This window comes from Ruegeria sp. AO1 (assembly GCF_056535985.1).
In genome coordinates this window covers 109,549-565,658 of record NZ_JBQFJC010000001.1, presented here as the reverse complement: position 1 = coordinate 565,658, position 456,110 = coordinate 109,549, and the positions used below count along the sequence as shown (strand labels likewise).

At 57.3% G+C, this 456,110-nt stretch carries 428 protein-coding genes, 3 tRNA genes, 1 other RNA gene, 5 pseudogenes and 1 riboswitch (1 of these 438 running past the window's edge); of the genes and pseudogenes, 167 read left to right on the top strand and 270 right to left on the bottom strand.

The window, feature by feature from the left end; genetic code table 11:
- Positions 1-68 precede the first annotated feature (68 nt).
- From ACR3FB_RS02800 to ACR3FB_RS02790, 3 genes are all read left to right on the top strand, one after another.
- On the top strand, positions 69-503 hold the full coding sequence (locus ACR3FB_RS02800; RefSeq protein WP_480563898.1) for a hypothetical protein: 435 nt from the start codon (positions 69-71) through the stop codon (positions 501-503).
- Between the two features lie 81 nt (positions 504-584).
- Positions 585-1,589, top strand: coding sequence for an HNH endonuclease signature motif containing protein (locus tag ACR3FB_RS02795; RefSeq protein WP_480563896.1), 1,005 nt, complete (start codon positions 585-587; stop codon positions 1,587-1,589).
- 131 nt (positions 1,590-1,720) lie between these two features.
- Positions 1,721-2,575 (top strand): YDG/SRA domain-containing protein, encoded by an 855-nt coding sequence (locus ACR3FB_RS02790; protein WP_480563894.1) that lies wholly within the window; start codon positions 1,721-1,723, stop codon positions 2,573-2,575.
- A gap of 269 nt (positions 2,576-2,844) precedes the next feature.
- Here the strand turns inward: ACR3FB_RS02790 and ACR3FB_RS02785 are convergent, their stop codons facing one another.
- Positions 2,845-3,309 (bottom strand): hypothetical protein, encoded by a 465-nt coding sequence (locus ACR3FB_RS02785; protein ID WP_480563893.1) that lies wholly within the window; start codon positions 3,307-3,309, stop codon positions 2,845-2,847.
- Positions 3,310-3,336: 27 nt separating this feature from the next.
- Between ACR3FB_RS02785 and ACR3FB_RS02780 the strand changes: the two genes are divergently transcribed.
- Positions 3,337-3,633 (top strand): hypothetical protein, encoded by a 297-nt coding sequence (locus ACR3FB_RS02780; RefSeq protein ID WP_480563891.1) that lies wholly within the window; start codon positions 3,337-3,339, stop codon positions 3,631-3,633.
- Positions 3,634-3,698: 65 nt separating this feature from the next.
- On the opposite strand, the gene ACR3FB_RS02775 is transcribed toward ACR3FB_RS02780, so the two are convergent.
- Positions 3,699-5,393 carry a hypothetical protein gene (locus ACR3FB_RS02775; protein WP_170528276.1) on the bottom strand — a complete coding sequence of 565 codons (1,695 nt, stop codon included), beginning with the start codon at positions 5,391-5,393 and terminating at the stop codon, positions 3,699-3,701.
- A 406-nt stretch (positions 5,394-5,799) separates the two neighbouring features.
- Positions 5,800-7,713: a CARDB domain-containing protein gene (locus ACR3FB_RS02770; protein ID WP_170528273.1), complete on the bottom strand. Its 1,914-nt coding sequence runs from the start codon at positions 7,711-7,713 to the stop codon at positions 5,800-5,802.
- A gap of 433 nt (positions 7,714-8,146) precedes the next feature.
- Here ACR3FB_RS02770 and ACR3FB_RS02765 point away from each other — a divergent pair, with 433 nt between their 5' ends.
- Positions 8,147-8,356, top strand: a complete 210-nt coding sequence (locus ACR3FB_RS02765) for a hypothetical protein (protein WP_480563890.1) — start codon at positions 8,147-8,149, stop codon at positions 8,354-8,356.
- A gap of 385 nt (positions 8,357-8,741) precedes the next feature.
- Here ACR3FB_RS02765 and ACR3FB_RS02760 read toward each other — a convergent pair whose 3' ends face one another.
- The 7 genes from ACR3FB_RS02760 to ACR3FB_RS02730 all read right to left on the bottom strand — a co-directional run bounded on the left by ACR3FB_RS02760 (position 8,742) and on the right by ACR3FB_RS02730 (position 14,512).
- Entirely contained in the window at positions 8,742-9,563 is an 822-nt protein-coding gene (locus ACR3FB_RS02760) for a hypothetical protein (protein WP_480563888.1), read from the bottom strand.
- Positions 9,560-10,384, bottom strand: coding sequence for a terminase large subunit domain-containing protein (locus tag ACR3FB_RS02755; protein ID WP_480563886.1), 825 nt, complete (start codon positions 10,382-10,384; stop codon positions 9,560-9,562). The genes ACR3FB_RS02760 and ACR3FB_RS02755 overlap by 4 nt, the downstream gene beginning before the upstream one ends.
- Positions 10,359-10,787: a hypothetical protein gene (locus tag ACR3FB_RS02750; protein WP_170528267.1), complete on the bottom strand. Its 429-nt coding sequence runs from the start codon at positions 10,785-10,787 to the stop codon at positions 10,359-10,361. The genes ACR3FB_RS02755 and ACR3FB_RS02750 overlap by 26 nt, the downstream gene beginning before the upstream one ends.
- A gap of 380 nt (positions 10,788-11,167) precedes the next feature.
- Complete coding sequence (locus tag ACR3FB_RS02745) at positions 11,168-12,805, bottom strand: DUF5906 domain-containing protein (protein ID WP_480563884.1); 1,638 nt, start codon at positions 12,803-12,805, stop codon at positions 11,168-11,170.
- Entirely contained in the window at positions 12,802-13,812 is a 1,011-nt protein-coding gene (locus tag ACR3FB_RS02740) for a bifunctional DNA primase/polymerase (protein ID WP_480563882.1), read from the bottom strand. Before ACR3FB_RS02740 ends, ACR3FB_RS02745 begins: the two co-directional genes overlap by 4 nt.
- Before the next feature lie 189 nt (positions 13,813-14,001).
- Positions 14,002-14,301: a hypothetical protein gene (locus ACR3FB_RS02735; protein ID WP_480563881.1), complete on the bottom strand. Its 300-nt coding sequence runs from the start codon at positions 14,299-14,301 to the stop codon at positions 14,002-14,004.
- A 4-nt stretch (positions 14,302-14,305) separates the two neighbouring features.
- Positions 14,306-14,512, bottom strand: a complete 207-nt coding sequence (locus ACR3FB_RS02730) for a helix-turn-helix domain-containing protein (RefSeq protein ID WP_480563879.1) — start codon at positions 14,510-14,512, stop codon at positions 14,306-14,308.
- A gap of 216 nt (positions 14,513-14,728) precedes the next feature.
- Between ACR3FB_RS02730 and ACR3FB_RS02725 the strand changes: the two genes are divergently transcribed.
- Together ACR3FB_RS02725 and ACR3FB_RS02720 are read left to right on the top strand one after the other, a co-directional pair.
- Entirely contained in the window at positions 14,729-15,238 is a 510-nt protein-coding gene (locus ACR3FB_RS02725) for a hypothetical protein (RefSeq protein WP_480563878.1), read from the top strand.
- Between the two features lie 2 nt (positions 15,239-15,240).
- Positions 15,241-16,557: a tyrosine-type recombinase/integrase gene (locus ACR3FB_RS02720; protein ID WP_480563876.1), complete on the top strand. Its 1,317-nt coding sequence runs from the start codon at positions 15,241-15,243 to the stop codon at positions 16,555-16,557.
- An 89-nt stretch (positions 16,558-16,646) separates the two neighbouring features.
- On the opposite strand, the gene ACR3FB_RS02715 is transcribed toward ACR3FB_RS02720, so the two are convergent.
- Positions 16,647-16,722: transfer RNA gene (locus ACR3FB_RS02715), tRNA-Trp, on the bottom strand.
- 142 nt (positions 16,723-16,864) lie between these two features.
- On the opposite strand from ACR3FB_RS02715, the gene ACR3FB_RS02710 reads away from it, so the two are divergent.
- Positions 16,865-17,572, top strand: coding sequence for a lysophospholipid acyltransferase family protein (locus tag ACR3FB_RS02710; protein WP_425085689.1), 708 nt, complete (start codon positions 16,865-16,867; stop codon positions 17,570-17,572).
- Here the strand turns inward: ACR3FB_RS02710 and ACR3FB_RS02705 are convergent.
- From ACR3FB_RS02705 to ACR3FB_RS02685, 5 genes are all read right to left on the bottom strand, one after another.
- Positions 17,569-17,814 (bottom strand): MoaD/ThiS family protein, encoded by a 246-nt coding sequence (locus ACR3FB_RS02705; RefSeq protein WP_170468530.1) that lies wholly within the window; start codon positions 17,812-17,814, stop codon positions 17,569-17,571. The two genes, ACR3FB_RS02710 and ACR3FB_RS02705, sit on opposite strands and share 4 nt — an antisense overlap.
- Positions 17,807-20,062 (bottom strand): xanthine dehydrogenase family protein molybdopterin-binding subunit, encoded by a 2,256-nt coding sequence (locus ACR3FB_RS02700; protein ID WP_480563874.1) that lies wholly within the window; start codon positions 20,060-20,062, stop codon positions 17,807-17,809. Before ACR3FB_RS02700 ends, ACR3FB_RS02705 begins: the two co-directional genes overlap by 8 nt.
- Positions 20,062-20,541: a (2Fe-2S)-binding protein gene (locus ACR3FB_RS02695; RefSeq protein ID WP_480563872.1), complete on the bottom strand. Its 480-nt coding sequence runs from the start codon at positions 20,539-20,541 to the stop codon at positions 20,062-20,064. The genes ACR3FB_RS02700 and ACR3FB_RS02695 overlap by 1 nt, the downstream gene beginning before the upstream one ends.
- Entirely contained in the window at positions 20,538-21,404 is an 867-nt protein-coding gene (locus ACR3FB_RS02690) for an FAD binding domain-containing protein (RefSeq protein ID WP_480563871.1), read from the bottom strand. The genes ACR3FB_RS02695 and ACR3FB_RS02690 overlap by 4 nt, the downstream gene beginning before the upstream one ends.
- A 127-nt stretch (positions 21,405-21,531) precedes the next feature.
- Entirely contained in the window at positions 21,532-24,744 is a 3,213-nt protein-coding gene (locus ACR3FB_RS02685) for a reductive dehalogenase (RefSeq protein WP_480563869.1), read from the bottom strand.
- Positions 24,745-24,818: 74 nt separating this feature from the next.
- On the opposite strand from ACR3FB_RS02685, the gene ACR3FB_RS02680 reads away from it, so the two are divergent.
- Positions 24,819-25,727 carry a LysR family transcriptional regulator gene (locus tag ACR3FB_RS02680; protein ID WP_480563867.1) on the top strand — a complete coding sequence of 303 codons (909 nt, stop codon included), beginning with the start codon at positions 24,819-24,821 and terminating at the stop codon, positions 25,725-25,727.
- On the opposite strand, the gene ACR3FB_RS02675 is transcribed toward ACR3FB_RS02680, so the two are convergent.
- On the bottom strand, positions 25,717-26,769 hold the full coding sequence (locus ACR3FB_RS02675; protein ID WP_480563865.1) for an ACP S-malonyltransferase: 1,053 nt from the start codon (positions 26,767-26,769) through the stop codon (positions 25,717-25,719). The two genes, ACR3FB_RS02680 and ACR3FB_RS02675, sit on opposite strands and share 11 nt — an antisense overlap.
- Positions 26,766-28,958 (bottom strand): dehydrogenase E1 component subunit alpha/beta, encoded by a 2,193-nt coding sequence (locus ACR3FB_RS02670; RefSeq protein ID WP_480563863.1) that lies wholly within the window; start codon positions 28,956-28,958, stop codon positions 26,766-26,768. The genes ACR3FB_RS02675 and ACR3FB_RS02670 overlap by 4 nt, the downstream gene beginning before the upstream one ends.
- Positions 28,959-29,102: 144 nt before the next feature.
- Between ACR3FB_RS02670 and ACR3FB_RS02665 the strand changes: the two genes are divergently transcribed.
- Positions 29,103-29,999, top strand: a complete 897-nt coding sequence (locus ACR3FB_RS02665) for a LysR substrate-binding domain-containing protein (protein ID WP_480563861.1) — start codon at positions 29,103-29,105, stop codon at positions 29,997-29,999.
- Between the two features lie 156 nt (positions 30,000-30,155).
- Here ACR3FB_RS02665 and ACR3FB_RS02660 read toward each other — a convergent pair whose 3' ends face one another.
- The 3 genes from ACR3FB_RS02660 to ACR3FB_RS02650 all read right to left on the bottom strand — a co-directional run bounded on the left by ACR3FB_RS02660 (position 30,156) and on the right by ACR3FB_RS02650 (position 32,198).
- Entirely contained in the window at positions 30,156-31,313 is a 1,158-nt protein-coding gene (locus tag ACR3FB_RS02660; protein WP_480563859.1) for an acyl-CoA dehydrogenase family protein, read from the bottom strand.
- Positions 31,314-31,393: 80 nt separating this feature from the next.
- Positions 31,394-31,978 (bottom strand): TetR/AcrR family transcriptional regulator, encoded by a 585-nt coding sequence (locus ACR3FB_RS02655; RefSeq protein WP_480563857.1) that lies wholly within the window; start codon positions 31,976-31,978, stop codon positions 31,394-31,396.
- A gap of 64 nt (positions 31,979-32,042) precedes the next feature.
- Positions 32,043-32,198 (bottom strand): hypothetical protein, encoded by a 156-nt coding sequence (locus ACR3FB_RS02650; protein ID WP_480563855.1) that lies wholly within the window; start codon positions 32,196-32,198, stop codon positions 32,043-32,045.
- A gap of 70 nt (positions 32,199-32,268) precedes the next feature.
- Here ACR3FB_RS02650 and ACR3FB_RS02645 point away from each other — a divergent pair, with 70 nt between their 5' ends.
- The 5 genes and pseudogenes from ACR3FB_RS02645 to ACR3FB_RS02625 all read left to right on the top strand — a co-directional run bounded on the left by ACR3FB_RS02645 (position 32,269) and on the right by ACR3FB_RS02625 (position 39,505).
- On the top strand, positions 32,269-32,439 hold the full coding sequence (locus tag ACR3FB_RS02645; protein ID WP_170681414.1) for a hypothetical protein: 171 nt from the start codon (positions 32,269-32,271) through the stop codon (positions 32,437-32,439).
- A 78-nt stretch (positions 32,440-32,517) separates the two neighbouring features.
- Positions 32,518-34,989: a heavy metal translocating P-type ATPase gene (locus ACR3FB_RS02640; protein WP_480563853.1), complete on the top strand. Its 2,472-nt coding sequence runs from the start codon at positions 32,518-32,520 to the stop codon at positions 34,987-34,989.
- Positions 34,986-35,375, top strand: a complete 390-nt coding sequence (cueR, locus tag ACR3FB_RS02635) for a Cu(I)-responsive transcriptional regulator (protein ID WP_480563851.1) — start codon at positions 34,986-34,988, stop codon at positions 35,373-35,375. The genes ACR3FB_RS02640 and cueR overlap by 4 nt, the downstream gene beginning before the upstream one ends.
- Before the next feature lie 27 nt (positions 35,376-35,402).
- Positions 35,403-36,338: pseudogene (locus tag ACR3FB_RS02630) on the top strand (NAD(P)-dependent oxidoreductase); the annotation flags it as partial.
- Between the two features lie 101 nt (positions 36,339-36,439).
- The gene (locus tag ACR3FB_RS02625) at positions 36,440-39,505 is read left to right on the top strand and encodes an aminotransferase class III-fold pyridoxal phosphate-dependent enzyme (RefSeq protein ID WP_480563849.1); all 3,066 of its coding nucleotides are present in this window, start codon (positions 36,440-36,442) and stop codon (positions 39,503-39,505) included.
- A gap of 40 nt (positions 39,506-39,545) precedes the next feature.
- Here the strand turns inward: ACR3FB_RS02625 and ACR3FB_RS02620 are convergent, their stop codons facing one another.
- Positions 39,546-40,022 (bottom strand): hypothetical protein, encoded by a 477-nt coding sequence (locus ACR3FB_RS02620; RefSeq protein WP_480563847.1) that lies wholly within the window; start codon positions 40,020-40,022, stop codon positions 39,546-39,548.
- Positions 40,019-40,186: a hemin uptake protein HemP gene (hemP, locus tag ACR3FB_RS02615; protein ID WP_170468565.1), complete on the bottom strand. Its 168-nt coding sequence runs from the start codon at positions 40,184-40,186 to the stop codon at positions 40,019-40,021. The genes ACR3FB_RS02620 and hemP overlap by 4 nt, the downstream gene beginning before the upstream one ends.
- 192 nt (positions 40,187-40,378) lie before the next feature.
- On the opposite strand from hemP, the gene gph reads away from it, so the two are divergent.
- Positions 40,379-41,080 (top strand): phosphoglycolate phosphatase, encoded by a 702-nt coding sequence (gene gph, locus ACR3FB_RS02610; protein ID WP_480563845.1) that lies wholly within the window; start codon positions 40,379-40,381, stop codon positions 41,078-41,080.
- 251 nt (positions 41,081-41,331) lie between these two features.
- On the opposite strand, the gene dld is transcribed toward gph, so the two are convergent.
- The 4 genes from dld to ACR3FB_RS02590 all read right to left on the bottom strand — a co-directional run bounded on the left by dld (position 41,332) and on the right by ACR3FB_RS02590 (position 47,428).
- A complete protein-coding gene (gene dld, locus ACR3FB_RS02605) occupies positions 41,332-43,020 on the bottom strand; it encodes a D-lactate dehydrogenase (protein WP_480563843.1) in 1,689 nt (562 codons plus the stop codon).
- Positions 43,021-43,036: 16 nt separating this feature from the next.
- Positions 43,037-44,188: an alpha-hydroxy acid oxidase gene (locus tag ACR3FB_RS02600; RefSeq protein ID WP_480563841.1), complete on the bottom strand. Its 1,152-nt coding sequence runs from the start codon at positions 44,186-44,188 to the stop codon at positions 43,037-43,039.
- A gap of 12 nt (positions 44,189-44,200) precedes the next feature.
- Positions 44,201-46,264 carry a TRAP transporter large permease subunit gene (locus tag ACR3FB_RS02595; protein ID WP_170380532.1) on the bottom strand — a complete coding sequence of 688 codons (2,064 nt, stop codon included), beginning with the start codon at positions 46,262-46,264 and terminating at the stop codon, positions 44,201-44,203.
- Positions 46,265-46,378: 114 nt separating this feature from the next.
- Positions 46,379-47,428, bottom strand: a complete 1,050-nt coding sequence (locus tag ACR3FB_RS02590; RefSeq protein ID WP_480563839.1) for a TRAP transporter substrate-binding protein — start codon at positions 47,426-47,428, stop codon at positions 46,379-46,381.
- Between the two features lie 313 nt (positions 47,429-47,741).
- Between ACR3FB_RS02590 and ACR3FB_RS02585 the strand changes: the two genes are divergently transcribed.
- Positions 47,742-48,515: a FadR/GntR family transcriptional regulator gene (locus ACR3FB_RS02585; protein WP_170468578.1), complete on the top strand. Its 774-nt coding sequence runs from the start codon at positions 47,742-47,744 to the stop codon at positions 48,513-48,515.
- 69 nt (positions 48,516-48,584) lie between these two features.
- Here the strand turns inward: ACR3FB_RS02585 and comE are convergent, their stop codons facing one another.
- The 35 genes from comE to rpsL all read right to left on the bottom strand — a co-directional run bounded on the left by comE (position 48,585) and on the right by rpsL (position 71,167).
- On the bottom strand, positions 48,585-49,139 hold the full coding sequence (comE, locus tag ACR3FB_RS02580) for a sulfopyruvate decarboxylase subunit beta (protein WP_480563837.1): 555 nt from the start codon (positions 49,137-49,139) through the stop codon (positions 48,585-48,587).
- On the bottom strand, positions 49,136-49,642 hold the full coding sequence (locus ACR3FB_RS02575) for a sulfopyruvate decarboxylase subunit alpha (protein WP_480563835.1): 507 nt from the start codon (positions 49,640-49,642) through the stop codon (positions 49,136-49,138). The genes comE and ACR3FB_RS02575 overlap by 4 nt, the downstream gene beginning before the upstream one ends.
- A gap of 51 nt (positions 49,643-49,693) precedes the next feature.
- A complete protein-coding gene (locus tag ACR3FB_RS02570; protein ID WP_170768626.1) occupies positions 49,694-50,101 on the bottom strand; it encodes a universal stress protein in 408 nt (135 codons plus the stop codon).
- A gap of 100 nt (positions 50,102-50,201) precedes the next feature.
- Complete coding sequence (gene hisD / locus ACR3FB_RS02565; protein ID WP_480563833.1) at positions 50,202-51,509, bottom strand: histidinol dehydrogenase; 1,308 nt, start codon at positions 51,507-51,509, stop codon at positions 50,202-50,204.
- Between the two features lie 325 nt (positions 51,510-51,834).
- A complete protein-coding gene (gene rpmD / locus ACR3FB_RS02560; protein ID WP_074736195.1) occupies positions 51,835-52,023 on the bottom strand; it encodes a 50S ribosomal protein L30 in 189 nt (62 codons plus the stop codon).
- A 13-nt stretch (positions 52,024-52,036) separates the two neighbouring features.
- A complete protein-coding gene (rpsE, locus tag ACR3FB_RS02555; RefSeq protein WP_170356677.1) occupies positions 52,037-52,600 on the bottom strand; it encodes a 30S ribosomal protein S5 in 564 nt (187 codons plus the stop codon).
- Between the two features lie 116 nt (positions 52,601-52,716).
- Complete coding sequence (gene rplR / locus ACR3FB_RS02550; RefSeq protein ID WP_039523386.1) at positions 52,717-53,076, bottom strand: 50S ribosomal protein L18; 360 nt, start codon at positions 53,074-53,076, stop codon at positions 52,717-52,719.
- Between the two features lie 11 nt (positions 53,077-53,087).
- Positions 53,088-53,621 (bottom strand): 50S ribosomal protein L6, encoded by a 534-nt coding sequence (rplF, locus tag ACR3FB_RS02545; RefSeq protein WP_170373361.1) that lies wholly within the window; start codon positions 53,619-53,621, stop codon positions 53,088-53,090.
- An 11-nt stretch (positions 53,622-53,632) separates the two neighbouring features.
- Positions 53,633-54,025 carry a 30S ribosomal protein S8 gene (gene rpsH / locus ACR3FB_RS02540; protein WP_170373360.1) on the bottom strand — a complete coding sequence of 131 codons (393 nt, stop codon included), beginning with the start codon at positions 54,023-54,025 and terminating at the stop codon, positions 53,633-53,635.
- A 13-nt stretch (positions 54,026-54,038) separates the two neighbouring features.
- Positions 54,039-54,344, bottom strand: a complete 306-nt coding sequence (rpsN, locus tag ACR3FB_RS02535) for a 30S ribosomal protein S14 (protein ID WP_068340744.1) — start codon at positions 54,342-54,344, stop codon at positions 54,039-54,041.
- A gap of 19 nt (positions 54,345-54,363) precedes the next feature.
- Positions 54,364-54,924 carry a 50S ribosomal protein L5 gene (gene rplE / locus ACR3FB_RS02530; protein ID WP_170356680.1) on the bottom strand — a complete coding sequence of 187 codons (561 nt, stop codon included), beginning with the start codon at positions 54,922-54,924 and terminating at the stop codon, positions 54,364-54,366.
- Positions 54,917-55,228 (bottom strand): 50S ribosomal protein L24, encoded by a 312-nt coding sequence (rplX, locus tag ACR3FB_RS02525; protein WP_068340764.1) that lies wholly within the window; start codon positions 55,226-55,228, stop codon positions 54,917-54,919. The genes rplE and rplX overlap by 8 nt, the downstream gene beginning before the upstream one ends.
- 2 nt (positions 55,229-55,230) lie before the next feature.
- Positions 55,231-55,599: a 50S ribosomal protein L14 gene (rplN, locus tag ACR3FB_RS02520; RefSeq protein ID WP_008757934.1), complete on the bottom strand. Its 369-nt coding sequence runs from the start codon at positions 55,597-55,599 to the stop codon at positions 55,231-55,233.
- Positions 55,600-55,675: 76 nt separating this feature from the next.
- Positions 55,676-55,906: a 30S ribosomal protein S17 gene (gene rpsQ, locus ACR3FB_RS02515; RefSeq protein WP_152459158.1), complete on the bottom strand. Its 231-nt coding sequence runs from the start codon at positions 55,904-55,906 to the stop codon at positions 55,676-55,678.
- 4 nt (positions 55,907-55,910) lie between these two features.
- A complete protein-coding gene (gene rpmC, locus ACR3FB_RS02510) occupies positions 55,911-56,117 on the bottom strand; it encodes a 50S ribosomal protein L29 (RefSeq protein WP_010437082.1) in 207 nt (68 codons plus the stop codon).
- A 187-nt stretch (positions 56,118-56,304) separates the two neighbouring features.
- Complete coding sequence (locus ACR3FB_RS02505; protein WP_480563831.1) at positions 56,305-56,529, bottom strand: hypothetical protein; 225 nt, start codon at positions 56,527-56,529, stop codon at positions 56,305-56,307.
- A 19-nt stretch (positions 56,530-56,548) separates the two neighbouring features.
- Positions 56,549-57,169: a 2OG-Fe(II) oxygenase family protein gene (locus ACR3FB_RS02500; protein WP_480563829.1), complete on the bottom strand. Its 621-nt coding sequence runs from the start codon at positions 57,167-57,169 to the stop codon at positions 56,549-56,551.
- Between the two features lie 88 nt (positions 57,170-57,257).
- Complete coding sequence (locus ACR3FB_RS02495; protein WP_480563827.1) at positions 57,258-58,625, bottom strand: ArsB/NhaD family transporter; 1,368 nt, start codon at positions 58,623-58,625, stop codon at positions 57,258-57,260.
- 23 nt (positions 58,626-58,648) lie between these two features.
- A complete protein-coding gene (locus ACR3FB_RS02490; protein ID WP_480528087.1) occupies positions 58,649-59,113 on the bottom strand; it encodes a CBS domain-containing protein in 465 nt (154 codons plus the stop codon).
- 302 nt (positions 59,114-59,415) lie between these two features.
- On the bottom strand, positions 59,416-59,829 hold the full coding sequence (rplP, locus tag ACR3FB_RS02485) for a 50S ribosomal protein L16 (protein ID WP_058283513.1): 414 nt from the start codon (positions 59,827-59,829) through the stop codon (positions 59,416-59,418).
- A 12-nt stretch (positions 59,830-59,841) separates the two neighbouring features.
- Positions 59,842-60,552, bottom strand: a complete 711-nt coding sequence (gene rpsC, locus ACR3FB_RS02480; RefSeq protein WP_008758042.1) for a 30S ribosomal protein S3 — start codon at positions 60,550-60,552, stop codon at positions 59,842-59,844.
- Entirely contained in the window at positions 60,552-60,932 is a 381-nt protein-coding gene (gene rplV, locus ACR3FB_RS02475) for a 50S ribosomal protein L22 (protein WP_039538267.1), read from the bottom strand. Before rplV ends, rpsC begins: the two co-directional genes overlap by 1 nt.
- A gap of 3 nt (positions 60,933-60,935) precedes the next feature.
- The gene (gene rpsS, locus ACR3FB_RS02470) at positions 60,936-61,214 is read right to left on the bottom strand and encodes a 30S ribosomal protein S19 (RefSeq protein ID WP_005980699.1); all 279 of its coding nucleotides are present in this window, start codon (positions 61,212-61,214) and stop codon (positions 60,936-60,938) included.
- A gap of 3 nt (positions 61,215-61,217) precedes the next feature.
- A complete protein-coding gene (gene rplB / locus ACR3FB_RS02465) occupies positions 61,218-62,060 on the bottom strand; it encodes a 50S ribosomal protein L2 (RefSeq protein ID WP_120633917.1) in 843 nt (280 codons plus the stop codon).
- 290 nt (positions 62,061-62,350) lie between these two features.
- On the bottom strand, positions 62,351-63,283 hold the full coding sequence (locus ACR3FB_RS02460; protein WP_480563825.1) for a YHYH protein: 933 nt from the start codon (positions 63,281-63,283) through the stop codon (positions 62,351-62,353).
- A 243-nt stretch (positions 63,284-63,526) separates the two neighbouring features.
- The gene (locus ACR3FB_RS02455) at positions 63,527-64,159 is read right to left on the bottom strand and encodes a hypothetical protein (RefSeq protein ID WP_480563823.1); all 633 of its coding nucleotides are present in this window, start codon (positions 64,157-64,159) and stop codon (positions 63,527-63,529) included.
- Positions 64,156-64,452: a 50S ribosomal protein L23 gene (locus ACR3FB_RS02450; protein WP_008757532.1), complete on the bottom strand. Its 297-nt coding sequence runs from the start codon at positions 64,450-64,452 to the stop codon at positions 64,156-64,158. Before ACR3FB_RS02450 ends, ACR3FB_RS02455 begins: the two co-directional genes overlap by 4 nt.
- Positions 64,449-65,066, bottom strand: a complete 618-nt coding sequence (gene rplD, locus ACR3FB_RS02445; protein WP_170463489.1) for a 50S ribosomal protein L4 — start codon at positions 65,064-65,066, stop codon at positions 64,449-64,451. The genes ACR3FB_RS02450 and rplD overlap by 4 nt, the downstream gene beginning before the upstream one ends.
- Positions 65,063-65,788, bottom strand: coding sequence for a 50S ribosomal protein L3 (gene rplC / locus ACR3FB_RS02440; protein WP_008758167.1), 726 nt, complete (start codon positions 65,786-65,788; stop codon positions 65,063-65,065). Before rplC ends, rplD begins: the two co-directional genes overlap by 4 nt.
- Positions 65,789-65,806: 18 nt before the next feature.
- Positions 65,807-66,121, bottom strand: coding sequence for a 30S ribosomal protein S10 (gene rpsJ, locus ACR3FB_RS02435; protein WP_008756422.1), 315 nt, complete (start codon positions 66,119-66,121; stop codon positions 65,807-65,809).
- A 378-nt stretch (positions 66,122-66,499) separates the two neighbouring features.
- Positions 66,500-66,679: a hypothetical protein gene (locus tag ACR3FB_RS02430; RefSeq protein WP_170642065.1), complete on the bottom strand. Its 180-nt coding sequence runs from the start codon at positions 66,677-66,679 to the stop codon at positions 66,500-66,502.
- A gap of 258 nt (positions 66,680-66,937) precedes the next feature.
- Positions 66,938-68,113: an elongation factor Tu gene (tuf, locus tag ACR3FB_RS02425; protein ID WP_170381019.1), complete on the bottom strand. Its 1,176-nt coding sequence runs from the start codon at positions 68,111-68,113 to the stop codon at positions 66,938-66,940.
- A 60-nt stretch (positions 68,114-68,173) separates the two neighbouring features.
- Positions 68,174-70,291 carry an elongation factor G gene (gene fusA / locus ACR3FB_RS02420; RefSeq protein WP_170375372.1) on the bottom strand — a complete coding sequence of 706 codons (2,118 nt, stop codon included), beginning with the start codon at positions 70,289-70,291 and terminating at the stop codon, positions 68,174-68,176.
- 18 nt (positions 70,292-70,309) lie between these two features.
- Positions 70,310-70,780 (bottom strand): 30S ribosomal protein S7, encoded by a 471-nt coding sequence (gene rpsG / locus ACR3FB_RS02415; protein WP_039529242.1) that lies wholly within the window; start codon positions 70,778-70,780, stop codon positions 70,310-70,312.
- Positions 70,781-70,795: 15 nt separating this feature from the next.
- Positions 70,796-71,167 carry a 30S ribosomal protein S12 gene (gene rpsL / locus ACR3FB_RS02410; RefSeq protein WP_005621086.1) on the bottom strand — a complete coding sequence of 124 codons (372 nt, stop codon included), beginning with the start codon at positions 71,165-71,167 and terminating at the stop codon, positions 70,796-70,798.
- 398 nt (positions 71,168-71,565) lie between these two features.
- On the opposite strand from rpsL, the gene ACR3FB_RS02405 reads away from it, so the two are divergent.
- Complete coding sequence (locus ACR3FB_RS02405; RefSeq protein WP_480540195.1) at positions 71,566-72,381, top strand: putative rhamnosyl transferase; 816 nt, start codon at positions 71,566-71,568, stop codon at positions 72,379-72,381.
- Here ACR3FB_RS02405 and ACR3FB_RS02400 read toward each other — a convergent pair.
- The 6 genes from ACR3FB_RS02400 to rplJ all read right to left on the bottom strand — a co-directional run bounded on the left by ACR3FB_RS02400 (position 72,366) and on the right by rplJ (position 84,397).
- Positions 72,366-73,235, bottom strand: a complete 870-nt coding sequence (locus ACR3FB_RS02400; protein ID WP_480540196.1) for a DMT family transporter — start codon at positions 73,233-73,235, stop codon at positions 72,366-72,368. The genes ACR3FB_RS02405 and ACR3FB_RS02400 overlap by 16 nt on opposite strands.
- Positions 73,236-73,363: 128 nt before the next feature.
- Entirely contained in the window at positions 73,364-74,437 is a 1,074-nt protein-coding gene (locus ACR3FB_RS02395; RefSeq protein WP_480563821.1) for a PLP-dependent cysteine synthase family protein, read from the bottom strand.
- Between the two features lie 143 nt (positions 74,438-74,580).
- Positions 74,581-78,822 carry a DNA-directed RNA polymerase subunit beta' gene (gene rpoC, locus ACR3FB_RS02390; protein WP_480563819.1) on the bottom strand — a complete coding sequence of 1,414 codons (4,242 nt, stop codon included), beginning with the start codon at positions 78,820-78,822 and terminating at the stop codon, positions 74,581-74,583.
- A 215-nt stretch (positions 78,823-79,037) separates the two neighbouring features.
- Complete coding sequence (rpoB, locus tag ACR3FB_RS02385; RefSeq protein ID WP_480563817.1) at positions 79,038-83,174, bottom strand: DNA-directed RNA polymerase subunit beta; 4,137 nt, start codon at positions 83,172-83,174, stop codon at positions 79,038-79,040.
- Between the two features lie 250 nt (positions 83,175-83,424).
- Positions 83,425-83,799, bottom strand: coding sequence for a 50S ribosomal protein L7/L12 (rplL, locus tag ACR3FB_RS02380; RefSeq protein WP_008204003.1), 375 nt, complete (start codon positions 83,797-83,799; stop codon positions 83,425-83,427).
- Between the two features lie 79 nt (positions 83,800-83,878).
- A complete protein-coding gene (gene rplJ, locus ACR3FB_RS02375) occupies positions 83,879-84,397 on the bottom strand; it encodes a 50S ribosomal protein L10 (protein WP_170375385.1) in 519 nt (172 codons plus the stop codon).
- 435 nt (positions 84,398-84,832) lie between these two features.
- Here rplJ and ACR3FB_RS02370 point away from each other — a divergent pair, with 435 nt between their 5' ends.
- Positions 84,833-85,792: a phosphotransferase family protein gene (locus ACR3FB_RS02370; RefSeq protein ID WP_480563814.1), complete on the top strand. Its 960-nt coding sequence runs from the start codon at positions 84,833-84,835 to the stop codon at positions 85,790-85,792.
- A 66-nt stretch (positions 85,793-85,858) separates the two neighbouring features.
- Here the strand turns inward: ACR3FB_RS02370 and rplA are convergent, their stop codons facing one another.
- The 10 genes from rplA to ACR3FB_RS02320 all read right to left on the bottom strand — a co-directional run bounded on the left by rplA (position 85,859) and on the right by ACR3FB_RS02320 (position 95,494).
- On the bottom strand, positions 85,859-86,557 hold the full coding sequence (gene rplA / locus ACR3FB_RS02365) for a 50S ribosomal protein L1 (protein WP_170375389.1): 699 nt from the start codon (positions 86,555-86,557) through the stop codon (positions 85,859-85,861).
- Position 86,558: 1 nt separating this feature from the next.
- Positions 86,559-87,008 (bottom strand): 50S ribosomal protein L11, encoded by a 450-nt coding sequence (gene rplK / locus ACR3FB_RS02360; RefSeq protein ID WP_113791694.1) that lies wholly within the window; start codon positions 87,006-87,008, stop codon positions 86,559-86,561.
- A gap of 244 nt (positions 87,009-87,252) precedes the next feature.
- On the bottom strand, positions 87,253-88,689 hold the full coding sequence (locus ACR3FB_RS02355) for a GMC oxidoreductase (RefSeq protein ID WP_480563812.1): 1,437 nt from the start codon (positions 88,687-88,689) through the stop codon (positions 87,253-87,255).
- Between the two features lie 549 nt (positions 88,690-89,238).
- Entirely contained in the window at positions 89,239-89,772 is a 534-nt protein-coding gene (gene nusG / locus ACR3FB_RS02350) for a transcription termination/antitermination protein NusG (protein WP_117872965.1), read from the bottom strand.
- A 210-nt stretch (positions 89,773-89,982) separates the two neighbouring features.
- Positions 89,983-90,180 (bottom strand): preprotein translocase subunit SecE, encoded by a 198-nt coding sequence (gene secE / locus ACR3FB_RS02345; protein ID WP_050605011.1) that lies wholly within the window; start codon positions 90,178-90,180, stop codon positions 89,983-89,985.
- Between the two features lie 101 nt (positions 90,181-90,281).
- Entirely contained in the window at positions 90,282-90,440 is a 159-nt protein-coding gene (gene ccoS, locus ACR3FB_RS02340; RefSeq protein WP_170375394.1) for a cbb3-type cytochrome oxidase assembly protein CcoS, read from the bottom strand.
- 5 nt (positions 90,441-90,445) lie between these two features.
- On the bottom strand, positions 90,446-92,623 hold the full coding sequence (locus ACR3FB_RS02335; protein ID WP_480563810.1) for a heavy metal translocating P-type ATPase: 2,178 nt from the start codon (positions 92,621-92,623) through the stop codon (positions 90,446-90,448).
- 4 nt (positions 92,624-92,627) lie between these two features.
- Positions 92,628-93,086, bottom strand: coding sequence for a FixH family protein (locus tag ACR3FB_RS02330; RefSeq protein WP_170460237.1), 459 nt, complete (start codon positions 93,084-93,086; stop codon positions 92,628-92,630).
- A 2-nt stretch (positions 93,087-93,088) separates the two neighbouring features.
- On the bottom strand, positions 93,089-94,516 hold the full coding sequence (gene ccoG, locus ACR3FB_RS02325) for a cytochrome c oxidase accessory protein CcoG (protein ID WP_480563808.1): 1,428 nt from the start codon (positions 94,514-94,516) through the stop codon (positions 93,089-93,091).
- A gap of 99 nt (positions 94,517-94,615) precedes the next feature.
- Positions 94,616-95,494, bottom strand: coding sequence for a LysR family transcriptional regulator (locus tag ACR3FB_RS02320; RefSeq protein WP_480563806.1), 879 nt, complete (start codon positions 95,492-95,494; stop codon positions 94,616-94,618).
- Between the two features lie 99 nt (positions 95,495-95,593).
- On the opposite strand from ACR3FB_RS02320, the gene ACR3FB_RS02315 reads away from it, so the two are divergent.
- Positions 95,594-95,752, top strand: coding sequence for a hypothetical protein (locus ACR3FB_RS02315; RefSeq protein ID WP_480563804.1), 159 nt, complete (start codon positions 95,594-95,596; stop codon positions 95,750-95,752).
- A 142-nt stretch (positions 95,753-95,894) separates the two neighbouring features.
- Here the strand turns inward: ACR3FB_RS02315 and ccoP are convergent, their stop codons facing one another.
- From ccoP to ccoN, 4 genes are read right to left on the bottom strand one after another with little or no spacing between them, the layout of a single operon-like run.
- Positions 95,895-96,758 (bottom strand): cytochrome-c oxidase, cbb3-type subunit III, encoded by an 864-nt coding sequence (gene ccoP, locus ACR3FB_RS02310; protein WP_480563802.1) that lies wholly within the window; start codon positions 96,756-96,758, stop codon positions 95,895-95,897.
- A complete protein-coding gene (locus ACR3FB_RS02305) occupies positions 96,755-96,961 on the bottom strand; it encodes a cbb3-type cytochrome c oxidase subunit 3 (protein WP_480563800.1) in 207 nt (68 codons plus the stop codon). The genes ccoP and ACR3FB_RS02305 overlap by 4 nt, the downstream gene beginning before the upstream one ends.
- Positions 96,962-96,972: 11 nt before the next feature.
- On the bottom strand, positions 96,973-97,701 hold the full coding sequence (gene ccoO / locus ACR3FB_RS02300) for a cytochrome-c oxidase, cbb3-type subunit II (protein WP_480563798.1): 729 nt from the start codon (positions 97,699-97,701) through the stop codon (positions 96,973-96,975).
- A gap of 14 nt (positions 97,702-97,715) precedes the next feature.
- Complete coding sequence (gene ccoN / locus ACR3FB_RS02295) at positions 97,716-99,323, bottom strand: cytochrome-c oxidase, cbb3-type subunit I (protein WP_170375413.1); 1,608 nt, start codon at positions 99,321-99,323, stop codon at positions 97,716-97,718.
- Positions 99,324-99,516: 193 nt separating this feature from the next.
- Between ccoN and ACR3FB_RS02290 the strand changes: the two genes are divergently transcribed.
- Positions 99,517-100,356 (top strand): universal stress protein, encoded by an 840-nt coding sequence (locus ACR3FB_RS02290; protein ID WP_480563796.1) that lies wholly within the window; start codon positions 99,517-99,519, stop codon positions 100,354-100,356.
- A gap of 75 nt (positions 100,357-100,431) precedes the next feature.
- On the opposite strand, the gene fnrL is transcribed toward ACR3FB_RS02290, so the two are convergent.
- Positions 100,432-101,175 carry a transcriptional regulator FnrL gene (gene fnrL, locus ACR3FB_RS02285; protein ID WP_170375417.1) on the bottom strand — a complete coding sequence of 248 codons (744 nt, stop codon included), beginning with the start codon at positions 101,173-101,175 and terminating at the stop codon, positions 100,432-100,434.
- A 61-nt stretch (positions 101,176-101,236) separates the two neighbouring features.
- On the opposite strand from fnrL, the gene hemN reads away from it, so the two are divergent.
- Entirely contained in the window at positions 101,237-102,592 is a 1,356-nt protein-coding gene (gene hemN, locus ACR3FB_RS02280; RefSeq protein ID WP_480563794.1) for an oxygen-independent coproporphyrinogen III oxidase, read from the top strand.
- A gap of 214 nt (positions 102,593-102,806) precedes the next feature.
- Positions 102,807-104,735, top strand: coding sequence for an elongation factor G (locus ACR3FB_RS02275; RefSeq protein ID WP_170766595.1), 1,929 nt, complete (start codon positions 102,807-102,809; stop codon positions 104,733-104,735).
- A 19-nt stretch (positions 104,736-104,754) separates the two neighbouring features.
- Here the strand turns inward: ACR3FB_RS02275 and ACR3FB_RS02270 are convergent, their stop codons facing one another.
- The 5 genes from ACR3FB_RS02270 to ACR3FB_RS02250 all read right to left on the bottom strand — a co-directional run bounded on the left by ACR3FB_RS02270 (position 104,755) and on the right by ACR3FB_RS02250 (position 111,126).
- Positions 104,755-106,332: an ABC transporter ATP-binding protein gene (locus ACR3FB_RS02270; RefSeq protein ID WP_480563792.1), complete on the bottom strand. Its 1,578-nt coding sequence runs from the start codon at positions 106,330-106,332 to the stop codon at positions 104,755-104,757.
- Complete coding sequence (locus ACR3FB_RS02265) at positions 106,329-107,435, bottom strand: ABC transporter permease (protein ID WP_480563790.1); 1,107 nt, start codon at positions 107,433-107,435, stop codon at positions 106,329-106,331. Before ACR3FB_RS02265 ends, ACR3FB_RS02270 begins: the two co-directional genes overlap by 4 nt.
- Positions 107,436-108,530 (bottom strand): microcin C ABC transporter permease YejB, encoded by a 1,095-nt coding sequence (locus ACR3FB_RS02260; RefSeq protein ID WP_170460207.1) that lies wholly within the window; start codon positions 108,528-108,530, stop codon positions 107,436-107,438. It lies immediately after the preceding gene.
- A gap of 1 nt (position 108,531) precedes the next feature.
- Entirely contained in the window at positions 108,532-110,439 is a 1,908-nt protein-coding gene (locus ACR3FB_RS02255; RefSeq protein WP_480563788.1) for an extracellular solute-binding protein, read from the bottom strand.
- A 171-nt stretch (positions 110,440-110,610) separates the two neighbouring features.
- The gene (locus tag ACR3FB_RS02250; RefSeq protein WP_480563787.1) at positions 110,611-111,126 is read right to left on the bottom strand and encodes a c-type cytochrome; all 516 of its coding nucleotides are present in this window, start codon (positions 111,124-111,126) and stop codon (positions 110,611-110,613) included.
- Positions 111,127-111,246: 120 nt separating this feature from the next.
- Here ACR3FB_RS02250 and ACR3FB_RS02245 point away from each other — a divergent pair, with 120 nt between their 5' ends.
- Complete coding sequence (locus ACR3FB_RS02245) at positions 111,247-112,080, top strand: prephenate dehydratase (protein WP_419738928.1); 834 nt, start codon at positions 111,247-111,249, stop codon at positions 112,078-112,080.
- Positions 112,081-112,105: 25 nt separating this feature from the next.
- Here the strand turns inward: ACR3FB_RS02245 and ACR3FB_RS02240 are convergent, their stop codons facing one another.
- Together ACR3FB_RS02240 and nudC are read right to left on the bottom strand one after the other, a co-directional pair.
- Complete coding sequence (locus tag ACR3FB_RS02240; protein WP_170766603.1) at positions 112,106-112,573, bottom strand: SRPBCC family protein; 468 nt, start codon at positions 112,571-112,573, stop codon at positions 112,106-112,108.
- 39 nt (positions 112,574-112,612) lie between these two features.
- Positions 112,613-113,596 carry an NAD(+) diphosphatase gene (gene nudC, locus ACR3FB_RS02235; protein ID WP_480563785.1) on the bottom strand — a complete coding sequence of 328 codons (984 nt, stop codon included), beginning with the start codon at positions 113,594-113,596 and terminating at the stop codon, positions 112,613-112,615.
- Positions 113,597-113,826: 230 nt separating this feature from the next.
- Here nudC and ACR3FB_RS02230 point away from each other — a divergent pair, with 230 nt between their 5' ends.
- The 3 genes from ACR3FB_RS02230 (at position 113,827) to rsgA (ending at position 116,953) form a co-directional block, all read left to right on the top strand.
- A complete protein-coding gene (locus tag ACR3FB_RS02230) occupies positions 113,827-115,629 on the top strand; it encodes a bifunctional 2',3'-cyclic-nucleotide 2'-phosphodiesterase/3'-nucleotidase (RefSeq protein WP_480563783.1) in 1,803 nt (600 codons plus the stop codon).
- Between the two features lie 39 nt (positions 115,630-115,668).
- Positions 115,669-115,767, top strand: an RNA gene (gene ffs, locus ACR3FB_RS02225) — signal recognition particle sRNA small type.
- 157 nt (positions 115,768-115,924) lie between these two features.
- On the top strand, positions 115,925-116,953 hold the full coding sequence (gene rsgA, locus ACR3FB_RS02220) for a ribosome small subunit-dependent GTPase A (RefSeq protein WP_480563781.1): 1,029 nt from the start codon (positions 115,925-115,927) through the stop codon (positions 116,951-116,953).
- Positions 116,954-116,996: 43 nt separating this feature from the next.
- Here the strand turns inward: rsgA and ACR3FB_RS02215 are convergent, their stop codons facing one another.
- Positions 116,997-117,854, bottom strand: coding sequence for an alpha/beta hydrolase family protein (locus tag ACR3FB_RS02215; RefSeq protein ID WP_480563779.1), 858 nt, complete (start codon positions 117,852-117,854; stop codon positions 116,997-116,999).
- Positions 117,855-118,014: 160 nt separating this feature from the next.
- Positions 118,015-118,234, top strand: a riboswitch (cobalamin riboswitch).
- A gap of 88 nt (positions 118,235-118,322) precedes the next feature.
- On the opposite strand from ACR3FB_RS02215, the gene ACR3FB_RS02210 reads away from it, so the two are divergent.
- Entirely contained in the window at positions 118,323-118,730 is a 408-nt protein-coding gene (locus tag ACR3FB_RS02210) for a hypothetical protein (RefSeq protein ID WP_480563777.1), read from the top strand.
- Here ACR3FB_RS02210 and ACR3FB_RS02205 read toward each other — a convergent pair.
- Positions 118,727-119,230, bottom strand: coding sequence for a protein-tyrosine phosphatase family protein (locus tag ACR3FB_RS02205; RefSeq protein ID WP_480563775.1), 504 nt, complete (start codon positions 119,228-119,230; stop codon positions 118,727-118,729). The two genes, ACR3FB_RS02210 and ACR3FB_RS02205, sit on opposite strands and share 4 nt — an antisense overlap.
- A gap of 273 nt (positions 119,231-119,503) precedes the next feature.
- Here ACR3FB_RS02205 and ACR3FB_RS02200 point away from each other — a divergent pair, with 273 nt between their 5' ends.
- The 3 genes from ACR3FB_RS02200 (at position 119,504) to recR (ending at position 122,493) form a co-directional block, all read left to right on the top strand.
- Positions 119,504-121,261 carry a DNA polymerase III subunit gamma/tau gene (locus ACR3FB_RS02200; protein WP_480563773.1) on the top strand — a complete coding sequence of 586 codons (1,758 nt, stop codon included), beginning with the start codon at positions 119,504-119,506 and terminating at the stop codon, positions 121,259-121,261.
- 232 nt (positions 121,262-121,493) lie between these two features.
- The gene (locus tag ACR3FB_RS02195; protein WP_170552515.1) at positions 121,494-121,838 is read left to right on the top strand and encodes a YbaB/EbfC family nucleoid-associated protein; all 345 of its coding nucleotides are present in this window, start codon (positions 121,494-121,496) and stop codon (positions 121,836-121,838) included.
- 61 nt (positions 121,839-121,899) lie between these two features.
- Positions 121,900-122,493 carry a recombination mediator RecR gene (gene recR, locus ACR3FB_RS02190; RefSeq protein WP_480563771.1) on the top strand — a complete coding sequence of 198 codons (594 nt, stop codon included), beginning with the start codon at positions 121,900-121,902 and terminating at the stop codon, positions 122,491-122,493.
- A 70-nt stretch (positions 122,494-122,563) separates the two neighbouring features.
- Here the strand turns inward: recR and ACR3FB_RS02185 are convergent, their stop codons facing one another.
- On the bottom strand, positions 122,564-123,061 hold the full coding sequence (locus ACR3FB_RS02185; RefSeq protein ID WP_170471292.1) for a lactoylglutathione lyase family protein: 498 nt from the start codon (positions 123,059-123,061) through the stop codon (positions 122,564-122,566).
- Between the two features lie 197 nt (positions 123,062-123,258).
- On the opposite strand from ACR3FB_RS02185, the gene ACR3FB_RS02180 reads away from it, so the two are divergent.
- Entirely contained in the window at positions 123,259-123,747 is a 489-nt protein-coding gene (locus ACR3FB_RS02180) for a hypothetical protein (RefSeq protein ID WP_170666038.1), read from the top strand.
- Here ACR3FB_RS02180 and ACR3FB_RS02175 read toward each other — a convergent pair.
- Positions 123,744-124,385, bottom strand: a complete 642-nt coding sequence (locus ACR3FB_RS02175; RefSeq protein ID WP_480563769.1) for a ribonuclease T2 family protein — start codon at positions 124,383-124,385, stop codon at positions 123,744-123,746. The two genes, ACR3FB_RS02180 and ACR3FB_RS02175, sit on opposite strands and share 4 nt — an antisense overlap.
- A 129-nt stretch (positions 124,386-124,514) precedes the next feature.
- On the opposite strand from ACR3FB_RS02175, the gene ACR3FB_RS02170 reads away from it, so the two are divergent.
- Both ACR3FB_RS02170 and ACR3FB_RS02165 read left to right on the top strand, forming a co-directional pair.
- Positions 124,515-125,279 carry a DUF1013 domain-containing protein gene (locus ACR3FB_RS02170; protein WP_419738916.1) on the top strand — a complete coding sequence of 255 codons (765 nt, stop codon included), beginning with the start codon at positions 124,515-124,517 and terminating at the stop codon, positions 125,277-125,279.
- A 52-nt stretch (positions 125,280-125,331) separates the two neighbouring features.
- Positions 125,332-125,721, top strand: a complete 390-nt coding sequence (locus tag ACR3FB_RS02165; RefSeq protein ID WP_480563768.1) for a hypothetical protein — start codon at positions 125,332-125,334, stop codon at positions 125,719-125,721.
- 53 nt (positions 125,722-125,774) lie between these two features.
- Here the strand turns inward: ACR3FB_RS02165 and ACR3FB_RS02160 are convergent, their stop codons facing one another.
- Positions 125,775-126,806 (bottom strand): permease, encoded by a 1,032-nt coding sequence (locus ACR3FB_RS02160; RefSeq protein ID WP_480563766.1) that lies wholly within the window; start codon positions 126,804-126,806, stop codon positions 125,775-125,777.
- The gene (locus tag ACR3FB_RS02155; protein WP_480563764.1) at positions 126,799-127,107 is read right to left on the bottom strand and encodes an ArsR/SmtB family transcription factor; all 309 of its coding nucleotides are present in this window, start codon (positions 127,105-127,107) and stop codon (positions 126,799-126,801) included. The genes ACR3FB_RS02160 and ACR3FB_RS02155 overlap by 8 nt, the downstream gene beginning before the upstream one ends.
- Positions 127,108-127,239: 132 nt before the next feature.
- Between ACR3FB_RS02155 and pdxR the strand changes: the two genes are divergently transcribed.
- The 7 genes from pdxR (at position 127,240) to ACR3FB_RS02120 (ending at position 137,324) form a co-directional block, all read left to right on the top strand.
- Positions 127,240-128,700 (top strand): MocR-like pyridoxine biosynthesis transcription factor PdxR, encoded by a 1,461-nt coding sequence (gene pdxR, locus ACR3FB_RS02150; protein ID WP_480563762.1) that lies wholly within the window; start codon positions 127,240-127,242, stop codon positions 128,698-128,700.
- 128 nt (positions 128,701-128,828) lie between these two features.
- Positions 128,829-130,607, top strand: a complete 1,779-nt coding sequence (gene xsc / locus ACR3FB_RS02145) for a sulfoacetaldehyde acetyltransferase (protein WP_425083548.1) — start codon at positions 128,829-128,831, stop codon at positions 130,605-130,607.
- A gap of 5 nt (positions 130,608-130,612) precedes the next feature.
- A complete protein-coding gene (pta, locus tag ACR3FB_RS02140; RefSeq protein WP_170677941.1) occupies positions 130,613-131,650 on the top strand; it encodes a phosphate acetyltransferase in 1,038 nt (345 codons plus the stop codon).
- 55 nt (positions 131,651-131,705) lie between these two features.
- On the top strand, positions 131,706-132,737 hold the full coding sequence (locus ACR3FB_RS02135) for a YeiH family protein (RefSeq protein ID WP_425083550.1): 1,032 nt from the start codon (positions 131,706-131,708) through the stop codon (positions 132,735-132,737).
- A gap of 27 nt (positions 132,738-132,764) precedes the next feature.
- Positions 132,765-135,584: a molybdopterin oxidoreductase family protein gene (locus ACR3FB_RS02130; RefSeq protein WP_480563760.1), complete on the top strand. Its 2,820-nt coding sequence runs from the start codon at positions 132,765-132,767 to the stop codon at positions 135,582-135,584.
- Positions 135,585-135,687: 103 nt separating this feature from the next.
- Positions 135,688-136,437, top strand: a complete 750-nt coding sequence (locus ACR3FB_RS02125; protein WP_480563758.1) for a 4Fe-4S dicluster domain-containing protein — start codon at positions 135,688-135,690, stop codon at positions 136,435-136,437.
- Entirely contained in the window at positions 136,437-137,324 is an 888-nt protein-coding gene (locus ACR3FB_RS02120; protein WP_480563756.1) for a dimethyl sulfoxide reductase anchor subunit family protein, read from the top strand. Before ACR3FB_RS02125 ends, ACR3FB_RS02120 begins: the two co-directional genes overlap by 1 nt.
- 85 nt (positions 137,325-137,409) lie before the next feature.
- Here ACR3FB_RS02120 and dapA read toward each other — a convergent pair whose 3' ends face one another.
- Positions 137,410-138,282, bottom strand: a complete 873-nt coding sequence (dapA, locus tag ACR3FB_RS02115) for a 4-hydroxy-tetrahydrodipicolinate synthase (protein WP_480563754.1) — start codon at positions 138,280-138,282, stop codon at positions 137,410-137,412.
- Between the two features lie 134 nt (positions 138,283-138,416).
- Between dapA and ACR3FB_RS02110 the strand changes: the two genes are divergently transcribed.
- Positions 138,417-140,390 (top strand): lytic transglycosylase domain-containing protein, encoded by a 1,974-nt coding sequence (locus ACR3FB_RS02110; RefSeq protein ID WP_480563752.1) that lies wholly within the window; start codon positions 138,417-138,419, stop codon positions 140,388-140,390.
- Here the strand turns inward: ACR3FB_RS02110 and ACR3FB_RS02105 are convergent.
- Positions 140,364-141,233: a DMT family transporter gene (locus ACR3FB_RS02105; RefSeq protein ID WP_480563750.1), complete on the bottom strand. Its 870-nt coding sequence runs from the start codon at positions 141,231-141,233 to the stop codon at positions 140,364-140,366. The two genes, ACR3FB_RS02110 and ACR3FB_RS02105, sit on opposite strands and share 27 nt — an antisense overlap.
- Positions 141,230-141,895 carry a tRNA (5-methylaminomethyl-2-thiouridine)(34)-methyltransferase MnmC2 gene (mnmC2, locus tag ACR3FB_RS02100; protein WP_480563748.1) on the bottom strand — a complete coding sequence of 222 codons (666 nt, stop codon included), beginning with the start codon at positions 141,893-141,895 and terminating at the stop codon, positions 141,230-141,232. Before mnmC2 ends, ACR3FB_RS02105 begins: the two co-directional genes overlap by 4 nt.
- A 55-nt stretch (positions 141,896-141,950) precedes the next feature.
- Here mnmC2 and ACR3FB_RS02095 point away from each other — a divergent pair, with 55 nt between their 5' ends.
- Positions 141,951-142,985 (top strand): NAD(P)/FAD-dependent oxidoreductase, encoded by a 1,035-nt coding sequence (locus tag ACR3FB_RS02095; RefSeq protein WP_480563746.1) that lies wholly within the window; start codon positions 141,951-141,953, stop codon positions 142,983-142,985.
- Here ACR3FB_RS02095 and ACR3FB_RS02090 read toward each other — a convergent pair.
- From ACR3FB_RS02090 to ACR3FB_RS02075, 4 genes are all read right to left on the bottom strand, one after another.
- On the bottom strand, positions 142,977-143,771 hold the full coding sequence (locus tag ACR3FB_RS02090; RefSeq protein ID WP_480563744.1) for an HTD2 family dehydratase: 795 nt from the start codon (positions 143,769-143,771) through the stop codon (positions 142,977-142,979). The two genes, ACR3FB_RS02095 and ACR3FB_RS02090, sit on opposite strands and share 9 nt — an antisense overlap.
- An 11-nt stretch (positions 143,772-143,782) precedes the next feature.
- Entirely contained in the window at positions 143,783-144,328 is a 546-nt protein-coding gene (locus tag ACR3FB_RS02085) for an NADPH-dependent FMN reductase (RefSeq protein ID WP_170552461.1), read from the bottom strand.
- A gap of 126 nt (positions 144,329-144,454) precedes the next feature.
- Positions 144,455-145,126 (bottom strand): YiaD family glycine zipper/OmpA-like lipoprotein, encoded by a 672-nt coding sequence (locus tag ACR3FB_RS02080; RefSeq protein ID WP_480563742.1) that lies wholly within the window; start codon positions 145,124-145,126, stop codon positions 144,455-144,457.
- A 126-nt stretch (positions 145,127-145,252) separates the two neighbouring features.
- Entirely contained in the window at positions 145,253-145,945 is a 693-nt protein-coding gene (locus ACR3FB_RS02075; protein ID WP_480563740.1) for a helix-turn-helix transcriptional regulator, read from the bottom strand.
- A 109-nt stretch (positions 145,946-146,054) separates the two neighbouring features.
- Here ACR3FB_RS02075 and ACR3FB_RS02070 point away from each other — a divergent pair, with 109 nt between their 5' ends.
- On the top strand, positions 146,055-146,246 hold the full coding sequence (locus ACR3FB_RS02070; RefSeq protein WP_480563738.1) for a hypothetical protein: 192 nt from the start codon (positions 146,055-146,057) through the stop codon (positions 146,244-146,246).
- A gap of 2 nt (positions 146,247-146,248) precedes the next feature.
- Here ACR3FB_RS02070 and ACR3FB_RS02065 read toward each other — a convergent pair whose 3' ends face one another.
- Entirely contained in the window at positions 146,249-146,896 is a 648-nt protein-coding gene (locus ACR3FB_RS02065) for an RluA family pseudouridine synthase (protein ID WP_170719695.1), read from the bottom strand.
- 94 nt (positions 146,897-146,990) lie between these two features.
- On the opposite strand from ACR3FB_RS02065, the gene ACR3FB_RS02060 reads away from it, so the two are divergent.
- Together ACR3FB_RS02060 and ACR3FB_RS02055 are read left to right on the top strand one after the other, a co-directional pair.
- Complete coding sequence (locus ACR3FB_RS02060; protein ID WP_170719697.1) at positions 146,991-147,401, top strand: nuclear transport factor 2 family protein; 411 nt, start codon at positions 146,991-146,993, stop codon at positions 147,399-147,401.
- A gap of 2 nt (positions 147,402-147,403) precedes the next feature.
- Positions 147,404-148,114 (top strand): SGNH/GDSL hydrolase family protein, encoded by a 711-nt coding sequence (locus ACR3FB_RS02055; RefSeq protein WP_170719699.1) that lies wholly within the window; start codon positions 147,404-147,406, stop codon positions 148,112-148,114.
- On the opposite strand, the gene rarD is transcribed toward ACR3FB_RS02055, so the two are convergent.
- The 11 genes from rarD to ACR3FB_RS02000 all read right to left on the bottom strand — a co-directional run bounded on the left by rarD (position 148,105) and on the right by ACR3FB_RS02000 (position 160,746).
- Complete coding sequence (gene rarD, locus ACR3FB_RS02050) at positions 148,105-149,010, bottom strand: EamA family transporter RarD (RefSeq protein WP_425083562.1); 906 nt, start codon at positions 149,008-149,010, stop codon at positions 148,105-148,107. The two genes, ACR3FB_RS02055 and rarD, sit on opposite strands and share 10 nt — an antisense overlap.
- Positions 149,011-149,262: 252 nt before the next feature.
- Positions 149,263-151,716, bottom strand: coding sequence for a GcvT family protein (locus ACR3FB_RS02045; RefSeq protein ID WP_480563736.1), 2,454 nt, complete (start codon positions 151,714-151,716; stop codon positions 149,263-149,265).
- Between the two features lie 89 nt (positions 151,717-151,805).
- Positions 151,806-152,789 (bottom strand): GlxA family transcriptional regulator, encoded by a 984-nt coding sequence (locus ACR3FB_RS02040; RefSeq protein WP_480563734.1) that lies wholly within the window; start codon positions 152,787-152,789, stop codon positions 151,806-151,808.
- Positions 152,790-152,806: 17 nt separating this feature from the next.
- Positions 152,807-153,700, bottom strand: coding sequence for a homocysteine S-methyltransferase family protein (locus ACR3FB_RS02035; protein WP_480563732.1), 894 nt, complete (start codon positions 153,698-153,700; stop codon positions 152,807-152,809).
- Positions 153,701-153,712: 12 nt separating this feature from the next.
- Positions 153,713-154,765, bottom strand: coding sequence for an alcohol dehydrogenase family protein (locus ACR3FB_RS02030; protein ID WP_480563730.1), 1,053 nt, complete (start codon positions 154,763-154,765; stop codon positions 153,713-153,715).
- Between the two features lie 97 nt (positions 154,766-154,862).
- Positions 154,863-157,310 carry a GcvT family protein gene (locus ACR3FB_RS02025; RefSeq protein ID WP_480563727.1) on the bottom strand — a complete coding sequence of 816 codons (2,448 nt, stop codon included), beginning with the start codon at positions 157,308-157,310 and terminating at the stop codon, positions 154,863-154,865.
- Positions 157,311-157,326: 16 nt separating this feature from the next.
- The gene (locus ACR3FB_RS02020; protein WP_480563724.1) at positions 157,327-157,707 is read right to left on the bottom strand and encodes a GFA family protein; all 381 of its coding nucleotides are present in this window, start codon (positions 157,705-157,707) and stop codon (positions 157,327-157,329) included.
- A gap of 4 nt (positions 157,708-157,711) precedes the next feature.
- Positions 157,712-158,335, bottom strand: coding sequence for a LysE family translocator (locus ACR3FB_RS02015; RefSeq protein WP_170638275.1), 624 nt, complete (start codon positions 158,333-158,335; stop codon positions 157,712-157,714).
- A complete protein-coding gene (locus ACR3FB_RS02010) occupies positions 158,335-158,904 on the bottom strand; it encodes a helix-turn-helix domain-containing protein (RefSeq protein WP_170375545.1) in 570 nt (189 codons plus the stop codon). The genes ACR3FB_RS02015 and ACR3FB_RS02010 overlap by 1 nt, the downstream gene beginning before the upstream one ends.
- A gap of 142 nt (positions 158,905-159,046) precedes the next feature.
- The gene (locus tag ACR3FB_RS02005; RefSeq protein ID WP_475218469.1) at positions 159,047-159,499 is read right to left on the bottom strand and encodes a GAF domain-containing protein; all 453 of its coding nucleotides are present in this window, start codon (positions 159,497-159,499) and stop codon (positions 159,047-159,049) included.
- A 74-nt stretch (positions 159,500-159,573) separates the two neighbouring features.
- Positions 159,574-160,746 (bottom strand): thiolase family protein, encoded by a 1,173-nt coding sequence (locus tag ACR3FB_RS02000; protein WP_425083568.1) that lies wholly within the window; start codon positions 160,744-160,746, stop codon positions 159,574-159,576.
- Positions 160,747-160,846: 100 nt separating this feature from the next.
- On the opposite strand from ACR3FB_RS02000, the gene ACR3FB_RS01995 reads away from it, so the two are divergent.
- From ACR3FB_RS01995 to ggt, 3 genes are all read left to right on the top strand, one after another.
- The gene (locus tag ACR3FB_RS01995; RefSeq protein WP_425083569.1) at positions 160,847-161,185 is read left to right on the top strand and encodes an STAS domain-containing protein; all 339 of its coding nucleotides are present in this window, start codon (positions 160,847-160,849) and stop codon (positions 161,183-161,185) included.
- Positions 161,186-161,286: 101 nt separating this feature from the next.
- Positions 161,287-161,655, top strand: a complete 369-nt coding sequence (locus tag ACR3FB_RS01990; RefSeq protein WP_480563721.1) for an ATP-binding protein — start codon at positions 161,287-161,289, stop codon at positions 161,653-161,655.
- A gap of 228 nt (positions 161,656-161,883) precedes the next feature.
- Complete coding sequence (gene ggt / locus ACR3FB_RS01985) at positions 161,884-163,461, top strand: gamma-glutamyltransferase (protein WP_480563718.1); 1,578 nt, start codon at positions 161,884-161,886, stop codon at positions 163,459-163,461.
- Positions 163,462-163,486: 25 nt separating this feature from the next.
- On the opposite strand, the gene hspQ is transcribed toward ggt, so the two are convergent.
- Positions 163,487-163,813, bottom strand: coding sequence for a heat shock protein HspQ (hspQ, locus tag ACR3FB_RS01980; protein WP_170375556.1), 327 nt, complete (start codon positions 163,811-163,813; stop codon positions 163,487-163,489).
- A gap of 80 nt (positions 163,814-163,893) precedes the next feature.
- Here hspQ and ACR3FB_RS01975 point away from each other — a divergent pair, with 80 nt between their 5' ends.
- Entirely contained in the window at positions 163,894-164,775 is an 882-nt protein-coding gene (locus ACR3FB_RS01975) for an AEC family transporter (protein WP_480563715.1), read from the top strand.
- Between the two features lie 61 nt (positions 164,776-164,836).
- The gene (locus tag ACR3FB_RS01970) at positions 164,837-165,418 is read left to right on the top strand and encodes a transglycosylase SLT domain-containing protein (RefSeq protein WP_170375559.1); all 582 of its coding nucleotides are present in this window, start codon (positions 164,837-164,839) and stop codon (positions 165,416-165,418) included.
- Positions 165,419-165,428: 10 nt separating this feature from the next.
- On the opposite strand, the gene ACR3FB_RS01965 is transcribed toward ACR3FB_RS01970, so the two are convergent.
- The 4 genes from ACR3FB_RS01965 to ACR3FB_RS01950 all read right to left on the bottom strand — a co-directional run bounded on the left by ACR3FB_RS01965 (position 165,429) and on the right by ACR3FB_RS01950 (position 171,632).
- Positions 165,429-166,025 carry a LolA family protein gene (locus ACR3FB_RS01965; RefSeq protein ID WP_480563712.1) on the bottom strand — a complete coding sequence of 199 codons (597 nt, stop codon included), beginning with the start codon at positions 166,023-166,025 and terminating at the stop codon, positions 165,429-165,431.
- Positions 166,026-166,064: 39 nt separating this feature from the next.
- A complete protein-coding gene (locus tag ACR3FB_RS01960) occupies positions 166,065-168,998 on the bottom strand; it encodes a DNA translocase FtsK (protein WP_480563709.1) in 2,934 nt (977 codons plus the stop codon).
- 14 nt (positions 168,999-169,012) lie between these two features.
- A complete protein-coding gene (locus ACR3FB_RS01955) occupies positions 169,013-170,194 on the bottom strand; it encodes an aminotransferase class I/II-fold pyridoxal phosphate-dependent enzyme (RefSeq protein ID WP_480563706.1) in 1,182 nt (393 codons plus the stop codon).
- 109 nt (positions 170,195-170,303) lie between these two features.
- A complete protein-coding gene (locus ACR3FB_RS01950) occupies positions 170,304-171,632 on the bottom strand; it encodes an amidase (protein WP_480540256.1) in 1,329 nt (442 codons plus the stop codon).
- Between the two features lie 51 nt (positions 171,633-171,683).
- Between ACR3FB_RS01950 and ACR3FB_RS01945 the strand changes: the two genes are divergently transcribed.
- On the top strand, positions 171,684-172,946 hold the full coding sequence (locus ACR3FB_RS01945) for an FAD-dependent monooxygenase (RefSeq protein WP_480563703.1): 1,263 nt from the start codon (positions 171,684-171,686) through the stop codon (positions 172,944-172,946).
- Positions 172,947-172,971: 25 nt separating this feature from the next.
- Here ACR3FB_RS01945 and ACR3FB_RS01940 read toward each other — a convergent pair whose 3' ends face one another.
- From ACR3FB_RS01940 to ACR3FB_RS01915, 6 genes are all read right to left on the bottom strand, one after another.
- Positions 172,972-173,157 carry a Trm112 family protein gene (locus tag ACR3FB_RS01940; protein ID WP_170375578.1) on the bottom strand — a complete coding sequence of 62 codons (186 nt, stop codon included), beginning with the start codon at positions 173,155-173,157 and terminating at the stop codon, positions 172,972-172,974.
- Positions 173,154-173,795, bottom strand: a complete 642-nt coding sequence (locus ACR3FB_RS01935) for an LON peptidase substrate-binding domain-containing protein (protein ID WP_480563700.1) — start codon at positions 173,793-173,795, stop codon at positions 173,154-173,156. Before ACR3FB_RS01935 ends, ACR3FB_RS01940 begins: the two co-directional genes overlap by 4 nt.
- A gap of 27 nt (positions 173,796-173,822) precedes the next feature.
- Complete coding sequence (trxA, locus tag ACR3FB_RS01930; RefSeq protein WP_170375582.1) at positions 173,823-174,740, bottom strand: thioredoxin; 918 nt, start codon at positions 174,738-174,740, stop codon at positions 173,823-173,825.
- A 76-nt stretch (positions 174,741-174,816) separates the two neighbouring features.
- The gene (locus tag ACR3FB_RS01925) at positions 174,817-175,605 is read right to left on the bottom strand and encodes an exodeoxyribonuclease III (protein ID WP_480563698.1); all 789 of its coding nucleotides are present in this window, start codon (positions 175,603-175,605) and stop codon (positions 174,817-174,819) included.
- Positions 175,606-175,730: 125 nt separating this feature from the next.
- Positions 175,731-176,120 carry a VOC family protein gene (locus ACR3FB_RS01920; protein WP_480563696.1) on the bottom strand — a complete coding sequence of 130 codons (390 nt, stop codon included), beginning with the start codon at positions 176,118-176,120 and terminating at the stop codon, positions 175,731-175,733.
- Between the two features lie 342 nt (positions 176,121-176,462).
- Positions 176,463-177,149, bottom strand: coding sequence for a response regulator transcription factor (locus ACR3FB_RS01915; protein ID WP_170375588.1), 687 nt, complete (start codon positions 177,147-177,149; stop codon positions 176,463-176,465).
- A 162-nt stretch (positions 177,150-177,311) separates the two neighbouring features.
- Between ACR3FB_RS01915 and ribA the strand changes: the two genes are divergently transcribed.
- Positions 177,312-178,406 carry a GTP cyclohydrolase II gene (ribA, locus tag ACR3FB_RS01910; protein ID WP_480563694.1) on the top strand — a complete coding sequence of 365 codons (1,095 nt, stop codon included), beginning with the start codon at positions 177,312-177,314 and terminating at the stop codon, positions 178,404-178,406.
- Positions 178,403-178,903 (top strand): L,D-transpeptidase family protein, encoded by a 501-nt coding sequence (locus tag ACR3FB_RS01905; RefSeq protein ID WP_480563692.1) that lies wholly within the window; start codon positions 178,403-178,405, stop codon positions 178,901-178,903. Before ribA ends, ACR3FB_RS01905 begins: the two co-directional genes overlap by 4 nt.
- Here ACR3FB_RS01905 and ACR3FB_RS01900 read toward each other — a convergent pair.
- Positions 178,887-179,546, bottom strand: coding sequence for a YggS family pyridoxal phosphate-dependent enzyme (locus tag ACR3FB_RS01900; protein ID WP_480563688.1), 660 nt, complete (start codon positions 179,544-179,546; stop codon positions 178,887-178,889). The genes ACR3FB_RS01905 and ACR3FB_RS01900 overlap by 17 nt on opposite strands.
- A gap of 103 nt (positions 179,547-179,649) precedes the next feature.
- Positions 179,650-180,762, bottom strand: a complete 1,113-nt coding sequence (locus ACR3FB_RS01895; protein WP_425083582.1) for a porin — start codon at positions 180,760-180,762, stop codon at positions 179,650-179,652.
- Positions 180,763-181,044: 282 nt separating this feature from the next.
- Here ACR3FB_RS01895 and ACR3FB_RS01890 point away from each other — a divergent pair, with 282 nt between their 5' ends.
- From ACR3FB_RS01890 to holA, 4 genes are all read left to right on the top strand, one after another.
- Positions 181,045-181,530 (top strand): DUF3576 domain-containing protein, encoded by a 486-nt coding sequence (locus tag ACR3FB_RS01890; protein WP_480563686.1) that lies wholly within the window; start codon positions 181,045-181,047, stop codon positions 181,528-181,530.
- A gap of 73 nt (positions 181,531-181,603) precedes the next feature.
- On the top strand, positions 181,604-184,156 hold the full coding sequence (gene leuS, locus ACR3FB_RS01885; RefSeq protein ID WP_480563684.1) for a leucine--tRNA ligase: 2,553 nt from the start codon (positions 181,604-181,606) through the stop codon (positions 184,154-184,156).
- A complete protein-coding gene (lptE, locus tag ACR3FB_RS01880) occupies positions 184,143-184,646 on the top strand; it encodes an LPS assembly lipoprotein LptE (protein WP_480563682.1) in 504 nt (167 codons plus the stop codon). The genes leuS and lptE overlap by 14 nt, the downstream gene beginning before the upstream one ends.
- A complete protein-coding gene (gene holA, locus ACR3FB_RS01875; RefSeq protein WP_480563680.1) occupies positions 184,643-185,671 on the top strand; it encodes a DNA polymerase III subunit delta in 1,029 nt (342 codons plus the stop codon). The genes lptE and holA overlap by 4 nt, the downstream gene beginning before the upstream one ends.
- Here the strand turns inward: holA and ACR3FB_RS01870 are convergent.
- Complete coding sequence (locus tag ACR3FB_RS01870) at positions 185,668-186,846, bottom strand: TIGR03862 family flavoprotein (protein ID WP_480563678.1); 1,179 nt, start codon at positions 186,844-186,846, stop codon at positions 185,668-185,670. The genes holA and ACR3FB_RS01870 overlap by 4 nt on opposite strands.
- Positions 186,847-186,892: 46 nt before the next feature.
- Between ACR3FB_RS01870 and ACR3FB_RS01865 the strand changes: the two genes are divergently transcribed.
- Positions 186,893-187,189, top strand: coding sequence for an HNH endonuclease (locus ACR3FB_RS01865; protein WP_425083587.1), 297 nt, complete (start codon positions 186,893-186,895; stop codon positions 187,187-187,189).
- A 99-nt stretch (positions 187,190-187,288) separates the two neighbouring features.
- On the opposite strand, the gene ACR3FB_RS01860 is transcribed toward ACR3FB_RS01865, so the two are convergent.
- Genes ACR3FB_RS01860 through ACR3FB_RS01850 form a run of 3 tightly spaced genes read right to left on the bottom strand, consistent with a single transcriptional unit; the run spans position 187,289 to position 189,371 of the window.
- Positions 187,289-188,032: a VOC family protein gene (locus ACR3FB_RS01860; RefSeq protein ID WP_480563676.1), complete on the bottom strand. Its 744-nt coding sequence runs from the start codon at positions 188,030-188,032 to the stop codon at positions 187,289-187,291.
- The gene (locus ACR3FB_RS01855; protein WP_480563674.1) at positions 188,023-188,631 is read right to left on the bottom strand and encodes an enoyl-CoA hydratase/isomerase family protein; all 609 of its coding nucleotides are present in this window, start codon (positions 188,629-188,631) and stop codon (positions 188,023-188,025) included. Before ACR3FB_RS01855 ends, ACR3FB_RS01860 begins: the two co-directional genes overlap by 10 nt.
- Positions 188,628-189,371 carry an SDR family oxidoreductase gene (locus ACR3FB_RS01850; protein ID WP_170638225.1) on the bottom strand — a complete coding sequence of 248 codons (744 nt, stop codon included), beginning with the start codon at positions 189,369-189,371 and terminating at the stop codon, positions 188,628-188,630. The genes ACR3FB_RS01855 and ACR3FB_RS01850 overlap by 4 nt, the downstream gene beginning before the upstream one ends.
- 139 nt (positions 189,372-189,510) lie before the next feature.
- Here ACR3FB_RS01850 and ACR3FB_RS01845 point away from each other — a divergent pair, with 139 nt between their 5' ends.
- From ACR3FB_RS01845 to lpxK, 5 genes are all read left to right on the top strand, one after another.
- Positions 189,511-191,031 carry a DUF2125 domain-containing protein gene (locus ACR3FB_RS01845; protein WP_480563672.1) on the top strand — a complete coding sequence of 507 codons (1,521 nt, stop codon included), beginning with the start codon at positions 189,511-189,513 and terminating at the stop codon, positions 191,029-191,031.
- A 108-nt stretch (positions 191,032-191,139) separates the two neighbouring features.
- The gene (locus ACR3FB_RS01840; protein ID WP_480563670.1) at positions 191,140-192,486 is read left to right on the top strand and encodes a TldD/PmbA family protein; all 1,347 of its coding nucleotides are present in this window, start codon (positions 191,140-191,142) and stop codon (positions 192,484-192,486) included.
- Positions 192,473-193,273: an inositol monophosphatase family protein gene (locus ACR3FB_RS01835; protein ID WP_480563669.1), complete on the top strand. Its 801-nt coding sequence runs from the start codon at positions 192,473-192,475 to the stop codon at positions 193,271-193,273. Before ACR3FB_RS01840 ends, ACR3FB_RS01835 begins: the two co-directional genes overlap by 14 nt.
- Positions 193,270-194,505 (top strand): 3-deoxy-D-manno-octulosonic acid transferase, encoded by a 1,236-nt coding sequence (locus ACR3FB_RS01830; protein WP_480563667.1) that lies wholly within the window; start codon positions 193,270-193,272, stop codon positions 194,503-194,505. The genes ACR3FB_RS01835 and ACR3FB_RS01830 overlap by 4 nt, the downstream gene beginning before the upstream one ends.
- The gene (gene lpxK, locus ACR3FB_RS01825) at positions 194,492-195,493 is read left to right on the top strand and encodes a tetraacyldisaccharide 4'-kinase (protein WP_480563665.1); all 1,002 of its coding nucleotides are present in this window, start codon (positions 194,492-194,494) and stop codon (positions 195,491-195,493) included. Before ACR3FB_RS01830 ends, lpxK begins: the two co-directional genes overlap by 14 nt.
- 40 nt (positions 195,494-195,533) lie before the next feature.
- Here the strand turns inward: lpxK and ACR3FB_RS01820 are convergent, their stop codons facing one another.
- Together ACR3FB_RS01820 and ACR3FB_RS01815 are read right to left on the bottom strand one after the other, a co-directional pair.
- Entirely contained in the window at positions 195,534-196,196 is a 663-nt protein-coding gene (locus ACR3FB_RS01820; protein ID WP_480563662.1) for a DsbA family protein, read from the bottom strand.
- Positions 196,197-196,209: 13 nt separating this feature from the next.
- On the bottom strand, positions 196,210-196,716 hold the full coding sequence (locus ACR3FB_RS01815; protein ID WP_170375623.1) for a DUF721 domain-containing protein: 507 nt from the start codon (positions 196,714-196,716) through the stop codon (positions 196,210-196,212).
- Positions 196,717-196,797: 81 nt separating this feature from the next.
- Between ACR3FB_RS01815 and mutY the strand changes: the two genes are divergently transcribed.
- Entirely contained in the window at positions 196,798-197,853 is a 1,056-nt protein-coding gene (mutY, locus tag ACR3FB_RS01810) for an A/G-specific adenine glycosylase (protein WP_480563660.1), read from the top strand.
- A gap of 61 nt (positions 197,854-197,914) precedes the next feature.
- Positions 197,915-199,051: an alkane 1-monooxygenase gene (locus tag ACR3FB_RS01805; protein ID WP_480563658.1), complete on the top strand. Its 1,137-nt coding sequence runs from the start codon at positions 197,915-197,917 to the stop codon at positions 199,049-199,051.
- Between the two features lie 78 nt (positions 199,052-199,129).
- On the opposite strand, the gene ACR3FB_RS01800 is transcribed toward ACR3FB_RS01805, so the two are convergent.
- The 4 genes from ACR3FB_RS01800 to ACR3FB_RS01785 all read right to left on the bottom strand — a co-directional run bounded on the left by ACR3FB_RS01800 (position 199,130) and on the right by ACR3FB_RS01785 (position 203,056).
- A complete protein-coding gene (locus ACR3FB_RS01800) occupies positions 199,130-200,512 on the bottom strand; it encodes an adenylate/guanylate cyclase domain-containing protein (protein WP_480563656.1) in 1,383 nt (460 codons plus the stop codon).
- A gap of 138 nt (positions 200,513-200,650) precedes the next feature.
- Positions 200,651-201,754 carry a site-specific DNA-methyltransferase gene (locus tag ACR3FB_RS01795; protein WP_170471442.1) on the bottom strand — a complete coding sequence of 368 codons (1,104 nt, stop codon included), beginning with the start codon at positions 201,752-201,754 and terminating at the stop codon, positions 200,651-200,653.
- 107 nt (positions 201,755-201,861) lie between these two features.
- Entirely contained in the window at positions 201,862-202,479 is a 618-nt protein-coding gene (locus ACR3FB_RS01790) for a ribonuclease HII (protein WP_480563654.1), read from the bottom strand.
- A gap of 109 nt (positions 202,480-202,588) precedes the next feature.
- Positions 202,589-203,056 carry a hypothetical protein gene (locus ACR3FB_RS01785; RefSeq protein ID WP_419738427.1) on the bottom strand — a complete coding sequence of 156 codons (468 nt, stop codon included), beginning with the start codon at positions 203,054-203,056 and terminating at the stop codon, positions 202,589-202,591.
- A gap of 176 nt (positions 203,057-203,232) precedes the next feature.
- Between ACR3FB_RS01785 and ACR3FB_RS01780 the strand changes: the two genes are divergently transcribed.
- From ACR3FB_RS01780 to ACR3FB_RS01770, 3 genes are all read left to right on the top strand, one after another.
- Positions 203,233-203,520 carry a hypothetical protein gene (locus ACR3FB_RS01780; RefSeq protein WP_170375633.1) on the top strand — a complete coding sequence of 96 codons (288 nt, stop codon included), beginning with the start codon at positions 203,233-203,235 and terminating at the stop codon, positions 203,518-203,520.
- Complete coding sequence (locus ACR3FB_RS01775) at positions 203,492-204,193, top strand: winged helix-turn-helix domain-containing protein (RefSeq protein ID WP_425083602.1); 702 nt, start codon at positions 203,492-203,494, stop codon at positions 204,191-204,193. The genes ACR3FB_RS01780 and ACR3FB_RS01775 overlap by 29 nt, the downstream gene beginning before the upstream one ends.
- 73 nt (positions 204,194-204,266) lie before the next feature.
- The gene (locus ACR3FB_RS01770) at positions 204,267-205,844 is read left to right on the top strand and encodes a DUF427 domain-containing protein (RefSeq protein WP_480563651.1); all 1,578 of its coding nucleotides are present in this window, start codon (positions 204,267-204,269) and stop codon (positions 205,842-205,844) included.
- 111 nt (positions 205,845-205,955) lie between these two features.
- Here ACR3FB_RS01770 and ACR3FB_RS01765 read toward each other — a convergent pair whose 3' ends face one another.
- The 6 genes from ACR3FB_RS01765 to ACR3FB_RS01740 form a co-directional block, all read right to left on the bottom strand.
- Positions 205,956-206,750 (bottom strand): DUF1217 domain-containing protein, encoded by a 795-nt coding sequence (locus tag ACR3FB_RS01765; RefSeq protein WP_480563649.1) that lies wholly within the window; start codon positions 206,748-206,750, stop codon positions 205,956-205,958.
- Entirely contained in the window at positions 206,747-207,148 is a 402-nt protein-coding gene (flbT, locus tag ACR3FB_RS01760) for a flagellar biosynthesis repressor FlbT (RefSeq protein ID WP_170375637.1), read from the bottom strand. Before flbT ends, ACR3FB_RS01765 begins: the two co-directional genes overlap by 4 nt.
- Entirely contained in the window at positions 207,145-207,522 is a 378-nt protein-coding gene (gene flaF / locus ACR3FB_RS01755) for a flagellar biosynthesis regulator FlaF (protein ID WP_480563648.1), read from the bottom strand. Before flaF ends, flbT begins: the two co-directional genes overlap by 4 nt.
- Before the next feature lie 77 nt (positions 207,523-207,599).
- Positions 207,600-208,847, bottom strand: a complete 1,248-nt coding sequence (locus ACR3FB_RS01750; protein ID WP_170460017.1) for a flagellin N-terminal helical domain-containing protein — start codon at positions 208,845-208,847, stop codon at positions 207,600-207,602.
- Between the two features lie 207 nt (positions 208,848-209,054).
- Positions 209,055-209,411: a flagellar biosynthesis protein FlgN gene (locus ACR3FB_RS01745; protein WP_480563646.1), complete on the bottom strand. Its 357-nt coding sequence runs from the start codon at positions 209,409-209,411 to the stop codon at positions 209,055-209,057.
- On the bottom strand, positions 209,401-209,676 hold the full coding sequence (locus ACR3FB_RS01740) for a rod-binding protein (RefSeq protein ID WP_170661590.1): 276 nt from the start codon (positions 209,674-209,676) through the stop codon (positions 209,401-209,403). Before ACR3FB_RS01740 ends, ACR3FB_RS01745 begins: the two co-directional genes overlap by 11 nt.
- A gap of 112 nt (positions 209,677-209,788) precedes the next feature.
- Between ACR3FB_RS01740 and ACR3FB_RS01735 the strand changes: the two genes are divergently transcribed.
- From ACR3FB_RS01735 to ACR3FB_RS01725, 3 genes are all read left to right on the top strand, one after another.
- Positions 209,789-210,976 carry a flagellar hook-length control protein FliK gene (locus ACR3FB_RS01735; RefSeq protein WP_480563644.1) on the top strand — a complete coding sequence of 396 codons (1,188 nt, stop codon included), beginning with the start codon at positions 209,789-209,791 and terminating at the stop codon, positions 210,974-210,976.
- A gap of 3 nt (positions 210,977-210,979) precedes the next feature.
- Positions 210,980-211,642: a flagellar hook capping FlgD N-terminal domain-containing protein gene (locus tag ACR3FB_RS01730; RefSeq protein WP_480563642.1), complete on the top strand. Its 663-nt coding sequence runs from the start codon at positions 210,980-210,982 to the stop codon at positions 211,640-211,642.
- Between the two features lie 135 nt (positions 211,643-211,777).
- Positions 211,778-212,584 carry a phosphotransferase family protein gene (locus ACR3FB_RS01725; protein ID WP_480563640.1) on the top strand — a complete coding sequence of 269 codons (807 nt, stop codon included), beginning with the start codon at positions 211,778-211,780 and terminating at the stop codon, positions 212,582-212,584.
- Here the strand turns inward: ACR3FB_RS01725 and ACR3FB_RS01720 are convergent.
- Genes ACR3FB_RS01720 through ACR3FB_RS01710 form a run of 3 tightly spaced genes read right to left on the bottom strand, consistent with a single transcriptional unit; the run spans position 212,571 to position 215,567 of the window.
- The gene (locus ACR3FB_RS01720; protein WP_480563637.1) at positions 212,571-213,563 is read right to left on the bottom strand and encodes an ABC transporter substrate-binding protein; all 993 of its coding nucleotides are present in this window, start codon (positions 213,561-213,563) and stop codon (positions 212,571-212,573) included. The genes ACR3FB_RS01725 and ACR3FB_RS01720 overlap by 14 nt on opposite strands.
- Complete coding sequence (locus tag ACR3FB_RS01715; RefSeq protein ID WP_480563635.1) at positions 213,542-214,909, bottom strand: sensor histidine kinase; 1,368 nt, start codon at positions 214,907-214,909, stop codon at positions 213,542-213,544. The genes ACR3FB_RS01720 and ACR3FB_RS01715 overlap by 22 nt, the downstream gene beginning before the upstream one ends.
- Positions 214,899-215,567 carry a response regulator transcription factor gene (locus tag ACR3FB_RS01710; protein WP_480563632.1) on the bottom strand — a complete coding sequence of 223 codons (669 nt, stop codon included), beginning with the start codon at positions 215,565-215,567 and terminating at the stop codon, positions 214,899-214,901. The genes ACR3FB_RS01715 and ACR3FB_RS01710 overlap by 11 nt, the downstream gene beginning before the upstream one ends.
- A 107-nt stretch (positions 215,568-215,674) precedes the next feature.
- Between ACR3FB_RS01710 and ACR3FB_RS01705 the strand changes: the two genes are divergently transcribed.
- The 5 genes from ACR3FB_RS01705 to ACR3FB_RS01685 all read left to right on the top strand — a co-directional run bounded on the left by ACR3FB_RS01705 (position 215,675) and on the right by ACR3FB_RS01685 (position 220,676).
- The gene (locus ACR3FB_RS01705) at positions 215,675-216,658 is read left to right on the top strand and encodes a tripartite tricarboxylate transporter substrate binding protein (protein ID WP_480563628.1); all 984 of its coding nucleotides are present in this window, start codon (positions 215,675-215,677) and stop codon (positions 216,656-216,658) included.
- Positions 216,659-216,727: 69 nt separating this feature from the next.
- Positions 216,728-217,210, top strand: a complete 483-nt coding sequence (locus ACR3FB_RS01700) for a tripartite tricarboxylate transporter TctB family protein (protein WP_170460001.1) — start codon at positions 216,728-216,730, stop codon at positions 217,208-217,210.
- A 1-nt stretch (position 217,211) separates the two neighbouring features.
- On the top strand, positions 217,212-218,723 hold the full coding sequence (locus ACR3FB_RS01695) for a tripartite tricarboxylate transporter permease (protein WP_170471470.1): 1,512 nt from the start codon (positions 217,212-217,214) through the stop codon (positions 218,721-218,723).
- Entirely contained in the window at positions 218,713-219,900 is a 1,188-nt protein-coding gene (locus ACR3FB_RS01690; protein ID WP_480563626.1) for a CaiB/BaiF CoA transferase family protein, read from the top strand. Before ACR3FB_RS01695 ends, ACR3FB_RS01690 begins: the two co-directional genes overlap by 11 nt.
- Positions 219,897-220,676 carry a citryl-CoA lyase gene (locus ACR3FB_RS01685; protein ID WP_480563624.1) on the top strand — a complete coding sequence of 260 codons (780 nt, stop codon included), beginning with the start codon at positions 219,897-219,899 and terminating at the stop codon, positions 220,674-220,676. Before ACR3FB_RS01690 ends, ACR3FB_RS01685 begins: the two co-directional genes overlap by 4 nt.
- On the opposite strand, the gene ACR3FB_RS01680 is transcribed toward ACR3FB_RS01685, so the two are convergent.
- The 5 genes from ACR3FB_RS01680 to ACR3FB_RS01660 form a co-directional block, all read right to left on the bottom strand.
- A complete protein-coding gene (locus ACR3FB_RS01680; protein WP_480563622.1) occupies positions 220,673-222,376 on the bottom strand; it encodes an ABC transporter ATP-binding protein in 1,704 nt (567 codons plus the stop codon). The two genes, ACR3FB_RS01685 and ACR3FB_RS01680, sit on opposite strands and share 4 nt — an antisense overlap.
- A gap of 4 nt (positions 222,377-222,380) precedes the next feature.
- Positions 222,381-223,331 carry an ABC transporter permease gene (locus ACR3FB_RS01675; RefSeq protein WP_480563620.1) on the bottom strand — a complete coding sequence of 317 codons (951 nt, stop codon included), beginning with the start codon at positions 223,329-223,331 and terminating at the stop codon, positions 222,381-222,383.
- Positions 223,328-224,305, bottom strand: a complete 978-nt coding sequence (locus ACR3FB_RS01670; protein WP_170483132.1) for an ABC transporter permease — start codon at positions 224,303-224,305, stop codon at positions 223,328-223,330. Before ACR3FB_RS01670 ends, ACR3FB_RS01675 begins: the two co-directional genes overlap by 4 nt.
- Positions 224,306-224,411: 106 nt before the next feature.
- Positions 224,412-225,977: an ABC transporter substrate-binding protein gene (locus ACR3FB_RS01665; protein WP_480563618.1), complete on the bottom strand. Its 1,566-nt coding sequence runs from the start codon at positions 225,975-225,977 to the stop codon at positions 224,412-224,414.
- 90 nt (positions 225,978-226,067) lie between these two features.
- Positions 226,068-227,648: an ABC transporter substrate-binding protein gene (locus tag ACR3FB_RS01660; protein ID WP_480563616.1), complete on the bottom strand. Its 1,581-nt coding sequence runs from the start codon at positions 227,646-227,648 to the stop codon at positions 226,068-226,070.
- Between the two features lie 263 nt (positions 227,649-227,911).
- Between ACR3FB_RS01660 and ACR3FB_RS01655 the strand changes: the two genes are divergently transcribed.
- The 3 genes from ACR3FB_RS01655 to ACR3FB_RS01645 all read left to right on the top strand — a co-directional run bounded on the left by ACR3FB_RS01655 (position 227,912) and on the right by ACR3FB_RS01645 (position 233,902).
- Complete coding sequence (locus tag ACR3FB_RS01655) at positions 227,912-229,654, top strand: type I secretion system permease/ATPase (RefSeq protein ID WP_480563614.1); 1,743 nt, start codon at positions 227,912-227,914, stop codon at positions 229,652-229,654.
- Positions 229,651-230,958, top strand: coding sequence for an HlyD family type I secretion periplasmic adaptor subunit (locus tag ACR3FB_RS01650; RefSeq protein WP_425083617.1), 1,308 nt, complete (start codon positions 229,651-229,653; stop codon positions 230,956-230,958). The genes ACR3FB_RS01655 and ACR3FB_RS01650 overlap by 4 nt, the downstream gene beginning before the upstream one ends.
- Before the next feature lie 154 nt (positions 230,959-231,112).
- Entirely contained in the window at positions 231,113-233,902 is a 2,790-nt protein-coding gene (locus ACR3FB_RS01645) for a bifunctional aconitate hydratase 2/2-methylisocitrate dehydratase (RefSeq protein ID WP_480563612.1), read from the top strand.
- Between the two features lie 74 nt (positions 233,903-233,976).
- Here ACR3FB_RS01645 and ACR3FB_RS01640 read toward each other — a convergent pair whose 3' ends face one another.
- From ACR3FB_RS01640 to ACR3FB_RS01610, 7 genes are all read right to left on the bottom strand, one after another.
- The gene (locus ACR3FB_RS01640) at positions 233,977-236,010 is read right to left on the bottom strand and encodes a bifunctional aldolase/short-chain dehydrogenase (RefSeq protein ID WP_480563610.1); all 2,034 of its coding nucleotides are present in this window, start codon (positions 236,008-236,010) and stop codon (positions 233,977-233,979) included.
- Positions 236,011-236,037: 27 nt separating this feature from the next.
- Positions 236,038-237,138, bottom strand: coding sequence for an S-methyl-5-thioribose-1-phosphate isomerase (gene mtnA, locus ACR3FB_RS01635; RefSeq protein WP_480563608.1), 1,101 nt, complete (start codon positions 237,136-237,138; stop codon positions 236,038-236,040).
- A 105-nt stretch (positions 237,139-237,243) separates the two neighbouring features.
- Entirely contained in the window at positions 237,244-238,545 is a 1,302-nt protein-coding gene (locus tag ACR3FB_RS01630; RefSeq protein ID WP_480563606.1) for an NAD(P)/FAD-dependent oxidoreductase, read from the bottom strand.
- Positions 238,542-239,360, bottom strand: a complete 819-nt coding sequence (locus ACR3FB_RS01625) for an ABC transporter permease (protein ID WP_170375678.1) — start codon at positions 239,358-239,360, stop codon at positions 238,542-238,544. Before ACR3FB_RS01625 ends, ACR3FB_RS01630 begins: the two co-directional genes overlap by 4 nt.
- Positions 239,357-240,247: an ABC transporter permease subunit gene (locus tag ACR3FB_RS01620; RefSeq protein ID WP_170376046.1), complete on the bottom strand. Its 891-nt coding sequence runs from the start codon at positions 240,245-240,247 to the stop codon at positions 239,357-239,359. Before ACR3FB_RS01620 ends, ACR3FB_RS01625 begins: the two co-directional genes overlap by 4 nt.
- On the bottom strand, positions 240,247-241,374 hold the full coding sequence (locus tag ACR3FB_RS01615) for an ABC transporter ATP-binding protein (RefSeq protein WP_480563603.1): 1,128 nt from the start codon (positions 241,372-241,374) through the stop codon (positions 240,247-240,249). The genes ACR3FB_RS01620 and ACR3FB_RS01615 overlap by 1 nt, the downstream gene beginning before the upstream one ends.
- Before the next feature lie 67 nt (positions 241,375-241,441).
- Positions 241,442-242,527: a polyamine ABC transporter substrate-binding protein gene (locus ACR3FB_RS01610; RefSeq protein WP_480563600.1), complete on the bottom strand. Its 1,086-nt coding sequence runs from the start codon at positions 242,525-242,527 to the stop codon at positions 241,442-241,444.
- A 142-nt stretch (positions 242,528-242,669) separates the two neighbouring features.
- Here ACR3FB_RS01610 and ACR3FB_RS01605 point away from each other — a divergent pair, with 142 nt between their 5' ends.
- Positions 242,670-243,353: a GntR family transcriptional regulator gene (locus ACR3FB_RS01605; RefSeq protein WP_480563597.1), complete on the top strand. Its 684-nt coding sequence runs from the start codon at positions 242,670-242,672 to the stop codon at positions 243,351-243,353.
- Between the two features lie 75 nt (positions 243,354-243,428).
- The gene (locus tag ACR3FB_RS01600; RefSeq protein ID WP_480563594.1) at positions 243,429-244,826 is read left to right on the top strand and encodes an aspartate aminotransferase family protein; all 1,398 of its coding nucleotides are present in this window, start codon (positions 243,429-243,431) and stop codon (positions 244,824-244,826) included.
- Between the two features lie 71 nt (positions 244,827-244,897).
- Here ACR3FB_RS01600 and ACR3FB_RS01595 read toward each other — a convergent pair whose 3' ends face one another.
- From ACR3FB_RS01595 to ACR3FB_RS01575, 5 genes are all read right to left on the bottom strand, one after another.
- The gene (locus tag ACR3FB_RS01595; protein WP_480563591.1) at positions 244,898-246,214 is read right to left on the bottom strand and encodes a lytic murein transglycosylase; all 1,317 of its coding nucleotides are present in this window, start codon (positions 246,212-246,214) and stop codon (positions 244,898-244,900) included.
- Between the two features lie 86 nt (positions 246,215-246,300).
- Positions 246,301-247,458: an N-acetylglucosamine-6-phosphate deacetylase gene (gene nagA, locus ACR3FB_RS01590; RefSeq protein ID WP_480563589.1), complete on the bottom strand. Its 1,158-nt coding sequence runs from the start codon at positions 247,456-247,458 to the stop codon at positions 246,301-246,303.
- The gene (locus ACR3FB_RS01585; RefSeq protein WP_480563587.1) at positions 247,455-248,486 is read right to left on the bottom strand and encodes an SIS domain-containing protein; all 1,032 of its coding nucleotides are present in this window, start codon (positions 248,484-248,486) and stop codon (positions 247,455-247,457) included. The genes nagA and ACR3FB_RS01585 overlap by 4 nt, the downstream gene beginning before the upstream one ends.
- A gap of 8 nt (positions 248,487-248,494) precedes the next feature.
- Positions 248,495-249,259, bottom strand: a complete 765-nt coding sequence (locus ACR3FB_RS01580; protein ID WP_170666175.1) for a GntR family transcriptional regulator — start codon at positions 249,257-249,259, stop codon at positions 248,495-248,497.
- Entirely contained in the window at positions 249,259-250,146 is an 888-nt protein-coding gene (locus tag ACR3FB_RS01575) for a glucosamine kinase nucleotide-binding domain-containing protein (RefSeq protein WP_425083630.1), read from the bottom strand. Before ACR3FB_RS01575 ends, ACR3FB_RS01580 begins: the two co-directional genes overlap by 1 nt.
- 156 nt (positions 250,147-250,302) lie before the next feature.
- Between ACR3FB_RS01575 and ACR3FB_RS01570 the strand changes: the two genes are divergently transcribed.
- The 6 genes from ACR3FB_RS01570 (at position 250,303) to ACR3FB_RS01545 (ending at position 256,317) form a co-directional block, all read left to right on the top strand.
- Positions 250,303-251,184, top strand: coding sequence for an N-acetylmuramic acid 6-phosphate etherase (locus ACR3FB_RS01570; protein WP_480563585.1), 882 nt, complete (start codon positions 250,303-250,305; stop codon positions 251,182-251,184).
- A 31-nt stretch (positions 251,185-251,215) separates the two neighbouring features.
- Entirely contained in the window at positions 251,216-252,466 is a 1,251-nt protein-coding gene (locus tag ACR3FB_RS01565) for an ABC transporter substrate-binding protein (protein WP_170690753.1), read from the top strand.
- 64 nt (positions 252,467-252,530) lie between these two features.
- Positions 252,531-253,445, top strand: a complete 915-nt coding sequence (locus tag ACR3FB_RS01560; RefSeq protein WP_170459957.1) for a carbohydrate ABC transporter permease — start codon at positions 252,531-252,533, stop codon at positions 253,443-253,445.
- A gap of 10 nt (positions 253,446-253,455) precedes the next feature.
- A complete protein-coding gene (locus ACR3FB_RS01555; RefSeq protein ID WP_170375704.1) occupies positions 253,456-254,295 on the top strand; it encodes a carbohydrate ABC transporter permease in 840 nt (279 codons plus the stop codon).
- Positions 254,292-255,320 carry a Gfo/Idh/MocA family protein gene (locus ACR3FB_RS01550; protein WP_480563583.1) on the top strand — a complete coding sequence of 343 codons (1,029 nt, stop codon included), beginning with the start codon at positions 254,292-254,294 and terminating at the stop codon, positions 255,318-255,320. Before ACR3FB_RS01555 ends, ACR3FB_RS01550 begins: the two co-directional genes overlap by 4 nt.
- Position 255,321: 1 nt before the next feature.
- On the top strand, positions 255,322-256,317 hold the full coding sequence (locus ACR3FB_RS01545; RefSeq protein WP_480563581.1) for an ABC transporter ATP-binding protein: 996 nt from the start codon (positions 255,322-255,324) through the stop codon (positions 256,315-256,317).
- Positions 256,318-256,319: 2 nt separating this feature from the next.
- Here ACR3FB_RS01545 and ACR3FB_RS01540 read toward each other — a convergent pair whose 3' ends face one another.
- From ACR3FB_RS01540 to ACR3FB_RS01475, 14 genes are all read right to left on the bottom strand, one after another.
- Positions 256,320-257,579, bottom strand: a complete 1,260-nt coding sequence (locus tag ACR3FB_RS01540) for an aminotransferase class V-fold PLP-dependent enzyme (protein WP_480563579.1) — start codon at positions 257,577-257,579, stop codon at positions 256,320-256,322.
- Positions 257,580-257,725: 146 nt separating this feature from the next.
- Positions 257,726-258,832, bottom strand: coding sequence for a LysM peptidoglycan-binding domain-containing protein (locus tag ACR3FB_RS01535; protein ID WP_480563577.1), 1,107 nt, complete (start codon positions 258,830-258,832; stop codon positions 257,726-257,728).
- A gap of 40 nt (positions 258,833-258,872) precedes the next feature.
- Positions 258,873-259,982, bottom strand: coding sequence for a LysM peptidoglycan-binding domain-containing protein (locus tag ACR3FB_RS01530; RefSeq protein WP_170375715.1), 1,110 nt, complete (start codon positions 259,980-259,982; stop codon positions 258,873-258,875).
- 45 nt (positions 259,983-260,027) lie between these two features.
- Positions 260,028-261,290 (bottom strand): substrate-binding periplasmic protein, encoded by a 1,263-nt coding sequence (locus ACR3FB_RS01525; protein WP_480563575.1) that lies wholly within the window; start codon positions 261,288-261,290, stop codon positions 260,028-260,030.
- A gap of 21 nt (positions 261,291-261,311) precedes the next feature.
- Positions 261,312-262,097 (bottom strand): PP2C family protein-serine/threonine phosphatase, encoded by a 786-nt coding sequence (locus ACR3FB_RS01520; protein ID WP_480563573.1) that lies wholly within the window; start codon positions 262,095-262,097, stop codon positions 261,312-261,314.
- Between the two features lie 3 nt (positions 262,098-262,100).
- Positions 262,101-263,177 carry an FHA domain-containing protein gene (locus tag ACR3FB_RS01515; RefSeq protein WP_480563571.1) on the bottom strand — a complete coding sequence of 359 codons (1,077 nt, stop codon included), beginning with the start codon at positions 263,175-263,177 and terminating at the stop codon, positions 262,101-262,103.
- Between the two features lie 204 nt (positions 263,178-263,381).
- The gene (locus tag ACR3FB_RS01510) at positions 263,382-265,592 is read right to left on the bottom strand and encodes a serine/threonine-protein kinase (RefSeq protein ID WP_480563569.1); all 2,211 of its coding nucleotides are present in this window, start codon (positions 265,590-265,592) and stop codon (positions 263,382-263,384) included.
- 340 nt (positions 265,593-265,932) lie between these two features.
- Entirely contained in the window at positions 265,933-267,216 is a 1,284-nt protein-coding gene (locus ACR3FB_RS01505; RefSeq protein ID WP_480563567.1) for a dynamin family protein, read from the bottom strand.
- On the bottom strand, positions 267,213-269,255 hold the full coding sequence (locus tag ACR3FB_RS01500; protein ID WP_425083641.1) for a dynamin family protein: 2,043 nt from the start codon (positions 269,253-269,255) through the stop codon (positions 267,213-267,215). The genes ACR3FB_RS01505 and ACR3FB_RS01500 overlap by 4 nt, the downstream gene beginning before the upstream one ends.
- 68 nt (positions 269,256-269,323) lie before the next feature.
- Positions 269,324-270,154: a hypothetical protein gene (locus ACR3FB_RS01495; protein ID WP_425083642.1), complete on the bottom strand. Its 831-nt coding sequence runs from the start codon at positions 270,152-270,154 to the stop codon at positions 269,324-269,326.
- Between the two features lie 23 nt (positions 270,155-270,177).
- Positions 270,178-270,579: a hypothetical protein gene (locus ACR3FB_RS01490; protein WP_480563564.1), complete on the bottom strand. Its 402-nt coding sequence runs from the start codon at positions 270,577-270,579 to the stop codon at positions 270,178-270,180.
- A 37-nt stretch (positions 270,580-270,616) separates the two neighbouring features.
- Positions 270,617-272,347, bottom strand: coding sequence for a dynamin family protein (locus ACR3FB_RS01485; RefSeq protein WP_480563563.1), 1,731 nt, complete (start codon positions 272,345-272,347; stop codon positions 270,617-270,619).
- A gap of 8 nt (positions 272,348-272,355) precedes the next feature.
- Positions 272,356-274,368 carry a dynamin family protein gene (locus tag ACR3FB_RS01480; protein WP_170375735.1) on the bottom strand — a complete coding sequence of 671 codons (2,013 nt, stop codon included), beginning with the start codon at positions 274,366-274,368 and terminating at the stop codon, positions 272,356-272,358.
- Between the two features lie 2 nt (positions 274,369-274,370).
- Complete coding sequence (locus tag ACR3FB_RS01475) at positions 274,371-274,793, bottom strand: hypothetical protein (protein ID WP_170459901.1); 423 nt, start codon at positions 274,791-274,793, stop codon at positions 274,371-274,373.
- A 416-nt stretch (positions 274,794-275,209) separates the two neighbouring features.
- Here ACR3FB_RS01475 and ACR3FB_RS01470 point away from each other — a divergent pair.
- A tRNA-Leu gene (locus ACR3FB_RS01470) sits at positions 275,210-275,294 on the top strand.
- 80 nt (positions 275,295-275,374) lie between these two features.
- Here the strand turns inward: ACR3FB_RS01470 and ACR3FB_RS01465 are convergent.
- Positions 275,375-276,433 (bottom strand): transporter substrate-binding domain-containing protein, encoded by a 1,059-nt coding sequence (locus ACR3FB_RS01465; protein WP_480563562.1) that lies wholly within the window; start codon positions 276,431-276,433, stop codon positions 275,375-275,377.
- Positions 276,434-276,641: 208 nt separating this feature from the next.
- On the opposite strand from ACR3FB_RS01465, the gene dapE reads away from it, so the two are divergent.
- Complete coding sequence (gene dapE, locus ACR3FB_RS01460; RefSeq protein ID WP_480563560.1) at positions 276,642-277,781, top strand: succinyl-diaminopimelate desuccinylase; 1,140 nt, start codon at positions 276,642-276,644, stop codon at positions 277,779-277,781.
- Between the two features lie 62 nt (positions 277,782-277,843).
- Complete coding sequence (gene rnr / locus ACR3FB_RS01455) at positions 277,844-280,102, top strand: ribonuclease R (protein WP_480563558.1); 2,259 nt, start codon at positions 277,844-277,846, stop codon at positions 280,100-280,102.
- Here the strand turns inward: rnr and ACR3FB_RS01450 are convergent.
- The 4 genes from ACR3FB_RS01450 to ACR3FB_RS01435 form a co-directional block, all read right to left on the bottom strand.
- Positions 280,099-281,211 (bottom strand): TfuA-like protein, encoded by a 1,113-nt coding sequence (locus ACR3FB_RS01450; RefSeq protein WP_480563555.1) that lies wholly within the window; start codon positions 281,209-281,211, stop codon positions 280,099-280,101. The genes rnr and ACR3FB_RS01450 overlap by 4 nt on opposite strands.
- A complete protein-coding gene (locus ACR3FB_RS01445) occupies positions 281,208-282,416 on the bottom strand; it encodes a YcaO-like family protein (protein ID WP_480563553.1) in 1,209 nt (402 codons plus the stop codon). The genes ACR3FB_RS01450 and ACR3FB_RS01445 overlap by 4 nt, the downstream gene beginning before the upstream one ends.
- A gap of 20 nt (positions 282,417-282,436) precedes the next feature.
- A complete protein-coding gene (locus ACR3FB_RS01440) occupies positions 282,437-282,733 on the bottom strand; it encodes a hypothetical protein (protein ID WP_419739375.1) in 297 nt (98 codons plus the stop codon).
- A gap of 102 nt (positions 282,734-282,835) precedes the next feature.
- Positions 282,836-286,126: an AAA family ATPase gene (locus ACR3FB_RS01435; protein ID WP_480563551.1), complete on the bottom strand. Its 3,291-nt coding sequence runs from the start codon at positions 286,124-286,126 to the stop codon at positions 282,836-282,838.
- 172 nt (positions 286,127-286,298) lie between these two features.
- Here ACR3FB_RS01435 and ACR3FB_RS01430 point away from each other — a divergent pair, with 172 nt between their 5' ends.
- Entirely contained in the window at positions 286,299-286,940 is a 642-nt protein-coding gene (locus ACR3FB_RS01430; protein ID WP_425083650.1) for an NADPH-dependent F420 reductase, read from the top strand.
- Positions 286,941-287,872: 932 nt separating this feature from the next.
- Here ACR3FB_RS01430 and ACR3FB_RS01425 read toward each other — a convergent pair.
- Positions 287,873-288,283, bottom strand: a complete 411-nt coding sequence (locus tag ACR3FB_RS01425; RefSeq protein ID WP_425083651.1) for a Rap1a/Tai family immunity protein — start codon at positions 288,281-288,283, stop codon at positions 287,873-287,875.
- A 925-nt stretch (positions 288,284-289,208) separates the two neighbouring features.
- Between ACR3FB_RS01425 and ACR3FB_RS01420 the strand changes: the two genes are divergently transcribed.
- From ACR3FB_RS01420 to ACR3FB_RS01390, 7 genes are all read left to right on the top strand, one after another.
- Positions 289,209-290,234 (top strand): LacI family DNA-binding transcriptional regulator, encoded by a 1,026-nt coding sequence (locus ACR3FB_RS01420; protein ID WP_480563549.1) that lies wholly within the window; start codon positions 289,209-289,211, stop codon positions 290,232-290,234.
- A gap of 94 nt (positions 290,235-290,328) precedes the next feature.
- On the top strand, positions 290,329-291,630 hold the full coding sequence (locus ACR3FB_RS01415; RefSeq protein WP_425083654.1) for an ABC transporter substrate-binding protein: 1,302 nt from the start codon (positions 290,329-290,331) through the stop codon (positions 291,628-291,630).
- A gap of 107 nt (positions 291,631-291,737) precedes the next feature.
- Entirely contained in the window at positions 291,738-292,604 is an 867-nt protein-coding gene (locus tag ACR3FB_RS01410; protein ID WP_170375757.1) for a carbohydrate ABC transporter permease, read from the top strand.
- Between the two features lie 12 nt (positions 292,605-292,616).
- A complete protein-coding gene (locus tag ACR3FB_RS01405) occupies positions 292,617-293,447 on the top strand; it encodes a carbohydrate ABC transporter permease (RefSeq protein ID WP_068333782.1) in 831 nt (276 codons plus the stop codon).
- Positions 293,448-293,459: 12 nt separating this feature from the next.
- Positions 293,460-294,464 carry an ABC transporter ATP-binding protein gene (locus tag ACR3FB_RS01400; protein WP_480563546.1) on the top strand — a complete coding sequence of 335 codons (1,005 nt, stop codon included), beginning with the start codon at positions 293,460-293,462 and terminating at the stop codon, positions 294,462-294,464.
- Positions 294,461-295,234 (top strand): L-iditol 2-dehydrogenase, encoded by a 774-nt coding sequence (locus ACR3FB_RS01395; protein ID WP_480563545.1) that lies wholly within the window; start codon positions 294,461-294,463, stop codon positions 295,232-295,234. The genes ACR3FB_RS01400 and ACR3FB_RS01395 overlap by 4 nt, the downstream gene beginning before the upstream one ends.
- Entirely contained in the window at positions 295,234-296,730 is a 1,497-nt protein-coding gene (locus tag ACR3FB_RS01390; protein ID WP_480563543.1) for a mannitol dehydrogenase family protein, read from the top strand. Before ACR3FB_RS01395 ends, ACR3FB_RS01390 begins: the two co-directional genes overlap by 1 nt.
- Before the next feature lie 75 nt (positions 296,731-296,805).
- Here the strand turns inward: ACR3FB_RS01390 and ACR3FB_RS01385 are convergent, their stop codons facing one another.
- The 4 genes from ACR3FB_RS01385 to ACR3FB_RS01370 are packed head-to-tail and all read right to left on the bottom strand — an operon-like array spanning position 296,806 to position 301,231.
- Positions 296,806-298,299, bottom strand: a complete 1,494-nt coding sequence (locus ACR3FB_RS01385; protein ID WP_480563541.1) for a cryptochrome/photolyase family protein — start codon at positions 298,297-298,299, stop codon at positions 296,806-296,808.
- A gap of 27 nt (positions 298,300-298,326) precedes the next feature.
- Positions 298,327-299,562 (bottom strand): FAD-binding domain-containing protein, encoded by a 1,236-nt coding sequence (locus ACR3FB_RS01380; protein ID WP_480563539.1) that lies wholly within the window; start codon positions 299,560-299,562, stop codon positions 298,327-298,329.
- A complete protein-coding gene (locus tag ACR3FB_RS01375; RefSeq protein WP_480563536.1) occupies positions 299,559-299,690 on the bottom strand; it encodes a DUF2256 domain-containing protein in 132 nt (43 codons plus the stop codon). The genes ACR3FB_RS01380 and ACR3FB_RS01375 overlap by 4 nt, the downstream gene beginning before the upstream one ends.
- A gap of 2 nt (positions 299,691-299,692) precedes the next feature.
- Positions 299,693-301,231, bottom strand: coding sequence for a cryptochrome/deoxyribodipyrimidine photo-lyase family protein (locus ACR3FB_RS01370; RefSeq protein WP_480563534.1), 1,539 nt, complete (start codon positions 301,229-301,231; stop codon positions 299,693-299,695).
- A gap of 1,080 nt (positions 301,232-302,311) precedes the next feature.
- On the opposite strand from ACR3FB_RS01370, the gene ACR3FB_RS01365 reads away from it, so the two are divergent.
- A complete protein-coding gene (locus ACR3FB_RS01365) occupies positions 302,312-302,515 on the top strand; it encodes a hypothetical protein (RefSeq protein WP_480563532.1) in 204 nt (67 codons plus the stop codon).
- Positions 302,516-302,738: 223 nt separating this feature from the next.
- Here ACR3FB_RS01365 and ACR3FB_RS01360 read toward each other — a convergent pair whose 3' ends face one another.
- On the bottom strand, positions 302,739-303,872 hold the full coding sequence (locus tag ACR3FB_RS01360; RefSeq protein WP_480563530.1) for a hypothetical protein: 1,134 nt from the start codon (positions 303,870-303,872) through the stop codon (positions 302,739-302,741).
- Positions 303,873-304,072: 200 nt separating this feature from the next.
- On the opposite strand from ACR3FB_RS01360, the gene ACR3FB_RS01355 reads away from it, so the two are divergent.
- The 3 genes from ACR3FB_RS01355 (at position 304,073) to ACR3FB_RS01345 (ending at position 306,643) form a co-directional block, all read left to right on the top strand.
- The gene (locus ACR3FB_RS01355; RefSeq protein ID WP_480563528.1) at positions 304,073-304,603 is read left to right on the top strand and encodes a PepSY domain-containing protein; all 531 of its coding nucleotides are present in this window, start codon (positions 304,073-304,075) and stop codon (positions 304,601-304,603) included.
- 37 nt (positions 304,604-304,640) lie between these two features.
- Complete coding sequence (locus ACR3FB_RS01350; RefSeq protein ID WP_480563526.1) at positions 304,641-305,300, top strand: response regulator transcription factor; 660 nt, start codon at positions 304,641-304,643, stop codon at positions 305,298-305,300.
- 74 nt (positions 305,301-305,374) lie between these two features.
- Positions 305,375-306,643, top strand: a complete 1,269-nt coding sequence (locus ACR3FB_RS01345; protein ID WP_480563524.1) for a sensor histidine kinase — start codon at positions 305,375-305,377, stop codon at positions 306,641-306,643.
- 153 nt (positions 306,644-306,796) lie between these two features.
- Here the strand turns inward: ACR3FB_RS01345 and ACR3FB_RS01340 are convergent, their stop codons facing one another.
- The 10 genes from ACR3FB_RS01340 to dctP all read right to left on the bottom strand — a co-directional run bounded on the left by ACR3FB_RS01340 (position 306,797) and on the right by dctP (position 315,547).
- Positions 306,797-307,408 carry a transmembrane anchor protein gene (locus ACR3FB_RS01340; RefSeq protein WP_170666236.1) on the bottom strand — a complete coding sequence of 204 codons (612 nt, stop codon included), beginning with the start codon at positions 307,406-307,408 and terminating at the stop codon, positions 306,797-306,799.
- Positions 307,409-307,421: 13 nt separating this feature from the next.
- Complete coding sequence (locus ACR3FB_RS01335) at positions 307,422-308,138, bottom strand: HupE/UreJ family protein (RefSeq protein WP_480563521.1); 717 nt, start codon at positions 308,136-308,138, stop codon at positions 307,422-307,424.
- A gap of 49 nt (positions 308,139-308,187) precedes the next feature.
- Positions 308,188-308,508, bottom strand: a complete 321-nt coding sequence (locus ACR3FB_RS01330; protein WP_480563518.1) for a hypothetical protein — start codon at positions 308,506-308,508, stop codon at positions 308,188-308,190.
- Between the two features lie 198 nt (positions 308,509-308,706).
- Entirely contained in the window at positions 308,707-309,516 is an 810-nt protein-coding gene (locus ACR3FB_RS01325; RefSeq protein ID WP_480563516.1) for a PhzF family phenazine biosynthesis protein, read from the bottom strand.
- A gap of 2 nt (positions 309,517-309,518) precedes the next feature.
- On the bottom strand, positions 309,519-310,925 hold the full coding sequence (locus ACR3FB_RS01320) for an amidase (RefSeq protein ID WP_480563514.1): 1,407 nt from the start codon (positions 310,923-310,925) through the stop codon (positions 309,519-309,521).
- A gap of 4 nt (positions 310,926-310,929) precedes the next feature.
- Positions 310,930-311,133 carry a hypothetical protein gene (locus ACR3FB_RS01315; RefSeq protein WP_170471590.1) on the bottom strand — a complete coding sequence of 68 codons (204 nt, stop codon included), beginning with the start codon at positions 311,131-311,133 and terminating at the stop codon, positions 310,930-310,932.
- 129 nt (positions 311,134-311,262) lie between these two features.
- On the bottom strand, positions 311,263-312,417 hold the full coding sequence (locus ACR3FB_RS01310; protein WP_480563512.1) for a M24 family metallopeptidase: 1,155 nt from the start codon (positions 312,415-312,417) through the stop codon (positions 311,263-311,265).
- A 152-nt stretch (positions 312,418-312,569) separates the two neighbouring features.
- Positions 312,570-313,865: a TRAP transporter large permease gene (locus ACR3FB_RS01305; RefSeq protein ID WP_480563510.1), complete on the bottom strand. Its 1,296-nt coding sequence runs from the start codon at positions 313,863-313,865 to the stop codon at positions 312,570-312,572.
- A gap of 1 nt (position 313,866) precedes the next feature.
- Entirely contained in the window at positions 313,867-314,478 is a 612-nt protein-coding gene (locus tag ACR3FB_RS01300) for a TRAP transporter small permease (protein ID WP_480563508.1), read from the bottom strand.
- 64 nt (positions 314,479-314,542) lie between these two features.
- Positions 314,543-315,547: a TRAP transporter substrate-binding protein DctP gene (gene dctP, locus ACR3FB_RS01295; protein WP_480563506.1), complete on the bottom strand. Its 1,005-nt coding sequence runs from the start codon at positions 315,545-315,547 to the stop codon at positions 314,543-314,545.
- 294 nt (positions 315,548-315,841) lie between these two features.
- Between dctP and ACR3FB_RS01290 the strand changes: the two genes are divergently transcribed.
- The 3 genes from ACR3FB_RS01290 to ACR3FB_RS01280 all read left to right on the top strand — a co-directional run bounded on the left by ACR3FB_RS01290 (position 315,842) and on the right by ACR3FB_RS01280 (position 319,334).
- A complete protein-coding gene (locus tag ACR3FB_RS01290) occupies positions 315,842-316,444 on the top strand; it encodes a maleate cis-trans isomerase family protein (RefSeq protein WP_480563504.1) in 603 nt (200 codons plus the stop codon).
- A gap of 44 nt (positions 316,445-316,488) precedes the next feature.
- Positions 316,489-317,184 (top strand): GntR family transcriptional regulator, encoded by a 696-nt coding sequence (locus ACR3FB_RS01285; RefSeq protein WP_480563501.1) that lies wholly within the window; start codon positions 316,489-316,491, stop codon positions 317,182-317,184.
- A gap of 518 nt (positions 317,185-317,702) precedes the next feature.
- The gene (locus ACR3FB_RS01280) at positions 317,703-319,334 is read left to right on the top strand and encodes a bifunctional aspartate transaminase/aspartate 4-decarboxylase (RefSeq protein WP_480563499.1); all 1,632 of its coding nucleotides are present in this window, start codon (positions 317,703-317,705) and stop codon (positions 319,332-319,334) included.
- Between the two features lie 107 nt (positions 319,335-319,441).
- Here ACR3FB_RS01280 and aspT read toward each other — a convergent pair whose 3' ends face one another.
- The 9 genes from aspT to ACR3FB_RS01235 form a co-directional block, all read right to left on the bottom strand.
- On the bottom strand, positions 319,442-321,142 hold the full coding sequence (aspT, locus tag ACR3FB_RS01275; RefSeq protein ID WP_480563496.1) for an aspartate-alanine antiporter: 1,701 nt from the start codon (positions 321,140-321,142) through the stop codon (positions 319,442-319,444).
- A gap of 515 nt (positions 321,143-321,657) precedes the next feature.
- Positions 321,658-321,963 carry a transposase gene (locus tag ACR3FB_RS01270; RefSeq protein WP_425083677.1) on the bottom strand — a complete coding sequence of 102 codons (306 nt, stop codon included), beginning with the start codon at positions 321,961-321,963 and terminating at the stop codon, positions 321,658-321,660.
- A 65-nt stretch (positions 321,964-322,028) separates the two neighbouring features.
- Positions 322,029-323,459, bottom strand: a complete 1,431-nt coding sequence (locus tag ACR3FB_RS01265) for an AMP-binding protein (RefSeq protein WP_480563494.1) — start codon at positions 323,457-323,459, stop codon at positions 322,029-322,031.
- Positions 323,452-324,297, bottom strand: a complete 846-nt coding sequence (locus ACR3FB_RS01260; protein ID WP_480563492.1) for a hypothetical protein — start codon at positions 324,295-324,297, stop codon at positions 323,452-323,454. The genes ACR3FB_RS01265 and ACR3FB_RS01260 overlap by 8 nt, the downstream gene beginning before the upstream one ends.
- The gene (locus ACR3FB_RS01255) at positions 324,294-325,625 is read right to left on the bottom strand and encodes a hypothetical protein (protein ID WP_480563490.1); all 1,332 of its coding nucleotides are present in this window, start codon (positions 325,623-325,625) and stop codon (positions 324,294-324,296) included. Before ACR3FB_RS01255 ends, ACR3FB_RS01260 begins: the two co-directional genes overlap by 4 nt.
- Positions 325,622-326,722, bottom strand: coding sequence for a BtaA family protein (locus tag ACR3FB_RS01250; protein ID WP_480563488.1), 1,101 nt, complete (start codon positions 326,720-326,722; stop codon positions 325,622-325,624). The genes ACR3FB_RS01255 and ACR3FB_RS01250 overlap by 4 nt, the downstream gene beginning before the upstream one ends.
- The gene (locus tag ACR3FB_RS01245) at positions 326,715-329,171 is read right to left on the bottom strand and encodes a PEP/pyruvate-binding domain-containing protein (RefSeq protein ID WP_480563486.1); all 2,457 of its coding nucleotides are present in this window, start codon (positions 329,169-329,171) and stop codon (positions 326,715-326,717) included. The genes ACR3FB_RS01250 and ACR3FB_RS01245 overlap by 8 nt, the downstream gene beginning before the upstream one ends.
- A complete protein-coding gene (locus tag ACR3FB_RS01240) occupies positions 329,168-330,079 on the bottom strand; it encodes a UbiA family prenyltransferase (protein ID WP_480563484.1) in 912 nt (303 codons plus the stop codon). The genes ACR3FB_RS01245 and ACR3FB_RS01240 overlap by 4 nt, the downstream gene beginning before the upstream one ends.
- Entirely contained in the window at positions 330,076-331,314 is a 1,239-nt protein-coding gene (locus ACR3FB_RS01235; RefSeq protein ID WP_480563482.1) for a hydroxymethylglutaryl-CoA reductase, read from the bottom strand. The genes ACR3FB_RS01240 and ACR3FB_RS01235 overlap by 4 nt, the downstream gene beginning before the upstream one ends.
- 404 nt (positions 331,315-331,718) lie before the next feature.
- Between ACR3FB_RS01235 and ACR3FB_RS01230 the strand changes: the two genes are divergently transcribed.
- Genes ACR3FB_RS01230 through ACR3FB_RS01215 form a run of 4 tightly spaced genes read left to right on the top strand, consistent with a single transcriptional unit; the run spans position 331,719 to position 335,607 of the window.
- Positions 331,719-333,116, top strand: a complete 1,398-nt coding sequence (locus ACR3FB_RS01230; RefSeq protein ID WP_480563479.1) for a circularly permuted type 2 ATP-grasp protein — start codon at positions 331,719-331,721, stop codon at positions 333,114-333,116.
- A 2-nt stretch (positions 333,117-333,118) separates the two neighbouring features.
- On the top strand, positions 333,119-334,060 hold the full coding sequence (locus tag ACR3FB_RS01225) for an alpha-E domain-containing protein (RefSeq protein ID WP_480563476.1): 942 nt from the start codon (positions 333,119-333,121) through the stop codon (positions 334,058-334,060).
- 3 nt (positions 334,061-334,063) lie between these two features.
- A complete protein-coding gene (locus ACR3FB_RS01220) occupies positions 334,064-334,861 on the top strand; it encodes a transglutaminase family protein (RefSeq protein WP_480563474.1) in 798 nt (265 codons plus the stop codon).
- 11 nt (positions 334,862-334,872) lie between these two features.
- Entirely contained in the window at positions 334,873-335,607 is a 735-nt protein-coding gene (locus tag ACR3FB_RS01215; protein ID WP_425083687.1) for a proteasome-type protease, read from the top strand.
- A gap of 75 nt (positions 335,608-335,682) precedes the next feature.
- Here ACR3FB_RS01215 and ACR3FB_RS01210 read toward each other — a convergent pair.
- From ACR3FB_RS01210 to ACR3FB_RS01200, 3 genes and pseudogenes are all read right to left on the bottom strand, one after another.
- Positions 335,683-335,845, bottom strand: a pseudogene (locus ACR3FB_RS01210) (IS5/IS1182 family transposase); the annotation flags it as partial.
- Positions 335,844-335,956: pseudogene (locus ACR3FB_RS01205) on the bottom strand (IS5/IS1182 family transposase); the annotation flags it as partial. The pseudogenes ACR3FB_RS01205 and ACR3FB_RS01210, both read right to left, overlap by 2 nt.
- 122 nt (positions 335,957-336,078) lie before the next feature.
- Positions 336,079-336,858 carry an MOSC domain-containing protein gene (locus ACR3FB_RS01200; RefSeq protein ID WP_480563472.1) on the bottom strand — a complete coding sequence of 260 codons (780 nt, stop codon included), beginning with the start codon at positions 336,856-336,858 and terminating at the stop codon, positions 336,079-336,081.
- 396 nt (positions 336,859-337,254) lie between these two features.
- Between ACR3FB_RS01200 and ACR3FB_RS01195 the strand changes: the two genes are divergently transcribed.
- The 11 genes from ACR3FB_RS01195 (at position 337,255) to ACR3FB_RS01145 (ending at position 348,798) form a co-directional block, all read left to right on the top strand.
- Positions 337,255-338,574 (top strand): ABC transporter substrate-binding protein, encoded by a 1,320-nt coding sequence (locus ACR3FB_RS01195; RefSeq protein WP_170375848.1) that lies wholly within the window; start codon positions 337,255-337,257, stop codon positions 338,572-338,574.
- Positions 338,575-338,653: 79 nt separating this feature from the next.
- Positions 338,654-339,601 carry a carbohydrate ABC transporter permease gene (locus ACR3FB_RS01190; protein WP_170332156.1) on the top strand — a complete coding sequence of 316 codons (948 nt, stop codon included), beginning with the start codon at positions 338,654-338,656 and terminating at the stop codon, positions 339,599-339,601.
- Entirely contained in the window at positions 339,598-340,536 is a 939-nt protein-coding gene (locus tag ACR3FB_RS01185) for a carbohydrate ABC transporter permease (protein ID WP_010442361.1), read from the top strand. The genes ACR3FB_RS01190 and ACR3FB_RS01185 overlap by 4 nt, the downstream gene beginning before the upstream one ends.
- Positions 340,533-340,721, top strand: coding sequence for a hypothetical protein (locus ACR3FB_RS01180; RefSeq protein ID WP_480563470.1), 189 nt, complete (start codon positions 340,533-340,535; stop codon positions 340,719-340,721). The genes ACR3FB_RS01185 and ACR3FB_RS01180 overlap by 4 nt, the downstream gene beginning before the upstream one ends.
- A 2-nt stretch (positions 340,722-340,723) precedes the next feature.
- Entirely contained in the window at positions 340,724-341,821 is a 1,098-nt protein-coding gene (locus ACR3FB_RS01175; protein WP_480563468.1) for an ABC transporter ATP-binding protein, read from the top strand.
- Positions 341,814-342,806 carry an ABC transporter ATP-binding protein gene (locus ACR3FB_RS01170; protein WP_480563466.1) on the top strand — a complete coding sequence of 331 codons (993 nt, stop codon included), beginning with the start codon at positions 341,814-341,816 and terminating at the stop codon, positions 342,804-342,806. The genes ACR3FB_RS01175 and ACR3FB_RS01170 overlap by 8 nt, the downstream gene beginning before the upstream one ends.
- 11 nt (positions 342,807-342,817) lie before the next feature.
- Positions 342,818-344,440, top strand: a complete 1,623-nt coding sequence (locus tag ACR3FB_RS01165) for a dihydroxyacetone kinase subunit DhaK (RefSeq protein WP_480563464.1) — start codon at positions 342,818-342,820, stop codon at positions 344,438-344,440.
- A gap of 7 nt (positions 344,441-344,447) precedes the next feature.
- Positions 344,448-345,506, top strand: a complete 1,059-nt coding sequence (locus ACR3FB_RS01160) for a LacI family DNA-binding transcriptional regulator (protein WP_480563462.1) — start codon at positions 344,448-344,450, stop codon at positions 345,504-345,506.
- A gap of 27 nt (positions 345,507-345,533) precedes the next feature.
- Positions 345,534-346,589 (top strand): sugar phosphate isomerase/epimerase family protein, encoded by a 1,056-nt coding sequence (locus tag ACR3FB_RS01155; RefSeq protein WP_480563460.1) that lies wholly within the window; start codon positions 345,534-345,536, stop codon positions 346,587-346,589.
- The gene (locus tag ACR3FB_RS01150; RefSeq protein WP_480563458.1) at positions 346,589-347,743 is read left to right on the top strand and encodes a Gfo/Idh/MocA family protein; all 1,155 of its coding nucleotides are present in this window, start codon (positions 346,589-346,591) and stop codon (positions 347,741-347,743) included. Before ACR3FB_RS01155 ends, ACR3FB_RS01150 begins: the two co-directional genes overlap by 1 nt.
- Positions 347,744-347,871: 128 nt before the next feature.
- Entirely contained in the window at positions 347,872-348,798 is a 927-nt protein-coding gene (locus ACR3FB_RS01145) for a DMT family transporter (RefSeq protein ID WP_480563456.1), read from the top strand.
- Between the two features lie 138 nt (positions 348,799-348,936).
- On the opposite strand, the gene ACR3FB_RS01140 is transcribed toward ACR3FB_RS01145, so the two are convergent.
- The 3 genes from ACR3FB_RS01140 to ACR3FB_RS01130 all read right to left on the bottom strand — a co-directional run bounded on the left by ACR3FB_RS01140 (position 348,937) and on the right by ACR3FB_RS01130 (position 354,808).
- The gene (locus ACR3FB_RS01140) at positions 348,937-351,069 is read right to left on the bottom strand and encodes an adenylate/guanylate cyclase domain-containing protein (protein ID WP_480563453.1); all 2,133 of its coding nucleotides are present in this window, start codon (positions 351,067-351,069) and stop codon (positions 348,937-348,939) included.
- 102 nt (positions 351,070-351,171) lie between these two features.
- Positions 351,172-351,645 carry a phosphate-starvation-inducible PsiE family protein gene (locus tag ACR3FB_RS01135; RefSeq protein ID WP_480563451.1) on the bottom strand — a complete coding sequence of 158 codons (474 nt, stop codon included), beginning with the start codon at positions 351,643-351,645 and terminating at the stop codon, positions 351,172-351,174.
- A 424-nt stretch (positions 351,646-352,069) separates the two neighbouring features.
- Positions 352,070-354,808, bottom strand: coding sequence for a cation-translocating P-type ATPase (locus ACR3FB_RS01130; protein ID WP_480563449.1), 2,739 nt, complete (start codon positions 354,806-354,808; stop codon positions 352,070-352,072).
- Positions 354,809-354,995: 187 nt separating this feature from the next.
- Between ACR3FB_RS01130 and ACR3FB_RS01125 the strand changes: the two genes are divergently transcribed.
- From ACR3FB_RS01125 to arcC, 5 genes are read left to right on the top strand one after another with little or no spacing between them, the layout of a single operon-like run.
- A complete protein-coding gene (locus tag ACR3FB_RS01125; RefSeq protein WP_480563447.1) occupies positions 354,996-356,483 on the top strand; it encodes a YfcC family protein in 1,488 nt (495 codons plus the stop codon).
- Positions 356,484-356,492: 9 nt separating this feature from the next.
- Complete coding sequence (locus ACR3FB_RS01120; protein ID WP_480563445.1) at positions 356,493-357,872, top strand: amino acid permease; 1,380 nt, start codon at positions 356,493-356,495, stop codon at positions 357,870-357,872.
- Entirely contained in the window at positions 357,869-359,095 is a 1,227-nt protein-coding gene (locus ACR3FB_RS01115) for an arginine deiminase (protein ID WP_480563444.1), read from the top strand. Before ACR3FB_RS01120 ends, ACR3FB_RS01115 begins: the two co-directional genes overlap by 4 nt.
- Positions 359,096-359,149: 54 nt before the next feature.
- Entirely contained in the window at positions 359,150-360,148 is a 999-nt protein-coding gene (gene argF, locus ACR3FB_RS01110) for an ornithine carbamoyltransferase (protein ID WP_480563442.1), read from the top strand.
- Between the two features lie 3 nt (positions 360,149-360,151).
- On the top strand, positions 360,152-361,093 hold the full coding sequence (gene arcC / locus ACR3FB_RS01105; RefSeq protein ID WP_425083701.1) for a carbamate kinase: 942 nt from the start codon (positions 360,152-360,154) through the stop codon (positions 361,091-361,093).
- An 883-nt stretch (positions 361,094-361,976) separates the two neighbouring features.
- On the opposite strand, the pseudogene ACR3FB_RS01100 reads toward arcC, so the two are convergent.
- Positions 361,977-362,981, bottom strand: a pseudogene (locus ACR3FB_RS01100) (patatin-like phospholipase family protein).
- Positions 362,982-362,998: 17 nt separating this feature from the next.
- On the opposite strand from ACR3FB_RS01100, the gene ACR3FB_RS01095 reads away from it, so the two are divergent.
- Both ACR3FB_RS01095 and ACR3FB_RS01090 read left to right on the top strand, forming a co-directional pair.
- Positions 362,999-363,193, top strand: a complete 195-nt coding sequence (locus ACR3FB_RS01095; RefSeq protein WP_425083702.1) for a hypothetical protein — start codon at positions 362,999-363,001, stop codon at positions 363,191-363,193.
- Positions 363,194-363,409, top strand: a complete 216-nt coding sequence (locus ACR3FB_RS01090; RefSeq protein WP_480563440.1) for a hypothetical protein — start codon at positions 363,194-363,196, stop codon at positions 363,407-363,409.
- 209 nt (positions 363,410-363,618) lie between these two features.
- On the opposite strand, the gene ACR3FB_RS01085 is transcribed toward ACR3FB_RS01090, so the two are convergent.
- The gene (locus ACR3FB_RS01085) at positions 363,619-364,137 is read right to left on the bottom strand and encodes a redoxin domain-containing protein (RefSeq protein ID WP_480563438.1); all 519 of its coding nucleotides are present in this window, start codon (positions 364,135-364,137) and stop codon (positions 363,619-363,621) included.
- A gap of 417 nt (positions 364,138-364,554) precedes the next feature.
- On the opposite strand from ACR3FB_RS01085, the gene ACR3FB_RS01080 reads away from it, so the two are divergent.
- A complete protein-coding gene (locus ACR3FB_RS01080) occupies positions 364,555-366,288 on the top strand; it encodes an adenylate/guanylate cyclase domain-containing protein (protein WP_480563436.1) in 1,734 nt (577 codons plus the stop codon).
- Between the two features lie 95 nt (positions 366,289-366,383).
- On the opposite strand, the pseudogene ACR3FB_RS01075 reads toward ACR3FB_RS01080, so the two are convergent.
- The 5 genes and pseudogenes from ACR3FB_RS01075 to ACR3FB_RS01055 form a co-directional block, all read right to left on the bottom strand.
- Positions 366,384-367,088 (bottom strand): annotated as a pseudogene (locus ACR3FB_RS01075) (IS6 family transposase).
- Between the two features lie 77 nt (positions 367,089-367,165).
- A complete protein-coding gene (locus ACR3FB_RS01070; RefSeq protein WP_425083705.1) occupies positions 367,166-368,143 on the bottom strand; it encodes a 2-dehydropantoate 2-reductase in 978 nt (325 codons plus the stop codon).
- 4 nt (positions 368,144-368,147) lie between these two features.
- The gene (locus ACR3FB_RS01065; protein WP_480563434.1) at positions 368,148-369,683 is read right to left on the bottom strand and encodes an acyl--CoA ligase; all 1,536 of its coding nucleotides are present in this window, start codon (positions 369,681-369,683) and stop codon (positions 368,148-368,150) included.
- Positions 369,684-369,743: 60 nt separating this feature from the next.
- The gene (locus ACR3FB_RS01060) at positions 369,744-370,427 is read right to left on the bottom strand and encodes a fumarylacetoacetate hydrolase family protein (protein WP_425083707.1); all 684 of its coding nucleotides are present in this window, start codon (positions 370,425-370,427) and stop codon (positions 369,744-369,746) included.
- Between the two features lie 194 nt (positions 370,428-370,621).
- Positions 370,622-371,302, bottom strand: a complete 681-nt coding sequence (locus tag ACR3FB_RS01055; RefSeq protein ID WP_480563433.1) for a FadR/GntR family transcriptional regulator — start codon at positions 371,300-371,302, stop codon at positions 370,622-370,624.
- 183 nt (positions 371,303-371,485) lie between these two features.
- Between ACR3FB_RS01055 and ACR3FB_RS01050 the strand changes: the two genes are divergently transcribed.
- The 5 genes from ACR3FB_RS01050 to ACR3FB_RS01030 all read left to right on the top strand — a co-directional run bounded on the left by ACR3FB_RS01050 (position 371,486) and on the right by ACR3FB_RS01030 (position 376,186).
- Entirely contained in the window at positions 371,486-372,358 is an 873-nt protein-coding gene (locus ACR3FB_RS01050; RefSeq protein ID WP_480563430.1) for a fumarylacetoacetate hydrolase family protein, read from the top strand.
- 145 nt (positions 372,359-372,503) lie between these two features.
- Positions 372,504-373,445, top strand: a complete 942-nt coding sequence (locus ACR3FB_RS01045; RefSeq protein WP_480555586.1) for an ABC transporter substrate-binding protein — start codon at positions 372,504-372,506, stop codon at positions 373,443-373,445.
- The gene (locus tag ACR3FB_RS01040) at positions 373,442-374,251 is read left to right on the top strand and encodes an ABC transporter ATP-binding protein (RefSeq protein ID WP_170467807.1); all 810 of its coding nucleotides are present in this window, start codon (positions 373,442-373,444) and stop codon (positions 374,249-374,251) included. The genes ACR3FB_RS01045 and ACR3FB_RS01040 overlap by 4 nt, the downstream gene beginning before the upstream one ends.
- Positions 374,248-375,120 carry an ABC transporter permease gene (locus ACR3FB_RS01035; protein WP_480563428.1) on the top strand — a complete coding sequence of 291 codons (873 nt, stop codon included), beginning with the start codon at positions 374,248-374,250 and terminating at the stop codon, positions 375,118-375,120. Before ACR3FB_RS01040 ends, ACR3FB_RS01035 begins: the two co-directional genes overlap by 4 nt.
- Positions 375,110-376,186 carry an Ldh family oxidoreductase gene (locus tag ACR3FB_RS01030; protein WP_170723025.1) on the top strand — a complete coding sequence of 359 codons (1,077 nt, stop codon included), beginning with the start codon at positions 375,110-375,112 and terminating at the stop codon, positions 376,184-376,186. The genes ACR3FB_RS01035 and ACR3FB_RS01030 overlap by 11 nt, the downstream gene beginning before the upstream one ends.
- Before the next feature lie 42 nt (positions 376,187-376,228).
- On the opposite strand, the gene ACR3FB_RS01025 is transcribed toward ACR3FB_RS01030, so the two are convergent.
- Together ACR3FB_RS01025 and ACR3FB_RS01020 are read right to left on the bottom strand one after the other, a co-directional pair.
- Positions 376,229-376,906 (bottom strand): GntR family transcriptional regulator, encoded by a 678-nt coding sequence (locus ACR3FB_RS01025; protein WP_425083710.1) that lies wholly within the window; start codon positions 376,904-376,906, stop codon positions 376,229-376,231.
- A 9-nt stretch (positions 376,907-376,915) separates the two neighbouring features.
- Complete coding sequence (locus ACR3FB_RS01020; RefSeq protein WP_480563426.1) at positions 376,916-379,792, bottom strand: FAD-binding and (Fe-S)-binding domain-containing protein; 2,877 nt, start codon at positions 379,790-379,792, stop codon at positions 376,916-376,918.
- Between the two features lie 132 nt (positions 379,793-379,924).
- Here ACR3FB_RS01020 and ACR3FB_RS01015 point away from each other — a divergent pair, with 132 nt between their 5' ends.
- On the top strand, positions 379,925-381,088 hold the full coding sequence (locus ACR3FB_RS01015) for a pyridoxal-phosphate-dependent aminotransferase family protein (RefSeq protein ID WP_480563424.1): 1,164 nt from the start codon (positions 379,925-379,927) through the stop codon (positions 381,086-381,088).
- 90 nt (positions 381,089-381,178) lie between these two features.
- Positions 381,179-382,066, top strand: a complete 888-nt coding sequence (yghX, locus tag ACR3FB_RS01010; RefSeq protein WP_480563422.1) for a YghX family hydrolase — start codon at positions 381,179-381,181, stop codon at positions 382,064-382,066.
- A 269-nt stretch (positions 382,067-382,335) separates the two neighbouring features.
- On the opposite strand, the gene ACR3FB_RS01005 is transcribed toward yghX, so the two are convergent.
- Positions 382,336-383,247 carry a LysR family transcriptional regulator gene (locus ACR3FB_RS01005; RefSeq protein WP_480563420.1) on the bottom strand — a complete coding sequence of 304 codons (912 nt, stop codon included), beginning with the start codon at positions 383,245-383,247 and terminating at the stop codon, positions 382,336-382,338.
- Positions 383,248-383,378: 131 nt separating this feature from the next.
- Between ACR3FB_RS01005 and ACR3FB_RS01000 the strand changes: the two genes are divergently transcribed.
- The 3 genes from ACR3FB_RS01000 (at position 383,379) to ACR3FB_RS00990 (ending at position 384,552) form a co-directional block, all read left to right on the top strand.
- Complete coding sequence (locus ACR3FB_RS01000; protein ID WP_480563418.1) at positions 383,379-383,603, top strand: DUF1127 domain-containing protein; 225 nt, start codon at positions 383,379-383,381, stop codon at positions 383,601-383,603.
- Positions 383,593-383,820 carry a DUF1127 domain-containing protein gene (locus tag ACR3FB_RS00995; protein WP_480563416.1) on the top strand — a complete coding sequence of 76 codons (228 nt, stop codon included), beginning with the start codon at positions 383,593-383,595 and terminating at the stop codon, positions 383,818-383,820. Before ACR3FB_RS01000 ends, ACR3FB_RS00995 begins: the two co-directional genes overlap by 11 nt.
- 402 nt (positions 383,821-384,222) lie before the next feature.
- Positions 384,223-384,552: an N-acetyltransferase family protein gene (locus ACR3FB_RS00990; protein WP_480563414.1), complete on the top strand. Its 330-nt coding sequence runs from the start codon at positions 384,223-384,225 to the stop codon at positions 384,550-384,552.
- Positions 384,553-384,711: 159 nt separating this feature from the next.
- On the opposite strand, the gene ACR3FB_RS00985 is transcribed toward ACR3FB_RS00990, so the two are convergent.
- The 8 genes from ACR3FB_RS00985 to ACR3FB_RS00950 all read right to left on the bottom strand — a co-directional run bounded on the left by ACR3FB_RS00985 (position 384,712) and on the right by ACR3FB_RS00950 (position 390,975).
- A complete protein-coding gene (locus ACR3FB_RS00985) occupies positions 384,712-385,623 on the bottom strand; it encodes a sugar kinase (RefSeq protein WP_480563412.1) in 912 nt (303 codons plus the stop codon).
- A gap of 5 nt (positions 385,624-385,628) precedes the next feature.
- Positions 385,629-385,940, bottom strand: a complete 312-nt coding sequence (locus tag ACR3FB_RS00980; protein WP_170662651.1) for a cupin domain-containing protein — start codon at positions 385,938-385,940, stop codon at positions 385,629-385,631.
- Between the two features lie 17 nt (positions 385,941-385,957).
- Positions 385,958-386,701, bottom strand: coding sequence for an SDR family NAD(P)-dependent oxidoreductase (locus ACR3FB_RS00975; RefSeq protein WP_480563410.1), 744 nt, complete (start codon positions 386,699-386,701; stop codon positions 385,958-385,960).
- 56 nt (positions 386,702-386,757) lie between these two features.
- Entirely contained in the window at positions 386,758-387,639 is an 882-nt protein-coding gene (locus ACR3FB_RS00970; protein ID WP_480563408.1) for an NAD(P)-dependent oxidoreductase, read from the bottom strand.
- A 9-nt stretch (positions 387,640-387,648) separates the two neighbouring features.
- Entirely contained in the window at positions 387,649-388,083 is a 435-nt protein-coding gene (locus tag ACR3FB_RS00965) for a GlcG/HbpS family heme-binding protein (protein WP_480563406.1), read from the bottom strand.
- Positions 388,084-388,101: 18 nt separating this feature from the next.
- A complete protein-coding gene (locus tag ACR3FB_RS00960) occupies positions 388,102-389,388 on the bottom strand; it encodes a TRAP transporter large permease (RefSeq protein WP_480563403.1) in 1,287 nt (428 codons plus the stop codon).
- A gap of 2 nt (positions 389,389-389,390) precedes the next feature.
- Positions 389,391-389,924 carry a TRAP transporter small permease gene (locus tag ACR3FB_RS00955; RefSeq protein WP_480563401.1) on the bottom strand — a complete coding sequence of 178 codons (534 nt, stop codon included), beginning with the start codon at positions 389,922-389,924 and terminating at the stop codon, positions 389,391-389,393.
- A 79-nt stretch (positions 389,925-390,003) separates the two neighbouring features.
- The gene (locus tag ACR3FB_RS00950; RefSeq protein ID WP_480563399.1) at positions 390,004-390,975 is read right to left on the bottom strand and encodes a TRAP transporter substrate-binding protein; all 972 of its coding nucleotides are present in this window, start codon (positions 390,973-390,975) and stop codon (positions 390,004-390,006) included.
- Positions 390,976-391,279: 304 nt separating this feature from the next.
- Here ACR3FB_RS00950 and ACR3FB_RS00945 point away from each other — a divergent pair, with 304 nt between their 5' ends.
- Positions 391,280-391,963, top strand: coding sequence for a GntR family transcriptional regulator (locus ACR3FB_RS00945; RefSeq protein ID WP_170375924.1), 684 nt, complete (start codon positions 391,280-391,282; stop codon positions 391,961-391,963).
- A 297-nt stretch (positions 391,964-392,260) separates the two neighbouring features.
- Here the strand turns inward: ACR3FB_RS00945 and ACR3FB_RS00940 are convergent, their stop codons facing one another.
- Positions 392,261-393,154: an AraC family transcriptional regulator gene (locus tag ACR3FB_RS00940; RefSeq protein ID WP_170375926.1), complete on the bottom strand. Its 894-nt coding sequence runs from the start codon at positions 393,152-393,154 to the stop codon at positions 392,261-392,263.
- A gap of 168 nt (positions 393,155-393,322) precedes the next feature.
- Here ACR3FB_RS00940 and ACR3FB_RS00935 point away from each other — a divergent pair, with 168 nt between their 5' ends.
- Positions 393,323-394,276 (top strand): SDR family oxidoreductase, encoded by a 954-nt coding sequence (locus ACR3FB_RS00935; protein WP_170375928.1) that lies wholly within the window; start codon positions 393,323-393,325, stop codon positions 394,274-394,276.
- Between the two features lie 1,194 nt (positions 394,277-395,470).
- On the opposite strand, the gene ACR3FB_RS00930 is transcribed toward ACR3FB_RS00935, so the two are convergent.
- Entirely contained in the window at positions 395,471-396,142 is a 672-nt protein-coding gene (locus ACR3FB_RS00930; protein ID WP_480563397.1) for a GntR family transcriptional regulator, read from the bottom strand.
- Positions 396,143-396,259: 117 nt separating this feature from the next.
- Here ACR3FB_RS00930 and ACR3FB_RS00925 point away from each other — a divergent pair, with 117 nt between their 5' ends.
- The 4 genes from ACR3FB_RS00925 to ACR3FB_RS00910 all read left to right on the top strand — a co-directional run bounded on the left by ACR3FB_RS00925 (position 396,260) and on the right by ACR3FB_RS00910 (position 400,307).
- Positions 396,260-397,258 carry a TRAP transporter substrate-binding protein gene (locus ACR3FB_RS00925; protein ID WP_010437266.1) on the top strand — a complete coding sequence of 333 codons (999 nt, stop codon included), beginning with the start codon at positions 396,260-396,262 and terminating at the stop codon, positions 397,256-397,258.
- 78 nt (positions 397,259-397,336) lie between these two features.
- The gene (locus ACR3FB_RS00920) at positions 397,337-397,822 is read left to right on the top strand and encodes a TRAP transporter small permease (RefSeq protein WP_480563394.1); all 486 of its coding nucleotides are present in this window, start codon (positions 397,337-397,339) and stop codon (positions 397,820-397,822) included.
- Between the two features lie 10 nt (positions 397,823-397,832).
- Positions 397,833-399,116 (top strand): TRAP transporter large permease, encoded by a 1,284-nt coding sequence (locus tag ACR3FB_RS00915; protein WP_010437263.1) that lies wholly within the window; start codon positions 397,833-397,835, stop codon positions 399,114-399,116.
- Positions 399,117-399,161: 45 nt separating this feature from the next.
- Positions 399,162-400,307 carry an alpha-hydroxy acid oxidase gene (locus ACR3FB_RS00910; protein ID WP_480563391.1) on the top strand — a complete coding sequence of 382 codons (1,146 nt, stop codon included), beginning with the start codon at positions 399,162-399,164 and terminating at the stop codon, positions 400,305-400,307.
- Between the two features lie 24 nt (positions 400,308-400,331).
- On the opposite strand, the gene ACR3FB_RS00905 is transcribed toward ACR3FB_RS00910, so the two are convergent.
- The 13 genes from ACR3FB_RS00905 to ACR3FB_RS00845 all read right to left on the bottom strand — a co-directional run bounded on the left by ACR3FB_RS00905 (position 400,332) and on the right by ACR3FB_RS00845 (position 411,129).
- The gene (locus tag ACR3FB_RS00905; protein ID WP_170347547.1) at positions 400,332-400,745 is read right to left on the bottom strand and encodes a methylglyoxal synthase; all 414 of its coding nucleotides are present in this window, start codon (positions 400,743-400,745) and stop codon (positions 400,332-400,334) included.
- Positions 400,726-401,244 (bottom strand): 2,4'-dihydroxyacetophenone dioxygenase family protein, encoded by a 519-nt coding sequence (locus ACR3FB_RS00900; RefSeq protein WP_170347546.1) that lies wholly within the window; start codon positions 401,242-401,244, stop codon positions 400,726-400,728. Before ACR3FB_RS00900 ends, ACR3FB_RS00905 begins: the two co-directional genes overlap by 20 nt.
- Positions 401,245-401,253: 9 nt before the next feature.
- A complete protein-coding gene (locus tag ACR3FB_RS00895) occupies positions 401,254-401,955 on the bottom strand; it encodes an SDR family NAD(P)-dependent oxidoreductase (protein ID WP_117868134.1) in 702 nt (233 codons plus the stop codon).
- Entirely contained in the window at positions 401,952-402,578 is a 627-nt protein-coding gene (locus tag ACR3FB_RS00890) for a 2-dehydro-3-deoxy-6-phosphogalactonate aldolase (protein WP_480563389.1), read from the bottom strand. Before ACR3FB_RS00890 ends, ACR3FB_RS00895 begins: the two co-directional genes overlap by 4 nt.
- Positions 402,575-403,495, bottom strand: coding sequence for a 2-dehydro-3-deoxygalactonokinase (locus tag ACR3FB_RS00885; protein ID WP_480563387.1), 921 nt, complete (start codon positions 403,493-403,495; stop codon positions 402,575-402,577). The genes ACR3FB_RS00890 and ACR3FB_RS00885 overlap by 4 nt, the downstream gene beginning before the upstream one ends.
- On the bottom strand, positions 403,476-404,165 hold the full coding sequence (locus ACR3FB_RS00880; protein WP_480563385.1) for an RraA family protein: 690 nt from the start codon (positions 404,163-404,165) through the stop codon (positions 403,476-403,478). Before ACR3FB_RS00880 ends, ACR3FB_RS00885 begins: the two co-directional genes overlap by 20 nt.
- 12 nt (positions 404,166-404,177) lie before the next feature.
- Positions 404,178-405,209 carry a C-terminal binding protein gene (locus ACR3FB_RS00875; protein ID WP_170637929.1) on the bottom strand — a complete coding sequence of 344 codons (1,032 nt, stop codon included), beginning with the start codon at positions 405,207-405,209 and terminating at the stop codon, positions 404,178-404,180.
- The gene (locus ACR3FB_RS00870; RefSeq protein WP_108861949.1) at positions 405,202-405,696 is read right to left on the bottom strand and encodes a lactoylglutathione lyase family protein; all 495 of its coding nucleotides are present in this window, start codon (positions 405,694-405,696) and stop codon (positions 405,202-405,204) included. The genes ACR3FB_RS00875 and ACR3FB_RS00870 overlap by 8 nt, the downstream gene beginning before the upstream one ends.
- A 22-nt stretch (positions 405,697-405,718) precedes the next feature.
- Positions 405,719-406,507, bottom strand: coding sequence for an SDR family NAD(P)-dependent oxidoreductase (locus tag ACR3FB_RS00865; protein WP_480563383.1), 789 nt, complete (start codon positions 406,505-406,507; stop codon positions 405,719-405,721).
- A 1-nt stretch (position 406,508) separates the two neighbouring features.
- Positions 406,509-407,510 (bottom strand): ABC transporter permease, encoded by a 1,002-nt coding sequence (locus tag ACR3FB_RS00860; RefSeq protein ID WP_170351637.1) that lies wholly within the window; start codon positions 407,508-407,510, stop codon positions 406,509-406,511.
- Complete coding sequence (locus ACR3FB_RS00855; RefSeq protein WP_425080914.1) at positions 407,507-409,030, bottom strand: sugar ABC transporter ATP-binding protein; 1,524 nt, start codon at positions 409,028-409,030, stop codon at positions 407,507-407,509. The genes ACR3FB_RS00860 and ACR3FB_RS00855 overlap by 4 nt, the downstream gene beginning before the upstream one ends.
- 84 nt (positions 409,031-409,114) lie before the next feature.
- On the bottom strand, positions 409,115-410,149 hold the full coding sequence (locus ACR3FB_RS00850) for a sugar ABC transporter substrate-binding protein (protein ID WP_170637923.1): 1,035 nt from the start codon (positions 410,147-410,149) through the stop codon (positions 409,115-409,117).
- 26 nt (positions 410,150-410,175) lie between these two features.
- Entirely contained in the window at positions 410,176-411,129 is a 954-nt protein-coding gene (locus ACR3FB_RS00845) for an SMP-30/gluconolactonase/LRE family protein (protein WP_480563381.1), read from the bottom strand.
- A 23-nt stretch (positions 411,130-411,152) separates the two neighbouring features.
- On the opposite strand from ACR3FB_RS00845, the gene ACR3FB_RS00840 reads away from it, so the two are divergent.
- The 6 genes from ACR3FB_RS00840 to ACR3FB_RS00815 all read left to right on the top strand — a co-directional run bounded on the left by ACR3FB_RS00840 (position 411,153) and on the right by ACR3FB_RS00815 (position 417,318).
- The gene (locus ACR3FB_RS00840) at positions 411,153-411,824 is read left to right on the top strand and encodes a GntR family transcriptional regulator (RefSeq protein ID WP_010437239.1); all 672 of its coding nucleotides are present in this window, start codon (positions 411,153-411,155) and stop codon (positions 411,822-411,824) included.
- A 147-nt stretch (positions 411,825-411,971) separates the two neighbouring features.
- Positions 411,972-413,525 carry a sugar ABC transporter ATP-binding protein gene (locus ACR3FB_RS00835; RefSeq protein WP_480563378.1) on the top strand — a complete coding sequence of 518 codons (1,554 nt, stop codon included), beginning with the start codon at positions 411,972-411,974 and terminating at the stop codon, positions 413,523-413,525.
- A 2-nt stretch (positions 413,526-413,527) separates the two neighbouring features.
- Entirely contained in the window at positions 413,528-414,514 is a 987-nt protein-coding gene (locus tag ACR3FB_RS00830; RefSeq protein ID WP_480566357.1) for an ABC transporter permease, read from the top strand.
- Positions 414,515-414,570: 56 nt separating this feature from the next.
- Positions 414,571-415,566 (top strand): substrate-binding domain-containing protein, encoded by a 996-nt coding sequence (locus tag ACR3FB_RS00825; RefSeq protein ID WP_010437236.1) that lies wholly within the window; start codon positions 414,571-414,573, stop codon positions 415,564-415,566.
- A gap of 52 nt (positions 415,567-415,618) precedes the next feature.
- A complete protein-coding gene (locus ACR3FB_RS00820) occupies positions 415,619-416,521 on the top strand; it encodes a hypothetical protein (protein WP_480563375.1) in 903 nt (300 codons plus the stop codon).
- Entirely contained in the window at positions 416,509-417,318 is an 810-nt protein-coding gene (locus ACR3FB_RS00815) for an NAD-dependent epimerase/dehydratase family protein (protein WP_480563372.1), read from the top strand. The genes ACR3FB_RS00820 and ACR3FB_RS00815 overlap by 13 nt, the downstream gene beginning before the upstream one ends.
- 527 nt (positions 417,319-417,845) lie before the next feature.
- Here the strand turns inward: ACR3FB_RS00815 and ACR3FB_RS00810 are convergent.
- Positions 417,846-418,205 (bottom strand): winged helix-turn-helix transcriptional regulator, encoded by a 360-nt coding sequence (locus ACR3FB_RS00810; protein WP_170547363.1) that lies wholly within the window; start codon positions 418,203-418,205, stop codon positions 417,846-417,848.
- Positions 418,206-418,316: 111 nt separating this feature from the next.
- Between ACR3FB_RS00810 and ACR3FB_RS00805 the strand changes: the two genes are divergently transcribed.
- Together ACR3FB_RS00805 and hchA are read left to right on the top strand one after the other, a co-directional pair.
- Complete coding sequence (locus tag ACR3FB_RS00805) at positions 418,317-418,973, top strand: NAD(P)H-dependent oxidoreductase (RefSeq protein WP_480563370.1); 657 nt, start codon at positions 418,317-418,319, stop codon at positions 418,971-418,973.
- Between the two features lie 16 nt (positions 418,974-418,989).
- On the top strand, positions 418,990-419,850 hold the full coding sequence (gene hchA, locus ACR3FB_RS00800; protein ID WP_170637914.1) for a glyoxalase III HchA: 861 nt from the start codon (positions 418,990-418,992) through the stop codon (positions 419,848-419,850).
- A gap of 600 nt (positions 419,851-420,450) precedes the next feature.
- On the opposite strand, the gene ACR3FB_RS00795 is transcribed toward hchA, so the two are convergent.
- Genes ACR3FB_RS00795 through ACR3FB_RS00765 form a run of 7 tightly spaced genes read right to left on the bottom strand, consistent with a single transcriptional unit; the run spans position 420,451 to position 427,813 of the window.
- On the bottom strand, positions 420,451-422,112 hold the full coding sequence (locus tag ACR3FB_RS00795; protein ID WP_480563367.1) for a Na/Pi cotransporter family protein: 1,662 nt from the start codon (positions 422,110-422,112) through the stop codon (positions 420,451-420,453).
- Positions 422,113-422,148: 36 nt separating this feature from the next.
- Positions 422,149-422,943: a metallophosphoesterase gene (locus tag ACR3FB_RS00790; RefSeq protein ID WP_170637912.1), complete on the bottom strand. Its 795-nt coding sequence runs from the start codon at positions 422,941-422,943 to the stop codon at positions 422,149-422,151.
- A 2-nt stretch (positions 422,944-422,945) separates the two neighbouring features.
- Positions 422,946-423,755 carry a carbohydrate ABC transporter permease gene (locus tag ACR3FB_RS00785; protein ID WP_480563365.1) on the bottom strand — a complete coding sequence of 270 codons (810 nt, stop codon included), beginning with the start codon at positions 423,753-423,755 and terminating at the stop codon, positions 422,946-422,948.
- Positions 423,752-424,645, bottom strand: coding sequence for a carbohydrate ABC transporter permease (locus ACR3FB_RS00780; protein WP_117872581.1), 894 nt, complete (start codon positions 424,643-424,645; stop codon positions 423,752-423,754). The genes ACR3FB_RS00785 and ACR3FB_RS00780 overlap by 4 nt, the downstream gene beginning before the upstream one ends.
- 59 nt (positions 424,646-424,704) lie before the next feature.
- Positions 424,705-425,961 carry an ABC transporter substrate-binding protein gene (locus ACR3FB_RS00775; protein WP_480563362.1) on the bottom strand — a complete coding sequence of 419 codons (1,257 nt, stop codon included), beginning with the start codon at positions 425,959-425,961 and terminating at the stop codon, positions 424,705-424,707.
- Positions 425,962-426,017: 56 nt separating this feature from the next.
- Positions 426,018-427,034, bottom strand: coding sequence for an ABC transporter ATP-binding protein (locus ACR3FB_RS00770; protein WP_170398781.1), 1,017 nt, complete (start codon positions 427,032-427,034; stop codon positions 426,018-426,020).
- Between the two features lie 2 nt (positions 427,035-427,036).
- Positions 427,037-427,813 (bottom strand): DeoR/GlpR family DNA-binding transcription regulator, encoded by a 777-nt coding sequence (locus ACR3FB_RS00765; protein WP_170398784.1) that lies wholly within the window; start codon positions 427,811-427,813, stop codon positions 427,037-427,039.
- 268 nt (positions 427,814-428,081) lie between these two features.
- Here ACR3FB_RS00765 and ACR3FB_RS00760 point away from each other — a divergent pair, with 268 nt between their 5' ends.
- Positions 428,082-428,966, top strand: coding sequence for an HAD-IIA family hydrolase (locus tag ACR3FB_RS00760; RefSeq protein ID WP_480563360.1), 885 nt, complete (start codon positions 428,082-428,084; stop codon positions 428,964-428,966).
- 797 nt (positions 428,967-429,763) lie between these two features.
- Here ACR3FB_RS00760 and ACR3FB_RS00755 read toward each other — a convergent pair.
- The 4 genes from ACR3FB_RS00755 to ACR3FB_RS00740 form a co-directional block, all read right to left on the bottom strand.
- Positions 429,764-429,840: transfer RNA gene (locus ACR3FB_RS00755), tRNA-Arg, on the bottom strand.
- A 64-nt stretch (positions 429,841-429,904) separates the two neighbouring features.
- Entirely contained in the window at positions 429,905-431,287 is a 1,383-nt protein-coding gene (locus ACR3FB_RS00750; protein WP_425083726.1) for an ATP-binding protein, read from the bottom strand.
- Between the two features lie 18 nt (positions 431,288-431,305).
- Positions 431,306-432,724, bottom strand: a complete 1,419-nt coding sequence (locus ACR3FB_RS00745; protein WP_480563358.1) for a dihydrolipoyl dehydrogenase family protein — start codon at positions 432,722-432,724, stop codon at positions 431,306-431,308.
- A gap of 5 nt (positions 432,725-432,729) precedes the next feature.
- Positions 432,730-433,461: a TVP38/TMEM64 family protein gene (locus tag ACR3FB_RS00740; protein ID WP_480563356.1), complete on the bottom strand. Its 732-nt coding sequence runs from the start codon at positions 433,459-433,461 to the stop codon at positions 432,730-432,732.
- Positions 433,462-433,757: 296 nt separating this feature from the next.
- Here ACR3FB_RS00740 and rpmH point away from each other — a divergent pair, with 296 nt between their 5' ends.
- From rpmH to yidD, 3 genes are read left to right on the top strand one after another with little or no spacing between them, the layout of a single operon-like run.
- Positions 433,758-433,892, top strand: a complete 135-nt coding sequence (gene rpmH, locus ACR3FB_RS00735) for a 50S ribosomal protein L34 (RefSeq protein WP_005980833.1) — start codon at positions 433,758-433,760, stop codon at positions 433,890-433,892.
- Between the two features lie 26 nt (positions 433,893-433,918).
- Entirely contained in the window at positions 433,919-434,344 is a 426-nt protein-coding gene (rnpA, locus tag ACR3FB_RS00730) for a ribonuclease P protein component (protein ID WP_480563354.1), read from the top strand.
- Positions 434,341-434,577 (top strand): membrane protein insertion efficiency factor YidD, encoded by a 237-nt coding sequence (yidD, locus tag ACR3FB_RS00725; protein ID WP_425083730.1) that lies wholly within the window; start codon positions 434,341-434,343, stop codon positions 434,575-434,577. The genes rnpA and yidD overlap by 4 nt, the downstream gene beginning before the upstream one ends.
- Here the strand turns inward: yidD and ACR3FB_RS00720 are convergent.
- On the bottom strand, positions 434,574-435,506 hold the full coding sequence (locus tag ACR3FB_RS00720; RefSeq protein WP_480563352.1) for an alpha/beta fold hydrolase: 933 nt from the start codon (positions 435,504-435,506) through the stop codon (positions 434,574-434,576). The two genes, yidD and ACR3FB_RS00720, sit on opposite strands and share 4 nt — an antisense overlap.
- A 112-nt stretch (positions 435,507-435,618) precedes the next feature.
- Here ACR3FB_RS00720 and ttcA point away from each other — a divergent pair, with 112 nt between their 5' ends.
- From ttcA to ACR3FB_RS00670, 10 genes are all read left to right on the top strand, one after another.
- On the top strand, positions 435,619-436,512 hold the full coding sequence (ttcA, locus tag ACR3FB_RS00715; protein WP_480563350.1) for a tRNA 2-thiocytidine(32) synthetase TtcA: 894 nt from the start codon (positions 435,619-435,621) through the stop codon (positions 436,510-436,512).
- 66 nt (positions 436,513-436,578) lie between these two features.
- Positions 436,579-438,114: a putative bifunctional diguanylate cyclase/phosphodiesterase gene (locus tag ACR3FB_RS00710; protein WP_480563348.1), complete on the top strand. Its 1,536-nt coding sequence runs from the start codon at positions 436,579-436,581 to the stop codon at positions 438,112-438,114.
- 126 nt (positions 438,115-438,240) lie between these two features.
- The gene (yidC, locus tag ACR3FB_RS00705; protein WP_170375940.1) at positions 438,241-440,070 is read left to right on the top strand and encodes a membrane protein insertase YidC; all 1,830 of its coding nucleotides are present in this window, start codon (positions 438,241-438,243) and stop codon (positions 440,068-440,070) included.
- Positions 440,067-440,804 (top strand): MOSC domain-containing protein, encoded by a 738-nt coding sequence (locus tag ACR3FB_RS00700; RefSeq protein ID WP_480563346.1) that lies wholly within the window; start codon positions 440,067-440,069, stop codon positions 440,802-440,804. The genes yidC and ACR3FB_RS00700 overlap by 4 nt, the downstream gene beginning before the upstream one ends.
- A complete protein-coding gene (gene yihA, locus ACR3FB_RS00695) occupies positions 440,801-441,454 on the top strand; it encodes a ribosome biogenesis GTP-binding protein YihA/YsxC (protein ID WP_480563344.1) in 654 nt (217 codons plus the stop codon). Before ACR3FB_RS00700 ends, yihA begins: the two co-directional genes overlap by 4 nt.
- The gene (locus ACR3FB_RS00690; protein ID WP_480563342.1) at positions 441,451-441,819 is read left to right on the top strand and encodes a DUF2946 domain-containing protein; all 369 of its coding nucleotides are present in this window, start codon (positions 441,451-441,453) and stop codon (positions 441,817-441,819) included. Before yihA ends, ACR3FB_RS00690 begins: the two co-directional genes overlap by 4 nt.
- Before the next feature lie 69 nt (positions 441,820-441,888).
- Positions 441,889-443,292, top strand: a complete 1,404-nt coding sequence (locus ACR3FB_RS00685) for a PepSY-associated TM helix domain-containing protein (protein ID WP_480563340.1) — start codon at positions 441,889-441,891, stop codon at positions 443,290-443,292.
- A 115-nt stretch (positions 443,293-443,407) separates the two neighbouring features.
- Positions 443,408-444,271, top strand: coding sequence for an acetylglutamate kinase (gene argB, locus ACR3FB_RS00680; RefSeq protein ID WP_170375950.1), 864 nt, complete (start codon positions 443,408-443,410; stop codon positions 444,269-444,271).
- An 18-nt stretch (positions 444,272-444,289) separates the two neighbouring features.
- Positions 444,290-444,964 (top strand): ferredoxin, encoded by a 675-nt coding sequence (locus ACR3FB_RS00675; protein ID WP_480563339.1) that lies wholly within the window; start codon positions 444,290-444,292, stop codon positions 444,962-444,964.
- On the top strand, positions 444,961-445,458 hold the full coding sequence (locus ACR3FB_RS00670; RefSeq protein ID WP_480563337.1) for a SixA phosphatase family protein: 498 nt from the start codon (positions 444,961-444,963) through the stop codon (positions 445,456-445,458). The genes ACR3FB_RS00675 and ACR3FB_RS00670 overlap by 4 nt, the downstream gene beginning before the upstream one ends.
- 46 nt (positions 445,459-445,504) lie before the next feature.
- On the opposite strand, the gene ACR3FB_RS00665 is transcribed toward ACR3FB_RS00670, so the two are convergent.
- The 10 genes from ACR3FB_RS00665 to ACR3FB_RS00620 form a co-directional block, all read right to left on the bottom strand.
- Complete coding sequence (locus tag ACR3FB_RS00665; RefSeq protein WP_170528808.1) at positions 445,505-446,296, bottom strand: amino acid ABC transporter ATP-binding protein; 792 nt, start codon at positions 446,294-446,296, stop codon at positions 445,505-445,507.
- A 12-nt stretch (positions 446,297-446,308) separates the two neighbouring features.
- Positions 446,309-447,607 carry an amino acid ABC transporter permease gene (locus tag ACR3FB_RS00660; RefSeq protein WP_170662995.1) on the bottom strand — a complete coding sequence of 433 codons (1,299 nt, stop codon included), beginning with the start codon at positions 447,605-447,607 and terminating at the stop codon, positions 446,309-446,311.
- Between the two features lie 3 nt (positions 447,608-447,610).
- On the bottom strand, positions 447,611-448,843 hold the full coding sequence (locus ACR3FB_RS00655; protein ID WP_170375961.1) for an amino acid ABC transporter permease: 1,233 nt from the start codon (positions 448,841-448,843) through the stop codon (positions 447,611-447,613).
- A 125-nt stretch (positions 448,844-448,968) separates the two neighbouring features.
- Positions 448,969-449,985, bottom strand: coding sequence for an amino acid ABC transporter substrate-binding protein (locus tag ACR3FB_RS00650; protein WP_170375963.1), 1,017 nt, complete (start codon positions 449,983-449,985; stop codon positions 448,969-448,971).
- A 207-nt stretch (positions 449,986-450,192) separates the two neighbouring features.
- Positions 450,193-450,900, bottom strand: a complete 708-nt coding sequence (locus ACR3FB_RS00645) for an ATP12 family chaperone protein (RefSeq protein ID WP_425083740.1) — start codon at positions 450,898-450,900, stop codon at positions 450,193-450,195.
- Positions 450,901-450,904: 4 nt separating this feature from the next.
- Positions 450,905-451,576: an HAD-IA family hydrolase gene (locus ACR3FB_RS00640; protein WP_480563336.1), complete on the bottom strand. Its 672-nt coding sequence runs from the start codon at positions 451,574-451,576 to the stop codon at positions 450,905-450,907.
- Positions 451,573-452,616, bottom strand: coding sequence for an RluA family pseudouridine synthase (locus ACR3FB_RS00635; RefSeq protein ID WP_480563334.1), 1,044 nt, complete (start codon positions 452,614-452,616; stop codon positions 451,573-451,575). The genes ACR3FB_RS00640 and ACR3FB_RS00635 overlap by 4 nt, the downstream gene beginning before the upstream one ends.
- 125 nt (positions 452,617-452,741) lie before the next feature.
- Positions 452,742-453,539, bottom strand: a complete 798-nt coding sequence (locus ACR3FB_RS00630) for a crotonase/enoyl-CoA hydratase family protein (RefSeq protein WP_425083743.1) — start codon at positions 453,537-453,539, stop codon at positions 452,742-452,744.
- A gap of 94 nt (positions 453,540-453,633) precedes the next feature.
- The gene (locus ACR3FB_RS00625) at positions 453,634-454,947 is read right to left on the bottom strand and encodes a replication-associated recombination protein A (RefSeq protein ID WP_480563332.1); all 1,314 of its coding nucleotides are present in this window, start codon (positions 454,945-454,947) and stop codon (positions 453,634-453,636) included.
- A gap of 3 nt (positions 454,948-454,950) precedes the next feature.
- Positions 454,951-456,110 carry the 3' portion of a trypsin-like peptidase domain-containing protein gene (locus ACR3FB_RS00620; protein WP_480563330.1) on the bottom strand. 226 nt of this gene lie beyond the right edge of the window, so only the last 1,160 of its 1,386 coding nucleotides appear in the window; its start codon lies beyond the right edge, outside the window — the gene reads right to left on this strand; the stop codon is at positions 454,951-454,953.

Here is a 456,110-nt window from a genome sequence, read left to right as displayed (position 1 = left end):
TTCCGAAAACGGAACCAAATCATTAACTGGCAGACGGCAACGGGCCGCGCCACTCAGGAGAGAAAACGATGAATGGGCAACACCGCCATGACGCGGCTTACGCGACAATGTGTTCTTACCTTGGCTTAACAGCGAGAGACGTAGCCGAAATCGGAGGGTTCTCTGATCGGTTCGCGCGGGACATTCTCGCGGGTCGGAAATCCTTCCCGCAGGACACCAAGGTCTCACTGTTCCAGTTGTTCAATGACTACAGGAACATCTTGGAAGCGATGAAGCGAGAAGCTCGTGCTGGCATAGGAGTTTTCTACATCTATCGTACCAACGAACAGCTTCGCGCCTCACCCGTCGGAGCAGTTTGGCCAAAGGTTGGGAAATCCCAAGGTGGATTTGTTGGCCCTTACCGAAGCGCAGCTTGGGAGGTCTACCAATGGGCTTCGGACGTAACCAAAGGACCGGCGACCCCGGTTAACTTGGTCTTCGCGGACACCCCCAACGTAACCTAAACGGCCAACCGAAAAACAGCACTGGCAAAGCACAAGCGAAGTTTGTGCGAGGCTTCCGGCTGTCCAAACTAATGGTGAAAAATGTCAGACCTTTTCGTCAACACTTTCAATGAGACCCGAACCTGCAACTTCAAAGGAGACGAGTACGATGTTCGAGATAACGGTGCGATACTCCGAAAGAAACGGCCGGGCGGACGGCACCGCAAACTCGACAACTTCTGGACCTTTGGAACCAAGGACGCCAACTCAGGCTACGCAAATTTCGGAAGCCACAAAGTCCATCGGATCGTCGCCACGGCATTTCATGGGGAACCGCCAACCAGCCAGCACATTGTCGATCATATCGACACAAACCGAATGAACAATCGCCCAGAAAACCTGCGCTGGATCACGAAACTTGAGAACATCTTGCTAAACCCGATCACGCTGAAGCGGGTTCTTGAGGCATACGGCTCCGTCGAAGAATTCTTTGTCGATCCCAAGAAGCCGAAACATAAGCCGCTTCCGAACCAATACGACTGGATGCGTACGGTATCGGTATCAGAGGCCGCAGAAAGCAAGCGGAAACTTGAGAACTGGGCAGCAGGTTCAACGTCTACTTCGGGAACAGGTCTGGGTGAGTGGTTGTTTGAACACCGCACTCAGTTAGCACCGCCCAAGTTGCCCGAGATTACTCCGTCTCTGACAGAAGGTGCCGCACAAATGAACTGGCGGACACCGTCCGAGTTTCCTTGCTGCCCTGTCCCAGGTAAAGATCACACACTCACGGATTACTTTCGGGCGCTTTCTTTTGGGGCAGTTTTTGCTTCGAACGAACACGGAAAGTCTTTCTATGTTGATGGATGCACAGACCGACGCAGCGACTGCCTTGTTGTGGTTTGCCGGATTGAGAATAATCCAATCAACGATTGGGGTATTACTTGCGTCTATCTTCACGAAGGCACATTCATCCACGAGAACAAAGCCACCTTTTTCACGTTGGTTGAAGCTATGGAAATCTATGCTGCGGGAACCGGGGAGGGGTTCCATCCCGAGAACTATGAGCCAGAACTTGGGCCGTCGATACGCTCCCCGCGGAAAGTCTAAAGAAGGGTTTTAGTACCGGCTGCAAAGTCCGCATATCAACCATTCATCAGATCGGATCACCGCATGGGTTGCACAACTATCTGATGAGCTTAAGAGATGGCTTTCTCAGGTACACAGCTAGGAGATGAGGCATGGCGATCGGTGAACTGATTGGGACAACTGTCGGCACCCATTACGATAACCGTCGGCAACTATATGACGCTGGTGTGCACCGTACGCTTCAGTCCGGCATTGTTGGACAGGCTGCGGTCGGGGCTGAAAGCATCGTTCTTTCCGGCGGTTATGTGGACGACGCTGACCACGGGTCTACGGTCATTTACACCGGAGACGGTGGACGTGACCCAAACACTGGACGCCAGGTGGCCGATCAAGAGTTTGTCCGGAAGAACCAAGCGCTAGTAACAAGCTGCCTTCAGGGACTACCGGTCAGGGTCATCAGAGGCTCAGGGCACAAGAGTGAACACTCACCCGCCGTGGGTTACCGCTATGATGGATTATATAAAGTTGACAGTTATTGGAGGTCCGAAGGCAAGGATGGGTTCCTTGTTTGCAGGTTCCGCTTACTGTCGCTCGAGCACCATGCCGATGCAACCAGAGGCGAAGCAGACGAGCAAAAGACAAAAAACAAGCCGACCCGCAGAATAGAGACAACAATACAGAGGATCGTCAGGGACACAGCGCTTGGACGCGAAGTGAAGGAGCTACACGATTTTAGGTGCCAGGTTTGTGGAGTGCGTTTGAATTGTGCTGGAGGCCCATACGCTGAGGCAGCACACATCCGCCCGTTGGGTGAACCTCACAACGGGCCTGACGAGCTATCGAACCTTCTATGCCTCTGTCCCAACCACCACGTTCTGCTGGATCGCGGAGCACTGCTGATCGATGACAACTTGCGTGTGGATGAGACCGGGGACCCATTGCGCCTTGTTCGGCGGCACACGCCGTCGCTTGACCACTTGAGATACCAACGATCGATCTGGAGATAGCCGTCTGTTCTGCTGGAGTATAGCGAGTTTAGATCTTTCACATTTTTGGCAGGTCCAAAACTGCAAATTTCGGACGTTCAACTTCCAGTGCCGGAAGGCTGGTATGTGCGGAAAAAGCACCATTTCGCCACAATTGCGCGAAAGCCCACTCTAGCGATAGAACAGTCAAAACTGTTCGTTTTTGTTCTACTGCCAGAGCGAGCTGAGCTCTCAGTAAAGCTGTGAGCCGGAACACCCCGCAATCTCAACAAACCTTCAGAAGAAATGAACTACGGACAAATGCCCATTTTCTTACAAATGGCAGCGACTAGGGCTTTGATATCACTAAGAACTGCACCTGCTAACCCACCTACGAAACCTAGAGCTATAGCTGGGGTCACTCCCATAAAGGCAGCTAGTCCGGCAATAGCAGGAGAAGAAGCGGTAAGAACAGCTACTCCAGCCGCACCCAGGCCAACAATCACCATACCAACGGACCAAGCCGACACTTTGCAGGCCGCACATTTAGCGCCTGCAGTCGACATGAAACCAGCGACTGGTTGATTTTGTCGAAATTCATTAAAAACGTCTGGCACAGTGTCCCAAAAGAAATTCGAGAACTCTTCGTCATGAGACTTCGAAACACAAAACCCGCATTCCCGCAATGTGGCGGCTGGCCTTTCCATCAGACGCATTTCGAACTCACTATCCTCGGCTGCGATGGTAAAGATTCTTTCAATAAAAACAGTAGACAAGTGAAGCTCCTATTGTTGCAAAGTACCATGACAACACTGCTGCATGGGAGTTATTACATCCATTTTATTCAGGCGGAAGGATCGGTGGGACGAAACCGGTCGTTTTTGACACTTGCGGCCTGGACACCGAATCCCTTGAAAATCAAAATGCCACAAACCCATAGCATAACCATCTTTGATTTTATTTCTTTTTTAGCCGCGCTTGGAATAGCGGACACTGGTGCAAACCGCAGCATCGGTCAACTCGGGCGCGCAGACGTCCTTCTCCGCAGATTGCAGTTACTGGTTACAAGAGCACTAAACAGACCTTTATTTGTGACTTGAGTATCGCGCGTTTGGCAAGTTGGAAAACGCAGATATGTCACGTGGGCCTTTACCTGAAACAGCACCTAAATCTGTGCAATTCTAAATCGTAGTTCCTGCAGCTTTTCATTGTTAAGTTTCATAAGTGGAATATGTAGCTTTCGATCAAACAAGGACACAATGCCCTGCTCCCAACCAATGAAGTGGTGGCTCACCAAATCGTCGATGGCGTTCGAAAGGAATTTAACAGGATCACCTAAGAAATCTGCCGAAGTCGCGCCTGTTTCATGAAGAGTATAACCTAATAGGCCAACGTTCATTACCGCTACGTCTTTGACTGCTTGCCACGCTTTGTCGGTTCCTAGCCCTGAACGAGTGATAATACCATGTGCAACTTCGAAGTTTTCGTCGACCTGACCGACCGTGTCCCTAAAAAACACTTCTTGGTTGGCTCTGGAAAGGTTCCCAAAAGATTCTATCTGACATAATGCCTCAATTGTTCTCGATTGAACATTTCTAGTCATTCTGGCCCCCTCCGGGGGAATTGCAGCTTTTGCTTGAAGTACAAGGAAGAATTTGCTTTGACTGTCATACAGAACTGCGTCCACTTCACCATCTTTGCCTTCAAACGACCATTTGAGATTCTTCTTTATCGACAATTCTGGATTTCTCTCACATAGGGCAGAGAGTTCATTTAATAGCTCTGTCTCTAAATGGTGAGCCACTGATTTGCTAAAAAGATCAGGATCGGCCTTGTTGAGCGCATATAGCATATTCCTCAGGCTAGGCATCATTCGAAGCAAAAGAGGTGAAGTAAGTAAAAAGTTACCTAACTGGAAAATTGGTTGAAGGTAGCCATTTCCGGAGCACTTAGATAAACTTTCCTTCTCACAGGCCACCAAAAAATTCAAAACTTCATCTGCGTCGGCACTGATTAGACCCGTTAGCTCGCATACAAATGAAAGAAGCCAATCTCTCCGAAATGTTGGTGCAATACAGTCAATTACCTTCCACTGCCAAACATCTTTATTTTCCTCAAGTTCGGATGACATTTCGTAATAGCTTGACAATCCCAATAACAAGTCAGCAAGAGACCAGAGTGCAGCCCGCGTCTTCGTAAAAGACTCTCGATCAAAACCGAAAGATGCAACGAAAGCCTCATCTGGGATGTAAGTTGGTTCGCAGAAGGAAGAACAGTGCATGTCATAATTTACGGATGCTCCCTCAACGTAAGTAGCGACATCCTTGTGAGGATATTGAATGGAAATTCTACTGAATAATTCCACGGGGATTGGCTGAGGTTTTTGAGTATCAAACCCGAGGCAAAGTTCAGTTAAGATAACATCCTTAACTTCGCTGCTGGCAAAACTATCTGACTGATGTTCAAATTCAAAAATCTCGCCCGTTGGTTTTACGTCATAGTACTTTTGCCGAAATTCAGGCATGAGCTCACAAAAATGAGCGTACATTAGCGCCTCTTGAATTTCTTGGCCGTCGCTTTTTTTGAATTTCTCCATGGCTTCTCGACCACTTTTCAGAAGGTCTCTCGGGCAACGATCAAGGTACGGTGTTAGGTAAGACAAACGCGCAATAATTCTTTCAGCTTTGTATTGATCTCTTTCAATGTTCCTTCCGAACCGACCACCAAAAATCAAGCTGTCTGCCATCATCAGATATCCGGTCAAAACACTGCGTAAGGGCTTTTCCCAAAGCTCTAAGCGCGCCATAGACCTGTCACATGCCTTCTCAAAGGTCTCAATCTCACTGGCGTGCACATTCACAGTTTGTACTCCTTACTGCCTCTACTCGCTTATGGTGAGAGCCTAGCATTGACACAATGATTGATTTGCTAGTGAGCTAGGACCCAGCATGACTAGGCAAACTAGAGCAACGCCAGCACGGAGGACATGCTGAGGTGTTTATCAGCGTCCTGAATTGCGAGGCCCCACCCAGCGGCAGTGAAGACGAAGAAATTGTAACCGCTCACGTCACGTGGGGACCTGGTAAGGTTGGTTGTTTCGAACGTAAGGAAGGTGAAAGCACAGATGCGTTCGCAAAGAGGACGGACCAATTTGGTCAGTTGTCGTGGCCCAACGCGAAGCAGAAATATGAACTGAGGGCATAAAGCAGTACGCTAACTGCAAAAAGGTAACCCGGGAATTCAGCAAGTTCCGGCTTCCAAGATTGTTAAACAAACATGAAGAAGTCGGCCTCGCTCAACGAAGTAACCTCCACGCCAATTAGGACTGCAAGCACTTCTCCGTCGGAGGATAACGTTGTGCCGTCTTCAAACTGTTCAATAACAAGATCATCGTATGAAAATCCCTCCAATGCAATCAGATCCTCGCCAATGCTAAAATCATTCACCGTATCAGTGCCTTCACCGAGAGCAAAAACAAAGACGTCTTCCCCTCGACCACCAAACAACTCATCGAGCCCGGTCCCGCCGTTCAGCAAATCGTTTCCACGACCGCCCCTTAACTCGTCGTTGCCTTGACCACCGAATAGAGCATCACTGCCGCGCCCGCCGAATAATTCGTCATCTCCGACCTCACCTTCTAGGGTATCACTACCGCGCCCACCCTTCAGAGCATCTGACCCTTCTCCGCCTAGAATTTTGTCTTTTCCGCGACCACCGAAGATTTTATCATCACCTGCACCGCCCTCAATGCAATCCCGTCCGCGACCACCAAACAAGGTGTCGTCACCAAGACCTCCTACCAAGTCGTCAGATCCGCGCCCACCTTTGATGATTAGGCCAGGATATTTAAATGTAATTTGAGTTCCGTGCTCTAACATTTGCACTTCAAACAACGCGCCTTCAAAATCGCCTTCCAGTCTAACAGTACTGTCGACCATTCCGTCCAAATCGAAATCGACATCTAGAATAGCCGAACCAAGTGTAACGGAGAGTGACTCTGAACCGAACGATACACTTTCAAAAATCAAACTGTCTTCTATTGAGAAGCCAGTTACCGTATTGCCGTCATGCTCTTCAATTGATCCGATTACCATCTCTTGAGCTTCGCCTGCCCGAGAAAAGACTATTTCCCTGGCTTCGATGCCAGCGTCAAATGAGCCGTCGACGGATGTGTAAACTACTGGTGTCTCGCCTACGTATGTAAGAACAGTTTCTCCTTCAAAAACACCAGTTCCAACAGGTTCCGGGTATTCGACGAAAACGTCAGATTCAGTTCCGTTGTTAACCGCATATGTCGCCGTGCTTCCATAGTTCAGTGAACCACCGATTTGAATATGAAGATGTGATCCGTCACCGTTTGATGACGAACTTAATCCTGAAGCGCCGATCCGTCCTACAATTTCGCCCACACCAAGCGTCGCGCTCAATCCGCCCTCGCGCTGGTTTATGAATTCAGTGACTGAACCTTGAGCCAAATGCATATAAGTCACAAAATACTGTGACGGAGTGCCTTCATCGACAACAAGTGTTACATAATTTCCTGTTCCGGAGATATCGTCGCCGTCACGGCCGAGCGTAGGAAAATCATCTCGGTAGTGTACTATTCTGCTATTTGCTATCGCCAAAGTAAGATCACCAACAGCGAGGTCAAAATCGTAACCTTGGGCAAAAAACCCGTTGTGTGTGAAGTCAGTATTTGGTGGTTGAGTTAAAAGAACTTCAGCGCCGACACTATTAAATGGCAACGGAAGGTCTATGGTGCGGCCAATTGGCTCCTCATCAATTGGTTCTCCCTCAAATACAACTGGCGGCCAAGAACTTATTCCGTCGTCTTGATAGAATATGTTATTTTCTTCATCATCTTCAATAACTTGATTATGAACATCGACTACCAAAATCAAATTGTACTCACCAGCCTCAATATTGAGAGGAACTGGATTTTGAGAAAGAACAAACTCGGACATTGCACCTGCAGTTAGGCCATCTAGTGTTAAGCTAGATATAAGATAGTCGTCCTCTCCGACTACGTTGTCCGAAGAAAGGTAGAGTTCGGAAGTGAAAGTCGCCGTAACGTCCGTCGCCGAGCTATTAAAGACTGAAAATCCTGTATAAGGAATCTCGCCGCGTACAAAGTCATCGACATTCCAAGCGACTGATCCGGGTTCCAAATCAAGTGGCATCAATAATAACCCCTTAAAAACAATTTTTTTACCGACATCATCTACCGCGACCTGCCGCTAACGTCGGCAGAATCGCATTGTGGCAAAATTATGTCCACGATTTATTTTGAAACTCACAGTTCGCGACAAAGAAACAAACCGTTTCGATTTGTTTGTAAACATTAAAGGAATCCTCCAATTTTGGAGAAAACGCTCAAACGCTAGGTTGTATCCAACGGAACAATACTACCACACAGTATACCCCCTCAAGCGAGAGGGGCTGGCCAAGACCCCCTAATCCAGCCCCTCACCACCTTCACTCTCAATCATTTGTGAGACGGTGGGTTCTTCCCCTTCTCCCGGACCGGAAGGCCTGCACAGTATAGCCAAAAAACCCGTCTTATTCAGCCCGCTATTATCGAGGGGCGGGCGACAGGCCAATGCGCCTCATGCGATGAAAATACGGCTCGGTTACGCACGAGACACAATCCTGTGGGACGACCGCCGTTACGAGATCGTACCAGTACTAATTGATCGCTTCGGCCTAACCAAGAAAATGGCTGAAGAGGTTGTGACCGCAGCTCAGCAGGGATACCTGAAGCAGTTTGAAGCTGCGAACCCGTCGGCATGGCGGCGGTTAGGCCTAACCAGCCAGCTTAACTGATCCGAAATTGATGGATCTCGAGTTTCAATGAGAAACAATTGCTTGACAAAAAACAAACCGAAGCTGGCGACGTATCTGAGAACGGTAAGAAAGAGATTTTGAGCATGGTAGCAAACGAATAGCTTGTCAGGAAACTGGCAATTTCGAAGTCTTTTTCTTCAACTCTGTTAAACCAGGATAGCATATGTGTCTTGGGGACTTTGAAGACGACGGCATCGTTGTTTCTTTCCGTCAGGCCACATCTGAACCGGCACCGTAAACCGAGACAAAGGGCGATCCTGCGCCGGTTGAAAAGTTTGGGACAATCAAAATCGACCCGCAAGCGCTTGTAGCGGCGATGAAAGATGCCGCTGGGTTTAGTTGATCCAAGCGGTTTGCCCCACCGCTACCCCCACCGCCGCAAAAGCACTGGACGGACGCCCTTACTGGCGTCCTTGTTGGCCTGTTCTGCCAATGCGCGCTGTCGTGCTGCCTGCATAGGGGGCAGGCTCTTCGGCACGTCCTGTTCCCTCAGTCCGAGATTGCGAACGTGGCGATCTGAAAACGGATTGATCCGCTCTGGTCCGCCCGCGATGGGAGTTACCGCATTTCGCTTTTTGTGGACGTGTCGCTGGTGACCGAAGATGCCGAGGCACACCGAAAAAACCAGATCGTCGTTCGGGGCTTCCCTGCTGACCACATGCTCCATTCTGACGTTGCCCGCGTCTGTCTTGCGCGTCTGGATGGCCTGCATCTCGGCTTCGATCGCGTCGAGATGGGGAAGGTCTGGCGGGTAACGCAGCCGCTTGGCGTTGATGCAGGCACCGCCACCCCAGAACAACTCGTTGCGCGGCACAGACCAGTTTCGTTTCTCCGGCCCCTCGCCATGCCTGGCCTTTGCTCCGGATGTGATCATCGCAAGGTACACATCCAGCTTTGTGTTTGACCGGATCATCTCGCCGGGCATCTGCCCCACACCGCCGTAGTCGACCCAAATGTCCACCGGCAGCCCAAAGTGGTGACTGACACGGTGCGCCCCATTGATCACCCGATTGCAGGTCTCGGCGTACTCGACACCACGCCAACGCTCGGCGCTGATCAGGTCCAGCAGGGGCCATCCTGTGTCGGTGAAGTCGTTCAATAGCGTGACCGTCACGGCCGTGAAGTCGTTTTTCTGCCCAAGGTCGACGGACATGACCAATGGGGCCACACGGCGAGGGATTATCATAGTCGAAACGCTTTCATGCTGGGATCAACGCTGTCGCGGAATGCGTCCACGTCAATTGGGTTGAGGCCATCGGTAACGAACTCAGCCAAGTATTCCTGTTTGAACATGATCTCGCCCAATGAGGCGCGTTGCTCGGCGAGAAACTCGGGCGTGATGCGGGGGCATTCCGTGCTAGGCACATGCCATCTGCTCCAGTTCTTTGCGGTTTTGGCGCGCTGGTAGGCTTCAAAGAAGAACCCGGAGCGACCGTTAGGGCTGCTGAGTAGGATAAGCTTCGCCTTGCTGGATGTGGTTGCCATCATCGGCGTGATCGCGGCTAAAATATCGTCGGTGGCAAACGCGGCCTCATCCACAATAACCATCGTTGCGGCTGCGAAACCGCGCACAGTGGCGGCGTTGCTGGGCAGGGCGATCAAACGCGCGCCGTTGACCAGCGTCATGGATCGCTTGTTGTCATCATCCGCGCGTACTGGGATGCCCGCCTCATGCACCATCTGGCGTGTGGTGCGGAACAGTTCACCGCTCTGGCGGTCGGACGGGCTGATCATGAGGGTGAGGCTGTCGGGGTTGTACCGGGCGTGATGGGTGCCCTTCACGGCTGTCCCTGTGCTTTTCCCGACCTGACGCCCACAGGCCAGCACGAGGCGCTGCTCGTCGGCTCTGGTAAACGCGACTTGCCATGGGTCCAGTTGCAGTCCGAGGTAGTCCTGTGCCCAAATGTCGGGAAGCAGGGCGCGCTGTAACGCGCGCATCCGTTCTGGGGTTGCGCTCTCGCGGATGCGCTTGGCTTCGGCCTCAATGCTTCGTTTGATTGTTAGCATTGAGGGCGTCCAAAGCTGCTTTCTTCGCAGCGGTTGTGTCATCCGCACCGGACAGCCACGCGGAAATGTCGTTTTCGTCATTGTTGGTTTCGTCAGTCAAGGTGACTTTGTGGTTCTCGCTGACGCCATGGATCGCAGACATGCGCCACTTTGCGGCTGACAGCGCCACGTGCAGGTTCTCGTTCTGGCCCTGTAGCTGCGCGATCCGTCCTTGGGTGACGACCTTGTCCAACTCGCGCCCCTCAGCAATGGCGTCGGCTGCGCGCTTGCGTAGGGTGTTGACGTCACATTCAAGTTCTTTGGCGACCATACGTAGGGTCCAGCCCTTAGCGATCAATTGTGTGATCCGCTCCAACTCGGTCGGATCAGGTAGCCACTCGTTGTTTGGTCCTCGTTCTGCCATCGGTATGAAACTCACTTAGCTACGCGCGCGCGAGCGGAGCATGAAACCGCGCTCTTGCTGTTTATTCTAGCGCACACGTTGGTATGTGGTCCAGTTGTGTGCGTTCGTCCCTGATCTGGGGTCTTTATCACTGCCGTCACTGCGGTCATCACTCCCTATCCTATTGTTTTTATTCATTTAGTGATGAAGTGATAGAGAAAAGAGAGGTAACGTATGTGAGGGCGCATCGCATCCGCGTGTGAAATCGCATTCCTGTATATGCAATTTCTTCTATGATTTTCTGTCACTGCGGCACTAATCCTTTTTTTCATCACGTTAGCTAGTTCTTCCGCCAGTTTTGCAGTGCTTTTTCCGGCTCTTCGGCACTTTTTTCGGCCTTTTCACACCAGTTTTCCCGATACCGCGAAGGTGTCGACGTTCACTTTCTTCGCGAACTTGGCCATGGCTTCGTCCAGTGGGTCGATCTTGAAGATGATTGATCCGTTGCTCCGGTAGTCGCCATCGGTCACGTCCCGCAGGAAGTCGTAGACCTCTCGGACACCCGGCACCTCACCGGCGATCCGTCTGCGTTGCCACCATTGCTCAAGCAGGACCATCAAGGCTCCGCCGTTTGCCCTGAACCCACTTGTTTCCCAGTGGACGTAGTCACCTGAGTTGCCGCCTGAGTTGTCGTTGGGCTTGTCTGCAGGCGCGTCGCTGCCACTGATCTGGTCGGCGTGTGTCACCCAATGCGCGCGGCCTGTCTGGACGATTTGGGCTGTTTGCAACTCGTCGTACCACCACTGTGCGATGGGATCTAAAGACAGCAGCTTCTGTGCGTTTCTTGCGGTTGTTTTCGGGATGTCGGCTGGTCTGAAATCTCCGAGATCGTAGTTCATCAGGTAGTGCAGGAAGCAACCCAACTCGGAACCGTTCACGAACGCCCACAGCTTGTCAAAGTGCCCCGTGTCTTTGATCAGGGTGTCTGCGGCTTCAAACACCGCGAACCGCCTGTCTCTGGCCTCAATGCGGGCCGCGTGGTCGGCGTTGGTGGAGACGTAAATCCGCAGCAGGTTCTTCATCGGGGTTGCGTCGATGCCCTTGAACTCCAGTTTGCGGTAACTCTCCGTGATCATCGCTTTCAACTGCCCGAGTGTTCGCTTTTCGGTGAGGCTGACTTCGTCGGCAAACAGCATGATCGTGTCGCGCAGGTGCCCTGTGAACTTGCCCGTGACCTCGCCCTCGGATTGCGCGTGGTAGGAGTGGTGGTGCCCGTAAATGCCACACAGCGCGCGTCCGATGACACCCTTCCCTGCGCCGGGTTCGCCGTGGACGACGAGTGCGGTTCCGATGGGCATGTCCGCGTTCTGGACACCCCATGCCATCCACTTGATGATGTAGTCGGCGTGTTTCTGAACGCCTCTGGCCAGCACCTTGGTGATGTGGTCGATGATGATCTGGCAGTCGCCCTCTTTCGCCTCAACGCCCCAACCGGACCAAAGGTTCAGCGTGTTGTCGTTAGCGGTCTCGTTCACCGCTAGGCACACGCCGTCGGTGTAGGTGTCTCGGGCCGGATGCTCCAACCACCACTTGCCGATCCCTTTCTGGTTCCCGTCTATGTCCAGTTCTGGTGCCGGTGTGCTGCCGTAAAGGGCGACGATGTCGTGCGGCTTCGCAAACGTGCGGGACGTTCGGTCAAACACGACGGTTTTCCCGCTGACGCTGACCACCGCGTACCTGTCAAAGATCGTGCCGTACTTGCCCTTTGGCTTGTAGGTAAATTTGCCGGTGTCGGCGTCGTCTTGTTTCCGTCGTCGGACCATCTCGGCCTTCAACGCGTTCTTCAGGAACGTCTTGTTGGGAGCCAGCTTGCCAAAGTTCTTTTTCAGGTCTTCGACGGCTTCGGCAATGTCCACGTCAGCGGTCTTCTCGGTCAAACCTGCGTCAGCCCATTTGACGACCAGCGACTTGATCCGCTTCTTGATCTTCTCGATGTCCGTCGGTTCCTCACCCGGTTCTAGGCCGTCAAACCTGTTCATCCGCTCCCCCTGCGTTTTTGTATGAGTTGTTCGATTTGTTGGAGTTCATCTTCGGTGGCAGCGGTTATGAACTCCGCTACGGTTCTGGCCTCGCTGCGCGCCACACCGGCTTCGATGATCGCGTCGATGTCCTCGCGGGCCTTGGTGTAGTACCAGCGCGCGATGGCAGGCAGCCTGACGCGGTGTTTCTCGTAAAGTTCGGTGGTGATCGTCCCGCCTTGGTACGCGGCGATCAGGGCTGCGTGCATGAAGTCTTCGATGCTGTTGGTCTCGAATTTCCACCAGTTCGCGGCGATGAACGCGATTTTCTGAAAATGCTTGTGCAGTTCGTCGGGCTGGATCATCAGCTTGATCAGGACGTCAGCCAGCGTGTGCCAATCCTCAACCGTGCGCCCGTCCCGGTACTTGTGGAGACCAAGTTCGACGCCGCCACCCGTGCTGCCGTCTGCGTTGTTCGGGGCCTCGGGCCACTTGTCGCGTGGGGTGGTTTGGATGACTTCGTACCCCGGCGACGGTGGCACGATGACGTACCCGCCCTCTCCGCGCCGATCCACGCCCTTGTGGATGCCGCCTTGGGAGTTCCGCTCTCCGTTGAATTTGCAGTAGACGTGCAGACCACCGGACTGCGTTCGGACGATGGTTGAGGTCTGGTACGCGGCCTTGTTTGCGTTCCACCACTCCTGCGCGGCCAGTCCTTCGGCATGAATTTTTGGATTGTGGTGCCCGATCTTGCCCAGGTCGACGTCGACAACCGTTGCGCCTATGCCCTTGCCGGTCGGCATCCCGATCAGCGCGTTTGGCCAGCGGTTCCACCATTTGACCACCGTTTCGACATTGGACGTGGCATCCTTGTAGCCGTTTTTCGTGTGCGGCTTTTTGTGGTCTACCTTGTTTTCGGGAGTGTTGTAGCAGGGGAAAATCGGACAACCTGAAAGGGCCAACCTGCGCGCGGCCTGATGCAGTGGCTCGGCTTGCGGGGGTGGGTTAACTTCGGTATCTTCGGTCATTGAGGCACCTTGATTGCGAAAGGTGTTTGTCGATCCGCCGCCCGCGATTTGAACAACGGAGCCGAGAGTGTGTTGGTAGCACCTTCCGGCTTCGCTCATTGCGGCACACCGTCACCCGATTTGGCGACCCATATATTCCGCAAATTATTGACATTAAAAGGAAAAGACCTGACACTTTGTCATGGCCGACTACCTGTAACTGACTGACACTGCGACCAGTTTCGGAGGGTAGGGTGCACGTTGTGCCAATCCGAAAAATTCTGTCACGGTGTAGATTTCCGGCTCATCTGGGCTGCTGGTCGTGGCGTCCCTGTGTTCAACCAGATCGTCCTCGGTGATGCTTTCTTCCTCCAAAATCCGACGCAAACGCGCCTTGCCCGCGTCGATTTCCGCGTCTAGGTAGGATCTATCGGCAAACTCGGAGGCGATGAACGCTTCCGCGATCCAGTTTGTACCACCCGTGTCTGTCGTCGTGAATAAGGCGATCATCACGTCACCATGTTTTGTTGGCCTTGCGTTCCAGTCGTTCGATTTCCGATACCGGGATCAACCACCGCTTGCCCTGAAACGTGCCGCGCAGGATCGGCTTGTCGGCTGACAACCATCGCAGGATCGTGCTGCGGTCGCATCCGACGATGGCTGCAAACTCGGTCGGCGAAACGAATTTGCGTTTCGGTTGTGAGGTCGTCTTGGTCGTCACGTGCAGTCCTCCGCTCTTGGTTCTTTTGATGCATTTGTAACACTGTCTTTGTGTTTAATCTATATAACACGTGTGTAAAAATTGAAATCGTAACCGTTTCAATGACCGCTATGGTAAATACCGGATATGAATGTGATGTATGAGTTGCAAATACTGAGCGTGTGAGGCATACAATACGATTGTAACCGTTAAATCCGACACAGAAAGGCAGAACCAATGAAACGATCGGAACTCTGGTCCGACACCAAAATCCCCGGTTGGGCCGCGCGCATGGCGCATCTATCGCTGGATGAAATCGACATGAACTGGGTCGAAGAGTGGCGTAGCGATGCCGCGCTGTTCCAGTTCACCTCGCCCGACGAAATCCACAGCCTTTTGACCGAGGTCTATTCGTTCTGGGTCAAACCCGATGACACCGACGCGTTCATGCTGTTCGACAACACACCCGGCCTGCCTGAGATCAAAACACGGGTTGGTATGGTGATGCAGCAACTAGTCCACACCACCGAGATCGTCGTCAATCTCGACCGGGATCATCAGGCGCACATCAACACCAACACGCTGCGCGCCCGTTTGGCGCTGGAAATGTCGCGCGATCTGCACGCCGCGCCGGACTTCGGAGAGTGCCGTCATTGCGGCGGCTGGTTCCCAATCAAACGACGCGGCGCTGTCTACTGCTCTGGTCGCTGCCAGACGGCGTGGTGGCGCGCAAATAAGGAGGACTGACTGTGGCATCTGTCTACGAAAGACCGAACGGGAGATGGCTGGTTGCGTATCGCGCACCCTGCCCTGCCGGAACACTTCGCGCCTCGGGCACCCCGGTCATGGTGCGGCGAAACAAGGTCATCACCGCCACGTCCAAAAAGGACGCACTGCGCCAGGCCCGCCAGATTGAAGACAAGGCGCAGGCGGAGAAGCCAACGAAACAATCGACCGACACGCTCGGCTGGTTCATCAACGAGATCTACGTAAAACATCAGCGGGGCACCAAGTCGATAAAAACGGCTCATCGCGATGCCCAGCTTGGCGCGGGAGTCATTCGTCTCCTCGGGTCTGACATGTTGTTGAAGGACGTAAACGAGGACACGTTCGATGCTCTGGTCGCTGCGGCCCAAGCCGAAGTCTGGTCGGAAGATCGGCCGTCAAAATCCGGCCAGCATCGCAACGGCCCACGGCAGGTTCATCACCTGTGGTCGTTCCTGAAACGCGTCATGGCCTATGCTTGCAAAAAAAAGCAGGTCAAGTTCAATGTGAAAGCAGCCATCCTCGACGCGCCGCCGGTTCCGAAACGCGGGCCAAATGTGAAGTACGCATCCGCCGAGGACACCCGCATCCTTGTCGACGGGCTGCGCAATGGTCACGGCCCACGCAAACGCAAAAATCCCGATCTGGCTGACGTGGTTCAGCTTGGGTTCCTGCAGGCGCTGCGCAAACAGGAGACGCTTGGGCTGCAGTGGTCCAACGTCTCACTCGACGCCGACGTGCCGTTCATCAACGTGGTGGATGTGGTCGAGGAAGCGGGCGGCATCTATCGACTGCGCACCGGGACCAAGACGGACGCTAAAACCGGTCAGCTTGGTCGAAAGGTTTTTTTACGCCCTGAAGCGATTGAATTGCTCTGCAGGCGTCAGGGTGTGACCAACAATGCTTTGGTCTTTCCTGACCCCGTCACAGGCGCTGTCTGGCGTCCTTCGGCGGTCTCTTCCATGGTCCGTACGGCTGCAAAAAATCTGGGTGTTGTTGCTGGGCTGCATTCCCGGCGTCATGGCGGGATCACCGCGTTGCTCGAGGCAGGCGTCCCGTTGGAGGTTGTTTCCAAACACGCGGGCCATGCAAACACCGACATGACCGAGACGACTTACGGCTGGGTAACGGATGATCTGGCGAAGCAGCAGGTCGCGGCCATCACATCGGCGCAAAAACCGGTTGAGGCCGAGTTGCCAACTGACGTGATGAAACTGGCGCTCGACTACGCGCTCAAGACCGGCGAGCCGCTGGATCAGGTCATTTCTGCCCTTCATGGGCTGAAAGTTGCCGCAGAGTAGGCAATGCGCCTCATGCGATGCAAATACGGCTCGGTTACACGCCGTTGTTACACGTCGCACAACTGCAATCTGCTAAATCTCTGATTTAATGGCAGGGGCAGCAGGGTTCGAACCCGCGACCTACGGTTTTGGAGACCGTCGCTCTACCAACTGAGCTATACCCCTAGGCTGAGCCTCAGATATGCCAGCCGCGCGGCGGACTCAAGAGGCTTTTTCAGTTTCTCGACCACTTCTCGACAAGACAAACAAGTTGCACGCGGCGTTGAGTTCTATAAGACACATTTTGGCCAATATGAGGGACCCATCCGTGAGTATCCGCAAAAAGATCGCCGACAGCGAAGCCGTGTTAAACTGGGCGGCGCGTCGTATTGCGAGCTATATTCGGATGGTCAACCGTAACACCAAATGGCAGCGCATCGGCTATGAGGAACTAGACCAGCTGGCCGAACAGGGCGAACCGGTCATCGTTGTTCTGTGGCATCAGCGGCTGGCGCAATCCCCTTATTTCTTCCCGCTGGATAAGGCGCAAATCTGCTCGATCACGTCCTCGGCGCGGGCGGGCAGCATGGTGGGTCGCGTGCAAAAGCTGTTCGGCATGGACACGATCGCTATGGCCAGCAAACACAAAAGCAACGTCGCCGTGTCGCGTGAAGTTCTGGGCAAAATGAAGCAGGGGATATCCATTGGTATTGCCGCCGACGGACCCCGCGGGCCGGAGCGGGTTCTGTCGACCGTGCCTTTGGTCTGGGCGCGCACATCCAGCAAACGGGTGTTCGGAATCACCTTCTCGGCCCGTCACGGCAGCGAGGCCGGTACATGGGACCGCTTGTTTATGCCCCGCCCCTGGCGCAATGAAGGCGTGTTTCTGTGCCGCGAATGGACCGAGACCGTGCCTCGCAAAGCCAGTGAAGAGCAGATCGAAACCCTGCGCCAAAGCCTTGAACAGCACATGAACGACATCACGGCCGAGGCCGATCGGATGGTCGGGCGCGAACCGTGGTCACCTAAGCCCTAGCCGCCGCGTAGCCTCTGCATCAGATAGACTTCGCTGCCTTCCGGGATTGGTTCCGTCAGGCCCGTTGCAATCACGCGCCCGTCGATCGCGATTGAGACGCCCGCATCAATAGGGGCCTGCAATTGTGGATGCGCGCGCACTAGGGCACGCAGCAACTCTCCTGTCGTTTTGGCCTCGACCTCGACAACGGCCAAGCCCCCGGTCAGAGACCGGAGGCCGGACCAGAGGTGAACCTCAACCATTGCCTTTGAGCGCGGCCAGAATGCGCGGAGGTGACATCGGCAGTTGCTTCATCCGCACACCCGCCGCGTTGGAAACAGCGTTGGCGATGGCGGCAAGCGGCGGCACGATGCCGGTCTCGCCCACACCGCGTACCCCAAACGGGTGGCCGGGGTTGGGCACTTCGACAATCACCGTGTCGATCATCGGCAGGTCACTGGCGACGGGGATCCGGTAGTCGAGGAAGATTGAGTTCTGCAACCGCCCGTCCTCGCCGTAGATATATTCCTCGTTCAGCGCCCAGCCGATGCCTTGCGCGGCACCGCCTTGGAACTGGCCTTCTACGTAGGTCGGGTGGATCGCCTTGCCGGCGTCCTGAATGACCGTGTAGCGTGTCACGCTGGTCTTACCGGTTTCCGGGTCGACCTCGGCATCGACAATATGGGTGCCAAAGGACACGCCCGCACCTTCTGGGGTTGCCTCGAAATGGCCCGAGATAGGGCCACCGGTGCGCCCCATATCCGCCGTGATGTCGGACAGGGCCAGCGGGTCGAAATCGCCTGCGTTTGGGCCTGAGGGCACGGCGCAGCCGTCTTCCCATTTAACCGCGTCGACCGGGATACCCCACTTGGCCGCCGCGCGTTCACACAGTTTCTCAACCGCGTGTTTGGCAGCCTTGATGGTCGCCAGACCCGACGCGTAGGTCACGCGCGAGCCATGTGAGACGTCGTTATACCCCAGCGTCGCCGTATCCGCGATGGTAACGCGGATGTTCTCGTATGGGATGCCCAGAACCTCGGCCGCCATCAGCGCCATCGACGCGCGTGAGCCGCCGATGTCCGGCGTTCCCACCATCAGCTGGGCCGAGCCATCTTCGGACAGGGCCAGGGATACTGAGGTCTCACCGCCGTGGTTGAACCAGAAGCCACAGGAAATCCCGCGCCCCTGTCCCGGCTTCAGCGGTGCCGAATAGTGCGGATGGGCCTTGGCGGCCTCCAGCGTTTCGACCAGACCAATACGTTCGTAGGTCGGGCCATAGCTGGCCTTGGTCCCTTCATGAGCGGCGTTTTTCAGGCGGACATCAACGGGGTCGAGACCCAACTTGTTGCACAGCTCATCAATCACCGACTCAACCGCAAAGGCACCCATGGGGGCGCCTGGCGCGCGGTAAGCGGCCTGTTTCGGACGGTTCGACATCACGTCATAGCCGATCTGCTTGACGTTGGTCAGGTTGTACGGCGCGAAGGCGCACATGGCAGTCATATCGCCCGGCGCACCGGGGAAGGCCCCGCCCTGGAGGCGGAACACGCCTTGTGCTGCCGAGATGGTCCCGTCCTTCTTCATGCCGATCTTGACGTCCATCGACGCCGACGCCGTTGGGCCGGTCGCCCGGAAAACCTCGGACCGGGTCATAACGATCTTGACCGGACGGTTGGCTTTGCGGCTCAGCGCCAGTGCAACGGGTTCGATAAAGACAGTGGTCTTGCCGCCGAAACCACCGCCAATCTCGGACGCAGTGACGCGAAGTTGCGAGGTCTCAATGCCAAGCAGCGCGGCGCAGGTCTTTTGCGCTATCCAGTGGCCTTGCGTGGTGCACCACAGCTCACCCTTGCCGTCATTGCCCAGCATGCCCAGACAGGCGTGTGGCTCGATATAGCCCTGATGGGTCGCCTCAGTAACAAAGCTGTCTTCGATGACCAGATCCGCTTCGGCAAACCCGGCCTCGACATCTCCGTGGCCGCTTTCGTGGTAACGTACGACGTTCGGGTGCAGCCCTTCGGGCACCGAATAGTCCGCCGCGCCTTCCCGAATAACAGGCGCATCCGACGCCATCGCTTTGTCCACGTCGGTCACATGGGGCAGCACTTCGTATTCGACCTCGATCAGCTTGAGCGCATCCCGAGCTGCTAGGGCCGACGTTGCTGCAACCGCAGCGACAGCGTGACCATCATAGAGTGCCTTTTCGCCCGCCATGACGTTTTCCAAAACGTTCCAGAACTCGCCATCGAGACCCGGTTTGAACGGGACATCGGCAAAGTCCGCGCGGGTGACGACGGCTTTGACATCCTTGTGCGCCTCGGCCTTCGAGGTGTCGATCTTCACGATCCGCGCGTGTGCGTGGGGCGAGCGCAGAACCGCTCCGTGCAACATGCCGGGCGCATAGGCATCAGCCCCGAACTTGGCGCGGCCAGTGACCTTGTCCAAGCCGTCCGGGCGATCCGGACGCGTGCCAACGAAAGTGAATACAGATTTGCGATCGTCGAGTGCCATTACGAAGCCTCCCGCAGCTCTTCCGCCGTTTCCATCACGGCGCGAATGATCTTGTCATAACCGGTGCAGCGGCAGAGATTGCCTGCCAGCCAATACCGGGTTTCCTCTTCGGACGGGTTTGGGTTCTTCTCGAGCAGCGACTTGGCCGCCACCAGAATGCCCGGGGTGCAGATGCCGCACTGAAGCGCCGCGTGTTCGATGAATTTCTTCTGTAGCGGGTGCAGAACGTCGCCATCCGCGATGCCTTCGACGGTTTCGATGGTCTTGCCCTCGGCCTCAACACCCAGCATCAGGCAGGAACAGACCAGACGGCCATCGACAGTGACGGAACATGCTCCGCAATCGCCGGTACCGCAGCCCTCTTTCGCGCCGGTCAGGTTCAGCTTGTCGCGCAGACAGTCCAACAGCGTTTCGCGCGGGTCGCAGAGGTATTCGACCGTGTCCCCGTTCACGGTGGTGGATACGTGGAGCTTGCTCATGCGTTTTCTCCCTTCGCGCGGGCATAGGCGATTTTCGCGGCGCGCTTGGCGAGCACACCAGCTACCTCGGTGCGGAATTCGATCGTACCGCGTTTGTCGTCAATCGGGTTACAAGCGGCCGAAGCGGCCGCGGCCAACGCGTCGAGGGCGGTGTCGCCCAGTGTGCTGCCGACGATGGCTTTCGCACAGTCTTCAACCAGCAAAACGGTCGGGGCGACAGCGCCCAAGGAAACCCGCGCCTCGGTGATCACGTCGCCGTCCAGACGCAGGCTGACACCCACGCCGACCACGGCGATGTCCATTTCGGTGCGCGGGATGAAGCGCAAATAGGCGTCGCCAGCGTTGTCGCCCCGTGCTGGGATATTGACGGCCGAGATCACTTCACCCTTCGCCAGCGAGGTCTTGCCCGGTCCGGCGGGGATTTCCTCAACAGCAACCTCGCGCGCGCCATCCGGGCCGGTCACGTTGACCGTCACGCCCGCCGCAACCATCGCAGGCACCGAATCCGCCGCCGGAGAGCCGTTGCACAGGTTGCCCGTCAGTGTCGCGCGGCCCTGCACCTGAGTCGATCCGATCAGATCCATCGCCTCGACCACACCGGGCCAGTCGCGGCCCAGCTCGGGATGCTCGCTCATTTCTGCGCCGGTGACAGCGACGCCAAGCGTCCAGCTGCCATCGGAGTTTTTCGTGATCTGATCCACACCGTTGATTTTCTTGATGTCGATCAACGTATCGGGCGTCACCAATTCCGAGCGCAGCTGCACCAACACATCGGTGCCGCCTGCCAGAAACCGTGTGGTGCCCGTCGCGTTTGCAGCCAGAGCCGACGCCTCGGCAAAGCTGGCGGGGCTGTGATAATCCATGAAAATACCTCGCACCTGTCAATCAGGATTCACTGGGTTCTGGGGGAAGGTAATGCAGTGCCTCAGCGGCGTCCATGGCCGTAGCGACCAATTTTTCTACAACTTCATGTCGTTTTTCGACCTCGAGTCAGAGATCGATCTCAATCACGCCATCGGGTTGCGCGGCGCGGCTTTGGCACAAAATGATAGCGCTCTCGCGTTGTTTGTTGGACAGGACAAAGTCGCGATGTTCGATTTCGCCCGAAACAACACCGCATTTGCAGACGCCGCAGATACCATCGGCGCATTTCACATCCACGTGAATGCCCGCCTCGTTCAGCACCTGCGCGGCGTCCTTGTCTTCCGGCACGGTCAGTTTCTGGCCCGATTTCGCCAGCTTCAAGGTGAAGGGAAAGTTTTCGTACTCCGGTTGCTCGGGGACCGAGAAATACTCAAGATGCCGGGCTTCGTCTGGGAAACCCTGCCGTTCGGCCGCTTGCATGACGCCCTCCATGAAGCGATCTGGCCCACAGGTATAGACGTGCCAGCCGTCCTGATAGCCTGAGAGGATCGCATCCAGATCGGCCCGCGTGCCTTCATCCGAGAAATGGTAGTGCACGTTTTCTGTCCACGGCATCGCGGCCAGATCTTCCAGATACCCGGCCCCGGCGCGGGTGCTGGCGGAGTAGTGCAGCACGAACGGTTTGCCCAGCGCGTGCAAACGATGGGCGAAGGCGATCATTGGGGTGATGCCGATCCCCCCACCCATCAGGAAGGTTTTTGTTGCGGTCTCATCCAGTTCGAAATGGTTGATCGGCTTCGAGATGAAAACCTTGCGGCCTTCGTTGAAGATGCGATGCAACAGAGCCGAACCACCGCGCCCCTCATCCTCACGCAAGACACCAATCTGATAGCTCGCCCGGTCCGAGGGGTCACCGGACATCGAATACTGGCGCAGGAACTCGGGCGCGACCAAAACGTCCAGATGCGCGCCCGCTGTCCATTCGGGTAAAGGAGAGCCGTCCAGCGTCGAGAATTCGTACTTGGTCACATCGGCCGTCATCTTGTCGACCTTGGTCAATTCGACCCGCATGACGGGCGCATCGCCGGCGATCTCGTAGCGATGGACAACCGACATATCGCCAGCCGCCTTGCGTGCCTCGTATTCCTCGGCGCTGACCATCGCCTCATAGGCAGCAATACCGGCCTCGCGGTCCATGGCAAAGGGGTAGGGCCACGGATGCGGGGCCAAATAGGCGGGGTAAACGGCCAGTGTCTGATCTTCGTACTTCAGATCCAGATCGGGCTGCAGATCACGCTGATTCAGCGGATGCACCGAAGGGCGATAGGCGCCATCCGACTGCAGCTCGATATCCCACCACCATTTTTTGACGTCATTCAGGCCACCATTGCCCACCGCATCATCCAGTCTTGCCAGTGCCGGGGCGGCCTGAGGGATATTCATCGCCGCCCATCGGAAAGGGCGTTCTTTGAAAATCCCCTCAAGGTTCCACGGGCAGGTCTTCATGCAGCGCCCGCACATCGACCCTCCGGGCGTTGTCACGCGATAGGTCGCGCATTTCTGGCTGTCAGACTTCCAGATTTCATAGCCGTTGAACATCAACTTCGGTCCGGCGGTGATCGCGCCCGAAGGGCATTCGCGGGCACATTTGTTACAGCTTTCGCAGAAACTCTGCAGGCCGAAATCAATCGGCTTGTCATGGATCATGGGCATATCTGTCGTCACCGCGCCGGACTTCAGACGCGGGCCGAGATAGGGGTTCAGGATAACCTCGCCAATCCGGCTGACCTCGCCCAATCCCGACAACAGCAATAGCGGAGGTTGCAGCACCTCGCCATCCATAACCGTATGGGCCTTGGCCTTGTAGCCGAGGTTGCGGATCTGCTGCGCGATCACGCCACCCAGCAGTGAAAACCGCAGATAGGCGCGCATGGATTGCGCAACGCTGATCCAATCGTCACCGCTTGCGCCCTCCATCGTCTCATAGCCCTGGTCGATGATCATGCTGATAGCCTGATCATGGGGCGGAGTGATCTCTTCCCCCGTCGCATCATGGGAATACCACGCCCAGTCCGGGCAACGGCTGAGGCCAACGGCATCGACCCCAAGGAAGTAACTGGCGGCCTTAATATTGGCGGCATTGCGCTCGGCCTCGGTCGGGGGTGAGTCCTTTGTGCTTTCGCCATCCTGCAACAGAACAAACGCGCCCAGCGCCCGACGTTGCGCGAAACTGGGGGCTGATTTGCGCACGTAATATCCGCCCTTGGCGGCGTCCTGCAGGTGTTTGCCCATATCGCCGAACTGCGCCCGCGCGAACATGTCAGCGCGCTTGGGAACGCGCGCGACGTTCGCCTCATCAATATAGGTGGTGGGCGTCTCGACCCGCTTGAGCCGCTCAAACGGGTGCGCCCCGTCCACATAGCGGCGTTTGGCATAGGCGTCGCGGTTCAGAGCGTTCTTGGCGAACCCGGTGCCCAGCCACCACGCAGGGCCTTGGGTCCGGAACCAAGGTTGTTGCGCCATCGGTTGCAGGGGCTGATCGTGGGCAATCTCCATCTCGGTCGTGACAGCGGCCAGACCAAAACGACGCCCCAGCCATGGGGCAACAAGCGTGCCGTCTTCGACCGAGGCCAAACCCGCCGCGACTGCCAGCTTGCCCAGATCCACCTCAGACGACATCGCTGTATGCGCCCGTGCATCGAACCCCAGCAGGCGGATGTAGTTGGCGATCACAACGGCATTCTCAGTCGCCAGTAGGCAGGCCCGGTGGTCCTGCGCATCCATGATCCAGTCGGACCCCGGCTCGTCCGGGTTCGGGTCGCGGTTATGTTCATAGAGGAACACCAGAGCATGACGATGCGAGGCCATCGGACGCGGCGCGGCCTCCATGCTTTCCTTGAGGTCGGCCATAATGACGTCGATCCCAGAGGCCAGCGTTTTGGTCTGGCGCGTCTTCAACGCATGGGCCAGACGGTCGATATCGGAGTTGCAGCGCGGATCGTCCAACAGCGCCTCAGGCGGCAGCGGCCCGCAACCCATCATCGAGGCATCGTTGAAATAGCCAAACGCCTTGAGGTGATCTGCCCGCGCCTGCGTGTCCTGCGGGATGTCCGAGGCGACAGGGTTCACCAGCCCATCCCGAATCGTGTCCAGCATAGCCTGAAACTCGCCCATCGCATTCACGATGCTCTCGGGCCGGTCAGGCCGATGAAAGCTAAGCTCGGGCATCGGGGGCAGCTGGGACAAATCGGGCATCGCCTGCTGGCGCGCCAGACGCTCCAGCGGATACGACCCCATGTGAACGGGTCGGTTCTTGTCCGAGAAAAAGCGAAGTCCCATATGCGTGCCCCTTGTTTGCGCCTGACCTAGCGCCCTCTCGACAGCAAAACCATTCATACTTAATCATAGATTGTATGAGCAAAATCGATTTCACTGATCTGGACGGCAAGGTCCTGCGCATATTTCTGACGATACTCGAGGAGAGCTCGGTCTCGAAAGCGGCGGATCGGCTGGGTGTCACACAGTCGGCCATCAGCCACACATTGGCCAAGCTACGGCAGGTGCTGGGCGATCCTCTATTCGTACGATCCGGCCAGGGCCTGACACCGACCGAACGCGCGCTTGCCCTGCAAGAGCCGGTCCGCAACGTTCTGGACGGCATGCGCGCCCTGACAGATGAACGCCCCTTTGATCCCCTGTCAGAGCAGATGGAAATCCGCATCGCCACCAATGATATGCCGCGAGAGCTGATCTTTCCCGACCTTCTACGCGCGACCCGTGCCGAGGGGATCAGGCTGCAGTTGGAATTCATCTCATCCGGCGTACCGGGGCCGGACCTGCTGCGCAACGACCGGTGCCAGTTGATGCTTACGCCGCTTCCGCCGGATGGGCCGGACATCTTTCAGAAGCGGCTGACCACAAGCCCCTTGATGGTGTTTTATGACAGCAGTCAACGCACCGCGCCCGAGACGTGGGAGGCCTACTGTAAGAGTGAGCATGTCGAGGTTCGCTTTCCCGACGGCCGGAATGCGCGCGCGGTGATGCGCGGCGTGGATCAAAGCCAGATCCGTCCGCCAACCGTCGTGCTGCCTCATTTCAATGCCATCCCGTCTTTCATCGCGGGCAGCCCCCTGATTTCCACCGACACGGCGCTGATGAAAAACGGACCACTGGCCGCGCTGGATTGCGCGCCCTTGCCGTTCGACTGCGAGCCGGTCTCGATCTACATGGTCTGGCACCAGCGCTCGGCCAATGACCCGGCCCATCGCTGGTTGCGCGACCGGATCGAAACCCTCGCCAGTACTATTCAGATCAAGACCTGAAGGAGGACCTGCCTGTCGCCAGAGCCCTTTGATCCTCGCGTCCCATGGCTACAAGAATCGGCATGTCCTCTTGCCGCGCGGTGAATGAGGTCTTGTCGGTCATGCCGCTCCACCCCGCCATGGTCAGAGACTGCGCCACCGCGCCGCCCAGTGTCGTCCCCGGCCCCGTCACAATGAACAGGTCCGGTGCGAACTCTCGCGCAGCGGTTTGAATGGCATGGGTGAAATCGTAGGTCTCGGACACCTGATGGCCCAGCGTATAATCCCAAAGCGCCTCGGTATCGTTGGCGCCCGGCCACCAGATCTTGCCACGCCCGTCGATCATCGGATGACGGGGTTGGCCGAACAGATCGGGTTTCAGCCGCGCCCGACCTTCAGCGGCAATCGGGGCCTGTAGCGAGGTATGGAACGCCGCATGGTTCGGCAGCCGCATGGGAAAACGGTCCTGAACGGTGGGATGAGATGCCTCGAACGCTGCGAGACCGGCCTCATTCCCGGCCAGCACCAGCATACCGCCCAGATCAATCGACAGCGCCAGATCCTGCCCCTCGACCGCGTTGATGTCAGATACGTCCTGCAACAACGCCTGTTTCTGGTTCGCGCTGTCGATCCAACTGTCATCGGTGAAGGGATAGACCAACTGCCCCCCAATCAGATGTTCCTGCATCAGAGTGCCCATGGTGTTCACCACGCGGAACCCGTTCTCAGCGCTCAGTGCGCCAGCGGCGGCGAGAGCGATATACCAGCCCATCGAGTTGCCGGTCACAGCCACCACCTCGATATCATCCGCCAGCGACTGCGCATCCGCCAGCGCGGCGGCATAGATCAGGGGCGAGGCCACATCGCCGCGCGAATAGGTGCTGACCGCAAAGCGCGCGGCTCCGTCCAGCGCGGTTACCCCGTCTTGTCCGGCCTCGGCGCGCATTGCGTCAAAGCGCTGGAACATTGGCATCTTGTCCGCATGGTGGCGGTGTAGATAGCCAAGTTCGGGCTTGTTGTAGGTGCCCCGACCGGGGCAGATCACGACAGCTGTTCGGGTCATTTCTGTACTCCGGTCAGATTAAGGGCCGCAGCGACGATACCGTCCTTCGATGGCAAAGGCGCGGCATAGGCAGGGCCGGTCGCGATAAAACAATCCTCTGCCACAACGCGAGCGATTGGCGTCTGGGCGCTTTCTTCGCGGAAGAGGGTCATCAGCCCCTCGGACTGGCTACCTGTGCGACGGCATTCATCCACGATCAGAACATGCTTGCAGTCTTTGGTCGCCTCTAGAAGCGCCTCAACCGGTAGTGGCGCCAGCCAGCGCAGGTCAACGATACGCGCGTTCACCCCGGCCGCCGCCAGCTCAGGCAGCGCCTGACGCGACAGGTAGTGGCCATTGCCGTAGGTCACGATGGCCAGATCGGTGCCATCGCCATGCACCCCAACCTCGCCCAGCGCAATCCGCCGGTCGGGCGAGGGGTAGGACGTCATCCAGCCCCCGTCCTGCGCCGCATTCAGATCCCGCACGGGATAGAGCGCAATCGGCTCGAGGAACACAACAACCCGCTGCTCTTCCCGCGCCAGCCGCACGCATTCACGCAGCATCTGCGCCGCGTCTTCACCGGTCGAGGGGCAGGCAATGATCACGCCCGGAATGTCGCGCAAAACGGCCAGAGAGTTGTCGTTGTGGAAATGCCCTCCAAAGCCTTTTTGATACCCAAGCCCAGCAATCCGCAGCACCATCGGGTTGGTGAATTGCCCATTCGAGAAGAAGGGTAAAGTGGCAGCCTCACCGCGGATCTGATCCTCGGCATTGTGCAGATAGGCGAGGAACTGGATTTCGGGGATCGGCACAAACCCGTTGTGGCCCATGCCGATGGCGAGGCCGAGGATTGATTGTTCGTCCAGCAGAGTGTCGATCACACGGTCCTGACCGAACCGCTGCTGCAGCTTCTGCGTCACGCCGTAGACCCCGCCCTTGCGGCCGACATCTTCACCCATACAGACGATCTCGCCATGCTCCAGCATCAGATCGGTCAGCGCCCAGTTGATTAGGCGGCTCATGGGCTGCGGGTCAGCCATCGCGCGCATGTCGCCCCCGAACGCGTTTGCCCGCACATCCACGCTGGGGCCGTTCGTCGGCTTGCAGGCACGTTGGGGCGGGATGAGGCTGATCATGACATCCTGCGCGGTCGACAAATGCGGGCGCGTGGCAGCCTCGGCAGCCACACGGTCCGTTCGGGCGCAGCTGTCCTGATAGATTTTCAACGCCTCTTCCGGAGCCAACGCCCCCGCCTGATCCAACAGGCGAACGGAATGGAGAAGCGGGTCGTTTGCCTCATCCGCCTCAACCTCGGTCTTGCTGAGATATGTGGTCGGCACATCCGCCCCCGCATGGCCATAAAGGCGTACGGTCCGCAGGTGCAGGAAGGCGGGCTTGCGGCGCGTGCGGACATAATGCGCGGCTTCCTGAGCCACGGCGTAGGTCTCATAGATGCCCAGCCCATTGGCCTGAAAATACTTGATGCCTGGACGATGCGCCATCGACGCTTCGATCCAGCCTTTGGGTGTTTTCACCGAAATTCCGATGCCATTGTCCTCGCATACGAACAGCAAGGGCAGTGGCGTGGATTGGACACTTGTCCAACCCGCCGTGTTGATCGCCCCTTGCGCGGTCGAATGGTTGGCCGAGGCGTCTCCGAAAGAACACATGGCGATGCCATCTTCGGGCAGCACCCGATGCTCGGGGTCATGCCGCCGGGCGGCCCCCAACGCATAGGCCGCGCCAACCGCTTTGGGCAGGTGGCTGGCGATGGTCGAGGTCTGAGGCGGGATCATCAGGGCCTTGGAGCCAAGCACCTTATGACGCCCGCCCGAAGTCGGATCCTCTTTCGAACACGCAAAGCTCAGCAGCATATCCCAGGCGATCTGTTGGCCCGGAACTTGCTCGGCCCGGGCGATCTGAAACGCCGCATCGCGGTAGTGCAAAAAGGCGATATCCGTCGGGCGCAGGGCGTGGGCCACGGCAGCCATGCCCTCATGACCCGATGAGCCGATGGTATAGAACCCCTGCCCCGCCTTCTGCATCGCCCGGCTGGTGCGATCCAGCGCCCGGCTGAGGACCTGCGAGCGGTAAAGTGACACCGCATCTTCATGGCTCAGCCCGCCGACCGGAGGCGCACCTTCGGGAAAATCCCGGTTTGCCACGCGGGACAGGAAATTCTCATGGACGATCTGCGCGCGATCCATAGCTCGGCCTTCTCAAATGTTGCGGGGCTGTCCGCGGGTCTTGTTTTCGAACGGCGCGGGCGCGCACGTTGCAGGGCACTATATCCGGCTGGTGTCCGCAAAAAGCCAGTGATAATCAAACCCAAAGGTATGAGGAAATGTAATATGATCGCGCCCCGACGCTTTCTTCCGTCGATTTCATCCCTGCTCGCGCTTGAGGCTGTGGAAAGGCTGGGTAGCGCGTCAGCGGCCGCCGAGGAGCTGTCACTGACCCAAAGCGCCATCAGCCGCCAGCTGAAAACGATGGAGGAGCAGTTGGGCATCGAACTGATCCAACGCACCCAGATGCGGCTGCACCTGACCCCGGCCGCGCAAGAGTATGTCCAGACGGCCCGCACGGCCCTGCATCAACTGGCGCAGGCGTCGCTGAAACTAAAGGCCAACCCGACCGGAGGGTCCCTCAACCTGTCCATTCTGCCGGCATTCGGGATGCATTGGTTGGCCCCGCGCCTTCAGGACTTCGCCCGCAATCACCCTGAGGTGACAGTCAACCTGAACACAAGGCTGCGACCCTTCGATTTCGAGACCGAGGCCTTCGACGCGGGTTTTCACTTTGGTCGCCAGAATTGGAGCGGCGTGAACTACCTAAAGATCATGACAGAGTATGTCATACCCGTCTGCGCGCCTGACCTTCTGCCCGACCAGAGTGATGAAATCGACTGGCTGGAGCAGGCGCCCCTATTGCACATGGAAACGCGCCCCGACGGATGGGAGCGCTGGTTTGCCGCTCAGGACCATCCTGTCAGCGGATCGCGCGGGATGCTGTTCGATCAGTTTTCCACGATGATACAGGCCACGATCCATGGGTTGGGTGTTGGCCTGTTTCCCAGCTATCTCGTCGAAGAGCATCTAAAAACCGGCCGCCTTGCCTTGGCTTGGGATGGGCCGGAGGTCAGCTTGGGCGCGTACTATCTGGTATGGCCCAAGAACAGGATTGAGTCCGAACCGCTGAAGTCATTTCGAGCATGGCTCGAACGGCAACTGGACCCGGAAATCACATAGATATCCGAACAAGCCGCCAACCGAAAAACTGCGCAGCCTATGGCCTTGCGTCCTGCGGACGGCAGGGGGCCGGGCAGGCGCGGGCTGCGCCCGCGCCTGCCCGGCCCGACGGGAGGAGATGTTCCGAAAGGAACTTCGACGACGGGCGGGAGGGCCTCAGACGTCAATCGAACGCGCGATGAGTTCCTTCATGACCTCATTGGTGCCGCCATAGATCATCTGCACACGCGCATCGGCATAAAGGCGGGCGATCGGGTATTCCATCATAAAGCCATAGCCGCCAAAAAGCTGCAGGCACTCGTGCATGATCTCGTTCTGAACCTCTGACCCCCAGTATTTGACCATGGACGCGGTGGCGGCATCCAACTCACCCGCCTCCAGTTTGCCAATGCAATCATTCACGAAACTGCGCAGCACTTCCGCCTTGGTTTTGCACTCGGCCAGTTTGAACCGCGTGTTTTGGAAATCCATGACGCGCTGACCAAAGGCCTTGCGCTCCTGCACGTATTTCACTGTCTCAGAGATGGCGAAATCAATCGAGCCCAGCGCCATGATGCCGATGGTCAAACGCTCCCACGGAAGCTGTTTCATCAGCTGGTAGAACCCCTGCCCCTCATTCGGGCCGAGCAGATTGGTCATCGGCACTTTGACATCTTCAAAGAACAGCTCGGCGGTGTCATTGCCCTTCATGCCCAGCTTCTTGAGGTTGCGCCCGCGCCGGAAACCCTCGGCCCCGTCCGTCTCAACCACAATCAGAGATACCCCCTTGGCACCCAAGGTCTTCTCCGTCTTGGCGGCGACTATGACCAGATCGGCGCTCTGACCGTTGGTGATGAAGATCTTCGACCCGTTCAGGCGATAGGAATTGCCGTCCTTCTCAGCCGACGTCCGCACCGCCTGCACATCCGAGCCCGTGCCCGGTTCGGTCATGGCCAAAGCCCCAACCATCTCGCCCGAGGCCAGCTTGGGCAACCAGCGCTGCTTTTGGTCTTCACTGCCATAGGCCGTGATATAGTGCGTTACAATCGACTGGATCCCATATCCCCATCCGGCGTCCCCACGCGCCGTCTGTTCGTACAGAGTGACCGAGTCAAACCCCATGTCCCCACCGACGCCGCCATATTCTTCCGGGATCGCACCCGCCATCAGACCGGTTTCCCCGGCTTTGTGCCAGAATGCCCGGTCTACGATGCCATTCGCGGCCCAGGTTTCGGCATTGGGAACCAGCTCATCATCCAGAAACCGCCCCGCCATCTCGGCAAACATACGGTGTTCGTCAGTGACCCAAGCTGCGGTCGAGGTAAAAAGCGACATGTGGTATTCTCCGATCAGGTGTTACCTGAAAGGCTATCGCGGCGCCGTAGATAGGCCAATCCACGTAACGCCGCGTTCCGTCAATGCAACGCAGCGTTCTTTCGGGTCAGGGCAGCATCCAGCAGCATTTGCGCTGCGGCCTTTGCGTCTTCAGCCGGATTGCCGTTTTTCAACAGAACGGCCGAGACGATCGCGCCCTCTTGCAGCAAAACAATCTGACGGGCCAGAAGCTCTGGCGCATGCGCGCCGGATTGGCGCGCCAATGAGGTCAGGTGTTCCAACATAACCCGTTTATGTTCTGCTGCCTGCACATGGATTGGATGGCTGGCGTCCTGATACTCGGCCGCGGCCTTTAGGAACATGCATCCGCGAAAGTCGTCCTCTTCGAACCACTCTTTAAAAGCGTCGAAAGTGGCAATCAGTTGCCCGGCTGGCGTGTCTGCAATCTGCTCAACCCGTCGCAGGATCCGATTGCGGAAACTTTCATCCCGTAGGCGCAGAACGGCCAGGATCAGATCTTCTTTGGTGCGGAAGTGTTTGTACATCGAGGTTTTGGACACACCGGTTTCTACCACTAGCTTGTCCATGCCGGTCGCGTGGAACCCGTCTCGGTAGAAGACCTCCATCGCCTTGCGCACCAGTTCATCGCGTTTGTTAGGACGCATCAGAAAGCACCTGAGTGTACCGGCCTGTACAATTTTTTCCCACTTCCATTGCGGTTTCTTCACGTCACTGCACGTCGTGAACCCAAGGCATCACAACGACTTCACTTTTTTGCAACGTGAGCTCTTGCAAATCATAGCCAGTGAGAACACTTTTTAAAGGGTTACCGATCAGTACACCCAAGGATCTGACGATGAAACGCCACTCCAGCTTTGTTGCCACGCAATATGTCCCAATCATTTTGGTGCTCGCTTTACTGACTGCGGCGGTGGCCACATGAACAGGCGATAGTATGATACGCTCAGCTTTGCAGATCGTCTCGGCCTTGATCATCGGGTCTGCCTTTTTGTTGCTTGTGGTACTGTTTGGCTTTTTTGCCTCACCTGATGCGGTGCGGTCGACCCCCGAGAACGCCAATGGCCAATCCTTGCTTGAAAGCCTATTTCAGCGCGAGGGCCGCTAAAAATCACGCAACACCTCTTGACCTTCCTGTCACTGGAACCCCCATGTGGATAACAAGATATCTGTCGGGATGAGTCGCATGACAAAGGGCACTCAATTGAAAATCACGGGCATGAGCTGTGCCTCATGCGTTGGACGCGCCGAGGCTGCCTTGCAGGCTGTTCCCGGCGTGCAGGACGCCTCGGTCAATTTTGCGACCCAGACGGCTCAGGTCACGTTTGACGGCCCGGTCTCCGCCCTCAGCGATGCATTGCAGGCCGCTGGCTATCCGGCGGCAACGCATCAGACCGCTTTGCAGATCACCGGGATGAATTGCGCGTCCTGCGTGGCCAAGATCGAACGTACTCTGCAAGCAAGCCCTGGCGTTCTTGAGGCCAGCGTGAACCTCGCCAACCAAAGCGCGTCGGTCACCTATGTCGAGGGCGCGACCACGCCGCAAGCGCTGGCCCAGATCACAACTCAGCTTGGATTTCCCGCGCAGCTCAAGATGTCTCCGGGGTCGGAAACGCGGTCCGGTGAAACGACGGATGAGGCACGCGACCTGAAACGCGCGACAGTGCTGGCCGCCATTTTGGCCCTGCCCGTATTTGTTCTGGAGATGGGCGGGCATATGCTTCCCCCATTCCACCATTGGGTTCACGCAACTCTCGGACAGCACACCAGCTATCTGATCCAGTTTGCCCTGACAACGGCCCTGTTGATTGGCCCGGGACGCGTGTTCTACGCCAAGGGCATTCCGTCCCTGCTGCGCGGGGTGCCGGACATGAATGCTCTGGTCGCTTTGGGGACCGGGGCGGCCTATCTGTTCTCCATCATCTCGACTTTCGCGCCCGGCCTGCTGCCACAGGGTACAGCGAATGTGTATTTTGAAGCCGCAGCGGTGATCATTGTTCTGATCCTGCTGGGCCGCATGATGGAGGCGCGCGCCAAGGGCAAAACCGGCGCGGCCATCCGCGCGCTGATCGGGCTTCAGCCTAAAACTGCGCGCGTCGAACAAAATGGCGCAACCGAGGACCGCCCCATTGCTGAAATAGCGGTGGGCGACGTTCTACAGATCCGCCCCGGGGAACGCGTTCCGGTGGATGGAGATATCCTCGACGGAACCTCTTACGTTGATGAAAGCATGATTACGGGAGAGCCGGTACCGGTTGGCAAATCCGCTGGCGACCCCGTGGTGGGGGGCACCGTGAACGGAACCGGCGCGCTGCGTGTGCAGGCGACTCGCGTTGGTGCGGATACGGTTCTGGCCCAGGTCATCGCGATGGTGGAACAGGCCCAGGGGGCAAAGCTGCCCATCCAAAGCCTGGTCGACCGGCTGACCTATCGCTTTGTTCCAGCGGTGATGCTGGTTGCGGCTTTGACCATTACTGCTTGGCTGATCTTCGGGCCTTCTCCGTCCCTGCCGCTGGCGCTGGTGGCCGGGGTATCGGTCCTGATCATCGCCTGCCCGTGCGCCATGGGTCTGGCCACGCCGACCTCGATCATGGTGGGAACGGGCCGTGCGGCGGAGCTGGGTGTTTTGTTCCGCAAGGGCGATGCGCTGCAACACTTGCAGCAGACCAAGGTGGTCGCCTTCGACAAAACCGGTACGCTGACCCTCGGGCGCCCCGAACTCGACCACGTGACCACCACCAACGGGTTTGAGCAGGATATGGTGCTGCGACTGGCGGCCGCGATCGAATCCCGGTCGGAACACCCTATTGGCACTGCTATCACCCGCGCCGGGCCTTCTGATCTGCCCGAGGTTTCTCAGGTTCGGTCCCTCACCGGCCTTGGCCTTCAGGGCCGCGCAGAGGGGCATGACCTGCTGATTGGCTCATACAAATTGATGCATCAGAATGGCGTGGATATCTCGGATCTGAAGCCAGACGCCGATGCACGGGCCGCGCAGGGGGCGAGCCCACTGTTCTTGGCCATTGATGGAGTGGCGGCAGCCAGTCTGGCTGTCTCGGACCCTGTGAAGCCGGGCACGGCCGAGGCGCTGGCCAAGCTACACGATATGGGCCTGACGCTTGCCATGGTAACCGGAGATAACGCGCAGACGGCGCAAGCGATGGCCGACAGGCTAGGCCTTGATCACGTGGCCGCCGACTTACTGCCCGGCGACAAACAGAAGACGCTAGAGGGCTTGCGCAGCGAATTCGGCGCGCTCGCCTTTGTGGGCGATGGGATCAACGACGCACCTGCTCTGGCGGCAGCTGATGTTGGCGTCGCCATCGGCACCGGAACGGATGTCGCGATCGAGGCTGCAGATGTGGTTCTGATGTCCGGCGATCTGCGCGGCGTCGTGAACGCAATCGACATCAGCCATCGGACGATGCGCAATATCCGTCAGAACCTCGGATGGGCGTTTGGCTATAACACTTTGCTGATCCCTGTGGCCGCCGGAGTGCTGTACCCCTTTGGCGGGCCATTGCTGTCTCCGGTGCTTGCGGCGGGCGCGATGGCCCTGTCCAGTGTCTTTGTCGTCACAAATGCGCTGCGTCTGCGGTGGGTCCGCCCCAACGTCGCGGAAGGTGCGCAAAAAACCGCGAAGGAGGCCCACGCATGAATATTGGCGATGTCTCAACCCGCACCGGACTGCCTGCGAAAACGATCCGCTACTATGAGGATATCGCGCTGATCAAACCTCTGCGCGATGACAACGGCTATCGCCGGTTTCGCGAACAGGACATTCACAAGCTAACCTTTCTAGGGCGCGCCCGCGCCTTGGGGTTTACCATCGAAGACTGCCGCACACTGCTGGCGCTATATGAAGATGAAAGCCGGGCGAGCGCGGATGTAAAGCAAGTTGCACGGGATCATCTGGCGCAGTTCGACGCAAAAATCGCCGACCTCAAGGCGATGCGCGACACGCTGAGTCATTTGGTCGAGGCCTGCGCCGGAGACGACCGACCGGACTGCCCGATCCTGAAGGATCTAGGCGGGAACAGCTAACACGGGGTTGCCCTTTCGCGCAGGCTTTGCTTTGTCAGTGCCAAACACTCCGGCAATCAAGCAATGCCGGTCAGCGGAGAGGATAATCCCATGGCAAAAGTCGCGTTTCTTGGTTTGGGCGTCATGGGTTATCCCATGGCTGGGCATCTTCAGGCTGCAGGGCATCAGGTCACCGTTTACAATCGGACCGCCTCCAAGGCCGAGGCCTGGGTGGCTGAACATGGCGGCGCAATTGCGACGACCCCCAAAGAAGCTGCGGAGGGGGCAGAATTCGTCATGTCCTGCGTTGGCAATGATGACGACCTGCGGATGGTCTGTACCGGTGCGGATGGTGCCTTTGCCGGGATGACGGATGGCACGATCTTTGTGGATCACACGACCGTCTCGGCCAAGGTGACGCGCGAGCTTTACGAAACGGCTAAAGGGCGAGGGATCTCTTTTGTCGACGCGCCGATCTCCGGCGGTCAAGCCGGGGCCGAGAATGGCGTGCTGTCGATTATGTGCGGCGGCGATCAGGCGGCGTTTGATGCGGCAGAGCCGATCATGCAGGTCTATTCGAAAATCTGTCGCCGGATTGGCGACAGCGGTGCCGGTCAGATGACCAAGATGTGCAACCAGATCGCCATCGCCGGTCTGGTCCAAGGCCTCAGCGAAGCGCTGCATTTCGCCGAAAAGGCCGGTCTGGACGGGCGCGCGGTGGTTGAGGTGATCAGCCAGGGTGCGGCGGGCAGCTGGCAGATGGCGAACCGGTACGAGACTATGCTCGACGACCATTTCGACCACGGCTTTGCAGTGGACTGGATGCGCAAGGATCTGGGTATCTGTCTCGACACAGCCAATGAGACGGCCGCGTCTTTGCCTGTCACCGCGCTGGTGGATCAATTCTACAAGGATGTGCAAAAACTTGGTGGTGGGCGGTGGGATACCTCGTCGCTGATCAAGCGGTTGCGGGCGTTGGATTAAGGGGGCTGTCTGCCCCCTCTTGGCCCTATGGGCCAATTCACCCCCGAGGATATTTTTAGCCAGATGAAGAGATCCGCGTTGCGCGGCGGATAGGGATGGGAATGAAAGACATGAGTGATTTCTGGGCAGATGCTCTGCGCAAGTTTTGGGGGTTGGAGGCCCGTCTGACACGGCTGGACGGAGAGTATGACCTGAACTTTCTGGTCGAAGCGAAGAACGGTCAGGATTATGTCCTGAAAGTCATGCGCGCGGGGTGCGAGCCAGAGTTTGTCGACCTTCAAGTCAAGGCGCTCGAACATATCGCGGCTGAGGCGCCGGGTCTGCCCTTCCCCAAGGTATTCCCCTCGTTGGATGGTGCGGTCCTGCCCGAGATCGAAGATCAGGAAGGTGACCCGCGTTTGGCGTGGTTGTTGGAGCGCCTTCCGGGCCAGTGCTACGCCAAGGTCGAGCCGAAATCCGAAGATTTGATCCTGAAGCTGGGGCGTGTTCTTGGCGCAACCGATCGCGCTCTGGCCGGGTTTGCGCATGACAGCCTGCAGCGGGACGATTTCAAATGGGACCTGATGCAAGGCGACTGGATCGCAGATCAACTGGACGCGGTCAGCGACCCGTCCCGCCGCGCGCTGTTGGGCGAAATTGTGCAGGGTTTCACTGCCGTCTCAGATGCGCTGCAAACCCTTCCCACCCAAGCCATTCACAACGACGCCAATGACTACAACATCCTCGTCGAAGGAGAGCTGAGCGAACGTCGTACCGTATCCGGCCTGATCGACCTGGGCGACATGTGCGCCGCGCCGCGTATTTGTGAGGTCGCCATTGCCGGGGCCTATATCGTTCTGGATCACCCGAAACCCGAACGCGCGCTGACCGCTCTGGTCCAAGGCTATCACGCCGCCAATCGGCTGAGCGCCGAGGAGGTCGATCTGATCTGGCCCCTGCTGCGCATGCGGCTGGCGGTATCCGTAGTGAACTCGACCCTGATGGCGGCTGAAAACCCTGACGACCCTTATGTGACCATCAGTCAGGCCTCGGCTTGGCGGTTCCTTGAGAACGAAGCCGTCAATGGCGGCTTGATGTCCGCCCGCTTGCGCAGCGCTTGCGGCTTGCCTGTCGTCGACGGGGCTGAGCGCATCCACGCCTACCTCTCCGACCATCGCGGCCACTTTGCCGAGATGTTTGGCCAGGACCTGAGCGATGTGCCAATGGGGTCTCTTTCTGTTGAGAACTCCACATGGCCGCAGAACCCGTTCCATATGCCGCTCGAAGAAGCCGCGCGGGTGGGTGATGAATTCGGTGAGGGCCTGTGGCTGGGTTACTACAACGAACCCCGCCTGATCTATGCCGAGCCCGGGTTCCGCAAGGGGCCTTGGAAAGCCTCGGACCGGCGTACGGTGCATCTGGCCGTGGATGTCTTTGCGCCCGCCGGCACAGTTTTGCACGCCCCAATGAGCGGTCGGGTCGAAGTGGTCGAGAACCGCAACAGCCATCTCGACTATGGCGGCGTGGTGATCCTGCATCATGAAACGCCCGAGGGGGATCCTTTCTATACGCTCTACGGCCATCTGGACCCAGAGGTTTGTGACCGTCTGAAACCGGGCGATCCGGTGGCTCAGGGCGCTGCGTTCGTGCGGCTTGGGGATGCCTCGCAAAACGGTGGATGGGCCCCGCATGTGCATTTCCAGCTTGCCCTGACAACCGACGGCATGGAGGCTGACTGGCCCGGCGTCGCTGACCCGGATGAGCTGGAGCTATGGAACGCGGTCTGCCCGAACCCGGCGGCTTTGCTGAATCTGGCCGATGACAAGGTTTGCTATCAGCCGACTGACAAACAGGCCGTTCTGCAAGGGCGTCACGATCATTTCGGCGGCAATCTGAGCCTGACCTACAATGACCCGGTCATGCTCGTGCGCGGTTGGAAACACCACCTGTTCGACGAGTGGGGTCGCCCCTATCTGGACGCCTATAACAACGTCCCGCATGTGGGCCACGCCCACCCGCGCATTCAGGCCGTTGCGGCGGATCAGCTGAAGCGGATGAACTCGAACACCCGCTATCTGCACCCGGCGCAGACCACATTTGCCGACAAGGTGCTATCGAAACTGCCGGATCACTTTGAGGTTTGCTTCTTCGTCAATTCAGGCACCGAAGCCAACGAATTGGCCCTGCGTCTGGCCCGCGCCCATACCGGCGCCAAGGGGATCGTGACGCCGGATCACGGCTATCACGGCAACACGAACGCGGCAGTTGCCATGTCGGCCTACAAGTTCAACAAACCCGGGGGGATCGGTCAGGTTGATTGGGTTGAGCTGGTTGAGGTCGCGGATGACTACCGTGGCTCGTTCAAACGTGACGACGCTGACCGCGCGCAAAAATACGCAGATCTCGTGGACCCGGCGATTGCTGCTTTGCAAGAGAAAGGTCAGGGCGTGGCCGGTTTCATCGCCGAGACCTTCCCCTCAGTCGGTGGGCAGATCATTCCGCCGAAAGGTTATCTTCCTGCAGTTTATGAGAAAATCCGCGCCGCAGGCGGCGTCTGTATCGCGGATGAAGTTCAAACCGGGCTTGGACGGCTGGGCGAATACTATTTCGGTTTCGAACACCAAGACGCACTGCCCGATATCGTTGTCATGGGCAAACCCATCGGCAACGGTCACCCTCTGGGCGTGCTGGTGACGACCAAGGAAATCGCCCAGAGCTTTGACAACGGGATCGAGTTCTTCTCGACCTTCGGCGGCTCCACCCTGTCCTGCCGCATCGGGAAAGAGGTTCTGGACATCGTCGATGACGAAGGCCTGCAGGACAATGCCCGCGCCATGGGCGACCGTCTGATGGCGGGTCTGCGTCAGATCGAATCCGAGTTCGGCTGCGTTGGCGACGTGCGCGGGATGGGTCTGTTTCTGGGGGTTGAACTGATCAATCCGGATGGATCGGAAGGGACCGAGATCTGCAGTTTTGTGAAAAACCGGATGCGCGATCATCGTATCCTGATCGGCAGTGAAGGCCCGAAAGACAACATACTGAAAATCCGCCCGCCCCTGACCATTGAGGTCGAGGATGTGGATATGATCCTATGGGCGTTGCGCGATGTTCTGAAAGGCGTCGGCGACTATTCCCCTGCCCCGGTTTGCGACCACGATCACCATCACGCGGGATGTGGCTGCTGCTAGGTAGAAACCCCGGCGCGACCGCCGGGGTTTCATTTGCCGATCAATGCAACACGGCCGAGGGGGTCTGATGACCGGTTGTCGGTATTGGAACGGCGGCTGTCATGCGGCGCAAGGCCATCCCCAGCTCTTCTGACAAAGAGGCAAGCGCCGGCGCGAAATCCGGACGCACGATCAGTGAGGCCATCATCATCGCGTCTTCCCGCGCGCCCTCAGAAGCGGCCGCAATCATCTGGGCAAAACAGTTCTCATCCGCGCCCAGACAGGCGCATCCTAATCCATGCCGGATCAATGGACGGTGGCCGTGGCTGGCGCAAAGCGAGCAAAGACGATCCAAGGTCAGCATCGCGGCGCGCCCTTGATCTGCGCCCAGGGCAATGTCGAAATCACTGGCAGCGTCTGCGCGGCCTCTGGCGCCTTCGCTCCAGAGGCGCAGATACATCACCGCGCCTGCTTCGATTGGGGCAAGGTCTGTCAGACGGCCAACCGCAGCGCCGCCCCGAGACGACGGGCTGCTCATTTTGTCAGGATCAGTTTGCCGGCACGGGTGATGCGCAGCGTATAAAGCTGATCACCCAGTTCGATATGGGCGAGATTGCCGCCTTTGGTCAGCTCTTCGGCCTTGTGCGAAGGCAGCACGGATACGGCAAAGGACTGGGTGGCGATAGGGGTCTGCGCGTTCATTTGACAACTCCGGAGTATCTCAGGCAAGGGCCTGAACTGTTCGCTTTTTCAATGACCTGGCTGACCCGAGTCTGGGATGGCTGGCGGCTTCTGTCTTTATTCTGATTATTTTAGTAAGGATTGTCAAGTCGCGCATTTGCGCTTGCAGAAAGTTGCCGTGTTGCGCCTTCTTGATGGGCAGGTTAGGCCTGAATGCATAGGCAAAACACTGAGGTTACTATGGGCGCGGCAATTGTATTTGATCTGGATGGAACTCTGGTCGACAGCCTGGGCGACATCGTTGCAGCCGCAAACCAGACGCTGAGCGATCTCGACCTGCCCCCTCTGCCGCGCGAGGTGATAGGGCGATTCGTAGGCAACGGCCTGCCCAAGCTGGTCGAGCGTATGATCCGGCACTGCGAATTGCCCTTGGACCGTCACGAAGAGCTGACGAAAGTGACGCTCGCGCATTACACGGCAGGGGCCAGCAGAACGACGGTGCCCTATCCCGGCATTCCTCAGGCGTTGGCCAGTTTGCAATCGCAGGGGCACATACTGGGCGTCTGCACCAACAAGCCCGAGGCCCCGGCCCGGCATATTCTCGACGTACTGGACCTGTCGCGATATTTCGATGTGGTGCTAGGCGGTGATAGCCTGACCACAAGGAAACCCGACCCTCAGCATCTATTCGCAAGCTTCGACGCATTGCCAGCTCATGGGTCGCGTGTTTTCGTGGGTGACAGCGAGGTGGACGCAGAAACAGCCGAGCGCGCCAAGATCCCGTTTCTCCTGTTCACGCAAGGCTATCGAAAGTCGCCGGTGACAGATATCCCGCACGACGTTGCCTATGACAAGGCGGACGAGATTCCGCCCCTGGTCGCGCGGATGGTGCAGATGTCTGCTCAGGTGAAATAGGCCTCAGCGCAGACCCTGAAAATTATTGAGGGGCCGGCCGAGGGGGTATGGACCAGCCCCTCATCGGGGAAACTCTGTATAGCCCGTCGGGGCCAGTTGTTGTCTCTTGTTTAGCGGGCCGCGACAGATGGCGAAATTGGGGGATTCCCGTAGGGCTGGATTTTTTTGCCTCAACGCAGCCGTGAAACCCGCGCTTGACCTCAGGTTTGAGGAGCGATCAAGGCCCTGACCATACGCATCCTGCGTCCGAGTTATTCGGGCTCGGCGTAGTTTCGAGCTTTGGACATTTTACCGATCCCCGGATTGAAGGAATTGGTCGGATCACAGCATTTGTAATGGGCGGCCAGATCGGGCTTGGCCGTGTACAAATGCCCCACATTATGTTCAGCTGGGTATTCCGCGCCGCGCGTGTCGAACAACTCCAACATCGCGGCTTTCAAGGCCTTAGGATCGGCGCCTTTTTTGACCACGTAGTCCTGATGCATCACGTGGCACATGAAATGACCGTAGTAGAGCTTGTGGACCAGTTGGCCCTCAATCTCGGGCGGAAGCGTCTCAAGCCAATCCTGATCATTGCGCCGCAAGGCTACGTCGAGCGCAATGATGTCTTCCACCTCGTTGCCATGCAGCGCCATGTACCTGACGGCAGCCCCGGCCGCGGCAAAGCGGTGCAAGCCCGCGATCTTGGCCTCGCGCGGGGTGCACTCAAAAGCATCGCCGTCACGATCTTTCAGGAATGTGGGCAGCCATTCGGCAGCCTCGGCAATCCCTTCGTTCTTCATCTTCAGGATCAGATGGTGTTCGTAGCGGTCACGAAACGCGACCATCCGTTTCGGCAAGACACGCGGCCAGACCGAGACCGCCATCTGCATGAAGCGGTCGGTGAAGTTGCGCAGGAAGGGAATTCGGCGCAGGCGGGCATCCACTGCGCCTTTGAGCGCAAAGAACATCGGCAGCCGGTCAGTGCCCAGCTTGTCGATCATCACGACCGTATCCTTGCCGTAGCGCGCCGTGATGTCGAACACCTCGCGCTGCATGTATTCGGCGGAAACGGGCAGCGACTTGAATTCGGATAGGATGTGACGGCGCAGGGCGGCCAGATCATCGGGGCTGTTTGTTCCGATGTAAAAGACCTTCTCGGCCTCGTTCTTTGGGAACGTATCAAGCCGTACGGCAAAGACGGCCAGCTTGCCCGCCGAGCCAGCGGATTCGAACAGCTTGGCCTTGTCCGCGTTGAACCGCGCAGGCGTTTCGGCGTCGACGTCGCGCACGATCTGCGCGTAGTCACTGGCCGAGGCGCGTTTGTTCGTGGCCCCCGGGTTGCGGTCGAACGTGCCTGCATCGAGATTTGCCAGGATCTCGTCCGGCGTGTCGCCCAGATCAATTCCCAGATGGTTGACCAGCTCCAGCTCGCCCTTCTCGGATATCCGCGCGTGGACGGAGAGTTCGGTGTAAACAGGGCCGCGTTCCACCAGTGACCCGCCCGAGTTGTTGCAGACCCCGCCCACAATCGACGCGCCTATACATGAGGAGCCGATCACCGAATGCGGCTCTCGACCCAGTGGGGCCAACAGTTTTTCCAGTGCAAACAGGGTGGCGCCGGGAAAGCTGACGATCTGCTCGCCGTCGTTCAGTGGCACCAGAGAGTCCATGCGTCGCGTATTGATCAGTACCACGTCCCGGTCATAGCTGCCCGAGGGGGTCGACCCTTCGGTGAGGCCGGTATTGGCCGCCTGCATGATGACAATCTTATCGGCTGCAACGCAGGCCTTCAGGACCTTCCACTGCTCCAGAAGGCTGCCGGGCTGGATGACGCACAGCGCCTCGCCCTCGCCCGAGCGAAAGCCGCGCCGGAACCGTTCCGTCGCGCGTTCGCCAGTCAGGACATGCCGCGCACCAACGACAGAGCGGAAATGTTCAATCAACGCGTCATTGGTCATGGCATCCCTCGTGTCTTTATGCAGCGCGGAAACGGATGTTCTCGCGGCTCAGTTGGTCGATTCTGGTCACACCCATCAGCTTCATGTCACGCTCGATCTCGGCCCGCATGAGGCCGAGCGCGCGTTCAACACCAGGCTGACCAGCGGCGGCCAGAGGATACAGGTACTGACGTCCAACACCGACCGCTTTGGCCCCAATCGAAAGCGCCTTCAGCACATGGGTACCGCGCTGAATGCCACTGTCCATGATCACGTCCAGCTTGTCGCCAACCGCATCTACGATCTCGGCCAGTTGATCGAACGGCGTGCGTGAGCCATCCAGCTGCCGCCCACCGTGGTTCGACAGAATGATCCCCGTACAGCCAATCTCGGCCGCGCGTTTGGCATCTTCGACGGTCATGATCCCCTTGAGGCAGAACTGACCGTCCCAATCACGCACCATCTGCGCGACATCATCCCAATTCATCGACGGGTCCAGCATCTCGGTGAAATAACTGCCGATCGAGCTGGCGCCGCCACCCATATCCACATGCTCTTCCAATTGCGGCAGGCGGAATTTTTCGTGGGTGACATAGTTGATCCCCCACATCGGCTTGATCGCAAACTGGATCATGCCACCCAATGTCAGGCGGAACGGGATCGAGAAACCGGTGCGCAGGTCACGCTCGCGATTGCCGCCGGTGATGCTGTCGACAGTTAGCATCATGACCTCGACCCCCGTCTCTTTCGCGCGCTGCATCATGGCCGCGTTCAGGCCGCGATCTTTGTGGAAGTAGAACTGATAGACTTGCGGGTTCTTGTGTTTCTTGCGCAGTTCTTCAAGCGAGACAGTCCCCAGAGATGAGACACCGAACATGGTGCCATATTTCTCGGCCGCAGCGGCCACAGCGCGTTCGCCCTGATGGTGAAACAGCCGCTGCAGAGCGGTGGGCGAGCAGTAGAACGGCATGTCCAGCTTTTGCCCCATCACGGTGACGGACATGTCCACTTCCTTTACCCCGCGCAGAACCGAGGGCAGCAGATCACAGCGGTCGAAAGCGGCGGTGTTCTGGCGATAGGTCACCTCATCATCCGCGCCGCCATCGATATAGTTGAAGATCGGCCCCGGTAGGCGGCGCTTGGCAAGCTGCCGGAAGTCGTGAAAGTTGTGGCAATGCTTGAGACGCATAGCGTGATCTCCTTAGTACGCCACAGAGGGCAGCCAAGTGGCGAGTGTCGGCCATAGGAAGACAAGCGCCAATCCGGTCAGTTGTAGCAGCACAAAAGGGATGATGCCTTTGTAGATATGCATCAGCTTGATCTCGGGCGGGCAGACGCCTTTCAGGTAGAAGAGCGCGAAGCCAACCGGCGGGGTCAGGAAGCTGGTTTGCAGGGTCACCGCCACGAGGATCACGAACCAGACCAACGCGGGTTCATCCAGCACTCCGAAGCCCGGAATGTCGATGCCAAGGCCGTTCACGATCGGACGCATCAGAGGCAGCACGATCAGGGTGATCTCGATCCAGTCCAACACAAAGCCCAGCAGGAATACGATGAACAGGATGAACAGGATCGTGCCATTGGCACCAAAGCCGGTGGATTGGACCACGTGCTCGATCAGTTCATCGCCGCCAAGTTCACGCAGAACATAGGAGAATACCGTCGCACCAAGGAAGATCGCGAAGATATAAGCGGTGGTGTTGAAGGTCGAAACCAGCACGTTCCATAGTTTCGCGAAGGTCAGCTTGCGATATCCCAGCGCCAGCAGCGTCGCGCCCAATGCGCCTATGCCAGAGGCCTCGGTCGGGGTGGTCAAACCTCCGAAGATCGAGCCCAGAACCGCGAGGATCAACAGCAGCGTTGGAATGACCGCGATCAGAACGTCTTTGACAGCATCCCAGTCGGGCGCCTTTGCCCCTTCGGGCACGGGGGCCGCGTCACGCTTCACCTGTGCGAGGATGAAGATATAGGTCAGGTATAGCCCCCCAATGATCACACCGGGAAAAACAGCGGCCATGAACAGGTCGCCGACGGACAGAGCCATCTGGTCGGCCATGATCACCAGCATGATCGAGGGTGGGATCAGGATACCCAGCGTTCCCGAAGCAGAGACCACACCTGCCGCCAGTGTCGGCTGGTATTTCTGCTGCATCATCGACGGCAAAGACAGCACGCCCAGCAGCACTACGGAGGCCCCGATAATGCCGGTCGAGGCCGCCAGTATGATCCCGATCAGGGTCACGGTGATGGCAAGACCACCCCGCACGGTGCCGAACAGGCGCTGCATCGAGGTCATCAGACGCTCGGCCACACCGGATTCGTCCAGCATCAGGCCCATGAAGATGAACATCGGCAGCGCGACCAGAACCGCGTTGGACATGGTCGCGTAGACCCGGTTCACCACTGCGCCGAGGGTCAGGTAGTCGAGTCCGGTAAATGTGCTCTCCAAACCGGTCCACAGCATCAGGTCATTGTCGAACAGATATGCGAGACCACAGTAGGCGACGCCCACACCTGCCAGCACCCAAGCCACCGGATAGCCGGTAAAGAGCAACGCGATGAAGGTCAGGAACATCGCGATGACCAGCTTTTCCTCGGTTGTTTCGACCAGGAAGGTCAGGCCCACACAGACGGCGGCGAACACAGCCAGCACCAGCAGGATACGGCGCAGCGGAGCGCCCTCGCGTTCCGAAGCCGGCCCGTACATCAGTGCGTGCCCGTCGTGGATCAGCCGCGCCAGCGCAGCCAGCGCCAACAGAACAAAGCTGATCGGAATGACCGCCTTAAAGGCCCAACGCGCAGGCAGACCGGTGGGGCTGTCCGAGCGTTCGTTGACGCGGAAGCTTTCGTAGAAATAGTCATAGCCCTGATCTATCATCAGATAGATGAACGGGGTCAGCAGGGTCAGAATGCCGATCACCTCAATGATCCGCTGCGCCCGGCGGGACAATTGCATGTGCAGTACATCAACGCGTACGTGGCTGTCCGTGATCAAGGCATATGAGATGCCGATCATCGTAACGATGCCGTAGAAGTGCCACTGGATCTCATCCAGTTTGGGGTAGTTCTGGCTGAGCAGATAGCGCAGCGCGACCTGCGAAAAAATCGCCGCCATCAGCAGCACATTCGCCCACATGACGACATGACCGACAGCTTTGACGCTGGTATCAATGGCAACGGCGATTTTTTGACGGTCGGTATCGGGATGCTCCAGGATGCCTTCATAGGCCTCAACCGGATCTTTGGTGGTATTTGGATTGCTCATGGTCATTCCTCGCCCGGCAGCCCTGTGCAAGGGCGGTGAAAGTTTGGAAAATCCGAAGATCAGAAATCGACTGGGGCAGCAGTGTCCGCTGCCCCAGAAACGTCAGTGAGGACGTTACTGACGTGGGAGGAAGGCGTTGGTCTTCCAGAGGTTGTAGCCGTCACGGAACTCGGTCATGTCGGCCAGAACCTTGGCAAAGAAAGCGTCATTTGCGGCCTCTTCGGCGGCGACCTCTTCCCAAGTGCTGCGGAAGGTATCCAACATCTCGGGCGACCACTGCTTAAGGGTGACACCGTTGTTTTCAACGTTGTCGATCAGCGCTGCGTGCTGGATCGCTTCGCCTTCGGCAAAGCTGTCGGCCATCGAAGCCTTACAGGCGTTTTCGATGATGGCCTTGTGCTGGTCGCTGGTCTCTGCCCAGACGTCTTTGTTGATCATCAATTCGAACACGGTCGCTTGCTGGTGCCAGCCGGGGAAGTAGTTGAACTTGACCAGCTTGTGGAAGCCCAGACGCGCGTCGATGGCGGGCATCGAGAACTCGGTCGCGTCGATCGCACCTTTTTCCAGTGCCGGGAATATCTCACCACCGGGCAGCAAAGAGGTCGCAACACCCAGTTTCTGCATAACCTTGCCGCCCAGACCGAAGAAACGCATCTTCAGGCCGCTCAGGTCTTCGGGTGAGTTGATCTCGGAGGCGAACCAGCCCGAGGTTTCGGGGGCAATGACAGCGCACGGGACCACGTGGACGTTGTAGCCGGCCTGATCATACATCTCCTGGTACAGCGTCATGCCGTTGCCGTAGTAGAGCCATGCCATGTATTCGCCCGCCTCAGGGCCGAAAGGAACGGCCGAGAACAACGGAGCAGCCGGGATTTTACCCGCCCAGTAACCGGCGGTGGTATAGCCCGAGTTGATCTTGCCAGTGGATACAGCATCCAGAATTTCAAACGGCGGAACCAGTTTGCCTGGCTCATACACCTTCATCTTCAGCGTACCACCCGACATCAGGTCCAACTGCTCGGCAACGCGCGGGATTGGCGAACCAAGACCAGGCAGTTCGGTCGAGAATGCAATCGGGGTTTTCAACAGCAGCTTATCTTTAGCAACCGCAGGTGCGGCCATCAGGCTGGCGGCTACGGCAAGGCTCGTCAGGGTCTTTTTCATAATGTCTCCTCCTGGGTGAGTCGGGCATCTGCCTCAAACACAAACGCAGACCCTTGCGGGTTTGCACTAGTGGTTCACTAACTTTACCAGTGCCGTTCAGTCAATAACTTTGTTTACCACTGGATCTGCAAAAATGTCCCTGACTGGGCGCACTAAGTTTGTATGGATTACTTCGTGTTTTCGGAAATTCTTATTCTATTAAAAGCGTTAAGCTGCATTTCAATGCTGGAACTGAACGCTTGAAAAACGCACCAATATGGTTACATTTATTTACCAATATATCTCACTTCGGCATCTTACTTAGGTATATCCCATGAACACCAAGGCGATTTTTGAACCGGTCGGACACGAATCGCTGGCCGATGCCGTAGTGGCACAGATCGAAGACCTCATCGCGTCGGGTATTCTGAAACAGGGCCGCAAGCTGCCGTCCGAGAGGGATCTGGCCGAGATGCTTCGGGTCTCAAGGCCAAAGCTGCGCGAAGCACTGGCCGTGCTGGAAGAGCGCGGGCTGGTCACCACTCAGCATGGTGAGGGGACCTTTGTCGCTGCCCTAACCGGGCAAGCGATGTTGCCGGCCCTTCTGGCGCTCTACGAACGGCATGAGCCTGCCTTTTTCGACCACCTGGAATACCGCCGCGAACAAGAAGGCTTTGCCGCCCGTCTTGCCGCGCGCAGGTCCACCAAGGCCGACAAGGAGAGGATCGCCGAAATCCTCGACGAGAATGTTCGGGCGTGGGAGGCGAACGATGCGCAAGCCTCACGCGAAGCGGATTTCGCCCTGCATGCTGCCATCGTCGACGCAAGCCAGAACGCAACTTTAATACATATGATGGCCTCGATCTACGAACTGACCAAGCGCGGCGTTTTCTATAACCGCAGTTTCCTGAAATCGATTGACGGTTCGGGCAAACAGCTGCTGGATCAGCACCTTGCCCTGGGTCAAGCGGTGATTGACGGAGACGAAAAGCGCGCCGAACAGGCCGCGCTAGACCATATAGACTTTGTCGAGCGCTCCTTCAGGACAGGGATAGAACAGCAGCGCCGCGAGGTTATGGCCGAGAAACGGCGTCTTCTGTCGCGCTAGACATTTAGTACCAAAGCCGCCCGCAACGGACGGCTTTGATCAGTGCATTCAGCAAAACCGAAGAGGTGTTCAGGCCTGTACGGCCTTCATAAACCGATCTCGGATCACCACCGGGTCCATCGTGATCGGCGGCATCTTGGCGTTGCCACTTTCGCATTTGCTGACGATGATGGTCATCTGCTGGGCGTCCAGCGCCTCTTGCAACACGCGACCTGTATCTTCGGCGGCGCATTCAATCACGTGCTCACATCCTGCCGCAGCCGCCATTTTCGCCAGCGACGTCTTCAACCCAGCATAGGTCGGCTGATCCCCGGTGGATCCGTATGAGCCATTGTCGACGATCAGCAGGATGTAATTGTCAGCCACGTTGTTCGCGATGGTCGGCAGAGTTCCCAGATTAGTCAGAACGGAGCCGTCCCCGTCGATCACGATCACCGGCTTGGGCTGGGACAGGGCCAACCCCAGACCTATGGATGAAGCCAACCCCATCGTGCCCAGCATGTAGAAATTCGTTGGCTGGTCATCAATCGCATGAAGCTCTTGGCTAGGAATGCCGATGTTGCAAACCACCAGTTGATCCCGCAGGATAGGAGCGATTTCTTTCAGGATTTCGGAACGGATCATTGGTCGCCATAGCCTCCCCAGAAGTTGGCGTCGGTCAGAATGGCAACCGGCTTGTTGCACATGAACGTGTATTTCAGGATCGCATCCAACTCGGCCACATCCACCTGATGGTGAAAGTGGTAAGTCGGAATATTGAGCTGCGCCAACAACGCTTTGGTGTGAACAGCCATCTCAACCTGGCAGGCAATCGGCTCGCGCAGCTCACCGCGGTACGAGATCAGCATCGGAAGTGGCATCCGGTAGTACTGGATCAGAGTCGCCAATGTGTTGATCGTCACTCCGATCGCTGTGTTCTGCATGATAATGGCCGGGCGCTTGCCACCCATCCAAGCGCCTGCACACAGACCCATCCCCTCATCCTCTTTGTTTGACGGGATGTGATAGATGCCTTCGCGCTGGTCGATCTCTTCAATGACGCCAGCCAGTTGTTTGCAGGGGACGGTGGTCACGAACGAAATATCATTCGCCACCAGGTCGTCAGTGATCTTCTTGTCTATATTCATCTTCCGGCTGTCAGTCCTATTGTTGTCGCCCAAGGGCGTGATTGACGGTTATCACCTGCGGTACACATGCACCGCGCATGGGGCATGACGCACAACGCGCGACGCGGTGGAGCCCAAGAAATAGTCGCTGAGATCGGGCTTGTGGGACCCGATGACGATGCAATCGACACCTTTCTCTGCCGCATAATCTATGATCGTGCGCGCCGTGTGGCCCTTTACGAGTTCGGAACTCACCCCTTCCAGCCCTTCGACTTTGCGAGACAGCTCCACTCGGGCACGGCGAAACCCTTCGGCCACCAGATCCTTGTCCAGAAATGCACTGACCGAGCCCTGAGGCATTTCGTAAACGTGCAGAGCGATTATCTCTCCGCCGCCCTGAGACAAGGCTCGGGCCACTTCCAGAGTGTGTTGCGAGATATCGTGATCCAGCGCCATTGGAACGAGAACTTTCTTGTACATGTCAAACTCCTTTCGACCCGGTCGGCCCTATCAAGCCAAGGATAGTACCCAGCGCGGTATCAAGGCCAGAGAACAGTTTGGCAGGTGGTGGTTGGACCGATCATCCCTCCGCACGCAGATCAAATTCTTCATCCGGGAAGTACTTGGCGAGACGGACATCAGCCGCCCTTGCATGCCCCTCCATCCCTTCCACGCGCGAAATTCTGGCTGTGGCCAGAGCAATGGGTTTTGAGCCTTCCCGGGTCGCCCGCTGCCATGTAACGATCTTCATGTATTTGTGGACGCTAAGGCCGCCCGTGTAGCTGGCAGCACCCGAGGTCGGCAGAACGTGGTTGGTGCCCGTTGCCTTGTCCCCATAGGATACAGTGGTCTCTTCCCCCAGAAACAAAGAGCCATAGCAGGTCAGACGATCCAGCCACCATTCCAAGTCATCGGCCTGAACGGTTAGGTGTTCCGGCGCGTAGTCATCGGAGCAGGCGGCCATCTCTTCGCGATCCGAACAAACGATGACCTCGGCATAGTCGCGCCATGCAGCAGCCGCGTTTTCTCGGTTCAGGTCAGGAAGATCTGCGATCAGTTCGGGCACCAGTGTCATGACATTCTGCGCAAGCGCCCGGTCATCTGTCACCAGCCAGACAGGAGAGTTATACCCGTGTTCCGCCTGACTCACGAGATCGGTGGCCACAACAAACGGGTCCGCACTGCTGTCGGCAAGGACTAGACTATCGGTCGGTCCTGCGATCATGTCGATGCCAACTTCACCGTAGAGGATGCGCTTGGCCTCCGCGACGAATTGGTTCCCCGGCCCTACAAGGATATTTGCGCGTGGCAGGCCGAACAGGCCGTATCGCATCGCGGCGACACCCTGCACCCCTCCCATCGCCAGAATACTGTCGGCCCCACAGATATGGGCCGCATAGACTACTGCAGGCGCAACACCCTCATCCGGTTTCGGAGGAGAACACGCGATGATGTGGCGGCATCCGGCGACCTTGGCGGTTGTTACGGTCATGATTGCACTGGCGATATGGCTGTAACGACCGCCGGGCACATAGCACCCCGCCGCATCCACTGGGATCGCCTTTTGACCAGCGATCACTCCGGGCACGATCTCGGTTTGGACGTCGGTCATTGTGGCCTTTTGCGCCTCGGCAAAATGGCGGACGTTGTTGTGGGCGAAACGGATATCCGCCTTCAGCTTTTCGGGGACCCGCGCAATTGCGGCGTCAATCTCGTCCTGCGTCATCAGAACGTTGCCGTCGAACCTGTCGAACTTGGCCGCATATTGCAGCGCTTTCGCATCGCCGCCTGCTTCGATCTCCGCCAGGATGGTCTTGACCGTATCGTGAACCTCGGGCGCATCAGATTGCGCCGTCAGCATCGCCTTTTTGAGATAGTCGCGCGCCATAGTCAGCCCCTGCTCCCGGTTCTTGCCCGGCCACTCTGTCAGAGGCGAAATCGGCTTTGCAAGCGTTTGTGGGACCGCAAACGAAACTCTTTTCGATCTTCTAACCCCATTTAAGAAAAGATAAATTTCGGCATTGGGAAAGCTGAAACTCAGCCTCGCAAGAGGACCTCTGCGCCGTTATTACCTTCGGATTCAGCGGGCGGATCGACCCTCTTCAAGGTGTGGGGTAGGCGGTCGAACGAGGCGATTCGCAGATGCACTCGGGCAAAAGAAAACGCCCCTGACACAGGTCAGAGGCGTTTCCAAGAAAATATTCAGAGGGCGCTTAGCCGCGCTCTTCGATGATCTCAACCAGATGCGGGATCTTGTTGACCATGCCGCGGACCGAAGGAGTATCCTCCAGCTCACGGGTGCGGTGCATCTTGTTCAGGCCCAGGCCGATCAGGGTTGCGCGCTGTTCGGCGGGGCGACGGATCGGAGAACCGATCTGCTTGACGACGATGGTTTTTGCCATTGCTCGCTACTCCTTACGCTTCGGCTTCAGCCGGTGCTTCGTCCCGCTTGGGCAGGATGTCGGCAACTTTTTTACCACGACGTGCGGCAACCGAACGCGGGCTCTGCTCTTTCTGCAGGCCGTTGATGGTGGCGCGGATCATGTTGTACGGGTTCTGCGAGCCCAGCGACTTGGACACAACGTCCTTAACGCCCAGCATTTCGAACACTGCACGCATCGGACCACCGGCGATGATACCAGTACCTTCGGGTGCGGTGCGCATGACCACTTTACCAGCGCCGTGACGGCCCTCGATGTCGTGGTGCAGAGTACGACCTTCGCGCAGTTGCACGCGGATCATCTGACGCTTGGCTTGCTCAGTCGCCTTTCGGATGGCCTCAGGTACTTCTTTCGCTTTACCTTTACCAAAGCCGACGCGGCCTTTCTGATCGCCGACAACCACCAGAGCGGCGAAGCCAAAGCGCTTACCACCTTTTACGGTTTTCGACACGCGGTTGATTGCGACCAGGCGATCTGCAAATTCCGGTGCTTCTTCACGGTCGCGGCCACGGCCCCGACGGTTTTCACGTTCTGCCATTTGGCATCCCTTTTCTCATGTGGCGCATACGGCGCCGTTTGCTTCAATCCAAGTGAGCCGCGACTGTTGCCGAGGCCCCCGGATCATCGGGGCAGCCGCAAAGCTGCCCGCAAGTCTTAGATCTTCAGACCACCTTCACGCGCGGCGTCGGCAACTGCCTTCACCTTGCCGTGGAACAGGAAGCCACCACGATCGAAATAGGCCTCTTCGACGCCTGCCTTCTTGGCACGCTCGGCGATGGCCGCGCCCACTTTGGTGGCCGCTTCGACGTTGTTCTTGCCAACAACACCCAGATCTTTTTCCAGGGTCGAGGCCGATGCCAGGGTCACGCCGCGAACGTCGTCGATCAGCTGAACGCTGATGTTCTTGTTCGAACGGTGAACCGACAGGCGTACACGGCCGGCGTTGACTTTGCGAAGTTTGTTCCGAACGCGCAGGCGGCGCTTCAGAAACAGGGTTCTTTTGCTGTTTGCCATTGTTTGCGTCCTTACTTCTTCTTGCCTTCCTTGCGGAAGATGAACTCGCCCTTGTAGCGGATGCCCTTGCCTTTGTAAGGCTCGGGACGGCGCCATTCGCGGATTTTGGCCGCGACTTCGCCCACCTGCTGCTGGTCGATACCTTCCACAACGATCTCGGTCTGCTTCGGCGCGGTGATGGTGACACCTTCCGGAGCAGTGAAATCAACGTCGTGGCTGTAGCCCAGGTTCAGCTTCAGGGTGTTGCCCTGCATCTGAGCCCGGTAACCAACACCCTGGATCTCCAGCTCTTTTTTGAAGCCTTCGGTCACACCGGTTACCAGGTTGGCAACCATGGTGCGGCTCATGCCCCACTGCTGGCGGGCACGCTTGGACATGCCACGGGGGTCGATCTTGACCACGTTGTCTTCAACCGACAGCGTCACGTCGTCGGTGGCGGTGAAGCTGCGGGTGCCTTTCGGACCTTTGACTTCGATGGTCTGACCCGACACAGAGGCGGTAACGCCGCTGGGCAGCTCGACCGGTTTTTTACCAATACGAGACATTGCAGACCTCCTTAGAAGACGGTGCAGAGCACTTCGCCGCCAACATTGTTGGAGCGAGCGTTTGCGTCCGACATCACACCTTTCGGAGTGCTGACAATCGACACGCCCAGACCCTGACGGACCTGCGGGATGTCATTGACGCCCATGTAGACGCGACGACCGGGCTTCGAGACCCGCTTCAGTTCGCGAATAACAGGGGTGCCTTCGTAGTACTTCAGGCTGATTTCGATGGCCGGATGACCGTTTGCACCGGTCGTCTTTTCATAGCCACGGATGTAGCCTTCGTCCGCTAGCACGTCCAGAACCCAACCGCGCAGCTTGGAAGCCGGGGTGGAAACGGTGGACTTGCCGCGCATTTGCGCGTTGCGGATACGGGTGAGCATATCGCCGATAGGATCATTCATATCTATGTCTCCCTTACCAGCTCGATTTCACCATGCCGGGGATCTGACCAGCAGAACCCAGCTCGCGCAGCGCGATACGGCTGACCTTCAGCTTACGGTAGTAAGCGTGGGGACGACCGGTCAGCTGACAACGGTTGTGCAGACGGGTAGCCGAGCTGTTGCGCGGCAGTTTCGCCAGTTTCAGACGCGCTTTGAAACGCTCTTCCATCGGGCGGCTCTCGTCATTCGCGATTTCTTTCAGCTCGGCACGCTTTGCGGCATATTTGGCCACCAGGCGTTCGCGCTTCTTCTCGCGTTCGATCATTGCTTTTTTAGCCATGTCTCAATCCTCCCGGCGCTTACGCGTTGAACGGCATGTTGAATGCTTTCAACAGGCTCTTCGCTTCAGCGTCGGTTTTCGCTGTGGTGGCAATTACGATATCCAGGCCCCAGACCTCGTCGACCTTGTCGAAGTCGATTTCCGGGAACACGATGTGCTCTTTCATGCCCATGGCAAAATTGCCCTGACCATCGAAAGACGGCTTAACACCGCGGAAGTCACGAACGCGCGGCAGCGCGATGGTGATCAGGCGATCCAGGAATTCGTACATCCGGTCACCGCGCAGGGTCACTTTCGCGCCCAGCGGCATGTCTTCACGGACGCGGAAACCCGCGATCGACTTCTTCGCCTTGGTTGCAACGGCCTTTTGACCAGCAATCGCAGTCAGATCTTCGACGGCAGCTTTCGCTTTCTTCGAATCTTTGACCGCCTCAGCACCACAACCGATGTTCAGAACGATCTTGTCCAGCTTGGGAAGCTGCATGTCGTTCTTGTAGCCAAACTCTTCTTTCAGAGCGGCACGGATGGTTTCAACGTACTGAGCTTTCAGACGCGGGGTGTAGGTTGCGGAATCAAGCATCGATCACGTCCCCTGTGGTCTTGGCGAAGCGAACCTTCTTGTCACCTTCCATGCGGAAGCCAACGCGGGTTGCTTTGCCGTTCTTGTCCAGCAGCGCCAGGTTCGACAGCTCGATCGGGTTTGCCTGAGGCAGGCGACCACCTTGCGAGGTTTGCGACTGACGTGTGTGACGGATGGCGATGTTGATGCCTTCGACAACAGCTTTACCGGCTTTGGGGTCAACCGAGGAAATGGTTCCCTCTTTGCCCTTGTCCTTGCCGGCCAGCACGACGACCTTGTCGCCTTTGCGGAGTTTAGCAGCCATGATTACAGCACCTCCGGAGCCAGCGAGATGATTTTCATGAAGTTCTTGCCGCGAAGTTCGCGAACAACGGGGCCAAAGATACGGGTACCGACTGGCTCGTTGTTGTTGTTCAGGATGACGGCGGCGTTGCGATCGAAACGGATCGCGGTGCCGTCTTCGCGACGGACTTCCTTGGCGGTGCGTACGACGACGGCCTTACGGACGTCACCTTTCTTTACGCGGCCGCGCGGGATGGCTTCCTTCACCGAGACGACAATGATGTCGCCAACGGAGGCGTATTTACGCTTGGAACCACCCAGGACCTTGATGCACTGAACTCGGCGTGCGCCGGAGTTGTCAGCGACATCCAGATTGGTCTGCATCTGGATCATGTGGTTTCTCCCGACCTGTGGGGGCTGGTCTCGTTAGATCCCCCAGGGTTTCGACAAATGGGAAAATCCCGGAGGCTTACGCTTCCAGAACTTCCCAACGTTTCGTCTTCGATTTCGGCGCGCATTCGATGATGCGTACGGTGTCGCCGACCTTGAAGGCGTTCTTTTCGTCGTGAGCCCGGTATTTCTTGGACTTACGAACGGTTTTGTGCAGCAGCGGGTGCTTGAAACGACGCTCAACCGAAACGGTTACGGTTTGCTCGTTGGCGTCGCTGGTTACCACGCCGGACAGGATACGCTTGGGCATAGGATTACTCCTCCGATGCCGCGGCAGCGGCCTTTTCGTTCAGAATGGTTTTGACGCGGGCAGCGTTGCGGCGAGCCGCTTTGATGCCAGCAGTGTTTTCCAGCTGACCGGTTGCCTGTTGAAAGCGCAGGTTAAAGCTTTCTTTCTTCAGGTTGGCCAGTTCCTCACGGAGCTGGTCCGGGGTCTTGTCACGCAGTTCTTGGGCGTTCATCGCCTTTTTCCTTTGCTCAAAACACCAGAAGGCCCCCTGACAGGGTCACCTTGGACCTGGTGGATGAATGATAGACATGCGAATCCCCCGACTCGGCCGGGGGACTTGCAGGATGCCGCCATATAAGGGTTTATTGGGTGGGTGGCAAGAGGAAGTTGAAACGCACCCGCAAGACATCGAAACAAGACTAGCTCAAAGTCTGTTTACAAGCTTCCATCGCCTGGAAGACAACATAAATTGTTGCGCCCAAAGTCGCGGCCAAAACCAGTATTTCAAGCACCGTTTTATTGGCCAAACCGCGAAATCCAAAAATCTCCAAAATAGTCTCGCGAATATCCCAATCTGTTCGATAGAATGTCAGAAAAGTAAGCAATGCAACTCCACCCCAAAGAACAGGGGTCGAAGCTTCCACAGCGTATCTTACGCAAGGATTAATCCCACTTGTAGTTAAAGCTAACACTGATCCGCTCTTCTTCCGCCATGTTCATCGGCACTTCGTGGCGCAGCCAGCTTTCCCACAGCAGGACATCCCCCACCTGAGGCTTCAAATAGATGAACGGCTGCAAATCGCGGCGCCCGCCTTTGAGACGCGTTGGCGCGGCCATCATGCGGCCTGAGCGGGGGTCCTCCAGCTTCAACGCGCTCGCCCCTTCGGGCATGGCAACGTAGGTCGTGCCCGAGATCACACTGTGTGGGTGCAGGTGGCTGGAGTGCATGCCGCCCTCAGGCAGGATGTTAATCCAAAGGTCTTCAAGCTTCAGCTCCCCCTCGCCCAGATCGAACTCCAGATCCTTGGCAAAGGCGGCGACGTGCTGATCCAGCGCCTGCACCAGATCGTTGAAGATCGGGAAGCGCCAGGGCAAATCGGTCAGCGAGGCGTAGCTGGTATAGCCGGGATAGCCATTCTCTTCACACCATTCCTGCCCAGCCTCATCATCCTCGGCGATAACAAGGCAGGAGTTTTCCAGCTCGCCAGCGTCGATCTTGGGATCGAACTCGGACAAAGCTGCACGATAGAGACGGGTAACGAAGAGTGATTCAATCTGTGCCATGCCCCGGCTATATCCCAGCCGGGACGCAAGGGCGAGAGCAGCCGCCTCAGAAAAGCGGCTGCTCGGGTGCGACCTATCGTTAAGCGCTTTAGTAGAAGTAGCGCAGCCAGAGATAGACGTTGGCGATCATCAGGGTCAGGATCATGATCGGGAACGCCATGAGCGCGAATTTGACGAAGCCAATCGGCTGCTTGGCCTTTTCGGCAAAGGCCGCAACCGTCAGGTTGGCGCTTGCGCCCAGCAAGGTCCCGTTGCCGCCAAGGCAGGCGCCCAGAGCCAGCGACCACCACAGAGGCTCGATCGCGTCAGGCCCGCCAAACGTGTCGGCAGTGGACTCGATCAGAGGGATCATCGTCGCCACGAAGGGGATGTTGTCCAGAATGGCCGACAAGATGCCCGAGGCCCAGAAGATGAAGAACGCAGTCCACATCATGTCGCCTTCGGTCAGCTCCAGAACTTTCTCGCCAAAGAACTCTAGCAGACCGACATGCTCGACACCTGCAACGATGACAAACAGACCGCCGAAGAAGAAGATGGTGATCCACTCAACCTCACCAAAAATGTGGTGAACGGATTCGGACTGCTCTTCTCCGTGCTGGTGCCCGTAGGCCAACAGCATCAGCAGCGCAGCACCGGCCAGCGCCGAGGTGCCCGGCTGGATGCCGTAGCCATGGCCAAGCGTGAAGCCAAGAAGGGTCAGCGCCAGAACCGACAGGGATTTGATCATCAGGCCGACATCGGTGATCGCTTCATTTTCATTGAAACGCATGATCTTTTCGCAGGCCGATTTGGGGATGGCGGCCAGCGTGCGGCGGTTCAGCAGGTAAATGATACCGGTCAGCACCACAAGACAGATGGCCGAGATCGGCGCAAGATTGACCACGAAGTCATTGAAGCTGAGGCCCGCGGCCGAGCCGATGATGATGTTCGGCGGATCACCAATCAAAGTGGCCGTACCGCCCACATTCGACGCTAGAATCTCAGCAAAGAAGAACGGGTAAACGCGCGTTTCCAGCGCGTCCGTAATCAGCAAGGTGATCGGTGCGATCAACAGAACGGTAGTCACGTTGTCCAGCAGAGCAGAGAATACCGCCGTGATCAGCGTCAGCATGATCAGGATTCCGGTCGGATTGGCCTTGACCACCTTGGCGGCCTTGATGGCGACGAATTGGAACAACCCACATTTACTGGTGATCCCGACGATCACCATCATGCCGATCAGCAGCGCCAATGTGTTGGCATCAACGCCTGCGACGGCTTGTTCCTGGTTGATGATGCCGAACAGCACCATCAGCGATGCGCCCAGCATGGCCAGAATGGCGCGGTTTACTTTTTCGGTCACCAGGACGGCATAAACAGCAATCAGGATACCGGTGGCGACCCACAGAGGGTCAATCCCCAACAGCTGAGGAACGGAGAACGCGTGTTCTCCATGCGAAACGGAATGGTCGGTCAATGGTCTGATCCGGTCTTTAGGGGTTAGCTCAGCGCGTGATCAATCAACGAGTTCGGGCTGACAGAGCCGACGAAGTGATTGGTCTCGGGTTCCACGAGGAAAACGTGGCGTTTGAATTTGTGGATCAGGAAAATGCCTTCCATCACCGGCGTGTCGGGTGCGAGAACCGGGATGTTGGCCGGGTTGGACATGTGATCTCCGACCCGCTCTTCGTGCAGGCGCTTGATCTGTTCGCTGATGTCTTCCTTGGTCAAATCCATAAAGCTGAGATGGCTGATTGCAACGCGCGACGTCTCATCGCTGACACCAATACGGGCCGCACGCGGCAGGATCATCTTGATCAGCGTAGGCGCGGTGAAAACGCCTTGAAAGCTACCGTCATCCCCCACCACCGGCAAGAACCGGGCGCGGCTGTCTCGGATGATCTCAAACGCTTTGGCGACTGTATCATCGGGATGAATTGTCTTCTGTTTTTCAGGGGGGACCATGACGTCCCGGCAAGTAAGGCCCATACGTGTCCTCGGTCTTTCAGCGGAGTTTCAGAGCCAAGGCACAGTTCGTGCTCAAGCCGTATCGGAGGATGATCGACCCAAGCTCTGATTGAGAAGGTTTTGCGAGCGCTTCTTTTCACCAGATGAGAGAATATGCCACCCCTGAGCCCCATCTTTTTTGCAATGCCGGTATTGAATCTCGGAATTGGGCGCCTAGCGGGTTTGCTAGAGGCCACAAACGAAAAAGCCCCCACCGATTTCTCGGCGGGGGCAATGCTGTTCGGGTTTCCCCGGACTGTTTACCAGTCTTCGCGAACCACGACGCGAGTCTTGATCGGCAGCTTCATCGCGGCCAGGCGCAGGGCCTCACGGGCGATGTCGTCATTGACGCCGTCGATCTCGAACATCACGCGGCCAGGCTTGACTTTGCATGCCCAGCGGTCGACCGAACCTTTACCTTTACCCATACGAACTTCGATCGGCTTAGCCGTGACCGGAGTGTCGGGGAAGATGCGGATCCAGACACGACCCTGACGCTTCATGTGACGCGTCATGGCACGACGTGCAGCTTCGATCTGGCGTGCAGTTACACGCTCAGGCTCAAGAGCTTTCAGGCCGTAGGTGCCAAAGTTCAGATCAGAGCCGCCCTTGGCGAGACCCTTGATCCGACCTTTGTGCATCTTGCGGAATTTAGTACGCTTTGGTTGAAGCATATCTTTCCCTCCTTAGCGACGACCGCCACCAGCACCACGAGGTGCAGGGCCGTCCTGGAGTTCCTGTGCTTTACGGTCACGTGCCTGCGGATCGTGCTCCATGATCTCACCTTTGAAGATCCAGACCTTGATCCCGATGATCCCGTAGGGGGTCATCGCTTCGGCATGTGCGTAATCGATGTCGGCACGCAGAGTGTGCAGAGGCACGCGGCCTTCACGGTACCACTCGGTCCGTGCGATTTCGGCCCCGCCCAGACGACCAGCGACGTTCACCCGGATACCCAGGGCGCCCATGCGCATGGCGTTCTGAACCGAGCGCTTCATTGCGCGACGGAACGAAACACGACGTTCCAGCTGCTGAGCGATGGACTCGGCAACCAGCTGCGCGTCAAGCTCGGGCTTGCGCACTTCGACGATGTTCAGGTGCAGTTCGCTGTCGGTCATACGAGCAAGCTTTTTGCGCAGAACTTCGATGTCTGCACCTTTCTTGCCGATGATGACACCGGGGCGTGCAGTGTGGATCGTAACGCGGCACTTCTTGTGCGGACGTTCGATGATCACACGGGCAACACCGGCCTGCTTGCACTCTTTGTTGATGAACTCACGGATCTTGAGGTCTTCCAGCAGAAGATCACCGTAGTCCTTGGTGTCGGCGTACCAGCGGCTGTCCCAGGTGCGGTTGACCTGCAGGCGCATGCCGATCGGATTTACTTTATGACCCATTAGGCTTGCTCCTCAACTTGACGCACCTTGATGGTGATCTCCGAGAACGGCTTCATGATCTTGCCGAAACGGCCACGGGCACGCGGACGACCGCGCTTCATGACCAGGTTCTTACCAACCCATGCTTCGGCGACGATCAGCTCGTCAACGTCCAGGTTGTGGTTGTTTTCGGCATTCGCGATTGCGGACTGCAGGCACTTCTTGACGTCCTGCGCGACACGCTTGTTCGAGAAAGTCAGGTCGGTCAGAGCCTTCTCAACTTTCTTGCCGCGGATCATTTGCGCAACCAGGTTCAGTTTCTGCGGGCTGGTGCGAAGCATACGGGTTTTCGCCATTGCTTCGTTTTCAGCCACGCGGCGGGGGTTTTTTTCCTTGCCCATGACTTACTTCCGCTTCGCTTTTTTGTCTGCGGCGTGGCCATAATAGGTGCGGGTCGGCGAGTATTCACCGAACTTCTGACCGATCATGTCTTCCGAGACGTTGACGGGAATGTGCTTCTGGCCGTTGTACACACCAAAGGTCAGACCCACGAACTGGGGCAGAATGGTGGAACGACGCGACCAGATTTTGATGACTTCGTTGCGGCCCGACTCGCGCGCTGCTTCGGCTTTTTTCAGCACGTAAGCATCGACGAAAGGACCCTTCCAAACAGAGCGAGACATGGATTAACGTCCCTTCTTCTTGGCGTGCCGCGAGCGGATGATCAGCTTCTGGGACGCTTTGTTCTTGTTGCGGGTACGCTTACCCTTGGTGTCCTTACCCCACGGCGTAACCGGCGTACGGCCACCCGAGGTACGACCTTCACCACCACCGTGCGGGTGATCGATCGGGTTCATTGCAACACCACGAACCGACGGACGAACGCCCTTGTGGCGCATACGACCGGCTTTACCGAGGTTTTGGTTCGAGTTGTCGGGGTTGGACACGGCACCGATGGTGGCCATGCATTCCTGACGGACCATGCGCAGCTCGCCCGAGCTCAGACGGATCTGAGCGTAGCCGCCATCGCGACCAACGAATTGAGCGTAAGTACCGGCCGCACGTGCGATCTGACCGCCTTTACCAGGCTTCATCTCGATGTTGTGAACGATGGTACCGATGGGCATGCCCGAGAACGGCATTGCGTTGCCCGGCTTGATGTCAGCCTTGGCGGATGCCACGACTTTGTCACCAACAGCCAGACGCTGCGGAGCCAGGATATATGCCTGCTCGCCGTCTTCGTATTTTACCAGTGCGATGAATGCGGTCCGGTTCGGGTCATATTCGATCCGCTCGACGGTTGCCGCGACATCAAATTTGTTCCGTTTGAAGTCAACGATCCGGTAGAGACGCTTTGCGCCACCGCCGCGGCGGCGTGAAGTGATCCGTCCGGTGTTGTTCCGGCCGCCCGATTTGGTCAAACCCTCTGTGAGAGACTTGACCGGACGTCCTTTCCAAAGCTCCGAACGGTCGATCAGCACCAGCCCGCGCTGGCCCGGCGTCGTCGGCTTGTACGACTTGAGTGCCATGCTTTCTGTCTTCCGTTTAGCAAGTGCAGGGAGTTTCCCCGCTATGTGATAGGCCCCCGTAGGTGCCAAGGGTATAGGGCCCCGAAGGTCCCCGGTTACAAATATCAGAGGCCCCGGAACGAATCCGAGGCCGCAAGATTGGGAGCGTGTAACAGGGTTGGGGGTGGGTGTCTATAGGGGGCGGCGGATTCTTTCAAGCTAGCCAAGTGCATGCTGCAAATCTCGGTAGCACTCGTTAATTCTTACCGGTGGCGCCACAGATTGAACAGTTTTGGACAACCGTTTCCAAATCACTTTCGGAACGAAGGGTTGGGAGTTCCTGTGTAGCAATTCAGAATCCATGGATACGAGCTTGTGACATAGTACCCGTATTGACCATCAACGGTCATACCATTGCATTCATCCAGATCTCCATTGCCTGTGAACTCATAGTCTTCAATGTAAGTGCCATCCGGCATACCACCCGGGCCGTTCGGCGGTTTTGGCCTCTCCGTAGACTTCAACTCATAGCCCGAGAGGGCCGCTCGAATTTTCCCGTCGCTATCCTCGAAGATTGTTCCGTATATCGAGAAACCGTCTGACGCAAAACCGATTACTGGAGAAGGCGCATCGAACTGTCGGTCATTGAACAGTGCGTTCGGGTTCGAATGGTAGTGATACCTGCCATCTGGCTGTGTATGCGCATTATGTAAATCAACCCCAAAGTACTTATCGTAAGATGGCGGATCAATCAGCCAGGGGTCGCGGATGGTACAACCAGCAAGCACGTTGCCGTTTTTGTCAGCTCGGGGAGCATCTGGTCGATAGCAACCTGCCGAAAGCAAATCCACAGGTACGCCATTCAACAATATGGCGTTGTATGCCTGTTGGCCGAGGGGACTCGGGTTTGTAGCCTTTTCTGGTTTTCGCGTAATTTGGAATTCACTCAACAAAGGACGAAAGTCATTGGCAAAACGTGCTGTCGCACCATTGAAGTCATGGTTGGGTGTCCCATTCGTAGCAATTGTACAAGTCTCGTTGTCGGCGTCTATCTTGACTTGTGCCTCGTAGGAGGTGCCCTTTTGGATATCTTCGACGTCCGCTTTGTAGCTACCAATGTAGTCAGCGCAATCGCCTGATCTGCTGGTCAGAATGGCATTCCTAATGTCGGTTGGAGCTGATTCCTGCGAAAAACAGGGAAACGGCAAGGCCAGGGCAAAAACGCAAAAGACAGACAATCTCAATTTCGATACCTCCACGAACTGGTGGTGACACTTCTCAGGTTCTTATGACATTGTATTTGAAACTTATTGTTGTTGTATCATCTTTCTGGGTTCAGCGCTCTGTGTGCGTAGAGCAGAGGTCCTTGCGTCGCAGATTACTATCAAGACGCAATAACAAGTCGATTTGATCGTTTCTGTCGCATACGCAGATTCCGGTATCGCAGCGGTGTCTATCGATCACACAACAAAGGCTTCACCAAGTACTCACCCCAAAGACCGTCTGCGGCACAGCGGCTCGGACTCCACCGCGATCCTCTGCTTGAGTTTGATATGCCCCAGCACCTCGCGAAAGGCGCGGTGTTTGGGTTTGGCTTCCAGATAATCCACCAGTTTGAGCAGGTTGATCGGGTGCTTCGAAATCAACGCCTCGATCCGTTGCACCGCGTCGTCCAACTCATAGTGATCCACGTACTGGCAGGCCACTTGCGTGGGCGTCAGCAGGCAGTAGTCCTGCGGGCGTTTATCGGTGTAGCGTGTGATATCGAATGGCGACGCGCCGAGGGCGTGGAACTTGGGGATGTGCACGCGCATATCAGCCTTGGCGTGCTCCAACACCGTGCCGGAGGTCTGGCGGAACCCCAGCGGACCAAGCTTGCCGACCACATGCTTGCGCATCGCCGGAGAGATCATGTCCACATCTGCCCGGTCGTATTTCAGATCATCAAACACCGACAGCAGCCCCAGCTTCTCATCGGCAATCTGAAAATAAGGCTCGGCACTGAACGCCCGCATTTGCTCCAGCACCTGCACACGCACAGTTTCAGGGTCTGAAACGAAATCGGCCCCGGCGGGTTGAACCGCCGAGGCCGTGAATGCTCGCAGTAAGCGTCGGATCAAAGACCGGTGCTCACGTCGATTGTGTTACCCTCTTCCAGGGTCACATATGCTTTTTTGACGTCTTTCCGACGGCCCAGCTGGCCGCGGAACCGCTTGACCTTGCCTTTGGTCACGGTGGTGTTCACCGCTTTGACCTTCACACCAAACAGTGCCTCAACGGCCTCTTTGATCTGCGGCTTGTTGCTGTCGATCGCCACTTCAAAGACAACCGCGCCGTTTTCGGACGCCATGGTCGACTTTTCGGTGATGATCGGCTTGCGGATCACGTCGTAGTGTTCTGCCTTCGCGCTCATTTCAGACGAGCCTCCAGTGCTTCGACAGCCGCTTTAGTGAGCACCAGGGTGTCACGCTTGAGGATGTCATAGACGTTTGCGCCCATCGTCGGCAGGATATCCAGACCTTCGATGTTCTTGGACGCTTTCAGGAACCCTTCGTTCACGGTCGCGCCGTCGATGACCAGAGCGCGTTTCCAGCCCAGGTTTGCAACCTGTTTGGCCAGAGCGGCGGTCTTGCCTTCGGCTTCGGCGTTTTCGATCACAACCAGTTCACCTGCCTTGGCTTTCGCCGACAGAGCGTGGCGCAGGCCAAGCTTGCGGAACTTCTTGGGCAGGTCGTGGCCGTGCGAACGCACAACGGGGCCTTTGTAGATACCACCACCACGGAAGATCGGCGCGTTGCGGTCACCATGGCGTGCGCCACCGGTGCCCTTCTGGCGATAGATCTTCTTGGTCGAGTAGCTGGTTTCCGAGCGGGTCTTCACCTTGTGTGTGCCGGCCTGCGCGTTGTTACGCTGCCAACGGACCACACGGTGCAGAATGTCCGCACGCGGCTCGAGACCGAACAGATCGGCGTTCAGCTCGATGTCGCCGGCTTTGCCGCCGTCCAGTTTGATTACATCAAGTTTCATGCTTCACCACCTTCCGCGGGAGCTTCTTCCGCAGGTGCTTCGGTTGCAGCCGATTTCACAGCAGCCGGGAAAGGCAGGCCTTCCGGTGCTTTCTTCTTCACGGCGTCCTTGACGGTGACCCAGCCCGACTTCGGTCCGGGAACGGCGCCTTTGATGAAGACCAGGTTCCGGTCGGCGTCGGTTTTGACGACTTCCAGGTTCTGGGTGGTAACACGGGCAGCACCCATGTGACCGGCCATCTTCTTGCCTTTGAAAACCTTGCCCGGGTCCTGACACTGACCGGTCGAACCGTGCGAACGGTGGCTGATCGAAACACCGTGCGAGGCGCGCAGACCACCAAAGTTCCAGCGCTTCATCGCACCGGCAAAGCCTTTACCGATCGAGGTGCCCGAAACGTCAACTTTCTGACCTTCCAGGAAGTGTTCTGCCGAAATCTCGGCGCCCACATCAATCAGACCATCTTCGGAGACGCGGAACTCGGCCAGCTTACGCTTGGGCTCAACCTTTGCAGCGGCGTAGTGCCCGCGCATGGCTTTCGAGGTGCGTTTTGCCTTGGCAGCGCCGGCGCCCAGCTGAACGGCGGTGTAGCCGTCTTTGTCAGCGGTACGCTGTGCAACGACCTGCAGGTTGTCCAGGTGAAGAACGGTCACAGGGATCTGCTTGCCGTCTTCCATGAACAGCCGGGTCATGCCGACTTTTTTTGCGATAATACCAGAGCGCATAATCTATACCCTCCGATCTTACGACTGCAGCTTGATCTCGACGTCCACACCAGCAGCGAGGTCGAGCTTCATCAGCGCGTCAACGGTCTGGGGGGTCGGATCAACGATGTCGAGCAGACGCTTGTGCGTACGGATCTCGAACTGGTCGCGGGATTTCTTGTCAACGTGAGGGCCACGGAGAACCGTGAACTTCTCAATCTTGTTCGGCAGCGGGATAGGGCCGCGCACGTTCGCGCCGGTCCGCTTGGCAGTGTTGACGATCTCTTGCGTGCTGGCATCCAGAACGCGATAGTCAAATGCCTTCAGCCGAATACGGATATTTTGGCTTTGCATATTAACAGCCTTTTTTAGGCGTTGAGGTTGAGAGGAGGACAGACGCGCATCGCCAACCCTCTTCGAACCCAAAAGGCGGGAATCACCCCGCCTTGACGTTCTTATCGAGAACTCGCGCGTATTAGTGGGGTTGGTGGGGTTTGGCAAGGGGTTTGTTGGCTTTGTCCCACCTCAAAGAGCGACACGACCTAGCACTAAGAACTGATCTTCAGGACCAACTTCGCAACAAGAACGCGCTAAAGAACTATGGGCGAGGTGTAAAGCCTACACGCGACAATTGAGCATTCAGAGAAAACCGACTTGGTCTGGAAGGTTTTCACCCCACGCTACAGTGAATACGCTGGTTGACGACACAGGTTCTGGACGTGCTTTAGCGCTTCAGATTCTGTTAGGCTGCTCGGCAAGCCGGACGTCGAACCGCTTACGCTCGCGGCTAAACTCACTGATATCACAGTCGACTTCCTGGTCGTCGTCACTAAGGATCGCAGCACGCATGTCCTCCAGATCCTTGCTGTGAAGGATTTGCGTTCCATAGTTCAAGAATTCAAAACCTAACATGATTTCCTCCTGATTGCGTCAGCGGATCGGCCTGCGCACGCCCCGCTTTTTGTTTCAGATCACATGTGGGTTTCCTGTCTTTGGGTGAGGTGGAGTTTGGATTAAGAAACCACAATCCGTTTTGCCCTTAACGACGGCGAGCTTTCCAAGCGTCATCTCGGTTCGAAAACGTTTAGGCCCACCTCGGAAACGTATAGCTCAAACGAAAAAGGGCGTCCCGAGGGACGCCCTTTCCGTCTGATTATTCGCTTGCGCGAATTATTCAGTGATTTTCGATACAACGCCGGCGCCGACGGTGCGGCCGCCTTCGCGGATCGCGAAGCGCAGGCCCTGCTCCATCGCGATCGGTGCGATCAGCTCAACGCCGAACGACACGTTGTCGCCGGGCATGACCATCTCGGTGCCTTCCGCCAGGGTCACGGTGCCGGTCACGTCAGTTGTACGGAAGTAGAACTGAGGACGGTAGTTCGCGAAGAACGGAGTGTGACGACCGCCTTCTTCCTTGGTCAGGATGTAGGCTTCGGCTTCGAACTTGGTGTGCGGTGTAACCGAACCCGGCTTACACAGAACCTGGCCACGCTCAACGCCGTCACGGTCAACACCACGCAGCAGCGCGCCGATGTTGTCGCCCGCTTCACCGCGGTCCAGCAGCTTGCGGAACATTTCAACGCCGGTGCAGGTGGTTTTCGAAGTGTCGCGGATGCCGACGATTTCGATTTCGTCACCAACGTTGATCACGCCGCGCTCAACACGACCGGTCACAACGGTACCACGACCCGAGATCGAGAACACGTCTTCGATCGGCATCAGGAACGGCTGGTCAACAGCACGCTCAGGGGTGTCGATGTACTCATCAACGGCCGCCATCAGTTCCTTGATCTTCTCTTCGCCGATTTCAGGCTTGTTGCCTTCCATCGCGGCCAGAGCCGAACCTGCGATGATCGGAATATCGTCGCCAGGGTATTCGTAGCTGGACAGCAGTTCGCGAACTTCCATCTCAACCAGTTCCAGCAGCTCTTCGTCGTCAACCTGGTCAACTTTGTTCAGGAACACGACCATCTTCGGGATGCCAACCTGGCGGCCCAGCAGGATGTGCTCGCGGGTCTGCGGCATCGGGCCGTCAGCAGCGTTCACAACCAGGATCGCGCCGTCCATCTGAGCAGCACCGGTGATCATGTTCTTGACGTAGTCGGCGTGGCCGGGGCAGTCAACGTGCGCGTAGTGGCGGTTCTCGGTCTCGTATTCCACGTGGGCGGTCGAGATGGTGATGCCGCGCGCTTTCTCTTCCGGCGCACCGTCAATCTGGTCATACGCTTTGAAGTCACCGAAATACTTGGTGATCGCTGCGGTCAGCGTCGTCTTGCCGTGGTCAACGTGCCCAATCGTGCCGATGTTGACGTGCGGTTTTGTACGCTCAAACTTTTCCTTTGCCATGATGGCCTCCTTTTTCGGTAATGAAGGGAGCGTGATACCCACGCTCCCTCAAATCTTTGGTTATGCGTATTTCGCCTGGATCTCGTCCGAGATGTTCTGCGGAACCGGATCGTAGTGGTCGAACTGCATGGTGAACTGGGCACGGCCCGACGACATCGAACGCAGAGTGTTGATGTAGCCAAACATGTTCGCCAGCGGAACGAACGCGTCGATTGCGATCGCGTTGCCGCGCGGTTCCTGACCAGACACCTGGCCACGACGCGAGGTCAGGTCGCCGATGATACCGCCGGTGTATTCTTCCGGGGTGATCACTTCGACCTTCATGATCGGTTCCAGCAGTTTCGCGCCAGCTTTGCGCATGCCTTCACGCATACACATACGGGCCGCGATTTCGAACGCCAGAACGCTCGAGTCAACGTCGTGGAACTTACCGTCCAGCAGGGCAACCTTGAAGTCGATCACGGGGAAGCCAGCCAGAGGGCCGCTGTCCATAACCGACTGGATGCCTTTTTCGACACCCGGGATGTATTCCTTCGGAACGGCACCACCAACGATGCGGCTTTCGAACGAATAACCTTCGCCCGGCTCGGTCGGCGTGATCTCGAGTTTAACCTCACCGAACTGACCCGAACCACCCGACTGTTTCTTGTGGGTGTAGGTGTGCTCGACCGGCATTGAGATGGTTTCGCGATAGGCCACCTGAGGAGCACCGATGTTCGCTTCAACCTTGAACTCACGCTTCAGACGGTCAACCAGGATGTCCAGGTGAAGTTCACCCATGCCCTTCATGATGGTCTGACCCGATTCCAGGTCGGTTTCCACACGGAAGGACGGGTCTTCGGCGGCCAGACGGGCCAGACCCTGGGACATCTTCTCTTGGTCGCCCTTGGTTTTGGGCTCAACCGCGATTTCGATCACCGGATCGGGGAAGGTCATGGTTTCTAGAACCACCGGATCCTTCGCGTCACACAGGGTGTCACCGGTGGTGGTGTCTTTCAGACCCGCCAGCGCGATGATGTCGCCTGCAAACGCTTCTTCGATCTCTTCCCGGTTGTTCGAGTGCATCATCATCATACGACCGATGCGCTCTTTCTTACCTTTGGTCGAGTTCAAGATCGAGTCACCCTTGTTCATGGTGCCCGAGTAGATCCGAGTGAAGGTCAACGAGCCAACAAAGGGGTCGTTCATGATTTTGAACGCCAGGCCCGAGAAGGCCATTTCGTCGTCTGCACGACGTGCGATGTCACGAACTTCTTCTTCGTCGCCGGGTTTGAAGCCCATGTAATCAACAACGTCCAGCGGGCTGGGCAGATAGTCGATCACAGCGTTGAGCAGCGGCTGAACGCCTTTGTTCTTGAACGCCGAACCACCCAGAACCGGAACGAACGCGATGTCCAGAGTACCTTTGCGCAGCAGGGCGCGCAGGGTCGGAACGTCGGGCTCATTGCCTTCCAGGTATTCCATCATCGCGTCGTCGTCCATTTCGACGGCCGCTTCGATCATCTTACCGCGCCATTCGTCAGCCATGTCTTTCAGGCTGTCGCGGATCGGAGCTTTGATCCAGCTTGCGCCCAGATCTTCGCCCTGCCACAGCCACTCTTCCATGGTGACCAGGTCGATCAGACCTTCCAGCTCGGACTCGGCGCCGATCGGAATACCAACCGGAACAGCGCGTGCGCCGGTGCGGTCTTCGATCATGCGAACACAGTTGAAGAAGTCTGCGCCGATCTTGTCCATCTTGTTGACGAAAACCATACGCGGAACTTTGTAGCGGTCAGCCTGACGCCACACGGTTTCGGTCTGGGGCTCAACACCTGCGTTTGCGTCCAGAACGCAGACGGCACCGTCGAGAACCGCCAACGAACGCTCAACCTCGATGGTGAAGTCAACGTGGCCGGGGGTGTCGATGATGTTCAGGCGGTGCTTGGGGGTATCGGCGGTCTGACCGTCCTCGGTGCGCTCCCAGAAAGTGGTGGTCGCAGCCGAAGTGATGGTGATGCCGCGTTCCTGCTCCTGCTCCATCCAGTCCATGGTGGCTGCACCATCGTGCACCTCACCGATGTTGTGGGATTTACCAGTGTAATACAGGATACGCTCCGAGCAGGTGGTCTTACCTGCGTCAATGTGCGCCATGATACCGAAGTTACGGTATAGTTCGAGCGGATATTCGCGTGCCATTTTTGATAAGCCTCTGAATTACCAACGGTAGTGGCTGAAGGCTTTGTTCGCCTCGGCCATCTTGTGGGTGTCTTCGCGCTTCTTCACGGCGGTACCGCGGGACTGTACAGCGTCCAGCAGTTCGCCGGCGAGACGTTCTTCCATGGTGTTTTCGTTGCGGCCACGCGCAGCAGTGATCAGCCAACGGATGGCCAGTGCTTCGCGGCGCTCGGGGCGCACTTCGACCGGAACCTGATAGGTTGCACCACCAACCCGGCGCGAGCGAACCTCGACCGACGGTTTGATGTTGTCGAGCGCTTCGTGGAACACTTCAACAGGTGCGCGCTTGATTTTGTTCTCAACGCGGTCAAACGCGTTGTAAACGATGCGCTCTGCGACCGACTTTTTGCCGTCGATCATCAGGTTGTTCATGAATTTTGTCAGAACCTTGTCGCCAAATTTGGCGTCAGGCAGGACTTCGCGTTTTTCGGCGGCGTGACGACGTGACATATCAGCCTCTCCTTCTTACTTGGGACGCTTCGCGCCGTATTTCGAACGACGTTGCTTACGATCTTTGACGCCCTGAGTATCCAGAACACCGCGCAGGATGTGGTAACGCACACCGGGAAGGTCTTTTACACGGCCGCCACGGATCAGAACAACCGAGTGTTCCTGCAGGTTGTGGCTTTCACCGGGGATGTACGAGATGACCTCGAACCCGTTGGTCAGGCGCACCTTGGCAACCTTACGCATAGCCGAGTTCGGCTTCTTCGGTGTGGTTGTATATACACGTGTGCAGACGCCGCGTTTCTGCGGGCACTGCTCCAGGTGCATGGACTTCGAGCGTTTTACTTTGGGCTGCCGCGGTTTGCGGATCAGCTGTTGAATAGTTGGCATTCCGGTTTCTTCCCCGTTTTGCAACACACATGACATGCACGCGCATTGCGTGCGGTTAAATTTGCTGCACTTATGCGTCCACAAGCGCAAAACCCGCGAGCGTTCCCATTCCGAGGTGAACGTCGCGGTTGGTTATCAGAGGACGCGAACTGCAAAATTGTCCGGGTCTTGACCAGTTCATTACTGAAATCGGTTTTGGGGCGGCCCCCGGTACCGAGATGACGCGCGTAATAGGGGGAGTCGGCCCAAGTGTCAACAGCACTTACCCCAGTGCGCAAAACTGGCCGGATTGCGCTGTAATATCAACGATTGCGGGTGCCAGCCAGCCTCTTCTGGCGTTGCGGGTGCAGGCATAGCCCGTCATAGTGCGCGCAGAACCGTTTTGCGATGGATGACAGATGCAGGTTATCGGCCTTTGCCGCTTTTCCTTTCCAGCCCTTGGCAGCTTTCAGACCGAACATGAAACCCTGGATGATCGGCGTCGTCACCTCTACAGCCCTGCCCGTCTGGAAGAGAGGTTCCGACTGTTTGAGTCCTCGACCCTGCCCTGTTTTCGCGAACACACCGACGAGGATTTCGAGCTGCTGGTGGTGATCGGAGACTGCCTGCCGAAAGATGCCTATGACCGGCTACACGACCTGACAGCAGATGTGAAACAGGTCCGGATCGTCGAGGAGTCGCCTCGGGCCGACAAATCGCATCGCCATATCATGAAGGATATTCTGAACGCAGCCCGCAAAGACCCGGCTCAGCCTTGCATCCAATTCCGCCACGACGATGACGACGCGGTATCCGTGGATTTCGTTGAACGTCTGCGCGAATCCGCCCGCGACAGCAAGGGCCTGATGGAACGCAACACCATTGTCGGCATTGATTTCAATCAGGGCTTCTTTGCCCGTCTCAACGCCGATGGGATCACGGCGAAACCGACGCATAAACCGCTTTTGGGCGTGGGTCTTGGAATGCATATCGCAGGTGGTTGCAAACAGACGATCATCAGCTTTACCCATCATCGCATGGGCCGCTTCATGCCCATCGTCAGCTATACCGATGCACCAATGTGGGTGCGTTCGCTCAACGGGTTCAACGACTCACGCGGGGCGCGCAACTATGACCGCGAACTCTCGGCCCTCACCCCCGAGCTTGAGGGAGAGTTCATCGCCCGTTTTGCCATTGATCAGAGCATCGTCCGGCAGGTTCACGGCGCGCCCTGAGTGGTCCTTTCGCGGAACAGGGTAAACAAGCCAGCCGCGACAACCAGCCCGGCGCCGAACAAGGTCACCGCATCGGGCCATTCGCCAAACACAACCCAGCCCAGCCCCAAGGCCCAAATCAGGCTGGAGTATCGGAAAGGGGCGATAAACCCAACCTCGCCTTCTCGCATAACCATCACGCTGCATAGATATCCGATCAGGACAAATACAGCCGCCGAGGCCACCAGAACAGCATTGCCGCCGGACAGGTTGACCCAGCCCTCAAACGTCGACACCAGCCCTGCGGCAACAGAGATCGACAGAGAGGTGGCCAGGGTCACCACCAGTGATGGAACTTGCGGCGACATGCGCCGGGTGATCAGGTCTCGGATCGTCACCGAGACCACAGCCAGCAACGCATAGATCGCATAGACGCTGAACCCGTCCGGCCCGGGCCGTACGATCAGCAACATGCCCATGAACCCGACAACAATGGCCATGATCCGCCGCCAGCCGATATGTTCCGAGAAGAACAGAACTGCCCCCAGCGTCACGGTTAGCGGCAACACCTGAAGAACCGCAGTCACATTCGCTAACGGCATGTTCTTGAGCGCAGTCAGAAAGAAAAACGTCGCGGACAGTTCGGCAACACAGCGAATTGAGACCAACAATTTGTCATGCCGCGAAAAATTCAGGTGTAACGCCCCAAGATGGCGCGCCAACCCGTAAACAAGCAGAGTCGCCAAAGCCCCCCGGATCGCAACCAACTGAAACAAGGGCAATTCTCGCAGCGCGATTTTGACCAGCGTGTCATTCACTGTAAATGCGGCCATGCTGGCCATCATCAGCAGTGCGCCTTTAACATTTGGACTCATTCAAACAATACTCGGCCTTCAAACAATGGCGGTATTCACGCTTCAATCTAACGCAAAGTCAATTCGCGCGTCTCAATCCTAAAATTTTTTCACGAAGAGCAACTGTAACCGGTTGTTTTCCAGTCGCTTCAGTCCGTCATCTGAGCCGATGGCGTCGATTTAGAGATCGCGATCTCCTCATCCGTCATCTCTTCCTCCACCCCTTCGAACAACGGGGTCGAAAGATACCGTTCACCGGTATCTGGAAGCATCACCAGCATCACCGATCCGTCCGGCGCGGTCTCAGCCAGTTTCATCGAGACCGCAAATGTGGATCCACCCGATATGCCGGTGAAAATCCCCTCTTCCGCAGCCAGACGGCGCGACCAGGCAATCCCGTCTGCGCCGGGCACGGGGATCAACTCATCATAGAAGCCGTTGTCTATGGCCTCCTGCAAGACCCAAGGAATGAAATCAGGCGTCCAACCCTGAATCGGATGCGGCTCGAAGTTCGGATGGCTTTCGGTCGGCTGATGCGTGTCGTTGCGGGTATTCACATAGCCTGACGAGACAATCGCCGCATTCGCAGGTTCCGTCAGGATAATCATCGTCTCAGGGCGTTCTTTCCTCAGAACCCGCGCAACGCCCGAGACGGTTCCGCCAGTGCCATAACCCGTCACCCAATAGTCGAGCTTCTGCCCGTCGAAATCCGCCAGAATCTCCTGCGCGGTGGTGTTTTCATGAATGTCGGCATTGGCCGCGGTTTCAAACTGACTTGCGAGGAACCAGCCATTCTGCTCGGCCAGTTCCTTGGCTTTGGTATACATGCCGAACCCTTTTTGGGCGCGTGGGGTCAGGACAACTTTGGCCCCCAGAAACCGCATCAGCTTGCGCCGCTCCACCGAAAAACTGTCGGCCATGGTCACAACCAGAGGATAGCCCTTGGCCGCGCAGACCATCGCCAATCCGATCCCGGTATTGCCCGAGGTCGCCTCGACCACCGTCTGACCCGGTTTCAACCGACCGTCCCGCTCGGCCGCTTCGATGATGTTCAACGCCAGGCGGTCCTTCACTGAACTGGCCGGGTTGAACGCTTCGAACTTCACGTAAACCGTCACGTTTGAGGGCGCGATTCTGTTGATGCGCACGCAGGGCGTGTCTCCGACAGTGTCCAGAATGCTGTCATACAGGCGCTTGCGCCCTTGCGTTTGCCGGGTTGTCATGGCGGCCCCCTCCTCTGCTTTGCGCAACCATGCCACAAACCGGGTCACATTGATAATTTTCTTTGCGAAAGCGCACTTCGGGGGGCGCAAACAAAAAGGCCCCGCGAAACCGCAGGGCCTTTTCTGTCTCTCAGAAACGAGGGTTACTCGCGGCTTTCCGGCGTTTCCACCAGAACGTCCAGCTCATCCCCGACCATGTCGTCGTCAAAGCTGGGCGCGGCCAGAGCAGCAGCGGCTTCGGCCTCTTCCCGACGGGCTTCGATGACCACATTGTCACGCGACTGCGCGATGTGGCGGACGGCCTGAGTTGCTCCACCGGTACCGGCAGGGATCAGACGACCAACGATGACGTTCTCTTTCAGGCCAACCAGCTTGTCTTTCTTGCCCTGAACCGACGCTTCGGTAAGGACGCGGGTGGTTTCCTGGAACGACGCCGCAGAGATGAACGAACGCGTTTGCAGCGAGGCTTTGGTGATCCCCAGAAGGATTGGCTCGCCTTGTGCCGGACGACCACCGCGGGCGATGGTCTTCTCGTTGGCCGCGTCGAACTCTTGCTTGTCGACATGCTCGCCTTTCAGCAGGGTGGTGTCGCCTGAATCCAGGATCTCCCACTTCTGCAGCATCTGGCGCACGATGACCTCGATGTGCTTGTCGTTGATCTTCACGCCCTGCAGACGATAGACGTCCTGCACCTCGTCGATCATGTAATCCGCCAGCGCTTCGACACCCATGATGGACAGGATGTCGTGCGGAGCCGGGTTACCGTCCATCAGGTATTCACCCTTCTGGATGAAGTCCCCTTCGGCGACCGGGATGTGCTTGCCCTTGGGCACCATGTACTCGATGGTCTCCATGGACTCGTCAGCCGGTTCGATGCTGATGCGGCGCTTGTTCTTGTAGTCGCGACCAAAGCGCACGTAACCATCGGCTTCTGCGATGATCGCGTGATCTTTCGGACGACGTGCTTCGAACAGTTCGGCCACACGCGGCAGACCACCGGTGATGTCCTTGGTCTTGGCACCTTCGCGCGGGATACGCGCAACAACGTCACCAGCTTCGACTTTCTGACCGTCTTCGACCGACAGGATCGCATCCACCGACATCGGGTAGTGAACCGGGTTGCCCGCATCGTTGCGGACCGGCTCGCCATCTTCGCCAACCAGAATGATCTCGGGCTTGAGGTCGCTGCCCTTGGGGGCCGCGCGCCAGTCGATCACGATCTTCTGGGTCATACCGGTTGCTTCGTCGGTCTCGTCGCGGACAGCAAGGCCCGAAACCAGGTCGACATATTTCGCAGTACCGGCTTTTTCGGCGATGATCGGCAGGGTGTAGGGGTCCCATTCGAACAGCTTGTCGCCACGGGCCACTTTGGTGCCGTCCTTGACGAACAGCTTGGAGCCGTAGCCCAGTTTGAAGCTGGCCCGCTCTTCGCCGTGTTCGTCGTTGATCACCAGCTTCATGTTCCGGCCCATGACCAGACTTTCACCTGCGGCATTGACCAGGATCTGCGGGTTCTCAAACGCAACAACGCCTTCCTGGTTGGCTTCCTGGAACGACTGCTGACCACCCTGCGCAACACCACCGATGTGGAATGTACGCATGGTCAGCTGTGTACCGGGTTCACCGATCGACTGCGCGGCGATGATGCCGACAGCTTCACCTGTGTTCACCATAGTACCGCGTGCAAGGTCACGACCGTAGCAGGTTGCACAGACGCCTTCCTCGGACTCACAGGTCAGAGGCGAGCGGATGCGCATCGAGGCAACACCGGCTTCGTCGATGGTGTCCGCCATGCGTTCGTCGATCAGCTGACCTGCGGCAACGATCACCTCATCGGTGCCCGGACGCAGAACATCGTCAGCCGCCACACGACCCAGCACACGTTCGGCCAGCGAGGCAACAACCTCACCGTCATTCACGGCGGCTTCGGCAGTGATCGCACGCTCGGTGCCACAGTCGATCTCACGGACGATACAGTCTTGCGCCACGTCCACCAGACGACGGGTCAGGTAACCCGAGTTCGCCGTCTTCAGAGCGGTATCCGACAGACCCTTACGGGCACCGTGGGTCGAGTTGAAGTACTCGAGAACGGTCAGACCTTCTTTAAAGTTCGAGATGATCGGCGTCTCGATGATGTCACCGTTCGGCTTGGCCATCAGACCACGCATACCGCCCAGCTGTTTCATCTGAGTGACCGAGCCACGCGCACCGGAGTGGGCCATCATGTAGACCGAGTTCGGTTCCTGTTCGGAGCCATCCTCAGCCCGATCCGACGACGAGATCGTCGACATCATGGCCTCGGTGACGCGGTCGTTACACTTCGACCAGGCATCGACAACTTTGTTGTACTTTTCGCCCTGAGTGATCAGGCCGTCCATGTACTGCTGTTCAAAGTCCTTCACCTGACCGCGGGTATCATCAACGATGCCCCACTTGTCGTCCGGAATAACCATGTCGTCCTTACCGAACGAGATGCCCGCCTTGAACGCTTCTTTGAAGCCCATCGACATGATCTGGTCACAGAAGATAACCGACTCTTTCTGACCGCAATAGCGGTAGACGGTGTCGATGACCTGCTGCACTTCTTTCTTCCGCAGCAGGCGGTTGACCAGATCGAACGGCGCTTTGTTGTTCATCGGCAGCAGAGCACCCAGGCGCAGACGGCCCGGAGTGGTTTCATAACGCTTCTGAACTTCGTTGCCTTCGTCGTCGATCTGCGTGATCCGCGCGGTGATCTTGGTGTGCAGGTGCACTTCGCCGGAATCCAGCGCGTGCTGAACTTCGTCGATCGATCCGAACACCTTGCCTTCGCCCGGCATGCCTTCGCGTTCCAGGGTCACATAGTAGAGACCCAGGATCATATCCTGCGACGGAACGATGATCGGCGCGCCGTTTGCAGGCGACAGAACGTTGTTCGTCGACATCATCAGAACACGGGCTTCCAACTGGGCCTCAAGGCTCAGCGGGACGTGAACGGCCATCTGGTCACCGTCGAAGTCGGCGTTAAAGGCCGAACAGACCAGCGGGTGCAGCTGGATGGCTTTACCTTCGATCAGAACCGGCTCGAACGCCTGAATGCCAAGACGGTGCAGCGTCGGCGCACGGTTCAGCATGACAGGGTGTTCGCGGATCACCTCGTCGAGGATATCCCACACTTCGGGACGCTCTTTTTCGACCAGTTTCTTCGCCTGTTTCACGGTCGAAGACAGACCCTTGGCTTCAAGGCGCGAGTAGATAAACGGCTTGAACAGCTCCAGCGCCATCTTCTTGGGCAGACCACACTGGTGCAGCTTCAGCTCGGGGCCGGTCACAATGACCGAACGGCCCGAGAAGTCGACGCGTTTCCCCAGAAGGTTCTGACGGAAGCGACCCTGCTTACCCTTCAGCATGTCCGACAGCGATTTCAACGGACGCTTGTTGGCGCCGGTGATCACGCGGCCACGACGGCCATTGTCGAACAGAGCGTCCACGGATTCCTGCAGCATCCGCTTTTCGTTGCGGACGATGATGTCAGGCGCGCGCAGTTCGATCAGACGCTTCAGACGGTTGTTCCGGTTGATGACGCGGCGATACAGATCGTTCAGATCCGAGGTCGCGAAACGGCCACCATCCAGCGGAACCAGCGGACGCAGTTCCGGCGGAATGACCGGGATCACGGTCATCACCATCCACTCAGGCCGGTTGCCCGACTCGAGGAAGGATTCGACAACCTTCAGACGCTTGATGATCTTCTTGGGCTTCAGCTCGCCGGTTGCTTCGGCCAGATCAGCGCGCAGCTGCTCGGCTTCGGCTTCCAGATCGATCTGGGCCAGCATCTCACGAATGGCTTCTGCACCGATATTCGCGGTGAACGCGTCCATGCCATAGGCATCCTGCGCGTCCATATACTCTTCTTCGGTCAGCATCTGGCCGTAGGTCAGGTCGGTCAGACCGGGCTCGATAACGACATAGTTTTCAAAGTACAGAACGCGTTCCAGATCGCGCAGCGTCATGTCCAGCATCAGACCGATGCGGGACGGCAGCGACTTCAGGAACCAGATGTGTGCGACGGGTGCGGCCAGTTCGATGTGGCCCATACGCTCGCGGCGGACTTTCTGCAGGGTGACTTCCACACCGCATTTTTCGCAGACAACGCCGCGATACTTCATCCGCTTATATTTGCCACAGAGACATTCGTAATCTTTGATCGGGCCAAAGATACGCGCGCAGAACAGACCGTCGCGTTCAGGCTTGAACGTCCGGTAGTTGATGGTTTCGGGTTTCTTGATCTCGCCATAGGACCAAGACAGGATCCGCTCGGGCGACGCCAGCGAGACCTTGATCTCGTCGAAGACCTTCGGGGGCGTCAGCGGGTTGAACGGGTTGTTGGTGATTTCCTGGTTCATTTAAAGTCCCTTTCTTAGGGGATTTAGAAGAAGATGATTTGGACCGACGCCAGGAAGGCGAACCCTCCAAAAAGAAAGAGTATCGGTCTTAGAATCTTGAACAGGGTTGAGGTGCTGTGCGGGGCATATTGAATTGACGCAATTGTAAGGCAGCCACTCAGGTAAGCTCCGAGGACACCAGTCCATACTGGAAGCTCCCCAACCCAGTTCATTGATTACTCATCCACCTCCGCATCCAGGAGTTCCATATTTAGGCCGAGGCCACGGACTTCTTTCACCAGAACGTTGAACGATTCCGGTACGCCCGCTTCAAAGTTATCCTCGCCCTTGACGATCGACTCATAGACCTTGGTCCGGCCGGCGACGTCATCCGATTTCACGGTGAGCATCTCCTGCAAGGTGTAGGCGGCGCCGTAAGCTTCCAGAGCCCAGACCTCCATCTCACCAAAGCGCTGACCACCGAACTGCGCCTTACCACCCAGCGGCTGCTGGGTCACCAGGCTGTACGGCCCGGTCGAACGCGCGTGGATCTTGTCATCCACCAGGTGGTGCAGTTTCAGCAGGTACTTGATGCCCACGGTCACCGGACGTGCGAATTGCTCACCGGTACGACCGTCGAACAGAACCGACTGACCGCTTTCAGAGAAGCCCGCACGCACCAGCGCGTCGTTGACGTCAGCCTCTTTGGCGCCGTCGAAGACCGGGGTTGCGATCGGAACACCGCGGGTCACGTTGCCCGCAGCCTCGATCAGGCCATCCTCGTCCAAACCGGTGATGCCTTCTTCGTAGACATTCTCGCCATAGGCCAGCTTCATCGCTTCGCGAACCGGGGTCAGATCGCCGGACCGGCGGTATTCACCCAGAGCGTCGTCGATGTTCAGACCCAGACCGCGCGCGGCCCAACCCATGTGGGTTTCAAGGATCTGACCAACGTTCATACGCGAAGGCACACCTAGCGGGTTCAGACAGAAGTCTACCGGCGTACCATCGGCCAGGAACGGCATGTCTTCCATCGGAACAACCTTGGAGATCACGCCTTTGTTCCCGTGACGACCGGCCATCTTGTCGCCCGGCTGCAGCTTACGCTTCACGGCGATGAAGACTTTGACCATCTTCATCACACCCGGCGGCAAGTCGTCACCACGGCGGACTTTCTCGACCTTGTCTTCAAAACGGGCGTCCAGAGCACGCTTTTGCACTTCGTACTGCTCGTTCAGAGCCTCAACGATCTGTGCGTCCTGCTCGCCTTCCAGCGCCAGTTGCCACCACTGACCACGGGTCAGGGTTTCCAGCAGCTCCTCGGTGATCACCGACCCTGCCTTGACGCCTTTCGGGCCTTTGACAGCGGTTTTACCCAGGATCAGGCCCTGCAGGCGCGCATAGATGTTGCGGTCAAGGATCGCCAGTTCGTCATCCCGGTCACGGGCCAGACGTTCGACTTCCTCACGCTCGATCTGCAGCGCACGCTCGTCTTTCTCGACGCCATGACGGTTGAAGACGCGGACCTCAACGACCGTACCGTAATCGCCCGGCTTCACGCGCAGCGAGGTGTCGCGCACGTCTGATGCTTTCTCACCAAAGATGGCGCGCAGCAGCTTTTCTTCCGGGGTCATCGGGCTTTCGCCCTTCGGAGTGATCTTGCCGACCAGAATATCGCCCGGCTCAACATCCGCACCGATGTAAACGATGCCCGCCTCGTCGAGGTTGCGCAGCGCTTCTTCACCGACATTCGGGATGTCGCGGGTGATCTCTTCCGGGCCCAGCTTGGTGTCACGGGCGGCGACTTCGAATTCCTCGATATGGACCGAGGTAAACACGTCATCACGCGCGATGCGCTCCGAGATCAGGATCGAGTCTTCGTAGTTGTAACCGTTCCACGGCATGAACGCGACGACCACGTTCTTACCCAGCGCCAGTTCACCCATATCGGTCGACGGACCATCAGCGATGACCTCGCCCTTCTGGACGGTGTCACCCACTTTGATCAGCGGACGCTGGTTGATGCAGGTGTTCTGGTTAGACCGCTGGAACTTGCGCAGACGGTAGATGTCAACGCCAGCGTCGCCCAGTTCCAGATCTTCGGTGGCGCGGATAACGATACGCTGGGCATCGACCTGGTCGATGATACCGGCGCGTTTCGCCTGAATCGCAGCGCCCGAGTCAATAGCAACCTTTTCCTCAATGCCGGTACCGACCAGCGGTGCCTCGGCCCGCAGCAGCGGAACCGCCTGACGTTGCATGTTCGAGCCCATCAGAGCGCGGTTGGCGTCGTCATTTTCAAGGAACGGGATCAGCGATGCAGCTACTGATACCAGCTGTTTTGGCGACACGTCGATCAGGTCCACATTCTCGCGCGGGGCAAGCGTGTAGTCACCGGCCTGACGGGTCGACACCAGATCGTTGATGAACTTGCCATCAGCGTCCAGCGTCGCGTTCGCCTGCGCCACAGTGTGACGCATTTCCTCGGTCGCGGACATGTAGTGAACCTCATCGGTCACCTCAGCGTCTTTCACGACGCGGTACGGTGTTTCGATGAAGCCATACTTGTTCACGCGGGCAAAGGTGGCCAGCGAGTTGATCAGACCGATGTTCGGACCTTCCGGCGTTTCAATCGGGCACATCCGGCCATAGTGGGTCGGGTGCACGTCGCGCACCTCAAAGCCCGCACGCTCACGTGTCAGACCACCCGGGCCAAGCGCCGAGAGGCGGCGTTTGTGGGTAACTTCCGACAGTGGGTTGGTCTGGTCCATGAACTGCGACAGCTGCGACGAGCCGAAGAATTCACGAACAGCAGCCGCAGCCGGTTTCGCGTTGATCAGGTCCTGAGGCATGACGGTGTCGATCTCGACCGACGACATACGCTCTTTGATCGCGCGCTCCATGCGCAGCAGACCAACGCGGTACTGGTTTTCCATCAATTCGCCGACCGAACGCACACGACGGTTGCCGAGGTGGTCGATATCGTCCACGTCACCTTTGCCGTCACGCAATTCCACCAGCGCCTTGATGCAGGCCACGATGTCTTCGCGACGCAGGGTGCGCAGGGTATCCGGCGCGTCCAGAGCCAGACGCATGTTCATCTTCACGCGGCCAACAGCGGACAGGTCATAACGCTCACTGTCGAAAAACAGAGTATCGAACAGGGCCGACGCGGCTTCGACGGTGGGCGGCTCGCCTGGACGCATGACGCGGTAGATATCCATGAGCGCGCTTTCGCGGTTCATGTTCTTGTCCTGCGCCATGGTGTTGCGCATGTAGGGGCCAACATTGACGTTGTCGATGTCCAGAACCGGAATGTCGGTGATGCCCGCGTCGATCAGCTCTTTCGCGGTGCCGCCGATCAGCTCGCCGTCTTTGTCGTATTCCAGCGTCAGCTCGTCACCGGCTTCGACGTAGATCGCACCGGTTTCTTCGTTGATGATGTCCTTGGCGACATATTTGCCAACGATGTGATCGAACGGAACCAGCAGGTCGGTGACAGTGCCCTCGTCGATCAGCTTCTTGACCGCGCGCGGAGTGACTTTCTTGCCCGCTTCGGCAATCACTTCACCGGATTTGGCGTCAACCAGATCATAGGTCGGACGGGTGCCGCGTACACGCTCGGGGAAGAACGGCGTGACCCAGCCCTTCTTCTTGTCCAGCTTGTAGGACACGGTGTTGTAGTACGCGTCCATGATCGCTTCCTGATCCAGACCCAAAGCATAAAGCAGGGTTGTCACAGGCAGTTTGCGGCGACGGTCGATCCGAGCGAATACGATGTCTTTGGCGTCGAACTCAAAGTCCAGCCAGCTGCCGCGATACGGGATGATGCGGCAGGCAAACAGCAACTTGCCTGAGGAATGGGTCTTGCCCTTGTCGTGATCAAAGAACACACCGGGCGAGCGGTGCATCTGGGACACGATCACACGCTCGGTGCCGTTCACGATGAACGTCCCGTTCGGTGTCATCAGGGGCATGTCGCCCATGAACACGTCCTGTTCTTTGATGTCCTTGACCGATTTCGCGCCGGTGTCCTCATCGACATCAAACACGATCAGACGCAGAGTGACCTTCAGCGGCGCGCTGTAGGTCATGTCGCGCTGCATGCACTCTTCGACGTCGTATTTCGGTTTTTCCAGATCGTATTTCACGAACTCCAGAACGGAGGTTTCGTTGAAATCCTTGATCGGGAAAACCGACTGGAACACGCCGTTGATGCCTTCGCCGTCTGTGGGCTGTTCTGCATCGCCGGAGCGCAGGAAAAGATCATAAGAAGATTTCTGTACCTCAATGAGGTTCGGCATCTCCAGCACTTCGCGGATTTTGCCGTAATATTTACGAAGACGTTTCTGGCCAAGGAACGTTTGAGCCATGTCAGATGTCACCTTTCGATGTTCTCAGCGGGCAAAGACACCGTCGGGCCCCGGCATCTTGCACATTCGAGACGACACGCCCGGATCAATTCGTGGCCACCGTCCCGAAGGCGGCCTCCCGATCCGAAAACCGTGTCTTAGAAAACGCCCCACGACATGAGGCCCTTTCTAAGACAGGTTCGGCTGGACCCGGATTTCTCCGGACCCAGCCAAATTTTTCGGCACATCAGCGATGCGCCAGAGACTAAGCTTAGGCCAGCTCGACTTCGGCGCCAGCTGCTTCCAGCTTGGCTTTGACGTCTTCTGCTTCTGCTTTGTCTACGCCTTCTTTGATCTTGCCGCCGGCTTCGACCAGTTCCTTGGCTTCTTTCAGGCCCAGGCCGGTGATGCCGCGAACTTCTTTGATGACGTTGATTTTCGATGCGCCGGCGTTCTTCAGAACGACGTCGAATTCGGTTTTTTCTTCCTCAGCTGCACCGCCGGCGTCGCCACCAGCAGCCATGACAACTGCGCCGCCTGCTGCGGGCTCGATGCCGTATTCGTCTTTGAGGATGGTTTTCAGTTCTTGTGCTTCCAGCAGGGTCAGACCCACGATGCTTTCTGCGAGTGCTTTCAGATCAGCCATTTTATCAGCTCTTTCCGTTTACAGTGTGTGTTCCAACGTCAGGGGGTATCCCCTACGCAGATCATTCAGTGCCAACCGCTTACGCAGCTTCCGCCTTCTCTTCGATGGTGGAAAGGATGCTTGCGATGTTGCTTGCAGGTGCGCCAATTGCACCGGCGATGTTCGAAGCAGGCGCGCCAAGCATACCAGCGATCGTAGCAATAAGCTCTTCACGCGACGGCATTTTCGACACGGCTGTAACACCAGCCCGGTCCAGAGCGTTCTCGCCCATTGCACCGCCAAGGATTTCGAACTTTTGGTTCTCTTTGGCGAAGTCCTCGGCCACCTTGGCTGCTGCCACGGGGTCCTCGGAATAGGTCAGAACGGTCATCCCTGTCAGCAGGTCGGCCATGCTTTCACACGGCTTACCCTCAAGGGCGATTTTGGCGAGCCTGTTCTTGGCAACACGCACGGAGCCGCCCGCGTCACGAGCACGTGCGCGAAGGTCCTGCATCTCGGCAACTGTCAGACCGGCGTAGTGAGCAACCACTACGACGCCAGAGCTTTCGAAGATTTGGCCGAGTTCCTCGACCACTTTCTCTTTCTGGGCTCTATCCACAGTTCTCTCCAAGTTTGGGGCGATCACTCACCCCGGCTCATATTTGCCGAGGGGTTGACCCCGGCGTTCAGGTCCGTTGTTACGGGATTGGCCAAAATGCGCCCGAGGGTGGGACCCTCAGAATTCTTTGGTCTTACCCGTCTCAGGCAGGGAATTAAGGGGCCATATGGCACCACCCACCGTCTTGGACGAAACGAAATAAAGCGCACGACGAATCGCACGCTTTACTTCGCAGCCCTACTTAGGGCAGATGGCTGGGGTTTCCAAGGGGTAAATTGCCCCTATTTGCACTTGCGGCATCAGGTCCGAACCCCCCTTTGTATGCGGGGCGACCCGCAGAGCGGTCAATACACGCCAGCAATGTCATTGACAGTGGGTTTCAGCTACGGTCACCTCCGATATGAATGCCCGAAAACACTCCGGGCTTGAGGCAAAATGACAGCGGCTACTCTGGAAGAATTCGAAAAGGCCAGCGCCTGTGCTCAAGAACTGACGCAGGCCTGTTTGAACACGCCCATCACGCAGATCCGGTTCCACTGCCGATCCCATGCCTTTCCCGATACCCGCCTAGTGTGGAAGGTCGAAACAGCGAACCGTTCCTATGCGCTGAAGCTTGATACCTTGTCGCCGGAAACAGAACGCCTCCGCAAAGAGTTCAACCAACTGGTGCAACTGACCGAACACTTCAAGACGTCCAAAAACAATCGGGTCGTTCGTCCCGTCTACATGTCGCCAAGCGGCGCGTTCATGGTGACCGAGTTTGTCGAACGCCCAACCGCGACGGATATCATCTACAACAGCGACGACGACGCCCAGGTGGCGCAAATTTATCGACGGGCGGGGTCGTGGCTGCATGACCTGCATGGGGTTCAAAACGCCACGGACTACACATTTCGGCCGCGTTGGATGACCGACAGCATACGCGAGCAGTCCGCCCAAGTACCCTCACATATCTCGGATATCAGCCAACCCATGGTCGAGGTGTTTCTGGCCGAAGCCGCAGCCTTGAAAAACCGCCATGACCTACGTGTGTTTTCCCATGGGGATTTTCACGGCCTGAACCTGATCATGGGCCAAGGCACCGCCATCGGGCTGGATTTCACCGAGGCCCGCGACAAGCTGGCCGTCTATGATATCGTCGACTTTCTGAAGGCGGATATCTTCCGGGACGGGGCCAATAGGGACATCGATCGAAGCGGCGTTCTGACCCGCAACAAGGAGATGTTCTTCCGCCAGTATCGCCACCCGATCGACACTCAGATCCTCGATTGCTGCCTGCGGGGCCGATTGCTGAAGGACTGGCTGCGCCTTTGGCAACCGGACTTCACCTGCAGCGAATTTGAACTGCGCAAACGAGAGCGGCTGCAATTGCGTCTGCAACAGGCCTTTCGCTAGGGCATCAAAAAACCCGAGCAGCTTGCGCTACTCGGGTTTCAAGGATTTCTACGTCTGCGTTAAGGCTTATTCGCCAGCTGCAGCCGCCACATCCAGCGTCACACCCGGGCCCATGGTCGAGCTCAGGGCGATCTTCTTCATGTAAGTACCTTTCGCGCCAGACGGCTTGGCTTTCGCAACCGCCGAGATGAAGGCACGTACGTTTTCAGCCAGCTTGGCTTCGTCGAAGGACGCTTTGCCAACACCGGCGTGCACAACGCCACCTTTTTCAGCTTTGAACTGAACTTCACCACCTTTGGCTGCTTCCACGGCCGCTTTCACGTCCATGGTCACGGTGCCAACTTTGGGGTTCGGCATCAGGTTACGCGGGCCCAGAACTTTACCCAGACGGCCAACGATCGGCATCATGTCAGGGGTCGCGATGCAGCGATCAAATTCGATGGTGCCGCCCTGGATGGTTTCCATCAGGTCCTCTGCGCCAACGATGTCTGCACCTGCTTCTTTCGCTTCGTCTGCCTTGGGGCCACGCGCAAATACAGCAACGCGCATCGCTTTACCGGTGCCGTTCGGCAGGCCAACAACGCCGCGAACCATCTGGTCTGCGTGACGGGTGTCAACGCCCAGGTTCATCGCGATTTCGATGGTCTCGTCGAATTTCGAGGTCGCGTTGCCTTTTACCAGGGCAACTGCTTCTTCAACCGACAGGTTTTCCTTGCCAGCGACAGCTTCGCGCGCAGCGCGGGTACGTTTACCGAGTTTTGCCATCTTACTTCACCTCGATGCCCATAGAGCGGGCCGAGCCCAGGATGATCTGCATTGCGCCTTCGACGTCGTTGGCGTTCAGATCTTTCATTTTGGCTTCGGCGATTTCGCGAACCTGCTTGGTGGTCACGGTGGCCACGGTCTCACGACCAGGGTTCTCCGCACCACGGGGGCGGTTACGTTTGCCGACCGGCTTCAGACCAGCTGCTTTTTTCAGGTAGTAAGACGCGGGCGGCGTCTTGATGTCCATGGTGAAGGACTTGTCCTGATAATAGGTGATCACGGTCGGGCAAGGAGCGCCTTGCTCCATGTCTGCGGTCTTGGCGTTGAACGCCTTGCAGAATTCCATGATGTTGATGCCGCGCTGACCCAGCGCCGGACCAACTGGAGGCGACGGGTTCGCCTGACCTGCAGGAACCTGCAGTTTCATTGTACCAGCAAGCTTCTTAGCCATTTGGTTTTCCTTTCAACGTAGGCAGGACGCGTCCCACCCGGTTTATGTTGCGTGGTCCGATCCGGGATCGCGATCCCTAAAACCTCCCACGAGAGAATCTCGCCCGAAGACGATAGAGGCGTCGCTTACAGTGGAATGGCAAGGTTGGCAAGTTTAGCTTTGACTTTTTTAACCAACCTGAGCGTTGCGTCTGAAATCAGGGCCGTTTCGACGCCAGTTAAGTCTAACAATCGTGTGCAATTTCCTAGCTACTCAACTTCGTTGCAAGGTGATCGGAGAGTCTCAGCGAGAGTTGCACGATCGTATATGTTGGATTTGCATGACCTCCGCGGACAAAAACAGAAGAACCCGCAACATACCCATTAGAGGTTCCGTGTATCTTTAGATTGGCATCCACTACACCATGCTCAGCCGAGTTCGACATTCTTGTACCACCCATATGATGGTGCCCGCCGATCTCACCATCTTCCGGATATTCCCCCAACTTAATAAGATGTGGAGCAGCCCAAACCACCCCCGCACCGGTGCGCACAATATGCGTCGCGACCAATTCGAAAGCGACTCTAGCAGTTCGATAGTCCTGAGCCGTTTTGCGCCAAATTAAGTGAGATCTTGGCTTGCCAAAGCTGTCACGAGATGTTTCGGAAAGTGCTACTCTATTGCCGAAATCAGGCGCTTGCTCCCAAACAGCTTTCAATGGTTGGTCTGTGCACCTAGCCGTTGTTCCAAAGGTAGAACTGACTAGCTCGAGGAGTTCTGGATCGAGTTCACAGAATCCTTTCCTAATGCGTTGCTTTAATCCAAGGTCGCGTGGATAAGGTAAACGTATTGAAGCGTTGAGTGCTCCGTGTTTCACTAAGCGATCGGCCGTCACCGAAACGGAAAACAAGTCTGAAGGCAATTGCCTTTGGTGAATTAGCCGCGAAAGGCTGACCCTACCAACAATTTCATGAGGGTGCTCCATCCAGTATCGGCCGAGAGAACCCGGTTGAGCGACCACACGCTGCGAAGACACCAAATTTGACCACAATAGTAAACGAGAATTCTCGATGCCTCCGCAGGCGAGGACCACAAATTTTGGCGAAATCCTGCGTACTGATCCACTTGAATCCACAAACTCTAAACTAACTATCCGCCCATCTTCCGCATACATGGCAGTTACGGCGGTGCGGAGCGCCACATTTAAGTATTTCGAAGTCCTAACCAATCCCTCATACTTTTCTCCAAATCTTACTGGCGGGCTGCGCACAAACCGAGATTCAAATATAGAATCGCTTACCCGTTGATCAATCGGGCTTGGGATTTCGAGTATTTCGTTTGCCTTAGCCGAGTATGGGTCCAGATCACTCTTTCTTATCGGCCAACCCGGAATTCCCAAACTTGGGACCGGATCAAAATCCCAAGCATCCAATGGTCGGCACCAACCGGACCAATGATTGGAACTGCCTCCAAACTGCCTGAGTCTTGTAATGTCAAGTGAGTGGTAAATGTCACCCGAAGTCTCACCAATGTAATCGTCTTGAATATCAGACTCATAGTCTCTGTCTCCAGCTTCGAGTATCAGGCAAGGAATTTTCTTTTCTAACAGCGAGCACCCCAGCGTCATACCTGCTGGACCGCTACCAACAATAATTACTGGAGGTAGGGTTTCACTGTCGAAAAAATTTTGACTAACAAACATGCTAGACTTTCACTAGAAAACCATCTCTGTACACAAAGTCCTTTCCCTCTGGATCGATGAGGAGGCGTTCTGTAGATGAGTAAAATCTACTAATCCCGACGTAAGCCGCACCCCCAGCTGCAAACACGGCAAGCGCGCCAAAGGAACCAATAAAAAATCTGCGTGAACGAAAAGCCATAAGTAAGAATAGCCACATAGCGAAATACGTGTAAAGCAGTAGCTTTTTAAAATATTCTTTAGACAGTACTATCGACGACGCAATATGCACCATAGTCAGATTTCAAACGCATGCTCCTACTTGTTCGCTGCAGAAGCCAGAGTTCTTTTCTTACTCTAGCTTGCTAAGAGCACAGACTCGCTAAAGTACTTACTTGACAACGACTGAATAAACCCCTTTTCTGGAGCACTCTTTTTACTAAATACGCCAATAGATAGGTTTGTTGCTCGAGCTCTTTACCGTTAGTGGCAGTGCACTCCTTAAGACTCAAAATCACCAAAATAACTCGCACCACAAAAAGCCACAAACATCCGCTTGCAACGTGATCGTGCTTAGCCCTGCTTGGTGACCTGCGTAAAGTCCAGCTCGACCGGCGTTTCCCTACCAAAGATCGAAACCGAGACCTTGAGCTTCTGGTTCTCGTCGTCCACGCCCTCGACCATGCCGTCGAAATCCTCGAATGGGCCGTCGTTGACCTTGACCTTCTCGCCGACCTCGAAGCTGATCATCAGCTTCGGCGCTTCTTCACCTTCCTGAACGCGGTTTAGGATCTGGTTCACTTCGGCGTCGCGCATCGGCATCGGACGGCCTTGGGGACCAAGGAAACCAGTGACGCGGTTGATCGAGTTGATCAGGTGATAGCCCTGATCCGACATTTCCATATGCACCAGCACGTAGCCGGGCATGAAGCGGCGCTCGGTCGTGACTTTCTTGCCCCGGCGCACTTCGATCACCTCTTCAGTGGGGACCAGCACTTCGTCGATATCGTCCTCAAGGCCCTGTTCAGCCACCGACGTGCGGATCTGCTCTGCGATCTTCTTTTCGAAATTCGAAAGAACGCTGACCGAGTACCACCGTTTCGCCATGAACCTGTCGTCCTTGTTTGTCTTGGGCCAAGCCCCGCATCGCGGGTTCACCCTGTATTGAAATCCTGTCGCGGCCTGCCCGCGTGTTCCGGAATAAAAAGCGGCGCGCAGCCCGAATCGCCACACGCCCATTCCGAATAGTCCCGTGTGAACTACTCTGAGATTCCGCGCTGTGCAAGGGGGGCTGCGGTGTTTCCGCGCCTGGTGCGGTTAGCTGAACGCGCCCAGGATAAGTTGCAAGCCGCCACGAATGCCCAGATCGACCAGGGCAAAGAAAACAGCGGTCAAAGCAGCCATGATGAACACCATGACCGTGGTCAACAGCACCTCGCGCCGGGTCGGCCAGACGACCTTGGAAACTTCGGCTCGAACTTGCTGAATGAACTGGATCGGGTTGGTGGTGGCCATTTGGCGGGTTCTCTCTGCTAGCGGATAGGCCGGACATAGCCGGGCATTGCGGCAATTTCAAGGGCGGTTGGGATCAACTGTGATTTTGCATCCTCAGCCAGCTACTGCTTGGGTTTGTCGTCCCATTCGTCGCTGAGGATACGACGCGCATCGCCCTCGGGGTCTTCGTATTGGTTCGAGCGGACCGTGTAGACAAAAGCAACCAGGCCAATTCCGCCCAGAAACAGGGAAATCGGGATCAGATAGGCGAGCACTTCCATAACAGTTACCTCAGCCGCAGGGCATTCAAAGATACGGTAATGGACGAGGTCGACATCGCCAACGCCGCAATCAAAGGCGTTGCTAGCCCGATCACCGCCAGCGGCACCGCAATCACGTTATAGACCGTAGCAATGCGGAAATTCTCGCGAATCCGTTTTGTGGCTTTGACGGCAGTGTCGCAGGCATCCGCGATGGGGGACAGGTCCGTCCCCAGAAGAACGATATCTGAAGCAACCCGTGCCGCATCCAGGGCCGAGGCCGGTGAGATGGACACATGTGCCGCCGCAAGGGCAGCCGTATCATTCAGGCCATCGCCCACCATCAGGACCTTGTGGCCCTTCTCACTGAGCTCCTGAATGCGCTGCGCCTTGTCCTTAGGCAGCGCTTCGGCAATCCAGGTCTCGATCCCCAGTTTTTCGGCCAGCGCTTTCACGGCACCCGTCGAATCGCCCGAAATCAGGATCACCTGCTTTCCGGCTTTGGCGAAGCCGGAGACGGCCTCGGCCGCGCCCGGTCGTAAGGCATCGGTGAACCGGAAGGCCACCGGCGCATTGGGTCCAACCGACAGCCATGCAGAGGTCTCGACCCCTTGTTCCGCACCAACCCAAGCCGCGCCTCCAAGGCGCACGCGCTGGTTGCGATAATGGGCCTCCGTGCCATAGCCCGGAACCTCGGTGATGTCGCGCAGCTTGGCGGGTTTGATCCCGGCCTCACGCGCGGCTTTGGCCAAAGAGACCGACAAGGGATGCGCCGATGCCTCGGCCAGAGCCAGCGCGATTTCAAGGTCGGCAGTGGTGTGATCGCCCAGATTGGTCACCTCGGGCGCGCCTGAGGTCAGCGTGCCGGTTTTGTCGAAGACGACCGTGTCGACCTCGGCCAGACGCTCCAGCGCGGTGGCGTGTTTGATAAGCATCCCTTTGCGGAACAACCGGCCCGAGGCCGCCGTGGTCACCGCAGGAACCGCCAGCCCTAGCGCACAGGGGCAAGTGATGATCAGCACCGCTGCCGCGATATTAAGGGCCGTGCGCAGGTCGCCGGAATAGATGTACCAGCCCACAAAGCTGAGCGCCGACAGGATGTGAACGCCGGGCGCGTATAGCTTGGCCGCTTTGTCCGCCAGCGAGGTGTATCTAGACCGACCGGATTCAGCGATGGCGACCAGATCGGCCATACGATGCAGGGATGTATCTTCGCCGACCGCCGTGGCGCGGATGGTCAGAGGGCCGGTCAAGTTGACCTCGCCGGCGCTCACGATCTGACCTGCCTCTGCAAACACCGGCAGGGTCTCTCCCGTCAGCAGGGAACGATCCAATTCCGACTGACCCGAGACGATTTGGCCATCCACCGGCATCCGCCCTCCGGGCCGCACAAGGATCAGGTCACCAACGGCCAGGGTGGATACAGCAACCTCTTCTTCGGTACCGTCGATCAACCGAAGGGCGCGGGGGACCTCCAGCGCTGTCAGTTCCTCAGCCGCGGACCGCGCGGCGGCGCGGGTGCGGTAGTCTAAGTACCGACCCGCCAACAAGAAGAAGGTCAGCGTCAGCGCGGCGTCGAAATAGGCATGTTCGCCGCTCAGCGCTGTTTCCCAAAGGGATGTGACAAGGGCCAGCAGAATCGCCAGAACAATCGGCACGTCCATGTTCAGCCGACGCACGCGAAGGGCTGACCATGCGTTGGCAAAGAAGGGCCGCGCCGAGAAAGCGATCGCAGGCAGGGCGATGGCGGCAGAAATCCAGTGGAACATGTCCCGCGTCGCGTCCGTCGCCCCCGACCAGACCGAGACCGACAGCAGCATCACGTTCATCGAGGCGAACCCGGCCACCGCCAAGCGCATCAGCAGGTCGCGCCCCGCCTTGTCCGCACTGGTGGCCGACAGGGCGCCAGCGTCCAGCTCATGCGCCTCATAGCCCGCGTGCTCGAGCACCGGGATCAGATCAGCAGCGCGCATTTCCGGCGCGGCTTTGATCATCGCACGCTTCAAGGTCAGGTTGACGCGCGCGTCCTCGACCCCGGGATGGGCGTTCAAAGCCCGCTCGACATTGGCGATACAGGCCGAGCAATGAATGCCGGGCAGAGACAACGCGATCTGAACATCCTCAGGGATCGGTCGCGCAGCTTCGGCCGGGGCGGCGATACACCCCGGACAAGCCGCCGTACCTGAGGATAGCTGAGCCGTCACCGCCCTACCCTTTCACGTACAAAGGAACCCGCTGAGCGAACTCAGCCCCCGAATGATCGCGGGCGACCAGGCGGATGTTCCAGTTCCCCTTGCCCAGCGTCGCAGGCGTTGCATAGGCAAGCCCGTCAAAGGTGAAATCGGGCGAGAAATCATCGCGCACATGGGTTGCACGGCCCACGACCGCCTGCAACTCGGCCACTTGAACCGGCGCTCCGGTGGCATCGGTGATGTGCAGGATCAGCAGACCGCCCGTGTTTTCTGCGCGCACCTCCCAACCCAGCGCCTGATGTTCCTTCAGGCGGTCGTTGAACTCCTGGCTGGCGACGTATGAGTTTTTGACCTCCAGCCCCGGGAAGGTTTTGACCGCGCTATAGGCCAGGATCAGGTTCACCGTGATGATCACACCAAAGGCACATACGAATACTGCAAGGGCGTGTTTACCGGTGAATTTCCGCTCGGACATGATCAGTTCCCTCGTCCGTTGAAGCTTGTGTCTTTATAGGCGCGTTCGCCGCTGTCGAGGTCCTCGACCCAGATCCGAACGGCAGATGTATCCGCACCCGCAGGCCCAGTGTCAGGCGCCGCCGTAATATAGACGCGCACCAGCTGCGCGGTATCGGGGGCCACAGTCACAGCTTGCCCGTCAACACCTTCGATTTCCAGAGCCAACGCCGAGTCGCCGGTAAGAGACAGATCGAACGGACGCTCTTCGCCATGTTTGTTGCGCAGGCGCACGTCATAAGTGTTGCGGATGGTGCCGTCCGACATCGTTACAAAGGTCGGATTGCGCACAGGCGCGACCGTCAGGTCGATATCAGACCGGATGAACAGCGCGAACAGCAGCGCGAACCCGACCAGAGACCACAACGCGGTGTACATGATCGTGCGCGGACGCAGAATGTGCTTCCAGATATTCTTAGGTGGCTGACCTGCGCGTTCATGCGCCTCATCACTCAGCGCCATATAGTCGATCAAACCCCGAGGTTTGCCGATCTTGGCCATCATGTCGTCGCAGGCGTCGATGCACAGGGCGCACGTGATGCACTCCAACTGCTGACCATCACGAATGTCGATACCAACGGGGCAGACATTTACGCAGGCCATGCAGTCGATGCAATCACCCAACTCGGAATCTGCCGTGCGCTTACCTTTGCCACGCGGCTCACCGCGCCATTCACGGTAGCCGACGACCAGAGTGTCCTCGTCCATCATCGCGGCCTGAATGCGTGGCCATGGGCAGGCATAGATGCAGATCTGTTCGCGCGCGAATCCACCAAACAAGAAGGTGGTACCGGTCAGGATCAACATGGTCGTGTAGGCAACGGGGTGTGCGTTGCCGGTCACAAGATCACGCAGAAGGGTTGGCGCGTCGGCAAAGTAGAAGACCCAGGCCCCGCCGGTTGCGAGGCCGATCAGGAACCATGCGGTCCATTTCGTCAGACGCAAACGGGCCTTGCGGAGGTCCATCTTCTCTTGCCGGTGCAGGCGCAAGCGGGCGTTGCGGTCGCCCTCGATCCAGCGTTCGACCAGAATGAACAGGTCGGTCCAGACGGTCTGCGGGCAGGCATATCCGCACCACACGCGCCCCAAGGCCGACGTGAACAGGAACAAGCCAAGACCGGCCATAATCAGCAGGCCCGCAACAAAGTAGAATTCGTGCGGCCAGATCTCGATCCAGAAGAAATAGAAGCGGCGGTTGGCCAGGTCCAGCAACACAGCCTGATCCGGCAGGCTGGGCCCTCGGTCCCATCTGATCCAAGGGGTGACGTAGTAGACCCCCAAGGTCACAATCAGGATAATCCATTTCAGGTTCCGGAACGGACCTGAGACACGCCGGGGAAAGATAGGCTCTCGGGCGGCATACAAGCTGGGGGCGGGATCGGAATCGCTCACTGGCTGGCTCCAAGGATGGGTCTTATGGAAGTGTGTTCTTCCAGATCATGGACGCGCAAACATTGACATGGGTCAAAACGCGCATCGGACAATCACCTTTTACCGCGCGTCACCCGCCTGCCGCCTCAGCCAACTGACAAACGTCTTTACCGCCGGTCTGAGAGGCGTTTTGGCCGTCAAAACGTGGTATCCGCTGCTTTCAGGCTCAGTATGGAGCTCAACAAGGCGGCCAGCCTTGATGTCCTGCTCGACGAAATGTCGCACCGTGGCTGTGACACCCTGCCCCGCACGCAGGCCTTCAAGCAGCAAGGTCCCCGGCAGCGAGATACGCCTCCCCTGAGGCGGATGATCCACCCCGCGTCTGGCCAGCCAGGTCGAGGCCTCGGTGGTGCCGAATTCTTCCAGCCAAGGCAGCTGGCTCAACTCCTCCGGCGTCCAACCCGATCGACCGCCCAGTAAGCTGGGGGCCGCGACGACAACAAAAGGGGTTTCCAGCAGCATTTCGCAATCCACACCGGGCCACCCTCCGGACCCGTACCTGATCGCGACATCGACGCCGCCCGGCGTCAATTCCACCAGATGCGGAGAAGGGTCGATCGTCAGGCTGATTTCAGGGTATTTGGCCTGAAATTCCGGCAGTCGCGGCATCAACCACGAGGCGGCGAACGTTGGCGTCAGCGACACGTGAACCGGACGCGCGCCGCCTGCGCTCATCACCTCTTCTACGGCTGCGCCGATTGAACCGAACCCAAGCTGCACGGCACGGGCCAGATGCGCACCTTCGGGTGTCAGGGAAAGCGACTTCCCATCGCGCCGGACCAGAGCCACACCCATGTGCTTCTCCAGTACGCGCAACTGCTGGCTTATGGCAGCGTGGCTCACATTCAGCGCAGTACCGGCCTGTACCACACCACCCTTCTCAGCAAAGGCCGAAAAAGCGCGAAGGGAAGAGAGCGGAGGCAGTTTCAACCAGTTCATATGTAATCCTAGCTTACATATAGAAATAGCAATTGGCTCGCATCCTGTACAGGGAAACATCATCCTAGACGCATACAGAAAACGCGAAAGGAAAGCCCCATGCTGAGTGTTTTTGCGAAATCGTTCATGACCGCGACACGGATCAACGAGCCCCATCTCAGGGACGTGCCGAAACCAACCCGCAATAAAGCGCGCTGGTTGCCCGAGCATCATTGGTGGAGGAAACACCCGCGCACGGTCGATCTTGACGACCTTTGAAACGCGGCCTGTTCTGGATCGGCCAATGGTCCTATGATGGTTTTGGAAATAGGCACCGGCTGTTCAGGAAACGCGCGAACAGATGGAACAGCCGGTGCCGGGACCAAGGGGCAGCGAGCCGCCCCGAGGTATTCTTGTAGCCTTACTGACCGCCACCCAGTTGGTGGACATAGGCAGTCACGGCGCGGATCTGCGCCTCGGTCAGGCGGGTATCCCATGGGGGCATCACGCCAAAACGGCTGTAAGTCACCGTTTCAGTCAGGGCTTCTTCGCTGCCGCCATAGAGCCAGATGGCATCCGTCAGGTTCGGCGCGCCCTGGAAGACGTCGCCTTTGCCGTCCTCGCCGTGACAGGCGGCACAATTGTCTTCGAAGACAACCTTGCCTGCCTGCGCTGCCGCATCATCGGTCTGCGCATTGGTCAGCGACATCACGTACTGAACCACTTGGGTGATCTCTTCCCGTTCGAGAATCTCGCCAAAGGCCGGCATCTCGGAGTAGCGCGCATCGTCGCTTTCCTCGTTCCGGATCCCATAGCTGACGGTGAAATGGATATCCTCCATCGTGCCGCCCCACAGCCACGCGTCATCCAGCAGGTTCGGGAAACCCGCAGCGCCTTGTGCGCCCGAGCCGTGACACTGCGCACACCAGGTGCGGAACACGGCGCTGCCTGCGTTGACGGCATATTGCTGCAACTCAGGATCTGCGGAGATTTCTTCCAGCGGGGTATCCACCAGCTTGGCATTCCACGGGGCGTTGGCCTCTTCGAACGAGACCAGCTCCTGCTGGACCTCCGCCCGAGATGACCACCCCATGACGCCTGCCGTCGCCGACTGAACCAGTGGCCATGCGGGATACATGATCGTGTAGATCACACCCCAGAAGATGGTGGCGTAGAAGGTCCACAGCCACCAGCGGGGCATCGGGTTGTCAAATTCTTCGATGCCGTCCCAGCTGTGACCAGTTGTATTCGGGTCACCCGGCTGTTTATCAGGTGTCTTAGTCATTTCCGCGCCTCCTTGGATGTGGCGGGTTGGTCTTGCTGCGGTGCGGGTGCATCAACGTGGCGGAAAGGGATGTTGGCGGTGTCGCTGTATTCCTTGCTGGCGCCTGGGCGGAACACCCAGACAATGATGCCAACAAAGAAGGCGAACAGCAGAAGCAACATCCAGCTATCTGCGAACTGCCTAAGGAGAGTATATTCTTCCATTGCACCCTCCCTCAGCGGTTTGCGTCAGGCGTGAAGGTCGAGAAATCGACCAGCGTGCCCAGCATTTGCAGATAGGCGATCAGCGCGTCAGCTTCGGTCAGGTCGGATTGACCATCGAAGTTGCGCACATTGACCTTGTCACCGTAGCGCTCCAGCAGCCCGTCATAGTCACTGTCGGGATCGGCCTGAGCGCGGAAGTCGGCTTGCGCGTTCTCCAGCATCTCGTCGGTGTAGGGTGTACCGACTACCGCGTTTGCCGCCATGATGTCGCCGATATACTTGCCGTCGATCTTGCGGTTTTCGAGGAAGCCGTATTTCGGCATCACCGATTCCGGCACCACGGATTGCGCGTCGCGCAGATGGCGTACATGCCAATCGTCCGAGTAACGGCCACCGACACGTGCCAGATCAGGTCCAGTCCGCTTGGATCCCCACTGGAACGGGTGGTCATACATCGACTCGGCCGCCAGCGAGTAATGGCCATAGCGTTCGACCTCGTCCCGCATGGGACGGATCATCTGGCTGTGGCAGACATAGCAGCCTTCGCGCAGATAAACCTCACGGCCCGCCATTTCGAGAGGGGTGTAAGGGCGCATGCCCTCCACCTTCTCGATGGTGTTCTCAAGATAGAACAGCGGGGTGATCTGAACGATGCCACCGATGGTCACGACCAGAAAGCTGAAGATCAGCAGAAGGGTCGCGTTGGTCTCAAGCACTTTGTGTTTGTCAAGAATTGCCATTGCTCCGGCCTCCTTTATTCAGCCGGGACTGCGACGGTAAGGCTGGCCTCTTTAGCCGGTGCCTTACGCACAGTCATCCACAGGTTGTAGCACATGATCACTGAGCCAGCGAGAAACAGAACCCCACCCAGACCGCGGACCACATACATCGGGAACTTGGCGGCAACGGTGTCAGCGAACGAGTTCACCAGGAAGCCGTTGGCATCCACTTCGCGCCACATCAGGCCTTCCATGATACCGGTGACCCACATCGACGCAGCGTAGAGAACGATACCGATCGTGGCGAGCCAGAAGTGCCAGCTGACCATCTGTAGCGAGTACAGACGCTCACGCTTCCACAGGACAGGCACCAGATAGTACAGCGCACCAAAGGTGATCATGCCGTTCCAGCCCAGCGCGCCCGAATGTACGTGACCAATGGTCCAGTCGGTGTAGTGGCTGAGCGAGTTCACCGCACGGATCGACATCATCGGACCCTCGAAGGTGGACATACCGTAGAAGCCGACCGAGATGACCATCATACGTATGATCGGGTCAGTGCGCAGCTTGTCCCATGCGCCCGACAGGGTCATCAGACCGTTGATCATACCACCCCAAGACGGCATCCACAGTACGATCGAGAACACCATGCCCAGCGTCGAGGCCCAATCCGGCAACGCGGTATAGTGCAGGTGGTGCGGACCGGCCCAGATATACAGGAAGATCAGCGCCCAGAAGTGGATGATCGACAGCTTATACGAGAATACGGGACGTTCGGCCTGTTTCGGGATGAAGTAGTACATCATGCCCAGGAAGCCCGCAGTCAGGAAGAAGCCCACAGCGTTGTGGCCATACCACCACTGGATCATAGCATCCTGTACGCCCGACCAGACGATAACCGATTTCGAACCCCAGATGCTGACCGGGATTGTCATGTTGTTGACGAGGTGCAGCATCGCAACGGTTACGATAAAGGCCAGGTAGAACCAGTTAGCCACGTAGATATGCGGCTCTTTGCGTTTGATGATCGTTCCCAGATACACGGCTAGGTAAGCTACCCAGACGATGGTCAGCCACAGGTCCACGTACCATTCAGGCTCGGCATACTCCTTGGACTGCGTGCCGCCCAGAACATATCCGGTCGCTGCCAGAACGATGAACAACTGATAGCCCCAGAACACGAACCAGGCCAGGTTTCCACCCCACAGACGTGCCGCGCTGGTGCGCTGGACCACGTAGAACGAGGTCGCGATCAGAGCGTTGCCCCCAAAGGCAAAAATCACCGCCGAGGTGTGCAGCGGACGCAACCGCCCAAAGTTCAGATAGCCTTGTGCCCATTCGAAGTTGAGCGTCGGAAATGCCAGCTGGAACGCAATAAAGGTTCCCGCCAGGAACCCGACCACGCCCCAGAAGGCCGTTGCGATCACGCCGTAGCGGATCACGCCGTCCATGTACTCGCCCGAGCGATCGACAAGAATATCTGGCTCATCCGTGTTTCGAAGCGTCCAGATGAACAGACCACCGGCGATGATCATCACCAGTATCGCATGCACCTGATACGCCAAATCGCGTGCATAATTGGACCCGATCGCTGCAAACAGCACGACCAGACCAAGCACGATCAGCTTGATGTAATTCGACATATTGCGTCCCTTTACCCTGCCCTGCGCGATTTACGTGCCGCACAGAACCTTTTTGACTGTCCCCCGTAATGTAGAAGAACACCCTCTGCCGCTTTGATCTGAGTCAAGACAATCCGTTGTTTTCTGTGACACCCATAGTCGAGTGGAGGGGCGCTGGTCGCATTGGACCGGCTGCTCGAAAGACGAGGTCGATATGGCTTACAAATCAATTCTCACCATCATGACGGAAACTACGAATGCGCAGGCAGCGCTGTCTCAGGCAGCGGCATTGGCCGACGCGCAGGATGGTCATGCCGAGGCCTTGTGCCTGGGCGTCGATCGCAGTCAGACAGGGTATTACTACGCCGGGGCGAACGCTCTTATCCTTCAGGAAACCCTCAGCCGGGCCAATGCCGAAGCTGATGAGCTACTTAGCTATGCCGAGGATTTTCTGGGAAAAACCGGCGTGCGGTGGTCGGCCGAAAACGGAGTCGCCCAGATAGCGGACATAGGACGCCACGTTGCCCATCGGGCGCGGTTCTCGGATTTGGTTGTCCTGCCTCACCCGTATGGCGAGGGGCGCGGTGCCGAGGCGGAACCAATTGTCGAAGCCGCAATGTTCGAAGGTCACGCTCCGGTCATGGTCGTCCCAAACGCGGGGCAACCTGTTTCGAAGCCCAAGAACATCATGATCGCCTGGAACGAAAGCGTCGAGGCCATGCGTGCGGTGCGCTGCGCCCTGCCGTTTTTGAAAGACGCCGATCTGGCGCGTATCGTGGTGATCGACCCGCCACGGCATGGACCCGACCGCTCTGACCCGGGTGGCATGCTGTCCCAGATGCTCGCGCGGCACGGTGTCCGGTGCGACATCGAAGTCCTCAGCAAAACCATGACGCGCGTGTCGGACATTCTGAACCGCCATGCTATGGACACGGAATCAGATATGATTGTCATGGGCGCCTACGGCCATTCTCGCTTTCGCGAAGCGATCCTTGGCGGTGCGACGCGCAACATGCTGGAACAATCCGCTGTACCGGTCTTCATGGCGCACTGATCGCGTGCTGACCCAAACAAAAAGCCGCCCTGCGGGGCGGCTTGATCGCTTTGGTATGTGACTGGCGGGTGGCGTCTAAACGAGGAAACCACCGTCCGAGTCGTCTCCGGCCTCTTCCATCAGACGACCAAGATCGGGGATGGTGACGTGCCGCTTGCCTTCCAGCACGATAACCCCGTCCTTTTTCAAGGCCGAGATCTGTCGGCTCACCGTTTCAAGCGTCAGACCGAGGTAGTCCGCCATCGCCTCACGCGTCAGAGGCAGGTCGAACACGAGCGGGCCTGACAGCCCTTTCTGAGTGATCGACGCATCCCGGCGCGCAATGATGGAAAGCAAGCTGGCGATCTTTTCCCGCGCCGTCTTGCGGCCCAGAACAAGCATCCATTCCCGCGCGGCGTCCAGCTCATCCAATGTCATCTGCAAAAGACGATGCGCGATATGAGGGGTCTCACTCAACAACCCTTCGAACGGCTTCTTGCGAAAGCAGCACATCACCACATCTGTGGTGGCCTGAACGTCATATGGCGCAGAATCACGTCCGGGACGCCCGACGAAATCACTGGGCAGCAACAGACCCACCATCTGGGTCCGCCCGTCCTCCATCGTCTGGGTCAGGGATGCGATACCCGACACGACCGAGCCGACAAAGTTCATCTGATCGCCGGACCAGATGATTGTCTGACCCGCTTCGAAACTGCGATAATATTTAATCTCTTCAAGGGACTGCAGCTCATCCGCATCACACCGGGCACAGACGGCCCGATGACGAATCGGGCATTCGTCACAGTTGGAATGATCAAACTTTATCTCTACTGACATTCGCTTTCCTACTTGATCTCTATCAAAGCAACCAAGACTTGGGTCCCTTAAAGGTATCTCCATGATAGATAAATCACAATTGGCAAGGCTTGGACTTTTTGACGCGAAGGTGCCTCGCTACACCAGCTACCCGACCGCCCCCCATTTCAGCAATGACGTGGGGGCTGATCTTTTTGGTGACTGGATCGCCCGGATTAAACCCGGCAGCGCCATTTCGCTTTATGTCCATGTCCCCTTCTGTCGGCGTCTATGCTGGTTCTGCGCCTGCCGCACGCAAGGCACGCAAACCGACAGCCCCGTGGTCGCCTATGTCGACGTGCTGAAGGCCGAGCTGGACCTATTGGCCGCGCGCCTGCCCAAGGGGGTGGTTCTATCCCGCTTGCATTGGGGCGGCGGCACCCCGACCCTGCTGAATGCCGACCTGATGCGCGATCTGGCGCGCTACATTCTGGATATCGTGCCGCTGGGACCGGATGCCGAGTTCTCGGTCGAGATCGACCCAAATGAGATTGACGAAGCGCGGCTGGATGTCCTCGCCGAAGCGGGCATGAACCGCGCCTCAATCGGGGTGCAGGACTTCGATGACGAGATCCAGAAAACCATCGGGCGCATCCAAAGCTACGACACCACGCGGGATGCGGTGGACATGATCCGCGCACGCGGGATCACCAGCCTGAATGCCGATATCCTGTTTGGCCTGCCGCACCAGACCAAAGCACGGATGACCGAAAGCGTTCAGAAGCTTCTGTCGCTCAGCCCGGACCGCGTCGCGCTCTATGGCTATGCCCATGTGCCTTGGATGGCGAAACGGCAGCAACTGATCCCGTCCGAGGCTTTGCCAACACCCGAGCAGCGCCTTGACTTGTTCGACACCGCCCGCCGCCTGTTCATGTGGGACAACTACGCCGAGATCGGAATCGACCACTTCGCAACGCAAGAGGACGGGCTGACCAAAGCGTTGAAAGCGGGCCAACTGAAACGCAACTTCCAGGGCTATACCGATGATCAGGCCGAAGTTCTGATCGGCGTCGGTGCAAGCTCGATCTCGCGCTTTCCGCAGGGCTACGCGCAAAACAACCCCGCGACCTCGGCTCATACAAAGGCAATCCGCGACGGTCAGTTCTCTACCTCGCGCGGGCATATGTTCAAGGGACAGGACGTGCTGCGCGCCCGCTTGATCGAAGCGTTGATGTGCGATTTCCGGGTCGACTCGGCCGAGATTCTGCGCAGCCATGATGTATCCATCGCAGAGCTGAACAAGATGTATGCTGAGGTAAACGCAAGATTTGACGGCCTGCTGCGCGTCACCGATGACGGGCTGTTTATCCCGCCCGAGGCGCGTGCTCTGACCCGGATGATCGCCCGCAGTTTCGATGCCTATGACCTGAGCAAAGCCGGACATAGCTCTGCGATCTAACCTCGGGCAAGCGGCCCGGTTTTCGGCAGACCCAAGCCGATCCCGAACGGGGGCTTGACGCAAGGCTGGTGTTTTCTCCACACTCGGGGCGTGGGTCTTCGATCAGATCCACAGCCCGAGGCAGGCAAATCCGCAGACAAACCATGCCAACGCATTTGCGCAAGGCAGCCCCTTTCGTGCAGCCACTCTGCAACCTGAAAGAGGGACAGCACATATGCGCGTTTTTACCGTCCTAGGCCCCAGTCAATCGGGCAAATCCACTCTGGTCGAGGCCATCAGCCGCCTCGACGGGCGCCCGACAACATTCGACATCTCCGGAACCGTGCATTTGCACGGTTTTTCTTATTTGGACGAACCGTGGTGCGCGGTTGACGTGGATGGCGGCGGCGATGCGCTGGCCTATGTTGGACCAGCTATGGCGATCTCGGACGCCGCCGTGGTTGTCGTCCCGCCAGACCCCGATGCCGCCGTTCTATGCGCGCCGTACCTGCGGCTGGTGGAAGAGGCGGGCATCCCTTGCTTTCTATTCATCAACCGAATGGACAACCCCAACGGCCGTATCCGTGACATCATCGCGGCCCTGCAGACCTATTGCACCCATCACATCGCCTTGCGGCAGGTCCCGATCCGCGACGGCGATACAATCATAGGCGCGGTCGATCTGATCTCGGAACGTGCGTGGAAATATCAGGAGGGCCAGCCCTCGGCCTTGATCGAACTGCCTCAATCCGTCGAGGACCGCGAACAGGAAGCCCGCACTGAATTGCTGGAAACGCTGTCGGATTTCGACGACCATCTGCTGGAGCAGCTTATAGAAGACAAGCAGCCCCCCAGCGCCGAGATTTATGATCTGGCCGCTCAGGTCCTGCAAAATCACCAGTTGATTCCGGCCTGCCTGGGGGCCGCGCAACATGGCAACGGGCTTACCCGCTTGATGAAAGCGCTGCGGCACGAAGCGCCCGAGTTCGATATCGCTGCCGGGCGAGATGAGGCCGCGGACAATGCACGCGCGATTGCGGGCTTTGCCGATGTGAAGAAACATATTGGCAAGATCACTGTGCTGCGTGGGCTAGGCGATGGCGTCAAAGCGCATGAGGCTTTGGGAGGCGAAACGGTCGGCAATTTGACGAGCCTCGACGCCAAAACACAGATCGGCGCGTTGGAGGCTGGGCAAATCGGTCTTGCGGTCAAATCTGATCATCTCAACCCGGGATACATCTATGACAGCCGGTCGGCTACACCGCTTCCGGATTGGGCGTCTTCGCATCCGGTTGCGCACCGGCAGGTCGTCTCACCCGCGCATGAGCGCGACGACGTGCGCCTATCAAACGCTCTGAGCCGTTTGGTCGAGATCGACCCGGGGCTGCATATGGAGCAAGACGAGCTGAGCGGTCATTCCGTACTGGGTTCGCAGGGTCCGCAACACATGCGGCGCGTGACGGCAAAACTACTGGAGGATTTCGGGATCGAGATCGAAACCGACCCGGTCGAGACCGCCTATCGCGAAACCATCCGTACGCCGGTCGAACATCGCCACCGTCATCGCAAGCAATCGGGCGGCGCCGGACAATTCGCCGACGTTGTAATCTCGGTCGCGCCTCTACCCCGTGGCTCGGGCTTTCAATTCGAAGAGGTTGTGAAGGGCGGTGCGGTGCCGAAGAACTACATCCCATCCGTGGAGCACGGGGCCAAAGACGCTTTGGTACAAGGCCCCGAAGGCTTCCCGGTCGTGGATGTCAAAATTACCCTCAGCGACGGCAAACACCACAATGTCGATAGTTCGGACTACGCGTTCCGGACGGCGGGCAAGAATGCAGTGCGTGAGGCACTGCCGCAGGCCAAGCCCGTGGTACTGCAGCCTATTCTCACGGCCGAGATTCATCTGCCGTCAGATTTCGTCGGAGATCTGGTTCCCACGATCAGTTCGCTGCAAGGGCAGGTTTTGGGGTTCGAGGGCAATCCGGATGCCTCAGGTTGGGAAATCTTCAACGCCCAACTTCCGGCCGTGGCGCAAGATGAGTTGCACCGAACTCTCGCCAGTGCCACGCGGGGAACGGGGTGGGTCAATCTGAGCTTCGATCACTATGAAGAGTTGCGCGGCCCGGTCCCAAAATCCGCCGATCGCGAGAAAGCCAGCGCTTGAAGGAAACGCGAGGCGGGCCTTAGCCCGCCGCCGCAATCAGTTCACGGGTGTAATCTGTTTGCGCATTTTCAAACAGATCCTCGGATGCGCCCATCTCGACTACGTCGCCGTTGCGCATGACGATGACCTTGTGGGACATCGCCCGCACAACTTTCAAGTCGTGGCTGATGAACAGATACGCCAGACCGTATTTCCGCTGCAGATCGCGCAGGAGATCAACGATTTGCACCTGCACCGTCATGTCCAGCGCGCTTGTCGGCTCATCCAGTACCAGTAGTTTCGGACGCAGCACCATGGCCCGCGCAATTGCAATCCGCTGACGCTGCCCGCCCGAAAACTCATGCGGGTAGCGGTCCATTGAGGCCGGGTCCAAGCCCACCTCTGTCATCACCTCGGCCACCAGCTCGCGCGGGGCGCGATGCGGGTCGACGTTGTGAATAGAGAGTCCCTCGGAGATGATCTGCTGGCATGTCATACGTGGGCTCAGGCTGCCGAACGGGTCCTGAAACACGATCTGCATGTCCTTGCGCAGGCGCCGCAACTCTCGCGTGGACCAACGGCGCACATCCTGATCGCGGAAGGTGATCCCACCCTCGGACGCGATCAACCGCATGATGGCCAGCGCCATCGTTGTCTTGCCTGAGCCACTTTCGCCGACAATCCCAAGTGTTTCCCCAGCCCGCACACTGAACGTTGCATCGTTGACGGCTTTTACATAGCCGACCGTGCGTTTCAGAAAGCCGCGCTGAATCGGAAACCAGACCTTCAGGTGGTCGGTTCGGGCTACCTCTTCCGCACCTGCGTCTACGGGGTCCGGGTGTCCCGAAGGCTCGGCCTCCAGCAGTTTGCGCGTGTAGGGGTGCTGCGGGTTGTTGAAAATCTCTGCCGTGATTCCGGTTTCGACAATCTCACCGTCTTTCATCACGCAGACCCGGTCGGCGATCCGACGTACAATGCCAAGATCATGGGTGATGAAGAGCATCCCCATGTTCTCAGATTTCTGCAGCTCGGCTAAAAGTTCGAGGATCTGCGCCTGAATGGTCACATCCAAGGCGGTCGTTGGTTCATCCGCGATCAGAACATCCGGTTTGTTGGCCAGCGCCATTGCGATCATCACACGCTGCCGTTGCCCGCCCGAAAGCTGGTGCGGATAACTGTCCAGACGATCCTCAGGGTCGCGTATGCCAACCTTGTTCAGCAACTCCACAATTCTGTCGCGCGCGGCATCCCCAGCCAAGCCCTGATGCAGAGCCAGCGATTCCGCCATCTGTTTCTGGATCGTGTGCAGGGGATTGAGCGAGGTCATCGGCTCCTGAAAGATGAAGCTGATATCGTTGCCGCGCACCTTCATCAATTTGTCTTCGGAGGCACCGATCATCTCAGCCCCGTCGTATTTGACCGAACCTTCGACCATGGCGCTATCGCCCAGCAGCGACACGGTCGACAATGCCGTCACCGACTTGCCCGAGCCGGACTCACCCACCAGGGCAACCGTCTCACCCCGATCCACGGTGAAGGAGACGCCTTTAACCGCAGCCGACACCTTTCCGTCCTGCCGGAATGAGACCTTGAGGTTGTTTACATCCAAAAGGCTCATGAGAAGGTCTTTCTGGGATCAAACGCATCGCGGACGCCTTCGAAAATGAAGACCAGCAGCGACAGCATGATGGCGAAGGTGAAAAAGGCGGTGAAGGCCAACCAAGGGGCCTGAAGGTTCTGTTTGGCCTGCAAGGTCAGTTCCCCTAGCGACGGGGCCGAGGATGGCAAGCCGAAGCCAAGAAAATCCAAAGAGGCCAGCCCGCCAATCGTGCCAGTCACGATAAAGGGCATGAAGGTCAGCGTCGCAACCATCGCATTGGGCAGCATGTGGCGGAACATGATCGTCATGTTACCAACACCCAGCGCCCGCGCGGCGCGGACATATTCCAGATTGCGCGCCCGCAGGAACTCGGCCCTCACAACGCTGACCAATCCGGTCCAGCTGAACAGGATCATCAGGATCACCAGAAGCCAGAAACTTCGACCCAGAATCGCGAACATAATGATGATGACATAGAGCGACGGGGTCGCGGACCATATCTCGATGACCCGTTGAAAAATCAGGTCGAGCCAGCCACCGAAGAAGCCCTGAATGGCCCCGGCGAAAATACCGATCAGGCTGGCCACGCCGGTCACCATCAAAGTAAACAGGATCGACAGGCGGAAGCCATAGATCACCCGCGCCAGCACATCCCTTTTGGTATCGTCCGTGCCCAGCAGGTTCTGCCCGTTGGGCGGCAAGGGGGCCGCACCGGGGCGATCGACGCTAGTGTTGTAGGAATAGGGGATCAGTGGCCAGATCGCCCAACCTCGCTCGAACCCTTCGGCTTGAAATGTCCCCGCTTCGATCTGCTCGATGATACCTTCGGGATCGTCGAAACAGTCCTCAAGTCCGCCACTGTCGATCAAGCAGCGGACCTCGGGGTCGCGATAGATCGCCTCGGTCTGGAAATCGCCGCCAAATTCGGTTTCGGCGTAGAAGTTGAAGATCGGCGTGTAGAACTCACCCCGGTATTTCACCAGGATCGGTTTATCATTCGCAATGAACTCGGCGAATAGGGACAGGCCGAACAGCACCGAGAAGATGATCAGCGACCAAAAGGCCCGGCCATTGCGTTGAAAATTGCGCCAACGCCGCTGGTTGAGAGGGGACAGCGCCATTTACCCCTCCCTCTTCTCAAAATCGATGCGTGGGTCGACCAACACATACATCAGGTCGCTGATGATACCGACAACCAGCCCCATCAGACCAAAGATAAACAGAGTGCCAAAGATCACCGGGTAGTCACGCGCCACCGCGGCCTCAAACCCGAGGCGGCCCAGACCGTCTAGCGAGAAGATCGTCTCGATAATGATCGAGCCGCCGAAGAAGACACCGATAAACACTGCCGGAAAGCCTGCAATAACGATCAGCATCGCGTTACGGAAGACATGGCCATAGAGGACCTTGCGTTCCCCTAAGCCTTTGGCGCGGGCGGTCATGACATATTGCTTCTTGATCTCATCCAGAAACGAGTTCTTGGTTAGCAGCGTCAGCGTTGCAAAGGCCGAAATGGTCAAGGCAATAATCGGCAGCGCGATGTGCCAGAAATAGTCGGCTATCTTGCCCAGAAGGCTCAGGCTGTCCCAATTATCCGAGGTCAGCCCCCGCAGAGGGAAGATCTGCCAGTAGGATCCACCGGCGAACAGTACCAGCAGGAGGATGGCAAACAGGAATCCGGGGATGGCGTAGGCCACGATGATGGCTCCGCTGGTCACGGTATCGAACCGAGACCCATCTTTGACTGCTTTGCGGATGCCCAACGGAATCGAGACCAGATAGGCGATCAGCGTCGACCACAGACCCAGTGAGATAGACACGGGCATCTTTTCCAACACCAAATCAATCACGCTGATCGACCGGAAATAGCTCTCACCAAAATCGAGCGTCAGATAATTGCCCATCATGCCTAGAAAACGCTCAAGCGGCGGCTTGTCGAAACCGAATTCCTTTTCCAATTCGGCAATGAACTCTGGAGGCAGGCCGCGCGCACCCACATATTTGTCGTCGAAGACACCTCCTGCAGGCTCGGACCCTGCACCGGCGTCTCCACCCCCAGCGAAGCCCGCGAAGACATCGCCCTGTCCTTCGATCTGAGCGATGATTTGTTCAACGGGTCCACCCGGAACAAACTGCACCAGCGTGAAGTTAACGACCATAATGCCCAGCAAGGTCGGAATGACCAAAAGCAGGCGTCTTAGAATATAGGCGCCCATTTTACCGCAGCGCGCCTTTTGCCTTCAAATCGGCTTCTTTCTCGGGGTTGATCCACCAAAGGTCCAAATGACCTAACGAATAGGGCGGCAGGTTCTCAGGGTATTCGTACATGTCGTAATAGGCTGTCCAGTAGTCCGCGATGTATCCCACGGGGATCACGAAGAACTCATACCTCAGGGCACGATCCAAAGCCATAAGTGCTGCGTCCTGATCAGCCTGATTGTCGGTTTCAAAAGACGCTTCAATAATCGCGTCGACCAACGGGCTTGCCAGGCCAGCGGGATTAAACAGGCTAAAGGCTGCCTCTTCGGACCCATACATCTGGCTCAATCCGCCGCCGGTCGACAGGAACGAACCATACCGCGTGGAATAGACCATGTCGTAGTCGCGCTCTCGGCTACGCAATGTATATTGTGCCGGATCAACCTTTTCAGCAGATGCATCTACACCCAGTGCCTGAAGATTCTGAACATAGGTTTCGATCATCGTCGCCGTCGATGTCGGTAAGTTCGAAGGGTATGGAATATTCACCTTCAACGTCTGTCCTTCGGCATTGCGACGCACGTTGCCTTCGCCCACTGGCCAGCCCGCCTCGTCCAGCATCTTCGACGCTTTGCGCAGGTTGCGCCGGTCGTTCAGGCGTGCTGGGTTGGATTCATGAACAACGACGACATCCTCGGATAGAAAATCGGCTGGCACGGCATCGCCAAGCGTTTCCAAGAAGGCCAGCTCTGGGCCCGCTGGGGTGCCCTGTGCTTCAAGCGGGGTGCCTTGCACAAAAGAGTTGCGCGGTGAATTCAATCCAAACAACAGGGATTCGTTTGCCCATTCGAAGTTGAATGCCAGAGCCAACGCCTTGCGGACGTTCTTATCTGCGAATTGAGGCTTGCCGAGATTGAACACAAAACCAGACGGTGTCGGCGGGCTGCCATCCATGATTTCGTCGCGCACAACCGAACCCTCTGTCAGCTTGGGGAAGTCATAGCTTGTCGCCCAGAGCTTGGGATCACTCTCGATCCGCATCGTATATTCGCCCGCCTTGAAACCTTCGAACGCGGCAGTCTGGTCAGCGAAATACTCGACGCGAATAGTGTCAAAGTTGTTGCGGCCTACGTTGAAAGGAAGGTCTTTCCCCCAATAGTCGTCGCGGCGCTTGTAGACGATACGGCGATTGATGTCATAACTGTCCAGCTTGTATGGGCCCGACCCCACCGCAACTTCCAGCCGAGGTTCATCCAGACGACGCGACTCGTCGGCTTCAAACCACGCTTTCGAGAAAACGGGCGTCGATCCTACGGTTTCGATCAAGCTACGGCGCGTGACTTCTGGGTTGAACGTGAACCTTACAGTGTGATCATCTAGCGCCTCAGCCCCGGTGACCATACGCCCGACGGCCTGCGCGTAAGACGGCAGGCCCTGCTCGATAAACAAACGGTGGCTGTAAACAACGTCTTCAGCCGTGACCGGTGTTCCATCCCAGAACATCGCCTCAGGGCGCAAGTTGAATATGACGTAGTTGCGCCCTTCGTCGTACTCGAGACTTTCAGCCAGAACACCGTAATACTGACCGACGCTGTCATCCGCGCTTTCGAACAGGCGATCATATTGGATTGTGGTTAACGCTCCGCTCCGACCCTTTCGTGAGTAAGGATTTAGCGAGTCAAAGGTTCCAGACGCTGCCAGTGACATCTCACCTCCCTTGGGAGCGTCGGGATTCACGTAATTCAGATGCGGATAGTCAGCCGGGTAGTCCAGATTTCCAAAATAGGAGTACCCGTGACTGGTTGCAACGTTTTCATCATTCGCTTGGGCGACCTCGGCTGATCCGAGCGTTACGGCGACCAACCCTAAGATCACCCCCCAATGCCGAATACTCATGTCGCGCGCAGCAGGCAGGAGGGGTTTCATATGGCTCATCCTCTGGATTGTTGTCGTCATCTATGTCTGTTCCGCCAGCTAAATCGCCAGTCCTGGCTGATTCAAGTTTAGAATGCGTGAACGCTTTGTGAAGATTTTCGACATAAAAAAAGCCGCTGCACAAGGCAGCGGCTTTGGGTTTTTTCGCAAACGTGATGGCAATCAGTTGCCAATGGTTTGCAGATAGGCAATCAGGTCAGCGCGTTCTTGAGGCTTTTTCAGGCCAGCAAAGCTCATGGATGTACCCGAGATATATGCGCTGGGTCTTTCAACGAAGGCATCAAGCGCTTCGGGGGTCCAGTTGCCACCATGCGCCTGCATCGCCGCCGAATAGCCGGTGAAGCCTTTGGCCGACGCAACGGGCCGGTCTACAATGCCGTACAGGTAGGGTCCGGTGCCGTTCGCGCCGTCTTCCAACTTGTGGCAAGCAGTACATTTGCGGAAAACTTTGGCGCCCTTTTCAGGGTCTGCGGCGGCCAGCAGGTCTTCAAAGACCACCTCTTCGCCATCGGCGCTATCACCCGAGCTTTCGGTCTCGATGATGTAGGCAGCCTGTGCATCCCCATGGCCCCCATGCGAATGGTACAGGATGTCACCACCCCATTTAGCAAGAAGCAGCACAAGGAACGTGCCGAACAGGCCCGCAGCGGCCTTGGTAACTGTCATCGTGTCGAACATTGATCGCTAGTCCATTTCAGCTGTCTGAAAAGGTGTCTAAGGCTTCCCCTTGCGAGAGGCAAGGTATAGACACCGCGACGAAACGCCCAATTTTGTAACTTGTTGCACGGGACCGACCAAATGACCAAACGCATTGCCTTTCAAGGCGAACCCGGCGCCTATAGCCACGAGGCCTGCCGTAACGCGCGCCCCGATATGGAGGCGCTGCCCTGCCGTACTTTCGAGGATGTGATCGAATCGGTTCGGTCCGGCGCGGCCGATCTGGCGATGCTGCCGGTTGAAAACACGACCTATGGGCGGGTGGCCGATATCCACCGTCTGTTGCCGCATAGTGGTCTGCAGATCATTGATGAGGCCTTCGTGCGCGTCCACATCAACCTGTTGGCTGTGCCCGGCGCGACGCTGGACGACATCACCGAGGCGCATTCCCATCTGGTCCTGCTGCCTCAATGCGCGGGGTTCCTGCGCCAGCACGGTATTCACGGACGGGTCAGCCCCGACAACGCCCGCGCCGCGCGCGAGGTATCCGAGGCGGGTGAAATCCATTCAGCCGCTCTGGCCAGCGAACTCGCCGGAGAGATCTACGGCCTGAACGTCCTCGCCCGCCATATCGAGGATCATGGCGACAACACCACGCGTTTTCTGGTCATGTCACCCAAGGCCGACCTGTCGCGTCGGGGCGAGCATGGCATGATCACCAGCTTTGTCTTTCAGGTCCGCAACATTCCTGCGGCGCTCTATAAGGCGATGGGTGGGTTTGCGACCAATGGGATCAACATGACCAAGTTGGAAAGCTACATGGTCGATGGCTCGTTCACCGCGACCCAGTTCTATGCCGATATTGTCGGGCATCCGGAAGACCGGAACGTGCAACTGGCAATGGACGAGCTTGAGCATTTCACCACCAATGTGGAAATACTTGGCGTCTACCCGGCAGCCCAGCCACGCGGCTAGGCCCGCGCTTCAGGTAAATGTGAGTTTAAGCGCCATGCCTGTGGCGCTGCTCCAGTTCTCGGGCGAACTCCGCAAGGCGCATTTGAAAGCGTTTGCGAAACCGCGCTTGGCCCAGCTTCATCGACTGCAGCAGCAACCGCGCCGGCAGGGACTTGGCGCTGAGTGACAGGTCCACACTCAAGCGGGTCCGACGCTGAGACAGGGCCATAAAGTCAACCACCGTAACCCCGGTCATGCCCTTGCCCGTCGCCTCGAATCGCATTTGCGAGGGGTGGTCGCAATCGGTCAGCAGTACGGACATCTGGCGGGGTTTGCCGCGCAGCTTGAACTCGGTCTCCCACGCCATGCCTGCGGAGGGTGCGACCCCGCCAGCGGTACGGCGCACGTCAACGCCACGGCGCATCGCCATACGTTCGAACCGATCGAAATCGGCAACCATGTCAAAAACCGAGTGGATGGGAGCCTCGATATCTTCGCGCGCTGAAAACTGCATGTGGGCCCTTGCTGCTCGTTCTTTATTGCCAGTGTTTCTTTAGTCCAGCGTATCTGCAAGCCAGTTCTGAAGCAGGAAATGCGCAATCGCCCCCTTGCGAGCGGGCAGCAGGCGCGGATGCTCCCCCGCAAAGGCCTGCATCATCTCGGATTTGCTGACCCACATTGCCTCTTCGATCTCAACCGGGTCGATCTGGATGTCCCGAGACAAAGCTTCGCCGGCACAGCCGAACATCAGCGACGCCGGAAACGGCCAGGGCTGGCTTGACAGATAGGACACGGCACCCACGGGAACGCCCGCCTCCTCCATCACCTCGCGCCGGACGGCGGACTCAAGCGTCTCGCCCGGCTCGACGAACCCTGCAAGCAACGAGAACATGCCCTCGGGCCACCCCGGCGAGCGCCCCATAAGCACGCTGTCGCCATGGGTGATCAACATGATCACAACCGGGTCGGTGCGCGGGAAGTGCTGGCCACCACAGGCCGGGCAACTGCGCTGCCATCCTGCTTGCGATACGTCGCTTGGCGCGCCGCAGCGGGCACAGAAGCGATGCGTCTCGTGCCAGCCGATCACCGCCTTGGCTGTCGCCGCAATCTCGGCATCGCGAGCAGACAGGCGCGTCATGATCCGACGCAGCTCGGCAAACACATGGCCCTCAGGCAGATCGGGATGCTGTTGCTCGGATGGGTCGATGAAATTGCCCAAGCTCGACAGATCCAGCCCCTCGGCCTGCCATTCGGAGATATCGGCAGCAAACACCGCCGCCCCGTCATCGGAACAGCCAAGCAAGATCGGAGTCTCAACCACTCCACCTGGGCCATTCGCGACCAGAGGATGCGCCATATTGACCAGCCCCAACCGATCCAGAGCCTCGCCCTGTACCAGCACTTTGCCACGCCACAGCAGCATGCAACGAGCGTTTGGATCTTGGGCCGCTTCGGTCAGCTTGTCTGCATCCCCCCGAAGATGGGCCGCACGATCAAGGCCTGAGCTGCCGAATGTCACGTTCTCTGCGTTTTTCATTGGGGTCCCCTCGGCCTTTTACGCCTAGGGCTGCCATGTCCGCGAATGTGTTGCAATGTCAATTCACTACTGCGGCATATCGACAGGTGCCACCGAAACACCGCATGACCGCCTCGGATTTTTCACTTATTTGTCCTCTTGGTAAATTTTCTTAACTCTCATAGCGCAAAAGTAGACAACCGAACGTGACCGCAATTTCCCCGCGCAGGAAAGACGCGCAGGACGCAGGAATGCATATCCGCATTCTGGCAACCACAGATCTGCATATGACCCTGACCGGGTTCGACTATTATGCTGATAAAACGGACCCGACCATCGGGCTGACTCGTACGGCGTCGGCGATCCGAAACGCCCGTCAACAGGTCGAGGTCGGTTTGACTCTTTTGTTCGACAATGGCGACGCGCTGCAAGGAACGCCGATTGGGGACTGGGCGGTGGAAAACGATGTCCCGCACCCGATGATGCAGGCTTTCAAGGCGCTGGAATATGACGCGATCGGCTTGGGCAACCATGATTTTGGGTTCGGGCTGGATGTTCTGGAGCGCTTCATAGGCCAAGCCCCTTGCCCCGTGATTTGCAGCAATCTGACCCATGTGGACAATCGACAGCCCTGGCTGCGCAGTGTTGTCCTGACACGGTCCATTGCGCAGGAAGTGCCAATCCGAATCGGCGTCCTGTCCGTGCTTCCGCCTCAAACCACGATGTGGGAGGCGCATCATCTGCAAGACAAGGTCATTGCCCAGGATATCCTGACCGCCGCCCGACGAACGGCTGAGGCGTTGCGCGCGCAGGGCTGTGATCTGGTCATCGCGCTGGCGCATTCGGGGTTGGAGCAATCGGCAGCTCAGCTGGGGCTTGAGAATGCCGTCATCCCCCTTGCCGCGATTGAGGGCATTGACGCGATTATTGCCGGTCATACGCATCTGACACTGCCCGGCGCGGGGCATCTCGGGCTTGACGGCGTTGATGCCGAAAATGCCCTGGTCCACGGCGCACCTGTGGTTATGGCCGGGTCCGCTGGGTCTTATCTGGGGGTCATAGACCTGCACCTGACCAAGGTACCCGAGGGGCGCTGGCAGATCACGGATCGCCACTGCAGCTTGGTCGCCACAGCCGATGAGGTCGAAGACAAGGACCTGTGCGAGATGCTCAAGCCCGCACATCTGGCCACGCGCGTAATGATGGCCGAACCTGTCAGTCATACCGCGCAGAGCCTGCACAGCTATTTCAGCTTCTGCGCGCCGGATCGGGGGCTAGCCCTGGTCGCGGCGGCACAAGCGGCGGGTTTGCGCCCGTTTCTACACGGCACCGCGTTCGCCGAACTGCCGCTTCTGTCTGCGGTATCTCCTTACAAATTCGGCGGACGTGCCGGACCGAGGAACTATACGGACGTGTCTGTAGGTAAGATTTGCCAGCGTCACGTCGCTGACCTGCATGTCTTTCCCAACGAATTGCGGGCCGTCGAAATCACCGGCGCGCAACTGCGGGATTGGCTTGAGATGTCGGCGGGTGTTTTCAACCAGATCCACCCAGACGCCGAAGCCGAGCTAACCGATTCCCACCGGGCGGGGCATAACTTTGACGTCGTGTTTGGCGTAACCTATCAGATCGACCTGTCCAGCCCGGCGCGGTTCGATAGCAACGGCGCCTTGACCGATCCAACCGCCCAGCGCGTCCGCGACCTGTGCTTTGGCGGGCAAATAGTCCGCGACGACCAGAGCTTTGTGGTCGCCCTCAACAACTATCGCGCCAGCGGTGGTGGGCATTTCCCTTTCGTCACAAAAGCCCGGGCCATTCCTCTGCCGTCCAGGGATATCAAAGAGATACTGCGGGACTACCTGTCAGATCGCCTGCCCGCGGACCCTCTGGATCAGGCGCCTTACCCATTCTCCTTAGCCCCGCTTTATGGTATTCGCACGATCCTAAGAACCGGCAGCGGAGCGTTGAAGTATTTGCCCGAGCTAAGCAGATACTCCCCCGAATTGCTGGGGCCTGACACCGAGGGCTTTGAAAGGATACGACTGACCTTGTGACGGGTTGTCATTTTCACATCGCTTCCCTATATCAAGCCGTGAGAGGTTGGCGCGGGCGAGCGCCTCGCCAACCTGGTCAGGTCCGGAAGGAAGCAGCCACAACGAGCCCCGCTTGGGTCGATGTCCAACCTCTCACTTTATGGGAACCATTAGCCGCAGGAGGGCTTTATGATTGTAGCAAATACCCTTCGGGCAGATCGGTTCTAAACCCAACTCTCCGATTGCCTGAACACATCACCAACGGATGCGCGCCTGCCATCCGATGGGATTGCTATATCTGAACACAGGCAAACCAATGTCTTTTACTCTTTCAGACCTGGGATGGTCCTCTTACTTCGCCGCACAGCACGCGGCGCACGCACAATTCATGCCTTTTCGTATCACCGCCGTTCACCGGGACCGTCTGGTCGGGATGAACGAGACCGGTGAAACATCTCTGTTTGCCCCTGGTCACTCTACCGGCGATTTTGCTGTTGGAGATTGGGTGCTGGCCGATGACGAAAATCGGGTTCAGCATCTGCTTGATCGGCGCAGCCTCTTGCAACGCCGTGCTGCCGGAACCGGGGCCGAGGCGCAGTTGATCGCAGCCAATGTTGACGTGCTGTTCATCGTCAGCTCGTGCAACGCGGATTTTAATGTGCCCCGGCTCGAACGGTATCTGGCGCTGGCGCATCAGGCGGGCTGCTATCCTGTCGTGGTTGTGACCAAAGCAGATAGCTACTCGGACCCCGCAGCCTATGCCAAGCAGGCCGAAGCGCTGGCACCGTTTTTGACAGTCCTGACGGTCAACGCGCATGACGCGTTAGACCTGCAGCAGGTTCTGGCATGGTGTCCGGCGAGTCAGACAGCGGCTTTGGTCGGGTCATCCGGGGTTGGCAAAACAACGCTCGCCAACGGAATGACCGGTCAGGATCAGGCAACTGCGGCAATCCGCGAGGATGATGCGCGAGGCCGCCACACCACGACGTCTCGCGCCTTACATCCGATGCAAAATGGCGGTTGGCTGGTCGACACCCCCGGCATGCGCGCCCTGCGCCTGCTCGACGCGCAGGACGGGGTGGACGAAGTGTTCTCGGACATTCTGGAGCTGGCCCAAACCTGCCGGTTCTCGGATTGCCAGCATGAGGCCGAGCCCGGTTGCGCTGTGCAGGCGGCGATTGAAGCAGGCACACTGGATGCAGATCGGTTGGAACGCTGGCGCAAGCTGAGGCGCGAGGATCAGCGCAACTCTGAGACCGTGGCCGAGGCGCGGGCACGCGACAAGGCTTTCGGCAAGATGGTCCGATCTGCGATGCACGGAAAATCCGCGCGGCGCGGCAATTGAAACACGGGCTGAAAAAGGGGCGTCGGTCCGCCGGCGCCCCCCATCAAGCGATCAATCGTGGCCAGAGCACCGCATTTCGGCGGGCAAACACACCGATATGGCCGATCTCCCGAACACCAAACTCTTCCGGTGACAACAGGTGACGGCGTGCTTTTGGACCATAAAGCTCGGCCAACCGCCAAACGGCAGCTTCTGGGACCATCTCATCATCTGTGAAGGCAAAAAGGTCGACGGGAACGTCAGCATCCTGCCACGTAGCTTGCGGCAGTGTGTCTCCGATCTCGGGCAGATAGCTTTGCGGCGCGGTGCACCATTTGCGCCATTGCCAATAGACCTTAGGCGGTAGGTCTGTTCCAAACCCAAGTGCCTTGCCCGGCAAATACCCCAGGCCGCTCACGACCAGAGGCACATGCCCATACCAGAACAACCCGGCCAGAGCGCGGTACGGCCAAGGATGATCGCCCAACTTCACAAGGCCAGAACAGACGCAGATCATGCGATCAATCTTGTCGATATCCGGCTGCACTGGCCCCAGCATCCCTCCAAGCGAATGACCAACAGACCATTGCTGCGACAGCGGGAACCGTCGGCGCATCTCGGCCCGCGCGGCGGGCATGTCCTGCAACGCCCAATCCGCCATCGAGATCTTCGACCGACGCTGTGGCCCCGATTTCGAATGACCGAATTCCCGGTAGTCATAGATCAGACAGGCGATATCCCGATCCGACGCCAACCACTGTGCGAAATGCTTGTAGTAGTCACGCAGAACTCCCGTCGCGCTGTTGACCACCACTACGGTTTCGGGCTGCGCCACGGGCCGGTAGATCCGCCCGGACAGGGCGCCATCCCCCACCGGGATCTGAACATCTTCGATCAGCACTGTATGGTTTGAATCCAACATGGGTATCCTCGGCGGAAAACTGAACTGATGAGTTCATATTGCAACTTGACCCCAGACAGCCCATGCAAGTCAACTGCGATCCCGCTTGACCACGCGTCCACTTCGCGGCTCGGCTTTCCGCAACGCAGAAAGTTCAACTTGACTCAGAATGGTTATGAACGCTAGCGATGGTTCGATGGTTCTCGGCTTTCACAAGACGTCGGGATGAAAAGGGAACACGGTGCGGTTTTCCCCGGCTTGATCGGGTCAAACCAAGTCCGCGACTGCCCCCGCAACTGTAAGCGGTGAGCGATGTCGAAAAGCCACTGGCCGAAAGGCCGGGAAGGTCGGCAGAGCAGTGACCCGCAAGTCAGGAGACCTGCCATCGTCAACATAACCCAAACTCGGGCGGGGTGTCCGGGCAGGCCGTGACAGACCCTATCTGCCCCACCTGATCCCAGCACCAGTCCACCGCGCGGAGGGCGCAGGATGATCTGGAAGACGAAGACACATAGGTTCTCAGCAACCATCTGCCAACATACCGGCAAGACTTGCCCTGCATTGGCACGGCTGGCGCGTTCGATGGTTGACGCACTGGACCAAGCCGGTCCGGCGACCACATCGGATTTCGCAATCGAAGGCAGCAGCGACCTGACCCATTGCACGGACGGCTGCCACGCCCGGTTTCGGGCCAGCCAGTCTCGGGTGCGGGTCTATTGCGGAGCGGACCCTAATGCCGACAGCGAGACCCTCCATCGCTACGCCGACCTTATGTTCGGAACCGAAACGAGCAGCCTGCCTAGCGCAGCGATGACATCCCTGCCCTGCGCCATGCTCGAGGCATCAGTGATTGCGCCGCGCAAACCGGCCCCGGCGGAACTGCAACTGTCGGCTTAAGAATCCGCCAAAACTCGGGCGGGCAAGATGGCCCAGTGCTTCTGCGCATCGGTTTCGACTGCGCAGGGGCGCAGCTTGCGCAACCGGTCCAGCGCTTGGATTGGAGCCTCACCGCATTCGATCATCAATCTCAGCACAACCATGCCAGAGCGACCGCATCCGCCCTGACAATGGACAAGCACGCGCCCTCCGCCAGACAAAGCCTGACGCGCCGCGGCACTGACATCGGGCCATTGCGCATCAACCTCTGACGGTGGCACGCCGAAATCCTGAATCGGCAAGTGCACCCAGCGGCTGGCGCGACCCTGAACGTCGCGGCCAAAATCGCGGGCTCCGAACTGGACCAGCTCGGCCTCGGTTGTCATCGACAACACGAGGCCCGGCTTCCAATCTCCGATCGTTTCAAGGTCGCCTGCATAGTCGCCGCCCTTTCCCGGCATCGACGTCAGGGCAAGTGTGCCCCCGCCCACTTGCAAAGCATGAATGACCAAATTCGTCATGACAGCATCCCCCCGGAAGCGTTGATCCTGACTTTAATGCGTTTCGGGTTTTATCTGAATCACCCTGCGACACGAATGTCCCGAGAACGCCGCAGGCGTGGCAGGGTATTCGTGTCTCAAGTTAAACCCGAAACGCTCTAGGCTTGAGTCACAATCCGCAGAGTGTACCCCTGACGCGCCGGTTTCCAAAACAAAATCGTTCTTCAACTCATGTGGACGCGGGCGGCGCAGGCCTCTACGCTGCGGTGACGTCCCGAATCCGCCAGAGCAGACATGACCGACTCAGACAGCCCCGCCTATCAGGTTCTCGCCCGCAAATATCGCCCGGAAACCTTTGCCGATCTGGTGGGTCAAGATGCGATGGTCCGCACGCTGAAAAACGCGTTCGAGGCGGACCGCATCGCGCAAGCCTTTGTCATGACGGGCATTCGTGGAACCGGCAAAACCACGACCGCGCGGATCATTGCGAAAGGCATGAACTGTATCGGACCGGACGGAAATGGCGGCCCCACGACCGAACCTTGCGGCCAATGTGAACACTGCGTTGCCATCATGGAAGGTCGCCATGTCGACGTGATGGAGATGGACGCCGCCAGCCGCACCGGCGTCAATGATATTCGCGAGATCATCGACAGTGTCCGCTACCGCGCTGCCTCGGCCCGCTACAAGATCTACATCATCGATGAAGTCCACATGCTGTCGACCAGCGCCTTCAACGCGCTGCTCAAGACGCTCGAGGAGCCGCCGGCGCATGTGAAGTTCATCTTCGCCACAACCGAAATTCGCAAGGTTCCCGTCACGGTTCTGTCGCGCTGCCAGCGCTTCGACCTGCGCCGGATCGAACCCGAGGATATGATCGGCCTGCTGCGCAAGATCGCCTCGGCGGAGAGTGCTGAGATTGCCGAAGACGCCTTGGCGCTGATCACCCGTGCTGCCGAGGGATCTGCTCGCGACGCGACCTCATTGCTCGATCAGGCGATCTCGCACGGGGCCGGAGAGACGACGGCAGATCAGGTACGCGCGATGCTAGGCCTGGCGGATCGTGGCCGGGTTCTGGACCTCATGGACATGGTCCTGCGGGGCGATGCGGCAGGGGCGCTGACCGAGCTTGGTGGCCAATATGCCGAAGGGGCTGATCCACTAGCCGTGCTGCGTGATCTGGCCGAAATCACTCATTGGGTTTCGGTCGTGAAGATCACTCCGGACGCAGCCGAAGACCCTACTGTTTCCCCGGATGAACGCGCCCGGGGCCAGCAGATGGCTGAGGCCCTTCCCATGCGGGTACTGACTCGGATGTGGCAGATGCTGTTGAAAGCGCTTGAGGAAGTTTCAGCCGCCCCCAACGCCATGATGGCTGCCGAAATGGCTGTGATCCGCCTGACTCACGTGGCCGACTTACCCAGCCCGGAAGAGCTGATCAAACGGCTGCAGGATACGCCTCCGCCCCCCAACGGCGGCCCAGGCGGCGGGACGCCAATCCAAAGCAACGGAGCGGCCCCGGTTGAAGCCCGCGCCGCTACAAGCTACGACCCTGCGCCACGCGGGTCCGGCGGCGCACCAGTCGCCGCTTTGGCGCAAGACACGCAGACCGCATTGGCGCGATACCCGAGTTTCGAACATGTGGTCGAGCTGATCCGGAACAACCGAGACGTCAAACTTCTGGTCGAGGTCGAAAACGGCGTGCGGCTGGTCTCTTACCAGCCGGGACGGATCGAGTTCACCCCTTCAGCGCAAGCCCCGACTGATCTTGCACCACGGCTGGGATCGGCCTTGCAACGTTGGACTGGCAACAGATGGGCGGTGTCCATTGTATCGGATGGCGACGCTTCGACGATCGCCGAAATCCGCGATAAAGCCGAACTGGCTCTGAAAGAAGAGGCCACGGCACATCCGCTGGTTCAGGCCGTTCTGGCAAGTTTCCCCAAGGCCAAAATCACCCGTATCGAAACACCGGAACAACGCGCCGCCCAAGTCGAGACCGAAGCCCTGCCCGAGGTCGAAGATGAATGGGATCCTTTCGAAGAAGACTGATCTCTATACAAAACCAAACCCTCCCGCGCCCGCCACGGGCAATCGGCTAAAGCCGATCACCCTGGGCGGCCTTGGGCCCGGCAGCGCTCGGGCAAAGCCCGAGCGCTGCCGGGCCCAACGGGAGCAAAGGTCTTGCCAAAGACCTTGACGACAGGCGGGAGCGCGCTCTGCTCTTGTGTCACCACGGTGACCCCCGTATCTAGGCACAAACCGTACTTACAGGAGAAGCAACATGCTCAAAGGACTAGGCGGCCTTGGCGATATGGCCAAGATGATGAAATCCGCGCAGGATCTTCAGACCAAGATGACCGAGATGCAGGAAGAGCTGAACAACCTGACGGTTGTCGGTGAATCCGGCGCAGGGCTGGTCAAAGCAACGGCAACTGCCAAAGGAGAGCTGAAGGGCCTGGATATCGACCCGTCGATCTTCAATGGCGACGACAAGGAAGTGGTTGAGGACCTGATCCTGGCGGCCATCAAGGACGCACAGACCAAAGCCGCCGAGCGCTCGCAGGCCGAGATGGCCAAACTGACCGAAAGCATGGGCCTGCCCGCAGACATCAAGCTGCCGTTCTGATCTCCATCTTTTCAATAGTACTCCCGCCGGAGGCTCCCTCCGGCGTCAGACAGGATAGGCCGTGAGTTCCAACAGCGACATCGACAATCTGATCGACCTGATGGCCAAGCTTCCCGGCCTCGGCCCTCGCTCGGCCCGCCGCGCGGTGCTGCACCTGATCCGCAAACGCTCCCTGCTGCTGACGCCCTTGTCCGACGTTATGCAGCAGGTCGCCATCACTGCCCGAGAGTGTCTGAATTGCGGCAATGTGGGCACCACCGACATCTGCGACATCTGCAACGATGAGGCCCGCGCGACCGGAGAGCTTTGCGTGGTCGAGGACGTCGCCGACCTGTGGGCGATGGAGCGTTCAGGCGTGTTCAAAGGCCGCTATCACGTGTTGGGCGGCACGCTGTCGGCGCTGGATGGCGTTGGCCCGGATGAGCTGCGCATTCCCCGCCTCAAGGACCGGGTGGTGTCAGAAGGCGTCACCGAGATCATTCTCGCCCTGAACGCCACCGTCGACGGCCAGACCACGGCGCATTACATCGCTGATCAGTTGGAGGGGCAGGTCCGCTTGACATCACTAGCGCAGGGCGTGCCGATTGGTGGCGAGCTGGACTATCTAGATGACGGAACGATTACAGCAGCACTGAGGGCCCGAAAAGAGCTCTGAGCATTGCAATATGAGAGTACCCGGAACGCTTTTGCCCCTTCCGGTTGCACACGAGACTCCGCCTCGTATTTCAGGTGTAAGCGCCCGACGAGTAGGTCAATTCGTAGGAATGGCTGTAGATCTCGAAGACAATACCAAAGGGGTCTTCGACGTAGACCATTCGGTAGGGTTTCTCTCCGGGATAATAGTATCGAATCGGCATCCGTTGTTTGCCACCGGCTGCAACGATTTTTTCTACTAGACCTTCGACATCCGGGTCTTGGACGCAAAAATGGAACGTCCCATTCTGGCGAAAATCGATATTGTTTTCTGGTACATAATTCCCGTCAAACTCGAAAAGCTCGAACCCGATGCGATCAGCAGTCGCGAGATGCGCAATACGTAGTTTTTTCCATTCCGGACCAAACACATCAGTGCACATGACACCGATATCCGTATCATCCTCTACCACTTCAGTCGGCGGCATGATCACGTAGAAACCAAGGACTTCGGAGTAGAACTTTACAGCCTCGTCAACGTTTGGGACGGACAATCCGATGTGAGAGAATGTTCTTGGATGTTGCGGCATGGCTCGTTCCTTGTCTTATGGGGCAAAAACTATTGTGCCACAGCCGAGTTTCAAGCGCCTACCCAGCGAGGCATAGCCGGGTTCAGCCATGCACATAGGTCTTCTTTCGTGGTGCCATCAGTCAAGAATGGCCTTTGCCTGCCGCACGCGGCGTGTACTATGGCTATGACCTTATCCGTTTGATTTTGGGAACTGTTATGAAACGCCTTTTTGCCCTCGCACTTGCCGCCTTTACAGCCACTGCAGCGTTTTCGCAGCAACTGATCGACAAGGGCTTTGTCGATGGCTGGAACATCATGATGGACCCAGCCTTGGGCAATGGGTGCCTGATCCAGACGGTGTATCAGGACCTCTCGGTGGTGCGGATCGGTTACGACGCGCTAGGCAATCGCGGGTATTTCGCCGTCTACAACAAGGCCTGGGGCGATATCGAACAGGGCAAAACCTATCCGATCCGATTTGCTCTGGACGGCAAAAGCTATGACGCCACCGCCATTGGCTTCAACGAGCGTGATGTCCCCGGCGCGACTGTCTTTTTCACGGACCGGAATTTCGTCACCGCGATCGCTCAGAACAAGACGATGACCGTTTACAACCCGGCGGGCGAGGTGGTGATGGCCATCGACCTCAAAGGCACCGCCAAGGCGCTGGAATACGCGCGGGACTGTCAGAACAAAAAGCTCTAACGAATCGGGTCGAACAGGGCGTCCTTGGCCGTGCAGTCCCGGATGACATCGCGGCCGCAGGGCACGGGATCAAGGTCGCGGGACAGGCACAGGCGAACCTCTTCGATGTAACCCTGTTTGCAGGTGATGGTGATCGTGTCGCGCTCGAGCTTGGGATTGGCCTTTAGAAAGGCCTCTTCGACGATCGACGCGGGCAGTTTGACCGAGGTATCAAGCTGGCGGAACACCTCGGGCCGGGTCACGCGACCATACGCTTCGCGCGAAAGATCCATATAGCCCCGCGCCGACAGGCCCGAACAGGTGCCGTGTTTCTTCCACTGATGCCATGCAAGGCCCGCACTGCCCTGAATATCCTCCATCGCGCGGGTCATTGCACGCGACGGCGGGGCCTCGGGCGTGCGGCAATAGGAGGGCCAGCCCTGATGGAACTGAGGCCAGAGCCCGTGCAATATCCAGCCATGGTCATGCCGGGCGTCGCATTGATCTGATCCACGCGCATCCCCTTCGCGCGCGCACCAGTTCGGAGACCAGCTCAGCGCGAGGACGTAATAGTCGAACTCACCGGCCTTTTCGCCCTCGGCCAGCGCGGCGACTGCGCTTATGGCCCACAAAACCAGCGCTAAAAACCCATGGCGCATTCGCCTCTTCCCTTCTTGCGTCGCGGCGACTATATACACCCCAAGTTCCCCGACAACGGAAACCTGCCCCAAAACCCGGGGCCGCCGAATTCCGGCGACGGGACAGATGTATGTATAGGAGACGGGCTGATGGCAAAACCGCTTATGGCCAAGGCAACAGCCGTATGGCTGGTGGACAACACCACGATCAGCTTTAAGCAGATCGCGGATTTCGTAGGAATGCACGAGCTTGAAGTGCAGGGCATTGCCGATGGCGATGTGGCCGCTGGCGTAAAAGGGTTCGACCCGCTTGCCAACAACCAACTGACGCAGGAAGAGATCGATGCAGCGCAGAACAACCCGCTGCACAAGCTGAAGCTCAAGTTCAACCCGTCGGCAACGGGCGAGGAAAAGCGCCGTGGCCCGCGCTATACCCCGCTGTCCAAGCGTCAGGATCGTCCGAACTCGATCCTGTGGCTAGTCAAGTTCCACCCCGAGCTTAGCGACGGTCAGATCGCCAAGCTGGTTGGCACCACCAAGCCGACCATCCAGTCGATCCGCGAGCGTACGCACTGGAACATCGCCAACATGCAGCCCATCGATCCGGTTGCCTTGGGCCTGTGCAAACAGTCCGAACTGGACGCCGTGGTGCAGAAGGCCGCCGCGAAGAAAGCCGCCGAAGGCGGCGTGATGAGCGATGACGAGCGCCGCAAGCTGGTCTCGACCGAGCAGTCGCTGGAAATGGACGCAGCGCCGAAGATCCCAACCGCGATTGAGGGTCTGGAAACCTTCTCGCTCTCTGAAGAGCCGGAAGCCGAAAAGGAAGACAGTGATCCGATCGTGGACGCCGACAGCTTCTTCAACCTTCCCAAAGGCGGTGGGGACGACGAAGAAGAAGACGATCTGCGCCCCTGATTTCTGGCCCGCCTCGGTCTAAACTGGCTGGGGCGTTTTCTTGGGACCTCTCATGCTCAGCATTCTATCTGCCATCTTTGGCCCACACCGCGCCGTAACGATCTATGCCTTCCTGAAAACCTGGGGTTTGGGTCTGGCTGCTGTTGTGGTCATGGCGGTCATTGTCGGCGGCCTGTTCCTGCTGGGGGATGACGGCGAACATGAGCATCATTCTTTCATGACCGTCCCGGTTTTGTCGGCTACAGCGATCAACGGGGATCTAAAGAACGGGGTCATCGCTTCGGTTCGTCTGCCCGATGGGACGGCCACGTCGATCACCTCGACCGAGGCGCCGGTTTCCCAATCGGTCGGCACCAGCGCTTGTGTGGAAAAACGCGTCTACGTGGAAAGCGGAGAGGCAAGATACCGGTTCAAACTGCCTCGGCTCTGCGAGGCTGGTTGATCCCTAGCGAACCAGAGGAAGACGCCCGGGCACTGCGCCAGGCGTTTTCTTTTTCAGAGCATCTGGAAAAGGATCCCGGCGACAATCGCGCCCCCAACCCCAAGGGTCAAATAGGTTGCAAAGACGCGCGGTTTCACCAGTGACCAAACCGCAGCCATGGCCGGGATTGAGCTGACCGCCCCTGCCACCATGAAGGACATGGCCGCCCCCGCCGTCATGCCTTGCTCCATCAGCCCCGCCAAAAGCGGTGGCGCGACGTAGGAGTTCAGATAGGCGGGCATTCCGACCAGCGCGGCAACGACGATGGGCAGAACGCCTTCTCCGCCGACAACGCGTGCGATCAGGTCTGCTGGCACATAGCTGACCAGAAGCGCCTCAAGCACATAGGCCAGAGCCAGCCATTTCAGCAGGAAGATACCGTTATGAACGAACTCAGAGCGGAAACGCTGACGTCGTTCGGGTTCCTGCCAGAACTTCCAGACGGGTTTGTCATCCAGCTTGGGGCCGCAGCCACAGCAACCGGCGGGTTTGTATTCGCGCAGGGGCTGAACGAAGGCTCCGTTGCGCATCAGAAGACGCACGGCGAACCCGCCGAACAGACCTAAGGCAACCGCTGCAACGGCCTTGCCGATGGCAAAGGGCCACCCCAATGCGCCTGCGGTGATCAGCAATGTCGGCGGGTCGATCAGAGGAGAGCTGAGCCAGAAGGCCATCACCGCAGACAGCGGCGCACCCAGTGCCAGAAGCCCGGCGATGAACGGGATCACCTCGCAGGAACAAAACGGCGCAAGCCCTCCGAACAAGGCAGCCAGAAAGATCATCCTGGTTTCCCGCCCCTCAAAAGCGCGCGCCACCATGACTTCGGCCCCAGTGGCCTTGAGATAGGACAACAGAAGGACAGCGAACAGGATATACTGGCCTGTATGCGCCAGTGCCTTGGCGGCAAAGGTTACGACCTCAGCCCAGTTGCCCGGATCGAAAACTGCGACAAGCGCCAGTACCGCGACGATCAAAGCCCAAGGCGTTTTGATCACATCCAACGCGAGTTTGGCCGAGGCTTTCGGGTTTTGTGATAGTTCAGCCATCGTTTGCGGCCTTTCCGACTTCGTCTGCGCAGCATTCACTGAGAATGAACTGCGCCAGGTTTCGCAATTCGTTGAAACAGGCGCGATTGATCGTCGTGCGCCCGATCTTTTCCTGCTCAACCACACCACCTGCGGCCAGAAACCGAAGGTGATGCGCAAGGGTGGAGGGGGCAATTCCGGTGCGCGTCTGGATCTCACCGACGGTCAGACCGGCCTGCCCGGCCCGTACAAGTGTTTTCAGGACCTTCAACCGGGCCTCGGACCCCATGGCCGAAAATCCTGCTGCAGTGGTTTCCCACATCTGAATTCTCCATTAAACTAGATTTCTAGTTATTTAGGTGATTCAAGTTTTCTCGTCAAGTCGCATCACAAATTCACTCCGAGGCATGTAAGTCCAGATTGCCACCACCTTAAGTCCAATCTATAAGCGCTCATGGCTATCTCGGTTGACACTTTCTTTCTTGAGCTGAACGGACAGGGGACGCTGCAGGCGCAGATCCAGCAGATGATCGCTGAAGGCATCCTGTCTGGCCGGTTCCACATCGGAGAAAAGCTGCCCTCGTCCCGCAAGCTGGCAACCCATCTGGGCGTCAGCCGGATTACGGTGACGCTGGCCTATACCGAACTTCTGGCGAATGACTACCTGACCGCCAAGGGGCGTTCGGGCTACTATGTATCCGAAAACGCGCCGGTCCCGCCGAAATACACACCCGTCCCGCGCAGTGAAGAGACGGTCGACTGGGACAACGCGCTGGCCCGGCGGTTTTCGGGCGGTAATGTTCTGACCAAACCTCAGGATTGGCGCAATTACAAATACCCGTTCATCTACGGGCAGGCCGACCGGACGCTGTTTGACCACGCGAACTGGCGGCTGTGTGCGGTTCGGGCGCTGGGACACAAGGACTTCGAGTCCCTAACGGCTGACTACGCTGATCAGGACGATCCTCTGCTTGTCGAGTTTATTGCCCGCCACACCCTGCCTCGCCGAGGCATCACCGCCCACCCCGAAGAGATCCTGATCACGCTGGGCGCGCAGAACGCATTGTGGCTGGCCTCGCGCATTCTTTTGAAAAAGGGGCGCACAGCGGCAATCGAAGACCCCTGCTATTACGCTCTGCGTGAGCTGCTGAGCCATTCGGATTGCACCATGGCACCGATCCGCGTGGATGGCGACGGGCTGCCGCCCGAGGCTCTGCCAGACGACACCGACGTGATCTTTACCACCCCCAGCCACCAAAGCCCGACAACGGCCACCATGCCCGTCAGCCGCAGAACCGCCCTTTTGGAACGCGCGAGCGAGTTGAACGCCATGATCGTTGAGGACGACTACGAGTTCGAGATGGCCTATCTGGGCGCGCCTTCACCCGCGCTCAAGTCGATGGATCGCGACGGGCGGGTAGTCTATGTGGGTAGCTTCTCGAAATCGCTGTTTCCGGGATTGCGACTGGGCTACATGGTCGGGTCCGAGACCTTCATCCGCGAGGCGCGTGCGCTTCGGTCGCTGGTGTTGCGGCATCCTCCGGGGCATGTTCAGCGCACAGCAGCCTATTTCTTGTCCCTCGGGCATTACGACGCTCAGATCAGGCGCATGTCCAACGCCTTGGCCCAACGGCGCGAGGCGTTGGACAAAGCCGTTCAAACCCATGCGCTACAAGTCGCAGGGCGTGGCGTGCTTGGCGGGTCGTCCATTTGGATGCAGGCCCCTTCGCATATAGACACCGCGCAACTGGCCACCACATTGCAGGCGCAAGGGGTGCATATCGAACCCGGTGCGCCCTTCTTCTCAGGGCCGAGGCCACCTCGGAACTTCTACCGTCTGGGGTATTCCTCCATTGCTCCCGACCGCATAGAGGCCGGGGTGAAACTGATCGCGGATGCGATCCGGGCCAGTTGACCGTCGGCTGGACGTATTCCGCCGCCTCATCTGGCCCTAACGCCATCCGCACCCATACGCCAAAACCGTATCAAAGGCCGGGCTGAACCCCCCGGCCAATTCACGCATTCAGTTTTGGAGAGCCACCGATGAAAATGACCACGGAAGAAGCCTTTGTTAAGGTTCTGCAGATGCACGGGATCGAGCATGCCTTTGGCATCATCGGTTCTGCCATGATGCCGATCTCGGATATTTTCGGGAAAGCTGGCATCACCTTCTGGGATTGCGCGCATGAAGGCTCTGGCGGCATGATGGCCGACGGCTACACCCGCGCCACCGGCAAAATGTCGATGATGATTGCGCAGAACGGCCCCGGCATCACCAACTTTGTTACCGCCGTCAAAACCGCCTACTGGAACCACACCCCGCTGCTGCTGGTCACTCCTCAGGCCGCGAACAAGACCATGGGCCAGGGCGGTTTCCAGGAAATGGAACAGATGCGGATGTTCGCAGACTGCGTCTGCTATCAGGAGGAAGTGCGCGACCCGTCGCGTATGGCGGAAGTTCTTAGCCGCGTGATCACCAAAGCCAAGCGCGCCTCAGCCCCGGCACAAATCAACGTGCCCCGTGACTTCTTCACTCAGGTCGTCGATATCGAACTGCCTGCCGTGGTCGAATTCGAACTGCCTTCGGGCGGCGCCTCTGCCGTGACCGAAGCCGCCGCTTTGCTGTCCGATGCCAAGAACCCGGTCATTCTGAACGGTGCTGGCACGGTGCTGTCAGCAGGTGGCATCGAAGCGTCAAAAGAACTGGCCGAGCGTCTGGACGCCCCAGTGTGTGTTGGCTACCAGCACAACGACGCTTTCCCCGGCTCGCACCCGCTGTTTGCCGGCCCTCTGGGTTACAACGGCTCGAAAGCTGCGATGGAGCTGATCAAGGAAGCGGACGTTGTTCTGTGCCTTGGCACCCGTCTGAACCCGTTCTCGACCCTGCCCGGATACGGTATGGAATACTGGCCAACTGACGCAAAAATCATTCAGGTCGACATCAACCCAGACCGCATCGGCCTGACCAAGAAGGTCTCGGTTGGTATCGTTGGCGACGCAGCCACCGTTGCAACCAGTATCCTGGCACAGCTTTCGGGAACCGCGGGCGATGAAGGCCGCGATGCGCGTAAGGCGAAAATCGCTGAAACCAAGTCGCGTTGGGCGCAGGAACTGACCTCAATGGACCACGAGCAGGACGACCCGGGCACGACCTGGAACGAACGCGCTCGTGCGGCCAAGCCGGACTGGATGAGCCCGCGTATGGCTTGGCGTGCGATTCAATCAGCACTGCCGAAAGAGGCGATCATCTCGTCCGACATCGGCAACAACTGCGCCATCGGCAACGCTTACCCCTCATTTGAAGAAGGTCGAAAATATCTGGCCCCTGGCCTGTTCGGCCCCTGTGGATATGGTCTGCCGTCGGTGATCGGCGCCAAGATCGGCTGCCCGGATGTGCCCGTTGTTGGTTTCTCGGGCGACGGTGCCTTTGGCATCGCCGTAACCGAGCTGACGGCGATCGGACGTGAGGAATGGCCCGCCGTGACCCAGATCGTCTTCCGCAACTACCAGTGGGGTGCGGAAAAGCGGAACTCGACCCTTTGGTTCGACGACAACTTCGTCGGCACCGAGTTGGATACCAAGGTCTCTTACGCCGGTATCGCAGAGGCCTGTGGCCTGAAAGGCGTTGTCGCACGTACGCAGGACGAACTGACAGCGGCTCTGAACCAGGCCATCGAAGACCAGAAGAACGGTATCACCACCTTGATCGAAGCCATGATCAATCAAGAACTGGGTGAGCCGTTCCGCCGCGACGCGATGAAAAAGCCGGTTGCGGTTGCGGGTATCGAAGCAGCAGACATGAAGCCGCAAGTCGAGGCCTGATCGCGGTGAAGCCCCTACATCAAATTCTCGGGGCTGCGACCAGTTCCAAAAAGATCATCGCCCTTGCTGAGGGCGATGATCCACGTGTTGTAGAAGGTGCGTTGAAAGCACGTGCCGAAGATGCAGCCGATATTATCCTTGTCGGCGATCAGACCAAAGTTGCCTCTTTGCTGGCTGAAAAAGGCGGAACCGATGTAGCCGGGATAGACATTCACGATCCGGCAACTTCGCCCCACTTGGATCGCTTTGCCGATGCCTATTTCGAACTGCGCAAACACAAAGGCGTAACGCCTGAGACTGCGAAGTCGCTGGTCCAAAACCGTCTGAACTACGCCGCCATGTTGGTCCATCTCGGGCTGGCTGACGGCACGGTCGGCGGTGCTGTGGAAACCACTTCGGACACTGTTCGTGCCGCTTTGCAGATCATCGGCAAAGCACCTGACGCCCATATGGTGTCTAGTTTCTTTCTGATGATCTATGACCGCGACCATCACACAGTTCAGGGCGCCCATATTTTCGCCGACTGCGGATTGGTCGTTGATCCGAACGAACGCGAGTTGGCTGAGATCGCTCAGGCCTCTGCTGCGTCCTATCTTACACTCACCGGAAAAGAGCCTCGTGTTGCGATGCTGTCTTTCTCGACGAGCGGCAGTGCCAGCCATCCGAAAGTGTCCAAGGTGGTTGAGGCTACACAAATTGCCAAAACCGCTAAGCCGGACCTGATCATCGACGGAGAGTTGCAGTTCGACGCGGCCTATGTGCCAGAGGTCGCCAGTAAAAAAGCCAAGAATTCGCCACTGGAAGGGAAAGCAAACGTGTTTGTCTTCCCCAACCTCGATGCGGGCAACCTAGGGTATAAGATCGCCCAACGCATTGGCGGGGCCGAGGCCATTGGGCCCGTTCTACAAGGCTTGGCCAAACCCGCAAACGACCTCTCGCGCGGCTGTTCTTCGGACGATGTGCTGCACATGATCGCCGTGACCGCCGTGCAGGCACAACAAGTGGGTTCATCGCAAGAGCCAGCTCATCCAGCTACTGCATAACCTCTGCGGCTTTGCCGCTTAACTATAAACGTGTTCAAGAAAGATCAACGAACCGATGCTGGGTAAGACTGAACTCAAAAGCTCCTTCGGCGCGGATGTCGCCCAGACGGCTCGAACATTGTTCCCCGGGGTTATGGTGGCAATCACTGTTGCTGTAACGGCAAAATTCCTGTCGGAGCATTACGCGACCCCAGCCATGCTGATGGCCTTGCTGCTTGGCATCGCGCTCAGTTTTCTGGGCGAAGACGGAAAAACCGTCCCCGGCATTGGTTTTGCAGCCAGATCCCTGCTGCGCCTTGGCGTGGCGCTTTTGGGTGTGCGTATCTCGATGACGCTGATGATGGGGTTGGGTTGGGACCTGATCGCACTTGTGGTTGGCGGCGTATTGGCCACCATCGCATTTGGCTTGTTGATCGCGCGGTTCTTTGGTCACAAATGGCGCTTTGCGTTCCTGACGGCGGGCTCTGTCGCTATATGTGGCGCGTCCGCGGCAATGGCAATCAGTGCCATCCTGCCCAAGGATGAACGATCCGAAGAGCGCCTGATTTTCACCGTTCTGGGCGTCACCGTCCTGTCGACCATCGCCATGATCGCCTATCCGATTCTGGTGCGCACGCTGGGCATGGATGACGTGGCGGGCGGTGTGTTTCTGGGTGGCACGATCCACGATGTCGCCCAGGTTGTGGGCGCAGGGTTTTCAATCTCAGAGCAAACCGGCGACACCGCCACGCTGGTCAAACTGTTCCGAGTGGCGATGCTGGCCCCGGTGGTTCTGGTCGCCTCGCTGATCATCCGCAACGTCACTGACATGGACGAAGCGGGCAAGCGCCCTCCCATCCTGCCCGGATTTGTTATCGGGTTTCTGGTACTGGCCGCAGCCAGCTCGTTCGGTTTGATCCCGCCCTTCCTGTCCGAGTTGCTCAGCCAGACCTCCCGCTGGCTGCTTCTGATCGCGATCGCTGCGGTTGGAATGAAGACGAACCTGAAACAAATCCTCTCGGTCGGAGGCGCAGCCATCGCCCTGATCGTCGTGGAAACTCTTTTTATTGCAGGAATTATCCTCGCCGGACTAACATTCCTAACCTGACCCGCCGCCCCGACATAAGGACGCCAGATGACAATCCAGCAACCGAAGATCGACACCAGCCCGAAAGTCTCGGACGAGATCCGGCGCACCACCTGTTATATGTGCGCCTGTCGCTGCGGCATTAATGTCCACATGAAGGACGGAAAAGTTGCCTATATCGAAGGTAACCGCGACCACCCGGTCAACAAAGGTGTGCTTTGCGCAAAGGGCAGCGCTGGGATCATGCAGGTCAACGCGCCCTCGCGCCTGCGCAAACCCCTGCGCCGCGTTGGCCCGCGCGGCTCGGGTGAGTTCCGCGAGATCGAATGGGACGAAGCGATCAGCACTGCCGTCGGTTGGCTGAACGAGTTGCACGAGACTGCCCCGCACAAGCTGGCCTTCTTCACCGGCCGCGACCAGAGTCAGAGCTTCACAAGCTTCTGGGCACAGAATTTCGGTACGCCCAATTATGCAGCCCATGGCGGGTTCTGCTCGGTCAACATGGCAGCGGGCGGCATCTACACAATGGGCGGCGCGTTTTGGGAGTTCGGCCAGCCCGATTGGGACCACACCAAGCTGTTCATGCTGTTCGGCGTGGCGGAAGACCACGACAGTAACCCGATCAAGATGGGCATCGGCAAGATCAAGGCGCGTGGCGCGCGGGTGATCGGGGTGAACCCGATCCGCTCGGGCTACAACGCGGTGGCTGACGATTGGGTCGGGATCACGCCGGGCACCGACGGGCTGTTCATCCTGTCGCTGATCCATGTACTGATGAAGGCGGGCAAGATCGACCTCGACTACCTTGCCCGCTACACCAACGCGCCGGTTCTTGTGAATGCTTCTGACGACCCCGAGAAGGGCCTGTTCCTGCGCGATGCCGACGGAAAGCCTCTGGTGATCGACCGTGTGACCGGAAAGCCCGCCGCCTTTGACAAGCCCGGCGTGCGCCCGGATCTGTCCGCCACCTACGACAAGGATGGCGTAACTCACCGCCCGGTCTTCCATAAGATGGCCGAGAAATACCTCTCGGACGATCACGCCCCCGAAAACGTGGCCGAACGCTGTGGTATTCCGGCCCAGAAAATCCGCGCCATCGCCGCCGAAATCGCGCGCGTCGCCTTTGAAGAGGCCATCGAGCTCGACCAGGAATGGACCGATTTCCGCGGCGAAAAGCACTCCAAAATGACAGGCCGCCCGGTCAGCTTCCACGCGATGCGGGGGATTTCGGCCCATGCCAACGGCTTCCAGACCTGTCGCGCGCTGCACGTGCTGCAAATCCTGCTGGGCACGGTCGAGGTTCCCGGCGGCTTCCGCTTCAAACCGCCCTACCCCAAACCCGTCGAGGCGCATCCAACGCCACACGGAGACCGCCGCCCAGGCCGCCCTCTGGAAGGCCCTCACCTTGGCTTCCCGCGCGGCCCCGAAGACCTCCTGCTAGACGAAGACGGCACCGCTCAGCGTATCGACAAAGCCTTTACATGGGAAAACCCGATGTCGGCCCACGGGCTGATGCACATGGTGATCTCGAACGCCGCCGCGGGTGATCCCTACAAGATCGACACGTTGTTCATGTATATGGCGAATATGTCGTGGAACTCCTCCATGAACACCAAAGGTGTGATGGAGATGCTGTCGGCCAAAACCGAAGACGGCAAATACGTCATCCCGCATATCATCTACTCGGATGCCTATTCCTCGGAAATGGTCGCCTATGCCGACCTGATCCTGCCCGACACCACCTATCTTGAGCGGCACGACTGTATCTCGCTGCTGGATCGCCCGATCTGCGAGGCCGACGCCGCCGCCGATGCCATCCGCTGGCCAGTGGTCGAACCCGACCGCGACGTACGCGGGTTCCAGTCGGTTCTGATCCAACTCGCCAACCGCATGAGCCTGCCGGGCTTCACCAACGAAGACGGCACGCCCAAGTGGAAAGACTATGCCGACTATATCGTCAATCACCAGCGCAAGCCGGGCATCGGCCCTCTGGCCGGGTTCCGGGGCGAGGACGGCTCCAAGGAAGGCCGCGGAGAAGTCAACCCGGACCAACTGAACCGCTATATCGACAACGGAGGCTTCTATGTCGCGCATATCCCGGAAGGTGCGGATTACTACAAACCGTGGAATGCCGCCTATCAGGACTGGGCCGTTGGAATGGGCCTCTACGACAGCCCGCAGCCCTACCTGTTCCAGCTATATTCAGAACCGATGCGCAAGTTCCAACTGGCCGCCGAAGGACACGGACCGAACCAACCCCCCGACCACCTGCGACAACGCATCAAAGACGCCATGGACCCTCTGCCCATTTGGTACGAGACTGACCAACAGGGCAACGAAGGCTTCACCGTCAACGCCCTGACTCAGCGCCCAATGGCGATGTACCACAGCTGGGGCACCCAAAACGCCTGGCTGAGGCAACTTCACGGGCGCAACCCGCTCTACGTCCCCACCAAGCTAATGCGCGAACACGAGCTGCAAGACGGCGATTGGGCCAAGGTCAACTCCCCCCACGGCGAGATCACCGTACCCGTGATGGAAATGGCTGCGTTGAATGAAAACACCGTCTGGACATGGAACGCCATCGGCAAGCGCAAAGGTGCCTGGGCGCTGCAAGAGGACGCACCCGAGGCCACCAAGGGTTTCCTGCTCAACCACCTGATCCACGAATTGCTACCGCCCAAGGGGGACGGTATGCGATGGGCCAACTCAGACCCGATCACCGGTCAGGCCGCGTGGTTCGACCTGAAAGTCAGGATCGAAAAAGCCGCCCCTCCAGCGGATACCGAAAGCCAACCCGAATTTGCCCCGATCAATTCCCCCGTCGGCACCGGCCCGAAGGATATCGCGTGGAAGGTAGGCAAATGATCCAATCTTCATCTGGCCAAAAATATCTCGGGGGTGAATTGAGCCAAGGGCTCAAGAGGGGGCTGGCCCCCTGCCCCGCCCACCAAAGCCGAGGTTCCCTGATATGACGCAACTCCCCGAATCCACAGACCGCAAAATGGGCCTCGTCATCGACCTCGACACTTGTGTCGGCTGCCACGCCTGCGTGATTTCCTGTAAGGGCTGGAACACCGAAAATTACGGTGCACCCTTGTCTGATCAGGATGCCTATGGCGGCAACCCCTCGGGCACATTCCTGAACCGTGTCCACTCCTACGAGGTCACACCGACCGAGGGCCCTGCCCAACTGATCCACTTCCCCAAATCCTGCCTGCATTGCGAAGACGCACCCTGCGTCACGGTCTGCCCAACCGGAGCCAGCTACAAACGGGTCGAGGATGGGATCGTGCTGGTCAACGAAAGCGACTGCATCGGCTGCGGCCTCTGCGCCTGGTCCTGCCCCTATGGCGCACGGGAAATGGACATGGCCGAGGGCGTGATGAAGAAATGCACTCTCTGCGTCGATCGAATCTACAACGAAAACCTGCCCGAGGTGGATCGGGTGCCGTCCTGCGTCCGTACCTGCCCAGCCGGAGCGCGTCATTTCGGGGACCTCGGCGATCCTAACAGCGAGGTCAGCAAGCTGGTCGCTGAAAGGGACGGCATGGACTTGATGCCTGAAATGGGCACCAAACCTGTCAACAAATACCTGCCGCCCAGACCCAAGGATCAGATCGAGGACCAGATCGACATTCTGGCCCCACTGCTGGCCCCCGTCGCGGAAGAGCCCAAAGGGTTCCTCGGCTGGCTCGACAAAACTCTGGAGAAGCTCTGATGCATCCGGCCCCTTCCGTTATCATCTTCACCACCTTGTCCGGCCTCGGCTTTGGGCTGCTGTTCTTCCTTGGCCTCGGAATGCCCGAGGTCACAGGCTGGGTTGCGTTTGTCTTCTTCCTGATTGCCTACGGGCTGGCCGTCGGCGGATTGCTGGCGTCAACCTTTCACCTCGGCCACCCGGAACGGGCGTGGAAAGCGTTCACGCAATGGCGCTCTAGCTGGCTCAGCCGCGAGGGCTGGTGCGCGGTGATCGCACTGGTGCTGATGGGCCTGTTCGCGTTCGGCTCGGTCTTTCTGGGTGAGCGGTGGAGCCTTTTGGGTTGGCTCGGCGCGTTGTTCTCGCTGGCCACGGTGTTCACCACATCAATGATCTACACTCAACTCAAGACAATCCCTCGTTGGAACATGAAGCTGACACCGGCCATGTTCCTCAGCTTCAGCCTGGCCGGAGGGGCCTTGATGGCCGGTCAAACCTCGGTCGCGCTTCCCTTGCTGTTGATCGCTGCTCTTGTACAGATTCTATACTGGCGTCAGGGGGACAAGGCGATTGCCAGCTCGGGGACTGACCTTGGGACAGCAACAGGGTTGGGTCAGCGCGGCTCGGTGCGGGCGTTTGAGCCTCCGCACACTGGCACCAACTACTTGCTACGAGAGTTCGTCCACGTGGTTGGCCGCAAACATGCCGAGAAGCTGAGGATCATTTCGTTCCTGTTGGCCTTTGCGCTGCCCGTTCTGTTCATCGCAATTCCGTTGGAAGGGCTCGCTCTGAAACACCTGCTTGCGCTGCTGGCGGTTGTTTCGCATTTGGCCGGGGTTGCCGCGTCGCGCTGGTTGTTCTTCGCGCAGGCGGAGCATGTCGTCGGGCTGTATTACGGCAAGCGATAGGGCGTGAGGGGGCCAGCCCCCTCTTGGCCCTTTGGGCCAATTCACCCCCGGGATATTTTTAGCCAGGTGAAGAGCGGATCCTGTTTCAGATCAGACCTGCATGCGCCATCGCGGCTTCGATGGCAGACTTGGTGCTGTCTTCCAGTTCAGTCAGAGGTGAGCGAACTTCGGTGCTGCACAGGCCTAGTTTGCTCAGCGCATATTTCGCGCCGACTAGGCCGGGCTCGATGAAGATCGCTTCGTGCAGAGGCATCAGGCGATCCTGATAGTCCAGAGCCTTGGCATAGTCGCCCGCCAGCGTGGCCTGTTGGAATTCAGCGCAAAGTTTCGGAGCAACGTTGGCCGTGACCGAAATACAGCCCACGCCGCCATGCGCGTTGAAGCCCAGCGCAGTGGCGTCTTCGCCCGACAGCTGACAGAAGTCGGCACCACAGCTTGCGCGCTGCTGGCTGACGCGCGCCAGATCGCCCGTCGCGTCTTTGACACCGACAATGCGTGGCAGCTTTGCCAGTTCGCCCATGGTCGCGGGGGTCATGTCGATGACCGAACGGCCCGGGATGTTGTAGATTATGATCGGAATCTCGGCGCAATCGTGCAGGGTACGGAAATGGGCCAGCAGGCCTTTTTGGGTCGGCTTGTTGTAATAGGGCGTGACCACCAACGCCGCATCGGCCCCGACGTTTTTGGCAAACTGGACGAATCGAACGGCCTCGACCGTGTTGTTCGAACCTGCGCCCGCAATTACCGGCACCCGACCTGCGGCCGCTTTGACCACTTCGGCCACGACGGTTTCGTGCTCTTCATGGCTCAGCGTCGGGCTTTCGCCGGTGGTACCTACGGGAACCAGACCGGTCGAGCCTTCCTTTATCTGCCACTCTACCAAGTGTTTGAGCGTATCCAGGTCCAACTCGCCGTTGCTGAACGGGGTGACGAGAGCTGGCATTGAGCCTTTGAACATGGGTCGCGCTCCTTGAAGTGCGGTTGCAGTATTTGCGCCATCCTCGCTCACGTTTTTGGCTTTGTGAGTTGATACTGGCGGCGCAAGGTTTATCCTGAATGGCTCTATCCTCGGTTGGTTGGGAAATGCAAGGGATGACACGCGTTCTGGCCTTTTTGGCAACAGTGATTCTGTGTTTTGGGATGCAGGCAAGCGCCGCGCGGGCCGATGCTGCCGGTGATCTGCGCGCCGGGCTGGCCGAAATGCGCAAAGGTGACTGGAACGAAGCGCTAGCGGTTTCTGGCGCACGCGGCTCGGTTACTCGTGACATCATCGTATGGCATTGGCTGCGAGAGGGCTTTGGCAGCTCAGGCGATGTGCTTGTGTTTCTTGAGCGCCGCCCCGACTGGCCCGGACTGGCCTGGTTGCGCCGCAAGAGCGAGCCGTCCTTTACCGGGGCTGATCCGGATCGAGCGGTGAACTTCTACGCCGATCAGCCGCCGCAAACGGCCGAAGGCGCGCTGAACTATGCCGTTGCCCTGAAAGCCAAGGGCCGGATTGGGGACGCCGAGGCCGATATCGTAACAGCCTGGCGCACCATGCCCATGGGGTCGGGCTTGCAAAAGGATTATCTTGAGAATTTCGGCAAATTGCTGAAACCGCACCACACTGCGCGGCTGGATCGGATGTTGTGGGACAATCATTTGGTCAGCGCCGGGCGTATGCTGCCTCTGGTCAGCGCCGATCAGCGCAAACTGGCGGAAGCCCGAATTGCCCTGCAAAAACGCGAACCGGGCGTGGACGGTAAGATTTCTGCCGTACCCAAGGCTCTGGCAGGGTCTCCGGGGCTAGCGTTTGATCGGTTTGTCTGGCGCGACAAGAAAGAGTTGGACGACAGCGCCATTGATCTGATGCTGTCACGCTCAACTGGCCCGGACGCCCTAGGTGAGCCCGACAAATGGGCTGAGGGGCGACGCCGACTGGCCCGGCTTGAGATGCGGCAGGGCAGTGCGTCCCGTGCCTATGAGGTTGCTGCCAATCACCACATGACGCCCGAGATGGGCTATGGCTATGCCGATCTGGAATGGTTGGCCGGGTTCCTGGCTTTGCGCAAGTTAAACGACCCGGCAACGGCGGTTCGGCATTTCCAGAACTTCGAAGGCGCGGTGAAGTCTCCGATTTCACGAGGTCGTGCTGGTTATTGGCTGGGTCGCGCCTACGCGGCACAAGGAAATGCCGAGAAAGCCTATGACGCTTATGCCATGGGAGCAGACTATCAAACGTCATTCTACGGCATTCTGGCAGCCGAGCAGATCGGGCGGCCGTTCGACAGCACCCTCGCCAACCCGCCCCGCGCCGCGCATTGGCGGCAAGCCGAATTTGCGAACTCCAGCGTATTGGAGGCCGGTCTGCTACTGCTCAAAGCAGGGGAGGACAACCTCTCTGAACGGTTTCTGACCCATCTGGTCGAAAGCCTCGATACAGCGCAAGCCAATCAACTGGGCGATCTGGTCATCGAGTTGAAAGAGCCGCATCTGGCCGTGATGATCGCCAAACGCGCCGCGACCACAGGAACGGTTCTGCCCGCAGCTTATTACCCAGTGCATCCGGTCGCAGATATCGGCTTGCCAATGGCAAAAGAGATGACCTTGGCCATCGCCCGCCGTGAAAGCGAATTTGATCCCGTGGTGATCAGCGGTGCAGGCGCGCGTGGCTTGATGCAGGTGATGCCAGCGACGGCCAAGCTGGTCGCGCAGGAGTTGGGGATCCTAAGCGGACATCAGACCGGGCGGTTGACCTCGGACTGGGAATACAATGCCAAGCTTGGGGCGAACTACCTGTCCAGTCTTGCGGCAGATTTCAACGGCAATGTGGTCATGATGGCCGCCGGATATAATGCCGGACCACGGCGGCCGATCGCATGGATGGAGCGCTACGGAGACCCCCGTGCCGGTGAGGTGGATGTGGTCGACTGGATCGAGACCATCCCCTTCAGCGAAACGCGCAACTATGTGATGCGCGTGACCGAAAGCCTTCCGGTTTATCGCGCGCGTCTGGGTAAACCCGCCCTGCCCGTGCCCTTCTCGCAGGAACTGACCGGATCAACCCTTGCGGCGTTCGCGCCATAGGGTGAACAGCCCCGCCGCGACAACGAGACCAGCGCCGATGACGACCTCGGGGCGCAGGACCTCATTGAAGATTGCGATGCCAAGGATCGCCACCCAGACCAGATGGAGGTAGGCAAAGGGCTGCACCGCGCTGGCCTCGGCCGCCTCATAGCATTTGATCAGCAACCAATGGCCGAACGCACCGCTAACACAAAGCGTTGCCATCCAGGCCCAATCCGCCTGTGCCATCGGCTCCCAGAACCACATGCCGACCAGCGTCATGGCAACGGCTCCGCTGACGCCGGTCCAGAAAAAGCTGGTGGCGGCGCTGTCTTGGCGCGCGGCATAGCGGGTGAGCAGCGAATAAACCGCAAACAGAAAGGCCGAGATCAGCGGTATGATCGCCCAGGGGTTAAACACGCCGACCCCCGGTTGCAGGATGATCAGCACGCCGACGCAGCCAACCCCGATCGCCGTCCAACGCCGCCAGCCCACGCTTTCACCCAGAACCGGGCCACTGAGGGCCGCGACCAGAAGAGGGTAGCAGATGAAAACCGCCATGCTGTTGATCAAACCTAGCTTGGTGAAGCCGAAAACGGCCACGCAAATCTCGGTCACCAGCAGAACGCCGCGAAAGATCTGCAGTTTTGGCTGGTCGGTGCGCGCCGCCGCCTTCAACCCACCCGGAGCGCGGGCCGCCAGTGCGATGACAAAAGCGGCGAAGAACCAATAGCGGACCATCACCACCATATAGGTGTTATACGTCCCCGCCAGATGGCGCGAGATCCCGTCCTGCAGGGCAAAAACCACCGTCGAGGCGACCATCAGCGCGATCCCGGCCGAGATATTGTTCTGCTGCGTCACGCTTTCACTGCCCGTGTCATATGCCGTTTGCGGCCGTAGCCGGGCGCGCGGGTGACTGCGAAACCGGCCTCCTCCAACCCGCGACGGACAAAGCCTGCTGCGGTGTAGGTGGCCGCGGTGCCGCCCGGTGCCGTGTGATCGGCCACATGCTGCATCAGATCCGCACCCCAGAGTTCAGGATTTTTGGCGGGTGAGAAGCCGTCCAGAAACCACGCATCGGCCTTGCCTGTCCAGCCGGGCAACGTCTGACGCGCGTCGCCTTCGATCACCTCAAGATGCAGCATGTCGAACTGACAGGACCCGCCGCGCCATTGCGACAGAAAGCGGTCAGCCCAGGGTTGCACCTCGGAGAATGCGGCCAGGGCGCGCGCCATATCCTCGGGGGCCATGGGGAAGGCCTCGAAGCTGGTGAATCGCAGCGGGGTGGTCTGGCCTGCGGCCTCCCACGCGGACCAAACGGTCAGCAGATTCAGGCCGGTGCCGAAGCCCAGTTCGGCAATATGAAACCCTGGCGCAAAGCGCGCAGGCAGATCGTTGCCCGACAGAAAGACATGCCGCGTCTCCTCCAACCCGTTCTGCAACGAGAAATAGGGGTCATCGAACTGGTCCGAGACCGGAATCCGGTCCTCTCTCCATGTCAATTCGGCGTGCTGGTCTGCCATCGGGGAATCCTGTAGCTAAGCGGCGCGAGACTGAACAAGGAAGAGGGGTTTGGCAATGGTCGATGTGACGGTACGCGGCGCTGGCATTTTTGGCCTGTCCATCGCCTGGATCTGCGCCCGGCGCGGCGCAAAGGTGCAGGTCGTCGATCCCTTTGGCCCCGGCGCGGGCTCCAGCGGTGGGTTGGTCGGCGCCCTGGCCCCGCATGTGCCCGAGAACTGGAACGCCAAGAAGGCCTTTCAGTTCGACAGCCTGATCATGGCCGAACCCTTTTGGGCGCAGGTCGAAGCAACCGGAGGGGTCTCAGCCGGCTATGGGCGTTTGGGACGTCTGCAACCGATCATGGATGAGCGCAGCCTGCAGCTGGCGCATCAACGGCATACCACCGCGCAAGAGCTGTGGCAGGGTCTGGCCGAGTGGCAGGTGCTGTCCACATCGGAGGCAGGCCAATGGTGCCCGCCCAGCCCGACCGGCTATGTCATCCACGACACCCTGACCGCGCGGATGCACCCGCGCCGGGCCTGTGCCGCGCTGGTTGCGGCGCTCTCGGTCATGGGGGTTGAGGTCGTCGCTGAGGCCCCGGACAAAGGCCATGTGCTGCATGCGACAGGTGTCGCCGGGTTGCAGGCGCTCAACCAGAGCTTCGGGAAAACTGTCGGCAATGGCGTCAAGGGACAGGCGGCCTTGCTGCGCTTTGATGCGGGTGCGGTGCCACAGCTTTTTGCAGATGCGATCCATATCGTGCCGCATGCAGACGGAACGCTTGCCATCGGCTCGACCTCTGAGAGGGACTATGATGACCCGACCAGCACCGACGACGCGCTTGAGGATGTGATCGACCGCGCCACCCGCGCGGTTCCCGTGCTGCACGGTGCCGAGGTGATCGAGCGATGGGCCGGTGTTCGCCCTCGCAGCAAAAGCCGCGCTCCGATGCTGGGCGCGCACCCGCTGCACGACGGTCAGTTCATCGCCAATGGTGGCTTCAAGATCGGCTTCGGCATGGCCCCGAAAGTGGCCGAGGTGATGGCGGACCTCATGCTGGACGGTCGCGATGAAATCCCCGGCGATTTTCGGCCCGAAGCGTCACTCTGACTGCGCTTCTGCCTGCATGCACTGCCGCCCGTCGGGACCTCGAACCCACAGGTCTTGCCCATTGCGGCAGAGTGTTGCCGTCTCGAAATGCAAAAGCGGCGCGGTTGCCCTGAAGGAAAAGCGCGTCAGTGGGCCGGTCACCTCCTCTGCAAACAGCATCAGCAGTTGCGCCAATAGCGGCCCGTGTACGACCAGCCCGCCATACCCTTCGACATCGCGCGCATAATCCAGATCGTAGTGGATCCGGTGGCCGTTGAAAGTAAGCGCGGAATACCGGAACAACAGGGAGCTGTCGAAGCGCACCTCGCGGCGTTCCGTTTCGTCACGACGCGCCACGGGCGGCGTTGGCTTCACCGCGTCCAAAGCGGGATCTTCTCGATAGACCAGATCCTGCCATTCGGTGACGCAGAGCGCCCCATCCTGCCAGATCTCATGCTTGAGCGTGACAAACCCCAATGGCCCAGTGCGCCCGGTTTTGCGGCTCTGTTTCTCCAGAACGGAATGCCGCTCGGCCTCTGCACCTGCCCGCAGGGGGGTATGGAAGTACAACCGCCCTCCGGCCCACATCCGGCGCGGCAGGCTCATGTCCGGAATCAGGCCAATCCCGACCCGAGGGTGCCCGTCGCGCCCCAAATCAGACGGCGTGCGCGGAGACCAGAAATAAAGCTGATGAAAGAACGGTGGCAACGCAGAACCGTCAGAGATCGTAGGCTCCACCCCCAGCGCAACTTGCAAGGCCACCGCCCGGGCCGGGTCCATCACATCGCTTTGCCGATCCTGATGCATACCCTATCCGCCTAAAGACGCCCGACCTCGGCCCGCAGCTTTTGCATCAACGCATGGATGGTCTTTTCATAGCGCTCGCTAGTCAGCCGTCCCCCGTCGTCAAACGCGTTGGAGCTGTCGGCCAGATGGACCTCGGGGCCTTGCAGAATGCGCGGTTGGAACGGCACCAAATAGGCGCGAAGGACCATCTGGGCGCGCTCCCCTCCGGCCCGACCCGCAGCGGCGGACATTACTGCAACCGGCTTGTCGGCCCAAGGTTTGCCCGACGTGCGGCTGACCCAGTCCAGAGCATTCTTCAGCACGCCCGACGGCCCCTTGTTGTATTCCGGTGTGGAGATAATCACCGCATCCGCTTGCGCGATCTGGTCAGCCAGCGTTTGCACGGCGGCTGGGATACCCTCACCCTCTTCCAGATCCCCATCATAGAGGGGCAGGTTCAAATCCGCTTCGACAAAGCTGGCAGGATCAAAAAGGCGTGCCGCCTCGCGCAGAAGCTTACGGTTTGTTGCTGACTGACGCAGGGAACCGGACAGGCCAAGAAGGGTCGGTTGGGACATTGCGGGAAACTCCGTTTCAGTGTTTCCCAATAGGTAGACCGAGACGCGCCTGATCCAAACCCCATTTCTTGCACAGATCGTTCGCGCAAAAGGGCAGCCCCAAGACCGCCCGCAATGCACATAGAATTACGAGTTTGCGCTGGGTACGATCACGATCTCGACCCGGCGGTTCTGCGATTTGCCTTCCGGCGTCAGGTTCGAGGCAACCGGGTTATCTTCACCGCGCCCGATGGTGACGATCCGGCTGTAGTTCACACCGTTCGCCTGAAGGACATCTGCAACCGCATTGGCGCGACGCTCGGACAGGCCTTGGTTATAGGAGGCCTCGCCATCACTGTCGGTGTGACCAATGATCTGCACGTTCGAGTTTGGATAATTCACGAGGTTCTGACCAACCCGCACCAGATCGGCGCGCAAGGCCGGGCGGACCGTCGCACTGTCAGTGTCGAAGGTGATGTCATTGGGAACGGTCACGATCAGCCGGTCGCCCGCATTGACGATGGTAATCCCGTCATTGGCCAGTTGCTGACGCAATTCTGCGGCCTGTTTGTCGAGCTGGTTGCCGATCAGGCCTCCTCCAGCTGCACCGATGGCACCGCCGGCCACCGCGCCCAAAAGAGGGTTCGAATTATTCGCGATTGCGCCGACACCAGCACCAACCAAACCACCCAAAACCGCGCCCTGCTTGGCATTCTGATTCGGATCGGAGGGCAGGTTCAACGTGCCCGGATCGGTACAGGCCACCAGAGTCATGGCCGAGCATAGCCCGGTTGCCAGAAAAAACTTGGAAATCGTCATGGTATCACCTTCTGCTCCGGCCCCCGTTGATCGGGTTTGCCTTGTTGCAGATCAGTATATCACGGCAGCGTTGCGCAGGCTCAAGCAACAATGCGGTGAAGTCGGCGAATCCCCGCCCATACAGGTTCAGACGGTCTGTGTGGCCGGATCATTACGCTCTTGCTCGTTCCACAAATCCCGCAGCGAACTGCCTTGGCCCCGGAAACTCTGGCCCGTGTCTTCACAGGCCCAGATACGGTCCGTCCGGAAATGCCGGAACCCGCCCCGCAGCTCGCACCACCCGGCGAGCATCGTGCATTCGATGTGGTAGATCAGAGCCACAGGCCGAACGACTCGCTCAGAGCGTTCGCCCGCGCCGTTTACATAGGTGATGCGTAGTTTCTGCTCGGCCCGTATAGCTTCGCGGTAGCTTGCCACTGGGATGCATCCTTTCGCGGGATCGTCAACCGGCGCACCCCAAGTCGAGACCTGCAGCCAATCGGCAGGACAATGGAGCGCGTCGATCTTGTCACAGATGCGCCGTGCCGCCCGTTGCAGATGACTGTCCCCGGTGCGCGCCAGCATCGATAGCCCGACCCACAGCGCCTCAACCTCTTCGGCGTCGAAATTCAACGGTGGCAGATCATAGCCGCGCCGTATCAGATATCCGACACCTGCCTCCCCCTCGATCGGTGTGCGCTGCGCCTGTAGCTCGGCGATATCGCGGTAGACTGTGCGCGTGGACACCTCGAGCTTTTCGGCCAGTTGATCGGCCGTCACGGGCGCATCTGCGGCCCTGAGCATCTGGATGATTTCGAACAACCGGGTCGAGCGGCTCATGTCGGGGTCTCCTGTCAAACTGCTGACAGCCTAGCACATCCCCCTGACAAGAGGGTGTCAGGAGTGGTGCGCGAATTTGGGTCAGATTTCAAAAACCCGGAGGCCCAATATGCCCAGCCTAGACAACCATGTTCTGATGCACCTGAAACTTGAACGCTGGTCGCAGGATCACAAGCTTCGTGCCTATGAGATCGAGCGCGAACTGGCCGCAGATCGACACCGCGCACAACCCGCGCGCCGCAAACGTTCGCGCCGGATTTCCCTCGGGAACCTGAAACTGTTGTGGACCAACATGGCCTAAACCTAGAAATCCGCCTTGGCACGAAACTTCATCGCCACGCCGCCCTCGGGGCTTTTCAGGCGCAATTCCTCGGAATGCAGCATGAGGCGTGAGAAATCGCGCGCTGCGCCTTCGGCGTAAAACGGGTCACCCAGAATCGGGTGGCCCAACGCCAGCATGTGAACGCGCAACTGATGCGAGCGACCGGTTTTCGGAAACAAACGCACGCGCGTCGTGTCACCTTCGTATTTGACGACACGCCAATCGGTGACGGCCTGCTTGCCCGTATCATGACACACCATCTGGCGCGGTCGGTTCGGCCAGTCGACGATCAACGGCAAATCAACCGTCCCCGTTTTGGCCTCAACCCACCCCCAAACGCGAGCAATGTAGGTTTTGCGGGTTTGTCGCTGCTCGAACTGCATGCTCAGATTGCGTTGCGCATGGGGCGTCTGCGCAAACACCATCACGCCCGAGGTATCCCGGTCCAACCGATGCACCAGCAGGGCCTGCGGAAACACCGCCTGCACGCGGGTCAGCAGGCAATCCGCCAAATGCGCACCTCGCCCCGGCACCGACAACAAGCCCGAGGGCTTGTTCACCACAATCAATTGCGCATCTTCATGCAGCACATCCAGCGGTGTCTGGGGGGGATCGTAGGTCTCGCTCATGCCCGCGTGCCTATCCCACAGCGCCACTTCCCGCAACGTCGTCCTTGCGCGCGGCGCGCGTATCGTGAACCGTTGAGGCAAAAGGGGAGAGGTCATGCATCCAACAATCGAACGCATGCAAGAGGTTGTCGCCAAAGGGGACGAAGACCTCATTCACGAGCTTTTGGCCGAGGACGTCCGCTTCATGCCGCCCACCTACTACAGCACATGGACCGGCCGCGCGCCGGTTGCGGCGGTGTTGGGCCATGTGGGTAAGGTATTTTCCGACTTCCGCTATCGACGGATCATGGGCAGCGGCAATGACTGGGCGCTGGAGTTTCAATGCAAGGTCGGAGATCTGGATGCGGTCGGCGTGGACCTGATCACGCTAAACGACGAGGGTTTGATCCAGCAGTTCGAGGTTGTGATGCGCCCTCACAAGACCATTGGTGCCCTGCGTGAAGCGATGATGGCCCGGGTGATGACCGACCCCCGGTTTCTGGAATTCAAATCCGCCCTAAGCTGATCATGTCAAATCCGCTTGCCGCCGATCAGATTCTGCGTGTGCCCCTGCTGCCAGTTCTGGCGGCGCAGGGCTTGGCTGTGCGCCGCAAGGCCCAGCTGCTGCCGGAACCGATTGGTCCGCGCGAAGGGCGAACGGGCCGTGGGCCTCGCCTGCGCCTGTTGATTGCGGGCGACAGTTCTGCCGCCGGCGTAGGCGCGGGCACGCAAGAACAGGCGCTGTCAGGCCATTTGGTCAAACACTTGGAGCGGCATCACTCGGTCGAATGGCGGTTGGAGGCAACAACCGGACACACGACACGAGATACGCTTGAGAGGTTGCAAACGATTGGAGGCACATACGATGCGGTCGTCACCGCGCTCGGCGTGAACGACGTGACCCGAGGCGTGACCTATAAACGCTTCGTTGAACGGCAAAACCAGTTGGCCAGGATGCTGACCCAACGCTTCGGTGCGCGACGCGTTGTGGTAACGGCAGTACCGCAGATGAACCGCTTTCCGTCCCTGCCCCATCCTTTGGCATGGGTATTGGGTCGACAATCCGAGCGCCTGGATCGTGGTCTGCAACAGGTCGTTGCTGCCCATCCGCAACTCCGACACTTGTCACTGGATTTACCGAATGATCCCGCTCTGGCCGCGCCGGATGGATACCACCCCAGCCCCAAAACCTACGCGATTTGGGCCGAAAGCGCCGCGCGTCTTCTGCTTCAGGCCTGAGCCCTCGCCTGTCGGATCATCGGGATCGAATACACCACAAGCGCCGCCCAGATCAGAGGAAAGGCAATCATTCGGGCCCGGTCAATCTGTTCTCCGAACACGGTAACTGCGGTTATGAAGATCATGGTGGGCGCGATGTATTGCAGGATACCCATCGTCGACAGCCTGACGAGCTTGGCCCCATTGGCATAGACCAGCAAAGGCACCGCCGTCACGACGCCTGCACAGGACAGCAAGACAGTATCCGAGGCCAGTATTCCGAAATGCCCGGTTCCCTGAACCCCCAGCCACGTCACATAGGCGATCGCGGGGATCAAAAGGATCAGAACCTCAAGCAGAAACCCCTGATTGGGGCCAATCGGCAAAGACCTTTTGAAGAAGGCGTAGAATCCCCAACTCACCATCAAACCCAGCGCCGCCCAGGGAAGACGCCCAGCCTCGACCACCAGAACCAAAACGCCCAAAGCCGCCAGACCAACAGCAACCAGTTGCACGCGCGTCAGAGGTTCTCGCAGCAATACAGCGCCCAAGGCGATACTGAACAAAGGGTTGATATAATACCCGAGTGCCGCATCCAGCGCATGCCCGGTTGAGATCGCCCAGACATAAATCGCCCAGTTCACCGAGATCAGCGCCGCCGTCAAAGCCGCCATTCCCAACATCTTGGGATTGCCCAACGCCGCCTTGAGGTCGCGTGTCCGCCCCAGATAGACCAGCAGAAGCCCCGCCACCGGCACAGACCAGATGACCCGATGCGCCACAACCTCGACCGGGCCAATATGGCTAAGCGCTTTCATATAAAGTGGCAGGAAACCCCACATGACATAGGCAGAAACCGCCAGCACAAACCCTTTTGGAGTGTCCGCATTCTGTGAAGGTGAGGAGGCAGTCGCCACGAGAAATCTCCGATAAGTATCGGACCCATTTACGGCAGTTCCGGAAGGGTTGAAAACTCTGAAAACAGTGAAGTCGCACATAACGAATTGTGATGGGTCGACTTCGAAACCGCGCTTTTAAGCGAGGCTTTGCCTCGCGCTCCGGGATATTTTTAACCAGATGAAGACTGGATCCCCTGCTTCATCTGGCCCTAAATATCCCGGGGGAGTCGCGGCTTGCCGCGGCGGGGGCAGAGCCCCCTGTTCTGCGGGTTAGACTTTCACGCGCTCGGACTTGGGATCATACATGGGCTTCAAAGACGCCTCGGCCTTTACTTTGACACCGCAAACGTCGATTTCGTAGCTCGATGCAAGAACATCCGCAGTTTTTTCGCCTTCACACGGCACATAGCCCAGACCGATAGCACCACCCAGAGTGTGGCCGTAGTTGCCGGAACTCAGGTAGCCGACATACTCACCGTCGCGCACAATAGGTTCGTTGTGGAACAACAGCGGCTCGGCATCGGTAAGCTTGAACTGCACGAGACGGTTTTTGGGACCGCTCTCTTTCCGCGCGATCACGGCTTCGCGGCCGATGAAGTCACAGCCCTTGTCGACCTTCACGGCAAAACCAAGCCCGGCATCAACCACGTGATCTTCACAGGTTATGTCATGCCCAAAATGGCGGAAGCCCTTTTCGATGCGGCAGCTGTCCATCATGTGCATGCCGCACAGCTTAAGACCCATGTCCTGCCCGGCTGCGTGCAGCGTCTCGAACGCATGTCCTGCCATGTCTGAGGAGACATAGATCTCCCACCCCAGCTCACCCACATAGGTGACGCGGTGCGCGCGGGCGAGGCCCATGCCAAGCTCGATCTCTTGTGCCGTACCAAATGGGTTGGCCGCGTTCGAGAAATCGTTGGGCGAGACTTTCTCGAGCAAAGCTCGCGCGTTCGGCCCCATGATGGCCAGAACGCCTTCGCCGGCGGTCACATCTGTGATGACGACGTTGAAGTTGCCCGCATGGCGCTGCATCCATGATTGATCCGCCAGACGGGTCGCGGCTGGCGTGACGACCAGGTAGGCGGTCTCGGTCAGGCGGGTCACGGTTACGTCGGCCTCGATCCCGCCGGCGCGGTTCAAGAACTGGGTGTAGACAATCTTGCCACTCGGCACCGAGTAGTCGCCGCCGCCGATGTAGTTCATGAACCTCTCGGCGTCGGGGCCTTCGACGCGGATTTTCCCGAAGGAGGACATGTCATACATGCCGACATTTTCGCGCACGGCGCGGTGTTCTGCGGCAGAGTTTTCGAACCAGTTCTGACGCTTCCAGCTATATTGGTATTCGCGTTCCTGCCCGTCATTGGCGAACCAGTTGGCGCGTTCCCAACCGGCCAATTCCCCCATGACCGCGCCTTGTTCCAACAGGTGATGGTGGAACGGAGTTCGCCGCACTCCGCGTGCCGTGGCTTTCTGACGGTAGGGGAAGTGATCGGCGTAGAGCAGGCCCAGAGTCTCTTTCGAGCGCTCGAACAGGTACTGCTTGTTGCCTTGGAAGGGCTGCATCCGGCTGATGTCGACATCGCCCAGATCAAACGGCTTCTCACCGCTGTCCATCCATTCGGCCAACGCCATGCCCGCGCCACCGGCCGACTGGATACCGATCGAGTTGAAGCCCGCCGCGACCCAGACATTGTCCATCTCGGGCGCAAGACCCAAGTGATAGGCATCATCGGGAGTGAAAGATTCAGGTCCGTTGAAGAAGGTGTGGATACCGGCTTCGGCCAGCATCGGCATACGGTTCACCGCCGCTTCGAGGATTGGTTCAAAATGGTCGAAATCCTCGGGCAGTTGATCGAACTCAAAGCTGTCGGGGATACCATTCATGCCCCAGGGCTTAGCGTTCGGTTCAAACGCGCCGAGCAAAATTTTGCCTGCGTCTTCCTTGTAGTAAGCGCATTCATCCGGGACGCGCAGAACCGGCAGCTGTGTCAGGCCATCGATGCCCTCGGTGACAATGTAGAAATGCTCGCAGGCATGCAAAGGAACGTTCACGCCCGCCATGCGACCCACTTCGTGGCCCCACATCCCAGCGCAATTCACCACCATATCGCATTCGATGTGGCCGGAGGCACTGCCATCGTCGGCAACCCAGTCAACGCCGGTGACCTTGCGCCCTTGCTTGACGACATCGGTGACCTTCACACGCTCTTTCACAATACCACCGCGTTGGCGCGCGCCCTTGGCCAGCGCCAGCGCGATATTCGCCGGGTCACCCTGCCCGTCCAACGGCAGATACACAGCCCCTTTGACGTCTTCGATGTTGAGATGGGGATACAGCTCGGCTACGCGCTCGTTCGAGATCTCTTCGACCTCAACGCCAAAGGCGCGGGCCATGGCGGCCTGGCGGAAGATCTCTTCCTTGCGCTCATCGGTCAGCGCGACGGTGATTGAGCCACAGCGTTTGAAACCTGTCGCAACGCCGGTTTCTTCCTCGAGCGAGCCATAGAGTTCCTGACTGTACTTCGCCAGCTTGGTCATGTTCGCCGTCGCGCGCAGCTGCGCGATCAGACCGGCCGCATGCCAGGTCGTGCCGCTGGTCAGTTGCTTTCGCTCAAGCAGCACAACATCTTTCCAGCCCTTCTTGGTCAGGTGATAGGCAACCGAGCATCCGATCACGCCGCCGCCGATGATGACCACGCGGGCCTTGCTGGGAAGATCAACCATAGTGAAGACTCCGTTCGTTCAGGTTTGTCCCTGAATGGCATGAAAAATCGGCGCGGAATCCATCAAAAACGTCATCGCATCCGCAAAAATCATCTCTGCGCAGCTTGTCTCTTTTGTTGGCGCATCACAAAGGGCGTCACACCGAAAAAACTCCGGTAAACTGATGAGAACCCGTTCGGAAAACCGCAGGCCAAACCTATTTCGCGCACGCTCATGGTGGTGTTCAGCAAAAGGTTGTTGGCCTTGGCCAATCGCATTTCACGATAGAACCCGTTGGGTGTAGTGCCGAAGAATGCTTTGAACTTTCGCTCAAGAGATCGATTCGAGATATTCAGGCTGTCCACGAGATCCTGGATCGGCAAAGGGTCTTCGATGTTGGCCTGCATTAGCTTGATGCAATGATCCAGTTTCTTGTCCCCAGTCGCGGTGTTTTTCGCGCCCGAGAACGGCTGCATCGACGAAAAATCGCGGATGTTTTCATGCAGCATGACGTCCGCCACGGTCAATTGCGTGGGCCCCGAGATATGCCGCCCGATCACGACCAGCGCGATATCGGTGGTGGCCCCCATACCTGCACAGGTGACAACTGCGCCGCGCTCGGTTGCGATGGACAGTTTCGCTTCGAACCGCGCACCGCGCTCACGCAGGAATGAGGCGTTTTCCCAATGGGTTGCCAGATCGGCTGTGCCCTGCTCGTCGATATACCGGCTTGCCGCTTCGGCCAACAAAAACACCTGTGCGCCGCGATAGGTATAGTTCGACACCACCCGACCCAAAGACAGATCGGGGTGATCCGGGTTCGAATTGCCGATCACAAAAAGATAGGTGGCATCGGGTTGGTTCGGGATGGTTTCGGTCTGAACCGTTGCGTCGCTGCTGCTTGCCACCGGACCGCCACGCAGGGATCGATAGGTATAGGTGAACGGCGGCGTTGCAGATACCCGATTGGAAATCCGCAGAACATCCACTAGCGACGCGAGTTCCAGCAGCACAAAGCCCGGCGCGACCAGAATGTCGAAATGCACGGGACTGGTCTGACGCGTGTCGGAGGCTGGCGATGGTGTCTCGGACATACCGTTCCCTTGTCGGTTCAGACGATCCGATGACCGGCTGACTGCAGGCGACGCGCGAGGGCCTCGATATGATCCGGGCCGATCTCGCAGCATCCGCCAACGATTGTCGCGCCTTGGTCGACCCAGGCCATCGCGTGATCGGCATAAGCCTCGGGGCTGAGATCGTGGCGCTGTGCGAGACTATCAACCGTAGGGGCGTCTTGCAAAAACCCCTTGGCGATATGCGTGAACCCATTGGCATAGGCGCCGTAGGGCAGCCCCATCCCTGACAATATCTCAAGCCCGGCTGGAACCGCTTCGGGACGGGTGCAATTGATCAACACGGCTTGCGGATTGTAACGCTCGACCAAGGGGGCAATCTGATCCAACGGCTCACCAGATCGCAGGCGCGTTCCGTCCTCATCCATCGGAGACAGGGCCAGCCACACAGGTTTCCCACAGCCAGCAGTGCCCCTCAGGGCACCTTCGGCCTCCATCACCGACGAGACGGTTTCGATCAGGATCAGGTCCACACCATCCCCCATAAGCGCGACCAGTTCAGCGAATTTGCGCCCGGCCTCTTCTGGATCAGGCTCAAGATCGGGTCTGTAAGAGGCCAATAGCGGCCCAAGCGCCCCAGCGATGCGCCCTTCGTTTCCTGCGCGCGCCAGATCGGCCTGAGACACGGCAGTGTGGATCAATTGCGCCAACTGATCCTCGATCCCTTCGCGCACAAGGCGCGAGCGGTGGACGGCATAGGTGTTGGTTGTCGCAACAGTGGCCCCGCGTCGGAAGTATTCCGCATGAACCTCGCGCACCAATTCCGGTTGATCCATCATCACCCGCGTCGACCAGAGCGGCGTTGGTTGTTTACCGCTGCGCTTGACCAGCTCCTGCCCGATCGAGCCATCTAACAGAGTAATTTCGGCCATGTCATAAACTCCTTACGGGATCAGCACCAATTTCCCCGGCAACGCTTTGGATTGGAAATCCTCTTGTGCCTTGGCGATATCCCTTAGGGGATAGGTGCGGGAAATCAAAGGCTTGATCCGACCGGCATTCATCAGCTCAGCCAGACGGCCAAACACCTCAGGCGATTGGTGAGTGCAGCCGTGAATGGTGATATCGCGCAGGTAGATGTCGCGCAGATCGGCCTGCACCATCGGGCCCGCAATCGCACCTGATACGGCGTAGTGCCCGCTGGGTTTCAATGCCAGCACGAGGCCCGCCCAAGTCGGGCCGCCAACCACGTCGATCACGACGTCGAACGTATCTGCAGGCAATGCAGCATCGCGATCAAAGGTCTCAACCGCGCCTTGGGATTTCACAACCTCGGCCTTGGCGGCACCGGTTATGCCCCAGACGGACGCGCCGCGCAGGCGGGCCAGTTGCACGGCGGCCAGACCGACACCGCCCGAAGCACCTGTGATCAGCACCTTGTGGCCAGCGGTGACCCCGGCGCGGGTCAAAAGGTTCTCGGCAGTGCCAAAGGCGCAGGGAATGGCTGCGATCTCGGTATCTGACAGGGGCGAGGCAGAGACATCGTAGAGATCATCCGCCTCGACCAGACAGTATTGGGCAAAGGCGCCATCAATCTCAGAGCCTAAGGCAATAAACCCCTGTGGATGGCCAGGTCGCGGGCGCGGCAGATTGATCGGGCAGGTCACGCGCTGACCGGGTTGAAACCCTGAAACCGGACCAGCTGCTTCGACAATGCCGCACAGGTCGCCGCCTTGAATTCGAGGGAATTGAAGCGCGCCGCCCCACCCTCCGGCATCGACATCCTGATCGACATCATCGGTGGCCCCGGTCACGTCCGAAGAGTACCACCCGACCCGCGTATTGATATCCGTGTTGTTGACCCCGGCAGCCGCGACGCGCACCAGAACCTGCCCGGGACCGGGCGTTGGAACGGGAATATCCTCGCGCCACTGCAAAGCCTCCGGCCCGCCGTGATGAGTGAGGTAAACGCCGGACATATGTGCAGGGATCGTCATTTCAGCCTTCCGATTTGGACTTTGGTGAAAGGCAGACTGGGGCCCGCCATGGGCCCCAGCTTGGAGTTTTGTGCCAATTTGGCAATCCCCAAAGGGATCAAGCGCGCAGACGCTCGTTGGCGGGATCCCAGAGCGGCTGGTCTTCCTGAACAACGGCGCGGTACTTATGGCCGTAGATCTCAACCTCAAGCTCCGTGCCCGGGTTTGCGACCTCGGTCTTGACCATGCCCAGCGCGATAGACTTGCCAACACGATAGCCCCAGGCGCCCGAGGTCGTCTCGCCCACGATCTGATCGCCCTGCCAAATGCAGGACATGTAAGGCGCGTCGCAATCGCCTGCGTCCACTGTCAGCGTGACAAAGGATTTCTTCACGCCCTGTTGCTTTTCGTTCAGGATCGCGGCCTTGCCGGGGAAGTCCTGCGGTTTGTCCAGTTTAACGAACCGCTCCAGCCCGCCTTCCAGTAGCGAGTAGTCGGTCGACAGATCGCCCTTCCACGCACGGTAGCCTTTCTCGATCCGCAGCGAGTTCAGGGCGTACATGCCGAACGGGATCGCACCCGCGTCGAGGATTGCGTCGTAGATCGCTGGCATGTCTTCGTTGAGGGCGTGAACCTCCCAACCCAGCTCTCCGGCGAAGGAGACGCGGATCAGGAAGGCCGGTTTGCCCGCAACCGTCGCGGACTGATGAGACAGCCAGCCGGTGGACAGATCCGCATCGCTGAGGCCCGAGAGGATCTCACGCGATTTCGGGCCGGTCACGATCAGCGTGTCACGAGTGGTAGTGACGTCCTCGACAGAAACGCTGGAGGGCATGGCGGACATCAGGATGTCACGGTCGTGCCACTGCGCGGTGGCGGCTGTGATCATCACGAACTCATCCTCGCCTAGTCGGATACAGGACATCTCGGTCAGGATACGGCCACGGTCGTCCGAAATGTAGACGAGGTTGATGCGGCCAATCTTGGGCAGACCACCGGTGATCAGGCCACGCAGAGCTTCTGCCGCTCCTTCACCTTTGACCATGAAACGCGAGAAACCCGGCAGGTCCAGCACACCGCAATTGTCGCGGACAGCTTCGCACTCTTCCTTGATGCGCTGCTCCCACGGGCCCGAGCGACCCCATGTATGCGTGGCCTCAAGCGAGGTGTCGTCGCCCGGCTTTGCAAACCAGTTGGCGCGTTCCCAGCCGTTATAGACGCCCATGACGCCGCCCAGTTCCTTGACCTTGGCATGGACTGGCGACAGCTTCTTGTCGCGCGCAGCAGGCCATTCATGGTGCGGGAAGTGCATGGCGTATTCGTTGCCGTAGACCTCCATGCCCTTCTGGTTGCAGTAGTCCTGATCGGTGTAGTCGGTGTAGCGGCGCGGATCGACGGCCCACATATCCCACTCGGTGTGGCCATCGACGATCCATTCGGCCAGCACCTTGCCTGCACCGCCGCCCTGCGCGATGCCAAAGGTGAAGCTGTGCGCCTCAAACGCGTTTTTCACACCGGGCATTGGGCCGATCATCGGCAGACCGTCCGGCGCGTAAGGGATCGGGCCGTTAATCACGCGACCAACGCCCGAGGTTGCCATCAGCGGCACCCGCTCCATCGCGTCGGTGATGATGTCCTCGATCCGGTCCAGATCGTCATTCCAAAGCTGGAAGCTGAAATCCTCGGGCATCGGATCGTCTTCGGTCATCCACTCGCCCTTGCAGTTAGGCTCATAGGGGCCAAGGTTGAAGCCGTTCTTTTCCTGACGCAGGTAATATGAGATATCCACGTCGCGCAGCAGAGGCAGTTTGCCGCCGTTTTCTTTAGACCATGCCTCAACCTCGGGGACTTCGTCAGTCAGCAGGTACTGGTGGCTCATGACCATGGCGGGCACCATGCGGCCGCCATAGGGTTTGAACATCTCACCGACGCGCTGCGCGTAGTATCCGGCTGCGTTGACGACATAGTCACAGGCAATGTCGCCCTTTTCGGTGTGAACGGTCCAAGTGCCGTCATCGTGCTGCGTTACATCGGTGGCCGGGCAGAAGCGGATGATTTTTTGGCCCAGATCACGCGCGCCTTTAGCGAAGGCTTGTGTCAGCTGCGCCGGATCGATGTCGCCATCGGTCGGGTCGTACAGCACGCCCTCAAGATCATGGGTTTCAAGGAACGGATACCGCTCTTTCGCTTGCTCTGGGGTCCACATCTCCATCGGTATGCCCTGGTACAGGCCCATCGACATGGCGCGTTCGAATTCCTGCATGCGTTCTTTGCTGTGCGCCAGACGGATCGACCCCGAAACGTGGTAGTTCATCGGATAGTCGACTTCTTCAGCCAGACGCGAATACAGTTCGGTCGAATAGCGCTGCATGTTCATGATCGCCCACGAAGTCGAAAACGTCGGCACGTTACCCGCCGCGTGCCATGTAGACCCTGCCGTCAGTTCGTTCTTTTCCAGCAGAACGCAGTCGGTCCAGCCCTTCTTAGCCAGATGATACAGGGACGAGCAGCCGACAACGCCGCCACCGATGATGACCACACGGGCCTTGGTTGGAAAATCACTCATGTGTTTTGATCCTCTGTTACTGTGCCCGCTGGGGCAGATCGTCTGAGATGTCGTAGTAGTCACCTTTGTCCGCGACAAAGATGTGCTTTGAGAGTTTCAGTCCCGTCGGTGCGCTGAGCGCCCCCATCGAGATCGAAATCGTGTCTTCTTTGTTGTGCTGCCAGAACAGGAATGAGCCGCATTCGCTGCAGAACCCGCGCCGGGCGGTCTCTGAGGCGCGGAACCAACGCAGCGTGTCACTGGCGGTGAAGCTTAAGTTGTCCTGATGTGTCCAAGTCGATGACCAGACATGACCCGATTGTTTGCGGCACTGACCGCAATGGCAGGCAGAGGGCGGCGAGAGGTATCCGTCAATCGTAAACGCGACTTTGCCGCAAAGGCAGGATCCCGTCTGCATATAGCTACCCCCTTGCTGCGGGCGCAGAGCTGGCACCCAGCAACACGCCATAGATGATGAAACAGGTCGCCATGATCCGGCGGACCCAGATATTGAACACAGCCCCCAACGCCGCCTTGCCCATCAGCGCGCCCAGCAGGGTAAAGCCGGTATAGCTGAGCGTCGTGATGATCAGAGCGGTCGGCATGATCACCCCCATCTGCTGCCAGATCGGCACGTCGGGCTGCACAAATTGCGAGAAAGCCGCCAGATAGCCAGCAACGCTTTTTGGATTGATTGTCGCCACCGCAAGCGCATGCAGATAGACATGCCGCGCAGGGCGCTCAGTGGCAGGCGCCGGCCGTTTCGCGTTGATCCATCCGCGAATACCGACCCAGATCAGAAACCCAGCCCCGACCAGTTTAGCGATGAAGAAGGCGGTAGGTGAGGCTGCGATCAGGGCCGTTACACCCAGCGCTGACAAGATCAGAAACGCGCTGGCCTGTGTCAGGATCGCAAGCACCCCAAGCATCGCCTTCGGGAAGGGCAAGCTCATACCGTTTGAGATACAGTTGACCGCATTCGGCCCCGGAGTGGTGACGAACACCACCCAGAACAGCGCGAATATAGTCCAGGCCTCAAAGCTCATCAGTACACCGGAGGCGCAATGACCCAGATGGCCACGGCGGGCTCATCATAGGGGTTTGCCCATTGATAGGGTTCGTGCTTGATGCGGAAACTGTCACCCGGCCCGACCGTGAAGTGCCGTGCACCGATCGTCAGGTCCAGTTGGCCCGAGATCATATATCCGACCTCCTGCGTTGGCCGGTCCGCGGGTTTTTGCATTTTGGATCGGGGCTCAAAGGTGGAATGCACCATCTCGAAATCATCGGTCAGGTCTGGCGACAGAAGTTCTTCGATCAAGCCTTCCTCGCCCGAACCCATTGGGCGTCGTGACACGGCGCGCACCACATAGCCTTGCTCCTCGACCGGGGCGGCGGAATGTGAGAATAGCATCGACATGGGAACACCCAGGCATTCTGCGATCTGACGCAGGTCCGAGATTGAAGGGTCGGACATGTCCCTTTCAACCTGACTCAGCCACCCGACCGAGCGGTTCAGGCGGTCGGCAATTTCAGTCAGCGTCAAACCCCTTGCCTTACGCAAAGCCCGCAAGTCCGCTCCGAGCGTCGCGCGCTGAGGGGTTTGCGTGTTCAAAGCTGGACTCCGATTCTCGTGAAATTCCTGTTACGTTTTTCACGATGCCTCAGTTCCGTGAAATTTCAAAGCATTTTTTCACGACAAATCATAAGACCAGAGACCAAACCCAAGTAACACAAGGATTTAGTTAGGGTTGCAGCTAGGCGGAGAAAACGTTCTGAAGAATTTTGGTCAGTTCGGACGCGTCCACATCCGTGAAAGCATCCGGCTGGTCGCTGTCGATGTCAAACACAGCAATAACGGCGCCCGAGGCATCGTGCACCGGCAAAACAAGCTCTGACATTGTAGAAGATGCGCAGGCGATATGACCCGGAAAGGCATCCACATCCGGAACCAGCTGCACCTCACCCGTGCGCGCGGCTGCGCCGCACACGCCGCGCTCGAACGGGATGACCAGACAGCCGTGGCCACCCTGGTACGGGCCGATCTTCAGCAGGCCCGGTTCGGTGACGCGGTAGAACCCTGTCCAGTCAAAGCGATCATCGGCGTAATGCACCTCACACGCGATGGTCGCCATCAAGGAGATCTGATCGGTTTCGCCTTCGGTCAGCGAGGCGATGGTTTTGGCAAGGGTGTCATAGTCGACGGTCATATTGGCATTGCTCCGATCCGGGTCTTGGGGGGCGACGCCCCCAGTCCCCGGAGTATTTGCAAAAGCTCAGAGGGTCAAATGCGTTCGATGGCGATCGCCGTGCCCTCTCCGCCTCCGATACAGATCGCAGCGATCCCGCGTTTCAGATCGCGTTTTTCCAGAGCGTTCAGAAGGGTGACCATGATCCGGGCACCAGATGCGCCGATTGGGTGACCCAGGGCGCAGGCTCCGCCATTGACGTTGACCTTGTCGCGCGGCAGGCCCAATTCGTGCATGAAAGCCATCGGAACCACGGCGAAGGCCTCGTTCACCTCCCACAGGTCCACATCATCTTTGGTCCAGCCCAGACGCTCAAGCAGCTTTTGCGCCGCAGGAACCGGAGCGGTTGTGAACAGGCCCGGGGCCTGCGCATGGCTGGCGTGGCCCAAAACGCGCGCGCGGACGGTTAGTCCTTTCGCCTCAGCGGTGTCTACAGAGGCCAGAACGAGAGCGGCCGCTCCGTCAGAAATGGAGGAGGAATTTGCCGCCGTTACAGTGCCGTCTTTGCGGAAGGCTGGTTTCAGCGTCGGGATTTTCTCGGGTCGGGCGGACTTGGGCTGCTCATCCGCCTCAAGCACCAGCGCCCCCTTGCGGGTTTGCACCGTAACCGCGGCAATTTCCCCATCAAACGCGCCACTGTCTTGGGCAGCCAACGCGTTCGAAAGGGATCGCAGCGCATATTCATCCTGCGCCTCGCGGGTGAACTGATAGGTCTCGGCGCAGTCTTCGGCAAAAGTTCCCATCAGACGGCCTTTGTCATAGGCATCTTCAAGCCCATCCAGAAACATATGATCCACAACCTGCCCGTGCCCGATCCGCGCACCGCCGCGCATCTTGGGCAGCATGTACGGCGCGTTCGTCATACTCTCCATCCCGCCCGCGATCATGGTATCTGTGTGGCCCAATGCGATCTGATCAAACGCGATCATGGCGGCCTTCATACCCGAGCCGCACATTTTGTTGAGGGTCGTGGCGGGCACCTCTTCACCCAACCCGGCGGCAAACCCCGCCTGACGCGCTGGGGCCTGTCCCTGCCCCGCCGGAAGCACGCAGCCCATCAGGACTTCGTCGACAGTCTCCGCACCCGCCTGCTGCAAGGCGGCGCGAATCGCGGTTCCACCAAGTTCGGCAGCGGGAACGCCATCAAACATGCCCTGGAACCCTCCCATGGGTGTACGGGCCGCGCCTGCAATCACTACGTCTTTCATCGAAAACCCCTCCTCTTGCCGGAACTTGAATACCGAATGTTAAGAATTGCCGTCTAGCGTATTTCTACGACGCAATTTCAGCTGAAAAGGGCGGTCAATCATGGCGCTGACCAGCACAACTACCGAAGGGGCACAGATCATCACCGTTCATTCGGAACGGATAGATGCGGCCATCGCCATCCAGTTCAAGGAAGACATGCGCCGCGAAACAGAAAGTGACGCAGCTCGCATCGTTCTGGATCTGGCAGGCGTGGAATTCATTGATTCAAGCGGATTGGGGGCCATCGTCGCCTCGATGAAACAAATCGGAAGCGAGCGCCGACTGGATCTGGCCGGGCTGCAACCCGTGGTCGAAAAAGTGTTTCGCCTGACACGAATGGACACCGTTTTCAGGTTGTTCGATTCCCTCGACGACGCGCTGTCGGCGCAAGCAGAGTAACGCGGCCAACGTAGATGTGTGTAACGCCGTCCAGTGATCAAACCTGCCTGCAACTGAGTTTTCCAGCGATAGAAACGGAAGCAAGCGCTGGCATTGCGAAATTGAGCGCAGGCCTGGCCAAACACGGCTTGCCTGTTGAAAAAGCGGACGATGTGAAGATCGCCTTGGCGGAAGCGATCAACAACGTCGTCGAACATGCCTATTCTGACATTGAACCCGCCAAAGTGCAGGTCTGTTGCCGGTTGGAGCACAACCAGTTGGACATTCTGATATCGGATACGGGGCGTCCGCTGCCCGGCTGCAAACCTCCGGATGGGACCCCGGCCTCGGTTGAGACCAGCCTGCAGGACCTGCCAGAAGGGGGTTTCGGGTGGTATCTGATTCACGAACTGACAAGCGAGATTCGGTATGAGCGTCGCGATGGTTGCAATCTCTTGTCACTGCGGTTCGACGTCCCTATGCCAGAATGAACCGAGGGATTTGACGCGAAATGGCCACAATAAGGCCTTTTTCGAACCATTACGCCGCCCCAAACGACTGTCAAATATATCACCGTAGCTCAGATAGCTTCCCTCGGCGCCGAGTGTCACAGCCCCCACCCAGTGAACGGCGCCGAGGAACCTCCCTCCCCTCATTGAAGAACTGGACAATCATTCCCTGCGCGATAGTTTCGCGTTGTTCAAAATAGGGGGGTGATGATGCGGGATTTACACAAGCCGGGCCGGTCCGAAGTTCTGGCCACAAACGGGATGTGTGCGACTTCGCACCCCCTTGCGGCGAAAACCGCCGTCGACATTCTGGAACGTGGCGGAAACGCCATGGATGCAGCCATTGCCGGAGCGGTCTTGCTGGGGATTTGCGAGCCGCAGATGACCGGTTTGGGTGGCGATTGCTTTGTCCTCTACAACCGTGCGGGGGAAAACCAGATCCGAGCGTTGAATGGCTCGGGCCGGGCACCTGCTGCTGCGCAAGCCAGCGCGCTACGGGATCGGGGCTTGACTTCGGTGCCTTTGACCAGCCCGGACGCGGTTACAATTCCGGGCGCGGTCGACGCGTTCTGTCATCTCAGCCAGACCGAAGGCAGACTGGGGCTGGATGCCATTCTTCAACCGGCCATTCACTATGCAGAACAGGGTGTGCCGGTTGCTCCACGCGTTTCTTTCGACTGGCAGAACGGTGAACCGACCCTCCAGGGGGCCGCGCGGGATCACTATCTGATCCACGGGCAAGTCCCCAAGACAGGTCAGGTCTTCCGCGCGCCAAAACAGGCCGAGGTTTTGCGGCGGATCGCAAAAGATGGCCGGGAGGCCTTCTACTCAGGTGAAATCGCGGAGGATATGATCGCCGCCCTTTCCGCCTTGGGGGGCCTCCACACCGCCGAGGATTTCCAATCGACCCAATGCACCCCCTCCGAACCGATGCGCGGCACCTATAACGGCGTTGATCTGGTCGAGCACCCCCCCAACGGCCAAGGCGCAACGGCGATCTTGCTGCTCAATATCCTCAAGCATTTTGACCTTGCCAGCATGGACCCATTGGGCGCGGAACGAGTGCATATCGAGGCCGAAGCGACAAAACTGGCCTATGACGCGCGCAACCGTTTCATCGCAGATCCCGATCATATGGCACGGGCCGAGCAGTTTTTGGACAAAGACATCGCCGCATCCCTCGCGGCTTTGATTGATCCGAAACAGGCCATGCCCGCTGCCGCCCCGCTGACCGAAGCGATTCACAAGGACACCGTCTACATTACAGTCGTCGACCGCGATCAGATGGCCGTGTCGTTGATCTATTCGATCTTCCACAGCTTCGGCTCGGGGATCGCATCCGAGAAATACGGCATCTTGCTTCAAAACCGCGGCGCAGGCTTCACCCTGCAAGCCGGGCACCCAAATGAGCTAGGTGGCGGCAAACGCCCGATGCACACGATCATTCCCGGCATGCTGGCCGAGAACGAACGCGTTACGATGCCCTTCGGCGTCATGGGCGGGGCGTATCAACCCACAGGACATGCGCGGTTCGTGTCAAACCTGATGGATTTCGGTTTTGACCTGCAAGAGGCCATCAACGCTCCCCGTGCCTTCGCCGACGGAGGCATCCTGAAGCTCGAGCGCGGGTTCCCCGAAGCGGTTGCTCAACAATTAAGCGAAATGGGTCACACTGTGGAGGTCCCAGAAACTCCACTGGGTGGCGCACAGGCCACACGAATCCGTGAAGACGGTGTTTTGGAGGGGGCCAGTGACCCCAGAAAGGACGGTTGCGCGTTGGGGTATTGATCAACGCGCAGGCGCGCCGCCCCGCTCAGTTCAGATGGAAGTGCAGCGGGTAGGATCCATCTTCGAATGGGCCGAACATGTTAGGGATGTCGGGATGCTCAACCGGCTCACCCGATCGGTCCTCGATCAGATTTTGTTCTGAAACATAAGCTACATAGAAGGATTGGTCGTTCTCAGCCAACAGGTGATAGAACGGCTGATCCTTGATCGGCCGACTGTCTTCGGGGATGGCTTCGTACCATTCCTCGGTATTCGAAAACTCTGGATCCACGTCAAAAATCACCCCTCGGAAGGGATGTTTCTTATGTCGCACAACTTGTCCCAGGCCGTACTTGGCATGTGTCTTTAGCATTGTTTCAGCCCCCAAAGAGGTTACTACCTCTTTCCGGGCAGAAAAGCCAATCATTGATGTGAAATTAAGGGAAACAGTCTGTGAACCTCTTACTGACAGTGTTCGAAATTGCGGCACCCGTGTTCCTTTTGTCAGCAATCGGCTTTGTCTGGGTCAAGCTTGGCTTTGAATACCGCCTACAGTTTGTGACGCGTTTTGCAATGACGCTGGCAGTCCCCAGCCTGATTTTCGTGGCCTTGATGCAGACCGAAATTCCGGGTGGTGACCTGTCAAGGTTCACTCTGGCCACCATTGCGGCCAATCTGGTTCTCGCGGTCGTGTTCTGGTTCATTATAAAGGTGCTAAAGCTTGAGCAACGCACCTACCTTTCGCCGCTGATCTTCGGAAACACCGGCAATTTGGGCCTTCCCCTATGCATCTTTGCATTTGGTCAGGCCGGTTTGGGATATGCCGTGATCTTTCTGGCCGTGACCGCGCTGTTTTCCTTTACCTACGGGATCTATCTGGTCGCGGGCAAAGGCGCTTTTGGACAGGTCATCCGTCAGCCCATGGTCTGGGCCACGCTGCTGGGGGCGCTGTTCTTGTGGCAAGACTGGGAAACACCTCTGTTCCTAACCAACACCTTGGATTTGCTGGGGCAAATGGCTGTTCCGATGATGCTTGTAACCGTTGGTGTGGCAATCGCGCGACTAAGCTCTCGCAGTCTTCACCAGGCCATTTGGCTGTCGCTTCTCAAGCTGGTGGTCTGCTTCGCCCTCGGATGGGGCGTTGCCATCCTCTTCGGGCTTGAAACCATCGCATTCGGTGTTCTGGTCTTGCAAATGTGTACCCCGGTCGCTGTCACTTCATACCTGCTGGCCGAGCGGTTTGAGGCCGACGCAGACGCCGTAGCAGGCATGGTTATGGTCTCAACGGTGCTGTCTGTCGCCGCGTTACCGGGAGTTTTGGCTATCGTTCTGTAACGATTGTGATTTCCTCAGCGCTCAATCTGCGCTAGAATGCCAGAAAAAAGGCACGAGGCACATGAGCAGAATTCTATTCGTACTCCTAGGGGTGCTGCTTTTGGCATCCTGTGGTGGCGGGTCTAAACAGCCACCCAGCAGACTAAATGACGCGTGCAGCATTGCGCGCGAGAAACCTGACTACATCAAAGCCTTCAAAAAAACCGAGCGGAAATGGGGTGTCCCCGTTCACGTTCAGATGGCGACGATCTATCAGGAAAGCCGCTATCGTCATGATGCGCGCACCCCGCACCGCTATGTGCTGGGCGTGATCCCGATGGGTCGGCAGAGCAGCGCCTTTGGCTACAGCCAGGCTCTGGACGGCACTTGGGAAGAATACCAGCGTGAAACCGGAAAACGCCGCGCCAAGCGGGACCGAATTCGCGACGCGTCCGATTTCATCGGCTGGTACATGAACAAAACCTACGAGCGGAACGGCATCAACCTGGGCGACACGCGCAACCAGTATCTGGCTTATCACGAAGGCCATACAGGCTATGCGCGCGGCAGCTACAACCAGAAATCCTGGCTGTTGAATGTGGCCAGCGATGTCGATGCACGGGCCAACCTGTATCAGGCTCAGCTGGCCAGTTGCCGCTACTGATTTGGGCGGGTCAGCGGTTGCTGGACCCGACCCGCTTTCCGTTTGAGAACAAGCTCTGATCGAGGCGTCCGCCCTCGGTCAGTTCCCCCAGAAGAACCGTGGTTTGGGTGCCTGCGTTGTCGTGGATCACCCATTTCCGCAGCTCGACGGGGTTGTCCGTAAACATCAGCTCAATCCGGCCCGATTCAGGGTTCTTGGGGTCCTGAGCCGTCACAACAGTTGCGGTCCCGTCAAAGTCGTGTCCGACGACCATATTGGCCTGCCCCAAATTCACGTTCCGAGCCAGCACAAGTGACAGAGGCGTCCGTTTCAGCGGGTATTGTTCGGGTGGCTGGTTGGATTTCGGGTCAAAGATCAGAACACTGCCAGTTCGCGCAAGAACAACAGCACTGTCGGGCGGATCATATTCGAACCGCATCTTACCGGGCCGTTGAATCCATAGCTTGCCGGTACTGAGCGAGCCATCATCATTCACTTGGGTAAAGCTGGTCTGAACCGTTTTCATCTTGTTCAGATAATTGGAGATCTCCGACAGCGGCAGCTTGTCCGCCGCCCATGCGGCAGGCGCGGCCAGTGTCAAAGCAAGGGCAAAAGCAATCTGTTTCATACGACTCAGATAAGGCTTCTGCCCTTGTTATTAAATATCCTACTGCTCGGGGACGAGGATTTCCCGCTTACCCACGTGATTTGCCGCCGAAACAACGCCTTCGTCCTCCATCTGTTCGACCAACCGGGCGGCTTTGTTATAGCCGATGGCAAGTTTCCGCTGGATGTAAGAGGTGGAGCATTTGCGATCCTTGATAACAATCGCTACCGCTTGGTCGTACAGTGCATCCTCGCCGTTCGTGTTGCCACCGGTGCTCAGGCCTAATACGGCGTCGATGTTGTCGGCTTTTTCCTCAGCCGGGCCATCGACCACACCGCTCATGTAATCGGGCGGACCGAATTGCTTCAAGTGGTTGACGATTTCTTCGACCTCTTCGTCCGAGACAAACGGGCCGTGGCAGCGGGTAATCTTGGCGCCACCCGCCATATACAGCATGTCACCCTGCCCCAGCAGTTGCTCGGCGCCCATCTCACCCAAGATGGTGCGGCTATCGACCTTCGAGGTAACCTGGAACGAAATCCGTGTCGGGAAGTTCGCCTTGATCGTACCCGTGATCACGTCGACCGAGGGGCGCTGTGTGGCCATGATAAGGTGGATACCCGAGGCCCGCGCCATCTGCGCCAGACGCTGAATACAAGCTTCGATCTCCTTGCCTGCGACCATCATCAGGTCGGCCATCTCGTCGACGATGACGACGATATAGGGCATCGCTTCAGGCGCGAACTCTTCGGTCTCGAAGGTCGGTTCGCCGGTTTCATCGTCAAAGCCCGTCTGGACCGTGCGGCTGAACATCTCGCCCTTCGCCAGCGCGTCTTTCACCCGGCCATTATAGCCCGCGATGTTTCGGACACCCATTTTGGACATCTTGCGATAGCGATCCTCCATCTCGCCCACGACCCATTTCAGGGCCACAACCGCCTTTTTCGGGTCGGTCACAACGGGCGACAGCAGGTGCGGAATGCCGTCATAAACCGACAGTTCCAGCATCTTGGGGTCGATCATGATCAGGCGGCATTCGTCCGGCGACAGCTTGTAAAGCAGCGACAGGATCATAGTGTTGATCGCCACCGACTTACCCGACCCGGTCGTCCCCGCGATCAGCAGGTGAGGCATCTTGGCCAGGTTGGCCACAACGGACTCGCCCCCGATATCCTTGCCCAGCGCCAGAGGCAGAGCATGGTTGCCATCGCCGAAATCACGGCTGGCGAGTATTTCGCGCAGCACCACCATCTCGCGGTTTTCATTGGGCAGTTCGATCCCGATCACCGAGCGTCCGGGCAGGGTCGAAACACGAGCCGAAAGCGCCGACATAGACCGCGCGATGTCATCGGCCAAACCAATCACGCGGCTGGCTTTGAGGCCCGGAGCAGGCTCCAGCTCGTACATGGTGACAACCGGACCGGGGCGAACGCTGACGATCTCACCCTTCACGCCGTAGTCGTCCAACACGTTCTCAAGCATCCGCGCGTTTTCTTCCAGCGCCTCGTCACTCAGGTGGTGACGCTGAATGCTGGCCGGGTTGGACAACAGGCCCAAGGGGGGCAGCTCGAAATCGGAATGCCGTTCTTCGAAAGACAGGGTCGGCTGCGCCTCGGCCTGTGCCCGACGGGACGGCGGCGGCGTGCGACGGACAGGTTGGGCAACAACTGGCTTGCGCGGCTCGGCCACTGGGATCTTCACGGCTGGGCGCTGTGGCACAACGGGTTCCGGTGTCGCCGTGTCTTCGAACACCGCGTCATCGTCGAAATCATGCGCGGCGTAGTCATCCTCAGGCATGTAGTTCGCCTCGGGCACATAGTCGGGCTCGGGCTGATAGTCATGCGTCGTGTCTTGCCACGTCGGTTCAGCCGACAAAACAGGCTCGGGTGGCAGGCCAGCAGCGGTCATGGGCGGCTCGGGTGGCAATTCATCCGCCCCTCTGGGATGGAAGATCAGCGGGTCCGGTCCACGACCCCGGCCCTTAGTCAGGGGCAGGTTGGGGTCATGTTCCGGGGCCATCTCACCCGTGGCCACCTTGCGATTGCGCACAGCGGCCGAAATCTTCGAGCGGATACGATCTTCGCCCGGCATTTCATCAAAACCCTGAACAGGCATAGCTTCGACCAGTTCAGGTTCTGGCAGCGGCTCGGGGCGACGGATCAGGGTTGGCATCCGGGCCAGCAGGCCGGTTTTGGGGGCGGGTTCGGGCTCTTCCTCGGTCTCTTCGAAGATTGGGTCGTCAAACGCGATCTCATCGTCGAAAACGGGTTCAACCCGCGCGGCGCGGTGCTCTTTCCATTGTTCACGACGCTCTCGCGCGGACTGTACCGTGGCCGAGGCACCCCGACCCAGCAGGTTCATCAGCATGTCGTAGGACATCACCAGCCCCAGTAGGAAAGCACGCGTTCCACGCGTTACATCAACTTTGGTGAAGCCAAGAACAAAAATACCCAGCGCCAGCATTCCGACTGCCATGGCCAGCGACATCAGCTTAACCAGGAAATGCGAGGAAATCGGCAGAAGCGTCAGCAAAGCCCCCATGACGGTGTCGCCAAACAGTCCGCCCAACCCATAGCTATGGGTCGCGCGCCAAACCTCGCCTGGAACCAGAGTGGCGGCGTAAACCGAGACAATGGCAATCCAGATCGGCGCAAAGATCAGCCGCGCCACGGCGCGATCTTCGCCGAAATGACCGGTGAAGCGGACACCCCAGCCGATCAGAACCAGCGCGATCCCCCAGCTGCCCCAGCCAACGATCATGAACAACGGCGCAGCGATCGAGGCACCGATCCGCCCCATCCAGTTCTGCACCGGCGCGTCGGTCGAGACCATCCAGTTCGGATCTTCCGGTGTGTAGGACCAGATCATTGCCGCAGCGGCCAGCCCCAACAGAATCAGAGCGATCCCGATCAGTTCCTTGGTACGCCGCTCAATCGCGGCCTGAGTCGTGCTGTCCAGTAATGGATCGCGGTTGCGCGCGTTCAATGATGCCATTTTGCCCTCGTACCTCACGAATAGATGCAGTCACGAAGCTTGATCAGCCCCTGCTGCAACTCTTTTTTTGGAGCCACCAAAGCAGCCCGGATAAATTGCTCGCCCGGGTTTTGCCCCGGATCACCTTGAGAAAGATATGCGCCCGGCAGGACCCGAACGCCGGTCTCCTGCCAAAGCTTCAATGCGGTTTCCTCGCCGTTCTCGACTGGCAGCCACAGGAAAAACCCGGCCTCGGGCGGCATGTAGCCCTGCAGGCCTGAGAAGACGTCATCCGCGATGGCGTATTTTTCTTGATAGAGCGCGCGGTTCTCGATCACATGCGTCTCGTCGGCCCAAACGCGCGCGGCAGCAGCCTGTAGCGGCAGTGGCAATGGCGCACCCGCATAGTTGCGCAGCTGTTTGACCCGTTTGATACTGTCCGGCCCGCCCGCAATCAGGCCCGAGCGCAGCCCGGCCAAATTCGACCGTTTCGAAAGAGAGTTGAACAGCAAGACCCGCTCAGGATCCGCGCCCAGCTCTTGCGCGACGGTCAGGGCACCAGTTGGGGCCTCATCGCGGTAGATCTCGGAATAGCATTCGTCGGCGAAAATGCGAAAATCGTATTTCTCGGCCAACCCGATCAACTCGGCCCAATAGCCGCGCGAGGCGACAGCCCCCTGCGGGTTCGCAGGCGAGCAGATATAGGCAGCAACCGTCCGGTTCAGCACATCCTCAGGCAGGCTGGCATAGTCTGGCAAATGACCGGTCGCGGCGGAGGCGGACACGAAATAAGGCTGCGCCCTGACCGAGATCGAGGCGACCATATAGACCTGATAAAACGGGTTCGGACACAGAATGATGGGATCCTGCCCGTTCTTCTGTTCAGGGCACAGCGCCATGGCAGCATTGTACAGCCCCTCACGCGTGCCGTTCAGGGCCATCACGCTGGTATCGGGGTCCATCGTCACGCCATAGCGGCGCTTGATCCAGTCGGTGATCGAACCACGCAGCTCGGGCGAGCCTTCATTCGGGGGATAGCCCTGAAACCCGGCCGCGTTTTCTGTGATGACGTCTGTGACCCAAGCGGGGAAGTCATGCATCGGCGCACCGATGGTCATGTGAATCACGTCTCCGCCCGGTTGATGGTGGTCCAACAGGGTGCGCAGACGCGGGAATGCGTATTCCGGTAGGTTCGAAAACCGCTCGGGGAAATTCATATCTACTGCCTCAATATCGGGATCGTTTTCGCCCCGTTTGATTGGCAGATTACAGATCAGACCCCGCCCCGTCCAGACAAAGAGGTTCCGAATCAGGGGATTGTGGCATTCACGCCAATGCGGTTTCCGCCGCTGATCCAAGCCGCAGTAGTGCTTCTTCCGAGCCGGGATAGCCCAGCATCATCAAGCCACAACCCGCAGTTCCCGTCGGAAGGGTCAACGCCGCAAGACCCATCAGATTGCCAATACGCGTATTGCGCAGGGCCAGCAGATTCTCGGTCACGTAGTAGTCGTGATCGCTGAGGAGCCGTTCCAGGTTGGGCGGCAGGATGGGTGCGGTTGGGGCCAGAACCCCATCAAACTCGGCGGTCGCCGCGTCCCATGCCGCACGGCAGGCCTTGAGCTTAGACCACGCGGCCACATAGTCGGGGCCTGGAACATCTTTCCCGGTGCGGAACCGTTCAAGAATCTCGGGATACATCGCCTCGGGGTTGGCTTCGATGACGTCTTTCCACAGCCCGTAGGCCTCAGTCGTGTAGAGAACACCCGAAAGCGCCATAGCATCGTGCAGTTCAGGCACCTCCAGCGGCACAATCTCGGCCCCAGCATCGCGCAAACGGTCCAGCGCATCGTCGAAGGCCTGTCGCGGCGCATCGCGCAGGTCGTCCTTGGCGACGTTCTGCAACTCGGCAAAGCGGCGGCCTTTCAGGCTGGCACCCCGCAGATCCGCAGGTGTGCCGCCTTCCAGCATGGCCAGCATATGGGCGGCATCTTCGACGGAACGCGCCAGAGGGCCAACCGTGTCGAACCGCAGACAAAGTGGCACGACCCCTTCAAGGCTGAGCCGCCCGGCCGTGGTTTTCAGCCCCACCAGATTGTTCCAGGCTGCCGGGATTCGCACCGACCCACCCGTATCCGAGCCAATCCCGCAGGCCGCCAGCCCCCAAGCCACCGAGGCCCCAGCCCCCGAGGATGACCCGCCCGGCACAGCATCCTCATCATCCACACAGGGCGGCGTGTCCGTGATCGGGTTCAAACCTAGCCCCGAAAACGCCAACTCGCTCATGTGAGTTTTGCCGAGGCACACGGTGCCCATGGCCGTTGCGTTGCGCAAAACCACCGCGTCCGCGTCCGGCACGCGCCCTTTCAACAGGGCCGAGCCCGCCTCAGTCCCGATACCAGCCGTGTCGAACAGATCCTTCCAACTGATCGGCACGCCATCCAGCAAGGACCGACGCAGGCCCAAGGCGGCGCGCTCTTTCGCGGCTTTCGCCTCAGACCGGGCGCGGTCATGGGTGACGCGCGCATAGATACGGTCGCGATGGGGATGGGCGTCAATGGCGGCCAGATAGGTCTCGGTCAATTCAACGGGGTCGATTTGCCCCATACCGATACCACGGCCCAAATCACAGGCCGTCATGGTTAGCCATTCCTGCATCACACCCCTCCTTGCGTCTGACTTTCTGGGACGGTAGCGACAGGACCGCACATGGACAATCCCGAAAGGGCGCGCATATTGCAGGGCATGACACAGGCATCGAAAATCCTGATCGTGGGCGGAGGCCTGAACGGCGCGGCCCTTGCATTGGCACTGGCGCAAACCGGGCATTCTGTTTGCGTGATTGACACGTTGGGCGAAAAGGTGCGCAAGAACGCGGCATTCGACGGGCGGTCTTATGCGCTGGCGCTGGCGTCCAAGCGGTTGCTGGACGCAATCGGTGTCTGGGAGCGGGTTGAGGACCATGCTCAGCCCATGCTTGAAATCAAGGTAACCGACGGCCATGCGGGTATCGGGCCGTCACCCTTTTTCATGCATTTCGACCATGCCGAGATCGAGGAAGGCCCGATGGGCTATATGGTCGAAGATCGCCACCTGCGCCGCGCGTTTCTTGAGGCGATGGCGCAAGACAAAGCGATCACCCAGATCAACGGCAGAACGGTCGTTTCGCAACAGGTCGATGCAACCGGCGTGACGTTGACGCTGGATGATGGTGCGAGTGTTGAGGGTCATCTGATCGTAGGCTGCGACGGGCGCAGCAGCGGAACCGCGTCCCGCGCCGGGATCAAGCGTACTGGTTGGGATTACGGCCAAACAGCCCTTGTCTGCGCGATTGAACACGACCTACCGCATCACGGCATTGCCCATCAGTTCTTCATGCCCCCCGGCCCACTTGCGATCCTGCCACTGACCGGCAATCGCAGCTCGATCGTCTGGAGCGAACGCACCGAGGCAGCGCAGCGCATCAACGCCCTGCCCGAGGCCGAGTATCTGCAGGTCTTGCGCCCTCGGTTCGGGGACTTTCTAGGCGACATCCTCCTGCAGGGCGACCGCTTCACCTATCCATTGAACCTGACCATAACCAATTCCTTCATCTCGGATCGCCTTGCCCTTGTGGGGGATGCCGCACACGGGATGCACCCCATTGCAGGCCAGGGCCTGAACGCCGGGCTGCGGGACGTGGGTGCCTTGGCCGAAGTGCTGACCTTGGCCGGACGGCGCGGCGAGGATATCGGGTCGGTTCTGGTGCTGGAGCGCTATCAGGAATGGCGGCGGTTCGACACGGCCTCACTGGCGATGGCAACCGATATGTTCAACAAGCTGTTTTCGAATGACAACCCGCTGCTGCGCCTTGGGCGGGACATCGGGATGGGCATTGTCGGATCCCTGCCCGGCCTGCGTCGGGGCTTTGTTCGTGAGGCGGCGGGGTTGACCGGCGACCTGCCGAAGCTGTTGCAAGGACGGGCAATTTAAGGCGTTCTTGAGCGTTCAAAAACGCTCAGTCCAGCGCACGCGCCTCATCGACCAGCATCACGGGGATGCCGTTGCGGATCGGGAAGGCCAAACCGGCAGCCTTCGACACCAGCTCCTGCTTGTCAGCATCGTAGTGCAGCGTCGTATGCGTCTGAGGGCAGATCAGCGCCTCAAGCATATGGCGGTCAAAAGCATGTTCGGTCTCGCTCATTGCAGTTTTTCCTCATTTGATCCGCCCCGCAGCGCGAATTCGATCAATGTCACCAGCGTCTCACGCCTTGTGCGTAGACAAGGGGCCTCTAACAGAGCCTGTTTGTCCTCCGGATCGAAATCCATCAGCATCGACAGCGAATTTACCAAGAGCTCATCATCTGCTTCTTTCAGCGAATCCCAATCCGTCGACAGATCGCGCGAGTCGAAAAAGCGTTCCAGCAGGTTCAGAAAGCGGCTGCGGTCGAAAATGTCGTCCTTCTCGGCCTTACCAAGATCGCGGTCAAACCCCTCCCAAGACACTTCGCACCGGCGGTAAGGTGTGAAGGCGTCCAGTTCGGACTTGATACGGAACCGGGACACGCCGGTCAGGGTGATCAGATAGCGGCCATCCTCAGTCTCTGAGAATTGCGTGACGCGACCGGCGCAACCGATCCGATGCAGCTTTGTGTCATCGCTTAGCGAGGGGTTCGGCTGAACCATTCCGATCAGCCGCTCCTTTGTTTTAAAGGCATCGTCAAGCATCTGCAGGTAGCGCGGCTCGAAGATGTGCAACGGCAGTCGCGACCGGGGCAGCAGCAGCGCCCCGGGCAGTGGAAACACGGATATCGTATCCGGCAAGTCGGCGGGATGAATCATAGACCCGAGTCTAGCTCTGATCCGAAATTAGGCAAATATCATCGAGCTGAGTTTGCGCCGCCCGTTCAGAACAATCGGATCGTTGGGCTTGAGCGCATCGAAGATCGTAAACAACTGTGTTTTGGCAGCACCCTCGTTCCACTCACGATCGCGGCGGAACAGCTCCAACAGCTGTGTCACAGCATCTTCTACATCGCCATTGGCGTGCAAGGCCTGCGCCAGATCGAAACGAGCCTGATGATTGTCCGGCTCGGCTTCAACCGCTGCCGTCAACTCGGCTACCGGGCCCGCATCCGCCGCCTGCTTGGCCAGCTCCAACTGGGCATGAGCGGCTTCGAGTTCCGGAGCGTTGGATATCTCGGCAGGCGCACCGTTCAGGATCGCCTCGGCCTGTTCCAGATCGCCCGAGGCTATATGCGCACGCACCAGCCCACCATAGGCAGCGGCATGGTTGGGGTCTTCGCCCAGAATCGCGGCAAAGGTTTGCGCTGCATCTACGGCTGCACCTTCAGCCAGCATTTCCTCGGCCGCCTGCACGGCGTCCTCCAGTTGACCACCGGGGCTTTCGCCACCGGCCGCCTCGATCACGCGGTCGATAAAGGCCTTGATCTCGGACCCCGGCAACGCGCCTTGAAAGCCGTCCACCGGCTGACCCTTGAAGAATGCATAGACGGTCGGAATCGACTGAATGCGCATCTGAGACGCGATCATTTGCGCCTCATCTACGTTAATTTTGACCATTTTGACCGCGCCTTTTGCCGCGGTCACCGCCTCTTCAAGCGCGGGCCCAAGCGTCTTGCAAGGCCCACACCAAGGTGCCCAGAAATCCACGATCACCGGAATTTCCTGCGACGCCTCGACAACATCCTCCATAAAGGTGGCTTCGCTGCTGTCCTTGATCAGATCGGTGGCTGAGGTGCTTTCCGCGCCGCTCAGAAGGTCCATGGCATTCACTCTCCGGTTCAAACGTGCGCCCTATATGCAGTCCCTTGCTGCAGAAACCAAGAGCCGAGTTGCAAGTCTAAAGGTCGAAACTGGCGAAAACGGGGGCGTGGTCGCTTGGTTTTTCCCACCCGCGCGCATCGCGCAGGACACGGCTGGAATGCCCCGCGTTCGAGATATCCGGCGTGGCCCAAACGTGATCCAGTCGCCGGCCCTTGTCAGCAGCGTCCCAATCGCGCGCCCGGTAGGACCACCAACTATAAAGCTGCCCTTCAGGGATGTCCTGCCGGGTGATATCGATCCAACCGCCCGCATCTTGTGTTTCAGCCAATGCCTCAACCTCGATCGGCGTGTGTGAGACGACCTTGAGCAGTTGTTTGTGCGACCACACATCATCCTCGCGCGGGGCGATGTTCAGATCGCCGACCAGAATGGATTTCTCGGGCTTCTCAGTGTGGAACCAGTCGCGCATATCTCTGAGATAGTCGAGCTTTTGCCCGAACTTCTCGTTCACCTCACGATCCGGTACATCCCCGCCTGCTGGGACGTAGAAGTTTTGGATGGTGACGCCATTTTCCAACCGCGCGGCGATGTGACGAGCATGGCCGAGACCGGCAAAATCCTTGTCACCGACCTCCTCCATCGGGATGCGCGACAGGATGGCGACCCCATTGTAGCCCTTCTGCCCACGAGCCACAATGTGGGTATAGCCCAGCTCCGCAAACCCTTCGGTCGGGATCTTTTCCACCGGAGATTTGCATTCCTGCAAACACAGCACATCCGGAGCCTCTTCCTGCAGCAGTTTCAGCACGATAGGCTCGCGCAGGCGGACCGAGTTGATGTTCCAGGTGGCAAGGGTGAAGGGCATAGTAGGGGAATCCTCTGTCGAAGTCGGGCTTGGCGTGGCACGGCGTTGGGCGCCACGAGAACAGGCCACAAACGGCTGGGGTTCGTCAATGACTGCTATGCGGGCGATACAAGCTTTTGCTGCAATCAGCCCGCATCGCCGAAATAGACGAAACTCATTTTGTTGCCATCAAGATCCCGGACGTAAGCTCCGTAGAAGTCAGGGCCATATTGCGGGCGTGGGCCCGGCTCCCCTTCGTTGGTTCCGCCAGCAGAGAGAGCCGCTGCATGGGCTGCCTGCACTTCTTCTTCACTTTCGCACAGCAAACCGACCATATTCCCATTGCCTGGCGTTGCTGCTTCTTTGTTGTACGGCGGAGCGACCCAAATCCGCCCACCACCGCGCAGACCATAGCAAAACCCATGGGGCATGAATTCCATGACCACCGTTCCACCAATCAAGGGCAGGACGGCATCGAAGTAATCCCTCGCCTTTGCTACATCGTTTGAACCGACCATCACGTAATTTAGGGACATAATATACCTCGCGAAATAGATGGAACATATCAGGAACAAATGACATTCCGTCGACCGTAGTGCAACCCCTGAATTGCGGAGGTCGCGAAAGGACCCATGCCTCAGACACTGGTTCAAATGACGCATCTAGCCCGGTGAACCAAGCTTTTTCTGAGCGTGTATTGATAACCGGCTCACAACCCAAGAAAGAGTGATCGCGAACGCGCTCAACAAAAAAAGCCGGGCCATCTGGCCCGGCAGTCCAACAGGGAGGTACATGTCATTACCCGGACATGCACGGGTTGGGAGTAACCTAATTATGACTTCAGGGTATCACTTTGATCCAAATCAATCCACCTCGGATCAAGATACCAGTCGATATCCACCTGACTCTGTGACCAAAAGGCGAGCATTTGACGGATCAGGCTCGATCTTCTGACGCAGGCGGTAGATGTGCGTCTCCAGCGTGTGAGTCGTAACACCCGCGTTGTAGCCCCAGACCTCATGCAGCAGGACATCGCGCGCCACCACGCCATCGGTTGAGCGGTAGAGGAACTTAAGGATGTTGGTTTCTTTCTCAGTCAAACGGATTTTCCGGTCTTCCTCAGTGATCAACATCTTCATTGCAGGTTTGAACGTGTAGGGGCCAAGCACAAATACGGCGTCCTCGGACTGTTCGTGCTGGCGCAATTGAGCGCGGATACGGGCCAGCAAAACCGGGAATTTGAAGGGCTTGGGGACATAGTCGTTGGCACCAGCATCAAGACCCAGGATCGTGTCGGCATCACTGTCATGGCCCGTTAGCATCAGGATCGGGCTTTTGACGCCCTGTTTGCGCATCAGGCGGCACAGCTCTCGACCGTCCGTGTCGGGAAGACCCACATCCAAAATCACGAGGTCATAGATCGCTTCGCGCGCACGCTCCATCGCGGACGCTCCGTCAGAGGCTTCGAACACGTCGAAATCCTCGGTCATCACAAGTTGCTCGCTGAGCGCCTCGCGCAGATCCTCGTCATCATCCACCAACAGGATTTTCTTGAGCTGAGCCATTCTTGGGTCCTCCAAAGCCTTTCCCATCACTTGCGTGTGGAATATGCAATCAACAAGATTTACTGCAACCGTCTCACGCCTTCGTGTCAGACGCAGCGGAAATGTTTCACAATTCCAGCCGAAAGCGCTAGGAAAAGGGTCGAACGTTATAGGGTAACATAGATGAGTCTCATCCCCGATATCACCGAATTGCTGGCGCGCGCGCGGGCTGACCTGCGGATGGGCGTGCCAATCGTGCTGGTGGATGACAATGGCGGCAGCGTTCTGGCCATCTCGGCCGAGACGATCACACCCCAACGACTTGCCGATCTGCGCAGTTTGGGTGGGACACCTGTGGTGGCCATCACCGGGCGACGGGCGGAAACGCTAAAAGCACGCGCTTACGATGGCGATTTGGCGCGGGTATTGATCCCGGCAGATGCTGACATGGCATGGGTACAAGCCATAGCGGACCCATCGGACGATCTGAATGCGCCGATGAAAGGCCCGCTGATGACCGAAAGGCAGGGCAATGCCAATCTGCACCGCATTGCCATCGCGCTGGCCAAATCCGCCCGATTACTGCCTGCCGCCGTGGTGCTGCCGGTCGAAGACGGTCGTGATTTCGTGGCAACCCACGGTTTGACTTGCATAGATCACTCCCGGGCCGCGCCGCATCTGGCAGATCGCAGCGCCCTGCACCCGGTTGTCGCCGCGCGCTTGCCGATGGAAGTGTCCGAGGCCGGTCGGTTGCACGTTTTCCGCCCTGAAGACGGCGGGGAAGAGCATTACGCGGTCGAGGTCGGGCGACCGGATCGCAGCAAGCCCGTCTTGGCTCGGCTGCATTCGGCCTGTTTTACAGGCGACATCATGGGCAGTCTGAAATGCGACTGCGGCCCTCAACTGCGCGGCGCGCTGGCTCAGATGGGTGCCGAGGGTGCAGGCGTGTTGCTCTATCTGAATCAGGAAGGGCGTGGAATCGGGCTGGCCAACAAGATGCGCGCTTATTTCCTGCAGGATCAGGGCTTTGACACGGTCGAAGCCAACCACCGCCTTGGATTTGAAGATGATGAGCGCGATTTCCGCCTCGGGTCGGATATTCTGAAATCGCTGGGCTTCAGCTCGGTCCGGTTGCTGACCAACAACCCCGCGAAGATCGCCATGATGGAGCGCACAGGGATCGCCGTCGCCGAGCGGGTTCCGCTGAAAGTCGGGGAAACCGCCCATAACCGCGGATATCTTGAGACCAAGGCCGCGAAATCCGGGCATTTGCTGTGACACCCGAAGATTTGGTGCTGACCCCGCGGGGCGTTCGGTTCCGGGGACGGTCCTTTCCCTGCTCAATCGGGAAAGGTGGACGGAGTACCACTAAACGCGAAGGCGATGGAGCCACGCCGGTCGGTGTTCATCGAATTGTCGGCATGCTCTACCGTGCAGATCGGATCTCGGCGCCTGCGTCATGGGCCATTCCAATCGGGCCGCGAGACCTGTGGTCGGACGATTCGAACGACAATCGCTACAACCAACTGGTCACTGCCCCCTATCCGTTCAGCCACGAACGGTTGCGCCGCGCGGACCCTCTCTATGACTTGGTGCTGCTGACCGATTGGAATTGGCCGAATGCGATGCCGGACAAGGGTTCTGCCATCTTCCTGCACCAATGGCGGCGACCGGGTTATCCGACAGAGGGTTGCGTCGCCTTTCGCCGCGATCATCTGCGCTGGATAGCCGAGCGGATCACGTCCGGCACCCGCCTGATCATTCCTGAGGTCTGACCCGTTCGCCAAAGATGGCGGAGCCGACGCGCACGTGGGTAGCCCCCAGCGCTATCGCCTGTTCAAAATCGCCGCTCATGCCCATCGAAAGACCCTCAAAGTCATTGCGGGCAGCAATCTTCGCCAGCAAGGCAAAATGCAGCGCGGGTTCTTCCTCGACCGGCGGGATGCACATGAGACCGCGAACAGGCAGGTCCAGCGCCCGGCATTCTGCAATGAACGCATCTGCATCTGCAGGAAGGATACCGGCCTTCTGTTCCTCTTCCCCCGTATTGACCTGGATGAACAGGTCCGGACAGGACCCCAGCTCCTGCGCCAACCGCGCCAGAGTTTTCGCTAGTTTCGGGCGATCGACCGAGTGGATGGCATCGCAAAGCTCCATCGCCTGACGGGCTTTGTTGGTTTGCAAAGGGCCGATTAGGTGAAGATCAATTCCTTCGAATTGTTCCTTGAACGCGGGCCATTTACCGGCCGCTTCCTGCACGCGGTTCTCGCCAAAGCACCGGTGGCCCTGTTCCAGCACATCCTGCACACGCTCGTTTGGTTGCACTTTGGATACGGCGATCAGCTTCACCAACCCCGCAGCCCGCCCGGCTTTGGCTTCGGCTTTTGCGATACGGGCGGAAATCTCTGACAGCGACATAGCGATCCTTAAATCTGGTTTGCAGCGAGACAAACACCAAGTCGGCGCAAAAGAAAAGGGCGGGTCCGAAGACCCGCCCTAGAACCGTGTGGTTCAGATCAACTTAGAAGTTGAACTGGACGCCCAGGTCAGCAACCGTGGTGGTGTCGCCATCACCAACTTTGTTGCTGCCGATGCCGCCGCGCAGCGATACACCGCCGCCCAGGTCGTAGATTGCACCAAGGCCGAAGGCCTGAGTGTCAAACTCGGCGCTACCGTCACCATACGAGAACAGGATCTGAGTCGCTGCGCCCAGGTTGTAGCCAGCCGACAGACCCCAGAAGGTGTCGAATACCAGATTGTCCGGGTCACCGTCCGAGCTTTCGTCACCGACCAGACCAGTGATGGTCAGATCGCCAAACGTGACGTGACCGGTCAGAACGACCATGTCTGCGTCAGCTTCTACGGTTGTCGCGTTTGCGTCATCGATGACACCGGTCGCGGGATCGTAGTCAGCGATTGTTGCATTCAGGTCGTCAGATTGTGCGTAGCCGATTGCCACACCCCAGTTGCTGCCTGCGTAAGCTGCGCTGATGCCCCACTGTTCGGAATCGCCTGTTTCCCAGACAAAATCGTCCGCAATGATTTCATAATCGTCGCCAGCGTCGTCACCCGAGTACGAAACAGCGACGTTGAAGTCGCCAAAGGTGTAACCAGCGTACACGCCGTTTTCGCCAGCACCAGTCGAGGTGTAAGCGTCAAACGCGAAGTTGGCACCAACGTACTGACCAGTGAACAGTGTCAGGCCAGGTTCAAAACCGTAGTAGTCTTGAAGGTTGTCGATAACGCCGGCAATGTTGCCAACGTCAACACGCAGACCGCCGTATGTGGTGGTGAAGACTGCGCCGTTCAGGCCTGCGGTACCGGCAGAACCGTCAGCATTGTCGTCAGCCTGCAGACGTACACGACCCGAGAAGCCTACGCCGCCGTCGGTTTCTGCGTTCGCGTCGATGTTCAGGCGGAAGCGCGAATCCAGGAACGCATCATCGTTTTCAGTCGTCACGACTGTACGCTCGGTGTCACCACTTGTGGTGTTGGTGTCCGAAACGATTTCAGTGGACGCGTTGTCTTCAATGTACTGAAGACCAAAGCGGCCAAAACCGCTGAAGCTGACTTCAGCTGCTGCAACGCCTGCGGTCGCTACCAGCGCCGTCGTTGCGAGAAGAACTTTTTTCATCTTGTTACCCTCGGTTTCATTTAAGAGTTTTCTACTCGACACATACCTAGGCATGCGTCTCAGCACGGACATCGTTTCGCTTGTTTACCCCCCTTTGCGCAAGCTCAGCCTAAAGAAGCTGACCGCATTGAGGTTGGATTGGTGCAAGGATGCCACAGTCTGCTCAACGCGGATTGGATGTATACACTGGTAATCGAGAAGAATAGGCTTGTTGCGCGCGGTTTGCTTGGCTAGGAGTAGCTCCCAAAGACCGCAATATTAGTGAAATAGGACCAATAGACGATGCGTTTGCCGACGACTTTGGGTTTAATCATTCTGACTGCGACACTGGCGGCATGTGGGCAGAGTCGGAGCGTCGTCAACAATCCGGATATTCTATCTACAGGCACGCGCTCGGACGAGCGCGAACTGTCCGATCCCGAACGCACCTCCCTTTGGGATCTTTTCAGTGCCAACAATGCCGAACAGACCACCAACGTAAACCGCTACCTATGGGCGGCGTCGCTAGATGTTCTGAATTTCCTGCCCGTGCAAGAGGTTGATCCCTTTACCGGTGTAATCGTAACGGGTTACGGCACCCCTCCGGGCGGCGGGCGGCAGTATCGCGCCACCGTGCATATTAGCGACCCGGCGCTTGCCGCACGTTCCCTTTCGGTTGCGCTGCAGTCCAGCGGGGGCTCTCCGGTAAGCGCCGCAACCACCCGCGCGGTCGAGGATGCAATCCTCTCGCGCGCAAGACAGCTACGGATTGCAGACAACAAGTTCTAGCAACCCGATCAAAATCGCTCTAAAGACCACGCCGGGTTCCTACCCGGCGTTTTCAGTTACGAAGGACCGCATGATGTCGCGCTACTCGGCCAGTGAAATCGAAGCAAAATGGCAAGAGGCCTGGGACAAGGCCGGAATCTTCACCGCCGACCACAAGGCGGACAAGCCGAAATACTACGTGCTTGAGATGTTTCCCTACCCATCTGGCCGAATCCATATGGGGCATGTGCGCAACTATACGATGGGCGACGTGATCGCACGGCACAAGCTGGCGACCGGCCATAACGTACTTCATCCAATGGGATGGGACGCGTTCGGGATGCCGGCAGAAAACGCCGCGATGGCGATTGGCGGCCATCCAAAAGACTGGACCTATGGCAACATCGCCGACATGCGCGGGCAGATGAAACCTCTGGGCCTGTCGATCGACTGGTCCCGCGAATTCGCCACCTGTGACCCGGAATATTATGGCCAGCAGCAGGCGCTGTTCCTCGATATGCTAGAGGCCGGTCTGGTCTACCGCAAGAACGCCGTCGTGAACTGGGACCCGGTCGATATGACCGTTCTGGCCAATGAGCAGGTTGAAAACGGGCGCGGCTGGCGTTCGGGCGCGCTGGTGGAACGGCGCGAGCTGACGCAATGGTTCTTCAAGATCTCGGACTACTCCGAGGAGCTGCTGGACGCCCTGGACACGCTTGAAAACTGGCCCGCCAAAGTCCGCCTGATGCAGGAGAACTGGATCGGCAAGTCGCGTGGCCTGCAATTTGGCTTTGAACGCACCGATGGAGGTGAGCCGATCACCGTATACACGACTCGCCCCGACACCCTGCTGGGCGCGTCATTTGTCGGCATCTCGCCAGATCACCCGATTGCCAAACAGCTTGAGGCTGAAAACCCAGAAGTCGCTGAATTCGTTGCTGAATGCCGCAAAGGTGGCACCACCGAAGAAGCGATCGAGACCGCCGAGAAGTTGGGCTATGATACTGGCATCAAGGTTAAGCACCCGCTCGATCCGAATTGGGAACTGCCGGTCTGGATCGCAAACTTCATCCTGATGGACTACGGCACCGGCGCGATCTTCGCCTGCCCGGCCCACGACCAGCGCGATCTGGATTTCTGTCGCAAATACGGCCTGCCCGTGGTCGATACGTTCTTTGCGCTGGACGATGAGTCTCCGGTCGACAAGCTCGCATTCGTTCCGCCAAAAACCGAGAAAGTCCGCTGGGTCAACCATTTTGCGGGTCTGACCGAGGCAACCGGCGAAGAGGCCATCAACGCCACCGTCGATTTTGCCGAAAAGGCCGGTTGGGGCGAAGGTGTCACCAAATTCCGCCTGCGCGACTGGGGTCTGAGCCGCCAGCGCTACTGGGGCTGCCCGATTCCCGTGGTTCACTGCGAAAAATGCGGCACGGTCCCCGAGAAGAAAGAGAACCTGCCGATTGAGCTGCCCTATGATGACGGCAACGGCAAAGCCATCGACTTCTCGATCCCGGGCAATCCGCTCGACCGTCACCCTAGCTGGCGGGATACGCCCTGCCCGTCCTGTGGCGCTCCGGCCAAGCGTGAAACTGATACGATGGACACGTTCGTCGATTCGTCCTGGTACTACGCCCGTTTCACCGCTCCGCGCGCGGAAACCCCGACCGATCTGGCAGAAGCCGAGTACTGGATGAATGTCGACCAGTATATTGGCGGCATTGAGCATGCCATTCTGCACCTGCTCTATTCGCGCTTCTTCGCACGGGCGATGCAGATCACCGGCCATCTACCGAAAAAGGCCATCGAGCCGTTCAATGCACTGTTCACTCAGGGCATGGTAACGCATGAGATCTACCAGACGCGCGACGCCAATGGCCGCCCGATCTATCACCTGCCGGAGGATGTAACTGACGGCAAATTGGCGGATGGCACCGAGGTCGAGATCATCCCGTCGGCCAAAATGTCTAAATCCAAGAAAAACGTTGTGGACCCGGTCAGCATCATCTCGGCCTTCGGCGCAGATACCGCCCGTTGGTTCGTCCTGTCCGATTCGCCGCCTGAGCGGGACGTGGAATGGACAGCCTCTGGCGCTGAGGCCGCGTTCAAGCACCTGAGCCGTGTCCATCGCATCGCCTCCGAGATCGCCGAGTCGGACATACCTGCCAACGGTGAAGACGAAACCCTGCTGCGCGAGATGCACAAAGCGATCCATGATGTTTCGGGGGGAGTCGAATCCTTTGGCTTCAACGCCTCGATTGCCAAGCTTTATGCCTTTACCAACACCCTGGCGAAGTCGAAAGCAGGGACCGAGGCCAAGCGCGAAGCCGCTAAGATTTTGGCGCAGCTGATGTCGCCGATGACCCCGCACCTGTCCGAGGAACTCTGGCAGCTGCTGGGTGGTGAGGGTCTTGTGGCAACAGCTGCGTGGCCTGTCGCGGATGAGGCGATGCTGGTCGATGACACCATCACCTTGCCGATCCAGATCAACGGCAAACGCCGCGCGGAAATCAGCGTGCCCAAGGATATGCCCAAGGATGAGGTTGAAAAAATCGCGCTCAGCACCGAAGCTGTGCAAAAGGCGTTGGAGGGAGCCGCGCCGAAGAAGGTGATTGTTGTCCCGGGCCGGATCGTGAATGTCGTCGTTTAACCGCAGAAGTTTTTTGTTTGCCCCGCTGGCTGCCTGTTTTCTTGGGGCCGCCTGCGGGTTTGAACCGATCTATGCGCCCGGCGGGGCGGGCTCAGAACTGTTTGGCAAAGTAGAGGTATCGGCCCCGAACACGGTCGAGAGTTACCTGCTGGTTCAGAACCTCGAACAAAAGCTGGGGCGCAGCGCGACCTCGGGCAATACCTATCGTCTGGATGTCCGGGTCGAGACCGCCATTCAAGCCGCCGCGATCACGACCACCAACGAAATCAACCGCTTGTCCATCGACGGGCGCGCCGAATACACGCTGAAATCGAATGAAACGGGTCAGATTTTGGCCTCGGGCGAAGTTACGGATTTCGTGGGCTATTCGGCGGCAGGGTCCACCGTTTCGACCCTGGCGGATGAGCGCGACGCCCGAGAGCGCCTGATGGTGATTCTGTCCGACCAGATCGTAAATCGCCTCTATGCGACGCCGGGCCTGACCTCATGAAGTTGAGCCCGCGCGAGGCTGACGGGTATTTTGCCAGACCGGACGCGGACAAAACCGGGCTTCTGATCTACGGCGCCGACACCATGCGCGTGGCTTTGAAGCGCCAACAGGTGCTGATCGCCTTGCTTGGGGCAAATGCCGAAGAAGAGATGCGTCTGACCCGGATGCCCGGCAGCGATCTGCGCGGCGACCCGGCGCTCTTGCTGGATGCGGTCAAGGCGGTTGGATTTTTCCCCGGTCCCCGCGCAGTGTTCGTGGAAGAGGCAACCGATACCGCCGCCCCCTCGATCCTTGCCGCGCTTGAGGATTGGACCCCCGGAGATGCTCAGATCATTGTGACAGCGGGCCAGCTGAAAGCCAGCTCGAAAATCCGCAAGGCCTTCGAATCGCATCCGGCAGCTTATGCGGTGGGCATCTACGACGATCCGCCCTCTCGGGCCGAGGTCGAACGGATTCTGACCCAAGCCGGATTGCAGAACATCCCGCACGACGCGATGTCGGCGCTGGGAGAGTTGGCGGTCAGCCTCAGCCCCGGAGATTTCACCCAAACGGTCGAGAAGCTGTCGCTGTATAAACGCGGCGACGAGAGCGAACTCAGCCTTGAAGACATCGAAGCCTGCGCGCCCCGCTCGACCGAGGCGGCGCTGGATGATGTATTGAACGTGGTCGCCGAAGGTCGCGCCGGAGAGATCGGGCCGCTGATCCGTCGCCTGCAGGCGCAGGGCACCAATGGGGTGACGCTGTGTATCGGCGCGACCCGGCATTTTCGCACGCTTTACGCCTGCGCCTCCGCCCCCGGAGGGGCAGCGCAAGGGATCGGCAAACTGCGCCCGCCGGTCTATGGCAAAAGACGCGACCGTATTTTGCGGCAGGCTCAAGGGTGGGGTGCGCCAAAGCTGCAGACGGCGCTGACAGTACTGACAGATACCGACCTGTCGCTGCGCTCGGCCGGGCAAACGGCCCCCGCGATGGCCTTGGTCGAACGTGCGATGATCCGGCTGGCGATGCTGGCTCGGTCGCGTTAGCGGTTCAGCCAGTCCCCAGCAGCCCGTCCAGCCCAGCGCCCGGTCGCCAGACAGGCCGTGAGAAGGTAGCCGCCAGTGGGTGCCTCCCAATCCAACATCTCACCGGCGCAGAACACACCGGGCATCGCGGTCAGCATCAGTCCGTCGGTCAAGGCAGCGCGCGTGATGCCCCCGGCGGTCGAGATCGCCTCATCCATCGGGCGCAATCCTGCGTGGCGTACCGGCAGGGCTTTGATCAACGCGGCCACGTCGTCGGGTGCGTCTGGAAGGGGGCGGGCGAACTCCATCAGCAATGCAGTTCGCACCGGTCCAAGTTTCAGGGCTTTGCGCAGGTGATTGGACTGGCTCATCTTGCCGCGCGGTTTTGCCAGGCGTGCCGCCACTTCTGAGACAGGCAGGTCAGGCATCAAATCGATCGTCAGGGGCGCACCCTCTCGTACGGGCTTGCAGATAGAGTAAACGCCCCCGCCTTCCAAGCCGCGGGCCGAGATCACCGCCTCGCCGCGTGTGCGCTGGGTTCCGGCTTGTAGCGCGACACCTTTGATCGGCGCCCCAAAATGCGCGGTCATGTGATCCGACCAGTCGACCAATAACCCAGCATTTGCCGGTGCAAAGGGCGCAAGCCGCACAGCTTTATCTGCCAGCCATGGCGCCCAGGCTCCATCCGAGCCCAACCGCGCCCAGCTGGCCCCGCCCATGGCAAGCACGGTTGCGTCGGGCTGCAGCCGTTGCGGACCAACCGGGGTATCAAAAACCAGTGCCTCCCCCTCCCACCCGTTCCATCGCCAGCGGGTTCGGATCTCGACACCGCGATCAGCCAGACGCGCCAGCCATGCACGCAGCAAGGGTGAGGCTTTCATAACGGTCGGGAAAACGCGGCCCGTGGAACCGGTGAAAAGCTCTTGCCCCAAGGCGCGCGCCCAGTCCTGCACGGCCTGCGCGTCAAACTCGGCCAGCATCGGGCGCAGCCAGTCTGCGACTTCATCATAAGATTGGATCAGGGTCTCAAGGGGTTCATCCTTGGTCAGGTTCAGACCCGACTTTCCGGCCATCAGGAACTTGCGCGCAACCGAGGGTTTGGCCTCGGCCACAAGAACCGAGTGACCGACAAGGGCAAGCTGCTCGGCCGCCATCAACCCGGCCGGTCCTGCCCCGATCACCACTGCCTGCGCCATCCTCGCCCTCTTGCCTTCGCCGCCCGCAGGCGCATCATTCCCAACTATGACGAACAGTGATCCGATCTGCCCGCTTTGCGACCGCCCCATTCCCGATGGCGGCGGTAGCCTGCATCATCTGATCCCAAAACTCAAAGGAGGCAAGGGCGGACCAACCGTTCTGCTGCACCAGATCTGTCACAAAGAGGTCCACGCCACTCTGTCCGAGGCCGAGCTGGCACGCAGCTTCAACACGGTCGAGGCCCTGCGCGCCCATCCAAGGCTTGAGAATTTCCTGAACTGGGTGCGCAAACGTCCACCCGGTTTCCGGTCGAAAGTTCCGGGCAAACGGCGCGGGCGCTGATCAGATCGCTCTGCGTTTGATTTGAATCGAAATACGCTGCCTCTCCCTGCGGTCGAACGCGCATTTCGATAGCTTTGCGTCAAAAAAACGCAAAACGCGTTAGCTGGGCAGAACCGGATCGCCAAACGCATCCGAAAGTGCGGTGGGCAGCCCTTCGACCTCGATCCCCTGATAGTCGGGAACAGGCGCGAATTGGGCACCTTGCACATGCTGGAACTCGAGCGTCGTGTAGGGCCGCTTCCAGAGCCACTCGCGATTCTCGACCGCCCAAAGGTCAGGATCGGGCGGAGCCTCTTGCGCGAAGGCATAGAAATGCAGGTCAAACCCATAGGCCGCCACATCCTGCATCGACAGAAGCTTCATACCCTGAGCACGACAGAACGCATCCTCGGAGGCGATATCCCCTGTGCGCAAGGTGATCTGACCCACGCGCGCCTCGGCGAACGGGGCCGCAGGGTCGGCGGCATTTTCCGGGCGGTTGCCTTCAAAATCATGCTGCAAAAGCTCAATCACAAAGCCTTCGGGGTCGCTCAGATGCGCCATATACCCAATATCGAGGAACTGACGCGGCTCACTGACAGCATAACCTTTGGCCCGCAGATCCTCGGCGGCCAGATCGACATCGGGCAGAGTGATCCCAATCTTCCAATAGCGATGCCCCTGATCATGGGAATACCCCCTGCCCCCCGGTAGCAGCAACAGATCAGCATCTTCACCGGCATATCCTACACGCCGGGATTCGCCGATTTCCTGCACGGACATACCCAAAACATCCCGATAAAACCCGGCCAGACGCGCCGGATCAGCGACGCGCAGCCTGACTGCGGACAACCTCAGCGACATAGCTCTGCAATCCCCGCTGCGATCTCTGGTTTGGCCGCCAGGCTGTCGGCCACCAGCTCGCGCGCCGTCGGCAAAAGATCGTCCGGCGAGACGATGCGATCCACCAGACCGAACGCATAAGCCTCCTCAGCTGAGATCTTCTGGCCCGACATCAGAATCAACTTGGTACGCGCCGGACCAATCAATGCGGCCATGCGCTTGGGGTCGGAGGGCTGCGGCAAAAAGCCCAGCTTCATCACCGGATAGAAGAACTTGGCCGAAGACACCGCGATTCGAAGGTCGCAGGCCAACGCCATGCCGTTTGCACCACCCGCCAGCGTTCCGTTCAATGCCGCAACGGTCAAGCATGGCAGCGCCGCGATTGAACCCGACAACCGCTCCCAGACGTCCGAGGTCGCAAGCCCCGCGCGGGCTTCTTCCAGATCAGCACCGGCGCTGAAGACCTTGCCTGCGCCGGTCAGGATCAGGGCGCGAGCCTCGGTTGCGGCCTCAGAAATTTCGGCCAACTCAGTCAGCATCGCGCCTGTCAGTGCGTTGGCCTTGCCCGGATTGTTGATCGTGACGGTCCACAACCCGTCTTCCTTGGTCAGTTCGATCACGTCAGGCCGATCCTTTGGCGAATGTCGTCCTGGCGCAGGGAAATTTCGGCCCCCAGGTATTCATCGGCGTCAGAAGAACTCATCCAGAGCAATGCCCGTGCAGGCCAGTCCGCCGGGATGTGAACATCCCAGTCCAGCTGGCTGACGGGGTTGATGCCGCTGGCCTTGATGACACGCTGCATATCGGTTGCCACTGTTCCTGGCGACAGGCCCATGGCGCGGATGCCGTTATGAGCCTCTTCCAGATGCAGACATTCCGTCAGCATCTTGGCCCCGGCTTTCGAGGCGCAATAGTGGCTCCAGGCCTCAACCGGGTTCGAGGCTGCGCCTGAAGAAACGGTTAGAACGGTCCCGCCGCCCGCCGCCCGCATCACTGGCAGAGCGGCACGCATTCCGTAGAAAACACCTTTGAGGTTGATATCAATGGCCTGACTCCAGGCGCTGACATCGGCATTTGACAGGTGAAAGATCGGCTCGATCACACCGGCATTGCCGATCAGAACGTCCAAACCGCCGAAACGCGCGACGCAATCGGCCACCGCTTGTTCGACCTGCGCGAAATCGCTGACGTCGCAGGCCAGTGCCATCGCATTGCCGCCCAACGCAGCCGCAAGCGTATCAATTTGATCATGACTACGGGCCACCAGCGCGACATTCGCCCCCGCTGCGGCAAACACGCGCGCGGCCTCGGCGCCGATTCCGCGGCTGGCCCCTGTTATGAGTACTGTTTTTCCCTGCATTTAACGCTCCTCACGTCTTGGGCTGACCTTTGGCTACAGGCGTAACGCGGAAACGGGGAAAGGGTCCAGCCCTTGCCCCCTTGACGATGCCTGCCACAAGCCCGACCATGCGCGCAAATTGATCAAGAAGGGTTACCTTATGTCTGTTTTCATCCGCCGCAGCTGTGGCGCCGCTCTGGCCTATGCCGTCGCAACTCAAGGTGCATATGCCGACCTGACTGCAAATGACGTCTGGAACGACTGGCAAGAGTATTTCCGGTCCGTAGGTTACACGGTCGAGGGCGAACCCAGCAGTGCTGGCGATGTCATGACCATCAACGATATGACCCTGTCCATGGACTTCCCCGAAGAGGACGGCCAGTTCCAGATGACCATGCCCGAGGTCACGTTGACCGAAAACGGCGATGGCACCGTCAACGTCGGCTTCCCCGGTAGCTTTCCGATGGTCATTTCGGGCGGCGTCGAAGATGAAAAGTTCACAGCAAACCTGACCTACAGCCAGACAGATTTGGAAATGGTTGTGTCAGGTGATCCGTCCGACATGACCTATGACTACTCGGCAGCAGCCCTCGGGATTGTGTTGGATTCGATCGAGGGCGGAGACGAGCCAATTCCCGAAGATGCGTTGGAAGGCGGTATCGAATTTAAGGATATGGCTGGCACATCGCGCATGCTGATCGGCGAAAATCGCGAGATCACGCAGACCCTAGACGCCGACCAAATGGCCTATAAGTTCAGCTTCAAAGACCCTGAAACCGGGGAATCGGGGTTGATTGATGGGGTACTGAACGGCCTGACATCCAGCGGCGACAGTGTCCTGCCTTCTGGGTTTGATCTGGCCGACCCGCAGGCACTGTATGACGCAGGCTTCGCCTTTTCCGGCATGGTCGCCTATGGCTCGGGCAAGACAGACATCAGCGGCGTTAGCGAAGGTGAGCAATTCACCATGGCAAGCTCGTCCCAAGGTGGCCGACTTGAGGCCAGCGTAGATGGTGAACGTGTGGCCTATGACCTTGAACAGAATGACGCGAAACTGGCAGTGACCACCGGTGACCTGCCCTTCCCGATCGAAATCGCAATGGCGAAGGCTGGCCTAAACCTGGACATCCCGGTGCAGGAATCGGAGGAGGCCGCGCCCTTTGCCTTCGGCCTGAACCTGACCGATTTCACCATGTCTGACGTCCTTTGGAGCATTTTCGACCCGGCGGGCAACCTACCGCGCGATCCGGCCACCATTGCGCTGGACACCACCGGCACCGCGAAAGTTCTGTTGAACATCTTCGATCCTGAGCAGGCCGCTGCCCTTGAAGAAGAAGCGGAAGTCCCAGCCGAGCTGCATTCGCTGAAAATCAATGAATTGCTGGTCTCGATGGTTGGCGCGCGCTTGACCGGGGACGGTGATTTCACGTTGGACAACGAGAACCTCGACGAATTCGGCATGCCCATTCCGACTGGCATTGCGAACCTGCAATTGGTTGGGGCCAACGCGCTGATCGACAAACTGATCGGCATGGGCCTGATGTCCGACAATGATGCTTTGGGCGCGCGTATGATGATGGGCATGATGGCTGTTCCGGGCGATGAACCCGACACGCTGAATTCGACAATCGAATTCACTGAAGACGGTCAGATTCTGGCCAATGGTCAGCGCATTAAGTAACGATATCCGGGAGGGCCGCAGGTTATCGGCCCTCCCACACAATACCGTCAGGGTCTTGCGAGAGGCGCGGTGCAAGGCTAGGTCCTTGGCAACACATCCGGAGGCCGCATGACCCGCACACCAGAAGAAATTAGCCAGCAATTGCTTGACGCCGCACGCCTCGCCGGGGCCGAGGCGGCAGATGCCATTGTGATCGACGGATCATCCGTTTCGGTCGAGGTACGTGGCGGCGCGCTGGAACATGCGGAACGCTCGGAAGGCACCGATCTGGGGCTGCGGGTGTTTCTGGGAAAGCAACAGGCCATTGTTTCAAGCTCGGACAGCCGTCCCGAAACGCTGACGGCCATGGCCGAACGGGCCGTCGCCATGGCGCGCGAAGCGCCTGAGGACCCTTTCACCGGTCTGGCGGCCAGCGCGGAATTGACGGGCGGCTGGGATCTCAACGCGCTTGAGCTGTTTGATCCCTCCCCGGAACCCTCTGCCGAAGCGCTGATGCAAGATGCCCTGGCGGCCGAGGCCGCTGCTCTGGCCGTGCAAGGCGTATCGCAAGTCTCGGACGCGGCGGCGGGCTATGGCACGCACCGGGTGCATCTGGCGGCCACCAACGGGTTTTCGGGCGGGTATGCGCGCAGCAGCCGGTCAACATCCTGCGTTGCGATCTCGGGCGAAGGCACCGGGATGGAGCGGGACTATGACGGCGACAGCCGCACCTTCCAAGCCGACTTGCGGGACGCCAAGGAGATCGGGCGGAAGGCCGGGGAACGCGCGGTCGAACAGGTTGGCGCGCGCCAGCCCGCAACGGGCAGTTTTCCGGTACTGTTTGACGAGCGCATTTCATCCTCACTGATCGGGCACTTACTGGCCGCCAGTAACGGCGCAGCGATCGCGCGAGGGGCGTCGTGGCTGCAGGATTGTCTGAGCGAACAGGTATTGCCCGAGCATCTGTCGCTGATCGAAGACCCGCACCGCCCACGTATCTCAGGCTCACGCCCGTTTGACGCCGAAGGGCTGGCAACGCGCCGCCGGGCAATTGTCGAGAACGGAGTGCTGACCGGATGGACGCTGGATCTGGCCAGCGCCCGCAAGCTTGGCATGACCTCAACAGGCAATGCAGCGCGCGGTGTCTCGGGGCCGCCCTCGCCAAGCAACTGGAACCTCAGCTTGACCCAAGGCACCCAAAGCCGCGCCGACCTGCTGCGCGATATGGGAACAGGGCTGCTGGTCACCTCTATGATCGGATCGACGATCAACCCCAATACGGGGGACTACTCGCGCGGGGCCTCTGGCTTTTGGGTCGAGAATGGCGAAATCACGCATCCGGTCAATGAATGCACCATCGCGGGCAACCTGCGCGACATGCTGAAACGGATCATCCCGGCAAATGATGCGCGCCCTTATCTGTCGCGCGTTGTGCCCTCGGTGCTGATCGAAGGGATGACCCTTGCCGGCAACTGACCTGCCACTGCTGATTGACGCCGCACGCAAGGCCGGAGAGATCGCGACCCGTTTCTCGGGGGCGCAGGCGCAGCGTTGGGACAAGCCCGACGGTGCCGGGCCGGTTACCGAGGCCGATCTGGCCGTGAACGAAATGCTGGAACAGATGCTGCCCGCGGCGCGGCCCGACTATGGCTGGCTCAGCGAAGAGACCGAGGATACCGAGGACCGCCTGTCGCGGGACCGCGCCTTCATCATCGACCCGATTGACGGCACCCGCAGTTTTGCCGAAGGCTCGCGCACCTGGGCACATTCGCTGGCCGTTACTGAGCACGGAGAAGTCACCGCAGCTGTGATCTACCTGCCCCTTCGCGACCTGTTCTATGCGGCGGCGAAAGGTCAGGGCGCCACCCTGAACGGTGCGCCAATCCGCGCCTCGGAGGCTTCGACGCTTGGGGCTGCCACAATTCTTGCTGCCAAGCCCAACATGAACAGCCACCATTGGCGCGGTGGCGAGGTGCCGGGGTTTGACCGTGCCTATCGCCCGTCGCTGGCGTATCGCATGGCCTTGGTCGGTGAGGGGCGTTTTGACGGCATGTTGACCCTGCGACCCAGTTGGGAATGGGATATCGCGGCGGGCGACCTGATCATTCGCGAGGCCGGAGGGGTCTGCACTGATCGCGCAGGCCAGCCCCTGCGGTTCAACAACGCGCAGCCACGGCTAAACGGCGTTCTCGCCGCGGCGCAGGATATCCACAACCAGCTTTCGTCCCGGCTTGATCCGAACGGCCCTGGCATCGCCCCATGAGCAAACCGCGATCTCTGAGTCTTGCGGCCTACCGAGTCCTGTCCTGGGGGGGTGCACAGCAAAGCATCCGACCGGATCAGCCCCGCCCGAACGGAGAGCTTGTGTGGGTTCACATCGCAACCCGCGACCGCCTGCGTGCGATCAGTGACTTTTGCCTTAGACTGCAACAGGCCCGACCCGGCCTGTCGATCCTGCTGAGCGCCCCGCCCGAGATCGACCTGAGCCGCTGGACAAGAATCCCCTTTCCCATGGTCAACCTACCCGCCGAACAAACCGGCGCAGCGCGGGCTTTTCTGGACCATTGGAAACCCGATCTGGGTCTGTGGGTCGGAGGGGGATTGATGCCCAGCATCATCACCCGCGCGGAAGAGCGCAAAATCCCGATGCTTCTGATGGAGGCGCAGTTGGATGTCGTTTTGTCCCGCAATGCGCGGTGGCTGCCGGATATCAGCAGATATACTTTCGATTGCTTCGAACATATACTCACCACCACCGACGAAACGGCCCGCCAGATCCGGCGAATGGGGGTTGCCTCCTCCAAAGTGCGCAAAGCGCCGCCGCTGCAGTTCAGCCCGAACCCCTCACCCTGGCCTGAGGACGAATTGATCGAGACCAACCACGCCCTCGCCGGACGTCCGGTCTGGCTGGCGGCTCGGGTTCAGGCGAAAGAGTTCATCTCGGTCCTCAGCGCGCATCGGCAGGCGCTTCGCATTCTGCCGCGATTGGCGTTGATCTTGCACGTTGCGGATCGGGCCGAGGCCGCGCCGCTACAGCGACGGCTTGAAACCATGGATCTGCGCTGTTCCAATTGGGATGACGGCGGCCCTATCGAGGACACGACGCAGGTGATTGTCAGCTCTGAGCCCGAAGATCTTGGCCTTTGGCAACGCGTTTCACCGGTGTCCTTCATGGCCAGCTCGCTGGAACGCGGCGCGGGCGGGCAGGACCCGCTGGATGCTGTCGCGCTGGGATCGGCGGTTATCTATGGCCCTCATGTCGATATCTATCAGACGGTTTATGCCCGTCTTGCCGAGGCTGGTGCCGCCCATCCGGTCAAAACCGCGACCGAGCTTGGCGATGCGGTCGTCGCCCTTCTGGCCCCGGATCGCGCGGCGGGGATGGCGCTGGCGGGATGGCAGGCGATCACCGAAGGGGCTCCTCAGGCCGAGCGGCTAGTCGACATGCTGCAGGACCTTCTGGACCAGCGGAGTAACCACGATGCGCGCCCCTGACTTCTGGAACTCGGACCCCGCGCGCCCGGCGCTGCGCGCGCGATTGCTCAGCCCATTGGGGCGGCTTTACGCGGCGGCGACGGCGCGCCGGATCCGCTCTGATCCCGGACTGAAGCCAGGAGTGCCAGTTATCTGCATCGGCAACCTGAATGCAGGCGGAACCGGCAAGACACCCACGGCGATCTGGGTACTGGAACAGTTGCGCAACGCGTGGCACGAGCCGCATGTCGTCACGCGCGGCCATGGTGGTTCGCTGGAAGGCCCGGTTCGGGTCGACCCCACCAAACACAGCGCCGCGCAGGTCGGGGATGAGCCGCTTCTGCTGTCCATGTTCGCCGAGGTCTGGGTCGCCAAGGACCGTGCCGCAGGTGCGCGCGCTGCGGCCGAGGGGGGCGCAAGCGTGATCGTTCTGGATGATGGCTTCCAAAATCCGGCGGTCGCTAAAGATTTCTCGATTATCGTAGTGGACGCCCAGCGTGGGTTCGGCAACGGCCTGTGCCTACCCGCCGGTCCTCTCCGCGAACCCGTAGAGGTCGGCCTGAAACGCGCCGATCTGGTTCTGTCATTGGGCGATACGCAAGCGCAAGAAGACTTCGCGGCGCAATGGGGACATAAGCTAACGGTGCCTCATGCAACGGGCGTTGTCGCGCCATTGCAAACCGGCATGGACTGGGCTGGATCGCGGGTTCTGGCCTTTGCCGGGATCGGCCACCCTGAGAAATTCTTTCAGACCCTGCGCCAGCAAGGGGCCGATCTTTTGCGTGCCGAGGCGCTCGACGATCATCAACCGCTGACCCCGGCGCTAATGACCCGGCTTGAAAACGAAGCACGCCTGCTTGGCGCTCAGATGGTGACGACGGAAAAAGACGCAGTGCGCCTGCCGCAAGCCTTTCGCAACAAGGTCGTCACCTTGCCCGTCCGGCTGCAAGTGAACGACCCCGAGCAGGTCAGAGAGATGATCCTGAAAGCGGCCCCATCTCCTAGGTGACGGAAATGGTCGGCCCGAGGACAGGCCGACCAAAAGGCAATTAGCTGCCCAATTCGTCTTCGATCAGCTTCTTAAAGTCCTCATAGGACTGGTTCGAAACCTTCTTGCCGTTCACAACAAAGGACGGGGTGCCTGTCACATCATCGCGTTCAGCGTTTTCCTGATACCACGCCACCAGCGTCTGGGCGCGTGTGCCGTCCTGCAGGCAGGCTTCAAGCTGGTCATTGTCGATACCCGCCAGACGGCCGATCTTGCGCAGCTCGTCCACGATCTCGGTTGGACCACCTGCTTGGGTCCATTCGGACTGGCCCTGATAGATCAGATCGGTAATGCCAAAAAACTTCTCAGGGCCTGCGCAGCGCGCAACCATCGACGCCCACAGGCCATAGCGGTCAAAGTAGACCTCACGATAGATGAACTTGACCTTGCCGGTGTCGATGAAGTCCTTCTTTAGCTGCTTGTATGCACCCTGATGGAAATTGGCGCAATGCGGACAGGTGTAGGAGGCATATTCGATGATCTCGACCGGCGCATCCTCGGCCCCCTGCACCATCTCGATGATCGTAGAGGTGTCCAGATCGGCCTCTTGCGCTATGGCGCTGCCGACCAGAGGATTGACGGAGGTCGTGTTCGAAGCTGTCATCCAATAGCCACCAGCGGCTACGGCGACAGCCGCACAGATTACGGTTGCAATACGGCTCATTCTCAGCCCTTTCTCAGCGTTTCTGCTTGGATAAAACGTTGCGGCCCAAACGTTCAAGGGCCGCACGCAAATCTTCATCATGGACATCCTGCGAGACTCTGCCCGCTTCGGCCATGATTTCAGGTTTGATCTCTGGTTTCGCTTGTTTCGGCTTGTGGTCGAAACTGGCCTGCCCCTCGGCAAATCCGGTCGGAGCGGTCTGGGTGATGCGCACTCGGCTGATCGCATTGTAGCCGTAAACGGCGTTCACCTTGCCGCGCAGTTGTTCTTTCTGCATTTCCAGCATGGGCGCCTGTGGCCCGGTTGTCAGCACGGTCAGGGTCGCCCCCATCCCGTTCCTGCCATAGCCCACATTCACGGGTCTTGCGATGGCGGCAGTGTCCTGGCCTACGATCTCAGCCCAGTGCGTCAGAAGGCGCGAAACAGCAAAGCCCCGGCTTTCGCCGGCGCGTCTGATCTGATCGTTCAGCAATGTCGCGGTGCGTTTGAACCCGCGTGTCGAAGAACGTCTGCGCTGCATCTGGTTTCCAACTCCTGCACCGCTATTGTAGTAGGCAGGCCAGCAGGCGCCAGCGAAACCCGACAGTGAGATAGATAAAACTTGCGTGACAGCCCCGAATTTAACCTGAGCGCTGAATTGCTCGACTGGTATGACCGCCACGCGCGTGAGATGCCATGGCGTGTTGGCCCCGCCGATCGCGCCGCAGGCGTGGTGCCGGATCCTTATCGGGTCTGGTTGTCCGAGGTCATGCTGCAACAGACAACCGTCGCCGCTGTGCGGGACTATTTCACCCGTTTTACAACGCGCTGGCCCACGGTGCAGGCACTGGCCGCAGCCCCCGATGATCAGGTCATGGGGGAATGGGCGGGCCTCGGTTACTACGCCCGCGCGCGCAACCTGCTGAAATGCGCCCGTGTCGTGGCAGAGGAGTACGACGGACAGTTCCCCAACACCTATGACGCGTTGTTGGAGTTGCCGGGGATCGGCCCATATACCGCCGCCGCGATCTCGGCCATTGCGTTTGACCAGCCCGAAACCGTGCTAGATGGCAATGTCGAGAGGGTGATGGCCCGGCTCTACGATATTCACGACCCGTTGCCCGGATCAAAACCTGTTCTGAAAGAGAAAGCCGCCGCGCTGACACCCGAGCGGCGCCCCGGAGACTACGCGCAGGCCGTAATGGATCTCGGGGCCACAATCTGCACACCCAAATCCCCAGCCTGTGGAATCTGCCCCGTGCAGACCCCCTGCCTTGCCCGCGCTGCAGGCACGCAACCGGAGCTGCCGAAGAAGACCCCAAAAAAGCCGAAACCCACGCGATTCGGCCATGTCTACATCGCGCAACACCCAAACGGAGCGTTCCTGCTGGAACGCCGCCCCGACAAGGGTCTTCTGGGTGGTATGCTGGGCTGGCCCGGCTCGGACTGGTCCGAGACCCCGCCCGAGGCCCCACCGTTTTTGGCAGAGTGGCGCGCGCTGAACGGCGAGGTGCGCCACACCTTCACGCATTTCCATCTGGTGTTGCGGATCTGGACCGCACCGCTGCCCGAGGGCACCGAACCCGACGGGCTGACCCTATTGCCCAAGCATGACTTCAAACCCAGCGACCTGCCGACAGTGATGCGCAAAGCCTACGACCTGTGGCGGGGTCAATAAGCCCGCTGGGCAAGCCCGGTCTGTCCAGCTACGGTGCATCTGCCTATTCGGAGCATCATGGATGATCGCGTCTCAAACCTTATCGCGCTGGCAAGCCGCCCTTCCCTATTGGGTGTCCTTCCTGTTGATCCCGCTGATCTGGGCAACGGCCATTGCAGGGGGTTGGTGGGTTTTGCTGATCCCCCTGTCCACATGGTGGGCCTTTGCGGTTCTGGACCGCTTGACCGGCCTCAACCTGCAAAACGCCGACCCTGAAACCCCCGATGATGCGCTGCATTGGTATATCCTGCTGACCAAACTCTGGGCGCCTGTCCAATTCCTCACGCTGTTTGGCCTGATCTGGTACGCAACCCATAGCGAACACTTGTCGAACTGGTCGAAGATCGGGCTGTTCTTCGGCATGGGCGTCATCTCAGGCACGATCGGCATCAACTACAGTCACGAGCTGATGCACCAGAAATCGCGGTCCGAACGTTGGCTGGGCGATCTCCTTCTCGCGATGGTCCTCTATTCTCATTTCCGGTCCGAGCATCTACTAGTCCATCACCGTCATGTCGGCACTCCGCGCGACCCGGTCACGGCGCGCTACAACGAAGGCTTCCACCGCTTCTACCCCCGCGTCCTGCTGCAATGCCTGATCTCGGCCTTCCGGGCCGAGCGGGACAAACTTGCCCGTAAGGATCGCCCCTGGACTGACCGCTCGAACCCGTTCTGGCGCTACTGGGCGCTGCAAACCGGCATGCTGATCCTCGCCGCCCTGATCGGAGGATGGCCCGGCCTCGCCCTGTTCCTGCTGCAAGCGGGAGTCGCGATCTGGCAGTTAGAGCTGGTCAACTACGTGGAACACTACGGGCTGACCCGAAAACATTTGGGCGAGGGCAAATACGAACACGTTCTACCCCGGCACTCGTGGAACGCCTCGCAAAAAGCGTCGAACTGGCTGCTGATCAACCTGCAGCGACACTCGGACCACCACTACAAACCCAATCGTCGCTTCCCGCTGCTGCAGAACCACGCGCAAGAGGACGCGCCGCAACTGCCCTACGGCTACCCGGTGATGACCGTCGCCGCGATGTTCCCCCCGCTATGGCGCCGCGTCATGAACCCGCGCGTCCGCGCCTGGCGGCGGCACTATTACCCCGAGATCACCGACTGGCACCCCTATAACAAAGCCCTGAACCCCGGCCCAAGGGCGTGACCGCAGCGCGCACCGCGCGCTGCCGGGCCCAACTGGAGGGGCTGCATCTTTGATGCTGCCCAAACAGGCGGGAGCCGTTCACAACACCCAGATATCCATAGGGGTTTCAACGCCGCGAACGGTCTGACCCTGGCGTTTCTGAAACCCATCCATCAACGCTCCACCATTCGAATCCTCGCGCAAGGCCTGCTGCCGCACCGCTTCACTGACCACGATCCGGGCGTTATAATCACGAGTCATCGCCTCCAACTTGGCCGAGACATTCACCGCATCGCCAATCACGGCAAATTCCAACCGGTTGGCCCCGATATCCCCCAGAACGACCGAACCAAAATGCACGCCGATCCCGACATGGATATCATGCTCTCCCGCATGAAGCCGTTCCTGGTTCCAATCGTCGATGACGCCAACCATCGCGCGCGCGCAGCCCAGCGCATTGCTGGCGTCCAAAGGCGTTGCGACCGGAGTGCCAAACGTTGCCATCAGCCCGTCACCCAGATATTTGTCCAACGTGCCATGGTGGCGGAAAACCTCGGCCTCCATCCGAGCATGAAACCCGCGCAACACCTCAATCACCTCATAGGGGTCCCGTCCGGCTGCAAATTTCGTAAAGCCCACAATGTCGATAAACAGCACCGCGATATCCGCCTTGCGCACCTGTTTAAGCGGCTCGTCATTCTGGCTGAGCTCATCGACCACATTGGGCGAGAAGTAACGCGACAGGTTGGCCCGCTCCCGCTCTAGCCCCGCATTGCTCATCAACAAGCGATTTAGCCGTCGCATCGACACGCCAAGCGTCACCGCAACCATGACGAACACGATCACCTGCTGAATGCGCTGCGGGATATCGAAACTATTGGGATCCAACAGCTCTGCAACGTCCGGATAACCCTGCAGAGCCGCGGCTACCTTCTGGCTGATCCCCGGTATCGGCGTGGCCACCCACCAGGCGATGATCCAACCCGCCGTCCAAATCAGTGCCGTCCAGGAGCCAATCGCGACAACCGTACGCCACGAATAGGCCAGTGTACCGGCGGCCAGAATGATGAAGAAATACTGGAAATTGTCGAACCGGTATTGCATCGCCAGTGGCCGCACATCATCGCTGAACGGGTTCGGCACAATCATCCCAAGCGTCATGATCAGAAGATCGACAAAGATGAGCAACAGCTCGGTTCGCGATTGCCCAACCCGCCCTGCGCGCCGGATCAACCAGCCATTTGCGCAGATGAGAAGCAGGATGAAATGATACCACAGTACCTCCCATTGCGGGTTCAGAAAGATCAACAAAACCCCTGTCAAAGCCATGGCGATCCAACGGGCGCGGACGGCCAGTTCAAGGCCCTCCTGCTTGTGCCGTTGCATTGCGGCTTCGGTGTATTTGTTGTCCAGATCCACAACATCCGGCTGTGTGACGGCGAACCGTTCCAGTCTGGATGGGCTGGCAGTTATCTCGCTCATGACAGGAACCTCTGAGGCGGTGCTGGCGACGCGCCCATGCAATCACCTATGACCGGAAAACAAAAGACCCCGCCGAGAACGGCGGGGCAAGGCGTAGTGCCTTGTGTCAGGCCACAGGCACCGGCGGTTTTCGTGATATCAGTTGTGCATCTCGGCCCGGATCTGCTGACGCAGTACGTCGATCGGCACCGTTTTACCATCGCGCTTGAAGCACCAATAGGTCCAGCCGTTGCAGGAGGGGGCGTTCTCAAGATGTGCGCCAACCTGATGAATCGAGCCTTTGACATTGTCGCCAACCAACGTTCCATCCGCGCGAACCTTGGCTTTGTGGCGCTGGTTCATCGAGTAAAGCTCTTCGCCCGGGCGCAGCATCCCACGTTCGACCAATTGGCCGAAAGGTACACGCGGTTCGGCGCGTTTGCTGGCGCTGACCTCCAGCGCCTCGCGGTCGAATTTGCGCACCTTCGAGATGCGCTTCTCGGCTACTTTGCGATAGCTTTCTTCGCGCTCAATACCGATGAACTCACGGCCTAGCATCTTGGCGACGGCACCCGTTGTGCCGGTGCCAAAGAAAGGATCCAAAATCACATCACCCGGATTGGTCGAGCCAATCAGAACGCGGTGCAACAGAGACTCGGGCTTCTGTGTCGGATGCGCCTTGTCGCCGTTTTCGTCCTTCAGGCGCTCATGCCCGGTGCAGATCGGCAGAACCCAATCGCTGCGCATCTGTACGCCTTCGTTCAGCGCTTTCAGAGCTTCGTAGTTGAACGTGTATTTCGCGCCTTCGCGCTTCGAGGCCCAGATCATCGTTTCATGCGCATTGGTGAACCGCTTGCCGCGGAAATTCGGCATCGGGTTCGACTTGCGCCATACGACGTCATTCAAAATCCAATATCCCGCGTCCTGCAGGGCCGAGCCCACGCGGAAGATGTTGTGGTACGAGCCAATCACCCAGATCGCGCCATTGGGTTTCAGCAGACGATGCGCCGCCTTCAACCACTCACGCGTGAACTGGTCATAAGCACCGAAGCTTGAGAATTGATCCCAGTGATCGTCAACCGCATCTACCTGGCTGTTATCGGGGCGGTGCAACTGGCCTTTCAGCTGCAAATTATAAGGCGGATCCGCAAAGATCAGATCAACCGACGCCTCGGGCAGACTGTTCATCACATCGATGCAGTCCCCAGATAGAATCGTGTTTAAAGGGAGCGCTTTTGCGCCCTTTTTGGTGGTCGTTGTCATATCACTGCCTCAAGTATCCACGGCGCTTTTGCGCTCATTTGGTTGAGACAAGGATGAGTCAAAGACGATTCGCCGTCAATTTCTTTTTTGAATCAGCAACTTACGATTTACTCTTGATACAAGATATTGTGTACCGTCTTGAACGAACGCCTATGATGTGGGGTCACGCCAAGATTTTGCAGCGCCTCGCGGTGCTGTTTTGTCGGATATCCGGCGTTTGCCTCCCAGCCGTAGCCGGGATGCTGTTGCGCTAAATCCACCATCAGCTGATCGCGCCAGTTTTTCGCGATGATCGAAGCCGCCGCGATCGACACAGATTTGCCATCCCCCTTGATCACAGCTTCGGACGGGATCTGCAGCCCGTTTGGTATCATATTCCCGTCAATCAGAAGATAATCGGGTGCCGGATCCAGTGTCTTCACCGCGCGAACCATGGCCAGATGCGAGGCGCGCAGGATATTGAGCTCATCAATCTCGGCGACCGAGGCCTCGGCCACGGCGATCTCGGCCCGGTCCCGCAACTCTGCCTCCAACGCCGTGCGTCGCTTGAGCGAGAGCTTCTTGGAATCGTTCAGCCCGTCAGGAATATCGTCTGGGTTCAGGATCACGGCGGCGGCAACCACAGGTCCGGCCAACGGGCCGCGCCCGACCTCATCCACGCCCGCAATCCGGATATGGCCCTGCGCCTGCAGCCCTTGTTCAAGTTCATAAGTCGGTTTTGTCATCCCTTCGGAAAACCGCGTTTTCACAGCCGCCGCAACAAAAAAAGAGAGGGCAGCTTGCGCCACCCTCTCTCAGCGCGGTGCTGTTTCGCACCACTCCTGCTCGACCGTGTTACTTGTAAACGACGCGGTATCCGTGATGGCGCAGGCATGCAGGTTCATACGCCCGCTTTACCTTGTTGCCATTCCAGAACCCGACCTTGCACTCTTGCGGCAGGCTGTTGGCATGCTTGTAGTGCTTCTTGAGACAGTTTGTTCCCAGCAGCGGACGTTTCCCGTAATTGTCATGCTGGCGCAAGCAGCGTTGTGGCAGGTCATAGCGTGCCACGTGCCTAGGCAAAGGCTTCACCTTGTGGTGTTTGACCTGAGGCGCAGTTTGCACGTGGTTGTACTGCCGCGCGGCCTTCTCACGATCCTTGCGCTTTTCCTTGTTGTAGTAATGCACCCCCGCGCCAATAATCGCGATCGCGGCCAGCCCCCCGAGAATATCTCCCGTATCCGCAGCACGCGCCTTTGAGGCCGACACGCCGGTAATCGCCATAGCCGTTGCGATGATCAGAGCGATGAATTTCTTATGCATGATGCCTGTCCTTTCCGAGATTTTAGCGACCCTGTGATGGACCGCGTCTTTGATGCCTCAACACTGGGTCCACCCCTGTCAGACAAGCAATATCGGCCGCGTGTTATTGGATATCAGGCGCTGCAAACCCCTTTGGTCATTGAATATCAGCCCAAGCCGTGCGCAGGATGCAGCTTATGAAACAGATCTTCTCTTCTCTGGTCGCAGCTGCGCTGATATCGGTGGCCCCGGTGGCTTTGGCCGCAGAATGTTATGCCGACTACAAGGCTAAACAGGACAACCCGCTGCGCCTGCACTACGGCGTGATGCAGGTGTCGTCCTGCGACAAGGGGCAGGCAACGAGTGAAGTCGCCCAGCGCCTCAGCGGTTCGGGGTGGACCCTGCTGAATGTCCAGTCCGTTTTCGGGCCGGAAGGGTTGGATCAAAGGAAGGCCAATGCCGGAAAATTCTATCTCCGTTTCTGAGGCGCGACGCTCGGGCGTGCGCCTTGTCGGTCTGGGCATTGCCGCCATTGTCGTGATCCTGATCACCGCCGCGCTGTTCCTGTTCTGGACACTGCCCGATGCCAACGCATTCAACGCTCGCGTCGAACGGTTGTTTATCGAGGCAGATCTGACCTCACAAACCGAAATCCGGTTGCTTGAGATTCTGGCCCAATCGGGGACGGCCTTTGCCGATACGCTGTCCAGCTACCGCATGGTGATTTACGTGCTGCTGGTCTTTGCCTGCGCGATGATGATCTCAGCCCTTGTGTTTCTGGTGATGCTTGCGCTACTGAACCGGCGCATGGCACAGATCGAACGCACCGGCATCCAGGTGACATCGCTGCTGATCAGCCGCGAGGAAAACACCGTCTACCTGAACAACATGGACTTCAAACTGACCCCAGCGGCCATGGAGACCCTCTCGGTTCTGGCGGAATCCCGATTGGATGATGAGGTCCTGTCAGGCGCGCAGATCGAGGCGACGATCTCGGGTCGAGATGCCGCCGATTGTGACGAGGCCGCAGGCGCCACCCGCATCAAACGGCTGCGCGACGCCTTGGGCAATCAGATGGTCAGTGAGTTGCTGGTCAAGAATATCGCCAAAAAGGGCTATATGCTTTCGATCGAAAAAGACGTCATCCAGATGGTTTAGAATCCGCGCCCCTCTTGGAATGCCCGACCAAAACGCCCATTCTATAGGGACCCCGGGCAAGGGAGGGATGGCGATGAACGTCCACACCACACCAAAATCCAACGGTTATGACATCTCGGTCGAACATCTGTCCGACAGGATCGCGATTTTTCGCGATGGCCTCCTGTTGGCCGAAAGCCGGAACGCCAAGGTGATGTATGAAACCCGGCTACCGCCGACGATCTACGTTCCACGCGCGGATGTGTGCGTCGACCTGAGCGGAGAAACCGGCCTTCAGACCTTTTGCCCTTTCAAAGGAACCGCCACTTATCACGATATAAATCTGCCCGGAGATCGCTTGGCCAATTCGGTATGGGCCTATGATGACGCCCTGCCAGAGAGTGCTGCAATTCGGGGGCATATTGGGTTCATGCCCAGTGCCTATACGGATATCGACCTGGGCAAGAACCAACTACGCGACACCGAAAACACCAATATCAGCGGTCCGCTGATCGACTGGCTGATGCGTGGGGCGTCCCTGTCGGATACACCAGAAGCGTTCACCAAGGCGTTGGCCGAAAAGATGCTGGAACACGGGATAGCGATCCAGCGCCTCAGCATTCTGGCATGGTCCTTGCACCCCCTGATCGCAGGCAAACACTTCATATGGGAAAAGGGTGAGGATGAGATCCTGACCCGCGCGCCCACCTATGAAATCTACGACCACCCCGCATTCATCAACAGCCCTTTGCGCCATGTCTCGAACGGATTGGGCGGCGTGCGCCAAAGGGTAAATGACGAAAACCCGCATAACAGCTTTCCCATCATCGAGGATCTGCGCGCCAAAGGGGCCACGGACTATGTCGCCATGCCGCTGCCCTTCTCGGACGGGCGAACTAACGTACTAACGCTCAGCTGCGATCATCCCGACGGCTTCACGACGGAGAACCTTGGTCTGGTGTTCGAATGCTCTGCCGTTATCGCCCGCTTTTACGAGGTGTTTATGCAGCGTGAAAACGCACAGGTTCTGCTGGAAACCTATGTAGGCAAACGCTCAGGCGCGCGTGTGCTGGGCGGAGAGATCCGACGCGGCGACGGAGATGAGATTGATGCGGCCATCATGTTCTGCGATCTGCGAAACTCGACTAGCCTGGAGGAGAGCCTTGACCGGGATGCCTATATCAATCTGCTGAACGAGTTCTTTGAAACGGTCTCGGGTATCGTGGATGAAAACGGGGGCGAAGTTCTGAAATTCATCGGCGACGCCGTTCTGGCCGTTTTCCCAGCGGGTGAGGAACCCGCGCAGGCCCGTGCGAATGCCCAACAGGCGGCAACAGAAATCGTCGAAAAACTCGCCGAACTGCGTTCAGCGGATCCTGATATCCACTGCGACTGCTCAATCGGCGTGTCCTATGGCCGGGTGACCTACGGCAATGTCGGCTCGCGCGAACGGTTGGATTTCACCGTTGTCGGTCAAGCCGCCAACGTCGCTGCGCGTCTGGGTGAGCATAGCAAATCGACCGGCTACCGTATTGTCGTCTCGCAAGACATTGAGCCTTCCTGCAGCAATGCGATCCCGCTCGGCGATATCAAACTGCGCAACGTGTCTCAGCCAGTCACGTGTTTTGCCTTGCGTACGGCGGCTGATGTTGAGGTCGGTGATCCAGCTTAACCTTGGCGGTTTGTAAAATTCGCTGTGTTTGATCTGCTTCGACAAAATGGTACGCAATGTAAGCTAGGGCCCATCTCACCGCCCTGAGGATTGGTGCAAAATGCACCAGCTCTAGCCCGCACCCAACAAGATCAAAGCGGTCTGCGCCGGTGATATGGTGCTTTGCAGTTGCGATATCTGACTGCGGGCCAGATAGGTATCCGTCAGTTTCTGAATAGCTTCAGGCTCTGTGAATTGGGCCAAATCATCCGATCCAGTCAAGCCTGACAAACGGTCCTTGAACACCTCAAGCTGCCTGTCCAGATCGAGCTGCGCAAACGAGGATGGCAGGCCAAGTGCAGTCTCCATCATGCTGCGTAAGGGCGGCAAGCCCATCAAATCGAACCATTTCGTATCCGCGCTGCTGTCACCGGCAGCCAATTCGCCAAGCGCATGTTGCGCATAGAGGGAAATCCGCATGGTCTCATTCGTCTCACCCACGGAAACTTCGAAACGGGACACCAGATTGTCTTCGGCGATCTGCTCCATATTCGCAATCAGTCCGGTCTTGCGCTCCTCTCCGGGGCCAAAACCGAAGGCTTGAGAAAACTCGCGATACCGCTTGTCGGACAATCGGTTGGACAGGGCATCATCGGCTCTCGTTCCATCCTCCAATATCTTTTGGATAAAGAACCGATTGTTGATGTCCTCTTCCAACCCGAAGGCGCCCAAGGCCACCTGTAACAGCCGGCGATCCGACACCAGATCTTCAGCGGATTGAACCTTGCTTATGTTTTCCAGAAAATACTGCCTGTCCCTCTGGTTGACGCTAGAGTTCGTAAAGCCCTCAAGTTGCGCGTCATAGGTCCGCTGCAAAAAACGCCAGCCCACAATGCCGCCAGAGGGTATGACAGGCTGGAACGTCATTGCTGGTACGCCATCAGCCGCTCTTCCCGCGGCAGCAAGGAGCGGAGTGATTTGAGGCATTTATAGTATTGTTCGGCCACCAGCGCTTCGGTCGCCTCGCTCAGGACACGGCGACTGTCTGAATCCGTGAACACCTGGCTCAACTCCTCAACCCGGCGCAGCAATTGCTGACGCGCCTGATCAGGCTCCATATCACCGGACAGTACCAACTGCGCGGCATAGCAAACGCGGCGCACAGGCGTTGTGACTTCGTCTGGGTGGATCGCATCTCGCAGACGCAGAACGTTGGCTTGCGGTGTCATGATCGAAAACCGGCTGCGGCGGTCTCCATTCTCGATCACTACACCATTTATCAACACCCGCTCTTTCGGGGCAAGTTTCAGGACCAGGCCACTCATCCGGCGGCCCTTATGTGTCGCAGGCCACGCAGAACGGCCATGTTGATCTCCAGCAAAGGTTCTACCGTCGCAGTGTTTCCCAAAACCTGTGCGCTGTGCTGCTCCGTAAATTCGGCCAGGTAGAAGATCCGCGCGCGCAAATCCTTCGGCAGCGAGTTATCCGAGTCCGCCACGCCGGTCGCCAGCACTGTCCACAACCGCCGATTTTCATGCAATGCCTGAACAAATCCGGAAAAATCCGTTGCCTTCCGGGCCGCTGCTGCTTTGAGCCGATGCGTGATTTTCGAGATCGCCTCATACTCGGTATCCCGCGGCGTGCGGGTAGGAGTGGCAGATTGCGCATAAGCGCGTTGAGCGTAGCTTTGCAGTGTCACTTGAAATCCTTCCAATAGGCCGTCTTCAGGCAGTCACGACCGGGGCGCGGCGTTCACGCCCCGGCCAGGTTCCGGATTTAACGGAACAGAGACAGGATCGACTGGGGCGCTTGGTTGGCAATCGACAGCGACTGGGTGGCCAGCTGCTGTTGCACCTGCAGCGCCTGCAACCGGGCCGAGGTTTCTTCCATATTGGCGTCCACCAGAGAGCCGATGCCCGATTTGAACGAGTCCGACAGGTTCGAGATGAACTCTTTCTGTGTCTCGATCCGGCCCTGCGCCGAGCCGAAAGAGGCCGAAGCATCGATGGCCGTGTCGATCAGACCCTCGATGGTACCCAAAGCAGCCAGTGCCCCTGCGTCGGTCGAAACGTCGATCGAGTCCAGAGCACCAAGACCCCCCGCGCCGGCATTTGTGAATTGGGCCGCGATGGTCACGTCACGATCGGCATCAGCACCAGCCGTTGCGGTACCGGTCACAAAACTCAGGGTTCCCGGGCTGCCCGAGTCATAGTCGATCGCGACACCCGTGATGCCTAAAGAGTCGATCTTGTTCTTCAGACCCACGGCGACGATCGCATCCGTGTAGGCTGCATCATAGGTGCCCGAGGGATCGAGATCAGAGTCTTGAACGGTATAGGTCGCAACCTGATCACCCACCGCAATCGAAATCTTGTCGCCCGCTTCGAAATTGTCGGTCGAGCTGTCGATCACGATGTCACCGCTGCCACCAGTCTTATCCATGGTGAAACCAGCAGTGTCGTTGTCAGTTGTCACGTTGTCCGAACCTGCCAGAACACCCTTTGCGGTGTAGCCACCAACCGAAAGATCCTGAGCAGCGACGCTGATCGAAGACGCGGTCACGTCACCCGCCGCATCACGATCCAGAGACGCCAGTATCGACGCCGGGCCCGACGACCCGTTCACCAGGTTCAGACCGTTGAACTGAGCCGCACCAACAACAGATTCGATCTGATCCTTAAGCGCGCTCACGTCAGCGTTGATCTTGGCACGATCCACGTTGTCTTCCTGCGCCCCAACGATCTTTTCCTTCATCTGGGTCAGAAGGTCGGTGACAGTTTCAGACGCGTTCCGCGCAACGGCTACCGTCGATTCACCCAGCGAGAGGCTGTCTTTAATCGCGTTGAAGCCTTTGACGTCCGATTCCATTACTTTGGAAATCGCCCAGACGGCCGAGTTGTCTTTTGCTGTTGCGACATCCTTGCCGGTGGAGATCGCGTTCTGGGTCATCTCGAGGTTTTTGTTGACCGATTTCAGGGTCTGCAGCGCAACCATCGCGCCGTTATTTGTCAGAATACTGGACATAGTTCCATCCTTTTGCGTTAGGGCTTCAGCGCCCAAGATCACCCCGCTAGATCAGCGGGCTTTGGTGTCTTTCTGACCTGTGCGATGCGCCGTCCGGCCCTTCGCGCCACCCGCTGTTTCAGGTGCAGAACCACCTTTGACCTTTATCCCCTAACGGAGTGCTAAAGCGGCCCAACTCGAAATTTCAGATTTGAATCAACTCTGGTCCTATGCGCGTTTTTCCAGCTTTGCCTGACCCCGCACGGTAAACCCGTTGCGCTGCCCGTCGGCTCCATAGGTGCTGAATTCCTGATGGACACGGCGCAGCTCGGCCATGCGGGTGGCAACCGCGCGAATCCCCTCGGCCGCGCTGTTCAGCAGCGCCTGATTGCGCTCCACCTTTTGATGGACGCGAAGCAGATCATCGCTGCTTAGCACCTGAAGATCGTTGATCGCACCGATCAGTTTCTCTTTTTCAGGGACCATATGATTGAGACGCTCAAGATCACCGTCCACAAGCGCGGCGCGCTCAAGATCAAGAACCTCTTCCAGTGATTTGATCAGAAGATTGGGTTCATGTGTCATCGGAATTCTCCATCAAGGATTGGAACAGAAGTTCAGACAGGCCAACGCCACCGGATTGCGCCATTTGCCGGGCCTGTTGCTGCACAAGAAAGGACGAGAACTGGTCCTCTCCGGCGCCGCCACCGAACGAATCGCGTGCTTTTCCCAAGCCTGCGGATTTCAGCATTTCGGCCAAAAACGCCGCCTCGAGCTCGACTGCGGCGGCTTGCAGGCGGTCATGGGTTGAGGGCGGCGGCGGCATCGACTGGAGGGGAGGGATTTTCATCGGCTTCTCCGAAAATTGCATCGAACTTTCTTGATCAAAGACGAAAGCGGTTAAAATAAACGTAACCTCCTTTGGGCAGTTTGACGGTCAACCACGACGGAGCCGGAGCAAAATGCCCAACCCTCTTACGCTGATGACACCCACGCAAACCGCGGCCACGAAACCGGGGACGCGCGAAACCACATCCGAGATGTCCACGCGCTTTCAGGATGTTCTGGAGGAAAAGACGCCGCAGCCAGAAGCCGAGGATGAAGCCGCCGTTGAGCAGGACATCATGCCCGAGGATCCTGCACTCGAAGAGGTTCTCGCAGGCCCCCTGCCGATCAAGCCCGACACTCCTGAAGAACGGGTGTTTGAGGACCTGACCGCACTGCCCGTACCGAGCGCGACGCAGGTACCGCAAGGGTCTGAAACTGCGCCTATTCCCTCAAATCTCGAGGGTGCAGAGGCGCCGAAAACCGACACAGGCGCAATGCACCAGGTTACGATTGCGGCACCGCAGCGCCCCGAGGTCGAAAACACGCGCGGTTCGCCTGTTCAGTCACAATCCAGCATAGCCCAGCCGGCGTCTGCCAAAGCGTCGGACGGTCAGGTCTTGCCCGCAAGGCCAATCGCTGGGCAGCCTGTTCCAACTGAGCGTGCACAATCCTCAGTTTCGGCGCTACCTGCTGAAACAGGGGCTGCGCCCCAGACAAATGCGACTCCAACTGCACCTCAACCTTCCAAACCAACGCCAACTCTTGCGCAGATGCAGGTGATGGCGTCTGTGCGGAGCGCCGATGCCGAAACCACCACGGCGATTCCTGAAACTAATGGTGTGATTGCCACGCGCGAAGAACCGCTGTTTCAAAACGTCCGCGACACGGCTTCGCTTGCGCAGCCCGCAACGCAGCCTGCAAAGGCTGAGATCACCCGGGCCATCGCCGGGCAGATGGCAGCGGAAATTCAGGTTCGGACTGGTTCCGGTACGATCGAAATCGCGCTCAGCCCCGAGGAATTGGGTCGGGTTTCCGTCACTCTCAACGGTCGCGAGGATGGCATGATTTTGACCATTGCTGCCGAGCGCCCCGAAACATTGGACCTGATGCGCCGGCACCTTGCCGTGTTGGAGGCTGAATTCCAAAGCCTTGGATATAGCGACATCTCGTTTGACCTGAGCACAAAGGACGATGCGCAGGATGATTCCGCAAACCCGAAGGCAAGCGACGATGGCTCTCTCCATTCGACAGAACCGGACACGCCAAACGCTCCGATCATTCCCCGAAATCTCTCGGGTCGTGGCATTGATATGAGGCTTTGACAGATGATCACTCCAACAAGTTCAGCGCAGACTGGAACACAGACCCCGACCTCGGCCGCATCGCAAGCGTCCAAGCTGACTTCAGATTTTGAGACCTTTTTGCTGATGCTCACCGCACAAGCGCGAAACCAGGACCCGTTGGAACCTATGGATTCCTCGGAATACGCATCTCAGCTGGCCCAATTCTCGATGGTTGAACAGCAGGTTCAGACCAATGACCTGCTGTCTTCCCTAAACACGGCGATGGGCGGACAAAAGCTGAGTGAGCTGTCCAATTGGGTAGGCGTTGATGTTCGATCAGCCTCGGCCTTTCGATTCGAAGGCCAGCCGGTCACTCTGTTTGCTCAGGCCGATGCAACAAGCGATGAAGCCATCATGGTGATCCGCAATTCAGCGGGCACCGTAATTGACCGCATTCCCGTCAATCACACAGACACTGAATTTCTCTGGGCTGGAAGCGATGCTTCGGGCAATCCGCTGAGCCAGGGCACCTATTCCGCCACCTTGGAGAGTTACAAGAATGACGAACTGGTATCGCAGCGTCTGGCCGCCAGCTACAACCGCGTGGTTGAGGCGCAAATCGCTGATGGAACGGTGCATCTGTCCCTGCAAAGCGGGGCCACTGTGCGCTCGGATGAAGTGACGTCGATCCGAACAGGCGCTTGATCTGATCGGGCTGGCAGTCCAAACCTTGGCAAATCACGATTCCCTTGCTGAGCGGTACGTCCTCTGCCCCATGTCAACGCGCCTCCATCAGACCTGATTGACCAGCTGCGGACGCGCGGGCTGATCACGGGATCCGTGCGGTTCGAACCTTTGTTTGGGGGTCGGACCAATATGGTTTGGAAAGTTCTGGGCGAGAGTGGCGACACGGTATTGAAGCTTTACCGAACCAAACTGCGCAACCCGATGTTCCGCAATGACGCCAAACTCGAAGCACTGTGCCTGCGCGCGTTTGAGCAGGACGGGTTCGTGCCCCGATTGCAGGCAACGGGGCAGCATGAGGGCGACGCCTGGGTTCTGTACGATCATGCACCGGGTCGCCCATGGGAAAGTGGTACGGCTCAGGTCGCCTCTTTGCTGCGCAAATTGCATGGCTCGACGGTCGATTTACCGCTGCCTGCAGGGCGAAACGGCAACGCTGATCTGGCTCGCCACGGGGCCGAGCTTTTGGCGTTGTGTTCCTCGGGCTTGAGAGATCGCGTCACCGCGATGCGGCCCGAGGACCCTGTGCCGCCAACAAAAAGAACGTGTCTGATCCACGGCGACCCTGTGGCCGGAAACGTTCTGGTAGACGGGTCAAGCCTAACCCTGATCGACTGGCAATGCCCGGCGATTGGAGATCCCTGCGAGGATCTGGCCCTTTTTCTATCGCCCGCCATGCAGCATCTGTATCGTGGCGCGCCGCTGGCCCCAGACGAACGCGCGCGATTCCTGACTGAGTATGGCGACTCCGAAACAGTTGCCCGCTACGAAGCGCTACGTCCGTGGTATGCGTGGCGAATGGCAGCCTATTGCTTGTGGCGGTTTGAGAACGGGTCGACAGACTATGAAAAGGGCCTACAGCTTGAGCTAGAGGCCCTTGAGGATCGCGCTATTTCTGAATGACAGCATCTTCCCAGGCCGTCAGGAATTTCCTGCGTTTGAGCGTATCGAGGTAAGTCAGCAAAGCAGGTTCCAGCGTAATTACCGCGCTCTCCTGCGTCTGCTGTGATGTGAGCAAGGGCAAAGGTGCCAACTCAGGCCCTGCAACGATCAGGTGGCGGACAAACGCCTCGGCGACAGCAGGGTATTGCGTGTTTTTCACCACCATTGCCGTCCGCATCATGGTGGTCTGAAAATCGCTGGGCAGAATAACTTCTAGCGCTTCTTTGCCTTCAACCCGCGCCGTCGCGTAGCTGCCTAGCACGTTGTAGGCCACCGCGATCGAGCCGCTTGTCAGGTCGTCAATCATGTCGCCCGAGCAACAATACAGACGTAGATCCAACCCGCCCATGACCTCCATCAGACGCCAGAAGGTCTCGGAGGCGCGAGCATCTTGCGTGGCGAACAGATAGCCCAAGCCGGATTGGCGGATATCATAGGTTCCGACCTTCCCACGGAAGGCTTCGGGGCGCGCGCGCAGGGCCTCGATCAATTCCTGCCGGGTCTGCGGGACGGGATACCCTGCGAAGGCCGCACGGTTGATGACGATGGCCGCCGGTTCCTGGGTAAAGGCAAACAGGCTGTCATGCCACTGGGCCCAATCCGCGCCCGGCATATCCTCCAGCGGCAGTGCGAACCCATCATTGGCGAGTTTCAGCTGCAAGTCCATCGCGCTGGAAATGACGATATCGAACGCATCGGGCGCAGCCCGCACACGCGCATTCAGATCAGCGGTTCCGGTCACCAGATACTCGACGGAGACATCTGGATTTTGCGTCAAGAACCCCTCGATCAACGGCGCGAAAAGCGCGGTGTCGGTACTGGAGATGATGCGCAAACGCGGACCATCAGCGGCAGCGTTGAACACCCGCTGGTCTTCCCACTCCTCGGCCGCGCAGACTGAGGCCAGAAGTGTGAGGATCAAAGCAATAAGGTAACGCATGCGCCTTTGCCTTTTCGGTTGGTCAGGATCAGATCGCCGCCATGGGCCTTCGCGACATCCTGAACGATGGTCAGACCAAGCCCCGAGCCAATAGTCCCGGCCGCATTCTTACCGCGCTCGAACCGCCGGGTGAGCATGTCAATTTCGCTTGGTGGAAAGCCCGGCCCCTGATCGCGCACGCTGATCTGCGCTTGCGTCCCTTGCGAGACCTCGATCTCGACCACGCTTTCGGCAGGGGCATATTTTAGCGCGTTGTCGACCATGTTGCGTACCGCATTCTGGATCAGGATCGGATCGCCCGAATAGATCACAACGGGGTCTCCGACCAATGTCAGGGAAAGGTCCTTCATCTCGGCAATGGGTGTGAGGCGCTGAACCAGATCGCGGACGAGGGCGACAAGATCAATCTCTTCCCGCTCCAGATGATCGGCGCGAAAAGTGATCATTGCGTGATCCAGCAATTGCCCCGCCGCCCGAGAGCTTTCGTCAATCGCCCGAACCATTGAACGCAAAGCCTCTCTATTCTCTTCTTTTTCAACACGTTGCAAGGTTGTATCCGCATAGGATCGAACCGTTGCCAATGGCGTCCGGACCCGGTGTGCCGCCTCGGCTATGAAATCCTCGGACTGGCTGAGCGACTGATCCAAACGCCCCATCAAAGAGTTCAGCGACGACACTAGCGGGGCCATTTCCCGCGGCACCGGTTTTCTGAATGGGCTGAGGTCTTGTGGGCCCCGGCGAGTCACCGACGTCGTCAGCTTGTTCAACTGTCCGATGGTGGCTGACGTTGCCCAGAATGATAACCCGGCGACCAAGGTAAAAAAGCCGATCCCCAGATACGCCGCGTTTCGTGAAATCTGCCTGAGGGTTTCGGCCAATGCGTCTTGCGTTTGACCAAGGGCCACTTCGACTTCGGTCCGGGTTCCTAGCCCTACCAAAGTGCGGCTGGCGCTGACCTGGCGAATGGTCTCTCCGCGCACCTCGCCCGATTGAAAAGTCCATTCGCCATTGGGCGTTCCATTCGTGGCTGAAAGATCGTCGTAGCCGGACAACAGTTCTCCGTCCTGAAAGATGGCGTAAAACACCCGATCATCCGACGGCGTACTTAGCATCGAGAAGGCGGCGTAGGGGATGTCGACCTCAAGCTCTCCGTCCCGCAGAGCGACGGCATCGAGGATCGAGGTGACGGAGGCACCAAGGATGTTGTCCTGCCCTTGCTGCGCGACGCGAGCGGCATAACTGCGCACTGTAAAGAACAAAAGCAACGCCAGAATGGCCGCGCCGGCAATCAGGGTCAGCACCAGACGATTACGAAGAGATCCTGAAACCGCGGGGCTAGCTGACATGATCCAGCCTGTAGCCCAAGCCACGCAACGTGGTAATCTTCAGCTCCGATCGCTCCAGATGTTTGCGCAGGCGAGCGACATAGACCTCGATAGCATTGTCCGAGACATCGTCGTCGTAGGAAAACAGCCTGTCCACCAGCTTTTGTTTCGAGAACACCTGACCGGGCGCGTTGATGAAGAACTCCAACAGGCGCAGTTCCCGGTTACGCAGCGACAGGGTTTCACCGCCGACAATCAGGTGACCGGCAACCGGGTCGAAAACGATACCGCCGATCTCGATCGTCGTTTTGGCGATCCCGGATTTGCGGCGCAAAACGGCACGGCAGCGGGCCTCAAGCTCTGCGTGATCGAAGGGCTTGGTGACATAGTCGTCAGCCCCCAGATCCAGCGACCCGATTCGATCCGAGACCTGGCTGCGCGCGGTCAAAACGATGACAGGTGTGTCCAGATGACTTGCACGATGGCGTTTGAGGAAATCGCGCCCATCCCCATCGGGCAGCATGATGTCCAGTAGGATCAGGTCATATTCCTCAGCCTCGACGAACGCTGTCGCATCGTCCAAAGTTGCAGCATGATCAACGACATGGCCGTCCAGTCGCATCCGCGAACCGATAGCGTTCGCGAGGTCCATATTGTCTTCGACCAGCAGGAATTTCATGAGGCGTTCGCAGTATTTTCGCGCATGACAGGTTGATGTCAGGTTGATGTGTTTTCTTGACCACAATCTGTGCCGCCAAGCGGCCAGTTGTCAAATGGGAGGACATCATGACAACTTTCAAACTGGGCCGTCGCGCCCTGATCGCGGCTGTGGCCGCTGTTGGTCTTGCGGGACCTGTTTTGGCTGACGGCCACGAGGTCGTGGACAGCATCCACTTCCTGATCCCCGGCGGCGCAGGCGGCGGCTGGGACGGCACTGCACGCGGCACCGGCGAGGCGCTGACCAAGGCAGGGCTTGTGGGCACCGCGTCCTACGAGAACATGTCGGGCGGCGGGGGTGGTAAAGCCATTGGCTACCTGATCGAGAACGCCGACAGCAACCATGGCACGCTGATGGTGAACTCGACCCCCATCGTGATCCGCTCACTGACGGGTGTGTTCCCACATAACTTCCGCGACCTGACGCTGGTCTCGGGCACAATCGGCGACTACGCGGCCATCGTTGTCGGCAAAGACAGCCCGATCAATTCGATGGCGGACCTGCTGGCCGCCTATGACGCGGACCCGGGTGCAACAGCAATCGGCGGCGGCTCGGTTCCGGGCGGCATGGACCATCTGGTTGCGGCCATGGTGATGGAAGCAGCAGGCAAGGACGCGCTTGGCGTGAAGTACATTCCTTATGATGCAGGTGGCAAAGCCATGGCAGCCTTGCTGTCGGGTGAGATCGCAGCGCTGTCCACCGGCTTCTCGGAAGCGGTTGATCTGGCCAATGCAGGCGAGGTGAAAATCATCGGTGTGACTGCGGATGAGCGTGTGGACGCCGCGCCTGACGCACAGACCATGAAGGAACAGGGCATCGACACCACCTTCGTCAACTGGCGCGGTTTCTTCGCAGCGCCCGGCCTGCCCGAAGACAAGCTGGCCGCCTACCAAGACGCCATTGCTAAGATGTATGACACCCCCGAGTGGGAAGAAGTACGTGCGCGCAATGGTTGGGTGAACATCCACAACTCAGGCGACGATTTCTCGAACTTCCTCGAGCAGCAAGAACAGCAGATCAGCGATCTGATGAAAAAACTGGGCTTCCTCTAAGCGCCACTCACGGCAGAGCGGCCCGTCCGCTCTGCCACAATCAACAAAAAACACGAGGGAGGGGATGTCATGGCGCTGGATCGCTGGATCGCGCTTGTTTTGCTTGGGGTCTGTCTGGCCTATGGCTACGCCGCCTGGTTTACGATGGATGGCAGCCTGCCCCCCTTCATGCAGCGCAACCCTATTTGGCCAAGCACCTTCCCCAAAGTGCTGTCTGTTCTGGGCATCATCGCCTGCACGATCATCCTGCTGGGCTTCGAAAAATCCGAGCCGAAAGCGGCGGATATCGACTACCGACGTCTGGGTGACTACCACCTTGATCAAGCTTTGATGCTATTGGCCCTGATGGTGATTTATGCCCTCTGCCTGCGGCCCGTCGGCTTTCTGATCTCGACTTCTGCCTTCCTGATCCTTGGCTCCTTCATTCTGGGCGAGCGCAAGTGGCACATCATGCTGCCGGTTGCGTTCATCGCCACCGGCGCGGTCTGGTATCTGGTTCAGGAAGTCCTGGGCATCTACATGCGCCCCCTGCCGGGCATTTTCGGAGGCTGACATGCTCGAAGGACTTCTGATCGGCCTGCAAACGGCATTCTCAATCCAAAACCTGCTGATGGTCATCGCCGGCTGTCTGATTGGCACCTTCATCGGCATGCTTCCGGGCCTCGGCCCGATGTCGATCATCGCCATTATGATACCGGTCGCAATTTCAATGGGCGATCCGTCGGCGGCCTTGATCCTGCTGGCAGGCGTCTATTATGGCGCGATTTTCGGCGGATCGACCTCTTCCATTCTGCTGAACGCGCCGGGGGTTGCGGGCACAGTGGCCTCTAGTTTCGATGGCTACCCAATGGCGCGGCAAGGCAAGGCCGGTAAGGCGCTGACCATCGCGGCCATCGCCAGTTTCGCGGGTGGCACATTGGGCGCCATTCTGTTGATGGTGTTCGCGCCCGCGCTTTCTTCGGTCGCGCTGCTGTTCCACTCGGCCGAGTACTTCGCCCTTATGGTCGTGGGCCTGTCCGCTATCGCGGCCTTTGCGGGGTCGGGTCAGGTTGCCAAAGCCATGATCATGACAATCCTCGGCCTGATCATGGCAACCGTCGGAGAAGGCGCTTTGTTCAACCTACCCCGCTTCACCATGGGGATCATGGACCTGCAATCGGGCTTCGGCTTCATTACGCTGGCCATGGCTATGTTCGCCCTGCCCGAGGCGCTATTTCTGGTACTGAAGCCCAAAGACCTGAAAGGCGACGACGGAGAAATCAAAGACCTGCGCATAACCAAGGACGAAGCGAAAGCAATTGCACCCGTCATTGGCCGTCAGTCAGTTCAGGGCTTTTTCATCGGCGTCTTGCCTGGGGCTGGGGCGACAATTGCCAGCTTCCTTGGCTACGCGGTCGAACGCAATATTGCACCGAAGCAGGAACAGGAAGAGTTTGGCAAAGGCTCGATCAAAGGTCTGGCCGCACCGGAATCTGCCAACAACGCGGCCTGTACCGGGTCATTCGTACCACTGCTAACGCTGGGCATCCCGGGGTCGGGCACGACGGCCATCCTGCTGGGCGCTCTGATCGCGCTGAACGTGACACCCGGCCCGCGCCTGATGGTGGATGAGCCTCAGATCTTCTGGGCCGTCATCATGTCGATGTTCATCGGCAACCTGGTGCTGCTGATCCTGAACCTGCCGCTGATCCCCTACATCGCCAAAGTGCTGGCCGTACCGCGAAATTTCCTGATCCCGTTCATCCTGTTCTTCACCCTGATGGGCGCCTATATCGGCCAGAACAACGCAACCGAGCTTCTGCTCCTCGTCGGCTTCGGCATCTGCGCCACCGCATTGAAATTCGCCGATTACCCCCTCGCCCCGCTTCTGATCGGGTTCATCCTTGGCGGAATGATGGAGGACAACTTTGCCCGCTCGATGCAGCTCTATGACGGTATCGCTTTCATCTGGGAACGCCCGATGACCCTAGGCCTGCTGGTAATCGCCGTCCTTCTGGTGCTGCTGCCGAGCTACCGTGCGCGCCGTGCGCGGGCACGGGCCGCGGGGATTGCGGATGGGGACTGACCCTCTGGCCGGCATCCGCGTTCTAGATCTGACGAACGTGCTTGCCGGCCCCTATTGCTGCTACCAGCTCGCATTGATGGGCGCCGAGGTGATCAAGGTCGAACGCCCCGGCTCGGGCGATCTTGCCCGGGTGTTGGGCGCCGATCCTGAGCGCAATAAGGCGGGCATGGGGATCAGTTTTCTGGCGCAGAATGCCGCGAAGAAATCCGTCACGCTGGACATGAAATCCGACCGGGGCAAGGCGCTGCTGAAACGTCTGGTTCACTCGGCGGATGTATTGGTCGAGAATTTCAGGCCCGGCGTTATGGATCGATTGGGTCTGGGCTATGAAACCCTGAAAGCTGAAAACCCGCGACTAATCTACTGCGCGATCAGTGGCTTTGGGCAGAACGGACCCCGCCGCAATGATCCCGCTTATGACCAGATCGTTCAAGGGGTCAGCGGTGTCATGTCGATCACCGGCGCGCCAGATACGGCGCCCTACCGCGTTGGCTACCCACTGGCGGATACGGTCGGTGGCCTGACCGCAGCATTCGCCATCTCATCCGCCCTGAACGCGACCCCACGTGGCGCGTTTCTGGATGTTGCTATGACCGAGGCGGTGATTTCTACGATGGGTTGGGTCGTCTCGAACCACCTGATCGGTGGCGTTACGCCTGCCGCGCATGGGAACGAAAACACAACCTCGGCCCCCTCGGGCACCTTTGCTACTGCAGACAGTCCGATCAACATTGCCGCCAACCGCGATGAACAATGGCAGGCGCTTGCTCAGCATCTGGGCCGGGACGACCTGCTGGACGATCCAGCCTACACAACACGAGAGGATCGCAAGACCAACCGTCACGCCTTGCGCGCGGAATTGGAGCACACGCTGACCACGCGACCGGCAAAGGAATGGGTTCGAGAGTTGAATGATATTGGAGTGCCCACCGGGCAGGTTCTAACCGTCTCCGATGCGCTCGACGACCCGCAATTATCTGGGCGGGGTTTGATCGGTACGCTGGACATTCACGGTGAAGACCTACAGCTCGCTGGCAGCCCTATTGTCATGGACGGCTCGCGCAAACATCCTGGGACTGCACCGCCGGAATTGGGCGCAGACAATTCCGCAATCTGGTCTGAACTCGGGCTGTCGCAGGATGAGATCGACGCCTTGAAAAAGGAGGGCATCATATGAGCGATGTATCCGATTGGTGGCAAACCTCGATCATCGATATGGAGCCTGGCCGGATACACCTGCGCGGAGAGCCAATCCAGGATTTGATCGGCAATCTGGGTTTCGCCGAAATGATCTGGTTTATGCTGCGTAGCGAGAAACCGACCGAAGCCAAAGCCCGTTTGTTCGAAGCGGCTTTGGTCGCGGCCGTTGATCATGGCCCGCAAGCGCCCTCAATCGCTGCCGCCAGAATGGCCGTGACCTGCGGACTGCCCCTGAACAACGCGATGGCCAGCGCGGTCAACATGCTGGGCGATGTGCATGGCGGGGCCGGAGAGCAGGCGGTGCAGCTCTATCACTTTGTTGCAGGACATTCAGGCGATCTAGGGGAAGCACTGGACGACTGGATCACCACTCACGGAAAGATTCTGCCGGGTTTTGGCCATCGCTTTCACACCCCGACCGATCCGCGCGCCCCGCGCCTGATGGCGCTGGTCTCCGAAGCCGTCGAACAAGGGGCATGCAGCGGTGATTTCATGCGGATCGGGCAGGCGATTGAGGCCGAGCTGGCCCATCGCAAAGGCAAGCCCGTCCCCATGAATATCGATGGCGCGACGGCAGTGATCTATGCCGAGTTAGGCTTTGCCCCACCTTTGGCACGAGGGCTGTTTTGCCTGTCCCGCTCGGTCGGTATCCTGACTCACGCCTGGGAGCAGATGGAGCAAGGTGGTCGCAACAAGGGACCGACCCCGCCCGCCTATCGCTGGACTTATGTGGACCCCAAAACCAAGACCTAAACGCCCAGTCCTTCGGTCGACAGATCATCCAATCGCGGCATCAGGTGCAATAATTCCTTGGCGTAGTCCGTCTGCGGGTTGGCGAACAGGGCATCGGTCTCTTGGATCTCGACCATCTGCCCTGCCTTCATCACGGCAACGCGGTCGCACATCTGCCGCACGACCGGAAGATCGTGGCTGATGAACAGCATCGTCAGTCCCAGATGCTCTTGCAGGTCCTTTAGGATGTTCAGGATCTGCGCCTGGATCGAGACGTCTAGCGCACTGGTCGGCTCATCGCAGATCAGGAACCGAGGCTGCGTCGCCAAGGCGCGCGCGATAGAGATACGCTGGCGCTGCCCGCCAGAGAACTCATGCGGGTATTTCAGGCCCGCTTCCGAACCCAGCCCGACCTGATCCAACAGCTCATCTACCCGGCGCTTGACGTCTGAACCGCTCATGAGGCGGTGATGACGGATCGGTTCCGCGACGATTTCGTCCACGCGCATTCTGGGGTTTAGCGAGGAATAGGGATCCTGAAAGATCATCTGGATGTTCTTGCGGTACGCGTCCTGCACGGCTTTGTCGCCCAGATCACTTACCAACTGCCCATCAAACGTGATTGAGCCACCATCGACCGGATACAAGCCAGCAATCATGCGCGCAACGGTGGACTTGCCCGAGCCGGACTCGCCCACCACGCCGAAAACTTCGCCCGCACGGATATCAAAGCTCACATCATCGACAGCGGTGAAATAGGTCCGATCCCAAGGCAAAAGACCGCGCCGTTGCAGGAAGCGTTTGGTCAGGTTGCGAATTTCGAACACGGGCTTGGACGTGTCATTGTCCACTTTCGGCCAATGGCGCGCCATATCCTCGATCGCGAAGCGCGTCTCACGCCCGCCATAGCTGATCTGAGGGAACCGGTGCAACTTGAGCGTCGGCCGTGGCACCGCCGCGATCAACGAGCGCGTGTATTCGTGTTGGGGCTGCCCCATCACCTGCGCGGTTGTTCCGGTTTCGACAACCTTGCCAGCATACATGACGGTCACGCGGTCGGTTGTATCGGCAATGACGCCCATGTCATGGGTGATCAGAATGACGCCGACCTGCCGTTCCCGCGCCAATTCCTTGATCAGGTCCAGAATTTGCGCCTGAACCGAAACATCCAGCGCCGTGGTCGGCTCATCCGCGATGATCACATCCGGTTCGGTACAAAGCGCCAAGGCGATCACCACCCGTTGGCGCATCCCGCCTGAGAATTGGTGCGGATATTGGTCCAGACGCGTATCCGGGTCCGGAATCCCTACCCGGTCAATCAGGTCGCGGGCGCGTTGATTGGCCTCGGCCTCGGACCCGCCCAGATGGGCAAGGATGGTTTCGGTCAGTTGCTCTCGCACCGTGAACAAAGGGTTCAGCGAAGTCAGCGGGTCCTGAAAGATCATCGAGATCTTCTTGCCGCGCAGGCCACGCATCGCCTCTGCGTCAAGGCCACTGATCTGCTCACCGCCCAACTTGATCTGGCCGCTGGCGATCCGTCCGGGACGTTCCAGCAGCCCCATGACAGCGGCACCGATGGTGGATTTGCCTGCACCGGATTCGCCCACCAAACCGTGGATTTCACCCGGCTCGACGGACAGGTCTGCGTGATCCACCGCAGTGAACAGCCTGCGGCGTGTTGGGAATTCGACGGTGAGGTCTTGGATGGTCAGAAGGCTCATGAAATCACCGTAGTTTTGGGTTCAGCGCATCGCGCAGCCAGTCGCCCAGCAGGTTCACGGACAGGGCAAGGGCCAGAAGGGTGCAGGCGGGGAAGAACAGAATCCACCACTCTCCCGAGAACAGGAACCCTTGCCCGATACGGATCAGCGTTCCCAGCGAAGGCTGGGTCGGAGGCGCGCCGACGCCAAGGAAGCTCAGCGTCGCCTCGGCGATAATGGCCAGCGCCAGCGAAATCGTCGCGATGACCAGAACCGGGCTGAGGACATTGGGCAGAATGTGACGGAACATGATCGGGATTGAGCCGCGACCGATCAGCCGCGCCGCCTGCACATATTCCTTGTTCTTCTCAACCAGCGCCGCCCCACGGACGACGCGCGCAAACTGCACCCAGTCCGACAAGGCGATGGCGATGATCAGCACATAGATCGCCATTTCATCGCGATATTCCGGCGGGGTCACGCCCTTGGCGATGCCAAAGATCAGCATGGCGACCAGAATGGCCGGAAAGGTCAGCTGAACGTCGGCGATCCGCATGATCAGCGTCTCGACCCAGCCGCCAAAATAGGCCGCGACCAGCCCCAGAACGACTCCGATGATCAGGGCCAGCAATACGGCGGCAGCCCCGACGAACAATGAAATGCGCAGCCCGTAGAGGATGGTCGAGAATACGTCCCGACCCTGGTCATCGGTGCCTAGCAGGAAGGTTTCCTGCGTAAACGCATTCGGTGTGCCCGGCGGTGTGAAGCCGTTCATCAGGTTCAGCGTCGCCGGGTCAAACGGATTGTAAGGCGCGATCAAGGGCGCGAAAATGGCACAAAACACAAGGATCAGCACAACGGCCGAGGCGATGACAGCCACGGGCGAATGTCGGAAGGACCATGCGAAATCACTGTCCCACGCTTTGGCAAAGCGCGACTTGGAGGCGGGTTGCGGGGTTTCGGTCGTATCGGTCATGTGGCCCTCGCGTCGACACGCAGGCGCGGGTCAATGGCATAGTAGAGAAGATCGACAATCAGGTTGATCGTCACGAACATGACCGAAATCAGCATCAGATAGGCGGCCATGACGGGAATATCGACGAACTGGATCGCGTTGATGAACAGCAATCCGACACCGGGCCATTGGAACACGGTCTCGGTGATTATGGCAAAGGCGATGATCGAACCCAGTTGCAAACCTGTGATCGTAATCACCGGCACCAGCGTGTTTTTCAGCGCGTGGCGGAAGTTGATCACCCTGTCCGACAGCCCTCGGGCGCGGGCGAAACGCACGTAGTCGGCGCGCAGGACCTCGAGCATCTCGGACCGCACAAGACGCATAATCAGAGTCATCTGATACAAGCCCAGCGTGATCGCCGGCAGGATCAGAGCCTTCAGGCCCGAGGTGGTCAGAAACCCGGTTGACCAACCTCCGATCATGACCGTCTCACCCCTGCCGAAACTGGGTAAGAGGTCAAGTTCGACCGAGAAGATGTAGATCAGCAATATCCCGATCAGGAAGGTGGGCAGAGAGACCCCGATCAGACTGACCGTCATGATGATATTCGCCGCTACCCCTTGTCGTCGGATCGCTGTGAAAACGCCCAGCGCGATGCCCATGGTGATGGCGAGGAAGCCTGACACGAAGGCCAGCTCAAGTGTCGCGGGCGCACGTTCAGCGATAATGGTCGAGACCGGACGGCCTTGACGGTAGGAGACGCCGAAGTTGCCCTGAACCGCGCCTTGCAGGAACTTGGCGTATTGCACGATAAATGGCTGATCGAGACCCAGTTCAGTCCTCAGCCGGTCGATATCGGCCTGTGTGCGTTCCTGACCCAACATGTTGTCGATCGGATCGCCGACAAAACGAAACATCGAGAATGCGACCAGACCCACGACCAGCAAAACGATCACGGATTGGAACATCCTTCGAACAATATATGCGAACATTCAGAATCCCCGGTTGATCGGCCTGTCTAAGCCGCGTCTGACCAAATGGTCAAGATACCGCTAACGAAACAGGGGCCAGAACGACCCGGCCCCTTGAACAACGTTTTCAGTTTACGGTCACCCACCGCAGGATGAAGAAGTTGTCCGGGCGTTGGGTCAACTCGATATTACTTCGCGTTCCCCAGACCAAAGGTTGCACATACATCGGGACATAGACCTGCTCATCCTGAATAATGCTGGTGACCTCGTCCAACATGGCCTGACGGGCGCCTTCATCCAGTTCGGATTGAATCTGCGGCAGCAGTTCATCTACACGCGCGTTCGAGAAGCCTCCGAAATTCCAGCTGCCCAGCTTTTTCTCTTCGTTGGGTGTCGCGACCAGAAAGCGCACCGGATGTTCGGCGTCGAACGTGCCCGGGCTCCAGCCCAGCAGGTACATGTCGTAATTGTCTTCGCGCAGCTCGGGCCAGTAGTTGCGCACCGGCATTGTGTCCAGTTCGGCAGTTAAACCGATCTGCGCGAGCATGCCGACAATCGCCTGACAGACGGCCTCGTCATTCAGATAGCGATCATTGGGGCATTTAAGGCCGAATGAGAATCCGTCAGCGTATCCAGCTTCGGCAAGCAAGGTCTTTGCGGCCTCGACATCATAAGCGGGGCGCTCTGCATTGGCCGCCGAGTAACCGCTCATCGCTGGGCTGACGAGTTGTGAGGCCGCCTCGGCATTGCCGCGCATGATCGTGGCAAGGATGGCATCGACGTTCACCGCATGCGCCACGGCCTGACGCACACGCGCATCCCGGAACGGGTTGGGTTTGCCAGCATCGTCGGTGTATTTCAGAGCCTCAGCCTGATGATCAAAGCCCAGCATGATCACACGGGCCTCAATCCCCTGAATGACCTCGACCTCATCATTGCCCAGTAAGCGCGCCACGTCCTGTATCGGAACGGGCTCAATCATATCAACATCGCCGGACAGCAAGGCCGCGACAGCGGTGGCAGAGTTCTGGATCGGATTGAACTCGGCGCGGGTAATGTTGTGCTCTGCCTCACCCCACCAACCGTCAAAAGGTTCCAGAACGGTGCGCAGACCGGGCTCGCGTGCTGTGATCTGAAACGCGCCGGTGCCGTTGGCATTCAGCGTCGCGTAGTTCCCGGTTTCCTTGTCGGGCAGAGCCGCCTCATTGGCCTCTGCCCAGCCCTGATCCATGATCATCCAATTGGCAATGGACGACGGGAACAGCGGGTTGGGTGCTGTTGTCATGAAATCTACGGTATAGTCATCGACCACCTTGACCTCTCTGATCGGTGCGAACCAGCTGCGGGTATCCGAGACTTCATCCGAGGCGCGTTGATAGCTGAACAGAACGTCCTGCGCGTCGAATGTGCTGCCATCGTGGAACGTCACGCCCTCGCGCAGGGTGAACCGCCAGCCTTCGCCGTCTCCGATCGATTCCCAACTAGTGGCCAAAGCGGGCTCGACGCTCATGTCCTTGCCGCGGCGGACCAGTCCTTCGTAGACATTGTTGAGGAACCCAAGAACAGCGGCCGAGTTGACGGCGTGCGGGTCCATGGTCTGTGGATCGGTGGTCGAGGCCCATTTGAACTCGGCTGCCTGAGCGGCGCTGGCGGCTAAAAAGGCCAAACCGATGGCCGTTGCCTTGAAGGTCATGGCGATACCTCTCTGTTTTGGGTGAACAGTCGTGAAACACCAAATGACAGGGCGCTGGTCCGCGCCCTGCGCTGTCTTGCACCCTGAACCTTAGTTCATGGTGAAGTATTTGATCTTCGGCGAATCTTCCGGCTCAACAATTGTGCCGACATTCGACTTCATACCCCAGTTCAGCACCTGATGGTGAATCGGGATATACAGCTGATCGTCCTGCACAACCTGCCAGATCTCGGCGATCTGCGCGTCACGTTTCGGAAGGTCCGTTTCAGAGGCCAGCCCCTGAATCTTGGCGTCCAGATCCGGGTTGTTGTACCGGGTCGCATTCCACGAGCCATATTTCTCACCCTTGGTGTGAACCAGGAAGTTGAAAATATACTCGGAGTCGTAGGTCGGAACGCCCCAGCCCAGCATGTAGAAGTCGGTCTCGAGGTTCGAGAGCAGCGGGAAATGCTGCGCCTTGGGTTTGGCATCCAGATTCACCGTGACACCAATCTGCGCCAGCATTCCAACGGCAGCCTGACAGATCGCCTCGTCGTTGACATAGCGGTCATTGGGGCAGTTCAGCGTGATCGAGAACCCATCCGGATATCCAGCCTCGGCCATCAGCGCCTTGGCCCCTTCGATATCGGTCGTCGAGGAGCTGTCCATGCCCTCATCCCAACCGTTCACGAATGGCGGTGCAATCATGCCAGCAGGGGCCGACTGGCCGCGCATAACGACCTGCTTGATGGCATCCCGGTTGATGGCTTTGGACATCGCCTGACGCACGCGTACGTCGGCCAGAGGGTTCTTCCCGTCCACATTGTCCGAGCCCAGATCCGCATCACCCATGTTCATGCCGAAGAAGATCACCCGGTTCTGAGGTGCAGTCCGTACGTCCAGACCATCGGTATCCGCAACACGGGCCAGATCCTGAACGGGGACGTCTTGAATGAAGTCGACCTCACCCGACAGCAAAGCAGCAACCCGGGTCGCGGCGTTCTGGATCGGGGTATAGATGATCTCGGTCACTTCCAGGGGGAACTCATCCTTGCCCCAGTAGTTCTCGTTCGCGGTCAGGACGGTTTTCACGTCGGGTTCACGGCTGACCAGCTTGTACGGGCCAGTACCGTTGGCGTTCTTGGCGGCGAATGTATCCTCGCCTCCTTCATAGTCCTGCACCTTCACGGCGTTGTTCGCCTCGGCCCAGGCTTTGTCCATCATAAACATGTTGGTCAGGTTGTTGGGCATGATCGGGTTCGGACCGTCGGTTTCAATCTCAACCGTGTATTTGTCCGGCGCGCGCACCTCTTTGACCGAGGCCAGCAGCTCTTTGTAGTCCGAATCCGGCGTCATCGCGCGGTTTAGCGAGAAGACAACGTCTTCGCTGTCGAACTCGGCGCCGTCATGAAAGGTCACGCCTTCACGCAGTTTAAACACCCAGACGTTCGGGTTTTCCTCGGACGGAGCCCATTCGGTCGCCAGCGACGGCACAAGCGCCCCGGAATGGTCGCGCATCACCAGCGTTTCCATGATCTGATGCGCCATGGCCGAGGTCGGACCCTCGTTCTGCGCATGCGGGTCCATCGTCAGCGAGTCGCCCGCGCGCGCCCAGCGCAGCGTTTCGGCAGAGGCAGCACCGGCCAATAGGGCCAAGGCACTGGCTGCGACCAGCAAGTGTTTCACTTTCATTGTAATCTCCCCAATTCTTTTTTAACCCGCACGGATGGCGGGTGATCGACGAAGCGCGATCAACGTGCCCTTGATAATCCAAATCATTCTGAAACTTGCAATGCCTAATTGGGGTGCAGCTTTCGTCCGGGGGTTTACCGTTTGGCCGGATTTCGCTGGTTCCGCGACGATCGAGTTGCATACTCTTCCTCTTTCTTCGAGACTCGGTTCGCGGTAAAAAAACGTAGCCGCATCAGGCTGGACATCGTGTCGGGGACATTGATTTGAAACAGACAAACCGCAAACCGCCCAACCCGAGGCGAGAGCTTCAGAGCGTGCGCAACCAGAGCGTATCGTTTCTGGGTGTCGCGTTTCTATTCAGCATCTTCGTCAACCTGCTGATGCTGACCGGGCCGCTGTTTATGCTGCAGGTCTATGACCGGGTTCTCAGCTCGCGCTCGGTCGAGACGCTTACGGCGCTGTTTCTGCTGGTCGGGCTGCTCTACGGCCTGATGGCCATGCTGGATTACGCGCGCGGCCGGATCGTGGCGCGTTTCGGGGCCAAGTTCCAATCCTCACTGGACGAGAGGGTTTTTGACGGAACCATCCAGCGGGCATTGTATCCACAGGTCCGCTCGGCCCCAGCAACGGCGTTGCGCGATCTGGAGGCCGTGCGGTCGCTTTGCGCGTCACCTGTTTTCCTCGCCGTTATGGATATCCCGTGGACGCCCGTTTTTCTGGCCGCGATCTTCCTGTTCCACCCGTTGCTCGGCTGGCTGGCGGTTGCTGGTGGTACATTGCTGATCGTCATCGCATTGCTCAACCAGATCTTGACCAAACAGAAAGTCGCCGAGGCGCAGGTTGCCTCAGGCCGGGCCAATGCTTTTGCGGAACAAGCGCGACAAGCTGCCGAGGTTGTTCGGTCGCAAGGCATGCAGGGCGACGTTGCGCAGCGCTGGTTGTCACAGCGCAGCAACGCATTGTCACAGAGCATCTCGGCCAGCGACTGGACCGGTAGTTTCACATCCTTGACGAAATCGCTGCGCCTGTTCCTGCAATCCGCGATGCTAGCGCTTGGCGCTTGGCTGGTGTTGCGCAACGAGATGACAGCCGGTGCCATGATCGCCGGTTCGATCCTGCTGGGTCGCGCTTTGGCACCTGTGGAAATGGCGGTGGGTCAATGGGGGCTGATCGAAAACGCGCGAACCGCGTGGTCCCGTCTTGGCACCTTCCTCGATGAAACCCCGCCCGAGCAGACCAAGACCAAGCTGCCCGTGCCCGAGGCGCGTCTGGTCGCAAAAGGTCTGACGGTCATTCCGCCCGGCGTTCAAAAGCCGACCCTGCGCAATGCCTCGCTGCTATTGGAACCCGGCAAGGCGCTGGGTGTGATCGGCAAAAGTGGCTCGGGCAAGACAACTCTGGCCAAGGCGCTCTTGGGTCTGCTGACCCCCGCAGCGGGTGAGATTCGCTTGGGTGGCGCGACACTGGACCAATATGCCGCAGATGATCTGGGCCACTACATCGGTTACCTGCCGCAGCAGGTCACACTGTTCAACGGAACGGTAACTGAGAACATCGCCCGGATGTCGCAACAACCCGATGACGCCGCTGTTGTCGCCGCCGCCAAAAAGGCCAACGCACATGAGCTGATTATGTCTTTGGAGAAGGGCTATGACACCTTTCTGGAAGGCAATGACAGCCAGTTGTCCGGCGGTCAGAAACAACGGATCGCGCTTGCCCGGGCGCTCTATGGTGATCCTGTTCTGCTGATCCTGGACGAGCCGAACTCGGCCTTGGATGCCGACGGCACCGAAGCGCTGAACCGCGCGGTGCGCAGCCTCAAGAAAAGTGGCAAGGCCGCGATTATCATGACGCACCGCCCGCAGGCGATTTCCGAATGTGATGACCTGATTGTGGTCGAGAAAGGCCAGATCGTCAAAGCAGGCAGCCGGGACGAGGTTCTGGGCTCGATGGTCCAGAATGCCGGTGCGATCAAACGACACCTCAATAAAGTGGGTGAGAAATGAGCAACCCTCCTGCGCGCCGCAGTTGGCGCATAACCTTCCCTGCAACTGTGGGCTTTGTTGCGCTGCTCATCCTCGTTGTGGGCATCGGCATCTGGAGCGTTCGGACCCAACTGGCCGGTGCGATCATCTCACAAGGTGTGATCGAGGTGCAAAGCAACCGTCAGGTGGTCGAGCATCCCGATGGCGGTGTCGTCGGCGAGATCTTTGTGCGCGACGGGGATCTGGTGGAAAGTGGCGATCTGCTCCTGCGTCTGGACGATACGTTTCTGGCTTCGGAAAAGACCGTGGTCGAGACGCAATTGTTTGAACTGCTCAGCCGTCAGGCCCGGTTGGAAGCGGAACGCGATGGGGCCACCTCCGAGGAGTTGGCGGCAAAGCTGCGAGAGGTACAGCAACGCGAAAACATCCCAGACGATCTGATCGCAGGTCAGCAGCGCCTTTTTGACGCCCGCAACGAGACGTTGACGCAACAGACTGAGCAATTGACCCGTCAGAAAACCCAGATCGAAAACGAAATCGACGGCACACAGGCGCAGCTAACCGCCGCTCAAAAGCAAATAGAGTTGATCAGTGAAGAGCTCAAGGATCAGGAAAGCCTGTTGCAGCGCGGCCTGACACAGGCCAGCCGCGTCTCGGCTCTGCAACGGGAAGAGGCCAATTTGACCGGCGCCATCGGACGGCTCGAGGCGACCATCGCCCGGCTCAAAGGGCAGATCGCATCGACTGAGATCCAGATATTGGAACTGAACGCGACCCGCCGGGAAGAAGCGATCACAACGCTGCGTGACGCGCAAACGCGCATTGCCGAGCTTGCTGAACGACGCCTATCGCTGACCGAGCGCCTCTCGCGTCTGGATATCCGCGCGCCCGTTTCAGGAACCGTTTATGACAGTCAGGTTTTCGCCCTGCAGTCGGTCATCCAACCGGCTGAACAGATGATGTATGTGGTGCCTCAGGATACGCCGCTTCTTGTGGCAGCCAAGGTCGATGCGATCCATGTAGACCAGCTGTTTCGTGGGCAAGAGGTCGCCCTGCGCTTTCCCAGTTTCAACCAGCGGGAAACGCCTGAACTGGACGGTCATGTCATCAATGTCTCGGCGGACACATTCACCGATGAAGGCACAGGCTTTACCTTCTACCGGGCCGAGCTGGTCCCTGATGACGGTCAGCTGGATCGCCTGAACGGGCAAACTTTGCTGCCGGGCATGCCGGTGGAGGCCATGATCAAAACAGACGAGCGCACTCCGCTGTCCTACCTGACCAAACCGCTGACCGACTATTTCACGCGGGCGTTCCGGGAGTAACACATCGCGCCTGGGGCAACCTGTCCCAGTGTCGCGACTTGCAATACCTATCGATTTAGTATACCGCCGCATACAAAGAGCATATCCGGGCGTCAGACCCATGTCTGAGACCGGGACCTCAAGCACCTTCTAACGCCAATACGTCGGGATAGCCATGAGCCTGTATACTGATTACCTTGCCGAGATCGAAACACGCAAAGAGCAGGGGTTGAACCCCAAACCCGTCGATGACGGTGCCCTGACAAAAGAGATCATTGACCAGATCCGCGACCCTCAGAACGAACATCGCGCGGACTCGCTGCATTTCTTCATCTACAACACCCTGCCCGGCACAACCAGCGCCGCGGGTGAGAAGGCGGCGTTTCTGAAAGAGATCATTCTGGGTCAGGCCGATGTCGAAGAAATCTCGCAGGATTTCGCGTTCGACCTGCTATCGCACATGAAAGGCGGCCCCTCGGTCAAGGTTCTGCTGGATCTGGCTTTGGGTGACGATGTAGCGATTGCGGGCAAGGCGGCTGAGGTGCTGAAGACTCAGGTCTTCCTGTATGACGCGGATACCGACCGGCTGAAAGCTGCGCTCGATGCTGGCAATGCCGTCGCGAAAGACATCCTTGAAAGCTACGCCAAGGCCGAGTTCTTCACCAAACTGCCTGACATCGACGAAGAGATCGAAGTCGTCACTTATGTCGCCGCCGAGGGTGACATCTCGACCGACCTGCTGTCGCCCGGCAATCAGGCACACTCGCGCGCGGACCGCGAATTGCACGGTAAATGCCTTATCTCCGAGACCGCGCAACAAGAGATCGAAGCGCTGAAGCTGAAGCATCCCGGCAAGCGCGTCATGCTGATCGCTGAAAAAGGCACCATGGGTGTGGGATCGTCCCGTATGTCGGGTGTGAACAACGTGGCCCTGTGGACCGGCAAACAAGCCAGCCCCTATGTGCCCTTCGTCAACTACGCCCCTATCGTTGCAGGCACCAACGGCATTTCGCCGATCTTCCTGACTACCGTCGGCGTGACCGGCGGCATCGGACTGGACCTGAAGAACTGGGTCAAAAAGGTAGATGAGGATGGCAACGCGATCCTCAACAATGACGGCAACCCGATCCTGGAAGAAAAGTACTCGGTCGCCACTGGCACGGTTCTGAAAATCAACACCAAAGACCACAAACTGCTGAGCGAAGATGGGGAAGAGCTGGTCGACGTTAACTCGTCCTTCACGCCGCAAAAGGTCGAGTTCATGAAGGCAGGCGGTTCCTACGCCATCGTCTTCGGTAAGAAATTGCAGACATTCGCGGCAGAGGCACTGGGTGTCGAAGCGCCGCTGGTCTTTGCGCCGTCGAAAGAAATCAGCCACGAGGGCCAGGGCCTGACAGCGGTTGAAAAGATCTTCAACAAGAACGCCGTTGGGACCACACCCGGCAAGACCCTGCATGCCGGATCGGACGTGCGCGTCAAGGTCAACATTGTCGGCTCACAGGACACAACCGGCCTGATGACCATGCAAGAGCTTGAGTCGATGGCGGCAACTGTTGTCTCACCCATCGTCGATGGGGCGTATCAGTCCGGCTGTCACACGGCCTCCGTGTGGGATGCGAAGGCGCAAGCCAACACCCCCCGCCTGATGAAGTTCATGAATGACTTCGGCCTCGTTACCGGGCGTGACCCGAAGGGCGTCTACCATTCGATGACCGACGTGATCCACAAGGTGTTGAACGACATCACCGTGGATGACTGGTCGGTCATCATCGGCGGCGACAGCCACACTCGTATGTCCAAAGGCGTGGCCTTCGGGGCCGACTCGGGCACTGTTGCTTTGGCGCTTGCCACAGGTGAGGCCTCGATGCCGATCCCTGAATCGGTCAAGGTGACCTTCAAGGGCACGATGGCCGAGCATATGGATTTCCGCGATGTCGTACATGCCACCCAAGCACAGATGTTGGAACAGCATGGCGACAACGTGTTCCAGGGCCGTGTGATCGAAGTTCACATCGGCACGCTGCTGGCCGACCAGGCCTTTACATTCACTGACTGGACGGCTGAGATGAAGGCTAAGGCTTCGGTCTGTATTTCGAATGACGAGACCTTGATCGGTTCGCTGGAACTGGCCAAGTCGCGCATCCAGATCATGATCGACAAAGGCATGGAGCATGAGAACGGCATGCTGCAAAAGCTGATCAAAATCGCCGATGCGCGCATTGCCGAAATCAAGTCGGGCGAAAAGCCAGCGCTGCGCCCCGATGACAACGCGAAATACTTCGCCGAGGTAGTCGTCGATCTGGACCAGATCGTTGAACCGATGATCGCCGACCCGGATGTCAACAACGCCGACGTCTCGAAACGCTATACCCACGACACAATCCGCCCGATCTCGTACTACAATGCCGAAAAGCATGTGGATCTGGGCTTTGTCGGCTCGTGTATGGTGCATAAGGGCGACATCAAGATCGTGGCCCAGATGCTGAAAAACCTTGAAAAGGAAACCGGCAAGGTCGAGTTCCAGGCCCCGCTGGTCGTCGCAGCTCCGACCTACAACATCATCGACGAGTTGAAGGAAGAAGGCGACTGGGAAGTACTTGAAAAATACTCGGGCTTCGAATTCGACGACCTTTTCCCGAAGGAAAAGGCGCGGACCGAGTACGAGAACATCCTGTATCTCGAACGTCCCGGCTGTAACCTGTGCATGGGCAACCAGGAAAAGGCCGCCAAGGGCGACACGGTTCTGGCCACCTCGACCCGCCTGTTCCAGGGCCGCGTTGTGGCAGATGCGCCGGACAAGAAAGGTGAATCGCTGCTGGCCTCGACCCCGGTTGTTGTCCTGTCGGCCATTCTGGGTCGGACGCCGACGATCGAGGAATACAAAGCCTCGGTTGAAGGGATCGACCTGACCAAGTTCGCCCCGCCGGTTGCGAAAAACCCGGCCACTCAATCGGCGCATTTCTAACGCCGCATTTGACAAGTTTTTCATGCGCGCGGCCGTTCATCGGTCGCGCGCAGTGGTTTTTTTGGGGGGCGAAGCTAGCGCAGTTCGGCCTCGGTATTGCCACCATCGACCGTGATAACGTGGCCGGTAGTGCGCTCCATCAAAGCAAGATTGACAAAACCCTCGGCGACATGATGCGCCTCGACCTCGCGGCCCAGAAGGTTACCGCCCATATAGACCTCTTCGCTGACACCCCGCGCGGCGGCGCGTTCCTTGATGAACGCATCCGTCAGCAGGCCTGATCTGATCTTGTCGGCATTGACCCCGTTGACCCGAATACCAGCCCCCGCCAGTTCCAGCGCCAGTTGCCGCATCAGGAACATCGTGGCGGCTTTGGGGGTTCCATAGGCGCCTAGATTGCGACCGGGATTGACCGCCTGTTTGGAGATATTGAACAGGATTTGCCCACCACGCCCCTGATCCTGCATCAACTTGGCAGCGGCGGTGGCAAAGGCCTTATGCGCGAAAAAGTTCAACTCGAAAGCCGCGCGGAAGGCTTCATCCTCAAGCTCGACCAGAGCGCCGCCAGTGGCTGTGCCCGCATTCGACACGAGAATATCCAGCCCACCAAAGGCCGCGACCGCAGCGGTCATCGCGGTATCGGCAGCGTTAGCTTGCGTGATGTCGAGCGCGCAGGCCGCATGCCAGCGACCCAACTGGGATAGGGCCGCATCCAGCGCCTCCTGATCCCGATCCACCAGAACGACATTCGCGCCCTTGGCGGCAAAGGCTTTGGCGGTTGCCAGACCAATCGCGCCTGCCCCGCCGGTCACCATGACGACCTGGCCCTGAAACGGCGGAGGGGTGCCTTTGCCCAGCTTTGCTTGCTCCAACGACCAATATTCGCAATCGAACATGTCCTTTTCGCCAATCGGGTAGAACCCGCCCGCATCTTCTGTGACAGCGCGCACGCGGATGTTCTGTTCAGCAAGATCAGCCGAGGCTGAGGCCGCCCTAGCGTTCACCCCAATCCCCAGCACACCGATCCCTTCGATCCACGCATGTTTGGGATCAGGGGTCAGCATGGTCTTGGGTTCCGCGGCCTGAGGGGCCTGACGGTCGAAATAGGCGCGGTAATCCACAGCGAAGGCTTCGACCTTGGCCTTGATGCTCTCTCGGTCGGTTAGGTCCGCCTGTTTCAGCACCAGCGGCCAGCCCTTGGTACGCAAAACGTGATCCGGTGAGGCCATGCCGCGAGCCGCCAGCGCATCCACATCGCTGCGCGCCATAAACGCATGTGTCGCGGGGCCATTTCTCAGATCAAAGACGGGCATCGCGCCGTCCCGATCCGCCGTGACCTCGGCGATCACACCGCGCAAGACGGGCAACATTTCCAGCCCGTTGGCAGGCAGACGTTCGCCAATTGGCGTAAGTTCGGTCAGGCCGAGATAGTCCGCGACCTCATTGGTATGCTGAACGATCTTGTCATAGCTTTCCTGCGCGGTGGCGCCAAAGGCGAAATGACCATGTTTAAGGAGCAGCAGCCCTTCAACATCAGGGTTGGCGTCGTACACATCCGCCGCTGCTTTCGCGAGGCTAAAACCGGGCATGATGTAAGGCACGATCCCCAGCCGGTCGCCGAAAATCTCGCGACAGACCTCCTCGGCATTGGGCAAGTCGGCGAGGATCAGAAACGGCGTCGCGTGGGTGTGATCGACGTATTTGTGTGGCAGGAAGGCATGCAGCAGCGTTTCCACTGACGGGTTGGGCGAGGCCGAATTCAGCAGGCTTGAGCGCTGATAGTTCACCATGTCTTCATCCGACAACTTATCGAGTGCGCGTAGCTTCAACAGTGGCTCTTGCCAGACACCGGGCAGTCCGGGCGCTTCGATCGTGTCCAGATCCCAGCCCGAGCCTTTGACGTGCAGAACCGGCCGCATCTCGCCGAACAAATCGGGGCGCTCTAGCTTGACCGAGGTATTGCCACCACCATGCATCAGCAGATCCGGGTTCTGACCAATCAGGCGCGACGTGTAGACCCGCTCTGCCAATTCCTGATCCGCTGGATCGGACCCGGCAGCCGCGCGCCAGTCTGCGGCGGCCTGCGCCTTGTACATGTTTTCGATCATGTTTTTTGTATCCTTGTCGTTCTGCGCTCAGGCGGCTTGGCCAACCTTTTCGGGGAACATGGCTGCCAGACCTTCGGCGCTGGCATCGCAGACGCCCCTCTCGGTGATCAAGCCGGTGACCAGACGGTTCGGCGTGACATCAAAGGCCGGGTTACCTACATCCGAGCCTTCGGGGACGACACAGACCTCTCCAATGCCGTCCTCTGTCATGCCAAACACATGCGAGATTTCGCGGTCCGGTCGGTCCTCGATCGGGATTTCGGCGACCCCGTCCCGCAGCGTCCAATCGATGGTGGGTGAGGGCAAAGCCACATAAAACGGCACGTTGTTGTCATGTGCGGCCAGAGCTTTCAGATAGGTGCCGATCTTGTTGCAGACATCACCAGTCGAGGTGGTCCGATCCGTCCCGGTGATCACCAGATCGACCAGACCATGCTGCATCAAATGACCACCGGCATTGTCGACGATGTATTGATGGCTGATGCCATGTTCGCCCAGCTCCCACGCAGTCAAGGCCCCCTGGTTCCGGGGTCGCGTTTCATCAACCCAGACATGGATCGGCAAGCCAGCGTTATGCGCCTGATACATCGGGCTGGTCGCAGTGCCCCAGTCTACGGTGGCCAGCCACCCGGCATTGCAATGGGTCAGCAGGCGCACCGGCTCACCGGCGGGTTTGCGAGCGGCGATCTCGCGGATCAAAGCGAGCCCGTGTTCTCCAATCCGGCGATTGATCTCGATATCCTCTTCGCAGATCTCGTCCGCCAGCGCCCAGGCTGCGGCAGCACGTTGATCGGGCGGCAGAGGCAGCAGGGCCTCCCGGCAAAGCTGCAACGCCCAGTTCAGGTTCACCGCCGTTGGGCGGGTCGCGTTCAGCACCGAGGCTGAATGTTCAAAGTTCTGATCAGAGGGGTCGCGGGACATCGCATCCGCCATTCCATAGGCAGCCGTCGCCCCGATCAGAGGCGCTCCACGCACCCACATCTCGCGGATTGCGGCCTCAAACTCGGCCAGCGAGGACAACGTGGCGATCCGGAAATCGTGCGGCAGCCAGCGCTGGTCGATGATCCTGACCTCGCCGTTTTCAGCGTCGCGCCAGATCGAGTGGTAGTGAACACCGCCAATTTTCATCCTCTGCCCTCCGGTCGGGTTTCATGGGGTCTTCCACACGTTCCAGTATTTTCACGCAGGCCTCAAGCGCCGATGGGTTGTTTCTGCACAGCCTATTGCAGCAGATCACAGATCGGCCATTCCCATAGCGGCATAGGCTGGCGGCATCAGGGCGCGCCGCCACCGGCCCAAAGGAAAGCGACGGGCGGTCTCGGACATGAGTTTTGGCAATCCGCTGGTCTGACCCAGCGCCAACCGCGCTAGGGCACGGCCGCTATAGGTGCCCATGGCGACCCCGTTGCCATGATAGGCGAAGCCCGCAAACATCCCTGCCTGTCCCGGAACAGGCCCAACAAAAGGCACCAGATCGCGCGACATGCACACCATGCCCGACCAGATATGAGTGACGTCTACCTCGGCCCACGCCGGGAACATACGCTTGAAGTCGCACTGCACCTGCGTGCGGATCGCTGCCTCGGATTTGGGTGAGGACAGCAGCCCGCCCCGCATGCCAAACAGGAACCGACCGTCCGGCATCAGGCGGAAATAGTGCAAGAGATTGCGCGTATCGTAGGACATCTGATCCGAGGTCCAACCCTGCGCCTCCTTCTCGCCCGGCGTCAGAGGTCGAGTGACAAGCACCGTGGATTGGGCAGGCATGTAACGAGCCGACATCCAGGACGGGATATCTTCGCTGGAGTACCCATTGGTGCAGACCAAGACCTTGTCGGCTCGGATTTGGCCTTTTGGTGTTTGAACAGCAAAGCCTGACGCGGTCTTCTCAATGCTCAGAACGGGGCTGTTCTGAAAAAACACTGCGCCTTGCGCCTGCGCGGCTTGGGTTAAACCAAAAAGGTATTTCCGAGGATTCAGGCCGAACCCAACAGGAGTTGTGTACCCACCGTGAAACGGCCCGTTCAGGCCCAGACCGGGTAGATCAGCGGCTTCATGCAAAATACCGTTCTCTTCGGCATTGCGCCTCAGCGCCTCCATCGCGCGGCGGGAATGGGCCAGTTGCGTCTCACCTTTTGAATGCCGATCCACGTCGATCCCGTAGCGGTCCAGAAGGCTTTCAACTAGTTGCACCGAGTCGCTTGCAGCCTCGGAATAGGCTTGCGCCGAAGCCTCACCATAGCGACGACACGTTGCCTTGTAGCTGAGTTTGGATCCCCCCAGACAGCAAAACCCACCATTGCGTCCTGATGCCCCCCAACCGGGTGTTTCGGCTTCACACACTGCGACGGACACGGCGGCATCCGCCAGATGCAGTGCGGCTGAAGCTCCGGTGAAACCGCCGCCGATGATGGCAACATCAACTTGCAAATCACCCTGCTGTTCAGGCCAGTCGGGGGCGGCGATAGTTTCGTCCCACCAGCACCCCTGCCTTGGCCCATCACCATAGGTGTAGTCTGGAAATATCCGTTTCATTCGGCGCGCACGGCGGCCATCTCATCCTGCTTTTGCCGCATCATGGCGCGTTTGGTCACCAATGAGGCGGTGATGACGCCGATAGTCACAACCGCGATCATGAGGGTCGACAGCGCGTTAATCTCAGGGCTGACACCAAGCCGCACGGCCGAGAAAATCTTGATCGGCAAGGTCGTGGCAGACGGACCCGAAGTAAAGGACGCGATCACCAGATCATCCAGAGACAGAGTAAACGCCAGCAGCCAGCCTGAGATCACCGCCGGTGCGATGATCGGCAGGGTCACCAGACGAAACGCTTGCGCGGGCGAGCAGCCAAGGTCCAAGGCGGCCTCTTCCAGCGACTGGTCAAAGGTCACAAGACGCGAGGAGACAACTACCGACACAAAGCACATCGAAAAGGTCGTATGGGCCAAAACGATGGTCAGAATCCCCCGGTCCAATCCGATGCCGATGAAGAGTAGCAACAGCGAAAGACCTGTGATCACCTCTGGCATGACCAGCGGCGCATAGATCATTCCAGAGAACAGGGTGCGGCCAAAGAAGCGCCCTCCGCGTACCAGGACATAGGCCGCGGCGGTACCCAGAATGGTTGCCAGCGTCGATGAGAACACCGCCACCCGGATCGTCACCCATGCCGCGTCCAGAAACGCTTCGTTCTGGGCCAACTCTCCGTACCATTTGGTCGAGAACCCAGCCCAGACAGTGACCAGTTTGCTTTCGTTGAAACTGAAGATGATCAGGATGATCATCGGGATGTACAGGAACGCAAACCCCAGCGTCAGGGAAACCGTGTTGAACCAGCTTAACCTGTTCATTTCTCGGCCTCCGCCTGTTTCTGCTGGTTGCGCTGGAACAGCACAATCGGCACCACGAGGATCAGCAGCAGAACCACCGCCACCGCACTTGCCACCGGCCAGTCACGGTTTGAGAAGAACTCCTCCCACAGTACCTTACCGATCATCAGAGTGCCCGAGCCGCCCAGAAGCGAGGGGATCACGAACTCACCGATCACCGGGATCATCACAAGGAAACAGCCCGCAATGATGCCGGGGCGCGACAAGGGGATCGTTACCAGCCAGAAGGCCTGGAGGCGCGAACACCCCAGATCCTCGGCGGCTTCGATCAGTGACTCATCCATGCGCTCCAACGACGAATAGATCGGCAGGATCATGAACGGCAGATAGGTGTAGACGATCCCGATATAGACAGCCGTATTGGTGTTCAGAATCGTCAGCGGGGTCGAGATGATACCCGTCCACAGCAGAAGCTGGTTTAGATACCCTTCGTTCGACAGGATCCCCATCCACGCGTAGACGCGGATCAGGAATGAGGTCCAGAACGGCAGGATCACCAGCATCATCAGTGTCGGTCGCCATTCAGCCGGCGCGCGCGCCATGCCATAGGCAATCGGGTATCCCACCAGCAGCGTCAGAAAGGTTGAGATGACCGCGATCTTCAGGCTGGACAGGTAGGCCTTCCAATATAGGTCATCCTCGGTCAGCCAGACGAAATTCTCAAAATCCAGTTGGCTGAAGAAATCCTTGATGCCAGCCCAGCCCTGCGACAGGTCCAAGGTCGGCGTGTAGGGCGGAATCGCCAGTTCCGTGTCCGAGAGTGAGATTTTCAGGACAATGAAAAACGGCACCAGAAACAGCGCCAACAGCCAGACATAAGGAACTGCGATCAGCAGCGCGCGGCGCATCAGCTTGCCAACAGGACCGCAGCCGTCGCTGTCCACGACAGCCAGACCGGATCTTCCCATGTGAATGACCGGCGCGAGATGCGGCGGGTATTGGCCGTCTGCGCCTTGATGATCGTGCCGTTCGGCAACTCGACATGATAGGTCGAGAGGTTGCCCAGATAGGCAATGTCCAACACTTTGCCCTGCACAGCATTGATTGCCTCGGCAGGGCGGTCGGTTGAGATCGTCACCTTCTCAGGCCGGATCGCTAGATGGCAGGCCTGACCCTCCGAGAAGCCGTTCGCCGAGGTCGCCGTCAGCGGAGCCTGCCCTTCGGCCCAATCGATCCGGTAAGTCTCTTCACCATTCGCGGTGGCTTGGCCTTCGATGATATTCACGTCACCGATGAAATCCGCGACATAGACCGAGTTCGGGTTTTCATAGATGCGATCGGGCGTGGCGACCTGCATCAAGCGACCTTGATCCATTACCGCCACGCGGCTGGCGACGGTCATGGCTTCCTCCTGATCGTGGGTAACGATCACAAAGGTTGTGCCGGTCTTCTCCTGAATATCCATCAGTTCGAACTGCGTATCCTGTCGCAGTTTCTTGTCCAACGCGCCCAGAGGTTCGTCCAACAGCAACAGCTTGGGCGCCTTCGCCAGCGACCGCGCCAGCGCAACCCGTTGCCGTTGACCGCCCGAGATCTGATGAGGCTTGCGGCGCGCGAATTGCTCGAGCCGGGTCAAGCGCAGCATTTCTTCCACCCGGTCCTCAAGGTCATGCTTGGGCATGTTGTCCCGGCGCAAACCAAAAGCGATGTTTTCCCAGATGCTGAGATGCGGAAACAGCGCGTAGGACTGGAACATCATGTTCACTGCGCGTTTGTTTGGCGGGATCGGGTCGATGTCCTGACCGCCCAGAATGATGTGCCCCTCGGTCGGCGTTTCGAACCCCGCCAGCATGCGCATCATCGTGGTCTTGCCGCAACCCGACGGACCGAGCAAGGCAAAGAATTCTTTCTCGAAAATGTCCAGAGACAGATTGTCTATGGCCGTGAAATCTCCAAACCGTTTGGTGACATTCTGGAATTGGATCAAGGGTTTCGCCTGCGGGTCATCCCACGGCGCAAAGACGTCAGAGTTCAAAACGGCCCCCGTTCGACAATCTGGAAGTGGGCGCAAGGCGATCCCCGCCGCCTTGCGCGAAATCGGATCAGGTGCCCGATTTGATCTTGGTCCACAGACGGGTCACAACCCGCTGCGTTTTCGAGTCATAGGGCGACTTAGTATATAGATTGCTCATCGTTTCCTCCGTCGGATAAATCGCCGGATCGCCGATTACATCTTCCAATAGAAACTCTTGTGACGCCTTGTTGCCGTTGGCGTAGTACACATAGTTCGAGGCCGTCGCCATGTTTTGCGCATCCATTATGAAGTTAAGGAATTGATGCGCACCGTCTGGATTTGGAGAATCCGCTGGAATTAGCATCTGGTCCGACCACATTAGCGAACCTTCGGCGAAAGGATTGTAGGCGATTTCAACTCCGTTTTCTGCCTCAATAGCTCGATCGCGAGATTGTAAAACGTCGCCCGACCAACCGACTGCCACGCAGATTTCACCATTGGCCAAGGCGTTGACATATTCCGAACTGTGGAATTTCTGAATATGTGGGCGCACCGCCAACAATGGTGCTTCGGCCTTCGCTATGACATCTGGATCGGAACTATCGGGATCCTCACCCAAGTACTGTAGGACCATTGGAATTATTTCAGTAGGGGCATCCAAAAAATGCACACCACATGACGCCAGTTTTTCCATATTTTCAGGCTTCAGCACGAGGTCCATCGTGTCCAACGGAAAATCGTCGCCTAATACCTCTTTGACCTTGTTGACATTGAGGCCCAGTCCGGTGGTCCCCCACATATAGTTTATCGAGTACTCATTGCCGGGATCATATCTGGACGTCCTTTCTTCGATGACGTCCCACATGTTGGCCAAATTAGGCAATTTGGACTTGTCTAGTTTCTGGTAAACACCAGCCTGAATCTGCCTTTGCATGAAGTCCGCAGTAGGTACGACAACGTCATACCCTGAACCTCCAGCCAGCATCTTGGTTTCAAGAACCTCGTTGCTGTCGAACACGTCGTAGATCAGGGTCAACCCTGTCTCTTCCTCGAACTTTGTTAGAAGCTCCTCGTCGATATAGTCCGACCAGTTATAGACTCGCACCTCTTCGGCGAAGGCCGCCGAAGTCCCCAATGCGAGAACCGCTGTCAGTGTCAGCGTCTTGAACATCATTTTTGTTCTCCCTGCGATTATGGTGGGCATTGTCCCGTTTTTTTGGATTTGATCAAGTTTTGCGTTTTTCGACTTTCTGAACTATGGTTCCAAAAGGTCAACAGCCCGGCAAGTCGGCACCCATCGAGACAAGGCAAACCAATTGGATTTGATCAAAAATATGGCACCAAAGCCCAATATTGACGCCGGGAAACGGCCCGCGCATGAACAGGTCTACCACACCCTGAAATCCATGATCATGTTCGGCGAGCTGGTCCCAGGTCAGCCCGTCACCATTCAGGGCCTGACTGATTCGCTCGGCGTCGGCATGACCCCCGTGCGTGAGGCGATTCGACGTCTGATCTCGGACGGCGCATTGGTGTTTCAGGGCAATCGCAGGGTCAGTGTGCCCCTGTTGTCCAGCGGTGATGTTGAGCAAGTGATCTTCGCCAGAATTGTCATAGAATCAGAGCTTTCAAGGCGGTCCACCGCCAAAATGTCCGCCAGCGACATTGATCAACTGGAATCTATCGACCAGCAATTGGACCAGATGATCGCGGATGGTGACGTTAATGGCTACCTGCATCTCAACCACAGATTCCACGAAACGCTATATGCACATGCCGATGCGCCCGTTCTGAGCGATCTGGCCGAGCGTCTGTGGCTCCGATTCGGGCCATCCTTGCGTGTGGTCTGCGGCCGCTTCGGCACTCAAAGCCTGCCTGATCGCCACAAGGACATCATCAAAGGACTGCGCGCCGGGGACGCGGAAAAAGTGGCCAAAGCGACCGCTCAGGATATCGAGCAAGGCATGGAGCTGATGATCGAGTCTGCCTCGGACATCTAGAAAACACCGATTCGATTGACAGGAAATAATTTGATCATATTGTGACTCGCAACCACCGTTGCAGGAGTCTTTCGGATGTCCACGATCACAAACCACATGCCCACCGCCGAATTGCAGGCGCTGGATGCCGCCCACCACATGCACCCGTTCTCCGCCAACGGAGCGCTGGGGAAAGAGGGCGCGCGCGTTATCACCCGCGCCAATGGCGTCTATCTGACAGACAGCGAAGGCGAACAGATCCTGGATGCGATGGCCGGCCTGTGGTGCGTGAATATCGGCTACGGACGTGATGAGCTGGCTGACGCCGCCGCGCGCCAAATGCGCGAGCTTCCGTACTACAACACCTTCTTCAAAACGACCCACGTGCCCGCAATTGCCCTGGCCAACAAACTGGCCGAGCTTGCCCCGGGCGATCTGAACCATGTGTTCTTCGCAGCTGGCGGGTCCGAGGCGAACGACACCAACATCCGTCTCGTGCGCACTTATTGGGCCGAGAAAGGCCAGCCCGACAAGAACATAATCATCAGCCGGCACAATGCCTATCATGGCTCGTCAGTGGGCTCTGCCTCACTGGGCGGTATGGCCGGAATGCACGCGCAGGGCGGGATTCCGATCCCGAACATCCACCATATCAATCAACCCAACTGGTGGGCTGAAGGCGGTGACATGTCGCCCGAAGAGTTCGGCCTCGCCCGCGCACGCGAGTTGGAGGACGCCATCCAGGAACTCGGCGAAGATCGCGTCGCGGCCTTCATCGCCGAGCCCGTGCAAGGCGCAGGCGGCGTGATCGTTGCGCCCGATACCTACTGGCCCGAAATCCAGCGCATTTGCGACAAATACGATATCCTGCTGATCGCCGATGAAGTAATCTGTGGCTTTGGCCGCACCGGCAACTGGTTCGGATCGCAGACCGTCGGCATCAAACCTCATATCATGACTATTGCTAAAGGCCTCAGCTCGGGCTACGCGCCGATCGGCGGGTCAATTGTCAACGACGAGATCGCCGAGGTGATCGGCGGCACCGAGTTTAACCATGGCTACACCTATTCCGGCCACCCGGTCGCAGCGGCTGTGGCGCTGGAAAACCTGCGCATCCTCGAAGAGGAAAAGATCGTCGAGCATGTCCGCGACGTAGCAGCCCCCTACCTGAAACAGAAATGGGAGGCGCTGGCCGATCAACCGTTGGTGGGCGAGGCCAAGATCGTCGGCATGATGGCGTCGATCGCGCTGACCCCCGACAAAGCCAGCCGTGCCAAATTCGCCTCGGCCCCCGGCACGGTGGGCTATATCTGCCGCGACCGCTGCTTTGCCAACAACCTGATCATGCGGCATGTGGGCGACCGGATGATCATCTCTCCGCCTCTGATCCTGACGACGGCGGATATCGACGAGATGTTCGTGCGCGTTCACAAGTCCCTGGACGAAGCACAGGCCGAGATCATCGCGCAGGGCCTGATGAAAGCGGCCTCCTGATCCGCACTCCATCTGGCTGAAAATATCCCTGGGGAGACGCCAATAGGCGGCGGGGGCAGAGCCCCCCTCCTCTACCTCAACCGCTCAAGTAAACGAATGGACGCATAGCCATCTGGCAGTAGTCCTTGCGCCAGTTGATAGGCCCGCACTGCATTCACCGTATTCGGCCCGGTACGCCCATCTATGCCCTGAGTATCAAACCCGGCCTGCGTCAACCGCGTTTGCAATTCCTTTTTCTCGGTAAAACTCAGCACCCGGTCGCCACGCGGCCAACTGGTCTGAAACGGAGCATCTCCACTCAGACGATCCGACAGGTGACCGATTCCGATCACATAGGCATCCGCGCCGTTATACGCTTCGATCACGCTGAAATTGTCGAAGATCATCAGCGCGACACCCTGCCCGCCCGCAGGCAGCAAGATCGCAGCCCGTCCATGATCGCGCACCGGTTTGCCATCAAGCCCGACCACACCACGTGCCGCCCAATCAGACGGCATCAGAGTGTAGTCCCGCTTGGCAGTCGCATAGTCGAATCCCTCAGGCAGACGCACCTCGACACCCCATGGCTGCCCCTTGGTCCACCCATGCCGGGCCAGATAGGCGGCGGCCGAGGCCAGCGCGTCTGTCGGATCCTCAGACCAGATATCACGCCGACCGTCGCCATCGAAATCAACCGCGTGATCCAGATACGAGGTTGGCATGAATTGCGTATGCCCCATGGCGCCAGCCCAGCTGCCCACCATGCGACCCGCACTTATATCCCCGGCCTGAATGATCCGCAAAGCTGCGATTAACTGGGTCTCGAAAAACGAAGCGCGGCGGGCATCGAAGGCCAATGTCGCCAGAGAGCGGATCGTCTGGTTGCTGCCACGATAGGACCCGAAGGAGGTCTCGAGGCCCCAAATGGCAGTTACGACCTCTTTCTCGACGCCATATTGCGCCTCGATCTGCTGCAGGACTTTCCGATGCCGGTCCAATGCCGCGCGACCATTGGAGATGCGCGTGTCCGAGACGGCCGCGTCCAAATACTCCCAGATCGGCTTTGAGAACTCTGCTTGATTGCGATCCCGTTTGATGACCTTTTGGTCATAGCTAAGCCCGGCCAGTGCGTGATCCAATGTCTGCTGAGTGATCCCCTGCGCAACCGCCCGCCGCTGAAACGCGCCAAGCCATGCCTGAAAGCGGGCATTGCCTTCTACCGACACCCGAACGGCCTCAGCCGAAGGTCGCGGCACCGGCCGGAGGGAGATCACCACATCCGCCGAGGCCAGTTGTATCGTATTGTCCAAAAGTCGATTTTCTGACCCTTGAGAAGTTTCTGCTGAACCTGCCTGCATCATGGATGCCCACAATGCGGCGGTCATGACGCCGCCTATGCATTTACGCATTCCGTTTTTTCCTGATTACTGCTCTGGCGCAGAATAGCGCAAAATGGGCGGTTTTCAAAGCACGCAGACCGGTTCTGCCGATAGGGTCATCCGAGGATTTTCTGCCCGTTCTGCCAGACGGCCAACAGATCCCCCTCAGGGCCGATATGCAAGACATGTGCCAGCGCGCCTCTGGTCAGACGTCCGATCTGACGATTGCCGATCAGATTCGCAGGCACAAGGCTGGTCATGTGCAGGGCTTGTTCAAACGGCACACCGACCTGCTCGGTAAGATTCCGCGCCGCTTGCAGCAATTCCAGATGCGCGCCTGCCAGCGTTCCGTCGGCCAGCGTCAGCCGGTTGTCGTCGCGGAGGATTTCGCGGCCGTTGAGTTCAAACACGCGGATATCCGACCCTGCCGTCGCCATGGCATCGCTGACCAGAAAAATCTCACCGGGTCCCAGCTTGGCATTCAACGCATTGCGGATCATGGCGGGATGAACATGGATCATGTCCGCGATAAGACCCGCCGAGAATTTTCCCTCGGCCAATGCCGCGCCAACGGTTCCCGGCGCGCGTCCTTGCATCTGGCTTTGCGCGTTGAACAGATGCGTCACACAGCGCGCGCCAGCCTTTGCGGCGGCAACGCAGACCTCATAACTGGCATCGGTATGCCCCAAGGAGACCAAAACACCTGCCGCCGTCAGCGTTTCAATCTGGGCGATTGTGACGCTTTCGGGTGCCAGCGTCACTTTAAGAACCGGCAATAGGGCGGCGGCCTCAAGCAGTGCCGCGACATCCACATCTTCCATCGGGCGGATAAAGGCAGCGTCATGCGCGCCTTTGCGGGAGACGGCCAGATGTGGGCCTTCCAGATGCAGGCCAACGATCCCCGGAACGCCTTGCCGCACGGCCTCAATCGCGGCCGAGATGGCGTTTGCAGTGACCTCGGGCGAATCCGTGATCAAGGTCGGCAGGATCGAGGTCGCCCCGATCTGCGCATGAGCCCCAGCCATGATCTGCAGCGCGGCAACATCCGGCTGATTGTTAAACATCACCCCGCCGCCGCCATTGACCTGCAGATCGACGAAACCCGGCGCGAGAAGTCCACCCTCCAGCGTGACTGGCACATGCCCAAAGTCAAGTTCCGACATGGGAACGACGCCATCAACCCGCCCACCCCGATGCAACAGCGCGTGGTTTTTCACGATGCCGTCCGACGTCAGAATATCCGCTCCGATGAGGGCGTGGGTCGTCTCCGTCATACCGTCTCCGTCACCTTCTTGAGGTGCCGGGGGGCATCCGGGTCAATGCCGCGCGAGGCGGCGAAAACCTCGACCATGGAGTAGAACGAAACGATCAGGCTCAGCGCGTCGGTCAGCGGGTGTAGCGTGCGGACATGTTCGACCGGTGACGCAGATTTGACCTTGGTCGTGGTGGCAAAAACGCGGGCCCCTTTGGCGCTGATCGTGTCGGCGACCTCGGACAACGCGGATTCCGCAGCATCGGCAGCAGCAAAGCTGAGGACAGGAAACCCTTCTTCGACAATCGAGACCGGCCCATGCAGCACTTCGGCCGAAGAATAGCTTTCGGCATGCAACTGGCAAGTCTCCTTGAACTTCAGAGCCGCCTCGTTGGACATGGCCAGCACCTGCCCGCGTCCAAGCGTGAACAGCGAGGGGTTCGCCCCGATCGCAGCACGAACCTCGGGCCAGTCGATACGCGCAGCCTGCGCCAGCCGTTCTGGCAAATCGCGAATGGCCGCCAAAAGCGCCTCGTCCCGCGCCCATTCAGCCAAGACCCAAAGGCCCGCTACGGCCGAGGACACAAATGTCTTGGTCGCGGCCACACTCAGTTCCGGGCCCGCCTGAATATCAATCGTATGGGCGCAGGATGCCGCCAGCGGAGAGGCCGCGTCATTGGTCAGCCCGATGGTCAGCGCGCCATCACGATCCGCGCTGCGAACCATCGCCAGGATATCCGGGCTTTGACCGGACTGGGACACGGCCAGACAAAGGCTGTTTTGCAGCCGGAGCGGCGCGTTGTAGATCGACGCGACAGAAGGGCCGACCGAGGCCACCGGCAGGCCCAACAGGATTTCCGACGCGTATTTGAGATAGGTGCAGACGTGATCTGAAGACCCCCGCGCCACGCTCGTCAGAAAGGCGGGATCAAGGGTCCGGGCGACCTCGGCGGTGGACGCGATGTCCTTTTGACCCCGGCTGAGCAGCCGTTCGACCGCGTCGGGTATCTCATCGATTTCCCGGCGCATCCGGGTGATCTGCTGTTGCATGTGCTTTCCTAGCTGTTTGCAAGGCGCAGTTCGGCCACGAAATCGTAGGCATCACCGCGATAGACAGAGCGGGTGAATTCCACCACCCGTCGATTGGACAGGAACGAGGTCCGCACGATCCGCAGCCCGGCCACGCCTGGCTCGACCCCCAGAACGGCGGCATCGTTGGCCTCAAGGTTGATGGCTGAAATTCGCTGCATGGCGCGTACCGGGCGGTTGCCGTCGCGTTCCAGCACTTCATAGAGCGAGGATGTTACGCCTTCTGGATGCGGCAGGATATCGACCGGCAAGGCCGCGTGCTCAATCGCCATCGGCCGGTCATTGGCCATGCGCAGCCGCGACAGCCGCGCTACCTCTTCGCCCGAGGACAGGGCCAGCGCCATGACCTCTTCAGGTGAGGGTGTGTGGATGCCACGGTCCAGCCACTCGCTGGTCGAATCCAGCCCCCGACGGGTCATGTCTTCGGTAAAAGAGGTCAGCAGAGACAGCGATTGTTCGACCCGAGGCGTTCCGTCCGCCACGAAACTGCCCGAGCCCTGACGCTGCACGATGATGCCACGCTCGACCAAATCCTGCAGCGCGCGCCGGACGGTAACACGGGACAGGCCAGTCAGATGGGCCATCTCACGCTCGCCAGGTAGCGGGGCGCTTTCGGCCAGAACACCGGCCTCGATGCTTTGTTCAAGTCGCTTGCGCAACCGCACGTAAAGAGGGCCTGTAGCCTCCTGTAGCCAGTCGGCAGATTTCAGGAATGTCTCGATAGTGTCGCTCATCAGCCCGCCCCTACCTTTGCCCGCTCGGCCAGGTGACGCGCCAGGATCAGGGCACCGTCAAGCGGCGAGCCCTTGGCCTCGGTCATGCAGGCCTGCATGTGAAGCGGCAGATAGTCTGCGTAATGCGGTGCGACCCCGCCGATCATGCAAACGGGCGATTCGTCGGTGTGACCAAGTGCACGCAGCCCTTGCGCCAGATAGTCGGCCCCGCCTTGCATCAGTTCCTGCGCCACGGGATCGCCACCAGCCGCAGCCACGATGATCTCGGGGGCGAGGCCTGCGAAATCCGAGGGGTTCGCCTGGCCAACAAACGCAACGATTTGCATGGGATCGTCGTCATATTCCGCGCTGATTTTTCGGGTCAACGCGCTGTGCGGTTGAATGCCGTCCATCGCCAATAGAACGCGTTGCAGCAGCTGAACGCCTAACCAGTTGCCCGAGGCCTGATCGCCGATCAAAGCTCCGTAGCCGCCAATAAACTGCGTTCGCCCATCGGCCTGACGGGCCAGAAAGGATCCCGTTCCAACGCCGATCACAGAACCGTCCTGCGCGCCCAACGCGCCCACAACCGCCGATCTGCGATCATCTTCGACCTCGACTATCCGCGAGGGAAGGCTGCGCGCAACCTCCGACGCCGCAACGGCATCCGTCACCCCAGCCAGTCCCGCGTAGGTCGGAATCTCGGCCAGATGCGCTCGGGGCAATTGCGCCTTATCGGCCAAAGCCTGCAGCCCCTCATCGAGGGTGCGCAGCGCTTTCTGACGATCCGAGAAGGCATTGGCACTACCCAATGTCACCTCGACCCGACCGTCAGGTGTGACCATCGCGAACCGGCATTTTGTGCCACCGCCGTCGATTGCAATCAGGTATTGGAAGGACTCATCCATATAGATACCTTTAGGATACCTTTTGCCGAAAAAAAAGACCTCAGCTTATAGAAACTGAGAATTGCCGGCCAAATTGGGGGTTTTTAGCATATTTTTCCAAGGAGAGGTAGACAAAAGGTATTATATAGGTATTACTCTCATCTGGGGAGGAATCAAATGCTGCCGCAAACGGAAATGCTGCGCGACGAGGTCGAAGGGCTTGACCTGCGGCCAGATGTCGACATCCTTGACTATCTGCTTGAGGCGCAGAAGGCAGCATTGAGTGGGCTTGACGGTTGCTTGGATGCCCTCTCAGAGGGGGCTGCTATTCTTACGGATACGGTGCGTCAGGGCGGCAAGATTTACTACGCTGCGGCCGGTTCCTCGGGCCTTATGGGGCTGGCGGACGGTGCCGAATTATCCGGAACCTTTGGCCTTTCGCCTGAGTCCATGGCGATCTGCATGGCAGGCGGGGTGCCACAGGGCGCGGCGATGCCCGGTCATACAGAAGATGATGAAACTGCGGCGCAAACTGTGGCGGCCCAGGTACAACCGAGTGACGCTGTAATCGCCCTTTCCGCCAGTGGCAGCACGCCCTATGCCGTCGAATTCGCCCGTCATGCGCGCGCGCAGGGTGCCAAGGTCATCGGGATCGCCAACAACGCAGAGGCCCCGCTGTTCGACTACGTGGATTGCGCCGTTCACCTGAACACGCCACCCGAACCCATCGCTGGCTCAACGCGCCTTGGGGCCGCGACGGCGCAGAAAGTGGCTCTGAATATGATGTCCACGCTGATGGGCATTCGCCTTGGCCACGTCCATGACGGGATGATGATCAACGTCATCGCCGACAACCATAAACTGCGGCAACGCGCCGAAGGGATCGTTGGAAAAATCGCCGGGGTTTCGGCAGAGCAGGCCAGTGCTGCGCTTACGCAGGCGTCCGGTAACGTGAAACAGGCAATCTTGCTGGCCGCGGGCGCCGACAGCCCGGACCGGGCCGAGGCGCTTTTGGCGCAATCTGATGGCCACCTGCGCCCAGCGCTAAAACAACTTTAAAACCAAACAAAATATCAAGGGAGAAAAGACCATGAAGAAGATATCACTAAGCGCCGTTTTGCTGGCGTCGTCGGCCCTTGCAGGCGCCGCCTATGCCGAAACGGTTCTGACTATCGAAAGCTGGCGCAATGACGATCTGGCGCTGTGGCAGGAAAAGATCATCCCTGCGTTTGAGGCGCAGAACCCGGATATCAAAATCCGATTCACGCCCTCGGCCCCTGCAGAATACAACGCGGCCCTGAACGCCAAACTGGATGCCGGGTCGGCCGGAGACCTGATCACCTGCCGTCCGTTCGATACCTCGCTTGGTCTTTATGAGGCCGGTCACCTGACGGATCTGTCCGATTTGGGCGGCATGGCCAATTTCTCGGACGTGGCAAAATCTGCGTGGCAGACCGATGACGGCGCGGCGACCTTCTGCGTTCCCATGGCCTCGGTGATCCATGGATTTATCTACAACAAGGACGCCTTCAACGAGCTGGGTATCGAAGTCCCGACAACCGAGGCTGAGTTCTTCGCTGCGCTCGACAAGATCAAAGAGGACGGCACCTATATTCCAATGGCCATGGGCACCAATGACCAGTGGGAAGCGGCCACCATGGGCTACAATAATATCGGCCCGAACTATTGGAAAGGTGAAGAGGGGCGTCTGGCTCTGATCGAAGGCTCACAGAAGCTGACGGATGAGGCATGGGTCGCTCCCTATCGCCAATTGGCGAAATGGGGTGAGTACATGGGCGACGGGTTCGAAGCCCAGACTTATCCGGACAGCCAGAACCTGTTCACTCTGGGCCGCGCAGCCGTCTATCCCGCTGGCAGCTGGGAGATCAGCGGTTTCAACAATCTGGCCGATTTCGAAATGGGTGCGTTTAAGCCTCCCGTCCAGAATGCAGGTGATGAGTGCTATATCTCGGACCACACCGACATCGCCATCGGCCTGAACGCCGCGTCACCCAACGCAGAGGCCGCGCGCACCTTCCTGGATTGGGTCGGCTCGGAAGAGTTCGCGACCATCTACGCCAATGCCCTGCCAGGCTTCTTCTCGCTGTCGAGCTTTGACGTGGCGATGGACGACCCGCTGGCGCAGGAGTTCGTAAGCTGGCGTGGCGAGTGTGGCTCAACTATCCGCTCGACCTACCAGATCCTTTCGCGCGGCACGCCGAACCTTGAGAACGAGACGTGGAATGCCTCGGCTCAGGTCATCAAGGGCGAAGAAAGCCCCGAAGACGCCGGTCAGCGCCTGCAGGATGGCCTCGCCTCCTGGTACGCACCGCACCAATAACCACTCACGAAACCAACGGGTCCGGCCTTCGGGCCGGACCCACCCAGAACAGTCGAGGCATAAGATGGGCAACAGCCGGATCAAATGGCACATAGTGGTGTTCCTTGCGCCCGCCGTGCTGGTTTACACTGCCGTGATGATCCTGCCGCTTTTCAACACGCTGCGGCTGGCGCTTTATACCGAGGTCGATCAATCCCGCGTCTTTGTCGGGCTGGACAATTTCCGTACCCTGTTCGGCGATCCCTTATGGTCGGATGCGTTCTGGAATGCGTTAGGTAACAACTTCTGGTTTTTCTTCATTCACATGCTGGTGCAGAACCCGATCGGCATCGCTCTGGCCGCCATGCTCAGCCACCCGCGGCTGAGGTTTGCCGCTTTCTACCGCTCGGCCATCTTCATTCCGACAATCCTGTCTTTCGTGATCGTTGGCTTTGCCTGGAAACTGATCCTGTCGCCGATCTGGGGCATTGCGCCGGACATGCTGGCCGCTGTTGGCCTGAAATCCCTCTATGCTCCGTGGTTGGGGAAAGAGGAGTATGCCCTGACCACCCTGGCGCTCGTGTCAGTCTGGCAGTTTGTCGGTATCCCGATGATGCTGATCTATGCTGCCCTGCTGTCGATCCCCGAAGAAATCCTTGAGGCCGCCGAGGTCGAGGGCATCACTGGCATGGCCGCCTTCTGGAAGATCAAACTGCCGCTGATCCTGCCGTCGATCGGTATCATCTCGATCCTGACCTTTGTGGGGAATTTCAACGCGTTTGACCTGATCTATGCCGCCCAAGGTGCGCTGGCAGGTCCCGATTTCTCGACCGACATTCTGGGCACCTTCATGTACCGCACCTTCTTCGGGTTCCAGTTGCAGCTGGGCGATCCGCATATGGGCTCAGCCATCGCGACGGGGATGTTTGCGATCATTCTGACTGGCGTCTGCGTCTATTTGTTCCTGATCCAGACCCGCATCCGCCGGTATCAGTTCTGAGGGTAGCAAGATGAACAAAGCCCGCAGAAACCCGTTCAATATCGCCGCCATGCATGGCGCGCTGATCCTGTACACCCTGATCGCGCTGTTCCCGGTCTTTGTGATCGTGATCAACAGCTTCAAGTCCCGCAAAGCGATCTTTCGCGAGCCGCTGGCCCTGCCGGATGCCGAGACGTTTTCGATGATCGGCTATCAGACGGTGATGAAACAGGGAGACTTCTTCCTCTACTTCCAGAACTCGATGATCGTCACGGTGGTGTCGCTGTTCTTCATCCTGCTGTTCGGCGCGATGGCGGCCTTTGCCCTGAGCGAGTACCGCTTTCGTGGCAATACCCTGATGGGCCTCTATCTGGCCTTGGGCATCATGATCCCGATCCGTATCGGCACGGTCGCCATCCTTGAGATGATGGTCGCGACCGGGTTGGTGAACACGCTGATGGCGCTGATCCTTGTCTACACCGCGCAGGGTCTGCCTCTGGCCGTCTTTATCCTGTCCGAGTTCATGCGGCAGGTCAGCGACGATCTGAAAAACGCGGGTCGCATTGATGGCCTCAGCGAATACACAATCTTCTTCCGTCTGGTTCTGCCGCTTGTGCGCCCGGCCATGGCGACGGTGGCGGTGTTCAACATGATCCCGATCTGGAACGATCTGTGGTTCCCACTGATCCTGGCACCAGCCGAGGAAACCAAGACACTGACGCTAGGCAGTCAGGTCTTCATCGGGCAGTTTGTCACCGACTGGAACGCGGTTCTGTCGGCGCTCAGCATGGCGATCCTGCCGGTTATGGTTCTCTATGTCATCTTCTCGCGGCAATTGATCCGCGGCATCACCTCGGGGGCGGTCAAATGATCCGAGTCCTTATCGCAGGTCTGGGCAATATGGGCCTCAGCCACGCGCTGGCGCATCACCATCATCCAAACGCGCAGATTGTTGGGTTGGTCAATCGCTCGGGCCGGGTCGATCAGTCGGAGTTGCAGGGATATCCTGCCTTCTCCGACTTCCACACCGCTCTGGCAGAGACCGCACCTGATCTGGTGGTCATCGCGACCTACTCCGACAGTCACGCCGACTATGCCTGCGCCGCGATGGAGACGGGCGCGCATGTGTTTGTCGAGAAACCTCTGGCCACCACGGTCGAGGATGCGCGCCGTGTTGTCGCCAAAGCGGTCGAAACGGGGCGCAAGTTGGTGATCGGCTATATCCTGCGCCACCATCCCTCGTGGATGCGTTTGATATCAGAGGCGCGCGATCTGGGCGGACCCTACGTGTTCCGTCTGAACCTGAACCAGCAATCCACCGGCCCGACATGGGAGACGCATAAGGCGCTGATGCAGACCACCTCGCCAATCGTCGATTGTGGCGTCCACTATGTGGATGTGATGTGCCAGATCACCGATGCCCTACCCGTGCGGGTCAACGGCATGGGCCTGCGCCTGTCGGACGAGATCGCCGCGGATATGTACAATTACGGCCAGTTCCAGGTCGTGTTCGCGGACGGCTCGGTCGGCTGGTACGAGGCCGGATGGGGCCCAATGATGTCCGAAACCGCATTCTTCGTGAAAGACATCGTCTCACCCAATGGGGCCGTTTCGATCACCGAGGGCAACAAAGGCGCTTCGGACGACGTGGACGGGCACACCAAAGTGGGCGGCATTCTGGTGCATCGCCCGGATGGGGACAGTCTGATCGAAATGGACGGCGAACCGGGCCATCAGGAACTGTGCGATGCAGAGCAAGCCTATATGCTGCGCGCCATCGCCGAGGATATCGACCTGAACCGCCACATGAGCGACGCGGTGCAATCCCTGCGAATCTGTCTGTCGGCCGATGAAAGCATTCGAACCGGGCAACCGGTTGACCTGAAGGAGGCGTGACGTGACCGCCCTGAAGCTGAGCAAAGTGTGTAAATCCTTCGGGCCGGTTGAGGTGCTGAAGAACATCGACCTGACCGTCGAGGAGAACGAATTCGTGGTCTTCGTCGGCCCCTCGGGCTGCGGTAAATCGACCTTGTTGCGGGTGATTGCGGGGTTGGAGGATGCAACCTCGGGCACGGTCGAGATCGACGGCGAGCAGGTCAATACCGTGCCACCGGCGAAACGTGGGCTTGCGATGGTGTTCCAATCCTACGCGCTGTACCCGCATCTCACGGTGCGTGGAAATATGGCGCTTGGGCTAAAGCAGGCCGGGCACCCGAAGGATGAAATCTCGCGCCGCATTTCCGAGGCCAGCCGGATGCTGTCGCTTGAGGAGTATCTGGAGCGTCGCCCTGCCGAGCTGTCAGGCGGCCAACGGCAACGTGTGGCCATCGGGCGCGCGATTGTGCGCAACCCGAAACTGTTCCTGTTTGATGAGCCGCTGTCCAATCTGGACGCCGCCTTGCGCCTAAATACACGGGTCGAAATCGCCAATCTGCACCGCCAGATTGACGCCAGCATGATCTACGTGACCCATGATCAGACCGAGGCGATGACACTCGCCGACAAGATCGTGGTCCTGCGGGACGGGCGCGTGGAGCAGATCGGCAGCCCAATGGACCTCTACAACAACCCCGCCAACCGCTTTGTGGCCGAGTTCATCGGCTCCCCCGCCATGAATTTTGTCCCAGCGGATATGATCGGCGGCCCGAAGGGCACCTATTTCGGCATCCGCCCTGAATACGCCACTCATTCCGAGAACGGAGCTCTATCCGGCACCGTGGTGCATGTGGAAAACCTGGGTGCGGATACGAACATCATGGTCGATATCGGAACCGGAAAACCCTTCACCATCCGCGCCTTCGGCCAACACAGGGTTGAACCGGGTGCGCAGACAGGGATCGCGTTCGATCAGGCCAACGTCCTCGCCTTTGGCGAGGACGGTCAGAGACTGTAGCGCTACGCGTCTTCCCCAAGCTCTTTGACGGCGGCCAAGAGGCGGCCGATTTCCTGTTCTGTGTTGTAGTGACAGAAGGAAATGCGGATGCAATCCGATAGCCCCAATGGCCCCAGCACATTGCCCGAGTAATGGTCGGCCTTGCGGGTATGGGTTCGTATGCCCTGCTGGTTCAGTGTCTCGACGACATCCTCGGATGCCTTGCCTTTGACCACGATCGACACCAGCCCCTCACGCGCCGAGTTGTCGGCCCCGGCCAGAATGGTGACGTGATCCATATCGCGCAGACCCGGCAGATTGCCGGTGCCGTTGATTGCGGTGTTGGTCAGATGGGTTTCATAGGCGTGAATGGCACGACCCGCAGCCTCGATCCGCGCGCGCGGGTCAGTCTCGTCCGATACTTCCCCGCCCAGCCAGTCGAAATAGGACACCACATCCGAGACCGTCGCATAGGAACCAGTATCACGGGTGCCGAATTCCCACCCTGTCGCGGGGGCGTCGATCAGCATGTCATGCGGCGTATGGGTGAGACGGTCAGAGATCCAGGCAATCCCGTATCCGTGGCGTGAGAACACTTTGTAGGGTGAGATCGCATAGCCATCGACGTTGTACGCATCCAGATCAAGCTGCCCATGGGCCGCGTGCTGGATGCCGTCGACAATGATATTGCAATCCGGCGCAACCGCCCGGATCGCGGCCGAGATCGCGGTCACATCCATGCCCATGCCCGTCACAGGCGAGGCATGCAGGATCGTCGCCACCGCCACATCCGGGGACATCAATGCGGTGTAGTCCTCAGCCGTGACCAGACCGGTATCGTTGTCATGCGGTACGTTCACATAGTCGAGCCCCGCAATCTCGGCCCAGCGGCGCGCGGCGCTTCGGGTGGCCGGGTGTTCGATGGAGGACCCGATCACTTTGGCCCCTTTGGGTGCGGCCAAGCACGCGGTACGGATCAAGCGGAACAATAGCTCGGTGCCGCTTTCGCCGGCAAAGAACTGGCCGCTTGAGGCGTTCATGAACACGCCCAGATCCTGCTTGGCCTTGTTGATCACATTCTGCGTGCCCTGCCCCGCAGGGTTGATACGGCCCGGATTGTCCGGGATCGCCGCATAAAATGCTGAGGTCTCAGCCACCGATTTCAAAGTCAGGGCGCCGCCTGCATTCTCAAAGAAAATGCGTTCGCCCTGAAACGGGCAAGTTTCGACATGAGCGAACCTGTCGCGAATGGCATCAATAAGCGCGGGGTTGTCTTGGATCATGAGTCAGTCCTGTGGAAAGTCAGAGCGTTCGGACAGCTTGCACAGGCGTGCCGAACAGATCGAATTCAAACACCGGTTTTGTCCCCATGACAAGAAAAAGGGCCGGTTGAAACAACCGGCCCTTCCGCGTTAGTTGAACCGAGGGATCAGTTCGAACCGGCGTTCAGCTTTTCGTTCTGCTCACGCAGCGTGTCTGAGATGATTGCGTACCATTCGCCGGACTGGCGCATCTCGTTCAGACCTTTGTTCATCATCGCGATGTATTCACGCGCAAACGGGTTCGAACGGTGGGCCAGGAAGCTCATCGACGACAGGGTGGACACATAGGGGTTTTCAACGATGTCTTCCGAAGTAAGCCCCATGTCTTTCATCGTTGCCGCAAACAGCTCCACCTCGAACGCGGCGACGTCGGCAGTGCCGGTCAGAACCGCATCCAGGCACTCACGCGCCGAGTTGGGGTGGACGAGGTTCAGGTTCTTGCTGTTCAAGCCGACCTCTTCCAGAACAACCATGCTCCAACCCTGCATACGGCACAGAGTTGCGCCCTCGAGTTCCGCGAAAGTGGTCGCGTTGGTGTACTCGCTTTCGGGCAGCGTAAAGAAGCCACCGACAACGTCATAGACCGGAACGGTTCCGACGAACTGGGTGCAGCGGGCCTCGGTTGCTTCGGACCATTCATAGGACCGGTTGGTGCAGTCCGGCAGGGTCCACGCGATCGAGATGTCAAACGCGCCCAGCGGCAGCAATGTGTCCAGGTGCGACGTCCAGTCATCCACGAAGCTGACCGAATAGTCACGGCTGTTACCCGCACGCTGCAAGCTAGTCGTCGCCAGACGTGTCATGATGCCGCCGCCACTCAGACCTTCGGTGGTAAATGGCTCCCAGCCGTTACCGGCGACCATCTTGATTGGCGGAGCATAGACGTTCGACCGTTTCACGCTGGCCGCACGCTGTTCTTCCGCCGCGATGATTTCCTGCGCCGACTGACCGTTGGGCAGGCTTCCATCCTCACACGGCAGAGCCAAGACCAGGCCGGGCTCTAGCGAATTGGGGTTGGTGATCTCGTTGCGGTTCGCGTTGAAGATCGGCTGATAGTTCGATGTGCCATAGGCTGCGATGGCGATGGTTGCCATCGTGTCGCCGTCCTGCACGGTGTAGTTTGAACAGGCTTCCTGCGCTGCTGCAGCACCTGCGGAGAGTGTGAGGACGGCGGTTGCCGTCATCACTTTGGTATTGAGTTTTTCTCTTAGCATTTTTTATTCCTCCCATAAGTTGGAATGTGGAGATGAGGTTTCAGTTGATTGCGTCTAGCAGTCTTTCGTTATGCTCATTCAGGCTATCCGAGATGATGGCGTACCATTCCCCGGTTTCACGCATTTCGTTGAGGCCCTTGTTCATCAGGGCAAGGTATCTTTGACCCTGAGGATTGGACCGGTGAGTGATGAAGCGAAGGGACGACAGCGTCGAGACATAGGGGTTCTCGACTAGGTCGTTGGCATTCAGGCCCATTTCGCTCATGGCGTCTGCGAACAGCTGCAATTCGAACGTGGCGATGTCAGCCGTTCCGGTGATGACCGCATCCAGGCATTCCCGTGCGGTGGCGGGCTGCACAACCGTCATGGTATCGTCGCGCAGCAAACCTTCTTGCTCCAGATCGTGCAGAGGCCAGCCTTCCATACGGCAGATCGTGGCGCCGTGCAGGTCGTCAAAGCTGGTGGCTCCGGCGTATTTGCCCTCGGGCACGCTGTAGAAACCGAACACGATGTCATAGACCGGAGCCGAGGCGTGGAACTGCGTGCAACGAACCTCGGTCTCCCATGACCATTCATAGCTGCGGTTGGTGCAGTCGGGGATGTTCCAGGCCATAGACACGTCGAACGCACCCAGCGGCAGCAGGGTTTCGATATGCGAGTTCCAGTCATCCACGAAGCTGATCGAGAATTGCTCGTTATTGCCACCACGCTGCAGTGTTGTGGTGCCCAGACGGGTGATGAACCCGCCACCGTTCAGGGTTTCATCCGCGAACGGAGCCCAGCCATTGCCGGTCACCAGTTTGATCGGCCGTTTGAACGCACTGCTCTGCGCAGAGTTTGCAAAACGCTCCTGCTGCGCCGCGATGATGTCGCTTGCGCTCTGACCGTTTGGCAGGTTTCCGTCCTCACAAGGCAGGACCAGAGACAGCCCAGGATCCAGCGCGTTGGGGTTGCTGATCGCATCGCGGTTCGCGTTGAAGATGGGCTGGTAGTTGGACGTGCCATACGCGGTCAACGCGATGGACGCCATGGTATCGCCGTCCTGTACGGTATAATTCGTACAGGCTTGTTGGGCGGCAGCGGCTCCGGCACTGACCGTCAATACGGCAGCGGTTGTCAACGCAACATTATGGAGCGTGAAGTTGGGCATTCGGTGTTTTCTCCAGATAAAATTTGAGATGGCTTTTTAGTTTTCTCAGCCGTTTTCCATTTGATAGCGAAGAGCGGATGACACGATGTCTCGCCATTCGCCGGATTGCTGCATGATCGCCAGACCCTTGTTGAGCGTTTCCAGAATCGCTTCTCCGTCCGGGTTGTCCTTGTGCGTCATGACATTCAGCGACTTGATCGCCGCCAAATTCGGGTTCTCGACTATGCGGTGTTCGTAGCCAAGCCGACCGATGGCTCCGTCGGCCAGGTGCGCTTCGATTGCGACAATGTCGGCCTCGCCCGTCATCACTGCTTCAAAGCACTCGTCCGGCGATTCCGGGCGCAGCAAGGTGATGATCGGCTCGTACAGGCTGACCGCATCCATGTGCGACAGCGACCAACCTTCGGGGCGGCAGATCGTCGTTCCGGCGAAATCAGCGTAGCTGAGCGCTTCGACATAGCTTGTGCCTTCGCGGGCGAAGAACGTGTCGACCACTTCGTAGAACGGGTTCGAGAAGTTGTAGGTCTCACAGCGGTTGCGGTCGTTTTCGGACAGCGCCGCGGGTTCTTCGCAATTCGGACGCGACCAGGGGAAAGTTCCGTCAAACGCAAGTGTCGGCATCAGCAGATCCAGATGCGAGTTCCAGTCGTTGACGAACTGAATCTTGTAGGCCTGCTCGGGTGCGGCGCGCAGCATCGCGGTTTCCACCAGATGCGTATAGAGGCCACGGTGCGGCAGTGCTTCGTCGGTGAAGGGTTGATAGTCGCCGCCGGTGATCAATAGCACCTGACGGTCGCGCACCTCAGGGCGTTCGCCCGTACCGGCGTCGCGGATCAGGGCGGCGCCTTCGGCGCGTGCGGCCTCAATTTCCTCACGCGCGGCGGCCTTTGCTTCAACCACGGCCTGTTCACTGACCTGCTTGGCCTCAGCTTCGGCGGCAGCCACTCGGGCTTCGGCCTGGGCGATCGCCTGTTCTGCACGCTCTTCGGCAGCTTTGACCAGCTCGGCTGCCATTTCGGCGGCCAGACGCTCGGCCTCGGTATCAGCCAGAACCGGAGTGCGACCGATATCTTCAAGGCAGGGCATTTCCAGCACGTCACCGACCCGAATGATGTTCGGATTGGATCCAATCACATCGCGGTTGGCGTCAAAAATGATGCGGAAATCTTCCGTCGCATAGACCTGAATCGCCAGCTCTCTCAGACTGTCGCCGCGCTGAATCTCGTAGTTCGAGCACGCCTCTTGCGCGGTTACTGCACCTGTAGCCGCCGCCAGGGCCAGGCTCGATATGATCAATGTGTTTTTCATGGGTCCCGTTGCTTTGCCTTATTATTGTTTCGCAAGTTTCACGACTGCGATTGAGAGGTTGTCTTGATCAGGGTTGTTCTTCGCCAGCACCGCCTGCTGCAGTGCCTCTGCGATTTCTTGCGCCAATGCCTGCGCGTGGCAGCCTACGACCGCCTGAAGCTCGTCATCAGTCAGGGTCTGCAGGCCATCACTGCCGAGGATAAGGATATCCGCAGACGTCAGTGCCAGCGGATCTTCCGGGCAATCCACTTTGGGAATCGCACCGCCCATGATGACCGAGGTTAACTGATTGCGGTCCGGATGAGACCGCGCCTGCGCTTCGGTCAGCGTGCCGTCGGCAACCTGCGCGTCGATCATCGGCGCCATTGAATGGTCTTCATTGATCTGCATCAGCCCGCCGTCCCGAAACAGGTAGAGCGGGCTGTCGCCAATCGAAATCCAGAACAAACGCTGCCCCAACAGCAAGGTGCCCAGCAAGGTGGACCCCATGTTGCAGCCATCGCCCTGTTCTTCATTGCGGTTCGAAATCAGCGCGTTGGCCTGCATGGCAGCCAAAGGCAGCGCATCTATCGCCGCGCGTTCCGACAGAGTGTCGCTTTCCAGCTCAGCGTCCAACGCCTCGCGCCAGGCGGCAACCACGAGGCTTGAGGCGACCTCACCGGCCTCATGCCCGCCCATACCGTCGGCAATCACCACATAGCCTGCATCCGCTGCGTCGAACATACGCGCAGCGATGGCATCCTCCTGCGTGTCCCGCTGACCCTGGTTCAGGATCAGCGCAACGTCATATGCCGGAGTCGCGAGCATCTATCAGGAATCCCGCCAATCAAAACCTTCGTCGCAGAAGGCCATGAAACGGATCGAGGTTTCGCTGATGCGGATCAGATCGCCATTGGACAGCGCCACGGTGCTGAGAACCGGCTTGCCATTCAGGCGCACCAGATTGGCCTTGCCGCCGTGACCCAGATAGCATTTGCGATCTTCCGGGTCATACGCAATCACGGCATGGTTGCTGCGCGAAATGCCAGTGTCGCCGAAATCCAGCTGGATGGCCTGATCATCATTGCGTCCGATCTGCATCAGACCTTCGGTCAGGGTGATGCTGGACCCACGGCCGGGGCCTTGGGTGACAACCAGCCAACCCACCGGGAAGGTCTCTTGCGCGGCTTCGGTCTTGGCCACCGGCTCGGCGGTTTCGATCAGGTCCTGAACGTGGGTATCTGCGCGTTCGAAACCCAGGAAAGTGGTCTTCACACGCGAACGGCGGTCCTCGGCTGGGGCCGGAGTTGGCACTGGAGTCGGTGTCGGCGCAACCGCTGCGGCCTGCACCTCGGGTTCGGGCTGCGGCTCAGGCTGCGGTTCGGGGGTTTCCGCCACCGGCTCCTGAACTTCGACCTCAGGCTCGACCAGAGCGGCGGTCGGTTCCGGAGTGGGTTCGACCGCGACAGGTTCAATCACTTCGGGCTCTGCCGCTTCGACCTCATCCTGAACCGGCGCTTCGACACGCTCGTCTTCGGACAGATGCAGGGTCACGATCTGCTCGTCAGCTTCCGGCTCGTCAATCGCTGCTTCCTCGGCCACCTCTTCGGTCACCGGAGCCTCTTCTGCGAAGATCGACGTCTCTTCCTCAGCGTCCTCGGCAACATCCTCGGCATCCGAAAACTCGGGCATCTCGCCTTCGGCGGTCAGCTCATCCTCTTCGTCATAGGTCTCTTCATACGCCTCAGAGGCCAGATTGCCGCCGCCCAGCGCCGCGCGTAGCGCGTTGAAATCCGCAATCGGTTCGGGCTTTTCCTCGGCCGGGGCTGCTGCCTCGGTCGATTCTTCTTCTTTGGCTTTGCCGGCACCTTCTAGAAGCCGGCTGAGAGGGCTTTTGTATTTGAACATGGTGTCGACACCTTCAACTTGTTGGCACGCAATTTTGTGCCGTTTCGATACCCGCACCACTTCTGTTCGCGCTGCGGTCTTTAATCTTGAAACCAGGAAACTTTTTACCTTTCTGCGTCGGGCCGGATCCCGTCAGGGTGGCTGTCTTTTCGGGAGCCACCCTCAGCAAACACACGCTGGCAGATTACGTTCGAACCGGTCTGATCACTCCTGCGCAAGAGGCATGGTTACGTTGGCATCTGCACCATTGCGCAATACCGCAAACTCCGCCTGAGGCTGTTCGCCCGACACCAGTTGCGCCAACACCGCATCGAGGCTTTCCGGTCCTTCGAACGCAAGCCCTGTTTCGGCCTCGCTGACCAGCACATCCCCTGTTTGCAAGCTGCCCGACGCGCCCTCGGGCACCTCTGTCACAACTGTCTGCCAGCCACCGACCCCATTGCCGTTGACGCTAAAGCCGTAGCCGTTTTCCAACCCAATCGTGCGGAATGCAGGCAAAGCGAGCAATCCGTTCTGCGCCCGTGTCTCCCCCAGAGGACGGTAGCGCGCAGCCACGCGCAGATACCCGTCGGGATCCACCTGCAGGTTCTCAAGCACCTGTGCCGCAAAGGAGGCATCGTCGCGTACCGGCTTGCCGTTCAAAGTAAAGATGGTAGCTCCGCGCTGAACCCAATCGCCGATCACCGACATGTCCTGATTGGCATCTACACCCGTGATTGAGAACATGTTGCCGGTCGAGGCGCGACGGCGGGACGTGTCAAACGGAACCTCAACATCCCAGTGCGAGAACGCAACCTGAGCCTCGGCCAGATTGACCGGAGCTGCCGCGACCTCAGCCTCAGGCGCGGTCACTTCGGGCGCGACTGTGGTTTCTTCGGGTACAGCTGCGGTTTCTTCGTTCGCGACTGCTGTTTCTTCAGGCGGTGCTTCTTCGGTCACCGTTTCTGCGGGGGCTGCTTCTGTGGCAACCGTCTCCGCAGTTTCATCCGGCTCCTGCTCGCCAGGCTGCACTGCAGCGCTGACTTGTTCCAGTTCCTGTGAAGGCTCTTCAGTTTGGGCCGGTTCGACCGCCGCCGTTTCAGTTTCCACCGCTGCGGTTGCGGGTTCCGCCGCTTCCGTCGCAGGGGCCACCGCCGCTGTCTCGACCTTGTCCGCATCACCGGACATCATCACATACCCACCTGCGGCCAGAGCGATGGCCACAACTGCCACGCCAGCCAGCAGCTTGCCATTGCCGCTTGATCCGCTTTTGACAACCGTATCAACGGCAACCGCTGGTTCTTCGCGAGGCGAGAGCTTGGACAGATCCTCTTCGGCCTTGTCTTCATTGCCCATGACAATGTCGGAATTGCCTGCCAACAAAGCGGTCACAACCGCCTCGGCATTTTCGCTTTCGGCCTTGATCCGCGCTTTTTCGGCCTCTTTGTCCTCCCGGTCCATACCAACGATGACCGAGACCGGACGATAGGCGAATGTATCGAACATCACCCCCGGGCCGCGGAACATACGCAGCCAGTCCAGCGCCGATTGCAGACGGTCGGTGGCATGAACCTCCATCGCCTTGTCGATCGCCTCCAGGAAGCCTTCGGGGTAGCCCTCAAACCGTCCGGTCAGCGGTGTATAGGGATCTTCCTGTCCGTTGTTGAACGCGTTCAGGCGGCTTTGACCATCGATCGGACGCTCACCGCTTATCGCGTGATACAGCGTTGCCGCCAGCACATACAGATCACTGCTGGGGCCTTGCTCAGCGCCGCGCACGTAGAATTCATGGGGCGAGTAGCCATCCTTGATTACCCGCAGCGTCAACAGCGCCGCCGACTTGTTCGCCGCCTGCTCGCGCGCAGCGCCAAAGTCGATCAGAACCGGATCGCCATTCTCGTCGATCAGGATGTTGTCGGGGGAAATGTCCCGGTGCAGCATGCCGCTCTGGTGGATGAACGAGACCGCCGACAGCATCTTTTCGGTCACCTGCACGATGAAGTCGGGGCCGCTTTCGTTCTCGGGCTTGTCCATGTAGTCCAGCAGGTCGCACCCGCGGATCAGGTCCATAGCGATATAGGCGGTGTTGTTGTCCTCGAACACCTGATGCACGTCGACGATGTTGGGATGCACCAGCCGCGCGTGGTTACGCGCTTCCTGGATGAAGAGGTCAACGATCGCGCGCAGGTCTTCGGAGTAGGACGGATCAGCGGCTTCAACAAGGTCACCATCGCGACGGCATAGCGCGCCGGGGAAACATTCCTTGATCACCACGTCCCGCTCCAGGCTGTCACGGGCCAGATAGGTGATTCCGAAGCCGCCATTGCTGAGATAGCTCAGGATTTCATACTGCCCCCGCAGGAGCTTGGCTCCGGGTTGCAGACCTTCAATTTTTGGTTCGTCGTGCGATGCACCGACAGCCTGGTTATGGCTCATTTCAATCCGCCCGTATTTCTCAAATCGCGGTACAGAAAACTGGGCAATCAGCCCGCGAACTCATAACCAAAAACAACCGCAGGACACTTAAGTCCGGTTAGACGTTTCAAATTTGACTTTATTGGGGCCGCCTCATGGCTTCACTATGGATCGTATTTCCCCTAAATCAACATATAGTGCTGGGTCCATCTTGCAATCATAGATATGGTAAATTCACATATATAATTCGAAAACTGAACCGACCAAAACAAGCGGTTGGTCTACGAATTCGAAACAATAGGGAATCGTTTTGGACAGGCCTCGAATCGCCGCAGTGCAGCTCAATTCCAGGTGGAGAGCGTCAGGTTCCGGTCTTGGACTGCTCGGTCGCCACAGTGCTACCAGCCCAGGCGAGGTTGTCGCTCAGCTGCGCCAGAATGCTGATGGCGTCACGCAAAGGTGCGTCGCCGCTTTCGAATTGCAGCAGCAGCAGAAGGTCGGTGGCCTTTTCGAACTCACCGGGAATCCAGTCCGCATCGGGGTCGATCTCGCCGCCCTGCTCCAGACGTTCGGCAAAGTCTTCGACGATTTCCTGACAGCTTTGCAGGAACGCGGCCGGTTCGATATCCGAGGATTCACGCAGGTCCTCATAAATGCTGGCAATCGCGGCCAGCCAGTCTTCAAGAATCGGGTTGTTCAACGGTGGCAGGGCCGATCCAAGCGCAGCTTGGACCGAGGGGCTTTCGGCCTCCGGCTCTGGCTCGGGACCCGCAAGAGTTTCCAGAAATGGCTGAAACAGCTCGGCAATGTCTTTACGGGCTGCGTTCAGGTCATGCATCCGACGCGCGGAGGCCGCCTCGAGCACCTTCTCGGCCAGATTCTGACCGCCGCAGTTTTCCCACAGATCAAAATCTGGTTCAGGTTCTTGCGCCATGGCTTTCACGGCGACAGGCGTACCGATTGGAACCACAGCGTTGAAAAGGCCCTCTTTTTCCTTGTTCAACCGGGCAAGCACACGGTCCAGAGCATCACGGACGTGAGGCAAATCGGTATGCGTGACGGCCAGCAGACTATTGTCACGCAATTCCTGCGGAACCTGTGCCCAGAGATGACGCTCGGTCTCGCGCCAGGCGTTTGTGCCGTTGGTACACCAGATGGCGCAGTCCACGAAACGAAGCAGGTCGAGCGTTGGTTTATATGTCTCGTCAAGCGCGCCCGAGCCGGGCAAATCGAACAACGAGATCTCGCGCAGCGCGGGCGTGTTCAATCCGACCGAAATGAAATCAGGCTTATCCTCGGCCGCTTTCTCAAGCACGATCCCCGAGTAAGTCTTGGGCTCCTTATCCCACCAGCCGACGGTGGTTTCAGGCGCATCCGCAAAGGCAACGATCACGAGGGGCAGCTTCAGATGCTGAGGGCCGGTGGGCAGGATATCCGCCCCGGCCAGCATATTGGCGAGGCTGGATTTGCCCGCGCCGAATTCCCCGGCAAAACCGATATTGACCGCGTTGGACAGACGCTCGGCATGGGCCAGAGCCTTCGCGCGCATATCCTCCAGCGCCGAATCCATTGGCAGGGATTCGGTTGCGTTCAGAAAGCGTTCAAGCTGTCTGACGTCCTTTTCGGTTCCGGGAAATTCGATCATTCCGCTGCCTTTGCTTGTCCTTCGTCCGCGCGCACCGGGCCGAACACCGTTTCCAGTTCATCGGCGATGCGACGGGCCCGGTCGAACGCATACTGCGCTTCGGCCTGAGCATTAGTTTCACCCGATCCGGTCCGGTGTTCAAGATAGCCGCCCAACAGCGCCACATAGTGGTCCAAAACCGTTTTCAGCCGCTCCATCATGTTTTCACGCGCCGTGTCGATCAGATCATCCCCGATCAGTTCGAATTCCTGCACGATCATCCGCTCTGCACGCGTGACGACGCTTTTGCGCGAAATCAGGCGCGACAGCCAGTTCACCCTCAACTCCACCGTAATACCGCGGGTCAGGGCCGTTGTGTCCGGACGGAACCACCGCACCGCGCTGGTGTTCATGCGGTTGTCGACGGGATCCTGCCATCCGGGCAAGGCGCGCAGGGCCGCGTTGGCCTGCATGTCGATCGCGTAAAGCTCGCTCAGCATGCGCTGGCGGACGACCTGCGTGGCCCCCTGGATCAACTCGCGCATCCGGTCGCGTAGAGGGGTAAAGTTCAACTCGGTCTCAGCACCTTTGGCCAGCAGAGGCGAATTGCCATCCGGGCCACGCACCACGGCCGAGACCGCCTCGGCCACCGTGTCATCCATGACGCCGCGCAAATTGGCCAGCACGTCATCCATGTCGCGCGTCATCACCTCGGTCTTCTCGGCGACTAGCGCCCTGAGTTCACCAAGCGTTTTGTTGTTTTCGTCCAGATCAACTGCAGTAGAGCCGTCCTCGGATTCAAGCGCGCGCAGCTCGGCCTGCGACCGTTCAAATTCGCCCTGCGCGAAACTGTTCAGATGCTGCCACGCCATCCGCAGCTGTTCGCTGCGAGGGCCGTCGGCCAAGGCCTGTGTCACATGCCGCCGCAGATCCGGCAGACCAGAGGCGATCATGGCAGCAAAGCGCAGAACGCCTTCGCGGCTGATCGGGCCGGGGCCTTGCTTGATCTCTTCCACACCGTCCAAATACTGCTTCATCTGCTCGGGATGGGCGCGCAGCCAGGCTAGGACGTCATCGTGATTGACGCCGGTCTCATCCCCGGTCAGCGCATAATGTGCCCATTGGGCACTGCCCATCAGCACATCAATGTCCGAGTTCCCCAGCGCTTGTTCCAAACCGTCCAGAACATCACTGCGCACCTTGCCGGCATCCTCGGCCCCGCCGCCCAGCTCATCCACGCGGTTGATGAAGACGACGATCTGGCCCAGTTCCAGCGCTTGCATCAGGCGGAACAGCTTCAGATCAGCCCGTGACAAAGCCTGATGCGCGGACAGAACCACCACAAAGAAATCGGATTCCTTGAGGTATTGGCGCGAGATTTCCTCGCGGATCAGCAGCGGGTCGTTGACACCCGGCGTATCGGTAACAGTCAGCGGAAACGGGAAATGGCCGATGTCAAAATAGACCTCGGCCTTACGGGTGATATCGCTGTAGAGTCCCCGATCCGAGCCGGGGTCGTGGGTTTCGCTATCGCTCGGATCATCACCCGCGCAGACATAGCGGGCCAGATCGTCCGAGTTCAGGTCTTCCAGATCGTGGTGCTGACCCAACAGCTGTTCGTAGCTGTCGCCCAGACGCAGACGGGCGCGGGTTTTCATCGCCTCGACCTGCTCTTCGATCATCTCGCGCTTATAGCTGTCCTCTTCATCAGGGAACATGTTGCGCAGCTCTTCACCCTCGGCGATCAGAGCCTGCCACTGGTGATTGTCGAAGAAGTGGAACTCTGCCCCGTCAGTCCGGCCCGAAGGATGGCCGAAATGCATATCGGTAATCACCGTCGTCCACGGGTTCACATCTGAGGGCAGGTATTCGGCCTGCCCCGTGAAGCCGTTGATCAAACGCGATTTTCCCGCCTTAATCTGCCCGACAAAGGCGATCGACGGTTTCAACCCCGAAAGGTCTCCGACAATGCGCGAGATGAACTGACGGGTTTCGTCATTGCTTGTCTCGTTCATGTCTTCGGCGATGCGAATAAGCTCGCGGCGACTGGTTTCACTCATAACTTTTTACCCTGGCAACAAGAAACACTGGTTTGAATTGATGGAAAATTTGAAGGATCGGGAGGCGCTCATGAGTCACCCCCGGAAAGTTTGGTCCACAGGCCAACAACGGCACCCAGCTTGCGCGCGTCATGCACGGCAATGGCGGTCTGGCCTTGATCCTGCACCACCGCCACGGCGGCCCCCTTACCCCCCGAAGGACGCATGACAATCAGTTGAGGTTGCTGCAGCTCGGACTGGCTATCATCGTTCCATCCGGTCAGATCCGCCATGAAACGCGCTAAAAGATCGGCATCCGGGCTCAATGCAGCGTCCCCTTCGAACTGAGGATCACCCCCGTCGATAAGGCCACGCGCCTGCGCGAAACGCTCGGCACTGTCAAAGAACCCCCGCGCGGAAGAAGTGGCATCCGGTGCCTGAGGCGCGGGTTCTTCAACATCCGGTACAACAGAGACAATAGGCTCGGCCGGGAGTTCGATCCGGTCACAGGCCGTTTCGATTTCGCCAAGCGTGACACCGACGTCATCGGCTTCAAGCTCGGCATCCGGTTTCAGCGAGACAAACTCCAGCGGCGCGGGCGCGTCGGCGATGTCCGACACCAGTTGCGCAAGTTTGCCGATCAGCCCTTCGCGTGGTTCGGTTTCAAAATCAGGCACCATTCCCGACCGGACGCGGAACACATCGGTCACGCGGGCATTGCTGACCTCGATCGCTAGCACGTCCCCGTTAGCCGCGGTAAACTCCAACCGGCGCGGCAGAACGGTGCCGCGAATTGCGCGCAGAACGCCCGCACGGCGCGCAACAGAGGTTTCGCCCTCGACCGGGACGGCAGGCGACAAACGTGCAACCGAGGACCGCCCGATATTGTCGAGCATGTCGAGTATGTTCGTATCCATCATACCGTGACCCCCTCTGGTCCCGTTCAGACTGCGGCCGCAACCGGCCCTAAGCTGAGATGTGATTTGGTAAGCGCCAACCCTACATTCGCGCTGTTGCTGCAGATGTAGCAGACCACATGTTCGGGATACTCCCCGGTCCGCTGGAAAATGATCAACCTGTCGCCGGAAAACACCGCGATTTCCCCAAATCCCGGTGTTTCAGACGCGTCCCCGCCTGCCTCGCGCAGCATGGTTTCAAAAGCCACCACCCCGCGCCCCTGAAACAGGTTTGCCGCGGCCAAAGCCAGCGTGTCCAGCACGTCCGAGGCATCAGGGTCCTTGACGCTGTTACCCAGCAACATCCCCGTTTCCATGTCGACATACCCGGCTGCAACGCAGTCGGGTATGGTCTCCATCGCCGCGGTCAGAGCAACTTGAATAGACATTTAATCCCTGACCTTTTTCATGTCTTGTCGGTGTCGGCTAGAGAACATGCCACTCTGCCCCTCTGTGCTCGCCGGCTTTGGGAATGGACCTGATCGCCTCTTTGGCCTGAGTTTCGATGTGTTCGTGGGCAATCTGGTCGAACTCGGCCAGGAAGGCCAAGAACGCGCGTTGAAGACCCTCAGCATCGGTCGGCAGATCCCCGGCGGCGGCAAGCTCTCGCCACATTGCGGCTGCGCTGGGAAGCTCGCCTGCGGGGATGTCCAGCAGCCCCTCGTTTGCATCTTCCTCAACCTCTTCCGGTTCGGGCTGCGGCATCAGCCGCACTTCGACCAGACCGTTAGTTTCGGGCTCTGGTTCAAAGTCATCGTCATCGCTGCCCGACTGTTCCGCCATCAAAGCCGTGATCGACGAGACCGAAACCTCGATCCCAGGCGCATCAGGCTGGTCTTCTGTGTCCTCCGTCGGCGCAACCTCGGGTGTTTTGGACAGGGTCTTGTTGAGCGACAACAGAAGGTCTTCGGATTCCTCAGCCTCAGGCGCGGCCTCAGCCACATCATTTGCGGCGCTGGGCGTATCCTCCTCTTCGGCAAAGACATTCTCATCTTCGTCTTCCGCGCCCGAGAATTCGAACACGTCCAAATCCGCTTCGGTGTCCGCGAAAGAGGACAGGTCCAGCGGGTCTTTGGGCCCATCTCTGAACTGGGCGCGCAGCTGGTCCTCTTTCGTCTCAGCGGATTGCGGGTCCGGCGTCGGGACCATTTCGGCGCGCAGGCGCTCGGCCTCGTCCGCATTGATCCGCTCCCTCTCCACCTCGTCCGAGCGGCGTTCGACGCGGGACGGGCGCACTGGGAAATTGGTCACCACGCCACTGTCCTGATCTGCCACCTCCGGGGTCTCCGAGGGAACCGGATCCACCAGCTGCAGCGGCGCGACCTCAGCGGTCTCGTCCTTGCGCTTGGGCCGGGTCGGGCGCACCAGCGGGCCGTCAGACTGGCTCTTGTCAATTTGGTACCGCGACAGATGGCCGGCGCGGGTGTCCATGATCTGCTCGGTGATCCCAAGGAAACAGTCGATCATCTTGCCACCACCGCTGCGCGCCCACATCTCGGGGTCGCCGGTCTTGTCACGCGCGGTAATCGCATCGCGGGCGGAAAACAGGATCGAACGGTTGAACAGATGCCCCGCCTCGCGGTTGACCCGGCGCAGAACTTTTTGGCGGTCCTTCTGGCCCAGCGCATCAGCGCGCGTAATCAGCAGGATCGAATTATTCTGCAACCGTTCGGGCAGAGAGACCCATGTCGCCCGCTCTGTTTCCCGCCAAGCCTGTGTCGCATGGGTACACCACAGAACGCCATTGGCCTGTCCAACAGCGCGCTGCCAAACATCGGTTGAGATTTTGGGGTCCGAGATACCTGGCGTGTCGATCAGATCCACCGCCTCAAGAATATCGGCTTCAAGGAAAATCCGAATGAACTGCGCGTCGTTGACACCCACACTCTCAAGCTGATCCAGCGAGATATCTTCTGTGCTGCCATCATGGTGTTTGACGTAAGCCGAGCGGTTGCCATAGCTGAACCAGACTGGCGGCAGCTGGGTTGCGGTGACTTGCGTCGGCAGGGCCTGCTTTCGCAGCAGAAAATTCATGAGTGTCGATTTACCGGCACTGAACTCGCCCATAAGGGCGAAAACCGGCTTACGGCGCGACCACTGCTCGATACGCTCCCATGCCTTGGGGGTGATGAAACGGTTTTGGATGTCTTTTGCCATTTTTCTACTTACGCCGCTTCGTTGCTTAGATCTTTGAGGATGCTGCCCAGAATCTCGTCACGGGATTTCTGCAATTGCAGACCCGCCATCAGCGCCGGATTCTGCCCTGCATCCTTCTCGGCCGTGGCCGAGATATTCAGCAGGGTTTCCTTCTGCTCGCGCAGGAAGTCGGTCAGGACGGCCCGCACGTTTTCAAGCACAGCGGCGACCTGATTTTCTTCGATATCCTTGGTGATCGAGTTCGCCTCGGACGCGATCAGACGGGTGTAATCGGATGCATAAGCTTCGAACCCTTTGCGCCGCTGCCACCAGCGCCGCCACCACGTGCTTTGCAGGTCCAGTGCGATGGTGCGGCCAATCCCCAGCGGAGGCGGTACACGGGGCACGATCGGGGCTTCGATGTTGAACTCACCCAGATGATTGCCAAGCAGTTTCTGATAGAGCGCCTCGACATCCGCCGCAGCTGCAGAATAAAGCGCGCCGGCTTCTTTGCGCATCGAACGGGCAAAACTGAAATACGCCGCTTTTTGCAGCGTCCGCAGACCTGCAGGGTCATACTGCCACGTACCCTGTTCACCATTCTGTTCCAGGTGCGAAATCAGAGAATCGGTAGCCCGTTTGACAAAGCTCGTCTCGGCCGAGTTCAAGCGCTCCAGCACCTTGTCGCGCAGCTTGGCGGTCAGGTCAGCGGCCTTTTTGTCATACTCGGCGGACACGGCGGCAATCGCATCCTCGGGCGACGCACCGTCAAGATCGCGGACGACGCCCTCACCTCCGGACAGGGTCTTTGCGACAGCAGTGGCGCGAATCTGGCTGGCAATGTTACGCGCCCGGTGGCGCACGCGGTCCAGCAATCTGGCCCCTGCCCCTTCGGCGATGCGTTCGTTCATTGCCAGTAGCAGATCGGGCAGGCCCGAAAGCGCCCAAATCTTGTCGAGCGACGGCGCCTGATCCCCGAACCCTGCAGCAAGGTAGAAAGTGTTCAGGGTCTCGCGCGATTCCTCGGTCAGAATATCCGGGTTGCCGGTCAAGGCCGCCTCGGCCCAGAGGGCACTGCCGAAAACAACACTTGTGTTGGCATCGATGTTGTTCTGTTTCAGCGTGTCCTGAATCCGGTCGCGAATCTCGGGCACTTGGTTCACCGGATCAGCCAGCTCATCGATACGGTTCACGAACAGCACGATCTGGCGATTTTCGAACTGGGCGATGATCCGCATCAACGCCATGTCCATCGTGGTCAGCGCCTGGCTTGCAGCCAGCACGACAACACAAACCTCGGACCCGCGCAGGCTACGCAGCGTGATCTGCTCGCGCACCATGAAGGTATCGTTCACACCGGGTGTATCGCAGAGCTTCAGCGCAATCGGGTATTGCGGTATGTCCATGTAAAGCTCGGCCGACTTCGTCACATCGGCGAACCGTCCGGTCTTGGGGTCGATATCCGGATCGTCCTCATCGCCCAGACAGACGTAGCGCTGGATCAGCTCTTCGTCGAAATAATCGTACTGGTGGCTTTGGCCCAGAATCAGGTCGAAATGCTTGCCAAGACGTTCTTCTGATTTGGCCTTCATCTCACCGATCTGGCGGCGGATGTCGTCCATTTCGTCATCCGCACCGGCCCGGTTGGCCAGCTCACCCAGACGACCGCCGCCCACCATCAGGTTGTCCCATTCTTCCTGCTCGAAGAAGGTGAACTTGGACTTAGTGTCGCCCGGCGGACGCGTGTTGATGTTCAGCGTCGTGACCACCGAGGTCCACGGGTTGACGTCAGAAGGCAGCAGCGCAGGACGGCCTGCCAGAATGTTGACGATCGAGGACTTGCCAGCCTTGACCTGCCCCACCATCGTTACGCTGGCGGTGAAGTTTTCCATTCGCGTCTTGAGCGTCGCCAGACGCGCCGAGGAGCGCGCATCCGCCACCTCTGTCAGTTGGTCGATCTGCGATGTCAACGACGTCATCGCCGACGTCATCGGCATCAGAGCTTCGTTGCCCACAGACAAAAGGTGGTCATTGCGCGCCATGTTTAGCCTCCGGTTCCTGTTGCCGCGATCCGATGCGCGTGATCCGCGCCTTGAGCCGGAATCCCGGTCAGGGTGTCGATACGGGCGATCAGGTTCAGGGCGTTGCCCAGAATCTCAGCCTCAGCCCGCGGTGTGATGGTTTCATAGCCTTCGGAATCTGCCAGAACCTCGATCGAGCTGAAGCGGTCGCCGTTTTCCAGGCAGGCCACACGACGCCCGGTCGGAAAGCCGTCAGACTTGCTGGCGGGCAGCGGCATCCGCGCGTTTGCCAGCAGATAGTGCTGGCCCGAATGGGTGCGCAGTGAAATTCCAAAGCCGGTATTGGGGTAGTCACGGTTCAGGGTTTTGAGTTCACCCAGAAAACTCTCACGTGCAAAGATGACGGCATCCTGCTCGTGGGCAGCGGAGTTGTTCGGATCGGTCACAGCAAAGAACCTCGAGACTGGAGTTGAGCAAAAAAACTCGTAAGGGCGCCTAAGTGGCAGAAAAGACTCATTAACTCCTACGCGACCAAGAAGCCCGTTCAAGGCGGTGTTATTTTGACGCGAATAAGATATTTTGGCGTTTCAAATGTGGCGCCATTAAGGCGCGCGATTCATAAGAATGCCTCAACCCCTACGTGTACGGGGTTCTTCTTCAAAAACACCTATCTCGCGACAAACCGCATAGTCTGCAAATTGGCAACGTTGGCGGACTATACCGCAGCGCTTGGCAAATACCAGCGAATCGCAACGGCGTTTTGTTCAAGCGCAAAAACTTGCCTTTGAATGGATTTTACCCCTCGCGCTTGCGGAAAAGCTTTGCTATCCAGCGCTCCAGTCCGACGCATAAGCGTCCGGTTGCGGGTGTGGCGAAATTGGTAGACGCACCAGATTTAGGTTCTGGCGCCGCAAGGCGTGGGGGTTCAAGTCCCTCCACCCGCACCACTGGTATCCATAGGCGATAATTGTAGCGTTTCAGCTGGTCCGCTGAGCTAGCTGTGCCTTCGAAACCAGAGGCCAGTTTCTTAGTTTCGCGATCCGAACCATTTGCGGTAAATCTCGTCATAGGTTCCATCTTCGCGCAAAGCCAGAAGCGCCTGATTGACCTCTTCCACCAAGGGTGATCCCGTTGGGAAGGCTATGCCGTAGTTTTCGCGCAGGAAGATTCCTCCGGTCATCGTGGCGATCCGACGACCCTCATGGGCCGCGAAATAGGACAGGACAGGGGCGTCAAACACGACCGCGTTCAGGTCTTCGGCCTTGAATGCCTCCAACATTTCATTAAGCCCGGGGAAGGCGACGTATTCGATCTCGCGCCGGTTGAGAAAACTGGCAGCAGTCGATCCTTCGATCGTGCCAACATTCTTGCCGTAAAGGTCATTGACCGAATTCACATTCCCGGTGATCGCATCCACCGTCATGACACTGGTGATCCGGGCGGTGAAAACCGAGACGATGAACAGGGACGACACCACCAGTATGACGCCTAAAATGCGGCCAAAGGGCGTACGGGGCATCCTCTCTTCAAAGCCGCCATTGACGACCAAGTTCAGTGCCCACCAGAAGGATGGGAACCATGCCTCGTTCAATTTTCGGTCGAAATAGGGCTGCGCGCGACGTTCGAACCCCCACATCAGCATGCCGCCCCCCAGAAGGATGGCAAAGGCCAGGCCGATGGCAAAGAACAGCTCGGCCGACAGTAGCGCCTGCAGCAACGACGGCTTGCGCGCCGAATCCGAGGGCACCATGATCTGCAACCCAGCCTCGAAGATCGGCTGGCTGAAATCCATCTGCGTCTCACGCAGCGCGGTGATCGAGATATTTGCGATCGCCAAATCCGCCGTGCCATCCTGCACGGCCCCCAGCATGTCTGCGAAGGCCTCGACCCGGGTAACGGAGTACTCCCACTCCAGCGACTCGGCGAGCGCTGCCAGCAGGTCCATCGAAAAACCAGCCTCGGCACCGTCCTCGACATAGGAAAACGGCGGGCGGGTCACCGTGGTGACGTTCAAGGTTTGGGCCAGGCTTTGCTGTGCGAGAACGGCGAAAGTCAGGCTGATCAATGCGTAAAAGGCGCGTTTCATGGTCAAATTACCTGTTTCGCCGCCCTGTAGCGCGATTGAGGTCAAAACAGCAAGGTCACCGCAGGGTAAAGCACCATGTTTTATTGGCGTCTCAACTCGACACATTGTGGGAATTACCGGGGGAATCTGGCGGATTGGGGTTGGCAATCCGGCCAATTCGTTGAATCTGTGCGGGAACCTGAACGAAAACCCAACCCCGAGGCCCGAAATGACGGACGCAGTTCAATTGACAGCGGATTTGATCCGTTGCCCATCGGTCACACCCGTTGAAGGGGGGGCTTTGGTCTTGCTGGAAAATCTGCTGTCAGATGCGGGGTTTGACTGCACGCGGGTGGATCGCGGCGGCATCTGCAACATGTTCGCCCGTTGGGGGACCAAAGGGCACCCGCGCAGTTTTGGTTTCAACGGCCACACCGACGTTGTTCCGGTAGGCGATGAGGCCGCATGGACCAAGCTCCCCTTCGGGGCCGAGGTGCATGACGGCGTTATGTTCGGACGCGGCACAACCGATATGAAATCCGGAGTTGCGGCCTTTGCTGCCGCCGCTATTGATTTCGTGCGCGATACCCCACCCGACGGGGCCATCATCCTGACCATCACTGGAGATGAGGAAGGCGATGCGCTGGACGGCACGACGGCCCTGCTGGACTATATGGATCAATCGCATGAGCGGATGTCGGTCTGTCTGGTGGGCGAGCCAACCTGTCCAAACCATATGGGCGAGATGATCAAGATCGGTCGGCGCGGCTCAATGACCGCATGGTTTACGGTGACCGGGGTGCAGGGGCATTCGGCCTATCCTCATCGGGCGAAGAACCCTCTGCCGGCAATGGCGCAGTTGATGGACCGGTTGGCCAGTCACGAATTGGATCAGGGCACCGATCACTTCGATGCCTCCACGCTGGCCGTCGTGACAATCGACACCGGCAATGCCGCGACCAACGTGATCCCGGCGCAATGCAGTGGGACGGTGAATATCCGCTTTAACGACCTTCATTCCGGGGCCGCCCTCAGCGATTGGTTGCTGCAGGAGGCCGATCAGGTGGCGCAGGATTTCGGCGTTGAGATTGAGACACGGATCAAGATCTCGGGCGAAAGCTTCCTGACCCCTCCGGGCGCGCTGTCCGATCTGGTGTCAAATGCCGTCAAAGCCGAGACCGGCATAACGCCCGAGCTGTCGACTACGGGCGGCACGTCCGACGCGCGGTTCGTCAAGAACCACTGTCCGGTGGTCGAGTTCGGGCTGGTCGGACGGACCATGCATCAGGTGGACGAATGCGTCGAGGTGGCTCAGATCGAGCAACTCAAGGCGATCTATACCCGCATCCTGAAAGACTACTTCGACTGACTTGTACAGGGGGCTGCGATTTTAGCCATGACGCCGTCGCACCGCCGTGCTAGGCCAAACCCATGACTCGCATCCCCACCAAACAAGAGGTCCTGGATTGGATCTCGGCGAACCCCACCCTGACCTCGAAACGCGATATCGCCAAGGCCTTTGGCATCAAGGGCGCGGATCGGATTGATCTGAAACGCATCCTCAAAGAGCTTGAGGCCGAAGGACATCTGGAAAAGCGCAAGCGCAGCTATCGCGACCCGGACCGTCTGCCTCCGGTCAGCGTGCTGCAGGTGAAGGCTCCCAATGAGGATGGCGACCTGTTCGCGCGGCCATTGGAATGGCATGGGGAAGGGGTTGAGCCGATTGTTCTGCTGATCACTCGCGCCAGCGACCCTGCCTTGGGCGAAGGCGACCGGATTCTGGCCCGTCTGACCGTGGTGCAGGAAGAAGACCACAATTACGAGGCCCGCCTGATCCGCCGTATCGGGACCAATCCGCGCAAAATTGTGGGCCTGTTCCGCAAAGGGGCCGAGGGCGGGCGGATCGTTCCCATCGACAAAGCCAGCCAGACCGAATGGCAAGTGCCCGAAGGTGCGGTGCATGGGGCGAAAGATGGTGAGCTGGTCGAGGCCGAACAGGCCGGACCCAAATCCCGCATGGGCCTGCCCCGCGCCCGTATTGTCGAACGTTTGGGCGACCCGTCCGCGCCAAAGGCTGTGTCGCTGATCGCGATCCATCAACATGGCATCCCCGACGAGTTTCCCGACAAGGTTATCGCCGAAGCGGACAAGGCCAAACCCGTTGGTCTGAAGGGTCGCGAAGACTTGCGGGACATGCCGCTGCTGACCATCGACCCCTCGGATGCGCGCGACCATGATGACGCCTGCTATGCCCATGCCGATGACGATCCCAAGAACCCCGGCGGCCATGTGATCTGGGTCGCCATCGCCGACGTCGCCGCTTATGTGCAGCCCGGCACCGCGTTGGATCGCGAGGCGCGCAAACGCGGCAATTCCAGCTATTTCCCGGATCGCGTCGTGCCGATGCTGCCCGACCGTCTGTCCGGTGATCTGTGTTCGCTGCACGAAGGCGTCCCGCGGGCCTGTATCGCCGTGCGGATGCAAATCGACGCCGAAGGCAACAAGATCGGCCATCGCTTTGTGCGCGGCCTGATGCGCTCGGCCGCGTCGCTGCACTATGCTGAGGTGCAGGAGGCCATCGACGGAAACCCCAACGACCGCACAGGACCGCTGTTGGAGACGGTTCTGAAACCGCTCTACGCCGCCTATGCTGCGCTGAAAACCGCGCGTGCGACGCGCCAACCGCTGGAACTGGACCTACCGGAACGCAAGATCGTTCTGTCCGACACGGGTGAGGTCACCAGCGTCGCCTTCCGTGATCGTTTGGACGCGCATAAACTGATCGAAGAGTTCATGATCCTCGCCAATGTCGCAGCGGCTGAAACGCTGATTGCGAAGCGTCGGCCCCTGCTGTTCCGCGTCCACGAAGAACCCGCGCCTGAAAAGCTGGAAAGCTTACGTGAAACGGCCCAAGCCGCTGGCCTAAACCTTGCCAAAGGGCAGGTATTGCAAACCCGTCACCTGAACGCCCTGCTGAACGCGGCGGCGGGTACCGAGGATGCGGAGCTTATCAATCTGACGACCCTGCGGTCGATGGCGCAGGCCTATTACAACCCAGAAAACTACGGTCATTTTGGGTTGGCGCTGCGGAACTATGCACATTTCACCTCGCCTATTCGGCGCTATGCTGACCTTATTGTCCACCGCGCGCTGATCTCGGGCCATGGCTGGGGTGATGACGGTCTGACCGAGGATGAAATCGCGCGGCTTGACGAAACCGCGACGCATATCTCTGACACCGAGCGGCGCTCGATGATGGCTGAGCGCGACACGACTGACCGCTATCTGGCGGCCTATCTCAGCGAGCGTGTGGGCAATGAGTTCACGGGCCGGATCAGCGGCATCGCGCGGTTCGGGGCCTTCGTGAAAATGGACGAAACCGGCGCGGATGGGCTGGTGCCTGTCCGATCGCTGGGGCGTGAGTTCTTCCATTTCGACCGCGAGGCGGGAACCCTTATGGGCTCGGATACCGGTCTGATCATAGCAATAGGCCAACGTGTCACCGTGCGCCTGACCGTGGCGACGCCGGTTACGGGCGGCTTGGAGTTGGAGCTGCTCTCCATCGACGATCAGGCCCTGCCCCGAGGACGCGGCCCGAAGGGACGCGCAACCAGACGCAAGGCCGTCAGCACCAAGCGCAAGAAGGACAAAATCAAGCGCAAGGTCGAACGGAAACGGCGTCAGCGCTAGCCTTTGCCCGCAGGTTGTGACGACCCCTGTGCAAAGACCAGCAAGTCTCGCATGCGGTCGTTCAGGTGGGGCTCAATCTGTTGCCGCGCCCGTGCGATCCGTGCGCTTTCCTCCAACTTGCGGGACAGGGCGTCGATATCCACGCCGTTTCGACTCAGCCAGTGCTGCAGCGCTTGCTGATCAAGCAGGCCGTGTTGCTGTCGAAACTCTGATACTGCACGCACAAGGTCTTCGCCCGGCACGGGTTGCCCGGAGTGCTGGTCCAGCGCAAGAGCCAGCGCGTCGATCTCTGCGGCAAGGCGCAGCGCGTCGAACCGATCACCGGAGGCGGTCTTGCATCGCGCAAGGACCTCAGGATCATTCAGCGGGTTATGAGACAGCACGCCTGTCAGAAGGGTTTCGAACGCATCCGTATGCCGGAACTCGAACGCTGGCGCGACTGGAAGCGTATCGTTAAGCCAGTCGCTCTCGACACGCTGCAAACAGGCCTGTGCATCGCGGTTTTTCTGATCAATTCGGCCCTCGGGAAGCCATGCCTCAAGGCGGTCTGCGGCGGCTGGGTCCAAAGCTGCACAGTCTTCCAGGAGGCTGTCAAAGCTGCGATCGGGATAGAATCTGCGACGGGCGGCTGCGACAAGGGCATCCGCCAACTGCCGCTCAACAACCTGCGCGGCGACAGCGGCATCCAGTGTCCAGCGGATGTTCACCAGTGGCTCTGAGAGATTGGCAAAACCAACCTCATCGGGCGCATGGATCAGAGCGACCTCATCATCAGCCTCAAGCCGGAATTGGGCGAACGCGTCAAAGATCTCTCCGACCCCGATCATGCCAAAACAGCCAAGCTCACAGGCGCGCAGAGCCCCGATCGAGGCGGCACCATAGACGGAGATGCCTTCGGACAGCGCCCAAAGGATTTCCTTGTGGTAGACGGCGGGCAAGGCCTCGAAATAGCCATCCAGCAGGATGATGGCACGTGGGCGGGCGAGCGCCGCCTTCAGCAGATCACCCTGCGCCGCAGGTCCAAGACGTCGGATCGGCAACCGGTCTTCCACGTCACACCGGCGCGGCAAGGAAGGACCGGCAAAGAGGATGATATCACCTTGGCTCATGACACATGTCGCGCGCGCGCTCCGGGGCGGTATCCGGGTGCGTAGGATGTACCTTCAAGCCCCGGCGCAATGACCCGCATGACTATTGCGGGCAGGTCGGGCACCGAAAGATCAACGGCGACCGGCACCTCAAGCCCGGCCCGTTCAAGCGCGGCAAGCATGCAGTCAAGGCTGTCACCAGGGGAGCGGACCTGATGCAACGGCACCTGATCGAACCCGTGCGGCGTGTCCGCCTCAACGATCTCGGCGCGCTGCGATCGGAGCGTTTCCGCATTGCGCCGCGCTTCATAGTAGTCGCGCGTCCGATCATCCCGCGCGCCTGAGATGAGGGTCAGCCGACTTTGCGCCGCTTCGGTCAGGGCACGAGACAAGGCTATGCCCCGCGCAGGGTGGCATCCTGCCCCCGAGGCCGCTTGCAAGCCACGTCTCGTGTCATCCTGACGGTCGATGATCGTTGCAAAGAAAGCGGGAATTCCAAGGTCCGAGGTCACATCCCAGACTGCGCAAGCCACCCCTGCGGCGTCGAACCTGTCAAGAAGCGCTTTGCAAGTCGGGTCTGTGACGGAGCGCAGATCGACCCGGCAAGACGCCGTGATGCTGGGGTTGCGCTTCCATAAGGTCACAGCATCGCGCTCAAGCGTTTCGGCCAGCGCCTGACAGGTGGCCTCATCAACGCTGCTGCCCGAGGCGAGGCCGGTCGACGACATCAGAAAACACCCCAATCCGGGCTGGAGGGGCAGCGTGTAATCCATATGGACGAGCTCGTAAGGAACCCAGACCGAATGATCATCTGAGAGCGCCTTGCCCTCGGTCCAAAGCACAGATTTGCCGCGCGAAATAGGGTGATCTGAAATCTGGGGCAGACGCTCAAGATCAATCACTTTTTCCGCCTTCGCCAAGTCATCGGCACTCGCCAGACGCAGGGGCAAAACCGGAGTTTCTGCACAGCTGAGCTCGACCGCCTCCATCAAAGCCGAAACCTTTGCATCCGCGACGGTCGCGCCTTTGCCTTGCGTCACGGCCAGAGACCGCGAATTCGGACGATGCGCGGCGTAGACGGGTATGCCGATGCAATCCAGGCCAGTCAGATCAGCCAGCCGGGTGACGCCAAGGCGTTTCATATGGGGCAAGACGCGGTCCAGAACCTGTACGGACGGAACCGCGTGGGCAGGTGCTCGGTGCTGGTCGTCCTCCTCCTGCCTCATCTCTGTCAGCGGGGCTGATCCTAGCTGCGTGTGAATTTGTGCCTCTGTTTCAGCCCGTCGATATTGACCAGATAGCAGGTGCCTTCCGGTTCGAACTTGTCAGGCGGCAGGAAGTCTTTGGGCGGTATGGTGGCAAGGTTCACACCACATTCCAGAAGCTCTCGCACCAAGGCCCAGCCCTTGTCGTTCTGGTACTTCTCAGGATCAACCTGATAGGCTTTGTTGTCCCAGACCTCACGCGGGATATGCAACACTGTGCCATCATCGCTTGCAATAATCAGGTCGTGTCTAAAGTTCTCAATATCGCTTTCGGACATTATGTCTCCTCCAATCAATAAAGGCGTCTTCACTACAGCAAATCGAAACCGTTGCCGCAAGCTTTCCCTCGCGCTGGGTCAATCTTCCGCAAATGAGCCGTGTTAGAGGAACCCAGAATAGCGTGCAGCGTCGATCAACGCGGCAATGCGTCTTTTGATCAGGGGCACGTCATCCGAGCCTGTCAGGGTGGCGATATCTGCCACGACATTGCGAAGCGTCTCGGGCAGGTTCTGCTGACTGCTGTCCAGAAGGCACACGCATAGCTTTGGCACCTCGGAGAGGTCTTTCTGCGTCTGGCTGGATGCGATCAAAGGCAATAGCGCGGACCATTCAAACGGATAAGCGATCGAGGTCTTCTCGAACTGAACAATCGCGTCGCGGGCCAGCTTGCACGCGGTACTGTCTGCGCTGCGCTGCCAAGCCTCCCACGACAGGTTGGCGGTCGCCAATGCAATATACTCATGCATCTTGAGTTCCCGCGCCAACGCAATGCTGTCATGAGACAGACGCGTGGCCTCGGATGGGTTGTGCATGCGCCGGTAGACGAGGGACAGATAAGTCATGCAGCGCAACTCGATCTTGCGGTGACCGGATTGGCGCGCGGCCTCCAATCCTGCGCTCATCGCCTCTTGTGCCTGTGGCAGGCGGATGCTGTGCAGATTGACGAATCCAAGGATAAACCGAGCCGAGGCTATAATGGCCAGATTGCCGGTTTCCTCAGCCGCAGACACATAGTTCGATGCGGTTTCAATCGTGTCCTCGGTGGGATCATAGCGCGACATTCTTAGGTCACGCAGCACCAGTTGATCGAAATACTCGGCGCGTTGTTCAGCGGTCATGCTGCCCACATCCTGCGCCAGCCCGGCCGCCAGTTGAGACATCGCCTCGCCATCTCCGCTCCAGTAGTGAACGTTGAGCGTATTAAGTTGGATGTCGATCCACTCCCGCAGTAACTCGGCGTCGTCCCGCCACGCGGTTTGATCCAGCGCGGCCTCGGCGGCGGCAAGTTCGGCCAGTGATCCCGCGCGATCCTGTTGCAAGGCATTGCCGGTCAGACGGTGTAACCTAGCAGTTTTCCGCGGGTTGTCTTGAACCAACCCTACGGCCTCACGATAAGCCGCAACCGCGCCGTCAAGGTCGTGAACCAAGGTCAAGACGGTGCCAAGCTGTTCCAGCAGATCGGCACGTTCCGGCAGTGTGCCGGGGTGTAACCCGTCCGAAAGGGTGACCTGTTCCAGATGGTTCAACGCGGATTTGAAATAGGCAGTGGCCTCTGTATTCGCGTAGCGCGAACTTGCCTGCTCCGCCGCTTGCTGGAAGCACCGTGTTGCTTCCGCATGGTTGCCGGACAACCCCCAATGGCTGCCCAGAGCATGGGCGGGCGTGATTTTGCGAAACCGCGCACCAAGTACAGCCGCAATACGCGCATGCACCATTGCACGCACGGATCGCAGCATGGTCTCATACGCTGCATCGCGCATCAGGGCGTGACGGAATGAGTATCTGCGAGCCGCAGCCGGGGCGGGAACAATAATCTGCGCCGATACCAACGTGTTTAAATGAGCCGACAGCGCATGATCGGATTCATCAATCACGGCAGACAGAACGTCGAAGGAAAAATCCCGACCAATGGCCGCAGCCGTCTGCAGTATCCGGCGGGATTCGGGGTGACGATCAAGGCGGGCGACCAACAACTCGTTCAGCGTGGTCGGTACCGCCGTCTCATCAATCGAGGTGCCGCCCCCATCGGTTCGGTCAAAGACCCCGGTTTCAATGAACGACTTGGAAAGCTCCTCTGCAAAAAGCGGCACCCCGTCGGACCGATCCGCGATCAATTCCAGCACCGGCATCGGCACCGGTTTCAGATCGTAGACATGCGCCGCAATCTCACCGATTTCCTCGTTGGACAGCCGGGTCAGTTCGATGCGCGTATTGACCTCCCACGCGGTTTGAAACGCGGGCCTGCCGGTCAGCAGCACCATGACCTGCTCATCTTTGAACGTCTCAAGCAGCCGTCCCAAAAGCTCTTTTGTGGTCGGGTCGATCCAGTGAAGGTCCTCGAAGACAACCAGCACTTTCTTGTCGCGCACATACCATTCGAACAGAGCGATCAGCGCCTGAAACGTCATCTCTTTCCGGCCCAGCGCATCAAGCGGCAGCGTGGTGTCGCGCCCGTGTTCTCGAAACTGCATCAAGGCATCCGCCAATGAGGCTGTCTTGCCCGGGTCCAGTGTTGTAGCCGAAAAAATCTGTTCCAGCCGCTGGGCTGTGTCCCCGGCCGAAAGCTGCCCCCCGCCCAAAACCATAGACCAGATTTGGTTCAGTACCGGATACAAGGCGTCATTGGTATGAAAGGGCGAGCATTGAAAGCGCAAAACGTCGCCCTCGGCCTCAAGAACATGCGATACGAACTCTTCCACCAGTCGGGACTTGCCGATCCCCGGCTCACCAGAAATGAGCATCGAGCGCGGAACGCCCTGCGCGACCCGCTCCCACGCGCTATCCAACTGGCCCAGTTCAACCTTGCGGTTGATGATCGGCAGCTTTTCTTTTGACCGACGTTTGAAATCGGGGGTGGGGCCGTCCGTTGCACCTTCGACGCGCCAGATACGCACTTCGCCGCGAAAGCCTTTCAATTTGTGATTTCCCAGATCGGTCAGATCGAATTTGCCTTCGACGATCTTCTTGGTTTCATCCGAGATCGCCAAGGTGCCCGGTTTTGCCATCAACTGAATTCGAGCGGCCAGATTCGGCGCGCGTCCGACAGCCTGATCCTCTTCGATGTATGAGTTCCGGATCAGATCCCCGACAACGACATTGCCCGTTGCGATGCCAATACGGCAATTCAGCTTAACCCCATGCGGGCGGCCCAGAAAATGCATCGAGTCGGCGATGCTCAGCCCCGATCGGATCGCCCGTTCGGCGTCATGATCATAGGCCTGCGGCCAGCCGAAATAGGCCAGAACGCCATCGCCCAGATACTGCGCGACAAAGCCGCCATATTCCTCGACAATCTCGGTCACGGCGCTTTTGTAGCTGGTCAATAGGGTCGAAAGCTCTTCGGCATCCAATTGTTCGGACAGTTGGGTCGAGCCGACAAGATCCGTAAACACCACTGACAGCTGCCGCCGCTGTTGCGGCGCGACCGAGTGGCTACGATCCGCCTTTTCCGCAAAAGGGCCGTTTGCCAGGTCCGATGCCTGCCCGCTGCGCAGCAAGGCAATCGCATTCAGCAATTGACGGCGATGGCCAACCGACGCGATCCCCATATCCCTGAGGTCTTCTGCAGTAATCGTCGGCAGCAGGCTGCCATCCACATCATGGTCATGAAACGCCGAGATGTAGCGCTCCATTCCAAGCGCGCGCAGCCAATCGTCGAGATCAATTGCCATCGTGTTTTTTCACCATTCACCCTACCAACGGGCACTTACGGCACGGCTGAAACACACCAACCGCCCGCCTGAAGCGCTGCAATCTGAAAGCGAGCGCAAAAAACAATTATCATCATGATACCGATTCCACTATCCTCGGAATCGCAACATTATCAAGGGGAAGAACGTCGTCGTGCCCAACTCAAGAAATTTGCTTATCGTCGGAACCGGCAATGTCGCCAACGCGCTTGCGCGCCGGTTTTCTGCAACGGACCATGTGGTTCATATCGGCTCGCGGGATGCCGGACGGGGGGCCGAGGCTGCGGACCGGCATGGTGTTAAAGGTGGCCTTGCAGCGGATCTGGTGCAACACGCCGAGGTTGTGTTCATCGCCGTGCCGTTCACGGCGCTGGACGATACATTAGAGGCTCTGGGTTCGCTGGAAGGTAAGGTGGTGGTCGACTGCACCAACCCTCTGACCGATGACTACATGGCTCTGACCCTGGGGCATTCCACGTCCGCCGGCGAGGTCTGCCAGGCGAAGCTGCCGGGCGTTCCGGTCGTAAAGGCCTTCAACGCGATCTTCGCGGATGTCGTTGACTCGGATCCGACCTATGGCGGCATCCGCCCTCAGGTCTTCCTTGCCGGGGATAACGCGGGGGCAAAAGAAACAGTGGCTGAGCTGGTTCGTGCCATCAACTATGACCCGGTCGATAGCGGAGCCATGCTGAGCGCACGGTATCTGGAACCTCTGGCCGAGTTGATCATTCAGATGGCTTATGTCCAAGGCGAAGGCACGCGGATCACGCCTGTCATCCTGCGCTCAGACGCATAATACCGCTTGAATACCCGGAGAAGCAGGCAGGCTCGGACGCCCTGCCTGCTTCAAAGGCCTATTGCAAATAGCAGCCGCCGCCGCGTGTCTGAGCTGGAGCTTCGGATCGCCACTCCTTAGCCTCCGACGTGGTCGCCTGTTGGATTGTGTCACCCGCCATACGGTTCTTCCCAGCTTCGTGAAGCTCTTTCGATCAGTAGAAATGCATGCTTTTGGAAATACCGTGGCGGAAGCACAGGGCGACAATGCTCTTCATTCCACCGAGTCCAGTCAAAACACTCGTGATCTTCTCATCAACAGAGTACTGCTTGGTTGTGTTTGACACCTTTGACCAGCTTGTCAGCCGCATCTCTCGGTAAGAGATTTTTAGGACATATCAGAACAGTCCATCGCGCAATATTGGGCCAAAACGGCAAGCTGTCCTGACCCAGGAATATACGGTGGAGCCTTCTGGACAGTCGTCAGCCATGCGGTCAATCTGGCCTGTAGCGGCTGCAGCAAGCTTGCCGGCGACCACAACACAAAATGCGGAAGTAGTGCGATGCGGCGTCATTTCCCGATATTGGTCATCGAAAGCTGCCAAATTGACTTAACTCGAAACTGGTCGCTCGCTGCATTTGAGTCGGATGTCTTAGTTGCGGAACATGCAGTCGCTGACGGGCATTCGGATCATCGGCACAACCGGTTGATGACAATTCTCTACTGTCATTGAGGTCCGGCTGACTTTCGGCCAGCGCAAACAACTTTATTTTCTTAACCTCCGAGAAGTCTTGCAGAATCGCGCAAAGCACTCCGGCAAGCGCCTGAGGACCTCTTTGCAGTAATTGGCAATTCGCGACTGCGGGTCGAAATGAGTTTGTCGGCTTGTTTTGCGCTAAACGTATGAGCTATCCGCTTCTGCACGGCGATGACCACGTTAGCCTTTGAAACGGCTACATATTTTCTTCACAGGGAAACGCGCTCCAAAGGCTTTTTGAGATTGCTGAACCAGCACTCTCCTCCCATGTCTCGGGGTGATCCGAGATATAGTTCACCACGATTTCACGCATTTGGTGGTTCGGAAGTCTGGGAAAAACACACCTGCCAGAGCGAAGAGGATCAGTAAACTCTTCTGTATTCTCAATTGGCTCGCTTCCCAAACCTTTTGTGGTTCGGACAGTATGCCAAGTCGTGTCTCTTCCTTCGCGATATCCGGCCATATACCCCATACAATAGCCCAGTTGCAGCGCATCCCCGTCTGTGCAGATATCAACAAGCGTACGGCCATCCATTTCGGCAGCGGCTTGCGAAACAATGCTCGATAAAAGCACTGCTGCGGCTGAGTTTAGAATTCTGGCTGTCATTTCACGCCTCCTTACTTTCAAGCATTTGCCAGAAGTAGCGGCATTTCTCGGAGACCTCATTTTCGATCCCGAGTTGTAGATGTTTAACATAATCTCAGCATTTCCGCCTTGACGCAGATCATATTCGTTGAACTTTGACGTCCTTTAACGTCTGCGCTTGGGAAATGTGCCGCATTGCTTCGGTCTATTCAGCGTAGCAATGCAGCAGTGAATTTGGCCGCGTCAACATCAGGCAACTTGTTCTGCAACCAGGACGTTAGCGCCTAAAATTCGCTGCACTCTTAATCAATGGCTGTTTTTTTTGCCTAAAACGCGGCTGGTGGGGTGGCGGAAATTTTCTGCGTCGGCGAAATGCTGGACAACAGCACTTCCAGTATGGGCTCGCTGCCAAAATTCACTACGGTCCTCCGCCATGTATATCTTCAGCTCGTCGCCAATTTCATCGAAATGAAATGTCAGGCGGGGCGACTTAGGTGAAAAAGCCCTGAGTTCCAATTCCTGCAAACATTCAAGCAGATCGAATGCGTTTGAAACGCGTTTATCTACGAGGGTAGAAAACCGACCCACGTGCCCAAAGAAAATGACTTAAACAAGGTCATTCGACCGCACTAATAGCGTGATTGGCCCTGAAAGCTGGTTCAACGCATCAAGCGTCGCCTTCTACCAAAGGTTTGGGTGCTGCTCTGACCAGCCGGGGTTTTGCGAAGACATTGCAATGCTCATTGAGGACGTCACAAGAATTCGATCTGGATTCGCGCAAACAAGCTTGACCGCCGATGTCCCGCTATCAATCCCGAGATACATTCAAACCCGGCGCCTGCAGAAATACACGGAACTTGACTGGCTATTGATCTTTTTAGCGCGCGCAAAGAATATGTAAAAGTAAGATAAGATCAAAGCGGCTGTGATCCGCAGGCAGACTGGCATGACCAAAATCAAGAATATGGAAGAGTTCGCGGCGCTCAGCGGAATCTCGCGGCCCACTGTGTCCAAATACTTCCACGATCCCGATAGCGTTCGCCCAACGACAAGAGCGCGTATCGAAGAGGCGCTGGAGCGGTTTGACTATCGCCCGAACATCTATGCGGTGAACCAGAACCGTAAACTGACCAAGAATATCGGCATTGTCGTGCCCTATCTGGCCGATCCGTTCTTTGCTGAAATCGCCCGGTATCTGGAACAAAGCTGTATCGCAGCCGGGTATCGTCCGTTCCTTTTCAGCGCTCACGGTGAACAAAAGCTGGAAAACGAAATCCTGGACGGTTTGCAATCCCTTAAACCTGCGGGCGTGTTGTTGGCGCCTTTGGGGCGTATCTCTGACAAGTCAGCGATCGAGAAATTCTGCGCCAGTGTGCCGACGGTTCTGTTCGACAGTAACCTCGACGGTTTGGGCGCAGCGTTTATCGGGTCTGACAATTTCAGCTTTGTGTCTCAGACCGTGGAATACATGACCCGCACGGGCGAGCCGCCCTCGTTCTTCGAAATGCGGACCCCTGCAAACCCCAATGCCAACAAGCGGCGCAACGCCTATGTCGAGGTGATGGAGCGTTTGGGTTTTGAACCACACGTGATCAAAATCGAAGGCACGGGCTGGGCCTTTGAAGAGATTGGCCGACAGGGTGCGCTTAGGGTGTTGGATGAACGCAAGTTACGCACGGATTCGGTTTTGTGCAGCAATGACAGATTGGCGATCGGCTTTCTGGCGGCGTGTTTTGAGCAGGGGATTCGTGTCGGGCGGAAAGAGGATTGTGCACTGCGTGTGGCCTCGAACGACGATCATCCCTTTGCAAAGTTCACATGCCCCTCACTGACAACCGCAGCACATGATTATGACAATGTGGCGGCCCGAAGTGTCGAAACGCTCTTCGAACTCATTGAAAACGGTGGGAAATTTGAGAAGCGGACAGAAACCCTCTTCCCGGCCCGATTGGTTCTCAGGGAATCCGCATAGCGCCAAAAATTAACGCGCGTAAAGTTTTTATTGACGGCGCGACAATTCTTGAACTAGTCTTTCTGCACAGCATCCAAGCTCAGGGAGGACAGGGATGTACTTGAAACACGCACTTCGTGCGGCGACAGCTTTGACGTTCGTCGCGACGGCCGCGGCCCACGCACAATCCATCACGATCGCCACAGTAAACAACGGCGACATGATCCGGATGCAGGGCTACACCGATAAATTCACCGAAGCGACCGGCATTGACGTCGAGTGGGTGACGCTGGAAGAAAACGTACTGCGCCAGCGCGTGACCACTGACATCACCACCAAAGGTGGTCAGTTTGACATCATGACCATCGGTATGTACGAGACCCCGATTTGGGGCGCAAATGGCTGGCTGGTGCCGCTGGACGGTCTGTCCGAAGAGTACGACGTCGGTGACATTTTGCCCGCCATGTCGGGCGGTCTAAGCCATGACGGAACGCTGTATGCGGCGCCGTTCTACGGCGAAAGCTCGATGATCATGTACCGTACTGACCTGATGGAAAAAGCGGGTATGGAAATGCCTGAGGCGCCAAGCTGGCAGTTCATCAAAGAGGCAGCGGCGGCGATGACCGACAGAGACGCCGACATCAACGGAATCTGCCTGCGCGGCAAAGCCGGTTGGGGTGAAGGCGGCGCGTTCATCACGGCGATGTCCAACTCCTTCGGCGCGCGCTGGTTCGACGAAGATTGGAAGCCCCAGTTCGATCAGCCCGAATGGTCTGACACGCTGAACTTCTACGTTGAAATGATGACGGAATCCGGTCCGGCAGGCTATGCTACCAACGGGTTTAATGAGAACCTGTCATTGTTCCAGCAAGGCAAGTGCGGCATGTGGATCGACGCCACTGTTGCGGCGTCATTCGTGACCAACCCGGACGACTCGACCGTCGCGGACAGCGTTGGTTTTGCGCTGGCACCCGACACCGGATTGGGCAAACGCTCCAATTGGCTTTGGGCTTGGGCACTGGCCATTCCGGCCGGTACACAGCAAGAAGACGCAGCCAAGCAGTTCATCGAATGGGCAACTTCTAAAGACTATATTGAGCTAGTTGCTGAAAACGAAGGTTGGGCAAACGTACCGCCGGGCGCGCGCTCCTCTTTGTATGAGAACCCGGAATACCAGAAGGTTCCGTTTGCCAAGATGACGCTGGACTCGATCCTGTCCGCTGATCCAAACAACCCAACGGTCAAACCTGTCCCATATGTTGGCATCCAGTTCGCTGCGATCCCAGAGTTCGCGGGTATTGCGACACAGGTCAGCCAGGAATTCTCGGCAGTCTATGCCGGACAGCAAACGGTGGATGAAGCGCTGGCCAAAGCACAGGCCTTCACCGCCGAAGAAATGGAAGCCGCAGGGTACTGAGGCATCCTCCCACGCGGGCGGGCAGAAAGCTGCCCCCCGCTCACCCCTTCCACAACCCACATTTTTCTCGCAGGCTAAGCTACGCCTGAACAGAGAGGGTTTGCGTAATGGCTACTCAACATTCCCGATCCGTCGCGCGACTGATGATGGCACCCGCAGTGGTCCTGCTACTTGGCTGGATGCTCGTGCCCCTGACGATGACGCTGTATTTTTCTTTCAAGAAATATCTTCCCCTGCGTGGCGGTGATCTGGGCTGGGTCGGCTTCGACAACTACGTCCGGTTCGTATCGTCCAGCTCCTTCTGGCCCGCGGTTCAGGCAACGCTTGTGATCGTCGGTGGGGTTCTGGTCATCACCGTTATCCTGGGCATCCTTCTGGCGATGCTTCTGGACCAACCGATGTGGGGCCAAGGGGTTGTCCGCATCCTCGTGATCGCGCCCTTCTTCGTCATGCCCACCGTGTCTGCGCTGGTCTGGAAGAACATGTTTATGGATCCGGTAAACGGCCTGTTGGCCCATCTGTGGCGCTTTTTCGGGGCCGAGCCGATCTCGTGGCTGTCCGAGGCGTCTATGACCTCGATCATCATGATCGTCTCATGGCAGTGGCTGCCCTTTGCGACGCTCATCCTGCTGACAGCAATCCAGTCGCTGGATAGTGAGCAGTTGGAAGCCGCCGAGATGGACGGCGCGCCAGTCCTAAAGCGCTTCTACCACATCATCCTGCCGCATCTGAGCCGCGCGATCACCATCGTGATCCTGATCCAGACAATCTTTCTTTTGTCGATCTTCGCCGAGATTTTCGTGACCACCGGCGGCGCATTCGGCACCCGTACACTCACCTACCTGATCTTCCAGCGTGTGCTGGAGAGCCAGAATGTTGGCCTCGGATCAGCCGGAGGTGTCTACGCAATCATCCTAGCCAACATTGTTGCGATCTTCCTGATGCGCATCGTCGGCAAGAACCTGGACGCGTGAGGAGGTAGGACCATGGCCCGCGCTGTCACAACCCGCCGCAAATCGCTGAATACCGCCCTCGCCTGGGCCGTTGGTTTGCTGATCTTTTTCCCGATCCTCTGGACCATCCTGACCAGCTTCAAGACCGAGGCGCAGGCGATCGCCAGCCCGCCGCTGTTCCTGAACTTCAACTGGACGTTGGAAAACTACGCCATCGTGCAGGAACGCTCGGACTACATGCGGTTCCTGTGGAATTCGGTCATCATAGCCGGGGGCTCGACCATTCTGGGCGTCATCATCGCCGTCCCCGCTGCATGGGCGATGGCATTCGTTCCGTCCAAGCGCACCAAGGACATTCTGCTTTGGATGCTGTCCACCAAGATGCTGCCTGCGGTCGGCGTTCTCTACCCGATCTACCTGCTGTTCATTAGGTTGGGTCTGCTGGATACGCGCGGAGGACTGGTCGTCGTGCTGATGCTCATCAACCTGCCGATCATTGTCTGGATGCTCTACACCTATTTCCGCGAAATTCCCGGTGAGATCCTGGAAGCCGCACGGATGGACGGGGCAACGTTGAAAGAGGAAATCCTCTACGTCCTCACCCCCATGGCCATCCCCGGTATCGCCTCGACCGTTTTGTTGAACTTCATCTTGGCGTGGAACGAGGCGTTCTGGACCCTCAACCTAACCGCTGTCGACGCTGCTCCGCTAACGGCGTTCATCGCCAGCTATTCCAGCCCAGAAGGTCTGTTCTTTGCCAAGCTCAGCGCGGCCTCGACCATGGCGATTGCGCCAATCCTAATCCTTGGCTGGTTCAGCCAGAAACAACTTGTCCGCGGCCTGACCTTCGGCGCTGTGAAATAAGGAACACGACACATGGGACGTATTCAACTCAAGTCCGTGACCAAAAGCTTCGGCGACGTGCAGGTCATTCCACCGCTTGACCTGACCATTGAAGATGGCGAGTTCACCGTCTTCGTCGGCCCCTCGGGCTGCGGTAAGTCCACCCTGTTGCGTCTTATCGCGGGGTTGGAGGATATCACCTCGGGCTCCATCGACATTGACGGGGCGGACGCCACCGATGTGCCACCCGCCAAACGAGGGCTGGCGATGGTTTTCCAGTCCTATGCGCTCTACCCCCATATGACCGTGCGCAAAAACATCGCCTTTCCCCTTCGGATGGCGAAGCTGGATCAGGCCGAGATCGACAAGCGGGTCGAAAGTGCCGCCGGCGTTCTAAACCTGACCGACTATCTGGACCGCCGCCCCGGCCAGCTATCGGGTGGACAACGCCAGCGCGTTGCCATCGGGCGCGCAATTGTGCGCGAGCCGGCGGCGTTTCTGTTCGATGAACCTCTGTCCAACCTCGACGCGGCGCTGCGTGTCGGCATGCGGCTAGAGATCAGCGAGCTGCACGAACGCCTGGCGACCACTATGATCTACGTGACCCACGATCAGGTCGAAGCCATGACCATGGCCGACAAGATCGTCGTACTGCAAGCTGGTGTGATCGAGCAAGTCGGCAGCCCGCTGGAGCTGTATCGTACCCCGCGAAACCTGTTCGTCGCGGGCTTCATCGGCTCCCCCAAGATGAACTTCATCGAGGGTGAAGAAGCCGCAAAACATGGCGCGAAAACCATCGGCATCCGCCCGGAACATATCGCTGTTTCGGAAACCGAGGGCGAGTGGTCCGGGGTTGTCAGCGTCTCAGAGCATCTGGGTTCGGATACGTTCTTCCATGTCCACGAAACAGGACTGGCCGAAACGATCACGGTTCGCGCCGATGGCGAGGTTGGGTTCCGTCACGGGGATCGTATTCACCTGACGCCACGGGCCGACGTCATCCACCGCTTCGATAAAAAAGGACTGCGGATCGAATGACCCGTTTGAATGGCAAAATCGCTCTGATCACCGGGGCCGCGCGCGGCATCGGGCTGGCCTTTGCCAAATCCTATGTCGCGGAAGGCGCACGCGTTGCCATCGCGGATATCGACATCGAACGCGCTAAACAGGCCGCAGCCGAGATCGGCGCGTCCGCCATAGCCGTCGAAATGGACGTGACAAACCAGCAGAGTATCGACGACGCCATTGCCCACACGGCATCGCATTTCGGCCCGATCGACATCCTGATCAACAATGCAGCGATCTTCACCGCCGCCCCGATTGTCGAGATTGAACGCGCTGACTACGAGCGCGTCTTTGATATCAACGTCGCGGGTGCCTTGTTCACCATGCAGGCTGTCGCGCGCCATATGATTGCGCATGGCACTAAAGGCCGGATCATCAATATGGCATCGCAAGCTGGGCGGCGCGGTGAACCGCTGGTCGCCGTCTATTGTGCCAGCAAGGCCGCGATCATTTCCCTGACCCAATCTGCGGGCCTGAACCTGATCGCGCACGGGATCAACGTGAACGCGATCGCGCCAGGTGTGGTGGACGGCGAACACTGGGACGGCGTCGATGCGTTCTTTGCCAAACACGAAGGTAAACTGCCGGGACAGAAGAAACGCGAAGTGGCCGCTGCCGTTCCCTATGGCCGCATGGGCCGGGCCGAAGACCTGACGGGCATGGCAGTGTTTCTCGCCTCGGACGAGGCAAAATACATCGTTGCACAAACCTACAATGTCGACGGTGGAAATTGGATGAGCTGATGAACCCTGTGGCACACTCAAACCCTCTGATCCAGCTGCGGCAAGACAGGCTTGCAGACCTCCCAGCGACTGTCGGCACCCCTAACTATCAGCGTTCGGAGCTGACGCAGGGCATTGTTCATATCGGTCTTGGAAATTTCCACCGCGCCCACCAGGCTTGGTACATTCATCAGCTCTTGCAGCAGGGCCAAGCCTACGATTGGGGCATTATCGGAGCCGGAGTGCGCAGCTATGACGCCGAGATGCGTGAGAGGCTGTTGGCGCAGGATTGCCTGACCACGTTGATCGAGTTGGATCCACAAGGAATATCCGCAGAGGTCATAGGCCCGATGATCGACTATCTGCCGATTGAGGCAGGTAACGCAGCACTCATCCGCCGGATGGCGGATCCATCTATCCGAATTGTGTCCCTGACTGTAACCGAGGGCGGCTATTTTCTGGATGCCAACACCGGCATGTTCAACTTGGATCATGAAGACATAAGGTACGACGCGAAGAACCCGCATGAGCCACGCACAGTATTCGGTGCGATGGTCGAGGCATACAGGCAAAGGTGTGAGAATGGTTTGGAACCGTTTACCGCGCTGAGCTGCGACAATCTTCAGGGCAACGGCGCAATACTAAAAACCTGCATTGTTAGTTTGGCACGTTTGGTCGACGCGGAATTGGCCGACTGGATCGCCCAAAAGGGCGCATTCCCGAACTCGATGGTGGATTGCATCGTACCCGCGACGACCGAGCAAGTCGTTTCTCAATGCAGGGCGCTTGGAATTGACGATCGCGCTCCGGTCTCGCATGAGAATTTTCGGCAATGGGTCGTCGAGGATGACTTCTGTGCCGGACGGCCGCCCCTCGAACAGGCTGGGGTCACGATGACCCACGATGTTCACGGATATGAAATGATGAAGCTGCGCATCCTGAACGGAGGTCATCAGCTGCTTGCCAATATTGGGGAAATTCTGAACGTACCGACGATTTCAGACTGCATGCAGGATCCGGACATCGTAGCGTTTTTCAAGAAGGTTCAGACAGAAGAGATCTTGCCCTATGTCGAAGCTGTTCCAGGCACCACGGCAACTGAGTATCTTGGTTTGGTTGAAAAACGCTTCGCAAACAGCACCATCCGCGACACAACACGTCGCGTGGCATTTGATGGGTCTTCACGGCATCCGGGGTTCTTGCTGCCGTCGTTGCGCGATGCCCTAGCCTCAGGCCGTTCTCTGACTGGACTGGCTCTAGCCGAAGCGTTCTGGTGCCGGATGTGCGCGGGCGTTCGCGAAGATGGCTCAGAAATTGCGCCAAACGACCCCCAATGGGAGCATTTGCAAAACACCGCTCGGGCCTCCAAGGCCGACCCAAAAATGTGGATCGAGCAACGCCAGTATTATGGTGAGCTAGCTGGCAACACGAGGTTTGCAGAAGCGTTTTCCGCTTGGCTGTCCACAATCTGGCAAGTTGGTTGCCGAGCAGCGGTAACCGACTATGCCACCACATAGGCAAAGCGACACTAATCGTGACACGCAATGGGCGTAAACTTCCCTAACCCTTATTGAGCGGAACCGTAGTTGCACTCAGTTCAATTCGGCCAGAAAAGAGTTGGCCTTTTCCAGATGCTTCTCTTTTGTTTCCAGCAACATCCTATCGCCTGTGCGGCTCATCATGGCCCAACGCGGATTTTTTGAAAGCGTGTCTTTGTGTTTGAAAATGAAGCGCCAATATAAGCCGTCCCAAATCTCGGCCCATTCGCCTTTGCCCCAATGACTCATCTTCCGAATGTAATTTGATCCTGAAAAATAAGGCTTGGTCGTGATCAGCCCACCATCCGCGTTTTGGCTCATTGCATAAACGTTTGGAACCATGACCCAATCGTAGCTGTCTACGAACATTTCCATGAACCACAGGTAGACGTCGTCTGGTTTGATTTCACACAAGAACATAAACCCGCCGAGAACCATCAGCCTTTCGATGTGGTGACAGTAGCCGGTCTGCAGGATTCGCCTGATCGTGTCGTCAATCGGATTTATCCCAGTTGTGCCGACATAGAAAGAGGAAGGCATTGGTCGGTTGTGACGCCAATGATTGGTTGTACGCATACGTACGCCCAAGTCCTCATAGGTGGCGCGCATGAACTCTCTCCACCCTATGATCTGACGGATAAACCCCTCTACAGAGTTGAGGGGCGTATTCTTACGCTGGGCATGGTCCAGAGTTGCGTCAATGACTTGCTGTGGCGTGATCAAGCCAATGTTCAATGCAGGCGTAAGGACAGCATGCCAAAGCCAGCTTTCGCCCTCAACAATCGCATCCTCAAAGTCACCAAACTGGTCGAAACGCCGTTCCAAAAACTGGTGCAGCCACGCCAGTGCAGCAGCGTGCGAAGTTGGATAATAAAGGGTATCGATATCTCCTCGCGCGTCGGGAAATTCAGACAGAACATTGTCTTTCGCCGCTTGGTCCACACTGTCGTGCTGCGGCCAGTCGATCCAAGGCAAGCTTTGTAGCAGGGCTTTTGGAACCTTTTTGCGGTTGTCTTCGTCAAAACTCCACTGGCCACCCAATGGCTGATCGTTCTCAAGCAAGATGTTCAATCGGCGTCGCTGGCTTTTGTAATATTCCGCCATAAACCAACGTTTGCGTCCGGCAGACCAGGCCTGATTGCTGGCACGTGTGTTCAGAAAGCCGGGCGAAGGAAGGAATTCGATCGCAATTCCTGTTGCTTGCGATGCCTCACTCAAACGCTTTTCAACGACTGAATCGACGGGATCAGCCATCACGACCCGAGAAATCTGATCCAGAGAGAGCCATTCGAACAAATGCAGGCACGCTTTGGTAGAGCGCTCATACCCAAAGAGGTCCACATCAAAGCCCTTGTTCTCGAGCTCTTGGCGATACCGGGCCATGCTCGCCCTATGGAGCCATAGCTTCTGCTTATGCATTTTGGCGGGATACTGTGGGTCTCCGAAGAACAACGGATCTTCAAACAAGATCACCTTTTGCAGCGGCATATCAAATGCGGGGTGTTCTGCAAAAATTTGATTTGGAAGCACAATTGCGGCGTATGTCACGGCGTTTTCCCGGTTTTGTTTAAACGGCTAGCAAGTCAAATTAAGGGCCTGCATTATGGACGGGATCTTCTTCTTGAAGCCAAAGAACCCTGCCCTAGCGTGCGGCCATGCGTGCGCATCGTAAGGACGCAACAGACGACGCAAATGAATGCCGGCCTCGTTCAGTTTCGGTTCGGCACGGTCCAAGCACACGCGTGTCGGACCGATGGGACAATAGGGGGTGACAATCGTATCAACATTGTTTGCTTGGGCAGCCCTGATCAGGGGCTCGGACCAATCATCCTTGGCCTGCCCAATCTCACCAAACGGCGAGAGTGCGCTATTCATTGCGTGTTCGACAAAAGCAGATGGCAAATCACCGACCTGACCCGGTGAACGACCATCTGTGGTAAGCAGACCGACCACACCTGAGGGGCGAAGTAATGTGATATCTGCTGCGGACATGTCTTCCTCTGTCACCAGCAGCAGGTACGGTTTTGAGAAGGGTTTTTCTGACTGCGGGCGGATTTCAATGCGCGGATGATCTGTTGCTTCGACCAGTGGCTTAGCGACGTTGGCCAAGCCTTGGGGCTGAAACCGCCCATCGGTGTATTTCGCGATATTGTCGGCGCGCGCGAGATAGGTTTTTCCCTTTGTGTGGAGACCCGCCACCCAACGCCAACTTAGTGTATTTGATGCCGGATCGCCGTCGACGAGGTGACGCATGAAAACATCTGCGCCCAGTTCCCAGGGGAGTCTGAGCGTGAAAATCCAAATTGAGGCCAACCACATCCTCACGTGGTTATGAAGATACCCCGTCGCGTTTAACTCGCGCATCCAGTGATCAAAACACTCGATACCAGTGCGGCCTGACACAGCATCGCGATACACCTCATTCAATGCTGTATCGTTTTCCAAACGCTCCAATTGCGCTACCAAGTTTTTTTGATAGCTAAACCAAACACTTGGCCGTTGCTCCAACCAGCCTTTGAAATACGTGCGCCATAACACTTCGTGAATGAACTTGTCGGCAAGCTTTTCACCATGTGCGGACAGAACGCGTGACAGAACCTCTTCCTCAGTTAGCAAGCGGTGTCGTAGCCAGGGCGAGAGAGTCGATACATTGCCGCGTCGATTGGGGCCAAGGTCATAATTTCGACTTTGCGCATAGTCGCGTCCAGCGCGGGGTAAAAATTGCTCCAAACGCCTCAGGCCTGCGTCGCGCGTAGACTCAAACCGCAGCTGTTCAAAAGCCTTATCCACCACAGGAGCTTCCAAAGTCATGCGGCAGCCTTGCAGCGTTTTGAGCAGTATTTGACATCATCCCAGACCTTCTCCAATTTCTTGCGCCACACGAAGGGCCGTTGGCAGACTGGACAGATCTTTTGCGGCAAATCCGCCTTCTTGCGCATTTTCACGTGAGGTCTCCGAACGGTAGGTCAAGTTGAGCCGCATTCCGCGGTGTTCTGGATTTTCTTTTACGAGAGCGTTCAGCCTTTCGGCTTGCGTGTTTGGTGGCGATTGCGTGCGCTCGATCGCGAAATTCGGGCCCGCGCCTCACCGCCCAAACCTTTTCTCGCGCAGCCTTTGCCGCCGCCAGATGGTCAAAGACGCGCATAGGATATTTTCGGTCAAGAACCGCACCAGCATTGTCCGCATGCCAAGGTTCATGCAGATGTGCATCCGATATCTCTGCCAGTTCCGGCACCCACCGACGAATGAAAGTGCCGTTCGGATCCTGATCCAGGCCTTGTTTGACGGGGTTGTAAATACGGATGGTGTTGATGCCGGTTGTGCCAGATTGCATCTGGACCTGACTCCAATGGATACCGGGCTCATAGTCGGTGAACATCCTGGCCAGATGCAGGCCAGGCGAACGCCAATGCAGCCACAAATGATAGCTTGCAACTGCCATCACCATTGCCCGCATGCGGAAATTCAACCAACCCGTCGCGCGCAGAGATCGCATGCAGGCGTCCAAGAAAGGATACCCTGTCTCACCTGTTGACCAGGCTTGCAAAAGCGCCGCGTCCGGTTCCTTGGGGCGCAAGCCATCATAGAGCGGGTGAAGGTTTTCGAACTCTATTTGCGGTTCGTCTTCCAGCTTTTGAATGAAATGACAATGCCAGTGCAAACGCGCTGAAAAGGATCGCATCGATTTCTGCCATTTCCCTGCGCCCGCGGGAAGCGAGCGCCGGGCATTTTCCGTCTGTTGTGCAATTTCGCGAACAGAGATCGCGCCCCATGCAATGTAGGGAGACAGCCGCGAACATGCTGTCGCGCCACTCAAGGGGCTGGACATTGCACGTTGGTAGTCAATGCTCCTGTTGTCCAAAAAGCTCTTCAAAAGCCCCAGCCCCACTTGACGTCCACCCCTTTGCCGACCCGTACATACGGCGCCTGCAAGGCCCAGATCTTTGCTGCTTGGGAGCGCGCCAAGCTCAATGGGCAAGGGCGCAAGCTGCGGCGCCTTTTCTGTTGGTCGCGACATCTGCGCGTCCCAATGGTTCGCCCAGCCGTCTCGGGATTTCAGTCGGCGGATAACGCCGTGGTTTTGAATCTCATGCCAAGGGACACCTGCGTCACGACACCAGGCAGCGACATCTTGATCCCTGCGATAGGTCCAATCGTTCCCCGTCTCCTCGTGTGACCATAAGACCTCTAGGAAACCCCGTTTTTTCAGTTCCGTAAGTGTCTCAATCGCCGTCCCGATACGAACAACCAGTGGCTGTCCCAACTGAGCAGTTGCCTCACGCAATTCCGCAAGTGTCTCAGAAACAAAGCTCCATTGTCGTTCTGAGGCATCGGGCTGCAGCCAAAGCTCAGGTTCAACAACATAGAGCGGCAGCACGGGACCAACCTTGGCCGCGTGTGCCAAGGCCGCATGATCCAAAACACGGAGATCTCGCTTGAACCAGACGACTTGCAAATCCGTACACCTCACCCAAGTCATTCATTGAGTGATTACGCGTCATGGAATGCAACGGATCAGAAAAAGTGCTTGTTTTGCAGAGCGATCGCGACATCTTTGCCTGCAGGTCGGCGACTGCAAGTAGTGCCCGCTTCTGCGCTTTTCCTCAGTTTAATCGCTGGCAATAAAGCGCGACAAAATCGTTCACTACCAGACATGGAAGGGCGGCTTACCCCGCGTCCGCAACCTAGCCTATTCCACAATCCTGCGGGTGTAACGAATGTCAGTTTTGGCGGGTCGCATTACAGCGTTTGAGGTTGTTGGCCAACGACAGGAAAAGGCCGCGCGTATCGGCCAACGGACCAGAAAACTCCCCCTAGTTTTTTTCGCCAAATGGCAATCAGTTGAGAATATCCGCGATCGCACCGATCAAATTCAGAACTTCGTTCGTCCGTCGATCCACTTCATATACGTAGCTTCCGGCCCGCACGTAGTATCCATTTCTTTTCAGGCCATATTTGTAGGGATCGTTGATGCGCACATAGCCATCTTAGATGTAATCCCCAGCCCGGTATCGTTTGACTTGTCCGGGGGGGACGCAGGGAACCGCTTTTTTGGCCAAGCCCGGTGGACAATGTCCTGCTTTTGATTTCACGAGAACAGGCTGCATAGCATTGTGCGACCCAACAGTCTTTCTAAGATCAAGAGACTGGACGTCAAAACTCGCACTCGCAACCGGCCCGGTTTGCATTACGAACACCGTCGCTGTGATTGCTAGAGCCGTTTTCATCCTTTTGCCTCCTTTAGCTGCGTCTTCCATTTATGATCCCCGTCGGGATTTGGCCAATGCAATCGGCGGAGACTGGCTTACCGCTGAAGTCTCCCACTATGACGCGATGGTTCGTTGGCACGACAGCCTCACCTGACGACCTTTCAAACCGCCAAGTTGGAATGGGGTAATTGAAGGAGCGCACGGCCGGACAATTCGTTTGTTCTTATTTCGTAAACAACATTAACCGAACGTGAACAGTGTATTCGCAGTGGGTTCAAACAACTTTAGGCATACTGACTAAGTTGGATCGAACGAGACGTATATCGTTTGACGAAAACAAGGGGAACAAAATGGTCAAGCCTGCCTTTATGACTGAAGATCGCAGAACTGAAATTGCGATGCGGACCTCTAGTAAATCTGCTGAAGAGCGCCTGCAAACCACGATGAATTCGAGCAATAGCCGCTTCCCTCCTATTGAAAATGCACTGACAGAGATCATAAAGAACAAGCGGCTATCCGAGGCTCACCAGAACGTCTTCAGGCAAAACAGCTGACCCCCCGACAATTCTCGATTATCGTCCTAAACATCGGAATTGTAACATAAATCCCGTCCCAACTTGGGGCGGGATTTTCTTGTTGCGCATCGCAATCATCAAGAGTTTGCGCCTAGCAGGTCGACTGGGTCGACCTGCCAACTTGGTATCCGAAAGACTTATCGACGCTCCCGCCTTCAGTTCATCCTGAAGTGGAGGCTGGCGATGGCCGGGAAGCCTCAGGTCACAGCCCCAGCAGGGCTTTGACCTGTTCCTCGACTGCATCGGTGACAGGCTTGTTGGCAGCAGCTTCCAGGGCCTCACGTTCTGCCAGGTCTTGCTCTTCAACAAGTTCTGTCAGCTCTTCCACCTCTTCAACAGCTTCGTTGTATTCAATGGCTGCCTGCCTCTCGTCGTTCAAAGTCTGGGCTTCATCAATAGAAGCGTCCAATTCAGCTTGGGCCTCTTCTAGCTGTGCTTCGATATCCGGATCGCTACCACCCGCGTCCTCCAATGCCTGTTCAAGCTCTGCGACCGTGTCCCGGTTGGTTTGAACCTCACCCAATGCGACTTCCAAGTCATCCTCGATTTCTTGAACTGTCCGATCTGGTTCTTCCAGCCCCTCAAGGAGCTCCAACTGTTCTTCCAGTTCCTCGCGCAAGGGCTCTCCGGCCAGCACAGTGTCGCGGTACGTGGCAATTCGGCCAACCCGCGAATTGGGCGCAGCATTGGCGAGGGCCGTTGGACTTGCATTGGCCGCGTTCAGTGCGCCCAACTCGGACGGGTGTGCACCAAGCAGCGCAGCCATACGATTACCTTTGGTGCGGGAAACGGGACGCTTGGACTCTTCTACAATGACAGTCTGACGAACCGTTTTTTGCACCTTGGCCTTCTGCGTTCGAAGGGTTGTCGTGGCAACCCTTGAGGTGGTTGCCGTTTTGCGAGTTTTGCCATTCCCGTTGAACAGATCTTTCAGAGAGAACCCGCCGCCTTTTTTCGTACCGGACCGAGCAGACTGAGACTTTGTTTTCCCTTGCCCGAATATCCCGACTCTGGTGCCGCCACGGCTTTTGTCGGCTCCGTTGCCACGGCCACCATTCCCGGCCGAGCTGTTGTCTCCGCGATCTCCCTGAGCACCGTTGCCATTGCCGCCGCTGTTTCCATTGCCACCGCCGTTGCCGTTGCCGTTTCCGCCGCCGTTGCCACCACCGTTTCCGCCTCCATTGCCGTTTCCACCGCCATTGCCGCCACCATTACCGTTACCCGGCTTGGCATAAGCAAAATCAGGAGCTGCGACGGTGGCTACAATGGCCGTTGACCCCAACAAGGCAATCGCGATCGTCGAAGCTTTAAGCAGTCCGCACTTGGTGGTTTTCATTTTCAATCTCCTCAAAACCTTCAGCAACGGCAGTCCGCATACTGAGGTTGACCACAGTGTTTCGGCAGTCTGACTCGCAGTCGAATCAAAGCCCTTGCCACTGATTTAACTTGAGGTCGCTTGAACGCAGGGCTAACTGCTTGTTCATCATCGGTTCATGTCTGGCCTAGTAGTCTTCGAAGAAGGTGTTTGAGGGTGTTATGCAGGCCAAAGCGTTTTTTCTGGTTGCAGCTTTGCTAACCGCCTTGTCCGGGGGACAAGCGGCGGCAGATGCACGCGAACTCAAACAGTCTGAACTGCGTATGGCGACGTTGTCAGGCGGTGCGATACGGCTGAACCGTGTCATCAAAGGCGTGAAAAAAGCATACGGCGGAACCCCTGTTGATGCGCGCGCATTCAAAACAGACAAGATCTACTATCGTATTCTGGTCAAAAAGCCGGGCGGAAAGATCGTCAGCGTGATCGTGAACGCCGAAACCGGCACAGTTGTCTCGAACCGCTCAAGTACCGGGCGCGAGATTTCCGAAGCCGCGCGCAATTCGACCAAATCCCAAAGCAACAACGGTCAGAGCGCCTCTGCCACCCGTGGGAACAGTGCGGGCCGAAGCAATGCTGGCGGCAACGGCAACGGCGGTGGAAATGGAAACGGCAATGGCGGTGGCAACGGCGGCGGCAATGGCGGCGGCAATGGCGGCGGCAATGGCGGCGGCAATGGCGGTGGAAAAAAATAGAGTTAAGATCGCGCTGATTTAGCTGTAGTCTCTGGATATGCGAATACTCCTTGCTGAAGACGAACCCCAGCTTTGTGAGCAAGTCAAAAAGCTATTGGGTGCGGAAGGTCGCGTGGTCGACGTGGCCAACAATGGTACAGATGCCCTGCATCTGGGGTCGACTGAACCGTACGACATGATCATCCTCGACATCGGCCTGCCTGAGCGTGATGGCATTTCGGTCCTGCGCGAATGGCGCAGCGCGGGTGTCAAAACCCCGGTCTTGATCCTGACGGCCAGAGATGGCTGGAGCGAACGCGTCGACGGTCTGGATGCTGGCGCGGATGACTATATGACCAAGCCGTTTCACATGCCTGAATTGGCGGCGCGGGTACGGGCTATCTTGCGACGTCAGAGCGGTCAGTTGAACCTCGTGATAGAGATGGGAGAAGTTTCTCTGGATACGCGGAACGGTCGGGTTACGGTCGGGGGCATTCCTGTCGATTTGACCGCGCAGGAGATCGCTGTTCTGACCTATCTGGCGCACAACATCGGTCGGATGGTGTCGCGTACTGAGTTGTCTGAACACATCTACGAATATGACGGCGACCGAGATTCCAACACGATTGCGGTTTTTGTGACCCGCCTGCGCAAAAAACTGGGCTCCGATTTGATCACAACCGTCCGGGGTCGCGGCTATATGATTGATTCCGCCTAATGCTCTCGTTGCGCCAACGGGCCTTACTCGGAGGTATCGCTTCGGGAGCGTTGTCCGTAGGCGTCGGTACGCTGATGGTGTTTTCCTACATCAACACGCGCGTTCTGGAGCAGTTCGACGCAACGCTACAAGACCGGCACACGCAGGTTGTTGTTGGCCTCAGCGCCACCACGGATGACCCTGAAACCCTGCGGCAGTTGGTATTCGACCCGGCCTATAGCACGCCATATTCGGGGCGGTATTGGCAAGTAACAGACAGTACCGGCGCCATCTATACATCGGCTTCACTCTTTGATGAAACGATCGCCGAGCCTCCGCGCGAAAATAACGAAACAATCATTTGGAACACCTCTGGTCCAGATAGCGAAGCCATTCGTAGCGTCTATCAAAAGATCACGTTCGAAGACGGAACGGAGTGGGGCGTAACTGTCGCCGAAAGCAGGAGCGAACTGATCAACGAACGCAGCGCTGCACAAAGATACCTGCTCCCGGTTTTCGGATTGGTTGGTTTGATCGGAGTGGCAAGTTCTCTTTTGTTGATGTCCGCCATTGTTGGCCCGCTCCGGAAGTTGCGTGCCGATGTCGCTCATCGCTGGGATCGGGGCGATGAACTGGCTCCCGAAGACTACCCAGAGGAGGTTTCTCCTCTGGTGGAAGATCTCAACAAACTGCTGCATCGAAACCGCGAGATTGTCTCAGGTTCGCGAAGACAAGCGGCGGATCTGGCACATGCCCTCAAGACACCGACGGCCATCTTACGAAACGAATTGGCGGATCTGGCAAACGCCGGCGCACATACGGAACCTGCGGAAGAAGCCCTAACCCGAATTGACGCCCAGCTTAGCCGTTCACTTGCGCGCATGCGCGCATCAAACACCGGAGAGTTAACGCATTCCAGGACAGATCTTTCGAATTCGGTGGAACGACTGTCCCGGTTGTTCTCGGTGATGGCCGAACGCGAGGGGAAGACGCTTGTTTCGAATTGCGAGGCTGGTCTTCACGTTCGAATGGACCCCCAAGACATCGAGGAAGTGATCGGAAACCTCCTCGACAACGCCCTCAAATGGAGCCGGACGACATTCCAATTCACCGCCAGGCGCACGGGCAGCGGCATCGAACTTCGCGTCGAGGACGACGGCCCCGGAATCCCAGAGGAGGCCCGGCTTGAGGTCCTGCGTTCCGGCGGTCGACTCGATACCTCTGTAAAAGGAACAGGGTTGGGGCTGCCGATTTCCGTTGATTTATTGGCCGCCTACGGTGGAACGCTGGAACTTGGAATATCGAAGCGCCTGGGGGGCTTGGCCTGTGAGGTGAACATTGGGCGCGAGACATATAGCCAATAGATGAGCAAAGTGGCGACAGTGTCCTACCGCGTCGCCGCACGGCGCCAAGACGGGCGTGGACAGCGTGTTGACATGATGCGGTACTAAAGGCCCGAAACCTCCCTTCGCCTAAATGATCCGCCGCGCAGAAAACCTGCGCGACGAATGCTTCGTTTAATCGACGACCTCGCTGTAGTCCCCGCGGACTTGAACCATCACTGATACGTCACCAGAGTCTCGGTTGCGCCAGAACCAACCATGTTCACCGGCAAAGGCCGCTTCGATGGTGCCTTCGGCACCGGTCGATCCACGCCCCTTTTCATAGGTGATCGACTGACCGCCACCGTGACCATGCAGGTCGAAGTTCACCCGACCGCCTGTAACGACCATACGGTACTCAACCGTCGCGCCTTCTTCCATGACCAGCTTCCATTCAGTCGACTCTCCGGGCGTCAGTATAAAGCTGGTTTCATCCTGCCAGACCTCGGCCTCTTGCGCATGAGCCGACCCGACAAAGAGGCCAAGGACGTCGTTCAGCAAGCTCGACTGATCCTGGCTTTCGAGTTTGCGGTCTGCTTCGGCCTCGTCTGCAAGTTGCGATTTAATCTCGCCCATCTCTTGCAGCCCGAGCACGCGGCCAACGCCGGTCGGGTCGATCCCGTATTCGGCTGGCAGAACCACCGTGACAAGGATCGCGACGGCAGACGCACCTGCAATGACGGTCGAGCGGATAAGCTGAGCCGAGCTTGGCAGTTCTTCAAGACTTGGTCTTTCTGTGTTGAACATTTTCTGAACTCCGTTACGCGGCAACAAAATAGCCGGTCATCTGATAGCCCATCAGAATGAACCCGAGGGTCATCATGATGACGTTTACGCTGTAAGCTTGCTGGAAGAAGTAAGGGCTTTTGCGCCAGAACCCCATAACGATAAGGATGATCGCAAGGGCCGTAAGCTGGCCAAGTTCCACACCCACGTTGAACGCCAACAGATTGGCAAGAAGCCCTTCCGGAGCGATATCGTAGTCGAGGATTTTGGTCGCCAGACCCATGCCGTGGAACAGGCCAAAGATAAGCGTCGCGACTTTGGTATTCGGCTGAAACCCCAACCAGCGCTGGAACGCACCAAGATTGTCGAGCGCCTTGTAGACAACCGAAAGGCCGATAATGGCGTCGACGATATATGCGTTTACGCCCCAGCCAAACCAAACGCCCAACAGCATTGTTGTCGAGTGTCCGATCACGAAGAGGCTGACATAGATGCCGACATCTTTGGCTCGATAGAGAAAGAACACGACGCCAAGCAGGAATAGGATGTGATCGTAGCCTGTGACCATGTGTTTTGCGCCAAGATACATGAAGGGGATGATGTTCACGCCCCAGATTTCTTGGATGTAGCCCGCATCGCCTTCAGTGACGTTATGAGCCAGCACCTGAGACGTGCTCAGTGCCAGATTGGTTATAATGAGGGCCAGCAGGAGCGTCGCGCGCCTGTCTAGACCCCGTGAGATTAGATTCATGGATGTTCTCCGTTGTTATGTGATGTCGAAAACCCCGATTGGGGCGACGTCACACGCGCGGAGGCCGGTCTATACCGTAGTTCTTGGTTGGGCCGCCCGGCACTCGGTCGAACGCCCTGTCATCTGAGAGCGAGGCCAGTGACAGCGCATTTTCCGGTTCCGGTATCACCATTTGGCTGTGGTCGTGATCTGCACCATCATGACTGTGCCCGTGCATCGCCCACAACAAATCTTCTTCAAAGCCATGGGTATGCCCGTGCTCTGCAATGATCTGCAAATGCTCCTGCACGGTTTCAATCACTGTCGGAGCATGGCCCACGTTTGGCTGAAGCGACCAAAAGATCAAAGACAGGCAGATCAAAGCTGCCATCGCATTCTGCGTATATCTTTGAACTGCTCTCACGTTTTCAGTGCCTCTGCGGCGTTTCTATATCCCCCCCAAGGGTTATCTCGACTTGTATGTCAAAATCACCAAAAGTCGCAAGCCATCCAGCACGATCAGCGCGGCAGAAACGTGCCTAAGAGCCTCTGCGGTCCGTTTGGCGCCCAGGGTCGGTTGGCAGTAGCTCTATTGAACAACCAAGAAACCTTCCAACGAAGTAACAGCAGTTCCTTCAAGGATGACGCGGTTGCCATCCGCTTCACAAGCAATGACTCCGCCTCGCGCAGAAAGCTGACGAGCCAACAAATGTTTTTTCTCCAGTCTCCGAGACCAGTATGGCGTCAAACAGCAATGTGAAACGCCTGATACGGAATCTTCTGGCACACCATTTGCCGGGGCAAAGAACCGTGAAACGAAATCAAATTCCCCTGTCCCTTGCGCCGATATGATCACTGCGGGTAACGGTAGTTTTGCCAAAGCGGCAAAATCCGGAGCACAGCTCAGAATATCATTTTCGCTCTCAAAAACAGCCAGATAGTGCTTTGCAGCCAATAAAGCTGAAGGCTTCTTCCCAAGTGCTTCGATCAGACCCGTGGGGGCATCGACCACCTCTGGCACAAGTGCGGGCATATCCAGACGCAATCCGTTTTCCCCACGTCGAACAATCATCCGGGCGGATTTGGAATGGGAGGTGACCGCATCCAACCCGACCTCGAGATTGGAGAATACGATGTGAGCAGCCGCAAGGGTCGCGTGTCCGATCATATCCACCTCGCGCGTTGGGGTGAACCAACGTATGTCGAATTCGGCATGCTCCGCGCGATGGCGCGCATTTGCGCGGGGAACAAAAAACACCGTTTCAGATTGGTTCAGTTCACTCGCGATGGATTGCATGACCTGTACAGGCAGCCATTGATCCAATGGGCAAACGCCAGCAGGGTTTCCGCTGAGCGTGCGGTCTGAAAAGGCATCGACAATAAAGGTTCGAAGTTTCATCTCTAGCCGTCTACATTCGGGCGCGGGACTGTGAACGCCCCGTCGTTTTCAATGGCAAAGGCGGCACGAAGAACCGTGCTTTCTTCGAAATACCTGCCAACCAGCTGCAACCCAATCGGCAATCCTTCCGAGTGAATTGCACAGGGCATCGTCAGCGCAGGATGGCCGGACATGTTGAAGAAGGTGGTAAAGCGCGTGATGGCATTGCCAACTGCTTCTTCCACACCGTCACGGGTTGTCTTCACAGTTCCCAGCTTTTGCGCAATTTCCGGCGTCGCCGGCGTCAGGATCAGGTCGACCTCATCAAACAACGCGTTGGTCTCTTGCCGATAGAGTTCTACGAAGCGTTTGGCCCGAATGTAGTGTTCCGCCAGGAGCGTCTGTCCCAGCGCCAATCCGGCGCGAAAATCCTGCCCATAAAGTTCACCCCGGTCTTGCAAATAGGCCGAATGCGCGCTCAGAGCTTCCGGCATCTGAACGGTGAGAGACACGGCGCGGCTATGTTCAAGATCCGGAAAGGTCACGGGGACCAAGGCCGCGCCTTTCGCAGTCACAAAGCGCTTTACATCCTCCAATGCTGTCAAGATTTCCGGATCGGTTCGCTCGAAATAGAAATTGGCCGGAATGCCGATGCGCAACCCAGAGATATCGCCATCGAGCGCTGCGGCATAGTCTTCGACCGCAAGGTTTTGCGAACCCGGATCGCGCGGATCGTAACCCGCAATGATCCCGAGTAAATCAGCGCAATCTGTGACGTCTCGAGTCATGATGCCCACATGATCTAACGTCCAGCAATATGGCACCACACCCGTCGTCGGCACTCGGCCGATGGTAGGCTTCAGTCCGACTAGCCCGTTCAACGCTGCAGGCGCGCGCACTGATCCGCCAGTGTCCGTACCAAGGCTGGCAGGGACCAAGCCGAAGGCCACCGCTGCCGCTGATCCGCTGGATGATCCTCCGGCCAGTCGTCTTGGGTCATAGGCGTTCACGCAGGTTCCATAGACCTCATTCTCGCCGGTTGCGCCGTACGCAAACTCATGAAGATTGGTCTTGCCCAGGCTCAGCGCGTTTGCCTCTCGCATACGGGCAATGACAAAGGCGTCCTCCGATGCAATTCTGTCATGAAACACACGCGATCCAGCTGATGTCAGAACCCCTTGGATGTCGAAAAGATCTTTGGATGCGTATGGAATACCCGCAAAACGCGACCGCTCCAGATCGTCGCGCGTGAGGGTCTCGGCCACCTGGCGCGCAGATTTATCTGTCACGGTGATAAAGGCTTTGGAACGGTCATTGTGCCTTGCAATCCGCTCGGCAAAAAACGCGACGAGTTCGGTTGGCGTTATTTCATTGGCATCGAGTCTGGATTTCAGACCACGGACAGTGTCAAACGATATTTCATTTGTCATCTGTCTATCGCTTCTGAACAGTCAGGGCCGGAGGTATCGTGCCAAGGTCGATCTTGCGAAGGACCTCCAACTCGTCCAGCAACTCCTGAAATCCGGTGATGATACCCAGTTTCGGGTCTACAAGCTCGTCTATTTCCGCATCGCTCCAGTCGTGCGAGGCCATCTGATTGCAGATACCTGTCAGAGTCTCTTTTTTCAGTTTTTGCATGTTGCCCATCCACGTAGGTTCCGATGAATCTTCCGACGCGCAATACGCGCGCCGAGCTCGTGCGTCACAGTTGCGATAGTTCAACCATTTGGCAATCTGCTGCCCAGACCGATACCACCGCCAGTAGGTTCATTTGCTAAGCAGGATCTCACGCGGATAGTTGGTGATGTAGTCAAACCCGGTTTCGGTCACGACCACCGAGTCACCAATCCGACCTGCAGTGACACCATCGACCGAGATGCCGCCATCCACCGCAAAGGTCATGCCCGGCTGCAGAACTGTCTTGTCTCCGGCTTTCAGCTCCGGCGCTTCCAGATATGCAACACCGATGGATCGACCGGTACGGTAGCCGGTTTCATAACCGCGTTCCTTATAGACTTCGTTGGCGGCTGCAGCGACGTCTTCGGCAAGAACGCCCGGGCGGATCGCGTGGATCGCGGCTTGCTGCGCGTCAATCGCAGCCTGCTGCACTTCGCGGTCCAGGTCTTTCACTTCGCCGATGTGGAACATACGGTCGAAGCCCAGCTTGTACTGTTTGAACTGCGCCATGTTGCAAAAGCAGAAATAGACGGGATCAAACTTTTCATAGGCTTTAACACCGGCGCGACCATGCACCATCGAGGTATTCTTGCCGCTTTGAACAATCTGCAGGTTGTGGATCATGGGCGAGACGAAGCTGTCCCAACCCTTGGCGGTCAGGAAAGTGGCCGCCTTGCGCGAACCTGCATCAATTACCGCCAGCGCGCTCTCGTATTCCTGCGCGCCTTCTTTCAAGGAATTATGCGCCGCAAGCATCATCGCGCCAGCGATCTCTCCAGCCTGTTTCATCACTTCTATTTCGAAGGGAGATTTGATGGTCCTCATCGCGCCCAATACCGGAGAGATATCCTTAAGAGGAACGCCCGGATAAGTCTCGTCCAGATGATTGCGGACAATTGCAGGGATCGACCCCTTTTCAACCCAGATCTCGGATGGCCTACCACCCAAAGCACCGGCCAGCGCGCGGCCCCATGTGCGTTGTCCGATATCTTCCCAGGTGCGCACGTCTTCGACCCATGTCATCGCACCGACCATCTCCGACTCCATCAGCGGTGTGATGACGACTGGCGAGTCATCCGCGTCCACCACCAACATCGTTGGGCGCCCGAACTCGATCCCCAGGTAACCCCAGAAACCTGCCAGATAGGCCATTGAGCTTTCATCCGTAAACACTGCCTTTTGAATGCCTGCATCCTTCATGCGGCTCTGAAGCTCAGTCGTTCTTTGTTTTGCGTGTTCAAGCATGTGCCTTTTTCCTTCGAGAAAAGCCAACGGCATGACACCAAAACCGATGGCCGGGTTGAACTTCAGGCCGTCCTGTCATTGTCGCCTGGGCGGCCATTTCAATTTTCAATTTCAACGCCGCCCGCCTTCCACGCGGGCGGCGTTTTCGCGCCTCAGTTTAGGAGACCCGGCAAGAAAAGAGCGACCGGCGGCACGAAGGTAACAACGAAGACCATCGGCAGGTGACCCAACAGCAGGAACTTCAAGGTCGGGCCGACATAGGTTGACAGGGGTTGTCGTGTGACGCCCCCGGCCATGTAAAGCAGCGGTGCACAGGGCGGAGAGATGTTGCCCAATCCCAGGTTTGTACCGACAATGGCAGCGAAATGGATCGGATCCAAACCAATCTTCTGCGTTACCGGCAGCAGGATAATCGCAGCCAGAACGCCACCCGAAACGTCGTCGATGATCATGCCCATGATCAGCAACAGCAGATTGATCAACAACAGGATGACAATCTTGTTTTCCGATATGGTCAGCAACAGATCGGCAAACTGTGTCGGCACCTTGGCCAAAACCATACCGCGGCTCATGACGAACAGGAAAAACAGAACCATCAGGATCGCGCCAGTCAGACGTGCGGCTTCGACTGTTGAGGCAAACAGTTTGTCGAACGGCAGCGTACGGTAGATCAACAGACCAACGGCCAGAGTATAAACCAGCGCCATCGACCCTGCTTCGGTCGGAGTGGCGATGCCGCTGTAGATGCCACCCAAAATGATCACCGGCATGATGATCGCAAGGCTTGCACGTTTACCGGTTTGGCCGATTTCTTTCACGGTGCCCGAGAACGACAGTTTTTCAGCGACCGTGATCGTCGTGTTGTTGCGCAGAAACCAGAAGTTCAACGCGCAATAGGTCGCGGCAAGCAGGATCCCGGGGCCCATGGTTGCAAGAAAACACTTGGCCACTGACTCGCGGATCGCAATCGCGAAGACAATCATTGGAATGCTGGGTGGGATCATCAGAGCCAGAACAGAAGAAACAGCCACTAGCGCAGTTGCATGGCCCGGCGGATACCCTTCCTTGATCATGCGCGGGACCATGATTTTCCCGATGGCCGCAATCGCAGCAGAGGCCGATCCCGAAATCGCGCCAAACAACGCACAAGTCACAACAGTAACTGCGCCAAGCCCGCCCTTGGTGCGTCCGACGAAGGAATTAACGAAATCCAGGAGTCGCTCGGATATCCCCGAAGCGCCCATCAGGGTGCCCGACAGGATAAACAGCGGAATGGCAAGAAGCGAGAAGGCACTGACCTGCGAATAGCCGAACCCGGCATGAAACGAGATGTCTGTGCCCTGTAAAGTGCCAAAGACAAGCGCACCGATGCCGAAGGCAAAGCCGACGGGTACTTCGATCAGCAGCAGGACAATGACAATTGCGATGGCGACGAAAAACAGCGTCATGTCATTCTCCCCCTTTCCCGGTGATCAGGGCGCGGGCTTCGAGGAAAATCTGCAGCAGCATGTAGAAACCCATCAGCACGAAGCCGAAGACCATGCTGAGATCCCACATGTATTTTGGGAATTTCATGTACGAGCTTTTGCGGTTCAGGTCGATGTTGAACTGCGCAAAATCCCAAGCGTATTTGGCAAAAACGACCAGTGCGACCAGGCAGAGGATCGACCCGAACAAACGGAAGGCAAGCAATGTCTTTCGATTTTGAAAGACCAGCGACATCACTCCACCTTCGATATGGTCACGCTCGCGCGAGCAATACGCCATTCCGATGAAGTAGATCCACAAGGCCATCATCGGTGCCAGCTCTTCGATACCAAGGAACGGAGACGAAATGACATATCGCATGAAAACCTGCGCGGCCATGACCAGGCCAAGGGCAAGCATTGCGACAAACATGATGACTCGCATCAGCCACGCAACTTTGGCCTCCAGCGCGTACGGGCCATCCAGGCCGCGATAGACAGGCAGAACGCGATCCTCTGCCGCAGGCACCGGTATGATCGGTGAAGGCACCAGAACATCGTCCAGACTGTCCGTGTGCAAGATATCCTTGGTCATTTTCCCTCCCATCCCCAAAAGGAAACACGCGCAAAGCTTGGTTTGCGCGTGTTCGTAAGTGGCGCTATTCCACGCCGGTCGCCTGCTTGATGGCACCCATCACTTCTGTGCCGATGATCTCCTCCATGTAGGGGTATTCGACGGCGACAACCTTTGAGCGGTAGGCATCCAGCTGCTCGGGGGTCAGTTCAACGACTTCAATCCCGGCCGCTTCGATCTGCTCGAACCACTTGGGGCTTTCGGACTCGGCGTTTTCCCACGCCCAAGTAACAGCCTCGTTGGCCGCCTCTTTCACCCAGCCTTGCTGCTCCGCTGTTAGGCCATCAAACCAAGCTTTGTGGGCAGTCCAGAAGGTGTGTTCAAAGTTCTCGCGCGTGAAGACGTAGGCGCTCAGCACGTCCTTGAACAACAGAACTTCGGATGGCGGCGAGTAAGCCCGACCGTCAATGGCGCCGGTCTGCAATGCTGTATGCACCTCGGAGAATGCCATCGGAACGGCCGAAAAGCCGGTTGCTTTGTACCGCTCGATCGCCATGGGCATACCCGGAACGCGCATCTTGAAACCTTCGGCATCGGCCGGGAAGTTCACTGGGACGTCAACGCCTTTGCGCACAACGAAACCCGTGAAGTCGGTCGGGATCGTACCCAGCAACTCCATACCCAAGTCGTTCATTATGCCGTTGTAGACTTCGTTCATCGTCGAACCAGGACCGTAGACTTCCTTGCCCGACTCCCAGTCGTTGGCGACATAGCCCAGAACGGACACGTCCCAGCGCGGATCAAGCTCGGAATGGTTCCACGACATGGTCATCTGAACAGCGCCTTGAGCGACCTGCTCAACGATCGATGTCCAATCACCCAGATCACCACCGGGGTGATAAGAAACCGACATGGTTCCACCAGAAAGCTCGTCCAGCCGTTCGATGAACTGTTCGGATACTTTGTGGAAGATGTGTTCCTGATCCATGACGTGGCCCAGGATGATGTCCTGAGCCGATGCACTAGACGCGGTGAACCCGGCAAAGCCGAGTGCGACAGCCCCAGTTTTCAGAAATTTTGACACCTGCATTTACGAAGGTACCTCCCTTTGATCGAATCTCGGCCTGTGCTTGAGGAACCCCAATCAGGCTGGCGGGACAGTTGACCTGTATACAGCTTAATGTCAATGATCAATTTTAGTCGCTATTTTCACACAAAAATGAAGTAGGTGCATGCAGGCTATGAGAGGTGATCCAGGATCCATGTTCGATGAGGCCGCCACAAACGGGCAAAAATAGGTTTCGTCCTACTCGCGACCGAGCAGACAATCGAAGACGATATGATGGAACTGATACCAGAAGGCGTCGGTGCACATTTCACCCGGGTGGCCATTCCAGACAGCATCACAGTTGACAGTCTGACCGCAGTCGGGGCTGACCTGGCACGCGCTGCGTCAACCCTGTTGCCAGATGGTAGTCTGGATGTGATCAGCTATGCCTGCACGTCCGGCAGTTTGGTCCTGGGCGAAGAAAACGTATTTCGCAAACTGCGCAAAGGCGCACCCAACGCGATCGCGACCTCTTTGATCACCTCCGCCATTCGCGCTCTCAAAACACTTGCGGTAGAAAAGATCGCGGTGTGCACACCCTATTTGGAAGAAGTAAATCTGAGAGAAAAACAATATCTTGAAAATCAAGGGTTCCATGTCACTGATATACTCGGCCTGAATCTGGAAAAAGACAGCGACATGATCCGTGTGCGCCCGGACGTGATCGAACAGTTGGCCCATTCGGTCGATTCCGGGGCGGCCGATGCCGTGTTTATTAGCTGCGGTGCGTTGCGGTCACTCGAAGTCATTGAACGGCTCGAAGACGCCCTGAACAAACCCGTAATTTGTTCCAATCAAGCCATGGCATGCGATGTCTTGCGTAAAGCGGGTGTTGATGACCAAATTGCTGGGTACGGTCGGTTGTTGAGAGACTACTGATTGGTAGTCTAAGACAGCAAATAGCACCCAGAGGGATCAGAACCGTGACTATCGCAGATTCAGGAATTGCGGCGCCCTCAAAGGCAACCGTAGACGAGATCCAAGAACAAGTCTTGGAGCGCATCTGCTTCGCGCACTACCCTCCAGGCACGCAACTGAAAGAGGCTGCGCTTGCCAAAGAATTCGGAGTCAGCAGAACCCCCGTCAGAGATGCCATCGCGCGCATCGGGCATCTTGGATTGGTAGAGACGCGCAATGGTGTCGGCACCGTTGTCATCGAGCTTTCAGCAGAACGTGTCCGCCATCTCTACGAAATGAGGATGGAGCTTGCACAGTTAATCGGAACCTTGTCGCCGATCACTGTCACAGAATATCACCGCGAAGAAGCGCGTTCGATCCATGAAAAAGCCGTCGTACTGCGCGAGCAACTGGACTCTCAGGAATACGTAAAACTGAACCAGCGACTACAGACCCTGATCACATCTCTGATCGGAAACCACTCTCTGCGCGAATTCTGGAACCAGGCATATTTCCAGTCGTCCAGCGTCTGGCATCGCATGGAACAGATTGTTGGCGTAGTTGCCTACGATTCATTGGTGCGAGAGACCTCTGACTTGGCCAAAGCACTGGAGCGTGAAGACATCGCCGCCGTCGGATTTCTGCAGAGAGTCTACATCGGATATGCTTTTCAACTGATTGAGACACATCTTTTGAAGCGACAAGAAGAATGTGAGTTTTGAGTCGATTGCTCAATGCTCGTTGGAATTTTCTTAGAACTTCAGAAAAATTGGTTTCGGCAGATCACCTGACCTTTCCCATTGGCACAACCGCATTCTGGTTAGATTTCGAACCATTGGGAGCAAACGCTTCTGTTCGCCAAAAATTGTACGTTGGACATGACGGAGATAGAAACATCTCAGCGCGGGTGTTTTGTGAAGCGACTTTCAGTAGAGTCGCACGCTACCTTGCGCATCTCGTCAGCCCCTCCGAAAGCGACAGTTGATCATACGCGCGCAAAATGTTTGGGAGCTCCCTTTTCGGGCATTGCAATTTCTTATGGGATGTCAGCCTAGAACCTCAGCGCAATTTCTATCACTCTGACGGCCTTGCAAGTAGGTTACAGCCAAGTCTTCTAATGACGACACGCAATCCTCGGTTATGCGTTCATCCCTTCAATCATCGTTGTTTTCATTGACACATTGCCTTGCATGCGATCCGCTGAGCTACGTCATCTGTTTTAACGCAAGGATTTGAAGTCATGCCAGAATCGCTCAATCTGCATAAATTTGAAAACCTAAGTCCTTTCCAAATTAAAGACGAACTTATCAAGTTGGCGCAAAAAGAAGCGCGGCAGATGGCTTTGCCATACCTAAATGCCGGTCGAGGGAACCCAAACTGGATCGCCACCAAAGCACGGGAGGCATTTTTCCTTTTGGGGCAGTTCGCCATGACAGAAGCTCAGCGCCATCGGAATGAGCCGGAGGTCGGTCTGGCTGGGATGCCGCAAGGGCCAGGCTGCTATGACCGACTAAAAAAGTATTGCGCCAAATCGGTTGAAGGAAACGGCCCTCCTGGTGCGGAGACTTTGGTGGCGGTCGTTGATTTTGCGATTGAGAAATTTGGATTTACGCCAGACGATTTCGTGCTTGAGTTGACCGATGGCATTGTCGGTGACCATTACCCGATGCCCGACCGTTGCATGGAGCACAACGAAGCGATTGTGCATGAATACGTTATGTGGGCTATGTGCGCTGGGCACCGACCGGATGCGAAGTTCGATATCTACGCGGTCGAGGGTGGAACCGCAGCGATGTGTTATATCTTCAAAGCGCTCAAGAACCAGAGATTGCTGAATGCCGGTGACACGATTGCGTTGGGTACACCGATTTTCACACCCTATCTGGAGATGCCGGTCCTTGAAGATTATGGGCTGAACACTGTGGATGTATCTTCGAAAGAAGAGGACCACTTCCAACTGAACGACGAAGATTTCGAAATTCTGTCGGACCCGAAAGTCAAAGCACTCTTTCTGGTTAACCCGGGCAATCCGTCTTCAGTCGCTATCAGCCCCGAGGTCTCAGCTCGGCTTGTCGAGTTCGTAAAGACCCGCCGCCCCGACCTGATCATTTTGACTGACGATGTTTACGGGACCTTCGTTCCAAACTTTCAATCGATCTTGGGGCATCTACCTGAGAACACCATCGGGGTTTATTCCTACTCCAAGTATTTTGGTTGCACAGGGTGGCGTTTAGGCGCGATTTTAGTGGCTGAGAATAACATCTTCGACAAGATGATTGCGGATGCTCCGGACGAAACCAAAGCCGTCGTCAACGCGCGCTACGAAACGCTGACGCCTGACCCATCCTCGTTCAAGTTCATCGACCGGATCGTCGCCGACAGCCGCGATGTTGCGCTGAACCACACTGCGGGTCTGTCGCTGCCACAACAGGTGATGATGACCTTGTTTTCACTGGTCGAGCTTATGGACGAAGAGAAGGCCTATCAGAAATTCTGCTGGGGTATTCTGAAACATCGCTTTGACGAGTTGGTCGACGGGATGGGTATAGAGGTTCCCGACAACCCGCTGTTCGACAAATACTACGGTATTATCGACTTTGAGTTCTGGCTTCGCAAATACGTGGGCGAAGAGGTGGTCGAGTGGATAAAGGAGAACGTTCACCCGCTGGATATTTCCTTCAAACTGGCGCAGGACCACGGGATCGTGCTGCTCAATGGATCGGGCTTTGACGCGCCCAACTGGTCGGCGCGGGTATCGTTCGCCAATTTGGATGATAGTGCTTACCGCCAGATCGGAAGAGCGGTGCGCGCAGTGGCCACTGGCTACGTGCAGGCCTATCGTGCCTCGAAAGGACTGCCTTTGCACGGTTAAGATCCAGTAACAGCGTAGAGCAACGGATCAGCATGATGACTGACACACATGCTGATCTCGACCTTCCGAGCTAGGATCCCGGTTGTCGCGCCCGCTTCCGACCTGAATTACGGCACAAAAGCCACAACAAACGGTCCCCAGAGTGTCAGGAAGATATTGGCCACGGCATAGGTCATGGTGAAGGCGGGCGTGGGTGTCGAGTTCCCGGCTTTTTCCAAGAGTGTCGCAAAACCGGGATTGCCCGAGCGTGATCCGGTCACAACCGCACAGGCCTCAACCGGGTTCTTGATACGCAGGGCGAAGTAGTTGATCGGGAACTGCACGATCATGGGCATCAATGTAACCACAACACCCAAAAGCAGAAGTATGATCCCATATTCCTGAATTGCCTCTAATGCAGGTTTGCCTGCGTTGAGGCCAACGACACCAACAAACACAGCCAACCCGAAACTCTGAAGGAAATTAGCAGCTCCACGATTAATACCGCCGATCTTGGGCTGACGGATGCGCAAATAGCCGATGATCAATCCTGTAACCAGGCAACCGAGGCCAGACCCCAATGCCACCTTCGTTCCTGCGATGACAAAACTGATCTCTCCGATCAGATAGCCGATGGCCACGCCGATCCCCAATGCAATGAAATTGGTGACCGAGGCCGAAGGCGGTACATAGCCCGCAACTTTGGCAACTCGGTTCAAGTCGTCCTTGTGACCGACAATACTGATCTCGTCACCTGCGTGGATCTCAGTATTGTGCAGGACTGGGACATCATGGCCCATGCGAGTGATCTTTGAGATATGAACACCGCGCCTTTGATCTGCCGTCAGAGCTTCGCGCAGTTCTGCCAAGGTTTTACCGGTCAGTTTGCGGTTGGTGACCACGACGTTGCGACGTTCCTCCACAACAGTCAGTTCAGGGGGATACTCTCCGATTTCGCCACTGGCGCTCCCCTCGAACTGGGTCAAAGTCGCGACGAGGCCGGAGACGACCACCGTGTCTCCGGCATTGACTATCGTTTCGGGGGTCGGATCTACAGGAGCGCCATTGTGGAGCAATCGTTCTACGATCAGATCGCCATCATAGCCGCTTTCGATGTCCTTGACGGACTTTCCGGCAATGCTTGCATCGGCATTTACTTGATAGGCGCGGGCGTCAAACCGATTCATGGGAAGGAACTCACCTTCCTCTAGTTTGGGACCACCGCCGCCGAGTTTCTGAGCCAACTTAATTGCTTCTTGCCGCAGATCGACACGCATGATGATGGGAATGATGCTAACTGCCAATATCGGGCCTATTGAGCCGAAGATGTAAGTAACCGAGTATCCTACGGCGATGTTGGTTTTCAGTTTTTCCGCCTCATCAGCGGCGAGCCCAAGCAGATCGATGGCGTTCCCAGCGGTGCCAATGATTGCAGATTGTGTCAGGCCACCAGCGGCCAACCCCGCGGCCAGCCCTTTGTCCAAGCCCGCCAGCCGAGCAACAACAATAACAAAAAACAACCCCCAGAGGGTCATCATAAACGCGGCCAGTAGCTTGGTCAGCGCAGTTCGGTTCAAGGCCGCAAAAAACTGAGGCCCCCCATTGTAACCGACCATGAATATAAAGAGGGAAAAGAATACATTCTGAACATCGGTACTAAGGTTGATCCCACCGATCTGGCCAATGAAGACGGCCACCAACAAAGTGCCAGCGATGCCCCCCAATTCGAACTTGCCGACCCGAAACTTTCCGACGCCGTATCCAAGACCCAGACAAAGAAACAATGCCATGATCGGGAAGGCGCGAAGCTGTTCTGTAATCAATTCCATTGTGAAATCTCCCGGGTGCTAACGCTGGTCCGTTAGCCTCAAGATACAGCGCCTTACTGTATTGAAAACAAAAATATTTAGACAACCGACTTCGTGCGGACTCTATGAAACCAATCGGAACAGTTTCTCTTAATGTTCGGGTTAACTTGAGATCAAAAAAATTAAAATGTAGGTCACGCGATTCATTCTTTGCCTTTTGAGGAAAGAGCCTTTGCCATTTCGATGGATTCCTACGCTCTCTTCGACCATTTTCAGATATTCACCTAACAGCACTTGCAGCCAAAGTGACCGTTCCAATCAGCCCACTCCTGATCCCCATGAACGGGGCTCTCGGAACTGTCCATATCCGGTAAGATCCACTTGGGCTGTTGCACATCGTTCATTGCTTTAGTCCTCAGGCCGAGGAGGTCTGCTATGGCGGACAAATCGTGAGCCGAAGCAAGAATGCCCGTCTCAAAACGCGCCTATTGACTAGTTTAGGCCGCTAGGCCATCGACCGCGCGCCCTCCAACGATCTAGCGCTTCACCGGATCACGGGCCGGCAGGTTTGCATCGTCGACATCAGGGTTTCCCGCAAGACGCCCGAAGGTAGACTGGCAAAACAGAGCTACAAAAACATGAAACCCTTTCTTGTCGGTTCGGGTATCTCGCAACATCTGCCCCGCCAAATCATGCAGACCCAAAGTCTTATCCAGCTCCAGAAACAGAAACAAACCGCCATCGGAACTGATTCTGGAGCCATGGAATTCAAGACAAACGCGGTTATCAAAATCGAGCTGATAATCACCCACTAAAACCGCTCCAACATGCAGATCCCACATCGCAGCCTCCAAAGCGGCTCAACATGCTACAATATTTGACGAAAAGCAAGGACGGTGAAGCTAAATCACTCCATCATATGGGAAATATGGGTTTCAAGTCTCGCGCGATCGACTTTGGAGGCATGGCGCTTGTCCATGGGGATGCACTCAATCGAAACCACATTGGGAACGCCAAACCCAAGCGCAGAACGCTTCCAATCCTCGAGGTACTTTTGTGTTCCTTGGACGCAGAGTGTGGGGCCTACTTTCGTTGTGACAAAAGCGCATCGATCCACGCCCGGCCATTGCTGTGCAGCGACTTCGATCGCAAAAGGGAAAAGCGTACCTGAAGCGACTTCAATTTCGGATCCGATACGCCCCCAAAGCCACAAACGTCCGTCATCATCCAGTGTGCCCGCGTCACCAGTCCGGTGCCAAACAATGTCACCTTCCTTGATTTTGTTTTGTTGTGAGTGCCTCGGGTCCAAATACCCTTCATTCACATGTGCGCCGGCGACCTGAATCTCGTTGTCGCGAATGCGGAGCGTGATTTCAGGCACTGGGTCGCCGACGAGCAGCCCCATCCCAGAAGCCATGTCGCGGTGATTCTCTTCCGAGATGTCGGTGGCATCGAGATGCGCGATCGGTTCAGCCTCGGTCGAACCGTAGACGCACACAACCGACAGCCTGTACCGGCTTCTCAATGTCTCCACCAGGTTTGGAAACACCGGGCCCCCGCCGGTGAACACAGTATGCAACGGCCCCGTATACTCGGATCGAACTAGCTTTTCGCACAGTGATGGCGGGATCAGGGCCCGGGTTACTTTCTGCGCCTGAATCCACCGTTCCAACTGCGTAGGTGATAGGCGGTCCAGTTTGCTGAGCTTCCAATTGGGTAAAACACTTGTGCGCCCCGCCGCCAGATTGATCAGGGTGAACACCGGAAAGGCAATCAGGTCGCGCTCGGCCTTGTCGCTGTGGAGGAGGGGTGCGATGGCATCGTACTGTGCCATCAGAAACGCGTGCGAGCGGGGAATGGCTTTGGGCTGACCTGTTGTGCCGGAGGTAAAGGAGATCAGGGCGATATCATCAGGTTGCACCTTGTGCACTGTCGGGGTGATGTGGCCTTCTCCGGGCGTGAGGACAGGAAGAGGCCAAAGGCTGGGAACCAGAAACTTCAGCAAGGAATACGCGCCCGCCGCGCAGAATGCTTTTGGTTTGGTGGTCCGAATGGCGTGGCACAGACCGGCCAGCCCCATGGCTGGCTCCGGCAAGACTACGGTGGCGCCAAGGGACCACAGGGCGGCCAGGCTGGCATAGAGGTCCGCGTTGACCGGCATGGCCAACAGCACACGATCCCCCGGTTGGATGCCCTTGCCCTGCCACCGACCCGCCAATTGCTGAACGCGTTTGTGTAGGGCCTGAAAACTGATCTGGCACCCCTTGCCGTCCACGATGGCAGTCCGGTCCGGAAACCGTTCAACCGCAGCGGCGAAATGGAACAACAGGTCAGCCATTCAGCTTGCGCCCAAGCAGGGTATAGCGCCGGAAGATCGTTGCGCCTTCGGCGGCGCTGCGGTCCGCCGAGGTGTTGTCATCATGGATCAGCGCATGAATTGCCGTGTCGTACCCCATGCTGAATGCCGTCTTGTGAAACCTGTGGGCCAGATGCCGCCCTGCCCCCGGTTCGAGACTGGCGTAGGTCTTAAGGATGGCGGATTTCGGATTGGGGCCTTCGGCATAGTTGGGAATGCCGAACAAAAACCCGGCCAGTGTTCCGTCGTTGCGGCGCGCAAATAGGATCAGGTCGCGCTTCATCATCGGCACCACCGGCAAATACATGGCCAGAAAATCCGCTTCAGATATCGGCTTGTAGAACGCGTTGTTTGAAAACGCCCGGGTTGAGAGTTCAAAGACCTGACGAAAGAGGGCTTCGGGGTCCGTTCCGTCCCAGGCCTCCACCACGAAGCTGCCGCTATCCGGCGGTGCGGTCGCAGCGGCGGCCTGCAGCGCTACACGGGCCGAGAAATACCGACTGATCTCTGCAAACCCCGCTAACCGGAACGCCTCGGGCTCATGCGGTTTGTTGCTGGGTTCCATCAGGAAAGGAGCGGACCCGTCGCTGTCCGAGACAAACCGGTAGCTGTGCCAGGTATCGCCCGACATCGGCCCAATAATGCGGTCGAGGCTCGCGTCTTGCACCCGCTCGATCCCCTCGCGCAGAATCTCGTCACCAGCCTCAGTCGTTTTGCAGGAAAAATCACCGAAAGTTGCGGTCGGCGCGCCCTCCCAGTTCGGGCCGTTCAGGTAGACAGTCAGTTTTGCGTCCGCTGTTTTTATGGTCTCTTTGGTCATGAACCAACTCCGGCAAAGACCCCTGCACCAAGTGATCCGGCAAGGAACCAAACGTAGTAAAACAAGGGCAGGGCGAGGGCCAACAACGTCAGCCTAAACACTCTGTCTTTTTCGAAACATTGTGGTCGGGCCAACGGCACTGCGGCTGTGCAAAGGAGTGAAAACAGGGCCAAAGCCGTCAGAGGCTCGGCCCAGTTCGACTGTTCGGAATTCTGGGAAACAACCCAAGCCCGTACGGCGAACAAAACAGCAGCAGCAAGCGGTATCGCGATTGGGCTGGAACGCAGCGCGACTGCAATATGCCCCATGGCCAGCCCCATCGCACTTAGCCCAAAAAAGGAAATCGCATCCCATCCCGTTGCATGTCCCATTGCAAGCCAACCAAATCCCAAAAGACCCAAGGCGGCTATGATGTCCAGATCGGGGAACTTGCTGTCACAAGGAGAAGCGGTGCGCGCCCACCCATGCGCAGCAAGAACTATGATCGGCAGCACCGTATTTTGCAATTTTGCGGCGGCCAGCAGTAAAAAAACCGCAACAACATAAACACGGGTCGCATGTTTGGTCAGGCCCAGCTTGGTTCCCACCACGCCGAAACTGGTAAGAGCAGCAAAGAACAGAGCAGCCAACAGGGCGAGTTCTGCCAAAGAGCTGTGGTAGTGGCCGTTCAGAAAAATCAACAAGCCAAGCGGTAGGAACAGGTTATCAAACCCGCGCCAACTTTGCGCTTCGACCAATGTGCCAAAACCCGCCACCATGAGGCACAACATCATGACGTTGGACGGTGGGAGGCTCGACATGAACAAGAAGCAGATGATCGCGACCAACAGCGTTACGACAAAAAACACGACTGAGCCTTCCAAGCTCTTGTCGCCATCCTCCACCACGTAGCGTTTGGTTCCATAGGTAGTTCCGGCCAGCGCCGCGGCGGCATCCGCCAGTGTCAGAACGGCGATTGGCAGGATGTAGAACAGTGTGTTTTCCCCTGCCAACAGGAAGCAAAGCCCGACCGACAAGGCGAGCAGAAAGTCACCGTAGGACGTACGCTCTACCCCATGCAGAGTCGCGCCCAGACCCGATGAAAAGCGCGGAAGGCGGAGTACCAGCATCACCAGTATTGTGGCTGCAATCAGCATGTAAACCGGCCAACGATCAGGAAAGAGCCAAGGTAAAAGCAGTGCAAAGAGGCCGGTACTGACATGCATAAGTTTGCGCTGTACTTCGGCACTCAACCCCGCCGTTTTGGCCAGATGCCGTATGACCATCATGACGCCGATCAAGGCGACCACGGACCCCGCCGCCAACAGGATCTGCCCAAGAACAGTCACGGCTGAACCTCTTCGACGACGAAATCGGAATAGAAGAATGCCATGTCGCGGGCTTTCTGCTGTGTTTCGATGTCGGTCAAGGTTGTGACGCGTTTTAAGTATTTAGTCGGAACCCGACGGGGTGCCATCATGTTCCAATAGACCAATCGGGCGTTTGGCTCAGCGGCAGTCAGGATAGAGCCGTAGACCTGAGGGAAGGTCTCGGGGGACATGTATTCAAAGATGTCGGACAGGTTGAAACCGTTGGCTTTCTCACCGGTTGATACAAAAGCCTCGAGCGATCCAAGGCGGATGTCCAGACGATCCAACCGGGATCGGATTGCCTCATAGTGCTCGGGCCGCCAGGCCATCGGCAGCGCGTCGCCGTGATTGCCTTTGAGAATCCAGTGCAAATAGGGGTTTTGCGAGGGATCAGTGGTGACCCCCGCATGACGGATGCGCCGGGCGACATGTTGGGCGGGGCTGCCCTCGACATGGTCGAAGAACGCACTGTCCCGACCCATGCGCCCCATGACGAAACGCGAGAAGAAGAGGTTCAGCAAAAGCCGCCATCGCACCGTATTGAACCGCGTGTCAAAAAATGTCTGGCGCTCTCTGGGCGAGCGGGGGACGAACACTGCGTCAATGGTGCGGCGAGAATGGACGAGCGGCAGCAGCCAGGTTCGAAAGATGCGAAAATAGCGCTCGAACTTGCCGACACCGCCGATACCATGTCTTTCAACCTCCGGGGTTAGCGTCTGCCAGAAGGCGCGCGTCTCAGCATCGGTGGCCTCTAAAACCCGGTTCAGCAGGGCACCCCGTCGCGTACTTGCGCGCGAACCTGTGAGTTCGATGAATTCGGGATGGGTCAGCACCTGATAAGCCGCGATCCGAAGCTTGAGGCACGCAATCTGCGCAGGTGACAGGTCCAGAACCACGACGCGCGCAGGATCGAGTGTCAGCATCGCAAGCGCATTGTCCCCGGCTGAGCAGATGGACACCAAGGTCTTGCCCGCGCACTCACCCAAGGCTGAGGTGAGGACATCTGCGTCCTCCCACAATTGGGCATAGCGGATATGATCGAAATCCGCTTTTGCCTCGATTTCACTGCTATCCATCGCATCGCTCCACTGCGCCGCTTGCGCCGTCTACACGGATCATCTCGCCATCTACGATCCAGTTCGTGGCGCCTTTCAGGCCAACCACGCAAGGGATGCCCAATTCGCGCGCGACGATGGCTGAATGAGACAACAGCGACCCTCGTTCAACGACGATGGCGGAGGCGTTCGAGAATACAGCAATCCAGCCTGGGTCGGTGTGGCGGGCGACCAGAATGTCTCCGGGGTTCAGGGCTTCGGTGCGCGGGTCACGGATCACACGCGCGCGCGCTTTGATCTGTCCTGCGGAACAACCCGTGCCGTGCTTCACGCGTGCCGTATCTGCCTCGGCTTCCACATCTTTGGACCAGATCGGTGCGATAGCGGGACCACGGATTTCGATACGCTCGGGCGGGTCGGGGCGTCGGGAGGAGGCGTCATCCTCGCGTTTGCGCCGCGCAACGATGCCTTTCAGGTCGGGTGATAAGCTGTAGCCCTCAACCGCTCCGAGAACTTCTTGAGTTGTCAGGAAGAATACATCCTTTGGTGATGAAAGCAGATCACGGGCAGCGAATTCCCGGCCGATGCCTAAAAACACACGCCGGGCATAGCCGAAGATACGCGTGCGCTCAAAGCGCAGGTTTTCCCGGTCGCGCACGCGCGCCTTGGTCCAGCTCAAAATCCATTTGGCCAATTGCCGTTTGAAGGGGTTTGACGGAAACAGCGCCTTCCAGTCCGGCTCAGTACCTTCCTGACGCCCAGTCGTGGGACGTTCGGCGCTGGCTGCAATCGCCAGCAGCAGGCTGGTGGGGTCGTCGCGCAGCGGAACGCTTTCCAGTTTGAGTTCCTCCGTACACCGGTCTCCGAACTTCTCAAGATAGGCATCAACCTCGGCTTCAATCTGGGGGTGCCCGGACAAAACCGACAGATGCGCATTGGTTTTTATCGGCTCAGCAAGACCTGCCTGCCGGACCAGTTCTCCCATCCGGGCAATGCGTTGCGCGGGTTCCGCTGAAACGATATCGCCTTGCCCGATCATGATGTCATTGTGCAGGGTCAACCCGTCCTCGCCCAGCCACTTTTGCAGTAGGTTGCGCGAGCCGCCAAAGGCAATCATGCACAGGAAATCGTTTATCAGCGGCGCATCCCACCGATCCAGCAGGGTGCTTTCAATGCGACGATACTCGGCGGCCAGTTTGGTCGCATTCGAGGCATCTACATCCACCCCCGCCCGCAGGATGTCGTTCAACCTGCGATAAAAATCACGCCGGGTCCGTGGCAGTCGGATGGCTTGCCAGATCAGACCGCCCGCAACTTTTGCCAGTTTCGCGTACTCCACAAGCTTGCGCCAGCCAGTGGTGGGCGGCGGGGCAAGAGCATCCGTAACTTCTCGTGGCATCGGTTCAGAAACGCCCATCATCGTTTCCATGTAGTCGCGGTTCAACGAAAACCCGGGCAGAAGCGCCAGCGCGCGATACCAGTTGATCAGATTGTAGTAGGCGCGCCCGTCCACCCGGCCCAGCAAGTTGTCAAACACGGTTGGATTCCGGGCAACCGTGTACCGAGACACGCCCAAAAGCCTGACGAAAGCGCGATAAACCTGAGAATACACATGCAGGGCAAAGGAATAAGTCAGCGGGCTGACGATCCCCGGATAGCTTTCGACGATATTGGAATTGTCGAAAATGGTCAGGGTCTGATCTGCAAGCGGCGCTGGGCGCAGAGTCGTGGTGATCGGCCGGGCCTGCAGAATATGCAGCCCCTGGGTATCCATGGCCCATTCAATGTCCTGAGGGGAACCGAACAGCGCCTCGGCCCTTCGGGCGAGGGCCGCGATGGATTGAGCCTCGGGCAGGTTCAAATGCGCGGTCATGTCCGGAGTGTTTTCTGGTGTGCCATCCAAACCAATGACCCAGTCTTCTCCGTCCGCTTCGCCTGATACAAGCTGCTCTGCAAGCCCATCAATGGCCGAGATCACGACCACATTGCGCCGACCACTGACCGGGTCGGCGGAAAAGGCGACACCGGCCGCTTTGGCATCAATCATGCATTGCACGATGATCGCAGGGGCTTCGGCCTCGCCGCCGGATTTGACCGCCCGGTAAGTCTCAATAGTGGCTGAGAAACCGGATCGCCAGACCTGCTTGGCCGCTGCGATCACATCTTTGCCGGGGACGTTCAGGACCGTTTCGAACTGTCCCGCATGACTGTGGTCCACACCATCTTCGGACCTGCCAGAGCTCCGCACCGCGTAAGGTCCGGGTCCGAGTGTTTCGAGCGCGGCGGTCACAGCCGATTTCAGGCCCTTTTGCGCGATGGGTCCTGATTGCCCCATGCGAAATGCATCATTGAGGATGACAAAGAACGCGGGCGGGGAAAACCCGTGCAGCGCAAGATGCGAAAGGGCCGCCGCTTTCCCTCCGACAACCGAGACATCGGTGGCGTCCGTTTGGGAAACGATGAAACTCATGCAACGGCTCCGATGAGGAAGGGTAGAAAACCAGCCGCAGCATAGCAGAAGAACACCCATAGGCCGGATACTGTGTCCATCCTGTTTTGGGCTTTTGCGGTGGGTGTCTGAGTGTAGCGGAGGGCGGCAATTCCGCAGGGCACAAGTGCCAGCGCGCCGATCAGGGCGGTTAGCCAGCCGACTCCGGTGGCGCTGCCTGTGCCGACAAGGAGAGCGTAGGAAACCAGGACGCAGCCGATCCAGATACGCCCCGCCAAACGAGGCCCCCAAAGGCCGGAATAGGTATCGACCCCGGCGATTTCGTTTTCCGGCGCCCACAGCTTGCGCCCGATCTCAAGGACGCAGCCATTCACAAAGGACAGTGCCAGAAATAGCCAAAGCGAGGGCGCTGCCCCGCCTGCTGGCAACCATTCGAGGCCGGTCAGTAACAAATCAATCAAGGGCATGATGGCCATATGGCTGAGCAGGTAAAGAACCGGTCGGGCCTTCAGCCAAACCGGAACGCCGAATTCAACCGTCATTGCTGCGAGCCAGATCCAGACCGCACCCAACAGCCACAAAACGGGAGGGTGCCAGAACCATGCCGCAGCAAGCGCCAGTAGGATCGTCAACAATCCCAGGCTCAGGATTTCGCCTGGTGAGACCAATCCGCGTGGGATTGGCCTGTCCGGCCTGTACCGCCGGTCATCCTCGGCGTCCTTGAACTCATCGCAGACCCGCATCTGGAAGAACAACGCCATGGCCAGCACAAAACCGGCGGCAAAGGCGGGCCACTCGGGCAGGGGGCGGTCGGCCAGACGAGCGGACACGCAGATGCTGGCCGAGGAAAACACCAGCAGCAGAGGGATGGTTTTCTTCAGCGGAAAACGCTCGGACTGGTAAATCCAGAATCGGTTCTGAATGCTCATCTGTGGCGGGCCAGGCTTTCATGGGCGCGGGTGAAATGGCCTGCAGCTATTGCGGCGACAATGGAGATTTCACCGCAGAGGCATGTGGCTGCGGCCACCTCGGCCAAAGCTGTGCCATTTCCGTTGCCTCTGAGGCCAAGTATGTTCAGCGCCGCTGTCTGGCTGGGCAAACCGGTCCCGCCACCGACCGAGCCGACAAGGATGTTAGGAAGTGTCACCGAGCAGAACAGATCGTCGCCTCTAGGTTCCATGCGCGTGACGCCCATTGCGCTTTCGGCAACGCAGGCCGCGTCCTGTCCGGTTGCGATATAGAACGCCGCCAGCCCGTTGGCATAATGTGCCTGCGCGCCGAATTGGCCCGACAAATGCGCCCCCAAATTGGCGACACGGCCATAGTCCAGCATCGCCTCGACCGTGGTTCCCAGCGTCTTCTCGACAATCTCAGCAGGAAGCGTGACCGAAGCGCTGACCTTCCGCCCGCGCCCCGTCACCAACCCTAAAGCCGAGGCCTTTTTGTCGCCCGAGAAATTACCTTCGACATACCAGTTTTCAATCGCGACAGGGCAGCTATCTGCGATGGCATGGCACAAAGCGTCGGTGGCGATGGTAACCATGTTCTGACCCGCCGCATCCCCTGTGGTATATCGGCAAATCAGGAAAACGACGTTGGTGTCAATGAACGGCTCCAGTGAGACAAGCTTGCCATGACGGGTCGTCGCTTCAGCCGCAGATTTGAGCATATCGATATTTGTCACCACCCAATCAACGAATTGCCCAGCCTTTAGCAGGCTCTCAAATACAAAGGCTGGTGTACGGAGCACACCTTCGTAAAGAACGGCAGTGCTGACGCCGCCCGAACGGGTGGCGGCGTAAGCGCCCCGGGCGTAAGACGCGACCAGCGCGGCCTCGGTGGTGGCGAGGGGGACGTGAAAATCCCCGTTTGCGTTCATCCCGTTTAAGCGCAAGGGGCCAATAACTCCGACAGGCAGCTTAACTGTCCCAACGAAGTTCTCGATATTGGCCCCGTAGATTTCGGCGTTTTCGATGGTCGCCGGATCTGCAATCTGTGCTTGATCCTCAGCGCTGGCTGTGGGTTTCAATTTGCCCCAAAAGCGTTCGACCATCTCTTTGGTCGGCTTGCGGGAGGGGCGCAGTGTTGAAAACTCCGCGTCACTTGGCGCCATCTGCTGGGGTATCTGATCGGCGTCAAATCGCGCTTTAATGCGTTGAAGCATTTCCCGAACGTGAAAAGGAATGACCAAAAGTGTGCTCCAATAGACTTTTCGTACATATGTTGTGCAGCTAAAAACCGATGCGAGGGCAAGGTATCAGTCGCGGGATCGAAATCCAGCCAAATGTTCGCTGATCATGTGTTTGATTCAAAGGGGTCTCGCATTCGTCAAAGAGCCCGAAGGATAAGTCTGTCAGAGGAAAGGGGGAGCAAGCCTTCTCCTCGATTTGTGCGACGAAGCCGCATGAATTCGAACTTAAAACCAGCGGCGTTGTTCAAATTGGTGGATGCACCAACTCGCTTGAAAAATAGGCGTTTCTTCCAGAAGTGCTTACCAAAAAGGACCGAATGACTTGAAAACCCCGAATTGATCGTCAAACTTCTCGCATGAGTGAGTACTTTGACGAAATGTTCAACAGCGATGGGTCGCTCAGAGGTCCATACGAAGAGATCGGTCGTTGGTTTGATGCGGAAGATGTATCACGGCTAAGAGCTAAGCAGCGCGAGGCTGAGGAAGTCTTCAGGCTGACGGGCATAACCTTTAATGTCTACGGAAAAGCGGAAGCAGAGGAACGGTTGATACCGTTTGATATCGTGCCGCGCGTCATTTCCGCACGAGAGTGGCAGCGGCTGGAACGCGGCATCGAACAAAGGGTGCGGGCAATCAATGCCTTTCTTCACGATATCTATCACCGCCAAGAAATCGTAAGGGCCGGACGTGTACCGGCCGAGATGATCGCCGGAAACGAAGCGTTCCTGCCGCAGATGCTCGGTGTCTCGCCGCCCGGTCAGGTTTATACGCATATCGTCGGTGTTGACCTGGTGCGAACCGGACCAGATGAGTTCTTTGTGCTTGAGGACAACGCGCGCACGCCATCCGGTGTCAGCTATATGCTGGAAAACCGGGAAACGATGCTGAAGATGTTCCCCGAGCTCTTCAGCGCCACAAATGTACGAAATGTTTCCGACTACCCGCGAAATTTGAGACGGTCTCTAGCAGCCTGCGCTCCGGCTTGTGCAGAAGGAGAACCCACGGTCGCTGTTTTGACCCCCGGTATCTACAACTCAGCCTATTATGAACATGCGTTTCTTGCGGATCAGATGGCAGTGGAGTTAGTCGAAGGACACGATCTGAGGGTTGTCGATGGCCGCGTTTGTATGCGCACTACCCGGGGCTACAAGCCTATCGACGTTCTGTATCGACGGGTCGATGACGATTTCTTAGATCCGTTGAATTTCAACCCCGACAGCGCGCTGGGCGTTCCTGGCATCCTGGATGTCTACCGCGCGGGGGGCATCACTATTGCGAACGCTCCGGGCACAGGTATCGCGGATGACAAGGCAATCTACTCCTACATGCCTGAAATCGTTGAATTCTACACGGGCGAAAAACCCCTGCTTCAAAATGTACCCACCTGGCGTTGCAGCGATCCAGAGTCCCTATCCTATGTGCTGGACAACCTTTCCGACCTCGTGGTCAAGGAAGTACATGGGTCTGGCGGTTACGGTATGTTGATTGGCCCTACGGCCAGCAAGAAAGAGATTTCAGCTTTCCGTGAAAAGCTGAAGAAGAGACCCGGGAACTATATAGCTCAGCCGACTCTGTCGCTTTCAACGGTTCCAATTTTCGCGCGCTCGGGGCTCGCACCCAGGCACGTTGATCTGCGCCCCTTTGTTTTGGTGTCTCCAGATGGGGTTAATATCACGCCCGGCGGTTTGACACGCGTGGCGCTGAAGAAAGGGTCGCTCGTCGTGAACTCGAGTCAGGGCGGCGGGACCAAAGACACCTGGGTTCTGGAGGACTGACCATGCTGGGAAAAACTGCTGGCGGGTTGTTCTGGATGTCCCGTTACCTCGAACGGGCGGAAAACACGGCGAGGCTGCTTGAAACAGGTCAGAGGATGGCGTTGACCCGTTCCAAGAACTCCGCCGAAGAATGGGGCTCTGTACTGAAAACGGCGGGCGTTTTGGATGGATACCACGCCAAGTACGATGACATTTCAAAAGACAACGCTGTGGATTGGGTGTTACGCGATGCCGATAACCCATCCTCGATCAAGTCGGTCATCAAACAGGCAAGGAACAACGCACGCCTTGTTCGAACCGCACTGACTCACGATGTTTGGAGTGCGGTAAACGCAAGTTGGATGCAAATTGACGAGGCGATGAAGCGCCGTGTGAATGAGCGCGATTTACCGGCCATGCTGGAACTTATTCGCCATCAGGCCGCACTGGTCCGCGGCGCCACTTTGGGCACCATGTTGCGCAATGATATTTTCGATTTCACCCGCATCGGCACTTTTGTTGAACGGGCCGATAACACGGGGCGCATCTTGGACGTGAAGTACTACGTTCTATTGCCCACAGCGTTCTCAGTCGGCTCGTCACTGGACAACATCCAGTGGGAAAGCATCCTTCGTTCCGTCGGTGCTGGTGGCGGTTATCGGATGACCCACGGTCAGAAAACCCGACCGTCTGACATTGCCGAGTTTTTGATCTTGGATGAGCGAATGCCCCGCAGTCTTCACTTTTGTTGCAGAAAGATTCAAGAGAACCTGTCCTACCTGAAGAAAGACTATGGCTTTGCGGGGCCGTCATGCGCCGCATCAAATACCCTGTACGAGAAATATCTGGACCAGAAGATATCCGATATCTTTGAATTGGGGCTTCATGAGTACATTCAGGACTTCCTGACAGATCTCGGCAACTTAAGTCGTCAGATCGAGATTGACTACCGGTTCTATGAGTAGCCCATGAAACTGCACATTCGCCATGAGACACGATATGATTTCGACGCGCCGGTCCCCTTTGGACTGCAGCAGCTTAGGAAAACGCCAAAGTCATTTCGAAATCAAACCATCGAGAGCTGGAGCACTGAAGTCATCGGAGGGGTCAAGGAGCTGAGCTTTGAAGACTACCATCGCAACACAGTGGAATTGATCAGTTTCGAAGCAAATACCCAAAGCATTTCCTTGATATCCGAAGGCGTTGTGGCGGTGGAAGACACACATGGTGTCCTGGGACGCCACGAAGGCTCGACACCCCTATGGCTTTTCAATCGGAGCACGCCTCAGACAACGCCAGGAAAAGGGGTTGCTGATGTGATCGGTGCGCTGCCCGAAGGCGAACCGCTTAAGCAGATGCACGCCTTGTCCGAAATTATTCGATCTCGGGTCAGCTACGAAGTTGGAAGTTCGCACCCAGGCTGGAGCGCTGAAGACGCCCTCGCAGCTGGGTGCGGCGTGTGCCAGGATCATGCGCATATCTTCATTACCTGCGCTCGACAGATCGGACTGCCTGCGCGCTATGTTTCGGGTTACCTGATGATGAACGAAACGGAGCTGCAAGACGCGACCCATGCATGGGCCGAAGTGCATTTGGACGGGCTCGGATGGGTTGGATTTGACGTTTCCAACGGGATTTCGCCTGATCACCGCTATGTACGCGTCGCAACCGGTCTGGACTATGCCCAAGCTGCGCCGGTAATAGGGAACAGAATTGGGACAGCGGGCGAGCAATTGACAGTACAGTTGCAAGTCGCACAGCAGTAACGGAGAACTTAATGACCTATGCTGTGGGCATGCGGCTGAACCGCGGACTGGTGTTCATGTCCGATACGCGCACGAATGCTGGCGTCGACAATATTTCGACTTTTAACAAGATGTTCAACTGGACGGTGGAAGGTGAGCGGTCGATCACTCTGTTGACCGCAGGCAATCTGGCGACCACTCAGGCCACAGTAAGCCTGCTTGAGGAGCGCACTAAGGCCCCGGAAGATCGTTCTCCCTCGATCCTGGAAGCGCCGACAATGTTTCAGGTCGCGCAACTGGTCGCGGCTACGCTGAACGATGTCATCGAAGAGCACGCCCGCTCTGGGCAACAAGCTGACAGCGCCTTTCACGCGACACTTATTCTGGGTGGGCAGATTAAGGGTGGGCCGTCTCGATTGTTCCTGATCTACCCCGAAGGCAACTTTATCGAGGCAGGCGACGACACCCCATTCTTTCAGATCGGAGAGACAAAATACGGCCGCCCAATTCTGGTGCGTGCCTACGATCCCGAAATGAGCTTTCCAGAGACCGTGAAACTCTTGCTCGTCAGTTTCGACTCCACGATCAAGGCGAACTTGTCTGTTGGGGCACCATTGGATCTACTGCTTTACGATGAAGATAGCCTTGATGCTGGCACGAGGTCCAGGTTTGAGAGTGATGATCAGTACTTTCGAACGATATCGGAAGGCTGGGGCGACGCCTTGAAGTCTGCCTTGTCGAAACTTCCAGAATACAAGGCGATGTGAGAGCGAAATAGTTGAATCTCCGCTTGTGGTCGGGACGCAAAGCCAATAGATGACGGTGGCCGCCAGTGCTATGGCTTAGAGGCGGACCTTTGGGCACGTATCGTATTGGTTTGGCACTCGCCGCCAGTCTTTTCAGCCTTCCGAACATGATCTCGATCCGATTGCGACGTTTGTAGCGACGCTTGTCGTACTTCACTGCTTTCTTCCGCTGCTTCCGGCCTGGGATGCACGCGCGTATCGCGCCAGCGCAAACCATCGCGACTAATGAAGACTATCCCGCTCAACACTGCCGGTCATCGACGCGGGGTATGCCGTGAGACTTAGGAAGGGAGGGCTGAAGACGAGCCATCTGGGCGTCGGTCAGCCAAAACAGATCAGACCTACGTGCCGCTCGTTTTTCGAACCGTGAACCACGCAAAAATCAATGGGGCAAGAACCTAGCTCATACCACTTTGGCAGGAGGAGAGGTATTCAATTTAACGTTTCCCCAGTTTGACCGACGCTCAGCGTTCCACCTTTGGCCACCTCAACATAGACACCCATGTCCATATGACCCATCAACTTCCGAATTAGATAGGGTATCTTCAAGTCCCGCTCGGCCGTATCCGGGTTCACCTCGGTGGCTGCACACCTTGTCGTACGTGAGAGTATCTTTAACTCGACATCGCCGAATCTAAGAACTGATCCAACTGCGTCGAGCTCAGAAAACGGGGGTAAGCCTTCTATCTCAATATTCGCCCGGAAGCGTGCTGGGTGGATTTCCGCGTTCAGTTGTTCACCCAATTTTTCCACCGACGTCAGATTCAAAACGGATATCGCGTTCATCATTTTAGGTGACACGACAGACACATCTGTAAACCGATGCGGAGCAGACGAAACGAAATTTGGCGGTTCGGGATCTTTTAAGTCGATCTCTGAAGACAGGAAACCTGCCGCATTCATCCGATCTTCTAGTGCTTGCATATTAAAGCTGTGTGTTTTGCCGCTTGCTTTGATCTTTAGAGTTTGGGTCTCAATATCAAAATTCGTCTTAACACCTGCCAGTGCGGCCTCTTTCAACAGAACAACAAAGCGATCTTTCGGCAGTGGCTGAGGGTTCTGCGCATCGAAACCGGAGTTGTAGCGCGCGAATCCGAACAAACGATCACCAGGAATCCCCTCTCCTGCTCGCAGCTTTACGGTTTGCATGGGCTCGGCACTCAAACCTTTAATTGGGTACCGGTTCAATCTGACGATAGAGAGCATGTTCATACGTCTGCACCTGTCCAAACGAGTTTTACACGATCCTGCGTGGTCCGTGCTGTTTGACGCTATCTCCAATTCTCCAAGGTATCGACCAAATAATCTGTGAGTGTCTCAAAAGCGTGTTCGCTTAACCTGCTGGACACATCATTGCAGCGGTACGGGATGTACCATTTTGGATCAACAGGGCCTCAAAAATCCTAGCTGTCAAAAATACATGCGCATCAACGAAAACAAGTAAATTAAATAAAATCAATAACTAAAAAGCGATGTCGACGACCTTCTTTGACTATTTGAGGTACGAACCTCAAAAATTTCTGGACTTGAGGTGCGTACCTCAAATAGCCTTGGAAGTATGCCGCGATTCGCACATCCTCGATTGACGGCGCAAAAAGGGAGGAATGGATGACTTACACAAAACTGGCCTCGGCCAGCGCAATAGTCCTTGCCGCTACTACTCTTTCCACCAAGGCAAATGCTGAAGATCTGACGCTTTGTTGGGCTGCATGGGACCCGGCCAACGCGCTCGTTGAGCTATCGAAAGAATTCGAAGCAGAATCCGGCCATACGATGAACTTCGAGTTTGTTCCCTGGCCGAATTTCGCGGACCGGATGCTGAACGAGCTGAACTCTGGCGGTAAGCTCTGCGACCTGCTGATTGGTGACAGCCAATGGATCGGTGGTGGCGCTGAGAATGGTCATTATGTCCAGCTGAACGAGTTCTTCGATGCTGAAGGCATCAGCATGGACGATTTCGCACCGGCCACTGTCTACGCGTACTCGACCTGGCCAAAGGGTACACCAAACTACTACGCGCTGCCTGCGATGGGCGATGCAAACGGCTGGTTCTATCGCAAGGACTGGTTCGAGAACCCCGACATCCAAGCCGCATACAAAGAGGCGACGGGTCAGGACCTGCGTGAGCCTCAGTCTCAGAAAGAGTTGCTGCAGATCGCTCAGTTCTTCCAGGGTCGTGAGATTGACGGCAAGACCGTCTATGGTGCAGCAATCTTTACCGAGCGTGGCTCAGAAGGGATCACCATGGGTGTGACCGGAGCGCTGTATCCTTGGGGTTTCAAATACGAAAACACCCCGGGCTCATATGACATGGAAGGCGCTGTAAACTCACCCGAAGCGGTTGAAGCTCTGGAGTTCTATAAGGAATTCTACGAAACGGCGACGCCTCCGGGATATACCAACTCCTACATGGGTGAGAGCTTGGACGCCTTTAAGTCCGGTCAGGTCGCCATGGCCATGAACTGGTTTGCGTTCTTCCCAGGTCTCTATGCCGACCCCAATACCGGCGGTGACAAGATCGACTTCTTCGTGAACCCACCACAAAATCAGGCAGGTTCGACACTGGGTGGACAAGGTATCTCGGTTGTCAGTTACTCTGACAAACAGGATGCCGCACTTGAGTACATCAAGTGGTTCGCGCAACCAGAAGTGCAGGCCAAATGGTGGGAGCTAGGCGGCTACTCCGCACATAACTCCGTGCTGGAAGATCCTGGTTTCGTAGACAGCCAACCGTTTGCTGGTGACTTCCTGGAAGCAATGGGCGGTGTGCAGGATTTCTGGCAAGAGCCTGCTTACGCGGAACTTCTGCTGGCAATGCAGAAACGCATCCACGACTACGTGGTTGCTGACCAAGGTACAGCTCAGGAAGCGTTGGATCTTCTGATCGAAGATTGGACGGAAGTCTTCGAAGACGAAGGCAAGCTGTAATTCGGACACAGGCCGGAGCGGGTGCAATCCCGCTCCACCTTCACCCGTGAGTCCTAAACCAACAAGAACTGGCAAAGAGATGTCTGACAGGACCGTAGATCGCGTTGCGCAGGCAACGCCCGAGCGAGTTGCGCGAAAAATCCGGGGATTATCCGACCGCGCGATCGCCTGGATATTCATCTCCCCAACGATTTTTCTATTGCTGGCGATCAACATCTTTCCGTTGATCTGGACCATCCAACTAAGCTTTACCAACTACAAAGCCAACCGGATCGGGCGTGAAGTCAAAGATGTCGGGCTCAGGAATTACGAACGTATCCTGACGGACTCGGACACCTGGCTGAACATGCAGGCGACGGCGCATTTCCTGTTCTGGACGATCTTTTTCCAGGTCCTGATCGGGTTCACACTAGCGTGGTTGATCAACAAGAAATTCAAGGGCAACGATCTTTGGACCACGATTATCGTGTTGCCGATGATGCTGTCTCCGGCGGTTGTCGGTAACTTCTGGAAGTTCCTGTATCAACCTCAGATCGGCCTTTTTAACTACATCGTATCCTGGTTTACCGGCAAGGACCCATCGAGCTTTGAAATGCTGGGATCCGTGACGTTGGCCCCTTGGGCGATCGTGATTGTCGACACGTGGATGTGGACCCCCTTCGTGATGCTGATCTGCCTGGCCGGTCTGCGCAGCATTCCCGACTATATATACGAGGCGGCTGAGATCGATAGGGCCAGCAAGCTGCGACAGTTCTTTACGATTACCATCCCGATGGTTTTGCCGTTCCTCATGCTCGCTGTGCTGTTTAGAGGCATCGAGAACTTCAAGATGTTCGACCTGGTGGTTCAGCTCACCGGTGGTGGGCCGGGGTCTGTTACGGAACTCACTTCGATCAACCTGAAACGCGAAGCCTTTGAGAAATGGCGTACGGGCTATGCGTCAGCCTATGCGATCATCCTTTTCGTCACCGTGTTCGGCCTTGCGTCGATCTACGTCAAAGCCCTGAACAAGGTGAAACAGAGATGAGCAGTTTTTCCGTCACTGAACCCTCGAACCGGTCCAAATGGATTGCAGGCTTCCTAGTCATCACTTATGCGCTGATCACGATGATCCCGCTGGTATGGATCTTGTTGACCGGTTTCAAATCGCCAGCCGACGCGATCAGCTATCCGCCTAAAGTGGTCTTTGACCCAACGCTTGAAGGCTACGTCAACCTCTTCACCACACGCACACGGCAAACGCAGGAGTTTCTGGAAGCGAACCCACCGCAGAATTGGGCCGATGAGATTGTCCGCCAGTACGACATGGTGATAGTCGGGCCGTCCAAGTTCGGCGAGCGCTTTATGAATTCGGTGATCATCGGATTTGGCTCAACCTTCCTGAGTATCTTCCTTGGTACGCTGGCCGCCTATGCGTTCAGCCGATTTAAAGTACCACTCAAGGACGATCTTCTGTTCTTCATCCTTAGTACAAGGATGATGCCACCGGTTGCTGTCGCCATCCCAATCTTCCTGATGTTCAGGAACCTTGGTTTGAGCGACACGCATCTGGGAATGATCCTGCTCTATACAGGGGTAAATATCTCCTTGGCGGTCTGGTTGTTGAAAGGGTTCATCGACGAAATCCCTAGAGAGTACGAAGAAGCCGCCCTCATAGATGGCTACACGAGGTTTCAGGCCTTCTACAAAGTGGTGCTGCCGCAAGCCGCGACCGGTATCGCCTCAACCGCGATCTTCTGCCTGATCTTCGCTTGGAATGAGTACGCGTTTGCCGTGCTGCTGACATCCGCGAATGCGCAGACTGCGCCACCGTTTATCCCGACCATTATCGGTATTGGCGGCCTGGACTGGCCTGCTGTGGCGGCAGGTGCCACGATCTTCCTCATCCCCGTCATGATTTTCACCATCCTGATGCGCAAACATTTGCTGCGTGGGATCACATTCGGAGCCGTACGCAAATGAACGAGTTTCTGACCGGATTGCTACGGCTCCGCCGCGGCCCATGGGAGATGGTCGCAACCATCCTAATCGCACTGGGTGTCTTCATGCTGATGCAACCCTTTGTCCTTTGGGCCTTCACCTACTCTTTCATCGTCACGCTGATCGGAACCGTAATGTTCATCATCGTCAGCCATTTCCCGGAGTAGAAATGGCCCAGATCGTAGTCAAAAACGTAAAAAAGATGTTCGGCGATTTCACGGCTGTCCGCGAAAGCTCGTTCACGATTGAGGACGGCGAGTTTTTCATGTTGCTGGGCCCGTCCGGTTGCGGAAAAACCACGACCCTGCGGATGATTGCGGGGTTGGAGCTTCCAACTTCGGGCGAAATCTATCTGGACGGCGAAGAGATCAGCCAGCGCCCGCCGTCAGAGCGGGACATTGCCTTCGTGTTCCAGATGTTCGCGCTGTATCCCCACATGAACGTACGCAAGAATATCAGCTATCCCCTGATATCGCAGGGTATGCCCCGCGCCGCCGTAAAGGCCAAAGTCGAGGAAGTCGCAAGCATTCTGGGGATCAACGACATCCTCGATAGCCCGGTAGGTGGGTTGTCAGGCGGTGACAGGCAGCGCGTGGCGCTGGGTCGCGCGATTGTCCGGGAGCCCAAGGCGTTCATGATGGACGAACCTCTTGGTGCCTTGGATGCCGAGTTTCGTGAACATATGGCCGAAGAACTACGCGCACTTCATGATCGCATGGGCGCAACCACTGTGTACGTCACGCATGATCAGCTGGAGGCCATGCAAATGGGCGACAAGATCGTGGTGATGAATAATGCTGTGATTGAGCAATTCGGCACGCCGCAGGAAATCTACGACAAACCAGCTACGATGTTCGTTGCGGACTTTATCGGGTCTCCTTCGATGAACTTCCTGCCGTTTCAAGGAAAGGTCGCGCCTGGCTCGGAAATGGTTCGATTGAATGGCCATGACGAAGCCGTGCCCAAACTGATGGAAGGGGCAGAAGGTGACTTGGTTTTCGGCGTACGCCCCGAGCATGTTTTTCTGTCAGACGACAGCTCCTACCGGGCCAAGGTCCTGGCGGCAGAATATTTGGGAACCACCCAGATCGTGACGCTGCAAAGCCCGAACGGAGAGCTGAAAGCCCGCATTGATGCACGCGAATCCGTTAATCCCGGCGAGACAGTGGGATTGGAGTTCCGCTCCCCCGCAGTAACCCTGTTTGAAAAGTCTACTGGGCGCGCGTTGAGGTCCGCTCTGAACGACGAGGTACTAAGCAATGGCTGAAGTCGTGTTGGAGAATATCTCGAAGTCATTCGGCAACGTCAAAGCGGTAGATGATATCTCAATGGCAATCCCCAACGGAGCCTTTGTGGTTTTGTTAGGCCCGACTGGTGCGGGAAAAACTACGACGCTGAGATTGATATCCGGGCTTGAGAAACTGGATTCAGGAACGGTGCGCATTGCCGGGCGTGACGTTGGAATAGATACACCCGCCCAGCGCGATGTGGCGATGGTCTTCCAGCAATACTCGCTGTACCCGCATATGACGGTGCGTGAGAACCTGTCCTTCCCTCTGCGGTCGCCGATCCTGAAGACGCCAGAGGATCAGATCACGAGGAAGGTCAACGAAGTCTCGGAGATCCTGCAGATTCCGCACAAACTGGACAACAAAGCCACCGAACTGTCAGGCGGTGAAATGCAGCGTGTGTCGATCGGACGGGCACTGGTGCGCGATCCACAGATCTTCCTGATGGACGAACCGCTCAGCTCTTTGGATGCCAAGCTACGGGCGGATTTGCGGGTCGAGTTGAAAAGGATTCAGGCCGATCTTGGGTCAACCTTACTGTATGTGACCCACGACCAAGTCGAAGCCATGACAATGGCGACGCATATTGGCGTTTTGGAAAATGGTAGGCTGGTTCAATACGGAACACCGCGGGATATCTATGAAAATCCGGGAAGTGTTTACGTAGCCAGCCGGTTGGGTCTGCCGCGGATCAACATCCTGCCGTCCGAGTTGTTCGGAGGCGATCACAAAGGTCCGCAGATCGGCCTGCGTCCGGAAAACATCATCGAAGGCGAAGGCAGCGAGGCGCGTGTGATACGCGCAGAACATCTAGGCGATCAAACACGGCTGCACCTAGACCTGAATGGTCACCCGGTTGTGACACTGATTGATGTCCATCAGGACTACCCATCTGGAAAGATTATAAAAATCCGTCCCAATAACCCGTTGTATTTTGACGCGTCCGGCGCGCGCGTGAATTAAGGAGCAAAAGCATGGCCCAGTTCCTCAACACAAAAGAAACTCTGGTGACAGAGGCGATAGACGGCCTTCTGGCCTCTTCTGGCGGTCAGCTCGCCCGGCTGGACGGCTATCCGCATATCAAGGTTGTTTACCGGTCGGATTGGGACAAGTCGAAAGTCGCCCTGGTATCCGGAGGAGGGTCTGGTCACGAACCCGCCCATGCCGGTTTCGTTGGCGCCGGTATGTTGACAGCCGCGGTCTGCGGTGAAGTGTTCGCCTCGCCCTCAGTCGAGGCGGTTCTAGCGGGCATTCTTGCTGTCACGGGTGAGGCTGGATGCTTGCTAATTGTCAAGAATTACACCGGTGATCGGCTGAATTTTGGACTGGCGGCTGAACGCGCTCGTGCATTGGGTCGCAAGGTTGAAATGGTCGTCGTCGACGATGACATCGCCCTGCCCGATCTTCCGCAACCACGTGGCGTGGCGGGTACGTTGTTCGTCCACAAAATCGCCGGAGCGCTTGCTGAAAACGGTGCCGATTTGGACACCGTCACCGCCGCCGCAAGAAACACCATAGCAAAGGTTGTCAGCATCGGTATGAGCTTAGACACCTGTACGGTTCCGGGATCTCCGAAAGAAGACAGGATCGCACCCGGGAAAGCAGAGCTCGGCTTGGGTATCCATGGTGAACCCGGCGTACAGCAAGTCGAGTTCTCAAATGCTGTTTCGGCTATGTCCACAGTCGTAGAAAAGCTGAAGCAAAGGGTTGGGTCCGGGGATTGCGTGGCGTTGGTCAACAACCTGGGTTCTACAACTCCGCTGGAAATGGCCGTCCTCACGCATGCGTTGTCCGAAACTGGTATTGCCCACCATATCATTGGCCCTGCACCCATGATGACGTCGCTGGATATGCACGGGTTTTCGGTTTCCATTCTGCCCGTAGATCAAGGCGATTTGTCAGCGCTTGAAGCACCCGTTGATCTAGCTGCATGGCCCGGGGTCAATTCCATCGACCCGATCAAAGTAGCACCATTGCCTGATGGCCTGACCCCAATCGATCCAATTCCTTCGAACAATCCCGCAACAAAGGAAACGATCACCCGGTTGTCCGACCTCCTCATCAACGCCGAGAAAACACTGAACGAGCTGGACGCAAAATCCGGGGATGGTGATACAGGAAGCACATTGGCGACCGCCGCTCGGGCGTTACAGGGCAGCCTCGACCGGATGCCGCTGGCTGATCTGACACAGCTGTTTCCGGCGTTGGGCAACGAACTGAGCCAGACAATGGGTGGGTCGTCCGGTGTGATTCTTGCGATCTTTTTCAACGCAGCCGGGGATGCCTGTGCAAGCGGAGCCTCCGTGCCTAAATCCCTTGTCGAGGGCCTGAACCGCGTCAGCCAGGTCGGGGGTGCCAAGGTCGGTGACAGGACAATGATTGACGCCTTGGCACCGGCACTTGCCGCATTGCCGTCTGGTCTGACGCACGCGGCCGAGGCTGCCCGCGAAGGCGCGAACAACACCGCGAATATTCGTCGTGCGAAGGCGGGCCGGGCAGCTTATGTTCCCGAAGAAAACCTAGTTGGACATAACGATCCCGGTGCTGAGGCGGTTGCTTTGTTGTTTGAAGGCTTGGCGCGGGAGATTGAGGGCTGAAGAACACGTGGAAGACCAAAAACAAAAACTAGAATTGGTGAAAAAGCCAACCGTCAATGACATCGCGCGCGTTGCAGGTGTCAGCCTAGCGACTGTTGACCGCGTCTTGAACAGACGCCCCGGCGTGCGGGCCGTAACTGTACAGAAAGTGCAAAAGGCAATTGATGAGCTGGGCTATGTGCGCGACACGGCCGCGGCCAACCTTGCGCGAAACCGAGTTTACAACTTCCTCTTTGTTCTGCCGGACACTGACAACGAGTTTGTGGAGGCAATCAGCAGTCAGATCGCAGAACAATCCCGTGACCAGTTTATCGAGCGGACGCGCATTGCGATTAAGAAGGTCGCTCCGTTCGAGCCGCAAGATATCGTCAATATTCTGGATGCTGTAGACAGTTTGGATGTAGACGGAGTCGCAGTTTTCGGCCCCGAAACGCCTTCTGTTCGCGATGCTGTCAAAAGGCTCAGGGACAAAGGCGTTCCGGTGGTTGCCTTGGTATCTGACTTGCCCAGTTCCGAGCGAGACCACTTTGTGGGAATCGATAACGTTTCGGCAGGACGAACCGCCGCTCAGCTGATGGGGCGATTTGTGCATCGTGACGGCAAGGTCTTGGTTCTTACAGGATCCCGTTTGGCACGTGACCACCTAGAGCGTCGCCAAGGCTTTGATATTGTTGTGGCTGAGGAGTTTCCGCACCTCCAAGTCGTGGCGTCTGTCGAAGGCCGCGATGACCCGGATCTGATTTACAAGATGATGCCCGAAATCTTTGAAACCTATCCGGACCTGGTCGGAATATACTCGTCAGCAGCGGGCAATGCGGGCCTGATACAATTTCTTTCAGAGAACAGGTTCAGCAAAGATCTGGTGATCATAGCGCATGAGCTCACTCCGCTCAGTCGTGAGGCGCTTAGGCTTGGCACATTTGACGCCTTAATCTCGCAAGACACCGGGCATATTGTTCGTTCTGCCGTCCGTCTATTGCGCGCAACTAAAGACAAGGTTCCATTCAACAAGGCGCAGGAACGCATCCGTATCGACATCTATCTGAAGGAAAATTTACCGCCATAGAGGCTTAGGTTTTGGGGAGGAAATTTAATGAAGACGATCAAAGGTCCAGCTTTGTTTCTTGCGCAATTTGCGGGGGACGAAGCACCGTTCAATTCGTGGGACGCGATCACCAAATGGGCGGCTGATTGTGGATACAAGGGCGTTCAGGTCCCCAGTTGGGACGGTCGGTTATTCGACTTGGAACAAGCCGCGTCTAGTACCGGTTATTGCGATGACTTCAAAGGCAAAGCAACGGAGAATGGCGTCGAAGTCACCGAACTTTCAACGCATCTTCAAGGCCAGCTTGTGGCCGTTCACCCAGCCTATGACAACGCGTTTGATGGCTTTGCAGCCGAAAGTGTTCGCGGGAACCCGAAAGCCCGGCAAGAATGGGCAGTGGATCAGGTCAAAAAGGCTCTGTCAGCGTCAAAAAACCTGGGTATTTCCGCACATGCAACATTCTCTGGCGCGCTAGCATGGCCTTATGTCTATCCTTGGCCGCAACGCCCTGCCGGCTTGATTGAAACGGCGTTTGATGAGCTTGCGCGTCGTTGGGTGCCAATCCTTGATCACGCCGAAGACTGCGGCGTTGATGTTTGCTATGAAATCCACCCCGGAGAGGACCTCCACGATGGTATGACATACGAGATGTTTCTGGAACGGACGGGAAATCACCCACGGGCCTGCATGCTATACGACCCGTCACACTACGTGCTGCAATGTCTCGACTATCTGGACAATATCGACATCTACAAAGATCGGATCAGGATGTTCCATGTCAAAGATGCCGAGTTTAACCCGACCGGGCGGCAGGGTGTTTATTCCGGATATCAAAGCTGGGTCGATCGGGCCGGACGGTTCCGTTCGCTGGGCGATGGTCAGGTGAATTTCGGGGCTGTGTTTTCAAAAATGGCCGCGAATGACTTTGATGGCTGGGCTGTGGTCGAATGGGAATGCTGTCTCAAACACCCCGAGGATGGTGCGCGTGAAGGCGCTCAGTTCGTATCAGATCACATCATCCGTGTGACAGAGAAAGCCTTTGATGATTTCGCCGACGGTGGCGCAGACGAAGCCGCCAATCGTAAAATGCTGGGGATTGAGTGATGGTCACAGGACGCAGTGAAGAAACCTCGGGTCGCATTCGGCTTGGCATGGTTGGCGGCGGAAATGACGCCTTCATAGGCGGTGTTCATCGCATAGCCGCTCGACTAGACGACAAGTTCGAACTGGTTGCTGGTGCTTTGTCTTCGACGCCAGAAAAATCTCTTGAAAGCGGGCAGGCATTGGGGCTCGAACGGGTCTATGGAGACTTTAAGCAGATGGCGATAAGGGAAGCCCGGCTGAAATCCGGGATCGAGGCGGTCTCAATCGTCACGCCAAATCACGTCCATTATGCAGCCGCGCGTGAGTTCCTGAAACGCGGTATTCATGTCATTTGTGACAAACCACTCACCTCGACCCTTGCCGATGCAAAAAAGCTGGTAAAGGCGGCGGAAAGCGCGAATGCGCTGTTCATTCTGACCCACAATTACACGGGCTATCCGATGGTTCGGCAGGCGCGGGAAATGGTTGCCAACGGTGATATCGGCAAGATCCGAGTCGTCCAGGTTGAATACCCGCAGGACTGGCTGACCGAGCAGCAGGATTTCAAACAGGCTGAGTGGCGAACCGATCCCGAACGCTCGGGCGCGGGTGGATCAACCGGTGACATCGGGACTCATGCTTACAACCTCGCTTGCTTTGTAACCGGGCTGACAGCGGAAAGCCTTGCGGCGGACTTGCAGGCCTTTGTGCCGGGGCGCAAAGTCGATGACAACGCCCACGTCTTGCTTCGCTTCGAGGGCGGAGCGCGGGGTATGTTGTGGTCTTCTCAGGTGGCTCCCGGAAATGAAAACGCACTTCGGTTGCGGGCCTACGGCGAAAAAGGTGGGCTGGAGTGGGCCCAAGAAGATCCAAATTATCTTTGGTTTACGCCATACAACCAGCCCAAGCGCCTGATCACCCGAAATGGAGCTGGAGCAGGTGATGCGGCCAATCGGTTGAGCAGAGTCCCTCCGGGCCATCCCGAGGGATATCTTGAAGGTTTCGCCAATATCTATCGAGAGGCTGCTGAGGCGATCCAAGCTTTCCGAAATGGGAGTTCGACTGATGCGTCGGTTGTTTATCCAACGGTTTATGACGGGCTAAATGGTGTTAAGTTTGTAGCCGCATGCGTGCAAAGCTCTTCAAGGAATGCGGCTTGGGTCAGCTTAGCTTAAATCCTGGTTGTGGGCGTAGGGCGTGTATCTTGGAAGGCATCGTGGGTATCTACCAAAAACCGAAGCGCGCAACCTATAACTGAACACTCCGGAACAACGAACCGCGAGCGTCGCTGAAGCTCCAGATTATGGTAACGACATCTGCTCGAAATCAAACGCCCGTTCCTTACGCATTCGCCGCTATCGGTGTTCTTTTTGCTTCAATCTGTTTCGGGCTGGTTCCCTACTTTAGCCGCAGCCTGACCGAACAAGGCGTCGCACCCTATGCGGTCGCATTCTACCGCTACATTGTTGCGGCGCTTCTTCTGCTTCCTGTTCTAATCGTGCACCGAAAAGAATGGCGAGAGATCACTTGGGGTCTTTCCGCTGGCGCCGTAATGGGACTTGGTTGGATCGGGTATGTAATGGCGCTGGAGAAGTTGCCCGCATCGACAGTGGGTGTGCTTTACATGACCTATCCGGTGTTCACCTTAGTTATTGCTTGGACTGTGTTTGCCGATGCACCCACGCGACGCGATATGTTGGCCGCTGGTCTGATTGTGGTGGCAGCTGTCATTGCTGGCTCGCCTGCATCAGTGGCTGCGGAACATCTACCAACGCTGCTGCTATCCCTTGCCGCTCCATTTGGGTTTGGCTTCGGAATCTGCGTCTTGGTACACAGGTTGTCACGGATTGCGCCGTTGGCACGTATCGCGTCAGTTTCTCTGGGGTCTGTGCTGGGCCTCGCGCCGCTCATCGTTGGTTCTGAGGTTGGAGAGCTTCTCCCAAGGGAACAGTCCGATTGGCTTTTCATTGTTGGCATTGGTCTGGTTACTGCTTTCGTGCCCCAGCTTATCTACACGATATGCTCACCTGTTATTGGGGCTTCCCAAACTGCGGTCGTCGGAAGCATCGAATTGCCCACGATGTTTGCCGTGGGATATTTTGCTTTTGGCGAAGCGATCTCTTTTCATCAAGCTTTTGCATGTGCCCTAGTGCTGGGCGCAATCGCGATCACAAGAAGTAGAAAGACGCGCACCGTATCTACCGTGCTCGCAAAATCACCGAGGCGGTAGTATTGGGTTCGAAGGCGACATACGCCGGCATTCATACAATGCCCATTTTCGGTTGGCCTGATTTGACTGGTCCAGTTTGGTTGTGAATGCATGACTGGTCTCCAGTCCATCGGGGCGAGAGTTTGCAATGCTTCTCATTTATTTCTTCTCGAAACGGTAAACGCCATCCCAATCGGCCGGAGCTTCAAACGCAAAACTGCTGCAGCGTTCGATAAAGACATCTACAAGAAGCTTGTTAGCTGCGATTTCTCGATGCCTCTTTAAAGCATCTAATGCGTCATTCCATTTTCCAGACTGATACAAGTCATAGCATGCACGCCATTCTTCGAGTTCGCGTTTTTTGGCTGCGCTCACCAAAATACCACTCTCATCATCTTTTTCCGCTACCAGTTCAAAGATGCGACTAGGAAAACTAGTCCCGGCGGGCACGACAAAGTCAATTTCGCGCAGCACAAACTTGCTCTCGACATGAACGGCCACATCTGACGATATGAGAATTCTTGTGCCGTAAACTTTGTTCAACCCTTCCAGTCTGGAAGCAAAGTTAACGGCAGCGCCGAGCGCAGTGTATTGCAATCTTGAGAGAGACCCGACGTTACCGACCACTACGCGACCGGTGTGCAGGCCGAATCGTGTGTGCAAGGGACGTAGTGGTAACGCTTCGTCACCAGAATTGAGTTTCGCCTCAGCCTGCAAACAAGCCAAAGCTGCTCGGCAAGCATGAACAGGGTGATCGATATCATCGAGCGGAGCATTCCACAGAGCCATAATGGCATCACCGATATACTTATCCACGGTACCCTGATTGCCGGATATCTCTTTTTCCATTGCTTCGAAATACTCGGACAAGGCAGGCATCAGAACTTCGGGTTCAAGCCCCTCGGTTTGGCGCGTAAAGCCTTTGAGGTCAGCGAACATAAGTGTCACGTCGCGCGACTCTCCCCCAACGCTAATTCTCTCTGCTTTTGAAAGGATAGAGCGCACCAGCTCCTTCGGTACGAACGCACCGAAACTCGACAATCCAGCTTTCATACTCGCAACGGCAGCACCGAGTTCGGCGACTTCCTGAATATTTGATTTCAGGTTCAAGTTTTCACTTATTTCAAAGTTACTGACTTTTCTCGCTTCCGTTGCCACGCGCACAAGATTTTTGCTCAACAGACGGGCGACAACAAAGGTAAATGAGACAGCCAGAACCAAAGCAAGTACGCCGATTTGCATGGCACGAGTCGTGTTTCTTTTAATTTCTCCGATAAACTCATCTTCCGGAACTATGAGCCCCAGCGTGGGTTGGGCACCGAAGACTTCAGGGATTGGCATCACAGATGCGATATAGTTTCTTTCATCGGATGCTGGAGCTATGCGGAAAAAATCCTGCTGACTGGTTCGCCATTTATCAATGACACCGTCAATAATTTGGCTACGACCTTCAACTAACTCGTTCGTATTGGTACTCACGAAGCGCGGCTCTCCACCTTCGGACCGCGTGCTGGTGTAGGAAAGTAGGCGACCTTCGCGATCTAGCATGAAAACCAAACCATGATCGCCAATCCTGATATCATCCAGGATTTGCGAAAGTGCCGATATTGTTATGTCGAGCGCAACGACGCCAAGCAATTTACCTTCGTCGTCAACCACGGTTTTTGAGAACGTTGCACCCAAACGCCCTGTGCTCTCGAATTGATAAAGCGGCGATACGTAAACGCCGCTTTGCTCCAACGCCCCGCGATACCAAGGGCGTGTTCGAGGATCGTAGGCAGTGGTTCCACTAAGAAATGGCGTGGCCAACGAACGGCCATCCGACCAAAAGTAAGTCTCGACGCGCTCGCCAAATTGTTCGGAAATTATCCGTTGAACACGATCTACTCCTTCCGGCACAGGCAAGGCGCTCGTACCAAAAGTTTTCCAATGTTTTGGGAGGTTAATATTCTGAAAAAAGTCTCCGGATTCTTCCTCGCCAAAATACAAGCCATAGTAGTGCTCATTGCCTTGCATCAGCGAATAGAGCACGTCCAAACCTGCACTTGAGCCAGCATAGTCCGTAAACTTAGAAAGAAAGACAGATGCAGAAGATACGACACTTCCCGCTCCGCGTATCACGGTTAGCATCTCATCGACTGACTGGCTTCTGGCCTCGGTCATCCGCTCTTTCGCAGTACGAATGGCGAGCTCTTTGTTGCCAAAATATAGAATGGCAACAAGCATTGTTGTTACGGCTAACGTGAGGAACGTAAATAACGTCGCAACGCCGATATGGAGACGTATTTTCATACCGGCAATTAGTCAAAGTGTAACAATAAAAGTCCAGTCGCTCGTTGCCTCACATATGAGTATCTTGAGCACATTGTTACCTGAGGACACAAAGTACTGGCATTATTGTTCTTTCTTGGCTTCTTCGGCGCTTTTGGCTCGCCCAAACCGAACGCTAAAGGACGGCATATCGTGAACCAGCCAATAAGCGAGTGAACAAGCAACCACTAGAAGTGCAAGGCCGACCAGATCCAGCCCGCTGGTTTTTTCCGTATCGAGTATAATGACCTTTCGTGCGACGGCCATGAGCGCCGTCGCAACCACTATCTTCACATGGATTACGTCGTCGCGAAGATAGATTGTGATGTTTACGAATATTTCGATAGCGATTAGAACCGCCATGAAGGCGCCAAAAGTAGACAAAATTTCAGAGATTGTCAGTATGAATACAGGCTGATTGATTAGTTTCTGATAGAGGGTCCAGGCCACATCCAAGACGCCAAGTAGTATAACCAGAACCATCATTACGGCCAGAATTCGGACGGCGAACCGAATTACGACCTGAAGTTTTTCTACAAATGGATCCTTGTGTTCCATTTATCACCTCCCCCTCTTTGCTACGTCAGGACGCCAAACGGGTGTTCTATGCGCCACCATCGATTGCTCCCCAACGGAAACATCCTGTACCATCAGTGTTTCATTTCAGCCGAGCTTGCCTCGACGATTTTCAGCATCACTCTAGCGCCAGATGTCTTTTTTCTGAGGGACTGGCTCGCAAGCCCCGTTGAAAAAAATCCGAAATCCAAACGGCCAACCACAAAAGAAACCTCGATCTGTGTATGCCGCAACTTGCCAATCGGCAGACGCCGATGACTATTCCTGAGTTCGCTTCAAAACGCGCCGCAAACTACCCCGAGAGGACAAGATCACTCCGTTGACAAGCTCGGTAAGATCCTCCTTTCCAATTAAATCAAGTGACCACTTTTTTGGGGCTAGCCATTTCAAACCACACTCTTTTCACTCAAACGAATTTAAGATGAAACATTTCCTTTAGGCCGGACAGCACGAGTGTCGGAAGCGCCGCGACAAAGAACGTTCCCAACAGGTGTGAAAAAGGCAATGGAACCGTGCCAAGGACAAAATGGCCCGGAGCAGAGTAAATTGCCAACAAAGACAAAACGACTGAAATGCCGACTGCGCCTAGGAGCATTGTGTTGCCAAGCGGCGATTTGCGATAAAGTGTCGTTGTAGTTCGCGCGTCAAAGACATGCCAGATTTGCGCAAATATGAGGGTCATAAAGGCAGCTGTTTGCGCGTGCTCCAGAGAGGCGCCGCGTTCGAGAAACTCTTGAAACACGTAGTAGGTCAGAAATCCCAATGCGCTGCCCCTAATCAGAATCCGCTCTTTCATTCCACCGCCAAACATGTCCTCGTCGCGCGGGCGTGGCGGGCGTCTCATTAGATCCGGCTCGCTTTTTTCAAATCCCAGCGCCAGTGCTGGTAAGCCATCTGAAACCAAGTTCACCCAGAGGATCATAAGCGGTGTGATCGGAAGGAGGGGATCTGCTCCCATCAGCAGGAAAGCGAAAAGAATGGTGGTAACTTCCGCAACGTTGGCAGTCAGTGCTTGCCGGACAAATTTCAGTAGGTTGTCAAAGATTCTCCGACCCTCACGAACGGCCGTGACGATAGTCGTGAAGTTATCATCCAGAAGAATCAACGCGGCGCTGTCCTTGGCAACCTGTGTCCCAGTTATCCCCATGGCGACACCTATGTCAGCCGCGCGAAGCGCAGGCGCATCGTTCACGCCATCTCCTGTCATCGCGGCCACTTCACCATTGGTCTGAAGTGCCTTAACGATGCGAAGTTTGTGCTCAGGCGTCACGCGTGCAAATACAGCTGCGTTCTTCACAGCGCTGTTTAGATCTTCATCTTTCATTTGGTCGAGCTCGGCACCCGTGAATACGGCTTGCTGCGAATCCGACATTACACCGATTTGCTCGGCTATGGCCTTGGCGGTGACTGCATGATCCCCAGTAATCATAACAGTACGAATTCCGGCACTGGTGGCTTCTGCCACGGCATGCGGCACTTCTTGCCGGGGGGGATCCATAATACCATGGATACCAGCGAGCACGATTTCCTGTTCGGGGTTGTCGTGATCCAGTTCGTCTGGGGAAACTTCGCGATACGCCACTGCCAAAGTTCTAAGAGCGAGCGCGCCAAAACTGTCAATGACATTTTCTATATCAGCTCGTAGTTCAGGCGTTATTTGGCGCTCCTCCTCGCCGATACGGACCTTAACCGCTCGCGACAAAATCACGTCAGGCGCCCCTTTTGCGACCAAAACAGTCCGCCCGTCGGGAAGCTGTGCGAAGACGGACATCATTTTTCTTGTTGAATCAAATGGGAAGGATTGAAGAGCCTCGCTCCGACGAGCCCTCAGTTCTTCGACATCAATTCCAGCCTTTGCCGCAGCGACCAGAAGCGCACCTTCAGTCGGGTTACCTTGCACTGAGGTCTCAGCACCTTCACCAATCAGCCGGGCATCATTGCAAAAAGCAGAGATCATCAGCACAGGCCATAACGGTGTCCCCACTTCGACCTTTGTGGCTTCGTTTTTCGAGTCCAGAAATTCCCCTGACGTGTCAAAGCCAGCGCCACTTACCTCCCAGGTTTCGCCCCCAGCCCAAATGCGCATCACCTGCATTTGGTTTTGTGTAAGAGTTCCAGTCTTGTCCGAGCAGATAACAGACGTGGCGCCTAACGTTTCCACCGAAGACAGTTTTCGAGCCAGAGCGTTATTCGAAGCCATGTTCTGAGATCCGAGCGTCAAAAGAATTGTGACGACAGTTGGTAGGCCTTCTGGAATGGCTGCTACTGACAGAGAAATCGCTGTATTTAGCATCTCAGAGAGGTCCATGCCGTTGATAACGCCGATACCAATGACGATAGCCACGACAATAAGAGCCGCGATAACAAGTACCTTCGAAAGTGCTTCGATTTTGAGCTGCAGCGGCGTCCTTGGTTCCTTGGCCGCTGACATCAGATCCGCGATATGGCCAACCTCGGTTATCATGCCAGTTCCAACCACGACGCCTTCGCCGGTTCCACCAGTGACAAGGGTACTCATGAAGCCCATGTTGAGGCGATCGGCAAGAACGACCTCCTGATCGTTGATCTTGCGATCATGTTTGTCCACAGGTTCGGACTCTCCGGTTAGCGCAGCTTCATCGACCTGCATTCTGTTGGCTTGGAGGAAGCGAATGTCAGCGGCAAGGATATCACCTGTTTTAACTATCAATATGTCGCCGGGGACCAAATCAGAAGCGGCGATTTGTACCTGGTCACCGTCCCTTATTACCAAGGCCTGTGGGGCTGACATCTCGCGAAGTGCAGCGAGTGATTGTTCCGCCTTGAACTCTTGCCAAAACGAGATGAAGGCATTGAAGATCGCGATCACAAAGATCGCCACGGCGTCGATCCAATGTCCGGTGAAAGCCGAAATAACCGCACCCACCATAAGGATTATCAGGAGCGGGCTCTTAAATTGAACGAGCAGCATTTTCCACGCTGGCTCAGCCTCGGCTTCGGATAGACGGTTTAGTCCATATCGGGAGAGGCGTTCCTTTGCGGTTTCCGAGCTCAATCCGTTTTTAGGATCTACAGCTAGTGCCTCGGTCAACGCAGTTTTCTCGATCACCCAAGGTGCTGTCGGAAGTGTGTCTCGGTCATCCGTGGCATGGAAAGCATGCTGCATAGAGGCCCCTTTCGCTACGACGTGGGTGCAAATTTTCGCGCACACGGAGCGCGAATCACAGCTAGTCTACTTCCTGCCTTCGTTTTTTCACTTTCCACTGAGCCATTTTGGCTCGCCAGAAATTGAAACGAATCTAAATACATGCTCGTTTTTTTATGTCGCTCTACCTCCAACGCGAGAGTTAGTTATGTCAAATTTCAAATTCCCTACTGCATTTACAATCCTGTTTGCTCTGATCGCTATTGTAGCGGTGTTAACTTGGGTCATTCCTGCAGGCGAATACGAACGTCAAATGAACGAAGCTTTGGGCAGCGAAGCTCCTGTTCCGGGCACCTATCACGAAGTCGAGTCTAACCCCCAAGGACTAACTTCGGTCATTCTCGCGCCAATTGCCGGGATGTATGACCCTGGGCTTCTCGGAAGCTCTTCAAGTGCAGCAATAGACGTCGCGCTCTTCGTTTTGGTTATTGGCGGCTTCCTGATGGTCGTGACCAAGACTGGTGCCATTGACGCCGGCATTGGGTGGTTGCTGCACAGGCTTGAAGGCCGCGAGATTTTAATGATCCCGATTCTGATGATCGCATTTGCATTTGGCGGCACCAGCTACGGCATGGCAGAGGAAACACTGGCGTTTTATGCGCTTATAATTCCGGTTTTCATACGCGCGGGATATGATTCACTCACCGGTGTTGCCGTGATCATGCTAGGAGCTGGTATCGGCACTCTTGGCTCAACCTTCAACGCGTTTGCGACAGTCGTCGCTTCGCAAGGTGCTGGTATTCCATTTACGACTGGCATCGTTTTAAGGTTCATTATCCTCATACTCTGCTTGGCAGCTGGCATCGCTTTTGTCATGAGATACGCAAAGCGAGTAAAAGCCGATCCATCTGCATCTGTGGTTGCGGATCAAGCCGAGGAAAACAGAAGGCATTTTCTTAAGGGGTCGGCCGGCGATGATGCTTTGCCAGAGTTGACTCGAACCCGCTCCATCATCCTGCTCCTGTTCGGCATTACGTTTGCAATAATGATCTATGGTGTTGTGGTATTGGGATGGTGGATGGCCGAGATGTCTGGCCTATTCCTTGTGATGTCCATCATCGTTTGGTGGGTCGGGAAAATGGACGAAGGGTCCCGTATGGACGAGGCGACCTTTGTGGAAACCTTCGTTGATGGCGCGCGCGATTTGCTGGGCGTTGCCCTGATCATTGGCGTCGCACGCGGTGTTGTCGTCATTATGGACGCGGGCAAGATCACCGACACTATCCTTGCAGGGGCAGAGGGGTTTGTCTCAGGACTGAGCGAGTTCGCCTTTATCAACGCGATGTTTGGCATTCAGATCTTGATGTCATTCCTGGTGCCGTCCTCGTCAGGGCTGGCCACGCTTTCGATGCCGATTATGGCGCCGCTTGCTGATTTTGCGGGCGTCGGTCGTGACCTGGTGGTGACAGCGTACCAGTCGGCAAACGGGTGGGTGAACCTGTTCAATCCGACATTTGCCGTCGTCATGGGAGGACTCGCCATTGGCCGTGTCTCCTATGATCGGTGGCTACGCTTCGTTTGCCCCCTGCTTCTTATACTTGCCGTGATCATCTGCGCCGCGCTCACCGTTGGCGCCATAACTGATCCGGGGATCGACGGGCCCGCAACTGAGACTTCAGACACAACATCGAACTGAGCCGTCGCAATGACCGATCGCTCCGCTCCAGAGACAACTTCGAAATCGGGTGCCCTTGGGCTGACGGCCTGTATCGCTTTGGTTGTTGGAAACATGATTGGGTCGGGGGTGTTCCTTCTGCCGGCCTCACTTGCTCCGTTTGGGCCAATTGCAATCGGCGGGTGGATTCTGACTTCCGCAGGGGCGCTGGTTCTGGCGATCATTTTCGGCAGGCTGTCACGCGTCGTTTCCAAACCTGGCGGCCCTTATGCCTACTCGCAAGAGGCATTCGGAGACTTTGCAGGTTTCATAATTGCCTGGGGGTATTGGATCGCGCTTTGGACCGGGAACGCAGCTGTTGCCGTTGCGTTGGTGGGGTATCTTGGCTTCCTGTTTCCGGTCATCATCGAAGTGCCAATGTACGGCCTATCGACCGCGCTGGTCGCGATTTGGACGCTTACCTTGGTAAATATCCGAGGTGTTGAAGGGGCCGGTTTGGTTCAGATCGTGACCACCGTGCTCAAACTCGCGCCTTTGATCCTGATTGGCACGCTGGGTATCTTCTGGATCGAAACGGAGAACTACATCCCAGTTAACCAAAGTGGCACGACGGCCTTTACGGCGATCTCGGCTGCGGCGGCCCTGACGCTCTGGGCCTATTTGGGCCTCGAATCCGCGACCGTTCCATCTGGCGACGTTATCGAGCCGGAAAAGACCATCCCGCGCGCCACGATCATCGGCGTGATTATCGCGGCCAGCGTCTATATAGCGGTGACCGCCGTTTCGATGGGCGTCATTCCTGCCGAGTTGCTGGCTGTTTCTGCCGCACCGCTGGCAGCGGTAGGCGAAGTCATGTTTGGCACCTTTGGCGGTATACTCGTAGCCGTAGGTGCGGTGATATCTACGTTCGGAACTCTGAACGGCTTCACACTGCTCAGTGGCCAGGTCCCATACGGCGCTGCTTTGGATCGCGTTTTCCCCGCAGCTCTGGGCCGGAAATCGAAATTTGGAACGCCTGCTAACGCTCTGATATTGTCGAACGCCCTAGCCTCCGTTCTGATTATCATGAACTATGCTCAAGGACTGGTCGCCGCATTCAACTTTGTTATTCTACTTGCTGTTGTCGCAAGCCTGTTGCCCTATGCCATCTGTTCCGTGGCCGAGATCATGATCCGGCTAAAAGGTGGGCAAGTCCTGCATGGCCCAGAATTGGCGAAGGTCGTTGTTCTGGGCGCCCTTGGGTTCATTTATTCCGTATGGGCCTTCGTCGGTTCGGGTGCGGAAACCGTTTTGGTTGGCTCTGTATTGCTGCTTATGGGCGTGCCTATCCATGTCTGGGTTCGCTGGAGCCAGGCCTATGACGTTGAAGACATTCAAAAAACGGATAGTTCGAAAGGAGAGTTACAATGAAGCTCGGCGTTCATTCCGAGATCGGAAAGCTCAATAAGGTGATCGTCTCGCGGCCGTCATTGGCGCATGACCGACTGACACCGCGAAACTGCGAAGAGCTTCTTTTCGATGATGTCATCTGGGTCGAACAGGCTCGTAAGGATCACGCTGAATTCTGCTCGCTCATGCGGGAACGCGGGGTCGAGGTTTACGACATTCAGGACCTTCTGGCAGACGCTATCAGATCAGACCCCTCGGCGCGCGCTTTTCTTCTGGACCGGCTGATCACACCCAACATGGTTGGTCTGGGCTTTTCCGTAGAAATGCGAGCCTGGCTGGACGAGATGGATGCTAAGCTGCTTGCTCGGCATATGCTCGGCGGCATCGTCTTCGCAGACCTTCCCAAAGGCATGATTGATGAGCAGTTCGGCGATCTTGTTTCGCTGGGTGATTTCATTCTTCCGGCCATCCCCAACGCCCAGTTTCAGCGAGACCCCTCCTGCTGGATTTTCGATGGTGTGACCGCGAATCCAATGTTCTGGCCTGCTCGTAAGCCGGAAACCTTGATCATGCGAACTGTGTACCGGCACCACAAGATGTTCAAAGACGCCGAGTTTGAGTTCTGGTGGGGCGACAGCGACGACGATTTCGGTCTCGCATCGGTTGAGGGCGGAGATGTTCAGCCAGTTGGCAATGGAACGGTTTTCATCGGGATGGGTGAGCGTACGACCCGGCAGGCTGTCGCACAGGTCGCAGAAGCGCTGTTCAGCAAGGGCGGCGCCGAGCGTGTTGTCGCCTGTGCGATGCCCAAGAGCCGCGCGGCCATGCATCTGGATACGGTGTTTACATGCCTCGACCATGACAAGGTCACCGCATTTTCTGAAGTGGCGGATCAGATCACATGTATCTCGATCCGTCCCGGCGATCGTGGGGATTTGGATATCCACGTGGAAAAAGGGCACCTGTTTGACGTCTACAAGGAAGCCCTGGGGCTGAATTCGCTCGAGGTGATTTCTACAGGTGGCAACGAGTTCCAAGCCGAGCGCGAACAATGGGATGACGGTAACAACGTCGTCGCCCTCTCGCCGGGTGTTGTCGTCGGTTATGCGCGTAATACGTTCACAAACGGAAAGATGCGCGCAGCCGGTGTCGAGGTGATCGAAATCTCGGGTCAGGAACTTGGGCGGGGCCGTGGTGGCGGCCACTGTATGACCTGCCCGATAGACCGCGACGCCGCCTATTGAATTTACCATGGGCGCAGCCCCTGCGCCCTCTGATTTTTGTTAGGGAGAGATAAAATGGCATTCAATCTCAAAGGCCGTAGCTATCTGAAAATTGCCGATTTCAGCCAGCGTGAAATGCTGTATCTGCTGGATCTGGCCCGCGACCTGAAGCGCGCGAAATACGCCCGCGCCGAGCAGCCGTCGCTGACCGGCAAGAACATCTGCCTGATCTTCGAAAAAACTTCGACACGCACCCGCTGCGCCTTTGAAGTGGCAGCATACGATCAGGGCGCGAACATCACCTATCTCGATCCGTCGGGCTCACAGATCGGGCACAAGGAGTCTATGAAAGACACCGCCCGTGTTTTGGGACGTATGTTCGACGGGATCGAATTCCGCGGTGCGGGTCAGGACATGGTCGAAACGCTGTCGGAATATGCTGGTGTCCCGGTCTATAACGGCCTGACCGACGATTGGCATCCGACCCAGATGCTTGCCGATATGCAGACCATGATCGAGCACGCTGACAAACCCCGCAAGGACATCGTCTATTCCTATTCGGGCGATTGCCGGTCAAACATGGGCAACTCGCTGTTGATGTTAGGCGCGATCATGGGCTGCGATGTCCGGATGATCTCGCCGAAAGAAACCCAGCCTCATGACGACGTGCGCGAATTGGCGATGGAGAGGGCTCAAAAGACCGGTGCCCGTGTGACCATCACGGACGATACGTCTGCTGTCGAAGGCGCGGACTTCATTCATACCGACGTCTGGGTGTCGATGGGTGAGCCAAAAGAGGTTTGGGCAGAGCGCATCAAGCTGCTGAGCCCGTATCAGGTCAACATGGATCTGATGAAAAAAACGGGCAACCCGAGCGTCAAGTTCATGCACTGTCTGCCAGCGTTCCACAATCTGGAGACCAAGGTTGGCCAGGACATTCACGAACAGTTTGACATCACCGAGATGGAAGTGACCGAGGAGGTTTTCGAAAGCGATATGAACATAGCGTTCGAACAAGCAGAAAACCGGATGCACACCATCAAGGCGATCCTCGTCGCCACACTGGGGAGCTGATCCATGGGACGCGTTGTTGTAGCACTCGGCGGCAACGCGCTTCTCAAACGGGGTGAGGAAATGACAGCAGACAATCAGCGCAAAAACGCGAAGATTGCCGCCGAAGCCCTCGCTCCGCTGTGCGAAGCGCATGAAACCGTCATCACCCACGGGAACGGTCCGCAGGTCGGGATGCTGGCCCTGCAAGAGATCATGTACACCGATGTCAAGGAATACCCGCTGGACGTTTTGGTCGGCGAAACGATGGGCATGATCGGCTACATGATCGAGCAGGAGCTTGGGAATATCCTGCCCTTCGAGCATCATATTGCCACCCTGCTGACCATGATCGAGGTCGACCCGAGCGACCCGGCCTTCGACAACCCGACCAAGTTCATCGGGCAGGTTTATTACGAAGCGGACGCCAAGAAAGAGGCGGCTGACAAGGGCTGGACGGTAAAACCGGATGGCGAGTACTGGCGGCGCGTGGTACCCTCGCCCCGCCCAAAACGTATCTTTCAGGTCGAACCGATCCGTTGGATCCTGGAAAAGGGCGCGACTGTGATCGCTGCTGGAGGAGGTGGCATCCCGACGATGTACGAGGCAGGAGCTGAACGGAAACTGGTCGGGGTCGAAGCCGTCATCGACAAGGATTTCGCGTCCTGTTTGCTGGCACAGAATCTTGGCGCAGACTTCTTTGTTGTTGCAACGGACGCCGAGGCTGTGTTCCTCAATTGGGGAACGCCCGATCAGCAGGGCATTCGGTCCATCACTCCAGATGCTTTGGACGAATACGACTTCCCTGCGGGATCAATGGGCCCGAAAGTGCAGGCCGCTCAGGATTTCGTTCGAACCTCCGGTGGGCGGGCCATTATTTGCGCCCTTGCTGATGTCCCAGCAGCGGTACGTGGTGAGAAAGGAACAACCGTTTCGTTGGACGCAGGAGCAACTCAATTTCATTTATAAAAATGGGCCCGACAAGAAAGTTCTGCTCGAAGCCTTTTTTGTTGTGAACATTTTTGTCTGGGCTGAGCCACCAAAATGGTTCCTAACAGATACAGTTCCGTCTTGCAGATGAGGACTACTGAAGTGCCAAAAACTCGACAGATGAGCGGGGTCGGCTAAACGCATGAATTTACGAACAACTGACTCGTTCGAATCGTAAGGCACTGCCAAGCCAAACGATCCAACAACCTACGCGTCCAGAATTTCCGGTGCCTCAATCACAGGCCACCAGATATGCGTGGCAAGCCATTCGTAGTCGGCCCCGCCCGCACCATTTGCACCAGTTGACTGCTTGTGTGCGGAAATTAGCTCTTGGCTGAATCGATGCCCCCCTCGAACGAACTTCGTCAGTTCGCGATGCACAGTCCAATTCAAAGCCAAACCCAACTCCGTGATTTGAAACCCATCGTCTACACGTTGCACGTTCGGGTTGGCCAAGAGTTTCAGCTGTCGTCTGACGCTTGTCTGAGGCAAATTAGTATATTTAGCTAAACCGCGAGTTGTCCACGGTTGAGGATGAATAACAAGTGCTTGATGCACCCTCTGCATAGGGGCAGGGAATTTAAGATGATCAAACGTGACTTGCCAGCGGCGCCAAAGTCGTAACCGATTTCGCTCAGTTTCACTCATCGACATAGTCATATACACTAATGATTATGACTTAGCTGACAAGCCAACTGAAGCAAAGATCCCACTATTGACAAGAAGCAACCTTGGCTTAGCGAGGCGGACGATCGCTCCAAAGTGCCCCCGAGCTAAAAAGCTGATAACCATAATCAAACAGCGCTTGCATGTACTCTGTATCGAACGGCTCAGCTAGAGGATAGTCGAAATCCGTTCCGATCTAAGTGGCTTGGTATTCCGCGTCTCTCTGCAGACTTAGTTTGTACGCAATCGTAAAATCATCTACGCTTTGTGCTTTGATCAGTGTGGAAAGCGAGCGCGCGGATACTTGAAATACCCCTGGTTCTATAACTTTAGGTTCTGGCTCAACTTTACCGTTACGGATCGCATATAATTTGCCGCGGCGAGCAAATTTCCTAGGGATACCCCATCCAGGTACGTATGCGGTTTGAGAATAGACACCACTATCAACGTGGAGTTCATCCCGGACACCTTCGTCAGTCTCAACATCAATTAAAACCGGCGGGAAAACACCGGGAATTGCCGCAGAAGCGAGTATTACATCAGCGAGTACCTTTTTTGCATTTGCTGAATTGCTGTTCGCGATTGCACCCATATCCCAAAGTACTGTCCTTTGTGCATCCAGACTTACTGTCTGAACCAACAGACGCCGACCGCGACGATGTTCTTTGGCAATTTGCGCTAGGAAATCGTCCGCTATGTAAGATTCGATCATTTGTTTTAACAGGTCAGAGCTTTTGAAAGAAGAACCACTTAGGATACCTGTCACAAGTCGTCCTCTGAATATCCGGGACGGTGGAAACCCACCTTACAGCTCTTTGAGCTCATCGTCGTATTCGGAACCCAGGCAGGCGAACGGCGCTGCCAAAGCACCCGTTGAAACACCGGTAAAGACCATAAATTCTGGGCGCGTGACGGTCTCGTTCCATGCGTTCAGGATGCCGGCAGCAAAGGCTCCATCCTCGCCCCCGCCGGACAATGTCAGCGTATAATCCGAAGAATGTCCCGATGCTCGCCTTTGACGTTGAACCGTTTCAAGAAGTTCACTGATATTGGCTGGAGCAACATCGGCCAAATAACGAGAACCTTCGATACCCGGGACTTGTGGGTTTATTAGATCCTCTTCGCTAACTGGATTCCTGGAAATGCTTGTGTGCCAACAGGCCGTGCGCCCGCTCACGTAAGGTGCCAGCCGGGCAAACATCGAATGAAATCGTTCACATGATGGACTTGTATGCGACCTTTGCTGAAATTGCAGGCGGGGAAGTTCCGACTGACCGCGTGATAGACAGCGTCGATCAGACAGCCTTCTTGACGGGGCAATCAGAGAAATCGGCTCGCGACGGGCTGATGGTTTATTTAAGCAAGCGTATTTTCGGTGTGAAATGGCATAACTGGAAAATGATGTTCAATTAGGTGAAACTCGGCTCAGACCCTTTGGTCACCTTTGATTTCCCGCGCTTCTACAATCTCTACGATGACCCAAAGGAAATGTATCACCTTAACCCTTCGACACCCGGCAACTTCTGGGTGCGTTGGCCGATGGGTGAAATCATAGCGGACCATACAGCTTCGTTGCAGGCTGAACCGCCTATCTCGGAGGGTACGCCTGATCCATATGAGCCTGAATAGGTCAATTCTTTAGGCTGCATTGGGCTCATTGCAGTAGTTCTCTATGCAGTGCACCAATGGCCGCTCCGGCGCGAGAGTGCTATTCCGCCGCAGCTGTAAGCGTCTCCCAAATATTTGCTATTTGTCTCACCCCACCTATCGTTCCATGATTTCACTGGGAAATAAGCCCACCAGCTCTTGGCTACAAAACCCACAACGGCCGCATTTCTTCAAGCCATCCCCCTCGTCGGCCTATTGTTGGAGATATTGAACTTCATTCCATCTAGCAACTCTTCCATATCCGGACGTGCCGCAGGCCCGTTAGACAAAATGACAATCTGCGTCGTGCCATCCGGAAGAATGAAAAAGGATGCCGGCTCCGCAAAACGCCGATCCGTTTCGTTTGGCGAAATGGGATCGGTTATATAGACACCCAATTCCCTCATTTGATCTTCACTGAGATCATAAGCTAAATCAAACTCCCAGCCGAATTCATCCTTGTCCGCGAGAGATTTTTCGATCGGATCAGCAGAAGCGACCAGAACATCAATTCCGGCTTCTTCGAATTCTGGCAGCATCTTTTGCAATTTGTTGAGGTGTCGCTTGCAGCGAGGGCAGTGCTTTCCACGGTAGACGACGAAAAACTGATGTCGCTCACGCTTTCCGCCTACGGTTATTGTTCCGCCGCCAACTGTTCGTAGAGAGATATTTGCAATGGGGGTCCCCACAGCGGGTTTGTAGTTTTGCATTCTATTAGCCCTTTTTTAGGTTGGGGGTATTGTACGTCGATTTGAAGTTAAAATTTGCCAAAATGACCGAAGTCTGCGGTGGTCTGCCCGATTTGTACTTCAGTCGGTGCTGATTGTGTGCCTGTTGTCACAACAACGGACGTTCGACAGTATTGGGACAACGACCGAGTTGCGGACAGAGCAGCCATCAAGTTTTTCAGGACCCCTGCTTCACGCGTATTCAAGATGGTCAACCAAACGTCTGCCGCAAATGCTGTGTCCTAGTAGACAAAACCTATCGCGGATCTTGGAGGGCTTTCCAGATTTAAGCCATGGGCATGAAGCGCCTATCATATAAGATCGCCTAGGGACTTTCAGCTCGACGAAATTCGTTTCGTGTCTACCGGAAGAACAACCTAGGCTTGGAGTTAACGTTTCATGGAGCACAACTTGGAAAGACGCCTCGCTGCGATTGTGGCCATGGACATGGTCGGTTTTTCCCGTCTTTTGGGTTTAGATGAAGAAGGAACAATTGCGCGGCAACAACGTCTAAATTCCGAAATATTCGAGCCAATTATTGCTGGAAATAGTGGTCGCGTTTTCAAGAGTAGCGGGGACGGTCTATTTATCGAATTTCCCTCGGCAGTTAGCGCCGCACGAGCTTGCGTAGCGATTCAACAATCAGTATCGGAAGCCGAGAAGTCTATAGATCCCTCTAAGCGCATTGCTTATCGGATAGGTTTGCATGTTGGTGACGTAATTGTCGACGGCGACGATTTGTATGGTGACGGAGTCAACATCGCTGCTCGGCTCGAAGCTTTGGCGGAACCTTCAACGATTGTTACTTCAGCAGAAGCACATCGCCAGTTTGATGGTAGGTTTGAAGCGGATTTTGCATCAGCAGGATCCCGCACCCTAAAAAACATATCTAAACCTGTTCACATCCTCCAATGGCCACCTGACGCCGTGATTGCTGCGACGACCGTTTCCAAGCCGACTGTAGCAGTGCTCCCTTTCGAAAATCGATCCCCTGATCCAGAAAACGAATTCATTGCCGATGGCATGGCGGAAGATATTATTACAGACTTAAGCCGTATGCCTTGGTTCAATGTGATTTCACGAAACTCCACACAGGCCCATAAGGACAACAGACTGGATTTGACGGCGACGATCAGAGATTTGGGTGTAGTCTATGTGCTGAAAGGCTCTATTCGAAAGTCTGGAGACCGAATTCGGGTCACTACTCAATTGATTGACTTGGCGACTGAAACACAGGTTTGGGCAAACCGCTACGACCGAGTATTCACTGACATCTTTGATATTCAGGACGAAATATCGAACGCGATAGTTTCAGCGGTTGGTCCAGGATTTTTGAGCGCCGAAGCTAGGCGCGCCCGGGCAAAAGATCCGACGCAGTTGGACGCCTGGGAATGTGTAATGAGAGGGCGACCTCTCGTCATGCGTTTGGGGCAGACGGAAACAGCAGAAGCTCGACGCTATTTTGAACGGGCAGTCGAACTGTCCGGCGGTGCATTTGGCAACGCCGACCTGGCTCTCGCGCATTTTCTACAAGCATTCTACAGTTGGGCAGAACCCGGCGAGAACTCCGCAGCGGCTATGGTCGCAGCGGCAGATGCAGCGGTGCGAGCCGACAATCAAGATCCCATTGTTTTGGCGATCAAAGGATGGTCTTTGATGTTTGTCGGCCGCTGGGACGAAGCAGTTGACCTCTTTGATCGCGCCATTACGCTCGCGCCATCGTTTTCGACCGTATTGGGCTTCTGTGGAAGCGGATACTGCATAAGCGGCGCATATCAAAAGGGCCTGGATCTGGTTAAACGAGCAGAGACATTAAGTCCTCAGGATGTTTTTACACCACTTTGGTTGATGGGCGTCTACTTTGCCCATTTTTGCTCAGAGGACTACGAAAGCGCAGAAAAGACGGTGCGTCGTGCACTGGCCTTGGCACCCGAAAACCCAACCTACAGAAGGCAGTTGGTGGCGACGCTACATCTTTCTGGTCGCATTGAGGAGAGAGATAAGGCGTTAGACGCCTACCTGGCAGTTGCGCCGGACGTCAGAGCAAGTGATGCAAGACGAATTCCCGGTCGAGACCGCGAACAAGTAGAGCGCTTTGTTCAAGTCTTGATTGCCGCAGGCGTTCCAGACTGAATTCTCCTGGAAGAATTTGCTAAGTGACAAATTCCCACCTTGGGTGCTGTCAGACGAACTTGAACCAGTCTCAGTTTGCCGCGGAAACTGCGAACCTATCCCGAACAAAGTTGACGCCACTCGCCAAGAGCGGCGGTGCGTGACAGCTTGAAGGAGTCTCTGCTGGTGAACGATCATTCCTGATTAAAGTGGTTGTATACGGAGGAATGGACGGAAGCGAATTTCTGTAAACTTCGCATGCGCCTGAAACGCTGCATCGCGCGTTCGCGTCGTCGAAACGGCAGGTGCGAGTTCTCGACGCGGTTGTTGAACCACCTGCCCGTCTGTTGTTCTTCGGTAGCGCTTAGTTCTCTGAGAGCAGCCCGACACGACGCGAAGCGATCCGCTACGATCTCTTTTGAACAGCCATGGCGTTTCATCAATTTCTTTAAGAATTTCAATACCGACTGCTTGTTTAGGCGTTTGATGACAACGGCTTGTAGCACCTTGCCTTCATAGTCAACAGCCCGCGAAAGATAATGCTGCTTGCCATTCACATTCAAGAAAACCTCATCCAGGTACCACTTCCATTTCGATAATACGCGCAGTTGTTGCACCCGCTCCGTCTGATCTCAGCAGCAAACTTCGGGCCAAACCTGTTCCACCAATTTCGGACAGTTTCGGGCTCACATCGATGCCTCGCTCGTGCAACAGATCTTCAACCTTTCGAAGCGAGAGCGGGAAACGGATGTACAGCATCACAGCAAGGCGGATGATCTCTGGACTATTTTAAAATATTTGAAAAAGGCAGATCTGGTCATCGGAAAAAGCTACGCAACACCCCTGCCCTGCTCAACCAAAGTTCTTCTGACAAGGCCAGATGATCGCTGGCAGCAGCTTAATAAAGACCCGCGACCTTTGCCCTCAGTTTTATCAGTGATGCAACAGTGTCGATTGTGGGTGTTGCGATCCCGATCAATTGTCCCAATTCCTGCACCGAAGTGACCAGTGCATCAATTTCCATTGGTCGGCTCAACTCCAAGTCCTGCCACATAGAGGTCTTGTGGGCGCCAACTGCCGCCCCGCCGTCAATACGTTTTTCAACATCTACCGGAAACCTGATCCCAAGTTTCTCGGCGATTTCCTGAGCCTCTAGCATCATTCCGCGCGCCACAGACCGTGTACCTGGATCAGTACACAATACATCAAGTGTTGAGTGGGTAAGAGCGGAAATCGGGTTGAACGACAGATTACCCCATAGCTTTAGCCAAATTTCGTCCCGAATTCTTGGTCTCACGGGCGCACGTAACCCAGCAGCGGATAGTGCCGCCGAAAACTTGGCAGCGCGGTCTGATTTGGAACCATCAGGCTCGCCCAAAGAAAAACGATTGCCTTCGACATGATTGATAGTTCCCGGAGTAGCGACTTCTGCGGCTGGGTAGACGACACATCCTAGAACCCGATCTGGCCCGAAACCATTCCATTGCACGTTACCCGGGTCCACAGACCGCAACCTCTTCCCTTCGTAGGGACCTTCCAGTTTGTGGAAGTACCACCAAGGCACCCCGTTCACACCACTTACTAGTGTTGTCGCGGATCCAATTAGGGGCTGCATTGTATCTACAACCGCTGGAACAGAGTGCGCTTTTAGCGTGATGAAGACATAATCTTGTGGGCCAAGATCGGCGGCATTGCCGGAGGCGCGTACCCGCACGTTGATCGGGTCCTGCCCACCCTCTAGGAGAGTCAGCCCATTTTCCTGCATTGCAGTCAGATGGGCGCCACGCGCAATGACACTGACGTCGACGTCAGTCTGCGCAAGCTTCGCGGCAACGTAACCTCCGATAGCTCCGGCACCAAAGATGCAAACTTTCATGTGTCTAAGCCTTTGTCAGCCCCAGTTTAGCGGCCAGCCCAATCCGTTGTATCTTACCAGTCGCGCCTTTTGGAATCTCTCCGAGAACTACCACTGATGTCGGCACCTTAAATTTTGCGAGCCGTTCGCCGACAAAATCCCGGACCTCTGTACCCTCGATCGCCGCGCCCTCGGACAGTACCACCGCCGCCGCGATATCCTCGCCCAGTTTTTCGTGTGGGACGGCAAAACAAACTGCCTGAGCAACGTCCGGGTGGCTCAGAAGCACGGCATCGACTTCGAGCGGGCTGATTTTTTCTCCACCGCGATTTATCAGCTCTTTAAGGCGTCCGGTCAGCCGCAGGTAATTCTCTTCGTCGAACGACCCTTGATCACCGGTACGAAACCAAAGCTTTCCATCCGCTTCAAAGAAATTGTCTGCATTTGCCTGCGGGTTGCTCTCGTATCCCGGTGTCACGTTCGGACCGCTGATAACGATTTCTCCGACATCCCGCGAAGCGATCAACACATCTTCCGTTTCGTGTGCAATCCTGACTTCGGGTCCTGCAGCTATTCCAACAGATCCGGGCTTTTGCTTTTGCGGAGGAAGCGGGTTGCAACACATTTGGTGCGCGGCCTCTGTCATGCCGTAGGCTTCGATGACGGGCGCACTAAATGTTGCAACCAACTCTTCCATAACTGGTGCGGGCAACGAAGCAGAGGAAGATCGAAGAAAGCGTAACCGCGATTGATCAATGATTGATTGGTTTCGTGCAGCTCGGGTCAGAATAGCCTGGTGCATCGTCGGAACTGCCGTATACCAAGTCGGATCAACTTCAGCGACCTGCGAAAAAAAGCTTAGAGCGTTGAACCCAGGGGCGCAGCTAATTTGCGATCCGGCGCCTAAAGAAGCCGCGACTGCTGCGATCAGCCCATGGATATGGAACAGCGGCATGATGCTTAGACAACGATCATCGATTGTCAGTTTCAAAGACGAAGCCACATTTCTCGCAGATGCGTAGATATTTGCCTGCGTCAGAGGGACGATCTTTGGGCGCGACGTCGTTCCCGAAGTGTGGAGTATCAGAGCAACATCATCTTCACGCGGCACAGAGGTATCAGCGAATCCAATTGGGTCGCGGGACAAAATCGAAAACTGCCCGGCCTTTTGGAAGCTATCGGAAGACGCCCGCAATATAGCGATGCCGAGGTCCGTTGCCGCTTTTACCGCAGGTCCATCTTCGTTTTCACTTACAAGAAGTGCCTTAGACCGCAGGTCCTTTAGGTAAAATACGTACTCTTCATAAGTGTAGGCAGGGTTCAGAGGTGCCGTCGTAGCCACTTGGGCAACGGATATGAAAGCCGTCGCCATCTCTGGACCATTGGGCAAAACGATCGCAACTCGATCTCCACGACCTACTCCGATCTTGTGGAGATCCGCTTTGACCATTGCGCAAAGCTCGCGGAACCCATGGTAGTTCAACCAGGATCGGCCAGGGGCACCGATAGCATTTGCAGTGCCGGAATGGGGAGCAATCAATTCAGCGACTAGATGGGGCATCCGGGATCCGTTCACAAAAGCATTGGGCTAATTCGCGGAGAGGGTTTGTTGTAGTACTTGCTAAGTTACGTTGACGGTTATGCTACCCAGTTTGTCGACGGCCAGAACCATTACATCGCCACGGCTCACAGGGCCAACGCCAGAAGGTGTTCCAGAAAGGATGACGTCTCCGGCAGCGAGCTCAAAGTAGTCGCTCAGGTAGGAGATCATCTCTGGGACCTTCCAGATCATCTGGTTCAAATCACCCTCTTGCCGAATTTCACCATTCACCGTCAAAGTAATTGGACCATGGTCGAGATGCCCAACTTCTGATGCCTTGTGAATAGGCCCGCATGGCGCAGAGCGTTCAAACGCTTTACCAATTTCCCAAGGACGGCCCATTTTTTTCATCTGCCCCTGCAGGTCGCGTCGGGTCATATCAAGCGAGAGACCATATCCAAAGACATGATCCAATGCATCGTCCACCGAGATATTCGTACCGCCGGACTTGAGCGCAATGAGCATTTCTGCTTCGTGGTGCACTTCGGAACTGTGCGGTGGGTACGGGAATTCACCTGAGGAATCCAGATTGTTAGGATTCTTCTGAAAGAAAAACGGAGGTTCCCGGTTAGGGTCATGACCCATTTCAATTGCATGTGCGGCGTAGTTTCGGCCGATGCAATAAACGCGACGCACTGGGAATGTGCCGCCCCCCGCTACGGGTATAGTATGCACCTGTGGCGCGGGAATGACGTGACCGGACATCGCTTTCCTCCTCAGCGTATAATTGCCAATGATCGGATTTCCAAACGGTCAGAGACCTTCCGATCGATGCTACGCCAGATACGATCAGACGCGGCTTCTTATGAAGTCATCGCCAAAATTGGGGTGAGTATGCAAGAGCTCCAACCTCGTTGCAGCCCGACCATTTCTAGAATTGGTTGGGTACTTATTCTACATCAGCCGTCAGATTGCGTGCTTTTGGGTAGTACGCGCGAATAAACGGATTTCAGGTGATCCACCATGGCATTGGCGGCAAGTTCAGCGTCGCCCTTCGCAATGGCGGATACGATCGCATCATGCTCCCGAAAACTGGAGTAATTTTCAGCGGGCTTCAGGGTTTCGCGTGGTTGCCCCCAAACAATCGACCTACGAACCGAATTCAAAGTTTCGAAAAAGTACAGAAAAAGTTGGTTTCGAGTAGAGCGGGCTATGGCGTAGTGCAAATTGTTGTCCCACGCTTCGTAGGTGCGCCAATCTTCCGCCGTGCGACATTTGTCAGCGCAAAGCCTCATTTGCTCACGGTCGGAACGAGTGGAATGGAGTGCCGCCAGCCGGCTAAGCTGCGGTTCGATCGTAAATCGCACCGACACAACCTGTTCAGGTTTAATTTGATTGCCCAAATAAGTTACGTCGGTGAGGTTGAGAACCGGTCTGGAACCAACAAATGTTCCCCGCCCCACATGACGCCAGATCAGTCCCTGGGCCTCGAGCTCTGCCAACGCTCTTCGCAACTGATTGCGAGTTGTCCCAAGTTTTGAACACAGCTCACGTTCAGGTGGGAGCCTGTCGTTATGCCTGTATCCCGCATTGTTAATAAGATCGCGTACACGGTGCGCGAGTTCGGTTGGTGCGCTCATATCTCCACCCAATTTAGTGATTGGTTGATTGATTGAAACGCCAAGTCGGAAAAAACTCAAGGGCAAGAGGAAAGCAAGAAACGAGTCGCAGGACAGGGTCCGTGACCACGGCTTGACATAAGCACGAGGGAGGAGTGCCGAGTGCGGTTAGCAACTGTTTCCGTAAAGGGTCACGCCGTTTGCGTGGCAATACTTGAAGATGGCAGCAAGTTGGACATTTTGCGCGCAGCGCAAATGATTGGCAAAACGCTGAACGCCGGTTCAATGCAGCAATTAATCGCGGGTGGAGAAGATACACTTGAAGTTTTGAGATCCCTCGTTTCATCGGCTGAAGCAGGTAGTCTAAAGGACGCACTGGTTTGGGATGACGCGCCGTTTCTGGCGCCAATTCCCAGTCCGAGTAAGAACGTGTTTTGTGTAGGGCGCAATTACGCTGAACACATTGCCGAGGGCGAACGGGCACAAAATCAAAAAATTGGTGTAACAGAGCATCCGGTTTTCTTCACAAAACCGCCAACCTCGATTGTGGCACCAGAGGCAAACATTCTGATTTTCCCATCGGTCTCACAAGCCATCGACTACGAAGTGGAACTGGCAGTTGTGATTGGAAAACCGGGGCGAAACATAGCCAAGGCTGACGCAAACGACCACGTATACGGCTATACGATCCTCAACGACATCACCGCACGCGACATCCAACGCCGACATGGTGGGCAGTATTTCAAAGGCAAAGGTTTAGATGGGTCTTGCCCATTGGGTCCCTGGATAGTGACCGCTGATGCGGTCAGCGATCCGCAGTCTTTGTCAATTGGAATAACCGTCAACGGCGAACAGCGCCAAAACGGAACGACGTCGGACATGATTTTCGACATTCCGACGCTGATCGCATCCCTATCAGAAGGCCTTACCCTAGAACCGGGGGACGTACTCGCGACCGGCACGCCGTCAGGCGTTGGATACGCAATGGACCCGCCTCAGTTCCTGAAAGACGGGGACACGGTGGTTTGTGAAATTTCAGAAATTGGCACGCTCAGGAATACCGTGCGCGCCGTGTAAGTGGCTCCTGCATCTCTGAAGCTGCTGGAAGCCAACCATGCAAGGGAGGAAGACTAAAATGATGAACAGAAGGACTTTCACAGCGTCCTTGCTTTCGGCAGTTCCGGTAGCGGGAGCAATAGGAACGAAAGGTTTTGCGCAGGACTTGCGTAAAATCACTTTTGTGCAACCGAGCCCATCGGCGATCAACTCATTTCCTGTTTTTGTCGCCATTGGAGAAGGTTACTTCGCAGACGAAGGTTTGGACGTGACCGTCGAAGCGATCAACGGTTCAGGAGCCGTGCTTCAGGCTTTGTCTGCAGGGCAAGCGCATTTCGGTCGCCCCGGACCTGGTCCCCTAATTGCAGCGCGATCGCGGGATGTGGACGCAGTACATATCTACAACGTTGCAGCACGCAGCAACTTCGGCATCGCAGTGCCAGAAGACTCTGACATCCAAAGTGTTGAAGAGCTTCGAGGTAAAGTTATCGGAACAGGTACGGCTGATGGCGCGGAAGTCGGCTTTGCACGCAATGTGATGACCGGAGCAGGCATGAAAGAGGGTGAAGACTTCACTTTCCTGACTGTCGGCGACGGTGGCCCGGCAACTGCGGCTTTCCTGAACGGTGAAATCGACGCATATTCCGCATCGACAGCTGACACGGCAATTCTGAACCAGCGCGGAATGGCAGTGCGCGACATTACGCCGGCAGAATTTGGGCGTTTCTTCGGCAACGGCATCGCCACTATGGCCGACACAATCGCCAATGATCGGGAACTGGTCGAGGCCTGGAGCCGCGCATTCGCTCGTGGCCATGCCTTTGCGCTCGATGATGCCAACCGCGAAGCCGTGTTAAAGCACTTGGCCGACGGCAATCCGCAGGAAGGCGAAGACAAGGAGTTCCAGTCGGCACTTTTCGATGCCGTGCGTTCAAAAACCATAGCGGCGGATCCAAGCAATGGTCTGGGATGGTATCCCGCCGAAGTCTGGCAAGAATGGCAAGACGCGCTGGTCGCAGGTGGCGAAATTCCAGGACCACTTGATGACCTGAGCGCTGCGTGGACCAATGAGTTTGCTGCCATTGGCAACGAGGCTGTCAGTAAATGAACGCTGAAGTCACCCATGAGTTTTCCGGCGCGCCCTTGGGCACGCCGGTCTACGAGTTGACACACGTAAGCAAGACCTATGCGCGCAATCTGGTGGTCGCTCTCGAGGACATCAATCTGACGCTTCGGAAAGGAAGCTTCACATCTGTCATCGGGTCCAGCGGGTGCGGCAAGTCAACTCTGCTAAAGATCATGGCGGGTCTGATCCCGCCAACTAAAGGACGTGTGATCCTGCAGGGGTTGCCGGTCACTGGGACCCGCCGTGATATTGGTATGATGTTCCAGCAAGCGACACTTTTCCCATGGAAAACAGCTGTGGAAAATATCGTCCTGCCGATCGAGATCCGAGATGGAAAGGCAGCAGCCAAGCAAGCCATGGCAAAGGCTCACGAACTTTTGGATGTCGTAGGCTTGAAAGGTTTTGAAAACGTATATCCGAACGAATTGTCGGGCGGGATGGCACAACGCGCGTCGATCTGTCGAATGCTGATAACTGAACCAGCCGTGCTTTTGTTGGACGAACCGTTCAGCGCTCTCGACGAGTTGTCGCGCGACATGATGAATATGGAGTTGCAGCGGATTTGCCGGGAACAGGAAGCGACCGCGTTTCTTGTGACGCACTCCATTCAAGAGGCGGTGATTTTGTCCGATGAAATCGTCGTGTTGAAGCCACGTCCAGGCAGGATTGCTGAAATTGTTGAAGTCGACCTGCCTCGCCCGCGCACGCTCGATATGATGACGACTCCTAAGTTCGGCGCTATTGTAGACTACATTCGCAGCCTCCTGGATAAGGGAGAAGAAATGTGAGCCAAGTTCAGGACTACTCGCCTTCCGTAAAGGACGCTGACCCCGCAGAAGACACTGTTTGGGAGCAGAAAGTTCACTTTATCGACTCGGTTCCCCGTTGGATTGCGATGAAGTTTGTTTTCGTCGTTTTCGTAGGCACTTGGCAGATTGTGACAAGCTTGGGGCTTGTATCGCCGATCATCCTGCCCACCCCGATGGAGACCCTTAGGGACATGATTTTCGTCGGACAAAACCTTTTGACCGGAGGTTACATGCTGGGTGCGCTTTGGATCACTTTCAAGGAGGTCATCTATGGCTTTGCCTTGGCGATCGCGATCGGTTTTTCGCTGGGCGTGCTAGTCGGGGAAACCGCATTTGGCGAAAAAGCAGTGATGCCTTACCTCGTGGCCATCGACACTATGCCAAAAGTCGCGTTCGCCCCGCTGTTTGTGGCGTGGCTGGGGTTCGGCATTGAATCCAAGGTGGCACTTGCCGCATTTATTGCGACATTCCCAATTGTGGTTGGAACAGCCGCTGGGCTTCACGCCGCCGACGAAAACGCGCGCATGTTGTTCAAGACGATGGGCGCGAGCCGGATGCAGACATTGATCAAGATGAAGCTGCCAACTGGCCTGCCGCAGATATTCACCGGTCTCAAGATCGGTGCAGTTGGCGTGATGGCAGGTGCAATTACAGGAGAGTTCCTGGGCGGCGGAAAGGGATTTGGTGAGCTGATCCGTGTTGCAGCCTCGCAGCTCAATACACCTCGGGTGTTCTCGTTGATCCTGTATCTCAGCCTCGTCGGCCTGGCCGTTTTTGCAACGGTGGTTTGGACACAGCGTAAACTCGTGTTCTGGCATAAAGAGCAGGTCGGCAGAGATGACTTCTGAACCTGTGAAAATACACTGCCAGGCCCTGCGTGAGTTTGTGGCGAGCGCACTCGAAACGCGAGGTGTGCCAAAAGCGGACGCTGTTCAGGTGGCCTCGACGATGGTGGAGGCCGACATCTATGGTTACGGCACACACGGTGTATTTCGCCTGCGCCAGTACCTTGCCCGGTTGGCGGGCGGCGGTTCTAATCCTACGGCAAAAATCACGGTAGAACATGAGACTGTTGCAACCGCTTTGATCGACGGAGATGACGGACTTGGTCATTTAGCTATGTCGGCGGCTCGGGATCTTGCAATAGAAAAGGCGAGAGAGGTCGGCATCGGATGGGTCGGTGTTAGACGTGGCAACCATGCAGGACCACTCGCACTATACGTGCGTCCACAAGCCGAGGCCGGGATGCTTGGCATGGCCGCAGCAGTGGGCAGCGCGAACCACGTTCCGCCCTATGGCGGAAGCGACCTGCTTCTTGGCACCAATCCTATCGCTTTCTCTGCGCCTGCCGATGGCCCTGATCCATTCGTTTTTGATATGGCGACGACTGTTGCCGCTATGGGCAAGATCAAGACCCTGTTGCAGCAAGGTAAGCCTATGCCTGAGGGTTGGATGGTCGGGCGCGATGGAAACCCATTGACGGACCCTGCCCGCAAGTCAGAAGGATTTCTTTTGCCGATCGGCGGTCCAAAAGGATTCGGTCTTTCTGTAGCTATCGGATTAATGGCCGGGGTCTTGAACGGCGCGGCCTTCGGCTCAGACGTGGTCAACTTTACCTCAGACACGACCTCATCCACAAACACAGGGCAATTCGTAATGGCGCTTAATCCGGCAGCGTTTGGGATGGAAAAAGACTTTGCTTCCAACGCCGCCCGCGTCTTTTCCGAAATGCGCGCATCAGCCCCACTGCCCGGTCATGACCCGGTGCGCTTGCCCGGAGACGGCAAAACGGCCGCAGCTGAAGCCCGTCGTAAAGACGGTGTAAGGCTTAACCCCGCTCTTTGTCGTGATCTCAACAAACTAGCCATGGACTGTGGGCTGACACCCCCATTTCCAAATCTCAGCACTGACTAGCGGTCGATCCGTGAAAAGTTTGTAAGCGCTTTGGAACAGAAGTCAGCGAAACGCCTCATTCTCGGCCTCAAGCGCCTTCACAAGAGCCGAAAGCTTGTTCATCATGTGTACCTTCATGGTTTTGCCAAGCCCATCTGCATCGCGAGCCTTAAGCAACTCCATCATAGCTTCATGTTCGCGAATTGCCTGCGCCCAGCGTTCGTCTGACAGATTGGCCACAAAACGTGCACGGCGGACCCGCGCCGCCAACAGCTTGTGGTGGGTTTCAAGAATGTCGTTTCGCGCGCCACGTATCAGTGCCTGATGGATGTCCTGATTGGCTTTGAAATACGCCTGTCGATCACGTGACCTATAGGCTTTCAACATATCGGCGTGGCGACGTTCAATCTGTTTAATTTCCGTGGAGTTCATGCTCTGACACGACAACTCTCCTGCCAGTTGCTCAAGCGTCGCAAGAACTGGAAACGTATTCTCCAATTCTTCTCGCGTGACACTGGCAACGCGCGCACCTCGGTTGGCTTGGAGTACCACAAAGCCTTCTGATGCAAGCACCTTTAGGGCTTCCCGCAATGGTGTCCTTGAGACCCCCAACGAGTCGCAGAGCTGTTTCTCGGGTACTTTCTCTCCCGGCTTCAGAACATCTTCGACAATCAGGTTGCGCAGACGTTCGACCAGTTCTTCATGTAGTGTCGTGCGCTTGATGCCATCCGTTAGATTCATAACCACGTCCTAATCATCAAGTACCATTTCCAACAAGCGAGCGACATGCATGGGCTGCCGTCGGGTACCCTCAGTGATTTGGTGCCGACATGATGTCCCATCTGCCACAACAATTGCATTCACTGGTGCCGCGTCCAAAGCTGGAAATAGGTCTAGCTTTGCCATCTCGATCGAGACATCGACAGTCTCCGGGGCATATCCAAACGCCCCAGCCATACCACAACAACTGCTTTCGATCATGTTAACCTGCGCCTCAGGAATACGCTTCAGGAGATTGAGCATAGGCGTGACGACGTCATGTGCCTTCTGATGACAATGTCCATGGACGTAGATCGGTCGATCTATCGGTTTCAAAGGCAAGCTCGGCTGTTCGGCCAGAAATTCCTCAATTGTATGTGTGGCCTTCGCCAACATCTCCGTTTGCGGTCCCGGGCAAAGAGCCAAATACTCGTCCCGGAAAGTGAGGATAGAGGAAGGTTCAAGTCCGACGACAGGTATGCCCTTGGCAACCATATCTCGTGTCGCGTCAATCACGCGCTGAGCCTCATGTCGCGCTTCTTCCACACAACCTACAGCCAACAAGGTACGCCCGCAATCCAACGCTCTTTCAGTGTGGTCATCCCGTGCTACGGCGACACGCAGCCCTAGCGCACGCAGGACCCGGACCGCGGCGCGCAGATTGTCAGGCTCGAAATAACGATTGAATACATCTGCAAACAGAAGAACCTGCGGATCACTTTCTTGGGCCTCGTCATCTCGGAACGGAACGGAAGACCATTCTGGAAGATCACGTCGCGCAGCAATACCGGTCGGGCTTTCCAAAAGCTTTCGCAAGGGTCCAATTTTGTTTCGAATATTCATAAGCCACGCGACTTTTGCAGCTTTTGACGCATATCTGGGCAGGTAAGCTATCAATTTATCTGCCAATGTCAGCCCACCTTTTTTACGTTTCGCTGACAGTACTTCGATCTTCATTTGCGCCATGTCGACACCAGTCGGGCACTCCCGAGCGCACGCCTTGCAGGATACGCAGTACTTCATCGCGTCCAACATTGCATCGGACTCTAAACCGCCCGGCAACTGCCCGCTGATCACGAAACGTAAAGTGTTTGCACGCCCACGCGTGGAATCACGCTCGTTTCGGGTGGCACGGAAGGAAGGGCACATAACTCCGCCCTTGAGCTTGCGGCACGCACCGTTGTTATTGCACATCTCAACGGCACCCTGAATTCCTCCTCCGGTACCCGGCCAAGCTGACCAATCCAGCGCTGTTTCGAAATCCGGGACTGAATAGCCCTGGCTGTAGCGGAATAGACGGCGATCATCCATTGAGGGCGCATGCACAATCTTTCCAGGATTGAGCATCCCGATTGGGTCAAACCGGTTCTTAACCTCTTCAAAGGCGGAAATAATACGCTGACCAAACATTTTTTCATGAAATTCAGAACGCACGATCCCGTCACCGTGTTCACCTGAATGAGAGCCCTTGTATCGCTTAACCAGATCAAATGTTTCTTCTGCAATCGCCCGCATTGTGCTGACGTCTTTATCCTGCCGCATATTCAGGACAGGACGAACATGTAGGCACCCTACGGAGGCGTGCGCGTACCATGTTCCCATGGTGCCATGCCGGTCGAATATTTCGTTTAGGCCCGCGGTGTAATCGGCGAGGTCGGACAACGGAACAGCGCAATCTTCAACGAAGGATATCGGCTTTCCTGCCTCCTTCATCGACATCATGACATTCAAACCGGATTTCCGGTACTCGGCGATAGAATTCTGCAGCTTGGTGTCTGTAATTGAAACAACTCCACCCCACCGGTTTTTCGTTCCGGTAAAAGACAAGCCGAGATCTCCGATTAGTTGGGAAAGCTTAAACAGTTTTGCGGCATTGTCCTCAGCGTTGCCCTCGGCGAATTCCACTAGCAGCAGGGCTTCGGGATTGCCTTTGACAAAGGCCTCTATAGTGTTGCGAAACAATGGGATATCGCGCCCCAACGCGATCATTGTCTCGTCGATCAATTCTACCGCCTGAGGGTTGAGCGTCACGATGTGCTGGGTGGCCTCCATTGCAGCACGAAATGTCGAAAAATGGCACACGCCGGTAACTTTCTCACCCGGCAACTGTGCCAAGTTCAATTCCAATTCAGTGAAATAAGCCAGCGTGCCTTCTGACCCCACCAACAAATGGGACATGTTGATGTCGTTACCGACGAGCGCGTCGATATTGTACCCGCCCACACGGCGCTGGACCTTGGGAAAACGGGCGTCAATTTCAGCGGCCTCACGACGCCCAAGTGCGCGCATGTCGCCAACAAGATCCGCATAATCGCTAGATGCGGGCGTTTCAGCGCTGAACCGCGCTTCGCTTCCGTCAACCAGAATTGCGTTGATTGCACGGACGTTATCTCGCATGATCCCGTACCGCAGAGACTTCCCGCCTGAAGAATTGTTTGCTGCCATCCCCCCAAGAGTGCAACGAGACGCTGTTGAGGGGTCCACGGGAAACCAAAGGCCATGCTTCTTCAACGCGTCGTTCAATTGATCCAACACAACACCTGGCTGAACGCGCGCAATACGTTTCTCAACTTCTATGTCTAGAATACGATTCAAGTATTTTGTGTTGTCCAGCACAACACCCTGATTGACCGTTTGCCCGCATTGCGACGTGCCGCCACCGCGAGGAAGGACCGAAAATCCCTCGCCCCGCGCGACAGACATCACGGCTTTCACATCTTCTGTGGATCGGGGGATCACAACAGCGTCAGGTATCATCTGATAGATCGAGGCATCGGTCGAGTACCGCGCAAGCGACGCCGGATCTGACATCACCTCTCCCCGCACATCAGACAACAGTCGGCGGTACAACGATCCATTCTTTACCATCAGGTTCGCCTTCCCTTCCCAATAAGCCCATTTAGGCTCCACTTGTCCATTGACTGAATAATGAATTCATAATTAACTTTTGCAATGGTTAATAGCACCACTCTTTGGGCACCAGCATAAGGATCATTTCATATGCGTCAGGCGGGCAGGCACTTTTTACAGATTCCAGGGCCAAGTGCTGTGCCAGAGCGCATCCTGAAGGCCATCAGCACACAGACCATTGATCACCGTGGGCCCGATTTTGCTGAAGTAGGGAACAAGGCCCTCAGTGGGATAAAAACCATTTTCAAGACAAAGCAGAACGTCTTTATTTACCCCTCATCCGGCACCGGTGCATGGGAAGCAGCACTTGTGAACAGTATTTCGCCAGGCGAAAAAGTTCTCATGTTCGAAACAGGACATTTCGCCTTCATGTGGTGCAACTTGGCAGGAAAACTGGGATTGCAGCCAGAACTGATTGAAGGAGATTGGCGTGGCGGTGCGGATCCAAGTCAGATCGAAGACCGCCTGCGCGAAGATAGTCAGCACGAGATCAAGGCGGTATGCGTCGTCCACAATGAAACTTCTACTGGGTCAGTCTCGTCGATCGAGGAAGTGCGCAGAGCAATAGATGCGGCAAAGCACCCTGCGCTCCTAATTGTTGACTCCATTTCTGGCCTAGGGTCGATCGATTTTAGGTTCGACGACTGGGGCGTTGATGTCTGTGTCTCTGGTTCGCAAAAAGGACTGATGCTACCGCCTGGTCTGAGCTTTAACGCTGTAAGCGACCGTGCACTGGAACATTCAAAATCCGTGAGTATGCCACGAAGTTATTGGGATTGGCATGATATGATCAAACCCAACCAGAAAGGGTTCTTCCCTTATACGCCCGGCACCAATCTCCTTTATGGACTTAATGAGGCCATCGATATGTTGCACGAAGAGGGGCTGGAGAACGTGTTCGCACGGCATTCCCGCCATGGTGCCGCGACGCGGGCTGCGGTGCAAGCATGGGGACTTGAGGTATTGTGTGCTCGCCAAGGCCAGGAGTCGGGCGTACTGACCGCTGTTAAAGTACCTGAAGGACATTCTGCTGATGTATTTCGCGCAACTACGCTGGAGCACTATGATATCTCACTTGGAAATGGCCTGTCCAAAGTAGCCGACAAGGTTTTCCGCATAGGTCACTTGGGCGATTTCAACGACCTGATGTTGATGGCCACACTCTCAGGCGTAGAAATGGGTCTCGCCAAGAGCGGCGTGCCGCATACAGCAGGTGGCACGCAGGCTGCGTTGGAGCATCTCAAGGCCGCGTAAATCCAAGCTGAGCCTCCAATAGCGCGACCGAGTCCCATTGACGGGAAATTACCAACCCTCCGGATCACAAAACTCTTTAGGAGCTTCACCATGACCCGTATGACGGCAAAAGACTTCGACCAGGAACTTCTTGATCTGTATGACTTTTATGCGCACGGCAAAATCACTAAACGCCAATTTCTGGACCGCGCCAGCAAATTTGCAGTTGGCGGTTTACCAGCGGTCGCGTTGCTGAACATGCTTAGTCCGAACTATGCCCTAGCACAGCAGGTGTCATTTAACGATCCCGATATCCATGCAGACTACATCACCTATCCCTCACCAAATGGAACCGGTGACGTGCGGGGCTACCTGGTCAGGCCCGCAGGCGTTGAAGAACCCCTGCCCGCGGTGCTGGTAATCCACGAAAACCGCGGCCTTAACCCGTACATCGAAGATGTCGCGCGCAGATTGGCGAAAGCCGGGTTTATGGCTCTGGCTCCAGACGGCCTGACATCGGTGGGAGGATACCCCGGCAACGACGCAGATGGGCGCGAACTGCAAAAGACAGTGGACCGGGTCGAGTTGATGAACGATTTTTTCAATGGATTTGAATACCTATTGAACCGAGATGACAGTACCGGAAAGGTCGGCGCAGTGGGTTTCTGCTACGGTGGCGGCGTAGTCAGCGCAATTGCTGTGGCCTATCCGGAATTGGCAGCAGGCGTGCCGTTCTATGGTCGCCAGCCGGCAGCTGAGGATGTGGCTAAAATTCAGGCGCCGCTACTGATTCAAATGGGAGAGCTTGATGAGCGCATCAACGCAGGGTGGCCGGATTTTGAGGCCGCCCTGCAGGCCAACGACAAAGTATACGAGGCACATACATACGAAAACGCCAACCACGGTTTTCATAACGACAGTACGCCACGCTATGATGAGGAAATGGCAAACCTAGCCTGGGACCGCACAATTGATTGGTTCAACACCTATTTGAAATAATTGGTACAAGCTACCAAGCCAGTCATGCATTGATATCTCTTCGTAGCAATCCTCGGCCCATCTTGGCCAAGCCCTTGGAAGCCCCGGAAACTTGAACTTCGGAGTTAGAAATTCTGCGACAAGGTCTTGGCCCGCAATCCCTACTATTGGATGCTTTTATGGTGTCGAAACGATGGATGGATACTGTCGCAGCGGTTTTAGGTGAAGCGATCCATTGTTAAGTGTTCAGCTCATCTGCGGGTCAAACGTATTAACACTTTTATGCGTGGTTAGCCGTTCCTTTGGTTCTCTTCGGTATCCCGAAACCGCCGCGCGAGATAATCCACAAACGCGCGCGTTTTTGGTGCCAGATTCCGCCTTTCGGCAAACATTACGACGATATCCGTGCTGGGCGGTGCATACTCCGGCATGACATGGACAAGTTCGCCGGAGAGAAATTTCCTGTTTGCCATATAGCAGGGCAGCCGTGCGATCCCGATACCAGCCAGAGCGGCTCTAAAGACGACATCGGTGCTGTTCCCCTCAAAGCTGCCCGTTGCTTCAAATTTTTCGCCTGCGTTCGGTTCGATGCTGTTCCAAGCGTTCCGTTGGCTTCTCCCAGCAACTCTCAAGCAATTGTGCTCAGCCAATTCGGTAAAATTCGACGGTGTTCCACAACGCGCAAGGTATTCAGGTGAGGCACATAGTACCCTTCGACTCTGCATAACGCGCCTGATGACCATATCTGGATTCTTGTGTTGTTCCGCAAAGCAGATCGCCGCATCGAAGCCTTCACTCCGAAGATCAATTTCTCGGTCGGTCAAATCCAAAGACATTTGAACCTGAGGGTTCTCTTTCATGAACTCTGGCAGAGCAGGAATCAGTTGGGACTTACCGAATGCAACAGTGGATGCGATCCTGAGTTCTCCGCGTGGGACACCGTCAAAGCTGTGGATCATCGCTTTGGCTTCATTGAATTTGTCAGCCATCGCTTTGCATTTTTCGTAGAAATCTTGGCCTTCCCGCGTTGGAGAGACACCCGTTCTGGTACGATTCAGAAGGCGGTAGTGCACCTGATCTTCAAGTAACCCGATCTGCTTACTTACTGCTGATGGGGTCTGGCCCATTGATCTTGCAGCCGCAGAAATACTGCCCTGCTCGACAACCGTCGCAAAGATTAGCATTTGCGCAGAAATGTCCATGTCATGACCTTTTGCTATTCCAATATGGCACGGGGCCTTTGCCAAAATGGCGAGTTGTGAGCGCTACCAAATACCCTTATCTCTGCATTGCAGCATAAATACTGCATTGCAGCAACGGACGAGGCAATATCATGGCAATTACTCGATCAAACAGCGCGCTGGATGTCGTTTTCGAAGCTGGCCGCACGTTCTTTCATCAAAAACTGGACACGATACGCAAGGCACAGGCCAAACGCAGGGTTTATCGCGAAACTTACTATGAACTCTCGGTGCTATCTGACCGTGACTTAATAGATTTGGGTATCTCGCGAAGCAGCATCAAACATCTTGCGTTGGAGGCCGCCTATGGCTGTTAACACCCAAGCCCCTGTTACGTATCGCGGTCACGCGATCGCCCAATCAATCGCATTCTTGGTGTGGATCAGATCCACGACTAAAGCCGCCTTAAAGGCACTGAAAATGGCCCGGATGCTCTCTGCGCTTTCGAATATGAGTGACTACCAACTCGCTCAGATCGGAATTTCGCGATCTGAGATCCCGGAATATGCCGATAAACTAATGGGTGACGAATAGAGAAGTGGGTCCTCAGGTCAGAAGATTACACAAGTTTGCTGGTCCTCGCTCCTCCCAGAGTAAGCCAGCATAAGCGGCGGCGAAAAAGCCAACGGGGAGCGCCATCGCAAAGGGCCAGCATTTTCACCTCCTCCCGAAAATGCTGGCCCATACCAACCTGCCAAACAGGAAACGCGAAAACTGAAAGTCAGGAGAGCACTACAAGACCCGATCGTTCATCCTCTCCGTTCCGGCGATCAAAGTGACATCTGCAATCATTTTCTGTAGTTAAATTTCGAAACGTGGCAAGCACGGTTTTATGGAGTCGTCAACGCTAATTGCGTCTTGAGCCACACACAGAACATCCTTCTGTACGACAGTGTCGCTTGTGGGGCGTTTGTCTGAGACCAATTGAGGGGCCTTGTGGAACTGCGCGGCCCCTTTCATTCACGGCCATCAAAGCCAGAGGCTGCATTCTCTGTCGAAGCCGAGTCGCGAGGCCTTGGGATTGGCGACGCTTTGTTTCATCAGATGTACGCGATGGCGCAGAACAGAGGCGTCCGGTCTATCCAAATGATGTGCCTGAAGGAAAACCGCCACATGCGCTATCTTGCGGCGAAACATAACGCGCAGTTTGTAGCTGACGCGGATATTGTTGAAGCAATCTTGCACCCCAACTGGCCGACGCCCGCGTCAATTGCCATTGAGATTATCGCTGAAACTAGGGCACACTCACATCTGCTTTTTGCCTAGACGACCAATGGCACACTGCGTATTGCGGTCGTTTGATTGGACTCAAGCGAATGACCTTTTCTAACGCCTTTATTGTTTCAGTATTTAAGCTGCCTTTCTGCAGATAGTGGCCGTGCGGTGCGCTTATTCCACGTTAAACACAAGTCGGGATTTACCGCCTCAAGCTGTAACACGCAGTGCATCGACAGGAACTAGCGCTCCTTTGGCTTGGATCACGTAGCTGGCCAATTGGCAGCCCAACGATATTCCCGCGCGGAAATCACTTTTCTCCAATACGCTGAGCAAAACGCCAGCGTTGAAGCTGTCACCAGCGGCTGTTGTATCAATAGCGGAAGTTTCCGGCTTAGTAGGCACCTCCCCTCTAAAATTCCCATCTTGATAAACCACAGAATGCTCGCCGTTTTTTACGACGATCCGTTCCACACCAAGTCTTGCATATCGTTCAAGAGTCGCGGTCGGACAGTCGTCATTAAACCACGCGCTTTCATCGTCAAAAGACGGCAACACGATATCCGAGAGTTCAGCAGCGCGCATGATTGAACGCTTCATTTCTTCGGTACTCGACCAAAGTTTGGGTCTGATGTTCGTATCGAAAGCCACGGTTTTCCCTACATCGCGCCCCCTTTGGAGAGCACCAAGTAGATTTTCACGCGATTGAGGACCAAGAATTCCCAGCGTAATTCCTGAGTAATAGATCAAATCCGCTTTTTCGATAGCACGGTCAAGCGCATCTGGGTCGTCAGCAAGCCGTTTGGCTGCAGAGCTGTTGCGCCAATAGGAAAAACTGCGTTCGCCGTTGGAAAGGTGGATCATATAGAGACCCACAGTTCCATCCGAAATTTCGCAAATGTGAGAGGTCTCGATGCCTGTTCTGTCAATAAAGGCTCGCATTTCGCGAGACAGTTTGTCGTCACCAACTGTCGTGAAATAAGCGACGTCTGTATTTGGTGATATATTCGCTAAATACCAAGCCGTGTTGAACGTATCACCAGCGTACCCGATCTTGAACTCCCCTAGACCGCCCAGGGGAGCAAGTTCCGCCATGCACTCGCCTATTGCTAAGATACGCATGGGTTCTACAAAAAATCGTCACGCCGCGGAGTGAAGCTATCTACGAGCTTTCCTGGTTCCAGGCAAACACATCCGTGGGTTTGATCTGAAGGAATGACAAAACTGTCGCCTGGCCCGAACTCTTGATCACTTTCGCCTAAAGTGAACCGGAACCGGCCACTTTCGACATATGTTGACTGGACATGCGGATGGCTGTGCAACGCGCCTATCGCACCTGCTTTGCTGAACCGAAAGGCAACAACCATGAGATTGGGATGATCAGAGAGAACTTGCCGTGTGACATTCTCTCCTGTCGAGACAACTGGAAATTCAGGCAAGGTGTACCTCCACTACACTATGAGAAAAGCATTCCACCATTCAGATCGACATTAGCTCCTGTAATGAAAGCACTGTCGTCGCAGGCTAGGAATAGGACAAGGTTTGCGACATCCTCAATGGTGCCCTGACGTTTCATTGGCGCAGCGGCTTCAAAGCCGCGACGTCCTGCGTCCGGTGTGTGGATGTTATGAAAATCAGTATCAATCATCCCAGGGCACAGCCCATTGACCCTGATATCCGGGCCCAGCTCTTTGGCCAAACCCCGCGTCAGCGTCATGATTGCGCCCTTTGAGGTCGCATACGGAACCGAGCCGGGGCCACCGCCATCGCGAGCAGCTTGGCTTGCCAAGTTGACAATTGCACCGCTTTTCATATGAGCCAAACAGGCGTTGGTCATCATGAAGTTGCTGGTCAGGTTCAAGTCCATCACATACCGCCAATGTTCAAGTGAGGACTCTGCGACTGTTTTGCGGGCAACCAAACCGCCCGCATTATTGACCAAAACTTCAATACTGCCGAATTCCGCGAGAGATCGCGCCACCAATGCGTCAACGTCGCTTTTCTGCGTTAGGTCTCCTTGAAGCGCGAACGCGGTCCCGCCATTTGCTTTGATCTTGGCCACAACGTCCTCAGCGCCTGCGCTGCTGGCAAAATAGTTTATTGCGACGTTTGCGCCTTCGGAGGCAAGCTTGAGAGCGACTGCTGCACCGATATCGCGGCCGGCTCCAGTTACAATTGCCGATTTTCCAGCGAGTTTCATGGGCATCCCTCATCTTTGCTCAACTTTGAAAGTAGTCGTGTGCCATTGTGGGTCGCCTAAGCTGCACCGCGTTTGACGAACATGTCGTAGATTTCGGGTACATTGCCTTCGCCCATCCCTGCATCAAGCGCCGTTTGAAGATTTGCGGAAGTGCCTTCAGCGATTTCGGAGCGCGTTCCAATGTCAGTAATCATCTGAACGAAGTAGGCGATGTCCTTGTTGGCATTGCTGATCGAAAACCCAAGATCACTTACGCCATCGACGGCGTAATTCTTGCAAAATTGCATGAATGGAGAATTGGACGGGCCCGCAGACATGATCTCGAAAAGCTGCTGGCCATCGATGCCCGCTTGTTTTGCAACTGCAAACGCCTGGCTCATGGTACACGCTGTTGTCATACCCATGAAGTTGTTGATCAGCTTCGTCGTATGGCCCGCGCCAAGTGTGCCAAGATGGAACACGTTCTCGCCCTGCACGTCGAGCACAGGTTTGACCTTTTCAAACGTTTCGATATCGCCCGCTGCCATAATGTTCAGCAAACCGTCCTTGGCGTGCATAGGTGAACGCCCCAACGGCGCGTCGAGCATCCCCGCCCCTTTTTTCGCAAGGTCAGCGCCAATTTTCTTTGTTGACGCTGGAATGGACGTTCCGAAATCTATGACCACCGCGCCTTCTTTGATCCCGGCGAGAATACCATTCTCGCCGTAGATCAGGCTTTCGACCACGTCAGATGTTGTCACGCAGAGCATGACGATATCACTGGCCGCGGCGAGTTCCCCAGGGGTGCTCACCTCGACCGCACCGCGTGCAACGGTTTGGGCAACCGCCGCTTTGTTGCGGCCCATGACCACAAGATCAAGACCATTTTTTTGGAGGCATTCAACCATCTTGCTGCCCATTTGGCCTAGACCAATGAAACCGATTTTTGGATTCGACATATGCGCCTCCTAAGCGTTTGGGTTTTTCATTTTGGAAAAGACATCGGCCCCAGCTTGGGCGACGTCATGATCTTGCGCAGGCGAGCCTGAGCTAACACCAATGCCGCCGACGACATCAGAACCAGAAAGCACAGGAAGACCGCCGGCAACGGTCACCATACGTCCGCCTAAGGCCGAGGCGATGCCATGCGCTGGCATTCCCGGTTGACTGACTTCACCCAAGGCTTGCGTGCTCTTCTTGATGCCGCATGCGGTATAAGCCTTGTCGATCGCCAGATTGACGCTGGTAATCTTGGCGCCATCCATTCGCTCAAATGCGATGAGGATACCGCTCTCGTCGGTAACAGCGATGCACATAGGCACCCCGATATCTTCGGCTTTTAGCCTAGCGACCGCGATCAGCCGTTGCGCCTCTTCAATGTCCAATCGTTTGATATTCAGCATAGCGGCGTCCTTTGGGCTTTATGGGCCGATTAGGAGAGTGGGAAGTGTGAGCGAGATGGCAGGAACGAAGGTGATCAGCATCAGCGCTGCGAAGATCGCAAGGTAGAAAGGCCAGATCGTTCTGATGGCTTTTTCCATCGGCAACTGGCCAACCGCACAGCCTACAAACAAGCAGGTCCCGACCGGAGGCGTGCAAAGCCCCAGACCAAGGTTCACCAGAAGGATCATGCCAAATTGCAGCGGATCGATCCCCAGCATATTCATCACCGGTAAGAAGATCGGCGTGCAGATGAGGATCAAGGCTGCCATATCCATAATCATGCCAAGCAGCAAAAGAACGACATTGATCATCAGCAAAATCAGGATCGGGTTCTCGGTTATCCCCAAAAGGAACTCGACCGTTTTGGTTGGTACGCGGTTGTAGGTCAGCATGTAGGCGAAGGCCCCGGCGCAGGCGATCAGGATCATGACCATCGACGTTGTACGCACGGACGAAATTACAGCAGTCTTAAAGGCATCCCATGACAGGCTGCGGTAGACGATCAGCGTGACAACAAAGGCATACATAGCCCCGAATGCACCGGACTCTGTTACAGTAAAGATGCCTGATAGGACACCTCCGACGATAATGACGGCAGTCAGCAAGCCGGGGATGGAGCCGATAAACGCGTACGCCAGCGCCGTCCATCCTGGAAACCGTTCAGCCTGATAGCCGCGCTTTACTGCGACCACATATGCGGCAATTGCCAGGCAACAGCACATCAGGATGCCGGGGACCACGCCCGCCAAGAACAGCTTGGAAATTGACACCACACCGCCCGTTGCAAGAGCAAAGATGATCATATTGTGACTGGGTGGAATGATGATCCCGGCGATAGAAGACGTCACCGTCACATTTACCGCATAGTCAGCATCGTATCCCTTATCTTTCATAACGGGGATGAGAATTGAGCCCAGCGCGGAGATGTCCGCGATCGCCGAACCTGAAATCCCGCCAAAAAGCATGGAGGAAAACACGTTTACAATGCCAAGCCCGCCGCGCACGGCACCGACAGCAGCTTGCGCGAACCTGACCAATCTAACGGCTATCCCGCCGTGGAACATCAGCTCGCCAGCGAAAATGAAAAACGGGATCGCCATAAGCGAAAAAACGTTGATTCCCGCCACTATTCGTTGAAAGCCGACGAACAACGGCAAACCTTCATACCAAAACGCAGCCAAGGCAGAAATCCCAAGTGCGTAAGCGACCGGAGTTCCGATTATGACAGAAAGGGCAAAGACCCCGAGAAGAACTGCAAGTCCCATGATTAACCCTGATCTATACTGTCTTGACGCGCATCCTCGCCCAGAAACAGGCGGATCAGATGACCGGTGGAAAACAGAAGGACCAATGTTCCGCTAATTGTCATAGGCAGGGATCTCAGGCCCTCGGGCCATTGAATAAGCGGGATCAACGTGCCCCATTTGAATTCGGTCAATTCAAGCCCATACCAGAACATCATCGCGCCAAATCCGGCTAGCAGCATATCTGTGATGCAGACAAAGACTGTTCGTACTTTCGGCGGCACCATCCCCCGAAAAAGAACAACAGAGAGGTGGGTATGGTTGTGCACTCCGGCTGCTGCGCCGAGGAAGGCAATAAGCATGACAAGTAAAAGCGATACCTGTTCAACCCAGGTGGGCGTGTCATTGAGGACGTACCGGCCAAAGACCAGCCACGCGAAGATGGCGGTCATAGTCACGATGGCGACGCCGGCCAACACGGTACAAAGGCGGGCGAGCAGGTCGAGGAAGAAATCCATCCTCCGTAGAAACTCTGATGTCTTGCCTGAAACTTGCATGCCGCCCCCTTTTTTGGATCTACGCGTCCAGTTTCTTTTTTGGAAACCGGACGCGCTTATTTGTATTCGCTTTGGCAAATCACTCAGTGGCCTGGGCCATCTCGACCAACGCTTTCATATCTGGGTTGGCAGCGAGGTAGTCGGCATAGACTACGTCCATCGCGGACTGGAAGGGGCCCTTGTCTGCGATTTCGTTGACTGTGATGCCAGCCGCTTCAACGTCAGAGCGCGCTTGCTCAGATCCAACAGCCCACAGTTCGCGCTGATACAGAGCCGCTTCTTGTGCCGCACTACGTACAGCTTCTTGTAGTTCGGGGCTAAGCGCGTTGAACTTGGCTGTATTCACACAGATGCACTCGGGGATGATCAAATGCTCAGATAGCGAATAGTGCGACGTCACTTCGTAATGGCCGACGTTTTTGAACGACGGGAAGTTGTTCTCCGCCCCATCAACAACGCCTGTTTTCAGTGCCTGTTGTACTTCCGAAAAAGCCATTGGAGACGGATTTCCACCCATAGCCGAAATCATCGAAGTGTAGAGATCGTTGTTCATAACTCGGATCTTCAGACCTTCCACATCGACTGGAGAGTTGATTGGTTTCTGGCTGTAGAATGACCGGGCTCCAGCATCAAAATATGCAAGGGGAAGAACTCCTGCCTCACCCATCGCTTCGGCAACGACCGCACCAGCTTCACCTTCCATCACGCGGAACATGTGCGGCACGCTTTTGAAAATGAACGGAAGCGATACAAGGTTTGCCTCTTTGACCATCGGACCAATCGGGCCAAGGTTGAAGTTGCCAACCTCGATGGCGCCAATACGCACTTGCTCCAGCGCATCGGGCTGCGAGCCAAGAACTCCGCCGTGGAAAACATCTACCGTGACTTCACCATCTGTGGCTGTGTCAACAAGCTCAGCAAATTTGTCCATCGCCGCCGTATTGGGGTGGCCGTCATTGTGAATGTTCCAAGCGCGCCAGCTATCAGCCGATGCTGAAGAGGCGATCAGTGCAACGGTTACTGCTGCAAAAAGCGATTTCGTAGAAGTCATGGGTCTCCTCCCGTTTTTTCTGAGCAGCAACAGGCCAAAACGTGTCGTCTGGAGGATGAAAGTCGCAAAACTTCCTGCTTCCTCCCAGAGCCGGAATCACTGCTGAAGTCATAAGGACACTAGTATCCAAGTTATGTCAACAACTCGTTTGAAGCATGTGACGGCCTTGACTTCAATGGTTACAGGCTCTTTGATATTAACCGAAAAAGCCTTGCTACAGTACGTACGAACTATGGCTTTTCAATTTATAAAACAGTGCCTTAACCACCTATCAGATCGTGGCGACAGGATTATGAATCAGAGGATGAAAGAAAAAATCGTGGACGGAATTAGAACCCGAACAACCACTGATGCCGTCTACGAAACACTGCACGATCAGATCGTTTCGCTCGAAATTCTTCCCGGTACAAAATTGTCCGAGACGGAAGTCGCACGCCGATTTGGCGTCTCTCGCCAACCCGTTCGCAACGCCTTCACCAGGCTTGGAAATGAGGATTTGCTACTTATCCGACCGCAAAAAGCAACCGAGGTGCGCGGCTTTTCAATGGATCGCCTAGAGCTTGCTCGTTTGGTGCGAAGGGCCGTCGAACTTGAAATAGTTTACATGGCGGTTGAGACTTGGGATTCAGATCGGGATGCGAAGCTAAGCGAAAACTTAGCCCTTCAGGAGAATGCTCTGACGCAAGGGGATCTATCTGCCTTTCACGCGCTCGACTACGATTTTCACAAACTAATCTACGTCCTTGGCGGCAACCCGTTAGCGTTCGAAGTTATGATGGAATGCAAACAAAAAGTAGATCGTCTCTGTATGCTTGGTCTTGAGAAAGATCGCGAGGCGAATTCCATTTTGGAAGACCACTATGAGATCGCAAATGGGCTTGTCTCGCGGGATCTGTCAAAAGCGCAAAACGCAGTCAGAAAACACTTATCCCGCCTCGACGACACTATCGCGTTTATTCACGAACGCCATCCCGAGTACTTTGAATAAGTTCGGAAACTCGTACAGCTAATTTGATTCAATATTCAGTACCGACAATGTGCCTATCGTACCGGCCGGCTGCTCATTTATCTTAACGTTTTTTTGCTTGTTAGGGATCATCGAATTTGCAATGTCCGGTTTCTGCGGTTTTCTCACGTTCTACAAACGTGATGCTGCTCGGCAGCGAATTGGGGCTTTTCCCGAACAACAGACGTTCGCTACAGCCAGCGAGAACGTCAGCTCTGCGGAAAAAGCTTCCGTTCACTGCGGTGACTCCAAGGTTCGATTTGCTCACGCAAATCAGCCTCAAGCAACTTTGACCAGCAGTTTCTGTGCCTCACCCCATTTCCTCGGTGATTGCCCATACATGCGCCTGAACTCGCGACTGAACTGGGACGGGCTGACGTAACCAACGTCCATTGCAGCTTCGTTCACAGGCATCCCGCCCGCGATCTTCATGGCGGCGTTGTTGAGGCGCATCGTCTTGACGAACTGGATTGGCGCCATCGTCGTGACCTGCTTGAATTTGCGATGGAAAACCGCCCGGCTCATGCCCGCTCGGCTTGCCATATCCTCAATCGAGATCGGCGTATCCAGATGTGACGACACATGCGCAATTGAACGTGCGATGGCGTTGCCAGCGCCAAATGCCTGTCGTGCGAAGGTGCCAGCTTCTCCACTCAGGATCGCATAGAGCACCTCACGCAATCGCGCCTCGCCGAGAACTGCTGTATCCGTCTCGCTGTTTCCGAGCTGCAGTAGCCGCAGCAGCGCTTCAGTGAATCCATCGTCCCATCTCGCGAGCCTAATTCCCGGCTCCGGCAGTTCTTCTTTGACCGAAGGAAGAACGCCGCCGGCATTTTCCATCTCCATCACCAGCTCGGTCATAGCGCGTTGCTCAAGAGTGATCATGACTCCGTAGAGTGGGTGGTAATGCGAGGCCAAAGGCGTCCCCGCCTTGACCGGCATCGACATTGGGCAGCAGAGATATCGGCTGTTGTCGTATTCGTATCTTCGGCCATCCAGTACGGCTTCCTTAACCCCACTCACGATGGCCACGATGCAGGGCTCGTAAACGGCTGGAACACAGGGGATTGAACGCGTGGCGCGAAACAGGCGTGCACCCTTGATGCCCGTCTCGGTCAAGCCGTCCGTTTCGGTTCGGTCTGCGATGATTTGCTTGATCTGATCCTTGCTCATAGGAGAGATGTAAAGGCTCCAGATCGTTGTAGGCAACTACCTTGATACAATCGGGCAAGTATTTGCGATAATCTCGCCTGTTTCTGTGTTCTGGTGAGAGCTATCTGCATTTCCAAGCCGAAACACAATTCACTCGGTCCCCGCGCCAACGCAGATAGGAGACAAAAGATGCCAGATACCACATTTGGACCCAAGGGCTGGATGCCCGAGCGCCTCGACGACCTCTCCGGCGAGACCTACCTCATCACGGGTGCCAACGCCGGTGCCGGGTTCCAGGCCGCGCGAACGCTCCTTAAAAAGAACGCCAAGGTTGTCATGTTGAACCGCTCGGTTGAGAAGTCTCGGGCAGCTGTTGCGGACCTGAAAAGTGAGTTCGGTTGTGAAGCAGAAGTGAGCTTCATTCGCATGGACCTGGCCTCGCTCGCAAGCGTACGCGAAGCTTCGGCCAAAGTTCTGAATTCCGTTTCCCGGATCGATGCGCTCATCTGCAATGCGGCCATCGCACAGGTGCCGACTCGCAAACTGACAGAGGATGGGTTCGAGAGCCAGCTCGGCACCAACCATTACGGTCACTTCCTACTCTGTGGTCTTCTGTTTGAGCGGATCGAAGCCTCAAATGGTCGGATCGTTGTTGTGGCAAGTCTTGGATACAACATGGGTCTGAAGACGATCAAGTTCGACGACATGAACTGGGAAGAGGGTTACGGGCCGAATATCGCCTACTCGCAAAGCAAGCTGGCGCAAATGATGTTCGCCTATGAATTACAGGACAGGCTTGCCGCCGCAGGGCGTACCGAAGTCGAGGTCTATGTCTGCCATCCCGGCTCTTCGGCAACGTCGCTGATCAGCACCAGTGGCAGCCGGACGATGCGGTTCATCTGGTGGCTCATGACAAAAACACCGATGGTTCAAACGGCCGAGCAAGGGTCCTATCCCGAAGTCATGTGCGCTGCCGAAAAGACTTTGACCGAACAACGCGCGCTCTACGGACCAACGGGCCGCCTTGAAGCCGTTGGCCCGGTCGGCAGGGGCACATTAAACCCGCATGCGTATGACAAAACCGTCATGGCAAGGCTTTGGGAGGTCACTGAACAAGAAACAGGCTTGAAGTGGGAGATTTGATCCAACGGGTCCTGTGCGGCTGGTGATGCTTCACCGACAATCGGACATTTGTGCACCGTGCAGCATTTAGTAGAATAGGCTCAACGCGGTCATCCGACCTTTTTTCTGATGAAGGCTACGCGCCGCTAAGCGGTCTTTCGGCAGCAGACAGTCGAACTTTATGCATATAGTGGTCGCTCAGCACGATAGCAGACGCTGACCAAAAAAATCCACTGTGGACTTAGTTCGGGCATGACTACCGACCAGCCCCGCAGCAAAATGCACAAGTATTAGTAACGCAAACCGAATTATAGTATACAAAATAGATAGTTATTGCTTGGTGCATTCGCTTTCTGAGAAGAGAGGAGTTAACGATACCAACACCGCTCTTCAAGCCTGGTCATTCCGGTAATCCGGGTGGGCGACCCAAGCTGGACCCTGAGACAAGAAAGTTGATCCAGTCGAACGGCGAGCTCGCTGTGAAACGCATACCTTCCGAAGTTATCTAACTCGCTTCAAAGATGAAGGGCGACTGCACTACAACCCAGAAACAAAAAAGTGGCGGATTTCAGAACAGGATTACGGGCGCGCTTTCAGCCCAGAAGACAAGGAAAGAGCAGAAGAATGAACCCGATATAACACCCACCCTGACCTAGCGAGGTCCCAACACCTCGCTAGGTGAGCAGTCGCCAGAAGGGCGATACGGGGCCGAGGCATTTGCCTCGGCTCCACCCAAAGGTCCAATATTAGCGGGACCTCATCACCTGTTCATCTTGAATTACAATTCCCGAAACGACAACACCCCATCCGATTCCGCAAAGACAGGGACGTGGTACTTAACCGCCCAAACGGACTTAGCCTCACCCAAATGTTGCTGGATTAGTTGCGGGATAGGTTCGAATCCCCTGGGGGATTCCAACTCAACCTTAGATTTAATCGTTTAAACTCAATGCGTTAAGGGGATGTGGAACGTCACTGATATTTGACTCAACCGACAGACAAAACCTCAATAAATCGGCTAATCACGTCATTCATTTCTGACCCAATCGTCAAGCATTTCTGACCCAACACAAAAACCGCCCTCTAATCGTGGCCACGGCCCTTGTCTAAGAACAGCCCAACTCCGCCACTTTGAACTTATGTTGCCCACGCACGCGGCATTAGATTTGCTGCCAGATGCGCTTTTGGTGAACATCGTGACCAAATGGTGGGCACCTATGCTTGCCTTAGACCAACCAAATCAGAATAAGAACGCTCACCGCGAGTGATTTGACGTTTGAGGGTGTTCGTTGCAGCTTTTACTTTACCCTCGCCCAATAGCGATGTGATCGCTTGATGTTCCTTGTAAGATTTCTTCGTTCGATTGGAACGCTTTGACAGATGTGTCCGCATAGTTTGGAAGATATCACTGACTTTTTGATATCCATCCCGCAGGTAACTGTTTCCGCAGGACCTGAAAAACGCGTCGTGAAACTCGGCGTCAAGTTCCAAGTACTGCTCGAATTCATCCGCTTCCAGCGCTTCTGACATCTTAGAAACAATTGTAGCCAGCTCATTGATCAGAACCGACGGGTTCTTTTCAAGCGACTGCTCCAAAGCTGCGGATTCTAGGATGAGCCGATACTGGCAAAGTTGCACTACGTCCTCTTGAGAAAGAGAGAATACAAAGGCTCCTCGGTGAGGAAATATCTGAACGAGCCCCCGAAGATTCAAAGCCGATAACGCTTCGCGAATCGGAGTTTTGCTGATGCCCATGGCATTTGACAGCTTCACTTCCGGCAACGATTCACCCAATTGAAACGTGCCATTGATTATGCCTTTTCGGATATGCTCTTCAGCAGTTTTACTCAACGAATCCGGGCGCTTAATCTGCAAAATCTCGGTCATTTTCACTTCGTCCTATTTCGTCTCTCTAACACAATAGCACATGTAAGCTTGATTTCTACATTATATCTGATATCTCAGATAATAGATCGAAAATAACTAAATCCGTGGGAGGATACCTTGTTCAAGAAATCAACATTGGCGCTTGGCGTCGTCATGTCAGCCGGGCTTGCTTTTGCAGCATCCGCTGAAACAGTCATTAAGGTTGGGCATGGCGCAGCAGAAGCGTTTCATATGCATCGCGCGCTACTGAAATTTGAAGAACTGGTCGAAGCTGGCTCGAATGGTGAAATCGACGTACAGATATTCCCTTCGTCGCAGATGGGCCCTGATCGCGAAATGATCGAAGGTGTTCAAACCGGCGTTCTGGAAATGGCCATTCCTCCTTCCTCTTTCTTCGCGGGCTGGGATCCGGCTTTTGCAGTAATTGAACTGCCCTACATGTATTCCTCCAAGGACATCGCCTTTGATGTTCTTGATGGTGATGCTGGTGATGGCATGCTTGCGCGGGTCGAAAACCAGGGATTGGTCGGTCTTGGCTGGCTTGAATTGGGTGTACGCAATGTGACCAACAATGTCCGCCCGGTTGCAACCCCCGCAGATCTCGAGGGTGTCAAGCTACGTACCATGAAGGTTCCGGCGCATGTGGCGACATTCGAAACGCTCGGGGCCAACCCGACGCCAATGAACTTTGGTGAGGTCTATTCTGCTCTCCAGCAAGGCGTGATCGACGGCCAGGAAAACCCACTGGCGATCATTACCTCACAGCGTTTCTACGAGGTTCAGAAATACCTTTCGACCACGGGCCATGTCTTTGCGGTCTATATGCCCGTCATCTCCAAACCGTTCTTTGACTCGCTGTCCGCAGAGCATCAGCAACTGGTCCGGGACTCGATGGCCGCCGCACGTGAATATCAGGCTGAACTGGTCGCGAGCGAAGATGCGGAACAACTGGAACAGATTCGTGCTGCTGGTGTCGAGGTTCTGGAACTGACTGCAGAGCAGCGACAGGCCTTTGCCGACAAAACTGAAAGCGTCCGTCTGCAGTATCGCGACGAGGTTGGCGCTGAAGCCTATGACGACTGGGTAGCAGCGGTTTCCGCAGCGAGCGGAAGCTGACCCTCGGACTACTCAGCCAATACGGGCACCCGCGCCATGAAAGTTCGGGTGCCCCTTTCGTTCAAGGGGAGGTGAACGGTGTCGGTTATCAAATGGATCGATATGAATGCCGAAAAGGTCTTAGCCAGTGCACTTTTGGCCGCGATTGTCTTGTTGATCTTTGGAAATGTGTTCATGCGCTACATTCTGAATTCCTCTCTTTCATGGGGCGAAGAGCTAACGCTTTGGCTGTTTGTATGGTTTGTCTGGCTAGGAGTCAGCTATGCGTTCCACACAGGCGATCATGTGCGTATCACGGTCCTGCGTGATGTCCTAAGCGAGCGCGCAAGGCTTTACGCGGATGTTGTGATCGCGCTTCTTGTCCTTGGATTTCTGATCATTCTGACAATTGAATGCATCAAGCTTATCCGACAGCCTTTTGTGGCCAGCCAGACGTCGGTCGTTTTGGGACTACCGATACCGATCCTTTATGCTTCGGCGCCGATTGGCGCAGGCCTGTCCGCGATCCGCGTCACTCAACATCTGATCCGAAGCCTGCGCCTGATCGCAGGAACCAAAGCGTGAGGAGTCCGGCATGCTTGCAACAACGCTTTTCTTGACGCTCTTTGCCCTGTTGCTCTTCAGCGTGCCAATTGGCATCTGTTTAGGCCTAGCCACCATGATTGTGATGGTCTTTGTGGATGGCACGCCACCCATGGTTCTTCTGGCACGGTCGGTGGTAACAGGCGCAGACTCGTTTCCTCTAATTGCCGTCCCTCTGTTCATTTTGGCAGGCGACCTGATGCAGCACGGCGGAATGTCTCGTAGACTGGTTGGGTTCGCCAATGCACTGATCGGGCATATCCGGGGTGGGCTTGCTTACGTGAACGTACTCGCCTGCGTGTTCTTTGCCGCCATATCCGGTTCGTCTCCTGCGACCGTAGCCGCCATCGGGTCGAACATGATCCCAGAGATGGAAAAGGTCGGCTATACGCGCAAATTCAGCGGCGCATTGACGGCATCCTCAGGAATGATCGGCGTTATGATACCGCCAAGTATTCCCTTCATCATCTATGGTGTTACTGCCGAGGTTTCGATCGGCAAACTGTTTCTTGCAGGTGTTGTTCCTGGCATCCTTTTTGCCCTCATGTTCATGTTGGTCGCTCGTGTTCTGCTGCGAAAGGACGAGGTTGTTCAGCAATCGACAACCACGTTCTCAGGCCCTGGCGTCTGGCAGAGTTTCCGGTCTTCCATCTGGGCGCTTCTCGTGCCCGTGATTATTCTTGGGGGTATCTATAGCGGCATCTTTACCCCAACCGAAGCCGGTGCCGTGGCCGTAGTCTATGCCGCTTTCATCGGCATCTTCGTGTATGGCGACATCACCCTCAAGGACCTGCCAGAGGTTTTGGCGGGCAGTGCAAAGACCAGCGGGACGATTCTGATATTGGTGATCATGGCGACCGCCTTTGGCAGGTTGATCACGCTCGCAAGAATCCCGACAGAGCTCGCAACAACGATCACCAGCCTGTCCGACAACCCAATCATCATCCTGTTGCTGATCAATCTGCTGTTGCTCGTGATCGGAATGTTCATGGAGACGATCTCGTCGATCATCATCATGACGCCTATCCTGCTGCCGGTTGCAACCGCGCTGGGTGTCGATCCAATCGTTTTTGGTGTCATCTTGACGGTCAACCTGGCCATTGGGTTCTGCACACCTCCGTTGGGTGTAAACCTATTCGTGGCCAGCAGCATTTCCAAGGTTTCCATCGAAAGCCTCAGCCGGGCGATCCTGCCATTCTTTGTCGGCATGCTGATCTTGTTGATGTTCATCACCTATGTGCCCGCAATTTCCTTGGCTCTGCCATCCCTTTGGTGACCGACTGAGGAGCTTCAAACGTTAGACAACGAACAGAGGACCCGGATGGATCTGGACCTTTCCCACCCGTCGATAGAAGACCTTCGGAAAACCGCACAAAAGCGCATTCCGAAGTTTGCCTTCGAATACCTCGACAGCGCGACCGGCCGGGAGCTGGGGTTGAAGGTCAACCGGGACGCACTTGACGCCATCGGATTCATGCCGCGTGTACTATGCGGCCGAACAAAGGCCGACCTACAGACTACATTGATGGGTAGAACTTACGATCTGCCATTCGGGATAGCACCGGTAGGTATGTCCGGCCTGATGTGGGCAGGAGCAGAGCGGATGCTTGCAAAGGCTGCGGTTGCCCACAATATTCCGTTTTCGTTGTCCAGCGTGGCGGTTGCTTCACCGGAAGATGTGGCACCTTACATTGGAAAAAACGGATGGTTTCAGCATTACCCGGTGAACTCCGGCGATCTGCGCCGCGCGATGCTGCCGAGGATTAAGGCAGCGGGATTTCATACGCTGATTATCACGGTGGACGTTCCAGAAGAGAGCCGGCGCGAACGACAGCGCCGCGCCAATCTGACGGTGCCTCCAAAAGCTGACCTGCGCACGCTGAAAGAAATGGCGTCACGACCCTCCTGGTGCCTTGCGCATCTGCGCGAGGGCATCATGCCACGTATGCGGTTCTTTGACGATTACGTCCCGACACGCGGGCGAGAAAGCTTTACCCATGCAGGCGCTCTGATCCGTGGGATTCCAGATTGGGACTACCTGCGCGAACTGCGACAGGAATGGGAGGGTCACCTGATCGTCAAGGGTGTCCTGCGGCCGGAGGACGCGCAAGAAATGGTGGCCGAGGGCGCGGATTGCATCTGGGTCTCAAACCACTCCGGGCGTCAATTCGAAGCCGGACCCGCGGTCATTGACCAACTCCCAAACATCCGCGAGGCGGTCGGAACAGATGTGCCACTGATCTATGACTCTGGCGTTGCCTGGGGATTGGACATCATGCGTGCCTTGGCGAAAGGTGCAGATTTCGTCATGGTCGGACGCGCCTTTCAATATGCCGTTGCAGCGTTCGGAGCACGAGGGATCGACCATCTCGTTCACATCCTGAAAGCTGACATAGAGGCCAACATGAGCCAGCTTGGCAGCGAAAACCTCGGCAGTCTGGCAGAGCACCTTCTGAGAACCAGCTGATCGGCAATTCCGACGTGCGGCGTATCAGACAGGCGTGTTGTCATCCCCGTCAATCAGTCCCTCCACGATCAGATCCGCAGTTGAGCGTGAACATGCCATTGGCAGATCATATACCGTGGCGAGACGGGTCAGAGCCTTAACGTCGACGTCGTGTGGCATGGGCGACAGAGGGTCGACAAAGAAAACCAGTGCATCCAGTTTCTCTTCGCAGATCATGGCGCCGATCTGTTGGTCGCCTCCGAGTGGTCCGCTTTTCAAGCAGGTAACATCCAGTTCTGGATAGGCTTGCTTAATGCGACTGCCGGTGGTCCCTGTCGAAAAGATTTGTACTCTGGACAGGCGGGCCAATTGCAGACCCACCCATTCAACGATTTCGTCCTTTCGCGCATCATGGGCCACGAGCGCGAAACGGGGCGCATCACCTGATGAATTGTTCAACGTAATCTTCTCCAAGACCGACTTCCGCGAAGTGTTTTCGGCACAGATCAATCTTGGTAAAGACATCTTCGTAGCCAGTGACCTTGCCCCACGGATCAACATAGCACATCACGCCATTGACCTGGAAATAGGTGACCATCTCTTCGACATCGTCGGGAACGACCAAAGTATGAGTCTCACCCGGCGGCTCAAAGACATATCCCCCTTCTTCCGCAACCCAATCATGTTCCAGATAATGCCAGCGCCCTTTCAGGACAAAACCGTGGACTGGCTGTGGATGGCGGTGCCGCGAAAGAACACCAGCTTTGCGTACTTTGAGAAGGTTCATCCAATAACCTTGCGAGCGGTTCAGGCAGAGCGGTCGGAACCAGACGTTCTCTGCCTGCGGAACCCACAGTCTGTCGTCCTCACTCATGGCATTCGGGATCACGATCTCGTCTTGCGCATCCTTGGGGAATGGCAATTGATATGGCATTCGGGCGGTGTCATCGTCATTCATAGATTTTCCTCACATAGCGAGATAGCCGCCGTCGACCGGATAGATCGATCCGGTCACAAAACTGGCGTTTTCACTCAAAAGCCATTGCACAAGCGCACCGACTTCTTCGGGTTTCCCCCAGCGCTTCATTGGCGTACGCGCCATGATCCCCGCTGTTCGTTCAGGGTCTTCCCGGAGGCCCTGGGTCATCTCTGTCTCAATCCAACCCGGCGCGATGGCATTGACCCGGATACCGTCTTCGGCCCAGCGACCTGCGAGCGCCTTGGTCAACTGTGCCACGCCGCCCTTAGAAGCGGAATACGCCGGAACCAAAGGCCCACCAAAGGTACTGAGCATAGAGGCGGTGTTGACGATGGCCCCGCTCGCTTCAGCCAACAATGGATGCGCGGCAAGACAGCAGCGCATGGTGCCAGTCAGATTCACATCGAGCACCTTGGCGAAGACGTCGATGTCATATTCTTCGCCACGCAAAAGAATACCTGCGCAGTTCACCAAGGCATCGAGACCCGTGAGTTCGCCGAATACATCATTGATGGACGTCTGGTCGGTGACATCCAAGAGCTGCACCTTTAACCCGTCCCGAGGCTCGAATGCATCCAATTCGGATTGGGAGGCGGATGCGGCAATGACGGACCAACCTGCGTCTGCCAACGACCGTGCAACACCCGCACCAATCCCTCGCGTACCGCCCGTTACAAAGGCCTGTTTCATCCAAGTTCCTCCAATACACTGGTGAAGGCGCGCGCGCGCCTGCCGATACCATCCAATGTATAGCTCGGTTTGAACAGTGCGGATCCCAGCCCATATCCATCTACACCCGCGGCATGATACGGCGCCATCGTATCCGGCGTTATGCCCCCTACCGCAGCGACGACTGCGTCTGCAGGCAATACGGCGCGCATGGCAGAAATGGCAGCTGGCGGCACCATTTCCGCCGGAAAGAATTTGAGGACCGATGCTCCGATATCCAACGCCGTAAAGGCCTCGGAGGGGGTCATGACTCCTGGACACCAATAAAGATCCCGAGCGACAGCCGCGCGCCCGACGTCCGGGTTCATATTGGGCGACACGATGATACGCCCGCCTGCATCAGCAACCGCCGCGACCTGATCCACAGTCAACACTGTGCCAGCGCCGACGATGGTCTGAGCGCCATGTTTCAAGGCGATCTGCCCTATCGATTCCAGCGGGTCCGGTGAGTTGAGCGGCACTTCGATTATCCGAAACCCGGCATCGAAGAGTACATCAGACACCGGGCGCGCATTTTCTGGTGCCAGCCCCCGCAAAATCGCAATTAGCGGGTTCTCGGCAAGAGCTGCGGTGAGGTCAATCATCCGACCAACCCCGCAGCGCGAGCAATCAGAAAATGCCCTTTCGCAACGATATCATCTGGCGCGCGACGGCTGTCGAAACCAGCAGTTCGAAGCGCTATTTCGTATCGGTCGGACAAGTCGCTGCGTCCAACAACAGTGATCGTGCCGACGTCTTTTACTTCGCCGGTCGCGGCAGCAACCTCGGTCCCGATCAACAAGCCCGACAAGTAGTCGGCCGTGGCAACCTTTGGAATTTTGCCCATGAGAGGAAGCGTCCGAACATGAAACAGGCTGTGCAGCAGGTTCGACTCACCACTGAGGCCCGCTTTGACGCCCATCACGAATGCGTCTTCGCTGAAGGCGTCCTCCTTCATCAAGGTGCCAAGGATCGTGTGTTCTTTCAGCGCCGAAAAGATCTCACCTGTCATGTAGGTCGAGAAATCCACAATCTTCCCGTCGGCAACCTGAACCCATTTGCTGTGCGTTCCCGGCATCACGAACATACCTTCGCTCAAACCTAGCGAAGATGCCCCGATGATCTGGGTCTCCTCGCCGCGCATTACGTCCGGTCCTCCGGCATGTTCCGTCGAGGCACCTGTCACAAAATGAATACGCGCTCCGTTGGCCGCTTCGTGGGGGACCAACGCTCGCGCAAGACCGCCAGCACCCAGCGGCATTTCAGCATATTGCGTTTCGACCCAGCCATTGCGGCTGGTGATCATGCCGGATGCTAGGATCGGCAGGTTAGTGTTGGAGACCCAAGGGCCGATGAGACGATCAAGGACCGCGTCAAAGGTTTGCCCCGCAACCTGCATGATGCCTTCAGGCGACGAGACCCCATCGATCACCTCGCCCTCCGCACCGATTAGAAATGCACGGAACGATGACGTGCCCCAATCTACGCCGATCAGCGCTGGCTCAGATGCGACCGAATTCATTCAGCAGATCCTCAACGGTTTTGCCTTGGGCCACCCATTTACGGGTTTCCTCTTCACGGTCAGCCTGCTCTTGAGCAAGGCGCACGGTTTCTTCGGCAATTTCCTGTGGAACCACAACGACGCCCATAAGATCAGCTACGATGAAATCTCCGGGGTTTACGACGACGCCCCCACAGGCAATGGGCACATTAATCGAAAGTTCTTCTTTACGTTCCGAGAACATCGTGTGCGTTCCGCGCGGCGTGATCGCGCGCGTCCAGATTGGCCAGTTGATGTCTTCCAACTCATCTGTGTCGCGCCCGGTGCCATCGACGATCATACCGCGAATGCCACGGTTCTTGGCCAGACCACCCATCAAACCGCCGCAGACCGACGTTTGACGATCTCCACCTGCGTCCACAACGATCACGTCCCCGGGTTGTCCCATTTCAAGCGCTCGCAATGGGTCGACCAGGTCGCCTTTTGAAAGCTGAACCGTCACGGCCTGGCCTGTCACCTTGGCGCGGAAGGCGGGTTTGATGGCGCTGTCCATCACGCCTGTTCGGTACTGCACATCCGCAAAAATGGCAGCGGCAGAGTACGCCTCCAACACCTTGTCGAATTTTTTGAGAAGTTCCGGGTTTCTTACAAAATCATTGAAGACCCTGAGGTCCGTGCTGACGTCTGGCATTCTTGTCTCCTGTTATGCGGTAGATATGGCCAATGCGTCGGCATTGACGGTATAGTCGGGGTTTTGCCCTGTCAGGACCTTGGCCACCTGAGTGGCCGCGGTGACCCGCGCTGCGTGTATGGATTCCTCGGAATAGTAGGCAGCATGTGGCGTTACGAGGACGTTGGGCAGTGTGAACAACGGGTTGTCATCAGGCGTCCAGTTGGCGCGCTTGGCCGGCTCTTCTTCGGGGTCGTCGAGCCCTGCAGCGGCCAGATGGCCTTCGGTCAGCGCTCGGAATAGGGCTTTGTTGTCGACCGTTGGTCCGCGTCCGGTGTTCACGAGTATCGCACCGGGTTTCATGACCGCGAATTCGGCATCCGACAAAAAGTGATGCGTGTTCGGCGTCATCGGCGCCTGCATCAGGATATAGTCGGACCTTGCCAGCAATTCAGGTTTGCTCACCAGCTCGACCCCAAGCTTCGCGGCGACTTCTCTCGGCAAATACGGGTCGTAGGCGATGACCGTAACTCCGAAAGACTGCGCTCGCGCAACGATGGCTTGTCCGATTTTCCCCAGCGAGACGACGCCCATCGTCCGCCCGCGCAATCGATAGACCGGCTGCCCGCTTTGCCACTGCCAGACCCCTGCATGAGTAGCTCGATCATAATCGGGCAACTTGCGCGCCAGGGTAAGCCAAAGGGCAATCGCGTGATCGGCGACTTCCTCGGTGCAGTAGTTTTGCACATTGGTGACGAGAATGCCCTTTTCCGTCGCCGTGCCGACATCCACGATATCTACGCCTACGCCATAACGCGCGATGACCTCGCAGTTCCGCATCCGCGTAATCGTTTCTTTCCCGATCCGGGCATATTGGTTCATCATCGCTGCGCAATGCGGCGCGACATCAAACAGGTCTTCCTGGCGCTTGGCCTGAAGCGCAATCACCTCGGCTCCCGCGGCTTCCAGGATTTCCGTCTCAACGGCAACATCACCAAAATCATAATCGGTTATCACGACCTTGGGTTTGTCCGTTCTGGGGGGAAAGTCGGCGCGATCAGTCATAAGCACCCGCCGAATAAGTCAATTCGTACGAGTGGCTATAGAGCTCGAAAATGTTGCCAAACGGGTCTTCCATATAGACCATGCGATAGGGCTTTTCACCTGGGTAATACTTGCGCACTTGGCTCATGCGCTGGCGCCCGCCCAGGTCTTCGATAACCTTGATGCGGCCTTCCAGATCCTCGTCCTGCACACAGAAATGAAACAAGCCACGCCGCCAATATTCAAACGGGCGTTCTTCTTCGACGGTCTTCGGGAACTCAAACAATTCGATGCCAACACCGTCGCCCATCGACAAATGCGCGATGCGGAAGCTTCCCCAACCTTCCCCAAATACATCGTCGCACATCTGACCGATGGCGCTTTCGTCATGCAGGATTTCAGTTGGTTCCATCAGCACGTACAGGCCGAATGCCTTGGAATAAAACTCCACGGCTTTTTCCAGGTCGGGAACTGTGATGCCGATGTGAGAGAAAGTGAGAGCGGCCATGTAGGGCTCCTCCAGTTAGAAGTTAAAGAATGTTGCGAACGATGCCGCCTTCGATCCGGTGCGCAGAACCATTGGAGGCCGTGCTTGCTGAGATCGTGACGATCATGCGGGCGACTTCGTCTGGTTGGACAAAGCGTTGTATGAGCGATGTGGGCTCATCTGATTTGAAGTAATTGTCGACGATCGTATCGAGCGGCTCACCCTTTTGATCCGCGAGGCCGTCAAAATAGGCTTCGACACCTTCGGTCCAGGTCGGACCAGGCAGGATCGAGTTAACCCGGACTTTTGTCCCCTTTGTCAATTCTGCCATGCCACGTGTCAGACCTAACATGGCAGTTTTAGTGACAGAATAATGCACCATCTGAGGTAGTGGTTTCACTGCCGCTTCGCTGGCCATGTTGATAATAGATCCCTTATCCCGGCCAAGCATGTCAGGCAGGAAAATCCGGCTCATCCGAACGGCGGACAGGACATTGATGTTGAAGTAATGCATCCAGTCGTCATCGGTGAGATCCTCGAACGGTTTGACCGAAAAGATGCCAACATTGTTCACCAGAACGTCCACCGCGCCGCGCGCGCGGGCAAACTCTGCCAGAGTTTCCGCATCAGTGGTTTTGGTTAAGTCGGCCGCAATGCCTTCGACCGTGCCCAGAGATGACAGGTCGTCGACGCAGTCGGACACTTCCGCCTCGGTAAGGCCATGCACGATGACCCGCGCGCCTTCTTCCAGGTAGACCCGGGCAGTGGCTTTGCCGATGCCGGAACCTGAGCCAGTCACCAGGACCAGCTTATTTTTGAGCCCTAGATCCATCTCAGGCCTCCTTCTTAACGTTAGATGACTGCTGCGATGAGGGGCGACCGAATATTCGACCCATCAAGCCCGAAATTTCCGCACGCCACATATCTATGCCAACGGCCAACAGAATGATCAGGCCCAACACGATGTTCTGAACCGATGATGGCGCAGCGTTCAGGTTCAAACCGTTCTGGACGATAACGATTGTCATCGCCCCCATCAGCGTGGCGAGGATGTTGCCGCGGCCGCCTGCAAGGCTGGCCCCGCCGACAACAGCAGCGGCAATGGCCTGCAGTTCCAGCGTCTGGCCATAGTTCGGTGAACCAGAGTTGAGGCGCGCGGACATCAGGATCGCACCAACCGCAGTCATGAAACCTGCGATGACAAATGTCGTCGTCTGAACTTTACGTACGTTGATACCTGTCAGAACGGCAGCGGCTGGGTTGCCACCCACGGCATAAATCTCACGGCCGAGTTTCGTGAAGTTCATAGTGAACGCGGCAAGGACGTAGAAGAACACGAGATAGAAGAAAGGCATCGGAACGCCGAACAGCTTGCCGTAAAAGATTGGCTCCAGCGCCGGATCCAGCGAAAAGATCGGAGACCCATTGTTGAAGGTCAGCGCAAGGCCCCTGAAGGCAATCAACGCCGCCAATGTTGTGATGAAAGACGGGATACGCCCGTAGGCTGTTATCAGCCCAATGAACAGACCAAGCAATCCGCCCATGAGAAGAATGAGTGGTAACGCCAGAACCAGTGGAATGCCAACAAATTTCAACATCTGCGCAAGGATCATGGTCAGTAAAGCCACCATAGACCCGGAACTCAGATCGATGCCCGCAGCGAAGATCACGATAGTAGACCCGATTGCGATCAAGGCCACGATGCTTACCTGTAGCGACAAGTTAGAAAGGTTGCCCGGGTTCAGGAAGCGTTCCGTCGTAAGTGCCACGATCAGTGCGACGATCACCATTGCTGCAAATGGTCCGATCAACTGGGTGTCAAAGATCCGCTTCATGCGAAAGCCTCCTTAGGCTTGGATTGAGGAGTGTCGGCGGACGCGCGCACAAGGTCGTCATGAGTAAGGTCGGATGCATCGACCGTGCGCACTATCGTTCCGTGCTGCACGACGGCAATCCGATCGCTCATCGCAAGCAACTCATCATGGTCTGAACTGATCAGAATGATCGATTTTCCCGCCCGAGTGAGCCTGTTAATCAGCTTGTAAACAGCAATCTTCGCGCCGATATCGATCCCCTGCGTCGGCTCATCAAGGATCAGGATGTCAGAGGCTGAGAACAGCCAGCGTGCAATCACGATCTTCTGCTGATTACCACCAGACAAGAAGTTGACCGTCTTTTCCTCGGCCTGGGTCGAGATTTCCAGATCGCGGATCAGGTCATGGGTGGCTTGCTCTTCCGCCTTGAGATTCAAGACACCGAACCGGCTTAACCCGCCAAGGGACGCTGCGGTGACGTTCCCGCTTGCGCGGAAATTGAAGAACAACCCGTCAAACTTACGGTTCTCCGGAACAAGGGCCAATCCAGCACGGATCGCATCGATTTCCCGGCGGAAGCGTACTGGTTTGCCATGCAGTGTTATCTGTCCGCCCGTCAGCTCGTCTGTCCCGAACAGGGCGCGAGCGATCTCTGTGCGGCCACTGCCCAATACGCCACCCAAGCCCAGAACTTCGCCCCGATGCAACGAAAACGATACATCTTTCACGCCCGAATTGGTGGCCAGACCCGCCGCCTCTAGCACAATATCCTTGGTCGCGTTCTGCTCCTTTGGATAATGCTCACCAATGTCCTCACCGACCATTGCGCTGACAATCTCAGAGACGTTGATTTTGGTTTCGCCACTTGCTCGCACAACACAGCCGTTGCGCAAGATCGTCACTTCATCAACGATCCGTTCAACCTCATCCAGCCTGTGCGACACATAGAGAATAGCGGTACCGCGCTCACGCATATTGCGCAGTAGCTGGTGCAGGCGCTCAATTTCATCTTCACCCAATGCCGCCGTCGGCTCATCCAGGATGATCATGCGAGCGTCCATCGCGACTGCCTTCGCGATCTCGACCAGTTGTTGCTCGCCTACCGATAGCGAGCCGGTTATGGTCTCGGGTGAAACATCGACATCCATTTCCGCCAAAACGCGAGCAGCTTCGTTGTGGACCTTGGCCCAATCGATCACGCCAAAGCGGGACCGAGGCATATTGCCAAGGAAGATGTTTTCGCCAACCGACAAGGTGGGCACGATCGAGAATTCCTGAAAAACTGTTGCGACGCCCAATTCACGTGCCGCCTGCGGGTCGCTTATCGTGACCGGCTTGCCATTGTGCAGGATTTGACCGCTATCGGGTTGCTGCACGCCGGACAGAGTCTTGATCATAGTCGACTTACCACAGCCGTTTTCACCCAGCAGCCCATGAATGGAACCGGGCATAAGCCGGATGCAGACCTTGTCATTCGCCAAAACCCCAGGATAGGCCTTGGTGATATCGACAAACTCCCAAAGGGGCGTTGCGGGTGTCATTGCGATTGCCTCGATAAAAGGGGATCTCGGTTGAATTGCGACCCGGCAGCACGCGCACGCGCCACCGGGAAGCGGGGAGAAAGTTCAGTACTCTTTGGACGGCTGCGGGAAGAGCTTTTCTGGCTCTTGCAGCACGCTGATCGCACCGTCTTTGTCTTCAATCGATGTGGGCGTTTCGATCCAGCCGCCGGGATAGGACCCGTTGAGCGCATCAATGGTTGCGTGCATGGCCGCTTTACCCATTAAGAATGGCGAGGTGTTGACGGTTGCCGTGATGTTGCCAGCCGCGATTTCTTCAAGGCCAGACGTGTCACCATCATTGCCCAAAAGGACGATATCATTGCGGCCAAGTGCTTTTGCAGCAAACGATGCCCCAATGATCATGTAGTCGTTCGCCGCAAAGATCATGTCGAGATCGGGGTTCGACTGCAGGATATCCATACCAGCAGTGTTGCCGCCTTCAACGTTCCATTTACCGTCAATTGAGACCACAACGTCGAAGTTTTCGTTGCCCTCGATACCGTCGAGGAAGCCGCCCACACGTTCGGTCGAGTGATAGCCTGGCTGGCCTTCGATTATCCCGACCTTCAACGGTTGATCACCATAAGTCTCAATTGCCCAATCAGCGATAGCATGCGTGCCGTTGCGCTGAGAGTACCCGACAACGCCATGAATTGGCGTTGGGAAGTTCGGGATGTCCGAATTGATCATCAGAACTGCCATGCCCTTGTCGACGGCCTGCTTCAGCAGTGGTGCCGCAGCAAATTCGTCATGCGTACCAAAGATGATCGCATCCACATCCTGAGTCAGTACATCCTGGATCATGCCCATTTGGCCGTTAATGTCCGCACCGGACTGGGGCGCAAGCATGAAGACTTCGACCCCGGCCTCAGCAGCAACCGCTTTGATGCCTTCACCGATGGCGATGTAGTAGTTGAACTCGGTCGCCGGCGGCATATACGCGATCCGGAACGTTTCGTTCTTGGGTTCTATCGCATCGATCGGCGCTTGGGCCCCGTCCTCAAGTGGAACCGGCGCTGGATAGTTTTCCGCCAGAGCGACCGTTGCCAGCGTGGCGAACCCCGCGGCAAGCGTAGTGGTCATTAGCGTTTTCAACATAGTTTTCTCCTCCAGAATTTCGTTGGTTATCCTTTGAATGGCGCGTCGATCACGCCACGAACGCCGGGTTTCACAGCAAAGAGGCCGCCGGATTCCGGTTCTTTTGTTAAAGCTGCTTCGTCACTCATCAGCCTTGAGGTCGTGATGAACAACGTGTCGAGATCAGGGCCACCAAAAGCGCAACAGGTGGGCTTCCAGACCGGCACCTCGATCACGCGATCTATCGTGCCGTCAGGTGCGACGCGAACAACGCGATGGCCTTCCCATTCTGCGTTCCAGACACCCCCTTCGGCATCAACACAGGACCCATCAGGCAAGCCAGGTTCATCATTGAAAGAAGCGTGCTGCCGACGGTTCGAAACGGTTCCACTACGGGTGTCGTAATCAAATGCGACGATTTCCCGATCCGGGGTGTCCGCGAAGAACATCGTCTCACCGTCGGACGCAAAGCAAGTCGAATTGGCGCAAGACACTCCTTCGATGATCGTCTGTACACTCAAATCTGTATCGACGCTGATGACCGACGAGTCGGCCTTGCCAGAAACTTCGTTCATGCCTCCAACAATCAATCGCCCCTGGCGATCGGTTCGCCCGTCGTTCAGCCGTGTCTCCGGATTGTTCGGCTCGAATCGCGTCACGAGGGTTTCCTCGCTATTGGGCGAATCGAACAATACAACCCGATCCGCATAAGCAACGATCAGACCGCCAGACGCGCGTGGCGCGAAGCAACACACGCGCTCCGGCATCTCATGAGAGGCAGTTTCTGACGTTGCAGCATCAAATGACCAAAGCGCACAGCCTTCAATGTCGGTCCACCAGATAAGGCCATCGGTGGGATTCCAGAAAATCCCTTCCCCGTGCTGATTCTTACAATCGACGACCAACTCTGCGCGCATTTTTTGATCTCCTAGGTACATTCTGATATCTGATATACCAGCTTGCCTAATCTGGTGTATCAGATATCTTGCATCTGGCAACACCTTTTTTTTGGAGATATCCTCAGATGGCGCTTGAGAGACCTAAGTCTTTGCGTGAACTCGCACTGGAACATTTGCGGAATAGTATTATCGATGGCTCCCTTAAAATGGGTCAGGTTTTGTCGGAGCGAAAAATCTCCGAAGAGCTGGGCGTATCGAAATCGCCAGTCCGCGAAGCACTCGCTCAACTACGTGACGAAGGGTTGGTCAGTATCGAGCCTCAAAAAGGCGCACGTGTTTTTTCGCTGTCAGAGCCGGAAGTGACTCAGATCTGCGATTTCAGACAGGCTATCGAAACTGCCGCCTTTGAGCTTGCGTTGTTGCGGAACCCGGAAGGTCTTGCCGACGACATGCAGCGGGTCGTGAAGGACATGGAGAAGGAACGCAGGCGAGGTAATGAAAAGGGCTACCTTTCACTGGATACCACATTTCATCAGTTAATTTTTGAACATGCCGGTAACGATTACCTGACGGCCAGCTATACACGCTACATTGGTAAGATTGCCGCATTGCGGACCCATTTGGCGAAGCTGCCACAGCATACTGAGCTCTCCTTCGATGAACATTCGAAAATCGCTATTGCCGTTCGCGAAGGCGACATGGCCAAAATCAAATCTCTTCTCACTGCGCATATTGACCGTACCAGACAAGCCTACAAAAGCGCCGCCATCGTCCTCGAAGGAGCGACCGCATCCTAGCAAAAACGTAGCTTCGTTGTGACGGGGGCGGGCCAAATCGGCGCCGCCCCTTTCTCTTGGGCACCTCCCGGTCTTTTCTTTTTCAGTTGACATCTGAGATATCAGATGCCAATCAAAAGGCGGGAGGAAGCTTGTATGACGCCATCAGTGAAACCTGAATCACCAAGGCCACAGCCACTGATCCAGCTGGATCGGGTTGGCAAAAGCTTCGGCACGAACATTGTTTTGGATGGCGTCGACTTTGAATTGAGACCCGGCGAAGTTCACGCGCTTTGTGGGGAAAACGGCGCCGGAAAATCCACCTGTCTCGGCCTGTTTTATGGGCTTCACCAACCCTCTGCTGGGCGTATCCTGTGCGACGGCAAGGAACAGCGAGTCGAAAGCCCATCGCACGCGCAATCCCTGGGCATCGGCTGTGTTTTCCAAGAGCTCAGCCTCGCTGGCGCACTCTCTGTCGCGGAAAACATCTACGCGGGGCGCGTACCCACCCGGTTTGGCGTAGTTGACTGGCCTGAACTACGCCGCCGTGCGCAGGCGTTGCTGGCGGAATTCGGTCTGGATATCGACGTCTCAACACCCGTGGAAAATTTGCCGATCAGCTCCCGCCAGATTGTTGAAATCGCCAAGGCGCTGTCGTTGAATTCCCGCGTCCTTTTGCTGGATGAACCGACATCGGCATTGGCACCCGACGAAGTAGACGCACTATTCGAAGTCCTAAAGTCCCTGACAAAGAAAGGGATTGGCATCGTCTATGTCAGCCACCATATGGCCGAGATTTTCCAGATCTCGGATCGCATTACCGTTTTGCGAGATGGGCGACACATCAGCACTTTACCGGTTTCGGAAACTTCTCAGGAACAAGTCGTTGCCGAGATGATCGGCGGCGCTCACCCCGGTGATGTCACGCGGTCAGGCAAAATTAACGGCGAAGAGGTTTTGCATGTCCAACACCTAACCCATCCAGGTGAATTCGAAGACATTTCCTTCTCCATTAAAGCCGGAGAGATTGTAGGCATGGCGGGGTTGATGGGCGCTCGCCGCAGCGAGATTGTTCGATCGATTGTCGGGCTGATGCATGGCGCGACCGGGGAGATCAGACTTCACGGCAAGCCTGTTAACTTTGCGTCCTTGCGGCAGGCGATGCGTGCTGGGGTCGGGTTTGTTCCCGAAGAACGCAAGACTGAAGGCCTCTTTCTGGAACAATCACTCAGCGACAACCTGATCGCGGCCAGTCTTTCCGATCATGCGTCTGCTGGGTTCATGCGTTCGGGCTCGATCAAAGCAGCCAGCCAAACAGCCATTGACGCCTTCAGTGTCAAAACCAGCGGGATTAACGAACTTGTTGGTGATCTCTCAGGGGGCAATCAGCAAAAGATTATGTTGGCCAAGTGGCTCAAACGCGCGCCAGCTCTTCTGATCATTGAGGAGCCCACAAAAGGGGTCGATGTCGGAGCCAAATTCCAAATCCACACGGAACTTTTGCGTCGAGCAGCCGAGGGAATGGCCATCCTCGTCGTGTCATCCGATTTTCCCGAACTTGTCTCTCTCTCGACCCGCATACTTGTCATCCACGACGGTCACCTCATGGGAGACATCGCAGCCGCTGAGGCAACCGAAACCACGCTTCTTCAAATGGCCGCCGGAAATTCCGCCCCAATTGTTGATGCGCCCCAATCCAATCAATCAGGAGTCGCGACGTGACCATGACCGCTCAAGCCAACTTGCCCATGAAGCGTCCGCTGTTGCGCCGTGTTTTGCAAGCTTTTGTCGATATTCGTGAACTGACGCTGATCGTTCTGATCGCCGCCATCATCATCGTGATGTCCAACGTTAATCCCTATTTCCTCAGCTTCTCGAACTTTCGAGCCGTGGCCGTGGGCATGGCCCCCACCGCGATCATCGTGATCGGTATGGCGATCCTACTTGCATCCGGCGGATTCGATCTTTCCGTTGGATCGGTTATGGCTTTGTCTTCTACCGTCGTAGCCATGCTGCTTTTGACCGGCATGCCAATTCCGCTTGCTGTGGTATGCGGATTGGTGCTGGGTGGAATTGTCGGTGTAGTGAACGGTTTGCTGGTGACCGGCCTCGGGATCAATCCGCTTATCGCAACCCTCGGCACGATGTCGATCGCGCGAGGCATCGCTCTTGTCCTGACCGAAGGTTTTTCTGTCTCAAGCCTGCCGGCATCATTTGCCTGGATCGGCAAAGCTGACATAGGCGGCTTTCCGGTAATCGTCTTGTTCACCATTCTGCTCGTCGTTCTGTTTGACCTGGCCGTCCGCCATACGCGCTTTTTCCGTCAGGTCTATTTCATCGGCGCCAATGAAAAGGCCGCGATGTTGTCAGGCATCCATGTCACACGCGTACGTATCATTCTGTACGCACTGACCGGTATTCTGGCTGCTTTGGCGGGTGCATTGCTGGCCTCCCGCCTGATGAGCGGTACGCCCACGGCAGGCAACGGTATCGAACTTCAGGTTCTGGCGGCGGCGGTCATCGGTGGCGCATCCCTACGCGGCGGCGAAGGCACTATTCTCGGTGCTTTCCTCGGCGTCGTTTTTGTCGCGTTGATCAACAACACCATGACGATGCTGGCCGTATCGATCTACTGGCAGATGATCGTCATCGGCGGTGTGCTCGTTACAGCGGTCGCCTTGGACATGCTGATCCGAAGCAAACGGGGCTAATCCGCAAGCTTTCCAAAACCCAACAACAACCAAATATCCAAAACAGGGAGACTACGATGACTGAATTGAATGTGAATCGGCGCAGGCTGCTGACAGCGGGTACCACCGCTGGATTGGCCGCAGCGTTCGGACTGCCCATGCTGTCCAAAGAAGCCATGGCGCAAGCGGCCGGCAAAGAGTATGTGTTCCTGTCCATCGTCACGCAGGTGCCGTTCTGGGTGGACTATCGCAATGCGATGGAAGACCTTGAAGAGTTAATGGGCATCAAGGCCACATTCACCGGCCCGTTGGATTTCGACACGGCCGCACAAGCACGCCAATTGGATGAACTGATCGCAAGACGTCCCGCAGGCATCCTTATCTTCCCCGGTGATCCGGCCACTCTGGCTCCCGGCGTCGAACGTGCGGTCGAGGCGGGCATTCCGGTCACATGTTGTATTGGCGATATTCCCGACAGTCCCCGGTCCACATTCCTTGGTATCAACGGCGTTCAGGCAGGACGTGTCGGCGGTGAAATGCTCGCGCAAGCGATTGGCGGGAAAGGCAAGGTTATCCTCGGCACTTTCCCTGCCCCCTCCACATTGGAGCGGGTCGAGGGGTACAAACAAATCTTTGCTGAGAAATACCCAGATATCGAGGTCGTCGACGTCGTCAACGATAAGGCCGACCCGTCCTATGCGCCGACAGCCTACCTTCAGGCAATTCAGGCGAACCCGGATATTGTTGGCATTGGCGGCACGGACGGCGACAGCGGCAAAGGCGCGGCAATTGCCGTCAATGAGGCAGGACGCAAGGACATCAAGATCGTCGCGATGGACCGAAATGATGATATGCTTCCCTATATCGAAGACGGCACAATTCACGGCGCTGTGGCTCAGAAATCCTATCTCGAGATCTTTCTCGCCTTCCACATGATGCATTGGCAGAACACTGATGCGCTGAAGGTCTTGCCCGATTGGAAGGCCGCTGGCATCAATCCTCTACCCGAGCGCGTTGAAACCGGGGTTATGCCGATTACTGCCGAGAACGTCGTCCAGTTCAAGCACACCTAAGGGATTGTCCCGGCGCATTCGATCGCGCCGGGAAACCGATAGGAGGGGGTACATGTCGGACAGATGGAGCATTCTTCACCTGCAGCAAAACGATCTGCAGCTGACACTCCTGCCCGGCATCGGGGGCCGCTTATGGGATGTGAATTTCCAAGGTCGCTCCCTCCTATTTCAGAACACAGATCTCGACGGGTTGGAGGTCGATGACACGCGGCTTACTGATCTACCCACACGCTCTCCACAGTTTGGCTTTCCACTCTGGGGCGGTGAGAAGACGTGGATCGCCCCGGATGCATCCTGGGTAAATGGCGCTCCGTTTCCCGTGTTGGATAGCGGCGCTTACCAGATCACTTCAAGAAGCAGCACTCGTATCGACATGACCAGCGCAGTATGCCCGACCTCGCACCTGTCAGTGTCGCGCCGCATCACGCTAACCTCGGCGGAAAGCTGGGAAATAGAACACATCGTGGTCAACCATGGGACCTCCTCGCGCCAGACCGGCATTTGGTCAGTCATGATGCTTAACACCCCCACCAAGGTCGGTGTCGAATTGCAAGACCCTGCATTTTATCCTGTTTTTGGCTCTGCCGAAGGGATGATAGCGACGCACGGCAAAAGCATTGTCGTGGATTGCAACAGACAGCAGGAATTCAAGGTCGGGCTACCGAACCCCAACGGTCGTACATTGATACGGTGCGGCGCTGATGCCCCGTTGCTAATGTGCTCGGTACCAGAACCTCAAAAGGGCGATCAATTTGCACACGACTATCCGTTTGAGGTCTTTAATTCAGCCGATTACGCCTATTGCGAAGCGGAGTGGCACTCCCCGGCACGCAAGCTCGCACCGAATGAAACGCTGAGTTTTCGGCAGACGTTCCGCGTCTTGACGGATGAAGATGCAACCCAAATGCCATTAGGGCTCACAAACAACAAGGAGTTCCTGTCATGCATGTCTTGATTACAGGCGCAGGCGGGCATCTCGGTCGCAAACTCTTCAACGCGCTAGAAAACGACCCCGATTACACCGTCTCTGGCATCGACATCCGTCCCGTTGATCATCCCGACATTCACACAGCAGACCTGTCCGACGACAGCAGTTGGGTCAGTTTGCTAAAGGGAGTGGACGTTATCGTGCATCTTGCCGGAGACCGAGAGCCCTCCGCCACTTGGGCCTCCGCGATCAAACACAATATGGATGCAACGCTTTCCCTCTATCACCATGCGGCAGCCATAGGCGTCAGCCGAGTGGTTCTTGCCAGTTCCAACTGGGTCCACGGCGACAAAAGATTCACGCACGACGTTCTCAACAGCACGACACCACCAGGGCCAGTAAACGCTTACGGTATGTCAAAGCTTTTCTGTGAACGGACAGGGGCCTATTTCGCCGAGCATCACGGACTGTCGGTCATCTGCTTGCGCATCGGCTGGACGCAATGGACTCACGGCAACCAACCCGGCACACACATGGCGATGGGCCGGTGGGGTCAGGAAATGTGGTTGAGTGATCGGGACTTTCTAGGCGGAATGCGCGCCGCAATAGATGCCAAGGATATTTCCTTCGCAGCCCTGAACCTAATGTCAGATAACCCAGGTATGCGCTGGGACATCACCGAAACACGACAAGCGATTGGCTATTCTCCAAAGGATGGAAGCCCCGCGAAAATAACATTGGGCATTTCCTTGAGATCCATGCTGCAGCGGCTGTTTACAGTCCGGCTCCCTAGTTATTTCACGACACGTTTTCCAGATTGGTAGAGTATAAGGCCCGGACATTGTTGCGTCTCGCATTCAGTTTCCGAAATCTCGCACCGAAGTAAGCGCTGAAAAGGTCATCTTTGTCCGCTTCGCGGTAGACGGAGAGCGACATAACGAGCGCCAGATTTGGCAACCATTGATGTTTAATACTTCGATGACGACTTGCGCACATCGTTGAAGCGGTTTTATGTGAAGCGATCACTGGTTGAGTGCTCAGCCCCCCAAGCGGACCAAACGAACCACTACTTCAATCGCCGGATTGCAGTCATTGATCCTGTTTGCAGAGAAAGTCAGCGAAGAGCCCAAGGCAGTCATAGTGACTTTGTGCTGTGCGCACACGCAGCGCGAAAATCGCTGCGCCTGCGTGGTTCTCGGCGCTGCTAGGCAGCGGAAAAACCTGCCATTCGTTCGGGGCGCGGAGAGCTACTTAGAGGGCGAAGATAAAGTAGCGGACAAAGGGGCAATTCGCTGCGGGAGTATCAATGTCTCCTATCAAAAAACAGTGGTTCTCGGGAAATTGTCTGGCTTCAGTCAGACTTGTCATACGCTTCCCGTGCGGCATCAATCTCGCTCAAGTGTTCCAATGCCCAATAGCCCAAAGCGCTGACCGGCTCGCGAAACGACTGCCCCATCTGAGTCAGATTATATTCGACCTTGGGCGGGATCGTTGGATATTGGGTCCGGTTCACAAGCCCATCCCGTTCCAACTCCTTCAGCGTCAGGCTCAGCATACGCTGCGAAATGCCCAGGTTTCGCTTGATCTCGTTGAAGCGCATGGTTCCGTATTGAGCCAGCGAGATGACCACCAGAACGCTCCAACGGTCGCCCACTCGTGACAGGACCTCGTTGATACGCTTGCAATCGGGACATTGTTTGTCGTCCAGCATGGCAGTTCCCAATTTGTGACCAAGGGTCAAAAATGTGCCTTCTTGCGGCAGAAATCAGTTCTCATTAGTTAGTCAGTAACAAATATATACTGCTCATCTCGGGCCCTGACAATGGGATCAACAACTGTGACCGCAAAAACACTGAACGACCACCTGAACTGGCGCTACGCCACCAAGAAAATGGAATCTGGCAAAGCCGTTCCACAAGACCAAGTCGATGCCATCGTCGAAGCTGTTCGCATGGCGCCGACGTCAAGCGGCACACAACCATTTGAGCTGATTGTGGTCACAAACTCCGATATCCGGGCAAAGATCGCCGAAGCGGCGTCAGGTCAGGCACAGATCACAGATGGGTCGCACCTCTTGGTGTTTGCCGCTTGGGACAATTACACCGAAGATCGTATTGATACAGTCAAGCAATTAAATGTTGCGGCCCGAGGCGACCTGCCTTTGATCCATGGCTACTACGACAATCTGAAAGCCAACTATTTGCCGCGCGAGGCCGAGGTGAACTATGCCCATGCAGCGCGTCAGGCTTATATCGCATTGGGCATTGCCCTCATTGCAGGCGCAGAACAAGAGGTCGACAGCACGCCGATGGAAGGGTTTGACCCCGATGCTGTTGACGACATTCTTGGTCTTAGGGAACGTGGTCTTCGTTCCGTCGTTTTGATGCCATTGGGTTATCGAGAAGAGGCCAGCGATTGGCTGCTGCCGATGCCAAAGGTCCGCAAGTCGCGCGATGCTATCGTGACAGAAATCAAATGAGCGCGGACGGAATCACATGAGCTTTCTAAGAAATCTGTTCAAAGCAGCCCCCACGCCCACAGAGGACGGTGCCTTTCATCCGTCACCCCTTGCCTTGAAACTCGCGACCGCATCCAAGACGGATTATGATGGCGGGGCCTATGCCAACCCTTACAGGGGCGGTGACAAGCGCGTGCTGATGATCTGCACCGAAGAGCGCAACATGACCATGGCCAATGGCAAGAAATTTTCGACCGGGAACCACCCGGTCGAAATGGGCCTGCCGATGTTGCACCTGCTGGCCGCCGGTTTCCAGATCGACATTGTCACACCCACGGGTGCCCCTGCCGTTATTGAAGACTGGGCCATGCCGCGCGAAGACGAAGCCGTTATGAAGCTGTATCGCGACTATGCCGATGCCTTTGCCAACCCCGGCAGCCTCGCCGATTTCGTGGCGAATACGATGACCGATGATGCGCTTTACGTGGGGGTCTATCTGCCGGGTGGCCACGGGGCCATGTTGGGCCTGCCAGAGAACGAAGACCTGGGAAAACTTCTCCGGTGGGCGCACAAACAGGACCTTTTCACGCTGGCGATCTGCCACGGACCGGCCGCCCTGCTTGCTGCGGGCGATGGCCCATCGTTCATCTACAACGGTTACAAGATCGCGGCCTTTCCTGATGCGGTCGACAAACAAACGCCGATGATCGGCTACATGCCGGGCCATATGCCGTGGAAGTTCGGCGAAAAGCTGAACGCTCTCGGTGTGGAAATCATCAATTCCAAGGCCGACGCCACATGCCACATCGACCGCCGTCTCGTTTCGGGCGCAAGCCCCAAAGCGGCGAACGCATTTGGAAGGTTGGCGGCGGAAGCGCTGTTGAAGAACGTGCGGTAGACGGAAGCAGGTGCGGCGTGCATGCGGACATTCGTGCATCACGCAGCATCGGTAATTCCGGGCTCTCCTGGCACCTTCGCCGCGATCTGCGCTAAGGGCGGGTCTGATATGGATCGACTTTCGCTACACACCGCATGAACAAGCAAGACGCAAACAAATTCGCCATCGGCAAAATCGCAAACAATGGCGGTTGTCCAGCCCACAGCAGGCATAGTTTTTTTGACGCCGAGCAGTTTGCCAGCATACGATAGGGCGATTGTGAATACCACAACCGATGGCGAGACATTTGACCAATCATTCACCCAATTTTCGTGGCAACCACGTAGCCTTGGCAACAAAACAATGGGAAACAAATATTTAGCTATTTCCTCTCAACACACTCATAAATTTTTCTGGTACGCCCCCGGTCAATTTGAATTTGAGCGACCGTGGTTGGCTGACACAGAATTATTTCCAATCAACTTAATAAGCTGACCCATTGGATGAACTGTTTTAAGTTTGATCAATTTCCATTTTTTCGTCTGATTGCCAGCGCTTCCCGGCTCGGGAAAGTGGATTGTCTTGAACTAGGACTGTATCTTCATCACTCTATGAAACCGTCTATTCATTTGCCAATCGGCTTTCCAACAACTGTCCACTTTCTTTCAAAAGCGGATAGGCGATCATCGCGAATGCCGTGTTTAACATTTTCAGGGCGCGCAACAGATCAAGGTGAATTGCACTGGTTTCGATGGTTTCGGACACCCCAGCACGCAGCCGGGTAAGGTGCGCGCGCTCCAGCTTTCTCTCGATCTCGCGGATCATTTCCTTTTGCTGCACCAGTTCCCGTGCTGCCCCGGCATCCTCAGTCATCAGTACTGCGATTCCGTGCTGAACGTTGCGCAACACACGGTCATAGAAATCAGTCAGTTCCTGCCAGCCCTCGTTCGAAAAATTCACGTTTTCCGCACTCTTGCGCTTGGCCAATTCGACCATTTTCCGCGCAATCGTATCCGCCCCGGCCTCAAGGTTCACCGCCACGCCGGACAGATCAAATGCCCGCGTACCGGTGTCCTCTTTCGGATTGTCGCTTTTGACTCCAGACAAATAAACCCGCAGGTCGAGCGACATCCGGTCAATGTCGACCTTTTCCCTTTTCAGTTGTTGAGCAATGGCATCATCGTAATTGTCAAAAAGTGTCATTGAGTCCCGCACCATGATCTCGATCCTATTGCCCATTTCGACCAACTCACGATGGGCACAGGCAAAGGCGCGCGACGGCTGGTTCTGAACCGAAGGATCCAGGGCCGTACGTCCGTTGGTCTTGGCGCTGTTTTTATTGTCATCAGCGATTATACTCTCCGCCAAACGCATTATCGGGCCAAGAAACGGAATACAGACAACAAGTAGCGCAAGGTTGAACAGAAGATGCAGGTTCAAAACCTGCTGAACGGGGCTGGCCCCGGGAACGAGGTCAACACCGTCAAGCCGGTAGAGCAAAAACAGCACCAGCCCCGCCCCACCACCACGCAGGAACAAGTTGCTAGACACGACCCGCCGCACCGAGACATCGGCCTGCAAGGTCAGAACAAACGCAATAAAGGCACCGCCCAGATTGGCCCCAAGGACCATGGCAAAAGCCGCCGACAGGGGCAGAACGCCCTGAGCCGCAACGGTTGCAAACAACAATATCGCTGCAACGCTGGAATGCACCAGCCAGGCAAAAAAAGCGGCCAGCAAAAAGGCCGTCAACGGATCAGCAGACAGGTAAATCAAGGCCCCCGAAGCGGCCTCGCTGTTTGCCAGCGGCGCGCTGGCATCGCGAATAAGGTCAAGCGACAGAAAAATCAGGGCCAACCCAATAAGGATCCGACCAACTTGGCGCACGCTGCGTCGGGAACTGCGCAGGAAAATCAGCACCCCGATCAAAAGTAGCAAGGGCGTCAGCAAAGCAATCCGGGAATTCATGATCTGGGCTACGATGGCAGAGCCAAGGTCCGCCCCCAGAATAATGGCCAACCCGGCGGTGCCGCCAACCGAACCCGCGGCCATGAATCCGGCAAGCAGCATTGCGACGGCAGTGGAACTTTGCAGCAGGATCGCAGTCAGCGTGCCGGTTCCCGTCGCGGCCAACCGGTTTCCCGTCGACCGACGCAACCAAAGCCGCAACTGGCTTCCAAAGGCTCTCTCAAAACCGGTGCGCACGAGGCGAACAGCCCAGATCAGAAGTGCCGCAGCAGCAGCCAAATTCAAAACAATAATTATGGGTGAGCTATCCATCATCACCGGGTCTTTGGTTTCCGGGCCAATCCGGCCACTTCAGAATGAATACGGTCCCTCGGCAGCGTCTAGCGAAACAACGCTCCATATACCGCTCTTTCCGGTTTCGAGAACTGCACAGCCCGTAGGACCAGAAAAAAAACCAGCAGGAGCCACCGCGCGCCGGTCCAGTGCAAAACCGCTGCAAAGGCCCGGCGCTGTCATGGCAACGTGACCGCCAACGCGACCAATGTGAACGCCGTGGACATGCCCAGCCAGCACCGTGATATCCCCTGAGTGCATTGAAAGAATTTCTGCCAGATCGGAACGGTTCTCCAATCCGATAACATCCATGAAATCAATCCCGATGCTAAATGGCGGATGGTGCAACATAACGACAACCGGCCCGTCAAACCCAGAGAGTTCCCGCTCCAAAAGATCAAGACTTTCCCGGCGCAGCCTGCCACCGCCCTGTCCTTCGACCAGCGTATCAAGCCCGATAACACGCGTATCGCCCACTGTATCCGCCCAGTCGACAAGCCCGTCCGGCGGCATGATGCCAAGGCCTGAAAAGGCCTCTTGCATTGGCTTGCGCGCATCATGATTTCCAGGAACAACGTAAATCGGCAGGGCAAACCGCTCCAGTTGAGTGCGTGCGAAATCGTAGCTGTCCGGGCTACCATCTTCGCTGACGTCACCAGTGACTAAAACCGCGTCGAGCGGGCCAAAAGCTTCGCCTTTATCGATCAATCGGTCGATGGCCCCGATCAGGATCGCGCGGGTATCAAGCACGCCTGAACACAGATCGCCATGCCCTACCGCGTGCAAGTCACTTAGATGCAGAAATGTCGCCATGACTATTTGATCCCCGCGCGCAGGAAGGCCTGAACGAATTGACGCTGGAACACGAGGAACGCGATCAACAAGGGCGCAACCGACATCATCGTGGCCGCCGAAATGACGCTTATATCCACACCATTTTCCGGTGCGCCAAAGATCGACAGGCCAACCGTCAGCGGTCGTGTGTCGGGCGAGTTGGTCACGATGAGCGGCCAGAGGAAGTTGTTCCAGTGGGTCGATACCGACACCAACGCATAAGCAAGATATGTCGGGCGCGCCAAGGGCACATAGACTCGCCAAAGAATTCCGAACCAGCCGCAGCCTTCGACGCGCGCTGCCTCATGCAGTTCTATAGGAACACCCTTAAACGCCTGCCGCATTAGGAAAATGCCAAAGGCAGAGGCCATATAGGGCATTCCGACGCCAAGAATCGTGTCAAACAACCCGAGGCGTGACACCATTGCATAGTTTTCCACGATCAACACTTCAGGCAGGATGAAAAGTTGCATCAGCACGAGGATGAACACGAAATCCCGACCCGGAAACTGGACCTGGGCAAAGGCAAATCCTGCCAGCGTCGTGACAAAGAACTGACCAATAAGGATCACCGTCACTAAAAGGAAGGTGTTGAGGAAATAGCGTAGCCACGGCGCCCCCTCCCAAGCTGTGCGGAAATTGTCGAGCGTCCATGGCGACGTGATGTTAAAGTTGACCGCGTCAGAGGTGCTGTGGAACGCCGCCCAAAAGGCAAAGACCAGCGGGGAAATCCAGATCACGGACAACAATAGTGCGCCAAAGGATTCGATATGCCTGGAAAATCCGCTCATTGGTAATGGGTCCGCTTGTCGAGAATGGTGAACTTGACGCCCGCAACCACGCCAAGCACGACAAGCACCAGGATGGTCATTGCCGCTGCGTGGGGCGCATCAAAGAAGGCAAAGGCCATTTCCCAGATGTAATAAAGGATAAGCTTGGAGGCGTCGTTGGGCCCGCCCTTGGTCAGGATGAACAAATGATCGATCAATTTCACAGAGTTGATCAACGCATTGACCATGATAAATAGCGTCGTCGGCATCAACAACGGCAACACGATCCGGCGCGTGTAGGTCCAGCGGCTGGCGCCTTCAATGTCGGCAGCTTCCTTGAGGTCCTCAGGGATCGTCTGCAAGGCCGCCAGATAGAAGATCATGAAAAACCCAGCCTCTTTCCAGATCGTCACGATGATTACAGCCCACAGCGCAGTTTCAGGCTGTCCCAACCAGTTGATTGAGGGAAGGCCAAACAGACCGCCGATCTGGTCGAGCACACCCAATCCGGGAGTATAAAAAAACAGCCAAAGGTTTGCCGCTGCGATCATTGGCAGGACCGTGGGCGTGAAATAGGCGGTGCGTACAAACCCGCGAGCCGGGATCTTTGAGTTCGCCCAAAGCGCCATCGAAAGCGCAATTGCAATAGAAATAGGGATGGTCGCGCCCGCATAGATCAAGTTGTTCACAACAACTTTCCAAAAGGTTGGATCGGCAAACAGGTCGGCATAGTTCTCGCCGCCGACAAATTCGCTGGGGCGTCTTCTGGTTTCTCGGCTGAACAAGCTCGACCACAAGGTCGCAAGCGAAGGATAAAATGCAAACGTCGTCAGCAGAATTGCCGCTGGTGACAACAGGATCCAACCGTAGATGGCCTGTCGACGACGCTCGATGTTCACATGCTCTGCCATATAGCGACCCTCAAGGTTGGGTGCGTCGGGCATCTCTGCCCGACGCCAGGGAGTTGAGGTTACTGGTAATCACGCAGCAGGCGCACAGCCGATGTCTGGGCTTCCCCAAGCGCGTCTTCAGCCGATTTTGTGCCGGTCAAAGCCGCCTGAATTGCGTTGTTCAAACCCTCACGCACGCGTGCGGTTTCAAAGGTCGAGAACTCAGCAACCGCGTTTTCCAGCTGGTTTCGGGCAACGAGAGCGGGTGGGAACTCTTCTGTATAGGATTTAAGCGCCTCGGTTTCATACGCCGCCGGAGACACGCCCATATAGCCGGTCGCGATGGACCACGCTGCCGCTTGCTCGGGCGAGGTCATGAATTCGATCAGCTTCATGGCCGCCGCGCGCTCTTCGTCCGATGTCTCCTTGAAAACATAGAAGTTGCCGCCGCCGGTAGGCGAACCCAGCCGCACATTGGCCGGAAGCTCGGCGACGCCAAAGTCAAAACTGGCATTGTTCTTCACAGCCGTAAGGTTGCCGGTCGAATGCCACATCATCGAGGTCTGACCTTCAAGGAACGCCTGCCGCAGGGTACCCCATTCAACGGTGCCAGTGGGCATGATGCCATGCTCCTGCGACAGCGACTGCCAGAATTCCAACGTATCGACAACGGTTTCGTCATCGAAATAGGTTGTCAGGCCGTCATCGGACATCACCTCCTTGCCGTTCTGGATCGCCAACGCCTGGAACATCCAATAGGGATAGCCTGTCGATGGGATCATCAGGCCATAGGTGTCGTCGTTGGTCAGTGCCTTGCCCATGCTAATCAGCTCGTCCCAGGTCTTGGGCGGTGCCTCAGGGTCAAGACCTGCCGCACGAAACTGGTCCTTGTTGTAATAGGCAACGATAGTTGAACGCTGGAACGGAATGCCCCAAGTTTTACCCTCGATCCGGCCATTGGCCATCAATGCAGGATAAAAGCTATCTAGCCAGTCCGGGTTAACCCCGTCGATATCTTCGTAGGCCACGATCAGATCCTGCTCGATCAGATCATAGGCATCGATTGAGAACATCACCGCCAGCTGAGCCGGTTCACCCGATGCAAGTGCGGACAAAGCACGAACACGCGTGTCGTCATAGTTGCCTGAATAGATCGCGTTGACCTTGATGTCAGGGTTGGCGGCTTCAAAATCGGCAACGATGCCATCCACTACCTCGGTCAGCGCGCCGCCAACCGCGATAGGATAATACATTGTTAGTTCCGTCTCAGCCGCCGCCGCCGACGTCAGCGCGGTGGCCGAGACGGCAGCCAAACTTATCTTCTTAATAACGTTCATTTTTTCCTCCCAGTGATGACAGTTATTCTTGTCTTTCCAAAGTTCAGTTGCTCGACCTACCCGGCCAGTCGCTTGCCCATGTCGTCAAAGAAATGCAGGTCTTCATCGGCAAAGCTGATCTCCAGATCTTCTCCTGCCGGAATATGTTTCAGTCCGGGCATGGATACGGTCAGACCATTGGCAGCAGGATGTGACAGGCCAATGAATGTTTCGGAACCCAGGAATTCGCATTCCGATACTTTACAAGTCAGCCTGCCCTTGCCCGATTCCACCACCTTCACCGCTTCGGCGCGAAGGCCAATTGTCGTTGCGCGCTCAAATCCCGGCACGCCTTCTGACTTGATCAGCGCCATTGGCGGGGCACCGACAAACTCGGCGACAAAAGTGTTAGCAGGCTTGTAGTAAAGCTCTTCCGGGGACCCTGTCTGCTGGATATGGCCGTCTTTCATCAGCACGACCATGTCGGCCATGCTCATCGCTTCGGTTTGGTCATGCGTGACGTAAACTACGGTGATGCCCAAATCGACCTGAAGTTTTTTGATGTCCTTGCGCACAGAGGCGCGCAGCTTGGCATCAAGGTTCGAAAGCGGCTCATCCATCAGGCACAGCGGCTGGTTTGCCACGATCGCACGTGCAAGCGCCACACGCTGGCGCTGACCACCCGACAATTCCCCCGGCTTACGCTGCTCATAGCCCAGCAAGCCAGTGATCTCGAGCGCCCGGGTCAGTTTCTCGCGCCGTTCCGCCGCGACGACTTTTCGTACCTTGAGGCCAAAAACAACGTTTTCCGCGACACTCAGATGCGGGAACAATGCATAAGACTGGAACACCATCGACAGATTGCGTTCTGCAGGGGCAGAAGTAGTGATGTCACGCCCGTCAATGACGATCCGCCCCTCATCCGGCAATTCTAGTCCCGACAGCAATCTCAGCGTCGTTGACTTGCCGCAGCCCGACGGGCCAAGCAGCGCTACGAACGAACCACGCGGGATCGAAAGATTAATATTCTCGACGCCAAGCTGCCCATTCCAGCGCTTAGCAATATTGTCGACGTGAACAAACGGTTCTGCCATATTCAGCGCTCTCCTTGTGAGTAAGTAATGGCTTCGCCCAAACTGTCTGCGAGATCGGAAAATTCAGGGCCCGGAGGACGGTCGCACACGACAACGTCGACATCCGAGATGTTGCCGCCCAATGCTGGCGCAATGCGACCAAATTTACTGCTGTCTATTACGAGGATCGATTTGGCTGCGTGCTGCTGCATTTTCATTCTCACCCGAACCTCAGCTGGATGAAATTCTAACAACCCACCATCATGCGCCACACCGGCAACGCCAAATATTGCGAACTCGGCACGAAACCTGTCAAAGAAATCGGTAGCTTCTTCGCCGATAAAATCACGATCGGGCAGGCGCAGCTCGCCTCCTGGCAAAAGGATACGGTTTGAGATTTCATTACTCAGCGCCATCGCGGCACTCAGGTTGTTCGTGATGACCGTTAACTCCTGGTGGCCGGACAGTGCCTTAGCCACTTCGAGCGGAGTCGACCCAATTGAAAGGAACACGTTCGCCCCATTGGGGATCATGCTCGCAACAAGTTCGGAAACCGACCGTTTGCCACGTAAGTTCGTTCCGGCTCTCTGATCAAACGGGGTATTCAAACGGCTTTCAGCCAGCTCGATCCGCCCGTGCGCGCGTCGCAGGTTTTCGCCGTCGCACAAAATGTCCAGATCACGGCGGATGGTTTGCGTCGAGACCCCTAGCATTTCCGCTAAGGCCCCCACACTGACACCGCCACGCTCTTGCACGACCTGCTGGATTAAATCCCTCCGTCTGATCTTCTTTGACGCCATTTATCCCCCTTCAAGTTGCCAGAACCATATCACCAAAAAACAACAAAACAACATTTTTCAATCAAAGCCACATAGAACGTTGAAGGGTGACTTAATCGCAAGTGTCGAAAAATTATATTTTTCAAAGCTTTGCGCACAAAGCTTCAGAACTCGCTAGTGGCGACTTGCTAAAAATGTTGTTTTTTCTTCCATTTTGTTTTGTTGATGTTACATTCCGTATTGCGTCAAACCTGTCGGGGGCGCCCATCAAAAAAGGACATTTGGACACATGCTTGACGCCAACTCGATATTTTCGCGTTATCAGTCCATACGTCCCAGACTCCCAAAAGCAACATTCAACGCGGCCACTCTGGATATTGAGTCACTTCTGGATATTGGCAACGAAGTAGACGCCTTTGTTTTTGATGCTTTTGGCGTTCTAAATGTTGGCGAAACTCCGATTCCCGGAGCGGCAGCTCGTTTGAAAGAGCTCAGGGAGGGCGGACACCAGATTCGCATTCTTTCCAATGCTGCCAGCTATAATCACCAGGGCGCGACTGCCAAGTTTCAAAAACTCGGAATGCAAGTTGACGCAGATGAGATTGTAACCAGCCGCGACGCAGCCTTGGCAAACCTGAACGACGTTCTGTGGGGCTGCATCGCCTCTCCGTCTGACGATCTGACGGACATCTTATCCGAGACGATCAGGCTTGAGGCAGACCAGACAGACTTTGACCGCGCTGACGGTTTCTTGTTTCTCTCGACCGAAATCTGGCAACGATCTCAACAATCCATGCTTTGCGACAGCTTGTTGGCGAACCCGCGCCCAGTGGTGATCGCAAATGCTGATCTGGCAGCGCCACGAGACTTCGGATTCTCACTGGAGCCCGGTCACTACGGGCATTTGCTGGCAGATGAGGGCCTTCAAGACATCAAGTTCTTTGGCAAGCCATTTCCGGAAGTATTTGAAATGGTCGAAGCCACGCTTCCAGGAATTCCGCCCGAACGCATCGCGATGTGCGGTGACACTCTTCACACCGATATCCTCGGTGCAGCAGCACGGGGTTGGCGCACAGTCCTTGTCGCGCAAGATGGAGTGTTTTCGGGGCTGGATACTCGCACTTTTTGCGAGCAATCGAGCTTGACACCGAGCTGGCGCCTACTTCGCATATAGAAAACATCGTGATGCTCCCACTTTTGGCGAAGTATCAGACCGAAAATTAGCCTTGGTTCGAACGGCGGCTATGTCCCAAACAGCGGTCGACTTCGAACCGCGTCTCGAATGGCAGTTTTCTGCAACCAATGCACGAATTGCAGCGTCATAACAAACCGGAAACATCACTGAACGGGTGTTATGTGAACCGCCTTGTGGTTGAGAGTGCTACCCATCGCTGCTTGTCGTGATCCGCCTCATAAGTCCTCTCCCCATTGCTTTTGAAGACGCAATCCAATATCAAGACCGGCTGCGCTTCCGGTCGACTAAGCCGAGTGCGGCTTGAAGCGAACAAACCAAATGGAGGGTGCCATGTAGCAACGAAACTACATGAAAGGCCGCTACAATGGCCCACTACAAACGCAAACGGGCACGCACTGTATCTCGGATTGGCTACTCAGCACGGGGGCTCGAGCATCGACTGTCGGAAGGTCCGGACACCATACATTGGCTGGAGAACTGGCCGCGATGGCATGACAAGCTGTTTCATACGAAACCCTATTAGACAGGGCCGTGTCCTCGGCTGCGCCTGCGGGCCGCACCACCCCTGTCGAATAGCATTGCCTCGCCCCCTCCCGCGTTCGCCACGTGGCAGATCAGCAGGAACAGGCGGCTTCGCCGTCTGATCTGCAAATCAGCCCTGATTTCCTGAAGGAAAGTCAGTTCAAACTAAGCAGTCTGCGGGAGTACGAAAAGGGGGTGTTGGGTCAGTTTATGACGCAAAGGTCAAATTCGTCTGACGTCCAACAGTAAACCAGTGGCGGACCGAGGAGGATTCGAACCCCCGACCCCTTGATTCGTAGTCAAGTACTCTATCCAGCTGAGCTATCGGTCCGCGTTGGTGAAGCGGTGTTTAGACCCGGTGCGGGGGACGTGCAAGCCGATTCTGCAAAAAACCTTCAAAAAGTTAGATCGCCGCGTGGGAGGCTTATTTCAAAGGTTGTGCCGGTGGGTCCGGTCTCTTTCAGCACAAGATCTCCACCATGTCCGCGCACCAGTTCCTGTGAAATCGCAAGCCCAAGGCCCGAGCCCCCCTTGCGTACGCCGCCTTGGAACGGCGTGAACAGATTCTCGCGTGCTTTGGGCGGTAGGCCGGGGCCGGTATCGCGGATTTCGATGCACCAGCTGGCCTCCATGGCGCAGCCGGTGACAGTGACGCGCCCGGGTTTGCCTGAGGAGACCAGAGCCTGCCGGGCATTGCGCACAAGGTTCATGATCACACGGAAGAGCTGCTCTGGGTCTGCGCGCACGACCAGATCCTCGGGCACCTCGTTCACGATTTCGACGCAGGCATCGGCAACGGCCAACTGCTCGCTGGCGGCAACATCTTCGGCGATGTCGCGGACGCGCACCATGGTCAGGGTCGGCGCAGGCTCTTCCGCCCGACCGAAGGCAAGGGTGCTTTCACACAGCGAAACCGCGCGAGTGATCGAGTTGACCAGCTTGGGTGCCATACGGCGGACCAAGGGGTCATCGCTGGCTTCGATCCGATCCGTAAACAACTGCGCCGAGGTCAGGATATTGCGCAGGTCATGGCTGACTTTGGCGACAGCGCCACCCAGTTGCGCCAGACGTTCGCGTTGTTTCAACGCCTGCGTCAGGTCGGTTTGCAACATCTTTAAAGCCTCTTCCGCCTCACGCAGTTCGGTGACCTTGGAGTTGGGAGTGATAATGCCGCGTGCATCCTCGGGCGCGCTGGCATAGCGCTGCATATAGCCGACAACGCTTTTGATCGGACGCACCAGCACAACGCGCACCGCAAGGAACAGGAAGAAAGCCGTGATGATCGAAATAACAAAAGACAGCCCCAGAATGCGCAGCCCGTAATCGACCATCGCCATGCGCAAAGGCATGCTATCAATGGTAACCTCGATAAGCAGACCAGCGCCTTTGACCGGCTCACCGATCACACGGATGACCTCATTTTCAGTGGTAAAAATACGGGTCATCGCATCGCGGATCAGGATCCACGGGCCCGCGTCTCGCAGGTCATAGGTGTTGGTGATCTGTTCCGGGATGGGCGAAGACAGCATCAGCTGCCGCACCTCATCGCGCCGAAGGACAACGTTGTAGACACCGGCATTTGCCAGAAGCTCGGCCTCAAGATCGTCAGCGAGCATATCATCGGCCAGCAGCGCCAAAGACGCGATCTGTGCGCGTTCCAGCCGGTTCAGTAGGAAGTCTTCTCGAAAACGCGCGATGGACGGCACAAAGATCAGGACCTCGGCCAACATCACGAAGACCGTCGTCAGGATCAGAAATCGGCCGGACAGCGAGTTCAATTGGCGCTCCTCTTCCGGTCAGGGGATCCAGCGTTGCACGAACCTGACCACGCGTTTAACCGTCTGATTCTCAAACAGCCTTGGCGAGAAATAAGCCCCCGCCACACGTTTGTTAAGCTCTCCGATCGTCGGATAGGGCGAAACCATCGCGGCGATCTGCCCCATCTTGAGGTTATTGGCCAGCGCAAGGGACCACAAGTTGATCAGTTCTCCGGCCTGATGGCCGACGATTGTCGCGCCCACGGGGCGTCCTTTGACGACCATAACCTTGATGAAGCCCTTTGTCTTACGCTCGGATATGGCTCGGTCATTGTGGTGGTAGTCGAACCGGGCGACCTCGATCGTGTCACCATGCTGTTCACGGGCTTGTGCCTCGGTCAGGCCGACCTGAGCCAGTTCTGGGTCCGTATAGGTAGCCCATGGGATATGAGCTGTCTTGGCCTTTGATGGCAGACCAAACAGGGCCGAGCGGATGATGATGCCAGCATGGTACCCCGCCACATGGGTGAATTGCAGACCACCCGCCACATCGCCGATGGCATAGACCTTGCGGTTGGTCGTGCGCAGGGCATCATCCACCGTGATCCCCTTGCGTGTACGGTCAATCCCGACGGCCTCAAGGTTCAGGCGTTCGACATTTGCCTTGCGTCCGGCTGCCATGAGAAGGTGGGTACCGGCAAAGATGTCTCCGTTCTGGGTGACAACCTCGACCGCACCAGCCGAGCCTCGGATTTGCGCGACCATGGCTTCTTCCTGAATATCGACCCCTTCGGCCCGCAGGGTCTCGAGAACAAGGGCTGCGGCCTCGGGGTCATCCTTGCCCAGCGCCTTTGCGCCTTCGATCACGGTCACCTTGCAGCCCAGCCGTATATGGGCCTGCGCCATCTCCATCCCGATGGGGCCGCCGCCGATAATCAGCAGGTGGTCAGGCTTGTCCTTCAGATCAAAGATGGTTTCATTCGTGTAGAACGTCACCGAGTCCAGCCCCGGGATCGGCGGCACAAGCGGCGATGACCCGGTGGCGATGACAACCCGCCGGGCGGTGATCACGTTCTCACCTGCCTGCACCTGCGTCGGAGACAGGAAGGTGCCAAATTCGCGGATCACCTTGACGCCGAAACCTTCGAACCGTTCCTGACTGTCCATCGGCTCGATCTGAGCGATCACTCCGTGCACATGATCCTTGGCGGCGCCATAGTCCACTTGCGGTACAACATCGGCCACGCCAAAGGGCGCCGAATGGGCCTGCCCATAAGCCATCTTGCCACTGGCGATCAGGGCCTTGGAGGGGACACAGCCAAAGTTCAGGCAATCGCCGCCCATCTTGTGACCTTCCAGCAGGATCACCTCGGCCCCCATCTGCGCGGCCCCTGCCGCAACCGACAAACCGCCCGACCCGGCGCCGATGACCAGGATATCTGTTTTCAGCTCTTTCATGGAATTCAGGCGTCCTTTTTCCCGCGCAGGGCTTTGATCAGAATGGGCAGAGCGGCCAATACGCACAAGCCTATGATCGGACCGACAACAAAAGGTTCCCAAAGCAGCGAAACATCCGGCGTTTCGCCGCGATCAAAGACACCACCCAGGCCGACACCAATCCAGGTGTAGACAATCCCGCCCGGAATGATGCCCAGCGCCGTGGTGAACAGGAAGTTGCGGAACTTCACGCCCACCAGTGCCGGGACCAGATTGGCTACAAAGAACGGAACCACGGGCACAAGACGCAGCAGAAACAGGACCGAGATTTCATTCTCGCGCAGGCCGTCCTTGAGTTTCTTGATGGTCCCTTCCGAGGATTCGAGGCGCGCCGTCAACGACTCACCCAAGCCCCAGCGCGCAGCCAGAAAGATGGCGGATGCGCCGATCGTGGCTGCGAACACGTTGAACGCGGTGCCTGCGAACAGTCCGAACAGGAAACCACCGGTCATCGAGGCGACGGCTGCTCCGGGCAGGGAAAACGCCACGATCACGATATAGATCCCAATGAAAGCTGCGGCCATGGCCCAGTAATACTCATCCCGCCAGGCCAACAGGGCCTCGCGATTGTCGCGCAGGGTTTCAAAACTCAGGTAGTCCCCAAGGGTGAAGAACCCCACCGCGGCAACGGTCAGGATCACAAGCAATGGAATATGGCGCGCAAACCCGCTGCGCGGTGCTTGGGTCGTTTCGCTCATCTTACTGTCCGGCTTTGATTGTTTCATTCCGACCTCAACATGCGCTGCCCGACGGTCCTGCAACAGGCCCCTCACGCGGCCTTGAACTCTGGGACCGGGAATGTGAGGGTTCGGGGCGCAAAAAACCGGATTCTGAAATCTTTTAACCGGCCAGGTTACAGAATTGTTGCAAAAGGCGCGAAAACCCGTGCCTTGGGGTTTGACTTACCCCCCGCTTGGCAGTAGAGGACGGGCTTCGAACACTCGGGCCAGGCGAATCCGCGCCGCACCCACCGCTATAGATTGGAGACGGAGCGATGAAACGCACCTATCAGCCTTCGAACCTGGTTCGCAAACGCCGCCACGGTTTCCGCGCGCGCATGGCCACCAAAGCCGGCCGCAAAATCCTGAACGCGCGCCGTGCACGCGGCCGTAAATCGCTGAGCGCGTAAACCGCCTCACCGATCAGGTTATGAACATGACGCCGCCGGAGGCCCCTGAGGATGGTATCAACCAACCGAGGGTCAAGCCCCCGGCGGCGTCCGTTTGCGTGCCTAAACCTCTGACCATTCTCAAGAATCGTTCTGATTTCCTGAAAGCGGCAAGGGCGCGTCGGCAAGGCACATCCTCGATGATGGTGCAGGCCCGCAGGCGCGCTTCGGACGAGGGCGCAGGCATTCGCGTCGGGTTTACGTGTTCCAAAAAGGTCGGCAATGCGGTGGCCCGCAACCGAGCCAAGCGCCGCCTGCGTGAAGCAGCCCGCGCCGTACTGCCCACACAAGGGCATGAGGGCTGGGACTATGTCCTGATCGGCCGCGCCGAGGTCACCGCCGGGCGGGCGTTTGACGCCATGCTAAACGATCTGCGCTATGCCCTGCGCAAGATCCACGCCCCTCGCAAATGACCCTACTGGCGCGCATATTCGCCCTGCCCGTGCGCGCATACCGGTTGATTTTCAGCCCCTGGGTCGGATTCAATTGTCGCTACCAGCCAACATGCTCGGCCTATGCGCTGGAAGCGCTAGAGAAACACGGCGCGATCAAAGGCGCGTGGCTGGCCACCCGTAGAATCGGGCGCTGCCACCCATTGGGCGGCACGGGGTATGACCCGGTGCCCGAAAAATCCGAAGACGGTTAGACCAGCGCCAGATTCCCTCGGTCCGTGAACCTTCGGGTCGGGATGACTTCACGATCCAACTTACCCAGCACAGTGTGGAGCAAATCCTCGTAGAATCGTGGCGAGTCGAAATACCAGCTGTGGCTGGCGGATGGCCCATCCGGGTAATCCGCGCGATTGTCATTGAAGAACTTGCCGCAATACAGGTTAACCGCCTTTTCAGGGTGGTCCGAGGGCATACCCACACGCCCCAACCGACGCGAAACGCCCACGCGCTTAACCTCAGAGATCGATAGAACCTCATCAAACGGGCTGTAGTAGCATGTCAGCCTCGTACACCGCATCAGAGATGAGGTCTTGGCGCTGCCCTCGCGAAAAGACTTGGCTGAGACATCCGCCGCGACAAAGGCGATCTGGCTGGTGGTCCAGCTGTGCTGCGCAATCTCATGGTCGTCATCGGCATAGTCCATGGCCTCGCGCACCAGAAACGTCCCCATGGAATGCGCCAGAACGTGAACATTATGGGGGCAATCCGGGGTCTGCATTTTGGACAGGCGTCTGATCCCGTCATTGAACAGCTTATCCGCCGAGCGCCGGGCATCGGCCCTGTCCGAGCTATAACCCAAGACGGATCCATCGCTTGGCCAGTCATAGCTGACGATCACACCTTTGAACCCATGGGCCTCGAGCCCCTTCCGGATTTTGCGGTGCCGCTCCAGCATCTCGAACTGCTCGGTGTTGAAGCCATGCACGAAAAAGACGATGTGGCCCTTTTCATGATCCGTCGCCCCGGCGGCCTGCTGCACCTTGTCCAGCCAGTCCGAGATTCGGATTTCATGTTTACGTGCTGGCGTCTTTACGTTGGACGGTATTGCTAGGTAGCGCGCCTTGCCCAGTTTGTTTGAATAGGTATTGCCGCTGCGTCCGCGGACGGTAAAGAAATAGTCCATTTTAAGCTCCGTCGGTAAATCCGCAGAGCATAGCACAGGCGGCGAATCCCCCAATAACGGCCCCGGTTCGCGACACCTTGCCCGCGCGCATCCTGCGCTGTAATCACGGCCTATGTTTGATGAAGCCGACGATATCCATCCGCTGTTTGCTGGCGCGCCCTCGACGACCGAGTTTAAGAAGCTGCGCAAACGCATCGTGCGCCAGACCCGTGAGGCGATCGAGCAGTACGGAATGATCGACCCCTCCGCCCATGACAAGGCCGGACAACCACCGCGCTGGCTGGTCTGCCTGTCGGGCGGCAAGGACAGCTACACCCTGCTTGCCGTCCTCTATGAACTGAAATGGCGCGGGTTGCTGCCAGTCGATTTACTGGCCTGCAATCTGGATCAGGGGCAGCCCGGCTTTCCCGCCACCGTCCTGCCCGAATTTCTGGAGCGGATGGGTGTTCCCCACCGGATCGAGTATCAGGACACCTATTCCGTTGTGATGGACAAGGTCCCTCAAGGCCGGACCTATTGCGCCCTGTGTTCGCGCCTGCGCCGGGGCAACCTGTATCGCATCGCGCGGGAAGAGGGCTGCTCGGCCGTGGTGCTGGGTCATCACCGCGATGACATTCTGGAAACTTTCTTCATGAACCTGTTCCACGGCGGGCGTCTGGCCACCATGCCCCCCAAACTGGTTAATGAGGAAGGCGACCTGTTCGTCTTCCGCCCACTGGCCCACGTAGCCGAGGCCGATTGCGAGAAATTCGCCAAGGCTATGAATTACCCGATCATTCCCTGCGATCTGTGTGGCAGTCAGGATGGGTTGCAGCGCCAGCAGGTCAAACAGATTCTCGATCAGTGGGAAAAGAACAGCCCCGGTCGCCGTCAGGTGATGTTCCGCGCCCTGACCAACGCCCGCCCCTCGCATTTGTTGGATCCAAAATTGTTCGACTTTTCAGGACTTTCCCTGGATCTTGGCAAAAAAGACGAAAATTCGGCTGAAATTCCGCAGTTGCGTTAACGTCTGACTCAGACTGGTTTCCTACGGTTCACCTTGAGCGCTCGATGCCCAAGGCCCGGAATAGCTATGCGGAAACTTCCTGATTTTGATCGTTTTCTCCGTCCTGTGACCTCTGCCCTCAGCGGGCCATCTGCGCTGGCCTTTCTGCCAGCGCTCAGCCTCGGGGCTTTTTGGCTGGGCGGCGAACGCGCGCTTGTCAGTGTGACGCTTGGGGTGCCGTTGATGTTTGCGGTGTCCGGGATTGTGAACAGTCAGTCGAAAACGCGCGCAGGGCAGGCAATCGGTGGTGTGCTGCCGAGTGATCAGTTCAATCTGGCCCTGTCAGAAAAGCTTGAAATCGCGCAACAGCAAGAGGCTGGTACAGCCTGCATCGCCATTGCAATCGACGGTTTTCCCGAGGTTGCGGATATTCACGGTCAGGCCGTCGCCGATCACATCCACCAGCAATTCTGCAGCTGCGTTCTTTCGATGATCCGCGACAATGACATTGCGATGTTGGTCGGAGACGACGGCCTGATGATCGGTCTGCATCCGTCGCAGCAGCTAGACCTCGAGGCCTGCATTCAGATGTCCGGGCGCATCCAGTCTGCGGTGGAAGAGCCGATCATGCTCAATGGAATCGGTCTCTACCTGACTTGTTCGATTGGGTTCAGCCTGAACAAAACTATCTCTGGCGATACGGTCTCGGACTGGAAAGCTGCCAGTACCGATGCGCTGACCGAGGCACAGCGCAGTGGGCCCTCGACGATTCGGGCCTATTCCTCCGAGACCCGACGCAGGTCGCTGGTCCGAAGCAATCTGCGCAAGGAGTTCGAGGCAGCGCTGGATCATGGCGATATCCGCCCGTGGTTCCAACCACAGGTATCCACGGATACCGGCCGCGTTACGGGTTTTGAGGCGCTGGCCCGGTGGGAACATCCGCAAAAAGGTGTACTGAGCCCACAAGTCTTCCTGCCCTTCGCCGAACAAGCCGACTTGATGGAGCGTTTGGGTCAGGCCATCCGGCACCACGCCTTCACCGCCATGCGGGCCTGGGAAAGGGCGGGCGTTATTGTGCCACGTATGGGTGTCAATTTCTCCTCGGATGAGCTGCGCGGACCTAGTTTGATCGACCGCCTCAAATGGGAGCTTGATCAATTCGACCTGACCCCCGACAGGCTGACGGTCGAAGTGTTAGAGACCGTCTTTTCCCGCCGTCCCGATGATGTGATCACCCGCAATGTCACCGGCCTTGCAGCTTTGGGGTGCTGTATTGATCTGGATGATTTCGGCACCGGCGATGCCTCAATCGCGTCGATCAAGCGGTTCAACGTCACGCGGATCAAGATCGATCGCTCATTCGTTGCCAAGTCTGATCAGGACCCCAGTCAGCAACAGATGGCCAGCGCCATCCTGACCATGGCCGAACGTTTGAACCTCGAGACGCTGGCGGAAGGGGTCGAGACACCGGGGGAACATGCCCTGATGGCCCAGCTTGGATGTGATCACGTGCAAGGCTTTGGTATTGGCAAGCCAATGCCGTTCGAAAAGACGCTGGACTGGATGGCTGCGCATAACGGCAAGATGAACGGGGTTCCTAAAATCGGACGCCAAACCGGCTGAATTCTTTGAAAGAGTGGCCTGGAATGCCACGACGCGACGAATTTACAGCCGATTCCGCTTGACCTTTGGGCCTGCACTCTATTGAACCCTGCGGGTGTCTTTCACTGCTCAAGGTGGCTGTCCCAGATGGACGATCAGAACAAGAATCTCATCCTTGCAACCGCGCTCAGCTTTCTCGTGATCCTGGTCTGGTTCGTGTTGTTCCCTCCGCCGGAACCCACGCCCGGAACGGAACAGACCGAGATCGCCGCAACCGAAGGGTCCGAGATTCAAACGCCCAGCGCAAGCGGCACCGGAACGGTTGGCGAGGCAACCGCGACCGCGGAAGAGGCTCAGCCCGAAGAGCAAGCGCCGCGCGTTGCGATTGATACGCCCCGCCTGAAAGGCAGCCTGTCGCTGTCGGGCGGCCGCATTGATGAGCTTTTCCTGAAGGACTACAAAGTCTCGCTTGAGGAAGACGCACCGATCGTCGAACTTCTGGCCCCCGTCGGGTCGGATTCGGCCTACTACGCCCTCTATGGCTGGGCGCCCGGTTCCGGTGTGAGCGGCACGGACGTTCCCGGCCCCAACACCCTTTGGACCCTTGAGCAGGGCGAGACATTGGGCGTAGACACCCCCATCACACTGGCGTGGGACAACGGAAACGGCCTGACCTTCCGCCGCACGGTCTCGGTGGACGAAAACTACATGTTCTCGGTGACCCAGTCGGTCGAAAACGCCACTGGCGCCGAGGTCAGCATGGCCCCGTACGGTATTCTGGCCCGCCATGGCATCGGCGAAGACGGCGATCTGCCGGGCCTCAAGAACTTCTTCATTCTGCATGAAGGCGTGATCGGCATGGCCGACGGAACTTTGACCGAGGTCGACTATGGCGATGTCCGCGACTTCGATATCGACCCGAACGAACGCGCGCAGGCCGAGGTCTATCAGGTCAAAGAGGACGGCTGGATCGGGTTCACCGATCACTACTGGATGACAACACTGATCCCCGAGCCCGGATCTGCCTTCAAAGCGGCCGCAAAATATGACTCGCGCCGCAAAATCTATCAGACCGAAACCGTGCTTCCGACCCTGACCGTGGCTCCGGGTGCAACGGAAGAGGTCAGCACCCGTCTGTTCGCGGGCGCGAAGGAATGGGAGGCCATTCGGGAATACCAATCCGAGGGCGTTCAGAAATTCATCGACAGCATCGACTGGGGTTGGTTCTTCTTCCTTACGAAACCGATTTTCTGGCTGCTGCACAACATCAACCTCCTGATCGGCAACATGGGGTGGTCCATTATCGGCCTGACGCTGATTATCAAGGCGATCCTGTTCCCACTGGCGTTCAAATCCTACGTCTCGATGGCGAAGATGAAGGAACTCCAGCCGCAGATGGAGGCCCTGAAAGAGGCGGCAGGCGACGACCGACAGAAGATGCAGCAGGGTATGATGGAGTTGTACAAGAAGGAAAAGGTAAACCCCGCTGCGGGCTGTTTGCCGATCCTGATGCAGATCCCGATCTTCTTCTCGCTGTACAAGGTGATTTTCGTCACCATCGAACTGCGTCAGGCCCCGTGGTTTGGTCCGTTCCAGGACCTCAGCGCGCCGGACCCGACCTCGATCTACAACTTGTTTGGCTTGCTGCCCTGGGCCGCACCCGCGCCTGAAAGCTTCCTTGCGCTGATCTTTATCGGGATCCTGCCCCTACTGCTGGGTATCTCGATGTGGCTGCAGCAAAAGCTGAACCCGGCACCAACCGATCCGACACAGGCGATGATCTTTGCCTGGATGCCGTGGGTCTTCATGTTCATGCTGGGCGGGTTTGCCAGCGGTCTGGTGGTTTACTGGATTGCCAACAACACCATCACCTTCACCCAGCAGTATCTGATCATGCGCAGCCAAGGGTATAAGCCGGACGTGTTCGGCAACATCAAATCCGGCTTCAAGCGCACGCCGAAAACGGACGGCAAATGAGCGGGCAGGTCTCAGCCCTCTGGCGGCACCCGATCAAGAGCCATGGGCGAGAAGCCCTGACCGAGATCACTGTACTCCCCGGGCAGACCATGCCCGGGGATCGTGTTTGGGCAGTCGCGCATGAAGCTGCCAAGACCGACGGCTCGGAATGGGCACCCTGCGTAAATTTCAGCCGCGGCGCGAAGGCGCCCAAGCTGATGGCAATCTCGGCCGAATCCCACGGCGACAGCGTGACCTTGCGCCACCCTGATCGTCCGGATCTGAGCTTTGCACCTGATACCCAGCAAGACATCTTTCTGGAGTGGGTCAAACCGCTGATGCCTGCGGATCGCGCCGCATCGGCGCGGATCGTGCGTGTGCCCGGTCGGGGCATGACCGACAGTGATTTCCCCTCGATCAGCCTGTGCAACATGGCCAGCCACCGCGCGGTCGAACAGAAGCTGGGTCGTGAGCTGTCGCCTATCCGCTGGCGCGGCAATATCTGGTTCAATGGCCTGCCCCTATGGGAGGAGTTCGATTGGCTCGGGCGTGAAGTTCAGATTGGAAAGGCCGTCTTCCATGTGCGCGAACGGATCACGCGCTGCCTGGCAACCACTGCCAACCCTGACACGGGCGAGCGGGATGCTGACACGCTTGGTGCCCTGAAAAGTTGGGACCATCAGGATTTCGGCGTTTATGCCGAGGTGATCCGAGGCGGTGAAATCCGCATTGACGACAAGGTTCAACTGCTATGAACACCCTGCCCTTCCCTCTTGCCGAAGATCCTGACGAGTTCGCGCTGGAGCGTGGGCGCAAGCTGTTTGCAGGTGAATCCGAGTTCGTCAAAGGCGTCGTCGCGATGAACGGCCTGCCCGCCCCCGACCGGCTTGAGGTCTGTTTTGCCGGACGCTCGAACGTAGGGAAATCCAGCCTGATCAACGCGCTGACTGGCACCAAGGGCCTGGCGCGCGCCTCAAATACACCGGGCCGCACGCAAGAGATCAACTTTTTCACCCAAGGCCCCGAGCTGTATTTGGTGGACCTGCCCGGCTATGGCTACGCCAATGCTCCGGTCAAGGTAGTTGAGAAATGGCAGCGGCTGTTGAAGCAATACCTTAGCGGCCGGCAAACTCTGCGTCGGGCCTTTGTTCTGATTGATGCGCGCCACGGGGTAAAGCCCGTGGATGACGAAATCATGAAGTTGCTGGACACCAGCGCCGTGACTTTTCAATGCGTCATGACCAAGGCCGACAAAGTGAAGGCCAACGACCGCGAGAAAGTGCTGAACCAAGTTCGTACAGCCCTGTCCAAACATCCTGCCGCATACCCTGAGATCGTTCTGACTTCCTCAGACAAAGGGGATGGGGTGCCAACACTCCGCTCGATCATCGCCCATCTGGAATGACCCTGATCCTGCGCGTCTTTGGTGTCCTGACCCTGCTTGCACTGCTCGCGACCAGTGCAATTCCGCAGGGCTGGATGCCCGCGCAAGGCAATGACGGTAAGATCCTACTGGTGCTTTGCACCGGAGAGGGAACGGTCGAGCAATGGGTCGATCTGGACTCGGACGATCCAATCCATGATGAACATGACACGCGCTCCATGTGCCCTTTTGCGGGGTTCACCGCGCAAGCCAATTTGCCCGGGTTTGAGTTGATCATTCCAGCGGATTTCCAATTGCAGCAGCGCTGGGATCATTCCGATTTCACCCATCGCAGTGCAGGGTTTTACGCCCGCTACGATGCGCGGGGACCACCCCGCTTCTCCTGAAACAGCGAAACCTTGTTTTGACCCTGCGCGGACCTGCGCGCGAGGGATGTCTGTATATGGAGACTTCAAATGGCAATGGACAGCCAAACTTCGGGCACAGCCCCGATGCAGAATACAGCTGCGCAAAAATTCTACTTCGCCGCGTGGCGGTGGCATTTCTACGCCGGGATTTTCGTGATCCCGTTTCTAATCATCCTCGCCGTCACCGGTTTGATGATGATGTTTATCACTCAGTTTGACGGGCGCGATGGCGAGAAGATCGCCGTCACGGTCGAAGGCAAGGCCCTGCCCGTCTCGCAACAGGCCGAGGTCGCTTTGGCCGAGGTTCCCGGGCAGGTCATCGAATGGATCGGCCCCAAGGCCGAGGATCTGGCCACCGTCTTCCGCATCAAAACCGATGCAGGCCAACTTTTGGTCGCGGTTGACCCTTACGCTGGTCAGGTTCTGGAAATCTGGGATCGCCGTGCTGGGTGGTATGATCTGGCGGACAATATCCACTCGACCCTTCTGATCGGCACCACTGGCGACCGCATCCTTGAAATCGCGGCAGGATTGAGCCTCGTTCTGGTGTTCACCGGCCTCTATCTATGGTTGCCGCGCGGCAATGCGATGACGGGTTTTGTGCCTAATCTTAAGGCGCGAGGGCGTGCGTTTTGGAAGTCCCTGCACGCAGTGGTCGGCTTCTGGATGTCGCTATTGCTGATCGTCTTCCTTGTCTCGGGCCTGTCCTGGGCCGGGGTCTGGGGCGGTATGATCGTTCAACCCTGGAGCAGCTTCCCAGCCGAGAAATGGGACAACGTTCCCTTGTCGGATGAAACCCATGCCAGCATGAACCACGGTCATCAGAACGACGTGCCGTGGGCGCTTGAGCAAACGCCCATGCCTTCCTCCGGCTCTGACGCGGGCATTGAGGGCGTGCCAGAGGGCACTTTAGTCGATATCGACGCGCTAGTCGCTTTGGGGACGGCATTGGAGATGAGCGGACGATTCCGAGTGGCCTATCCGGGCGGCAAAGATGGCGTCTGGACGCTCAACCGCGACAGCATGAGCAGCGACTCGACCGATCCCGTGAACGACCGAACTGTCCATGTCGACCAATACACCGGCAAAATCCTGGCCGATGTACGGTATACGGACTATTCGCTGATGGGCAAATCCATGGCCGTTGGGATCCCATTCCATATGGGGTTGATGGGCACGTGGAACTTCATTCTCAACGTGGTGTTCTGCCTATCGGTGATCTTCGTCTGCGTCTCGGGCGTGGTGATGTGGGTCAAGCGCCGCCCGCAAAAGGCGCGTCGTCTGGCGGCTCCACCGATGCCTGCGGAATTGCCGCTGTGGAAAGGCGCGGTCCTGATCGGGCTGTTCACAGCTATGGCTTTCCCGCTGGTAGGGCTGACCCTGTTGGGTGTACTGGCCTTCGACCTGCTGATCCTCAGCAATATTCCCGCGATGAAACGCGCGATGAGCTGATCTGAACAGGGTTCGCGCCAACCCGGCGCGGCTCTCGTATTCTGCATTTGCAGCGGTATGGTCTTGGCAGCCCGGTCCAAACGCCCTAACAGGGTGGATCAGAGGACTGACAGCCATGAAGACACGAGACATGAACCGGGACTGGATCGCCACCGCTGCAACCCTTAACAGCGCTTTGCCCTATTTGCAGCGCTACGATGGCGCGATTGTCGTCATCAAGCTGGGTGGCCACGCCATGGGCAGCGACGAGGCGATGGACAGCTTTGCCCGCGACGTGGTGCTGATGCGGCAGGTCGGTGTGAACCCGGTGATCGTGCATGGCGGCGGACCGATGATCAACGCGATGCTCAAACAGCTGGACATCCAGTCCGAGTTTGTGGGCGGCAAGCGCGTCACCGACAAAGCGACGGTCGAAGTGGTCGAGATGGTCCTGTCCGGCCTCGTGAACAAGCGGATCGTGCAGGCGATCAACCGTCAGGGCGGCACCGCTGTGGGCCTGTCGGGAAAGGACGCCAACCTGATGACCTGCGAACAGACCGATCCTTCGCTGGGCTTTGTAGGGTCTCCGTCGAAGATGGACCCCAAGGTCCTGCACGACCTGTTCTCGCATGACGTGATCCCGGTCATCGCGCCTCTAGGCGCGGGCACCGAGGGAGAGACCTTTAACGTCAACGGCGACACCGCTGCGGGGGCTATCGCCTCGGCACTGAAAGCGGATCGCCTGCTGCTGCTGACGGACGTCTCGGGCGTCAAGAACGCTGCTGGCGACGTCGTGACCGAGCTGAAGGCCGGTCAGATTCGCGAAATGACTCTGGAAGGCACCATTGCCGGTGGTATGATCCCCAAGACCGAAACCGCGCTTGATGCGCTGCATAGTGGAGTGCGCGCGGTGGTTATTCTGGACGGGCGCGCGCCCAACGCGGTCCTGCTGGAGCTGTTCACCGAACACGGCGCCGGGTCGCTGATACGCCCCGACTAATACCAAACCGGAGGAGATATGACCCAACAGCCCGCCTCCTCTCACCACAGCTATGACCGTGTTGAACACGCAGCCCAGCGGGTTGGGCTGATCGTCATGGGCGCGCTGCACCCGCGTCAGGTTCAAGCGAAACAACTGGATGGCGGAACGCTGATCCTTTTGGGCACAGGGCCCGAGTTCTGGCCCCAGTTGAAAGCCGCGCCGGAATGGCAGGACAAGGACCCGGTAGATCGTTTGTCACTCCGTGTGGTTGGGCAATTGGCACAGGAATTGGGCGCCGAGGCGCATTTTCCCTTCGGCGGCCCTCCCTACGCGCCGTTCATCGACTGGGCATTGAAATCAGGGCGGACCTTCAGCAGCCCTGTGGGCGCGCTGGTGCATGATCAGATGGGCATGATGATCTCGTTGCGCGGCGCGCTTCATTTCGCCGATGAATTCCCAATACCCCTGGCAACCGCCCCTTCGCCATGCACCTCATGCGCAGCGCCTTGCACACATACCTGCCCTGTGGGCGCGCTGAATGATCAGAGCTTCTACAATGTCGAGGCCTGCCACAACCACCTCGCCACGCCCGAAGGGCAGATCTGCATGACCGGAGGGTGCCTCGCGCGCCTCTCCTGCCCTGTCAGCGCCCGCGCAGGCCGAGACCCGGACCAATCCGCACATCATATGAGGGCCTTTCATCCGTCATGACACACACCCTGATCCTGACCCGCCATGCCAAGTCCAGCTGGGATGAACCCAACCTCAGTGATCATGAGCGACCACTGAACAAACGTGGGCGAGCGTCAGCCCCAGCGATTGGATCTTGGCTCAAGAATAACGGCTGGGTTCCGGATGAGCTTCTGAGCTCGAACTCTGCCCGCACGCGTGAGACTTGGGACCATATGGGTCTGAATGCTGAAAACGCCTACTACGCCTATGACCTCTATCTGGCGGGGCCTGATGCGATGCTGGCTGAGTTGAAGACGGCAACAGGCCGAACTGTGATGATGCTGGGCCACAATCCCGGGATTGCCCAGTTCGCGGCTCAGCTTGTCGAAACCGCGCCCGAGCACGCTCGGTTCCACGACTACCCGACCTGCGCCACAACGGTGATCCAGTTTGAGATCGACAAGTGGTCCGACATCCAGAAGCAAAGCGGCAAGGTCTTGGGCTTCGCGATCCCGCGCGAGCTTCTGAAATGAAAAAAGGCGGGGCAAAACCCCGCCTTTTCCTTTGATGTAATCTCGATCAGTGCCCGAGGATCTGGCTGAGGAACAGCTTGGTGCGTTCGCTCTTCGGGTTGTTGAAGAACTCTTCCGGTTCGTTCTGTTCCACGATCTGGCCGGCATCCATGAAGATCACGCGGTTGGCGACCTGACGAGCAAAGCCCATCTCGTGGGTCACACAGAGCATGGTCATACCTTCTTCGGCCAGCTCAATCATGGTGTCGAGCACCTCTTTGATCATCTCCGGGTCAAGCGCCGATGTCGGCTCATCGAACAGCATAATCCGCGGCATCATGCAAAGCGATCGGGCAATCGCCACACGCTGCTGCTGACCACCGGACAGCTGCCCGGGATACTTCAGCGCCTGATCGGGGATCTTCACCTTTTCAAGGAAATGCATCGCGCGCTCTTCAGCCTCTTTCTTGGGCGTCTTGCGCACCCAGATCGGGGCCAGCGTGCAGTTCTCCAGAATGGTCAGATGCGGGAACAGGTTGAAGTGCTGGAACACCATGCCAACCTCGGACCGAATCTTGTCGATGTTTTTCAAGTCATTGGACAGTTCGATACCGTCCACCACGATCTTGCCCTGCTGGTGTTCTTCCAGCGCGTTCAGGCAGCGGATCAGGGTGGATTTGCCCGAGCCGGACGGGCCCGCGATAACAATCCGCTCGCCTTGGTTGACGGTCAGATTGATGTCACGCAGCACGTGGAACGAGCCGTACCACTTGTTCATTCCGCTAATGTCGATGGCGACCTCGTCGCTCACCTGCATCTTCGAGCGGTCGATTTCGCGGTCAATTGCAAGTTCAGACATGTGTTGAACTCCTTAGTGATGATCGGTGGCAAGGCGACGCTCGAGCCACTGAGAATATTGAGAGATGCCGTAGCAGACGACGAAGAACAGAAGCGCGGCAAAGCCCAGAAGCTCCCAATAGACGCCGTTCCATTCGGTTGACGCCAGGATGGGGCCTCGGATCATGCCCACCAGATCGAACATCGAAATGACCGAAACCAGTGTGGTGTCCTTGAACAGGCCAACGGCCACGTTCACGATACCAGGGATCGAGATCTTCAGAGCCTGCGGCAGGATGATCAGACGCATCGCCTGCGGGTAATCCAGACCAAGGCTGTCTGCTGCTTCATACTGTCCACGTGGAAGCGCTGCCAGACCGCCGCGGATCACCTCGGCGATATAGGCGGCTGAGAACATGGTGATCATGATCACAACGCGCAGGAACAGGTCGACCGTGCTGTCAGGCGGGAAGAAGTAGGCCAGCATCACCGAAGCCACAAACAGCAGCGTGATCAGAGGCACGCCACGGATGAATTCGATGAAGATGACGCTCACCCATTTGATCAGCGGCATGTCGGACTGGCGGCCCAGTGCCAGGGCAATGCCCAGCGGAACCGACAGCGACACACAAGTGACACCCAGCATCATGTTCAGCATGAAGCCACCAAGATCACGGCTGGGAACAGCTGTAAGCATCGCGTCTTCAGAAGCACCTTCCGGTATCAGCGCTCCGCCAACATTCCAAACGACAAGCGCCACAACGATGGCCCCGAAGAAGCCGGCCGCAAAGCTGTTCTTGCCGAATTTCTGGAAAACGGCGCCGCCCGCGACGCAACCCAGCAGAGCCACAAGCGGGACCAGAATGGTGCCACCCCAGATCAGCCAGAACGCAATGAACGGGTAGAGCGCCGTGAAGATCAGCATTTTGCGCGGCAAGTCGAAGAACAGCACCGGCGCAAAGGCCACCAGCATCAGCACAAAGGCCAGGTTGGGGCGCCAGTACGCGTCAACCGGGTATTTGAAGCCGTAGATCAGCTGAGGCCAGCGTTCGGTCAGAACCGCGAAACACGCGCCTGTCTTGCCACCCAGAATCTCTCGACACTCTGCCAGCGAGTTCGCATTCCACACCCCGTTCAGAATCCACGGCAACGTGTTCTTCAGAAGGATGTAGATCAGGATCAGCGACAGAACCGTCAGGATGGTGTTGGCAACGCCAGAGAACAGGTTCTCACGCAGCCATTTGACCACGCCCGTCTCATTCGCCGGGGGCGGAGAGGGAGGGATGGTACCTTCGGCCACGAAAGCGATCGGATTGGTTGTTTGATCGGCCATGGCTCAGCGCTCCTTCAACTTGACGGATGCGTTGTAGACGTTCATCACCATCGAGATTACCAGCGAGGCGGTGAGGTAGAACAGCATCAAGAGCAGAACACATTCGATCGCACGACCGGTCTGGTTCAGGGTGATACCGCCCAGCGTCGCGGTGATATCCGCGTAGCCCACGGCAATCGCCAGAGACGAGTTTTTGGTGATGTTGAGATACTGCGAAATCAGCGGCGGTATAATCACCCGCAGCGCTTGCGGCAGAATGACCAGATTCATGATCCGACCCTGACGCAGACCCAGAGCGGCCGCAGCCTCGGTCTGACCTTTTGAGATCGCCTGAATACCGGCCCGCACGTTTTCCGCGATGAAGGCCCCAGTGTAGATCGACAAAGCGAACCACAAAGCGATCAGAGGACCACCAACCTTGATACCTCCGCTGAAGTTAAAGCCCTTCAGCGCGGGAATGTCCCAAGTCAGGCCCATCAGAACCATCAGCAACGCAAACGGCACCAGCCAGACGCCCAGCTTCACCAGCAGCGTTCTGGGGCGTTCACCGGTCTCTTCCTGCTTCTTGGTCGCCCGCTTTTCGATCTCGCGCGAGGCGAACCATGATCCGACCAGACCGGCAATCACCAGCAGCCAGTTCAGAATGGTTGCACTGAACAGGCCATGCGCGAATTCCGGACGGGGGATATAGACCCCACGGTTGGTGAAGGCGAAGGCATCAAACAGCATGCTCGACGTCGGGTTGTCACCGCGGAACGCCCGCGGCCCCGGCAGAACGGCCGTCATGATCGTGAAGATGATGATGATCCAGATCAGAACCGGAATGTTGCGGAAGATCTCGACATAGACCGCCATCAGCTTTGAGACGAGCCAGTTGTTTGAGAGCCGCAGAACCCCGGCGATCACTCCGAATATCGTTGCGGTGATACAGGCCAGAAACGCCACGAGAAGCGTGTTCAAAAGCCCCACAACCGCAGCCCGCCCATGCGAGGACTGGCTGTCATATTCGATCAGACGCTGGTTGATGTCGTACCCGGCGGAATCGCCGAGGAACGTGTAGGATATGTTCAGGCCGGCGGCCCGAAGGTTCTGGATCAGGTTGTTGCCCAGATACCAAATGGATAGCGCAATAGCGATAGCCGCGATCACCTGAAAGGTCAGCGATCTGTAGCGGGTATCGTTTATGAGCATCGACAGCCGAAAATCAGCTTTCGGCGGGTCAGTCATAGTCGACATATTTTGGAATCCCCGTAGCTAGCGGACTTTGTTTTTATGGCGAGGTTGTCCCCGCTCTGTGTCCGTTCGCGTAAGCTTTAGTGAAAAAGGGCGCAGGATGTCCTGCGCCCTTTTCCGTGGATGTCTTAGCGGAAAGGCGGCGAGTACAGCAGGCCGCCTTCGGTCCACTGAGCGTTCAGGCCGCGTGCCAGACCGATCGGAGTTTCTTCACCGATGTTCTTGGCAAACACTTCACCGTAGTTGCCGTCCGCCTTGATGGCGCGCATGGCCCACTGTGCGTCCAGACCCAGCATCTCGCCCAGGGTACCTTCGGTGCCCAGCAGACGGTTGACTTCCGGGTTGTCGGTGCCAGCTGCCAGCTCGTCGATGTTCGCCGAGGTCACGCCCAGCTCTTCAGCCGAAACCAGAGCGTTCAGGGTCCAGCGGACAACATCGCCCCACTCGTGATCGCCGTGACGGACCAGCGGGCCCAGCGGCTCTTTCGAGATGATTTCGGGCAGGAGGACGTGGTCACCAGGGTTTTCGAACGTGGCGCGGGTTGCGGCCAGGCCCGAAGCGTCGGTGGTGTAAACGTCACATGCGCCAGCCAGGTACTGCTGCTGCGCTTCGGCGTTGGTTTCGATCGGAACCGGCTCGTAGCTGATGTTGTTGGCACGGAAGAAATCGGCCAGGTTCAGCTCGGTGGTGGTGCCGGTCTGGATGCAGACAGTTGCGCCGTCCAGTTCCTTGGCGGAGCTTACGCCCAGTGCCTTGGGAACCATGAAGCCCTGACCGTCATAATAGTTCACGCCGGTGAATTCGAACTTCAGGTCGACGTCGCGGCTGAAGGTCCATGTGGTGTTACGGGCCAGCATGTCGATCTCGCCCGAGGCCAGAGCGGTGAAGCGCGTCTTGCCGGTGGTCGGAACGAATTCAACTGCGTTTGCGTCACCCAGAACAGCGGCGGCAACGGCACGGCACAGCGATACGTCGAAGCCTTTCCATTCGCCATTCGCGTCAGGTGCAGCGAAGCCAACCAGACCGGTGGTCACACCACAGTTCAGAGTGCCGCGCGCCTTGACGTCGTCTACAGTTCCCGCCGCGGCAGCACCTGCAGCCAGACCGGCCACTGTTGCCGCGCCCAAGATTACGGATTTTTTCATTTTTACCTCTTCCTGATTTTCCGCCCCGGTATGGGCGGCTCTGCCCGGCATAGTGGATGCCGGAAAGGTTACCCCAAAGGTGTCTCCCCTTTAGTGGGCTTGAGTTTGGTCGCATTCATAAACAAACGTCAAGGGTCGGATCAGGGAAAACGATGGGTCTCCGCCTCTGGATTAGGCAGATGCGTAAAAAAACCAACGTTGGAAGGATCAAACAGAGAGATCGAAGAAGGTCTTGGCGTGCAAAAACGCGGCTTTCTTTGTTTCCGCCACGGCGTGGGCTTCGTCATCATGGCCCCATTGTTCGATCTGCCAGGCCTCATCAAGTCGCGAAATGCGCCATATCTCGTCCGGTTCGCGCCAGTCCTGCGCCGCGGCAAATCCCAGAATCAACGAACCAGACAAGCTGACCAGATCGTGGAAGGCCGCCAACTGAAACGCATCCAGCGCATGGACCTGCTGACGCAGCTGCGCCAAAGCCTCAGCTGATTGGGGCTGATGCAGGACGCCCGCCACGGGAATCAGACGTGCCTGTAGTGTCTCGGCAGCCCAGTCCAACGCGGGATCCCAGTCTGCGGCCTGACGCTCCTGCAGTTCCTGAGGATGGGTGGCGCGATAGCACAGCAGATCGGAGTCACCATAGTCCGCCAGCATATCCGCTACTTCGCCGTGCTGGATGCGCACCTTGTCGATCGCCGCATTGGCCGAGCGGGTAAAGGGCATGGTGGTCGGGTCCACCTCTTTGTCTTGTGCATCCCATTCAGCGGCAACGGCTTCAGCCATCGCTTTGGTCGGCAGAATCAATGCGGCCTTGGCCGGCGTTTTGACCCGGCGGCCATCCAGCTCGACCGTATAGCCGTCCTCGGCCTCGACCGTGATGCTGTTTGTCCAAAAGCGTTTCGGTTTCCAGTCGCTCATGTCTTCACTTCCAAAGAGTGGCCAGCGTATCCGGCAGCTGGTCGAATGTTTCAATCACACAAGAGGCCGCACTTAGCGCAGCAGTGTCATGGTACCCCCACGACACCCCGATCCCGGTCACGCCAGCAGCAGCGGCCATATCCATGTCAAAGCTGGTATCCCCGATCATGACCGCGTGCGCGGCCTCAACACCGGTTTCCGCCAGCGCAGTCTGAACCATCGACGGATGAGGTTTTGACGGGTGATGATCCGCCACCTGCCGGGTCACGAAATAGCGCTCCAACCCATGCGCTTCGACCAGCGCATCCAGACCGCGTTGCGATTTGCCCGTGGCGACGCCAAGCAAAATCTCTGGCACTGCATGCAGGGCTTCAATCGCGTCGCGCGCGCCGGGATAAAGGGGGGAACTCGCGGCGCCGAGATCTAGCCGGTATGCGTGATAGGCCCGTTTGTACCCTTCAACCAATTGCGCTTGAACCGTCGTCGACTGCTGTGGCACAAGCTGTGCAATGGCCAAAGGCAACGACAGACCGACAATCGAAAGAATGGCCTCGCGGCTTGGCACCTCGACCGAGGCGGCCTGAAAACTGGCCGTCATCGAATGAACGATACTGCCCTGACTGTCGACCAGCGTGCCATCGACATCGAACAGGACCAAACGCAGGGGTGCGCTCATTGCAGCTCCTCGAAGGGGTCGTCGGCGGCAAGGTCTTCGGTCCAGCCAAACGTCTCCCAGCTGTGCTTCATGTGCTCGGGCAGCGGGGCTTCGACCGTGATCGGCTTGTGGGTCATCGGGTGCTGGAAAGACAAGCGCCGTGCGTGCAGGTGCAGCTTTTTACTGATGATCCCGCCCAATTGCGCACCCCAGCCATCGCCAAGGTTTTCCTGACCCGAGCCACCATATTTGCCGTCACCAATGATCGGATGCCCGATCGCGGCCATATGCGCGCGCAGCTGATGGGTACGGCCCGTAATCGGTTCCATCGCGACCCAAGCGGCTCGGCCCGCGACACGATAGAGCGTCGCGTAATGGGTATGTGCCCGCTTCGCCCCCGGCGTGCTATCGATGTCACCCATATGGACGGGGATCATCTTCTCACCTTCGCCCTGTTTTCCATGACCAGAGGCCTTGACCAGACCGGTCTTGATCTCGCCGAGATAGGGCGTCGGCACACCGGCGACCAGCGCCCAATAAATTTTGCGTGTATCGCGGTGGCGGAAGGCAGCAGTCAGCCCCTTGGCGGCCTCTCGCGTGCGGGCCAGCAGCAGAACGCCCGAGGTGTCCTTATCCAGCCGATGGACCAGCCGCGGGTTCTCATCATAGCCAAAGCGTAGAGCCTCAGACAAGCTGTCGACGTGGCGGGTCTGGCCGCTGCCGCCTTGCACCGCAAGGCCGTGCGGTTTGTTCAGCGCGAGGATATGATCGTCGCGATAGATCACGCAGGACTGGATCATCTTCGCATCCGCGTCGGACACGCCGCGCTTCACCTCAGCCGGTTTGTGATCGGCATCCGGCAGAGGCGGAACACGGACGACCTGCCCGACCTCCAGCCGGGTCGAGGCCTTGGCGCGGCTGCCATCTACGCGCAGCTCACCCTTGCGGCACATCTTTTCGATCCGCCCCTGGCTGACATGAGGAAACAGGCGGCGCAGCCAGCGATCCACACGCTGATCTCCGTCACCTTCTGCGACCGTAATCATCTGCACGCCACTCATGCCATCGCCCCTTGTCCCGCACGGCCGATCCGCCCGGAGTATCCTGTTGCCACTGCCTTAGAAAACATGCGCGTCTGTGGCCTGCAACGGGTCGAGAGTCAAGCAATCGTAGGCGTTTCAGATGTTCAAGAAATCCCATGTCGCCCGGCCCCGTCTCGAAACCGCCCTGCGCCTGCGGTACCCTCCCGCCGGATCGCTTCCAGACCGTTGGCCCATTCAACCTTTAGCCCATCACGCACTGACATCCCACGCGTTTCGATGATCGAGCGTCGGTCGGCCCGCACAGCCTCCTGCGGGAAACGGGCGATGTCGTAGGCCATAGCCTCGGCAGCGGCCCGCGCTTCTCCATGCGGCACGAGTTTCTCTGCCAACCCGATCTGATAGCACTCTTCAGCCTCAACCTTGCGCCCGGTCAGAGCGATCTCAAGCGCTTTGCCCTGCCCAACCAAGCGCGGCAAGCGAACTGTGCCGCCGTCCATCAGGGTTATTCCCCAACGACGACAAAACACCCCAAGGTAAGCCGTCTCAGCCATCACCCGTATGTCGCACCACAAGGCCAACTCCATCCCGCCGGCGACGGCAGCACCGTCGATGGCTCCGATGACTGGCTTTGACAATTCCAGCCGAGATGGCCCCATTGGCCCGAGCATCGAGGTGGCGGATCCGATAGGAAAACTGTGTTTCTCGTAGTAGGCCTCACCCAATTCAGGGTCAGCCAGACTGGCGGCCAACTTTAGGTCCCACCCGGCACAGAAATTGCCCCCCTTTCCCCAGAAAACGGCAACCTTTGCGGGGCCGTGTTCGAACTCGAGAAACGCATCCACCAGAGCCTTCGCGTGATCCGGGTCAACAGCGTTCCGCGCCTCGGGCCGGTCATGGATGATGGTCCAAACGTCTTCGGTTTTGTCTATGGAAACGGGCATGACATGTCCTCCCTCATGGTCATTGACCCAAGGGAAGCCGGACGGGCGCCTCCTGTCGCCTGTGACGCCACGGCAGCACGAAATTGACCCTGCGTTACCCGCTGTTGCGCTGCGTACGCAGCTTGGCGAAATAGTCCAGCCGCTTCTTCAACTCTCGCTCGAACCCACGTTCGACCGGTCGATACAGCACAGGCCGCTTCATCGTCTCGGGGAAGTAGTTCTGACCCGAGAACCCATCTTCTGCATCGTGGTCATAGGCGTAACCGTCGCCGTAGCCCTGATCCTTCATCAACGACGTGGGCGCGTTCAGGATGTGCTTGGGCGGTGGCTCACTGCCAGATTGTTTGGCCAGGCGCATCGCGGCCTTGTAGCCCACATATGCCCCGTTCGATTTCGGGGCCAGCGCCAGATAGACCAGTGCCTGCGCCAGCGCCAGCTCTCCCTCAGGAGAGCCGAGCCGTTCGTAGGTTTCCCACGATTGCAAACAAATCGCCTGCGCCTGAGGGTCGGCCAGACCGATATCCTCAACCGCCATGCGGGTAATGCGACGGGCCAGATAGCGCGGGTCCTCGCCCCCGGTCAGCATCCGTGCAAACCAGTAGAGCGCTGCGTCCGGGTCCGAACCGCGCACCGATTTGTGCAAGGCCGAGATCAGGTTATAGTGCTCATCGCCGGATTTGTCGTATTTCGCCGCGCGCCGCATCAGACGCGTCGACAGCGCATCCGGGTCCAGCGGCGCGTCAACCTTCCAAGCGGCGACCTGTTCGATGAGGTTCAGCAAAGCTCGCCCGTCGCCATCTGCCATCTCGTGTAGCGCATTACGTGCGGCAGGCGTGAGGGAAAGCGCTTTGCCCAGTTCTTTTTCGGCCCGCTGGGTCAGACGTTCCAGATCTGCAAGGCTCAAACGCTCCAGTACCAGAACCTGCGATCGGCTCAAAACCGCGGCGTTCAACTCGAACGAGGGGTTTTCCGTTGTCGCCCCGACCAGCAGGATGGTGCCGTCCTCCATATGGGGCAGAAACCCGTCCTGCTGCGCTTTGTTGAAGCGGTGGATCTCATCCACGAACAGCAACGTCCCCTGCCCGTTCTGACGCCGGATCTTTGCCGCTTCGAATACCTTTTTCAGATCCGGCACACCCGTAAAAATGGCGCTGATCTGAACGAAGTGCAGATCGGTTTCCTGCGCCAGCAACCGCGCGATGGTCGTTTTACCTACGCCCGGAGGCCCCCAGAAAATCAGACTGGACAGGCTGCCCGAGGCCAGCATGACCCCCAATGGCGCGTCGGGGCCAAGAACCTGCTCTTGCCCGATCACCTCGGCCAGCGTTTGCGGGCGCAGGCGGTCTGCCAAAGGGCGGTGCGGGTTCGCGGCAGGCTCGGCCGCCCCGGTGTCGAAAAGATCGCTCATGCGCTACAGCCGGAATCGCAGGGACAGGCTGCGGCCGCCACGTTGGATCAGCATGTTGATCCTGCGCCCCGGATCGGTCAGCGCGCGCACCACGTCGTTGGGACGCGCGATGTCTGCGCCATTGATCGCCTCCAGAACATCGCCTGCACGCAGACCCGCACGGGCGCCATATGGGCCGGGGTTAACAACAACAACGCCGGACTGGGACAGTTTAAGCCCCAGATCAATGATCACAGCCGGGTTGACGCCCGAGACGGTCAGTTCGGGCAGTACAGTGCTTTCATCCAAGGTCGTCTTTTCGGCATCTGGCGTATCCGGCGCGCGGATCAGCGCCACTTCAACGTCGTCGCTTTCCTCACCGCGCAGCCGAGTCAGAATGGATGTGCCTCCGACCCCAGCCACGGACATGCGGAATTTCATTTCAGCCGGAGAGTTCACCTCATCCCCGTCCACATGAGTAACCACATCGCCAACCCGCAATCCGGCCTCAGCCAGAGGGCTGAGGTCGTGCAAATCCGAGATCACCACGCCCATAGGGATCACCAGACCCAGAGACTCGGCGATATCAGCGCTCATGTGCTGGCCGCTCATGCCCGCCCATGGGCTGACAAACGTGTCATTGCCATCTTGCGCCTGCCGCAGGAACTCGGCCACCAGATTGGCGGGAATGGCGAAACCGATCCCGTTCGAGCCACCAGACCGCGTCAGAATGGAGGTGTTGATCCCGATTAGATCGCCGTTCACGTCAATCAGGGCCCCGCCCGAGTTGCCCGGATTGATCGCCGCATCGGTCTGAAGAAAATAGCCGCGCGCATTCCCGGTCGCGGTGCCGGTGCGCGCCAATCCCGAAATAATGCCCGAGGATACCGTCTGCCCGATCCCGAACGGGTTACCGATCGCCAAGGCCAATTCACCCACCTCAACATGATCCGAATCGCGCATATTCAGGAAGGGCAGGTCCTGAGCCTCTTCCAGCCGCAGGATCGCGATATCGCTTTCCTCGTGGCCCAAAACCACCTCGGCGGTGAATTCGCGCCGGTCGGTTGTGACCACACGGATTTCAGTGGCCGAGCCAACCACGTGGTAATTCGACACCACATAGCCATCCTCGGACAGGATAACCCCCGACCCGAGCGAGTTCTGGACCCTCTGCTGTGGTTCGC

Excerpts from the sequence above, each read along its gene's own strand:
- ACR3FB_RS02800 (WP_480563898.1), top strand. The coding sequence starts at position 69 with ATGAATGGGCAACACCGCCATGACGCGGCTTACGCGACAATGTGTTCT.
- ACR3FB_RS02795 (WP_480563896.1), top strand. The coding sequence starts at position 585 with ATGTCAGACCTTTTCGTCAACACTTTCAATGAGACCCGAACCTGCAAC.
- ACR3FB_RS02790 (WP_480563894.1), top strand. The coding sequence starts at position 1,721 with ATGGCGATCGGTGAACTGATTGGGACAACTGTCGGCACCCATTACGAT.
- ACR3FB_RS02780 (WP_480563891.1), top strand. The coding sequence starts at position 3,337 with ATGACAACACTGCTGCATGGGAGTTATTACATCCATTTTATTCAGGCG.
- ACR3FB_RS02770 (WP_170528273.1), bottom strand. The coding sequence starts at position 7,713 with ATGCCACTTGATTTGGAACCCGGATCAGTCGCTTGGAATGTCGATGAC.
- ACR3FB_RS02765 (WP_480563890.1), top strand. The coding sequence starts at position 8,147 with ATGAAAATACGGCTCGGTTACGCACGAGACACAATCCTGTGGGACGAC.
- ACR3FB_RS02760 (WP_480563888.1), bottom strand. The coding sequence starts at position 9,563 with ATGATAATCCCTCGCCGTGTGGCCCCATTGGTCATGTCCGTCGACCTT.
- ACR3FB_RS02755 (WP_480563886.1), bottom strand. The coding sequence starts at position 10,384 with ATGCTAACAATCAAACGAAGCATTGAGGCCGAAGCCAAGCGCATCCGC.
- ACR3FB_RS02750 (WP_170528267.1), bottom strand. The coding sequence starts at position 10,787 with ATGGCAGAACGAGGACCAAACAACGAGTGGCTACCTGATCCGACCGAG.
- ACR3FB_RS02745 (WP_480563884.1), bottom strand. The coding sequence starts at position 12,805 with ATGAACAGGTTTGACGGCCTAGAACCGGGTGAGGAACCGACGGACATC.
- ACR3FB_RS02740 (WP_480563882.1), bottom strand. The coding sequence starts at position 13,812 with ATGACCGAAGATACCGAAGTTAACCCACCCCCGCAAGCCGAGCCACTG.
- ACR3FB_RS02735 (WP_480563881.1), bottom strand. The coding sequence starts at position 14,301 with ATGATCGCCTTATTCACGACGACAGACACGGGTGGTACAAACTGGATC.
- ACR3FB_RS02725 (WP_480563878.1), top strand. The coding sequence starts at position 14,729 with ATGAAACGATCGGAACTCTGGTCCGACACCAAAATCCCCGGTTGGGCC.
- ACR3FB_RS02705 (WP_170468530.1), bottom strand. The coding sequence starts at position 17,814 with ATGGTTGAGGTTCACCTCTGGTCCGGCCTCCGGTCTCTGACCGGGGGC.
- ACR3FB_RS02700 (WP_480563874.1), bottom strand. The coding sequence starts at position 20,062 with ATGGCACTCGACGATCGCAAATCTGTATTCACTTTCGTTGGCACGCGT.
- ACR3FB_RS02695 (WP_480563872.1), bottom strand. The coding sequence starts at position 20,541 with ATGAGCAAGCTCCACGTATCCACCACCGTGAACGGGGACACGGTCGAA.
- ACR3FB_RS02690 (WP_480563871.1), bottom strand. The coding sequence starts at position 21,404 with ATGGATTATCACAGCCCCGCCAGCTTTGCCGAGGCGTCGGCTCTGGCT.
- ACR3FB_RS02685 (WP_480563869.1), bottom strand. The coding sequence starts at position 24,744 with ATGGGACTTCGCTTTTTCTCGGACAAGAACCGACCCGTTCACATGGGG.
- ACR3FB_RS02680 (WP_480563867.1), top strand. The coding sequence starts at position 24,819 with ATGAGCAAAATCGATTTCACTGATCTGGACGGCAAGGTCCTGCGCATA.
- ACR3FB_RS02675 (WP_480563865.1), bottom strand. The coding sequence starts at position 26,769 with ATGACCCGAACAGCTGTCGTGATCTGCCCCGGTCGGGGCACCTACAAC.
- ACR3FB_RS02670 (WP_480563863.1), bottom strand. The coding sequence starts at position 28,958 with ATGGATCGCGCGCAGATCGTCCATGAGAATTTCCTGTCCCGCGTGGCA.
- ACR3FB_RS02665 (WP_480563861.1), top strand. The coding sequence starts at position 29,103 with ATGATCGCGCCCCGACGCTTTCTTCCGTCGATTTCATCCCTGCTCGCG.
- ACR3FB_RS02660 (WP_480563859.1), bottom strand. The coding sequence starts at position 31,313 with ATGTCGCTTTTTACCTCGACCGCAGCTTGGGTCACTGACGAACACCGT.
- ACR3FB_RS02655 (WP_480563857.1), bottom strand. The coding sequence starts at position 31,978 with ATGCGTCCTAACAAACGCGATGAACTGGTGCGCAAGGCGATGGAGGTC.
- ACR3FB_RS02645 (WP_170681414.1), top strand. The coding sequence starts at position 32,269 with ATGATACGCTCAGCTTTGCAGATCGTCTCGGCCTTGATCATCGGGTCT.
- ACR3FB_RS02640 (WP_480563853.1), top strand. The coding sequence starts at position 32,518 with ATGACAAAGGGCACTCAATTGAAAATCACGGGCATGAGCTGTGCCTCA.
- cueR (WP_480563851.1), top strand. The coding sequence starts at position 34,986 with ATGAATATTGGCGATGTCTCAACCCGCACCGGACTGCCTGCGAAAACG.
- ACR3FB_RS02625 (WP_480563849.1), top strand. The coding sequence starts at position 36,440 with ATGAAAGACATGAGTGATTTCTGGGCAGATGCTCTGCGCAAGTTTTGG.
- ACR3FB_RS02620 (WP_480563847.1), bottom strand. The coding sequence starts at position 40,022 with ATGAGCAGCCCGTCGTCTCGGGGCGGCGCTGCGGTTGGCCGTCTGACA.
- hemP (WP_170468565.1), bottom strand. The coding sequence starts at position 40,186 with ATGAACGCGCAGACCCCTATCGCCACCCAGTCCTTTGCCGTATCCGTG.
- gph (WP_480563845.1), top strand. The coding sequence starts at position 40,379 with ATGCATAGGCAAAACACTGAGGTTACTATGGGCGCGGCAATTGTATTT.
- dld (WP_480563843.1), bottom strand. The coding sequence starts at position 43,020 with ATGACCAATGACGCGTTGATTGAACATTTCCGCTCTGTCGTTGGTGCG.
- ACR3FB_RS02600 (WP_480563841.1), bottom strand. The coding sequence starts at position 44,188 with ATGCGTCTCAAGCATTGCCACAACTTTCACGACTTCCGGCAGCTTGCC.
- ACR3FB_RS02595 (WP_170380532.1), bottom strand. The coding sequence starts at position 46,264 with ATGAGCAATCCAAATACCACCAAAGATCCGGTTGAGGCCTATGAAGGC.
- ACR3FB_RS02590 (WP_480563839.1), bottom strand. The coding sequence starts at position 47,428 with ATGAAAAAGACCCTGACGAGCCTTGCCGTAGCCGCCAGCCTGATGGCC.
- ACR3FB_RS02585 (WP_170468578.1), top strand. The coding sequence starts at position 47,742 with ATGAACACCAAGGCGATTTTTGAACCGGTCGGACACGAATCGCTGGCC.
- comE (WP_480563837.1), bottom strand. The coding sequence starts at position 49,139 with ATGATCCGTTCCGAAATCCTGAAAGAAATCGCTCCTATCCTGCGGGAT.
- ACR3FB_RS02575 (WP_480563835.1), bottom strand. The coding sequence starts at position 49,642 with ATGAATATAGACAAGAAGATCACTGACGACCTGGTGGCGAATGATATT.
- ACR3FB_RS02570 (WP_170768626.1), bottom strand. The coding sequence starts at position 50,101 with ATGTACAAGAAAGTTCTCGTTCCAATGGCGCTGGATCACGATATCTCG.
- hisD (WP_480563833.1), bottom strand. The coding sequence starts at position 51,509 with ATGGCGCGCGACTATCTCAAAAAGGCGATGCTGACGGCGCAATCTGAT.
- rpmD (WP_074736195.1), bottom strand. The coding sequence starts at position 52,023 with ATGGCAAAAACCATCGTCGTCAAGCAGATCGGTTCTCCGATCCGTCGC.
- rpsE (WP_170356677.1), bottom strand. The coding sequence starts at position 52,600 with ATGGCAGAACGTGAAAACCGTCGGGGCCGTGGCCGCGACCGTGAAGAA.
- rplR (WP_039523386.1), bottom strand. The coding sequence starts at position 53,076 with ATGGCAAACAGCAAAAGAACCCTGTTTCTGAAGCGCCGCCTGCGCGTT.
- rplF (WP_170373361.1), bottom strand. The coding sequence starts at position 53,621 with ATGTCTCGTATTGGTAAAAAACCGGTCGAGCTGCCCAGCGGCGTTACC.
- rpsH (WP_170373360.1), bottom strand. The coding sequence starts at position 54,025 with ATGAATGATCCTATCGGCGATATGCTCACCCGTATCCGCAACGCGCAA.
- rpsN (WP_068340744.1), bottom strand. The coding sequence starts at position 54,344 with ATGGCTAAAAAAGCAATGATCGAACGCGAGAAGAAGCGCGAACGCCTG.
- rplE (WP_170356680.1), bottom strand. The coding sequence starts at position 54,924 with ATGCTTGATTCCGCAACCTACACCCCGCGTCTGAAAGCTCAGTACGTT.
- rplX (WP_068340764.1), bottom strand. The coding sequence starts at position 55,228 with ATGGCTGCTAAACTCCGCAAAGGCGACAAGGTCGTCGTGCTGGCCGGC.
- rplN (WP_008757934.1), bottom strand. The coding sequence starts at position 55,599 with ATGATCCAGATGCAGACCAATCTGGATGTCGCTGACAACTCCGGCGCA.
- rpsQ (WP_152459158.1), bottom strand. The coding sequence starts at position 55,906 with ATGCCCAAGCGTATCCTGTCCGGCGTGGTAACCAGCGACGCCAACGAG.
- rpmC (WP_010437082.1), bottom strand. The coding sequence starts at position 56,117 with ATGAACGCCCAAGAACTGCGTGACAAGACCCCGGACCAGCTCCGTGAG.
- ACR3FB_RS02500 (WP_480563829.1), bottom strand. The coding sequence starts at position 57,169 with ATGGCACAGATTGAATCACTCTTCGTTACCCGTCTCTATCGTGCAGCT.
- ACR3FB_RS02490 (WP_480528087.1), bottom strand. The coding sequence starts at position 59,113 with ATGGTCCCCCCTGAAAAACAGAAGACAATTCATCCCGATGATACAGTC.
- rplP (WP_058283513.1), bottom strand. The coding sequence starts at position 59,829 with ATGCTTCAACCAAAGCGTACTAAATTCCGCAAGATGCACAAAGGTCGG.
- rpsC (WP_008758042.1), bottom strand. The coding sequence starts at position 60,552 with ATGGGTCATAAAGTAAATCCGATCGGCATGCGCCTGCAGGTCAACCGC.
- rplV (WP_039538267.1), bottom strand. The coding sequence starts at position 60,932 with ATGGGCAAGGAAAAAAACCCCCGCCGCGTGGCTGAAAACGAAGCAATG.
- rpsS (WP_005980699.1), bottom strand. The coding sequence starts at position 61,214 with ATGTCTCGCTCTGTTTGGAAGGGTCCTTTCGTCGATGCTTACGTGCTG.
- rplB (WP_120633917.1), bottom strand. The coding sequence starts at position 62,060 with ATGGCACTCAAGTCGTACAAGCCGACGACGCCGGGCCAGCGCGGGCTG.
- ACR3FB_RS02450 (WP_008757532.1), bottom strand. The coding sequence starts at position 64,452 with ATGAGCGCGAAGGCAGAACACTACGACGTGATCCGCAAGCCGATCATC.
- rplD (WP_170463489.1), bottom strand. The coding sequence starts at position 65,066 with ATGAAACTTGATGTAATCAAACTGGACGGCGGCAAAGCCGGCGACATC.
- rplC (WP_008758167.1), bottom strand. The coding sequence starts at position 65,788 with ATGCGCTCTGGTATTATCGCAAAAAAAGTCGGCATGACCCGGCTGTTC.
- rpsJ (WP_008756422.1), bottom strand. The coding sequence starts at position 66,121 with ATGCAAAGCCAAAATATCCGTATTCGGCTGAAGGCATTTGACTATCGC.
- ACR3FB_RS02430 (WP_170642065.1), bottom strand. The coding sequence starts at position 66,679 with ATGTTAGGTTTTGAATTCTTGAACTATGGAACGCAAATCCTTCACAGC.
- tuf (WP_170381019.1), bottom strand. The coding sequence starts at position 68,113 with ATGGCAAAGGAAAAGTTTGAGCGTACAAAACCGCACGTCAACATCGGC.
- fusA (WP_170375372.1), bottom strand. The coding sequence starts at position 70,291 with ATGGCACGCGAATATCCGCTCGAACTATACCGTAACTTCGGTATCATG.
- rpsG (WP_039529242.1), bottom strand. The coding sequence starts at position 70,780 with ATGTCACGTCGTCACGCCGCCGAAAAACGCGAAGTCCTGCCTGACGCC.
- rpsL (WP_005621086.1), bottom strand. The coding sequence starts at position 71,167 with ATGCCAACTATTCAACAGCTGATCCGCAAACCGCGGCAGCCCAAAGTA.
- ACR3FB_RS02405 (WP_480540195.1), top strand. The coding sequence starts at position 71,566 with ATGCAGGTTATCGGCCTTTGCCGCTTTTCCTTTCCAGCCCTTGGCAGC.
- ACR3FB_RS02400 (WP_480540196.1), bottom strand. The coding sequence starts at position 73,235 with ATGAGTCCAAATGTTAAAGGCGCACTGCTGATGATGGCCAGCATGGCC.
- ACR3FB_RS02395 (WP_480563821.1), bottom strand. The coding sequence starts at position 74,437 with ATGACAACCCGGCAAACGCAAGGGCGCAAGCGCCTGTATGACAGCATT.
- rpoC (WP_480563819.1), bottom strand. The coding sequence starts at position 78,822 with ATGAACCAGGAAATCACCAACAACCCGTTCAACCCGCTGACGCCCCCG.
- rpoB (WP_480563817.1), bottom strand. The coding sequence starts at position 83,174 with ATGGCTCAAACGTTCCTTGGCCAGAAACGTCTTCGTAAATATTACGGC.
- rplL (WP_008204003.1), bottom strand. The coding sequence starts at position 83,799 with ATGGCTGATCTGAAAGCACTCGCAGAAAGCATCGTGGGTCTGACCCTG.
- ACR3FB_RS02370 (WP_480563814.1), top strand. The coding sequence starts at position 84,833 with ATGACAGCGGCTACTCTGGAAGAATTCGAAAAGGCCAGCGCCTGTGCT.
- rplA (WP_170375389.1), bottom strand. The coding sequence starts at position 86,557 with ATGGCAAAACTCGGTAAACGTACCCGCGCTGCGCGCGAAGCTGTCGCT.
- rplK (WP_113791694.1), bottom strand. The coding sequence starts at position 87,008 with ATGGCTAAGAAGCTTGCTGGTACAATGAAACTGCAGGTTCCTGCAGGT.
- ACR3FB_RS02355 (WP_480563812.1), bottom strand. The coding sequence starts at position 88,689 with ATGTTTGTTAGTCAAAATTTTTTCGACAGTGAAACCCTACCTCCAGTA.
- nusG (WP_117872965.1), bottom strand. The coding sequence starts at position 89,772 with ATGGCGAAACGGTGGTACTCGGTCAGCGTTCTTTCGAATTTCGAAAAG.
- secE (WP_050605011.1), bottom strand. The coding sequence starts at position 90,180 with ATGGCCACCACCAACCCGATCCAGTTCATTCAGCAAGTTCGAGCCGAA.
- ccoS (WP_170375394.1), bottom strand. The coding sequence starts at position 90,440 with ATGGAAGTGCTCGCCTATCTGATCCCGATTTCCCTGTTTCTGGGCGGA.
- ACR3FB_RS02330 (WP_170460237.1), bottom strand. The coding sequence starts at position 93,086 with ATGTCCGAGCGGAAATTCACCGGTAAACACGCCCTTGCAGTATTCGTA.
- ACR3FB_RS02320 (WP_480563806.1), bottom strand. The coding sequence starts at position 95,494 with ATGAACTGGTTGAAACTGCCTCCGCTCTCTTCCCTTCGCGCTTTTTCG.
- ACR3FB_RS02315 (WP_480563804.1), top strand. The coding sequence starts at position 95,594 with ATGCTGAGTGTTTTTGCGAAATCGTTCATGACCGCGACACGGATCAAC.
- ccoP (WP_480563802.1), bottom strand. The coding sequence starts at position 96,758 with ATGACTAAGACACCTGATAAACAGCCGGGTGACCCGAATACAACTGGT.
- ACR3FB_RS02305 (WP_480563800.1), bottom strand. The coding sequence starts at position 96,961 with ATGGAAGAATATACTCTCCTTAGGCAGTTCGCAGATAGCTGGATGTTG.
- ccoO (WP_480563798.1), bottom strand. The coding sequence starts at position 97,701 with ATGGCAATTCTTGACAAACACAAAGTGCTTGAGACCAACGCGACCCTT.
- ccoN (WP_170375413.1), bottom strand. The coding sequence starts at position 99,323 with ATGTCGAATTACATCAAGCTGATCGTGCTTGGTCTGGTCGTGCTGTTT.
- ACR3FB_RS02290 (WP_480563796.1), top strand. The coding sequence starts at position 99,517 with ATGGCTTACAAATCAATTCTCACCATCATGACGGAAACTACGAATGCG.
- fnrL (WP_170375417.1), bottom strand. The coding sequence starts at position 101,175 with ATGTCAGTAGAGATAAAGTTTGATCATTCCAACTGTGACGAATGCCCG.
- hemN (WP_480563794.1), top strand. The coding sequence starts at position 101,237 with ATGATAGATAAATCACAATTGGCAAGGCTTGGACTTTTTGACGCGAAG.
- ACR3FB_RS02275 (WP_170766595.1), top strand. The coding sequence starts at position 102,807 with ATGCGCGTTTTTACCGTCCTAGGCCCCAGTCAATCGGGCAAATCCACT.
- ACR3FB_RS02270 (WP_480563792.1), bottom strand. The coding sequence starts at position 106,332 with ATGAGCCTTTTGGATGTAAACAACCTCAAGGTCTCATTCCGGCAGGAC.
- ACR3FB_RS02265 (WP_480563790.1), bottom strand. The coding sequence starts at position 107,435 with ATGGCGCTGTCCCCTCTCAACCAGCGGCGTTGGCGCAATTTTCAACGC.
- ACR3FB_RS02260 (WP_170460207.1), bottom strand. The coding sequence starts at position 108,530 with ATGGGCGCCTATATTCTAAGACGCCTGCTTTTGGTCATTCCGACCTTG.
- ACR3FB_RS02255 (WP_480563788.1), bottom strand. The coding sequence starts at position 110,439 with ATGAAACCCCTCCTGCCTGCTGCGCGCGACATGAGTATTCGGCATTGG.
- ACR3FB_RS02250 (WP_480563787.1), bottom strand. The coding sequence starts at position 111,126 with ATGTTCGACACGATGACAGTTACCAAGGCCGCTGCGGGCCTGTTCGGC.
- ACR3FB_RS02245 (WP_419738928.1), top strand. The coding sequence starts at position 111,247 with ATGACCAAACGCATTGCCTTTCAAGGCGAACCCGGCGCCTATAGCCAC.
- ACR3FB_RS02240 (WP_170766603.1), bottom strand. The coding sequence starts at position 112,573 with ATGCAGTTTTCAGCGCGCGAAGATATCGAGGCTCCCATCCACTCGGTT.
- nudC (WP_480563785.1), bottom strand. The coding sequence starts at position 113,596 with ATGAAAAACGCAGAGAACGTGACATTCGGCAGCTCAGGCCTTGATCGT.
- ACR3FB_RS02230 (WP_480563783.1), top strand. The coding sequence starts at position 113,827 with ATGCATATCCGCATTCTGGCAACCACAGATCTGCATATGACCCTGACC.
- rsgA (WP_480563781.1), top strand. The coding sequence starts at position 115,925 with ATGTCTTTTACTCTTTCAGACCTGGGATGGTCCTCTTACTTCGCCGCA.
- ACR3FB_RS02215 (WP_480563779.1), bottom strand. The coding sequence starts at position 117,854 with ATGTTGGATTCAAACCATACAGTGCTGATCGAAGATGTTCAGATCCCG.
- ACR3FB_RS02210 (WP_480563777.1), top strand. The coding sequence starts at position 118,323 with ATGATCTGGAAGACGAAGACACATAGGTTCTCAGCAACCATCTGCCAA.
- ACR3FB_RS02205 (WP_480563775.1), bottom strand. The coding sequence starts at position 119,230 with ATGACGAATTTGGTCATTCATGCTTTGCAAGTGGGCGGGGGCACACTT.
- ACR3FB_RS02200 (WP_480563773.1), top strand. The coding sequence starts at position 119,504 with ATGACCGACTCAGACAGCCCCGCCTATCAGGTTCTCGCCCGCAAATAT.
- ACR3FB_RS02195 (WP_170552515.1), top strand. The coding sequence starts at position 121,494 with ATGCTCAAAGGACTAGGCGGCCTTGGCGATATGGCCAAGATGATGAAA.
- ACR3FB_RS02185 (WP_170471292.1), bottom strand. The coding sequence starts at position 123,061 with ATGCCGCAACATCCAAGAACATTCTCTCACATCGGATTGTCCGTCCCA.
- ACR3FB_RS02180 (WP_170666038.1), top strand. The coding sequence starts at position 123,259 with ATGAAACGCCTTTTTGCCCTCGCACTTGCCGCCTTTACAGCCACTGCA.
- ACR3FB_RS02175 (WP_480563769.1), bottom strand. The coding sequence starts at position 124,385 with ATGCGCCATGGGTTTTTAGCGCTGGTTTTGTGGGCCATAAGCGCAGTC.
- ACR3FB_RS02170 (WP_419738916.1), top strand. The coding sequence starts at position 124,515 with ATGGCAAAACCGCTTATGGCCAAGGCAACAGCCGTATGGCTGGTGGAC.
- ACR3FB_RS02165 (WP_480563768.1), top strand. The coding sequence starts at position 125,332 with ATGCTCAGCATTCTATCTGCCATCTTTGGCCCACACCGCGCCGTAACG.
- ACR3FB_RS02160 (WP_480563766.1), bottom strand. The coding sequence starts at position 126,806 with ATGGCTGAACTATCACAAAACCCGAAAGCCTCGGCCAAACTCGCGTTG.
- ACR3FB_RS02155 (WP_480563764.1), bottom strand. The coding sequence starts at position 127,107 with ATGTGGGAAACCACTGCAGCAGGATTTTCGGCCATGGGGTCCGAGGCC.
- pdxR (WP_480563762.1), top strand. The coding sequence starts at position 127,240 with ATGGCTATCTCGGTTGACACTTTCTTTCTTGAGCTGAACGGACAGGGG.
- xsc (WP_425083548.1), top strand. The coding sequence starts at position 128,829 with ATGAAAATGACCACGGAAGAAGCCTTTGTTAAGGTTCTGCAGATGCAC.
- ACR3FB_RS02135 (WP_425083550.1), top strand. The coding sequence starts at position 131,706 with ATGCTGGGTAAGACTGAACTCAAAAGCTCCTTCGGCGCGGATGTCGCC.
- ACR3FB_RS02130 (WP_480563760.1), top strand. The coding sequence starts at position 132,765 with ATGACAATCCAGCAACCGAAGATCGACACCAGCCCGAAAGTCTCGGAC.
- ACR3FB_RS02125 (WP_480563758.1), top strand. The coding sequence starts at position 135,688 with ATGACGCAACTCCCCGAATCCACAGACCGCAAAATGGGCCTCGTCATC.
- ACR3FB_RS02120 (WP_480563756.1), top strand. The coding sequence starts at position 136,437 with ATGCATCCGGCCCCTTCCGTTATCATCTTCACCACCTTGTCCGGCCTC.
- dapA (WP_480563754.1), bottom strand. The coding sequence starts at position 138,282 with ATGTTCAAAGGCTCAATGCCAGCTCTCGTCACCCCGTTCAGCAACGGC.
- ACR3FB_RS02110 (WP_480563752.1), top strand. The coding sequence starts at position 138,417 with ATGACACGCGTTCTGGCCTTTTTGGCAACAGTGATTCTGTGTTTTGGG.
- mnmC2 (WP_480563748.1), bottom strand. The coding sequence starts at position 141,895 with ATGGCAGACCAGCACGCCGAATTGACATGGAGAGAGGACCGGATTCCG.
- ACR3FB_RS02095 (WP_480563746.1), top strand. The coding sequence starts at position 141,951 with ATGGTCGATGTGACGGTACGCGGCGCTGGCATTTTTGGCCTGTCCATC.
- ACR3FB_RS02090 (WP_480563744.1), bottom strand. The coding sequence starts at position 143,771 with ATGCATCAGGATCGGCAAAGCGATGTGATGGACCCGGCCCGGGCGGTG.
- ACR3FB_RS02085 (WP_170552461.1), bottom strand. The coding sequence starts at position 144,328 with ATGTCCCAACCGACCCTTCTTGGCCTGTCCGGTTCCCTGCGTCAGTCA.
- ACR3FB_RS02080 (WP_480563742.1), bottom strand. The coding sequence starts at position 145,126 with ATGACGATTTCCAAGTTTTTTCTGGCAACCGGGCTATGCTCGGCCATG.
- ACR3FB_RS02075 (WP_480563740.1), bottom strand. The coding sequence starts at position 145,945 with ATGAGCCGCTCGACCCGGTTGTTCGAAATCATCCAGATGCTCAGGGCC.
- ACR3FB_RS02070 (WP_480563738.1), top strand. The coding sequence starts at position 146,055 with ATGCCCAGCCTAGACAACCATGTTCTGATGCACCTGAAACTTGAACGC.
- ACR3FB_RS02065 (WP_170719695.1), bottom strand. The coding sequence starts at position 146,896 with ATGAGCGAGACCTACGATCCCCCCCAGACACCGCTGGATGTGCTGCAT.
- ACR3FB_RS02060 (WP_170719697.1), top strand. The coding sequence starts at position 146,991 with ATGCATCCAACAATCGAACGCATGCAAGAGGTTGTCGCCAAAGGGGAC.
- ACR3FB_RS02055 (WP_170719699.1), top strand. The coding sequence starts at position 147,404 with ATGTCAAATCCGCTTGCCGCCGATCAGATTCTGCGTGTGCCCCTGCTG.
- ACR3FB_RS02045 (WP_480563736.1), bottom strand. The coding sequence starts at position 151,716 with ATGGTTGATCTTCCCAGCAAGGCCCGCGTGGTCATCATCGGCGGCGGC.
- ACR3FB_RS02040 (WP_480563734.1), bottom strand. The coding sequence starts at position 152,789 with ATGTCCGAGACACCATCGCCAGCCTCCGACACGCGTCAGACCAGTCCC.
- ACR3FB_RS02035 (WP_480563732.1), bottom strand. The coding sequence starts at position 153,700 with ATGGCCGAAATTACTCTGTTAGATGGCTCGATCGGGCAGGAGCTGGTC.
- ACR3FB_RS02030 (WP_480563730.1), bottom strand. The coding sequence starts at position 154,765 with ATGACGATCCCTGCACATATGTCCGGCGTTTACCTCACTCATCACGGC.
- ACR3FB_RS02025 (WP_480563727.1), bottom strand. The coding sequence starts at position 157,310 with ATGAGTGATTTTCCAACCAAGGCCCGTGTGGTCATCATCGGTGGCGGC.
- ACR3FB_RS02020 (WP_480563724.1), bottom strand. The coding sequence starts at position 157,707 with ATGCAGACGGGATCCTGCCTTTGCGGCAAAGTCGCGTTTACGATTGAC.
- ACR3FB_RS02015 (WP_170638275.1), bottom strand. The coding sequence starts at position 158,335 with ATGAGCTTTGAGGCCTGGACTATATTCGCGCTGTTCTGGGTGGTGTTC.
- ACR3FB_RS02005 (WP_475218469.1), bottom strand. The coding sequence starts at position 159,499 with ATGACCGTCGACTATGACACCCTTGCCAAAACCATCGCCTCGCTGACC.
- ACR3FB_RS02000 (WP_425083568.1), bottom strand. The coding sequence starts at position 160,746 with ATGAAAGACGTAGTGATTGCAGGCGCGGCCCGTACACCCATGGGAGGG.
- ACR3FB_RS01995 (WP_425083569.1), top strand. The coding sequence starts at position 160,847 with ATGGCGCTGACCAGCACAACTACCGAAGGGGCACAGATCATCACCGTT.
- ggt (WP_480563718.1), top strand. The coding sequence starts at position 161,884 with ATGCGGGATTTACACAAGCCGGGCCGGTCCGAAGTTCTGGCCACAAAC.
- hspQ (WP_170375556.1), bottom strand. The coding sequence starts at position 163,813 with ATGCTAAAGACACATGCCAAGTACGGCCTGGGACAAGTTGTGCGACAT.
- ACR3FB_RS01970 (WP_170375559.1), top strand. The coding sequence starts at position 164,837 with ATGAGCAGAATTCTATTCGTACTCCTAGGGGTGCTGCTTTTGGCATCC.
- ACR3FB_RS01965 (WP_480563712.1), bottom strand. The coding sequence starts at position 166,025 with ATGAAACAGATTGCTTTTGCCCTTGCTTTGACACTGGCCGCGCCTGCC.
- ACR3FB_RS01960 (WP_480563709.1), bottom strand. The coding sequence starts at position 168,998 with ATGGCATCATTGAACGCGCGCAACCGCGATCCATTACTGGACAGCACG.
- ACR3FB_RS01955 (WP_480563706.1), bottom strand. The coding sequence starts at position 170,194 with ATGAATTTCCCCGAGCGGTTTTCGAACCTACCGGAATACGCATTCCCG.
- ACR3FB_RS01950 (WP_480540256.1), bottom strand. The coding sequence starts at position 171,632 with ATGCAGGAATGGCTAACCATGACGGCCTGTGATTTGGGCCGTGGTATC.
- ACR3FB_RS01945 (WP_480563703.1), top strand. The coding sequence starts at position 171,684 with ATGGACAATCCCGAAAGGGCGCGCATATTGCAGGGCATGACACAGGCA.
- ACR3FB_RS01940 (WP_170375578.1), bottom strand. The coding sequence starts at position 173,157 with ATGAGCGAGACCGAACATGCTTTTGACCGCCATATGCTTGAGGCGCTG.
- ACR3FB_RS01935 (WP_480563700.1), bottom strand. The coding sequence starts at position 173,795 with ATGATTCATCCCGCCGACTTGCCGGATACGATATCCGTGTTTCCACTG.
- trxA (WP_170375582.1), bottom strand. The coding sequence starts at position 174,740 with ATGGACCTTCTGAGCGGCGCGGAAAGCACCTCAGCCACCGATCTGATC.
- ACR3FB_RS01925 (WP_480563698.1), bottom strand. The coding sequence starts at position 175,605 with ATGCCCTTCACCCTTGCCACCTGGAACATCAACTCGGTCCGCCTGCGC.
- ACR3FB_RS01920 (WP_480563696.1), bottom strand. The coding sequence starts at position 176,120 with ATGTCCCTAAATTACGTGATGGTCGGTTCAAACGATGTAGCAAAGGCG.
- ACR3FB_RS01915 (WP_170375588.1), bottom strand. The coding sequence starts at position 177,149 with ATGGCTCAGCTCAAGAAAATCCTGTTGGTGGATGATGACGAGGATCTG.
- ribA (WP_480563694.1), top strand. The coding sequence starts at position 177,312 with ATGAGTCTCATCCCCGATATCACCGAATTGCTGGCGCGCGCGCGGGCT.
- ACR3FB_RS01900 (WP_480563688.1), bottom strand. The coding sequence starts at position 179,546 with ATGTCGCTGTCAGAGATTTCCGCCCGTATCGCAAAAGCCGAAGCCAAA.
- ACR3FB_RS01895 (WP_425083582.1), bottom strand. The coding sequence starts at position 180,762 with ATGAAAAAAGTTCTTCTCGCAACGACGGCGCTGGTAGCGACCGCAGGC.
- ACR3FB_RS01890 (WP_480563686.1), top strand. The coding sequence starts at position 181,045 with ATGCGTTTGCCGACGACTTTGGGTTTAATCATTCTGACTGCGACACTG.
- leuS (WP_480563684.1), top strand. The coding sequence starts at position 181,604 with ATGTCGCGCTACTCGGCCAGTGAAATCGAAGCAAAATGGCAAGAGGCC.
- lptE (WP_480563682.1), top strand. The coding sequence starts at position 184,143 with ATGTCGTCGTTTAACCGCAGAAGTTTTTTGTTTGCCCCGCTGGCTGCC.
- holA (WP_480563680.1), top strand. The coding sequence starts at position 184,643 with ATGAAGTTGAGCCCGCGCGAGGCTGACGGGTATTTTGCCAGACCGGAC.
- ACR3FB_RS01870 (WP_480563678.1), bottom strand. The coding sequence starts at position 186,846 with ATGGCGCAGGCAGTGGTGATCGGGGCAGGACCGGCCGGGTTGATGGCG.
- ACR3FB_RS01865 (WP_425083587.1), top strand. The coding sequence starts at position 186,893 with ATGACGAACAGTGATCCGATCTGCCCGCTTTGCGACCGCCCCATTCCC.
- ACR3FB_RS01860 (WP_480563676.1), bottom strand. The coding sequence starts at position 188,032 with ATGTCGCTGAGGTTGTCCGCAGTCAGGCTGCGCGTCGCTGATCCGGCG.
- ACR3FB_RS01850 (WP_170638225.1), bottom strand. The coding sequence starts at position 189,371 with ATGCAGGGAAAAACAGTACTCATAACAGGGGCCAGCCGCGGAATCGGC.
- ACR3FB_RS01845 (WP_480563672.1), top strand. The coding sequence starts at position 189,511 with ATGTCTGTTTTCATCCGCCGCAGCTGTGGCGCCGCTCTGGCCTATGCC.
- ACR3FB_RS01840 (WP_480563670.1), top strand. The coding sequence starts at position 191,140 with ATGACCCGCACACCAGAAGAAATTAGCCAGCAATTGCTTGACGCCGCA.
- ACR3FB_RS01830 (WP_480563667.1), top strand. The coding sequence starts at position 193,270 with ATGAGCAAACCGCGATCTCTGAGTCTTGCGGCCTACCGAGTCCTGTCC.
- lpxK (WP_480563665.1), top strand. The coding sequence starts at position 194,492 with ATGCGCGCCCCTGACTTCTGGAACTCGGACCCCGCGCGCCCGGCGCTG.
- ACR3FB_RS01820 (WP_480563662.1), bottom strand. The coding sequence starts at position 196,196 with ATGAGCCGTATTGCAACCGTAATCTGTGCGGCTGTCGCCGTAGCCGCT.
- ACR3FB_RS01815 (WP_170375623.1), bottom strand. The coding sequence starts at position 196,716 with ATGCAGCGCAGACGTTCTTCGACACGCGGGTTCAAACGCACCGCGACA.
- ACR3FB_RS01805 (WP_480563658.1), top strand. The coding sequence starts at position 197,915 with ATGATCGCGTCTCAAACCTTATCGCGCTGGCAAGCCGCCCTTCCCTAT.
- ACR3FB_RS01800 (WP_480563656.1), bottom strand. The coding sequence starts at position 200,512 with ATGAGCGAGATAACTGCCAGCCCATCCAGACTGGAACGGTTCGCCGTC.
- ACR3FB_RS01795 (WP_170471442.1), bottom strand. The coding sequence starts at position 201,754 with ATGACAACGACCACCAAAAAGGGCGCAAAAGCGCTCCCTTTAAACACG.
- ACR3FB_RS01790 (WP_480563654.1), bottom strand. The coding sequence starts at position 202,479 with ATGACAAAACCGACTTATGAACTTGAACAAGGGCTGCAGGCGCAGGGC.
- ACR3FB_RS01785 (WP_419738427.1), bottom strand. The coding sequence starts at position 203,056 with ATGCATAAGAAATTCATCGCTCTGATCATCGCAACGGCTATGGCGATT.
- ACR3FB_RS01780 (WP_170375633.1), top strand. The coding sequence starts at position 203,233 with ATGAAACAGATCTTCTCTTCTCTGGTCGCAGCTGCGCTGATATCGGTG.
- ACR3FB_RS01775 (WP_425083602.1), top strand. The coding sequence starts at position 203,492 with ATGCCGGAAAATTCTATCTCCGTTTCTGAGGCGCGACGCTCGGGCGTG.
- ACR3FB_RS01770 (WP_480563651.1), top strand. The coding sequence starts at position 204,267 with ATGAACGTCCACACCACACCAAAATCCAACGGTTATGACATCTCGGTC.
- ACR3FB_RS01765 (WP_480563649.1), bottom strand. The coding sequence starts at position 206,750 with ATGACGTTCCAGCCTGTCATACCCTCTGGCGGCATTGTGGGCTGGCGT.
- flbT (WP_170375637.1), bottom strand. The coding sequence starts at position 207,148 with ATGAGTGGCCTGGTCCTGAAACTTGCCCCGAAAGAGCGGGTGTTGATA.
- ACR3FB_RS01750 (WP_170460017.1), bottom strand. The coding sequence starts at position 208,847 with ATGTCCAGTATTCTGACAAATAACGGCGCGATGGTTGCGCTGCAGACC.
- ACR3FB_RS01745 (WP_480563646.1), bottom strand. The coding sequence starts at position 209,411 with ATGACACATGAACCCAATCTTCTGATCAAATCACTGGAAGAGGTTCTT.
- ACR3FB_RS01740 (WP_170661590.1), bottom strand. The coding sequence starts at position 209,676 with ATGAAAATCCCTCCCCTCCAGTCGATGCCGCCGCCGCCCTCAACCCAT.
- ACR3FB_RS01735 (WP_480563644.1), top strand. The coding sequence starts at position 209,789 with ATGCCCAACCCTCTTACGCTGATGACACCCACGCAAACCGCGGCCACG.
- ACR3FB_RS01730 (WP_480563642.1), top strand. The coding sequence starts at position 210,980 with ATGATCACTCCAACAAGTTCAGCGCAGACTGGAACACAGACCCCGACC.
- ACR3FB_RS01720 (WP_480563637.1), bottom strand. The coding sequence starts at position 213,563 with ATGCGTTACCTTATTGCTTTGATCCTCACACTTCTGGCCTCAGTCTGC.
- ACR3FB_RS01715 (WP_480563635.1), bottom strand. The coding sequence starts at position 214,909 with ATGTCAGCTAGCCCCGCGGTTTCAGGATCTCTTCGTAATCGTCTGGTG.
- ACR3FB_RS01710 (WP_480563632.1), bottom strand. The coding sequence starts at position 215,567 with ATGAAATTCCTGCTGGTCGAAGACAATATGGACCTCGCGAACGCTATC.
- ACR3FB_RS01705 (WP_480563628.1), top strand. The coding sequence starts at position 215,675 with ATGACAACTTTCAAACTGGGCCGTCGCGCCCTGATCGCGGCTGTGGCC.
- ACR3FB_RS01700 (WP_170460001.1), top strand. The coding sequence starts at position 216,728 with ATGGCGCTGGATCGCTGGATCGCGCTTGTTTTGCTTGGGGTCTGTCTG.
- ACR3FB_RS01695 (WP_170471470.1), top strand. The coding sequence starts at position 217,212 with ATGCTCGAAGGACTTCTGATCGGCCTGCAAACGGCATTCTCAATCCAA.
- ACR3FB_RS01690 (WP_480563626.1), top strand. The coding sequence starts at position 218,713 with ATGGGGACTGACCCTCTGGCCGGCATCCGCGTTCTAGATCTGACGAAC.
- ACR3FB_RS01685 (WP_480563624.1), top strand. The coding sequence starts at position 219,897 with ATGAGCGATGTATCCGATTGGTGGCAAACCTCGATCATCGATATGGAG.
- ACR3FB_RS01680 (WP_480563622.1), bottom strand. The coding sequence starts at position 222,376 with ATGAGCCTTCTGACCATCCAAGACCTCACCGTCGAATTCCCAACACGC.
- ACR3FB_RS01675 (WP_480563620.1), bottom strand. The coding sequence starts at position 223,331 with ATGACCGATACGACCGAAACCCCGCAACCCGCCTCCAAGTCGCGCTTT.
- ACR3FB_RS01670 (WP_170483132.1), bottom strand. The coding sequence starts at position 224,305 with ATGTTCGCATATATTGTTCGAAGGATGTTCCAATCCGTGATCGTTTTG.
- ACR3FB_RS01665 (WP_480563618.1), bottom strand. The coding sequence starts at position 225,977 with ATGACCTTCAAGGCAACGGCCATCGGTTTGGCCTTTTTAGCCGCCAGC.
- ACR3FB_RS01660 (WP_480563616.1), bottom strand. The coding sequence starts at position 227,648 with ATGAAAGTGAAACACTTGCTGGTCGCAGCCAGTGCCTTGGCCCTATTG.
- ACR3FB_RS01650 (WP_425083617.1), top strand. The coding sequence starts at position 229,651 with ATGAGCAACCCTCCTGCGCGCCGCAGTTGGCGCATAACCTTCCCTGCA.
- ACR3FB_RS01645 (WP_480563612.1), top strand. The coding sequence starts at position 231,113 with ATGAGCCTGTATACTGATTACCTTGCCGAGATCGAAACACGCAAAGAG.
- ACR3FB_RS01640 (WP_480563610.1), bottom strand. The coding sequence starts at position 236,010 with ATGATCGAAAACATGTACAAGGCGCAGGCCGCCGCAGACTGGCGCGCG.
- mtnA (WP_480563608.1), bottom strand. The coding sequence starts at position 237,138 with ATGAAAATTGGCGGTGTTCACTACCACTCGATCTGGCGCGACGCTGAA.
- ACR3FB_RS01630 (WP_480563606.1), bottom strand. The coding sequence starts at position 238,545 with ATGAAACGGATATTTCCAGACTACACCTATGGTGATGGGCCAAGGCAG.
- ACR3FB_RS01625 (WP_170375678.1), bottom strand. The coding sequence starts at position 239,360 with ATGAACAGGTTAAGCTGGTTCAACACGGTTTCCCTGACGCTGGGGTTT.
- ACR3FB_RS01620 (WP_170376046.1), bottom strand. The coding sequence starts at position 240,247 with ATGCGCCGCGCGCTGCTGATCGCAGTTCCTTATGTCTGGCTGTTGGCG.
- ACR3FB_RS01610 (WP_480563600.1), bottom strand. The coding sequence starts at position 242,527 with ATGATGTTCAAGACGCTGACACTGACAGCGGTTCTCGCATTGGGGACT.
- ACR3FB_RS01600 (WP_480563594.1), top strand. The coding sequence starts at position 243,429 with ATGTCCACGATCACAAACCACATGCCCACCGCCGAATTGCAGGCGCTG.
- ACR3FB_RS01595 (WP_480563591.1), bottom strand. The coding sequence starts at position 246,214 with ATGCGTAAATGCATAGGCGGCGTCATGACCGCCGCATTGTGGGCATCC.
- nagA (WP_480563589.1), bottom strand. The coding sequence starts at position 247,458 with ATGACGGAGACGACCCACGCCCTCATCGGAGCGGATATTCTGACGTCG.
- ACR3FB_RS01585 (WP_480563587.1), bottom strand. The coding sequence starts at position 248,486 with ATGCAACAGCAGATCACCCGGATGCGCCGGGAAATCGATGAGATACCC.
- ACR3FB_RS01580 (WP_170666175.1), bottom strand. The coding sequence starts at position 249,259 with ATGAGCGACACTATCGAGACATTCCTGAAATCTGCCGACTGGCTACAG.
- ACR3FB_RS01575 (WP_425083630.1), bottom strand. The coding sequence starts at position 250,146 with ATGGATGAGTCCTTCCAATACCTGATTGCAATCGACGGCGGTGGCACA.
- ACR3FB_RS01570 (WP_480563585.1), top strand. The coding sequence starts at position 250,303 with ATGCTGCCGCAAACGGAAATGCTGCGCGACGAGGTCGAAGGGCTTGAC.
- ACR3FB_RS01565 (WP_170690753.1), top strand. The coding sequence starts at position 251,216 with ATGAAGAAGATATCACTAAGCGCCGTTTTGCTGGCGTCGTCGGCCCTT.
- ACR3FB_RS01560 (WP_170459957.1), top strand. The coding sequence starts at position 252,531 with ATGGGCAACAGCCGGATCAAATGGCACATAGTGGTGTTCCTTGCGCCC.
- ACR3FB_RS01555 (WP_170375704.1), top strand. The coding sequence starts at position 253,456 with ATGAACAAAGCCCGCAGAAACCCGTTCAATATCGCCGCCATGCATGGC.
- ACR3FB_RS01550 (WP_480563583.1), top strand. The coding sequence starts at position 254,292 with ATGATCCGAGTCCTTATCGCAGGTCTGGGCAATATGGGCCTCAGCCAC.
- ACR3FB_RS01540 (WP_480563579.1), bottom strand. The coding sequence starts at position 257,579 with ATGATCCAAGACAACCCCGCGCTTATTGATGCCATTCGCGACAGGTTC.
- ACR3FB_RS01535 (WP_480563577.1), bottom strand. The coding sequence starts at position 258,832 with ATGCTAAGAGAAAAACTCAATACCAAAGTGATGACGGCAACCGCCGTC.
- ACR3FB_RS01530 (WP_170375715.1), bottom strand. The coding sequence starts at position 259,982 with ATGCCCAACTTCACGCTCCATAATGTTGCGTTGACAACCGCTGCCGTA.
- ACR3FB_RS01525 (WP_480563575.1), bottom strand. The coding sequence starts at position 261,290 with ATGAAAAACACATTGATCATATCGAGCCTGGCCCTGGCGGCGGCTACA.
- ACR3FB_RS01520 (WP_480563573.1), bottom strand. The coding sequence starts at position 262,097 with ATGCTCGCGACTCCGGCATATGACGTTGCGCTGATCCTGAACCAGGGT.
- ACR3FB_RS01515 (WP_480563571.1), bottom strand. The coding sequence starts at position 263,177 with ATGTTCAAATACAAAAGCCCTCTCAGCCGGCTTCTAGAAGGTGCCGGC.
- ACR3FB_RS01510 (WP_480563569.1), bottom strand. The coding sequence starts at position 265,592 with ATGAGCCATAACCAGGCTGTCGGTGCATCGCACGACGAACCAAAAATT.
- ACR3FB_RS01505 (WP_480563567.1), bottom strand. The coding sequence starts at position 267,216 with ATGATCGAATTTCCCGGAACCGAAAAGGACGTCAGACAGCTTGAACGC.
- ACR3FB_RS01500 (WP_425083641.1), bottom strand. The coding sequence starts at position 269,255 with ATGAGTGAAACCAGTCGCCGCGAGCTTATTCGCATCGCCGAAGACATG.
- ACR3FB_RS01495 (WP_425083642.1), bottom strand. The coding sequence starts at position 270,154 with ATGATGGATACGAACATACTCGACATGCTCGACAATATCGGGCGGTCC.
- ACR3FB_RS01490 (WP_480563564.1), bottom strand. The coding sequence starts at position 270,579 with ATGTCTATTCAAGTTGCTCTGACCGCGGCGATGGAGACCATACCCGAC.
- ACR3FB_RS01485 (WP_480563563.1), bottom strand. The coding sequence starts at position 272,347 with ATGGCAAAAGACATCCAAAACCGTTTCATCACCCCCAAGGCATGGGAG.
- ACR3FB_RS01480 (WP_170375735.1), bottom strand. The coding sequence starts at position 274,368 with ATGGCGCGCAATGACCACCTTTTGTCTGTGGGCAACGAAGCTCTGATG.
- ACR3FB_RS01465 (WP_480563562.1), bottom strand. The coding sequence starts at position 276,433 with ATGAAACGCGCCTTTTACGCATTGATCAGCCTGACTTTCGCCGTTCTC.
- dapE (WP_480563560.1), top strand. The coding sequence starts at position 276,642 with ATGACGGACGCAGTTCAATTGACAGCGGATTTGATCCGTTGCCCATCG.
- rnr (WP_480563558.1), top strand. The coding sequence starts at position 277,844 with ATGACTCGCATCCCCACCAAACAAGAGGTCCTGGATTGGATCTCGGCG.
- ACR3FB_RS01450 (WP_480563555.1), bottom strand. The coding sequence starts at position 281,211 with ATGAGCCAAGGTGATATCATCCTCTTTGCCGGTCCTTCCTTGCCGCGC.
- ACR3FB_RS01445 (WP_480563553.1), bottom strand. The coding sequence starts at position 282,416 with ATGAGGCAGGAGGAGGACGACCAGCACCGAGCACCTGCCCACGCGGTT.
- ACR3FB_RS01440 (WP_419739375.1), bottom strand. The coding sequence starts at position 282,733 with ATGTCCGAAAGCGATATTGAGAACTTTAGACACGACCTGATTATTGCA.
- ACR3FB_RS01435 (WP_480563551.1), bottom strand. The coding sequence starts at position 286,126 with ATGGCAATTGATCTCGACGATTGGCTGCGCGCGCTTGGAATGGAGCGC.
- ACR3FB_RS01425 (WP_425083651.1), bottom strand. The coding sequence starts at position 288,283 with ATGACAGCCAGAATTCTAAACTCAGCCGCAGCAGTGCTTTTATCGAGC.
- ACR3FB_RS01420 (WP_480563549.1), top strand. The coding sequence starts at position 289,209 with ATGACCAAAATCAAGAATATGGAAGAGTTCGCGGCGCTCAGCGGAATC.
- ACR3FB_RS01415 (WP_425083654.1), top strand. The coding sequence starts at position 290,329 with ATGTACTTGAAACACGCACTTCGTGCGGCGACAGCTTTGACGTTCGTC.
- ACR3FB_RS01410 (WP_170375757.1), top strand. The coding sequence starts at position 291,738 with ATGGCTACTCAACATTCCCGATCCGTCGCGCGACTGATGATGGCACCC.
- ACR3FB_RS01405 (WP_068333782.1), top strand. The coding sequence starts at position 292,617 with ATGGCCCGCGCTGTCACAACCCGCCGCAAATCGCTGAATACCGCCCTC.
- ACR3FB_RS01400 (WP_480563546.1), top strand. The coding sequence starts at position 293,460 with ATGGGACGTATTCAACTCAAGTCCGTGACCAAAAGCTTCGGCGACGTG.
- ACR3FB_RS01395 (WP_480563545.1), top strand. The coding sequence starts at position 294,461 with ATGACCCGTTTGAATGGCAAAATCGCTCTGATCACCGGGGCCGCGCGC.
- ACR3FB_RS01390 (WP_480563543.1), top strand. The coding sequence starts at position 295,234 with ATGAACCCTGTGGCACACTCAAACCCTCTGATCCAGCTGCGGCAAGAC.
- ACR3FB_RS01380 (WP_480563539.1), bottom strand. The coding sequence starts at position 299,562 with ATGACTTTGGAAGCTCCTGTGGTGGATAAGGCTTTTGAACAGCTGCGG.
- ACR3FB_RS01375 (WP_480563536.1), bottom strand. The coding sequence starts at position 299,690 with ATGCGCAAGAAGGCGGATTTGCCGCAAAAGATCTGTCCAGTCTGCCAA.
- ACR3FB_RS01370 (WP_480563534.1), bottom strand. The coding sequence starts at position 301,231 with ATGACTTGGGTGAGGTGTACGGATTTGCAAGTCGTCTGGTTCAAGCGA.
- ACR3FB_RS01365 (WP_480563532.1), top strand. The coding sequence starts at position 302,312 with ATGGTCAAGCCTGCCTTTATGACTGAAGATCGCAGAACTGAAATTGCG.
- ACR3FB_RS01360 (WP_480563530.1), bottom strand. The coding sequence starts at position 303,872 with ATGAAAACCACCAAGTGCGGACTGCTTAAAGCTTCGACGATCGCGATT.
- ACR3FB_RS01355 (WP_480563528.1), top strand. The coding sequence starts at position 304,073 with ATGCAGGCCAAAGCGTTTTTTCTGGTTGCAGCTTTGCTAACCGCCTTG.
- ACR3FB_RS01350 (WP_480563526.1), top strand. The coding sequence starts at position 304,641 with ATGCGAATACTCCTTGCTGAAGACGAACCCCAGCTTTGTGAGCAAGTC.
- ACR3FB_RS01345 (WP_480563524.1), top strand. The coding sequence starts at position 305,375 with ATGGTGTTTTCCTACATCAACACGCGCGTTCTGGAGCAGTTCGACGCA.
- ACR3FB_RS01340 (WP_170666236.1), bottom strand. The coding sequence starts at position 307,408 with ATGTTCAACACAGAAAGACCAAGTCTTGAAGAACTGCCAAGCTCGGCT.
- ACR3FB_RS01335 (WP_480563521.1), bottom strand. The coding sequence starts at position 308,138 with ATGAATCTAATCTCACGGGGTCTAGACAGGCGCGCGACGCTCCTGCTG.
- ACR3FB_RS01330 (WP_480563518.1), bottom strand. The coding sequence starts at position 308,508 with ATGGCAGCTTTGATCTGCCTGTCTTTGATCTTTTGGTCGCTTCAGCCA.
- ACR3FB_RS01325 (WP_480563516.1), bottom strand. The coding sequence starts at position 309,516 with ATGAAACTTCGAACCTTTATTGTCGATGCCTTTTCAGACCGCACGCTC.
- ACR3FB_RS01320 (WP_480563514.1), bottom strand. The coding sequence starts at position 310,925 with ATGACAAATGAAATATCGTTTGACACTGTCCGTGGTCTGAAATCCAGA.
- ACR3FB_RS01315 (WP_170471590.1), bottom strand. The coding sequence starts at position 311,133 with ATGCAAAAACTGAAAAAAGAGACTCTGACAGGTATCTGCAATCAGATG.
- ACR3FB_RS01310 (WP_480563512.1), bottom strand. The coding sequence starts at position 312,417 with ATGCTTGAACACGCAAAACAAAGAACGACTGAGCTTCAGAGCCGCATG.
- ACR3FB_RS01305 (WP_480563510.1), bottom strand. The coding sequence starts at position 313,865 with ATGACGCTGTTTTTCGTCGCCATCGCAATTGTCATTGTCCTGCTGCTG.
- ACR3FB_RS01300 (WP_480563508.1), bottom strand. The coding sequence starts at position 314,478 with ATGACCAAGGATATCTTGCACACGGACAGTCTGGACGATGTTCTGGTG.
- dctP (WP_480563506.1), bottom strand. The coding sequence starts at position 315,547 with ATGCAGGTGTCAAAATTTCTGAAAACTGGGGCTGTCGCACTCGGCTTT.
- ACR3FB_RS01280 (WP_480563499.1), top strand. The coding sequence starts at position 317,703 with ATGCCAGAATCGCTCAATCTGCATAAATTTGAAAACCTAAGTCCTTTC.
- aspT (WP_480563496.1), bottom strand. The coding sequence starts at position 321,142 with ATGGAATTGATTACAGAACAGCTTCGCGCCTTCCCGATCATGGCATTG.
- ACR3FB_RS01270 (WP_425083677.1), bottom strand. The coding sequence starts at position 321,963 with ATGTGGGATCTGCATGTTGGAGCGGTTTTAGTGGGTGATTATCAGCTC.
- ACR3FB_RS01265 (WP_480563494.1), bottom strand. The coding sequence starts at position 323,459 with ATGGCTGACCTGTTGTTCCATTTCGCCGCTGCGGTTGAACGGTTTCCG.
- ACR3FB_RS01260 (WP_480563492.1), bottom strand. The coding sequence starts at position 324,297 with ATGACCAAAGAGACCATAAAAACAGCGGACGCAAAACTGACTGTCTAC.
- ACR3FB_RS01250 (WP_480563488.1), bottom strand. The coding sequence starts at position 326,722 with ATGGATAGCAGTGAAATCGAGGCAAAAGCGGATTTCGATCATATCCGC.
- ACR3FB_RS01245 (WP_480563486.1), bottom strand. The coding sequence starts at position 329,171 with ATGAGTTTCATCGTTTCCCAAACGGACGCCACCGATGTCTCGGTTGTC.
- ACR3FB_RS01240 (WP_480563484.1), bottom strand. The coding sequence starts at position 330,079 with ATGAGCATTCAGAACCGATTCTGGATTTACCAGTCCGAGCGTTTTCCG.
- ACR3FB_RS01235 (WP_480563482.1), bottom strand. The coding sequence starts at position 331,314 with ATGCTTCAACGCATTAAAGCGCGATTTGACGCCGATCAGATACCCCAG.
- ACR3FB_RS01230 (WP_480563479.1), top strand. The coding sequence starts at position 331,719 with ATGTTCAACAGCGATGGGTCGCTCAGAGGTCCATACGAAGAGATCGGT.
- ACR3FB_RS01225 (WP_480563476.1), top strand. The coding sequence starts at position 333,119 with ATGCTGGGAAAAACTGCTGGCGGGTTGTTCTGGATGTCCCGTTACCTC.
- ACR3FB_RS01220 (WP_480563474.1), top strand. The coding sequence starts at position 334,064 with ATGAAACTGCACATTCGCCATGAGACACGATATGATTTCGACGCGCCG.
- ACR3FB_RS01215 (WP_425083687.1), top strand. The coding sequence starts at position 334,873 with ATGACCTATGCTGTGGGCATGCGGCTGAACCGCGGACTGGTGTTCATG.
- ACR3FB_RS01200 (WP_480563472.1), bottom strand. The coding sequence starts at position 336,858 with ATGAACATGCTCTCTATCGTCAGATTGAACCGGTACCCAATTAAAGGT.
- ACR3FB_RS01195 (WP_170375848.1), top strand. The coding sequence starts at position 337,255 with ATGACTTACACAAAACTGGCCTCGGCCAGCGCAATAGTCCTTGCCGCT.
- ACR3FB_RS01190 (WP_170332156.1), top strand. The coding sequence starts at position 338,654 with ATGTCTGACAGGACCGTAGATCGCGTTGCGCAGGCAACGCCCGAGCGA.
- ACR3FB_RS01185 (WP_010442361.1), top strand. The coding sequence starts at position 339,598 with ATGAGCAGTTTTTCCGTCACTGAACCCTCGAACCGGTCCAAATGGATT.
- ACR3FB_RS01180 (WP_480563470.1), top strand. The coding sequence starts at position 340,533 with ATGAACGAGTTTCTGACCGGATTGCTACGGCTCCGCCGCGGCCCATGG.
- ACR3FB_RS01175 (WP_480563468.1), top strand. The coding sequence starts at position 340,724 with ATGGCCCAGATCGTAGTCAAAAACGTAAAAAAGATGTTCGGCGATTTC.
- ACR3FB_RS01170 (WP_480563466.1), top strand. The coding sequence starts at position 341,814 with ATGGCTGAAGTCGTGTTGGAGAATATCTCGAAGTCATTCGGCAACGTC.
- ACR3FB_RS01165 (WP_480563464.1), top strand. The coding sequence starts at position 342,818 with ATGGCCCAGTTCCTCAACACAAAAGAAACTCTGGTGACAGAGGCGATA.
- ACR3FB_RS01155 (WP_480563460.1), top strand. The coding sequence starts at position 345,534 with ATGAAGACGATCAAAGGTCCAGCTTTGTTTCTTGCGCAATTTGCGGGG.
- ACR3FB_RS01150 (WP_480563458.1), top strand. The coding sequence starts at position 346,589 with ATGGTCACAGGACGCAGTGAAGAAACCTCGGGTCGCATTCGGCTTGGC.
- ACR3FB_RS01145 (WP_480563456.1), top strand. The coding sequence starts at position 347,872 with ATGGTAACGACATCTGCTCGAAATCAAACGCCCGTTCCTTACGCATTC.
- ACR3FB_RS01140 (WP_480563453.1), bottom strand. The coding sequence starts at position 351,069 with ATGAAAATACGTCTCCATATCGGCGTTGCGACGTTATTTACGTTCCTC.
- ACR3FB_RS01135 (WP_480563451.1), bottom strand. The coding sequence starts at position 351,645 with ATGGAACACAAGGATCCATTTGTAGAAAAACTTCAGGTCGTAATTCGG.
- ACR3FB_RS01130 (WP_480563449.1), bottom strand. The coding sequence starts at position 354,808 with ATGCAGCATGCTTTCCATGCCACGGATGACCGAGACACACTTCCGACA.
- ACR3FB_RS01125 (WP_480563447.1), top strand. The coding sequence starts at position 354,996 with ATGTCAAATTTCAAATTCCCTACTGCATTTACAATCCTGTTTGCTCTG.
- ACR3FB_RS01120 (WP_480563445.1), top strand. The coding sequence starts at position 356,493 with ATGACCGATCGCTCCGCTCCAGAGACAACTTCGAAATCGGGTGCCCTT.
- ACR3FB_RS01115 (WP_480563444.1), top strand. The coding sequence starts at position 357,869 with ATGAAGCTCGGCGTTCATTCCGAGATCGGAAAGCTCAATAAGGTGATC.
- argF (WP_480563442.1), top strand. The coding sequence starts at position 359,150 with ATGGCATTCAATCTCAAAGGCCGTAGCTATCTGAAAATTGCCGATTTC.
- arcC (WP_425083701.1), top strand. The coding sequence starts at position 360,152 with ATGGGACGCGTTGTTGTAGCACTCGGCGGCAACGCGCTTCTCAAACGG.
- ACR3FB_RS01095 (WP_425083702.1), top strand. The coding sequence starts at position 362,999 with ATGATGGACTTGTATGCGACCTTTGCTGAAATTGCAGGCGGGGAAGTT.
- ACR3FB_RS01085 (WP_480563438.1), bottom strand. The coding sequence starts at position 364,137 with ATGCAAAACTACAAACCCGCTGTGGGGACCCCCATTGCAAATATCTCT.
- ACR3FB_RS01080 (WP_480563436.1), top strand. The coding sequence starts at position 364,555 with ATGGAGCACAACTTGGAAAGACGCCTCGCTGCGATTGTGGCCATGGAC.
- ACR3FB_RS01070 (WP_425083705.1), bottom strand. The coding sequence starts at position 368,143 with ATGAAAGTTTGCATCTTTGGTGCCGGAGCTATCGGAGGTTACGTTGCC.
- ACR3FB_RS01065 (WP_480563434.1), bottom strand. The coding sequence starts at position 369,683 with ATGCCCCATCTAGTCGCTGAATTGATTGCTCCCCATTCCGGCACTGCA.
- ACR3FB_RS01060 (WP_425083707.1), bottom strand. The coding sequence starts at position 370,427 with ATGTCCGGTCACGTCATTCCCGCGCCACAGGTGCATACTATACCCGTA.
- ACR3FB_RS01055 (WP_480563433.1), bottom strand. The coding sequence starts at position 371,302 with ATGAGCGCACCAACCGAACTCGCGCACCGTGTACGCGATCTTATTAAC.
- ACR3FB_RS01040 (WP_170467807.1), top strand. The coding sequence starts at position 373,442 with ATGAACGCTGAAGTCACCCATGAGTTTTCCGGCGCGCCCTTGGGCACG.
- ACR3FB_RS01030 (WP_170723025.1), top strand. The coding sequence starts at position 375,110 with ATGACTTCTGAACCTGTGAAAATACACTGCCAGGCCCTGCGTGAGTTT.
- ACR3FB_RS01025 (WP_425083710.1), bottom strand. The coding sequence starts at position 376,906 with ATGAATCTAACGGATGGCATCAAGCGCACGACACTACATGAAGAACTG.
- ACR3FB_RS01020 (WP_480563426.1), bottom strand. The coding sequence starts at position 379,792 with ATGGTAAAGAATGGATCGTTGTACCGCCGACTGTTGTCTGATGTGCGG.
- ACR3FB_RS01015 (WP_480563424.1), top strand. The coding sequence starts at position 379,925 with ATGCGTCAGGCGGGCAGGCACTTTTTACAGATTCCAGGGCCAAGTGCT.
- yghX (WP_480563422.1), top strand. The coding sequence starts at position 381,179 with ATGACCCGTATGACGGCAAAAGACTTCGACCAGGAACTTCTTGATCTG.
- ACR3FB_RS01005 (WP_480563420.1), bottom strand. The coding sequence starts at position 383,247 with ATGGACATTTCTGCGCAAATGCTAATCTTTGCGACGGTTGTCGAGCAG.
- ACR3FB_RS01000 (WP_480563418.1), top strand. The coding sequence starts at position 383,379 with ATGGCAATTACTCGATCAAACAGCGCGCTGGATGTCGTTTTCGAAGCT.
- ACR3FB_RS00995 (WP_480563416.1), top strand. The coding sequence starts at position 383,593 with ATGGCTGTTAACACCCAAGCCCCTGTTACGTATCGCGGTCACGCGATC.
- ACR3FB_RS00985 (WP_480563412.1), bottom strand. The coding sequence starts at position 385,623 with ATGCGTATCTTAGCAATAGGCGAGTGCATGGCGGAACTTGCTCCCCTG.
- ACR3FB_RS00975 (WP_480563410.1), bottom strand. The coding sequence starts at position 386,701 with ATGAAACTCGCTGGAAAATCGGCAATTGTAACTGGAGCCGGCCGCGAT.
- ACR3FB_RS00970 (WP_480563408.1), bottom strand. The coding sequence starts at position 387,639 with ATGTCGAATCCAAAAATCGGTTTCATTGGTCTAGGCCAAATGGGCAGC.
- ACR3FB_RS00965 (WP_480563406.1), bottom strand. The coding sequence starts at position 388,083 with ATGCTGAATATCAAACGATTGGACATTGAAGAGGCGCAACGGCTGATC.
- ACR3FB_RS00960 (WP_480563403.1), bottom strand. The coding sequence starts at position 389,388 with ATGGGACTTGCAGTTCTTCTCGGGGTCTTTGCCCTTTCTGTCATAATC.
- ACR3FB_RS00955 (WP_480563401.1), bottom strand. The coding sequence starts at position 389,924 with ATGCAAGTTTCAGGCAAGACATCAGAGTTTCTACGGAGGATGGATTTC.
- ACR3FB_RS00950 (WP_480563399.1), bottom strand. The coding sequence starts at position 390,975 with ATGACTTCTACGAAATCGCTTTTTGCAGCAGTAACCGTTGCACTGATC.
- ACR3FB_RS00945 (WP_170375924.1), top strand. The coding sequence starts at position 391,280 with ATGAAAGAAAAAATCGTGGACGGAATTAGAACCCGAACAACCACTGAT.
- ACR3FB_RS00940 (WP_170375926.1), bottom strand. The coding sequence starts at position 393,154 with ATGAGCAAGGATCAGATCAAGCAAATCATCGCAGACCGAACCGAAACG.
- ACR3FB_RS00935 (WP_170375928.1), top strand. The coding sequence starts at position 393,323 with ATGCCAGATACCACATTTGGACCCAAGGGCTGGATGCCCGAGCGCCTC.
- ACR3FB_RS00930 (WP_480563397.1), bottom strand. The coding sequence starts at position 396,142 with ATGACCGAGATTTTGCAGATTAAGCGCCCGGATTCGTTGAGTAAAACT.
- ACR3FB_RS00915 (WP_010437263.1), top strand. The coding sequence starts at position 397,833 with ATGCTTGCAACAACGCTTTTCTTGACGCTCTTTGCCCTGTTGCTCTTC.
- ACR3FB_RS00910 (WP_480563391.1), top strand. The coding sequence starts at position 399,162 with ATGGATCTGGACCTTTCCCACCCGTCGATAGAAGACCTTCGGAAAACC.
- ACR3FB_RS00900 (WP_170347546.1), bottom strand. The coding sequence starts at position 401,244 with ATGAATGACGATGACACCGCCCGAATGCCATATCAATTGCCATTCCCC.
- ACR3FB_RS00895 (WP_117868134.1), bottom strand. The coding sequence starts at position 401,955 with ATGAAACAGGCCTTTGTAACGGGCGGTACGCGAGGGATTGGTGCGGGT.
- ACR3FB_RS00890 (WP_480563389.1), bottom strand. The coding sequence starts at position 402,578 with ATGATTGACCTCACCGCAGCTCTTGCCGAGAACCCGCTAATTGCGATT.
- ACR3FB_RS00885 (WP_480563387.1), bottom strand. The coding sequence starts at position 403,495 with ATGAATTCGGTCGCATCTGAGCCAGCGCTGATCGGCGTAGATTGGGGC.
- ACR3FB_RS00880 (WP_480563385.1), bottom strand. The coding sequence starts at position 404,165 with ATGCCAGACGTCAGCACGGACCTCAGGGTCTTCAATGATTTTGTAAGA.
- ACR3FB_RS00875 (WP_170637929.1), bottom strand. The coding sequence starts at position 405,209 with ATGACTGATCGCGCCGACTTTCCCCCCAGAACGGACAAACCCAAGGTC.
- ACR3FB_RS00870 (WP_108861949.1), bottom strand. The coding sequence starts at position 405,696 with ATGGCCGCTCTCACTTTCTCTCACATCGGCATCACAGTTCCCGACCTG.
- ACR3FB_RS00865 (WP_480563383.1), bottom strand. The coding sequence starts at position 406,507 with ATGGATCTAGGGCTCAAAAATAAGCTGGTCCTGGTGACTGGCTCAGGT.
- ACR3FB_RS00860 (WP_170351637.1), bottom strand. The coding sequence starts at position 407,510 with ATGAAGCGGATCTTTGACACCCAGTTGATCGGACCATTTGCAGCAATG.
- ACR3FB_RS00855 (WP_425080914.1), bottom strand. The coding sequence starts at position 409,030 with ATGACACCCGCAACGCCCCTTTGGGAGTTTGTCGATATCACCAAGGCC.
- ACR3FB_RS00850 (WP_170637923.1), bottom strand. The coding sequence starts at position 410,149 with ATGTTGAAAACGCTAATGACCACTACGCTTGCCGCGGGGTTCGCCACG.
- ACR3FB_RS00840 (WP_010437239.1), top strand. The coding sequence starts at position 411,153 with ATGGCGCTTGAGAGACCTAAGTCTTTGCGTGAACTCGCACTGGAACAT.
- ACR3FB_RS00830 (WP_480566357.1), top strand. The coding sequence starts at position 413,528 with ATGACCGCTCAAGCCAACTTGCCCATGAAGCGTCCGCTGTTGCGCCGT.
- ACR3FB_RS00825 (WP_010437236.1), top strand. The coding sequence starts at position 414,571 with ATGACTGAATTGAATGTGAATCGGCGCAGGCTGCTGACAGCGGGTACC.
- ACR3FB_RS00820 (WP_480563375.1), top strand. The coding sequence starts at position 415,619 with ATGTCGGACAGATGGAGCATTCTTCACCTGCAGCAAAACGATCTGCAG.
- ACR3FB_RS00815 (WP_480563372.1), top strand. The coding sequence starts at position 416,509 with ATGCATGTCTTGATTACAGGCGCAGGCGGGCATCTCGGTCGCAAACTC.
- ACR3FB_RS00810 (WP_170547363.1), bottom strand. The coding sequence starts at position 418,205 with ATGCTGGACGACAAACAATGTCCCGATTGCAAGCGTATCAACGAGGTC.
- ACR3FB_RS00805 (WP_480563370.1), top strand. The coding sequence starts at position 418,317 with ATGGGATCAACAACTGTGACCGCAAAAACACTGAACGACCACCTGAAC.
- hchA (WP_170637914.1), top strand. The coding sequence starts at position 418,990 with ATGAGCTTTCTAAGAAATCTGTTCAAAGCAGCCCCCACGCCCACAGAG.
- ACR3FB_RS00795 (WP_480563367.1), bottom strand. The coding sequence starts at position 422,112 with ATGATGGATAGCTCACCCATAATTATTGTTTTGAATTTGGCTGCTGCT.
- ACR3FB_RS00790 (WP_170637912.1), bottom strand. The coding sequence starts at position 422,943 with ATGGCGACATTTCTGCATCTAAGTGACTTGCACGCGGTAGGGCATGGC.
- ACR3FB_RS00785 (WP_480563365.1), bottom strand. The coding sequence starts at position 423,755 with ATGAGCGGATTTTCCAGGCATATCGAATCCTTTGGCGCACTATTGTTG.
- ACR3FB_RS00780 (WP_117872581.1), bottom strand. The coding sequence starts at position 424,645 with ATGGCAGAGCATGTGAACATCGAGCGTCGTCGACAGGCCATCTACGGT.
- ACR3FB_RS00775 (WP_480563362.1), bottom strand. The coding sequence starts at position 425,961 with ATGAACGTTATTAAGAAGATAAGTTTGGCTGCCGTCTCGGCCACCGCG.
- ACR3FB_RS00770 (WP_170398781.1), bottom strand. The coding sequence starts at position 427,034 with ATGGCAGAACCGTTTGTTCACGTCGACAATATTGCTAAGCGCTGGAAT.
- ACR3FB_RS00765 (WP_170398784.1), bottom strand. The coding sequence starts at position 427,813 with ATGGCGTCAAAGAAGATCAGACGGAGGGATTTAATCCAGCAGGTCGTG.
- ACR3FB_RS00760 (WP_480563360.1), top strand. The coding sequence starts at position 428,082 with ATGCTTGACGCCAACTCGATATTTTCGCGTTATCAGTCCATACGTCCC.
- ACR3FB_RS00745 (WP_480563358.1), bottom strand. The coding sequence starts at position 432,724 with ATGAAAGAGCTGAAAACAGATATCCTGGTCATCGGCGCCGGGTCGGGC.
- ACR3FB_RS00740 (WP_480563356.1), bottom strand. The coding sequence starts at position 433,461 with ATGAGCGAAACGACCCAAGCACCGCGCAGCGGGTTTGCGCGCCATATT.
- rpmH (WP_005980833.1), top strand. The coding sequence starts at position 433,758 with ATGAAACGCACCTATCAGCCTTCGAACCTGGTTCGCAAACGCCGCCAC.
- rnpA (WP_480563354.1), top strand. The coding sequence starts at position 433,919 with ATGACGCCGCCGGAGGCCCCTGAGGATGGTATCAACCAACCGAGGGTC.
- yidD (WP_425083730.1), top strand. The coding sequence starts at position 434,341 with ATGACCCTACTGGCGCGCATATTCGCCCTGCCCGTGCGCGCATACCGG.
- ACR3FB_RS00720 (WP_480563352.1), bottom strand. The coding sequence starts at position 435,506 with ATGGACTATTTCTTTACCGTCCGCGGACGCAGCGGCAATACCTATTCA.
- ttcA (WP_480563350.1), top strand. The coding sequence starts at position 435,619 with ATGTTTGATGAAGCCGACGATATCCATCCGCTGTTTGCTGGCGCGCCC.
- ACR3FB_RS00710 (WP_480563348.1), top strand. The coding sequence starts at position 436,579 with ATGCGGAAACTTCCTGATTTTGATCGTTTTCTCCGTCCTGTGACCTCT.
- yidC (WP_170375940.1), top strand. The coding sequence starts at position 438,241 with ATGGACGATCAGAACAAGAATCTCATCCTTGCAACCGCGCTCAGCTTT.
- ACR3FB_RS00700 (WP_480563346.1), top strand. The coding sequence starts at position 440,067 with ATGAGCGGGCAGGTCTCAGCCCTCTGGCGGCACCCGATCAAGAGCCAT.
- yihA (WP_480563344.1), top strand. The coding sequence starts at position 440,801 with ATGAACACCCTGCCCTTCCCTCTTGCCGAAGATCCTGACGAGTTCGCG.
- ACR3FB_RS00690 (WP_480563342.1), top strand. The coding sequence starts at position 441,451 with ATGACCCTGATCCTGCGCGTCTTTGGTGTCCTGACCCTGCTTGCACTG.
- ACR3FB_RS00685 (WP_480563340.1), top strand. The coding sequence starts at position 441,889 with ATGGCAATGGACAGCCAAACTTCGGGCACAGCCCCGATGCAGAATACA.
- argB (WP_170375950.1), top strand. The coding sequence starts at position 443,408 with ATGAAGACACGAGACATGAACCGGGACTGGATCGCCACCGCTGCAACC.
- ACR3FB_RS00675 (WP_480563339.1), top strand. The coding sequence starts at position 444,290 with ATGACCCAACAGCCCGCCTCCTCTCACCACAGCTATGACCGTGTTGAA.
- ACR3FB_RS00670 (WP_480563337.1), top strand. The coding sequence starts at position 444,961 with ATGACACACACCCTGATCCTGACCCGCCATGCCAAGTCCAGCTGGGAT.
- ACR3FB_RS00665 (WP_170528808.1), bottom strand. The coding sequence starts at position 446,296 with ATGTCTGAACTTGCAATTGACCGCGAAATCGACCGCTCGAAGATGCAG.
- ACR3FB_RS00660 (WP_170662995.1), bottom strand. The coding sequence starts at position 447,607 with ATGGCCGATCAAACAACCAATCCGATCGCTTTCGTGGCCGAAGGTACC.
- ACR3FB_RS00655 (WP_170375961.1), bottom strand. The coding sequence starts at position 448,843 with ATGTCGACTATGACTGACCCGCCGAAAGCTGATTTTCGGCTGTCGATG.
- ACR3FB_RS00650 (WP_170375963.1), bottom strand. The coding sequence starts at position 449,985 with ATGAAAAAATCCGTAATCTTGGGCGCGGCAACAGTGGCCGGTCTGGCT.
- ACR3FB_RS00645 (WP_425083740.1), bottom strand. The coding sequence starts at position 450,900 with ATGAGCGACTGGAAACCGAAACGCTTTTGGACAAACAGCATCACGGTC.
- ACR3FB_RS00640 (WP_480563336.1), bottom strand. The coding sequence starts at position 451,576 with ATGAGCGCACCCCTGCGTTTGGTCCTGTTCGATGTCGATGGCACGCTG.
- ACR3FB_RS00635 (WP_480563334.1), bottom strand. The coding sequence starts at position 452,616 with ATGAGTGGCGTGCAGATGATTACGGTCGCAGAAGGTGACGGAGATCAG.
- ACR3FB_RS00630 (WP_425083743.1), bottom strand. The coding sequence starts at position 453,539 with ATGCCCGTTTCCATAGACAAAACCGAAGACGTTTGGACCATCATCCAT.
- ACR3FB_RS00625 (WP_480563332.1), bottom strand. The coding sequence starts at position 454,947 with ATGAGCGATCTTTTCGACACCGGGGCGGCCGAGCCTGCCGCGAACCCG.